At 59.7% G+C, this 461373-nt stretch carries 418 protein-coding genes, 8 tRNA genes, 3 rRNA genes, 1 other RNA gene, 8 pseudogenes, 1 riboswitch and 2 other annotated features (1 of these 441 only partly in view); of the genes and pseudogenes, 168 read left to right on the top strand and 270 right to left on the bottom strand.

Annotated features, from left to right (window positions below; genetic code table 11):
• The first annotated feature begins 163 nt into the window (after positions 1-163).
• Positions 164-1030 carry a bifunctional methylenetetrahydrofolate dehydrogenase/methenyltetrahydrofolate cyclohydrolase FolD gene (gene folD, locus GF111_RS07300; protein ID WP_004940177.1) on the top strand — a complete coding sequence of 289 codons (867 nt, stop codon included), beginning with the start codon at positions 164-166 and terminating at the stop codon, positions 1028-1030.
• Positions 1031-1040: 10 nt separating this feature from the next.
• Positions 1041-1253, top strand: coding sequence for a ribosome-associated protein YbcJ (gene ybcJ, locus GF111_RS07305; protein WP_004940179.1), 213 nt, complete (start codon positions 1041-1043; stop codon positions 1251-1253).
• 61 nt (positions 1254-1314) lie between these two features.
• Here ybcJ and cysS read toward each other — a convergent pair whose 3' ends face one another.
• A complete protein-coding gene (cysS, locus tag GF111_RS07310; protein ID WP_055312585.1) occupies positions 1315-2700 on the bottom strand; it encodes a cysteine--tRNA ligase in 1386 nt (461 codons plus the stop codon).
• Between the two features lie 309 nt (positions 2701-3009).
• Here cysS and ppiB point away from each other — a divergent pair, with 309 nt between their 5' ends.
• The 4 genes from ppiB (at position 3010) to purK (ending at position 5975) form a co-directional block, all read left to right on the top strand.
• Entirely contained in the window at positions 3010-3504 is a 495-nt protein-coding gene (gene ppiB, locus GF111_RS07315) for a peptidylprolyl isomerase B (protein ID WP_004940183.1), read from the top strand.
• 10 nt (positions 3505-3514) lie between these two features.
• Positions 3515-4237 (top strand): UDP-2,3-diacylglucosamine diphosphatase, encoded by a 723-nt coding sequence (locus GF111_RS07320; protein WP_038875098.1) that lies wholly within the window; start codon positions 3515-3517, stop codon positions 4235-4237.
• Between the two features lie 149 nt (positions 4238-4386).
• The gene (purE, locus tag GF111_RS07325) at positions 4387-4911 is read left to right on the top strand and encodes a 5-(carboxyamino)imidazole ribonucleotide mutase (protein WP_038875095.1); all 525 of its coding nucleotides are present in this window, start codon (positions 4387-4389) and stop codon (positions 4909-4911) included.
• Positions 4908-5975, top strand: coding sequence for a 5-(carboxyamino)imidazole ribonucleotide synthase (gene purK, locus GF111_RS07330; protein ID WP_047728605.1), 1068 nt, complete (start codon positions 4908-4910; stop codon positions 5973-5975). Before purE ends, purK begins: the two co-directional genes overlap by 4 nt.
• A 69-nt stretch (positions 5976-6044) precedes the next feature.
• Here purK and ybbP read toward each other — a convergent pair whose 3' ends face one another.
• The gene (gene ybbP / locus GF111_RS07335) at positions 6045-8477 is read right to left on the bottom strand and encodes a putative ABC transporter permease subunit YbbP (RefSeq protein ID WP_047728607.1); all 2433 of its coding nucleotides are present in this window, start codon (positions 8475-8477) and stop codon (positions 6045-6047) included.
• Entirely contained in the window at positions 8474-9160 is a 687-nt protein-coding gene (gene ybbA / locus GF111_RS07340; RefSeq protein WP_004940192.1) for a putative ABC transporter ATP-binding protein YbbA, read from the bottom strand. The genes ybbP and ybbA overlap by 4 nt, the downstream gene beginning before the upstream one ends.
• Here ybbA and tesA point away from each other — a divergent pair.
• The 3 genes from tesA to GF111_RS07355 all read left to right on the top strand — a co-directional run bounded on the left by tesA (position 9131) and on the right by GF111_RS07355 (position 11504).
• Positions 9131-9769 carry a multifunctional acyl-CoA thioesterase I/protease I/lysophospholipase L1 gene (gene tesA, locus GF111_RS07345; protein ID WP_162215449.1) on the top strand — a complete coding sequence of 213 codons (639 nt, stop codon included), beginning with the start codon at positions 9131-9133 and terminating at the stop codon, positions 9767-9769. The genes ybbA and tesA overlap by 30 nt on opposite strands.
• A 26-nt stretch (positions 9770-9795) precedes the next feature.
• Complete coding sequence (locus tag GF111_RS07350; protein WP_048232880.1) at positions 9796-10572, top strand: SDR family oxidoreductase; 777 nt, start codon at positions 9796-9798, stop codon at positions 10570-10572.
• Positions 10573-10649: 77 nt separating this feature from the next.
• Positions 10650-11504, top strand: coding sequence for a co-chaperone YbbN (locus GF111_RS07355; RefSeq protein ID WP_025160052.1), 855 nt, complete (start codon positions 10650-10652; stop codon positions 11502-11504).
• 283 nt (positions 11505-11787) lie between these two features.
• Here GF111_RS07355 and cfa read toward each other — a convergent pair whose 3' ends face one another.
• From cfa to GF111_RS07380, 5 genes are all read right to left on the bottom strand, one after another.
• Positions 11788-12939: a cyclopropane fatty acyl phospholipid synthase gene (gene cfa, locus GF111_RS07360; protein ID WP_038875080.1), complete on the bottom strand. Its 1152-nt coding sequence runs from the start codon at positions 12937-12939 to the stop codon at positions 11788-11790.
• A gap of 194 nt (positions 12940-13133) precedes the next feature.
• Complete coding sequence (locus GF111_RS07365) at positions 13134-14036, bottom strand: carbamate kinase (protein ID WP_038875130.1); 903 nt, start codon at positions 14034-14036, stop codon at positions 13134-13136.
• A 21-nt stretch (positions 14037-14057) separates the two neighbouring features.
• Positions 14058-14927, bottom strand: coding sequence for a DUF2877 domain-containing protein (locus GF111_RS07370; protein WP_055316481.1), 870 nt, complete (start codon positions 14925-14927; stop codon positions 14058-14060).
• A 16-nt stretch (positions 14928-14943) separates the two neighbouring features.
• A complete protein-coding gene (locus GF111_RS07375; RefSeq protein WP_055312589.1) occupies positions 14944-16209 on the bottom strand; it encodes a DUF1116 domain-containing protein in 1266 nt (421 codons plus the stop codon).
• Between the two features lie 9 nt (positions 16210-16218).
• Positions 16219-17886, bottom strand: a complete 1668-nt coding sequence (locus GF111_RS07380; RefSeq protein ID WP_055312590.1) for an acyl-CoA synthetase FdrA — start codon at positions 17884-17886, stop codon at positions 16219-16221.
• A 357-nt stretch (positions 17887-18243) separates the two neighbouring features.
• Between GF111_RS07380 and allD the strand changes: the two genes are divergently transcribed.
• The 4 genes from allD (at position 18244) to allE (ending at position 22812) form a co-directional block, all read left to right on the top strand.
• Positions 18244-19293: an ureidoglycolate dehydrogenase gene (gene allD / locus GF111_RS07385; RefSeq protein WP_147190688.1), complete on the top strand. Its 1050-nt coding sequence runs from the start codon at positions 18244-18246 to the stop codon at positions 19291-19293.
• Positions 19294-19465: 172 nt separating this feature from the next.
• Positions 19466-20713 carry an allantoate deiminase gene (gene allC / locus GF111_RS07390; RefSeq protein ID WP_047728615.1) on the top strand — a complete coding sequence of 416 codons (1248 nt, stop codon included), beginning with the start codon at positions 19466-19468 and terminating at the stop codon, positions 20711-20713.
• Positions 20710-21969, top strand: a complete 1260-nt coding sequence (locus GF111_RS07395) for an MFS transporter (RefSeq protein ID WP_055316497.1) — start codon at positions 20710-20712, stop codon at positions 21967-21969. Before allC ends, GF111_RS07395 begins: the two co-directional genes overlap by 4 nt.
• A gap of 57 nt (positions 21970-22026) precedes the next feature.
• The gene (gene allE, locus GF111_RS07400) at positions 22027-22812 is read left to right on the top strand and encodes a (S)-ureidoglycine aminohydrolase (RefSeq protein WP_043146762.1); all 786 of its coding nucleotides are present in this window, start codon (positions 22027-22029) and stop codon (positions 22810-22812) included.
• Positions 22813-22869: 57 nt separating this feature from the next.
• Here allE and GF111_RS07405 read toward each other — a convergent pair whose 3' ends face one another.
• From GF111_RS07405 to GF111_RS07435, 7 genes are all read right to left on the bottom strand, one after another.
• Positions 22870-24012, bottom strand: a complete 1143-nt coding sequence (locus tag GF111_RS07405; RefSeq protein WP_147190691.1) for a glycerate kinase — start codon at positions 24010-24012, stop codon at positions 22870-22872.
• A 129-nt stretch (positions 24013-24141) separates the two neighbouring features.
• Entirely contained in the window at positions 24142-25395 is a 1254-nt protein-coding gene (locus GF111_RS07410; RefSeq protein ID WP_224217825.1) for an MFS transporter, read from the bottom strand.
• A 254-nt stretch (positions 25396-25649) separates the two neighbouring features.
• Entirely contained in the window at positions 25650-26531 is an 882-nt protein-coding gene (glxR, locus tag GF111_RS07415; RefSeq protein ID WP_047728625.1) for a 2-hydroxy-3-oxopropionate reductase, read from the bottom strand.
• 10 nt (positions 26532-26541) lie between these two features.
• Positions 26542-27321, bottom strand: a complete 780-nt coding sequence (gene hyi / locus GF111_RS07420) for a hydroxypyruvate isomerase (RefSeq protein ID WP_060433748.1) — start codon at positions 27319-27321, stop codon at positions 26542-26544.
• A 10-nt stretch (positions 27322-27331) separates the two neighbouring features.
• The gene (gcl, locus tag GF111_RS07425; RefSeq protein WP_033637372.1) at positions 27332-29113 is read right to left on the bottom strand and encodes a glyoxylate carboligase; all 1782 of its coding nucleotides are present in this window, start codon (positions 29111-29113) and stop codon (positions 27332-27334) included.
• 119 nt (positions 29114-29232) lie between these two features.
• Positions 29233-30048 (bottom strand): HTH-type transcriptional repressor AllR, encoded by an 816-nt coding sequence (gene allR / locus GF111_RS07430; RefSeq protein ID WP_038875050.1) that lies wholly within the window; start codon positions 30046-30048, stop codon positions 29233-29235.
• A gap of 70 nt (positions 30049-30118) precedes the next feature.
• A complete protein-coding gene (locus GF111_RS07435; RefSeq protein ID WP_033647245.1) occupies positions 30119-30604 on the bottom strand; it encodes an ureidoglycolate lyase in 486 nt (161 codons plus the stop codon).
• 353 nt (positions 30605-30957) lie between these two features.
• Between GF111_RS07435 and allS the strand changes: the two genes are divergently transcribed.
• From allS to GF111_RS07450, 3 genes are all read left to right on the top strand, one after another.
• The gene (allS, locus tag GF111_RS07440) at positions 30958-31872 is read left to right on the top strand and encodes an HTH-type transcriptional activator AllS (RefSeq protein WP_038875046.1); all 915 of its coding nucleotides are present in this window, start codon (positions 30958-30960) and stop codon (positions 31870-31872) included.
• 72 nt (positions 31873-31944) lie between these two features.
• A complete protein-coding gene (locus GF111_RS07445; RefSeq protein ID WP_004940203.1) occupies positions 31945-32850 on the top strand; it encodes an SPFH domain-containing protein in 906 nt (301 codons plus the stop codon).
• A gap of 2 nt (positions 32851-32852) precedes the next feature.
• Positions 32853-33314 carry an NfeD family protein gene (locus tag GF111_RS07450; protein WP_201621458.1) on the top strand — a complete coding sequence of 154 codons (462 nt, stop codon included), beginning with the start codon at positions 32853-32855 and terminating at the stop codon, positions 33312-33314.
• Here GF111_RS07450 and cueR read toward each other — a convergent pair.
• Complete coding sequence (cueR, locus tag GF111_RS07455) at positions 33311-33712, bottom strand: Cu(I)-responsive transcriptional regulator (RefSeq protein WP_047728634.1); 402 nt, start codon at positions 33710-33712, stop codon at positions 33311-33313. The genes GF111_RS07450 and cueR overlap by 4 nt on opposite strands.
• 108 nt (positions 33713-33820) lie before the next feature.
• Here cueR and copA point away from each other — a divergent pair, with 108 nt between their 5' ends.
• From copA to ybaK, 3 genes are all read left to right on the top strand, one after another.
• A complete protein-coding gene (gene copA / locus GF111_RS07460) occupies positions 33821-36532 on the top strand; it encodes a copper-exporting P-type ATPase CopA (RefSeq protein ID WP_147190700.1) in 2712 nt (903 codons plus the stop codon).
• 133 nt (positions 36533-36665) lie between these two features.
• On the top strand, positions 36666-37472 hold the full coding sequence (locus tag GF111_RS07465; protein ID WP_147190702.1) for a TraB/GumN family protein: 807 nt from the start codon (positions 36666-36668) through the stop codon (positions 37470-37472).
• Between the two features lie 228 nt (positions 37473-37700).
• Complete coding sequence (gene ybaK / locus GF111_RS07470) at positions 37701-38180, top strand: Cys-tRNA(Pro)/Cys-tRNA(Cys) deacylase YbaK (RefSeq protein WP_038875028.1); 480 nt, start codon at positions 37701-37703, stop codon at positions 38178-38180.
• Positions 38181-38190: 10 nt separating this feature from the next.
• Here the strand turns inward: ybaK and dacB are convergent, their stop codons facing one another.
• The gene (gene dacB / locus GF111_RS07475) at positions 38191-39657 is read right to left on the bottom strand and encodes a D-alanyl-D-alanine carboxypeptidase/D-alanyl-D-alanine-endopeptidase (protein WP_147190704.1); all 1467 of its coding nucleotides are present in this window, start codon (positions 39655-39657) and stop codon (positions 38191-38193) included.
• A gap of 150 nt (positions 39658-39807) precedes the next feature.
• Positions 39808-41460: a bifunctional UDP-sugar hydrolase/5'-nucleotidase UshA gene (ushA, locus tag GF111_RS07480; RefSeq protein WP_038875022.1), complete on the bottom strand. Its 1653-nt coding sequence runs from the start codon at positions 41458-41460 to the stop codon at positions 39808-39810.
• Positions 41461-41638: 178 nt separating this feature from the next.
• Here ushA and GF111_RS07485 point away from each other — a divergent pair, with 178 nt between their 5' ends.
• Together GF111_RS07485 and ybaL are read left to right on the top strand one after the other, a co-directional pair.
• The gene (locus GF111_RS07485) at positions 41639-42859 is read left to right on the top strand and encodes an MFS transporter (RefSeq protein WP_147190706.1); all 1221 of its coding nucleotides are present in this window, start codon (positions 41639-41641) and stop codon (positions 42857-42859) included.
• Between the two features lie 245 nt (positions 42860-43104).
• Positions 43105-44796 carry a YbaL family putative K(+) efflux transporter gene (ybaL, locus tag GF111_RS07490; RefSeq protein WP_004940247.1) on the top strand — a complete coding sequence of 564 codons (1692 nt, stop codon included), beginning with the start codon at positions 43105-43107 and terminating at the stop codon, positions 44794-44796.
• A gap of 58 nt (positions 44797-44854) precedes the next feature.
• Here ybaL and GF111_RS07495 read toward each other — a convergent pair whose 3' ends face one another.
• The 12 genes from GF111_RS07495 to GF111_RS07550 all read right to left on the bottom strand — a co-directional run bounded on the left by GF111_RS07495 (position 44855) and on the right by GF111_RS07550 (position 58283).
• Positions 44855-46159: an inosine/guanosine kinase gene (locus GF111_RS07495; RefSeq protein WP_025301797.1), complete on the bottom strand. Its 1305-nt coding sequence runs from the start codon at positions 46157-46159 to the stop codon at positions 44855-44857.
• A gap of 90 nt (positions 46160-46249) precedes the next feature.
• On the bottom strand, positions 46250-47212 hold the full coding sequence (hemH, locus tag GF111_RS07500) for a ferrochelatase (RefSeq protein ID WP_004940253.1): 963 nt from the start codon (positions 47210-47212) through the stop codon (positions 46250-46252).
• Between the two features lie 119 nt (positions 47213-47331).
• Positions 47332-48495: a glycerate kinase gene (locus GF111_RS07505; protein WP_085819274.1), complete on the bottom strand. Its 1164-nt coding sequence runs from the start codon at positions 48493-48495 to the stop codon at positions 47332-47334.
• 9 nt (positions 48496-48504) lie between these two features.
• Entirely contained in the window at positions 48505-49770 is a 1266-nt protein-coding gene (locus GF111_RS07510) for a GntP family permease (RefSeq protein ID WP_080491414.1), read from the bottom strand.
• Between the two features lie 119 nt (positions 49771-49889).
• Complete coding sequence (locus tag GF111_RS07515) at positions 49890-51023, bottom strand: sugar diacid recognition domain-containing protein (protein ID WP_038875009.1); 1134 nt, start codon at positions 51021-51023, stop codon at positions 49890-49892.
• Positions 51024-51188: 165 nt separating this feature from the next.
• Positions 51189-51833, bottom strand: coding sequence for an adenylate kinase (gene adk / locus GF111_RS07520; RefSeq protein WP_004940261.1), 645 nt, complete (start codon positions 51831-51833; stop codon positions 51189-51191).
• Positions 51834-52035: 202 nt separating this feature from the next.
• Positions 52036-53901 carry a molecular chaperone HtpG gene (gene htpG / locus GF111_RS07525; RefSeq protein ID WP_038875006.1) on the bottom strand — a complete coding sequence of 622 codons (1866 nt, stop codon included), beginning with the start codon at positions 53899-53901 and terminating at the stop codon, positions 52036-52038.
• A 144-nt stretch (positions 53902-54045) separates the two neighbouring features.
• Positions 54046-54651, bottom strand: a complete 606-nt coding sequence (gene recR / locus GF111_RS07530) for a recombination mediator RecR (RefSeq protein ID WP_004940263.1) — start codon at positions 54649-54651, stop codon at positions 54046-54048.
• Entirely contained in the window at positions 54651-54980 is a 330-nt protein-coding gene (locus GF111_RS07535; RefSeq protein ID WP_025301790.1) for a YbaB/EbfC family nucleoid-associated protein, read from the bottom strand. Before GF111_RS07535 ends, recR begins: the two co-directional genes overlap by 1 nt.
• 41 nt (positions 54981-55021) lie before the next feature.
• Positions 55022-56980 (bottom strand): DNA polymerase III subunit gamma/tau, encoded by a 1959-nt coding sequence (gene dnaX, locus GF111_RS07540; RefSeq protein WP_038875002.1) that lies wholly within the window; start codon positions 56978-56980, stop codon positions 55022-55024.
• Positions 55625-55689: a sequence feature (DnaX frameshifting element), on the bottom strand. Its footprint overlaps the gene before it by 65 nt.
• Before the next feature lie 92 nt (positions 56981-57072).
• Positions 57073-57624 carry an adenine phosphoribosyltransferase gene (apt, locus tag GF111_RS07545; protein WP_019454166.1) on the bottom strand — a complete coding sequence of 184 codons (552 nt, stop codon included), beginning with the start codon at positions 57622-57624 and terminating at the stop codon, positions 57073-57075.
• Positions 57625-57902: 278 nt separating this feature from the next.
• Positions 57903-58283 carry a DUF454 family protein gene (locus GF111_RS07550; protein ID WP_019454167.1) on the bottom strand — a complete coding sequence of 127 codons (381 nt, stop codon included), beginning with the start codon at positions 58281-58283 and terminating at the stop codon, positions 57903-57905.
• Between the two features lie 134 nt (positions 58284-58417).
• Here GF111_RS07550 and priC point away from each other — a divergent pair, with 134 nt between their 5' ends.
• Together priC and rsmS are read left to right on the top strand one after the other, a co-directional pair.
• Complete coding sequence (priC, locus tag GF111_RS07555; RefSeq protein WP_038875000.1) at positions 58418-58954, top strand: primosomal replication protein PriC; 537 nt, start codon at positions 58418-58420, stop codon at positions 58952-58954.
• 108 nt (positions 58955-59062) lie between these two features.
• Complete coding sequence (rsmS, locus tag GF111_RS07560) at positions 59063-59242, top strand: pleiotropic regulatory protein RsmS (protein WP_004940278.1); 180 nt, start codon at positions 59063-59065, stop codon at positions 59240-59242.
• 41 nt (positions 59243-59283) lie between these two features.
• On the opposite strand, the gene mscK is transcribed toward rsmS, so the two are convergent.
• From mscK to acrR, 3 genes are all read right to left on the bottom strand, one after another.
• Positions 59284-62667 (bottom strand): mechanosensitive channel MscK, encoded by a 3384-nt coding sequence (gene mscK, locus GF111_RS07565; protein WP_038874998.1) that lies wholly within the window; start codon positions 62665-62667, stop codon positions 59284-59286.
• 100 nt (positions 62668-62767) lie between these two features.
• On the bottom strand, positions 62768-63121 hold the full coding sequence (locus GF111_RS07570) for a DsrE/DsrF/TusD sulfur relay family protein (RefSeq protein ID WP_033647269.1): 354 nt from the start codon (positions 63119-63121) through the stop codon (positions 62768-62770).
• 11 nt (positions 63122-63132) lie between these two features.
• Positions 63133-63807, bottom strand: a complete 675-nt coding sequence (gene acrR / locus GF111_RS07575) for a multidrug efflux transporter transcriptional repressor AcrR (RefSeq protein WP_033653243.1) — start codon at positions 63805-63807, stop codon at positions 63133-63135.
• A 142-nt stretch (positions 63808-63949) separates the two neighbouring features.
• Between acrR and sdeX the strand changes: the two genes are divergently transcribed.
• From sdeX to ykgO, 4 genes are all read left to right on the top strand, one after another.
• Positions 63950-65137 carry a multidrug efflux RND transporter periplasmic adaptor subunit SdeX gene (gene sdeX, locus GF111_RS07580; RefSeq protein WP_047728656.1) on the top strand — a complete coding sequence of 396 codons (1188 nt, stop codon included), beginning with the start codon at positions 63950-63952 and terminating at the stop codon, positions 65135-65137.
• Positions 65138-65154: 17 nt separating this feature from the next.
• Positions 65155-68301, top strand: a complete 3147-nt coding sequence (gene sdeY, locus GF111_RS07585) for a multidrug efflux RND transporter permease subunit SdeY (protein WP_094461345.1) — start codon at positions 65155-65157, stop codon at positions 68299-68301.
• Between the two features lie 186 nt (positions 68302-68487).
• Positions 68488-68742, top strand: coding sequence for a type B 50S ribosomal protein L31 (locus GF111_RS07590; protein ID WP_038874985.1), 255 nt, complete (start codon positions 68488-68490; stop codon positions 68740-68742).
• 12 nt (positions 68743-68754) lie between these two features.
• A complete protein-coding gene (gene ykgO, locus GF111_RS07595) occupies positions 68755-68895 on the top strand; it encodes a type B 50S ribosomal protein L36 (protein ID WP_004940304.1) in 141 nt (46 codons plus the stop codon).
• A gap of 106 nt (positions 68896-69001) precedes the next feature.
• Here ykgO and GF111_RS07600 read toward each other — a convergent pair whose 3' ends face one another.
• Genes GF111_RS07600 through GF111_RS07610 form a run of 3 tightly spaced genes read right to left on the bottom strand, consistent with a single transcriptional unit; the run spans position 69002 to position 71473 of the window.
• Positions 69002-69880 carry a metal ABC transporter solute-binding protein, Zn/Mn family gene (locus GF111_RS07600; protein WP_038874983.1) on the bottom strand — a complete coding sequence of 293 codons (879 nt, stop codon included), beginning with the start codon at positions 69878-69880 and terminating at the stop codon, positions 69002-69004.
• A 25-nt stretch (positions 69881-69905) separates the two neighbouring features.
• Positions 69906-70763 (bottom strand): metal ABC transporter permease, encoded by an 858-nt coding sequence (locus GF111_RS07605; RefSeq protein WP_038874980.1) that lies wholly within the window; start codon positions 70761-70763, stop codon positions 69906-69908.
• Complete coding sequence (locus tag GF111_RS07610; RefSeq protein WP_047728664.1) at positions 70760-71473, bottom strand: metal ABC transporter ATP-binding protein; 714 nt, start codon at positions 71471-71473, stop codon at positions 70760-70762. Before GF111_RS07610 ends, GF111_RS07605 begins: the two co-directional genes overlap by 4 nt.
• A gap of 409 nt (positions 71474-71882) precedes the next feature.
• Between GF111_RS07610 and GF111_RS07615 the strand changes: the two genes are divergently transcribed.
• From GF111_RS07615 to GF111_RS07625, 3 genes are all read left to right on the top strand, one after another.
• A complete protein-coding gene (locus GF111_RS07615; protein ID WP_038874974.1) occupies positions 71883-72236 on the top strand; it encodes a hypothetical protein in 354 nt (117 codons plus the stop codon).
• A 158-nt stretch (positions 72237-72394) separates the two neighbouring features.
• Entirely contained in the window at positions 72395-72763 is a 369-nt protein-coding gene (tomB, locus tag GF111_RS07620) for an Hha toxicity modulator TomB (protein ID WP_004940312.1), read from the top strand.
• 50 nt (positions 72764-72813) lie between these two features.
• Positions 72814-73017 (top strand): HHA domain-containing protein, encoded by a 204-nt coding sequence (locus tag GF111_RS07625; RefSeq protein ID WP_004940313.1) that lies wholly within the window; start codon positions 72814-72816, stop codon positions 73015-73017.
• Positions 73018-73300: 283 nt separating this feature from the next.
• Here GF111_RS07625 and GF111_RS07630 read toward each other — a convergent pair whose 3' ends face one another.
• A complete protein-coding gene (locus GF111_RS07630) occupies positions 73301-73819 on the bottom strand; it encodes a cytochrome b (protein WP_147191842.1) in 519 nt (172 codons plus the stop codon).
• Between the two features lie 52 nt (positions 73820-73871).
• Positions 73872-75299, bottom strand: coding sequence for an N-acetylglucosamine-binding protein GbpA (gene gbpA / locus GF111_RS07635; RefSeq protein WP_055313421.1), 1428 nt, complete (start codon positions 75297-75299; stop codon positions 73872-73874).
• Between the two features lie 252 nt (positions 75300-75551).
• Here gbpA and gspS point away from each other — a divergent pair, with 252 nt between their 5' ends.
• Positions 75552-75914, top strand: coding sequence for a type II secretion system pilot lipoprotein GspS (gene gspS, locus GF111_RS07640; protein WP_147191840.1), 363 nt, complete (start codon positions 75552-75554; stop codon positions 75912-75914).
• Here gspS and GF111_RS07645 read toward each other — a convergent pair.
• The 15 genes from GF111_RS07645 to GF111_RS07715 all read right to left on the bottom strand — a co-directional run bounded on the left by GF111_RS07645 (position 75911) and on the right by GF111_RS07715 (position 88560).
• Positions 75911-76726, bottom strand: a complete 816-nt coding sequence (locus tag GF111_RS07645; RefSeq protein WP_147191838.1) for an A24 family peptidase — start codon at positions 76724-76726, stop codon at positions 75911-75913. The two genes, gspS and GF111_RS07645, sit on opposite strands and share 4 nt — an antisense overlap.
• A gap of 36 nt (positions 76727-76762) precedes the next feature.
• The gene (gspM, locus tag GF111_RS07650) at positions 76763-77209 is read right to left on the bottom strand and encodes a type II secretion system protein GspM (protein WP_047728676.1); all 447 of its coding nucleotides are present in this window, start codon (positions 77207-77209) and stop codon (positions 76763-76765) included.
• Positions 77206-78336, bottom strand: a complete 1131-nt coding sequence (gene gspL, locus GF111_RS07655) for a type II secretion system protein GspL (RefSeq protein ID WP_147191812.1) — start codon at positions 78334-78336, stop codon at positions 77206-77208. Before gspL ends, gspM begins: the two co-directional genes overlap by 4 nt.
• A gap of 3 nt (positions 78337-78339) precedes the next feature.
• Positions 78340-79245 carry a type II secretion system minor pseudopilin GspK gene (gene gspK / locus GF111_RS07660; RefSeq protein ID WP_224217826.1) on the bottom strand — a complete coding sequence of 302 codons (906 nt, stop codon included), beginning with the start codon at positions 79243-79245 and terminating at the stop codon, positions 78340-78342.
• Positions 79242-79853, bottom strand: a complete 612-nt coding sequence (gene gspJ, locus GF111_RS07665; RefSeq protein WP_147191810.1) for a type II secretion system minor pseudopilin GspJ — start codon at positions 79851-79853, stop codon at positions 79242-79244. The genes gspK and gspJ overlap by 4 nt, the downstream gene beginning before the upstream one ends.
• Positions 79850-80197 (bottom strand): type II secretion system minor pseudopilin GspI, encoded by a 348-nt coding sequence (gene gspI / locus GF111_RS07670; RefSeq protein ID WP_047728681.1) that lies wholly within the window; start codon positions 80195-80197, stop codon positions 79850-79852. The genes gspJ and gspI overlap by 4 nt, the downstream gene beginning before the upstream one ends.
• Positions 80109-80687, bottom strand: a complete 579-nt coding sequence (locus GF111_RS07675) for a prepilin-type N-terminal cleavage/methylation domain-containing protein (protein WP_065764051.1) — start codon at positions 80685-80687, stop codon at positions 80109-80111. Before GF111_RS07675 ends, gspI begins: the two co-directional genes overlap by 89 nt.
• The gene (gene gspG, locus GF111_RS07680; RefSeq protein WP_047730782.1) at positions 80684-81118 is read right to left on the bottom strand and encodes a type II secretion system major pseudopilin GspG; all 435 of its coding nucleotides are present in this window, start codon (positions 81116-81118) and stop codon (positions 80684-80686) included. The genes GF111_RS07675 and gspG overlap by 4 nt, the downstream gene beginning before the upstream one ends.
• A 41-nt stretch (positions 81119-81159) precedes the next feature.
• The gene (gene gspF, locus GF111_RS07685; protein WP_148940576.1) at positions 81160-82371 is read right to left on the bottom strand and encodes a type II secretion system inner membrane protein GspF; all 1212 of its coding nucleotides are present in this window, start codon (positions 82369-82371) and stop codon (positions 81160-81162) included.
• On the bottom strand, positions 82361-83857 hold the full coding sequence (gspE, locus tag GF111_RS07690; protein WP_055316530.1) for a type II secretion system ATPase GspE: 1497 nt from the start codon (positions 83855-83857) through the stop codon (positions 82361-82363). Before gspE (GF111_RS07690) ends, gspF begins: the two co-directional genes overlap by 11 nt.
• Entirely contained in the window at positions 83854-85752 is a 1899-nt protein-coding gene (gspD, locus tag GF111_RS07695; RefSeq protein WP_055316571.1) for a type II secretion system secretin GspD, read from the bottom strand. Before gspD ends, gspE (GF111_RS07690) begins: the two co-directional genes overlap by 4 nt.
• Positions 85753-85869: 117 nt before the next feature.
• Complete coding sequence (locus tag GF111_RS07700; protein ID WP_047728687.1) at positions 85870-86373, bottom strand: type II secretion system protein N; 504 nt, start codon at positions 86371-86373, stop codon at positions 85870-85872.
• A 30-nt stretch (positions 86374-86403) separates the two neighbouring features.
• Positions 86404-86889: a CadC family transcriptional regulator gene (locus GF111_RS07705; RefSeq protein WP_055316535.1), complete on the bottom strand. Its 486-nt coding sequence runs from the start codon at positions 86887-86889 to the stop codon at positions 86404-86406.
• Positions 86890-87292: 403 nt separating this feature from the next.
• Positions 87293-87787 (bottom strand): FidL-like protein, encoded by a 495-nt coding sequence (locus GF111_RS07710; RefSeq protein WP_047728690.1) that lies wholly within the window; start codon positions 87785-87787, stop codon positions 87293-87295.
• The gene (locus GF111_RS07715; protein WP_147191652.1) at positions 87772-88560 is read right to left on the bottom strand and encodes a winged helix-turn-helix domain-containing protein; all 789 of its coding nucleotides are present in this window, start codon (positions 88558-88560) and stop codon (positions 87772-87774) included. The genes GF111_RS07710 and GF111_RS07715 overlap by 16 nt, the downstream gene beginning before the upstream one ends.
• 574 nt (positions 88561-89134) lie before the next feature.
• On the opposite strand from GF111_RS07715, the gene GF111_RS07720 reads away from it, so the two are divergent.
• A complete protein-coding gene (locus GF111_RS07720; protein WP_047728694.1) occupies positions 89135-91069 on the top strand; it encodes an NAD(P)/FAD-dependent oxidoreductase in 1935 nt (644 codons plus the stop codon).
• A 50-nt stretch (positions 91070-91119) separates the two neighbouring features.
• Here GF111_RS07720 and GF111_RS07725 read toward each other — a convergent pair whose 3' ends face one another.
• The 3 genes from GF111_RS07725 to GF111_RS07735 are packed head-to-tail and all read right to left on the bottom strand — an operon-like array spanning position 91120 to position 94636.
• Positions 91120-92490 carry an amidase gene (locus GF111_RS07725; RefSeq protein WP_055313545.1) on the bottom strand — a complete coding sequence of 457 codons (1371 nt, stop codon included), beginning with the start codon at positions 92488-92490 and terminating at the stop codon, positions 91120-91122.
• A 36-nt stretch (positions 92491-92526) separates the two neighbouring features.
• The gene (locus GF111_RS07730) at positions 92527-93726 is read right to left on the bottom strand and encodes a hypothetical protein (RefSeq protein WP_197698869.1); all 1200 of its coding nucleotides are present in this window, start codon (positions 93724-93726) and stop codon (positions 92527-92529) included.
• 10 nt (positions 93727-93736) lie between these two features.
• The gene (locus GF111_RS07735) at positions 93737-94636 is read right to left on the bottom strand and encodes a nitrilase family protein (protein WP_047728697.1); all 900 of its coding nucleotides are present in this window, start codon (positions 94634-94636) and stop codon (positions 93737-93739) included.
• Between the two features lie 275 nt (positions 94637-94911).
• Here GF111_RS07735 and GF111_RS07740 point away from each other — a divergent pair, with 275 nt between their 5' ends.
• Complete coding sequence (locus GF111_RS07740) at positions 94912-95946, top strand: LacI family DNA-binding transcriptional regulator (RefSeq protein WP_147190637.1); 1035 nt, start codon at positions 94912-94914, stop codon at positions 95944-95946.
• A 46-nt stretch (positions 95947-95992) separates the two neighbouring features.
• On the opposite strand, the gene ffs is transcribed toward GF111_RS07740, so the two are convergent.
• An RNA gene (ffs, locus tag GF111_RS07745) (signal recognition particle sRNA small type) lies at positions 95993-96089 on the bottom strand.
• A 156-nt stretch (positions 96090-96245) separates the two neighbouring features.
• Between ffs and GF111_RS07750 the strand changes: the two genes are divergently transcribed.
• Positions 96246-96560, top strand: coding sequence for an MGMT family protein (locus GF111_RS07750; RefSeq protein WP_038876201.1), 315 nt, complete (start codon positions 96246-96248; stop codon positions 96558-96560).
• 82 nt (positions 96561-96642) lie between these two features.
• Here GF111_RS07750 and GF111_RS07755 read toward each other — a convergent pair whose 3' ends face one another.
• The gene (locus tag GF111_RS07755; RefSeq protein ID WP_038876199.1) at positions 96643-97134 is read right to left on the bottom strand and encodes a YbaY family lipoprotein; all 492 of its coding nucleotides are present in this window, start codon (positions 97132-97134) and stop codon (positions 96643-96645) included.
• 231 nt (positions 97135-97365) lie between these two features.
• Here GF111_RS07755 and tesB point away from each other — a divergent pair, with 231 nt between their 5' ends.
• Positions 97366-98229, top strand: coding sequence for an acyl-CoA thioesterase II (gene tesB, locus GF111_RS07760; protein ID WP_038876197.1), 864 nt, complete (start codon positions 97366-97368; stop codon positions 98227-98229).
• 90 nt (positions 98230-98319) lie between these two features.
• Here tesB and amtB read toward each other — a convergent pair whose 3' ends face one another.
• From amtB to GF111_RS07785, 5 genes are all read right to left on the bottom strand, one after another.
• Positions 98320-99606 carry an ammonium transporter AmtB gene (amtB, locus tag GF111_RS07765; RefSeq protein ID WP_038876195.1) on the bottom strand — a complete coding sequence of 429 codons (1287 nt, stop codon included), beginning with the start codon at positions 99604-99606 and terminating at the stop codon, positions 98320-98322.
• A 36-nt stretch (positions 99607-99642) separates the two neighbouring features.
• Complete coding sequence (gene glnK, locus GF111_RS07770; RefSeq protein WP_004940327.1) at positions 99643-99981, bottom strand: P-II family nitrogen regulator; 339 nt, start codon at positions 99979-99981, stop codon at positions 99643-99645.
• 279 nt (positions 99982-100260) lie between these two features.
• Positions 100261-102039, bottom strand: a complete 1779-nt coding sequence (smdB, locus tag GF111_RS07775) for a multidrug efflux ABC transporter permease/ATP-binding subunit SmdB (RefSeq protein WP_117188093.1) — start codon at positions 102037-102039, stop codon at positions 100261-100263.
• A complete protein-coding gene (gene smdA, locus GF111_RS07780) occupies positions 102032-103807 on the bottom strand; it encodes a multidrug efflux ABC transporter permease/ATP-binding subunit SmdA (RefSeq protein WP_038876191.1) in 1776 nt (591 codons plus the stop codon). Before smdA ends, smdB begins: the two co-directional genes overlap by 8 nt.
• A gap of 92 nt (positions 103808-103899) precedes the next feature.
• Positions 103900-104361: an Lrp/AsnC family transcriptional regulator gene (locus tag GF111_RS07785; RefSeq protein ID WP_004940330.1), complete on the bottom strand. Its 462-nt coding sequence runs from the start codon at positions 104359-104361 to the stop codon at positions 103900-103902.
• Positions 104362-104483: 122 nt separating this feature from the next.
• Here GF111_RS07785 and GF111_RS07790 point away from each other — a divergent pair, with 122 nt between their 5' ends.
• Entirely contained in the window at positions 104484-105524 is a 1041-nt protein-coding gene (locus GF111_RS07790; protein WP_004940335.1) for a PLP-dependent cysteine synthase family protein, read from the top strand.
• A 60-nt stretch (positions 105525-105584) separates the two neighbouring features.
• On the opposite strand, the gene cof is transcribed toward GF111_RS07790, so the two are convergent.
• A complete protein-coding gene (gene cof / locus GF111_RS07795; protein ID WP_038876189.1) occupies positions 105585-106409 on the bottom strand; it encodes an HMP-PP phosphatase in 825 nt (274 codons plus the stop codon).
• Positions 106410-106513: 104 nt separating this feature from the next.
• On the opposite strand from cof, the gene GF111_RS07800 reads away from it, so the two are divergent.
• Both GF111_RS07800 and queC read left to right on the top strand, forming a co-directional pair.
• Complete coding sequence (locus tag GF111_RS07800) at positions 106514-108229, top strand: SgrR family transcriptional regulator (RefSeq protein ID WP_055313589.1); 1716 nt, start codon at positions 106514-106516, stop codon at positions 108227-108229.
• Between the two features lie 115 nt (positions 108230-108344).
• Complete coding sequence (queC, locus tag GF111_RS07805) at positions 108345-109043, top strand: 7-cyano-7-deazaguanine synthase QueC (RefSeq protein WP_025301770.1); 699 nt, start codon at positions 108345-108347, stop codon at positions 109041-109043.
• A gap of 35 nt (positions 109044-109078) precedes the next feature.
• On the opposite strand, the gene GF111_RS07810 is transcribed toward queC, so the two are convergent.
• The 9 genes from GF111_RS07810 to bolA form a co-directional block, all read right to left on the bottom strand.
• Entirely contained in the window at positions 109079-109492 is a 414-nt protein-coding gene (locus GF111_RS07810) for a thioesterase family protein (protein ID WP_038876185.1), read from the bottom strand.
• Positions 109493-109646: 154 nt separating this feature from the next.
• Positions 109647-110030 carry a helix-hairpin-helix domain-containing protein gene (locus tag GF111_RS07815; RefSeq protein ID WP_147190639.1) on the bottom strand — a complete coding sequence of 128 codons (384 nt, stop codon included), beginning with the start codon at positions 110028-110030 and terminating at the stop codon, positions 109647-109649.
• Positions 110031-110168: 138 nt separating this feature from the next.
• The gene (ppiD, locus tag GF111_RS07820; RefSeq protein ID WP_060434022.1) at positions 110169-112052 is read right to left on the bottom strand and encodes a peptidylprolyl isomerase; all 1884 of its coding nucleotides are present in this window, start codon (positions 112050-112052) and stop codon (positions 110169-110171) included.
• Positions 112053-112230: 178 nt separating this feature from the next.
• Entirely contained in the window at positions 112231-112503 is a 273-nt protein-coding gene (hupB, locus tag GF111_RS07825) for a nucleoid-associated protein HU-beta (RefSeq protein WP_004940351.1), read from the bottom strand.
• Positions 112504-112719: 216 nt separating this feature from the next.
• Positions 112720-115074 (bottom strand): endopeptidase La, encoded by a 2355-nt coding sequence (gene lon / locus GF111_RS07830; RefSeq protein ID WP_019454189.1) that lies wholly within the window; start codon positions 115072-115074, stop codon positions 112720-112722.
• Positions 115075-115268: 194 nt separating this feature from the next.
• Positions 115269-116540, bottom strand: coding sequence for an ATP-dependent protease ATP-binding subunit ClpX (clpX, locus tag GF111_RS07835; RefSeq protein ID WP_004940354.1), 1272 nt, complete (start codon positions 116538-116540; stop codon positions 115269-115271).
• Positions 116541-116683: 143 nt separating this feature from the next.
• Positions 116684-117307 (bottom strand): ATP-dependent Clp endopeptidase proteolytic subunit ClpP, encoded by a 624-nt coding sequence (gene clpP, locus GF111_RS07840; protein ID WP_016928858.1) that lies wholly within the window; start codon positions 117305-117307, stop codon positions 116684-116686.
• A 438-nt stretch (positions 117308-117745) separates the two neighbouring features.
• Positions 117746-119050 carry a trigger factor gene (tig, locus tag GF111_RS07845; RefSeq protein ID WP_004940358.1) on the bottom strand — a complete coding sequence of 435 codons (1305 nt, stop codon included), beginning with the start codon at positions 119048-119050 and terminating at the stop codon, positions 117746-117748.
• Between the two features lie 367 nt (positions 119051-119417).
• The gene (bolA, locus tag GF111_RS07850) at positions 119418-119732 is read right to left on the bottom strand and encodes a transcriptional regulator BolA (protein ID WP_004940361.1); all 315 of its coding nucleotides are present in this window, start codon (positions 119730-119732) and stop codon (positions 119418-119420) included.
• A 314-nt stretch (positions 119733-120046) separates the two neighbouring features.
• Here bolA and GF111_RS07855 point away from each other — a divergent pair, with 314 nt between their 5' ends.
• From GF111_RS07855 to GF111_RS07890, 8 genes are all read left to right on the top strand, one after another.
• On the top strand, positions 120047-120625 hold the full coding sequence (locus GF111_RS07855) for a lipoprotein (protein ID WP_025160064.1): 579 nt from the start codon (positions 120047-120049) through the stop codon (positions 120623-120625).
• A 51-nt stretch (positions 120626-120676) separates the two neighbouring features.
• On the top strand, positions 120677-122155 hold the full coding sequence (ampG, locus tag GF111_RS07860) for a muropeptide MFS transporter AmpG (protein ID WP_047728716.1): 1479 nt from the start codon (positions 120677-120679) through the stop codon (positions 122153-122155).
• 439 nt (positions 122156-122594) lie between these two features.
• Positions 122595-123545, top strand: a complete 951-nt coding sequence (gene cyoA / locus GF111_RS07865) for a cytochrome o ubiquinol oxidase subunit II (RefSeq protein ID WP_025301763.1) — start codon at positions 122595-122597, stop codon at positions 123543-123545.
• A 3-nt stretch (positions 123546-123548) separates the two neighbouring features.
• Positions 123549-125540: a cytochrome o ubiquinol oxidase subunit I gene (cyoB, locus tag GF111_RS07870; RefSeq protein WP_033637313.1), complete on the top strand. Its 1992-nt coding sequence runs from the start codon at positions 123549-123551 to the stop codon at positions 125538-125540.
• On the top strand, positions 125530-126144 hold the full coding sequence (locus tag GF111_RS07875; protein WP_147190125.1) for a cytochrome o ubiquinol oxidase subunit III: 615 nt from the start codon (positions 125530-125532) through the stop codon (positions 126142-126144). The genes cyoB and GF111_RS07875 overlap by 11 nt, the downstream gene beginning before the upstream one ends.
• A complete protein-coding gene (locus tag GF111_RS07880; RefSeq protein WP_019454195.1) occupies positions 126144-126482 on the top strand; it encodes a cytochrome o ubiquinol oxidase subunit IV in 339 nt (112 codons plus the stop codon). Before GF111_RS07875 ends, GF111_RS07880 begins: the two co-directional genes overlap by 1 nt.
• A 17-nt stretch (positions 126483-126499) precedes the next feature.
• On the top strand, positions 126500-127390 hold the full coding sequence (cyoE, locus tag GF111_RS07885; protein WP_015376842.1) for a heme o synthase: 891 nt from the start codon (positions 126500-126502) through the stop codon (positions 127388-127390).
• Between the two features lie 198 nt (positions 127391-127588).
• Positions 127589-128953, top strand: coding sequence for an MFS transporter (locus GF111_RS07890; RefSeq protein ID WP_162419849.1), 1365 nt, complete (start codon positions 127589-127591; stop codon positions 128951-128953).
• A 34-nt stretch (positions 128954-128987) separates the two neighbouring features.
• On the opposite strand, the gene GF111_RS07895 is transcribed toward GF111_RS07890, so the two are convergent.
• Complete coding sequence (locus tag GF111_RS07895) at positions 128988-129479, bottom strand: YajQ family cyclic di-GMP-binding protein (protein WP_025301759.1); 492 nt, start codon at positions 129477-129479, stop codon at positions 128988-128990.
• 182 nt (positions 129480-129661) lie between these two features.
• Between GF111_RS07895 and panE the strand changes: the two genes are divergently transcribed.
• Together panE and yajL are read left to right on the top strand one after the other, a co-directional pair.
• Entirely contained in the window at positions 129662-130573 is a 912-nt protein-coding gene (gene panE / locus GF111_RS07900) for a 2-dehydropantoate 2-reductase (protein WP_055316559.1), read from the top strand.
• Entirely contained in the window at positions 130536-131138 is a 603-nt protein-coding gene (yajL, locus tag GF111_RS07905; protein WP_147190121.1) for a protein deglycase YajL, read from the top strand. Before panE ends, yajL begins: the two co-directional genes overlap by 38 nt.
• A 46-nt stretch (positions 131139-131184) precedes the next feature.
• On the opposite strand, the gene GF111_RS07910 is transcribed toward yajL, so the two are convergent.
• From GF111_RS07910 to thiI, 3 genes are all read right to left on the bottom strand, one after another.
• Positions 131185-132723: a ShlB/FhaC/HecB family hemolysin secretion/activation protein gene (locus tag GF111_RS07910; RefSeq protein WP_162419850.1), complete on the bottom strand. Its 1539-nt coding sequence runs from the start codon at positions 132721-132723 to the stop codon at positions 131185-131187.
• Positions 132724-132845: 122 nt separating this feature from the next.
• Positions 132846-134309, bottom strand: coding sequence for a filamentous hemagglutinin N-terminal domain-containing protein (locus GF111_RS07915; RefSeq protein ID WP_147190117.1), 1464 nt, complete (start codon positions 134307-134309; stop codon positions 132846-132848).
• Positions 134310-134745: 436 nt separating this feature from the next.
• Complete coding sequence (gene thiI, locus GF111_RS07920) at positions 134746-136194, bottom strand: tRNA uracil 4-sulfurtransferase ThiI (protein ID WP_047728729.1); 1449 nt, start codon at positions 136192-136194, stop codon at positions 134746-134748.
• 160 nt (positions 136195-136354) lie between these two features.
• Between thiI and xseB the strand changes: the two genes are divergently transcribed.
• The 4 genes from xseB (at position 136355) to GF111_RS07940 (ending at position 140532) form a co-directional block, all read left to right on the top strand.
• A complete protein-coding gene (gene xseB / locus GF111_RS07925) occupies positions 136355-136618 on the top strand; it encodes an exodeoxyribonuclease VII small subunit (RefSeq protein WP_047728731.1) in 264 nt (87 codons plus the stop codon).
• Positions 136619-136623: 5 nt separating this feature from the next.
• Positions 136624-137544: a (2E,6E)-farnesyl diphosphate synthase gene (ispA, locus tag GF111_RS07930; protein ID WP_047728733.1), complete on the top strand. Its 921-nt coding sequence runs from the start codon at positions 136624-136626 to the stop codon at positions 137542-137544.
• Between the two features lie 34 nt (positions 137545-137578).
• Entirely contained in the window at positions 137579-139444 is a 1866-nt protein-coding gene (gene dxs, locus GF111_RS07935) for a 1-deoxy-D-xylulose-5-phosphate synthase (protein ID WP_147190114.1), read from the top strand.
• A 113-nt stretch (positions 139445-139557) separates the two neighbouring features.
• Positions 139558-140532, top strand: a complete 975-nt coding sequence (locus GF111_RS07940) for an aldo/keto reductase (RefSeq protein WP_047728736.1) — start codon at positions 139558-139560, stop codon at positions 140530-140532.
• A 32-nt stretch (positions 140533-140564) separates the two neighbouring features.
• Here the strand turns inward: GF111_RS07940 and pgpA are convergent, their stop codons facing one another.
• The 6 genes from pgpA to nrdR form a co-directional block, all read right to left on the bottom strand.
• Positions 140565-141059 (bottom strand): phosphatidylglycerophosphatase A, encoded by a 495-nt coding sequence (gene pgpA, locus GF111_RS07945; protein WP_004940382.1) that lies wholly within the window; start codon positions 141057-141059, stop codon positions 140565-140567.
• On the bottom strand, positions 141052-142044 hold the full coding sequence (thiL, locus tag GF111_RS07950; protein WP_038876155.1) for a thiamine-phosphate kinase: 993 nt from the start codon (positions 142042-142044) through the stop codon (positions 141052-141054). Before thiL ends, pgpA begins: the two co-directional genes overlap by 8 nt.
• 51 nt (positions 142045-142095) lie before the next feature.
• Entirely contained in the window at positions 142096-142512 is a 417-nt protein-coding gene (nusB, locus tag GF111_RS07955) for a transcription antitermination factor NusB (RefSeq protein WP_004940384.1), read from the bottom strand.
• Positions 142513-142532: 20 nt separating this feature from the next.
• Entirely contained in the window at positions 142533-143003 is a 471-nt protein-coding gene (gene ribE, locus GF111_RS07960) for a 6,7-dimethyl-8-ribityllumazine synthase (RefSeq protein WP_004940385.1), read from the bottom strand.
• A gap of 107 nt (positions 143004-143110) precedes the next feature.
• Complete coding sequence (ribD, locus tag GF111_RS07965; protein ID WP_055316788.1) at positions 143111-144220, bottom strand: bifunctional diaminohydroxyphosphoribosylaminopyrimidine deaminase/5-amino-6-(5-phosphoribosylamino)uracil reductase RibD; 1110 nt, start codon at positions 144218-144220, stop codon at positions 143111-143113.
• A 10-nt stretch (positions 144221-144230) separates the two neighbouring features.
• Positions 144231-144680 carry a transcriptional regulator NrdR gene (gene nrdR / locus GF111_RS07970; RefSeq protein ID WP_004940387.1) on the bottom strand — a complete coding sequence of 150 codons (450 nt, stop codon included), beginning with the start codon at positions 144678-144680 and terminating at the stop codon, positions 144231-144233.
• Positions 144681-144855: 175 nt separating this feature from the next.
• Between nrdR and GF111_RS07975 the strand changes: the two genes are divergently transcribed.
• Positions 144856-145416, top strand: coding sequence for a DUF3251 domain-containing protein (locus tag GF111_RS07975; protein ID WP_047728744.1), 561 nt, complete (start codon positions 144856-144858; stop codon positions 145414-145416).
• Positions 145417-145480: 64 nt separating this feature from the next.
• Here GF111_RS07975 and secF read toward each other — a convergent pair whose 3' ends face one another.
• The 5 genes from secF to queA all read right to left on the bottom strand — a co-directional run bounded on the left by secF (position 145481) and on the right by queA (position 150965).
• A complete protein-coding gene (secF, locus tag GF111_RS07980) occupies positions 145481-146449 on the bottom strand; it encodes a protein translocase subunit SecF (protein WP_033647318.1) in 969 nt (322 codons plus the stop codon).
• Positions 146450-146459: 10 nt separating this feature from the next.
• The gene (gene secD / locus GF111_RS07985; RefSeq protein WP_071845295.1) at positions 146460-148307 is read right to left on the bottom strand and encodes a protein translocase subunit SecD; all 1848 of its coding nucleotides are present in this window, start codon (positions 148305-148307) and stop codon (positions 146460-146462) included.
• Between the two features lie 24 nt (positions 148308-148331).
• The gene (yajC, locus tag GF111_RS07990) at positions 148332-148664 is read right to left on the bottom strand and encodes a preprotein translocase subunit YajC (protein ID WP_004940391.1); all 333 of its coding nucleotides are present in this window, start codon (positions 148662-148664) and stop codon (positions 148332-148334) included.
• Positions 148665-148697: 33 nt separating this feature from the next.
• Positions 148698-149822, bottom strand: a complete 1125-nt coding sequence (gene tgt, locus GF111_RS07995; RefSeq protein ID WP_033647322.1) for a tRNA guanosine(34) transglycosylase Tgt — start codon at positions 149820-149822, stop codon at positions 148698-148700.
• A gap of 72 nt (positions 149823-149894) precedes the next feature.
• Complete coding sequence (queA, locus tag GF111_RS08000; protein WP_016928878.1) at positions 149895-150965, bottom strand: tRNA preQ1(34) S-adenosylmethionine ribosyltransferase-isomerase QueA; 1071 nt, start codon at positions 150963-150965, stop codon at positions 149895-149897.
• Positions 150966-151085: 120 nt separating this feature from the next.
• Here queA and GF111_RS08005 point away from each other — a divergent pair, with 120 nt between their 5' ends.
• From GF111_RS08005 to ggt, 3 genes are all read left to right on the top strand, one after another.
• A complete protein-coding gene (locus GF111_RS08005) occupies positions 151086-151667 on the top strand; it encodes an ACP phosphodiesterase (protein WP_038873250.1) in 582 nt (193 codons plus the stop codon).
• 229 nt (positions 151668-151896) lie between these two features.
• Complete coding sequence (locus GF111_RS08010) at positions 151897-152499, top strand: peroxiredoxin C (protein WP_019454212.1); 603 nt, start codon at positions 151897-151899, stop codon at positions 152497-152499.
• Between the two features lie 234 nt (positions 152500-152733).
• Entirely contained in the window at positions 152734-154497 is a 1764-nt protein-coding gene (gene ggt, locus GF111_RS08015; protein ID WP_033637292.1) for a gamma-glutamyltransferase, read from the top strand.
• Between the two features lie 53 nt (positions 154498-154550).
• Here ggt and malZ read toward each other — a convergent pair whose 3' ends face one another.
• A complete protein-coding gene (malZ, locus tag GF111_RS08020; protein WP_038873247.1) occupies positions 154551-156374 on the bottom strand; it encodes a maltodextrin glucosidase in 1824 nt (607 codons plus the stop codon).
• Positions 156375-156621: 247 nt separating this feature from the next.
• Here malZ and GF111_RS08025 point away from each other — a divergent pair, with 247 nt between their 5' ends.
• Entirely contained in the window at positions 156622-157878 is a 1257-nt protein-coding gene (locus GF111_RS08025; protein ID WP_147190110.1) for a mechanosensitive ion channel family protein, read from the top strand.
• A gap of 132 nt (positions 157879-158010) precedes the next feature.
• Positions 158011-158274 (top strand): hypothetical protein, encoded by a 264-nt coding sequence (locus GF111_RS08030; RefSeq protein WP_038873243.1) that lies wholly within the window; start codon positions 158011-158013, stop codon positions 158272-158274.
• A gap of 31 nt (positions 158275-158305) precedes the next feature.
• Here GF111_RS08030 and proY read toward each other — a convergent pair whose 3' ends face one another.
• From proY to phoB, 5 genes are all read right to left on the bottom strand, one after another.
• The gene (gene proY, locus GF111_RS08035; protein ID WP_019454218.1) at positions 158306-159712 is read right to left on the bottom strand and encodes a proline-specific permease ProY; all 1407 of its coding nucleotides are present in this window, start codon (positions 159710-159712) and stop codon (positions 158306-158308) included.
• Between the two features lie 73 nt (positions 159713-159785).
• A complete protein-coding gene (gene brnQ / locus GF111_RS08040) occupies positions 159786-161102 on the bottom strand; it encodes a branched-chain amino acid transport system II carrier protein (protein ID WP_134267142.1) in 1317 nt (438 codons plus the stop codon).
• A gap of 485 nt (positions 161103-161587) precedes the next feature.
• Positions 161588-162550, bottom strand: a complete 963-nt coding sequence (locus tag GF111_RS08045; protein ID WP_038873239.1) for a PstS family phosphate ABC transporter substrate-binding protein — start codon at positions 162548-162550, stop codon at positions 161588-161590.
• 14 nt (positions 162551-162564) lie between these two features.
• A complete protein-coding gene (phoR, locus tag GF111_RS08050; protein ID WP_047728751.1) occupies positions 162565-163881 on the bottom strand; it encodes a phosphate regulon sensor histidine kinase PhoR in 1317 nt (438 codons plus the stop codon).
• 24 nt (positions 163882-163905) lie between these two features.
• Positions 163906-164595 (bottom strand): phosphate response regulator transcription factor PhoB, encoded by a 690-nt coding sequence (gene phoB, locus GF111_RS08055; RefSeq protein ID WP_004940438.1) that lies wholly within the window; start codon positions 164593-164595, stop codon positions 163906-163908.
• A gap of 215 nt (positions 164596-164810) precedes the next feature.
• Here phoB and sbcD point away from each other — a divergent pair, with 215 nt between their 5' ends.
• From sbcD to licT, 3 genes are all read left to right on the top strand, one after another.
• Positions 164811-166043, top strand: coding sequence for an exonuclease subunit SbcD (gene sbcD, locus GF111_RS08060; protein ID WP_038873231.1), 1233 nt, complete (start codon positions 164811-164813; stop codon positions 166041-166043).
• Positions 166040-169291: an exonuclease subunit SbcC gene (gene sbcC, locus GF111_RS08065; RefSeq protein ID WP_048232823.1), complete on the top strand. Its 3252-nt coding sequence runs from the start codon at positions 166040-166042 to the stop codon at positions 169289-169291. The genes sbcD and sbcC overlap by 4 nt, the downstream gene beginning before the upstream one ends.
• Before the next feature lie 231 nt (positions 169292-169522).
• Positions 169523-170371 carry a BglG family transcription antiterminator LicT gene (licT, locus tag GF111_RS08070; protein ID WP_038873223.1) on the top strand — a complete coding sequence of 283 codons (849 nt, stop codon included), beginning with the start codon at positions 169523-169525 and terminating at the stop codon, positions 170369-170371.
• On the opposite strand, the gene GF111_RS08075 is transcribed toward licT, so the two are convergent.
• The 3 genes from GF111_RS08075 to mak all read right to left on the bottom strand — a co-directional run bounded on the left by GF111_RS08075 (position 170368) and on the right by mak (position 172001).
• Positions 170368-170754, bottom strand: coding sequence for a type II toxin-antitoxin system VapC family toxin (locus GF111_RS08075; RefSeq protein WP_038873221.1), 387 nt, complete (start codon positions 170752-170754; stop codon positions 170368-170370). The two genes, licT and GF111_RS08075, sit on opposite strands and share 4 nt — an antisense overlap.
• The gene (locus GF111_RS08080; RefSeq protein ID WP_038873218.1) at positions 170751-170984 is read right to left on the bottom strand and encodes a type II toxin-antitoxin system Phd/YefM family antitoxin; all 234 of its coding nucleotides are present in this window, start codon (positions 170982-170984) and stop codon (positions 170751-170753) included. The genes GF111_RS08075 and GF111_RS08080 overlap by 4 nt, the downstream gene beginning before the upstream one ends.
• A 102-nt stretch (positions 170985-171086) precedes the next feature.
• The gene (gene mak, locus GF111_RS08085) at positions 171087-172001 is read right to left on the bottom strand and encodes a fructokinase (RefSeq protein ID WP_038873216.1); all 915 of its coding nucleotides are present in this window, start codon (positions 171999-172001) and stop codon (positions 171087-171089) included.
• 216 nt (positions 172002-172217) lie between these two features.
• Here mak and rdgC point away from each other — a divergent pair, with 216 nt between their 5' ends.
• Positions 172218-173129 carry a recombination-associated protein RdgC gene (gene rdgC / locus GF111_RS08090; protein ID WP_004940461.1) on the top strand — a complete coding sequence of 304 codons (912 nt, stop codon included), beginning with the start codon at positions 172218-172220 and terminating at the stop codon, positions 173127-173129.
• A gap of 65 nt (positions 173130-173194) precedes the next feature.
• Here the strand turns inward: rdgC and ppnP are convergent, their stop codons facing one another.
• The 3 genes from ppnP to GF111_RS08105 form a co-directional block, all read right to left on the bottom strand.
• Entirely contained in the window at positions 173195-173485 is a 291-nt protein-coding gene (ppnP, locus tag GF111_RS08095; protein WP_004940463.1) for a pyrimidine/purine nucleoside phosphorylase, read from the bottom strand.
• A gap of 272 nt (positions 173486-173757) precedes the next feature.
• Positions 173758-173958, bottom strand: coding sequence for a YaiA family protein (locus GF111_RS08100; protein ID WP_004940491.1), 201 nt, complete (start codon positions 173956-173958; stop codon positions 173758-173760).
• 47 nt (positions 173959-174005) lie between these two features.
• On the bottom strand, positions 174006-174410 hold the full coding sequence (locus tag GF111_RS08105; protein ID WP_047728756.1) for a nuclear transport factor 2 family protein: 405 nt from the start codon (positions 174408-174410) through the stop codon (positions 174006-174008).
• A 96-nt stretch (positions 174411-174506) separates the two neighbouring features.
• Here GF111_RS08105 and GF111_RS08110 point away from each other — a divergent pair, with 96 nt between their 5' ends.
• Complete coding sequence (locus GF111_RS08110; RefSeq protein ID WP_055312063.1) at positions 174507-175250, top strand: AraC family transcriptional regulator; 744 nt, start codon at positions 174507-174509, stop codon at positions 175248-175250.
• A 36-nt stretch (positions 175251-175286) separates the two neighbouring features.
• Here GF111_RS08110 and aroL read toward each other — a convergent pair whose 3' ends face one another.
• The 4 genes and pseudogenes from aroL to GF111_RS08130 form a co-directional block, all read right to left on the bottom strand.
• Complete coding sequence (gene aroL / locus GF111_RS08115; protein WP_047728758.1) at positions 175287-175811, bottom strand: shikimate kinase AroL; 525 nt, start codon at positions 175809-175811, stop codon at positions 175287-175289.
• A 109-nt stretch (positions 175812-175920) separates the two neighbouring features.
• On the bottom strand, positions 175921-176439 hold the full coding sequence (locus tag GF111_RS08120; protein WP_055317010.1) for a GNAT family N-acetyltransferase: 519 nt from the start codon (positions 176437-176439) through the stop codon (positions 175921-175923).
• A 53-nt stretch (positions 176440-176492) separates the two neighbouring features.
• Positions 176493-178618, bottom strand: a pseudogene (locus GF111_RS08125) (TonB-dependent siderophore receptor).
• Entirely contained in the window at positions 178611-179726 is a 1116-nt protein-coding gene (locus GF111_RS08130; protein WP_055317008.1) for an ABC transporter substrate-binding protein, read from the bottom strand. The pseudogene GF111_RS08125 and the gene GF111_RS08130 overlap by 8 nt, the downstream one beginning before the upstream one ends.
• 215 nt (positions 179727-179941) lie before the next feature.
• Between GF111_RS08130 and GF111_RS08135 the strand changes: the two genes are divergently transcribed.
• Entirely contained in the window at positions 179942-180403 is a 462-nt protein-coding gene (locus GF111_RS08135) for a GNAT family N-acetyltransferase (RefSeq protein WP_147190107.1), read from the top strand.
• On the opposite strand, the gene GF111_RS08140 is transcribed toward GF111_RS08135, so the two are convergent.
• Positions 180404-180961, bottom strand: coding sequence for a class I SAM-dependent methyltransferase (locus tag GF111_RS08140; protein WP_060434004.1), 558 nt, complete (start codon positions 180959-180961; stop codon positions 180404-180406).
• Between the two features lie 240 nt (positions 180962-181201).
• Entirely contained in the window at positions 181202-181486 is a 285-nt protein-coding gene (locus GF111_RS08145) for a YdgH/BhsA/McbA-like domain containing protein (RefSeq protein WP_038873191.1), read from the bottom strand.
• Between the two features lie 310 nt (positions 181487-181796).
• Between GF111_RS08145 and GF111_RS08150 the strand changes: the two genes are divergently transcribed.
• Positions 181797-182972 carry a low temperature requirement protein A gene (locus GF111_RS08150; RefSeq protein ID WP_038873188.1) on the top strand — a complete coding sequence of 392 codons (1176 nt, stop codon included), beginning with the start codon at positions 181797-181799 and terminating at the stop codon, positions 182970-182972.
• A 198-nt stretch (positions 182973-183170) separates the two neighbouring features.
• Here the strand turns inward: GF111_RS08150 and GF111_RS08155 are convergent, their stop codons facing one another.
• A complete protein-coding gene (locus GF111_RS08155) occupies positions 183171-184532 on the bottom strand; it encodes an esterase-like activity of phytase family protein (RefSeq protein ID WP_048232809.1) in 1362 nt (453 codons plus the stop codon).
• Positions 184533-184958: 426 nt separating this feature from the next.
• Between GF111_RS08155 and aqpZ the strand changes: the two genes are divergently transcribed.
• Complete coding sequence (gene aqpZ / locus GF111_RS08160; protein WP_147191219.1) at positions 184959-185654, top strand: aquaporin Z; 696 nt, start codon at positions 184959-184961, stop codon at positions 185652-185654.
• Positions 185655-185711: 57 nt separating this feature from the next.
• On the opposite strand, the gene GF111_RS08165 is transcribed toward aqpZ, so the two are convergent.
• Entirely contained in the window at positions 185712-186482 is a 771-nt protein-coding gene (locus GF111_RS08165; protein WP_055312114.1) for a class I SAM-dependent methyltransferase, read from the bottom strand.
• Between the two features lie 117 nt (positions 186483-186599).
• Here GF111_RS08165 and GF111_RS08170 point away from each other — a divergent pair, with 117 nt between their 5' ends.
• The 3 genes from GF111_RS08170 to GF111_RS08180 all read left to right on the top strand — a co-directional run bounded on the left by GF111_RS08170 (position 186600) and on the right by GF111_RS08180 (position 188844).
• Positions 186600-187385 (top strand): helix-turn-helix transcriptional regulator, encoded by a 786-nt coding sequence (locus tag GF111_RS08170; RefSeq protein WP_147191221.1) that lies wholly within the window; start codon positions 186600-186602, stop codon positions 187383-187385.
• Between the two features lie 125 nt (positions 187386-187510).
• Complete coding sequence (locus GF111_RS08175) at positions 187511-188200, top strand: DUF2076 domain-containing protein (RefSeq protein WP_224217827.1); 690 nt, start codon at positions 187511-187513, stop codon at positions 188198-188200.
• Between the two features lie 95 nt (positions 188201-188295).
• Entirely contained in the window at positions 188296-188844 is a 549-nt protein-coding gene (locus GF111_RS08180) for a GNAT family N-acetyltransferase (protein WP_147191223.1), read from the top strand.
• Here the strand turns inward: GF111_RS08180 and GF111_RS08185 are convergent.
• From GF111_RS08185 to GF111_RS08205, 5 genes are all read right to left on the bottom strand, one after another.
• On the bottom strand, positions 188835-189086 hold the full coding sequence (locus GF111_RS08185) for a hypothetical protein (RefSeq protein WP_033642017.1): 252 nt from the start codon (positions 189084-189086) through the stop codon (positions 188835-188837). The two genes, GF111_RS08180 and GF111_RS08185, sit on opposite strands and share 10 nt — an antisense overlap.
• 86 nt (positions 189087-189172) lie before the next feature.
• Positions 189173-189625 carry a thiol-disulfide oxidoreductase DCC family protein gene (locus GF111_RS08190; protein WP_038873175.1) on the bottom strand — a complete coding sequence of 151 codons (453 nt, stop codon included), beginning with the start codon at positions 189623-189625 and terminating at the stop codon, positions 189173-189175.
• A 75-nt stretch (positions 189626-189700) separates the two neighbouring features.
• A complete protein-coding gene (locus GF111_RS08195) occupies positions 189701-190030 on the bottom strand; it encodes a hypothetical protein (protein ID WP_047728774.1) in 330 nt (109 codons plus the stop codon).
• Positions 190031-190184: 154 nt separating this feature from the next.
• Positions 190185-190811 carry an isochorismate family cysteine hydrolase YcaC gene (gene ycaC, locus GF111_RS08200; protein WP_004928476.1) on the bottom strand — a complete coding sequence of 209 codons (627 nt, stop codon included), beginning with the start codon at positions 190809-190811 and terminating at the stop codon, positions 190185-190187.
• 117 nt (positions 190812-190928) lie between these two features.
• Positions 190929-191810 carry a pirin family protein gene (locus tag GF111_RS08205; protein ID WP_038873171.1) on the bottom strand — a complete coding sequence of 294 codons (882 nt, stop codon included), beginning with the start codon at positions 191808-191810 and terminating at the stop codon, positions 190929-190931.
• 125 nt (positions 191811-191935) lie between these two features.
• Here GF111_RS08205 and GF111_RS08210 point away from each other — a divergent pair, with 125 nt between their 5' ends.
• Positions 191936-192844, top strand: coding sequence for a LysR family transcriptional regulator (locus GF111_RS08210; protein ID WP_055317001.1), 909 nt, complete (start codon positions 191936-191938; stop codon positions 192842-192844).
• Here GF111_RS08210 and GF111_RS08215 read toward each other — a convergent pair whose 3' ends face one another.
• Both GF111_RS08215 and GF111_RS08220 read right to left on the bottom strand, forming a co-directional pair.
• Positions 192845-193228 (bottom strand): VOC family protein, encoded by a 384-nt coding sequence (locus GF111_RS08215; protein ID WP_047730786.1) that lies wholly within the window; start codon positions 193226-193228, stop codon positions 192845-192847. It lies immediately after the preceding gene.
• Positions 193229-193233: 5 nt separating this feature from the next.
• Positions 193234-194016, bottom strand: coding sequence for a DeoR/GlpR family DNA-binding transcription regulator (locus GF111_RS08220; RefSeq protein ID WP_047728776.1), 783 nt, complete (start codon positions 194014-194016; stop codon positions 193234-193236).
• Positions 194017-194154: 138 nt separating this feature from the next.
• Between GF111_RS08220 and GF111_RS08225 the strand changes: the two genes are divergently transcribed.
• Positions 194155-194844 carry a ZIP family metal transporter gene (locus GF111_RS08225; protein ID WP_047728778.1) on the top strand — a complete coding sequence of 230 codons (690 nt, stop codon included), beginning with the start codon at positions 194155-194157 and terminating at the stop codon, positions 194842-194844.
• A gap of 106 nt (positions 194845-194950) precedes the next feature.
• Positions 194951-195568, top strand: coding sequence for a hypothetical protein (locus tag GF111_RS08230; protein ID WP_047728779.1), 618 nt, complete (start codon positions 194951-194953; stop codon positions 195566-195568).
• A gap of 35 nt (positions 195569-195603) precedes the next feature.
• Here GF111_RS08230 and GF111_RS08235 read toward each other — a convergent pair whose 3' ends face one another.
• From GF111_RS08235 to GF111_RS08250, 4 genes are all read right to left on the bottom strand, one after another.
• Positions 195604-195867 (bottom strand): DUF333 domain-containing protein, encoded by a 264-nt coding sequence (locus GF111_RS08235; RefSeq protein WP_004940597.1) that lies wholly within the window; start codon positions 195865-195867, stop codon positions 195604-195606.
• A gap of 49 nt (positions 195868-195916) precedes the next feature.
• On the bottom strand, positions 195917-196405 hold the full coding sequence (locus tag GF111_RS08240; RefSeq protein ID WP_015376789.1) for a DUF2501 domain-containing protein: 489 nt from the start codon (positions 196403-196405) through the stop codon (positions 195917-195919).
• Between the two features lie 126 nt (positions 196406-196531).
• Positions 196532-197122: a lipid IV(A) palmitoyltransferase PagP gene (gene pagP, locus GF111_RS08245; RefSeq protein ID WP_038873159.1), complete on the bottom strand. Its 591-nt coding sequence runs from the start codon at positions 197120-197122 to the stop codon at positions 196532-196534.
• A 156-nt stretch (positions 197123-197278) separates the two neighbouring features.
• Entirely contained in the window at positions 197279-197758 is a 480-nt protein-coding gene (locus GF111_RS08250) for a universal stress protein (protein WP_038873156.1), read from the bottom strand.
• A 673-nt stretch (positions 197759-198431) separates the two neighbouring features.
• On the opposite strand from GF111_RS08250, the gene GF111_RS08255 reads away from it, so the two are divergent.
• A complete protein-coding gene (locus GF111_RS08255) occupies positions 198432-200111 on the top strand; it encodes an alpha-keto acid decarboxylase family protein (protein WP_102779637.1) in 1680 nt (559 codons plus the stop codon).
• Between the two features lie 53 nt (positions 200112-200164).
• On the opposite strand, the gene GF111_RS08260 is transcribed toward GF111_RS08255, so the two are convergent.
• Positions 200165-201268 (bottom strand): DUF1615 domain-containing protein, encoded by a 1104-nt coding sequence (locus GF111_RS08260; RefSeq protein ID WP_080490776.1) that lies wholly within the window; start codon positions 201266-201268, stop codon positions 200165-200167.
• Positions 201269-201446: 178 nt separating this feature from the next.
• Between GF111_RS08260 and tehB the strand changes: the two genes are divergently transcribed.
• Positions 201447-202310 (top strand): SAM-dependent methyltransferase TehB, encoded by an 864-nt coding sequence (gene tehB, locus GF111_RS08265; protein WP_038873152.1) that lies wholly within the window; start codon positions 201447-201449, stop codon positions 202308-202310.
• Here the strand turns inward: tehB and GF111_RS08270 are convergent.
• Both GF111_RS08270 and ada read right to left on the bottom strand, forming a co-directional pair.
• The gene (locus GF111_RS08270) at positions 202305-203018 is read right to left on the bottom strand and encodes a 2OG-Fe(II) oxygenase (RefSeq protein WP_038873150.1); all 714 of its coding nucleotides are present in this window, start codon (positions 203016-203018) and stop codon (positions 202305-202307) included. The two genes, tehB and GF111_RS08270, sit on opposite strands and share 6 nt — an antisense overlap.
• The gene (gene ada / locus GF111_RS08275; RefSeq protein WP_047728787.1) at positions 203015-204070 is read right to left on the bottom strand and encodes a bifunctional DNA-binding transcriptional regulator/O6-methylguanine-DNA methyltransferase Ada; all 1056 of its coding nucleotides are present in this window, start codon (positions 204068-204070) and stop codon (positions 203015-203017) included. The genes GF111_RS08270 and ada overlap by 4 nt, the downstream gene beginning before the upstream one ends.
• Before the next feature lie 237 nt (positions 204071-204307).
• Between ada and leuE the strand changes: the two genes are divergently transcribed.
• Together leuE and GF111_RS08285 are read left to right on the top strand one after the other, a co-directional pair.
• On the top strand, positions 204308-204946 hold the full coding sequence (leuE, locus tag GF111_RS08280; RefSeq protein ID WP_016928933.1) for a leucine efflux protein LeuE: 639 nt from the start codon (positions 204308-204310) through the stop codon (positions 204944-204946).
• Between the two features lie 159 nt (positions 204947-205105).
• Positions 205106-206605, top strand: a complete 1500-nt coding sequence (locus GF111_RS08285) for an aldehyde dehydrogenase family protein (RefSeq protein WP_055312108.1) — start codon at positions 205106-205108, stop codon at positions 206603-206605.
• A gap of 33 nt (positions 206606-206638) precedes the next feature.
• Here GF111_RS08285 and feaR read toward each other — a convergent pair whose 3' ends face one another.
• Complete coding sequence (gene feaR, locus GF111_RS08290) at positions 206639-207538, bottom strand: transcriptional regulator FeaR (RefSeq protein WP_147191091.1); 900 nt, start codon at positions 207536-207538, stop codon at positions 206639-206641.
• A gap of 222 nt (positions 207539-207760) precedes the next feature.
• Here feaR and GF111_RS08295 point away from each other — a divergent pair, with 222 nt between their 5' ends.
• The gene (locus tag GF111_RS08295; protein ID WP_147191089.1) at positions 207761-208483 is read left to right on the top strand and encodes a phosphatase PAP2 family protein; all 723 of its coding nucleotides are present in this window, start codon (positions 207761-207763) and stop codon (positions 208481-208483) included.
• Positions 208484-208518: 35 nt separating this feature from the next.
• Here GF111_RS08295 and GF111_RS08300 read toward each other — a convergent pair whose 3' ends face one another.
• Both GF111_RS08300 and GF111_RS08305 read right to left on the bottom strand, forming a co-directional pair.
• Positions 208519-209160 carry a DsbA family protein gene (locus GF111_RS08300; protein ID WP_038873134.1) on the bottom strand — a complete coding sequence of 214 codons (642 nt, stop codon included), beginning with the start codon at positions 209158-209160 and terminating at the stop codon, positions 208519-208521.
• A 233-nt stretch (positions 209161-209393) separates the two neighbouring features.
• The gene (locus GF111_RS08305) at positions 209394-209798 is read right to left on the bottom strand and encodes an Exc2 family lipoprotein (RefSeq protein ID WP_110593469.1); all 405 of its coding nucleotides are present in this window, start codon (positions 209796-209798) and stop codon (positions 209394-209396) included.
• A 193-nt stretch (positions 209799-209991) separates the two neighbouring features.
• Here GF111_RS08305 and GF111_RS08310 point away from each other — a divergent pair, with 193 nt between their 5' ends.
• Positions 209992-210240, top strand: a complete 249-nt coding sequence (locus tag GF111_RS08310; RefSeq protein ID WP_147191087.1) for a hypothetical protein — start codon at positions 209992-209994, stop codon at positions 210238-210240.
• Here GF111_RS08310 and GF111_RS08315 read toward each other — a convergent pair.
• On the bottom strand, positions 210237-211004 hold the full coding sequence (locus tag GF111_RS08315; RefSeq protein ID WP_038873126.1) for an NAD(P)H-dependent oxidoreductase: 768 nt from the start codon (positions 211002-211004) through the stop codon (positions 210237-210239). The genes GF111_RS08310 and GF111_RS08315 overlap by 4 nt on opposite strands.
• A gap of 84 nt (positions 211005-211088) precedes the next feature.
• On the opposite strand from GF111_RS08315, the gene GF111_RS08320 reads away from it, so the two are divergent.
• On the top strand, positions 211089-211469 hold the full coding sequence (locus GF111_RS08320) for a helix-turn-helix domain-containing protein (protein WP_038873124.1): 381 nt from the start codon (positions 211089-211091) through the stop codon (positions 211467-211469).
• Here the strand turns inward: GF111_RS08320 and GF111_RS08325 are convergent.
• Positions 211466-212047: a flavin reductase family protein gene (locus GF111_RS08325; protein ID WP_033641194.1), complete on the bottom strand. Its 582-nt coding sequence runs from the start codon at positions 212045-212047 to the stop codon at positions 211466-211468. The genes GF111_RS08320 and GF111_RS08325 overlap by 4 nt on opposite strands.
• A gap of 174 nt (positions 212048-212221) precedes the next feature.
• Between GF111_RS08325 and GF111_RS08330 the strand changes: the two genes are divergently transcribed.
• The 5 genes from GF111_RS08330 (at position 212222) to GF111_RS08350 (ending at position 217859) form a co-directional block, all read left to right on the top strand.
• Entirely contained in the window at positions 212222-213823 is a 1602-nt protein-coding gene (locus tag GF111_RS08330) for an ABC transporter substrate-binding protein (protein ID WP_055312975.1), read from the top strand.
• 278 nt (positions 213824-214101) lie between these two features.
• Positions 214102-214626, top strand: coding sequence for a cytochrome b561 (gene cybB, locus GF111_RS08335; RefSeq protein ID WP_071934070.1), 525 nt, complete (start codon positions 214102-214104; stop codon positions 214624-214626).
• Positions 214627-214679: 53 nt separating this feature from the next.
• A complete protein-coding gene (locus tag GF111_RS08340) occupies positions 214680-215966 on the top strand; it encodes a hypothetical protein (RefSeq protein WP_147191085.1) in 1287 nt (428 codons plus the stop codon).
• Positions 215963-217138 (top strand): hypothetical protein, encoded by a 1176-nt coding sequence (locus GF111_RS08345; RefSeq protein ID WP_047728803.1) that lies wholly within the window; start codon positions 215963-215965, stop codon positions 217136-217138. Before GF111_RS08340 ends, GF111_RS08345 begins: the two co-directional genes overlap by 4 nt.
• A gap of 16 nt (positions 217139-217154) precedes the next feature.
• Complete coding sequence (locus GF111_RS08350; protein ID WP_147191083.1) at positions 217155-217859, top strand: hypothetical protein; 705 nt, start codon at positions 217155-217157, stop codon at positions 217857-217859.
• Between the two features lie 3 nt (positions 217860-217862).
• On the opposite strand, the gene GF111_RS08355 is transcribed toward GF111_RS08350, so the two are convergent.
• Both GF111_RS08355 and GF111_RS08360 read right to left on the bottom strand, forming a co-directional pair.
• Positions 217863-218978, bottom strand: a complete 1116-nt coding sequence (locus GF111_RS08355; RefSeq protein WP_224217828.1) for a hypothetical protein — start codon at positions 218976-218978, stop codon at positions 217863-217865.
• Between the two features lie 67 nt (positions 218979-219045).
• Positions 219046-219768 (bottom strand): isochorismatase family protein, encoded by a 723-nt coding sequence (locus tag GF111_RS08360; RefSeq protein WP_147191081.1) that lies wholly within the window; start codon positions 219766-219768, stop codon positions 219046-219048.
• Between the two features lie 115 nt (positions 219769-219883).
• On the opposite strand from GF111_RS08360, the gene GF111_RS08365 reads away from it, so the two are divergent.
• Both GF111_RS08365 and GF111_RS08370 read left to right on the top strand, forming a co-directional pair.
• Positions 219884-220804, top strand: a complete 921-nt coding sequence (locus tag GF111_RS08365; protein ID WP_047728809.1) for a LysR substrate-binding domain-containing protein — start codon at positions 219884-219886, stop codon at positions 220802-220804.
• A gap of 460 nt (positions 220805-221264) precedes the next feature.
• A complete protein-coding gene (locus tag GF111_RS08370; protein WP_038873104.1) occupies positions 221265-221798 on the top strand; it encodes a hypothetical protein in 534 nt (177 codons plus the stop codon).
• 48 nt (positions 221799-221846) lie between these two features.
• On the opposite strand, the gene GF111_RS08375 is transcribed toward GF111_RS08370, so the two are convergent.
• Complete coding sequence (locus GF111_RS08375; protein ID WP_015376761.1) at positions 221847-222065, bottom strand: TM2 domain-containing protein; 219 nt, start codon at positions 222063-222065, stop codon at positions 221847-221849.
• Between the two features lie 437 nt (positions 222066-222502).
• A complete protein-coding gene (locus tag GF111_RS08380) occupies positions 222503-223282 on the bottom strand; it encodes an alpha/beta hydrolase (RefSeq protein ID WP_055313632.1) in 780 nt (259 codons plus the stop codon).
• 585 nt (positions 223283-223867) lie between these two features.
• Here GF111_RS08380 and GF111_RS08385 point away from each other — a divergent pair.
• From GF111_RS08385 to pqiC, 4 genes are all read left to right on the top strand, one after another.
• Positions 223868-224806, top strand: a complete 939-nt coding sequence (locus GF111_RS08385; RefSeq protein ID WP_048232775.1) for a VirK/YbjX family protein — start codon at positions 223868-223870, stop codon at positions 224804-224806.
• A gap of 159 nt (positions 224807-224965) precedes the next feature.
• Positions 224966-226189: a membrane integrity-associated transporter subunit PqiA gene (pqiA, locus tag GF111_RS08390; protein WP_038874500.1), complete on the top strand. Its 1224-nt coding sequence runs from the start codon at positions 224966-224968 to the stop codon at positions 226187-226189.
• Positions 226176-227822 (top strand): intermembrane transport protein PqiB, encoded by a 1647-nt coding sequence (pqiB, locus tag GF111_RS08395; protein WP_162419854.1) that lies wholly within the window; start codon positions 226176-226178, stop codon positions 227820-227822. The genes pqiA and pqiB overlap by 14 nt, the downstream gene beginning before the upstream one ends.
• Entirely contained in the window at positions 227819-228376 is a 558-nt protein-coding gene (pqiC, locus tag GF111_RS08400) for a membrane integrity-associated transporter subunit PqiC (RefSeq protein ID WP_047728820.1), read from the top strand. The genes pqiB and pqiC overlap by 4 nt, the downstream gene beginning before the upstream one ends.
• A gap of 320 nt (positions 228377-228696) precedes the next feature.
• Here pqiC and GF111_RS08405 read toward each other — a convergent pair whose 3' ends face one another.
• The 5 genes from GF111_RS08405 to GF111_RS08425 all read right to left on the bottom strand — a co-directional run bounded on the left by GF111_RS08405 (position 228697) and on the right by GF111_RS08425 (position 235520).
• On the bottom strand, positions 228697-229338 hold the full coding sequence (locus GF111_RS08405) for a MarC family NAAT transporter (protein WP_060435476.1): 642 nt from the start codon (positions 229336-229338) through the stop codon (positions 228697-228699).
• Between the two features lie 51 nt (positions 229339-229389).
• Positions 229390-232443 (bottom strand): efflux RND transporter permease subunit, encoded by a 3054-nt coding sequence (locus GF111_RS08410; RefSeq protein WP_134267163.1) that lies wholly within the window; start codon positions 232441-232443, stop codon positions 229390-229392.
• Complete coding sequence (locus GF111_RS08415) at positions 232443-233564, bottom strand: efflux RND transporter periplasmic adaptor subunit (RefSeq protein WP_038871286.1); 1122 nt, start codon at positions 233562-233564, stop codon at positions 232443-232445. The genes GF111_RS08410 and GF111_RS08415 overlap by 1 nt, the downstream gene beginning before the upstream one ends.
• A gap of 79 nt (positions 233565-233643) precedes the next feature.
• Positions 233644-234828 carry an ATP-binding protein gene (locus GF111_RS08420; RefSeq protein ID WP_147191624.1) on the bottom strand — a complete coding sequence of 395 codons (1185 nt, stop codon included), beginning with the start codon at positions 234826-234828 and terminating at the stop codon, positions 233644-233646.
• Entirely contained in the window at positions 234825-235520 is a 696-nt protein-coding gene (locus tag GF111_RS08425) for a response regulator (RefSeq protein WP_094461309.1), read from the bottom strand. The genes GF111_RS08420 and GF111_RS08425 overlap by 4 nt, the downstream gene beginning before the upstream one ends.
• Before the next feature lie 421 nt (positions 235521-235941).
• Here GF111_RS08425 and GF111_RS08430 point away from each other — a divergent pair.
• Positions 235942-236461: pseudogene (locus tag GF111_RS08430) on the top strand (IS5 family transposase); the annotation flags it as partial.
• A 41-nt stretch (positions 236462-236502) separates the two neighbouring features.
• Positions 236503-236745, top strand: a complete 243-nt coding sequence (locus GF111_RS26700; RefSeq protein WP_255606784.1) for a helix-turn-helix transcriptional regulator — start codon at positions 236503-236505, stop codon at positions 236743-236745.
• Between the two features lie 233 nt (positions 236746-236978).
• On the opposite strand, the gene GF111_RS08435 is transcribed toward GF111_RS26700, so the two are convergent.
• The 6 genes from GF111_RS08435 to gpt all read right to left on the bottom strand — a co-directional run bounded on the left by GF111_RS08435 (position 236979) and on the right by gpt (position 242034).
• Positions 236979-237054: transfer RNA gene (locus tag GF111_RS08435), tRNA-Thr, on the bottom strand.
• 187 nt (positions 237055-237241) lie between these two features.
• Positions 237242-238495 carry a glutamate-5-semialdehyde dehydrogenase gene (gene proA, locus GF111_RS08440; protein ID WP_038871298.1) on the bottom strand — a complete coding sequence of 418 codons (1254 nt, stop codon included), beginning with the start codon at positions 238493-238495 and terminating at the stop codon, positions 237242-237244.
• 9 nt (positions 238496-238504) lie between these two features.
• Entirely contained in the window at positions 238505-239608 is a 1104-nt protein-coding gene (proB, locus tag GF111_RS08445) for a glutamate 5-kinase (RefSeq protein ID WP_015376738.1), read from the bottom strand.
• A 116-nt stretch (positions 239609-239724) separates the two neighbouring features.
• A complete protein-coding gene (crl, locus tag GF111_RS08450; protein WP_033641981.1) occupies positions 239725-240126 on the bottom strand; it encodes a sigma factor-binding protein Crl in 402 nt (133 codons plus the stop codon).
• A 60-nt stretch (positions 240127-240186) separates the two neighbouring features.
• Complete coding sequence (gene frsA / locus GF111_RS08455) at positions 240187-241434, bottom strand: esterase FrsA (protein ID WP_038871305.1); 1248 nt, start codon at positions 241432-241434, stop codon at positions 240187-240189.
• Between the two features lie 141 nt (positions 241435-241575).
• Complete coding sequence (gene gpt / locus GF111_RS08460; protein ID WP_019454300.1) at positions 241576-242034, bottom strand: xanthine phosphoribosyltransferase; 459 nt, start codon at positions 242032-242034, stop codon at positions 241576-241578.
• Between the two features lie 338 nt (positions 242035-242372).
• On the opposite strand from gpt, the pseudogene pepD reads away from it, so the two are divergent.
• Positions 242373-243838: pseudogene (pepD, locus tag GF111_RS08465) on the top strand (beta-Ala-His dipeptidase).
• A gap of 41 nt (positions 243839-243879) precedes the next feature.
• Positions 243880-244374 (top strand): annotated as a pseudogene (locus tag GF111_RS08470) (transposase); the annotation flags it as partial.
• A 2-nt stretch (positions 244375-244376) separates the two neighbouring features.
• Here GF111_RS08470 and dinB read toward each other — a convergent pair.
• Entirely contained in the window at positions 244377-245438 is a 1062-nt protein-coding gene (gene dinB / locus GF111_RS08475; RefSeq protein ID WP_033637213.1) for a DNA polymerase IV, read from the bottom strand.
• A gap of 183 nt (positions 245439-245621) precedes the next feature.
• On the opposite strand from dinB, the gene GF111_RS08480 reads away from it, so the two are divergent.
• Positions 245622-246515, top strand: coding sequence for a glycerophosphodiester phosphodiesterase family protein (locus tag GF111_RS08480; RefSeq protein WP_147190388.1), 894 nt, complete (start codon positions 245622-245624; stop codon positions 246513-246515).
• 66 nt (positions 246516-246581) lie between these two features.
• Here the strand turns inward: GF111_RS08480 and GF111_RS08485 are convergent.
• From GF111_RS08485 to GF111_RS08525, 9 genes and pseudogenes are all read right to left on the bottom strand, one after another.
• A pseudogene (locus GF111_RS08485) lies at positions 246582-246908 on the bottom strand (putative T6SS immunity periplasmic lipoprotein); the annotation flags it as partial.
• Between the two features lie 267 nt (positions 246909-247175).
• Positions 247176-247403 carry a (Na+)-NQR maturation NqrM gene (gene nqrM, locus GF111_RS08490; protein WP_004930244.1) on the bottom strand — a complete coding sequence of 76 codons (228 nt, stop codon included), beginning with the start codon at positions 247401-247403 and terminating at the stop codon, positions 247176-247178.
• A gap of 7 nt (positions 247404-247410) precedes the next feature.
• Positions 247411-248442, bottom strand: coding sequence for an FAD:protein FMN transferase (locus tag GF111_RS08495; protein WP_038871326.1), 1032 nt, complete (start codon positions 248440-248442; stop codon positions 247411-247413).
• Entirely contained in the window at positions 248443-249666 is a 1224-nt protein-coding gene (nqrF, locus tag GF111_RS08500; protein ID WP_038871329.1) for an NADH:ubiquinone reductase (Na(+)-transporting) subunit F, read from the bottom strand.
• A gap of 15 nt (positions 249667-249681) precedes the next feature.
• Positions 249682-250278, bottom strand: a complete 597-nt coding sequence (nqrE, locus tag GF111_RS08505) for an NADH:ubiquinone reductase (Na(+)-transporting) subunit E (RefSeq protein ID WP_015376732.1) — start codon at positions 250276-250278, stop codon at positions 249682-249684.
• Positions 250279-250284: 6 nt separating this feature from the next.
• On the bottom strand, positions 250285-250914 hold the full coding sequence (locus GF111_RS08510) for an NADH:ubiquinone reductase (Na(+)-transporting) subunit D (protein WP_004930232.1): 630 nt from the start codon (positions 250912-250914) through the stop codon (positions 250285-250287).
• Positions 250907-251701: a Na(+)-translocating NADH-quinone reductase subunit C gene (locus GF111_RS08515; protein WP_015376731.1), complete on the bottom strand. Its 795-nt coding sequence runs from the start codon at positions 251699-251701 to the stop codon at positions 250907-250909. Before GF111_RS08515 ends, GF111_RS08510 begins: the two co-directional genes overlap by 8 nt.
• Positions 251691-252932 carry an NADH:ubiquinone reductase (Na(+)-transporting) subunit B gene (locus GF111_RS08520; RefSeq protein WP_033649926.1) on the bottom strand — a complete coding sequence of 414 codons (1242 nt, stop codon included), beginning with the start codon at positions 252930-252932 and terminating at the stop codon, positions 251691-251693. Before GF111_RS08520 ends, GF111_RS08515 begins: the two co-directional genes overlap by 11 nt.
• Positions 252933-252935: 3 nt before the next feature.
• Complete coding sequence (locus GF111_RS08525; RefSeq protein ID WP_055316689.1) at positions 252936-254285, bottom strand: Na(+)-translocating NADH-quinone reductase subunit A; 1350 nt, start codon at positions 254283-254285, stop codon at positions 252936-252938.
• A gap of 553 nt (positions 254286-254838) precedes the next feature.
• Here GF111_RS08525 and dpaA point away from each other — a divergent pair.
• Complete coding sequence (gene dpaA / locus GF111_RS08530) at positions 254839-255606, top strand: peptidoglycan meso-diaminopimelic acid protein amidase (RefSeq protein ID WP_038871336.1); 768 nt, start codon at positions 254839-254841, stop codon at positions 255604-255606.
• On the opposite strand, the gene GF111_RS08535 is transcribed toward dpaA, so the two are convergent.
• Together GF111_RS08535 and lpcA are read right to left on the bottom strand one after the other, a co-directional pair.
• On the bottom strand, positions 255541-256344 hold the full coding sequence (locus GF111_RS08535) for a class II glutamine amidotransferase (protein ID WP_004930222.1): 804 nt from the start codon (positions 256342-256344) through the stop codon (positions 255541-255543). The genes dpaA and GF111_RS08535 overlap by 66 nt on opposite strands.
• Positions 256345-256441: 97 nt before the next feature.
• On the bottom strand, positions 256442-257023 hold the full coding sequence (lpcA, locus tag GF111_RS08540) for a D-sedoheptulose 7-phosphate isomerase (protein ID WP_004930220.1): 582 nt from the start codon (positions 257021-257023) through the stop codon (positions 256442-256444).
• Positions 257024-257269: 246 nt separating this feature from the next.
• Here lpcA and fadE point away from each other — a divergent pair.
• The 3 genes and pseudogenes from fadE to GF111_RS08555 all read left to right on the top strand — a co-directional run bounded on the left by fadE (position 257270) and on the right by GF111_RS08555 (position 261598).
• Positions 257270-259725: pseudogene (fadE, locus tag GF111_RS08545) on the top strand (acyl-CoA dehydrogenase FadE).
• A gap of 262 nt (positions 259726-259987) precedes the next feature.
• Positions 259988-261356, top strand: a pseudogene (locus GF111_RS08550) (IS3-like element ISKpn8 family transposase).
• A 107-nt stretch (positions 261357-261463) separates the two neighbouring features.
• On the top strand, positions 261464-261598 hold the full coding sequence (locus GF111_RS08555) for a Hok/Gef family protein (protein WP_255606672.1): 135 nt from the start codon (positions 261464-261466) through the stop codon (positions 261596-261598).
• A 73-nt stretch (positions 261599-261671) separates the two neighbouring features.
• Here GF111_RS08555 and mtnK read toward each other — a convergent pair whose 3' ends face one another.
• On the bottom strand, positions 261672-262871 hold the full coding sequence (mtnK, locus tag GF111_RS08560; RefSeq protein ID WP_038871343.1) for an S-methyl-5-thioribose kinase: 1200 nt from the start codon (positions 262869-262871) through the stop codon (positions 261672-261674).
• A gap of 146 nt (positions 262872-263017) precedes the next feature.
• Between mtnK and mtnA the strand changes: the two genes are divergently transcribed.
• Positions 263018-264046 carry an S-methyl-5-thioribose-1-phosphate isomerase gene (gene mtnA / locus GF111_RS08565; protein ID WP_047728848.1) on the top strand — a complete coding sequence of 343 codons (1029 nt, stop codon included), beginning with the start codon at positions 263018-263020 and terminating at the stop codon, positions 264044-264046.
• Positions 264047-264063: 17 nt separating this feature from the next.
• Here the strand turns inward: mtnA and GF111_RS08570 are convergent, their stop codons facing one another.
• The 3 genes from GF111_RS08570 to GF111_RS08580 are packed head-to-tail and all read right to left on the bottom strand — an operon-like array spanning position 264064 to position 265903.
• Positions 264064-264606 (bottom strand): acireductone dioxygenase, encoded by a 543-nt coding sequence (locus tag GF111_RS08570; RefSeq protein WP_047728850.1) that lies wholly within the window; start codon positions 264604-264606, stop codon positions 264064-264066.
• Positions 264603-265292, bottom strand: a complete 690-nt coding sequence (mtnC, locus tag GF111_RS08575; protein WP_147190390.1) for an acireductone synthase — start codon at positions 265290-265292, stop codon at positions 264603-264605. The genes GF111_RS08570 and mtnC overlap by 4 nt, the downstream gene beginning before the upstream one ends.
• The gene (locus GF111_RS08580; RefSeq protein WP_047728854.1) at positions 265289-265903 is read right to left on the bottom strand and encodes a methylthioribulose 1-phosphate dehydratase; all 615 of its coding nucleotides are present in this window, start codon (positions 265901-265903) and stop codon (positions 265289-265291) included. Before GF111_RS08580 ends, mtnC begins: the two co-directional genes overlap by 4 nt.
• A gap of 162 nt (positions 265904-266065) precedes the next feature.
• Between GF111_RS08580 and GF111_RS08585 the strand changes: the two genes are divergently transcribed.
• Positions 266066-267226, top strand: a complete 1161-nt coding sequence (locus GF111_RS08585) for a pyridoxal phosphate-dependent aminotransferase (protein WP_055312041.1) — start codon at positions 266066-266068, stop codon at positions 267224-267226.
• A complete protein-coding gene (locus GF111_RS08590; RefSeq protein ID WP_055312040.1) occupies positions 267214-267987 on the top strand; it encodes an amidohydrolase in 774 nt (257 codons plus the stop codon). The genes GF111_RS08585 and GF111_RS08590 overlap by 13 nt, the downstream gene beginning before the upstream one ends.
• Here GF111_RS08590 and hpxK read toward each other — a convergent pair.
• The 4 genes from hpxK to GF111_RS08610 form a co-directional block, all read right to left on the bottom strand.
• On the bottom strand, positions 267979-269232 hold the full coding sequence (gene hpxK / locus GF111_RS08595; protein WP_110612423.1) for an allantoate amidohydrolase: 1254 nt from the start codon (positions 269230-269232) through the stop codon (positions 267979-267981). The two genes, GF111_RS08590 and hpxK, sit on opposite strands and share 9 nt — an antisense overlap.
• A complete protein-coding gene (locus GF111_RS08600; RefSeq protein WP_048233764.1) occupies positions 269229-270473 on the bottom strand; it encodes an alanine--glyoxylate aminotransferase family protein in 1245 nt (414 codons plus the stop codon). The genes hpxK and GF111_RS08600 overlap by 4 nt, the downstream gene beginning before the upstream one ends.
• 208 nt (positions 270474-270681) lie before the next feature.
• Entirely contained in the window at positions 270682-271521 is an 840-nt protein-coding gene (locus GF111_RS08605; protein ID WP_055312038.1) for a MurR/RpiR family transcriptional regulator, read from the bottom strand.
• Positions 271522-271657: 136 nt separating this feature from the next.
• A complete protein-coding gene (locus tag GF111_RS08610) occupies positions 271658-272536 on the bottom strand; it encodes a siderophore-interacting protein (protein WP_047728863.1) in 879 nt (292 codons plus the stop codon).
• 229 nt (positions 272537-272765) lie between these two features.
• Here GF111_RS08610 and GF111_RS08615 point away from each other — a divergent pair, with 229 nt between their 5' ends.
• Positions 272766-275006 carry a TonB-dependent siderophore receptor gene (locus GF111_RS08615; protein ID WP_147191502.1) on the top strand — a complete coding sequence of 747 codons (2241 nt, stop codon included), beginning with the start codon at positions 272766-272768 and terminating at the stop codon, positions 275004-275006.
• A gap of 105 nt (positions 275007-275111) precedes the next feature.
• Here GF111_RS08615 and GF111_RS08620 read toward each other — a convergent pair.
• A tRNA-Asp gene (locus tag GF111_RS08620) sits at positions 275112-275188 on the bottom strand.
• Between the two features lie 144 nt (positions 275189-275332).
• Positions 275333-276076, bottom strand: coding sequence for a DNA polymerase III subunit epsilon (dnaQ, locus tag GF111_RS08625; protein ID WP_038871384.1), 744 nt, complete (start codon positions 276074-276076; stop codon positions 275333-275335).
• A 71-nt stretch (positions 276077-276147) separates the two neighbouring features.
• On the opposite strand from dnaQ, the gene rnhA reads away from it, so the two are divergent.
• Positions 276148-276615, top strand: a complete 468-nt coding sequence (rnhA, locus tag GF111_RS08630) for a ribonuclease HI (protein WP_033649910.1) — start codon at positions 276148-276150, stop codon at positions 276613-276615.
• Here rnhA and GF111_RS08635 read toward each other — a convergent pair.
• On the bottom strand, positions 276612-277331 hold the full coding sequence (locus tag GF111_RS08635) for a class I SAM-dependent methyltransferase (protein ID WP_047728867.1): 720 nt from the start codon (positions 277329-277331) through the stop codon (positions 276612-276614). The genes rnhA and GF111_RS08635 overlap by 4 nt on opposite strands.
• A 44-nt stretch (positions 277332-277375) precedes the next feature.
• Here GF111_RS08635 and gloB point away from each other — a divergent pair, with 44 nt between their 5' ends.
• The 3 genes from gloB to GF111_RS08650 all read left to right on the top strand — a co-directional run bounded on the left by gloB (position 277376) and on the right by GF111_RS08650 (position 280934).
• Complete coding sequence (gene gloB, locus GF111_RS08640; protein WP_047728870.1) at positions 277376-278131, top strand: hydroxyacylglutathione hydrolase; 756 nt, start codon at positions 277376-277378, stop codon at positions 278129-278131.
• Between the two features lie 71 nt (positions 278132-278202).
• On the top strand, positions 278203-279585 hold the full coding sequence (gene mltD, locus GF111_RS08645; protein ID WP_139156125.1) for a murein transglycosylase D: 1383 nt from the start codon (positions 278203-278205) through the stop codon (positions 279583-279585).
• Between the two features lie 143 nt (positions 279586-279728).
• Positions 279729-280934 carry an ISL3 family transposase gene (locus tag GF111_RS08650; protein ID WP_071845303.1) on the top strand — a complete coding sequence of 402 codons (1206 nt, stop codon included), beginning with the start codon at positions 279729-279731 and terminating at the stop codon, positions 280932-280934.
• A 21-nt stretch (positions 280935-280955) separates the two neighbouring features.
• On the opposite strand, the gene GF111_RS08655 is transcribed toward GF111_RS08650, so the two are convergent.
• Positions 280956-281750, bottom strand: a complete 795-nt coding sequence (locus GF111_RS08655) for an endonuclease/exonuclease/phosphatase family protein (protein ID WP_025160092.1) — start codon at positions 281748-281750, stop codon at positions 280956-280958.
• A 330-nt stretch (positions 281751-282080) separates the two neighbouring features.
• Between GF111_RS08655 and yafC the strand changes: the two genes are divergently transcribed.
• A complete protein-coding gene (gene yafC, locus GF111_RS08660; RefSeq protein WP_038871393.1) occupies positions 282081-282965 on the top strand; it encodes a DNA-binding transcriptional regulator YafC in 885 nt (294 codons plus the stop codon).
• A 46-nt stretch (positions 282966-283011) separates the two neighbouring features.
• Here the strand turns inward: yafC and dkgB are convergent, their stop codons facing one another.
• The 9 genes from dkgB to rluD form a co-directional block, all read right to left on the bottom strand.
• Positions 283012-283815: a 2,5-didehydrogluconate reductase DkgB gene (gene dkgB / locus GF111_RS08665; protein WP_147191501.1), complete on the bottom strand. Its 804-nt coding sequence runs from the start codon at positions 283813-283815 to the stop codon at positions 283012-283014.
• A gap of 213 nt (positions 283816-284028) precedes the next feature.
• A tRNA-Asp gene (locus GF111_RS08670) sits at positions 284029-284105 on the bottom strand.
• 94 nt (positions 284106-284199) lie between these two features.
• Positions 284200-284315 (bottom strand): 5S ribosomal RNA (rrf, locus tag GF111_RS08675).
• Positions 284316-284421: 106 nt separating this feature from the next.
• Positions 284422-287329, bottom strand: a 23S ribosomal RNA gene (locus GF111_RS08680).
• A gap of 234 nt (positions 287330-287563) precedes the next feature.
• Positions 287564-287639 (bottom strand) — tRNA-Glu (locus GF111_RS08685).
• A 139-nt stretch (positions 287640-287778) separates the two neighbouring features.
• Positions 287779-289320, bottom strand: a 16S ribosomal RNA gene (locus GF111_RS08690).
• Together the 16S, 23S and 5S rRNA genes with 2 tRNA genes alongside form the textbook arrangement of a ribosomal RNA operon.
• A gap of 511 nt (positions 289321-289831) precedes the next feature.
• Positions 289832-292405, bottom strand: coding sequence for an ATP-dependent chaperone ClpB (gene clpB, locus GF111_RS08695; protein ID WP_025301647.1), 2574 nt, complete (start codon positions 292403-292405; stop codon positions 289832-289834).
• Positions 292406-292535: 130 nt separating this feature from the next.
• Positions 292536-293267, bottom strand: a complete 732-nt coding sequence (gene yfiH, locus GF111_RS08700; protein WP_094460527.1) for a purine nucleoside phosphorylase YfiH — start codon at positions 293265-293267, stop codon at positions 292536-292538.
• Complete coding sequence (rluD, locus tag GF111_RS08705) at positions 293267-294244, bottom strand: 23S rRNA pseudouridine(1911/1915/1917) synthase RluD (RefSeq protein WP_004932452.1); 978 nt, start codon at positions 294242-294244, stop codon at positions 293267-293269. The genes yfiH and rluD overlap by 1 nt, the downstream gene beginning before the upstream one ends.
• A gap of 131 nt (positions 294245-294375) precedes the next feature.
• Here rluD and bamD point away from each other — a divergent pair, with 131 nt between their 5' ends.
• The 4 genes from bamD to pheA all read left to right on the top strand — a co-directional run bounded on the left by bamD (position 294376) and on the right by pheA (position 297210).
• Entirely contained in the window at positions 294376-295107 is a 732-nt protein-coding gene (bamD, locus tag GF111_RS08710) for an outer membrane protein assembly factor BamD (RefSeq protein ID WP_004932456.1), read from the top strand.
• A gap of 312 nt (positions 295108-295419) precedes the next feature.
• Complete coding sequence (raiA, locus tag GF111_RS08715; RefSeq protein WP_004932457.1) at positions 295420-295761, top strand: ribosome-associated translation inhibitor RaiA; 342 nt, start codon at positions 295420-295422, stop codon at positions 295759-295761.
• A 122-nt stretch (positions 295762-295883) separates the two neighbouring features.
• Positions 295884-296010: a sequence feature (Phe leader region), on the top strand.
• Positions 295885-295932 (top strand): hypothetical protein, encoded by a 48-nt coding sequence (locus GF111_RS08720; RefSeq protein ID WP_101428074.1) that lies wholly within the window; start codon positions 295885-295887, stop codon positions 295930-295932. Its footprint overlaps the feature before it by 48 nt.
• Positions 296011-296052: 42 nt before the next feature.
• Complete coding sequence (gene pheA, locus GF111_RS08725; RefSeq protein ID WP_055317374.1) at positions 296053-297210, top strand: bifunctional chorismate mutase/prephenate dehydratase; 1158 nt, start codon at positions 296053-296055, stop codon at positions 297208-297210.
• Between the two features lie 67 nt (positions 297211-297277).
• On the opposite strand, the gene tyrA is transcribed toward pheA, so the two are convergent.
• Together tyrA and GF111_RS08735 are read right to left on the bottom strand one after the other, a co-directional pair.
• Complete coding sequence (tyrA, locus tag GF111_RS08730; RefSeq protein WP_038871798.1) at positions 297278-298399, bottom strand: bifunctional chorismate mutase/prephenate dehydrogenase; 1122 nt, start codon at positions 298397-298399, stop codon at positions 297278-297280.
• Positions 298400-298402: 3 nt separating this feature from the next.
• Positions 298403-299479 (bottom strand): 3-deoxy-7-phosphoheptulonate synthase, encoded by a 1077-nt coding sequence (locus GF111_RS08735; protein WP_055312566.1) that lies wholly within the window; start codon positions 299477-299479, stop codon positions 298403-298405.
• 505 nt (positions 299480-299984) lie between these two features.
• Here GF111_RS08735 and GF111_RS08740 point away from each other — a divergent pair.
• The 4 genes from GF111_RS08740 to GF111_RS08755 all read left to right on the top strand — a co-directional run bounded on the left by GF111_RS08740 (position 299985) and on the right by GF111_RS08755 (position 302012).
• Positions 299985-300749, top strand: coding sequence for a YdiY family protein (locus tag GF111_RS08740; protein ID WP_047728881.1), 765 nt, complete (start codon positions 299985-299987; stop codon positions 300747-300749).
• A 249-nt stretch (positions 300750-300998) separates the two neighbouring features.
• Positions 300999-301220, top strand: a complete 222-nt coding sequence (locus GF111_RS08745) for a holin (RefSeq protein WP_055312567.1) — start codon at positions 300999-301001, stop codon at positions 301218-301220.
• Positions 301204-301719 (top strand): lysozyme, encoded by a 516-nt coding sequence (locus GF111_RS08750; protein WP_055312568.1) that lies wholly within the window; start codon positions 301204-301206, stop codon positions 301717-301719. The genes GF111_RS08745 and GF111_RS08750 overlap by 17 nt, the downstream gene beginning before the upstream one ends.
• Positions 301720-301784: 65 nt before the next feature.
• Positions 301785-302012 (top strand): ogr/Delta-like zinc finger family protein, encoded by a 228-nt coding sequence (locus GF111_RS08755; RefSeq protein ID WP_080491338.1) that lies wholly within the window; start codon positions 301785-301787, stop codon positions 302010-302012.
• 142 nt (positions 302013-302154) lie between these two features.
• Here GF111_RS08755 and rplS read toward each other — a convergent pair whose 3' ends face one another.
• The 5 genes from rplS to ffh all read right to left on the bottom strand — a co-directional run bounded on the left by rplS (position 302155) and on the right by ffh (position 305771).
• Complete coding sequence (gene rplS / locus GF111_RS08760) at positions 302155-302511, bottom strand: 50S ribosomal protein L19 (RefSeq protein WP_015376707.1); 357 nt, start codon at positions 302509-302511, stop codon at positions 302155-302157.
• Between the two features lie 48 nt (positions 302512-302559).
• Complete coding sequence (trmD, locus tag GF111_RS08765; protein WP_004932485.1) at positions 302560-303327, bottom strand: tRNA (guanosine(37)-N1)-methyltransferase TrmD; 768 nt, start codon at positions 303325-303327, stop codon at positions 302560-302562.
• A 52-nt stretch (positions 303328-303379) separates the two neighbouring features.
• Complete coding sequence (rimM, locus tag GF111_RS08770; protein ID WP_019455135.1) at positions 303380-303928, bottom strand: ribosome maturation factor RimM; 549 nt, start codon at positions 303926-303928, stop codon at positions 303380-303382.
• An 18-nt stretch (positions 303929-303946) separates the two neighbouring features.
• Positions 303947-304195, bottom strand: coding sequence for a 30S ribosomal protein S16 (gene rpsP, locus GF111_RS08775; RefSeq protein WP_004932501.1), 249 nt, complete (start codon positions 304193-304195; stop codon positions 303947-303949).
• A gap of 214 nt (positions 304196-304409) precedes the next feature.
• Positions 304410-305771 (bottom strand): signal recognition particle protein, encoded by a 1362-nt coding sequence (gene ffh / locus GF111_RS08780; protein ID WP_004932504.1) that lies wholly within the window; start codon positions 305769-305771, stop codon positions 304410-304412.
• 169 nt (positions 305772-305940) lie between these two features.
• On the opposite strand from ffh, the gene GF111_RS08785 reads away from it, so the two are divergent.
• Together GF111_RS08785 and GF111_RS08790 are read left to right on the top strand one after the other, a co-directional pair.
• Complete coding sequence (locus GF111_RS08785; RefSeq protein WP_004932506.1) at positions 305941-306732, top strand: inner membrane protein YpjD; 792 nt, start codon at positions 305941-305943, stop codon at positions 306730-306732.
• 42 nt (positions 306733-306774) lie between these two features.
• Positions 306775-308064, top strand: a complete 1290-nt coding sequence (locus tag GF111_RS08790; RefSeq protein WP_038871814.1) for an HlyC/CorC family transporter — start codon at positions 306775-306777, stop codon at positions 308062-308064.
• Between the two features lie 67 nt (positions 308065-308131).
• Here the strand turns inward: GF111_RS08790 and luxS are convergent, their stop codons facing one another.
• From luxS to alaS, 10 genes are all read right to left on the bottom strand, one after another.
• Entirely contained in the window at positions 308132-308647 is a 516-nt protein-coding gene (gene luxS / locus GF111_RS08795) for an S-ribosylhomocysteine lyase (protein ID WP_019455133.1), read from the bottom strand.
• 166 nt (positions 308648-308813) lie between these two features.
• Positions 308814-310376, bottom strand: coding sequence for a glutamate--cysteine ligase (gshA, locus tag GF111_RS08800; RefSeq protein ID WP_147190192.1), 1563 nt, complete (start codon positions 310374-310376; stop codon positions 308814-308816).
• Between the two features lie 82 nt (positions 310377-310458).
• A complete protein-coding gene (locus GF111_RS08805; RefSeq protein WP_004932520.1) occupies positions 310459-310887 on the bottom strand; it encodes a YqaA family protein in 429 nt (142 codons plus the stop codon).
• Positions 310884-311450, bottom strand: coding sequence for a fructose-1-phosphate/6-phosphogluconate phosphatase (gene yqaB, locus GF111_RS08810; protein WP_055312571.1), 567 nt, complete (start codon positions 311448-311450; stop codon positions 310884-310886). The genes GF111_RS08805 and yqaB overlap by 4 nt, the downstream gene beginning before the upstream one ends.
• 175 nt (positions 311451-311625) lie before the next feature.
• Positions 311626-311702 (bottom strand) — tRNA-Arg (locus tag GF111_RS08815).
• Between the two features lie 52 nt (positions 311703-311754).
• Positions 311755-311831, bottom strand: a tRNA-Arg gene (locus tag GF111_RS08820).
• A 58-nt stretch (positions 311832-311889) separates the two neighbouring features.
• A tRNA-Arg gene (locus tag GF111_RS08825) sits at positions 311890-311966 on the bottom strand.
• Positions 311967-311969: 3 nt separating this feature from the next.
• Positions 311970-312062, bottom strand: a tRNA-Ser gene (locus GF111_RS08830).
• Between the two features lie 310 nt (positions 312063-312372).
• Positions 312373-312558 carry a carbon storage regulator CsrA gene (csrA, locus tag GF111_RS08835; RefSeq protein ID WP_004091602.1) on the bottom strand — a complete coding sequence of 62 codons (186 nt, stop codon included), beginning with the start codon at positions 312556-312558 and terminating at the stop codon, positions 312373-312375.
• Between the two features lie 252 nt (positions 312559-312810).
• Positions 312811-315438, bottom strand: coding sequence for an alanine--tRNA ligase (gene alaS / locus GF111_RS08840; RefSeq protein ID WP_147190194.1), 2628 nt, complete (start codon positions 315436-315438; stop codon positions 312811-312813).
• Here alaS and GF111_RS08845 point away from each other — a divergent pair.
• The gene (locus GF111_RS08845; RefSeq protein WP_162091232.1) at positions 315388-315531 is read left to right on the top strand and encodes a hypothetical protein; all 144 of its coding nucleotides are present in this window, start codon (positions 315388-315390) and stop codon (positions 315529-315531) included. The two genes, alaS and GF111_RS08845, sit on opposite strands and share 51 nt — an antisense overlap.
• A gap of 40 nt (positions 315532-315571) precedes the next feature.
• Here GF111_RS08845 and recX read toward each other — a convergent pair whose 3' ends face one another.
• The 3 genes from recX to pncC form a co-directional block, all read right to left on the bottom strand.
• Positions 315572-316084 (bottom strand): recombination regulator RecX, encoded by a 513-nt coding sequence (gene recX, locus GF111_RS08850; protein WP_055312572.1) that lies wholly within the window; start codon positions 316082-316084, stop codon positions 315572-315574.
• A 60-nt stretch (positions 316085-316144) separates the two neighbouring features.
• Positions 316145-317209, bottom strand: coding sequence for a recombinase RecA (gene recA, locus GF111_RS08855; RefSeq protein WP_004932541.1), 1065 nt, complete (start codon positions 317207-317209; stop codon positions 316145-316147).
• Positions 317210-317320: 111 nt separating this feature from the next.
• The gene (pncC, locus tag GF111_RS08860) at positions 317321-317809 is read right to left on the bottom strand and encodes a nicotinamide-nucleotide amidase (protein WP_047728887.1); all 489 of its coding nucleotides are present in this window, start codon (positions 317807-317809) and stop codon (positions 317321-317323) included.
• A gap of 243 nt (positions 317810-318052) precedes the next feature.
• Here pncC and GF111_RS08865 point away from each other — a divergent pair, with 243 nt between their 5' ends.
• Positions 318053-319432, top strand: coding sequence for an MFS transporter (locus tag GF111_RS08865; protein WP_038871834.1), 1380 nt, complete (start codon positions 318053-318055; stop codon positions 319430-319432).
• 9 nt (positions 319433-319441) lie between these two features.
• Here GF111_RS08865 and chbG read toward each other — a convergent pair whose 3' ends face one another.
• The 6 genes from chbG to GF111_RS08895 all read right to left on the bottom strand — a co-directional run bounded on the left by chbG (position 319442) and on the right by GF111_RS08895 (position 325560).
• Positions 319442-320203 carry a chitin disaccharide deacetylase gene (chbG, locus tag GF111_RS08870; protein ID WP_055313020.1) on the bottom strand — a complete coding sequence of 254 codons (762 nt, stop codon included), beginning with the start codon at positions 320201-320203 and terminating at the stop codon, positions 319442-319444.
• A 148-nt stretch (positions 320204-320351) separates the two neighbouring features.
• Positions 320352-321200, bottom strand: a complete 849-nt coding sequence (gene chbR, locus GF111_RS08875) for a transcriptional regulator ChbR (RefSeq protein WP_055313018.1) — start codon at positions 321198-321200, stop codon at positions 320352-320354.
• A gap of 15 nt (positions 321201-321215) precedes the next feature.
• A complete protein-coding gene (locus GF111_RS08880) occupies positions 321216-322601 on the bottom strand; it encodes a glycoside hydrolase family 1 protein (protein ID WP_038871842.1) in 1386 nt (461 codons plus the stop codon).
• Positions 322602-322644: 43 nt separating this feature from the next.
• Positions 322645-324006, bottom strand: coding sequence for a PTS N,N'-diacetylchitobiose transporter subunit IIC (gene chbC, locus GF111_RS08885; protein ID WP_038871844.1), 1362 nt, complete (start codon positions 324004-324006; stop codon positions 322645-322647).
• Between the two features lie 12 nt (positions 324007-324018).
• Entirely contained in the window at positions 324019-324336 is a 318-nt protein-coding gene (locus GF111_RS08890; RefSeq protein WP_004932561.1) for a PTS sugar transporter subunit IIB, read from the bottom strand.
• 453 nt (positions 324337-324789) lie between these two features.
• Positions 324790-325560: a LysR family transcriptional regulator gene (locus GF111_RS08895; RefSeq protein WP_255606677.1), complete on the bottom strand. Its 771-nt coding sequence runs from the start codon at positions 325558-325560 to the stop codon at positions 324790-324792.
• Between GF111_RS08895 and GF111_RS08900 the strand changes: the two genes are divergently transcribed.
• The 3 genes from GF111_RS08900 (at position 325537) to mutS (ending at position 329252) form a co-directional block, all read left to right on the top strand.
• The gene (locus tag GF111_RS08900; RefSeq protein ID WP_224217875.1) at positions 325537-325992 is read left to right on the top strand and encodes a hypothetical protein; all 456 of its coding nucleotides are present in this window, start codon (positions 325537-325539) and stop codon (positions 325990-325992) included. The genes GF111_RS08895 and GF111_RS08900 overlap by 24 nt on opposite strands.
• Before the next feature lie 75 nt (positions 325993-326067).
• Positions 326068-326520: a hypothetical protein gene (locus GF111_RS08905; protein ID WP_224217830.1), complete on the top strand. Its 453-nt coding sequence runs from the start codon at positions 326068-326070 to the stop codon at positions 326518-326520.
• A 176-nt stretch (positions 326521-326696) separates the two neighbouring features.
• Complete coding sequence (gene mutS, locus GF111_RS08910; RefSeq protein ID WP_038883263.1) at positions 326697-329252, top strand: DNA mismatch repair protein MutS; 2556 nt, start codon at positions 326697-326699, stop codon at positions 329250-329252.
• Positions 329253-329331: 79 nt separating this feature from the next.
• On the opposite strand, the gene rpoS is transcribed toward mutS, so the two are convergent.
• The 8 genes from rpoS to ftsB all read right to left on the bottom strand — a co-directional run bounded on the left by rpoS (position 329332) and on the right by ftsB (position 335637).
• A complete protein-coding gene (rpoS, locus tag GF111_RS08915; protein ID WP_019455119.1) occupies positions 329332-330330 on the bottom strand; it encodes an RNA polymerase sigma factor RpoS in 999 nt (332 codons plus the stop codon).
• A gap of 54 nt (positions 330331-330384) precedes the next feature.
• Positions 330385-331383, bottom strand: a complete 999-nt coding sequence (nlpD, locus tag GF111_RS08920; RefSeq protein WP_162419855.1) for a murein hydrolase activator NlpD — start codon at positions 331381-331383, stop codon at positions 330385-330387.
• A 325-nt stretch (positions 331384-331708) separates the two neighbouring features.
• Entirely contained in the window at positions 331709-332335 is a 627-nt protein-coding gene (locus tag GF111_RS08925; protein WP_047728898.1) for a protein-L-isoaspartate(D-aspartate) O-methyltransferase, read from the bottom strand.
• Complete coding sequence (surE, locus tag GF111_RS08930) at positions 332329-333090, bottom strand: 5'/3'-nucleotidase SurE (protein WP_038871882.1); 762 nt, start codon at positions 333088-333090, stop codon at positions 332329-332331. Before surE ends, GF111_RS08925 begins: the two co-directional genes overlap by 7 nt.
• Positions 333071-334117, bottom strand: a complete 1047-nt coding sequence (gene truD / locus GF111_RS08935; protein ID WP_047728902.1) for a tRNA pseudouridine(13) synthase TruD — start codon at positions 334115-334117, stop codon at positions 333071-333073. The genes surE and truD overlap by 20 nt, the downstream gene beginning before the upstream one ends.
• Before the next feature lie 4 nt (positions 334118-334121).
• Positions 334122-334595: a 2-C-methyl-D-erythritol 2,4-cyclodiphosphate synthase gene (gene ispF, locus GF111_RS08940; protein ID WP_004932594.1), complete on the bottom strand. Its 474-nt coding sequence runs from the start codon at positions 334593-334595 to the stop codon at positions 334122-334124.
• A gap of 10 nt (positions 334596-334605) precedes the next feature.
• Complete coding sequence (gene ispD / locus GF111_RS08945) at positions 334606-335313, bottom strand: 2-C-methyl-D-erythritol 4-phosphate cytidylyltransferase (protein WP_038871888.1); 708 nt, start codon at positions 335311-335313, stop codon at positions 334606-334608.
• A 3-nt stretch (positions 335314-335316) separates the two neighbouring features.
• Complete coding sequence (gene ftsB / locus GF111_RS08950; RefSeq protein WP_016929043.1) at positions 335317-335637, bottom strand: cell division protein FtsB; 321 nt, start codon at positions 335635-335637, stop codon at positions 335317-335319.
• A gap of 403 nt (positions 335638-336040) precedes the next feature.
• Here ftsB and GF111_RS08955 point away from each other — a divergent pair, with 403 nt between their 5' ends.
• The 3 genes from GF111_RS08955 to GF111_RS08965 all read left to right on the top strand — a co-directional run bounded on the left by GF111_RS08955 (position 336041) and on the right by GF111_RS08965 (position 338350).
• Positions 336041-336811, top strand: coding sequence for a basic amino acid ABC transporter substrate-binding protein (locus GF111_RS08955; RefSeq protein ID WP_134267213.1), 771 nt, complete (start codon positions 336041-336043; stop codon positions 336809-336811).
• Between the two features lie 113 nt (positions 336812-336924).
• Positions 336925-337644 carry an amino acid ABC transporter permease gene (locus GF111_RS08960; RefSeq protein WP_042706788.1) on the top strand — a complete coding sequence of 240 codons (720 nt, stop codon included), beginning with the start codon at positions 336925-336927 and terminating at the stop codon, positions 337642-337644.
• Positions 337628-338350 carry an amino acid ABC transporter ATP-binding protein gene (locus GF111_RS08965; protein ID WP_038871895.1) on the top strand — a complete coding sequence of 241 codons (723 nt, stop codon included), beginning with the start codon at positions 337628-337630 and terminating at the stop codon, positions 338348-338350. The genes GF111_RS08960 and GF111_RS08965 overlap by 17 nt, the downstream gene beginning before the upstream one ends.
• Before the next feature lie 52 nt (positions 338351-338402).
• On the opposite strand, the gene GF111_RS08970 is transcribed toward GF111_RS08965, so the two are convergent.
• The 5 genes from GF111_RS08970 to cysG all read right to left on the bottom strand — a co-directional run bounded on the left by GF111_RS08970 (position 338403) and on the right by cysG (position 343243).
• Positions 338403-338729: a DUF3561 family protein gene (locus GF111_RS08970; RefSeq protein WP_147190198.1), complete on the bottom strand. Its 327-nt coding sequence runs from the start codon at positions 338727-338729 to the stop codon at positions 338403-338405.
• Between the two features lie 85 nt (positions 338730-338814).
• Positions 338815-339504, bottom strand: a complete 690-nt coding sequence (cysC, locus tag GF111_RS08975) for an adenylyl-sulfate kinase (RefSeq protein WP_077791524.1) — start codon at positions 339502-339504, stop codon at positions 338815-338817.
• Complete coding sequence (gene cysN / locus GF111_RS08980) at positions 339443-340870, bottom strand: sulfate adenylyltransferase subunit CysN (protein WP_094460534.1); 1428 nt, start codon at positions 340868-340870, stop codon at positions 339443-339445. Before cysN ends, cysC begins: the two co-directional genes overlap by 62 nt.
• Before the next feature lie 11 nt (positions 340871-340881).
• On the bottom strand, positions 340882-341790 hold the full coding sequence (gene cysD, locus GF111_RS08985; protein WP_004932620.1) for a sulfate adenylyltransferase subunit CysD: 909 nt from the start codon (positions 341788-341790) through the stop codon (positions 340882-340884).
• A 22-nt stretch (positions 341791-341812) separates the two neighbouring features.
• Positions 341813-343243 carry a siroheme synthase CysG gene (gene cysG, locus GF111_RS08990; RefSeq protein ID WP_038871905.1) on the bottom strand — a complete coding sequence of 477 codons (1431 nt, stop codon included), beginning with the start codon at positions 343241-343243 and terminating at the stop codon, positions 341813-341815.
• 261 nt (positions 343244-343504) lie between these two features.
• Between cysG and GF111_RS08995 the strand changes: the two genes are divergently transcribed.
• Complete coding sequence (locus tag GF111_RS08995; protein ID WP_047730792.1) at positions 343505-344575, top strand: aminopeptidase; 1071 nt, start codon at positions 343505-343507, stop codon at positions 344573-344575.
• 55 nt (positions 344576-344630) lie between these two features.
• On the opposite strand, the gene GF111_RS09000 is transcribed toward GF111_RS08995, so the two are convergent.
• The 3 genes from GF111_RS09000 to cysJ form a co-directional block, all read right to left on the bottom strand.
• The gene (locus tag GF111_RS09000) at positions 344631-345365 is read right to left on the bottom strand and encodes a phosphoadenylyl-sulfate reductase (protein WP_016929052.1); all 735 of its coding nucleotides are present in this window, start codon (positions 345363-345365) and stop codon (positions 344631-344633) included.
• A 61-nt stretch (positions 345366-345426) separates the two neighbouring features.
• Entirely contained in the window at positions 345427-347142 is a 1716-nt protein-coding gene (gene cysI, locus GF111_RS09005) for an assimilatory sulfite reductase (NADPH) hemoprotein subunit (protein ID WP_048232662.1), read from the bottom strand.
• A complete protein-coding gene (gene cysJ / locus GF111_RS09010; protein ID WP_147190200.1) occupies positions 347142-348944 on the bottom strand; it encodes an NADPH-dependent assimilatory sulfite reductase flavoprotein subunit in 1803 nt (600 codons plus the stop codon). Before cysJ ends, cysI begins: the two co-directional genes overlap by 1 nt.
• A 436-nt stretch (positions 348945-349380) precedes the next feature.
• Between cysJ and queD the strand changes: the two genes are divergently transcribed.
• The gene (gene queD / locus GF111_RS09015) at positions 349381-349743 is read left to right on the top strand and encodes a 6-carboxytetrahydropterin synthase QueD (protein ID WP_047728914.1); all 363 of its coding nucleotides are present in this window, start codon (positions 349381-349383) and stop codon (positions 349741-349743) included.
• 22 nt (positions 349744-349765) lie between these two features.
• Here the strand turns inward: queD and GF111_RS09020 are convergent.
• Both GF111_RS09020 and queE read right to left on the bottom strand, forming a co-directional pair.
• Positions 349766-350985, bottom strand: a protein-coding gene (locus tag GF111_RS09020) for an IS3 family transposase (protein ID WP_370633540.1) whose coding sequence is annotated in 2 segments (ribosomal slippage) — positions 349766-350643 and positions 350643-350985 — 1221 coding nt in all. Because the reading frame shifts where the segments join, the coding sequence is not laid out codon by codon here.
• A gap of 91 nt (positions 350986-351076) precedes the next feature.
• Positions 351077-351748, bottom strand: a complete 672-nt coding sequence (queE, locus tag GF111_RS09025; protein ID WP_047728915.1) for a 7-carboxy-7-deazaguanine synthase QueE — start codon at positions 351746-351748, stop codon at positions 351077-351079.
• Between the two features lie 327 nt (positions 351749-352075).
• Here queE and GF111_RS09030 point away from each other — a divergent pair, with 327 nt between their 5' ends.
• The 4 genes from GF111_RS09030 (at position 352076) to GF111_RS09045 (ending at position 358512) form a co-directional block, all read left to right on the top strand.
• Positions 352076-353416, top strand: a complete 1341-nt coding sequence (locus GF111_RS09030; protein ID WP_047728917.1) for an aromatic acid/H+ symport family MFS transporter — start codon at positions 352076-352078, stop codon at positions 353414-353416.
• Positions 353417-353791: 375 nt separating this feature from the next.
• Complete coding sequence (gene hutU, locus GF111_RS09035) at positions 353792-355483, top strand: urocanate hydratase (protein ID WP_055316078.1); 1692 nt, start codon at positions 353792-353794, stop codon at positions 355481-355483.
• A complete protein-coding gene (gene hutH, locus GF111_RS09040; protein ID WP_094460537.1) occupies positions 355480-357015 on the top strand; it encodes a histidine ammonia-lyase in 1536 nt (511 codons plus the stop codon). Before hutU ends, hutH begins: the two co-directional genes overlap by 4 nt.
• A gap of 102 nt (positions 357016-357117) precedes the next feature.
• Complete coding sequence (locus tag GF111_RS09045) at positions 357118-358512, top strand: amino acid permease (RefSeq protein ID WP_038873550.1); 1395 nt, start codon at positions 357118-357120, stop codon at positions 358510-358512.
• 2 nt (positions 358513-358514) lie between these two features.
• Here GF111_RS09045 and GF111_RS09050 read toward each other — a convergent pair.
• From GF111_RS09050 to xyeA, 9 genes and pseudogenes are all read right to left on the bottom strand, one after another.
• A pseudogene (locus tag GF111_RS09050) lies at positions 358515-359142 on the bottom strand (hypothetical protein); the annotation flags it as partial.
• Positions 359143-359538: 396 nt separating this feature from the next.
• Positions 359539-360519, bottom strand: coding sequence for an acyltransferase (locus GF111_RS09055; protein WP_071845307.1), 981 nt, complete (start codon positions 360517-360519; stop codon positions 359539-359541).
• Positions 360520-360772: 253 nt separating this feature from the next.
• Positions 360773-362068, bottom strand: coding sequence for a phosphopyruvate hydratase (gene eno / locus GF111_RS09060; RefSeq protein WP_038873548.1), 1296 nt, complete (start codon positions 362066-362068; stop codon positions 360773-360775).
• 81 nt (positions 362069-362149) lie between these two features.
• On the bottom strand, positions 362150-363787 hold the full coding sequence (gene pyrG / locus GF111_RS09065; protein ID WP_004932674.1) for a glutamine hydrolyzing CTP synthase: 1638 nt from the start codon (positions 363785-363787) through the stop codon (positions 362150-362152).
• A 303-nt stretch (positions 363788-364090) separates the two neighbouring features.
• A complete protein-coding gene (locus GF111_RS09070; protein WP_047728923.1) occupies positions 364091-366214 on the bottom strand; it encodes a peptidase domain-containing ABC transporter in 2124 nt (707 codons plus the stop codon).
• Between the two features lie 3 nt (positions 366215-366217).
• A complete protein-coding gene (locus tag GF111_RS09075; protein ID WP_080490739.1) occupies positions 366218-367435 on the bottom strand; it encodes an HlyD family secretion protein in 1218 nt (405 codons plus the stop codon).
• A 4-nt stretch (positions 367436-367439) separates the two neighbouring features.
• On the bottom strand, positions 367440-368303 hold the full coding sequence (locus GF111_RS09080) for a hypothetical protein (RefSeq protein WP_047728928.1): 864 nt from the start codon (positions 368301-368303) through the stop codon (positions 367440-367442).
• Positions 368300-369478 carry a cyclophane-forming radical SAM/SPASM peptide maturase XyeB gene (gene xyeB / locus GF111_RS09085; protein WP_080490738.1) on the bottom strand — a complete coding sequence of 393 codons (1179 nt, stop codon included), beginning with the start codon at positions 369476-369478 and terminating at the stop codon, positions 368300-368302. Before xyeB ends, GF111_RS09080 begins: the two co-directional genes overlap by 4 nt.
• 65 nt (positions 369479-369543) lie before the next feature.
• Positions 369544-369699, bottom strand: a complete 156-nt coding sequence (xyeA, locus tag GF111_RS09090; RefSeq protein ID WP_071845309.1) for a XyeA family cyclophane-containing RiPP triceptide — start codon at positions 369697-369699, stop codon at positions 369544-369546.
• A 281-nt stretch (positions 369700-369980) separates the two neighbouring features.
• Here xyeA and GF111_RS09095 point away from each other — a divergent pair, with 281 nt between their 5' ends.
• Positions 369981-370541 (top strand): recombinase family protein, encoded by a 561-nt coding sequence (locus tag GF111_RS09095; RefSeq protein WP_080490737.1) that lies wholly within the window; start codon positions 369981-369983, stop codon positions 370539-370541.
• Between the two features lie 114 nt (positions 370542-370655).
• On the opposite strand, the gene mazG is transcribed toward GF111_RS09095, so the two are convergent.
• The 3 genes from mazG to rlmD all read right to left on the bottom strand — a co-directional run bounded on the left by mazG (position 370656) and on the right by rlmD (position 375143).
• Positions 370656-371450: a nucleoside triphosphate pyrophosphohydrolase gene (gene mazG, locus GF111_RS09100; RefSeq protein WP_047730793.1), complete on the bottom strand. Its 795-nt coding sequence runs from the start codon at positions 371448-371450 to the stop codon at positions 370656-370658.
• Positions 371451-371552: 102 nt separating this feature from the next.
• On the bottom strand, positions 371553-373784 hold the full coding sequence (relA, locus tag GF111_RS09105) for a GTP diphosphokinase (RefSeq protein ID WP_038873545.1): 2232 nt from the start codon (positions 373782-373784) through the stop codon (positions 371553-371555).
• A 9-nt stretch (positions 373785-373793) separates the two neighbouring features.
• The gene (rlmD, locus tag GF111_RS09110; protein ID WP_147190244.1) at positions 373794-375143 is read right to left on the bottom strand and encodes a 23S rRNA (uracil(1939)-C(5))-methyltransferase RlmD; all 1350 of its coding nucleotides are present in this window, start codon (positions 375141-375143) and stop codon (positions 373794-373796) included.
• A 66-nt stretch (positions 375144-375209) separates the two neighbouring features.
• Between rlmD and barA the strand changes: the two genes are divergently transcribed.
• Positions 375210-377936 carry a two-component sensor histidine kinase BarA gene (gene barA, locus GF111_RS09115; protein WP_038873538.1) on the top strand — a complete coding sequence of 909 codons (2727 nt, stop codon included), beginning with the start codon at positions 375210-375212 and terminating at the stop codon, positions 377934-377936.
• Positions 377937-378001: 65 nt separating this feature from the next.
• Here barA and degP read toward each other — a convergent pair whose 3' ends face one another.
• Both degP and dgt read right to left on the bottom strand, forming a co-directional pair.
• Positions 378002-379441 (bottom strand): serine endoprotease DegP, encoded by a 1440-nt coding sequence (degP, locus tag GF111_RS09120; protein ID WP_033637134.1) that lies wholly within the window; start codon positions 379439-379441, stop codon positions 378002-378004.
• 179 nt (positions 379442-379620) lie between these two features.
• Positions 379621-381138 carry a dGTPase gene (dgt, locus tag GF111_RS09125; protein ID WP_025301593.1) on the bottom strand — a complete coding sequence of 506 codons (1518 nt, stop codon included), beginning with the start codon at positions 381136-381138 and terminating at the stop codon, positions 379621-379623.
• Positions 381139-381267: 129 nt separating this feature from the next.
• Here dgt and mtnN point away from each other — a divergent pair, with 129 nt between their 5' ends.
• From mtnN to GF111_RS09145, 4 genes are all read left to right on the top strand, one after another.
• Positions 381268-381969, top strand: a complete 702-nt coding sequence (gene mtnN, locus GF111_RS09130; protein WP_038873535.1) for a 5'-methylthioadenosine/S-adenosylhomocysteine nucleosidase — start codon at positions 381268-381270, stop codon at positions 381967-381969.
• A gap of 22 nt (positions 381970-381991) precedes the next feature.
• Positions 381992-382777 (top strand): vitamin B12 ABC transporter substrate-binding protein BtuF, encoded by a 786-nt coding sequence (btuF, locus tag GF111_RS09135; RefSeq protein WP_038873532.1) that lies wholly within the window; start codon positions 381992-381994, stop codon positions 382775-382777.
• On the top strand, positions 382777-383391 hold the full coding sequence (locus tag GF111_RS09140) for a TRIC cation channel family protein (RefSeq protein WP_038873529.1): 615 nt from the start codon (positions 382777-382779) through the stop codon (positions 383389-383391). The genes btuF and GF111_RS09140 overlap by 1 nt, the downstream gene beginning before the upstream one ends.
• A 215-nt stretch (positions 383392-383606) precedes the next feature.
• A complete protein-coding gene (locus tag GF111_RS09145; protein WP_038873526.1) occupies positions 383607-383840 on the top strand; it encodes a hypothetical protein in 234 nt (77 codons plus the stop codon).
• 56 nt (positions 383841-383896) lie between these two features.
• On the opposite strand, the gene erpA is transcribed toward GF111_RS09145, so the two are convergent.
• Positions 383897-384241: an iron-sulfur cluster insertion protein ErpA gene (gene erpA, locus GF111_RS09150; RefSeq protein WP_033649222.1), complete on the bottom strand. Its 345-nt coding sequence runs from the start codon at positions 384239-384241 to the stop codon at positions 383897-383899.
• Between the two features lie 89 nt (positions 384242-384330).
• Positions 384331-385770, bottom strand: a complete 1440-nt coding sequence (gene clcA, locus GF111_RS09155; RefSeq protein WP_038873523.1) for a H(+)/Cl(-) exchange transporter ClcA — start codon at positions 385768-385770, stop codon at positions 384331-384333.
• Between the two features lie 174 nt (positions 385771-385944).
• On the opposite strand from clcA, the gene hemL reads away from it, so the two are divergent.
• Positions 385945-387234, top strand: coding sequence for a glutamate-1-semialdehyde 2,1-aminomutase (hemL, locus tag GF111_RS09160; RefSeq protein WP_102779251.1), 1290 nt, complete (start codon positions 385945-385947; stop codon positions 387232-387234).
• A 60-nt stretch (positions 387235-387294) separates the two neighbouring features.
• On the opposite strand, the gene ampE is transcribed toward hemL, so the two are convergent.
• Positions 387295-388149 carry a beta-lactamase regulator AmpE gene (ampE, locus tag GF111_RS09165; RefSeq protein WP_033631795.1) on the bottom strand — a complete coding sequence of 285 codons (855 nt, stop codon included), beginning with the start codon at positions 388147-388149 and terminating at the stop codon, positions 387295-387297.
• Positions 388149-388745, bottom strand: a complete 597-nt coding sequence (gene ampD, locus GF111_RS09170) for a 1,6-anhydro-N-acetylmuramyl-L-alanine amidase AmpD (RefSeq protein WP_038873516.1) — start codon at positions 388743-388745, stop codon at positions 388149-388151. The genes ampE and ampD overlap by 1 nt, the downstream gene beginning before the upstream one ends.
• Positions 388746-388829: 84 nt before the next feature.
• On the opposite strand from ampD, the gene nadC reads away from it, so the two are divergent.
• The 4 genes from nadC to hofC all read left to right on the top strand — a co-directional run bounded on the left by nadC (position 388830) and on the right by hofC (position 392992).
• Positions 388830-389720 (top strand): carboxylating nicotinate-nucleotide diphosphorylase, encoded by an 891-nt coding sequence (nadC, locus tag GF111_RS09175; protein ID WP_038873514.1) that lies wholly within the window; start codon positions 388830-388832, stop codon positions 389718-389720.
• A 190-nt stretch (positions 389721-389910) separates the two neighbouring features.
• Positions 389911-390348, top strand: a complete 438-nt coding sequence (ppdD, locus tag GF111_RS09180) for a prepilin peptidase-dependent pilin (RefSeq protein WP_038873512.1) — start codon at positions 389911-389913, stop codon at positions 390346-390348.
• 5 nt (positions 390349-390353) lie between these two features.
• Complete coding sequence (gene gspE / locus GF111_RS09185; RefSeq protein ID WP_147190242.1) at positions 390354-391796, top strand: type II secretion system protein GspE; 1443 nt, start codon at positions 390354-390356, stop codon at positions 391794-391796.
• Positions 391793-392992, top strand: coding sequence for a protein transport protein HofC (gene hofC, locus GF111_RS09190; protein ID WP_038873508.1), 1200 nt, complete (start codon positions 391793-391795; stop codon positions 392990-392992). The genes gspE (GF111_RS09185) and hofC overlap by 4 nt, the downstream gene beginning before the upstream one ends.
• 52 nt (positions 392993-393044) lie before the next feature.
• Here the strand turns inward: hofC and GF111_RS09195 are convergent, their stop codons facing one another.
• The gene (locus GF111_RS09195) at positions 393045-394088 is read right to left on the bottom strand and encodes a GMP reductase (RefSeq protein WP_048232649.1); all 1044 of its coding nucleotides are present in this window, start codon (positions 394086-394088) and stop codon (positions 393045-393047) included.
• 362 nt (positions 394089-394450) lie between these two features.
• On the opposite strand from GF111_RS09195, the gene coaE reads away from it, so the two are divergent.
• From coaE to yacG, 3 genes are read left to right on the top strand one after another with little or no spacing between them, the layout of a single operon-like run.
• Positions 394451-395065, top strand: coding sequence for a dephospho-CoA kinase (coaE, locus tag GF111_RS09200; protein WP_038873501.1), 615 nt, complete (start codon positions 394451-394453; stop codon positions 395063-395065).
• A 5-nt stretch (positions 395066-395070) separates the two neighbouring features.
• A complete protein-coding gene (gene zapD, locus GF111_RS09205; protein ID WP_038873498.1) occupies positions 395071-395823 on the top strand; it encodes a cell division protein ZapD in 753 nt (250 codons plus the stop codon).
• Between the two features lie 51 nt (positions 395824-395874).
• The gene (yacG, locus tag GF111_RS09210) at positions 395875-396066 is read left to right on the top strand and encodes a DNA gyrase inhibitor YacG (protein WP_004932737.1); all 192 of its coding nucleotides are present in this window, start codon (positions 395875-395877) and stop codon (positions 396064-396066) included.
• A gap of 39 nt (positions 396067-396105) precedes the next feature.
• Here the strand turns inward: yacG and mutT are convergent, their stop codons facing one another.
• The 3 genes from mutT to secM all read right to left on the bottom strand — a co-directional run bounded on the left by mutT (position 396106) and on the right by secM (position 399912).
• Positions 396106-396510, bottom strand: a complete 405-nt coding sequence (mutT, locus tag GF111_RS09215; protein WP_038873496.1) for an 8-oxo-dGTP diphosphatase MutT — start codon at positions 396508-396510, stop codon at positions 396106-396108.
• An 80-nt stretch (positions 396511-396590) separates the two neighbouring features.
• Positions 396591-399299 (bottom strand): preprotein translocase subunit SecA, encoded by a 2709-nt coding sequence (secA, locus tag GF111_RS09220; RefSeq protein ID WP_038873493.1) that lies wholly within the window; start codon positions 399297-399299, stop codon positions 396591-396593.
• Positions 399300-399381: 82 nt separating this feature from the next.
• Positions 399382-399912 (bottom strand): secA translation cis-regulator SecM, encoded by a 531-nt coding sequence (gene secM / locus GF111_RS09225; RefSeq protein ID WP_038873490.1) that lies wholly within the window; start codon positions 399910-399912, stop codon positions 399382-399384.
• A 26-nt stretch (positions 399913-399938) separates the two neighbouring features.
• On the opposite strand from secM, the gene GF111_RS09230 reads away from it, so the two are divergent.
• Positions 399939-400454: a DUF721 domain-containing protein gene (locus GF111_RS09230; RefSeq protein WP_033637110.1), complete on the top strand. Its 516-nt coding sequence runs from the start codon at positions 399939-399941 to the stop codon at positions 400452-400454.
• Between the two features lie 104 nt (positions 400455-400558).
• Here the strand turns inward: GF111_RS09230 and lpxC are convergent, their stop codons facing one another.
• The 16 genes from lpxC to mraZ all read right to left on the bottom strand — a co-directional run bounded on the left by lpxC (position 400559) and on the right by mraZ (position 418416).
• Entirely contained in the window at positions 400559-401476 is a 918-nt protein-coding gene (gene lpxC / locus GF111_RS09235) for a UDP-3-O-acyl-N-acetylglucosamine deacetylase (protein WP_025159644.1), read from the bottom strand.
• Between the two features lie 103 nt (positions 401477-401579).
• Positions 401580-402734 (bottom strand): cell division protein FtsZ, encoded by a 1155-nt coding sequence (gene ftsZ, locus GF111_RS09240; protein ID WP_004932757.1) that lies wholly within the window; start codon positions 402732-402734, stop codon positions 401580-401582.
• Between the two features lie 74 nt (positions 402735-402808).
• A complete protein-coding gene (gene ftsA / locus GF111_RS09245; protein ID WP_004932758.1) occupies positions 402809-404065 on the bottom strand; it encodes a cell division protein FtsA in 1257 nt (418 codons plus the stop codon).
• Entirely contained in the window at positions 404062-404913 is an 852-nt protein-coding gene (gene ftsQ / locus GF111_RS09250) for a cell division protein FtsQ (protein WP_004932761.1), read from the bottom strand. Before ftsQ ends, ftsA begins: the two co-directional genes overlap by 4 nt.
• 1 nt (position 404914) lies before the next feature.
• Complete coding sequence (locus GF111_RS09255) at positions 404915-405835, bottom strand: D-alanine--D-alanine ligase (protein ID WP_038873486.1); 921 nt, start codon at positions 405833-405835, stop codon at positions 404915-404917.
• Positions 405828-407309 carry a UDP-N-acetylmuramate--L-alanine ligase gene (murC, locus tag GF111_RS09260; RefSeq protein WP_147190240.1) on the bottom strand — a complete coding sequence of 494 codons (1482 nt, stop codon included), beginning with the start codon at positions 407307-407309 and terminating at the stop codon, positions 405828-405830. Before murC ends, GF111_RS09255 begins: the two co-directional genes overlap by 8 nt.
• An 84-nt stretch (positions 407310-407393) precedes the next feature.
• On the bottom strand, positions 407394-408458 hold the full coding sequence (gene murG, locus GF111_RS09265) for an undecaprenyldiphospho-muramoylpentapeptide beta-N-acetylglucosaminyltransferase (RefSeq protein ID WP_004932773.1): 1065 nt from the start codon (positions 408456-408458) through the stop codon (positions 407394-407396).
• Positions 408459-408461: 3 nt separating this feature from the next.
• On the bottom strand, positions 408462-409664 hold the full coding sequence (gene ftsW, locus GF111_RS09270) for a cell division protein FtsW (RefSeq protein WP_038873480.1): 1203 nt from the start codon (positions 409662-409664) through the stop codon (positions 408462-408464).
• Complete coding sequence (gene murD / locus GF111_RS09275; RefSeq protein ID WP_047728956.1) at positions 409661-410980, bottom strand: UDP-N-acetylmuramoyl-L-alanine--D-glutamate ligase; 1320 nt, start codon at positions 410978-410980, stop codon at positions 409661-409663. Before murD ends, ftsW begins: the two co-directional genes overlap by 4 nt.
• A gap of 2 nt (positions 410981-410982) precedes the next feature.
• A complete protein-coding gene (gene mraY, locus GF111_RS09280; RefSeq protein WP_004932782.1) occupies positions 410983-412065 on the bottom strand; it encodes a phospho-N-acetylmuramoyl-pentapeptide-transferase in 1083 nt (360 codons plus the stop codon).
• Complete coding sequence (gene murF / locus GF111_RS09285; RefSeq protein ID WP_047728959.1) at positions 412059-413420, bottom strand: UDP-N-acetylmuramoyl-tripeptide--D-alanyl-D-alanine ligase; 1362 nt, start codon at positions 413418-413420, stop codon at positions 412059-412061. Before murF ends, mraY begins: the two co-directional genes overlap by 7 nt.
• Positions 413417-414904: a UDP-N-acetylmuramoyl-L-alanyl-D-glutamate--2,6-diaminopimelate ligase gene (gene murE, locus GF111_RS09290; RefSeq protein ID WP_047728962.1), complete on the bottom strand. Its 1488-nt coding sequence runs from the start codon at positions 414902-414904 to the stop codon at positions 413417-413419. The genes murF and murE overlap by 4 nt, the downstream gene beginning before the upstream one ends.
• The gene (locus tag GF111_RS09295; protein WP_047728965.1) at positions 414891-416654 is read right to left on the bottom strand and encodes a peptidoglycan glycosyltransferase FtsI; all 1764 of its coding nucleotides are present in this window, start codon (positions 416652-416654) and stop codon (positions 414891-414893) included. Before GF111_RS09295 ends, murE begins: the two co-directional genes overlap by 14 nt.
• A gap of 42 nt (positions 416655-416696) precedes the next feature.
• The gene (gene ftsL, locus GF111_RS09300; protein ID WP_033651674.1) at positions 416697-417017 is read right to left on the bottom strand and encodes a cell division protein FtsL; all 321 of its coding nucleotides are present in this window, start codon (positions 417015-417017) and stop codon (positions 416697-416699) included.
• Positions 417014-417955 carry a 16S rRNA (cytosine(1402)-N(4))-methyltransferase RsmH gene (rsmH, locus tag GF111_RS09305; protein WP_047728967.1) on the bottom strand — a complete coding sequence of 314 codons (942 nt, stop codon included), beginning with the start codon at positions 417953-417955 and terminating at the stop codon, positions 417014-417016. The genes ftsL and rsmH overlap by 4 nt, the downstream gene beginning before the upstream one ends.
• Positions 417956-417957: 2 nt before the next feature.
• Positions 417958-418416 carry a division/cell wall cluster transcriptional repressor MraZ gene (mraZ, locus tag GF111_RS09310; RefSeq protein WP_147190236.1) on the bottom strand — a complete coding sequence of 153 codons (459 nt, stop codon included), beginning with the start codon at positions 418414-418416 and terminating at the stop codon, positions 417958-417960.
• Between the two features lie 862 nt (positions 418417-419278).
• On the opposite strand from mraZ, the gene GF111_RS09315 reads away from it, so the two are divergent.
• On the top strand, positions 419279-419719 hold the full coding sequence (locus GF111_RS09315) for an L-alanine exporter AlaE (protein ID WP_038873461.1): 441 nt from the start codon (positions 419279-419281) through the stop codon (positions 419717-419719).
• 37 nt (positions 419720-419756) lie between these two features.
• Here GF111_RS09315 and cra read toward each other — a convergent pair whose 3' ends face one another.
• The 5 genes from cra to leuO all read right to left on the bottom strand — a co-directional run bounded on the left by cra (position 419757) and on the right by leuO (position 426732).
• A complete protein-coding gene (cra, locus tag GF111_RS09320) occupies positions 419757-420761 on the bottom strand; it encodes a catabolite repressor/activator (protein ID WP_004932801.1) in 1005 nt (334 codons plus the stop codon).
• A 218-nt stretch (positions 420762-420979) separates the two neighbouring features.
• A complete protein-coding gene (ilvN, locus tag GF111_RS09325; protein ID WP_004932806.1) occupies positions 420980-421471 on the bottom strand; it encodes an acetolactate synthase small subunit in 492 nt (163 codons plus the stop codon).
• A 2-nt stretch (positions 421472-421473) separates the two neighbouring features.
• Positions 421474-423192, bottom strand: a complete 1719-nt coding sequence (ilvI, locus tag GF111_RS09330; protein ID WP_038873458.1) for an acetolactate synthase 3 large subunit — start codon at positions 423190-423192, stop codon at positions 421474-421476.
• A 316-nt stretch (positions 423193-423508) separates the two neighbouring features.
• A complete protein-coding gene (locus GF111_RS09335) occupies positions 423509-425317 on the bottom strand; it encodes a long-chain fatty acid--CoA ligase (RefSeq protein ID WP_048232641.1) in 1809 nt (602 codons plus the stop codon).
• A gap of 467 nt (positions 425318-425784) precedes the next feature.
• Positions 425785-426732: a transcriptional regulator LeuO gene (gene leuO, locus GF111_RS09340; protein WP_047728975.1), complete on the bottom strand. Its 948-nt coding sequence runs from the start codon at positions 426730-426732 to the stop codon at positions 425785-425787.
• 872 nt (positions 426733-427604) lie between these two features.
• Here leuO and leuA point away from each other — a divergent pair.
• From leuA to leuD, 4 genes are read left to right on the top strand one after another with little or no spacing between them, the layout of a single operon-like run.
• On the top strand, positions 427605-429179 hold the full coding sequence (leuA, locus tag GF111_RS09345; protein ID WP_004932820.1) for a 2-isopropylmalate synthase: 1575 nt from the start codon (positions 427605-427607) through the stop codon (positions 429177-429179).
• A gap of 2 nt (positions 429180-429181) precedes the next feature.
• Complete coding sequence (gene leuB, locus GF111_RS09350) at positions 429182-430273, top strand: 3-isopropylmalate dehydrogenase (protein WP_033649192.1); 1092 nt, start codon at positions 429182-429184, stop codon at positions 430271-430273.
• Position 430274: 1 nt separating this feature from the next.
• Complete coding sequence (leuC, locus tag GF111_RS09355; protein ID WP_147190339.1) at positions 430275-431675, top strand: 3-isopropylmalate dehydratase large subunit; 1401 nt, start codon at positions 430275-430277, stop codon at positions 431673-431675.
• Between the two features lie 9 nt (positions 431676-431684).
• The gene (gene leuD / locus GF111_RS09360; RefSeq protein ID WP_147190337.1) at positions 431685-432287 is read left to right on the top strand and encodes a 3-isopropylmalate dehydratase small subunit; all 603 of its coding nucleotides are present in this window, start codon (positions 431685-431687) and stop codon (positions 432285-432287) included.
• A gap of 37 nt (positions 432288-432324) precedes the next feature.
• Here leuD and GF111_RS09365 read toward each other — a convergent pair whose 3' ends face one another.
• The 3 genes from GF111_RS09365 to sgrT all read right to left on the bottom strand — a co-directional run bounded on the left by GF111_RS09365 (position 432325) and on the right by sgrT (position 435466).
• Complete coding sequence (locus tag GF111_RS09365) at positions 432325-433797, bottom strand: DASS family sodium-coupled anion symporter (RefSeq protein WP_055313065.1); 1473 nt, start codon at positions 433795-433797, stop codon at positions 432325-432327.
• Between the two features lie 144 nt (positions 433798-433941).
• On the bottom strand, positions 433942-435138 hold the full coding sequence (locus GF111_RS09370) for an MFS transporter (protein WP_147190335.1): 1197 nt from the start codon (positions 435136-435138) through the stop codon (positions 433942-433944).
• Between the two features lie 154 nt (positions 435139-435292).
• Positions 435293-435466: a glucose uptake inhibitor SgrT gene (gene sgrT / locus GF111_RS09375; RefSeq protein WP_004932838.1), complete on the bottom strand. Its 174-nt coding sequence runs from the start codon at positions 435464-435466 to the stop codon at positions 435293-435295.
• A 90-nt stretch (positions 435467-435556) separates the two neighbouring features.
• On the opposite strand from sgrT, the gene sgrR reads away from it, so the two are divergent.
• The 7 genes from sgrR (at position 435557) to ilvN (GF111_RS09410) (ending at position 442997) form a co-directional block, all read left to right on the top strand.
• Positions 435557-437218, top strand: coding sequence for an HTH-type transcriptional regulator SgrR (gene sgrR, locus GF111_RS09380; protein WP_147190333.1), 1662 nt, complete (start codon positions 435557-435559; stop codon positions 437216-437218).
• 37 nt (positions 437219-437255) lie between these two features.
• A riboswitch (TPP riboswitch) is annotated at positions 437256-437374 on the top strand.
• Positions 437375-437431: 57 nt separating this feature from the next.
• Entirely contained in the window at positions 437432-438418 is a 987-nt protein-coding gene (gene thiB / locus GF111_RS09385) for a thiamine ABC transporter substrate binding subunit (RefSeq protein ID WP_047728987.1), read from the top strand.
• Positions 438394-440001 (top strand): thiamine/thiamine pyrophosphate ABC transporter permease ThiP, encoded by a 1608-nt coding sequence (gene thiP / locus GF111_RS09390; RefSeq protein WP_038873432.1) that lies wholly within the window; start codon positions 438394-438396, stop codon positions 439999-440001. The genes thiB and thiP overlap by 25 nt, the downstream gene beginning before the upstream one ends.
• Positions 439988-440692, top strand: coding sequence for a thiamine ABC transporter ATP-binding protein ThiQ (gene thiQ, locus GF111_RS09395; protein ID WP_038873430.1), 705 nt, complete (start codon positions 439988-439990; stop codon positions 440690-440692). Before thiP ends, thiQ begins: the two co-directional genes overlap by 14 nt.
• Positions 440693-440780: 88 nt before the next feature.
• Positions 440781-440894, top strand: coding sequence for an ilvB operon leader peptide IvbL (ivbL, locus tag GF111_RS09400; RefSeq protein WP_154747116.1), 114 nt, complete (start codon positions 440781-440783; stop codon positions 440892-440894).
• Between the two features lie 111 nt (positions 440895-441005).
• Complete coding sequence (gene ilvB / locus GF111_RS09405; protein WP_147190331.1) at positions 441006-442700, top strand: acetolactate synthase large subunit; 1695 nt, start codon at positions 441006-441008, stop codon at positions 442698-442700.
• A gap of 3 nt (positions 442701-442703) precedes the next feature.
• Positions 442704-442997 carry an acetolactate synthase small subunit gene (ilvN, locus tag GF111_RS09410; RefSeq protein ID WP_016929110.1) on the top strand — a complete coding sequence of 98 codons (294 nt, stop codon included), beginning with the start codon at positions 442704-442706 and terminating at the stop codon, positions 442995-442997.
• A 29-nt stretch (positions 442998-443026) separates the two neighbouring features.
• Here ilvN (GF111_RS09410) and GF111_RS09415 read toward each other — a convergent pair whose 3' ends face one another.
• The gene (locus tag GF111_RS09415; protein ID WP_094460545.1) at positions 443027-443803 is read right to left on the bottom strand and encodes a DedA family protein; all 777 of its coding nucleotides are present in this window, start codon (positions 443801-443803) and stop codon (positions 443027-443029) included.
• A 214-nt stretch (positions 443804-444017) separates the two neighbouring features.
• On the opposite strand from GF111_RS09415, the gene GF111_RS09420 reads away from it, so the two are divergent.
• The 3 genes from GF111_RS09420 to rluA all read left to right on the top strand — a co-directional run bounded on the left by GF111_RS09420 (position 444018) and on the right by rluA (position 450246).
• A complete protein-coding gene (locus GF111_RS09420; protein WP_094460546.1) occupies positions 444018-446384 on the top strand; it encodes a DNA polymerase II in 2367 nt (788 codons plus the stop codon).
• A gap of 247 nt (positions 446385-446631) precedes the next feature.
• Positions 446632-449538, top strand: a complete 2907-nt coding sequence (rapA, locus tag GF111_RS09425; protein ID WP_147190329.1) for an RNA polymerase-associated protein RapA — start codon at positions 446632-446634, stop codon at positions 449536-449538.
• A gap of 57 nt (positions 449539-449595) precedes the next feature.
• Positions 449596-450246 carry a bifunctional tRNA pseudouridine(32) synthase/23S rRNA pseudouridine(746) synthase RluA gene (rluA, locus tag GF111_RS09430; protein ID WP_004932866.1) on the top strand — a complete coding sequence of 217 codons (651 nt, stop codon included), beginning with the start codon at positions 449596-449598 and terminating at the stop codon, positions 450244-450246.
• A gap of 143 nt (positions 450247-450389) precedes the next feature.
• Here rluA and djlA read toward each other — a convergent pair whose 3' ends face one another.
• Positions 450390-451211: a co-chaperone DjlA gene (djlA, locus tag GF111_RS09435; protein ID WP_015376627.1), complete on the bottom strand. Its 822-nt coding sequence runs from the start codon at positions 451209-451211 to the stop codon at positions 450390-450392.
• Between the two features lie 228 nt (positions 451212-451439).
• Between djlA and lptD the strand changes: the two genes are divergently transcribed.
• The 6 genes from lptD (at position 451440) to apaH (ending at position 458216) form a co-directional block, all read left to right on the top strand.
• Positions 451440-453815, top strand: a complete 2376-nt coding sequence (lptD, locus tag GF111_RS09440; protein ID WP_147190327.1) for an LPS assembly protein LptD — start codon at positions 451440-451442, stop codon at positions 453813-453815.
• Positions 453816-453880: 65 nt separating this feature from the next.
• On the top strand, positions 453881-455182 hold the full coding sequence (surA, locus tag GF111_RS09445) for a peptidylprolyl isomerase SurA (protein ID WP_048232625.1): 1302 nt from the start codon (positions 453881-453883) through the stop codon (positions 455180-455182).
• The gene (pdxA, locus tag GF111_RS09450) at positions 455169-456161 is read left to right on the top strand and encodes a 4-hydroxythreonine-4-phosphate dehydrogenase PdxA (protein WP_033649277.1); all 993 of its coding nucleotides are present in this window, start codon (positions 455169-455171) and stop codon (positions 456159-456161) included. The genes surA and pdxA overlap by 14 nt, the downstream gene beginning before the upstream one ends.
• The gene (gene rsmA / locus GF111_RS09455; protein WP_038873412.1) at positions 456154-456972 is read left to right on the top strand and encodes a 16S rRNA (adenine(1518)-N(6)/adenine(1519)-N(6))-dimethyltransferase RsmA; all 819 of its coding nucleotides are present in this window, start codon (positions 456154-456156) and stop codon (positions 456970-456972) included. Before pdxA ends, rsmA begins: the two co-directional genes overlap by 8 nt.
• Before the next feature lie 12 nt (positions 456973-456984).
• Positions 456985-457362: a Co2+/Mg2+ efflux protein ApaG gene (gene apaG / locus GF111_RS09460; RefSeq protein WP_038873410.1), complete on the top strand. Its 378-nt coding sequence runs from the start codon at positions 456985-456987 to the stop codon at positions 457360-457362.
• 2 nt (positions 457363-457364) lie between these two features.
• A complete protein-coding gene (gene apaH, locus GF111_RS09465; protein ID WP_038873407.1) occupies positions 457365-458216 on the top strand; it encodes a bis(5'-nucleosyl)-tetraphosphatase (symmetrical) ApaH in 852 nt (283 codons plus the stop codon).
• A gap of 44 nt (positions 458217-458260) precedes the next feature.
• On the opposite strand, the gene GF111_RS09470 is transcribed toward apaH, so the two are convergent.
• The 3 genes from GF111_RS09470 to GF111_RS09480 form a co-directional block, all read right to left on the bottom strand.
• Entirely contained in the window at positions 458261-460150 is a 1890-nt protein-coding gene (locus GF111_RS09470; protein ID WP_094460549.1) for a PhoX family phosphatase, read from the bottom strand.
• A gap of 180 nt (positions 460151-460330) precedes the next feature.
• Complete coding sequence (gene folA / locus GF111_RS09475) at positions 460331-460813, bottom strand: type 3 dihydrofolate reductase (protein ID WP_147190325.1); 483 nt, start codon at positions 460811-460813, stop codon at positions 460331-460333.
• A gap of 143 nt (positions 460814-460956) precedes the next feature.
• On the bottom strand, positions 460957-461373 hold the 3' portion of the coding sequence (locus GF111_RS09480) for a threonine/serine exporter (RefSeq protein ID WP_033637072.1). Its footprint extends 48 nt past the window's final position; 417 of the gene's 465 nt are visible here — the last part of the coding sequence; the start codon falls outside the window, past its right edge; the stop codon is at positions 460957-460959.

Consider the following 461373-nt stretch of genomic DNA (forward strand, 5'->3'; position numbering starts at 1 on the left):
AAATACAGGTAAAAATGACGTAGAGGATCCTGAGGCCGGCATAAAAAAAGCGTAAATCGGCGTCGGCAACGGCCGCGAGGGTGATTCTGCGCCTGACAGCGCGCTCAGCTTCTGCCAGAATAGCGGCATCCCCGCTTTTCTTAATTGATGGATTTCCACACTGATGTCAGCAAAGATTATTGATGGTAAAACGATTGCGCAGCAGGTTAGAAACGAAGTGGCTGAGCAAGTGAAACAACGTCTGGCGGCCGGCAAACGCGCCCCAGGGCTGGCGGTTGTGCTGGTCGGCGAGAACCCGGCTTCGCAAATTTACGTCGCCAGCAAGCGCCGCGCCTGCGATGAAGTCGGCTTCCTTTCCCGCTCCTACGACCTGCCCGCTGCCACCAGTGAAGCCGAGCTGCTGGCGTTGATCGACCAGCTGAACGCCGATGAGGAAATCGACGGCATTCTGGTCCAGCTGCCGCTGCCGGCCGGCATCGATAACGTCAAGGTGCTGGAACGCATTCACCCGGACAAAGACGTCGACGGCTTCCACCCGTACAACGTCGGCCGCCTGTGCCAACGCGCGCCTAAGCTGCGCCCGTGCACGCCGCGCGGCATCGTCACCCTGCTGGAGCGTTATAACATCGATACCTACGGCCTGAACGCCGTGGTGGTCGGCGCCTCCAACATCGTCGGCCGCCCGATGAGCATGGAGCTGCTGCTGGCCGGCTGCACCACCACCGTCACCCACCGCTTCACCAAGAATCTGCGTCACCACGTCGAGAACGCCGATCTGCTGGTGGTGGCGGTCGGTAAGCCGGGCTTCATTCCGGGCGACTGGATCAAACCGGGCGCCATCGTGGTGGATGTCGGCATCAACCGTCTGGAAAGCGGTAAAGTGGTGGGCGACGTCGATTTCGACGCCGCCAGCGAGCGCGCCGCCTACATCACCCCGGTGCCGGGTGGCGTCGGCCCGATGACCGTTGCTACACTGATCCAAAATACCTTGCAGGCCTGCGAGGAATATCACGACGTTCAACCTAAATAAGTAAGGCAGTATGGAAATTTTCAATCTGGACAATCATCCCCACGTCGAACTGTGCGATCTGCTGAAGTTCCAGGGCTGGTGTGAAAGCGGCGGCGCCGCCAAAGAAGTCATCGCCGAAGGGCGGGTGAAAGTCGACGGCAAAGTCGAAACCCGCAAGCGCTGCAAGATCGTCGCCGATCAGGTGGTGGAATTCAACGGCGGCAAGGTCATGGTTAAACCCTAACCCGCAGCCATAGAAAAAGGCGCTGAATTCAGCGCCTTTTTTGTTTTTCCCTGCGGCCGGATTACTTACGGCGCCAGGTGGTGCCCTGCGGGCCGTCTTCCAGCACGATGTTCATCTCGTTCAACCGATCGCGAGCGGCATCCGCCAGCGCCCAGTCCTTCGCAGCGCGCGCTTCGTTACGCTGTTTGATCAGCGCTTCGATCTCCGCCACTTCGCCGCCGTCAACCTGAGCGCCCCCTTGCAGGAACTGCTCCGGCTCCTGCTGCAGCAGGCCGAGCACGTTCGCCAACTTACGCAGTTCCGCCGCCATGCCGTTAGCCGCCGCCATGTCTTCACCCTTGAGGCGGTTAACCTCGCGCGCCAGATCGAACAGCGCCGAATAGGCTTCCGGGGTATTGAAGTCGTCGTCCATCGCTTCGCGGAAGCGGGCTTCGAACGCTTCGCCGCCGGCCGGCACGGCGTCGGCGTCGGTGCCGCGCAGCGCGGTATAGAGGCGCTCCAGCGCGGTGCGCGCCTGCTTGAGGTTCTCTTCGCTGTAGTTCAGCTGGCTGCGATAGTGGCCGGACATCAGGAAGTAACGCACCGTCTCCGCATCGTAATGGCCGAGCACGTCGCGAATGGTGAAGAAGTTATCCAGCGATTTGGACATCTTCTCTTTGTCGATCATCACCATGCCGGAGTGCATCCAGTAATTGACGTACGGGCCGTCGTGGGCGCAGCTCGACTGTGCGATCTCGTTCTCGTGGTGCGGGAACATCAGATCGGAACCGCCGCCGTGGATGTCGAAGTGGGTGCCCAGCTGTTTGCAGTTCATGGCGGAGCATTCGATGTGCCAGCCCGGACGGCCCGGCCCCCACGGCGACTGCCAGCTCGGCTCGCCCGGCTTGGACATCTTCCACAACACGAAGTCCATCGGGTTGCGTTTCACGTCGTCGATCTCTACGCGCGCGCCGGCCTGCAGCTGATCCAAATCCTGGCGCGACAGCAGCCCGTATTGCGGATCGCTGTCGATGGAGAACATCACGTCGCCGTTGCTGGCCACATAGGCGTGATCGCGATCGATCAGGCGCTGGGTGATCTCGATGATCTCGGCGATGTGCTGGGTCGCGCGCGGCTCTTGATCCGGGCGGTCGATCAGCAGCGCGTCGAAGTCGGCGTGCATTTCCGCCAGCATGCGTTCGGTCAGCTGGTCGCAGGTTTCATGATTTTCCGCCGCGCGGCGGATGATTTTGTCGTCCACGTCGGTGACGTTGCGCACGTAGTTCAGCGAATAGCCGAGGTAGCGCAGGTAACGCGCCACCACGTCGAAAGCGACAAAGGTACGACCGTGGCCGATGTGACACAGGTCATAGATGGTTACCCCGCACACGTACATGCCCACTTTCCCGGCATGAATGGGTTTGAATTCCTCTTTTTGACGACTCAGGGTATTAAAAATCTTTAGCATCGGGAGATTCCGTGGTGTGCGTGATAACAAAAAAGATAACCGGGCTTCAGGTTTTCCGCCCGGTAGCGTATTGAAACCTGAAGCCTGATCTATTGCAAGGTTAAGGCCATGCTTTGCTGACTTCACGCGAATAAAATGCGCGAAATTCGACGGCCGGCGTAATTGTTATAATATAACATAAATGCAATTACCACAGACAGTGCGCGGTTGAGCCGCTGCTGACTCGCTGGGGCGGATATGTTATAAGGGCGGTCTGAATGTTCACTCGCTTTACGTGACGTCTCACTTCACCTTGTTAGGATTAAAACTATGGTTACTTTCCACACCAATCACGGCGATATCGTTATCAAGACCTTTGCTGACAAAGCACCGGTTACCGTTGAAAACTTCCTGAACTACTGCCGCGCCGGTTTCTACGACAACACCATCTTCCACCGTGTGATCAACGGCTTCATGATCCAGGGCGGCGGTTTCGAGCCGGGCATGAACCAGAAAGCGACCAACGCGACCATCAAGAACGAAGCCAACAACGGTCTGAAAAACACCATCGGCACCCTGGCAATGGCGCGCACCAACGATCCGCACTCCGCCACCGCACAGTTCTTCATCAACGTGGCTGACAACGACTTCCTGAACTTCCGCGGCGAAAACGTGCAGGGCTGGGGCTACTGCGTGTTCGCTGAAGTGGTTGAAGGCATGGACGTGGTCAACAAGATCAAAGGCGTGAAAACCGGCCGCAGCGGCATGCACCAGGACGTACCGGTAGAAGACGTCGTGATCAACAGCGTAACCGTCAGCGAGTAATCGCAGCTGCATGAGTACGCTGTTCATCGCAGATCTGCACTTGTGCGCACAGGAACCGGCAATCACTGCCGGTTTTCTGCGTTTTTTACAGCGCGAAGCGGTTCACGCCGACGCGCTGTACATCCTCGGCGACCTGTTTGAAGCCTGGATCGGCGACGACGATCCCGAGCCGCTGCACGCGGAGATCGCCGCGGCGCTGAAAGCGCTGCAACAGGCCGGCGTGCCCTGCTACTTCATCCACGGCAACCGCGATTTTCTGCTCGGCAAGCGCTTCGCCCGCGCCAGCGGCATGCAGCTGCTGCCGGAAGAGAAAGTGCTGGAGCTGTACGGCCGCAGGATCCTGATCCTGCACGGCGACACCCTGTGCACCGACGATCAGGCCTATCAGCAATTCCGCCGTAAAGTGCACAACCCGCTGATTCAAAAATTGTTCCTGGCGCTGCCGCTGCGCTGGCGACTGAAGATCGCCGCCAACATGCGCGCCCGCAGCCAGCAATCCAACCAGTACAAGTCGGAAGCCATCATGGACGTCAACCCGCAGGCAGTCGAACAGACGATGCTGCGCCACGACGTGCGCTGGATGATCCACGGCCATACCCATCGCCCGGCGGTGCACCGGCTGGCGTTGAGCAACGGCGAAGCCCATCGCGCGGTGCTGGGCGCCTGGCACGTCGAAGGATCGATGATCAAAGTCAGCGCCGACGCCGTCGAGCTGATCCAATTCCCATTCTGAGCCCCGGACTGGCGCGCGAGTGAAAATTCGCGCTTTTGGCGGTGAAAACCGGCGACGCAACCGTTTTCCTTGCCGTGCGCTCATGGTATGCTCTACGCCCTCATTCGGCCCTCAGCCGACGCCAGACAAATCACAGGAGCCTTACACCCATGGGAGCCAACGCCGCTTCAGCCGCCACTACCGGGGCGAAAATCGCAATTGTAATGGGATCGAAAAGTGACTGGGCCACCATGCAGTTCGCCGCCGAAGTCCTGACCCAGCTCGAAGTCCCCTTCCATGTCGAAGTCGTTTCCGCCCACCGTACGCCGGACAAGCTGTTCAGCTTCGCCGAGCAGGCTACCGCCAACGGCTTTGACGTGATCATCGCCGGCGCCGGCGGTGCGGCGCACCTGCCGGGCATGCTGGCGGCGAAAACCCTGGTGCCGGTGCTGGGTGTGCCGGTGCAAAGCGCCGCGCTGAGCGGCGTAGACAGCCTGTACTCCATCGTGCAGATGCCGCGCGGCATTCCGGTGGGCACGCTGGCGATCGGCAAAGCCGGCGCCGCCAACGCCGGGCTGCTGGCGATGCAAATCCTGGCGCTGCACGACGCCGCGCTGGCGCAGCGTTTGGCGGACTGGCGTCGGGCGCAGACCGAAGACGTCTTGAACCACCCCGATCCGCGGGAGGACGCATGAAGCCGGTTTGCGTACTGGGCAACGGCCAGCTGGGGCGCATGCTGCGCCAGGCCGGCGAACCGCTGGGCATCGCCGTTTATCCCGTCGGCATCGATGCCGAGCCCGAGGCGGTGCCGTATCAGAACAGCGTCATTACCGCCGAGATCGAACGCTGGCCGGAAACCGCGCTAACGCGCGAGCTGGCGACCCACAGCGCCTTCGTCAACCGCGACATCTTCCCGCGCCTGGCCGATCGCCTGACGCAAAAACAGCTGCTCGACCAGCTCGGCCTGGCGACCGCGCCGTGGCAGCTGCTGGCGGGCGCCGCCGAATGGCCGCAGGTATTCGCTTCGCTGGGCGAGCTGGCGATCGTCAAACGCCGGGTCGGCGGCTATGACGGCCGCGGCCAATGGCGCCTGCGCCCGGGCCAGGAAGCCGAACTGCCGGCCGATGCCTATGGCGAGTGCATCGTCGAGCAAGGCATCAATTTCTCCGGCGAAGTGTCGCTGGTGGGCGCGCGCGGCCACGACGGCCGTTCGGTATTCTACCCGCTGACCCACAACCTGCATGAAGACGGCATCCTGCGCACCAGCGTGGCGCTGCCGCAGCCCAACCCGGCGCTGCAGCAACAGGCCGAGCAGATGCTGGCGGCGATCCTGAACGAGCTGAACTACGTCGGCGTGATGGCGATGGAGTGCTTTATCGTCGGCGATCGGCTGCTGATCAACGAACTGGCGCCGCGCGTGCACAACAGCGGCCACTGGACGCAAAACGGCGCGTCCATCAGCCAGTTCGAACTGCATCTGCGCGCCATCCTTGGCCTGCCGTTGCCGCAGCCGGTGGTGAGCACGCCGTCGGTGATGGTCAACCTGATCGGCACCGCCGTCAACGAACAGTGGCTGTCGCTGCCGCTGGTACATCTGCACTGGTATGAGAAAGAAGTGCGCCCGGGCCGCAAGGTCGGCCACCTCAATCTGAACGACCCGAGCGCCGCCGATCTGCGCCAGGCGCTGCAGGCGCTGGCGCCGCTGCTGCCGGGCGAATACCAAAGCGGGCTGGCCTGGGCACAGCAGAAGCTGGCCTAAAGCGCCGCCGCCGAAAGTAAAAGGGGTTAGCCTTAGGCTAACCCCTTTTTTCATCCCGCTAAGTCAACATCACCCCTCATAACTGCGGAACAGCGCCCGGCCGCGCAGCAGGCGCACGCCCAGCCAGCCGCCGCAAAGCGACAGCAGCAGCGCGCTGGCCAGCGGCAGCGCCCACCACAGCACCGGCGTCGGCGTCCACGGGAAGTCGAATACCCGGCTCTGCAGCAGCCACAGCGCCGCCTCGGCGCCCACCGCCGCCGCGATGCCCGCCACCAGCCCCAGCAGGGCGAACTCGCACCACAGCGTGCGGCGCAGCAGCCGTTTGCCGGCCCCCAGCGTGCGGTACACCACCAGCTCCTGGCGGCGCTGACGCATGCCGACCTGCACCTGCGCCAGCAGCAGTAAGCCGCCGCACAGCACCACCAGCACCACCATCACCTCCAGCGCGCGGCTGACCTGCTGCAGCACGCCGCCGACCTGTTTCAGGATCGCGCCGATGTCCAGCAGGCTGAGCGTCGGAAACTGGCGGTTGAGCTGGGTCAGCATCCGGCCGTCGCCGTCGTAGCGGAAGCTGGTAAGCCAGGTCTGCGGCTGGCCGTCCAGCGCGCCCGGCGGGAAGATAAAGTAAAAGTTCGGCTTCAGGCTTTCCCAATCCACCTGGCGCAGGCTGGTGACCTTGGCGCTGAACGCCTGGGTATCGCCGCTGAAGGTCAGCGTGTCGCCCAGCGTGATCTTCAGCCGCCCGGCAATGCCTTCATCCATCGAGACTTCGCCGCTTTTCGGCGGCCAGCTGCCCGCCACCAGCGGATTATGATCCGGCAGATCGGCCAGCCAGGTCAGGTTCAGCTCGCGGTTCACCGCCTCGCCGCCCGGATCGTCTTCATGCACCCGCTCGGTCGCCAGCTGCTGGTTTATCTCGGTCAGGCGCACCCGGACGATCGGATAATAGGTTTCCGGCTTGATCTGATGCTGCTGCAGGAAGGTTTTCACCTGCGGCACCTGCGCCTCGGTCATGTTGAGCAGGAAATAGTTCGGGCTGTCCGGCGGCAGCTGTTGCTGCCAGCGTTCGAGCAGATCGCCGCGCAGCACCAACAGCAGCGCCAACAGCATGAACGACAGCGAAAATGCCGCCAGCTGGCTGATGGTCACCCACGGCTGATGCAGCAGGCGGTTAACCGCCAGCCGCAGTGCCAGGCTCTTGAGCGTGATGCGGCGCAGCAACAACAGGCTGCCCCAGCCGATGCCGCCCAGCAGCAGCGCCAGCACCGCCATACCGGCCAGGATCGCCCACAGCAGCGTGCTGGCCCCCATCAGCGTCACCAGCAGCGCCACCACGACCGCCGCCGTCACCGGCAGGAAGTAGCGCAGCGGCCAGACGCTGGCCACCACATCGCGGCGCAGCACCCGCAGCGGTTGGGTAGCCAGCAGCTGACGGTACGGCCGCAGCCCGACCAGCAGTGAAATCAGCACCAGCGCGCCGAGCGCCCACAGCCACGGCCAGGCGCCGGCGGCGGGCAATGCGGCCGGTAACACCGGTTTCAGCAGGCGAATCAACAGCGCTTCAAACGCCAGCCCGATCGCCCCGCCGCACACCGCCGCCAGCGCCATCACCGCCAGCCACTGGCCGACGATCAGCTTACGCAGCGCGCCGCGCCCGGCGCCGAGGGTTTTCAGCACCGCGATCAGATCGTAGCGGCTGCGACAATAGTGGCTCATCGCCACCGCCACGGCGGCGATCGACAACAGCAGCGTCAGCAGGGCCGACAACAGCAGGAACTGTTGGGATCGCTGCAGCGACTTGCCGAGCGCGCTGCCGGACTCCTGCAGCCCGAACCAGCGCTGATCCGGCGTCAACTGCGGCGTCAGCCGTTCTTCGTAACGTTGAATATCCGGCTCGGCGCCGGCGAACATGTAGCGGTAGGTCAGGCGACTGCCCGGCTGCACCGCGCCGGTCTTATCGACGTCCGCCAGGTTGATCATGATGCGCGGCGCGGTCTGGAACGGGTTGAAGCCGGCGTCCGGCTCCTGAATGATTTCGCCGGCGATGCGCAGCGTGGTGTCGCCCACCTCGAGCGAATCACCCACTTTCACGTTCAGCAGCGCCAGCAGACGCGGTGCCACCAGCACGCTGCCCGGTTCGGGTTTGATGTTGGCCGGGCGCGTTTCCAGCTTGCCGTACAGCGGATAAGCCAGATCGGTAGCTTTCACGTCCGCCAGCTGCGGCCGATCGCCGGCATAGGTCATGGTGGTGAACGACAGCTGACGGCTCAGTTTCAGCCCCTGCTGCTGCGCGTCCAGCAGCCAGCCTTCCGGCACCGGATGCGCACTGCGCAGCACCCGATCGCCGGCGATAAAGTCGCGGCTTTGCTGGCTGAGCCCTTTGTCCATGCGATCGCTGATGCTGCCCAGCGCCAGCACACAGGCCACGGAGAGCGTCAGCGCCAGCCAAACGATCAGCAGCGACGGCGAGCGCCATTCGCGCCAGAACCAGCGCCAGATCATGCTTCCTCCCACAGCTTGCCTTCGCGCAGCCGCAGCCGCCGCTGGCAGCGCGCCGCCAGGGTTTCGTCATGGGTCACCAGGATCAGGGTGGTGTCAAAATCGCGGTTGAGGGAAAACAGCAGATCGGCGATGCGATCGCCGGTCTGGCGATCGAGGTTGCCGGTCGGTTCATCGGCGAACAGCACCCGCGGCCGGCCGCTGAAGGCGCGCGCCAGCGCCACACGCTGCTGCTCGCCGCCGGACAGCTGCGCCGGCAGGTGATCGAGCCGTTTGCCCAATCCCAGCTGTTCCAGCAGCTGCACCGCCTGCTCGCGGCTCTGCCTGTCGCTCTCGCCGCGCAGCAGCGCCGGCAGCTGCACGTTTTCCAGCGCGTTCAGCGTCGGCACCAGCATGAACGACTGAAATACGAAGCCGACGTTCCTGGCGCGCAGCGCGGCGCGGCCTTCTTCGTCCAACGCGGTCAGCGACTCGCCGAGCAGGCGCACCTCGCCCTCGCTGCCGTCATCCAGCCCGGCCAAAATGCCCAGCAGGGTCGATTTCCCCGATCCGGATTCGCCGATCAGGGCGATCGTCTGCGCGGGTTTGACAAGCAGCTCGACTCCGGTAAGGATGGTGAGCTGATGCTCACCCTGACCAACGTGTTTACTAAGATGATGAACTTCAAGAACGTTTTCCGCTGGCATCTTCCCTTCCTTTTGCTGTTGGGATTATTCAGTTTACGCGCTGTCGCCGCCGATACCTTGTTGATTTTGGGCGACAGTTTAAGCGCCGGTTACCGCCTGCCGATCGAGCGGGCCTGGCCGACGCTGTTGGCCGAACAGTGGCAGAAAAAACCGGGCGCGCCGCAGCTGGTCAACGCCAGCATCAGCGGCGACACCGCCGCACAGGGGCTGGCGCGTCTGCCCGCGCTGCTGAAACAGCATCAGCCGCGCTGGGTGCTGATCGAGCTGGGCGCCAACGACGGCCTGCGCGGCTTCCCGGCGCAGGACGTACAGCGCGATCTCGGCCAGATCATCACACAGGTGCAGCAGGCCGGCGCACAGCCGCTGCTGATGCAGATCCGCATCCCGCCGAACTACGGCCGCCGCTATACCGAGGCGTTCAGCGCCGTCTACCCGGCGCTGGCCAAGCAGTTCAACATTCCGCTGCTGCCGTTCTATATGGAACAGGTGGTGGTGAAGCCGGAATGGATGCAGGATGACGGATTGCACCCCAATGGGGACGCCCAGCCGTTTATCGCCTCCTGGATGGCGGAGCGCCTGGAACCGCTAGTAAAACATGAGTCTCACTAAATTAGGGTCGTACACTAGGTAAAGTTATGCAAAAAGCAGTATTGATAACCGGCTGCTCCAGCGGGATTGGACTGATTGCGGCGCAGGATCTGCGCAACCGCGGCTACCGGGTGCTGGCCGCCTGTCGCAAGCCGCAGGACGTGGAAAACATGCGCCAGCTCGGGCTGGAAGGCATCGAGCTGGATCTGGACGACAGCGCCAGCGTCGAGCGCGCCGCCGCCGAGGTGATCGCGCTGACCGGCGGCCGCCTGTACGGCCTGTTCAACAACGGCGGCTTCGGCGTTTACGGCCCGCTCAGCCGCATTTCGCGCAGCCAGCTGGAACGGCAGTTCGCCACCAACCTGTTCGGCACCCACCAGCTGACCCAACTGCTGTTGCCCGCGATGTTGCCGCACGGCGAAGGGCGCATTATCCAGACCAGTTCGGTGATGGGGCTGGTCTCCAGCGCCGGGCGCGGCGCCTACGCCGCCAGCAAGTTCGCGCTGGAGGCCTGGTCGGACGCGCTGCGCATGGAGCTGCACGGCAGCGGCATTCAGGTCAGCCTGATCGAACCGGGGCCGATTTCCACCCACTTTAGCCAGAACGTCAACCAGGCGCAGAGCGACAAGCCGGTGCACAACCCCGGCATCGCCAAGCGCCTGACGCTGCCGCCGGAGGCCATTCTGCCCAAACTGCGCCACGCGCTGGAAAGCCCTCGCGCCAAACTGCGCTACCCGGTGACCCTGCTGGCGCACGCCATGAGCGTGCTGCGCCGCATTCTGCCGGGCCGCTGTCTGGATTGGCTGCTGCGCGGCAACGCTTAATTCGCCCGCCGGGGTTGAAGAATGGCGGCGCGCCCCCATCTACACCCCATGGCTCCGCACGATCAGAGAGAAAAAAGATGCTAGCTCAAGCTGTTGTTGATATTAACGAAACTAACCTGCACCAGACGCTGGAACAATCGATGTCCATTCCGGTGCTGTTCTACTTCTGGTCCGAGCGCAGCCAACACTGCCTGCAGCTCACGCCGGTGCTGGACAAGCTGGCAGCGGAATACGCCGGTCAGTTCATTCTGGCCAAGGTGGACTGCGACGCCGAACAAATGATCGCCTCCCAGTTCGGGCTGCGTTCGATTCCGACGGTCTACCTGTTCAAAGACGGCCAGCCGGTCGACGGCTTCCAGGGCCCGCAGCCCGAAGAAGCGATCCGCGACTTGCTGCAGCGTTTCCTGCCGAAGGAAGAAGACCTGAAACTGGCGCAGGCGCAGGAACTGCTGGCCGCCGGCAACGCCGCCGAAGCGCTGCCGCTGCTGAAAGACGCCTGGCAGAGTAGCCAACAGCGCAGCGACATCGGCCTGACCCTGGCCGAAACCCAGATCGCGCTCAGCCGCAGCGAAGACGCCGAAGCGGTGCTGGCAACCATCCCGCTGCAGGATCGCGATACCCGCTATCAGGGGCTGGTGGCGCAGATTGAACTGTTGAAGCAGGCGGCGGACACGCCGGAAATCCAACAGCTGCAACAGCAGGTACAGCAGCAGCCGGACAACGTCGAGCTGGCAGTGCAGCTGGCGCTGCAGCTGCATCAGGTCGGGCGTAACGAAGAAGCGCTGGAACTGCTGATGGGGCATCTGAAGAAAGATCTGGCCGCCGCCAACGGCAACGCGCGCAAGACCCTGATGGACATTCTGGCCGCGCTCGGCACCGGCGACGCGCTGGCCGCTAAATATCGCCGCCAGCTGTACTCCCTGCTGTACTGATATACCCTTCGTCTTTCCAGCCGCATCGTTGTTGGCTGCACGTTTGAACCCCAGTCACTTAGTTATCTAAGCGCCTGGGGTTTCTCACGTTTGCCGCCTAGACGCAACTGCAAATCCATTGGGTATATGTGTTGTCCCAAAGTAAATATTGAAGGGTATCCCCTAAATAGTTCGAGTTGCATCAAGGCGGCAAGTTTGTAAGTCCCCGGGAACTTACTCAAGTAAGCGACCGGGGCGCGCAAACGCAGCCAACACAGATGCAGCTTGAAATATGACGGGGATATCAGCGATAGACCCGCACCCCGCCCTCCACGCCCGCCGGGCTGAACAACACCTGCCACAGCTGAATGTTGCGCGAACGGAACGCGCCGGCGCAGGCGTTCAGGTAATAAGTGAACATGCGTTCGAAGCGCTCGGAATAGCCGCCGGCCAATTGCGGCCACGCCCGTTTGAAGTTCTCCAGCCAGGCCATCAGCGTGCGATCGTAATCGGCGCCAAAGTTGTGCCAATCCTCCATCACGAAACGCCCTTCGCTGGCCTCGGCGATATGCCGCACCGAAGGCAGGCAGCCGTTGGGGAAGATGTATTTGTCTATCCAGGCGTCGACGTTGAGATCGGTCTGATTGGAGCCGATGGTGTGCAGCAGGAACAAGCCGTCGGGCTTCAGGTTGCGCGCCGCGACGCTGAAATAGGTCTCGTAGTTTTTCGGCCCGACGTGCTCGAACATGCCGACCGACACGATGCGATCGAACTGGCGATCCAGATCGCGGTAGTCCTGCAGCAAGATCTCGACGTCCAGCCCCGCGCAGCGTGCCTGCGCCAGCTTCTGCTGCTCGGCGGAAATGGTCACGCCGTGCACCGAGACGCCGTAGTTTTGCGCCGCAAACTGCGCCAACCCGCCCCAGCCGCAGCCGATATCCAGCAGCGTCATGCCCGGCTTCAGCTGCAGTTTTTCGCAGATCATCCGCAGCTTGGCCTGCTGCGCTTGCTCGAGCGTCTGCGCCTCTTTCCAGTAGCCGCAGGAGTATTGCATGTAAGGATCGAGCATCGCCCGGAACAGGTCGTTGCCGATGTCGTAGTGCTCTTTGCCCACCTGCCAGGCGCGCTTGCGCGATTGGCGGTTGAACAGCCGGGCATAGGCAACGCGCGCGATGTCGCTCAGGCTTTTCGGCAGCCGCTCATCGACGCCGGCCTGCAGAATGCGGGTGAACAGCATGTCCAGCCGTTCGCACTCCCACCAGCCGTCCATATAGCTTTCGCCGAAACCGAGCGAGCCTTCCTGCAAAATGCGTTTGAACAGCGCCGGGTTGTGCACCCGGATATCCCAGGCGCGCGGGCCGTTGATGGCGACGCCGGCTTCCGCCAACATCTCCTCCACAATGCGATACCAGCGATCCTTCTTCTGGGCGAGTTCATCAACACTGAGCGAATCCATAACAATCCTTGGCCGAAATGTCATTTCAAAAAGCATAGTCGCAAATAAAAATGACAAATTTTTGACGGTAAATACCGGGGTGTTTTTACTCTAGCCAAGGCGAGCAACATCATGAAATGAATAAAAATTATTGAAATCATGCCATTTAGGCATACTTATCCGCGCCGGCGCGGGCGCGGATAAACCGACGGCGGCTAAGGCAAAATAGAGGTGCCGGCCTGGCCCGCCAGCACCGCGTCGATATCCTGCAGGCCACCGATATGGGCCGTCCGCCCGGTGCGGTCGACGAAGCGGCTGACCGCCATGATCTTCGGCCCCATGGCGCCGTCCGCCACCGCCATCGGCGCCAGTTCCTGCGTGGTGGCGCGCCGAATGGCGCGCTGGCGCGGCGTGCCCCACTCCTGGTAAACCGCGTCGGCATCGGTGAGGATCACCAGATGATCGGCCCCCACCTGCTCCGCCAACAGCGCCGCCGCCAGATCTTTGTCGATCACCGCTTCGCTGCCCGTCAGCCCATGCTCGCCGGTGATCATCGGGATACCGCCGCCGCCGTTGCAGATCACGATGTGCCGCTGCGACAGCAGCAGCGTGATCGCCTCGATGTCGAGAATCTTTTGCGGCGCCGGCGAAGGCACCACCCGGCGGATGTAGTTGCCGTCCGCCTTCAGCGTCCAGCCGTATTTGGCCTCCAGCGCCTGCCGCTGTTCCGGCGCATACACCGGCCCGATAAACTTGCTCGGCGCCTGATAATCCGCATCCTGCGCATCCACCAGCACCCGCGTCAGCAGCGTGGACACCGGCTGCTGCGGATGGCTGGCGCTCAGCTGCTGCGCCAGCATATAGCCGATCATACCCTGGCTTTCGGCCACCAGAATATCCAGCGGATAGGGCGGCACATCGCGGTACGCCAGGTTCTGCAACGCCAGCAGTCCCACCTGCGGCCCGTTGCCGTGTACGATGGCAATGCGGTATTTCTGCGCCAGCTTGCCGATGGCGTCGGCGATAAGGGCGATGCTCTTATACTGATTTTCCGCAGAGAGCACGGCTCCGCGCTGCAACAGGGCGTTGCCGCCCAACGCAATGACCAAGGTTTTCATGGTTTGCACCCGTAGTTGAAATCATACCGTCCCGACCGGATCCGCGATCCGGCCCTCGTGTTCACACCGCGCGCCGCACAGTGCGTTAATCGTCGTCACCCCCAGCCACACGCCCAGCAGCGTGTCCGCTCCCGAGAAGTGCCCCAGGCTCAGCATCGCCGCCACCGCCGCCGATACCTCTTCAGGCGCCCGCAGCCCCTGCGCCAACGCATGCAGCGGCGTGGCGAACACGCCCTGCTCGGCGTAACGCAGGTAGTGCGCGCTCACCAGCGTGGTCAGCGCGTCCAGCGGTGGCGTCTGGGCGAAAAACGGCGCCAGCCCGGTAACCGGGATGCGGCTGTCGAGGTGGGCGCTCAGCAGCAGGCCGAGCAAGGTGTCGTCGTTGCTCGGCGTCAGCCCCGGCCCCTTGCCCAGCGCCTGGTGCCAGTCGACCGTGTCGCCCCGCAGCCAACGGGAAAAATCCCGCACCAGCGCGGCCGGCTCCGGCGTTAACGGCTGCCTCACCAATCGGCCCAGCTCGCCGTGCAACCCGCACTGCGCCGTGCAGCGCTGCAATACCGCCGTCAGCGGCCGATCGGCAATGGCCGCGCGCGGCGCCAGCGCCAGATCCCGCGCCGCGGCGGCGGGCCGCACCAGGAACGCATCCAACGTGATGCCTGTGGCGGAGAAAGCGCAGCGTCGTACGGACGGCACCGCACGCCGCACGCGATCGAAATCCCGCGCGCCGAGCTGCCACCCCATCGGGCTCAGGCCGCTGCCGGCGCGGTGCAGCGTCAGCAGCCGTGCGCTTTCCGTCAGGAAATTGATCGCGTTGTTGAAGCTGCCGACGCAGCGCAGCGCGCCGTAATCCTGCGTCGCATGGCGGCTGCCGGCCAACGCGATAATGTCCATATGCGCCTCCGTTCGCTTACGCCGTAATGCCGAGCTTATCGGCCAGCGCTTCGATCGCTTTCTCGAAGCAGCCGAGCGGCGCGCGCACCGTGCCGGCGCCAATTTGCCCGACCCCGGCTTCGCGGTGGGCGATGCCGGTGTTGATCAGCGGCGTGATGCCGGTTTCCACCACCCGCCGGGCATCCAGCCCCAGGCAGGCGCCCTGGAAGTCCCAGGTCGGGATCTGCAGCATCATGTTGCGCTCGAGGTAGATTTCCGCCATTTCCTCGGAGATGTCGGTGGCGGCGCTCATGCCGCCGGAAGCCCCGACGAAGCGCGTCACGCCCGGTGCCGCCACCATCGCCGCGCCGCCAATGCCGAAGGTTTCGGTGATCGCGCTGTCGCCGATGTCCGGGTTGGCGTCCGCCTGGCTGAAGCCGGAGAAGAACAGCCCTTCCGGCGTGTTCACCGGCGCGGTGAACCAACGATCGCCCATCCCGCTGATCTTGATGCCGAAATTCTTGCCGTTGCGGGTCATTACCGTGACGATGGTGCCCTGCTCAATCTCCGCCCCGGCGTCCATCGCCGCCTTGCAGTAGGCCATCGCCAGATTGAGGAAGAACTGATCGGTGATGCTGAGGAACTGCATCACCTGCGCCAGCTCCGCTTTATCGCGCGGCAACAGGCTGATCTCCGGCGCCAGCCTGCGCATCAGCAGCGCCGAGGCCGCGATATTGCGCTGGTGGAATTCGTCCCCCATGCTGATCGCCTGCGCCATCAGCGCGGTCAGATCGATCCCCTCCTCCAGCGTCGCCAGCACCGCTTTCAGCACCGGGGCCAGCGAGTCGCGCATCCAGCGCAGGCGCTGCTGCACGTCCTCGCCGTAGGCGCCGAAGCGCATCACTTTGCCGATGCCTTCGTTCATGTTGCAGTAGGCGTAATTGCCGTGAACGGTGTTCCTGACCACCACCATCGGCATGTGGGCCGAGGTGATGCCGCCCATCGGCCCCACCGCGCTCACGCTGTGGCACGGGATGAACTCGATCTCCCCCTGCGCCAGCAGCGCCAGCGCCTGCTGCTCATCCTGCGCCCAGCCTTCGAACAGGCAGGCACCGATGCAGGCGCCGCGCACCGGGCCGCTCATCTCTTGCCAGGTGACCGGCGGGCCGGCGTGCAGCAGCTTGCGCCCTTCGGCCAGCTGCGGGATCAAGCGGTGCGCCAGATCCACATCCTGCCAGTGCGGGCGCGCCTCGCGGATACGGGCGATAACGGCGGCGTTTGCTTGCTCAATCGTTGCGTACATAGCGGTTCCTTACTTTAATTTTTTCAAGATGTTGGCTAATCGTTGATCGCCACCGGCCACCGGCGCCCACTGGTAATGCACCACCGGAATGTCGCTGGTTTGCAGGTCATCGGCGAAGCTGCGCAGCCCGGCGTTGATCACCGCGACGCCGTCCAGCAAGACCGGCCGTTCGCGTTCAGGTGCGGGTAAGATGGGGGTAATCAGCTGATGCGCCAGCGCGACCGCTGCCGGCAGCGACGGCATCACCGCAATGCCGGCTTCCTGCAGGGTGGCGATTTGCCGCGAGCGCTGCTGCGGATCCTGTTCAGTGCCGGTGACGGTGGCGATCGCCGCCAGCGGGTGGGCCGCGCCGCGCGCCGCGCGCACGTTGGCCACCTCGGCCGCCAGCGACGCCGCCGGATCGTCCTGAGCACCGAAGCCGATCACCACGTCCAGCAGCAACACGCCGGTCTGCGGCTGCTGCGCCAGGCGGGCGATTTCTTGATTGCGGGCGGTCGGGTCAATCATCGGGTGCGGGCGCCCCTGGGTATAAAAGTCATCGCCCATGTCGATGATGCGATGGCCGTCGGCCACCAGCATGGCGCCGCGCGGGTGTTCGCTATCCACCGGCAGGGACAATTTTTCCGCCAGCAGCATCGCGCATTCGGCCGCCAGCGTACCGCCGGCGTACAGCCCGGCGATTTTGCCGCCGGGCACCGCAGGCTGCTGCGCCGCCTGTTGCTGCACGCAGCCCAGCATCGCCGCCAGCCGCGCCGCTTCATCCAGCGTGGCGGCGAACGTGATGTTGCCCTCCTGGCGCACGGCGGACTGCGCGCCGAGGAACAGCGCCACCACCGGCTTGCCGAGCGCTTTCATCTCGTCGATCACCCGTTGGCGCACCTCGGGCGCCGGCGGTTTGGACACGAACGCCAGCACAAGACTCTGCGGATCCGCTGCCAGCATGCGCAGCGCGCTGATGGCGCTGATGCCGCCGATCTCCGCCGTCAAATCCCGCCCGCCGAGGCCAATGGCGTGCGAGATGCCCTGGCCTGCCAGGGTAATTTGCGAAATAAGCTCCTGAATGCCGGTGCCGGAGGCGCCCACCACGCCGATAGATCCGGCGGGCGCCACGTTGGCGAACGCCAGCGGCGCACCGGCGATGCAGGCGGTGCCGCAGTCCGGCCCCATCACGATCAGCCCGCGTTCGCGCGCCTTGGTTTTCAGCGCCACTTCCTGCGCCACGCTGACGTTGTCGGAGAACATCATCACGTTGCAGCCGTCTTCCAGCGCGCTATCCGCCAGCTCCGCCGCGTATTCGCCGGCGATCGAGATCAGCGCCAGATTGGCGGCGGGCAGCTTCTGCCTGGCGGTGCGCCAACTGCGCGCCCGCAGCAGTTTTTTACCGCCCTGGCTCCCCTGCGCAATCGCCTTGAGCGCCGCCTCCAGCGCCGCGCCGATCTCCTCGGCGATCGTCTCGTCGGCGGACTCCGCTTTGATCGCCACGCAAATATCGTTCGGCGTCGCTTCGCTAAACTGCGGGTGCCAGAAACCGGTCACCTCCAATAAGGATTTATTGGCCGGTGTCCCCATCATGACGGATATTTCCTCGACCTTGGGAGATTCACTGAGTTTGCGGGAGATCAACATCAGGCTGACGGAATCCTGAAAGCTCCCCTTTTTAATAAAAGCATGGATCATGGTGATATCCTTAAGACAGCATTTAATAATATCGGCAATATTTCCCGCACCGGCGGCGCGGCGATGCATTGAATCCAGCGAAAAGGTTAATGATCAAGCTACAAATTAAAACCACGCCCAGAGGTGAGTACGGTCACACTTTATCTATTGTTAGAAAAAATAACTTAATCGCCTGAATATTAGTTAATCCAGACGGAAAAAAGCATTTGTAAAAAACTTCTAACAATGGCGATTTAATTCAACGAATTTTTAATCCAATCGGATAAAACGCATCTGGATCACATTATTCCCCCCCGGTATTTATACATTACAACGCAGAGGCGAATTAAATAAACCGTAGTGATAAAAGGACTGTATATGAAGGTCTCTAAACAACAATTACATCAGCTTATCCAGCAAAAAATTCACGCCGCCGGCCTGAGCCAGGAACACGCCGGCATCGTCGCCGACGTGCTGGTTCATGCCGATGCGCGCGGCATTCATTCTCACGGCGCGGTCAGGGTCGAATACTATTCCGAACGCATCAGCAAAGGCGGCACCAACAATCACCCGCATTTCACCTTTGAAAAAACCGGCCCCTGCAGCGCCATTTTCGACGGCGACAATGGCGCCGGACACGTGGCGGCCAAGCTGAGCATGGATCGCGCCATCGAGATGGCGAAAGAGAACGGCGTGGCGGTGGTGGGCGTGCGCCGCATCGGCCACAGCGGGGCGCTGTCGTACTTCGTGCAGCAGGCGGCGCGCGCCGGCATGGTCGGCATTTCGCTGTGCCAGTCCGATCCGATGGTGGTGCCGTACGGCGGCGCCGAGGTCTACTACGGCACCAACCCCATCGCCTTCTCCGCACCGGGCGAAGGCGATGAGCTGATCACCTTCGATATGGCCACCACCGTACAGGCCTGGGGCAAAGTGCTGGACGCCCGCTCGCGCAACGCCGCCATCCCCGATACCTGGGCGGTGGACGCCGAGGGCAAGCACACCACCGATCCGTTCGCCGTCAGCGGGCTGCTGCCGATCGCCGGGCCGAAAGGCTACGGCCTGATGATGATGGTCGACGTGCTGTCGGGCATTTTGCTCGGCCTGCCGTTCGGCAAACACGTCAGCTCGATGTATCACGATCTCAGCGCCGGCCGGGAATTGGGCCAATTGCATATCGTTCTGAACCCGGGTTATTTCACCAACGAATCCGCATTCCGTAAAAATATCAGCCAGGTCATGAAAGAATTGAATGCCGTTAAGCCGTCGCCGGGCGTCAGCAAAGTGCTTTACCCGGGGCAGAATAGCCATGCGCGTGAAATGGAAAGCGAGAAAAACGGCATCGAAATCGTCGACGATATTTATCAATACTTAATTTCAAATGCTATTTACCAGCGTTCTTACGACCATAAAGATCCCTTCGCCAGTTAACACACTCTTATTATCGTGGGCTTTTTACGCCGCGGCTCGCGGTTGATATGTCAGAGCCGGGGAGAAAAAAGAAAACCTTCATCAGCGCGCTCAGCGCAATAGGTCGGCCGGCGGCGAATAGCATCAGCCCTGGCCGCATCGCCGCTGAGACACAACATGCGGGCAGGTAAACATGAAAGACTTCCAACAAGAAATCCGTGATATTTCCGGCTGGTTATCGAAAATCGGCGCCGATCCCAGCGGCGGCATGACGCGTCTGCTTTATACCCCGGAATGGATCGAAGCGCAGCACGCGTTGAAAAACGCCTTCGAGGCCGCCGGGCTGAACACCCATTTTGATGCGGTCGGCAACCTGTTCGGCCGACTGGAGGGCAGCAAATACCCCGACCAGGTGATTCTCTCCGGTTCGCACATCGACACGGTGGTCAACGGCGGCAACCTCGACGGCCAGTTCGGTATCGAAGCCGCCTTCATGGCGATCAAACACCTCAAAGACACCTACGGCCCGCCGCTGCGCAGCCTGGAAGTCATCGCGCTGGCGGAAGAAGAAGGCAGCCGCTTCCCTTATGTGTTCTGGGGCAGCAAGAACATCGTCGGCCTGGCCCGGCGGGAAGACGTGCAGCACATTACGGACGCCAAGGGCGTCGGCTTCGTCAACGCCATGCGCGACGCCGGTTTCGATTTCCCCCCGCCGCATCAGCCACTGCGCAGCGACATCGCGGCCTTCGTCGAGATCCATATCGAACAGGGCAAGGTGCTGGAAACCGAAGGCAAAACCATCGGCGTGGTGACCAGCATCGTCGGCCAACGGCGTTATGACGTGCGGCTGCAGGGGGAAGCCAACCACGCCGGCACCACCCCGATGAGCTATCGCCGGGATACCGTGCACGCCTTCAGCCGCATCTGCTGCGAATCGATCGCCAAGGCGCGCGCCGAGGGCGATCCGCTGGTGCTGACCTTCGGCAAGGTGGAGCCGAAGCCGAACACCGTCAACGTGGTGCCGGGCTTCACCCACTTCACCCTCGACTGCCGCCACACCGATCAGGCCGCGCTGCTGCGCTTTACGCAGGAGATCGAGCAGGATATCCAGCGCATCTGCGCCGAGATGGGCATCGAGGCCGAGATCGATCTGTGGATGGACGAAGCGCCGATCCCGATGAACGAACAGCTGGTGGCCTGCGTCAGCCGCCTGTGCGAAACGCAGCGGCTAAATTACCGCATGATGCACAGCGGCGCCGGACACGACTCACAAATCTTCGCCCCGCGCGTGCCGACGGTGATGATGTTCGTGCCGAGCATCGCCGGCATCAGCCATAACCCGGCGGAAAAAACCGCCGTCGCCGATCTGAACGAAGGGGTGAAAATCCTGGCACAGACGCTGTATCAGCTGGCCTACACCGAACAGGGGGCCGAGGCATGAGCAACGACATCGACCCGCGCTACTGGAAAAAGATCGTCGTCGTGCTCTGTCTGGGCTGGACGGTGATCTGGATCTATCGCACCGTCCTGACGCCGATCTTCCCCGAGATCCAACAAACCATCGGCGCGCACTCCAATGCGGAAATGGGGCTGATCGCCAGCTTCTACTTCTTCGCCTACACCGGGATGCAGATCCCGGCGGGCATCCTGGTGGACAAATTCGGCAAGAAGGTGGTGCTGATCCCGGGCTTCTGCCTGTTCATCATCGCCACGCTGCTGATCGGCAATGCTACCAGCCTGACCATGGTCTATGCCGGCAGCCTGCTGGCGGGCATGGGCTGCGGCTCTTATTACGGCTCGGCCTACTCCCTGTCGTCGGAGAATATCCCGCTGGAACGCCGTGGCCTGGCGACCGCGGTGATCAACAGCGGCTCGGCGCTCGGCATGGCCATCGGCCTGATCGCCTCCAGCCTGCTGGTGAAAAGCTTCAACATGAACTGGCAGATCATGCTGTTCATCATCACCGGCCTGCTGGTGGTGATGACGCTGGTGTTCGCCGTGGTCATCAAAGGCTCGCAGCCTCAAGCACCGGCGGCCGTCAGCCAGACCGTTGCGCCGACGGCTGCCGAGCCCGAAGAGGACGGCCAGGCCAGCGGCCTGTTCAGCCTGCGCATGATCTCCGCCTACGCGATGTACTTCGCCACCTGCTACGGCTACTACATGATAGTCACCTGGCTGCCCTCGTTCCTGCAGCAAGAGCGCGGCTTTGAAGGGGTGGCCATCGGCTTCTCCTCCGCCCTGGTGGCGTTCGCCTCGGTGCCGGGCGCGCTGTTCTTCAGCCGCATGTCCGACCGTTTCCGCAACAAGAAGGTGCAGCTGATCATTTTCCTCGAGCTGTGCGCGGCGGTGATGCTGGTTTGCACCGTCATTTCGCCGGACTCCACCATGTTGCTGATCAGCCTGATCCTGTACGGGTTGCTGGGTAAGCTGGCGGTCGATCCGATCATGATCTCCTTCGTCGCCGACAACGCGCCGAAGAAAGGCTATGGCACCAGCTTCGGCGTGTTCAACTTCTTCGGTATGTCCTCGTCGGTGATCGCCCCCTTCCTCACCGGCGTGATCTCCGACAGCACCGGCTCCAAGGTGATGGGCTTTTACATCTCCGCCGCCATCCTGCTGGTGGGCACCGCCATTTTCTTCACCGTCAACGTCTTGATGAAACGCACTACGGCAGCCCGAACGGCCACCGAGGCCTGACGGCGCTTTTTTACCGGGCGCCGCTGCGGCGCCCTTTCAACGATCAGGAGAATCAACGTGGGTTACTTCAACAATCAAACCGGTTATCCAACCGACATTCTGTCAACGCGCGCCATCATCAAACGCGGCAACTATGCGCTGATCCCGCCGAACGGCCTGGTGCGCAACGTCATTCCCGGTTTTGAAAACTGCGACGTCACCATCTTGTCGACGCCGAAACTGGGTGCCACCTTCGTCGATTATCTGGTGACGCTGCACGACTGCGGCCGCAACACCAAAGGCTTTGGCGGCGAAGAGCTAGAAACCTTCGTGTACGTCATCGACGGCGCCATCACCGCCTCCGCCGACGCCACCGACTACCCGCTGACCGCCGGCGGCTACCTTTACTGCCCGGCAGGCGTCACCCTGCGGCTGGAAAACGCCAACGGCGGCCAATCCAGCCGCCTGTTCCTCTACAAGCGCCGCTATCAGCGCATCAAGGGTTACGAGGCGCACGTGGTCAGCAACAACGTCGCCAACCTGGAGAAGATCCACTACGAGGGCATGAGCGAGGTGATCCTGCAGGATCTGCTGCCAAAAGATCTGGGCTTCGACATGAATATGCACATCCTCTCCTTCGCCCCCGGCGCCAGCCACGGCTACATCGAGACTCACGTGCAGGAGCATGGCGCCTACATTCTCAGCGGTGCCGGCGTGTACAACCTGGACAATGAATGGATGCCGGTGAAACAAGGCGACTACATCTTCATGGGCGCCTATGTGCAACAGGCGGGCTATGCGGTGGGCCAGGAAACCTTCAGCTACATCTACTCCAAGGACTGCAACCGCGACGTCGAGCCGTAAGCGCTTCGCCGCCAAAACCAAGGCCACCTGCTCGCGCAGCGTGGCCTTCTTTTTTATTTATCCCAATCGCCTACCGATACGCATCGCGCGGGCGACGTTGGCGGCGCTGCGCTGCAGGTTGAGTTCCCCTTGCGACAGCGCGGCCGCCAGCGAGCTCAGGCGCGGCAGAATGCTGAACATCGCGTCGATCCCCTGCGCGTGCAGCGCTTCCGCCCCGTCCTCCACCACGCCGGCCAGCGCGATGACCGGCAGGCCGCGCGCCCGCGCCAGACGAGCGACGCCGGACAGCGCCTTGCCGCCCAGCGTTTGGCTGTCGATGCGCCCTTCGCCGGTGATCAGCAGATCGGCCTCCGCCAGCGCCTCCTCCAGGCCCAGCGCCGCCATCACGATCTCGATGCCCGGCTTCAGCGTTGCACCGAGAAACACCTGGCAGGCGATCCCCATGCCGCCCGCCGCTCCGCCGCCGGCGACCTGTCGCACGTCGCGGCCGGTACTCTGGCGGATCACCTCGGCATACTGCGTCAGGCCCTGTTCCAACTGCGCCACCATCGCTGCCGTCGCGCCCTTCTGCGGCCCGAACACCGCCGCCGCGCCGCGCGGCCCCACCAGCGGATTGTCTACGTCGCAGGCGACCTCAATCCGGCACTGCCGCAGGCGCGCATCCAGCGTACTGAGATCGATTCCGCTCAGCGTCGCCAGCTCGCCGCCGCCCCACGGCAGCGCCTTGCCGTCCGGGCGGTAGAAGCGCCCGCCCAGCGCCTGCACCATGCCGACGCCGCCATCCACCGTGGCGCTGCCGCCGATGCCGAGGATCAGGTGGCGAATGCCCTGATCCAGCGCATGCAGGATCAGTTCGCCGGTGCCGTAGCTGGTCGCCAGCAGCGGGTTACGGCGCTCCGCCAGCGTCAGCATCAACCCGCTGGCCGCCGCCATTTCGATCACCGCCGTCTTGCCGTCGCCGCTGACGCCGTAAAACGCCGCCACCCGTTCCCCCAGCGGCCCCGTGGCGGTCACGCTCACCTTGCGCCCGCCGGTGGCAGCCACCAGCGCGTCCACCGTGCCTTCGCCGCCGTCGGCTATCGGCAGGCAGACGCACTCGGCATCGGGATAAACCTCGTGAAAGCCGCGCGCGATCGCCCGCGCCGCCCGCTCCGCGCTGACGCTTTCTTTAAATGAATCCGGTGCAATAACAACTTTCATGCTGCCTCCTTTATTCGAGACGAAATAAAAAATGGCCATGCCTTCCCCCGCTGAAATAATCAGATGAGAAATGCATGGCGAAATAAAATAAAACTGTTGCCGACTATTTAATGAAGATGAAGGAAGATGTTATTTATTGACCCATTTCGCCGGCACGCTGTAGGTTAATATCGCCCCCAGTATCATCATTGTCGACAAGAGGCACATCGCCGCCAAATTGCTGTGGGTCAGCTGTTTGAAATAGCCGATGATATAAGGCGAAATAAAACCGCCGATATTGGCAATGGAATTGATGAGCGCAATGCCCGCCGCGGCGCAGGTGCCGGTAAAGATGGCGTTCGGCAGGCTCCAGAACAGCGGCGACGGCACCAGGCTCGACGCCACCGCCACGCACAGCGCCGCCATCACCACGTGCTTGTTGTCCGGGAACAGGCCGATAAAGATCAGCGACACCGCGGCGATACAGAACGGCACGATGATGTGCCAGCGCCGCTCGCGATGCTTGTCCGAACTGCGCGCGGCCACCAGCATCGCCACCACCGCCAGCATGTACGGCAGCATGGTCAGCAACCCGATATCCATCACCGAGGTCACGCCGGTGTCGCGAATGATGGTCGGAACCCAAAACGCCAGCCCGCCCTGGCCCATCACGGTGCAGAAGCAAATCAGCCACATTTTGGTGAACGCGGACGATCTCAGCATGCTTTTCATCGTCCATTCCTGCCCGCCGGCGGCGCCCTGGCGCGGCGCGCTCTGCGCCATATCCTCTTTGATCAGCGCCTTCTCCTGCGGGCTGAGCCACTTGGCGCTCTGATAGGTATTATCCAGGAAACAGAAGATGACGACGGCGATCAGCAGCGCGCGCGGGCCGCTGATAAAGAACAGCCACTGCCAGCCGGAGAGGTTCATCAGGCCGTTCATGTGCTCGATGATCCAGCCGCACAGCGGGCCGCCGATGATGTTGCTGACCGGGATGCCGCACACGAACAGCGCGGTCATCTTGGCGCGCTGGCTGGACGGAAACCACAGCGTCAGATAGAGGATCACGCCGGGGTAGAAGCCGGCCTCCGCCAGCCCCAGCAGGAAACGCGCCAGGTAGAATTGCCAGGGATTGGTGATAAAGATGCTCAGCATCGAAATCGCCCCCCACACCACCATCAGCAGCGCGATGATCTTTCTGGCGCCGTAGCGGCTCAGCAGAATGTTACTGGGTACCCCGGCGATGATATAGCCGATGAAAAACACCCCGGCGCCCAGCCCGTAAACGGCTTCGGCCATCGAGACATTGCCGTTCAGAATATCGGGCATCATTTGAAATTTCGAAAATGAGATCCCAACCCGATCGAGATAACCGACGATATAGCTCACTAATAAAATGGGCATAATGCGCCAGGCGATTTTTCGATATAAACGGTTTTTGTCAGGGGCGGTAAGAATATCTTTATCAATAACAGCATTATCGGTTGCCATATTCAGTGTCTCCTCGGTTGGCATCCTGCTTTTTACTTTTTATTGTGCTGAATCATTTTTTATTGGATTGGCGGGGACCCTCTTTATTTATCATAAAGAGGGCGTTATTAATGTCGAACATCTCTGATTCTAACGATAAGCCGGCAAATCAAATGCCGGGGGTGCTCTTAGCCGGCCACCTGGTGGTTGCCCATGATTTCCAGCGCCCGCACCAGCGCGGAGTGATCCAGCTCTCCGTCGCCATTGGCGGCGCAGACGTTGAACAGCTCCTGGCAGGTGGCGGTATTCGGCAGGCTGAGCGCCAGCGCCTTCGCGCCCTGCAGCGCCAGGTTGAGATCCTTCTGGTGCAGCGAGATACGGAATCCCGGCGCGAACGCCCGCTTGATCATCCGCTCACCGTGCACCTCCAGAATGCGCGACGAGGCGAAACCGCCCATCAGGGCTTCGCGCACCCGGGCCGGATCGGCGCCGGCGCGCGAGGCGAAGACCAGCGCCTCGGAGACCGCTTCGATGGTCAACGCCACGATGATCTGGTTGGCGACCTTGCAGGTTTGCCCGTCGCCGTTGCCGCCGATCAGCGTGATGTTCTTGCCCATCAGCGCCAGCAGCGGCTGCACCCGTTCGAAGGTCGCTTCCTCGCCGCCCACCATGATGGTCAGCGTGCCCTGTTTGGCGCCCACTTCGCCGCCGGAAACCGGCGCGTCCAGGTACTGGGCGCCCAGCTGGTTGATGCGCTGCGCGAACCGCTTGGTCTCCAGCGGTGAAATGGAGCTCATGTCCACCACCACTTTGCCGTTCAGTTTGCCGGCGGCGCAGCCGCGTTCACCGAACAGCACCTCCTCCACCTGCGGCGTATCCGGCACCATGATAAAGATCACCTCCGCCTCATCCGCCACCTGCTGCGGATCGCGGCAGGCGATGGCCCCTTGCTGTAACAGCGCCGCCGGCACCTCATGCCGGGTGTGGGCGTAAAGCGTGTGCCCACCCGCCAGCAGCTTTTCCGCCATCGGCGCGCCCATGATGCCCAGACCGATAAATCCCACTTTCATTTTCATCTCCTCAAGACAGGTATTTTTTAATCCATGACAGGCCGCTTTCCGTGGTGGTGAGCGGTTTGTATTCACAGCCGATCCAGCCGCGATAACCCATGCGATCCAGCTGCGCGAAGATAAACTCGCAGTTGATTTCACCGGTGCCCGGCTCGTGCCGCCCCGGATTGTCGGCGACCTGAATGTGGTCGATCTTCGCCAGCAGGCGCTCAAGGGTCTGCGTCAGCTCTCCCTCCATGCGCTGCATGTGGTAAAGGTCGTACTGCAGATACAGGTTGGGGCTGCCGATCGCTTCGATCAGTTCGATCGCCTGCCGGGAGGTTTGCAGGTAGAACTGCGGCATGTCGTAACGGTTGATCGGTTCGATCAGCAGACGGATATTCTGCCGCGCCAGAGTGTCGGCGGCGTAGCTCAGGTTCTCCTTCACCCGTTCGTCGGTGGCGTGGCGGCCGACGGCGGGATCCGGATTGCCGATCAGGCAGTTGATGCGATCGCAGCCCAGCGCCTGCGCATACTCGATCGCGCGCCCGACGCCGTCGCGGAACTCCGCTTCGCGCCCCGGCAAGCAGGCGATGCCCCGTTCGCCCGCCGCCCAATCGCCGGCCGGCAGGTTGAACAACACCTGGCTCAGGCGATGCGCCTCCAGTTCGCTACGCAGCGCGGCGATCGGGTAGTCATAGGGAAACATGTATTCCACCGCGCTGAAGCCCTGCTCCTTCGCCCGGCGGAAGCGCTGCATGAAATCGACTTCGGTGAACAGCATGGACAGGTTGGCTGAAAATTTCGGCATGGTAAGGCCCTCAACGGTAATCAAAGAAGTTGACCGAGGTCGGCGCGTCTTCCGGCGTTGCCGCCACCGGTTCGAACTCGTTGACGTTATCCAGCTCGGTGCCCATGGAAATATTGGTGACGCGCTCCAGGATGATTTCCACCACCACCGGCACCCGGTGCTGCTGCATCAGCTCCTGGGCCTGACGGAACGCCGGCGCGATCTCTTCCGGTTTGAATACCCGCAGCGCCTTGCAGCCCAGCCCTTCCGCCACCTTGACGTGATCGACCCCGTACTCGCCAATCTCCGCATTGTTGATGTTTTCAAACGACAGCTGCACGCAGTAATCCATATCGAACCCGCGCTGCGCCTGGCGGATCAGCCCCAGATAGGCGTTGTTCACCAGCACGTGGATATAGGGCAGCTTGAACTGTGCGCCGACCGCCAGCTCTTCGATCATGAATTGGAAATCATAGTCGCCCGACAGCGCGACCACCTTGCGCTGGGGATCGGCGGCGCATACGCCCAGCGCCGCAGGCAGCGTCCAACCCAGCGGGCCGGCCTGCCCGGCGTTGATCCAGTGACGCGGCTCGAAAACGTGCAGCATTTGCGCGGCGGCGATCTGCGACAGCCCGATGGTGGTGACGTAGCAGGCGTCACGGCCGAAGGCGCGGTTCATCTCTTCATACACCCGCTGCGGCTTGACCGGCACGTTGTCGAAGTGGGTCTTGCGCAGCAGCGTTTGCTTGCGCTGCAGGCAGGCGGCGCACCAGGCGTCGCGATTCGGCAACTCGCCGCGCTCGAAGCGGCGCTTTGCCGTATCCACCAGCATTTGCAGCGCGATGCGCGCGTCGGAGACGATGCCCAGATCCGGGCAGATCACCCGGCCAATCTGCGTCGGCTCAATATCGATGTGCACCACCTTGCGCCCGGCGGTGTACTTGTCCACCGAGCCGGTGTGGCGGTTGGCCCAGCGGTTGCCGATGCCGAACACCAGATCCGAATCCAGCAGGTTGGCGTTGCCGTAGCGGTGCGAGGTTTGCAGGCCCGCCATGCCCGCCATCAGCGGGTGATCGTCCGGAATGGCGCCCCAGCCCATCAAGGTTGGGATCACCGGCACGTTGCAGATCTCCGCCAGCTGCTGCAGCAGATCCGCCGCGTCGGCGTTGTGAATGCCGCCGCCGGCGATGATCAGCGGTTTTTTCGCCGCGCACAGCAGATCCAGCGCTTTGTCGATCTGCGCCTGGGTGGCCGCCGGCTTATAGGCGGGCAGTGAAGAGTAGGTGTCCGGATCGAACTCGATCTCCGCCATCTGCACGTCGAAAGGCAGGTCGATCAGCACCGGGCCCGGCCGGCCGGAGCGCATCAGGTGGAACGCCTGCTGCAGCACACGCGGCACCAGCGCCGGTTCCTGCACGGTGACCGCCATCTTGGTCACCGGCTTGGCGATCGATTCGATGTCTACCGCCTGAAAATCTTCTTTGTGCAAACGCGCACGCGGCGCCTGGCCGGTGATGCACAGGATCGGGATCGAGTCGGCGGAGGCGGAGTAAAGGCCGGTGATCATGTCGGTGCCCGCCGGGCCGGAAGTGCCGATGCACACGCCGATGTTGCCGGCGGCGGCGCGAGTGTAACCTTCCGCCATGTGCGAGGCCCCTTCCACGTGCCGCGCCAGATAGTGTTTGATGCCGCCGTGCCGCCGCATCGCATCGTAGAACGGGTTGATCGCCGCGCCGGGCACGCCGAACGCGGTGGTGATCCCTTCTTTTTCCAGCACGTGCATTGCCGCGTCTACCGCTCGCATAATTGCCATGTGATGCTCTCCTTAATTTATTGGAAAATTTTTCCAAATTAAAATTGCGGTCAAAAAAACCCGTTTGCTCATCAAACGGGGAGTCTTGCTCCGCGCCGGTTCAGCCCGGCGCGCGACGTTTACGCCTTGCTGCGCGATTCGCCCAGCGCGGCGCTGATATCTCTGGCCACTTCACCCACCAGTTCGCCCAGCTCCTTGAACCGCTCCTTGCCGACCCGCGAACTCGGCCCGGAGATGGAAATGGCGGCGATCACGTTGTTGTTGCGATCGAAAATCGCCGAAGCCAAGCAGTTCAGGCCAAGCGCGTGCTCTTCATCGTCGATGGTGTAGCCCTGCGCCAGCGACTGATGCAGATCCTTGCGCAGCAGGTTCACGCTGGTCAGCGTCTTGGGCGTGTAGGATTGCAGCCCCGAACGCACGATCAGATCCAGCATCTCCTCTTCCGCCAGCGGGTACAGCAGCGCTTTGCCGGCACCCGAGGCGTGCAGCGGCAAACGGCTGCCCAGCGGCGCGCACATGCGCACCATCGCCTGGCACTCGCATTGACGAATCAGCACCGCGTCGAAATTGTTGCGGATCGCCAGGTTGGCGGTCTCGCCGGACAGCAGCATCAGCCGGCGCATGAACGGCCCGGCCACCGATACCACGTCGCGGTCGTTCATGTAAGCGGAACCGACGGTGAACGACTGAATGCCGATATGCCACCAGCCCAGCTGTGGATCCTGAAAGACGAATTCCGATTTTTCCAACACTTTCAACAATCTGAAGGTGGTGGACAGCGGCAACTCCAGCTTTTCGGACAGCACGGAAACCGACGAGCTTCCCCCGGCGTTGGCCAGGTACTGGAGGATCTCCAGCCCGCGATCCAACGCCTGCGCCCCTTTGGTGGCGCCGGCTTCGGTGGCGGGTCGTCCTTTCCTGCGTAATTCGGTCATTCAAGCTTCCTTTGTCAGTAACGGCATGGGTGACGCTATGATAAACGCCCTGCGCGGCGTGCGGCCAGCGCTATGCCAAAACTATGCGATACGGCTCCGGCAAGCGGCTGACCACGCAGTTGTCGGCACCTGCGCGATCGATGGTGAAAAAGTCGGTGACCTTCGCATAGGCAAACAGCGGATGGTGCCAGACATTGCGGTGATAGTTAATCCCCTGCTTGCCGTTGGTGATAAAGGCGCGCAGCGTGCCGATGGGGATGGTTTCGCCCGGTTCGGCGACGATCACCACGAAGCGTTCGCCGTTCATCGGCACAAAGGCCTGCGACGAGAGCGGATGCTTTTCCAACAGGGAAAAGGTCATCGGCAGATCGCAGGGTTCCGCCCGGTTGATGCTGGCCAGCACCCGGTTGCCGTCGGACACCTCTATCTTGGCGAGATCGTGATAACGCTCGGTTTTTCCGTCATTGATATGAAAGAAACGCGAGCCTTCTATCTGCAATACATCGCCGTAAGGCGCAAAGGCCGCCGGCGTTAATTCTTCGATGACTAAATCCATGTGATTCTCCCAAGCGCATGACCCAGACGGCGATTGAACGGCGATATTTCACCCAACGCCTTCACTCTAGACAGCGCGTGGTGAATTTGACAGCATTTTTTTGGAAAATTTTTCCACAACAAGATCACCCGCACACTTTACGATCGAATAGCAATATTAGTTGCTTTAAATCAATGAATTAAAAAACAGCCCAATTCATCATCGGGCAAAATGGGGCGGCGCGCGTTCATCGCTATCGGGGGATTCTGTGACCGGGATCGTGGGGTTGGGTTTTGCCGCTGCCTATCGCGCCGCAACATCAGTAGATTCTTCTCACCGATAACCGAAAAGGCGGTGTCAGCCAAGGACCCCTCATGCTGGATCACGAAACCATTCGTTCGTTTATCAAAGTTGCCGAGTGCCAAAGTTTCTCCCGCGCGGCGGAGCTGCTGCACAAAACCACCGCCACCATCAGCTACCGCATCAAAACGCTGGAAGAGAGCATCGGCACGCAGCTGTTTATCCGCACCACCCGCACCGTCAACCTGACGCCGGCCGGAGAGTATTTGCTGGAGCGCTGCCGCCAGTGGCACACCTGGCTGGACGCCATGCCGGGCGAACTGCGGCAAATCAACGACGGTGTAGAGCACCAGGTGAATATCGTGATCAACAACCTGCTGTATGACGCCGCCGCCGTAGCCGGGCTGTTGACCCACCTGCACGACAAATACCCGTTCACCCAATTCCACATTTCCCGCCAGGTGTACATGGGCGTGTGGGATGCGCTGCTGAATGAGGATTGCCATCTGGCGATCGGGGCGGCAGGCAATGAATCGCTGGAAAACAGCATCAAGGTGCTGCCCCTGGGCAAAATAGAGTGGGTGTTCGCCATCGCGCCGACGCATCCGCTGGCCGCCGCCGCCGATCCGCTGAACGAAACGCAGCTGCGCCCTTACGCGGCGATCAACGTCGAAGATACCGCGCGCCATTTGGCCAAGCGCACCGCCTGGCTGCTGTCGGGCCAGCAAGAGATCAAAGTGCCGGACCTGCGCACCAAGCTGGAGTGCCACCTGCGCGGTCTCGGGATCGGTTTCCTTCCGCGCCAGCTGTGCCAAGCTTACCTTGATAGCGGCGAGCTGGTGGCTAAGCAGCTCAAATATCCGCGCCAGCCCTCTCCCCTGTCGTTGGCCTGGTCCGATGCTCGCGGCGGTGAGGCGGTGCGTACCCTGATCGGCCTGTTCCAGACGCGGGATCCGCTGATCGCGGGTTTGGTCAGCGCCCTGGATTAAGTCGCGGTAACGGTAGGCATTTTTCCGGCGCTGACGTAATATCTGTTTACATATGTCTGACAGGAGGTTTGCATGCTTACTTTTATTCCCATCGTGATCGTCGTCGCACTGATTGTGGTGTTCGCCGGCGTCAAAATTGTGCCGCAGGGGTTCCAATGGACGGTAGAACGCTTCGGCCGCTATACCAAAACGCTGATGCCGGGCCTGAACCTGGTGGTGCCGTTCATGGACCGCATCGGCCGTAAAATCAACATGATGGAGCAAGTGCTGGACATTCCCTCGCAGGAGGTGATTTCCCGCGATAACGCCAACGTCGCCATCGACGCGGTGTGCTTTATCCAGGTGGTCGATCCGGCGCGCGCCGCCTACGAGGTCAGCAACCTCGAACAGGCGATCGTCAACCTGACCATGACCAACTTCCGTACCGTGCTCGGCTCGATGGAGCTGGACGAAATGCTGTCGCAACGCGACAGCATCAACAGCCGCCTGCTGCACATCGTCGATGAAGCGACCAATCCGTGGGGGGTGAAAATCACCCGTATCGAGATCCGCGACGTGCGGCCACCGGCGGAACTGATCGCCTCGATGAACGCCCAGATGAAGGCCGAGCGCACCAAGCGCGCCGACATCCTCGAGGCAGAAGGAGTGCGTCAGGCGGCCATTCTGCGCGCCGAAGGGGAGAAACAATCGCAGATCCTGAAGGCCGAGGGCGAACGTCAGTCGGCGTTCCTGCAGGCGGAAGCGCGTGAACGCGCCGCCGAGGCCGAGGCGCGCGCCACCCAGCTGGTGTCCGACGCCATCGCCAGCGGCAACATTCAGGCGGTGAACTACTTCGTGGCGCAGAAATACACCGACGCGCTGCAGAAGATCGGTTCCTCCAACAACAGCAAAGTGGTGATGATGCCGCTGGACGCCAGCAGCCTGCTCGGCTCGATCGGCGGTATTACCGAACTGCTGAAAGAAAGCAAAGGCAAATAATCATGCTCGAACTGATCGCGGCGAATCCGCTGTGGTTTTGGCTCTCCCTCGGGGGCGTGTTGCTGGCGGCGGAAATGCTCGGCGCCGGCGGCTACCTGCTGTGGAGCGGCGTGGCGGCGCTGTTGGTCGGCGCTCTGATCTGGCTGCTGCCGCCGCTTTCCTGGGCGTGGCAGGGCATGATTTTCGCCGTCCTGACCGTCGTCGTCGCCTACCTGTGGTGGTACTGGCTGCGCCGGCACCCGGCGGCCGCATCCGGCGGATCGCCGGTGCTCAACCAGCGCAACCGCCAGCTGATCGGCACCCGCGCTACGCTGACGGAGCCGATGCACAACGGCATGGGGCGCATCAATATCGGCGACAGCAGCTGGCGCGCGCAGGCGGCTGAAGATCTGCCCGCCGGCACCGAAGTAGAAGTGGTGGCGGTGGAAGGCGTCACGCTGGTGATCCGCGCCATCAGCCGTTAATTCGAACGACAACACCCCGCCAGGTTGTTGATGATGGGGCACTCCGCCCCCTCGTCGCCCGGGCATTGGTCGGCCAGCGCCAGCAGGCGCTGGCGCATTTCGCCCAGTTCGCTGATGTGCCTTTCGATCTCCGCCACCTTCTGCAGCGTGCGCGCCTTCACGTCGGCGCTGTGGCGGGCCGGATCGTTGAACAACGCCACCAGCTCACGGCACTCGTCCAGGTTGAAGCCCACCTGCCGCGCCTGGCGCAGCAGCGTCAGCTCTTCAACGTGCCTGGCGGAGTAGTGGCGGTAACCATTATCGCTGCGGATCGGGGCGGTAATCAGCGCTTTCTCTTCGTAAAAACGAATCGTCTTGCTGGTTAGCCCGGTTTTTTTCGCGACGTCGCTAATATTCATTTCCCCTCCTTGACCTTACCCTTGCTGGAAGGTTTAAGCTCCATTCTTAGTGAAAACAGGTCAGGCGGTCAACCTTTAAACACCGCCCTTTAAGCAAGGAGTTCAATCATGTCACACACCACTATGCTGGCATTGCAGGGGCTGTCCTGCATGAACTGCGCGCAGCGGGTGAAAAAAGCCCTGGAAAGCCGCAGCGATGTCGAACAGGCGGACGTTAACGTGCATTACGCCAAAGTGACCGGCGACGCGCCGGACAGCGCGCTGATCGACAGCGTGATCGCCGCCGGTTATCAGGCCGAAGTCGCGCCGCACGCCGATACCGAACTGCAGCTGAGCGGCCTGAGCTGCATGCACTGCGTCGGCACCACCCGCAAGGCGCTGGAAGCGGTGCCGGGCGTGTTCGCCACCGACGTCACTATCGACGGCGCGAAAGTGTACGGCGATGCCGATCCGCAAACGCTGATCGCCGCGGTGGAAGATGCCGGTTATCACGCCGGCGTAGCGGGCGCCGTCGCCCCAAAAACTGAGCCGTTGACTGACGCAACACCTTCGTTGCCGGACGTTCAGCCAGCGGCGCAATCTCCCCTTCCGGCAACCGACGGCGCGGACGACAGCGTACAGCTGCTGCTCAGCGGCATGACCTGCGCCAGCTGCGTCAATAAAGTGCAGCTGGCGCTGCAAAGCGTTCCCGGCGTAGAGCATGCGCGCGTCAACCTGGCGGAACGCAGCGCGCTGGTGACCGGCGCCGCCGATGCGCAGGCGCTGGTGGCGGCGGTGGAAAAAGCCGGCTACGGCGCCGAAATGATTCAGGATGAAACCGAACGCCGCGAGCGCCAACAGCAGACCGCACGCGCCAACATGAAGCGCTTTAGCTGGCAGGCAGCGCTGGGTCTGGCGTTGGGTATCCCACTGATGGCCTGGGGACTGTTCGGCGGCAGCATGACGCTGACGCCGGAAACCCAGCGCCCCTGGCTGCTGGTCGGCGTCATCACCCTGGCGGTGATGGTGTTCGCCGGTGGGCACTTCTACCGCAATGCCTGGCGTGCGCTGATGAACGGCAGCGCCACCATGGACACCCTGGTGGCGCTCGGTACTGGCGCTGCCTGGCTTTACTCGATCGCCGTCAACATTTGGCCCGATTTCTTCCCGATGGAGGCGCGCCACCTCTATTACGAGGCCAGCGCGATGATCATCGGTTTGATCAACCTCGGCCATGCGCTGGAGCAACGCGCCCGTCAGCGTTCTTCGCAGGCGCTGGAGCGGTTGCTGGATCTGACGCCGCCTACCGCGCGGTTGGTAACCGACGACGGCGAGCGCGATATCCCGCTGGCGGAGGTGCAGCTCGGCATGACGCTGCGGCTGACCACCGGCGATCGCGTGCCGGTCGACGGTGAAATCGTGCAGGGTGAAGTCTGGCTCGATGAAGCGATGCTGACCGGCGAAGCGGTGCCGCAGCAGAAAGGTGCTGGTGACACGGTGCATGCCGGGACGGTGGTTGACGACGGCAGCGTGCTGTTCCGCGCCGCCGCCATCGGCAGCCAAACCACGCTGGCGCGCATCATTAAACTGGTGCGCCAGGCGCAGAGCAGTAAACCGGCGATCGGCCAACTGGCCGACCGCGTCTCGGCGGTGTTCGTGCCGGCGGTGGTGGGGATAGCCCTGTTCAGCGCGGCGATGTGGTACTTCTTCGGCCCGCAGCCGCAGCTGGTCTATACGCTGGTGATCGCCACCACGGTGCTGATCATCGCCTGTCCGTGCGCATTGGGATTGGCGACGCCGATGTCGATCATCTCCGGCGTGGGCCGCGCGGCGGAGTTCGGCGTGCTGGTACGCGACGCCGACGCCCTGCAGCAGGCCAGCCAGCTGGACACCCTGGTGTTCGACAAAACCGGCACCCTGACCGAAGGGAAACCGCAGGTGGTAGAGATCCTGACCTTCAATCAGGTCAGCGAGCAGCAGGCGATCGGCTGGGCCGCCGCGCTGGAGCAAGGTTCCAACCACCCGCTGGCGCGCGCCATCATGGAACGCGCCGCCGGACAAACGCTGCCGCAGGTCGCGCAGTTCCGCACCCTGCGCGGCGCCGGCGTCAGCGGGGAGATCGACGGCGTGCCGGTGCTGCTGGGCAACGCCGCGCTGCTGGAGCAGCATCAGGTTGCGACCGCCGAACTGGAGGCGCCGATGCGCGCCCTGGCCGAACGCGGCGTAACGCCGGTGCTGCTGGCCGTTAACGGTAAACCGGCCGCGCTGTTCGCCATTCGCGATCCGCTGCGCGAGGACAGCGTCGCGGCGCTGCAGCGCCTGCACCAGCAGGGCTATCAGCTGGTGATGCTGACCGGCGACAACCCGGTGACCGCCAACGCCATCGCCAAAGAGGCCGGTATCGATCGGGTGATTGCCGGGGTGCTGCCGGACGGCAAAGCGGCGGCGATCAAGCAGCTGCAGGCGCAGGGCCAGCGCGTGGCGATGGTCGGCGACGGCATCAACGACGCCCCGGCGCTGGCGCAGGCCGACGTGGGCATCGCGATGGGCGGCGGCAGCGACATCGCCATCGAGACCGCCGCCATCACCCTGATGCGCCACAGCCTGCACGGCGTGGCGGATGCGGTAGCGCTGTCGAAGGCCACGCTGCGTAACATGAAGCAGAACCTGTTCGGCGCCTTTATCTACAATACGCTGGGTATCCCGATCGCCGCCGGCGTGCTCTACCCGCTGACCGGCACGCTGCTCAGCCCGGTGGTGGCGGGCGCGGCGATGGCGCTGTCGTCGATTACCGTAGTCAGCAACGCCAACCGGCTGCTGCGTTTTAAACCCAGGAAGTGATCGCCGGGGCGCCGACATGGCGCCCCGCTGTTTTCCGGGCTTTCCTGCGCGGCGGATAGCGTTTAGCATGAATGACGATTTTCCCTCGCCTTTCATGCTGAAACGCGCACCCGTTATTCAGGAGCCACGCCGTATGGGTCAACTGTTACGCCGCCTCGCCGCCTTTCTCGGCCTGATCTCGCCCAAACGTTACGCTTATCCGGCGTTGGACATCACTCTGCCGGGCGATCGTCGGCTGCATCTGGTGGGCAGCATCCATATGGGCACCGTCGATATGTCGCCGTTGCCATCCCGGCTGGCCGCCCGGCTGCAACAGGCCGACGCGCTGATCGTCGAAGCCGATATCACCGATTCCGCCTCGCCTTTCGACCACGCCGAGCTGCAGCCGGCGCTGGAACAGCGCCTGTCCGCCGAAGAATATCAACGGCTGCTGGCGCTGTGCCATGAGCTGGGCGCCGATCCAGAGGCCTTCGTCACCCTGCCCGGCTGGCAGGTCGCGCTGATGATGCAGGCGCGCCAGGCTCAGCGTCTGGGGCTGCGGGCAGAGTACGGCGTGGACTATCAGCTGCTGCAGGGCGCCCGGGCGCAGGACAAACCGGTGATCGAGCTGGAAGGGGCGCAGCAGCAGCTGGCGATGCTGGAACAGCTGCCGGAAGGCGGTATTGCGCTGCTGCGCGATACGCTGGAGCACTGGCACACCAACGCGCGGCTGCTGCAAACCATGGTGAGCTGGTGGCTGGACGCCAAACCGCGCGGCACGCTGGACACCCTGCCCGCCACCTTCAGCGCCGGGCTGTACGACGTGCTGATGCATCAGCGCAATCGCGACTGGCGGCGTCAGCTGGAGGCGCTGCCGGCCGGGGACTATGTGGTGGCAGTTGGCGCATTGCACCTGTACGGCGAGGATAACCTGCCGGCGATGCTGCAGCCACAGGGCTAAAAAAGAGGCCAATATCGCTATTGGCCAGTCAAAGAGGAATTTCTTGTATTCTAGTTATACGCATAGCAACCGTGTTAACGGTTACAGTAAACAGGGTAGCAACCCGGTGAATATCTTGGCAACCCGCTTTATGTAACAGCCGCTCAGGTTGCCGGGCAGGTCGGATTTTTGTATTTTTAAAGCTGGTTATCACCCTTCCCCCGCAGGGGACATTCTGGACAACACATCATGACGCCCGCAGTCGTTCTGCTCGAAAAACAAAAGGTCACCTTTACCCTTCATCCGTATCACCACGACAGCGAAGAAACTAATTTCGGCGACGAAGCGGTGAGAAAGCTGGGGTTGGATGCCGATCGGGTTTACAAAACCTTGCTGGTGGCGCTGAACGGCGACGCCAAACACCTGGCGGTGGCGGTCACGCCGGTCGCCACCCAGCTGGATCTGAAAAAGGTCGCCCGCGCCCTCGGTGCCAAAAAGGCCGAGATGGCCGATCCGCAGCTGGCGCAGCGCGTCACCGGGTATCTGGTGGGCGGCATCAGCCCGCTGGGGCAGAAAAAACGGCTGCCGACGGTGATCGACAGCCCGGCGCAAGCGTTCGCCACCATCTACGTTTCCGGCGGCAAACGCGGGCTGGACATCGAGCTGGCCGCCGCCGATCTGTGCCGCCTGCTGGCCGGCAGCTTCGCCGACATCGCCAAACGCGACTGACGCCGCGCGCTCAGCGGCACACCACCGTGGCGTCACAGGCCGCCAGCGTCTCGACCAGGCGGTCCTCCAGCGCCTTCACCTCCGCGCCGGGCACCAGATAGTTGTTGCTGATGATGGCGAACGCCAACGGCCGCCCAGTCGCCGAGTCGACATAGCCGCTGAGCGACGAGACCCCGGTCATGGAGCCGCTCTTGGCGTGGGCGCGGCCCGCCGCCGCCGTCTTCACCATGCGGCTCTGCAGCGTACCGCCCACCAGCAACCCCGGCTGGCCCGCGATGGGCAAGGCGTTATACCAGGCGGCAAACCACGGCTGTTTCCTGGCCGCCAGCAGCAGCGTCGTCAGCTGCTGCGCCGTGATTTGGTTCATGCGCGACAGCCCGGAACCGTCTACCTGACGGTAAGCGCCGGCCGCGATGCCCTGGCTTTGCACAAACTGGCCGATCGCCTGCAGGCCGGCGGCCCAATCCCCCTTGCCCTGCGTCTTGCGGCCCATCGCTTTGGTCAGTACCTCGCCGTAACCGTTGTTGGACACCTTCAGGAAGGTGACGGCCAGGAGGGAGAGCGGCGGCGAGTTTTTTTCGGCCAGCAACCGGGCATCAGCAGGGGTCACTCCCTCTTCCGCGTTACCGCGCAGCGTGATGCCGTGCGCGTGCAGCGCATGTTGCAATAAGGCGCCGATCACGCGGGCCGGTTGATCGACGGTGATCAATCGCGAGCGGGTCTCCGCCTGCGCGGCGATGGTGCCGCTGACCACGATTCGGTTGCTGCCCGGCTGGCGATCGAACGTCAGTGCAGTGTCGCCGCCGGTGGTGGTGCGGTTGACCAGCGTCACCGCGTCATTGGCGGGATAGAAACTCACCTGCCCCGGCGCACCGGCGCGGGCACCCGGCTGCACGTCTACCCGCACCACGTTGATATCGCCGCCGGGGGTAAAGGCGTAGTTCAGCGCCGAGATCGGCGCGGCGAAGGCGAAGGGTTCGTCGTCCCAGCTCCAGCCGGCGCCGAAGGGCGTTTGATCGAACGCGTTGGCGTCCAGGATCAGCCGCCCATGAATCTGGCGAATGCCGCGCTGCGCCAGCGTGGCGGCGAAGGTGTCGAGATCGTCCGGATGCAACGTCGGATCGCCGCTGCCCTGCAGATAGAGATCCCCCTGCAAGGTGTCGCCGCGCTGCTCGCCGGTGGTCAACAGCCGGGTTTCAAACCGGTAATCCGCCCCCAGCACGCCGAACGCCGCCAGAGAAGTGAACATCTTCATGTTGGAAGCCGGCGCCAGGCGCTGCTGCGCGTGCGCCTGATACAGCACGGTGCCGCTGTCGGCATCGCGCACCATCACGCCACTCGACGCGCCAACCAGCGCCTTGTCTTGGCCGATGGTCGCCAGCGCCTGGCTGAGCGTTTGCTCATGGCGTTGGCCGGATGACGAACACCCCGCCAGTGCCAGGATGGCGGGCAGCAGCCAGCCTGCGGTTTTCAACATGTCATCTCCCTGCTTGCGTTATCAAAACCAAATTGTTGCTCAGGCTAACATTGGAAGGCGGCGGCGGCGACTTTTGCGTGCGTTTGAAGGAGGATTTCGGCGGGAAAACAGGCGGTCCACCCACAGGGGAGCAGGCCGCCGCGGTGGCGATTAGCGATAAACGATCTCGCCCTTCGGTTCGTAAGCCGCCGCATCCAGCGGCGAGTGTTTCTCGATGTACTGCTTGAGCACCTCGGCATCGATAAAGCCGGTGTTGACGTAGCTCGGCAGCCCATCCAGCTTCGGATAGCCGTCGCCGCCCAGCGCATTGAAGTTCAGCGTCGCCATGCGGTAGGTTTTATCCGCCTGCAGCGGCTGGCCGTTGATCTTCACCTCGCTGACGCCCTTGCCGTCCGCCACCAGGCTGACGTTGGCGAACTGGGCGTAGGCGCCGGAATCCGGCTTCATGTTGGCCACTACCGCCAGGTACTGCTCAACCTCGCTGCCTTTCATATCGACATGCACCAGGGTGTTGCCGAACGGCTGTACCTTGAGCACGTTTTTGTAGGTGATATCGCCGCTTTCAATGGAATCACGCACCCCACCGCCGCTCATCACCGCGAAGTCGGCATCGGCGCGCTCCCTCTGCGCGGCCAACATCACCCGCGCCAGGTTGGTCTGCACGAAGCGCACCTTGCTGCGATCGCCCTCCAGCTTGCCGTTAACGCTGCCGATCTTCACGCTCAGCTGCTCCTTGCCCTTCTCCTGGAACGGCGTCAGCAGCTTCATCATGGCCGGGTCTTCCGCGATCTGCCGGGTGTAATACACGCGCTCGCTGGTGCCGTCCGCCTTCTCCACCTTCTTCTTCAGGTTCACCGGGATCAGCTGATAATGCACCAGCTTCAGCTCACCGTTGCGGAATTCGAAGTCGGCGCGGCCCACGTATTTGCCCCACTCATGCGCCTGCACGATCCAGGTGCCGTTCTGGCGATCCGGCGAGCACGGCGTGCCCGGCACATAGTCCACCTGCTTACGGTTGTCGCCGGCCATGCACACCGGATCCTGCGAGTGGCCGCCGACGATCATGTCGAGATACCCGGCCGGCAGGCTGCGCGCCATCTCCACGTCGCCCGGCGCGTTGGAGCCGTGTTCGCCGTTGTCATAGTGCCCCATGTGGGTAGCGGCGATGATCACGTCCGGCTTCTCGTCCTTGCGCAATTGCTCCACCACCCGCTTCGCCTCCGGCGCCGGCACGCGGAATTCAATGTCGGTAAAGTACTCCGGGTTGCCCATTTTCGCGGTGTCGTCGGTCGTCAGGCCGATCACCGCGATCTTGATGCCCTGCTTGTCGAACAAGGCGTAAGGCTTGAACAGGCGCTGGCCGGTGCTTTTCTGATAGATGTTGGCGGACAACAGCGGAAAGGTTGCCCATTTTTCCTGCTGGCGCAGCACGCTCAGCGGATTGTCGAATTCGTGGTTACCGATTGCCATCGCGTCGTAACCCACCAGGTTCATGCCGCGGAAGTCCGGCTCGGCGTCTTGCAGATCCGATTCCGGCACGCCGGTGTTGATATCGCCGCCCGACAGCAGCAGCAGGCTGCCGCCCTGCGCCGCCACTTCCTGACGAATGCCGTCCACCAGCGTTTTCTGCGCGCCCAGGCCGTATTCGCCGTGATCGTTCTGCCAGAAGTGACCGTGATGATCGTTGGTGTGCAGAATGGTGATGGCGTAGGTCTTATCCTTTTCCCAGGCACTGGCGGCCCCCGACAGCAACGTCAGGGAAACGGCCAACGCGCATGCGGTGGTTTTCAGCGAAAAACGCATGGCGAATCTCCGTGTATTAAATGGCTTTTATGATGAGGGCGAAATTGTAGCGCGAATTAATGACAGCTGATTTCAAATTTTTGCGATGTGAGTCTGATTATTTCAGATATGGTAAAAATTGAGCGCCCTGCCTAAGATGTCATCTCTGTGCTCAACAACTTATCAGGCTAATAATAATATGACCGACAGTAGCCAAAGCGCGATGCCGCCCGCCAAGGGCAGCGCGGTGAAGGGAACCGCCTTCTCCATCCTTGGCGCCATCAGCGTGTCTCACCTGCTCAACGATATGATCCAGTCGCTGATCCTGGCGATTTACCCGATCCTGCAAGCCGATTTTCACCTCAGCTTCGTGCAGATCGGCATGATTACCCTGACCTATCAGCTGACGGCCTCGCTGCTGCAGCCGCTGATTGGCTATTACACCGATAAACACCCGCAGCCTTACTCGTTGCCGATCGGCATGGGCTTTACCCTGTCCGGCCTGCTGCTGCTGTCGGTGGCGAGCACCTTCCCGCTGGTGCTGCTGGCGGCGGCGCTGGTGGGCACCGGCTCATCGGTGTTCCACCCGGAATCCTCGCGCGTGGCGCGCATGGCCTCCGGCGGCCGGCACGGCCTGGCGCAGTCGCTGTTCCAGGTCGGCGGCAACTTCGGCAGCTCGCTCGGCCCGCTGCTGGCGGCGCTGATCATCGCGCCTTACGGCAAGGGCAACGTCGCCTGGTTCTCGCTGGCGGCGCTGCTGGCGATCGTGGTGTTGCTGCAGGTCAGCAAGTGGTATCAACATCAGCACCGGGCAACTAAAGGGCAGCCGAAAAGCCCGTCGCTGCTGAAACCGCTGCCAAAACGTACCGTTGCCTACTCGTTGGGCATCCTGCTGGTGCTGATTTTCTCCAAATACTTCTATCTGGCCAGTATCAGCAGCTATTACACCTTTTATCTGATACATAAGTTCGGCATTTCGGTGCAGAATGCACAGATTCACCTGTTCGCATTCCTGTTCGCAGTGGCGGCCGGAACCATTATAGGCGGGCCTCTCGGCGACAAGATAGGGCGTAAATATGTTATTTGGGGCTCCATTCTCGGCGCCGCGCCGTTTACCCTTATTTTACCCTACTCATCCCTGTATTGGACCGGCATTTTGACAGTGATCATCGGGGTTATTCTCGCCTCGGCGTTCTCCGCCATCCTGGTCTACGCGCAGGAGCTGATCCCCGGTAAAGTCGGCATGGTTTCCGGCTTATTCTTCGGTTTTGCTTTCGGTATAGGTGGGTTAGGTGCGGCAGTTCTTGGTTATGTCGCCGATTTGACCAGTATCGAGCTGGTCTACCAAATCTGTGCTTTCCTGCCGCTGATCGGCATTATCACGGCGCTACTGCCCAATATGGAGCATAAAGCGCAATAACCCCGCTGAATGCCCGGATGAAATTATTTATTAATCCGGGTTATCCCACGGATAAACCAATGTTATTTGGCTTATCTGACACAAAATCTCCTCATTGCCGCGCCTTAAGTGAAATCCTCTGCTTTTTTACAAAAAATGCCAAATTAGCCAAGCAAGCCACGAACAAATGCAATAAACTAAATGTATCTTTTCGTAACTTTGTTGCGTTTCTCCCGTGCCGCGATGCATAGCCAGAAGGAGTATGGATGCATAATTCAACACCGCTCATCACCACCATCGTCGGAGGGTTAGTACTCGCCTTCCTCCTCGGCATGCTGGCGAACCGCCTGCGCATCTCCCCTCTGGTGGGGTATCTGGCCGCAGGGGTGCTCGCCGGCCCGTTCACCCCCGGTTTCGTCGCCGATACCTCACTGGCGCCGGAACTGGCGGAAATCGGCGTTATCCTGTTGATGTTCGGTGTTGGCCTGCACTTCTCTTTGAAAGACCTCCTCGCAGTAAAATCTATCGCCATTCCCGGCGCCGTGGCGCAGATAGCCGTCGCTACCCTGCTCGGTATGGGGCTGTCCAAGCTGCTCGGCTGGGATCTGATCTCCGGTCTGGTGTTCGGCCTCTGCCTCTCCACCGCCAGCACCGTGGTGCTGCTGCGCGCCCTGGAGGAACGGCAGCTGATCGACAGCCAGCGCGGGCAAATCGCCATCGGCTGGCTGATCGTCGAAGATTTGGCGATGGTGCTGACGCTGGTATTGCTGCCCGCCTTCGGCAATATGCTGGGCAACGACAACGCCAGCAGCAGCCAGCTGCTGATGGAGCTGGCGCTGACCATCGGTAAAGTCATCGCCTTCATCGCGTTGATGATCGTGGTCGGCCGCCGCCTGGTGCCGTGGATCCTGTCGAAAACCGCCAGCACCGGCTCGCGCGAGCTGTTCACCCTGGCGGTGTTGGCGCTGGCGCTCGGCATCGCCTACGGCGCGGTGAAGCTGTTCGACGTCTCCTTCGCGCTGGGCGCCTTCTTCGCCGGCATGGTGCTGAACGAGTCCGAGCTGAGCCACCGCGCGGCGCACGACACCCTGCCGCTGCGCGACGCGTTTGCGGTGCTGTTCTTCGTCTCGGTCGGCATGCTGTTCGATCCGATGATCGTGATTAACGAACCGCTGGCGGTGCTGGCGACGCTGGCGATCATCGTGTTCGGCAAATCTGCCGCCGCGTTCCTGCTGGTGAAAATGTTCGGTCACTCCAAGCGCACCGCGCTGACCATCTCCGCCAGCCTGGCGCAGATCGGCGAGTTCGCCTTTATTCTGGCGGGCCTCGGCATCGCGCTGGGCATGATGTCGGAACACGGGCGCAATCTGGTGCTGGCCGGCGCCATTCTGTCCATCATGCTCAACCCGCTGCTGTTCACCCTGCTGGAGCGCTATCTGGCCAAAACCGAAACCATCGAAGAGCAAATTCTCGAAGAGGCGGTGGAAGAAGAGAAGCAGATCCCGGTGGACATGTGCAACCACGCGCTGGTGGTCGGCTACGGCCGCGTCGGCAGCCTGCTGGGCGGCAAACTGGCCGAGGCGGGCATTCCGCTGGTGGTGATCGAGAACTCCCGCCCGCGGGTGGAAGCGCTGCGCGAACAGGGCATCAAGACGGTGCTGGGCAACGCCGCCAATCCGGAAGTGATGGATCTGGCGCGGCTCGACTGCGCGCGCTGGCTGCTGCTGACCATCCCCAACGGCTATGAGGCCGGCGAGATCGTCGCCTCGGCGCGCGCCAAGCGGCCGAACATCGAGATCATCGCCCGCGCCCACTACGACGACGAAGTGGCCTACATCACCGATCGCGGCGCCAACCAGGTGGTGATGGGCGAACGGGAGATCGCCAACAGCATGCTGAACATCCTGCAGCTGGATACCCTGAGCGAAGAAGAAAAAATGGGCGGCTGCCCGATCTGAAGCGCCACGGCGCACAAAAAAAGGTCCGGCATTGCCGGACCTTTTCTTTTTCAGCGGGTTAACGCTCCCAGTAGGATTCTTCCAGGCTGTCTTCCCGCTCCGGCAGGCCACGGGTGAGGCGCGGCGAATGCTGGTTCAACACCTGGTAGCTGACGCGGTTGGCGTATTTGCACACCTGCGCCAGGGAGGAATAAGTCAGGTAGCTGCGCACGTGCTTGCTGGAATTCGGCACGTTATGGCGGTGATAGCCGTTGGCGGCAATATCGTGCAGCAACGCCGACAGCGCGCCGTCGCCGGCGCCGTTGGTGTTCATGATCCTCTCCGGCCCGCCCATATACGGCGCGATGTGCGAATAAACGCGCAGCGGATTTTCACAGTGTTCACGGCGCATGGCGCGGCTGAATTCGTAGCGGTTGAACTCGGCGATATGCCCCGGCAACAGCGGGTGCTGGGTCTGCCGCTTGTTGGCCTCTTCGGTGTAGCCCGCCATATACAGGCCGTTCGGCCCGGCGGTGCACAGCACCAGATCCACCCACTCCAGCGCCATGTCCGAGGCGGTCAACGGATCGCTTAGCCCGGTCAGCTCCAGCGCTTCGTCTTCGTTCATCGCCAGAATCGTCACGTTTTCCTTCAGGAAGTCGCGCCACCACTGCGGGTTGTCGGCGATCACGTACTTGGTGCCCAGCGTCAATACCACCGGCACGTCGTGTTTTTTGGCGTATTCGATCGCCTGCAGAGTGGCAGCCTTCATCGGCTCCCCTTCCTTGCAGCGCACCAGATAAGAGCTCAGCACCAGCGCCGACGCGCCGGCGATCACCTCTTCAGGAATGCTTTCCGGGCGCAGCTGGTTCATCTGGCCCGGGTTGATGGCGAAGGTGCGCTCGCCGCTTTCGCCAATCAGCGTGAAACAGCGGCCGATGGCGCCATCAACGCCCTGCAGATAGTTAAGATCGGTACGGCTGGAGGTATTGCACAGGTAACGGTAGGCATAGCTGCCGATTTTCACGTTGCTGCACATCACGCCGAGCAGCACCGAGCGATCGTCCGCCAGCACCGAATAGTTGTGCATGGTATTGCCGATGGTGCCGCCGGCGAACTGATGGGTAACCAGGTTGTTTTCATTCAGTTCCTGATACAGCGCCTCGGCGACGTCGTCTTCAATCACCAGAGAGTGGCCCAGGCTCAGGCCGTAGCGCTGGACAAAAGCGTCGTCCACTTTCGCCTCGATATCCACCAGCGTCTGATCGATGCCGACGATATACGAGGTGCTGATTTCACTTTCGGGCTGGGCCTGCTGCAGAAGCGGATCGCGGGCGCTCACCGGGAAATAGTGTTTGGACTTGCGTTTACCAGGAAATTTCATGTGATTGGCGGTGGTGACGGTTTAACAAGCGGAGAATGTTAACACATCCCCGCCCGATCACGATGCATCTAATATACAGATTATGGATGATTACAGGCGCTGCGCCACCAGCTGCTGCATCATATCGATATGCGCCGGCTCGTCGTTCAACGCCGAGATATATTCAAACTTCTCGCCGCCGGCCTTGAGGAAGATCTCGCGGTTCTGTTCTTTGATCTCTTCCAGCGTTTCCAGGCAGTCCGCCGAGAAACCCGGGCAAATCAGCTGAATGTGCTTCACGCCCTGCGCCGGCAGCCCCTTTAGGGTCTCATCGGTGTACGGCGTCAGCCACGGCTCGCGGCCGAAGCGCGATTGGTACGTCATCATCACTCGCTCCGGCGCCAGCGGCAGCGTGGCGCTCAGCGCACGTAGCGTATCCTCGCAGCGCTGCGGGTAGTCGTCGCCCAGGCGCGCATAGCGTTTGGGGATGCCGTGGAACGACAGCACCAGCCGATCCGGCTGGCCGTGTTCGGCGAACGAGCGCTCCACGCTTTGCTGCAGCGCGGCGATGTAGGCCGGGTGTTCGGCGTAATCGCGGATGAAGGCCACAGAAGGCAAACGGCGATAGCCTTTCAGCACTCGCGCCACGCCATCCCATACCGCCGCGCTGGTGGAACAGGAATATTGCGGATAGAGCGGCAGCACCACCAGGTTGGTCACGCCCTGCGCCAGCAGCTTGTCGATGGCTTCCGCCAGACTCGGCGAGCCGTAGCTCATGCCCAGCTCCACCGGCGTATTCGGCATGCGCGCCGCCAGCGCCCGCTGTTGGCGGCGGCTGTACACCAGCAGCGGCGAGCCCTCTTCCATCCACACCGATTGATACAGCTTCGCCACGCGCGGCGAACGGATCGGCAAGATCGCGCCGTTGAGGATCGGCCACCAGATCAGCGGCGCCGTATCGACCACGCGATCGTCACTGAGGAATTCCTTCAGATAGCGTTTGACCGCCGACGAGGTCGGCGCATCTGGTGTGCCCAGGTTCACCAGCAATACGCCGTGTTTCTCTTGCTTCATCTCAGTTCCCCTCATTTCCTTTCCGGCCGGCATTCCGTTCTGGGTCGGGATGTCAGCAGCCATTAATGCCGGCTATTGTAACGGAAAAGTCCTGCATCGAAACCGATAACAGCAACAGGCTATGCCTGTGGGCCTTCCCTTTGCGCCAGTTGCCACACCGCCGCCACGTTGCGCGCCGTCACCTGCAGATTGCAATCGGCGTCCGCCAGCGCTTCTTCCAGCGTCACGATGCGGTCGAGCACCGAAAACGCCGCGTCGATACCGTGTTGATGCACCACCTGGTAATCCGGCGTCAGGCTGCCGGCGATGGCGATCACCGGCACCCCGTGGCGCTTGGCCACCCGCGCCACGCCGATCGGCGTTTTGCCGTGGATCGACTGGCTGTCCAGCCGCCCTTCGCCGGTGATCACCAAATCGGCATCGCGCACCGCCTCATCCAGACGCAGAGTTTCGGTGACGATCTCGATGCCCGGCCGCAAGCGCGCGCTGAGCATGCCGAGCAGCGCCGCCCCCATGCCGCCCGCCGCCCCCGCGCCCGGCTGGGTGAGCACGGCGCGGCCGGTTTCCCGTTCCAGCAATTCACCATAGTGATGCAGTGCCGCATCGAGCTGCGCCACCATCTCCGGCGTCGCCCCCTTCTGCGGCCCAAACACCGCCGAGGCGCCCTTTTCGCCGCACAGCGGGTTATCGACGTCGCAGGCGGCGGTTACGCTCACCCGTTGCCAACGCGCATCCAGCCCGGTGAGATCGAGGTGCGCCAGCTGCGCCAGGGCCGCCCCGCCCACCGGCAGCGGCCGGCGATCCTTATCCAGCAACTTCACGCCCAGCGCCTGCATCATCCCGGCGCCGCCGTCGTTAGTGGCGCTGCCGCCAATGCCGAGAATGATCGCCTTCACGCCGCGCTCCAGCGCCGCCAGCATCAGTTCGCCGGTGCCGTAACTGGTGGTGATGCGCGGATCGCGCTGGCCGGGCGGCGCCAGGTGCAGCCCGGAAGCGGCGGCCATTTCAATCACTGCGGTTTCGCCGTCGCCCAGCAGGCCATAGAACCCCTGTACCGGCTCCCCCAGCGGCCCGGTGACCGTCACCTGGACGATTTCGCCGCCGGTGGCCGCCACCATTGACTCCACCGTGCCTTCGCCGCCGTCCGCCATCGGCAGCTTCACGTAGTGCGCCTGCGGATAAATTTGGCGGAATCCCCGCTCGATGGCGTCGGCAACGCCGAGCGCGCTCAGGCTCTCTTTGAAAGAATCCGGGGCAATAACCACTTTTTTCAGCGTTTTCATCACTGTTCCTTATCCCGCCAGGTTAAACACGCCAAACATCAGCGCCGAGATTGCCGCGATGGTGAATCCCACCAGCGTTTCATACGGCAACAGCTTCAGCCGCTCGTGCACCGCCATATTGACGCTGCCACCGGTAGCGTGGAAGAAGCTGCCGTGCGGCAGGTGATCCAGCACCGTGGCGCCCGCATGGATCATCGCCGCACCGGCCAGCCCGCTCACGCCCAGCTCGAGCAGCGTAGAGCTGAACACCCCGGAAGCCACGGCGGTGCCGGCGGTGGTCGACGCGGTCGCCATCGACATCAGCGCGCCGGACAGCGGCGCCAGAAGCCAGGCCGGCAGCCCGGTGTTCGTTAAGCCGTTAATCAAAACATCCTTCAGCGCCGAGTTGGCGATAATGCCCGCCAGCGTGCCGGTGCCGAGCAGCATGATCGCTACCGGCGCCATGCGCGACAGGCCGGAGACCATAAAATGATTGCACTGGCGGATACGCCCCATCAGCAGCGCGCCCGCCAACCCGCCGGCCGGCAGCGCGATCAGCGGATCGACGGCGATACCGGCGATCGGCCGCAGCGACAACAGCAGGATCGCCACCAGCGGCGCGCTGATCGCCGCAGCGAAGCCCGGCCGCGCCCCTTCGCCATGCTGAGTCAGCTCTTCGGCCATCACTTTGCTGCCTTTATCGCTCAGGCGGCGCGCCAGCAGATAGGCCACCACCAGGCCGCACAGCCCCGGCACGATGCCGGCCATCATCACCGAAGTGAGCGGCACGTGGAAGTTGTCCGCCGCCGCAATGGTGTTCGGGTTGGGCGACATCACGTTGCCGGCCTTGCCACCGCCGATCATCGCCAGCAGGATCGCCGCGCGCGAAATGCCGGCCTTCTGGGCGATCGACAGCGCGATCGGTGCGACGGTGATCACCGCCACGTCGATAAATACCCCCACCGCCGTCAGGATCAGTGTAGCCACCGCCAGCGCCAGCAGCGCGCGGGTTTCGCCCACCTTGCGCACGATGGTTTCAGCGATGGTGTGCGCCGCGCCGGATTCGATCAGCACCCCGGCCAGCACCCCCGCCGCCAGAATGCGCATCACGGCGTTGGTGATGCCCTGCGCCCCGCCGATCATCAGCGTTACGGTCTGCACCAGGTCGGCGCCGCCGCACAGCCCGCCCGCCAGCGCGCCGGCGATCATGCCGTAAGCCGGTGGCACCTTGCGTAGAATCAGGACGATGGCGACGGCTAACGCCACCAGTGCCCCCAGAGTGGATACGGTTGTCATTGTTGTTTTCTCCGTGGTTGATGTGCAGGCCAACATATCCCGCACGCCCGGCGTTGGCCTGAGGGGAAACAACAAAAAATCGCCGGGTGAACGGCGTGAAATTTGTGGGTTGGCACAACTCAGTCGTGCATCAACATACCGATATATAACCGCAGAGCGTCGGTTAATTGATTGATTTTCATGCCGGTTATCGCTTCGATGCGCTGCAGGCGATAGCGCAGGGTATTGACGTGGATATGCAGCTGCGCGGCGGTCTGCGTCTGATCACAATTCTGCGAAAAATAGTGGCGCAGCGTGCCGCGCAGCACGCCTTTTTCGTCCTGTTCGCCCAGCGTCCGCCAGGGGCGCCCCAGCTCCTGCGCGCGCCAGTCCTCCCCCAGATCGCACAACAGCGACGGCAGCGGGTAGTCGTGGTAGAACAGCGTGGCATGACGCAGTTTCAGGCGCTGCGCCATCGCCTGGGTGGCGCGCGCCGTCAGGCTGGAACGGTAGGCGCTTTGCGGATCGTCATAAAAACCGCCGACGATCAAGCGCACCCGAAAGCGGTGTTTGAGTTGGTTTTGCAAACGCTGCGCCTGCTGGCGTTCCAGCTTAAGGCTCCATTCGCCCTGCGCCATGCAGGCCGGGCGCAGCAGGGTCATTTCATTGAAGCCGGTAATGGCGATCAACGCATCGCGCTGGGTGGCCTCCAGCTCCGCCAGCAGCTCGCGCAGCAGGTGCGGCTGCGCCTCTTGCAGCTCGACGATCCACACGATGCGCGCCTGGCGCAGATCCAATCCCAGATACGCTGCCATCGCTTCCAGCGACGCGTTGTTCGGCTGCGGCTGCAGCAGCTGGTTCGCCAGCTCTTCCCGGTAGCGCTTTTCCCACTGGTGCTGATCCAGCAGCGCCGCCTGCTCCACCATCATCTCCGCCGCCATCTTCACCAGCTCGGCGTAGGCGCGCACCTCGGCCGGTTCGCCGGAGATGCCGATCACCCCCACCCGCTGGTTGCGAAAGCTGAACGGCAGATTGATGCCGGGCCGCACGCCCTTCAGGTGCTCGGCGGTGGCGCGGTCGATTTCCACCACCCGATTCTCCGCCAGCGCCAGCACCGCGCCTTCATGGCGCTGGAACAGGCGTTGGGGGTTGCCGGAGGCGATAATCACGCCGTTGCTGTCCATCACGTTGACGGAATGGCTGATGATGCCCATCGCCCGCTGGACGATCTGGCGCGCGGTGGCTTCCGCCAGAAGATTGGTTTGTCTGAGCATGCCCGGCTCCCTGCTGAGGGTGAAAACGCAGGCTTGTTATACGCCATTTGGCGCGGGCGATTAACGGGCACGGCCGCAACAAGCCGCCGCGATCACAATTTGGCGGGAAAACGGCAAAAAAAACGCCGGGCCACAGGCCCGGCGTCATGCACAATCCGCTTGCGATCAACCGAGGATGGTCGCCAGCTCTGCGCTCACTTCGGCGACCTTGCGGGTGCCGTCGATTTTGCGGTATTGGGTGTTGCCCGCTGCCGCTTCTTTGCTGTAGTAAGAGATCAGCGGCGCGGTCATCTGATGGTATTCCACCAGGCGCTTGCGCACGGTCTCTTCCTGATCGTCCTTGCGCGTGGTCAGCTCTTCGCCGGTCACGTCGTCTTTGCCTTCCACCTGCGGCGGATTGAACTTCACGTGGTATACGCGGCCGGACGGCGCGTGCACGCGGCGGCCAACGATGCGGTCAACGATCAGCTCGTCCGGCACGTCGAACTCCAGCACGAAGTCCACGTTGATGCCGGCTTCTTTCATCGCGTCAGCCTGCGGAATGGTGCGTGGGAAACCGTCCAGCAGGAAGCCCTTGCGGCAATCTTCCTGAGCGATGCGCTCTTTGACCAGCGCGATCACCAGCTCATCGGTCACCAGCTTGCCGGCGTCCATGATCTCTTTCGCCTGCTTGCCCAGTTCACTGCCGGCCTTCACGGCTGCGCGCAACATATCACCGGTGGAGATTTGCGGAATGCCGTATTTCTCCATGATGAATTGAGCCTGAGTACCTTTACCAGCGCCCGGAGCGCCCAGCAGAATGATACGCATTGCGTAAATCCCCTTGCTATGTAGTTTTTATAAAATTGCGAAAACGCTCAACGATACCATTTCAGGGGGGGCAGGCTCAAGGCGCGCGAAGGAAATCGATTGCGGAATGTGCAAAAAAGCGGGCAAGCAAAAGGCGAGAAAAAGCGGGGGAAAATCGGCAATGCGCCCCTAACGGTGCCGTTAAGGGCGCATATCTTCAGCTTTAGGCGGACAGTAACTTATTCATGCGACGGATGAACAGGTTCGGATCCTCCAGCGTGCCGCGTTCAGCCAGCAGCGCCTGATCCAATAACAGGTCGATCCATTCGGCGAAATGTTCGTTATCGCCCACGTCGGATGCTCGTTTGACCAACGCATGCTCAGGATTAAGCTCGAAAATGTACTTCACTTCCGGCGCCTGCTGGCCGGCGGCGGCGAACAGCTTGGCCATCTGGGTGCTCATTTCGTCGGCGTCGGTTACCACGATCGCCGGCGTATCGGTCAGGCGGTGCGTCAGGCGCACATCCTTCACGCGCTCGCCCAGCAGGGTTTTCACGCGTTCGATGAAGGGTTCCAGCTGCTTCTCGGCGGCCTTCTGCTCTTCGGTTTCATCCGCCAATTTATCCAGCGTTTCATCCGCTTTGCTGACCGACTGGAACGGCTTGCCGTCGAACTCGGTCAGGTAGCTCATCATCCACTCGTCGATGCGATCGGACAGCAGCAACACTTCGATGCCTTTCTTGCGGAACAGCTCCAGGTGCGGGCTGCTCTTGGCGGCGGCGTAGCTGTCGGCGGTGATGTAGTAAATCTTCTCCTGCCCTTCCGCCATGCGGCCGACATACTCTTCCAGCGACACGGTCTGCGCCGAGCTGTCGCCGTGGGTGGAGGCAAAGCGCAGCAGCTTGGCGATCGCTTCCTGGTTGCCGTTGTCTTCCGCCGGGCCCTCTTTCAGCACCAGACCGAACTGCTGCCAGAATTTCTGGTAGCCTTCGGCGTCGTCTTTGGCCAGCTTATCCAGCATCTGCAGCACGCGCTTGGTCAGCGCGCCGCGCAGGTTTTGCGTCACGCGGCTGTCTTGCAGAATCTCGCGCGACACGTTCAGCGGCAGATCGTTGGAATCGATCAGACCACGCACGAAGCGCAGGTAGTTCGGCATGAACTGCTCGGCGTCGTCCATGATGAACACGCGCTGCACGTACAGTTTCAGGCCGTGCTTGTGATCGCGGTTCCACATGTCCCACGGCGCCTGCGCCGGGATATACAGCAGGCTGGTGTACTCCTGCTTGCCTTCCACCCGGTTGTGGCTCCAGCTCAGCGGATCGGTGAAATCGTGGGCGATGTGCTTGTAGAACTCTTTGTACTCTTCATCGGTCACGTCAGCCTTGCTGCGGGTCCACAGGGCCTGTGCCTTGTTGATCTTTTCCCAGGTGACAGTATCGTCTTCTTCGTTTTTGCTTTCGATCTCTACCGGCAAAGCGATGTGATCGGAATATTTGCCGATCACCGAGCGCAGGCGCCAGGCGTCGAGGTACTCCTCTTCGCCTTCGCGCAGATGCAGGGTGATCTCGGTGCCGCGGGTCTCTTTGGTAATATCGGCGATGGTGTAGTCGCCTTCGCCGGCGGACTCCCAGAACACGCCTTCGTCATCGGCGGCGCCGGCGGCGCGGGTACGCACGGTCACTTTGTCCGCCACGATGAACGCCGAGTAAAAACCGACGCCGAACTGACCGATCAGCTGGCTGTCTTTCGCCTGGTCGGAACCAATGGATTCCAGGAACGCTTTGGTGCCGGACTTGGCGATAGTGCCGAGGTTTTCGATCACTTCTTCGCGGCGCATGCCGATGCCGTTGTCGGCGATGGTCAGGGTGCGCTGCTCTTTATCGAAGGACAAGCGTACGCGCAGCTCGCCGTCACCGGCGTACAGCTCTGGCGCGGACAGGGCGCGGAAGCGCAGCTTGTCGGCGGCATCAGAGGCGTTGGAAATCAGCTCGCGCAGGAAAATTTCTTTGTTGGAGTACAGCGAATGGATCATCAAATGAAGCAGCTGTTTTACTTCAGACTGGAACCCGCGGGTTTCTTGACCTTTCATACTCATTGATTACCTCAAAAGACAATGGCTACCAAAATCGAACAATGAGGATCAGATGAGGGTCAGGGTCTTGTTTTTCAAGCGGACGGCGGGAGATTTTTGGCAAAAAAAAGACGGGGCCGAATGGCCCCGTCCGGGAAAACATCAGAACTTGATGGCGTGACGCCCGGCCAGCGAATGCGACAACGTGGTGCCGTCGACCATTTCCAGCTCGCCGCCCACCGGCACGCCATGGGCGATACGGCTGGCGAGCACGCCATACTGGCCGCACATCTCGGCGATGTAGTTGGCGGTCGCTTCCCCTTCCACCGTCGGGTTGGTAGCGAGGATCACTTCGGTGATGCTTTCCTTTTCCAGCCGTTGCTCCAGGCGATCCAGACCGATATCGCCCGGCCCGATGCCGTCCAGCGGCGACAGATGGCCCATCAGCACAAAGTAGCGCCCGGCGAACTGGCCGGTCTGCTCGATGGCGTGGATATCCGCCGGGCTTTCCACCACGCAAATCTGGCCGTTTTGCTGACGGCGCGGATTGGCGCAGATGGTGCAAACGTCCTGCTCGGTGAAGGTGCGGCAATCGGCGCAGTGGCCGATCTCCGACATCGCGCGCGTCAACGCCTGCGCCAGGCGCATGCCGCCGCTGCGATCGCGCTGCAGCAGCTGAAACGCCATGCGCTGCGCCGATTTCGGGCCGACGCCCGGCAGGCATCGCAGCGCCTCCATCAGGGATTCAAGGAGCGGGCTGGTTTGCATCAGAACGGCATCTTGAAGCCAGGCGGCAACTGCATGCCGCTGGAGACGGAAGCCATTTTCTCTTTCTGAGTTTCTTCGATGCGGCGCGCGGCGTCGTTAAACGCGGCGGCGATCAGATCTTCCAGCATGTCTTTGTCGTCTTCCATCAGGCTAGGATCGATCTCCACGCGGCGGCAGTTGTGCGCACCGTTGATGGTGACTTTCACCAGGCCCGCGCCAGATTCGCCGGTCACTTCCAATTTGGCGACTTCTTCCTGCATCTGCTGCATTTTTTCTTGCATTTGCTGGGCTTGCTTCATCAGGTTGCCCAGACCGCCTTTACCAAACATAGTCGTCTCTCGTCGCTAGGGCCGCGCACCTCGCGCGGCGTTTAAAGGGGGCGGATACTCTCTTCATCCAGATCCGCGTCGAAGAACCGGCACAGCGTCTGAATATGGGTATCCGCAACGATGGACTGGCGCGCCTGCGCCAGCTTTTCTTCATAGATGGCTTGTCGCCACTCCAGCGGGGTGCGCTCCGCCGGATTATCGTCCTCTATCACGGTCAGCTCGATCGGGCTGCCGTACAGCTCACCGAGCGCTTCGGCCAACGTCTTCTGCGCCGAAGGCGAATTCAGATGACGCTGCGAAGACCGCAGATGGAGGCAAATCTTGCCCGCTTCCGGCTGCTGCTTGAAGGCGTTCAACGCCAGCTGCTGCACCAGTTTCGGGATCTTCAGCCTGTCGATTTCCGCCGCCCAGGCGTCGCGCTCCAGCGACTCCACCACCAGCTTGGCGGCCAGCTCCGGCGTTTTCTCGTGCTCCAACGCCGTGCGCAGCGCTTTCGGCGTCGCCAGCGGTTCCGGCGCCGCTTCCGGCTCGGTCTGCGCGCGCCAGCGATAGGCTTCCGGCTTAGCCGGTTTTTCCGGCACCTTCTTCTCTGCCAGACGCTGCTGGCTACGCTCGGTCACGGAAGCCAAACGCCCCAGCGCCGAGTTTGCCGGCCGCGCTATTCCTGGCGCCGCCGGCTCATTCTTTTTTGGTGTGGATGCTCCCTGCTGCCGCTGCAGCTGGGACCGCGCTTTCAACAGCTGGGCGGTGGCATCCGGTAATGGGGTCGATGATTGTCGCGGTGGCGCGGCCGGCTGCCCTAGCGGCGGCGGCGCGTCCTGAAACTGCGGCGGCTGTTGCGGTGCAGCGGCCTGCGGCTGCGCCATCGGCGCCGGCGCGGTCTGCACCAACGCCACCGGCTCCGGGATCACCGCTTTCGGATGAAACGCCAGCGCGCGCAGCAGGGTCATCTCAACCCCCATGCGGCGATCCGGCGCATAGGCCAGCTCTTTGCGGCCCACCAGCAGCGTCTGGTAGTAAAGTTGCACGTCGGCCGGCGGCAAAGTGCGCGCCAGCTCGCGCAGCCGTTGTTCCACGGCCGCGTAGTGGTTGTCGAGCATCGAAGGCAGCAGCTGCACCATCGCAATGCGGTGCAGCAGCGCCAGCGTCTCCACCAGCAGGTTTTCCCAGTCCACGCCGCGCGAAGCGGCCTGCGCGACCTGCGCCATCACCTTTTCGCCGTCGGCGCTGACCAGCGCTTCGAGGATCGCCAGCGGCTGCTCGTCATCGAGCGTGCCGAGCATCTGGCTGACGGTGGCGGCGGTCACCTGCCCCTGCCCCATGGCGATCGCCTGATCGGTCAGGCTCAGCGCATCGCGCATGCTGCCGTCGGCGGCGCGCGCCAGCAGCTGCAGCGCACGGGCGTCGCTGGTGATCTGCTCCGCCGTCAGCACCGTTTCCAACTGCTGGCGGATCTGATCGACGTCCAGCGCCTTGAGGTGGAACTGCAGGCAGCGCGAGAGAATGGTCACCGGCAGCTTTTGCGGATCGGTGGTGGCCAACAGGAATTTGACGTGCGGCGGCGGCTCTTCCAGCGTCTTCAGCAACGCGTTGAAGCTGTGGCGCGAGAGCATGTGCACTTCGTCGATCAGGTAGACCTTGAAGCGGCCGCGCGCCGGCGCGTACTGGACGTTATCCAGCAGATCGCGGGTATCTTCCACCTTGGTTCGGGAAGCGGCGTCGATCTCGATCAGATCGACGAAGCGCCCCTGCTCGATCTCGCGGCAGTTGTCGCATTGGCCGCACGGCGTGGCGGTGATGCCGGTTTCACAGTTCAGGCCTTTGGCCAGCAGGCGCGCGATGGTGGTTTTCCCCACGCCGCGGGTGCCCGAGAACAGATAGGCGTGATGGATCCGCCCCAGCGAGAGGCCGTTGGCCAGCGCGGTCAGGACATGTTCCTGGCCGACCACGTCTGCGAACGTTTGAGGGCGCCACTTACGGGCGAGAACCTGATAGCTCATTAATACCGGAGAAGTCGAGGAATCTGGAGGGTCATGCTAACACAGCCCCGCGGCGATCCGCGAGGCCGTTGTGCCCAAGGGGCGATGCCGCCTCAATGGCCGGCGAAGTCCACCAGGCAGTAGCAGTCGATGCCCAGCTTGTTCAGACGCGCTTCCCCGCCCAGATCCGGCAGGTTGATGATGAACGCGGCATCTTTCACTTCACCGCCCAGGCGGCGGATCAGTTTGGTGGTCGCCTCGATGGTGCCGCCGGTCGCCAGCAGATCGTCCACCACCAGCACTTTGTCACCCGCGGTGATGGCGTCGGTGTGGATCTCCAGCTTGTCGGTGCCGTACTCCAGCTCATAGCTTTCGCTAAGCGTGGCGCGCGGCAGTTTGCCCGGTTTACGCACCGGCACGAAACCGACGCCCAATGCCAGCGCGACGGGCGCGCCGAACAGGAAACCACGCGCTTCGGTACCCACCACCTTGGTCACGCCCGCTTCGCGATAGCGCTCAACCAGCAGCTCGATGCTGGCGGCGTAGGCCAACGGATTTTCCAGCAGGCTGGTCACGTCGCGGAACAGGATGCCCGGCTTCGGATAATCCGGGATGGTTTTGATACTGTCTTTAATAAACTGAAGCTGCTGCGCAGTAGCGGTCATAATTGTTGCCTGATAAAACTGCCTGAAAACCGGCGCGCCGCTCACCCACCGCCCCCGGGTGAAACACACCGGAGAAGAAATGGCAGGCGATCCGCGCACGAAAACGCCCAAATCTATGCAAACTGGCGGACAAATGCAACTCTCCCCTGCATCTTTCAACCCGCAGCGTTGTTGACTGCACGCATTCCCCCCGGTCACTTACCTAAGTAAGCTCCCGGGGATGCCTGCGTTTGTCGCGTGGCTGCGGCTTGAAAGCTATTGGGGAGTTTAAGGTACAATCAGCGCTGTTTTTGTTGCGACAGGTCAATAACCGGCAGGCGCAGCATAAAGGTCAGCAAAATGGCCAGCATCAGCAGCAACAGCCCGCGCACCCACCAGATTTTCACCAGCCACAGCGAACAGGCGAAGGTGAGCACGATCACCAGCACCGCCTTCCACTTCGCCCCCGGCGGCAACGCGCGATGCTGCTGCCAGTGGCGCAGGTAGGGACCGAACCAGGAGCGGTGCAGCAGCCAGTGATGAAAGCGCGGCGAAGAGCGGGCGAAGCACCAGGCGGCCAACAGCAGGAACGGCGTGGTCGGCAGCAGCGGCAGCACCACGCCCAACGTCGCCAGCACCACCGCCAGCCAGCCTAAAATGATCAATAACCCACGCGTCATGCGGCTCTTCGCTCCTCAATCGGTTGCCGCCTACTGTAGCATCGGCGCCGCGCCGGCGGAATATGCGTGCGGCGCTTGTTTCACGGCAGGATCGCGGGCAAGCTTACGCCTGTTGAAATCAAGAGGGAGCCTATGTGAGCACTCAGCGTCTATTACAGGTGTTGGCACAGCAGATCGCGGCGCTGGCGGCCGAAGTGACCCCGCGCGGCGATGTGCCAATCCCGCAGGCGCGCTTCGACGCCGCCCTGTTCGCCAACCGCGGCACGCGGCTGCGCGACTACCTGGCCGAGGTGGAAAAGAATTTCGCCCAGCTGCAAAGCGCCGCCAACGACAGCCGCACCAGCCAGGTGGCCTTTCTGGCCGAAAAACTGGTGGCTCAGATCGCTGCCCTGCAGCGCGAGCTGGCAACCCAGGCGCTGCGGCGCAAGAACCAGCCGAAAGAAGCCCCCGAGGCCGATCTGTACCACAAGCTGGCCGAGCATCAGGACTACGAACGCCGGCTGATCGGCATGATTCAGGATCGGGAAAGCCTGCTGGGGCGCCAGACCACGCTGGCGGCGCAGCAAAAGCTGCAGCACGAGCTGGCGGCGCTGGAGGGGAGACTGATGCGCTGCCGCCAGGCGCTGGCGCGCATCGAACGCAATATCGAGCGCAAAGAAAACGGTTTTTGAAGATTTATCACAATATTTTAATGATTATTCCCGGTTGCGCGCCGGGTTCACTATACTCTGCCGGTACGCGAGTTATTCATCCCATTAATTAATATAAGCGCAGGTGCTATGTCTCTGGAAAACGCGTCACCCGAACTGCAGCTGGCGGTAGACTTGATTTACCTGCTGGAGTGCAACGAGATCGATCCGGTTACCGCGCTGGCGGCGCTGGATATCGTCAAACGGGACTATCAGGAAAAGCTGCAGCGCGCCGGCGTCACCTCTCCCTATCTGCCTGCCGGACAGTGAGCAGGGACAGCGCCGCTGTCCCTTTCGTCTTTCAACGCTTATCAGCCCGCCGTCTGGCCGCCTTCATCCGGCGACAGCGTTCTTTTCACTTCCTGCACTTCGTTGCCCTGCTGGTTATGCAGATAGACCTCCAGCTGGTTGAAAGCGATGTCGATGTCGTTTTCCCGACACAAACGATCGATTGAGCGGTTCAGCTCGTCCACGGTGTAGCTGCGATCGCGCAGTTCGCGCACGTACAGCCGCAGCTCGTGATCCAGCGTGCTGGCGCCGAAGCTGAGGAAGAACACCTGCGGTTCGGGATCGGTCATCACCCGCGGGTTGTCGTGCGCCGCCTGCAGCAGCACCTTTTTCACCTTGTCGAGATCGGAACCGTAGGCCACGCCCACCTTGATCAGCACGCGGGTGATGGTGTCGGACAGTGACCAGTTGATCAACCGCTCGGTGACGAACGCCTTGTTCGGAATGATCACCTCTTTGCGATCGAAGTCGGTAATGGTGGTGGCGCGAATGCGGATCTTGCTGACCGAACCGGAGAAGGTGCCGATGGTGATGGTATCGCCGATGCGGATCGGGCGTTCGAACAGAATGATCAGGCCGGAGACGAAGTTGGCGAAGATTTCCTGCAGGCCGAAGCCCAGCCCGACCGTCAGACCGGCGGCCAGCCATTGCAGTTTGTCCCAGGAGACGCCCAGCGATCCCAGCGCAACCACCGCGCCCACGGCGGTGATCAGGTAAGTGAGCACGGTGGTGATGGCATAGGATGCCCCCTGCCGCAGCTGCAGCCGCGACAGCACCACCACCTCCAGTAAACCGGGCAGGTTGCGGGTGAGCACGTAGGCGACGATCACCGCGGCGATCGCCACCATCATGTTGCCCAGCGTCACCGCCTGCGACACGCTGCTGCCCGCCACGGTGCTGGTGTAATGCCACAGCGTGATACTGTCCAGGTAAGCGATGACCGTCACCAGATCCGACCAAATGGCGTAGAAGGCGCTGGCGAAGATAGCAAACAGCACCAGAGTGGTCAGGCGCAGCGACTGCTGGTTGATCTGATCGAGCGCCAACGGCGGCTCCTCCACCACCGGCTCGCCGCCTTCGGCCCCCTCCTTCGCCACGTTTTGCCGCCGCGCCAGCGCGCGCCGGTAGGCCAGACGCCGCGCCGCCACGCTCAGGCCGCGCAGCGCGGTCAGGTACACGATATTCCACAGGAAGAACAGATACAGGCTGTCTATCCAACGGCTGGCCAGACGCAGCGTGGTATAGAAGTAGCCGGCGAACATCAGCCCCAGCAGGATCAGCGGCGTGGCGGCGAGCGCGGTGACCACCACCAGCCGCACGGCGTGCGAGCCCTTTTCACGCCAGCTGTCGCGGCACAGCGGGAACACCAGCACCGTGAGCAGCGCCAACGTCAACATCACCACGATCTGGCCGATGACGTCCTCCACCAGGCGCAGCGGCGCTTTTTCGCCCAAGACCGACCAGAAGATCAGCGGCTGCAGCGCCAGCCCCAGCCGCAGCGTCTGGCGACGGTAATGCGCGCACAGGTTGGCGCCGAAGTTGAAATGCCGCTCGGCGATGCCGCCCGGTTTCAGCATGCGGTAGCTGAAGCCGAACACCAGCCATGACAGCGCCAGCTGCTGCGACAGCGCCCAGATAAAGTCGCTGATGCCGAAGTCCGCGCGATACATCCAGAAACCGACGCCGAGCAGCAGCGCGGCGCCGGGCAACACCTTCAGTAAGGTCAGCGCGATGGCCTTCGGCGTATGCAGCTGGCCGTCGCGTTTAAGTTGCCCCACGTCGTTGGCCAGCTTTTGCAGATGGCCGTCGATCAGCCGGTAGCGCCAGCGCAATAGTCCGATCGCCAGCAGCATCGGGATCAGGAACACCAGCGCATTCAAGCCGCCCTGCAATAGCTTGCCGCCGTCGAATTTGATATCGAGCCCGGCGAGCTGATCGCGCACCGCCTCAGGCATCGCCTTCAGCCACGCCAGATCGACCGGCTTGTTACTGTTGACCCAGAAAATCTGCTGGGTCAGCGTATCCTGCAACGAACCGTAGACGCTGGTCAGCTGCTGCTGGTTGATCTGCAGGTTGATCGATAACGACAGCTGGTTGCTGAGCTGCTTGTTCAACTGATCCAGCAGCTCGCGGCGCATGTCGACAATTTCGTTCAGCGCGTCGATCACTTCCGGGCCGGCCTTTTCCTTGCTTTCGGCCACCAGCTGGTTGATGTAATCCTCCCCCTTGAACAGATCGTCGCGTTGCTGATTGATATCGAACTGCTCCAGCCGCAGATCGGCGATGCGCGTGTCTATATCCGCCAGCAGCGTACCCTGGGGCAGGCTCTGCTGCTGCTGATACAGAATGCGCGACAGCACCAGGCTGCCCTTCAGCACCTGAATCTGCTCTTTCAGGTTACGTTCCGCCTGCAGACCGCGATCGAGCCAGTTTTTGACCCGAATATTCTGCTGGAACAGGGTGTTGCTCTCTTCGGTGGCGGCGATCAGCTGCTGACTCAGCTGGCGGTTGACGTCCAGCTGCTTGCTGACCAACCGATCGTGCTGGATATCGGTGGCGTCTTCCGGATTCTGCGCCTCTTTGGCGGTTTTTTCAGACAGCGTCAGGCGCTTGCTGTTGACGAGCTCCTGCAGCAGCTGCACCGACCGATCCAGCGCGTCGATATGCGCCGTGGTGTAATCGCGCTGTTTTTGCAGCAGATCTTGTAGCGTGGTGTTGGCTTCCAGGCTCTTGCGCTGCAGTTCCAGCTGCGCGTTAAGCAGCGCCTGTTCGGTGTTCAGCATCACCTGCTGGCTGTTGCGCAGCGAATCTTGCCCCGGCGTCTGGCCGCTGAGCTGGCTGCGGATCTCCTGCAGGCGCTGCGAAGCGGCGTACATGGTGCTCTGCACCCGTTCAGGCTGGGTTTGCAGCGACACCAGTTGGCTGTTGTAGGTGGAGAGGCTCTCCTGCGCGCTTTGCAGCTCGTCGAGCGTTTGATACAGCCGGCTTTCCAGCTGGCGCAGCGACAGCGGCAACAGCGCGGCGCGCGCGGCCGCGTTGTCCGTCGGCCGCTTCAGCGCATCCAGTTCGGCGGTGACCTGATTGAGCTTCGCCGGCGCCTGCTGCACCTGCTGTTTAAGCTGTGCGGCGTCCTGCCGGTTGCGCTCGATGGCGTCCAGCAGCTCCAGCGTACGGGTTAAATCCTGTTGGGAGAGCTTTTCGACCGGCGTCAGGGCTTTTTGCTTGTTCAGCGCTTCCAGCTGGCTTTGCACTTCGCTGCGCTGCGGCAAATCGCCATTCAGCGCCGCCTGTGCCGGCAAACAGCACGCAAAAATCAGGAAAAGAAGGGTCGCAGCGGCGATGCGCCGCCGGCATGCGCCGACAAACGTGAGCGGCGCCAGAGAAGGCAGAGTCAACCAGCGATGCATGATTTGGCTTCGGATCGGTAAAGAAGCCTGCAGATTATCACGATCGCCGGCGGGCAACGAACAACAAAAGCGTTGCCGGTGATGTCCCGTTGTCGCGAAATCAGAAAGTCAGCACTTTCTCCGCCGCCAGCGTCCACTGCGCCAGCTCGACCAGCGTGCCGATCGCCACACCGTCCGCCAGCGGCAAGCGGCTGACGCCGCGCGCGTCGGCGCAGGTCTTGCACAGCTTGACCGGCACCTGCTGCGCGGTGAGGATCTCCAGCATCTGCTGCAGGTGATACCCTTCGTGCGGCTGCTGCCCGGCCAGCCCGGCCACCACCGCGTCGGACATCAGAAACAGCCGCAGGTCGAGGCTGCTCTGCTGCTCTTTCATGGCGATGGCCAACCGCAGCGCATTGAACAAGGATTCATGGCCATAGGCGGCGCCATTGGCGATAAGAACGATGGATGACATGAAATCTCTCCTTATAAAGGAAGGCGGTCGGCGTCAGGCGTCGCCGCATCGGGTTTGAGGCGCAAGGTGGGGCAAAACTGCAGCATCTCCAAAAACGCGTCCACCAGCGCTTCGGCTTCGGCCCGCAGATCGAAACTTTCCGGCATAAACAGCCAGTTTTCCATCAGGCCGGTAATATAACCCCGCAGGATGATCGCCGCGCGACGGGTATGCAAATCGGCGGGCAATTGCCCGTGGTGAATGCAGTTATACAGCACCGCCTCGATACGTTCGTAGCCGGCGAGGTACAGCACCTTGCGCGAATCCAGCAGCGGCATCATTTCACCGACAAACTCGCATTTGTGGAATATAATCTCCATCAACGCCCGTCTACGGCCGTCTTCAACCGTAGACGTCAGAATGTAAATCAGAATTTCTCGGATAACCCGCAGTGGATTATCGGGAAACTTTGCCTGATACTCTGTTTCGAGCTGGTCAATTTTCGGCTCGGTAGATTCCCAAACTTCATTAAACAGGTCTACCTTATTCTTGAAGTGCCAGTAGATGGCTCCACGCGTAACCCCGGCAGCGGTGGCAATATCTGTCAGTGACGTTGCAGCAACGCCACGTTCAGAGAACTCTCTCACCGCAGCATCAAGGATTTGCTGTCGGGTTTCTTGCGCCTGCTGTTTGGTTTTTCGTGCCATGGCATTGTTATTTAGGGGGAGTGTGATTTACATACATTCGCGAATGTATGTACCATAGCACGCACATATAATTAACGCAGCAATGGGTTTTAAAGCTTGTGATCCATTGATCATTTTGAAATCGGACACTTGAGGTTTTTCTATGAACAAAAACAGAGGGTTAACGCCTCTGGCGGCCGTTCTGATGCTTTCAGGCAGCTTAGTGCTAACAGGATGTAACGATAAAGAAACCCAACAGCAAGGCGCCCACCAGCAGGCTCCTGAGGTGGGCGTGGTGACCTTGAAGGCCGAGCCTCTCAACATCACTACCGATCTTCCTGGCCGTACCGCTGCGTATCGTATCGCCGAAGTTCGCCCTCAGGTCAGCGGCATCATCCTGAAGCGCAATTTCGTTGAAGGCAGCGATATCAAGGCCGGGACGTCCCTGTACCAAATTGATCCTGCCACCTATCAGGCCAGCTACGACAGCGCAAAAGGCGATTTGGCCAAAGCACAGGCCAGCGCTTCCATCGCGCGCGTGACGGTAAACCGCTACAAGCCATTGCTGGGTACCAGCTACATCAGTAAGCAGGACTACGACAACGCCGTCTCCACGCTGCAGCAGGCGGATGCCGCCGTGGTGGCCGCCAAGGCCGCCGTGGAAACCGCGCGCATCAACCTGGCGTACACCAAGGTGACCTCCCCGATCTCCGGCCGCATCGGCAAATCCGCCGTGACCGAAGGCGCGCTGGTCAGCAACGGCCAGGCGACCGCCCTGTCCACCGTGCAGCAGCTGGATCCGATGTATGTCGACGTCACCCAGTCGAGCACCGACTTCCTGCGCCTGAAGCAAGAACTGGCCAGCGGCGCGCTGAAGCAGGAAAACGGCAAGGCCAAGGTGAAGCTGATGCTGGAAAACGGCGCTGAATACGCGCAGGAAGGCACGCTGGAGTTCTCCGACATCACCGTCGATGAGACCACCGGTTCCATCACCATTCGCGCCCTGTTCCCTAACCCGAATGATACGCTGTTGCCGGGCATGTTCGTGCGCGCCCGCCTGGACGAAGGCGTGCGCAGCGATGCGCTGCTGGTGCCTCAGCAAGGCGTTACCCGCAACCCGCGCGGCGAGGCGACGGCGTTGGTGGTAGGGGCAGACGACAAAGTTGAGCTGCGCACGCTGAAGGCAGACCAGGCGATTGGCGACAAATGGCTGGTTACCGATGGTCTGAAAGCCGGCGATCGCGTGATCGTCACCGGCCTGATGAAAGTGCAGCCGGGCGCGCAGGTAAAAGTGCAGGAAGTTGACACTCAGGCGCAAAAACAGCCTCAGTCTGAAGCGCAGAAGTCATAAAAAGGAGCCTGTAATACATGGCTAAGTTCTTTATAGACCGCCCAATTTTCGCTTGGGTAATCGCCATCATCGTCATGTTGGCGGGGGTGCTTGCAATAATGAAACTGCCTATCGCGCAGTATCCCACTATTGCACCACCGGCGGTAAAAATTTCCGCCAACTACCCGGGCGCAGATGCCAAAACGGTGCAGGATACCGTCACGCAGATTATCGAACAGAACATGAACGGTATCGATAACCTGATGTACATGTCCTCCACCAGTGATTCCTCTGGTAGCGTCACCATTACCCTGACGTTTGATTCCGGCACCGATCCTGACATCGCGCAGGTTCAGGTCCAGAACAAACTGTCGTTGGCCACCCCGTTGCTGCCGCAAGAAGTTCAGCAACAGGGCCTGAAAGTCGAAAAATCCAGCAGCAGCTTCCTGATGGTGGCCGGCTTCGTTTCCGACGATCCGAACATGACTCAGGACGATATTGCGGACTACGTGGCGTCCAACATCAAGGACCCGATCAGCCGTTCGTCCGGCGTGGGTGAAGTGCAGCTGTTCGGTGCCCAGTATGCGATGCGTATCTGGCTGGATCCGAACAAGCTGAACAACTACCAGCTGACGACCACGGACGTAACCTCCGCCATCACCGAGCAGAACAACCAGATCACCGCTGGCCAGCTGGGCGGCCTGCCGCCGGTGCCGGGGCAGCAGTTGAACGCTTCGATCATCGCGCAGACCCGTCTGACTTCGCCGGAAGAGTTCGGCAAGATCTTGCTGAAGGTGAATACCGACGGTTCCCAGGTGCGCCTGCGCGACGTCGCTCACATCGAGCGCGGTGCGGAAAACTACACGGTTACCGCTCGCTATAACGGCAAGCCTGCCGCCGGTCTGGGTATCAAACTGGCTACCGGCGCCAACGCCCTGAACACCGCCAAAGGTGTGAAAGACGAGTTGGCCAAGATGGCGCCATTCTTCCCGCAAGGGATGAAAGTGGTTTATCCGTACGACACCACCCCATTCGTTAAGATCTCCATCAACGAAGTGGTGAAAACGCTGATCGAAGCCATCATCCTGGTATTCCTGGTGATGTATCTGTTCCTGCAGAACTTCCGCGCGACGCTGATCCCAACCATCGCGGTGCCGGTGGTACTGCTGGGGACCTTTGCGATCCTCGCGGCGTTCGGCTTCTCGATAAACACCCTGACGATGTTCGGCATGGTGTTGGCGATCGGCCTGCTGGTAGATGACGCCATCGTGGTGGTGGAAAACGTCGAGCGCGTCATGGCCGAAGAGGGCCTGCCGCCGAAAGAAGCTACCCGGAAATCGATGGGCCAGATCCAGGGCGCGCTGGTGGGTATCGCCATGGTGCTGTCGGCGGTATTCGTGCCGATGGCGTTCTTCGGCGGTTCAACCGGTGCCATCTATCGCCAGTTCTCGATCACCATCGTGTCCGCGATGGTGCTGTCGGTGCTGGTGGCCTTGATCCTGACACCGGCGCTGTGCGCCACCATGCTCAAACCGATCCCGAAAGGCGATCACGGGGTTAAAACAGGCTTCTTCGGCTGGTTTAACCGCATGTTCGAGAAGAGCACGCATCACTATACCGACAGCGTGGGCAACATCCTGCGCAGCACCGGCCGCTACCTGATCATCTACCTGCTGATCGTGGTTGGCATGGGCCTGCTGTTCCTGCGCCTGCCATCCTCGTTCCTGCCGGACGAAGATCAGGGCATGCTGTTGACCATGGTGCAGCTGCCTGCCGGTGCCACCGAGTCCCGCACCAACAAAGTGCTGGAAGAAGTCTCCGACTACTTCCTGAGCAAGGAAAAGGACAATGTGGTTTCGGTGTTTACCGTCTCGGGCTTCGGCTACAACGGTAACGGTCAGAACAACGGCCTGGCATTCATCAGCCTGAAAGACTGGGGCGAGCGTCCAGGGGCCGGGAACAAGGTCGAAGCGATCGCGGGCCGTGCCATGGGCGCGTTCTCGCAGATTAAAGAAGGCCTGGTGTTCCCGTTCAACCTGCCGGCGATTATCGAACTCGGTACCGCAACCGGCTTCGACTTCGAGCTGATTGACCAGGGCGGCCTGGGGCACGAAAAACTGACCGAAGCGCGTAACCAGCTGTTGGGCATGGTTGCTCAACATCCGGACGTGCTGGTGGGCGTGCGCCCGAACGGCCTGGAAGATACGCCGCAGTTCAAACTGATCGTCGATCAGGAAAAAGCCAAGGCGCTGGGCGTCAGCATTACCACCATCAACAGCACGCTGAGCACCGCCCTGGGTGGTTCGTACGTCAACGACTTCATCGACCGCGGTCGTGTGAAGAAAGTGTACGTACAGGCCGAGGCGCCGTTCCGTATGCTGCCGGAAGACATCAACAAATGGTACGTGCGCGGTACGAGCGGCCAGATGGTGCCATTCTCCGCCTTCTCTTCGGCGAAATGGGAATACGGCTCACCGCGTCTGGAACGCTATAACGGCTTGCCGTCGATGGAAATTCTGGGCCAGGCCGCACCGGGCAAGAGTACCGGTGAAGCGATGAACCTGATGGAACAGCTGGCGTCCAAACTGCCGAGCGGCATCGGTTACGACTGGACCGGCATGTCCTATCAGGAACGTCTGTCGGGCAACCAGGCGCCGGCGCTGTACGCCATCTCGATTCTGGTGGTGTTCCTGTGTCTGGCGGCGCTGTATGAAAGCTGGTCCGTGCCGTTCTCGGTCATGCTGGTATTGCCGCTGGGGGTTATCGGTGCGTTGCTGGCCGCGACGATGCGCGGCATGAACAACGACGTGTACTTCCAGGTGGGGCTGCTGACCACCATAGGCCTGTCGGCGAAGAACGCCATCCTGATCGTGGAATTCGCCAAAGACCTGATGGAGAAAGAAGGCAAAGGCCTGATCGAAGCGACGTTGGAAGCGGTGCGTATGCGTCTGCGTCCAATCCTGATGACGTCTCTGGCCTTCATCCTCGGGGTTCTGCCGCTGGTTATCAGCAGCGGTGCAGGCTCCGGCGCACAGAACGCGGTAGGTACCGGCGTAATGGGCGGGATGATCACCGCCACCGTCTTGGCGATCTTCTTCGTACCGGTGTTCTTCGTGGTGGTTCGCCGCCGCTTCAGCAAGAAGAACGAGGACCTGGAACACAGCCATCCGGTAGAGCACCACTGATCGCTCAGTGATGTGAGCTCCCCCCGATAATCGAAAAGGCCGCGCATGCGGCCTTTTTCTTTTGCTTCAGTTGCTTAATGCAAACCGTTCTCATTAATTCACTCTTGTATGCAATTTGCGCTTGATCGCGATGCCAGGTCGGCGCATAATTACTGCTATAGTATAACATTACATGAGAGGGCCATTATGAAAACCGGCATCCACCCCGATTACCGCACCGTGGTCTTCCACGACGTCAGCGCCAATGCCTACTTCAAAGTGGGATCGACCATCAAAACCGATCGTACCATCGAACTGGACGGCGAAAGCTGGCCTTATGTCACTCTCGACGTCTCTTCCGCTTCGCATCCGTATTACACCGGCAAGCAGAAAGACTATTCCAAAGAAGGCAGCACGGCGCGCTTCCAGCAGCGCTTTGGCCGCTTTATCGGCAATAAGTAACAAGGAACCCCCATGCAGGTATTGAGTTCATTGCGTTCGGCGAAAAATCGCCACCCGGATTGCAAAGTCGTGCGTCGTCGTGGCCGCATCTATGTGATCTGTAAAAGCAATCCGCGATTCAAAGCGGTACAGGGACGTAAGAAAAAGCGTTAACTCCAAAGTGTCATCTGTCGCAAAGCCCCGTTGCTGCTCAACGGGGCTTTTTTTATGGCGAGAACGTGCCTGCAAGCCGTCCCCCGCCGGCAGGCGGGGGCGGAGATTACCTCATGCTGCTCAGCAGCGCGTCGACATTGTGCTTGAACGCCTGCTCATAGGTGGCCGCTGGGCCGCCCGGGCGGGAGAGCGCTTCAGGGTACAGCTCGCCGCCCGCCTTAGCGCCGGTGGCGGCGGCAATCTGTTTCACCAGCCGCGGATCGGTCTGATTTTCGATAAAGTAAGCGTTCACCTTTTCCTGCTTGATCTGCTTGATCAGGCCCGCCACGTCGCTGGCGCTGGCTTCTGCCTCGGTGGAAAATCCAACCGGGGCAAGGAAGGTGACGCCATACTCTTGCCCAAAGTAGCCAAAAGCATCATGGCTGGTCAGCACCTTACGTTCCTGTGGCGGTACTGCCGCGAACTGGGTTTTGGCCCACAGATCCAGCTTTTGCAGCTGCTGAATATAGTCGGCTCCGCGCTGACGAAAATAGTTGGCATCCTCGGGATCGGCGGCAATCAGGGCATTCATCACGTTGGTAGCGTATTGCACGCCGTTTTTCATGCTGTTCCAGGCGTGAGGATCGGTAATCGGTTTGCCGTCCTCTTCCATCTGACGGGTGCTGATCCCCTGTGAAGCGGTGATCACCTGCCCTTTATAACCCGAGGCGCTGACCAGGCGATCGATCCACCCTTCCAGCCCCAGGCCGCTGACGAACACCACATCAGCCTGAGCCAGTTTCTTGCCGTCCTGCGGTGAGGGCTCGAAGCTGTGCGGATCGCCATCCGGCCCCACCAGCGTGCTGACCTTGACGTGATCGCCGCCCACCTGTTTGACGATATCACCCAGAATGGAAAAGCTGGCGACGGCGTCAACGGTCTTCGCCATCGCCCATGGGCTGGCCAGCAGAGCAGCGACCGCCAGCGATAGAGGTAAACGTTTCATACTTTCTCCTTGCAAATGGCACTTCTCAACGGCGCGCGAAGGCGCAAATGCCTCCGCGCGTTCCAAACAGGATCGAGACGAAAAAGATGACGCTGGCGCTGAGCACGATCGCCGGGCCGGCAGGCAGCGAAGCGTAATAGGACCACACCAGCCCAATCACGCTGGAAAGCGCGCCGATGCCCATCGCCGTCGCCAGTGTCTGCGGCAGATTGCGCGCCCAAAAGCGCGCGCTGGCGGCGGGCAGCATCATCAGCCCCACCGACATTAAGGTGCCGAGGATCTGGAATCCCGCCACCAGATTGACCACCACCAGCGCCAGAAACAGGCCGTGGATCAGCGCCAAGCGGCGCGGCGCGTTAACGCGCAGAAAAGTCACGTCGAAGGATTCGATCACCAACGCACGATACAGCGCCGCCAGCGCCAACAGCGAAACCGAGGCGATCGCACCGACCATCACCATGGCCTGCGCATCCACCGCCAGAATCGAACCGAACAGCACGTGCAGCAGATCCACGCTGGAACCGCGCAGCGAGACCAGCGTGACCCCCAGCGCCAACGATCCCAGATAGAACCCGGCGAAGCTGGCATCCTCTTTCAGCGGCGTGCGGCGGCTCACCAGGCCGGACAGCATCGCTACCGCCAGCCCGGCAATAAAGCCGCCCACGCCCATCGCCACCAGCGACATGCCAGAGATCAGATAGCCGATCGCCGCGCCCGGCAACACCGCGTGGGACAAGGCATCCCCTACCAGGCTCATGCGGCGCAACAGCAGAAACACGCCCAGCGGGGCGGCGCTGAGCGACAACGCCAGGCACGCCATGAGCGCGCGGCGCATAAAACCGAATGAGAGGAAAGGATCGATAAGCGCATGCCACAGCATCATGGCGCCACCGCCTGCAGATCCGGCTGCCGTGCGGCGGCGTGATACCTCGGCACCTGTTCCAGCACCCGCTCGGCCGCGCCCCAGTGGCAAGCCAGCGGAGTCAGCAACAGCGCCTGCGGAAAATGTTCGGCAACCATCGACATATCGTGCAGCACGGCGATCAGCGTTCTCCCCTGCCGGTGCAGTTGCGCAATTACCTGCAGCAAAATCTGCGTGGTGGCGCTGTCGATGCCGGTGAAAGGCTCATCCAGCAGGATCAGCGGCGCCTGTTGGACCAGCAGGCGTGCAAACAGCACTCGCTGCAGCTGGCCGCCGGACAGCTCGCCCACCGGGCTGTGCGCCAGCGCACTCATGCCAACGTTCGCCAGCGCCTCATTGACCTGGCTCGCCGCACGCTTGTTCATACCGCCGAACATGCCGCTTTGCGGCCAACAGCCCATCGCCACCAGATCGCTCACCGCGATGGGGAACTGCCGATCCAGCTCCGCCTGTTGCGGTAAATACGCTCTGCGCGGTGGCTTTCCGCCGCTAAAACTCAGGCTGCCTCCCAACGGCGGCAACAATCCGGCGAAGGTTTTCAGCAGCGTCGATTTCCCTGCCCCGTTGACGCCCACCACCGCGGTGAGCGATCCGGCGGTAAACTGCCCGCTCAGCGGCGGGAAAAGCGGCGTGGCCCCATAGCCTATCGCCAGCTGACGCAAGGTAATCATGGCAGCGACACCGCCCAGAAAATGCCGAGCCACAGCAGGGCCAGCAGCGCAACGGCCCCCGCACAGCGCACGGCAGCGGAGGTGGTAAACAACGAATTCAGTGACGACGCGGCGTCATGTTGTGAAGAGGGAGTCAATGTCGTGATCAACGCGATGAATTAATGGTTATAATATAACATCACACTCACTGCGACGTCTCAAGCCCTGCCGTGCCAATTAATGCAACGGAACGTAACAGCCCCGCGCAGCGCGCTCTCCCCCGCCACGTTCCCCCTTATCAACCTCAGGGATATTCCCGTTCGACAGAAATGTTGGCATAGGGTAAAGAACAGCGGTAAATCGAAAAATTTACCGACGAGGCCGGAAAAGGAGTAAGATAAGCAGATAACATTGCTGTTGGCCAAGATTAATGCTTGTTACCCTTGCCTGTAGCCTGGAAGTGAACGCACTTTCTGTTAAAAAATTAAAGAAAGTGATTAATGACAATATAGCGGAGTTAGTGCCGGCGCTGACCAGCGGACTCAGTTTTTATTCTGAAAGCGCACGCTATGCCGAGGATTCATTAGAAATACTTGATATAGTGCCACAAGATGACGGCGGTTATTCAATGAGTTATCGCTATAAGTGGGGCATTTTTAATGCCTGTCTGGATATCAACAGCGAAGATATCATCAACGACAGCGTCCGGTTTCGAGTGACGGAGCGGGGTTTAATCTTCGACATCATTGATAACTCACGCCCATCAACTGCGGATGAATTGTAAGTTTACGTAATAACTGCAGGCCAAACGCGAAAAAATGATTTATATTCATTTTACGGGAAGTTTATTTAACCACCGTTAAGCTGCCTCCGTTCATGATGTAAATCAGCTTACTCACATAGTGTTATCACACCGCAATTAAGACTTACGGAGGGGATGATATGGATGAGTATTCGCCTAAGCGACACGACATTGCTCAGCTCAAATTCTTGTGCGAAAATTTGTATGATGAAGGTATCGCGACCTTGGGAGACAGCCACCACGGGTGGGTCAACGATCCGACATCCTCCGTCAACCTGCAGCTTAATGAGTTGATCGAACATATCGCTTCGTTTGTGATGAGTTATAAAATTAAATACATGGACGAATCAGACCTGTCGGAGTTAGTCGAAGAATATCTCGACGATACTTATACGCTGTTCAGCAGCTACGGTATCAATGATTCCGACCTGCGCCGCTGGCAAAAGACCAAGGCGAGATTATTCAGAATGTTCTCAGGAGAGGACATCTGTACGACAATGAAAACTTAGGGGATAATTATTCCCGAGCTATTTTACGGTTATTAAACTAAAAGGCCACCATGACTAAAACCGACTATCTGATGCGTTTACGTAAATGCACCACGATTGATACTCTCGAACGTGTTATTGAGAAAAATAAGTACGAGCTTTCCGATGATGAACTGGAGCTGTTTTACTCAGCGGCCGATCACCGTCTTGCGGAGCTCACCATGAACAAACTGTATGACAAAATCCCCACCTCCGTTTGGAAATATGTCAGGTAATCAGGCCCCAACGCGTTGAGCCGATGCTTTTATCGGCTTCAATGTCCACGTTGAATACGTATTTTTCCTATTGACAATGAAATGTTAATTACGTTCATCTTTATCGTTAATAATAAATAGACACACTTCTCTGTTCCTGTTCGGGGTATAACGCGATTAACGCGTGATGACTCTCGCCCCTGCTTAATGTCCACCAGCGTAACGGCAATGCCGCCAACTCCCCTATGCTCCTCGCGGCCACGCCGCCGCACTGCCTCCCGGGCGGCGTGATCGCCCCGTAAAATCAGAGCATGCGGCGCAAAATCGCCTGCCGGGCAAAACAGTGGTGTTTAATCACCGCCGCGACGTGCAGCACGATCATGGCCGACAGCGCGATACACGCATAACGGTGCACGGCGAAAAAGAAGCGGTTAACGTCGAGATTTGCAATCAGGCGTGGGAAGTCAATCGCGCCGAAAACGGCAAAGCCGTGCTCCAGCATGAGGAATCCGCTGAGCAGCACCACGAAAATCAGCAGGTAGAATATTTCGTGCAGCAAATGCACCAATCCCTTCTGGTGCCCTTGCAACATATCGCCATAGGGCACCTTCGGCCGGAAAAAGCGCCAGATAAAGCGCGCCGCCATCAGCGGCGTCAGCACCAAAGCCAACGACATATTGGTCACGGAGAAAAAAGCGAAGATGCGCGCATCCGTCATAAAATGCAGCGAATAACCAACGATCATTACGTAGATCATGACCGCGGCAATGCCCCAATGCAGTAACCGACTGAAAAGATCGTAACGGGCAGGTTCGTGTGACATAAAACTCCTTGAAAAGCGGCCATCGCTGGCCGCTTGGCTATCCGATTTACGCTTACTTTTTCAGGATCCAGGCATCCTGCCAGTTGGATCCCACGCCCGGCTCATAGTGAGTCGCGCCGCTGTTCCACTGCATGCAGTAACCGCTGTAAGGGAAAGGTTTGCACTGATACACCTTGCCGTCCTTCGGCTGCAGCACCGTGGTGCCGGCGGTGTATTTACTCAGCTCGTTCGGGAAGACGAAGTTGTAGTCGCCGTTGCCGCCACCGCCGGTGGAGTCTGCTTCCAGGTTGAAGTTTTCGATATCAGGCTGAATGCTCTGCCCGTTGTCGTTGCTGGCGATCACTTTCAGCATGTGGTGGCCTTCGCTGACGTTGGTCAGCGCGATGGTCAGCGGCTGGCTGGCGTCTTCCAGCGTCTCTTTCACATAGCCTTTCTCCGTCTGGCCATGATCGTAAACGCGCGCTTCAACCGTCAGCTTGCCTTTGACCTCGGCATTGAAGGTCAGCTGGGCTTTGCCGTCCTTGATCTTGGTGCTGGACAGATTGCCGATGCGGAGCTCCTCGGTAATGGCCGGCGTTTCTTCCTCATAGGAGATCACTACGCTCTTCATCGGGCTGCCCTGCTTGGCGAAGACCGCGTTATTGCCGAATACCGGGTTGACGTTGCCTTTGCCGTCTTTCACCCCGGCGCGCACCGCTTTCTGCTCGACGTTGATCTTGGTAGCCAGTGCGTGGCTCCAGCGGTTTTTGTCGGTCAGCGCCTCGCTGTCGATCGCCAGCTCGGTTTTCATCGCCAGCACTTCGCCGCTCGCGTCGAAGAAGCGAGCGATCACTTTATCGCCAACCTGCAGGTTTTTACCGGTGAGGGATCCCTGCAGCTGCTTGCGCCATTCGGATACGACGCCGTCGTCCTCGAAGTTGACGTCAACCACCTGATAGAAACTGTTCACCGTATCATTGATTTCCCACACGCCGTAAATCACCTGATAGCCGGTTCTCTCCGGCACCACGCACTGGTGCACTTCGCGATCTTTTGGCGCCTGAGCATGGCCATCAACCTCGCAGAACGGCTCTTTTTCGAAAGCCTCGCGCGACAGCGGCTTGTTCACGTCCCAGTCTTGTTTGGTGATGTAGTAACGCCAGTTATTGGTTTTGTGCTTGGCGGTGTGGTACCAGGTGAACGTCTGCGGCCCCGGCTTCATGGTGTTCAACGCCCAGACGTTGACGCCCTGGCGATCCAGCGGTTCGAAGCCATTAACTCCGCCGCTGGCCAGCTGGCCGTCGAGCGGCGTAGCGCCGCCAGGGAAGCCGGAAATCTGCTCAACGCTCTGCGGTTCCCACTGCGCCCGGCCGCAGTCGGTGTTGCTGCCCAGCTTGCACTTGTAGGCGCGGCTTTCGGGAACTTCGATATACCCATGCGACCAGGCGGCCGACGAGGCAGCAAGCGTTGCCATCATCAGGGCGATTTTGGATAATTTCATTACGACTCCAGTTAAATTTATTGGATTCCAACTGAGTGAGAAGAAACTCAAAGAGATGCGGCGATACCGCGAGAGGAATAATAAGTAGAAGCCCTGAACGCCCGGCACTTAGAATGCATTAAAATAATAAAACCTAATACGGCCAAGATATTAAATGGCATGACAAACGTTTAAAATAATCCGGAAATCGCGAAGCGCCGCCGTACGGCGAAAGAAATAAGCGCACCGTTCCTATTCCACAGAGAGAATAACGTGACATTGAAAAATATCGCCGCAGCGGTCTTGGCCTCCCTGCTGCTCTCCGGCTGCCAGCACGCCGCCAAATCGGCCCCTGATGCCGCCGCCCAACGCGACCAGCTGTCGTCGCTGGTCGGCGCCGGCGTGTTTTTGAGAGAGCGTTGCAATCGCGCCGACATCCCGGCCGACGATAAGCTCACGGCGGCGGCGCTGCAGGAAGCAGAGAAAAAAGGGTGGTCACCGGCGCTCAATCGCGCCCAGGTGCTTGCTGCAGGTCAACACGTCGCCGCACAGCTGGCAGCCGACGCCACGCCGCTGCAGGAGAAGTGCAGCGAATTCAATCGGTCACTGGCGCCCTTTTTAGCCCAGCTCCGTTAGCCCCCCAGCGGCAGCGCAAACCATTGGCAGGCCACCGCGCCTGCGCCCGCCGTCGCCAGCCCCGGCCCGAAAGGCAGGGGCTGAGTTCCATCACCGCCGCGCCATACGCGCAGCAACAGCCACAGCAGGCTGCCGGCGGAGGCAAACAGCAGGATCGACGGCAAAGCGGCATACCCGCCCCAGGCGCCAAGCGCCGCCAACAGTTTAAAATCGCCGTATCCCAGCCCCTCGCGGCCGGTTGCCAGACGAAAGACCCAATACAGCAGCCACAGCGTCAGATAGCCCGCCATCGCGCCGACAACCGCCGCCGGCAAAAAGGCCGGGTGCGCCAGGCAATGCCACAGCAACCCGCCCCACAACAGCGACAGCGTCAGGCAATCCGGCAGGAGTTGGCGCTCGCTGTCAATCGCCGCCAGCGCCAGCAACAACGCAACAAACGCCAGCATGAAAAACCAATCAACTCCGATGCCGAGACGCCAGACCAGCATGATTCCCATCAGCATCAGAAATAACTCCACCAGTGGATAACGCACGGAAATAGGGCTGCGGCAATAACGACAGCGGCCACGCAACAGCAGCCAACTTAATAATGGAATATTATCGAACGCCGATAATTGTTTTGTGCATGACGGGCAAAATGAACGCGGCCAAACGAGATCAAACCGCTCGGCCTGCGTCGTTTCTATTTCACGCTCAAGCATGATAGGCAGCCGATAAACGACCACGTTAATAAAACTGCCGACGCACAGACTCAACACGGCGCTAAATAACAGCCAGTGTTCATCCGCCGCCGCGTTTAGGGCGAATAGCATGATTTTTTCTGATTCCTGATGATTCGTTAGCGTTGGTTACATCGACGGCTGCGTCGTCACCTGCAGCCGGCTGACCTGCACTACGCCCGGCGCCTGCCCCGCGCGCTCCACGGTGAGCGCGAGCACGCGGATACCGTGCTCGCGCTGCAGGGCAGCCAGCCACGACAGCAGGCTTTCGAACGGCACGGGTGGCAGCCTCACCAGCATCTCCGCGTCACTTTCCGTCAGGTCGGCGATGGGAATGCGGTACGCTTGCGCGCTCTGCCGCAGCCGCTCCGGCAGTTGCTCGCGCGCAGCGGCGCCCGGCGGCAAGCGAGCCTGCAGTTGCTGGATGACGTGTGCCTGCCCCTGCAGCGCCGCCAGCCGTTGTGCGCTTTTCTGTGCCAGTGAAAATTGATACAGACAGTAGCCGCAGGCTACCAACAACAACAGGCTTAACAACACCGCCCGCCGCAACGCCTTATCGCGCCACCCGATATTCATCGCTCACCTCTCACCGTCAGGACCGCCTGGTTGGGTGCGCCGCCTTCGCTGAACGTCATGCTGACCTCGCCATCGTTAACCGGTGCCGGCAGCGGCACGTCGTTTCTGTTCACCGTCACCACCAGACGATCGTCGGCAGCGTCGAAAGCCAGTGCCTGCAGCTGCGGGGGCGCCCATAAAGCGAGTGCCCCGGCCGCGTAGGGCAACAGCCTGAACAGCTGCGGCGCATTCAGGGCGTCTTGCATACGCCGCACCTGCGCTTTCGCCGCCTGTTCCGCAAACGCCGGCGCGGTCTGGCCAGGCAGCAGGCGCTGAGACAGTACCGCTATCCGGCTCTCGTTCTGCCGGGCCATCTGTTGGTGATGCAAACCGCCCACCAGCAGCGAACCGCTGAGCAACAGCAGCGCGCAGACGGTCTTATCGGACAGGCGACGCAGCCAGCGTACGCTCGGTTTGAAACGCCCCTGCAGCAGCGTGGCGGGGCTGCTCCAGGCCTCTTGCGCCAGTTGCCAGAGCGGATCCTCGTCAATGCGCGCCGCTTCCCAGCCCGCCGGAATTTCCCCGCCGCAGTGCAGACACCAATCCGGCGTCGGCAACGGAGTGCAATCCCGCCAGGCATCGGGCAGCGACATGCTCTGCCCACTCCCCGTTCGGATCAGCCAGCGATCGCGCCAGCGCAGCGCGCTGCATTGGCCCGGCAGCGGCAATGCCAGCACGTCGGGCAGCATTTTATGGGCGCGAATGCCGCAGGCGCTCAGGCGCTCGACCCAGCCCTGCATCTGCGCCAGCGCGACGCCGGCGAGGGTGAAATCACGCTGCGCCTTGCCCAGCACCGCCCAGTGCATCCGATCGGTATCGGTCAACAGCCCGGCCTCGTGGGCGTAGGCCAGCGCCAGCGGCGTCGCCTGCCGGGCCTTGCCCTGGAATGTCGTTTGTCTCAGCACCACATGACGGGCAGGCACCAGTACCACGACTCGGCTGCCCTGCGCCATGGCCGCCAACTCGTCGCCGCCGGCGGTCAGATCGAGGCGGGCGCCAAAGCGGCAGCGCGTCTCGCCGACGTGGCCCCAGCGCACATCGGCCATCGAGTCCTCGCTCAGCGCGATAAGCAGGATTGTGTTCGCCACCCTTTACCCCTCCCCTCTGTCGAACTGGCGTCCGCTGACCGTGATGCCTGACTGGCCCGGTTGCCACGCGCTGACGAGCCGATAGCGCCCGTCATTCAGCGTCAGCTGCAGCTGCGCAATCCAGCGGCTGTCGTCGAACTTCAATCGCTCGTCGAGAGCGTCGTCATCCAAGGCTTGCAGCGCTTTTTCCTGCGACAAAAACGTCAGCGTCTGCCACCCCTGCGACGGGCGGGCCGCCAGCAACGTCCGCAGCCGTTCTCCGCCCAGGGCGTTCATCAGCATCGCCCGCAGCAGCGGCAACCGGGCCTCATCCACGGCGTCCGGGTTGATCTGCAATTCAGCATCCGGCGCCGCACAAAGCTGCGGCGCGAGGCGCAGGTATAGCTCACGATCGATACCGGCCAGCTCCCGCAGTTCGCTGATATCCCCCATCAGGTACCCTTCGCCATAAGCCCGGGCGACGATCGCATCGGCAATCGCGCCCGCCTGCGCGTCGGCGATCCCCAGGTTGTTCAGTAACAGCATGAATATCCGCCTCTCTTTATTGGGGGGAGCCCCCTCGCTATCTCCGACCTCCGTTGAGCCGGCGGCGCGGATCAGGGCGTTTACGTTGAAACAGGCATCGACCCGGCGCAGGCGTATCGCCACTTCCCCCTCTTCGGTACGCATACTGAACGCCGCCCCAGAGGCTCCCCAGGCCTTGCGCTGCTCTCCTGCCTGCCGCCACCGCTGTTGGGCGTAGATCTCCCCGCCCAACAGCAGCCATTTCGCCCTCAGCCGATCCTGCTGAGACTGGGTGCGCGCCAGCGAACGCTGCCAGTGGTCATTGATATTGACCGCCACGATCGCCATCAGCGACATCATCAGCAGCACCATCAACAGCGCCATACCGCGTTGTTTTTTCATCATGGCCTCGCCGAGGGCAGCGCGATGATGCGCCGTATTTCCCCCAACGCGGGGGTTTCGACGGTGATCTCCACCGCCTGCGGCAGCAGCCCGCCGGCGTGCCAGGCCGTCAACCATTCGCCTTGCCGATAAAAACGCAGGCGGAACCGCGTCACCTCCGGCAGCAACAGCACGCTGCGCGCCGTCGCCTGCGGGCTGCTCAAATTCGGGTAACTGAGGCGCTCCAGCCGCCCCTGCCGGTGGCGATAGGCCACCCGCTCCTGCGTGGCACGCGGCAGCCGGGCCTGCGGATTCGACCAGCCGCTTCGGATCAGCAACAGCTGAAAATCCACGTCTTCCCCCTCCGCCGTCTGCAGCACCGCGAATTCCGGCGCCGCCGGCCTGCGTTTATCACCGATCGGCGCACGCGCCTGCGCATGAGCAAAATCGCGCTCGACGATCGCCAGCGCCCGTTGCAGCTGGGTCAGCTGCGTCGATTTGCGCTGGGTAATTTCGTCGTTTTTCAGCACGCCCCTGAAGACCGCCAGGGCGGTGAGCGACAGCATGGCGAACAGGGCAATGGCCAGCAGCATTTCCACCAGCGTAAAGCCGCGTTGCAAAGCGCGCTTCATGGCAACCCCCGGTAAGCCTGTAACTCCGCCAACACGTTGCGATCCTGCGGATCGCGCCTGACTTCGATCGCGATCGCCCGCATTCCGGCATCGCTGGTTTCCTGCCCGCGATAGCGCCAGTGCCAGGTCTCACCGGCCATCACCGTGGTGCCCGAATGCCAGGCCAGCGTCGGCGGCTGCGGATCGAGCTGCAGCAGCGTCAGCTGGTTGTCCGCTACCCACAGCGCAACGGTCTTGGCTTCGATCTCGCTCAGGCTACGCACCTGGCCGCCGGTGCTGTTGATCAGCGCCAGGCAACCGATGGCGAAGATCATCAAGGCCACCATCACTTCCAGCAGCGTCATGCCCTGCTGGCGTCTCATTTTCCGCGTCATCGCAACGAATGTCCGTCGTTTCAAATACGAAGTAACCGGGCGCCTGCAATCGCCACAGGCACCGCCCCTGCGACAGCGCTACGCTGAACGCCGTGGTTTCGCCCCCCGGATACAGCCACACCTGCGGCGGCCGCGCCGCCGCGTCATCGAGCGCGACGGTTTGCCCTTCAACGCTCAGCCACAGCGCGATGCCGTCCGGCAGGGCGTATGCCTCCCGGCTCGCCTGTCCCGCAGCGGCAACGCTGCGCCAACCGCCGCTGCCGAACGCCACGCCATAACTCACCCCTTCGCGCTCGGCCCGCTCGGCGAGGGCATTCAACCAATGGTTCAGCCGCTCCCCCTGCCGTGCCAACGCTTTCTCATCCGCCGGAAAACTCAGCATCACCAGGCCGCTGGTCACCCCCAGCAGCAGCAATACCAGTATGATCTCCAGCAGCGTAAAGCCACGTATACGCCTCATGGCGCGTCGGCGTCGGCCACCCAGTTGCCGATATCGTCATCGGTGTCGGCGATGCCGTCCGGCCCCAGAGAAAACACGTCCAGCTTGCCGTGACGCCCCGGATTGCGCAGACGGTACTCCTGCCCCCAGGGATCTTGCGGCAACCGGCGGATATAACCGTCTTCGGGATAATTTCTCGGGATCGGCGCCAGCGCCGGCCGGGTCACCAGCGCCGCCAGCCCCTGTTCCGCGCTGGGATAACGCCCGTTGTCCAGCTTGTACATATCCAACGCGTTCTCCAACGCGACGATATCGCTGGCGGCCTTTTGCCGATCGGCCTTCTCCTTATTTCCCATCAGGCTTGGAATGGTCAGGCTGGCCAACAACCCCAGAATGACGATCACCACCATGATTTCCAGCAGCGTAAACCCTCGCTGCCGTGACCTGCGCATCTTGCTGATATGACTCACTTTACTCTCCATTAACGGCATGATTAGCCGACCATATTATTGAGCTGCAATATCGGCTGCAGGATGGCCAAAATGATAAACAGCACCGAACCGGCCATCGCGATCACCAATAAAGGCTCAAACAGCCCCAGCGCCAGCGTGACTTGCCGGCCGAATGCCTCCTGCTGCATCGTCGCCGCCCGTTCGAGCATCATGTCCAGCTCACCGCTGCGCTCGCCGGACATGATCATGTGCCGCATCATCGGTGAGAACAGCGCGGTGCCCTCAAGCGACGGCGACAATCCTTCGCCCTCCCGCACCCGCTCCATCGCCGCCAGCATCCGTTCGCGGGCGGCATCGTTGCCCAACACGCCGGCGCTGATGCGCATCGCCTCCAGCAACGGCACCGCGCTGGCGTTCAAAATGCTCAGCGTTTTGGCGTAGCGCGCCGTGTTCACCGCCAGCGACAGCTTGCCGACCACCGGCAACCGCAGGATGAACGCATGCCAGCGCACGCGCCGCGCCGGATCCCGCAGGCGATAGCGGAAAGCGCCAAGGCCCGTCAGCACCGATATCAGCGCCAACGCCCCCCATCGGCGCAACCCGTCGCTGGCGCCGAGCAGCATCCGGGTCGACAGCGGCAAGGTCTGCTTCATATGCACAAACTGTTCGATCACCTTCGGCACCACCGCCGTCAACAGGATCGCCACCACGCCGATTGCCACCGCCGTCAACACCATCGGGTACACCAGCGCCTGCACGATTTTGTTCTTCATTTGCTGGCGCTGTTCGACGTAGTCGGCCAGCCGTTCCAGCACCGGCGCCAGATGGCCGGAAATCTCACCGGCGGCCACCATGGCGCAATAGAGGCGGTCAAAAATCTTCGGATACTGACCCAGCGCCTGCGCCAGCGGAAAGCCCTCCAGAATGCGCTGCCGCACCTGAGCCAACGCCGCCTGCAGACCTTTTTTCTCCGTTTGTCGCGCTACCGCCATCAGCGCTTCCTCCAGCGGCAGCGCAGCGGACAGCAGCGTTGCCAGCTGCCGGGTCAACAGCGCCACATCACCGCTGCTCACGCCGCTCATCCAGCGGCCGGCAAACATGCCAGCGAAAGCGGGCTGCCTGCGCGCTTGCACCGCCAGCACCTGCCACCCCTTTTCACGCAGGCGATCGCGGGCGTGGCGCAGAGAATCCGCCTCCAACACGCCGCGCTGGGCGCGCCCCTCACGATCGCAGGCGCGATAATCAAACTTCATCGCCGTCCCCTTCGCGCGTCACTCGCAGCACTTCCTCCAGGCTGGTCTCCCCGGCGCACATCTTGGCGATCCCATCCTGGCGCAGCGGCAGATAGCGTTCGGCGGCCAGTTTCGCGATGTCCAGCTCGCCATCACCGCGATGGATCGCCATGCGCATCGGTTCATCCAGCACCAACAGTTCGTGCAAGCCGATTCGGCCGTGATATCCCTGCCCGCCGCAGGCCTCGCACCCCAACGGGCGCCAGCAGGTCACCGCCTGCGTCGGTGGCAGCCCCAGCAGGCGCCGCTGCGCGTCAGGCAACGCATAAGGCTCACGGCACTGCGGGCACAGCCGGCGCACCAGGCGCTGCGCCAACACGCCGCTGAGCGAACTCGAAAGCAGAAACGGTTCGACCCCCATGTCCCGCAGCCGGGTCACGGCACCGATCGCCGTGTTGGTATGCAGGGTCGACAGCACCAGATGCCCGGTCAATGAGGCCTGCACCGCGATCTGCGCCGTTTCGCCGTCGCGGATCTCACCGATCAGCACCACGTCGGGATCCTGACGCAGCAGCGCGCGCAGCCCGCGCGCGAAGGTCATGTCCACCTTGGGATTCACCTGCGTCTGCGCAATGCCGGCCAACTCATATTCGACGGGATCTTCGATCGTCATGATGTTGCGCTGTTCATCGTTGATCTGGCTGAGCAAGGTATAGAGCGTGGTGCTCTTGCCGGAGCCGGTCGGCCCGGTGACCAAAATGATGCCGTGCGGCTGGCGGATCAGGCGCAGCAACGCCTGCTGGTGCGCCGGCGCCATGCCCAGGCTGGGCAGTTCGAGCCGCACGCCCTGTTTGTCCAACAGGCGCATGACCACGCGCTCGCCGTGGCTGGCCGGCATCACCGACACCCGCACGTCAATCGCCCGCCCGCCGACCTTCAGCGCCATGCGCCCATCCTGCGGCACGCGCTTCTCGGCGATATCCAGCTTCGACATCACCTTGATGCGCGACACCAGCAGCGCCGCCAGCTTGCGCTGCGGCGCCAGAATCCGCCGCAGCGCGCCGTCGATGCGAAAGCGGATCACCAGCTCGCTCTCGTAGGTTTCGATGTGGATATCGGAGGCGCGCTCTTTGATCGCCTCGCTCAGCAAGGCGTTGATCAAGCGGATAATCGGCGCATCGTCCTGTTCGTCCAACAGGTCTTGCTGTTGCGGCAGCTCCTCGGCCAGCGCGTAAAAATCCAGTTCGCCGCCCAGGTCGTCGATCATTTTCTGCGCCTGGCCGCTTTCCTGCTGGTAGTGCGCCACCAGCCGTTGATCAAAAGCCTCCGCCTCCAGCCGGGCCAGCGCCGGCTCGCCGGGCAGGCAGCGGTAGGCCTCCATCAATGCGGCGTGGCTCGTGTCAGGGTGACAATAAATTTGGATACCGTGCTGCCCGTCAACGGCCAGCACGCCATGCTGGCGCGCCCAGGAAAAAGGCAGCAGCGGCCCCGCAGAACGGGGCTTCACGGGCGCACTCCCCGCAAATAAAACGCGTCGATACTGGCAACGGTGGCGAGAAACGCCCGATTGTCGAGCGCCTTCTTATCGCCGGCGATCTCACCGCGCAGTGCGTCATTCAGCTCACGATCGTCCTGCTGCTCGGCGTCGAACTTGCCTAACTTGCGTTGGCTCTGCCGGGCATATCCCTCGGTGCTGCGAATGATGGTCGGGCGGATAAACAGCATCAAATTACGCTTGCTCGCTTTGGTGGCGGTCGAGCGAAACAGCGCCCCCACCAGCGGGATCTTGCCCAGGATCGGCACGCTGCTCTCCAGCTCCGAGTTGGACTTGTCCAACAGGCCACCCACCACTACGGTTTCGCCGCTGTCCACCAGAACCGTGTTGTTAACCGTGCGGATATTGAAGGTCGCCCCCAGCGAATCCGGCGTAGCGCCGGCGCTGTCGGCAACGCTGGAGACCTCCTGTTCGATCTGCATCAGCACGGACTGGCCCTGGTTGATCTGCGGTTTGACCTTGAGTTTGATCCCCACCGTCTTGCGCGACACGGTATTGAAGACGTTATCGCTATTGGTGGTTTGCGAACCGGTCAGGATCGGTACATCCTGCCCGACGCTGAATTCCGCCTCGGCGTTATCCAGCGTGACGATGCTCGGCGTGGCCAGGATATTATTTTGGTTGTTGCTGGCGATGGCGGTCAGCAATACGCCCCAGTTACCGCTGTAGAAACCGGTCATCAGGCCGTTGGCCTTGCCGAACACGTCGCTCATGCCGTTTTCGAACCCCGCCGACACCCCGGGCATCTGGCCGGCGAACTGCGTGCCGCCACCGTATTTGTTGGCCCACTGCACGCCGATGTTCAGCCCCTGCCCATCCTGCACTTCGACGATCACCGCTTCGACCAGCACCTGCGCGCGGCGCACGTCGAGCTTGGCGACCACCGCCTCCAGATCGCGCATCACATCCGGTGCGGCGGTGATGATCAGCGCATTGGTCTGCTCATCGGCCTTGATCACCACATTTTTCAGCAGCGCCACGTTGGCGGCGGCGCTCTCCTTCTCGTTTTGCAGGCCCGCACTCACGCCGGTCAGCACCTCGACCAGGCTCTGCGCCTTAGCGTATTTGAGAGGGATAACCTGGGTATTGCCCTGGGTGACGCTCTTGTTATCCAACTGGTCAATCAGTTCTTTGGCGTGTTCGCGGCTCCGATCGTCCCCGGCGATCATCACGCTGTTGGTCCGCTCATCCGCCACCAGCCGCAGCGAGCTCGCGCCGGCCGTGCGCCGCTTGCCCTCTTCGCGAAACAGTTCGTTCACCATGCGCGCGATCTCCGGCGCCGCCGCATGCTTCAGCGCGAGAGTTTCGACCCGATTGCCATCGTCCTGATCCATCTCCCTGACGAGCTCGAGCAGGCCATTGACCACGCTGGCCCGGCCGGTGATCAACAACGCGTTTCCCTGCTCGTAATGCGCCACGCTGCCCACGCCGATGCTGTCGTTGAGCTGGCGCAATATCGGCGAAACGTCTTTGGCCGCGATATTGCGCAGCGGTACCACGCGCATCACCACTTCATCCCCTTCGGCGATCGCCTCACCGCCGTTTTGTGCCAGCGCGGCTCTTTTTCCCTCTTTGGCGGCGATCACCTTCAAGACGTTATTGGGCATGCCGATGACCGTATAGCCATAGACATCCAGCACGTTGAGAAAGAACTGGTAATACTGCTTCTCGTCGAGCTGTTCATAGCTGCGCACCGTGACCTTACCTTTCACCGCCGGATCGATAATGATGGTTTTGCCCAGGTTTTTACTGACCGTATTAATAAATTCCTGAATGTCCGTGCCTTTGAAATTGGCGGAGAATTGCTCCGCGCGCGCCGCGCCAGCCAGCACAATCATGACGGCCATCGCCGCTAACGCGCGCCATAAGCCGGCGCTCCAGCCTGGGCCGGAACGATAAATAAAATGCGTAATCACAATGTCGCCTTATGCTATAAAACACCCCGCACCGAAACGGCGCGCCGGCTACTCTTTAAACGTCAGCGTGGCGTAATAGCCGTTTTCATCGAGCAGTATTTTATTTTTCACTATCCGCACGATGATGGCATTGCTGCCGGCCAGACGGTCGCCAACGCCATAACCGGTTTGCTTGCCGCCATGCTCGACGATGACCAGGCTTTTTTTGGCGTTATCGCTGAACAGCAGACCCGCTATCTTGCCAAGCGCAGCGGCTTCCGGTGCGTTAGCCAGCAGCTCGGCACCGATCGCCCATTCGCCGACTTTATACCCGTGCGCCTTTTCGCCGTCTTTCGCCGCTTGATAGCGGCCAAACCAGTGCGCGTCATTAATTTTTCCGATGTCCTCTTCCTGAGGAAAGACAATATAACGCCCCGGCCCGGGCGCGTTTTCACGGCTCGGCTCAACGGGCGCGCCATCCCCGGCCATCATTCGCCATCCCAGCTGGAGCATGAACGCCAGATTCGTCAGAAAAAAAAGAAGCATAAAAAAGTCTATCAACCGTTTGCTCACGGCACCCCCGGTTATTCAACGGCGCCAACGCTAAGCGGAAATACCGACCACCATCGCGACGGAAAACAGCAGCGTGATGACCAGAGCCACTTTATAATTCACGGCGTCCAGCCACGTTCGCCGGCGTTTATTAACCGATGACGACGGGCATTCCCCCTGCAAATTAGCGGCCGCACGCTCGCAGGCTTGAAAGCTCAACATCACGCCAAATCGGGGAATGGTCTTGATCACCTCACCGGGAATACCGTGGCGGGAGAGCAAAGAGCGGCATTGGAATATCATCTGATAATAGTTATTGTCGCTGATGGTCTCATGGTTGCAAAACCAGACAGCGCGAATAATGTCGTTCTTCTTATAAATACCGCTCAACAGGCACAGCATGAAGCGCCGCTGTAATTCGGTCATTTCAATGAGCACATTCTCTTTTTTAAACAACAGCGTTTTTTCATTGTTGTTTAATATCACCAACTCATTTTCCAACAGAGTCTCGTTCAGGGCAATGTTATGTATGTCCATCTCTCGCCTATCAGTTTAATGAAGTTCAAAGGCTCTCTGTGCCATCACCTTTGCACGCATGCGGCGAGATGCATTCTCAATGAAGGTTAATGGTTCGCCGTTTCAAGAGCGGCCTCAATTAATCATGCGAAAAACATTCATGCAACTTATTTCTTTAAAATAAACAATATAAAATTAATATGGCCGAATCACATCACCTTAGATTCATTAAATCATTTAAAAACATGATGATAGCGGCTTTTATAAAATAGCTAAATCACCATTAAATTTGATTAATGATGAAGAAAATAGGCATTCACGCATGATAACCCATGTTATTAGTTGCGTGCTAAAAAGGCAGGGTTCGAGGATGTAAAGGGTAACAGAAATACACCTTAAGCTCACATACAAAACGAGATAAAAATCAGGATTCGATATTACATAAAAACATCGGCGAGTAGGCATTGCTAAACATCAACGTATTCTTGTCCACGCTGCGAATATGATAAAACGTCGATTCATTGCTGAAAAAGTAAGTATACACCTCTTCCGGCAAGGTATCGCGCGGTGAATAATTCACCTCACCATAGTGGAAACGATAGAAACTGCCTTGCGAGACATAGCTGAAATTAACCCGTCGGTTGACGAAATACTTCTCTTCACCGTCGTTGGCCAGGCCCGACAAGATCATCACGCCCTTATCGCCCGACAAAAAGATGTAGTTTATTTTTAGCGACAGCTGGATGTCATCGTGTGCCGCCTGCGCGTCCAGCGAATTGAAATAATTGAACGTGGCGTTCGCTTCGCAGGAAAAATCACCGAACTCATGATGGCTGCGAACCAGGGAATACACCACGCTGCCAGTCAACACGCACAGGCCGACCAGCGTGGCTGACAAAATATTTAACTTTTTTTCCATGCCCGGATGTACTCGCTCTCACAATTATGCAAAACGGCCGCACTGTCCTTCGTGCATTTGGCGATAAACTGGCGTCCGCTGTCTTCATTGGCATTATGAGAACGGTTAACCTTGGTAATGACAATCTCACCGGGGCGGCAACGCTGGCCATAAAGATCGTTCCTGGCCAAAAGCCGGAAATAATCGTCCTGCCTATGCCCGAAGAAATTGCCGACATAGTAGATCGGGCAACCGTTAATGCTGCCAAGATACGACAGCACCTGCTTTCTTTCGCCGTCGCGGTGGTGCTTGTAATAGATGAAGCACAGCACCAAGAAGGACAAAGGCACGACGATCGATAAGCTGCGCAGCAAAATAAAAAGATAGTGGCTGTTTTTTGGCGGCTCCGTGACGGGAGAAACGGGCGCCTCGGCGGTTTCAGGCGGCTCAGGGAAATCAACCGGCTGCCTATTGATCGGAATAATTCTATTTAGTCTATACCCCTTTTTGGATAGGGTGACAATCAACCGCTCGTTGAAACCAACAGACGCCAATGCACGCCGGGTCAAGCAGATATATTGGTTTAGCGTCGCTGAAGAAGCGCTCAATCCATGATCGGTCCACACCTGCCGCAAGAGCGTTTCACGGCTCACCGCCTCATGGCTGTGTTCGAGCAAGCATTTGAATACCCTTGTATTTACGCTGGATAAGAAAACTTCCCGCCCTTTCGTTATGCTCTTTAATGAACCGTTTTCAGTGTTAAATGTAATATCTTTATCAATGATATAAATCATATTGCTGCCTAATTTCACACCCGTGGACCATTCAGGCTTCTCTCTGTCCTATAACGATCAACTTCAACGCCATTTATCACTACCGGCGCTCGAAATAATAACGGAAAAACGCCGAATTAACCCAAATCAGCTTATATTTCAACCTCAAGATAATTGCCATTTCATTCGATGATGCCGAGAAAATGAAAATACGGTGCGCCAACATTATTAACACATAATATATTATTTAGGTAAAAATCTCATCGGATCACTTGTCTCCGCATGATGAGACGCATCACGACTGCGCTTCTTTCAACGCACATGCCCCCTTCATTCGCCCACCCATAAATATTAGCAATAGTAATCATTAGACACATCACCAAAAACTTAACGCCGACCCCAACAAAAAAAAAAAAATGATAAATAACAACAGATAATATATAAAAAATCTTTCATCAAGCCATAAAATACAAATTTCAATGCGGGTTGATCTGGATCATTCCCCATCAAACAAATAAATAATTATAAACAAACTTCACTATATTCAACTGCCGATAGCGTCTAAAAAACTCAACCTCACCCTAAAGGAAACACGATGACGATTGGCAGCAGCTATAACTACCCCGCACAGCGCGCCGCACAACTGGCGGCCGCGCAAAAACTGCATACCTCCGGCGCCTGGGGCAGCCGTTATCCAAACCCGCCCGATTTGTCGTTCGATTACCGCCGGCTGGTAGAGCAAACCGGCGGCATCGCTCAGGCGACGGCGCCGGACCATAAGATCTGCATCATCGGCGCAGGTATCACCGGCCTGACGGCGGCGCGCGAACTGTATCGCTGCGGCTTCAATAACGTGACCGTCATGGAGGCGGGCGACCGCATCGCCGGCCGCCATTACACCATTACTGACGTCGCAAACCAGGGATTGGCGACCCGCTACGCCCCCTTCGAGATGGCGGCGATGCGCATGCCTTACTTTAATCTGACTGGAGAAGCGCCTGACGATGGCCGTTCGCTACTGGCCTACTACGCCAGTGAATTTGGGCTTTCGATTCAAGATTTCCCCAACCCCGGCACGCGATGGGTCGCTTCAACAGGCATTTATCTGCAAGAAGGCCTGGTGCACGGTGGCGTTGAACCGATCATGCAGGTATGGGTCAACCCTGATGGCGCGACGCCGCCGCCGACCGCTCAACTGCAGGCGGTGTTCGACAAGTGGAAGACGTTTGAAAAACTGATGGTCGACAAAGTCAGTGAAACTTATGGCTCCGACGATTGGGAGGCCATGTGGCAAGCCATTGTCGAGACCTATTCCCGCACGGCCTTCCGCGACTTTGTCAAAGCGCCGGCCATCGAGCATTGGGATCCGGAGAACCCGGGAAACTTCGGTGGGCTGGCGATGAGCGATGAAGAGTCCAACATTTTTTATTCCATCGGCTTTGGCGATGGCAGCTGGGGTGCCTTCTACGATGTTTGCACCCTCTACCCCTTGCGCACGGCGATATTCGGTTTCGGTAGCCAGCTGCAGCTCATCCACGGGCGTTATGATCCGGACGGCGCCTTTAATCCCGGCCCCTTTGCCGAAGAGCAGACGCTGCCGGACGCCTATGGCCGCCGTTTTGAAGGCCCCCGCTACCGTGGGGTGCGCACGTTTGACGACTGCATGCTGTTCCTGCCGCCGCAGGGCAAAGCGCAGTCGTTCTATGAGCACGCCATGCAGCGCCAGGCCGGGTTTGCCACGCAGCAGCGCGTGAAGCGCATCGAAAAACGGGATAACGGCGTGCGCGTGCATTATGCCGTCGGCGGCGCAACGCTGTACGAGGATTTCGACTCGGTGGTGGTTACGGTGCCCTCCTGGATCCTGGAGGTCGATGTGGAACTGCAAGGTTTCTCGCCACAGCAGCTGCCGCAAACCATCACCCGTGCTTACAAAACCGCCCATTGGGAAACCAGCTGTAAGGTTTATGCGCCGTTGGATCCGACATTTTTCACCGATCCCGGCAATAAAATCCCTCAAATTCTGGTGACCGACACCTTCGTTCACGACGTTTACGCCTATCAATACAGCGTCGGCGGTTATGAAACGCCCTGTATTCTTCTCAGTTATACCTGGGAAGACGACGCCACCAAACTGGCGTCTTTCAGCGACGCCGCTCTGGTCGAAAAATGCGTGGCGGAGCTGGACCGCATCCTGTTGCGTTCGCAAAACATCGGCCAACCCATTTCGCCCTACATTCAAACCGAGCACGCGCGCGTCGTGCGTTGGATCACCGAGCCGAACTCGCTCGGCTGCGCCAAGCTTTACCGTGCGGGAACCTATGCCGATGCCATGAGCCTGCTGGCCTACAACCGCGACACCGCAGCGCACTCCGGGCTCTATTTGGCCGGCGAGTCTTTCTCCGTCGATGCCGGCTGGACGGAGCCTTCGCTGCGCGGCGCCATTGATACCATCATCAACCTTTGCAACAACACCGGCGCGCACTTCAACGGCGGATTCAGCATGAACGATTACCCTCGCTACCAAGTGTAATCGCATTACGTCGCGCAAGGCGATCGGCCGGATCGCCTTGCGCTGTCAACTCACCGCGCGGCGGCCAGGAGCTGCCGTGCCGTGTCTATCAGCAACCGATCCCGCCCTTTCGCCGCGATCAGCTGACATCCCACAGGGAGTCCATCCAGCCGCCCGCACGGGATAGTGATCGCCGGCAGCCCCAGCAGATTCCATATGCTGGTAAGGCTGAGCAATGCGTCGCGAACGCCGCAGGCGCGCCCGTCGAGAAACAGCGTCCGCGCATACAGCGCCGGCGCGCAAACGGGCACCGTCGGCATCAGCAGCACATCGCAGCGTTCGAACAGGCGCGCGAAACGGCGCGACAACACCTCACGACGCGCCAGCGCACGCACATATTCCCATCCTCTGACCTCGCGCGAAGCGACGAGCCGCTGCAACACTTCGGGCTGAAAGAGCTCCGGCCGCTCAGCCACGCGCTCGGCGTGCACCTCATAGGCCTCACTCTTTTGTATCTGCCCGAGAATCAGCTGCATCTCACTTGCCCACGGCGCGATCTCGGCAGCCACCGGCAGCCTCCGCCCACAGACTGCACGCAGCCAGGCCTCCGTCATCGTGACGACCCGCGGATCCTGCGGGCCAAAAGCCGCCGACGGCACCCAATGCAGCCGCAGCCCGGCGACGTCGGCCACTGTCGACGGCGCAGCGTCGGGCACTAATGCCGCGTAAACGGCGGCGACGTCGGCGGGAGAGCCGGCGATGATCCCCACGTGATCCAGGCTGCGCGAGAGCGGGAAAACCCCCTCGGTTGAGACGGCGCCATAGCTGGGTTTAAACCCCACCGCGCCGGTCAACGCGGCGGGGATCCGCACCGAACCGCCGGTATCCGTGCCCAACGCGACGGGCACGATGCCGGCGGCCACCGCAGCGGCGCTGCCGCAGCTCGACCCCCCCGTCATTTTCGACCTGTCCCAGGGATTGCGGGTCGCCCCCTGCAAAGCGCAATCGCCGGTCGGGCCATAGGCAAACTCGTGCGTCATCGTCTTGCCGAGTATGATGGCGCCGACCTTTTTTAAGGCCGCAACGCAGCCGGCGTCATGCTCAGGCACAAAGTCCCGAAAATGCGCGGACCCCATGGTCGTCGGCATACCGGCCGTCATGATGTTGTCCTTAATGCCGACGGGCACCCCGTGCAATATGCCCAAATCCTTCCCCGCCGCCAGCAGGCTATCAGCCTCGGCTGCGCTGCGCCGAGCCTGTTCCGCGGCAACATGAGCGAAGGCATTCAGCACAGGATCGATCGCGGCGATGCCGGCCAACGCGTGTTCTGTCAGCTCAACCGCGCTCGTTCGCCGGCTACGCAGCGCCTGCGCCAGTTGTTCCAGGTTTTTTCCCGCAAAATAACCGTCCGTTAATGCAACATTCGCAGTCGTTAGCGACATAGTGAATTCCTACAGATAAAACGATGTGCGCGGCCGTTAATGCCCGCCGCTCCCCGGCAACAGCCCCAACGCCGGCACGATCAGCAGTGTACTGAACGCCATTGACAGCACATTGCCCACATAAGGATGAAAATCCTTGGGCAGACGGCGAGAAAGCGCCGCGGCCAAAGGCGGCCCCAACAGCGCGCCTAGCAAAGCGCCGCCGACGATCGCCGTCGCCGTGCCGCCATAGGCCAACACGGCGGCCGGCGCCACCGACACCACCGGGATGTAGGTGGGGTACCAGCCTTTGGCGATCCACTGGCGCCGCCAGACCACGACGCCAATCGCGGCGGCCAGCGCCTGGGCCGTCAAGATTTCCGCCAAAAGTCCGGAACCGTAAGCGGGCGACAAGGCGTTCAGCGCGGTGGCCAACAGCACCCCCGCAATGAGGCCGGCGCTCGCCCACTCATTGCCAAAGAAGGGCGATTCGGTAAAGTCCGCCAGCATCCTGCGCACGATCCAGCCCGGCCCAAAAACCTGTTCAGGAGGAGCTGCGGCGACGATCGGCGGTGCGTTGTCGTGGGCCGTCAGCCACGGCAGGCGGCGATACAGCATAAACGCCGTCACGCTTCCCAACGCCATGCCGCCCACGTTACCGATCACCCCCGGCAGCGCCAACGGCGCGAAGACAAAGTTGACCAACAACAGCGAAGACGGCGTCACCAACAACGCCCCCAGTACCGCGCCGACAACGGCGATTTTCCATCCCCGGCCATACATCAGCACCGTCGCGGCCGGCAGTGAAACAAAGGCGACAAAGGTCGGTTGCCACTCTTGCCCGGCGCGGATCGTCCACCCCCACAGCAGGTTGCTGAGCACCAACCCCAGCGTCGAACTGAGCAGCAGCCAGGGCCATAGTCCCGTCGCGTAAGAAATGGCGAACCCCTGCCAGCGCTTGCCCCTGCGGCTCGCCCGCCAGGCCAGCGCACCGCCGGCCAACATGCCGAGAGAGGCCAGCTCATGTTTATAAAACGTCGCCTCGCTCATATCCCCCAGCACCCACCTCAGCCAGGCTAGCGGCGCCGGCCACTGCGCCAGCATCGACGCGTAATCGGGCCAATGCGCCGTGCGCCCCACCGCCGCCGCCAACTGCGCGGCGAGCGCCAATGCGGCCACCAGCGCGGCGGCAGCCGCGATATTCAGCGCCGCCGTCCCACATTTTATTCCCCGGGTTGAAACCGACCTGTTCTCCATAAGGGCCGCCTCACCGAGGGAATGCCGGATGAACGCGATAGCCCAGCATCGCGTCGTAAACATCGGTGCGGCGATCGCGATGCAAATCGTTCAGACTGTTCCAGATTGGCGCGCTGCGGGCCGCGCACAGATCGATATCCGCATATAAAATGGTTTCATCTTCCGCCGACGCGATCGCGCCGATAGGCCAACCGTTGGTGCCGGCAATCAGCGAACACCCCAGGAAACGTTCGCCGCGATCGCTCCCCACCCGATTCGCCGCAGCGATAAAGACGTTGTTGACGTGCGCGGCGGTCATCGTCAGGTAAGACGCCATGCAGCGGCCGGCTTCATCAAACAGCGGCGGAGGCGTCCACACCCAGTTATTCACGCTGCAAATGATATCTGCGCCTTGCTGCGCCAACAGGCGGGGCACTTCCGGGAACCAGATGTCCCAGCACACCAGCATGCCGATGCGCCCGATCGGCGTATCGAACACCGGGAAGCCCAGATTGCCCGGCGTAAACCACAGCTTTTCCAGATTCCACAGATGCGCCTTGCGGTAGTGGCCGATGAACCCGTCGGGGCCAACCAGCACGGCGGTATCGTACAGCTGCGCGCCATCGCGCTCCGCCACGCCGGCGACCAGATAAACATCGTGCTTTCTGGCGAAGTCCATCCAAACCTGAACGCTGGGGCCGTTTGGCACCTCTTCGGCATGGTCGAACGCCTCTTGCCGGTGGGTAAACAGGTATCCGGTATTGGCCAGTTCGGGCAGTACAATCAAATTCGCCCCCGCAGCAGCAGCCTGCTGCGCCAGCCCCAACCCGTATCGCAAGTTGCGTTCGCGGTTCTCCGTGCCCACCTGCGGATCGAACTGAACGACGGCGACCCGCACCGGACTGACACTCGATTTGTTATTTTCGTCCATTCTCTTTTCCCCGGTTGTTCTTGTCATCATCATCAACCCAAACGTTTGGGTTGACCAATACGCCTTTACCCAAACGTTTGGGTTTGCTAGGTTTATGATCGTAAGCCAACCAAGTCAATACGAGTTGTTGTTGTTTTGTTAAATAACGTGAGCCGCATCATGGTTAATAAATGAACATGGGCCGCGTTGTGATCGAATTCGTGGCATGATGACGATGCCCGGCGGCATATCGCCCTGCGCTGTTTCCGCCAATTCGCCCAGCCAAGAAGGAAAGCATGGAGAACACCGATAAACCCATTACGCTGAAGGCGCTCGCCGCTCGCCTGGGCATGCATGTTTCCACCATTTCCCGTGTGTTGAACGGCTCGCAAGATGACGCTTCTTTGGCAGCCTCGCCGGAAACCGTACAGCGCATCAGACAGCTCGCCACAGAATTGAACTATCGCCCCAACCCGCACGCCACCAGCCTGAAGACGCAGCGCAGCCAGGTGATTGGCGTTCTGGTGCCTCGCCTTTCCGATTTGGTGCTGGCCACCATTTACGAGGGCATTGACGAGGCGGCGGCCAAAAGCCGCATATCCACCTTTGTCTCCAATACCCACGATCGGCCGGATACGCAGCAAGAGCGCGGAGAAATGGCGCTGGCCAGGCGGGTGGACGGCCTGATTATCGGCGACGCTCACCTCACGTCGGACAATCGCTTTCTGGCGGACATCGCCGCGCGAGGCGTGCCTTTCGTGCTGGTCAGCCGCCGCGCCGGCGAGCATTGCGCCGTCACGTGCGATGACTATCGCGGCGGGGAGCTGGCGGCGCGACACCTGATAGAGCGAGGGCACCGCCACATCGCCGTCGTCTCCGGCGAACCCTTCGCCAGTACCGGTCTGGACAGAACGGCCGGCTTTATCAGCTACTGCCGCCAGGCCGGCATTGACATGCCGGACGCCAACATCATCCCCAGCCATTTCGATACCGCGTCCGGTCACCAGGTCGGCATTCCGCTGCTCTCCGGGCCGCGGCCACCAACCGCTGTTTTCGCCGTCAACGACTTTCTGGCGATCGGTTTGATGGGTGCGGCGCGCGACTGCGGATTGACGCCAGGCCGCGATATCGCCATCGTCGGTTTCAACGATACGCCGCTGGCCGCCCAGTTGCCGATCGCACTGAGCAGCGTGCACTCGCCGATGCGGGATATGGGCTACCGCGCGATGGAATTGCTGTTGAAAAAAATGAAAGGGGAAACGCCGGCGTCGCTGAAGCTCGAGCCACAGCTGGTTATCAGGGAAAGTTCGCGCGGCACGCCAGCCCGGTAATCAGGGCGTACGATGACGGAAAATGGCGGGCCGAAATGGGTGGAGGCCCTGCCAGCTACATCCCGGCACACACGTCACCTGCTGCGGCTGCTTCCTTCCGGACCTGACCGAGTTCACAAGTTAGTGTTGCGGGAGAACCAACAGGGCCCCCATTGACGGCTTCTGTACTCCGAAGCGGTGGGCATTATCGGCGATGCCCTATCAAATAGCAAGCCAACCGGGACCAACCGCTGTTTTCTTACCCACCTGCGCTGTGGCACACTCTCCGCCTGGGTTTTGACTCGCGCAGGAACAGCAACATGCAACCAGAAGACGCCTCTTTCAGCCGGCGGGTATTCCACATCGTGGCCGCCATTCCTTACGGCAAAGTCACCACCTACGGCGAAGTTGCCCGGCTGGCCGGTTCACCGCGCGCCGCGCGTCAGGTCGGCGGCGTGCTGCGGCGTTTGCCGGAAGGCAGCACGCTGCCCTGGCACCGGGTGATCAACCGCCACGGGCAGATATCGCAGCAGGGAGAGGATTTTCAACGGCAGCGGCAGGCATTGCTGGCGGAGGGGATTATTTTCGGCCCGCACAGCACGGTCGATTTCGATCGCTACGGCTGGCGCTGGTAAAACAAAACAGCCTTTGGCCGAAGCGCAAAGGCTGTTGATTTCATCTTGCTGTACCGCAGTAAGATTACTGACCGCAGTAAGATTACTGCATGGCGGTTGGCGCAGCCTGAATCGGCACACCCTGAACCGGAACCAGCAGCAGATCGGCACGGGTGCCGTTGCGGTTGACCACTTCCTGGATGGTGTCGGTAATAAACATCAGTCGCCCTTTGACCGTCACCGCCGCGCTCAGAATGATACGCGCATTCGGTTGGATGTCGGACGGGTTATACGGCAGCGTAAAGCTGAACGGCGCCTGTTGCCCTTCAGTGCGTACCGCGCGCTGTGCAATCACTTTAGACGGCGCATCCGCCAGCGAGGCGTCAGAGAGGGTGACCGTCAGTACGGCGTCCGGCGGCAGCGCAATGCGCTGACGTATATTAACCGAACCTGTCACCGCCGGGCCCTGAATCTGCGTTTGCGCAGCTGCCGGGTTACCGGCCGCCTGTGTAGGCACATAAGCACTCTTTTGCGCGCATCCTGCCAGCGTGATCGTCAGTGCCGCGGCACCGCCTACGATTTGCCAGAGTTTCATGGATCGGTCTCCTTTTTTATTATCAACATGTTGGTGGCTTTCACCGCCGTACCTATTAAACTTAGCACAAAACACTGACAAATCCACTTTGCTCCACCTATTAATCACTTAGCCTGTCCAAAGCGCCCACTATTAAGAGCATTCTCATCGGCCCCATAACGCAAGATGTTGACGCCGCGCCGTGATATTCCGCACACTGCGCAAAATGATTATTAGAAAGGTAACAACTTTATGAGCCAGGCATTGCAAAACCTCCTCGATCTGCTGGATCTGGAGAAAATCGAAGAAGGGCTGTTCCGCGGCCAGAGTGAAGACTTGGGGCTGCGTCAGGTGTTCGGCGGGCAGGTAGTCGGCCAGGCGCTGTACGCCGCCAAGCAGACGGTGCCGGACGAACGCAGCGTGCATTCGTTCCACAGCTACTTCCTGCGCCCGGGCGACAGCAGCAAGCCTATCGTTTACGACGTGGAAACCCTGCGCGACGGCAACAGTTTCAGCGCACGCCGCGTCAGCGCCATCCAGCACGGCAAACCTATCTTCTATATGACCGCCTCCTTCCAGAGCCCGGAGGCAGGTTTTGAGCACCAGAACCTGATGCCGGACGTGCCGCCGCCGGAAGGGCTGCTGTCCGAATCAGAGATCGCCCAAAAGCTGGCGCATATGCTGCCGGAAAAAGTGCGCGAAAAATTTATCGGCCAGAAGCCGATCGAAATGCGCCCGGTGAAATTCCACAACCCGCTGAAAGGCAGCGTGGAAGAACCGCATCGCTACGTCTGGTTCCGCGCCAACGGCAATATGCCGAACGATCAACGCATCCACCAATACCTGCTGGGCTACGCGTCGGACTTTAACTTCCTGCCGACCGCGCTGCAGCCGCACGGCGTCGGCTTCCTCGAGCCGGGCATGCAGGTAGCCACCATTGACCACTCCATGTGGTTCCATCGCCCGTTCCGCATGGATGACTGGCTGCTGTACGCGGTGGAGAGCACCTCCGCTTCCGGCGCACGGGGCTTTGTACGCGGTCAGATCTACACCCGCGACGGCGTCCTGGTCGCCACCACCGTGCAGGAAGGGGTGATTCGCCAGCGCGACGCCTGATCCGCAGCATAAAGAAAGGGGCGATGTTTCCATCGCCCCTTTCGGCTTCATCATTATTTTAGTCTTTAGCGCACTGCCCTGCTTCGAGTCTTATTGGTTGTAGGCGCTCTCGCCGTGGCTGTTGACGTCCAGCCCCTCGCGTTCCTGCTCTTCCGGTACTCTCAGGCCCACCATGGCGCCCGCGATCTTGAAGGCGATAAAGGCGGCGACGCTCGACCACACCAGGGTGATCAGCACGCTCACCAGCTGGATCCAGACCTGATGGCCCATCGTCACCCCTTCGGCGTAGCCGGTGCCGCCCAGCGAAGAGGCGGTGAACACGCCGGTCAGCAGGCAGCCGACGATGCCGCACACCCCGTGCACGCCGAACACGTCGCAGGTGTCGTCCACCTTCAGCCATTTCTTCAGCGTCACGACGCCCCACAGGCCGGCGACGCCGCCCACCAGGCCGATGATCAACGCCCCGCCCACGCCCACGGTGCCCGCCGCCGGCGTCACCGCAACCAACCCGGCGATCATGCCGGAGCAGGCGCCCAGCAGCGAAGGCTTGCCGCGCAGCACCCATTCGGCGAAGGTCCAGGAGAGAATGGCGCCCGCGGTGGCGACCACGGTGTTGAGGAATGCCAGGGCCGCAATGCCGTTGGCCGCGCTGGCGGAGCCGGCGTTAAAGCCGAACCAGCCGATATACAGGATGGACGCCCCGGTAAACACCATCGGCAGGTTGTGCGGTTTGAAGGCCTCTTTACCGAAGCCGGCACGCTTGCCGATCAGGTAGGCACCGACCAACCCGGCGCTGGCGGCGTTGATGTGCACCACGGTGCCGCCGGCGAAGTCCAATGCGCCGTCGGTGGCCAGGTAGCCGCCGCCCCACACCATGTGCGCGATCGGCAGATAGGACAGCGTAAACCACACAATCGCGAAGATCAGCACCGCCGAGAAGCGAATGCGTTCGGCAAAGCCGCCCACCACCAGCGCCACGGTAATGCAGGCAAAGGACGCCTGGAAGGCGACGTGGATCATCTGGCTGATGCTGCCGGTGACGCTGTCGATGCCGATGCCTTTCAGCATCGCCGTTTCGAACCCGCCGAACACCGCATTGCCCTCGCTGAACGCCAGGCTGTAGCCATACAGCACCCACAGCACGCAGACCAGCGCGAAGGTGACGGTGACCTGCGTCAGCATCGACAGCACGTTTTTGCCGCGCAGCAGGCCGCCATAAAACAGCGCGATGCCCGGCAGCGTCATGAACAGCACCAACGCGGTGCAGATCATCATAAAGGCGTTGTCGGCCTTATCAGCGACCGCCGGGGCGGCCAGGGCCAAAGAAGGAACCAGGGTTACCGAACTCAGGCCCAACATGGATAACAGTCTTTTCATTATCAATCCATCCCCATCACTTAACTGAGTTCGCGGTTACAGTGCCGATTCGTCGGTTTCGCCGGTGCGAATGCGGATCACGCGTTGCAACTCGGCAACGAAAATTTTGCCGTCGCCGATTTTGCCGGTGTAGGCGGCTTTGCTAATCACATCAACCACTTCATCCAACTGATCGTCAGCAATGGCGATGTCGATTTTGACCTTGGGCAGGAAGTTGACGTTATATTCGGCGCCGCGATACAGCTCGGCGTGCCCCTTCTGGCGGCCAAAGCCCTTCACTTCGGTTACGGTCAACCCTTGAATGCCCACGGAGGACAAGGCCTCGCGCACGTCCTCCAGCTTGAACGGTTTGATTACCACGGTCACCAGCTTCATATTGCCTCTCCACGAATTAAGCCCAAACTCACCCCTGGTACGCCTCATATGTAGCAAGGGCTGTGCCACATTTTATTTTGCATGGCGATTCAGCGGATTAGCGGGAACGCGGGCGCCGCCGCGGCGCGGCGCAGTACCGATACCTTGAATGGGTTAAATAATGCGCACTGATTTGGTGCGCGCCGCGTCGAAAAAGTGCAGAAAGGGGGCGTAGCCTGGACCAGTTGCCTGCTTGTGGTGCGTTGGGAAAAATAAGGGCCGCGATCGCGGCCCATGGGATCAGGCGGGTTGGCTCTCCTCGCGTACCGCTTCCGCCAACTGCTCGCCCGCCAGCTGCAGCTGATACATCTGGTAGTAGCGCCCCTGCTGCGCCAGCAGCTGTTGATGGTTGCCCTGCTCCACCGCCTGGCCGCGATGCAGCACCAGAATGGAATCGGCATCGACGATCGTCGAGAGGCGGTGAGCGATCACCACCAGCGTGGTGTGCTCGCGGATCACGCGCAGCGCCCGCTGGATAGCCTGCTCGGTGCCCGAGTCGATGTTGGCGGTCGCCTCGTCGAGGATCAGGATCTGCGGCGCCTGCACCAATACCCGCGCCATCGCCAGCAGCTGTTTCTGCCCGACCGACAGGTTATTGCCCTGCTCCCCCAGCCGGGTGTGGATACCCTGCGGGAAGCCGCGCACCAGACTCGCCAGCTGCACCGTTTCCAGCGCCCGCCAGACGGCTTCTTCATCGATGTTGCGCCCCAGCGTCACGTTGGCCAGCACCGAATCGGCGATCACCACCGGATCCTGTTGCACCATCGCCACGCCCTGGCGCAGCGTGCGGTGCGACAGGCTGGAGAGCGGACGACCGTCGAGACGCACTTCCCCTTCGCTGACCGGGTAATAGCCCATCAGCAGGTTAGCCAGCGTGCTCTTGCCGCTGCCGGTGTGGCCGACCAGCGCCACGAAGCCGCGTGAGGGCACCGCCAGCGAAATATGCTGCAGCACCTTTTTATCCGCACGGTAGGCGAAGCTCAGATCGGTGATATCGATGCTGCCGCCGGCCAACGGACGATCGTCTGCGCCGTAGCTTTGCTGGCTGCGATCCATCAGTTCGAAAATACGTTCGCCGGCCACCACCGCTTGCTGCAGGATTGACTGTTGTGACGTCAGCTCGATCAGCGGTTCGTTCAAACGCCCGAGGTAGTTGATGAAGGCATAGAGCACGCCGACGCCAATCACGCCTTCGCCGCTGAAGCCGAACAACATCAGCAAACCGCACAACACCAGCGCCGAAAACAGGCTGAGCAGCGGCCGCAGCAGGAAACCGTCAAGCCGCAGCGTCTGCATGCGCGCAAGATAGTGCGACTGGCTGGCGGCGCTCATGCGCTCGCCGAAGCGCACCTGCTGGCGGAATTGCTGGATCACGCCCATGCCGTTGATCACTTCGTTGAAACCGTCGTTGATGTCCGCCAGATAACTGCGCACCCGGCGCACAATCGGCGTGCTGTAATATTGATAGATGCCCATCACCACGAACACCGCCGGGAAGATGCAGATAGCCACTAACGCCATGCGCCAGTCGAGGCTGAACATCGCCACCAGCATGGCGCCGATCAGCGCGGCGCTTTTCAGCACCGTGGAGACCACCATCACGTACAGGTCCTTGATCACTTCGGTGTCGTTGGTGACGCGCGAGATCAATTGCCCGACCGGTTGCGTGTCGAAGGCGCTGAGCGGCTGGCGCAGCGCGGCGTCCATCACGTCGGTACGCAGCCGCTGCACCACGCCTACCGCCGCCTGGTTGAACAGCAGCGCCTGGAAGTAGTGCAGCGCCGCCGCCAGCAGCTCCAGCAGAATGTAGGCCGCCGCCAGCCCGCCGACAATCATCAGCGGCAGTTGCCCTTTGGCGACGTAATTATCGATAAAATAGCTGACCAGGATCGGCCCGGCGACTTCCGCCGCCGCCGCCACCCACAGCATCAGCACCGCCACCCCCAGCGGTTTGCGGTACGGCGAGCCGTAGGCCAGTAGCCGCTTCAGCGTCGGCCACAGCTTTTGCACTTTATTCATCGGCCAACGCCTCCTCGCCGTTTTCCGGCGCTTCGTCCAGCGCCGCTTCCAGCTGCTGATAACGGTACATATCGCGATACCAGCCCGGCTGCGCCGCCAGCGCCGCCGGATCGCCGCGCTGCGCCACGCCGCCGTGCTGCATCACCAGGATTTCGCTGGCTTCGGTCAATGCCGACAGCCGGTGCGCGCTGATGATCACCGTGCGATCTTGCCCCCAGCTGCGCAGGTTGTGCAGGATCTGGTGCTCGGTACGGCCGTCCACCGCCGACAACGCATCGTCGAGGATCAGGATCTCCGCATCCAGCAGCAACGCGCGCGCGATGGAGATGCGCTGTTTCTGGCCGCCCGACAGCATCACGCCGCGTTCGCCCACTTCGGTGTCATAGCCCTGCGGCAGCCGCAGAATGTCCTCATGGACGCTGGCCAACCGCGCCGCCTGTTCAATCTGCGCCTGCGTCGCCCCCGGATGACCCAGCGCGATGTTGTTCGCCACGGTATCGGAGAACAGGAACGGCGTCTGGCTCACCACCGACAGCCGCGAACGCCAGTCGTCGAGTTTGACCTGCGGCAACGGCAGGCCGTGATAGCGGATCTGCCCTTGGTCGACGTCGAACTGGCGCTGGATCAGCGACAACAGCGTCGACTTGCCGGCGCCGGTCGGCCCGCACAGCCCCAGCATCTGCCCCGGCTTCAGCGTCAGCGCCACGTCATGCAGAGCCGGATGCGGGTTTTCCGGGTAGTGGAACGCGCGGATATCCACGTCCAGCACGCCGCGGCCGGCCGGCAACGCCTGCGGGCCGTCCTGCACCGCCGGCGCCTCGTCGAGCAGGCTGCGGATGCGGCTATAGGCCGCGCTGCCGCGTTCGACGATGTTGAACATCCAGGCCAGCGCCAGCATCGGCCAGATCATCAGGCCGAGATACATCACAAAGCTGGTCAGCTGCCCGAGCGTCAGCGATCCGTTCACCACCATCCAGCTGCCGCCGCCGATGGCCAGCAGGTTAGAGGCGCCGATGGCGATATAAATGGTCGGATCGAAGCGCGCATCCACCCGCGCCACGTGCATGTTCTTGGCGCCGGTCTGCGCCGCCACCTCGGCGAAGCGGTTGGATTGGTGATCTTCCAGCCCAAAGGCCTTGATCATGCGGATGCTGGTCATGCTTTCCTGCGCCTGATCGTTCAGGCTGGAAAACGCCGCCTGTGCCGATTTAAAGCGCTGGTGCAGCTGGTCACCGTAATATTTGATGGCGATCGCCATCAGCGGCATCGGGATCAACGCCAACACCGTCAGCTGCCAGCTGATTTGGGTGCTCATCACCACCAGCACCACCAACCCCATCACCAGCGAATCCACCAGCGTCAGCACGCCTTCGCCGGCGGCGAACACCACGCGGTCCACGTCGTTGGTGGCGCGCGCCATCAGATCGCCGGTGCGGTGGCGCAGGTAGAACGCCGGGTTTTGCCGGCTGAGCTGGCGGTAAAAGTTTTCGCGCAGCTCGACCGCCAGCTGGTAGGAGGCGCCGAACAGCAACACCCGCCACACATAGCGCAGCAGGTAAACGACGATCGCGGTGCCGATCATCAGCCCGAGCCAGGCCATCAGCACGCCGGTAGACATTTGTTTTTCGGTGACGCCGTCCACGATGATGCCGACCAGCTTAGGCGGCAGCAGTTGCAGGATGGCGATGACGATCAGCAGCACCACCGCCCCGAGGTAGCGGCGCCACTCCCGGCGGAAGTACCAGCCGATTTGAGCAAATAATCTCACGCAGTTTGATTCCAGGGTTTTATGGGATTTGTCTCTTTTTCTGCTTCAGCAGAGCAGGATACCACCGTTGAGCCGCCCGTCCGGTGAACTTTTCACTCCGGCACCGGCAGCGCGGTGGTGTATTTGATTTTTTCCATGGCAAAGCTCGAGGTGACATCGATGAGGCCCGGTACGCCGTTCACCAGGCGCTTATAAAAGCCGTCGTAGCTTTTCATGTCCGCCACTTCGACCTGCATCAGATAGTCGTACTCCCCCGCCATGCGGTAGAACGCCAGCACCTCGGGCATCTGGCTGGTCAGTTGCACAAACGCCTGATACCACTCGCTGCTGTGCTGCTGGGTCTTGATCAGCACGAACGCCGTCAGCCCCAGGCCGAGCTTTTCGTTATCCAGCAGCGCCACCCGGCCGCGGATATAGCCCTCGTCTTCCAGGCGCTTCAGCCGTTTCCAGCACGGCGTCGAGGTCAAATTGACCGCATCGGCCAGCGCCTGCAGCGACTGGGTGCAATCTTGCTGCAGCATGCACAGCAGCTTACGGTCTGTTTTATCTAACATAGCGGCCACCAGGAGAAAAATTTTCTCTCATTAGGCGATTAAACAGGGAAAATGGCAATCCTTTTTTCCTGCCGACAGGCTATGCTACGCCATAAACCAGCCCCCTATTTTGAGGCCAAATCATGACAAACTCTTGGGTAAAATATGCTATCGGTGAAATAGAAGCGGATTTTCAGCGCTCCGCCGATACGCACCTGATTCGCCTGAACCTGCCGGCGTTTCCCGGCATCTGCCTGTATCTGAAGGATGAGAGCACCCACCCGACCGGCAGCCTGAAACACCGCCTGGCGCGCTCGCTGTTCCTTTATGGGCTGTGCAACGGCTGGATCACCGAGAACACCACCATCATCGAGGCCTCTTCCGGCAGCACCGCGGTGTCCGAAGCCTACTTCGCTCGTCTGATCGGCCTGCCGTTCATCGCGGTGATGCCATCCTGCACCGCGCGCCGCAAGGTGGAGCAGATCGCCTTTTACGGCGGCCGCTGTCACTTCGTCGATCACGCCGCCCAGATCTACGCCGCCTCCGAACAGCTGGCGAAAGAGCTGAACGGCCACTATATGGATCAGTTCACCTACGCCGAACGCGCCACCGACTGGCGCGGCAACAACAACATTGCCGACAGCATTTTCCGCCAGATGGCGCGCGAACCTTTCCCGGTGCCGAAACACATCGTGATGAGCGCCGGCACCGGCGGCACCTCCGCCACGCTGGGGCGCTACATCCGCTATCAGGGGCACGACACCCAATTGACGGTGGTCGATCCGGAAAATTCGGTGTTCTATGACTGCTTCCACCACGGCGATCGCACCCTGATCGGCAGCTGCGGCAGCCGTATCGAAGGCATCGGCCGCCCGCGCGCCGAGCCGTCGTTCATCCCGTCGGTGGTCGACAACATGCTGCGGGTGCCGGATGCCGCCAGCGTCGCTACCATTCACTGGCTGGAAGGCGTGTTAGGCCGCAAGGTTGGCGCTTCCACCGGCACCAACGTCTGGGGTGCGCTGCAGCTGGCGAAACAGATGCGGGAAAACGGCGAGCAAGGGGCGATCGTCACCCTGCTGTGCGACAGCGGCGAGCGTTATCTGGATACCTATTACAACCCGGAATGGGTCAGCAACAACATCGGCGATCTGCAGCCGTATCTGGCGCAGCTGGCGGATTTGTAACGCCAGGCTCCGGATAAAAAAAAGCCGGGTAGTCATACCCGGCCGGCTGTAAGGAGAACCTCATTCTTCGGGGGAATAGGTGAGGCAAGGTGAACGCAGCCAATGTTGTAAATAGTGGGCCACCGCCTGTTGCTGGCAATGGCCGATAACCGGTAGCTGCGGCAGCAGGGATTTCAGCTGCGGCAGGGCGTTGCCCATCACCACGCCGTGCCCCACCGCCCCCAGCATCTCTTTGTCGTTCATCGCGTCGCCGAACGCCATGCAGTCGGCCATCGTCAGCCCCAGATGGCGGCTCAGCCGGTCCAGCGCCGTGCCTTTGTTGCAACCGAGCGGCAGCACTTCCAGACAGTCGTAAGCGGAAAAGCACAGGTCTGCCTCGTCGCCCAGCTGTGCCCGCAGCTGCACCTGCAACGCCAGCAGCTCCTCATGCGGCGCGACAAAGCACACCTTGCTGTTGCCGAACGCCGGCAGGCGGCGCACGTCGGCCAGCTGAAAACGAAAGCCGCTCAGGTGGTGCGCTTGCAGCATCTCTTCCGGCACGGGAAACTCGGTCAGCCAACCTTCATCGCGGAACACGTGCATGCTGGCGCGGGTGCGCCAATGATGATGCAGCACCTCTTCGGCGACCGCCGCCGGCAAATCGGTGGCGTGCAGCTGTTGGCCGCGGTTGTCATACACTCGCGTGCCGTTGCCGGTGATCAGGTAACCCTGCAGCCCCAGCTGCGCCATGATCGGCTGCGCGTCGAGGTAGTGCCGCCCGGTGGCGAACGTCACCACCATTTCCCGCTCCACCAGCTGGTTCAGCACCGCCAGCGTTTCCGGGCCAACCCGGTGATCCGGCATCAACAGCGTGCCGTCCATATCGAAAGCTGCCAGGCGATACATAAAGACCTCTTGAATGTGAACGCGATTACAATCAGTGCAGTATGAGATGGTATTTGCGGAAGTAATAGTGAACAATTTGAGAAAACTGTTCCGGATTTCTGCCCATGCGCCTGGTTCACCGTCTCAGCCAATATCAACGCCTGTACCAGCAGCTCGGCAACGCGCCGGTCGCCGTGACCATCGGCGAGCTGGCGGCGATGTTCTACTGCAGCGAACGGCACGCCCGCACGCTGGTGCAACAGCTGCAGGATCAGGATTGGCTGAGCTGGCATTCGCAGCCCGGCCGCGGCAAACGCGCCCGCCTGCATTGCCTGAAAACCCCGGATGAACTGCGCGCGCAGCTGCTGCAACAGCTGCTGCAACAGGGCAACCATCAGGGGGCGCTGGAGATGGCGCAGCTCGATCCGCTGCACCTGCAGGATCTGCTCAGCCCGCACCTCGGCGGGCAATGGCAGGCCGGCAGCCCGACGCTGCGCATTCCCTATTACCGCACGCTGGAAGCGCTCGACCCACTCACGCTGACCGGCCGCGCCGAGCAACATCTGGTATCGACCCTGCACGCCGGGCTGACGCGCCTGATGACCGGTAACCCGGAACCGCAGCCCGATCTGGCGCACCACTGGCAGATTGGCGAGCACGGCCTGCGCTGGCGCTTCTTTCTGCGCAGCCAGCTACGCTGGCACAACGGTGAACCACTGACCGGCCAACAGCTGCTGCAAACGCTGGAAAAGCTGCAGCGCCACCCGCGCAGCCAACCCAGCCTGGCCAACGTCGCGCACATCAGCCTGCCACATCCGCTGTGCATCCAGTTCGATCTGCGCCTGGCGGACTATTGGCTGGCTCACCGGCTGGCGGAGCTGCCTTGCCTGATGACCCACCCGGAGCTGCCGACCATCGGCGCTGGCCCGTTCAAGCTGGCGTTGAATGAGCCGCAGCTGGTGCGGCTGGAACAGCACGCCGGTTACCATCTGCAGCATCCGTATCTGGACACCATCGAGTACTGGATCACCCCCGACCTGCCCACCGCCGGCGCCGACACCAGTTGCCAGCATCCGGTGCGCATCACCATCGGTCAGCAAGACGATTTGGCGCAGGCCAGGCCGGTGCAGCGCAGCATGAGCCTGGGCTGGTGTTATCTGGCGCTGAACCTGCGCCACGGCGTACTGAGCGAAGCCCAGGGGCAAAAGCTGCTGATGCTGATCCAGCAGTCCGGCCTGCTGAGCCGGCTGCCTATTCCCAACAGCGTGATCACCCCCAGCCATGAAATGCTGCCCGGCTGGCGTATTCCCAGCCAACGGATTGAGGAAGATGTCCCTCTGCCCGCCCGGCTGACGCTGCTGTATCGGCCGCCGGTCGAGCTGGAAACGGTGACGGTCGCGCTGCGGCGGCTGCTGGCGCAGCACGGCTGCGAGCTGGAGGTGCGTTACTACGCCGGTAAGCGCTGGCAAAGCGAGGCGCAGATCGCCCAGGCCGACCTGCTGCTGGCGGACAACCTGATCGGTGAAGCGCCGGAGGCGACGCTGGAGAGCTGGCTGCGGCAGGATACGCTGTGGCGCGGCATCCTGACGGAAAGCCGCTGGCAGCAGCAGCAGGACACGCTGCGGCAGATCCAGCAGCTGCAGGCGCAGCAACCGCGCTTCGCACAGCTGCAGGCTTATTATCAACGGCTGATGGCCGCCGCCATCATCACGCCGCTGTTTCACTACCAGTATCAGATCAGCGCGCCGCCGCGTATGCATGGCGTCACGCTAACCGCCCACGGCTGGTTCGATTTTTGCCAGGCGTGGCTGCCGCCGCCGGTGGACGACGCACCGGCCTGAGCCGAACCGCCCTGCGCTTGGCGGCCCTTTCTGCTACTATTGTCGCCGCAACGCAATTTTTATCCTGCCGCCCGAATGTGTATCGGGAGAGGCCAAAGCCCAAAAAGGTGATTTTATGAAGCGCGCGGTTGTCGTTTTCAGCGGTGGACAAGACTCCACGACCTGCTTGATCCAGGCATTGCAACAGTATGATGAAGTTCACTGCGTCACGTTCGATTACGGCCAGCGCCATCGCGCCGAGATTGAAGTGGCTCAAGAGCTGTCGGTAGCCCTCGGCGCCAAGGCACACAAGGTGCTGGACGTAACGCTGCTCAATGAGCTGGCCGTCAGCAGCCTGACGCGCGACAATATTCCGGTTCCCGCCTACGATCCCAATCAGAAAAATGCGCTGCCGAGCACCTTCGTGCCGGGCCGCAACATCCTGTTCCTGACGCTGGCGGCGATCTACGCCTACCAGGTGGAAGCGGAAGCGGTGATCACCGGCGTGTGTGAAACCGATTTCTCCGGCTATCCGGATTGCCGCGACGAGTTCGTTAAAGCGTTGAACAAGGCGGTGACGCTGGGCATCGCCCGCGATATCCGCTTTGAAACGCCGCTGATGTGGCTGAACAAGGCCGAAACCTGGGCGCTGGCGGATTATTACCACCAGCTGGATCGCGTACGCCAGGATACGCTGACCTGCTACAACGGCATCAAAGGTGACGGCTGCGGCGAATGTGCCGCCTGCAACCTGCGCGCCAATGGCCTGATGCAGTACCGGGCCAACCAGGCGGAAGTGATGGCGGCGTTGAAACAGAAGGCCGCTCTGGCCTGAGGCAGTGATGGCGGCAGCCTCTGCCGCCCGTAAGCTTACTGCAGATTATCCTTCGGCGTGAGCGCCTCCAGGTGCTCGCGCAATTCTCCTTCGATCGGCAGCGCACGCTGCGTTTTCAGATCGACACACACGAAAGTCAGCAGCGCGTCGGCCACCGGCGTCCCCGCCGGATCCTGCGTCACCTTTTGGCTCAGCACCCCGCTCTTGCCGTTGAGCTGCACCATCTGGCTGTCGATACGCAGCTTATCCCCCAATACCGCCGGGCTGCGGTAATTGATATTGATGTTCACCACGATGAAAGCGATGTTGTTTTCCGTCATCCAGCGGAACCCGGCCTCGTTCTCCAGCCATTCCCAGCGCGCCTCTTCCAGAAACTCCAGATAGCGGGCATTGTTAACGTGCTGGTAAACATCAAGGTGATAACCGCGAACTTTGATAAAGGTTTGCATAGGGAACGATCGCTCCTGCCTGGTGATTACAGAAAGAGGGAGCCGCGGCGGCTCCCTCGCCCGTTTGGTCAACGCGCCAAACTGGTAAGACCTGTAAAATGTAGCAGAGGAGTGACGGCCTCAGCGGCATTTTGCCACGCAGCCGCGACCGGGATCACATTTTCAGCCGGATGCGGTTCTTCTCAAACAGCGCCGGCCCGATGCCCGGCACCTCCTGCAACTGCTCAACCTGGGTGAACGGCCCATTCTGCTCACGGTAGCGCACGATGCCTTCCGCCTTCTTCAAACCGACGCCGCTCAAGGCGGCGGCCAACTGTTCGGCGGTAGCCTGATTGATGCTGACCGCCGCCTCCTCGGCTGTCTTGGCCATCACCGATTGCCCGCCATTGCTCGCCGGTGCTGAGAGCATGGGTGCCGGCGCCTCGGCTTTATCCACCGCGGCAGCCGGCCCCGCCAGGCACAACAGCAGCGCGGTCAGCGCAGCTTTGATGTGATGCGGGTAACCTGATAACGCTGATTTTTTCTCAGTATGTTTCATGCTGTATCCTCCTTGTGTGTGACAGCAAGGCTACCTTGCCGCGGCGGCGAATATTCAGCAATCGGCGGATATCAGATGTGGAAAAGGCCGCGAAAGCGGCCTTTGTTTGTTGCACTGCGTTGCAGAAAAATGCGGCGATTACTGAGGCTGTTGCTCAGCGGCGCCCATTTTGATCTTGGCTTCTTTACGCAGGCTCGCCAGCAGCGAATCGAAGGAAACGCCGGTCGCGCCCTCTTCCATCTTGCCGACGAAGGTTTTCATTTCGTCTTCCGGCAATGTGCCTGGCTTCACCGCATCAAGCGCGATCAGCACCACGTTGTCCTGGCGATCCTGCGACATGCCGTACACCGGTTTTCCGTCCTGCGGGTGCGGCAGCGCGAACACGCTCTCCACCAGCTGGCTGTCTTCCGGCGCGCGCGCCATCTTCTGCACGGCACCAAAGCTCAGGCCGGCGGCTTTCATCGCCTCGTCGCCCTTGCCCTGCTTCAGCTCAACCAGCAGCTTCTCGCCCTGCAGTTTCGCTTCCTGCACCGCTTTGTTGCGCTTCACCAGCTCGGCCACGCGGTCTTTCACCTGGTCGAACGGTTCGATACCTTCCGGCTTATGGCCGCTCACGCGCACCACGAAGGCGCGGTCGCCATCTACGGTGATCACGTCGGAGTTGCTGCCCGGCGCGCCGTTCTCGCCGATCAGCGAGCCGTCGAAGATCGCCTGCACGACCGGCTTGAAGTTCAGCGCGGCAGGAATGTTGTCACGGGTGAACCAGTCGCTTTGCGCCGCTTTCACGCCGGCCGCTTCTTCAGCCGAGGCCAAAGATTCGTTGTCGCTGGTCGCCGCTTCGCTCACCTTCTGCTGCAGCGCGTAATACGCGTCTACCGCTTTCTCCTGCTGCACTTGCTTGGCGATGGCGTCATGCACTTCGCTCAGCGGCTTCACTTTCTCAGGTTCGATATCGTTCAAACGCACGATCAGGAAGCCGACGGAAGATTTCACCACGCCGGACAGCTGCCCTTTCTCGGTCAGGTTAGCCTGCTTCAGCTCGTCGGCGGTGGTTTCCGGCTCCAGCCAACCCAGCTCGCCGCCGGTACGGCGTGAGATGATATCGGTGGATTTCTCTTTCGCCAGGGTGGCAAAATCGGCGCCCTTCTTCAGCTCGTCCAGCGCGGCGTTGGCTTCCGCCTCGGTTTTCAGCTGGATCACGCTGTAGTTTTTACGCTCCGGCTGGCCGTAGCTGCTCTTGTGCTGGTCGTAGTAAGCGCTGATGTCTTCTTCGCTCACTTTCACCTTGTCCTGCATGGACGCGGCGTCCAGCGAGATATAGCTCACCTTCATCTGCTCCGGTGCGATGAAGCTGTTTTTGTTCTGATCGTAATACGCCTTCAGTTCGTCGTCGCCGGCGCTCTGTTTCGCCTGCAGCGCCTTCAGATCGATGGTCGCCAGGCGCACATCGCGCTCCTGCAGCACCAGCGCCGCCATGGCTTGCGATTCGGACGGCAGCACGAAGCCGGACTCGCCGAAGGCCTGAATCAGCTGCTGATTGACCAGCTGCTGGCGCATCGACTGCGCGAAGTTGTCTGCGGTGTAGCCCATGCGGCCGATCAGGTCGAGGTATTTGGCGTTATCGAACTGGCCGTTGGTCTGGAAGTAAGGCGCCTTGCGGATAGCGTCCTTGATCTGATCGTCGCTGACCGCCAGGCCCAGCTTCTTGGCGTACTGGTCGAGCAGCATGTTGTCGATCAACTGGGACAACACCTGACGGCGCATCTGCTGCATGTAGCCTTCGTTGCCGGCCAGCGCGGAGAACTGGTCACCCAGCTGCTGCTGCATGCGGCTACGCTCGCTTTGGAAAGCCTGTTCCAGCTGAGCGCGTTCGATCGTCTGACCATTTACTTTCGCAGCATAATCGCCGGAGCCGCCGATCAGGTAGTTACCCACCCCGGTCAGAACGAATGACAGGATGATCAGGGCCAGGATGATTTTGAGCACGACGTGATTAGCAGCCGCGCGTAAATTGTCCATCATAGTGTGACAACACTCCGCTGTGATGTGGATTAACAACCCTTGTGCAGGCGCGTTCCCTGCGACAAAAATAAAAAAAGCGCATCAGTCCGATGCGCCTTGTATCTTACCTTACCAGCACCGCTGCGTCAGGTGATTGTTTATTACAAAACCCTGTTACGCTAAACGGTTAGACGCTAAATCAGTTTACAGCGTCTTTCAGCGCTTTCCCTGCACGGAAGGCCGGTACTTTGGCTGCCGCGATTTTGATCTCTTTACCGGTCTGCGGGTTGCGGCCGGTACGAGCCGAACGTTCACGCACGGTGAAGGAACCGAAACCTACCAGAGCCACGTCATCCCCTGCTTTCAGAGAGTCGGTAACGGAAGCGATTACTGCGTCTAAAGCACGTCCCGCTGCCGCTTTGGAAATATCAGCACCTGCGGCAATCTTGTCGATCAGTTGTGACTTATTCACTCTATCATCCCCTCTAGAATTCTATCGTCGCACCGAAAAATCCCTACGGTTGCGACAGCGCAGCTGTTATATCAATCCCATCGAACCTTGGCAAGCCACCGACTGGGTGGCAAAACGCGGGCCGACAGAGATCTAACTTAGCGGTACAAAAAAATACTGGCAAGTCCGAAATGGCTTGCCAGTATAAGTTTTATCAATGGTTTTTGCGATTCGTCACTATTTTGCCGCTACCGGCAGTGCGCCGAAGGCCGGGTTTTGCAACGCAATGTTCAAAACTTCATCGATTCGCTGCACCGGATGAATCTCCAGATCGGCGATAACATTGTCCGGAATCTCTTCCAGATCGCGCTTGTTCTCGTAAGGGATCAGCACGGTTTTGATGCCGCCGCGATGCGCCGCCAACAGCTTCTCTTTCAGGCCGCCGATCGGCAATACCTGGCCGCGCAGCGTGATCTCGCCGGTCATCGCCACATCGGCGCGTACCGGGTTGCCGGTCAGGCAGGAGACCAGCGCGGTGCACATCGCGATACCGGCGCTCGGGCCGTCTTTCGGCGTCGCCCCTTCCGGCACGTGCACGTGGATGTCGCGTTTCTCGTAGAAATCGGCGTTGATGCCCAATTTCTCCGCGCGCGCGCGCACCACGGTCAGCGCCGCCTGAATCGATTCCTGCATCACTTCACCCAGGGATCCGGTGTAGGTCAGCTTGCCTTTGCCCGGCACGCAGGCGGTTTCGATGGTCAGCAGATCGCCGCCCACTTCCGTCCACGCCAGCCCGGTGACTTCGCCCACGCGGTTTTCGGTATCCGCACGGCCGTAATCGACGCGCTGCACGCCCAGGTAATCTTTCAGGTTGTCGCCGTTGATCTCGATATGCTTGCGCTTCTTGTCCATCAGCAGCGTTTTCACCGCTTTACGGCACAGCTTGGAGATTTCACGCTCCAGGCTACGCACCCCGGCTTCGCGGGTGTAGAAGCGAATGATACCGATGATGGCGCTGTCGTCGACCGTCAACTCGCCTTTTTTCAGCGCGTTGCGCTCAAGCTGCTTCGGCAGCAGGTGCTGCTTGGCAATGTTGAGCTTCTCGTCCTCGGTGTAACCCGACAGGCGGATCACTTCCATACGGTCCAGCAGCGGCGCAGGGATGTTCATCGAGTTCGAGGTGGCGACGAACATCACGTCGGACAGATCGTAATCCACTTCCAGGTAGTGGTCGTTGAACGCCACGTTCTGTTCCGGATCCAGCACCTCCAGCAGAGCGGAGGCCGGATCGCCGCGCATGTCGGAAGACATCTTGTCGATCTCATCCAGCAGGAACAGCGGGTTCTTCACCCCAACCTTGGCCATCTTCTGGATCAGTTTGCCCGGCATCGAACCGATGTAGGTACGGCGGTGACCGCGGATTTCCGCTTCGTCACGCACGCCGCCCAGCGCCATGCGCACGTACTGGCGGCCGGTCGCTTTGGCGATCGACTGCCCCAGCGAGGTTTTACCCACGCCCGGCGGCCCCACCAGACACAGGATCGGCCCCTTGATTTTGCTGACGCGGCTCTGTACCGCGAGGTACTCGAGGATGCGATCCTTGACGCGCTCCAGGCCGTAGTGATCGGTATCAAGCACTTCCTGCGCCTTGACCAGGTCTTTTTTCACCTTGCTGCGCGCATTCCACGGCACCTGCAGCATCCAGTCGATGTAGCCGCGCACCACGGTCGCTTCCGCTGACATCGGCGACATCATCTTCAGCTTCTGCAGTTCCGCTTCGGTTTTCTCGCGCGCCTCTTTCGGCATCTTCGCCGCATCGATCTTGCGCTTCAGCGCTTCGTGCTCGTCCGGCGCGTCGTCCATCTCGCCCAGCTCTTTCTGAATCGCCTTCATCTGCTCATTCAGATAGTACTCGCGCTGGCTCTTCTCCATCTGCTTCTTGACGCGGTTGCGGATGCGTTTCTCGACCTGCAGCAGGTCGATCTCCGACTCCATCATCGCCATCAGGTATTCCAGACGCTCGGTGATGTCGGACATCTCGAGCACCGACTGCTTGTCGCTGAGTTTCAGCGGCATGTGGGCAGCGATGGTGTCCGCCAGACGCGCGGCGTCGTCGATGCTGTTCAGTGAAGTCAGCACCTCCGGCGGGATTTTTTTGTTCAGCTTGATATAGCCTTCAAACTGATTGATCGCGGTGCGCACCAGCACTTCCTGCTCGCGCTCGTCGATCGCTGGCGACTCAAGGTATTCCGCCTGCGCGGCAAAATGCTCACCGCTGTCGGACAGCGTAGTGATGCGTGCGCGCTGCAGCCCCTCGACCAGCACTTTTACCGTGCCGTCCGGCAGCTTCAACATCTGCAGGATCGACGCTACGGTGCCAACCGAGAACAAGTCGTTAATGCCTGGTTCATCCGTTGAGGCCTCTTTCTGTGCCACCAGCATGATCTTCTTATCGTGATCCATTGCGGCTTCGAGGCACCGAATCGATTTTTCCCGGCCAACAAATAACGGGATCACCATGTGCGGATAAACCACCACGTCGCGCAATGGCAGGACGGGGATTTCAATGCGTTCGGAACGCTCAGGGTTCATAGAGCTCTCTCTTAGTTTAATTTCCGCCAGGTTGAGGGGGAATCTCATGAGACGCAAGCATCTAACGTTTCATAAAATCTGGTTAATGAGTATATGGGGATGAATCTCTTACATTCAACGGCAAGAATGCAGGAAAAAGAAATGGGGGATGAAATCCCCCATTTTGCTGATAACGCTCTGGTTTAACTGGCTAATTATTCGCCAGATGCCTGGGCTTCCGGCTTGCCGTAAATCAGCAGCGGCTTGGATTGGCCGGCGATGACCGACTCGTCGATCACCACTTTGTCTACGCTGTCCATCGACGGCAGATCGTACATGGTGTCGAGCAGCGCGCCTTCCACGATGGAACGCAGGCCGCGGGCGCCGGTTTTGCGCGCCATGGCTTTCTTGGCGATGGCGTTCAGCGCTTCGTCGCGGAACTCCAGCTCTACGCCTTCCAGATTGAACAGCGCCTGATACTGCTTGGTCAGGGCGTTCTTCGGCTCTTTCAGGATCTGAATCAGCGCATCTTCGCTCAGCTCGCTCAGGGTCGCCACCACCGGCAGACGGCCGATGAACTCTGGGATCAGACCGAACTTGATCAAATCTTCCGGTTCGGCCTGCAGCAGCAGTTCGCCCTCGGTGGCCTTCTCGGACTCGCCCTTGACGGTCGCGCCGAAGCCGATGCCGGAGCCGGTGTTGACGCGCTGACCGATCACCTTATCCAGGCCGGCGAAAGCACCGCCGCAGATAAACAGGATCTTGGAGGTATCAACCTGCAGGAACTCCTGTTGCGGATGTTTGCGCCCACCCTGCGGCGGAACCGCGGCGATGGTGCCTTCAATCAGCTTCAGCAGCGCCTGCTGCACGCCTTCACCCGAGACGTCACGCGTGATCGACGGGTTGTCGGACTTGCGGGAAATCTTATCGATTTCATCGATATAAACGATGCCGCGCTGCGCTTTCTGCACGTCATAGTCACATTTTTGCAACAGCTTCTGGATAATATTTTCCACGTCCTCACCCACGTAACCGGCTTCGGTCAGCGTGGTGGCGTCGGCCATGGTGAACGGCACGTCCAGGAAGCGCGCCAGCGTTTCCGCCAGCAGAGTTTTACCGCTGCCGGTCGGGCCGATCAGCAAGATGTTGCTCTTGCCCAGCTCGATACCGTTGCTGGTATCGCCGTTGCGCAGGCGTTTGTAGTGGTTGTACACCGCAACCGCCAGCACTTTCTTCGCCTGCTCCTGGCCGATGACGTAGTCATCCAGGTGGTGGCGAATTTCGTGCGGCGTCGGCAGTGCACTGCGCTCACGATGCGGGGCAACTTCTTTAATCTCTTCGCGAATAATGTCGTTACACAGATCGACACATTCATCGCAGATATACACTGACGGCCCGGCAATCAGCTTACGCACTTCATGCTGGCTTTTGCCGCAAAAAGAGCAGTACAGCAGCTTTCCTGAACCGTCTTTGCGCTTATCTGTCATCAGTCAAACCTCTTTTTTAGTCTTGTCCCGCAGGAAAATCACGGCGGCAGTGCGCCCAAACTCATATCGGGAACGCCGAGGAGCCACAACAGAGCGAGCCCCTGCCCACTCTGATTACTATAGTCCATCGGCGCCGCGTGGTTCTAGCTGCGGTGTGTCAGAATGCCGTCAACCAGGCCGTATTCCACGGCTTCTTCCGCGGTCATAAAGCGATCGCGCTCGGTGTCGCGTTCGATCTGCTCCAGCGGCTGGCCGGTATGCTCGGCCATCAGTTCGTTCATGCGCGCTTTCACCTTAAGGATTTCACGCGCGTGGATTTCGATGTCCGTCGCCTGGCCCTGGTAGCCGCCCAGCGGCTGGTGAATCATCACGCGCGAGTTCGGCAGGCAGAAACGTTTGCCTTTGGCACCCGCGGTCAGCAGGAAGGAGCCCATCGAGCACGCCTGGCCCATACAGATGGTGCTGACGTCCGGCTTGATGAACTTCATGGTGTCGTAAATCGACATGCCCGCGGTGATCACCCCGCCCGGCGAGTTGATGTAGAGGAAAATGTCTTTTTCCGGGCTTTCCGCTTCGAGGAACAGCATTTGCGCCACGATCAGGTTGGCCATGTGATCTTCCACCTGGCCGGTCAGGAAAATGATGCGCTCTTTCAGCAGGCGGGAATAGATGTCGTAAGAACGCTCCCCGCGTGAAGTCTGCTCTACCACCATCGGCACCAGCGCCATGTTCGGTGCAAATTGATCTCGTTCGCCACTGTATGACATTACCGTCTCCTAATAGAAATTGCCTTGGCGGCCAGGGTGTCACCCTAATACGCCGATTCTACTTGAGAACGGCCATGATGACTATGCTCAAGCATTCGACCCGCGCCACACGTACCCGACGGTTATTTCATCCCGCGCACTTTGGCAAACAGCCCCAGAATTATTCTTAACAGATTGGGGGATCCCGGCGCGATTTCAAGCCCAGAGGCCGATTTTCTCCGCACGCCGAAAACGATGCCGTTATTCTGACCGTTATCATGCCAGCCAGTTCCCCAGGCAACAGGGTAAATATAGTGCATATTGCCCCGCTTAACCTGAGATTAATCAGCAACGTGGCAAAAAGAAAAGCCCGCAACCTCAGGTTGCGGGCTTTTTCATCGTGCGCCGGTTCGCCAGGCGAAACCGGGGGCGCCGTTCATCGCGCCCGGCACGCCGGCATTACGCCTGTTGAGTCTGGTTCATCAGCTCGCTGAAGGTAGTGGCTTTTTCAGTCACTTTCGCTTTTGCCAGCAGGGCTTCAACCGCTTGCTCTTCCAGAGCCACGTTGCGCATGTTGTTCATCAGCTCTTTGTTTTTGCTGTAGAACTCGATGACTTCGCTCGGATCTTCGTAGGCAGAAGCCATTTCTTCGATCAGCGTCTTCACGCGGTCTTCGTCAGCTTTCAAATCGTTGGTGCTGATCACTTCGCCCAGCAGCAGGCCAACCACTACGCGGCGTTTCGCTTGCTCTTCGAACAGCTCGCGTGGCAGTTCCAGCGCTTGCTTCTCGTTGCCGCCGAAACGCTGTGCAGCCTGACGACGCAGTACGTCGATTTCGCCGTCGATCAGGGCAGCAGGCACGTCGATTTCGTTCGCGCTCACCAGACCGTCGATCGCCTGAGACTTGATGCGGTTACGCACGGCGCCTTTCAGCTCGCGCTCCATGTTCTTGCGAACTTCGGTGCGCAGACCGGCAACGGAACCGTCCGCCACGCCGAAACGCTTGATGAACTCTTCGGTCAGTTCCGGCAGCTCGCGCTCTTCAACTTTCTTCAGCACGATAGCGAATTTGGCCGCTTTACCCTTCAGGTTTTCCGCGTGGTAATCTTCCGGGAAGTTCACGTCGATGGAGAACTCTTCGCCCGCTTTGTGACCGACCAGGCCTTCTTCGAAGCCTGGGATCATGCGGCCCTGGCCCATTGCCAGTACGAAGTCGGACGCTTTGCCGCCTTCGAACTCTTCACCGTCGATAGAACCGGTGAAGTCAACGGTCACGCGATCTTCAGCTTCCGCTGCGCGATCGGTTTCTTTCCAGGTCGCCTGCTGCTTGCGCAGGGTGTCCAGCATCGCGTCGACGTCTTCGTCGTTCACTTCAACCACAGGTTTTTCAACTTCGATGTTTTCCAGGCCTTTCAGCTCAACTTCTGGATACACTTCGAATTCAACGGCGAAAGTGAAGTCTTCACCTTCTTTGTACTCGCCCGGCACGTAGTTTGGTGCGCCGGCCGGATTAATCTTTTCTTTGATGATCGCGTCAACGAAGCTGCGCTGCATCGCTTCGCCCAGCACGTCCTGACGAACAGAGGCGCCGTAACGCTGTTCCACGATGTTCATCGGCACTTTGCCTTTGCGGAAGCCGTCGATACGCACGCTTTTCGCAGCGTTGATCAGCTCTTTCTTCACCGCCTGCTTGATAGTATCAGCCGGTACAGTAATAGAGAGACGGCGCCCAAGGCCTTGAGTGGTTTCTACTGAAACTTGCATCTTGTTACCTCAAAAAAATCACAGTGCTCGGTCAACTCCGTTCCAAGAACCAGGACGGCTACAAATAAGAACCGAGTTCCCTGATGACAGAAGCGTCCCGAAACCATTCCGGAAAAATAAGACGCGACATTATAGCGGCGCATGCATGGCGAGTCGAGGAAAGCTAGGCGGCGCAGGCGCGCTAAAACTCACACTTTTGCCGATTCAATCGCCAAAAGGCCGCCAAAACAGACCGAACGTTGGCCATATTGCGCGTCGGCCGTGTCGTCGTCAAAAACAGAAACGGCCCGCAGGCCGTTTCAAAATTCGTCAGTAGTAATACCCTAATTAGAGGGCAAAGTTCCACTGATACCTGAAAATTTCCCCCTCAGGCCAGCGTCCCGGCGCCGCGGCACGGCGGCGAGGCCGGCACGGTATCCTGCAAACCTTCCCACTCTTTGAGCGTATAGGTGTGCAGCGCCAGCGCGTGTACGCCATCAGCCAGTTCTTCCGACAGTACGCCGTAGATAGAGCGGTGACGCGTCAAAAACCGTTCGCCGACGAAGCGATCGCTGACCAATACCACTTTGAAATGACTTTCTGAACCCGCCGGAACGTTATGACGATAGCTTTCATCAACGACTTCCAGATACGCGGGCTCAAACGCCGCCCTTAACTTTGCTTCTATTTGCTCGCGAATCATAGGATCTCCTTACAACACCGGCAGAGGACCGTGCCCATCTAGTTCAATATTAGCCGGTTTTCCCCCGTTTAGACCATCGCTGGGACAAATTTCTCTTTTCTGCGGTCAGATGATGAGCGTCATCCCCGCCGCTTGGGGGATTATCCGATTGAGCGGGCCAAAAAAGCGTGTTTTTATCAACGGCAGGTAAAAATTTGTCACTCAGGCGCCTTCCGCGCTTCCACCGCACGGCGGCGATGCTATGATGTCGGCAATTTGTTGTCGGCTATCCCGCTCTGATTATTGCTAAATCCATCGAGAATGAGACAGAAAACATGTTAAAGAAACTTTGTCTTCCTTTGCTGGCCGCCCTGCTGCTGGCCGGCTGCGCGACCAGCAGCAACACCCTGAACGTCACCCCGAAAATCGTTCTGCCGCAGCAGGATCCTACCCTGCAGGGCATCACCATCAGCATCAACGGCGCGGATCAGCGCACCGATCAGGCGCTGGCCAAGGTGAATCGCGACGGCCAACTGGTCACGCTGACGCCATCGCGCGATCTGCGTTTCCTGCTGCAGGAAGTGCTGGAGAAACAGATGGGCGCTCGCGGCTACATGATCGGCGCCGACGGCCCGGTGGCGCTGCAGATCGTCGTCAATAACCTGTATGCGGACGTTTCCGAAGGTAACCTGCGCTACAACATCACCACCAAAGCCGACATCTCGATCATCGCCCAGGCGAAGAACGGCAACAAGCAGGTGAAAAATTACCGCTCGACGTATAACGTGCAGGGCGCCTTCACGGCCACCAACGAGAAGATCACCGACGCCGTCAACTCCGTGCTGGGCGACGTGATCGCCGACATGGCGCAGGACACCAGCGTCAACGACTTTATCAAGCAAAACGCGCGCTAATCGACGCGCCTTGCGCCGCCCGGCGGATCGGGCGGCGCAGACAGGGACCTCATGTCGAAACACTATCTGAACATCTTCACCCAGCGTAACTCCGCCATTCTGCTGCTGCTGGGCTTCGCGTCAGGTCTGCCGCTGGCATTGACCTCCGGCACGCTGCAAGCCTGGATGACCGTCGAAAACATCGATCTGAAGACCATCGGCATTTTCTCGCTGGTGGGCCAGGCCTACGTCTTCAAATTCCTCTGGTCGCCGTTCATGGACCGCTATACCCCGCCGTTTCTCGGGCGGCGGCGCGGTTGGCTGCTGATCAGCCAGCTGCTGCTGGTGGCGGCGATCGTGGCGATGGGCTTCATGCAGCCCGCGCAGCACCTGTGGTGGCTGGCGGCGTTGGCGGTGCTGGTGGCGTTCTGCTCCGCCTCGCAAGATATCGTGTTCGACGCTTATAAAACCGACCTGCTGAAAGCCGAAGAGCGCGGGGCGGGTGCGGCGATCTCGGTGCTGGGCTACCGGCTGGCGATGCTGGTTTCCGGCGGCCTGGCGCTGTGGCTGGCGGATCGCTATTTCGGCTGGCAGGCCACCTACTGGCTGATGGCCGGGTTGATGCTGATCGGCGTGGCCGCCACGCTGATGGCGCCGGAGCCGGATGAAAGCATCCCGGCGCCGCGCACCATGGAACAGGCGGTCGTCGCGCCGCTGCGTGATTTCTTCGGCCGCAACAACGCCTGGCTGATCCTGCTGCTGATCGTGATGTACAAAATGGGCGACGCCTTCGCCGGCAGCCTGAGCACCACGTTCCTGATCCGCGGCGTGGGGTTCGACGCCGGTGAAGTCGGGCTGGTCAACAAAACGCTCGGCCTGTTCGCCACCATCGTCGGTGCCCTGTTCGGCGGCGTGCTGATGCAGCGTCTCACCCTGTTCCGCGCGCTGATGCTGTTCGGCGTCCTGCAGGCGGTCTCCAACCTCGGGTATTGGATCCTGGCGGTGACCGACAAGAGCCTGCTCACCATGGGCAGCGCCATCTTCCTCGAAAACCTGTGCGGCGGCATGGGCACCGCGGCCTTCGTGGCGCTGCTGATGACGCTGTGCAACCGTTCGTTCTCCGCCACCCAGTTCGCGCTGCTGTCGGCGCTGTCCGCCGTGGGGCGCGTCTATGTCGGCCCGATCGCCGGCTGGTTCGTCGAAGCCCACGGCTGGCCGTTGTTCTACCTGTTCTCTATCGCCGCCGCCCTGCCCGGCTTGCTGCTGCTCGGCATCTGCCGCCAAACGCTGGAACACACCCAGCAACATGGCGACTTTCTGCCGCGTACCGAGTTTTCCGGATCTTACCGCTGGGCGCTGCGCCTGCTGACGCTGGGCTGTTCGCTGTTGGGCCTGTGGTTGCTGTTACTGATCGCCAATGCGCTGGACTGGACGCAGGCACCGCAGTTGGCCGATCGGCTGCTGCAGGTCGGCGCCGCGCTGAGCCTGCTCGGCGTCGCGATGGGCAGCGCGCTGGATTACCTGGCCCTGCGCCGCACCCGTTTGGCATAATCTGACCGGCCGGCGATTTCGCCGGCCGAAAAAAAAGCGATCCGCAGGTATATTTATTTGGTAAAAAAAGATAATCGACGCGGAAATTATTTTTTTATCCGACTGCCGCACTCGGAAATAAAATTAAATTCACTTTTAAGACACAATTATTTTACATTAAATAAACCTTTTCTGCGTATTTCCCCGCCGCGCATTTCTTCGCCAAATTCATCATACCTTTAGTTTTCCTTAACATACGGACTGCTCGTCACGATTCAGCGTGCCAACGCGTTGTTGTCATTGGTAAATTGTCACGCAGGGTTACATCTGTGACCCCCTTAACAGAAAGTGTCAACAAGCCGCTGACACTCCCTTAAGCATGTTTACAGTACTGCAACCTTCCCGTAAAATGCCCGCACACATGAAACGACAATTGAGCCTTTGTTATTGAGGTCGTTAGATGAGACTTAAGAAATACAATAAAAGTATTGGGATGCTGTCATTAATCGCAGCCACTGTATTGCTCAGTGGTTGCGATATGGTTTTGATGAATCCCAAAGGAGCAATTGGTGTTGAGCAACGGACACTGATTATCACTGCAATCGCGTTGATGTTGATCGTGGTGGTGCCAGTTATCTTCATGGCGTTCGCCTTTGCCTGGAAGTATCGCGCTTCCAACAAAGACGCCAAGTACAGTCCGAACTGGGCCCACTCCAACAAGATCGAAGCGGTCGTCTGGACCATTCCTATCATTATCATCGCCATCCTTGGCACCATTACCTGGAAGACTACCCACGAACTCGACCCGTTCAAGCCGATTGTCACCGACAAGAAGCCGATGACGATCGAAGTGGTGTCGCTCGACTGGAAATGGCTGTTCATCTACCCGGAACAAGGCATTGCGACCGTTAATGAGCTGGCTTTCCCGAAAGATGTTCCAGTCGAATTCAAGATCACCTCTAACTCGGTAATGAACTCGTTCTTTATCCCGCAGTTGGGTGGACAGATTTATGCGATGGCCGGCATGCAGACCAAACTGCACCTGATCGGCAACGAAGCCGGTGCCTACAAGGGCATCTCCAGCAGCTACAGCGGCGCAGGCTTCTCCGGTATGAAATTCACCGCGATCGTTACCCCGACCGAAGGCGACTTCGATCAGTGGGTGGCCAAGGTGAAGGCATCGTCTAAAAACCTGAACACCACCGACGACTTTAACAAACTGGCAGAGCCGAGTGAAAACAACCCGGTTGAGTACTTTGCCGCTGTCAAACCGAATTTGTTCAAAGAAACAATTGCCAAATTCATGGGTGACATGGATATGCACAAGGGCGCTGGCGCGCACGAAGGCATGGACATGAGCCAAGGTATGGACATGGGTGAACATGCTGCTCACGCCGGAGCCGAGGAATAACTGATGTTGGGAAAATTAACACTTGATGCGGTTCCGTACCACGAACCGATCATCATGGTCACCGTAGCCGCAATTATTGTCGGGGGCCTGGCAGTGCTGGCGCTGCTGACATATTTCGGCAAATGGAAGTGGCTGTGGAGCGAATGGCTGACTTCGGTCGACCATAAAAAAATTGGTATCATGTACATCATCGTGGCGATGGTCATGCTGCTGCGCGGCTTCGCCGACGCCATCATGATGCGTAGCCAGCAGGCGTTGGCGTCCGCCGGCGAAGCCGGGTTCCTGCCGCCGCACCACTACGACCAGATCTTCACCGCGCACGGCGTTATCATGATCTTCTTCATGGCGATGCCTTTCGTGGTCGGCCTGATGAACGTCGTGGTGCCGCTGCAAATCGGTGCGCGCGACGTCGCCTTCCCGTTCCTGAACTCCCTGAGCTTCTGGTTCTTCGTGGTGGGCGTTGTGCTGATCAACATCTCCCTGGGGGTCGGTGAGTTCGCTCAGACCGGTTGGCTGGCGTATCCGCCGCTGTCGGGTAAAGAGTACAGTCCTGGCGTCGGGGTCGATTACTGGATCTGGAGTCTGCAGATTTCCGGTCTGGGTACCCTGCTGACCGGCGTGAACTTCTTCGCCACCATTCTGAAGATGCGTGCCCCTGGCATGCCTATGATGAAGATGCCGGTGTTCACCTGGGCGGCCCTGTGTACTAACGTCCTGATCATCGTTTCTTTCCCAATTCTGACCGTCACCATCGCGCTGCTGACCCTGGATCGCTATCTGGGCACCCATTTCTTCACCAATGATATGGGCGGCAACATGATGATGTACATCAACCTGATTTGGGCCTGGGGTCACCCAGAGGTGTATATTCTGGTTCTGCCGGTGTTCGGCGTGTTCTCCGAAGTCACCGCGACCTTCTCCAGAAAACGCCTGTTCGGCTATACCTCACTGGTATGGGCAACCATTGCGATCACCGTTCTGTCGTTCATCGTCTGGCTGCACCACTTCTTCACCATGGGGTCCGGCGCGAACGTTAACGCCTTCTTCGGTATCGCCACCATGATCATTTCCATCCCGACCGGGGTGAAAATCTTCAACTGGCTGTTCACCATGTATCAGGGCCGTATCAAGCTCAACTCCGCGATGCTGTGGACCGTTGGCTTCATCATCACCTTCTCCGTGGGTGGTATGACCGGCGTTCTGCTGGCGGTGCCGGGCGCGAACTTCGTGCTGCACAACAGCCTGTTCCTGATCGCTCACTTCCACAACGTCATCATCGGCGGCGTGGTGTTCGGTTGCTTCGCGGGCCTGACCTACTGGTTCCCGAAATCCTTCGGCTTCACGCTGAACGAAAAATGGGGCATCCGCGCGTTCTGGTTCTGGATTATCGGCTTCTTCACCGCCTTCATGCCGCTGTACGCATTGGGCTTTATGGGCATGACCCGTCGTATCAGCCAGAACATCAACCCTGAGTTCCACCCTCTGCTGCTGGTTGCAGCCGGCGGTGCGGCGCTGATCGCCTGCGGCATCCTGTGCCAGCTGATCCAGATCTTCGTCAGTATCCGTGACCGCGAACAGAACCGCGATCTGACCGGTGACCCATGGGGTGCTCGTACTCTGGAGTGGTCAACTTCGTCTCCACCGCCGTTCTATAACTTTGCCGTAGTGCCGCAGATTCATGACCGTGATGAATTCTGGGACATGAAAGAAAAAGGTGAAGCTTATAAGAAACCGGCTAAATACGAACCGATTCATATGCCTAAGAACACCGGCGCCGGCGTTATCATCGCCTTCTTCAGCCTGGTCTTCGGTTTCGCAATGATTTGGGAAATCTGGTGGATGGCTCTGGCCGGCTTCATCGGTATGATCGTTGTCTGGATCGGCAAGAGCTTCGATCACGATGTTGACTACTATGTGCAGGTTGATGAAATCGAGCGCATTGAGAACCAACACTACGAACAAATCCGTAAAGCAGGCGTGAACCATGTCAACTGATACTCTGACCAATCATAACGCAGCCCATGCAGAGCATGGGCACCACGATGCGGGTGAGACCAAAGTCTTCGGATTCTGGATCTACCTGATGAGCGACTGTATTTTGTTTGCGAGCTTGTTCGCAACTTATGCAGTCCTGGTGAACGGGACCGCGGGCGGTCCCTCAGGCAAAGACATCTTCGACCTGAAGTTTGTCCTGGTCGAAACTTTCCTGCTGTTGTTCAGCTCCATCACCTACGGCATGGCGATGATCGCCATGAACAAGGGTAAAGTTGGCGGTGTAAACACCTGGCTGTTCCTGACCTTCCTGTTTGGTCTGGGCTTCGTGGCGATGGAAATCTATGAATTCCATCACCTGATCGCCGAAGGCTTCGGTCCGGATCGCAGCGCGTTCCTGTCCAGCTTCTTCGCGCTGGTCGGCACCCACGGTCTGCACGTAACTTCCGGCCTGATTTGGATCATCGTGATGATGATTCAGGTGAGCAAGTTCGGCCTGACCGCAACCAACAAAACCCGCCTGATGTGCCTGAGCCTGTTCTGGCACTTCCTGGATGTGGTCTGGATCTGCGTATTTACCGTTGTCTACCTGCTGGGGGTTATGTAATGAGCCATTCATCCCATGAAACCTCTCACGGCGGCGCAAGCCACGGCAGCGTGAAGTCATACCTGGTCGGCTTTATCCTGTCGATCATCCTGACGGTAATTCCATTTGCGATGGTAATGAACGGCACTGCCTCTCATTCCACCATCCTGGCGGTTGTTGTCGGTATGGCGGTTATCCAGGTGATTGTTCACCTGGTTTACTTCCTGCACATGAACACCTCATCGGAAGAGCGCTGGAACCTGGTGGCATTGCTGTTCACCGCTATGATCATCGGTATCGTTGTTGTAGGTTCACTCTGGATTATGTACAACCTCAACATCAATATGATGGTCGATTAAGAGCTGAGCTGCACGTGATGATTAAGCAATACCTGCAAGTCACTAAACCAGGAATTATTTTCGGCAATTTAATTTCTGTCGTTGGGGGATTCCTGCTCGCTTCCAAAGGGAGCATCGACTATCCCCTGTTTCTCGCCACCCTGGTGGGTGTCTCGTTGGTGGTCGCGTCGGGCTGTGTGTTTAACAACTACATCGACCGCGACATCGACAAGAAAATGGAGAGAACGAAGAATCGGGTGCTGGTAAAAGGCCTGATCGCGCCGAGTGTCACCCTGGTTTATGCGACCGTGTTGGGTATTGCGGGCTTCGCGTTGCTGTATATCGCGGCCAATCCGCTGGCCATGTGGCTGGCGGTGATGGGCTTCGTGGTTTATGTCGGCGTTTACAGCCTGTACATGAAACGCCACTCGGTCTACGGCACGCTGATCGGCAGCCTGTCGGGCGCCGCGCCGCCGGTTATCGGCTACTGCGCGGTGACCAACGAGTTCGACGCCGGCGCGTTGATCCTGCTGGCTATCTTTAGCCTGTGGCAGATGCCGCATTCTTATGCGATCGCTATCTTCCGCTTTAAAGATTACCAGGCGGCCAACATTCCGGTGCTGCCGGTGGTGAAAGGCATTTCCGTCGCCAAGAACCACATCACGGTCTACATCTTGGCATTTATGATCGCCACGCTGATGCTGACCCTGGTAGGTTATGCCGGCTATAAGTACCTGATCGTCGCTGCGGCGGTGAGCGTATGGTGGCTCGGCATGGCGCTGCGCGGTTACAAGACCGAAAACGACAGCGTCTGGGCGCGTAAACTGTTCGTGTTCTCCATCGTCGCCATCACCTCGCTGAGCGTGATGATGTCGATCGACTTCAGCGCCACGGCGGCGCCTGAAGCGCTGGTGACCTACGTTTGGTAAGCCAAATCATCTGTGAATGGGCCGCTTTTGCGGCCCATTTTATTTGTCACGCCGAAAAGCGGCCGAACTGTAATATCTGTTAAACAACATTCGATTTACCCCCCCTGCCCTGCACACTAAAATGACGCAGCTTTACAGAAGTCATGCCATCAGGCGCTGTTTCAACGTCTGATGGCATGGTTTTTACCGAGGTTTGATGTGAACGATAATTCAATGACCCCGCAGGAGCGCCGCGCCACCTGGGGATTGGGCACCGTATTCTCCCTGCGCATGCTCGGCATGTTTATGGTATTGCCGGTGTTGACCACCTACGGCATGGCGCTCAACGGCGCCAGCGAAGCGCTGATCGGCATCGCCATCGGCATCTACGGCCTGGCGCAAGCGGTGTTTCAAATCCCGTTCGGCCTGGTGTCCGATCGCATCGGCCGCAAGCCGCTGATCGTCGGCGGCCTGCTGATCTTTGCCCTCGGCAGCGTGATCGCCGCCGCGACCGATTCGATCTGGGGCGTGATCCTCGGCCGCGCGCTGCAAGGCTCCGGCGCGATCGCCGCCGCGGTCATGGCGCTGCTCTCCGATCTGACCCGCGAGCAGAACCGCACCAAGGCGATGGCGTTTATCGGCGTCAGCTTCGGCATCACCTTCGCCATCGCCATGGTATTGGGCCCTATCATCACCCACGCCTTCGGACTGCATGCGCTGTTCTGGATGATCGCCGTACTGGCGCTGGCCGGCATTGTCATCACCCTGGCGGTAGTGCCTTCCGCCGACACTCACCTGCTGAACCGCGAGTCCAGCATCGTGCGCGGCAGCTTCCGCAAAGTGCTGAACAACTCGCGCCTGCTGAAGCTCAACTTCGGCATCATGTGTCTGCACATTCTGCTGATGTCGAGCTTCGTGGCGCTGCCGCTGGCGATGGAAAAAGCCGGGCTGGCGGCCAACGAACACTGGATCGTCTACCTAGTGACCATGCTGGTATCGTTCGCCGCCGTGGTGCCTTTCATCATCTATGCCGAAAAATATCGCCGCATGAAGCAGGTCTTTATGGGCTGCGTGGCGGTGCTGTTCTGCGCCGAAGTGCTGCTGTGGCTCTCCGGCGCGCACCTGTGGGGCATCATCGCCGGCGTGCAGCTGTTCTTTATGGCCTTCAACGTGATGGAAGCCATTCTGCCTTCGCTGATCAGCAAAGAGTCACCGGCCGGCTACAAGGGCACCGCGATGGGGGTCTACTCCACCAGCCAGTTTATCGGCGTGGCGATAGGCGGCAGCCTCGGCGGCTGGCTGTACGGTTTGCAGGGGGCGGGCCTGGTGTTTATCGCCGGCGCCGTGCTGGCCGCGCTCTGGTTCCTGGTCAGCAGCACCATGAAAGAACCGCCGTATGTCAGCAGCCTGCGCATTACGCTGTCGGAACTGGCGGTGAAGGATTCGGCGCTGGAAAGCCGCCTGAAGGCGCAGCCCGGCGTGGCCGAGGCGATCGTAGTGCCGGAAGAGCGCAGCGCCTACGTCAAGGTGGATACCAAGCAGACCAATCGCGGTCAGCTGGAAGCGCTGGTCAATTCGCTGTAAAGAATCAGGGCCGGCAATGCCGGCCCCGTAGAGATTAATCGCGGAAGTTCTTGAACTGGAACGGCTGCCCCAGATCGCCGCCGCGCACCAGCGCCATCACGCTCTGCAAATCGTCGCGTGACTTACCGGTCACCCGCACCTCTTCGCCCTGGATCTGCGCCTGCACCTTCAGCTTGCTGTCTTTGATCAGCTTGACGATTTTCTTCGCCACAGAGGTTTCAATCCCCTGCTTCAGCTTGGCTTCCACACTGTAGGTTTTACCGCTGTGGGTAAACTCTTCCGGGATCTCCAGCGCAGCGCCGTCGATGCTGCGCTTGCTCAGCTTTTCGCGCAGAATGTCGAGCAGCTGCTGCACCTGGAAATCAGACTCGGTGGCAACCTTGATGCTTTGGTCTTTCTCGTTTAGCTCAAAGCTGGCCGGCACGTTGCGAAAATCCCAGCGGGTGCCGAGATCGCGGGTGGCGTTCTCAACGGCGTTACGCACTTCCTGCATATCAATTTCGGAAACGATGTCGAAAGATGGCATACTTCTTCCTCCTGAATGAGTGCCTAATAGCTTAGGCGATTTTGATGCCGAGCATGATAACCGCTTTGCCGCCTCAGACAAAATCTGCTGAACGCACGCAGGGATAGCGCTTCGGGCTGCCATAAAGCCTATAGTTAATTCACGGTAATTGAGCGGTATTCCCGTGTTTCCAAGGAGACTGAATGAAAATAACCATTCTTGGTTGCGGCGCGCTCGGACAACTGTGGCTCTCCCGGCTGTATCAGCAGGGCCACGATGTACAGGGATGGCTAAGAGTGCCGCAGCCTTTTTGCGCGGTGAACGTGATAGAGCCGGAAGGCGTCTCGTTTAATCGCAACTTGCCCACCAACGATCCGGAGCACCTTGCGCAAAGCGAGCTGCTGCTGGTGACGCTGAAAGCCTGGCAGGTGTCCAGCGCGGTCAGCGCGCTACTGCCGAAGTTGAACCCCCAGTGCGCCATTTTGCTGCTGCACAACGGCATGGGCACCCAAGAGGAGCTGCCGCCGAACGGCCAGCCGATCCTGCAGGGCACCACCACCCACGCCGCGCGCCACGAAGGCAGCACCATTATCCACGTCGCCACCGGCATCACCCACATCGGCCCGAGCTCACCTGCCGCCCAGCACCTCAGCCACTTGGCGGAAGTGCTGCATCAGGCGCTGCCCGACGTTGCCTGGCACAACAACATCGCCTCGGCCAACTGGCGCAAGCTGGCGGTCAACTGCGTGATCAACCCGCTGACGGCGCTGTATGGCTGCCGTAACGGCGATCTGCAGCGCTACCCGGAACAGATCGAAACGCTGTGTCGTGAAGTCGCCAGCGTGATGGCGATGGAGGGCTACCACACCTCCTGCGAAGGTCTGATGCAATACGTGATGGACGTGATACACAGCACCGCCGACAACGTTTCGTCGATGCTGCAGGATATCCGCAACCAGCGGCACACCGAGATCGACTACATCACCGGTTACCTGCTGCGCCGCGCGCGCAGCCACGGCCTCGCGCTGCCGGAAAATGCGCGGCTGTTTGAACTGATTAAACGAAAGGAAAATGAATATGAGCGTATCGGCGCTGGTCTGCCTGGCACCTGGTAGCGAAGAAACCGAAGCCGTCACCACCATCGATCTGCTGGTGCGGGCGGGCGTAAAAGTCACTACCGCCAGCGTTGCCGGCGACGGCGAGCTGACTATCGTCTGTTCGCGCAGCGTCAAACTGCTGGCCGACGCGCCGCTGGTGGCGATCGTCGATGAGCCGTTCGACGCCATCGTGCTGCCCGGCGGCCTGAAAGGCGCAGAATGTTTCCGCGACAGCCCGCTGCTGGTGGAAAAGGTGCGGCAGATGCATCTGCAGGGCAACATCGTCGCCGCCATCTGCGCGGCGCCGGCGCTGGTGCTGCAGCACCACGATCTGTTCCCGGTCGGCAACATGACCGGCTTCCCTGGCCTGAAAGACCAGATCCCGGCGGATAAATGGATGGAGCGCCGCGTGGTGTACGACGCACGCGTCAACCTGCTCACCAGCCAGGGGCCGGGCACCGCGATGGAGTTCGCGCTGAAGCTGATAGACCTGCTGCTCGGCAAGGCCAAAGCGGCGGAGATCGCCGCGCAGCTGGTGCTGATCCCGGGGATGTACGACTATCGCGACAGTGAAGAAAACTGAGTGAACGTGTTGAAATGCGGGGCGCTGATCCGCGCCCCGCAACGCGTCAAAAACTGAGCTGGCTGGAGAAGCCCAAAACCAGGCGCTCATTCGCCAGCGCTCCGGGTTTGACCATCGGCGTGCCGGCGAAAACGTCCGCAGCAAAACGTCCCTGATTCACCTGCAGGCCAATGACGCTCCCCGCCAGCCGGCCGCCGTCCCCCTGCTGTTTGGCCAACTGCCCATAGTCGAACCCAATATAGGGTTGCAGCATGTCACGTTCCAACGTCAGCGTATTGCGCAGATACCCTCCGCTGCTGCCGATCAATTTGCTGTCGCCGCTAAACCCACGCACCGTAGAACGATCGCCGATAAACGACTTATCCTGGATCGGCTGTGCGGCGCTCGCCCATTGCCCCGATAACTCCCCGAGATAACGCAGGCGATGGCCAAATGCATTGAAGGGTTTCAGCATACTGCCGCCCGCTCGCAGCTGTTGTTCGGCATGTGAACTCCCCTTCCCGACACCGGCAAGGGCGTCGGCGGTCAACGCGATCTGCGAATGAGCGCCATAATACAGGTGGCTGACACCCAGCTTCAGGCTGGTTAACCGCGCGCTCTGCAAGGCAATCTCCGTGTCATTGAGGTAATAGCGGTAATGACGTTGCAACAACTGGGCGTTCAACGCCGTTTTCTCATTCATCCCGCGCGCCAACGTATAGTCAGTCTGCAGCCCCCAATACTGCGAACGGCCGTTATAGCGATAATCGGTGAAGTTACCGGCGAAAGTCTGGTGATAGCGGCTGTCGCCGCCCAACGCGCTGAAGCGCCAGTGCCCCCAAGGCAAGCTATAGTACAGGGCGCGGCTTTCATTGCCTTTGCCCGGCGGCGCCAGAATGCTGCGCGCCATCGACAGATAGAAAATATCGCCCAGTGAAGTCAGATTATCGAGATATAACGCGCCGCCTGCCTGATAACGCCCCGCGGAGCTGACGCCGGCGTCATCCGCCCAGGCGGTAAAACGCCAATATTTATCTTGTCGCCGAAAAATCTCGATATCGCTTTCGCCAGGTCGCTCGGCGGGAACAATGCGAATATCGCTGATAACGCCCGGAATTCCGCCCATATTCTCCAGCCCTTGCTCAATGCGGCGTAAATTCAGCACATCACCGGCAGCAATGGGAAAAAGCGTATCGGGGCGAAAATAGGTGCTGCTGCCCGCCTGCATTCTCAACTGGCCGATACGGCCATAATGCACGCGAACCTTCAGTATTCCTGCCGGTACCGCTTGCACGTCAAACTGCACCCGCGAAGTGATATAGCCTTGTGCAATCAGCTCATTTTGCAGCTTCTTGTGCAATTTCGCCAACCCTTGCCCCCCCATACAGCGCCCGCGGGCAGCGTGCGCCAACCGTTCGAAAGAAGTAAGGCTTGCTGGCGCCATCGCCATTTCGACAGAGCCGATCACCCAACAGGGGGACTCGTTGACAAAAATATCCGTTGGCGCGTTTTGTTCCGGCAGCGGTGACAAGACAGAGGGGGTAGACGGTAACAGTTTGCGCTGCGTATCGCCGATGAGGTTTTCCTGGCTGACGAGTTGTTTCACAGGAGCCGGTACAGAATCCGCACGGCTGAAACCGCTGAACAACACGGCTAGACAAAGAATAAAAAATTCCCTTTTCATGCTCTCTCACTCATTCCCCCACCCAAGGGTGGGGGAAACGCCTATCACATCCAATAAGACCAACCGTAAGGCCAGCCGAAACCGCCGTATCCCCAACCCCAGTTATTCACGGGTTTGTTGATGTCCCGACCGTTGTTGGTGACCAGGCCGGACGTGGAGCGCATCGTGCCGGAGTTGTTGAAAGAGACGCCGCGATGGCTGATATCGCCAAACGCTTCAATCCTGCCGTAGTTGCTGAAGCGGGTATCCGACAAGCTGACGGAGGAGGTGCGGGAAACGATATGTCCGCGGTTGGTAATGGACGTCCCCTGGATAGCCGCGCCGTTTTGGGCTTCGATCACGCCATTGTCAGCGTTAAACAAGCTGGTGGCGTTGAGTTGCAAAGCCTGCGCGGATTGAATGCCGCCGGTATTGTCCAACTGTGTGGCCGTGATGGATGCCGAACGCGCGCTCACATTCTTTTCATTTTGCAGCCGGGTGGCGCTGATGTTCAATTGCCCCTGTGAAGCGATGTTCCCTTGGTTGACCAGCGAGTCGGTACTGATGTCAACGCCGCCATTTTTCGCCTGAATCTGCCCGCGGTTAGCAACACCGACAGAAGCGCGGGATACATTTTGGGCACCGTTGCCGATTTGCACGCGTTCATAACTTCCCGCGTCGCTCTGGATACTGACGATACTGACATTATTCAACGAAGTGCCGGTGTTGGACCCAGCCCCATTGGCATTGCCGCTATTGACACCTACGCCGTTTTCATTGGCGACCAGCTTAATTTTGTTGGCGTACATGCCGCCCAACTCGGCGACGTCGACCAACACTTCAGGCTTATCTTTAGAAGCTTCAACGTTATTGAAGCGGGATAAATCCGCTGAAACCGTTTTTTTCCCCGCCGAGACTAACAGCGCGTCCGCATGAACCGCAGCGCTGATTTCAGCCGTACGCGCAATGATCGCCGTATAATCGACATCGCCTTTCTTCAGCCCGTCCCCCTCAACGCGAATATTTCCTTGATTAACCCGGTAGCTGTTAAAAGCGCCGTCCTTGAACTGCAAATCGGCGGTAGTTAATACGCCATTACGGGCGTTGATAAAACCACAGCCGTTACAGGTAATGCCGGATTTATTGGCAATAACGACATCGGCGCGTTGCCCGGCGACTTCTACCATCCCCTTCAAAATACTTTTATTCGCCGAGTTCACTTCATTCAGAATTACCTTAGCTGCACGCCCCTCTAACTGAGCGTTTCCCCCAACAGCACCGGCCAATGACGTATTAGCGCCCGAAAGGCTGTTATTTAAAATAGCGCCCTGAACGCCAATATCAAACTGCGTGTAAACGTTATGAGAGACACCGTCCGCACCTGCACGATTGATGTTCACCACCGGCACCTGATTGATATGCTCAACTGATGCCCCACCCGTCTGAGGTACTATTTGCGCCAACAGCGGCGCGCTGGGCACCAGAAACGCCGCTGCCGACAACAGCAATGTCGTCTTATTCATTTTCATTAATCGCTCTCCTTAATCCCAGTCAACCATTAACTGATGTTCAGACTAATGTCGAAAACATTAATGGCCATAGGGATATATCCTTATGCAATGTGCGTTACCCTGATAACCATAAAATATCAATGGCCAATGCTCAGCAAAAATAAAATTTGCACAGTAAGAGAAAAACATGCGCAATCAAATGCCGAAACATAATTTCAATAGGGAGTTGGCAGATAAAAACCGACAGGTCTGTCAGCATTCGACAGCAATAATAACCATAAAAATAAATAAAAAAATCAATAGATATTTAATATATTGATTAAGGATATTTAAATAGAAACAAAACTCAAGTTGGCTTTATCATTAATAAAACAATGCAATGAACAGGGTTATTAAATCGGGGAATAAAGAATTGTACGAAAAAGGCCGGCGTCTGGCGACGCCGGCGGAGAAATTACGGGCGATAAACCTTCACGTTGCTGAAGCCTTGCTCCAGCAGGTACAGCGCCTGCAGGCGGCTCATCACGCCGCGCTCGCAATACAGCAGATAGGTTTTGCTCTGATCCAGATCGCCGAACTGGGTGCTCAGCTTGTAGAACGGCAGCGCTTTCACTTCAACCTGTTCCAGCTGCAGCGGCTTCTCTTCCTGCTCGTCGTTGGAACGGATATCCAGGATCACCTCGTCGGCGCCGAAGGCCGCGACGGTTTCTACCTCGGTTACCTGCTCCTGCGCCTGCTCGGCGATAGAGCGAATATCGACGTTCTTCGCTTCGCTCACCACCCGGTCGAGAATGCTGAAATCGAAGTGGCTCTCTTCCTCTTCGATCTTGGCCTTGATCGCTTTCACCGTCGGGCTCTTCGAAATCACACCGCAGTATTCCGGCATGGTTTTGGCGAAGTCTTCGGTGCCGATTTCGCGCGCCAGTTTGATGATGTGCTCTTTATCGTGCGAGATCAGCGGACGCAGGATCAGGGTATCGGACGCATTGTCGATCAAACGCAGGTTGGTCAGCGTCTGGCTGGAGACCTGCCCCAGCGCCTCGCCGGTCACCAGCGCCTGCACGCCGTAGCGTTCGGCCACTTGCGAAGCGGCGCGCACCATCATGCGCTTGAGCACCACGCCCATCTGGCCGTCGTCGACCTTCTCCAGGATCTCACCCACCACCGGCTCGAAGTCGATGGCGACGAAGCGCACCTTATGCGAGCTAGCGAAGCGATTCCACAGGTAGTGCGCCACCTGCTTCACGCCGATCTCGTGTGCGGCGCCACCCAGGTTGAAGAAGCAGAAGTGCACGCGGCAGCCGCGGCGCATCAGCATGTAGCTGGACACGCCCGAGTCGAAACCGCCGGAAATCAGCGACATTACGTCTTCCTGAGTGCCGACCGGGTAACCGCCGATGCCTTCGAGACGGCGTTTGACCAGCATCAGCTTGTCGTCTTCGATCTCCAGGTTTACCGTGACCTGCGGGCGGGTAAGGTTAACGCGCGCGCTTTCGATGTGTTGGTTCAGGCCGCCGCCGACGTAGCGCTCCACGTCCTGCGAGTTGAACGCCTGCTTGCCGCGGCGCTTGACGCGCACGCAGAAGGTTTTGCCTTCCAGCTGGGCGCGGTAGGCTTCCAGCGTCTGCTCGAAGATGTGGTGGATGTCGGTATAAGCGCGATCTTCCACTTCCAGAATATGGTGGATACCGGGAATGCGCGTCAGGGCGTCGGCAATGATCGGCCGCTGGTTTTCATCTTTGGCGCGAACTTCGATATGATCCCAGTGACGGACGACCGCCAGCGTTTCATCATACTGCTTCAGGACGTTGCGAATATTGGTCGAGAGAATCTTGATAAAGCGCAAGCGCACAGATTGGCTCTTGATGGTGATTTCCGGGAACAATTTAATGATAAACTTCATGGCGGTCTTTGTTGTCAGATAAGAATTACGGCGCGGAGTATATCACCATATCGCCGTGCTCTGCGCACAAAACCACACATGAGCGCCATGATTTGCTAATCAAGATCCGCTAGGATAGGCTCTGGCGCCACGGTTCACATGATGACGTAAAAAGAAAATTATGCCGAAAAAACCAGCACAATCAGCCAGTACAGAGCAAACTGCCAGCTTTGAAAACGCCCTCGGCGAGCTGGAAAGCATCGTGACGCGTCTGGAGTCGGGCGAACTGCCGCTGGAAGACGCGCTGAACGAGTTCGAACGCGGCGTACAGCTGGCGCGTCAGGGCCAGCAGAAACTGCAACAGGCGGAACAGCGTGTGCAGATACTTCTTAACGACAGCGCCGACGATGCGGCGCTGGCGCCTTTCACACCGGATGCCGAGTAACAGACATGTCTGAGATCGCCCCATCGGCCGCTTTTGCCGATCAACTGCAGATTTTCCGCCAGCGCGCCGATCGCGCGCTGCTGGATTTCATCGCCCCGCTGCCGTTCAACGACGGCAACATGGTGGCGGCGATGCGTCACGGCGCCTTACTGGGCGGCAAGCGCCTGCGCCCGTTCCTGGTGTACACCACCGGCCAGATGTTCGGCGTGTCGCTGGCCAACCTGGACGCGCCAGCGGCGGCGGTGGAATGCATTCACGCCTACTCGCTGATCCACGACGATCTGCCGGCGATGGACGACGACGATCTGCGCCGCGGCCAGCCGACCTGCCACATTAAATTCGGCGAAGCCAACGCGATCCTGGCCGGCGATGCGCTGCAAACGCTGGCGTTTTCGATCCTGGCCGATGCCGAAATGCCTGACGTGGCCCTGCGCGATCGGCTGGCGATGGTTTCCGAACTGGCGACCGCCAGCGGCGTAGCCGGCATGTGCGGCGGCCAATCTCTGGATCTGGAAGCCGAAGGCAAGCGTGTTGATCTGCAGGCGCTGGAGCAGATCCACCGCCATAAAACCGGCGCGCTGATCCGCGCCGCGGTGCGCCTGGGCGCGCTGAGCGCCGGCGAAGCCGGACGTGCGGCGTTGCCGCAGCTGGATCGTTACGCCGCCGCGGTTGGCCTGGCGTTCCAGGTACAGGATGACATTTTGGACGTTGTCGGCGAGACTGAAAAAATCGGCAAGCGCCAGGGAGCGGACCAACAACACGGAAAGAGTACCTACCCGGCGTTGCTCGGGCTTGACAGCGCGAAAGCAAAAGCGTGGGATCTCTATCAGGAAGCATTAGCTGCATTGGACACTTTGGCAGCGCAATCTTATAACACAGCGCCATTGCGAGCGTTAGCCAGCTTCATTATTGAACGCGACAATTAACGTGTGACGTTAACTCCTCTGATATGAGTATCGAATGAGTCTTGATATAGCCAAATACCCAACCCTGGCGCTAGCGGAAAACCCCGAGGAACTCCGCTCACTGCCCAAAGAGAGCTTGCCGAAGCTGTGCGATGAGCTGCGGCAATACCTGCTGAACAGCGTCAGTCGCTCCAGCGGCCACTTTGCCTCCGGGCTGGGTACCGTCGAACTGACGGTGGCGTTGCATTTCGTCTACAACACGCCGTTCGATCACCTGGTGTGGGACGTCGGCCACCAGGCCTACCCGCACAAAATTCTGACCGGCCGCCGCGACCGTATCGCCACCATTCGGCAAAAAAACGGCCTGCATCCGTTCCCGTGGCGCGCCGAAAGCGAATACGACGTGCTGTCGGTCGGCCACTCGTCGACCTCAATCAGCGCCGGCCTCGGCATGGCGGTGGCGGCGGAGCGTGAAGGCAAAGGCCGCCGCACGGTGTGCGTGATCGGCGACGGCGCCATCACCGCCGGCATGGCGTTCGAAGCGATGAACCACGCCGGCGACATCAATCCGGACATGCTGGTGGTGCTGAACGACAATGAGATGTCGATCTCGGAAAACGTCGGCGCGCTGAACAACCACCTGGCGCAGCTGCTGTCCGGCAAGCTTTACTCCACCCTGCGCGAAGGCGGCAAGAAAGTGCTGGCCGGCGTGCCGCCGATCAAAGAGCTGGTGAAACGCACCGAAGAGCATCTGAAGGGGATGGTGGTGCCGGGCACGCTGTTTGAAGAGCTGGGCTTTAACTACATCGGCCCGGTAGACGGGCACGACGTGCAGGGGCTGGTCGCCACGTTGAAAAACATGCGCGATCTGAAAGGCCCGCAGCTGTTGCACATCATGACCAAGAAAGGCCGCGGTTACGCGCCGGCGGAGAAGGATCCGATCAGCTTCCACGCGGTGCCGAAGTTCGATCCCGCCAGCGGCACGCTGCCGAAAAGCGCCGGCGGTCTGCCGACCTATTCGAAAATCTTCGGCGACTGGCTGTGTGAAACCGCCGCCAAAGACAGCTCGCTGATGGCGATCACACCGGCGATGCGCGAGGGCTCCGGCATGGTGCAGTTCTCCCGCGACTACCCGCAGCAATATTTCGACGTGGCGATCGCCGAGCAGCACGCGGTCACCTTCGCCGCCGGACTGGCGATCGGCGGCTACAAGCCGGTGGTGGCGATCTATTCCACCTTCCTGCAGCGCGCCTACGATCAGCTGATCCATGACGTGGCGATCCAGAACCTGCCGGTGATGTTCGCCATCGATCGCGGCGGCATCGTCGGCGCCGACGGCCAGACCCACCAGGGGGCGTTCGATCTGTCGTTCATGCGCTGCATCCCGACCATGGTGATCATGACGCCAAGCGACGAGAACGAATGCCGCCAGATGCTGTATACCGGCTATCACTACAATGCCGGCCCGAGCGCGGTGCGCTATCCGCGCGGCACCGGCACCGGCGCGGCGCTGGAGCCGCTCAGCCTGCTGCCGATCGGCAAAGGCGTGGTGCGCCGCCAGGGGGAAAAGATCGCCATTCTCAACTTCGGCACCCTGCTGCCGGAGGCCGCGCAAGCGGCGGAAGCGCTCAACGCCACGCTGGTCGACATGCGCTTCGTCAAACCGCTGGACGAGCAGCTGGTGCTCGAACTGGCCGCCAGCCATGAAACGCTGGTCACGCTGGAAGAGAACGCGATCATGGGCGGCGCCGGCAGCGGCGTCAACGAACTGCTGATGGCCAAACGCCGTCCGGTGCCGGTGCTGAACCTCGGCCTGCCGGACAGCTTCGTCTCGCAGGGCACCCAGGAAGAACTGCGCGCCGAGCTGGGGTTGGACGCCGCCGGCATTCAGCGGCAAATCGAAACCTGGCTGGCGCAGTAATCGCCACTCGCGCCTGACAAAACGCCTCCGCCTTCGGGGGCGTTTTTGTTTCCGCCCCCTCTCCCCGAGATCCGCGCTACAGTTACTGTCTGAGCTGTGAATGGGAGGCAAGCATGAAGTACCTGAAACTGGGCAACACCGATCTGAACGTCTCGCGCATCTGCCTGGGTTGCATGACCTACGGCGAACCGAACCGCGGCAATCACGCCTGGACGCTGCCGGAAGAGAGCAGCCGCCCGCTGCTGAAACAGGCGCTGGAAGCCGGCATCAACTTTTTCGACACCGCCAACAGCTATTCCGACGGCAGCAGCGAGGAAATCCTCGGCCGGGCGCTGCGCGACTATGCGCGCCGCGAAGACGTGGTGGTCGCCACCAAGGTGTATTTCCCGCTGAGTAACCTGAAGCGCGGTTTATCGCGCGCCAACATCATGCAGTCCATCGACGACAGCCTGCGGCGCCTGGGCACCGACTATGTCGATTTGCTGCAGATCCACCGCTGGGATTACGAAACGCCGCTGGAAGAGACGCTGGAAGCGCTGCACGACGTGGTGAAAGCCGGTAAGGCGCGTTACATCGGCGCCTCTTCGATGTACGCCTGGCAGTTCGCCAAGGCGCTGTATACCGCCGATCTGCACGGCTGGACGCGCTTCGTCAGCATGCAGGATCAATACAACCTGATTCAGCGCGAAGAAGAGCGCGAAATGCATCCGCTGTGCGCCGCCGAAGGCATCGCCGTGCTGCCGTGGAGCCCGCTGGCGCGCGGCCGCCTGACCCGCCCCTGGGGCGAAACCACCGCGCGGCTGGTTTCCGACCAGTTCGGCAAGAGCCTGTACGAAGAAACTGAAGGCATCGACGCCATTATCGCCGAACGCGTCGCCAGCCTCGCCGAGGAACGCGGTGTTTCACGCGCGCAGATCGCGCTGGCCTGGCTGCTGAACAAACCGGCGGTCAGCGCGCCGATCGTCGGCGCTTCGCGCAGCGAGCAGTTGGACGACGCCATCGCCGCGGTCGATTTGAGTTTGTCGCCGCAAGAGGTCGCGGAGCTGGAGACGGCTTACGTGCCGCATCGGGTGACGGGATTTGAATAAGAGAAACGGGCGCGAAACAGCGCGCCCGTCTGTCAGAACAGACCGATCGGCCAGTGGTGCCCAATCAGGTAGATGATGCCGGCAGACAGCACGCCGGCGATGATATCGTCGACCATGATGCCCATGCCGCCATGCACGTTGCGGTCGAACCAGCGGATCGGCCACGGTTTCCACATATCCAGAATGCGGAAGATGACGAAACCGGCGGCAACCCAGCGCCAGTCGTTGACCGGCAGCGCCATCAGTGTGATCCACATGCCGACGAACTCGTCCCAGACGATGCTGCCGTGATCGTGCACCTTCATGTCTTTTGCCGTGCGGTGGCAAATATAGACGCCGATGCAGATGCTGAACATCACCGCCAGCGAGTAAAGCTGCCACGGTAGCTGGATCAGCAGCAGCCAGAACGGGATCGCCGCCAGCGATCCCATGGTGCCCGGCATCACCGGCGACAAACCGCTGCCAAACCCGGTGGCCAGCAGGTGCCACGGATTGCTCATCCGCAGCCGACGCTTGGCTTCATCCATGGGTGCCCGGCTCCGCGTTGAAATGATCGAACCCAATCCAATCCAGCTCTACCGCTTCGTCGTTGCGATAATAGCGGATGCCTTCAGACAGCGGGCCAATTTGGCCGATGCAGGTGTAGTCGGCCCCGAGGTGGCTCAGCGCCACTTCCAGCGCGCCGCGGTTGATCTCCGGCACGGTGAAGCACAGCTCATAATCTTCGCCGCCCGCCAGCGCCCAACGCAGCGCCTGCTCGGCATCGGCGTGGCTGCTCAGCGCCTGCGACATCGGCAGCTCGTCCAGCACGATGCGCGCGCCACAGTCGCTGGCCTTCAGGATATGCTTCAGATCGGAAATCAGGCCGTCAGAGATGTCGATCGCCGAGCTGGCCAGATCCCGCAGCGCCTGCCCCTGCAGCACCCGCGGCTGCGGCCGCAGATGGCGGGCGACCAGATAATCACGCGCCGCCGCATCCGTCACCGCCAGGCGATCCTGCAGGATCGCCAGACCGGCGGCGCTGTCGCCCAGCGTGCCGGTCACATAGATCCAGTCGCCGATGCGCGCACCGCTGCGGGTCAGCGCCCGGCCGGCCGGGATCAGCCCCTGAATGGTCAACGTCATGCTCAGCGGGCCGCGCGTGGTATCGCCGCCGATCAGCTGCATGCCGTAATAGTTGAGCTGATCGAACAGGCTATCGCTGAAGGCCTTCAGCCAGGGCTCGTCCACCTCCGGCAGGGTCAGTGCCAGCGAGAGCCAGGCCGGATCGGCGCCCATCGCCGCCAGATCGCTCAGATTGACCGCCAGCGCCTTATAACCGAGATCGGCCGGATCGATGTCCGGCAGGAAGTGAATGCCCGCGACCAACGTATCGGTACTGACGGCCACCAGCTGTTTTTCCGGCACTGCCAGCAGTGCGCAGTCATCTCCAATGCCCAACTGTACATCCCGGCGCACGCGCTTAAACCGGTCAAAATAGCGGGCAATGAGGTCAAATTCGCCGCATGCCATATCGATATTCCACTAGAAGAAATTAAGGCCGGGAATGCCGGCCTTAAAGTTTTACTTTTTCTTGCGAAGGGTTGGCGCCACTTTATCCAGCACCCCGTTCACAAACTTGTGGCTGTCTTCCGCGCCGAAGGTTTTCGCCAGTTCGATCGCTTCGTTGATCGCCACCTTGTAAGGGACATCCTCGCGCATTTTCAGTTCAAACAACGCGACGCGCAGCACCGCGCGCTCCACCTGGCCCAGCTCTTCGAGCTGACGCGACAGGTAAGGCGCCATCAGTTCGTCCAGCATACCTGCATTCACTGCCGCGCCGGACAGCAACTCGCGAAAATAGGCGACGTCAACATCTTTGACATCCTGCTCCGTCAGGAACTGGTGTTCAACATCGGCAAGGTCGTTTTTAGACAACTGCCAAGAGTAAAGCGCTTGAACAGCGCACTCACGAGCGCGGCGACGAGCAGCAGGTTTCACGGAATTCCCCTTAACTAAATTCAGGCTTTAATAGCTTTGATAACATTAATCATTTCAAGTGCGGTCAGCGCGGCTTCAGCGCCCTTGTTACCCGCTTTGGTGCCGGCGCGTTCGATCGCCTGCTCGATGCTTTCGGTGGTCAGCACGCCAAAAGCAACCGGGATTTCGGCATTCATCGCAACGTTGCCGATGCCGGAGCTGGCTTCACCCGCCACATATTCGAAGTGCGCGGTGCCCCCACGGATAACGGTGCCCAGCGCGATAACCGCGTCGTATTTGCCGGTTTTGGCCAATACGCTCGCCGTCAGCGGCAGCTCGTAAGCGCCCGGGACCCAGACAACGGTGATGTTGTCGTCAGCAACCTGACCAATGCGTTTCAGCGCGTCGATGGCGCCTTCCAGCAGGCTGTCATTGATGAAATTGTTAAAACGTGCAATTGCGATCGCCACACGGGCATTTGGAGTAGCAACAACACCTTCGATAACTTTCATGGGCTTTCCTTAAAAATGGGTTCAATACCCCGCAGGGGGGCGGATTCTATCATATTCTTTCATCGCCTGCGCGGCGCTTTTGTAAAACCGGCGCGCGGGCGCGAGATTCAGTGTTTCGCCCGCAGGCGCAAACGCAGATCGGGGCCGACCTGACGCACGTCGCTAAAGACGAACTCCGGCGCGTCGGCCAATCGCTCCAGGCCCGGCAGGTGGCACAGGCCACGGCCATTATCGCCCAACAGTTTCGGCGCGATGTACAAAATAAGCTCATCCACCAGGCCGGCCTGCAGCAACGCGCCGGCCAGCGATGCGCCCGCCTCCACCCAGATTGAATTCACCTGGCGCTTGGCCAACAGCATCATCATCACCACCAGATCGACGCCGCCGCCGTGCGCCGGGCAGATAAACTGCTCAACGTCTTGCGGCCAGGTCTGTTCATCCGCCTGCAGGCGCGCCAGCCAGGTGGCGCCGGGCTGCTGCACCACGCGGTGCTGCGGGGTAATGCGGTTTTGGCTGTCGAGCAGGATGCGCAGCGGCTGGCGTAGATTGTCGCGCGGATAGAGGCGCTGCGTCTCGGCGTCCAATTCATCCCAACGCACCGTCAGCGACGGATCGTCCGCCAGCACGGTGGCGCTGGTGCTGAGGATGGCGGCGCTCTGCGCGCGCAGGCGCTGAACGTCCTGACGCGCTTCGGGTGAGGTGATCCACTGGCTCTCGCCGGAGGCCATCGCCGTGCGGCCGTCCAACGACGCGCCCAGCTTCAGCTGCACGTAAGGGAAGCCGGTGCGCATGCGCTTGAGGAAGCCCAGATTGACCGCTTCGGCCTCGGCCAGCATCAGGCCGTGCCGCACCTCGACGCCGGCCTGCTGCAGCTTGTACAGCCCGCGCCCCGCCACCTGCGGGTTAGGATCTTGCATCGCCGCGACCACCCGCGTCACGCCGGCGGCCACCAGCGCATCGGCACAGGGCGGCGTGCGGCCGTGATGGCTGCACGGCTCGAGCGTGACATAGGCGGTGGCGCCGCGCGCCTTGTCGCCCGCCATGCGCAGCGCGTGCACTTCCGCGTGCGGCTCGCCGGCGCGCAGATGATAGCCTTCACCGACAATTTCGCCGTCGCGCACGATAACGCAGCCGACGTTCGGATTGGGCGCGGTGGTAAAACGCCCCAGCCGCGCCAGTTCGAAGGCACGCGCCATGTAAAATTCGTCGTGATACATGAAAGATCCTTTAGTCTTGCAGGCGGGCAATCTCTTCGCCGAACTCGCGCACGTCTTCGAAGCTGCGGTACACCGACGCGAAGCGAATATAGGCGACCTTATCCAGCTTTTTCAGCGCGTCCATCACCAGATTGCCCACCAGTTTGGTCGGCACTTCGCGTTCGCCGGTGGCGCGCAGTTGAGATTTGATGTGATTAAGGGCGTTTTCCACGTCGTCCGAGCTAACCGGGCGCTTTTCCAGCGCTTTCAGCATGCCGCGGCGCAGTTTGTCTTCGTTGAACGGCTCGCGCACCTCATCGCTTTTAATCACTCGCGGCATCACCAGCTCGGCCACCTCGAAGGTGGTGAAACGTTCATTGCACACCAGACACTGGCGGCGACGGCGCACTTGCGAACCGTCCCCCACCAGGCGGGAATCAATGACTTTGGTATCAACGGCGGCGCAGAAAGGGCAATGCATAACACGTCCTGATAAACGTTTTTTATAGATAAATGCAGTTTACCCCGAAGTGCAGCCACAACAAAGGGCGGCGGCCATTTGTTGCGACACGCGGCCAGGAAGCGGCGCCGATATGACTTTCCCCTCCGGGCGGACTAAGCTGATAGCAGGAGATTCAGCATAGGAAATCGCCGTCATGACAACCTGTTACCCCAAAATCGCCCTGCTCGCCGCCGCCGTGTTGCTGACGGGCTGCGCGCACAACGCCGCCGTGCCTCAGCTGCGCCATCAGGTCGCCGCGCTGAACCAGAAAGTGAGCGTGCTGACCGATCAAACCACCGCGCTGGAGCGACAGAATCTGCTCAATCAGCACTCCGACAACGGCGTCTACCTGCTGCCGGCAGCCCGGAGCGCCGCCCGTTTGCAGAGCAGCCTCGGCGAGCTGAGCGTTTCGCTGAGCCACATCAAGAGCGAAGCCAACGGCACGCAGGCGCAGCTGCATGTGCGCATCCTCTCGCAGGCCACGCTGCCGCCGTTCAACGCAGTGGTCGAATGGGGCCCACTGGATGAAGCCACCGGCCGGCCGTTGACCGCCGAGGCGCTGTCGCAACCGATCGCCAGCGCCGATTCGCTGCTGCCGAAACCCGGCCAGGACTTCGAACTGCGCTTCAGTGGCCTGACACCGGAACAGCTGGGCTATATCCGCCTGCACAGTCTGGTTTCGACCGCCCAACCGGCGGTGGTACAGCCGCACTGAAACCCGAAGCAAAAAAAAGGAGCGCCATCGGCGCTCCTTCTCATTTCGCTGAATACTGCGGCGATTAAGGCAGAATCGAAGGCTGATCTGCGCCCTCTTTTTCCACTTTTTGCTGCAGCATGTGTTCGCGTTTCATCCCCAGCTTCAACGCCAGCGCGGACGCGACGTAGATGGAGGAAACGGTACCGATCGACACGCCGATCAGCATCGCCAGCGAGAAGCCTTGCAGCATCGCGCCACCGAAGATGTACAGCATCAGCACCACCATCAGGGTGGTCCCGGAAGTCATCAGCGTACGGCTCAGCGTCTGGGTCAACGACACGTTCATGATTTCGTAAGGCGTACCGCGGCGGATCTTGCGGAAGTTCTCACGAATACGGTCAGAGACCACGATGCTGTCGTTCAGCGAGTAACCGATAACCGACATCAGGGACGCGACGATGGTCAGGTCAATCTCGATGTGGAACAGCGACAGCACGCCCAGCGTGATGATCACGTCGTGCGCCAGCGCGATAACCGCCCCCAGCGCCAGGCGCCACTCGAAGCGGAAACCGACGTAGATCAGGATACAGATCAACGCCACCAGCAGCGCCATGCCGCCGGTTTGCGCCAGCTCGCTGCCCACGCTCGGGCCGACGAACTCGATGCGTTTCACGGTGGCGTTTTTATCCACCGAGTCGTTAATCACGCCGATCACCTTGTTGCCCAGTTCCTGGCCTGCGGTGCCGGTCGCCGGTGGCATGCGCACCATCACGTCGCGGCTGCTGCCGAAGTTCTGGATGATCGGATCCTGGAACCCGGCCTTCTCCAGCGTGTCGCGCATCAGGTCGAGGTTAGCCGGTTTCTCCAGGTTGATTTCAATCACCGTACCGCCGGTGAAATCCAGACCCCAGTTAAACCCGCGCACCGACATGGTAGCGATCGACGCGACCAACAGCAGCAACGAGATGCCGAAGGCCAAATAGTCCCAGCGCATAAAGTCGTAGACTTTACGGCCGTAGTTGAGTTGCTCAACAGTATAATCCTGTGCCACAACGCACTCCTCAGATAGACAGCTTGTTAATGCGTTTGCCGCCGTAAAGCAGGTTGACGATGGCACGGGTACCGACAATCGCGGTGAACATGGACGTCGCCACACCGATAGCGGTGGTGATCGCAAAGCCTTTGATCGAACCGGTGCCGACTGCGTACAGGATGACCGCGGTGATCAGCGTGGTGATGTTGGCGTCGACGATACTGGAGAACGCGCCTTTATAGCCTTCATGGATCGCCTGCTGAACGGACCTGCCGTTCTTCAGCTCTTCCTTGATACGTTCGTTAATCAGTACGTTGGCGTCAACCGCCACCGCCAGCGTCAACACGATCCCGGCAATGCCCGGCATGGTCAGCGTCGCCCCCGGCAACAGGGACATCACGCCGACGATCAGCACCAAGTTGGCAACCAGCGCCGTGGTGGCTATCACGCCGAACTTACGGTACCAGACCACCATGAAGACGATGGACGCCACCAGGCCCCACAGACAGGCTTCCAGACCTTGGGTGATGTTCTGCTGACCCAGGGTTGGACCGATGGTGCGCTCTTCGACGATCTGAATCGGCGCGATCAGCGCGCCCGCACGCAGCAGCAGCGAAAGCTGACGCGCTTCGTTCGGGTTGCCGATACCGGTGATGCGGAAGCTGTTGCCCAGACGCGACTGAATGTTCGCCACGTTGATCACTTCTTCCTGTTTCACCAGCACCGCGCGGCCGTTGGCGTCTTTCTTGCCGCTGTCCTTATACTCCACGAACAGGGTCGCCATCGGCTTGCCGATGTTGTCCTTGGTGAAGTTGGACATGGACGTGCCGCCGGCGCTGTCCAGCGAGATGTTAACCTGCGGCTGGTTGTATTCGTCGGTGCTCGAGGTGGAGTCGGTGATGTGGTCACCGGTCAGAATCACACGCTTGTACAGCACGATCGGCTGGCCGTCACGGGTGTATTTCACCTCGGAGTCACCCGGCACGCGGCCGTTGGCCGCCGCAGTGGCGTCCGCATTGGTGTTCACCAGACGGAACTCCAGGGTCGCGGTGGCGCCCAGAATTTCTTTGGCACGCGCGGTGTCCTGAATGCCCGGCAGCTCGACCACGATGCGGTCGGCGCCCTGGCGCTGCACCAGCGGTTCGGCGACGCCGAGCTGGTTGACGCGGTTACGCAGGATAGTGATGTTCTGCTGGACGGCGTATTCGCGCGCTTCGCTCAGACGGGCGTCCGTCAGGCTGGCTTTCATGGTGTTGGCGCCGTTGGCGGACAGCACCAGATCGCGCTGACGCGGGCCGATGTAGCTGATGGCCTGATCGCGGGCCGCATCGTCACGGAAGCGAACTTCCACGCCGTTGTTGTCCAGCTTGCGGATAGACGCGTAAGGAATGCCCTTCTCGCGCAGCTCGCTGCGCAGGGTATCCATGGTCTGTTCCTGCAGCTTGCTCAGCGCGGTGTCCATGTCCACTTCCATCAGGAAGTGCACGCCGCCGCGCAGGTCCAGGCCGAGTTTCATCGGCTCTGCGCCCAGCATGGCCAGCCAGGTCGGCGTGGCCGGCGCCAGGTTCAGCGCCACGACGAATTTGTCACCCAGCTCGGTCACCAGCGCTTCGCGGGCGCGCAGCTGAACGTCAGGATCTTTAAAGCGAGCCAGGATGGCGCCATTTTCCAGCGCAATCGACTTGCTCGCGATGTTGTCTTTTTCTAATACGGTACGGACCTGGTCCAGCGTAGTTTCACTGGCGGCGACGCCGCGCGCGCCAGTGATTTGTACGGCCGGATCCTCACCGTAGATGTTGGGAAGCGCATAAAGCAGACCGACGAGGATCACGACGATCAACATCAGATACTTCCACAAAGGATAACGGTTTAGCACGGCAATTCCCTTCGGGAAAAAAGATTACAGGGCCTTCATGGTACCTTTCGGCAGAACGGCCGCCACGAAGTCACGCTTGATCATCACTTCCGTGGTGTCGTTCAGCGCGATGGCGATGATGCCGGTGTCGGCCACTTTGGTCACGCGACCGATCAGGCCGCCGGTGGTCAGCACTTCGTCGCCTTTACCGATGGAGTCCATCAGCTTCTTGTGATCTTTCGCACGCTTCTGCTGTGGGCGCAGGATCATGAAGTAGAAGATCAGGCCGAACACCACCAGCATAATGATCAGAGAGTACGGGCTTCCCTGAGCCGGAGCCCCTGCGGATGCGACGGCGTCAGAAATGAAAAAGCTCATTGAAATTCCCTCATTAAGTTATCAATTATTAGATCAAGCGTTTAAAGGCGGAATCGGCTTGCCGATCCGACCATAGAAATCCGCAACAAACTGCTCTAATTTACCCTCTTCGATAGCCTGGCGTAAACCCGCCATGAGGCGCTGGTAGTGACGCAGGTTATGAATCGTGTTCAGTCGAGCACCCAATATTTCGTTGCAACGGTCGAGATGGTGCAAGTAGGCGCGGCTGTAATGGCGACACGTGTAGCAATCACAGTCCTTATCCAGCGGAGAAGTATCATCCTTGTGCTTGGCATTACGGATTTTTACCACACCGTCAGTCACGAACAGATGGCCGTTGCGGGCGTTGCGGGTCGGCATGACGCAGTCGAACATGTCGATGCCGCGACGCACGCCTTCCACCAAATCTTCCGGCTTGCCGACGCCCATCAAATAGCGTGGCTTATCTTCCGGAATTTGCGGGCAAACGTGTTCAAGAATGCGATGCATATCCTCTTTCGGCTCGCCTACAGCCAAGCCGCCCACAGCGTACCCGTCAAAGCCGATATCCACCAGCCCTTTGACTGAAACATCACGTAAATCTTCGTAAACGCCGCCCTGAATGATGCCGAACAGCGCATTTTTATTTTCCAGCTCGTCGAAACGCTTGCGGCTGCGCTCCGCCCAGCGCAGCGACATTTCCATCGAACGCTTGGCGTAGTCCCAGTCGGCCGGGTACGGCGTACATTCGTCGAAGATCATCACGATGTCGGAACCCAGGTCATACTGGATTTCCATCGATTTTTCCGGACTCAGGAACACCTTATCGCCGTTGATCGGGTTGCGGAAGTACACGCCTTCCTCTTTGATCTTGCGCATCGCCCCCAGGCTGAATACCTGGAAACCGCCGGAGTCGGTGAGGATCGGCCCATGCCACTGCATGAAGTCGTGCAGATCGCCGTGCAGTTTCATGATCTCCTGGCCCGGGCGCAGCCACAGGTGGAAGGTGTTGCCCAGCAGGATCTGTGCGCCGGTCTCTTTCACTTCTTCCGGCGTCATGCCCTTGACCGTACCGTAGGTACCGACCGGCATAAAGGCCGGGGTTTCCACCACGCCGCGGTCGAAGATCAGGCGGCCGCGACGCGCGCGGCCATCGGTAGTTTGTAGTTCGTACTTCACAAAGCCTCCAGCATCAGAGAAACAGTCTGATGTCGTTGAAACGGGGCCGCGCCGTGGGCGCAGCCCGGGAAATTAACCGCCGACGGACTCGTTTTCCGCCTGCGGGTTACGGCTGATGAACATCGCATCGCCGTAGCTGAAAAAGCGATACTGCTCGGCCACCGCCTGCTGATAGGCGTTCATGGTATTTTTATAGCCGGCGAAGGCCGACACCAGCATGATCAGGGTCGATTCCGGCAGGTGGAAATTGGTCACCAGCGCGTCGATCACCTGATAGTGATAGCCCGGATAGATAAAAATGCTGGTGTCGCCGAAGAACGGCGCAATCAGCGCCTCTTTGCTGGCCGCCGCGGCACTTTCCAGCGAACGCACCGAGGTGGTACCCACCGCCACGACGCGTTTGCCGCGCGCCTTGCAGGCCAGCACCGCATCGACCACGTCCTGCGGCACTTCGGCGTATTCGGCGTGCATCACATGATCTTCGATGGTTTCCACGCGCACCGGCTGGAAGGTGCCAGCGCCGACGTGCAGCGTCACGAACGCCATTTCTACGCCCTTGGCGCGCAGCGCCGCCAGCAGCGGTTCGTCGAAGTGCAGGCCGGCGGTCGGCGCGGCGACCGCGCCGGGTTTCTCGCTGTAGACCGTCTGATACAGCTCGCGGTCGGCGTCTTCATCCGGGCGGGCGATATAAGGCGGCAGCGGCATGTGGCCGGCGGCGTTGAGGATAGTGAACACGTCGCGTTCGTCGTTGAAGCGCAGCTCGAACAGCGTCTCGTGGCGCGCTACCATGGTGGCGGCGATGCTCTCGTCATCCCCCAACAGCAGCTCGGCGCCCGGCTTCGGCGCTTTCGACGCGCGCACGTGCGCCAGCACGCGATGGTCGTCCAGCACGCGCTCCACCAGCACTTCAATCTTGCCGCCGCTGACCTTGCGGCCGAACATGCGCGCCGGGATCACGCGGGTATTGTTGAACACCAGCAGGTCGCCGGCTTCCAGCTTATCCAGCAGATCGGTGAATACACCGTGCGTCAGCGCCCCGCTCGGCCCGTCCAGCTGCAGCAGGCGGCATGCGCTGCGTTCGGCCTGGGGATAGTGGGCAATCAGGGATTCGGGAAGTTCAAACGAAAAATCAGCGACGCGCATGGGTATTCACTTCTTCAATTTAGGGCTGGTTGGTAAAAAACAGGCGGCCTAGTCTAAAGCCGGGGGCGGTCAGCGGCAAGAAATAAGGAGGATTTGCCTGACTTCGGGTATAGTTGAGGGATGAATTTTCTCGCTCACCTTCACCTGGCCATGCTGGCGAACAGCTCGCTGCTGGGCAACCTGCTGGCCGATTTCGTGCGCGGTAACCCCGCCGCCGACTACCAGCCCGACGTGGTGGCCGGCATCATGATGCACCGCCGCGTCGACGTGCTGACCGACAGCCTGCCGCAGGTCAAAGCCAGCCGCGACTATTTCAGCGCCCCCTACCGCCGCGTGGCACCGATCACCCTCGACGTGGTGTGGGACCATTTTCTGGCGCGCCACTGGCAGCAGCTGGAGCCTTCGCGCGACCTGCACCAGTTTACCCAGGAAGCCCGCAGCCAGATCGAACCTTTTCTGCCGCTCACGCCGCCGCGCTTTCAGAACCTGAACGGCTACCTGTGGCCGGAACGCTGGCTGGAACGCTACGCCGAATTGCCGTTCATTGCCCGGGTGCTGCAGGGCATGGCCAGCCGCCGCCCGCGCCTCGATGCGCTGGCCGGCTCGTTCGCCGACGTCGAGCAACATTATCATCAGCTTGAAACACAGTTCTGGCAGTTTTACCCGCAAATGATGCGGCAGGCGAAGGACAAAGCGCTCTGAGGTCAAGCCCAAGCCATTGAAATTGCAACGCCTTGCAAGAATTTACGTTTTGCCGCTTGCCCTTTTGTGGGAAAAGGTTATTTTTAAAGCTCGCTAAATTATATCAACGACTTTGATAGGTGAAAGCTATCTCATCGATTGGTCTTTTACCCTTTATTCACCACGTCGCGGCCCCTATACTGGCCCTTGTTTTTACATCCACCCTTTAACACCTATTACAGGAGTAATTATGGTCCTGGTAACTCGTCAAGCCCCTGACTTCACTGCAGCTGCCGTACTGGGTAGCGGCGAAATCGTTGAAAACTTCAACCTGAAGAAGCACCTGAACGGCAAACCGGCCGTGCTGTTCTTCTGGCCAATGGACTTCACCTTCGTATGCCCTTCCGAGCTGATCGCTTTCGATCACCGCTATGAAGAGTTCCAGAAGCGTGGCGTTGAAGTGGTTGGCGTTTCCTTCGACTCAGAGTTCGTCCACAACGCATGGCGTAAAACCCCTGTCGACAAAGGCGGCATCGGTGAAGTGAAATACGCAATGGTTGCTGACATCAAGCGTGAAATCCAGAAAGCTTACGGCATCGAACACCCGGAAGCCGGCGTTGCGCTGCGCGGCTCTTTCCTGATCGACAAAGACGGCATCGTGCGTGCTCAGGTTGTTAACGACCTGCCAATCGGCCGTAACATCGACGAAATGATCCGTACCGTTGATGCGCTGCAATTCCACGAAGAGCACGGTGAAGTGTGCCCGGCTCAGTGGGAAAAAGGCAAAGCAGGTATGGGCGCTTCCCCAGACGGCGTTGCAAAATACCTGTCTGAAAACGCTGCCAAGCTGTAATTTCAGCCTGATAGTGAATCAACCGGCCCACGCGGCCGGTTTTTTTATGCCCCTTTATGGGGCAGACCGCCCACCTTCAGTGCTTTATTTCCCTGTTTCCGCTCACATTTCCCACCCTGCTCGCCGCGCGCACGCCCATCTGCGGCTACTATCAATAACGCTGGCTCGCGCTTTGCAAGTGAACAGCGGCAAGCAAACACAACACAATAAAAAACTGACAGGGTAGGAATAACTATGTTTTTACAGAAATGGAGCAAACCCCTGACCATGGCGGCGCTGCTGGTCAGCGGCAGCCTGTATGCGGCATCCAACCCGGCGGTGGAAGCCAAAAACGGCATGGTGGTCACCTCGCAACACCTGGCCTCGCAGGTCGGCGTGGATATCCTGAAGATGGGCGGCAACGCCATCGACGCCGCCGTGGCGGTGGGCTATGCGCAGGCGGTGGTTAACCCTTGCTGCGGCAACATCGGCGGCGGCGGCTTTATGACCGTCCACCTGGCGGACGGCACCGACACCTTCATCAACTTCCGTGAAACCGCGCCGGCGGCGGCCAGCGCCAACATGTATCTGGATGCCGACGGCAAGGTAAAGAAAGACGCCAGCCTGTACGGCTATCTGGCAGCGGGCGTGCCGGGCACCGTGCTGGGGATGGAAACCGCGCGTGAGAAGTACGGCAAGCTGAGCCGCGAACAGGTGCTGGCGCCGGCTATCAGGCTGGCGCGCGAAGGCTTTGTGCTGACCCGCGCCGATACCGATATTCTCGACACCACCGTCGCACGCTTCAAACAGGATCCCGAGTCGGCCAAAATCTTCCTGCGCCCGGACGGCAGCCCGCTGCAGCCGGGGGACAAACTGGTGCAAACCGATCTGGCCAATACGCTGGAAGCCATCGCCAAAGGGGGAACCGACGCCTTCTATAAAGGCAAGATCCCGCAGGCGGTGGAGGCGGCGGCCAAACAGGGCGGCGGCATCTTGACCGCCGCCGACTTCGCCAATTACAAGGTCACCGAAACCCCGCCGATTACCTGCAGCTATCGCGGCTACAAGTTTGTGTCGGCGCCGCCTCCCAGCTCCGGCGGCGTGACGCTGTGCGAAATCCTCAACGTGGTGGAAGGCTACGACCTGAAAAGCATGGGCTTCAACTCGGCGGCGGCCATTCACACCATGACCGAAGCGATGCGCCATGCCTACATGGACCGCAACACCTACCTCGGCGACCCGGAATTCATCAAGAACCCGATCGACCGGCTGGTGAGCAAGAGCTACGCCGAGCAGATCCGCAAGAAAATCGTCGCGGACAAGGCCACGCCGTCGGAAAACGTGCAGCCCGGCATGGAGCCGCATGAAAAACCGGAAACCACCCACTATTCGATCGTCGATCACGACGGCAACGCCGTCTCCACCACCTATACCGTCAACGGCCGCTTCGGCGCCGTGGTGATCGCACCGGGCACCGGCTTCTTCCTCAACGACGAGATGGACGACTTTACGGTCAAAGTGGGCGAGAAAAACCTGTACGGACTGGTGCAGGGCACCGCCAACAGCATTGCCCCCGGTAAGCGCCCACTATCGTCGATGAGCCCGACGCTGGTGACCAAGGACAACAAGATCTTTATGGTACTGGGCTCGCCGGGCGGTTCGCGCATCATCACCATCACCCTGCAGACCGCGTTGAACGTGATCGACCACGGCATGGCGCCGCAGGAAGCGGTGGACGCACCGCGCATCCATCACCAATGGTTGCCGGATGAGGTGTACTACGAACAGCGCGGCGTTTCCGCCGATACGCTGAAGCTGCTGAGCGGTATGGGCTATAAGATGGTCGAGCAAACGCCGTGGGGCGCCGCCGAACTGATTCTGGTCGGTTTGCCGGGCGCGGCGGGCGTCAGCCCGGCCAACTCCGGCAACGACTCGGCGGTTTCCGGCAAGGTGCGCGAAGGCTATCTGTATGGCGCCAACGACGTGCGTCGCCCGGCAGGTTCTGCGGTCGGTTACTGATGTAAACGCCTACTCACTTTTATCGCGGGGGCCCTTTGGCCCCCGCAGTTGCTTTAGCCTTCGCAGCGCCACACGGTGGCCGACTCTTCCGCCAGCTGCAGGCGCAGCCCGCCTGCCGTTTCGCTCAACTCTCCCCGCCCTTCCACACGCCGCCACGGGCCGCGCGCCAACAGCGGGTTGTGCGGCAGCTGCGCCTGGCCGCTGCCGTCGCGCTGCAGCGCCACCAGCACCTGCTCCTGCTGATACAGGCGCACGAACACCAGCGTTTCTCCGCTGGCATACAGCACCTGACAGCCGCCGCGACGCAATGCCACGCTCTGTTTACGCAGCGCCGCCATGCGCTGGAACAGCGCCAACAGAGGCCGGTCCCAGTCGCCGACGTCCCACGGGAACGGCTTGCGGCAGAACGGATCGTTGCCGCCGTCCAGACCAATCTCATCGCCGTAGTAGAGACAAGGCACGCCAATCCAGCTCAGCAACCACACCGCTGCCATCTGCATGCGCGCCGCGTTCCCCTGCAACAGCGTGAGAAAACGCGCGGTATCGTGGCTGTCCAACTGGTTGAACTGGATCAGCTGGCGGCCGTGCGGCAGCCCGGCGCGGTAACCGTCCATCCACTGCGCGCACCCGGCGGCGTCCAGCCGCACCGGGTGATAGGCCACGTCCAGCCCCGCCAAAAATGCCCGCACCGGCAGCGCGAACCCCATGTAGTTCATCGCCGCGTCCTCCACGCCGGCGTGCAGCCAGCGGCGCGCGTCGCCGAAATGCTCGCCCAAGACGTAGGCCTGCGGGTTCTCCTGCTTCACCGCCTGATAGATGCCAGCCAGGTGGTTCAGGTTGCCGGTGGCGCCGCCGTTCTCCCCCAGCATATGCACCACGTCCAGCCGCCAACCGTCGATGCTGTACGGCGGGCGCAGCCAGTGGCGCACCACGCTGCCTTCTCCGCGATAGATCGCTTCCGCCACCTGCGGCTCGGCGAAGTTAAGCTTCGGCAGGCTGGCGTTGCCCTTCCAGTCGAGCGCGCGGCCGTCCGGGTAAAAGTTGAACCAGCCGCGATACGGTGAATCGGGGTGGTGACAGGCGCCGTTTTCGCCCTGGCGATGGCGGTCGAACCACGGATGCGAGTCGCCGGTGTGGTTGAATACCCCGTCCAGCACCAGTTTCATGCCCACCTTGTGAGTGCTCACTCGCAAACGCTGCAGCGCCGCGTTGCCGCCAAAGTGCGGATCGACCTGGTAATAGTCCTCGGTATCGTACTTATGCACGCTCGGCGCGGTAAAAATCGGGTTCAGATACAGCGCCGTCACGCCCAGCTGCTGCAAATACGGCAGTTTGGCGCTGATGCCGTCCAGATCGCCGCCGTAAAAGGTCGAGGCGGCGTGGCGATCCTCCAGCGGATGCTGCCAGTCGCGCCGAATCACCTCGGCACCGGCCGCGTGATGGCGGTAGCTGCCGCTCTGGATGCCGTGTTCGCCGCCGCTGCTGGCGAACCGATCGGGGAAAATCTGGTAGAACAGCTGATCCGCCACCCACTCGGGGCCATGGTCGGGCTCGTCGACGGCGAACTGCGCCAGCTGGCCCGGCGGCGTTGGCGACCAGCCCTGCGGGCCGAACCACTGCTGGCTATCGGCCCACAGCAGCTTGAAGCAGTAACGCCGCGTCGGCTCGCCCTCATTCAGCGTCAGGCTGGCCTGGTAGCGCCGCATTCCCTCGTGACGCTGCGCTTTCATCACCAGCAGCCACTCTTCGTTGTCCGGTTCGGCGCGCAAAAACACCCGTTCCGGCAGTTCATCCCCCTGTAACCACAGCGTGATATCCAAACGTTGCCCTTGCTTCACCACAAAAGGCGGGACCGGTTGATGCCAGGCGTTAAGCATACTGTTTCTCCTGCTGTACCAAACGAAATCGACGGCGTTCTTCAAGAAGCGAACAATGCCACGTTAAGTGCAACTCCCCCTCCTCTCTGGCCGCAAAACCCGGGGATGAGCCGGGGGGCGGAGACCGAAAAATAACGCTAACTCGATGTAAAAAAAGGTAAACAGGCACAAATCCTGCGCGTTACCCCTTAGGCTAACGCGTTTTAAGTTTACAGGATATTTTTTGCGCATTTTTTAAGGAGCGGTAATGCAACAACAGATAACGCGCTGGCTGGAACAGTTTGGTTTGGAATTCGGCGGAGTGATGTCGCTGTTGATGGTATTGGGGTTGATTGTCCTGATCTCGGTCGCGATCCACCTGGTGCTGCACCGGGTGGTGCTGGCCGCCCTTCAGCGCCGTGGCCAGCAATCGCAGCGCGTCTGGCAACAGGCCATCACCCAATACAAACTGTTCCAGCGCGTGGCGCTGCTGCTGCAAGGGGTGATCATCAGCATCCAGGCGACGCTGTGGTTGCAGAGCGGCAGCCAAACCCAGGCGGTGATCGTCACCGCCGCGCAGGTGTGGATCCTCGCCTTCACCCTGCTGTCGCTGTTCTCGCTGTTGGATACGCTGCTGGCGCTGCTGCGCCAAAGCCCGATTTCCAATCAGCTGCCGCTGCGCGGCATTTTCCAGGGCCTGAAACTGGTGGCGGCGATCCTGATCGGCATCATGATCGTTTCGTTGCTGATGGGCAAATCGCCGCTGCTGCTGCTCAGCGGCCTGGGTGCCATGACCGCGGTCTTGATGTTGGTATTCAAGGATCCGATCCTCGGGCTGGTGGCCGGCATTCAGCTCTCCGCCAACGATATGCTGAAGATCGGCGACTGGCTGGAAATGCCGAAATACGGCGCCGACGGCGCGGTCACCGACATCGGCCTGACCACGGTCAAAGTGCGTAACTGGGACAACACCATCACCACCATTCCCACCTACGCGCTGATCTCCGACTCATTCAAAAACTGGCGGTCGATGTCGGAATCCGGCGGGCGTCGCATCAAGCGCAGCCTGAATATCGACACCGGCAGCGTGCACTTCCTGTCGGAAGAGGAACAGCGCCGCCTGCAGCGCAACCCGCTGCTGCACAGCTACCTGAACGTCAAGACCCAAGAGCTGAGCCAGCATAACCAGGAGATCGCCGTCGATCTGGCCTCGCCGCTCAACGGCCGCCGCCTGACCAACCTCGGCACGCTGCGCGCCTATCTGGAAGCCTATCTGCGCACTCACCCGCGCATTCACCAGAACATGACGCTGATGGTGCGCCAGCTGGCACCGACGCCGGAAGGCCTGCCGCTGGAAATCTACGCCTTCACCAACACCACGGTCTGGGCGGAGTATGAAAGCATTCAGGCAGATATTTTCGACCATATTCTGGCGGTGATCGACGAGTTCGGCCTGCGCGTGCATCAAACGCCAACCGGCAATGACCTGCGCGGCATGCTGCGACAAAACGCGAACGCTTCCTGACGTCGGCTGACGTAACTGTGTCTGCTGGTAATGATGTTCTTTCAATTGCCAGCAGATATCTCCATCCCCTTCTTTTCCCCGGCGAAAACGGCGTTAATGCGCCATCACCTTCACCACCGAGAGGGAAAGCCCTTGCTGAAACGGTTACGTCATCGGCTGTTTACCCTGATGGCCACCCTGCTGTTTATCGGCTGCCTGCACAGCGCTTCGCTGGACGAAAGCCGCATGCCACGCAATCTGCAACCTTCGCTGAGCGCCCTCAGCAGCAATATGCAGGACATTCGCGAAGTGCTGGCGCGCTGCGCCGGCGAGGAAGAGGAAGAACGCCTTAACGGCGGCGACATGCGTATCGAAGCGCGCGCCGCCGGGGAGGATGAAGTGGAAGACAAACGCTAAAAAAACACCGGCTCAGCCGGTGTTTTTCCATTTAGTCTTGCTGCGTCGCCAACGGCGCGCGTTTTTTCTGATGGTTGACCTTGAACCAGTATCCCGCCAGCAGCAATACCACCCAGACCAGGCCGGCGTACAGCGAGACGCGCGTGGTCGGGAAGTAGCCGATCAGGCCGATGATGAACACCAGGAACACGATCGCCACCACCGAGGTGAACACCCCACCGCGCAGCGGGAACGCCAGCTGCTTCACCTGCTCTTTGCTCAGGCTGCGGCGGAAGGCGATTTGGGAGAACAGGATCATGATCCACACCCACACGGTGGCGAAGGTCGCCAGGGACGCGATCACCAGGAACACGCTCTCCGGCATGATGTAGTTGAGATATACCGCCAGCAGCAGCGCCAGCATCATCACCACCACCGTCACCCAGGGAATGCCGCGTTTCGACACCTTGCTGAACATCTTCGGCGCGTGGCCCTGCTCGGCCATGCCGTGCAGCATGCGGCCGACGCCGAACACGTCGCTGTTGATCGCCGACAGCGAAGCGGTGATCACCACGAAGTTGAGAATGCCTGCCGCCACGGTGATGCCCATATGCTGGAAGGTCAGTACGAACGGGCTGCCGTTGGTGCCCACCTGGTTCCACGGGTAGATAGACATGATGACGAACAGCGTGCCGACGTAGAACACCAGAATGCGCCACGGCACCGAGTTGATGGCCTTCGGAATCGATTTTTTCGGATCTTTGGCTTCGCCGGCGGTGATGCCGATGATTTCAATGCCGCCGTAAGCGAACATCACCAGCTGCAGCGACAGGATCATGCCGATAAAGCCGTTGCTGAAGAAGCCGCCGTTCGACCACAGGTTATGAATGCCGGTCGGTTGCCCGCCGTTGCCGATGCCCCAGATGATGATGCCGATGCCGGCCGCGATCATGATGATGATGGTGGCGACCTTGAAGAACGAGAACCAGAACTCCAGCTCGCCGAATACCTTGACGCTCATCAGGTTGATGGCGCCGATGATCAGCACCACGCTCAGCACCCAGATCCAGTGCGGCACTTCAGGGAACCAGACCCCCATATAGATGCCGAAGGCGGTCACGTCGGCGATGGCGACGATCAGGATTTCAAAGCAGTAGGTCCAGCCGGTGATGTAACCCGCCATCGGGCCGAGGTAGTCCTGCGCGTAGCGGGAAAACGAGCTGGCCTGCGGGTTGTTGACCGACATCTCCCCCAGTGCGCGCATGATGATAAAGGCCACGATGCCGCCGATCAGGTAAGCCAGCAGCACGCTCGGGCCGGCCATTTTGATGGCGTCCGCCGAGCCGTAGAACAACCCGGTGCCGATGGCCGATCCCAGCGCCATAAAGCGGATATGACGCGTACTGAGGCCGCGTTTCAGCTTATTGTCGGGGGCCGTGGTGGGTGACTGTTGTTGCATGAAGATGACCCATAGTTTTAAACGTAAAAAAGCCACGGACATGTCCGTGGCCCTGGATTAAGCCGGGGGATTATCAGTGCGCGGTCACTTGGGAACGCGTACACACCCGATCATAAATCGCGACCAGCACCAGCATCAGCAGCGAAGGCGGCAACCATGCCAGCCCCTGCTCCGCCAGCGGCAGGTGAGTGGTCCAGGCCGGCAGCAGCTGCTGGAAATTGGAGGCTTTCACCGCGTCAAGGATACCAAACAACAGGCTGACAAGCATCACCGGCGCGATGATGCGCGGCGCGCTGTGCCACCAACGCAGGGTGAAGCTCAGCACCACCAGCACGATGCACGGCGGGTAAATCGCGGTCAGCACCGGAATGGAAATCTGAATCAGGTGGCTCAGGCCGAGGTTGGACACCACCATCGAGAACAGGCCCAGGATAAACACCAGCGTCTTGTACGAGAACGGCAGGTATTGCGCGAAGAACTCGGCGCAGGCGCAGGTCAGGCCGACCGCGGTTACCATACAGGCGATGAAGATCAGCGCCGCCAGGAAGAAGCTGCCCAGGCCGCCGAAGGTGTTCTGAACGTAAGCGTGCAGGATCACCGCGCCGTTGGTGGCGTCAGGCACCAACGCGCCGCTGCCGGAGCCCAGCTTGAACAGGCTCAGGTAAACCAGCGTCAGGCCCACGCCGGCAATCAAACCGGCCAGAATGGTGTAACGGGTCAACAGACCGGCGTCTTTCACGCCGCGCGAGCGCGCCGCGTTGACGATAACGATGCCGAATACCAGCGCGCCCAGCGTATCCATGGTCAGATAGCCGTTAACGAAGCCGGAGGAGAAAGGCACGCTCTGGTAAGCCGCCGTCGCCGGGATCGGCGCACCGGCAGGCCACAGCAGCGCGGCGATGCCCAATACGGCCAGCGCCACAATCTTCAGCGGTGCCAGCACGTGGCCGACGGTGTCGAGCAGGCGGCCCGGATACAGGGAGATGCCGATCACCAGCGCGAAGTACACCAGGCTGTAGATGAACAGCGGCATGGCGCCGTCGCCGGTCAGCGGGGCGATGCCTACTTCAAAGGACACGGTAGCGGTACGCGGCGTGGCGAACAGCGGGCCGACGGCCAGGTAGCAGACGGTCGCCAGCAAGAGGCCGGCGCCACGGCCGATCGGTGAGCTGAGGGCGTCGATGCCGCCGCCGACGCGCGCCAGCGCGATGACGGTGATGACCGGCAGACCGACGGCGGTGATCAGGAAGCCCAGCGCCGCGGTCCAGACGTGTTCACCGGACTGCAAGCCGACCATCGGCGGGAAGATGATGTTCCCGGCCCCGACGAATAAGGCAAAGGTCATAAAGCCCAGTGCCAGGATATCTTTTGACGTTAAACGATGACTCATACGATGTCGTGTTGCCTGTTCAAATGAAAAATAGTGTCCGATAGCGTGGTGGCGTGACGCCCCACCCGGTTGCCGGCATGCCCGATCGTTGCAGCGCCAAATAAGCACCCTAAACGCAATAGATCCGGCGTTTATGTCCCTATTCGAAAGTGGCCGCTCATGAAGATGGGCAAAATTTTAGGAGTTATAAAAATGGAGGTTTAATCCGACAACGAAGGCTAAGGTAAACGTTTATAGCGCTTCAAGGCAAGGCGCACGGCGAAAAGCAGAACTATCGACCATATAAACTTTTACCACCAGTCGATCATATTGGCTATCAATAAATATACACTACATGATTTGTATCATTTTTGAACAACAGATTCACGAAACGTGAAGCATATATCACTTTACCGCGCGAAAACGCCAATAAATGCCCGGTTTTCGCGTGGCATAAGCTCCGTTTTGCCGTGAAAAAAGGCGAAAATTACGCCGTTTTTTGCCGCTTATTGCACCGTGGCCGACGCGAGCGGCTGCAAGCCGAGCGCCTGGCGGGTCTTCTGCAGGGCGGCCGGCGGCAGCGGCAGATAGCCGTCGTGATTGACCAGGCTCTGCCCTGCGGTCGACAGCACGCGGTCGAGGAACGCGGCGGTCAGCGGTTCGAGCGGTTGATTGGGGGCTTTGTTGATATAGATATAGAGATAGCGCGACAGCGGGTAGCGATCGTTACGCACGTTGGCGGCGGTAGGTGCGACATAGTCCTCTCCCGACTCCGCCAACGGCAGCAGCCGCACACCGCTGGCGCGAAAGCCGATGCTGGCATAGCCGATGCCGTTGAGCGAACCGGCCACCGCCTGCACCACCGAAGCTGAGCCGGGCAGCTCATTGACGCGCGGCATAAAATCGCCGCCGCACAGCGCGCGCAGTTTGAAATAGCCGTAGGTACCGGACGCCGAGTTGCGGCCGAAGCGCTGCAGCGAGCGCGTTGCCCAGTCGCCGCTGAGCCCCAGCTCGCCCCAGCGCGTCAGCGGTTTGCTTTCACCGCAGCGCCGGGTGGCGGAGAAAATGCGATCGAGCTGCTGCAAATTGAGGCCGCGCAGCGGGTTATCCTGATGCACCAATACCACCAGCGCATCCACCGCCACCGGCACCGCCAGCGGCGCATAGCCGTAACGGTGTTCGAACGCCGAAACCTCGGCCGCCTTCATCGGCCGGCTCATCGGGCCCAGCTGCGCGGCGCCCGCCGCCAACGCGGTCGGCGCGGTAGAGGAGCCGGCGGCCTGGATCTGCAGGTTAACGTTGGGGTAATGCTGGCTGAAATCCTGCGCCCACAGCGCCATCAGATTCGCCAGAGTGTCGGAACCGACGCTGGACAGGTTGCCCGCCAGCATGCCTTCGGGCTGCGCCAGCGCGCCGCGTCCGGCCAGCAGCGCCAGGCAAAGCAACAGCCCTCGGGTTATTCGGGTCATACCGGTGTCTCGCGTTAATTTTTCACCGCATTCTCTGATAAAGCGGCGGGAACAATCAACCGGTTGGGTAAGGTAAAGATAAAGCGCGTGCCGATCCCCGGCTCGCTGAGGATCTCCAGCCGCGCGTCGTGATGGCTGAGCGCGTGTTTGACGATCGCCAGCCCCAGCCCGCTGCCACCGGTTTGGCGCGAACGGGCCTTGTCGACGCGGTAAAAACGCTCGGTCAGGCGCGGAAGGTGTTCGGCGGCGATGCCCGGCCCGTTGTCGCTGACCTGGAACTGCGCGCCGTGCGCCGTCTGCTGCCAGCTCACTTCGATATGGGTGCCCTTCGGCGTGTGGTTAACCGCGTTGTACACCAGGTTAGACACCGCGCTGCGCAACTGGTCTTCATTGCCGAACACGTTGAGCTGTTCGTTCACCCGGAAGCTGATCTCGTGATTGCCGCCGCTCAGCGATTGCGCCTCGCGCTGCAACACCCGCAGCATCAGCGGAATATCCACCCGCTCGTTCATGTCGACATTGGGCGCTGCCTCGATGCGCGACAGCGTCAGCAGCTGCTTGACCAGCCCGTCCATCCGGCGGGTCTGCTCTTGCATGGTGCCGAGCGCCTTGCTGCGCAGCGAGCCGTCCTGCTCTTCGTCGCCCATCATCTCCAGGTAGCCCTGCAGCACCGTCAGCGGCGTGCGCAGCTCATGGCTGACGTTGGCAAAGAAGTTGCGCCGCGCGCCCTCCAGCTGGCGCATCTGGGTGACGTCGCGCGCCACCATCAGCAGCTGCCCTTCGGAGTAAGGCATTACGCGGAATTCGACGTAGTGTGCGTTGTTCAGCTGCAGCGTCAGCGGGCGCGAGAACTCCTGCTGTTGCAGGTAGTGGCTGAATTCCGGATAGCGCAGCAGGTTGAGGATGTGCTGGCCGTTGTCTTCCGGCCAGCGAAAGCCGAGCAGATGCTGCGCCAGCCCGTTGCACCAGAAGATATTGCCTTCGACGGTGGTCATCACCACCGCATCAGGCAGCGATTCGGCCCCGCTGCGAAAGCGCTTGATCAGCAGCGCCAGCTCGCGCCGGCGGCGGCGATTGCGCTGCTGCATCTGATACAGGCCATAGAACAGCGGCTCCCAGCTCCAGCGGCCGGGCGGCGGCGTCATGCTGCGGTCGATCCACAGCCAATGGGAGAGTTTGAGCTGGTTGTAGAAATTCCACACCAGCGCAGCCAGCGCGGAGGCCAGCAGGAACCAGGGCAGATAACCGAAAATCAGCCCCAGCAGTAAGGCGGGCAGACAAAAAAGAGCCAGCTCCAGAGCCAGCCTCTTCCACGACAGACGTTCTAACACGGCATATTCTCCAGCGCGGCGCGATCAGTAGCGCGTTGAGAACCGGTAGCCGGTGCCCCGAACGGTTTGAACCATTTTATCATGCCCACTGGTTTCTAACGCCTTGCGGAGCCGACGGATATGCACGTCAACGGTACGGTCTTCCACATAAACGTTAGTGCCCCAGACGTGATTAAGCAACTGCTCACGGCTATAAACCCGCTCTGGGTGGGTCATAAAGAAGTGCAGCAGCTTGAACTCGGTCGGCCCCATGTCCAACGCCTGATCGTTAGCCATCACGCGGTGGGAGGACGGATCCAGGCTCAGCCCTTGCATTTCAATCACTTCTTCCACCGCCATCGGTGAAATGCGGCGCATGACCGCCTTGATGCGCGCCACCAGCTCCTTGGGCGAGAACGGCTTGGTGATATAATCATCCGCCCCCACTTCCAGGCCGCGCACGCGGTCTTCCTCTTCGCCGCGCGCGGTCAGCATCATGACCGGAATATCGCGGGTCAGCGCTTCGCGCTTCATATGTTTGATAAACTGAATGCCGGAACCGCCGGGCAACATCCAGTCGAGCAACACCAAATCAGGGAACGGCTCAGACAGGCGCGTCACGGCGCTGTCATAATCCTCGGCTTCCAACGGTTGGTAACCATTCTGTTCCAACACAAAGCACACCATCTCACGGATCGGCGCTTCGTCTTCCACCACCAGTATGCGTCTTGCCATCGTCAATCCTGCCAATGTGTTAGCGACTTTGCGGGCGCCATTATGCGTCAGTTTTGTGACACTTTTATGAAAAAAAGCGGCTGTTATAGGCAGTAAGCATAGCGATTATTTCCCGGCGCAAAGAAAAATCATTCCGTAGTCGTCGCCATTGCGCCGGGACAGCCGCAGCCGCGGCCTTTATAATCATCGCCATTACCTTTGCATCCGGGAGTGTCATGCGCCTAATCCACACCTCTGACTGGCATCTTGGCCAGTACTTTTTCACCAAAAGCCGCGCCGCCGAGCACCAGGCTTTTCTGAACTGGCTGATCGAACAGATCGAGCAGCAGCAGGTGGATGCGCTGATCGTCGCCGGGGATCTGTTCGATACCGGTTCACCGCCCAGCTACGCCCGTGAGCTGTACAACCGCTTCGTGGTGGAACTGCAGCGCACCGGCTGCCAGCTGGTGGTGTTGGGCGGCAACCACGACTCGGTAGCGACGCTGAACGAATCGCGGGAACTGCTCTCTTGCCTGAACACCACGGTGATCGCGAGCGCGCAGGGCTCCCTTGAGCAGCAGATCGTGGTGCTTAACCGGCGCGACGGCCAGCCGGGCGCCGTGCTGTGCGCCATTCCTTTTCTGCGGCCGCGCGATCTGCTCACCAGCCGCGCCGGCGAATCCGGCGCGCAGAAACAGCAGGCGCTGCAGGAAGCCATCGCCGAACATTACCAAGCGCTGTATCAGGCGGCCTGTGAACGCCGCGAGCGGCTGGGCCTGCCGCTGCCGATCGTCGCCACCGGCCACCTGACCACCGTCGGCGTCACCACCTCCGACTCGGTGCGCGACATCTATATCGGCACCCTCGATGCCTTCCCGGCGCAGGCCTTCCCCCCTGCCGATTACATCGCGCTGGGCCACATTCACCGCGCGCAAAACGTCGCCAAGTCGGAACATATTCGCTATAGCGGTTCACCGATTCCGCTCAGCTTCGATGAACTGGGCAAAGCCAAAAGCGTCTTCCTGGTGGATTTCGCCGACGGCACCCTGCAGCAGGTAGAAGCGTTAACGATCCCGCAGTTCCAGCCCATGCAGCTGATCAAAGGCGATTTGGCCGAAATCGAACGGCAGCTGCAGCAATTTGCCGACTATGCCGGCGAGCTGCCGGTGTGGCTGGATATCGAAGTGGCGACGCAGGACTACCTCAGCGATATCCAGCGCCGTATCCAGCTGATGGCGGATGAGCTGCCGGTGGAAGTGGTGCTGCTGCGGCGCAGCAAAGAGCAACGCCGCCAGGCGATCGCGCAGCAGGACAAGGAAACGCTGAACGAGCTGAGCGTCAACGAGGTGTTCGAACGGCGCCTGGCGCAGGAGGCCGACATGCCCGAAGCGCGCCAACGGCGGATGCATCAACTGTTCCGCCAGGTGGTCGATGCGGTGCAGCACAATCCTGAGGAGACCCACCCATGAAGATCCTCAGCCTGCGGTTAAAAAACCTCAACTCGCTGCAGGGCGAGTGGAAAATTGACTTCACCGCCGAGCCGTTCGCCAGCAACGGCCTGTTCGCCATTACCGGCCCGACCGGCGCGGGCAAAACCACCCTGCTGGACGCCATCTGCCTGGCGCTGTACCACCAGACGCCGCGTCTCAACGTCACGCCGAGCCAGAATGAACTGATGACCCGCCACACCGCCGAATCGCTGGCGGAGGTCGAATTCGAGGTCAAGGGCGTCGGCTATCGCGCCTTCTGGAGCCAGCGCCGCGCCAAAAACGCGCCGGACGGCAATCTGCAGGCGCCGAAGGTCGAACTGGCGCGCCGCGAGGACGGCAAGATCCTGGCGGATAAAGTGCGCGATAAGCTGGAGATCACCGCGGCCATCACCGGGCTGGACTTCGGCCGCTTCACCAAATCGATGATGCTGTCTCAGGGGCAGTTCGCCGCGTTCCTCAACGCCGACGCCAACGATCGCGCCGAGCTGTTGGAAGAGCTGACCGGCACCGAAATCTACGGGCGGCTGTCCGAACAGGTGTTCGAATCCCACAAGCAGGCCAAAACTGACCTGGATGCGTTGCACCAGCGCGCCAGCGGCATCGAGCTGCTGAACGATGAACAGCGCCACTCCCTGACGGAACGGCTGACGGCGCTGAGCGCGCAGGAAAGCGCTCTCGGCAAGCAAACCCAGCAACAGCAACAGGCGCTGAGCTGGCTGCAGCAATGGCAGCGCCTCCAGCAACAGCAAAACGAGGGGCAACGGCGGCTGGAAACCGCCCTGCGCGAGCAGGCCGAGGCCGCCCCGCAGCTGCAGCGGCTGGCGCTGAGCGAACCGGCCGAGAAATTGCGGCCGCTGCGCGGCGAACGCGATCGCTGCCGCGCCGAGCTGCAGACGATACAACAGCAGGCAGCCCAGCTGACGCAGCAACAGGAGCAGCACTCGGCGCAGCTGGCGCCGCTGCAGCAGGCGGTGGAAAAGGCCCGTCTGGCGCAGCAAGCCCATGCCGAGCATATGCGGCAACAGCAACAGCTGATCGATGACCAGGTCGCCCCGCTCGACCATCAGATCGCCCAACTGCAGTCGACGCAGGCCGAGCGGCGACAGGCCGGCGATGCCGCCGCGCAGCAGTGCGCCCAGCAGCAGACCGCACTGGAGCAGCTCACCGCCCAGCGCAGCCAGCTGACGGCGCAGGCCGCACAGCATCAGCAGCAGTTGAACGCGCTGATCGAAGCGCTGGCCGCTCAACGGCAACGGCAGCAGGTGCTGGAGGCACAAACCCCGCTGGCCCCGCTGCGCCAGCGCCTGAGCGCCCTGGCGGATCTGCGCCCGACGCGCCAGCAGTTATTTACGCTCGCTTCTCTTTACCGTCAGACCCGCGAGCGTCTGGCCCGGCAACAGGCGGAGCACGCCGAGCGGCAAACGCAGCTCGCCGGGCTGCAACACCAGCTGGAGAACGCGCGTCAGCAATTCAAACAGCACAAGGCGCAGCTGCAGGAAGTGGAGCGGATCCACGAGCTGGAAAAACGCATCGTCAGTCTGGAAGCGGAGCGCGCCCTGTTGCAGAGCGGCGCACCCTGCCCGCTGTGCGGCTCCACCAGCCACCCGGCGGTGGAGCAATATCAGGCGGTGCAGCCTTCGGCGACGGAACAACGCTTGGTTGAGATGCGCACCCTCGCCGAGAAACTGCAAACCCAGGGCACCGAGCTGCGCACCCGCTGTGAAGGCCTGCAAGAGCAGCAGCAACGCCAGCAGCAGGCTATCGCGCAGGATGAGCAGCAGCTGGCTGCCCAACAGCAGCAGTGGCAGCAGCTCAGCGCACCGCTGGCATTCGACTTTACCCTGGCGGAGGGCGAGCAACTCAGCGCCTGGCTGAGCGGCTGCGACGACGAAGAGCGGCACGGGCAGCACGCACTGCAGCAGCATGAACAGGCGGCGCAGGCGGTACAACAGGCAAAAGACGCGCTCGCCGCTCTGCAAACGCAGCAGCAACAGGCGCAGCAACAGCTGGCGTTGCTCGAAGAGCGCTTTACGCTGCTGCAGAAAACCCACGCCGACAGCCTGCAACAGCAGCAAGACCTGCTTCAACGCTGGCAGGAAGGCGAGAAGACCCTCGCCGAGCGGCGCGCGCAGCGGCTGGCACTGTTTGGCGAACAGCGAGTCGCCGAGGTGCGGGAACAGCTGCGCGCCAAACAAACCGCCTGTGAACAGGCCAGCTTACAGGCCGCCGAGCAGTGGCAAAAGGCGCAGGAACTGCGCGAGCGCCTGGCCGGCCAGCAGGCCGGGTTGCAACAACAGCACGCCCAAATGCAGGAACGGCTGCAACAGGCGGAGCAGCAATGGCAGCAGGCGCTGGCCGACAGCGAATTCGCCGATGAAACTGCCTTCGCCGCCGCGCTGCTGGACGACGCCCTGCGCCGCGAATTGCAGCAGCGCAAAGAGCAGCTGCAACAGCGGCAGGTAGAGGCTGCGGCCCTGCTGGCTCAGGCGACGCAAACGCTGGAGCAGCATCGGCAGAACCGCCCGGAAGGGACGGATGAAGCCAACGCGGATCTCGACGCACTCACCCAATCGCTGGCCGAGCTGGCACAGCAGTTGAAGGCGCTGCAGCTGAGCCAGGGCGAGCTGCGCAACCAGCTGGAAAGCGACGCCGCCCGCCGTCTCAATCAACAGGCGCTGTTCGAGCAAATCGCCCGCAGCCAGCAAGACTACGACGACTGGAGCTACCTCAACCAGCTGATCGGCTCGAAAGAAGGCGACAAGTTCCGCCGCTTCGCGCAGGGGCTGACGCTCGATCATCTGGTTTATCTGGCCAACCTTCAGCTCGGCCGGCTGCACGGGCGCTACCTGCTGCAGCGCAAAACCAGCGACGCGCTGGAGCTGCAGGTGGTGGACACCTGGCAGGCCGACGCGCTGCGCGATACCCGTACCCTGTCCGGCGGCGAGAGCTTCCTGGTCAGCCTGGCGCTGGCGCTGGCGTTGTCCGATCTGGTCAGCCACAAAACCAGCATCGACTCGCTGTTCCTCGACGAAGGCTTCGGCACGCTGGACGCCGAAACCCTCGATACCGCGCTGGACGCACTGGACAGCCTGAATGCTTCCGGTAAAACCATTGGCGTGATCAGCCACGTCGAGGCGATGAAAGAGCGCATTCCGGTGCAGATCAAAGTGAAAAAGGTCAACGGGCTCGGCGTCAGCCGGCTGGAGGCGCACTTCAGGCTGGAATGATCCCGCCGTGCACGGCACAGAAGTGTGACCGCGGCGGCACTCCGCGGTGAAAAGCGTTGAGCCGCGGCGAGCACGGGTTATTATGCAGGCATAACAGGATTGTTACTGTATCCCCTCCGCCGCTCAGGCCGCAGGACAGAAACATAAAATACAGGCAAAACCTGACGCCCGGGATCGCTTCCGGGCGTCAGGTTTTTTCGTTTTCAGGATGCTGAAACACCGGGAAAGACCATGAAAATCGCTAAAATACTCAATAATAACGTGGTGATTACGCTGGACGACCGTCAGGAAGAGACGGTGGTAATGGGAAAAGGAATCGGCTTTAAAAAGAAGCCCGGCGACACGCTGGACGAAAGCCTGATCGAAAAGGTGTTCACCCATAACGGCGGCGAAATCGCCGAGCGTTATAAAGAGCTGCTCTCCGAGATCCCGCTGGCCTGCGTCACCACCGCCGACAAGATTATTACCCTCGCCCGCGAACGGCTGCCGGGCAAGTTGCATAACATCGTCTACATCACGCTGACCGACCACATCCATTTCGCTCTGCAGCGCCACGCGGAAGGGTTGGATATCAAAAATGCGTTGCTGTGGGAGATTAAAAAGCTCTATCCGGCCGAGTTCGCCGTCGGCCTGGAGGCGCTGGCCCTGATCGCCCAACGGCTGAATACCGCGTTGCCGGAAGATGAAGCCGGATTTATCGCCCTGCACCTGGTCAACGCCCAGCTTAACGACGAGATGCACAATACGCTGCACATCACCCGCGTGATGCAAGAGATCCTCAACCTGGTCAAATACCACTTCCGCTTTGATTACAACGAGGAAGCCCTGAGCTACCACCGTTTCGTCACCCATTTGAAATTCTTCGCCCAGCGCCTGCTGGGGAAAAACTACGTCGACAGCGACGACGACTCGCTGTATCAGGTAGTGAAAGAGAAATACCGTGAGTCATTCGCCTGCGCCGGCAAGATCAACCGCCACATCGAAAAGCACTATCAGCATCAGCTCACCACGGAAGAGATGATGTTCCTGACCATTCATATCGAACGGGTGCGCAGCGAAAGCGAGGAAAAACCGGCTTAACGGCGGGCGTCCGCCACCCGCACGCCGTACTGCGGAAACACCGCGTCGGCGGAGATCAGCGTGAGCCCCTCGGCCTGCGCCTGTGCGATCAGCATGCGATCGAAAGGATCCTGATGATAGGGTGGCAGCTGCCCGGCCTGTTGGCAGTGAAAGGCGTCCATCGGCAGCGCCAGAAAATCTTCGGCCTCGATGATCGCAAAGATGTCTTCCGGCAGCGCCAGCTTGCCCAGCGCCTGTTTGATCGAGATCTCCCAAATGCTGGCCGCGCTGACGTACACCGCATTGCCCGGATCGGCGATCTGCCTTTTGGCGTTCGCGCCCAGGCAGGCGTCATCAATCAGCCACCACAGCAATGTGTGGGTATCCAGCAGCAGACGCTTCATTCATCGCCCTCAAACAGCGCCGCAATGACCGCATCCCCCGCGTTGAAATCCGCCGGCACGGTGAACTTGCCTTTGGCGGCACCGGGGCGGCGCGCTTCGCCCTGGATGGCGACCAACTGTACGTACGGCTTCCCTGCTTTTGCAATAATCACGGTTTCTCCCTCCGCGGCTCTGTCCGCCAGCTGGCTCAGATTGGATTTGGCTTCGTGCATATTGGCCTGAATTGCCATACGCGTCCTCCTTAGCTAAGTTAGCTAAAGCATAAAGCGCCGTCCAGTTTTTGTACAGTGAGTCGTTTAAAGCGCGAGCAGGCTCGCGCTTTGTTGCAACGCTTAGCGCTGCTGTTGCGGCCACAGCCAGGCCGCACCGCGTACGCCACTGGAGTCGCCGTGAACCGCCTTGCGGATCGGCGTTTCACACTCGCCGCCAAATACCCAACCTTTCACCCTTTCAGGCACCGTGCGGTACAGGCGATCCACGTTGCTCATGCCGCCGCCGAGCACCACCACGTCCGGATCCAGAATGTTGATCACGTGCGCCAACGCTTTCGCCAGCCGCATTTCGTAGCGCACGATCGCCTGCTCCGCCAGCGCATCGCCCCGCTCGCTCAGCGCCATGATCTCGTGCCCTTGCAGCACGCTGCCGCTCAGGCGCGCATAGTCGGTGGCGAAACCGGTGCCGGAAATAAAGGTTTCGATGCAGCCCGGCTTGCCGCAGTAGCACGGCACTTCGCGGGCGTAACGCAGCTCATCGTCATCCTGCCACGGCAGCGGATTGTGGCCCCATTCGCCGGCGATGCCGTTGCCGCCGGAATGCGCCTGGCCGTTCAGCGCCACGCCGGCGCCGCAGCCGGTGCCGATAATGACCGCAAACACGGTTTGCGCGCCGGCGCCGGCGCCGTCGGTGGCTTCCGACACCGCCAGGCAGTTGGCGTCGTTGGCGATACGCACCTCGCGCGCCAACAGCGCCGACAGATCCTTGTCCAACGGTTGGCCGTTGAGCCATACCGAGTTGGCGTTTTTCACCCGCCCGGTAAACGGCGACAGCGTGCCGGGAATGCCGATCCCGACCGATCCCTGTTCACCGGTATGATCTTCCGCCAGTTTCACCAGCCCGGCGATCGCCGCCAGGGTTTGCCCGTAGTCATGGCGCGGCGTGGCGATACGATGGCGGAACAGCTCCCGCCCGTCGTCCGCCAACGCAATCACTTCAATTTTTGTCCCGCCCAAATCGATGCCAATACGCACGTTTTTTTCTCCTCGATGCAGCGCAGCGTTGCCACAGCCTAATGTAAGCGCGCGGATGAATCACCTGTTTCCCTCTCCCCGGCCAGGCCTTTTCCGCCGCGTACGGCGACGCAATTCGGAGAGAATGGGGCGATTTTTCAGCGTCAATTCGTTATCATGCCGCCCTGCTTTTGACGAATCAGCGTGCCGAACGCACGCCCAGCCAGGGATAACATTATGCTGTGGTTTAAGAATTTGATGGTTTACCGTTTGAGCCGCGAAGTGGCGTTAAACGCGGATGAAATGGAAAAACAACTCAGCGCGTTCGCCTTCACGCCGTGCGGCAGCCAGGACATGGCGAAGACCGGCTGGGTCTCCCCGATGGGCTCGCACAGCGATGCGCTGACGCACGCGGTCAACGGCCAGATCGTCATCTGCGCGCGCAAGGAAGAGAAAATCTTGCCGTCGCCGGTCATCAAGCAAGAGCTGCAGGCCAAGATTGAGCGCCTGGAGGCGGAACAACACCGCAAACTGAAGAAAACCGAGAAAGACGCGCTGAAGGACGAAGTGCTGCACAGCCTGCTGCCGCGCGCGTTCAGCCGCTTCAATCAGACCTTCATGTGGATAGACACCGTCAACGATCTGATCATGGTCGATGCCGCCAGCGCCAAACGCGCCGAAGATACGCTGGCGCTGCTGCGCAAGAGCCTCGGCTCGCTGCCGGTGGTGCCGCTGACCATGGAAAGCCCGATCGAACTGACGCTGACCGAATGGGTGCGTTCCGGCGAGATGCCGGCCGGCTTCGCCATTCAGGATGAAGCGGAACTGAAAGCGATTCTGGAAGAAGGCGGCGTGATCCGCTGCAAGAAACAGAATCTGATCAGCGACGAAATCGCGGTGCATATCGAAGCCGGCAAGCTGGTGACCAAACTGGCGGTGGATTGGCAGGAGCGCATTCAGCTGATGCTGTCGGACGACGGCTCGCTCAAGCGCCTGAAGTTCGCTGACACGCTGCGCGAGCAGAATGACGATATCGATCGCGATGACTTCGCTCAGCGCTTTGACGCCGACTTTATCCTGATGACCAGCGAGCTGGCGGCGTTGATCAAAAACACCATCGAAGCGCTCGGCGGCGAAGCCCAGCGTTAATCCCGCCGCAGAAACGACCAGGGCCCAGCATCTGCTGAGCCCTGCGCTCCCCTCACGAACAAAATTTATTTGCTCAGGTAACGGCACAGATAGGCGGTCGCGTCGGCCACCTGCAGGTTGAATTCGCTGTGCCCCGGCACGAAGAACTTCTCGCCCGGCGTAAACACCTGCCAGTCCGGCGCGCCCGGCAGCAGCACTTTCAACGCCCCGGTGATCACCGTCATTTCTTCCGGTTGCGCGGTGGAGAAGGTGTATTCCCCCTCTTCCATCACGCCCACGCTGGTAAGACCGATGCTGCTACTGTCAAAACCGATAGACTTCACTTTTCCGGCAAAATACTCATTCACTTTCAGCATAGACTGGCACCCGCGTAATCATCTTGATGGAAAATCCATATTGGGGGATTGCGGTTGATCTGTCACTGGTTTTTCGCGCGAAATGCGATCGCGACGCAGGGTAAACCTGCGGCCGGGACGCTTACCGGCAAATGGGCGGATAGCGGAATAAAGTCGGAGCGCAGCGTAAGGCGGGGCAAGCGGCGAGATCCGCGCTGAAAAATGGCAAGGGCGTCGGTTTCCAAACCATAAACAGGAAACCGGCCTGGCGCCGGTTTCCGCCGGGCTGCAGGTCAGAGCTCTAACGCCTCGTCCTCATAGCGATGCTTGGCGTCGAGCGCTTCCTGCTCGGTTTCATGTTCACTGAGCAGCGTATTCGGCTCAATGTCGTCGGTGCGCACTTCAAAACGGCGCAGATGCAGGTTCGGGTCGCCCCGAAACACCTCTACGACGCGGGCGCTCCGTGGATAAGCAGGTTGATCATTTTCGCGCATGCCGTTCTCCCGTGTGTTTCACACAGTAGCAAGTATAGCAGCCGCCCTCATTCCGACACGCGCGAGCCAAGATCGCGATCGCCGGGGGCGCCCGCCAACAGCTCGGTCAGTTCGTCACAGGCGCAAATGCGGCCCTCACGCACGGTGAAGTGCGCCAGCACCCGCACGCGGCTGCAGGCGCCATCGCGCTTTTCCAGCTCGACCAGATGGTGGGTCAGCACCGCCTCGCCCTGCGCCGCCGCCGCGATCACGCTCAGCGTCATGCGGCGGGTTTGCCGCTTCAACAGCGCCATGTGTTGCTCAAACTGCTCGAAGTTCAGCACCTTGCCATCCACCTGCTGGCGGTAGTCTGCGCTGAAACGGGCGGCGAGCTGCGTCGGCCGGTGCTCCGGGCTGGCGACGACCAGCTGCAGCGTATCGAGTACCAGATCCAGTGGGGTAAGTTGAGTCATCACGTTTCTCCGAAATAGGGTGAACGACGATCCTATCCCGGTCCGACGATGGCATAATAACCACATCAAGACTTTCAATAACGTTAAACGGCCAACATGACGCAGATCCGCAGCCAACGCCTTCAGCATGAAAAAAAGCACCTGACGCCCTGGCACCGGCACGAAAGCGGCCAGATCTATCTCTTGACGCGCGGCATGCTGGCAATGGAACTCCCGGGCCGTCAATGGGCGATCGCCGGCGGTACGCTGGGCTGGCTGCCGCCGGGATGCGCCCATCAGGCGCTGGCCTGCGGCGACGTGGCGGGCTGGAGTCTGTATCTGCCGGTGAAAAGCGTGCCGGAGATGCCGCCGCAGCCGCAGCTGTTCACGGCCTCTGCGCTGTTGCAGGCCCTGGTGGAGCGCATCGCGCAGTTCCCCGCCGGCCCGCTGAGTGCGCCGCAACGGCGGCTGCTGCAGGTGCTGCTGGACGAAATGCACGCGGCAAGCCGCGCCCCTTTGCAATTGCCGCTGCCGCAGGACACCCGGTTGCTGAACATCGCCCGGGCGCTGCTGAACGATCCCGCCAGCCTGCGCAGCCAGTGCGACTGGGCCGCCTGGGCCGGGCTCAGCCCGCGCACCCTGAGCCGCCGTTTTCTGCAGGAAACCGGCATCAGCTTCGCGCTGTGGCGCCAGCAGGCGCGGGTATTGCGTTCACTGGAGGGATTATCACGCGGCGAAGCGGTCAGCGAGGTGGCCGACGCCTGTGGCTATGACAACGTCAGCGCCTATATCGCCGCCTTTCGCCGCCGCTTCGGCGTCACGCCCGGGGCGTACTTTGCGCCGGCTCGGCAAACGGAATAAGAAAACGGGCGCCCAGCGCCCGAAGAGAAGAAAGGGTTACTTCACCGTCTCACGCGGCAGCACCGCGAGGATTTGTTCCACCACCCGCTGCGGATCGGCGGCGCCGTCTATCACGTAATGCGCAGCGTCCTGATACAGCGCTTCGCGCGCTGCCAGCACCTCGAGCATCTCCTCGGCGATCGGCCTGCCGGTGAGCGTCGGGCGCTGCGCATCTTCCGGGTACTCTGCCAACCGCTGCGCCAACACGCTGGCCGGCGCGCGCAGGTAGATAACGGTGCCATGCTGACGCATAAACTGACGGTTCTCCTCCGCCAGGATCGCCCCGCCGCCGGTGGCAACTATAGTTGACGGCCTGGTCACGGTTTGCAACGCGATGGTCTCGCGGCGGCGGAACCCCAGCCAGCCCTCGCGCTCGACCATTTCCGCCACGCTCATCTGCGCCGCCTGCTGCATAAACAGATCGGTATCGACGAACTGATAGCCCAACGCCAACGCCAATGCGCTGCCTACCGTGGTCTTGCCGGCTCCGCGAGCGCCTATCATGAACAGGGTTTGTGTCATTACGGGTTGTCCCTTATGCGGTGACTTGAGTGCATTGCATACCAAAATATCGAGCGGGTGCGATGGCGTGGTGGCAGCATCATACCCTGCCCGCTCTGTATTTCAATATTTACGATAGTGTAAATTCCATGGCACAGCGACTGCCGGCGGCAAAGCCATGCGCCAAATCCTCATCCAGGTGCCGCCGCAGGGCGGCCGTGAGCCGCGCGTCCTCGAGCGGCCGAAATCCCAGCCGCCGGTAGTAAGGCGCATTCCACGGCACCTCGATGAAGGTAGTGAGCGTCAGGCGGCCGGCCCCCTGCCGTTTGGCCTCTTCCGCCACCGCGCCGATCAGGCGACGGCCGACGCCCTGCCGCTGCCAGGTGCCGGCGACCGACAATTCGGCGATGTGCCAATCGCCCCCCTGAACCTGCACGGCGATAAAACCGGCGCACTCGCCGTTGTCGCTTTCCGCCAGCCATTCACGGCGTTCGGCAATAAACGCGGCATGCTGCTGCGGGGCCATCACCTCGCCTTCGGCGATAAAGCGCCACTCCGGCTGCTGGCGAAACAGCTGCGCCGCCGAACGTTCAACCGCCATCAGATGCACGATATCCCGCTGCTGCGCCAAACGAATCTGCAGGCTCATGGGTTCTCCTTAACGTTGGGGCGGTTATTTAAGCAAATTTCACCGCCCGTAGCTTAGAAATCGATACTGCCGCGCAGCACCACCTCACGCGGTTCCCCCACCGCCACGCGCAAATTGCCGCCGCTGGACGGGTAGTAGGTTTTATCGAACAGGTTCTTCACGTTCAGCTGCCATTTCACCCGATAGCCGTTGATCGGCATGGTGTAAGCGGCGAACGCATCAGCAACGGTGTAATTATCCAGGGAGAAGCTGTTGGCAGCGTCACCCGGGCGGCGTCCTACGTAGCGCGCACCGGCGCCAATGCGTACCTCATCGCCGCTGTAGAAACCCGGGCTGCCCAGGTTCTGGGTCAGGAACAGCGAGGCGGTGTGGCGCGCCACGTTGGTCATCTCTTTCCCTTTGTTGTCCGGATCGTCCACCACCCGCGCGTCGGTATACGCATAGGAGCCGATCAGGCTCAGCGAATCGGTGAGGTTACCGGCTACGTCCAGCTCCACACCCTGCGAACGCACGCGCCCGGCGGTGCGCGTCACGGTTTCGCCCTCCACCAACTCTCATTGACCATCACGTTGCGCTTGGTGATGTCGAACAGCGCCAGCGTGCCGGTGACGCCGTTCGGCAACGCCAGCTTGCCACCGACTTCCCACGACTTGCCCTGCTCCGGCGGCAGCGAACCAATTTGGGTGGCGATGGAAGAGTTCGGCTTGAACGACTCGGTATAGCTGCTGTACAGCGACACATAAGGCGTCAGTTTGTAGACCACCCCGGCGCGCGGCACCAACTTGCTGTCCGAGCTGTCGGTATTGGCCTGGAAAGGCCGCCCCTTGCCGGCATAGACATCGAAAGCGTCGTAACGCAGCCCGCCCATCACCAGCCATTTATCGGTTAGCTGGATGGAGTCCTGCATAAACCAACCGTAGCTGGTGAGGTTTTCCCGCTGGTCGCTGTCTTTGGCGCTGACCGCCGTCGACGGCGGCATCAGGCCGTATACCGGATGATAGATATTGAAATCGCTGTTCTTTTTGCCGCGGATCATGTCGCCGCGGTAGGTGCGGTTATCTTCAAAATCGAAGCCGAACAGCATCTGGTGGTTGATGCGGCCCCAGTCCACGTCGCCATTGAGCGTCAGCTGCACCGCGTTGGCGTGGCTGACGGCGTTGGCGGTCGAGTCGGCCTGGCGGCTCAACACGCCGCTCACCGGGTTCAACGACGTGGCGCGCGCCTGGTTGTCGCTGTAGCTGTTGCGGCTGTAGGCGTAGGTCAGCGAGCTTTTCCAACGCTCGTTGAGCGTTTGATCGATCTGCAGAGTGACGCTGTCCTGATCGCCGCGGGTGGCGTTATAGGCTTCGTCGAAACGGCGATCGCGCGGCGTATTCACCGGTTTGCCGTTGCGCGAATCGATAATGGTGCCGCGATCGAACGGCACCAGATATTCCATATGTTCATAGGCCAAGCGCACGGTGGTGTTCTCGCCGTACCACATCAACGACGGCGCGATCACCGTCTGGCGATTGCGGCCAAAGTTGCGCCAGTAATCGGTTTCATCGTGATCGACGATCATGCGATAGGCAAACCCCGACGTACCGAGCGGCCCGGTAACGTCAAGCTGGCCGCCGCCGCCGTTGAAGCTGCTGCCCCAGCCTTCCACGTGGGTATGCTGCTGCAGCTGGGGCTTTTTGGTGATCATGTTGATCATCCCGCCCGGCTCGCCCATGCCGTACAGCATCGAGGCCGGCCCCTTGAGCACCTCCACCCGCTCGGTGGTCGGCGTAAAGTTGCGCGCCTGCACCAAGCGCACGCCGTCGCGCAGAATGGAGCCGTCGCGGTTGTCGCCGAAGCCGCGTTTCATGACCGCGTCCTGGGTGCCGCCCAGCGTGTTGGCCTGGGTAATGCCGCTGACGTTGTACAGCGCTTCGTCCAGGCTGCTGACCGCCTGATCGGTAATCACCTGCTGCGGCACCACGTCGATCGCCTGCGGCACGTTCAACAGGTTGGTTTCGCTGCGGGTGCCGGTGACGCTGGTCAACGGCTGATAGCTCAGCACGCCGTCGGCATCTTTGCGGCCGACCACGACCAGGCTCTCTTCCTGCGGCGCGGCTTTCTCCGCCGCCCACGTCGGCGATGTCGCGCAGGCCGCCAAAGGCAATGCGCACCACCAGCCGCGCTTGTTGTTATTCATTATCTAACTGACTCCAATAGGTCCCTGAAAAAGGTAACGGCAAAAACTGCTGATACAGCTGTTGGAAGGTCTGCTGCGGGTTAATGTCGGCGAACAGATCCGGGTAAAACGCTTTGGCGAACATCTCGACCAGCACCACGTGGTACGGGCTGAGGTAAAAGTTGTGCCAGACGCTCCAGGCGCGGTGATGCTTCACCGCCTGCAGGCTGGCCAGCATCGGCTGTGTGGCGATCAGCCGGCGGAAGCTGTCGGCGGCGTCCTGTTGGCTGACCTGCGGCCCGAGGCGCAGATCGGACAGCCGCTTGCCCTGCGGCCCGGCCATGCCGGTGGCGAGGTAAACGTCGGGGTTGGCGCTCAGGATGGTTTCCGGGTTCAGCTCGCCGTACACCCCTTTGACGCTGGCGTTGGCGATGTTGTCGCCGCCGGCGAAGGTCAGCAGATCGCCGAGGTTGCCGTGCGCGGCGGTGGTGCAGCAGGTGTCACGCCGCCCCAGATGCAGGTGCAGCATCACTTTGGGCTTCGGCCCCTGATAGCCCGCCAGCCGTTGCCGGATCACCGCCATATGCTGCTGATAAAATTCGATGAACTGCTCGGCGCGCTGCTGGCGATTGAGCACTTCGCCCAACAGCCGCACGCTCGGCACGGTGTTGTTCAGCAGATCGATGCGCAGATCGACGTAGATCACCGCCACGCCGGCCTTGTTCAGCGCGGAAACCAGCAGATCGTTGTCGCCGTCTTCACGCGCGTAGCGCGCCAGGATCACCAGATCCGGCTTCAGCTGCAGCAGGCTTTCAATATTGACCTGGCGGAAATTATTGCCGCTGATAATGGGGATCGCGGCGATCTGCGGGAACTTCTGCGTATAGAGCTGCCAGCTTTGCGCATCGAACCGCGCCAGATCCGCCGGCCAGCCGACGATGCGCTGCGCCGGGTTGCCCGGCTCCAGCAGCGCCAGCGTATACAGCATGCGGCTTTCCCCCACCACGATGCGCTGCGGGTTGTCCGGCACCACGACCTGGCGGCCGGTGATATCGGTCACCGTCTTCGCCTGAGCGGAGAACACGCCGAAGCACAGGGAAAGCAGCAGTAAAATGAGTGAATTGCGCATGATTGAGCCGACACGGGGGAAATAGTGTGCGCATGATAATCACTCTCATTAGCACTTGCAATCCTGCACGGCGATTGCCAAAAGAAATCCGGGAAATGGCGCCGGGCGCACGGCGAAACATGGCGAAACCGCTAAAAGAGCGGCTTTAAAAAGTTAAAAAAATGGCGAGGAAATCGGTTAAATAGAGCGGAAACCACCAAAATAGAGAGACATCCATGGGTCAACGCATTATTCCGCTGTCGGAGTGCCCGCAGTTTGCCGATGTGTGCGCCGCCTGGGCCTTCGGCCAGTGGGGCTCACAGCACGGCGGATCGCTGGAGCGCACCCAGCAGCGCTTCGCCCAATGCCGCCGGCCGAGCGACGATCATCTGACGTTGATGATGATCGACGGCGATCGCCCGGTGGGCATGGCCAGCCTGTGGCCCAGCGACGATCATCAGCGCCAGGATCTCACCCCGTGGCTGGCCGGCGTCTTCGTGCATCCCGATCACCGCCGCAAGGGCATTGCCCACCGCCTGGAGATGGCGATCGTCGAAGCGGCGCGGCAGCGCCATCATTCGATTTTGCATCTCATCACCGACAAATCGGAAGCGCTGTACGCCGGCTGGGGTTGGCAGCCCCTGGAACGCCGGCGGCAGTATGACGAAGACGTGGTGGTGATGGTGAAAACGCTGTAGTTAACGTGGCGTACAGACATACACCAGCGCCGGCGGGAAATTGCGCACCACCCGCAGGCGCTTCCAGTGAAAATAGCGGGACAGCAATTTTTCCGACAGGTGGCTGTATTGGAACAGCACCAGCGTGCCGTTGCGCGCCAGCAGCCGCTGCCGGGCCTGCTGAAGAATGCGCACGCTGATCCTGACCGGAATCGACAGCAGCGGCAGGCAGGAAAACACCACGTCGTAATCCGTGGCCATTTGGGTCGCCGAATGGGCCATCACCTGTAGCCGCCGATCGTCTATCCCCCGTAGCCGATGCACGAAATGCGGTTGGATCTCGAAAGCCTCCAGCCCCGCATCGGCGCGCATTCGTCCCAGAATGCGTTTGGTCAATACGCCGTCCGCCGCGCCCAGCTCCGCGATCGACAGCGCCCGGGTCCATTCAACCTGGTTCAGCATCGCCTGGCACAGCCACGGGGAAGAAGGCGCCAGCGTACCGACGGTGCGCGGTGAAGCCATAAATTGCTGCAGGTAAGCGAAGTGATTCATCAGTTGCAGCCGGGTCGCATTTAACATTGAGGCCTCCTTGGGTTAAGCCCTCAATGTGAGCCGAATTTCTTAAGTATTCATTAACATGATTCCGAAAGCGGCGGACACAGTTGTAATAAAATGCAACCTCAGCCGCAGCGGAAAAATGAAAAACGGCCGTAATAATGACCTGAAAATAAGCCGCCCACGTGCGCCCTATCAGATAATTATTACGACCGTTTATTTTATTGGCCACGTTGCCGTAGCCAGAGAGTAAAAAGCCAACGCTTAGCGATAAATTTCCGCATTGCCGCGCCAGTTGCTGGAATCCCCGGGGGTGTCCAGGCCGATAATGCGGTAATGGCCGGCGCCGTCCGCCGCGGCTTTTTCTTTCAGGGCGTGAATGGCGTCATGCGGTGAGCCGCTAATGCCGGAAACCGACACCACACCGAGGCTTTGCAGATTGGCGGCCTGTTCGCTGTTGACCTGTTTCACCGACGACAGCGGCGCGGCGAAAGTGGAGAAGGAAGCGGCGGCGATCAATACGGCTGCGATGCTTGGGATAAGTTTCATGATTGACTCCAGGTGTTCTTGTTTATTAGCTCGTTGTCAGTGATGTTAATTATCCGCTAGCCAATGAAAACGGACGTCATGCAACGTAAAGAACATCAATCATTGTGAGGAGAATAAGGAGGAAATGAGAGCGGGTGTGTATTTTCAGGCGAGAATGACTTTATAGGCTTCACCTTACCCCTATTTGATGAACAATTAAAGACGGCGCGTGATAAAGAATGCGCGCCGCGTCTATTTAAGATTTTTTACCCGCCGGAGCGCGCTGAGCTACGCTGAATTTTGTGGCTTACCCTTTTAAGGAAGAACGCTTATGTCGCAAAACCTGCTGCGTGTGCGTGACGGTCAGGGCGCGTCGGTCTCATTTTCCGAGCTGCTGTTCGATCTGATCTACGTTTTCGCCGTGACCCAACTTTCCCACTATCTGTTGCACCACCTGACGCTGACCGGTGCGCTGGAAACCCTGCTGCTGTGGTTCGCCGTCTGGCTGGCCTGGCAATACACCGCCTGGGTCACCAACTGGTTCAATCCGGATACCCGTCAGATCCGCCTGCTGCTGTTCGCTATCATGCTGCTGGGGCTGTTCGCCGCCGCCGCACTGCCGCAGGCGTTCGGCGAGCGCGGCCTGATCTTCGCGCTGTTCTATGTCGCCATTCAGGTCGGGCGCTCCGTCACGGTGCTGCGCCTGCTGGTGCCCGGTCATCCGTTAAAACGAAACTTTCACCGCATTCTCGGCTGGCTGTGCATCTCCGCCGTCTTCTGGATCGCCGGTGGGCTGGCGGAAGGCAACGCCCGCCTGGCGCTGTGGGCGGTCGCGGTCTTGTGCGAATACGTCTCGCCGATGTTCGGCTTCCGGCTACCGGTGCTGGGGCGCTCGGACAGCAGCAGCGAATGGAGCATCGAGGGTCACCATCTGGCGGAGCGCTGCCAGCTGTTCGTGATCGTGGCGCTGGGGGAAACCATTCTGATCACCGGCGCCACCCTGAGCGAGATGGAAAGCTGGAACCTGCCGGTGCTCATCGCCTCGCTGGTGGCCTTTCTCGGCAGCCTGGCGATGTGGTGGATCTACTTCGACACCAGCAGCAAAGCCGGCAGCCACGCCATCAGCCAGGCGGAAAACCCCGGCCAGCTGGGCGCTTACTTCCATTACGTGCACGTCGCGCTGGTGGGGGCGATCATCGTCTGCGCCGTGGCCAACGAGCTGGTGATCGCCCATCCCGACGGCCGCATCCAAAACGCCACGGCGGCGGTGTTGCTGCTCGGGCCGGCACTCTACCTGTTCGCCAACGCACTGTATAAACGGCTGGTGTATCATCGCTTCCCGCTGTCACACCTGGTGGGGCTGCTGGCGCTGGCGGTATTGGCCCCCGTCGCCTATTTAACCGATCTGCTGATGGTCAATGGCCTGACGACGCTGATCATGGTGGTAGTGGCGGTGTGGGAGAGCATCTCGCGCGGCAGAGCGCCGCGGCGGCACGCGGAAGCCTGAAGCAAACGGGGACGTCACCGCCCCCGCTGTGAGATTGATGACAAACCTCATGCCATTGCCGGGTTTGCAGAGAGCAGCGGATAAAAAAACAAGGAAAATCAATTTATTGATTTTCGGCTGATGGCCACAAAGGAGGAAAAACCACGTTTTTTCCTCCTTTGTCAACGGTCTGACGGGGGCGCTATCGCCCCCGCTGTCTCACTTCAAGGGATGCGGCAAGGTGAGCACCCAGAGCTCGCTCAGCGACTCCGGCTGCTCCAGCGGGCGCAATTCGATACGGGCGTTGGTCTTGTCGCCGTCGAGGCTCAGCCGCCCTTCTTTCTCCAGCTGATAATCGCCGATTTTCTTGCTTTTTGGCGATGCGTCCACCAGCTTGGCCTGCAGGCCGAAATCGTTGTCATTAATCACCGCCAGCGTGCGATCGTCGATCAGCGCCAACCCTTCCGCTTTCTCCTGGCGCCAGCCCAACTGGCGCAGATCCGCCACTTCCCGTTTCTGCGCCAGCTTCACGCCGCGTTTAGCGAGATCTTTCGCATCGTCGAACTCCAGCGCTTTACCCTGGCCGTCAAACGCGCTCAGATCGCTGGCCTGCGCGAGATCCACCAGATAGATCTTGTTGATCATCGTCTTATCTTTACCGGTTCCCTGTTCAATCAACAGGATGCGCTGGTTGTCCAACGCCACGACATCGCCAATCTTGGCGTCTTTGGCTTTTTTATAGCTGTCGATATCGATGGGATAGCCGTACATAGCGGTTTTGCCACTGCGCGGATCGAAGCTCACCAGCCGGGTAAACTGCGCCTTGTTTTTGCTTTTGCCATCGACATCCAGCGTGCTCTGCACCGCCGCCAGAATGCGCCCGTCCGGCATCCGGGTCAGCCCCTCAAAACCGCGGTTGGGCTGGCGCCACTTCAGGATGTTCGGCAAACCGCCCGCCACCGCCTGCTCGCCGGCCTGCGGCGTTGGGCCGTATTTGGCGAGAATTTTACCTTTGCCGTCGATATGGATCAGAAACGGACCGTACTCATCGCACAGCCAATAGCCGCCGTTGCCGTCACCGGTCACCCCTTCGGTATCCAACCCGCGGCGATCGCCGGACAGCGGCTGCAACGCGTCGTTCAACGCCACTTCGTTCGTGGAACCAATCAGCTCGCCCGGCAACGGCAGCCCGCTAATCGGCCCTTTTTCGTCATGCAAGGGCCGTGCATTCTCGGCCACGGCCTTGCCGCCGCCGATACGAATGTCCATCAACAGAGGCACGAATTGTGGGTTGGCGAAAATTTTGGCTTCTTGCTTGCCCACCGCAGGGGCATCGGCATTCGGGCCGCGATCGGTCAGCGTCGTCAGCACCAGATCGTCGCCCCGCTTGCTATTGAACGTCAGCCCGGAGCCGATCCCCACCGGTAGCCCCTGCGGGAAATTCTTGGCGAACGCCCCCTGATAGGCGACGCGTTCCCCGCCGGGGAAGCCGACCACATAACGCGCCACCTCAATATCTGCAGCGTAGGTGAATACAGGAAACAGTGAAGCCAACAGCAGGGAGAGCGATTTTATTTTCATGTTTTTTACCCGAGGTTGAACGAAGCGTTATCAGGCAGAAGAAGATATTAATTTAGCATGACACTGAGATGACAACAGGCGTTTGGTCAAATGTACACCAGGCAATAAGGTTGGCTGGCAAATAGAAATTAGCAATTAACCTGAGCATATTGAATGGAGAAAACGGCTGGAAAAAACTGCCCGGAAATAGCCCGCTATTTTGCTTAGGGTAAATTCTTATAGCAAAGATAAAAAAATCGGCAAACGCACGTCAACACGGTGAAAAACGGCGCTTTTCTCATAGACAAAATAAAATGCCGGGGATTTAATACCGCCGTTATTCAAGGTGCATTAAGAAAATTCTATAGAATATCTGCATGAACTGAAAAAGCTGTTCTATAGTTTTCAGTGCTAACGCCCGTTAGTCTATTCCGCAGGATGGAATCTATGTCAAAGCGACTTTTTGCTGAATTTTTTGGCACATTTTGGTTGGTGTTTGGTGGTTGTGGTAGCGCAGTATTGGCAGCGGCATTCCCACAGCTGGGTATTGGTTTCCTCGGCGTCGCGCTCGCTTTCGGTCTGACCGTGGTGACGATGGCCTATGCCGTCGGCCATATTTCCGGCGGGCATTTTAACCCGGCGGTTACCGTTGGCTTATTCGCCGGCGGCCGTTTCGCGGCGAAAGACGTGATCCCTTACGTTATCGCACAGGTGATCGGCGGTATCGCCGCAGCGGCGGTGCTGTATTTGATCGCCAGCGGCAAAGCCGGTTTCGACGCCACCGCAGGCGGTTTCGCCTCCAACGGTTACGGCGAACACTCGCCAGGCGGCTACTCTCTGCAAGCCGCAATCGTGATTGAGCTGGTGCTGACCGCCTTCTTCCTGATCGTTATTCATGGCGTGACCGACAAGCGCGCGCCGGCAGGCTTTGCCCCGCTGGCTATCGGCCTGACGCTGACGCTGATCCACCTGATCAGCATCCCGGTAACCAACACCTCCGTCAACCCGGCGCGCAGCACCGGCGTAGCGATCTTCCAGGGCACCTGGGCGCTGCACCAGCTGTGGGTGTTCTGGCTGGTGCCGCTGGTCGGCGGCATTATCGGCGGCCTGATCTACCGCTGCCTGCTGGAAGACAAAAAATAAGCGCATCGCAGCCGATAGCGTTTCATGGGGCAGCCTTCATCGGCTGCCCCGTTGTTTTCAGCCCTTCGTCACGTCAAACATCATGATATCGCTGGTAAAGGAGCCGTCCGGCTGAATGGCGAAGTGCGCCGCGACCTCCTGCGACACGCTTTGCTGCAGCGCGCGGATCGCGGTAACGAAATGCGCCGGCGTGCGCATGCGCGCCACCCAGCTGCCGAACTCCAGCATCAACCGGTCCGACGTCACCTCGCGCACCACCAACCCGGCCTCGGTCAATAACGCCAGCCACTCGCCCGGCGCATAGTTGCGCACGTGTGAGGTGTCGCGCAGCACTTCCACGGTTTGCAGGTAGGTATCCAGCAGCGGATGCCCCGGCGAGACCACGTCCATGAAGATCGCTCTGCCGCCCGGCTTGAGTACCCGCTTGACCTCACGCAGCGCCTGGCCGACATCGTGCCAGTGGTGCGCCGAATAGCGGCTGATGACCAGATCGAAGCCGGCGTCCTCAAACGGTAAAGACTCCGCCACGCCCTGCTGCAGCTGAATGTTACTCAGGCCTTTTTCCGCCGCCGCCTGCTCCACCACCGCCAACATTTGCGCCGACAGATCGTAGGCCACCACCTGCGCCACCCTGGCCGCCGCCGTGAAGCTGGCGTGCCCGGCGCCGCAGCCCAGATCGAGCAGGCGCGCGCCGGCGTGCGGTTCCAGTAACTGCGTGAGGCGTTGCAAATCCTTGCCCTGCGCGTGCACCGCGCTGGTTAAGTAGGCGTTGGCCTGCTCGCCGAACTGCCGGTCTACCGCGTTTTTATGGCTGTTGCTGATGCTCATGTTTGCTCCCGTTATTATCCGGCTTGCGCCTGTGCCTGAAGGCTTTCGGCTACTATAATCAGGCTACTATACGGGTACAATATGAGCAGTTATCCTGGTATAAATAGGTACCACGCTATGTCATCAGAAGCCTTATCCGGGCCAAAGGCCCTCGGCGCATTCCTGCGCGCGCACCGCGAGCGCATCACGCCGGAAATGCTCGGCCTGCCCAATTCCTCGCGCCGCCGCACCAGCGGCCTGCGGCGCGAAGAGCTGGCGCAAATCAGCGGCATCAGCGCCACCTGGTATACCTGGATCGAACAGGGGCGCGAGGTGTCCATCTCCCCCTATACGCTGGCACGCATCGCCAAGGCGCTGCGGCTCGGCCCGGCAGAGCGTCACTACCTGTTTACCCTGGCGCGCGTCGCCGATCCCGAGCAGGAAACGCACCGCGAAACCGCCAACGATGCGGTGCTGCAGAGCGTGCACCAGATGACGGTGCCCTGCTACCTGCTGGACGTGACCTGGAACGTCGTCGCCTGGAACCCGCAGGCGGCGGCGCTGTTCAGCGGCTGGCTGGATGTGGCCAACAGCCCCAACCTGCTGCACTTCATGTTCTTCCACCCATTGGCGAAAACGCTGGTCAGCGATTGGGAAGAACGTGCCCGCCGCGTGGTGGCCGAGTTTCGCGCCGAGACCAGCCATCACCAAAACACCGAAGAGATGCGCGCCTTCGTGCGTAACATGACGCACAACAGCGCGGACTTTAATCACTGGTGGAAACAGCATGACGTGATGGCGCGCGAAGGCGGCGAGCGCGCGTTCGAGCACCCTCAGCAAGGAGCGCTGCGCTATCGCCAGCTCATCTTCCATCCGGCGGAGCACGGCGGGCTGAAGCTGGTGATGCTGATCCCGCTGCCGTAATTGGTAACAAATTCATAGACAGGTTTACCCGCCATTTATTTATTGGTTCATGCAAACGCGCTAGGGTGATTGCTACCGATGACAACGATCATCCAGCACCGTTATTTATCTCCCGAGGTACGCCTATGCAATCCGAAGAACAACGCCTTATCGATGGTCTGTTTGGCCGCCTGAAAGAAGCCGAGACCAAGACAGGCCCACGGGATCTCCAGGCAGAGCAGCAAATCAATCAGCATATTCGCGAGCAGCCTTCCGCCCCTTATTACATGGCGCAGGCAATGATCATTCAGGAAGCGGCGCTCAAACAGATGGACCAGCGGGTCAAAGAGCTGGAAGCCCAGGTCGCGCAGCTGCAGCAAACCGCCAACGGCCAACAGAGCAGCGGCGGCTTCCTGGCCGGCCTGTTCGGCGGCGGCAGCCGCAGTACGCCAAGCCCGCGTGAACAGTATCAGGCGCAGCAGCCAGCCTATGCCCAACCGCAGCAGGCGGCACCTTCGCGCGCCGGCGGCTTCCTGGGTGGGGCTTTGCAAACCGCGGCGGGCGTCGCCGGCGGCGTGGTATTGGCCGACATGCTGACCGGCATGTTCCGCCATTCGCAACCGCAGGAAATCGTGAATATTATCGAAGAAAACCCGGCGCCGCTGGACGACAGCGCGATGCACAATTTCGACGCCTCCAACAACCTTGATACCTTCAACAACGGCGACGGCGGCAGCTTCCTGAATCAGGACAACGGCTTCCAGAACGCCAACTACCAGGATGACACGGACTACGCCGACGACGATTACAACGACGACGACGACTCCTTCCTGTAATGCCCCTCTCCCCCTCTCACCCGCAGAGGGGGATTTCCCGTTTCGCCGATCTGGACTACAGTGAACGCTGTTCATTGATCCGGCCGGGAGAAACGATGCCGAGCTTTAATCCTTCAGCCCCGTACTTCAGCGAGCGCCTGCAGATGCGGCCGCCGGTGATGGCGGACCTCGAACGTTTCTACGCCATCTTTGGCGATCCGCAAACCCAACGCTTCAACCCCGCCGGCCCGCTCACCAGCGAAGCGCAGGCCGCTTCGGCGCTGCAGGAGCGGCTCGCCGTCTGGCGGCAACACGGCTACGGCTCCTGGGCGCTCGCCCTGCGCGAACGGCCGGATTGGGTTATCGGTTTTGGCGGCTTGTCCTGGAAGCCGCTCGGCGCGCAGCGCACCGTTAACCTCGGCTATCGCTTCGACCCCCGGGTGTGGGGCAGGGGGCTGGCCACCGAGATGGCGCTGGCTTCACTGCAATACGGGTTTGTCGGTTTGGAGCTGGGTGAGATTTCTGCCATTGTGCGCGCGGAGAATCAGGCTTCGTGGCGGGTGCTGGAAAAGATTGGCATGCAGCGGGTGGATACGCTGGATGACGTGCCCGGCGCAGCGCCGAGCCTGGTGTATACGCTAAAGCGCGGCGACTATCAGGGCTGATCGTCGCTGATTTTGGCCAACGCCATGCGGTAAGATTTGACCTTCTGACGTTTTTTCAGCCAGGTGGCGGTAGAAACGATGAACACCGCGCCCGACATCGCCAATACGCCGGTCGGGTGGCCGTAAAACACCATCAAGGCAAAGTACACGGCGGAAACGATCGCCACCCATTTCGCCGTATTGCCCATGTCGTTCTTCTCCTGGGTCAAACGGCGGATGTGCTCTTCTTCACTGATTCCCATACGCGCTCCTTGTTGGCTGAACGTTCCATTATATGGAGCTGGAGTGCTGATATTTCAAGCGGTTGGATGGTAAAGAAGCGTAAAGCTCAGGCCGGCGGTTCCCGCCGCCTGGGCAGATAGCGCCCGGGCTGGTCGGCGCCCGGCAAACCGGTGCCGTCGTTGCGGCCAAACAGCCGGTAGCGATTGCCGGCGACCGCATCGTAGACCTTGTCCGCCAGCCGCGGCGGCAGGTAACGCGCCAGCGCCAGCACGCGGTACGGCCACCCCAATTGGCGCAACGCCTGGAACAGCGCCGCCGAACGCAGCCAATAACGCCCCTGCTCAACATAGACCACGGAATCGAAACGGTCGGTCGGCAACCCAAACGCCTGCAGGATCGCCTGCCCTTCGACGGATTGCACCGTCGCCAACAGAATGCGCCGCTGCCGATCGGCGCGAATAAGATACCTCACCAGCCCGTGACACAGATTGCATTCGCCGTCGAACAACAGCGCGCACTCGCCGGGCTGGAGATAGGGCAGTTGTGCTAAAAGGGTCATCCCGCCTCCCGATAAACGCTCGCCTTAGCCTAACGCGCCTTGAGCGTGCGAACCAGAGCGGGATGACAGGGCCCGTTAAGGCGCAGGCGGGGCGTCAGGCACGGCCACCACCGCGACGCGCACCTCGTAATGCTTGGCGCTGCCCGCCGGGATCACCGCCGTCAGTTTGTTGATGGTCTCCACCGGATTGTCGCTGGCCGAGGTGGCGCAGAACAGTTCGCCGCCGTGGCAGAACCCCGGTTTGGGCGGGTGCCCGCCCGGGAAAGACGGCATGCGCATCGGTTCATCCGCCGCGGGCGGCAACGCTTTGGCCGCAGGCGCCTCGGGGGCCGACATCGCGCTCGCGCTGAACAACAGCGCCATGCCCATGCAGGGCAGCGCCAGGATCTTGATTGCTTGTTTCATTGAATTAGCCTCATTTGCCGGGTTCGGGATTACGCTACCCCGCCCCCGGCCCATGAGAAAGCCGCTTTTCGCTACCTTTTCGCCCCGCTACGTTTTGCTTACATCCCGCGTCTAACGTGATGAAAGGCAAAAGGTGGCGTAAAGGGCCGCCGTGTTACTTACCGTTCGTCAGCGTGTTATAGCTGGTCATCAGGTTGCGGTAGTCCGGGATATGGTTGGAGAACAGCGTGCCCAGGCCTTCGATGTCGTTGCGCCAGTCGCGGTGCAGCTCGCAGGCGACGCCGAACCAGGTCATCAGCTGCGCGCCGGCGGCTTCCATGCGGCTCCAGGCCGACTGACGCGTCAACTCATTGAAGGTGCCGGAGGCGTCGGTCACCACGAAGACCTCAAAGCCTTCATTGAGCGCCGACAGCGCCGGGAATGCCACGCACACTTCGGTCACCACACCGGCGATGATCAGCTGTTTACGGCCGGTGGCTTTTACCGCCTTGACGAAGTCGTCGTTGTCCCAGGCGTTGATTTGACCGGGGCGAGGAATAAAAGGGGCATCGGGGAATTGGGCCTTCAGCTCCGGCACCAGTGGGCCGTTGGGGCCGTTTTCGAAACTGGTGGTCAGAATGGTCGGCAGATTGAAGTACTTCGCTAAATCACCCAGCGCCAGCACGTTGTTTTTAAACCGATCGGGATCGATATCGCGCACCAGCGAAAGCAGCCCTGCCTGATGATCCACCAGCAATACGGCGGCCTGGTCCTTGTCGAGGCGCTTATAATTTGCAGTCATAGTTTTACTCCTGTGGGGGTTGATGTTGCGGATGAAACGCCCCGCCGCTGGGACGGGGCGTCGAGGTTTAAGTGTAGCGCCTGAGCCGGGGAACACGTCCCGTCCCAAGCGCCAAGGTCAACCGGCGCTTGCTTCGGCGTTCATGCTGCCGAACTTGCCGCTGTTGAAGTCGCGGAACGCCTGCTGGATTTCCGCGTCGCTGTTCATGACGAACGGGCCGTAGCCGACGATAGGCTCATCGATCGGTTCGCCGCTCAGCACCAGCAGCGCGACGTCGTTGTTGGCTTCAATAGTGATCGAATCTCCCGCCCGGTCGAAACGCACCATTTGGGTTTCGCGCACCACCTCTTCGCCGTTGACCAGGATCGCGCCGTGCAGCATCACCAGCGCCAGCGTATGGCCTTCTTTCACCGTCAGCGTGGTGGTGTGGCCGGCATTCAGCTTCATATCCCACACGTTGAGCGGGCTGAAAGTGCGTGCCGGGCCGGCGTGGCCGCCAAAGTCACCGGCGATCACTCGCACCTGCCCTGCGCCGTCCGCCAGCGGAACCACCGGAATATCGGCGTTCAGCAGCGTCTGGTAACCGGGCTCGGCCATTTTGTCCTTGGCCGGCAGGTTGACCCACAGCTGCACCATTTCCATGGTGCCGCCCTTGCGCGAGAAGTCCCGCGAATGGAACTCTTCGTGCAGAATGCCGGAGGCGGCGGTCATCCACTGGACGTCGCCGGGGCCAATCACCCCGCCGCTGCCGGTCGAGTCGCGGTGTTCCACTTCGCCCTGATAGACGATGGTCACCGTTTCAAACCCGCGATGCGGATGCTGACCCACGCCGCGGGTGCCGGAGGCAGAGCGGAATTTGGTTGGCGCCGCATGATCCAGCAGCAGGAACGGGCTCATTTCCGCCCCCAAATCGTTATAAGAGAACAGCGAATTCACCAGGAAACCGTTACCGACCCAATGTGCTTCCGGGCTGTTGTGAATACCGAGGATTTTTTTCATCTTGAACTCCCGTTTCAGACCTCACGGCCTTAAGTTGATGGCAGAAGTTTAATCTGCCGGGGTTTGCTGCAGTAGTAGGCAAGATGTACACTCAGCGTTCTACTGGTAGAACGATAAGGGGTACGATGCTGACCGATCTGAACGATCTGTTTTTCTTCGCCAGCGTGGTCGATCACCAGGGATTTGCTCCCGCCGGCCGGGCGCTGGGCATTCCCAAATCCAAGCTCAGCCGCCGCGTGGCGCTGCTGGAAGAGCGGCTGGGCGTGCGCCTGATCCAGCGCTCGACGCGGCGTTTCTCGGTGACCGAGGTCGGCCAAAACTATTACGCGCACTGCAAGGCGATGCTGGTGGAAGCGGAAGCGGCGCAGCAGGCGATCGAACAGACGCGCGCAGAGCCCTGCGGCACGGTGCGCATGTCGTGCCCGGTGGCGATCCTGCACACCCGCGTCGGCAACATGGTGGCGGCCTTTATGGCCGACTATCCGAAGGTGACGGTGCATCTGGAGGCCACCAACCGCCGAGTGGACGTGGTGGGGGAAGGGTTGGATCTGGCGATCCGCGTGCGGCCGCCGCCGCTGGAAGACAGCGATCTGGTGCTGAAGATCCTGGCGCAGCGCACCTGGTGCGTCGCCGCCAGCCCGGCGCTGGTGCGCACCCTCGGGCCGGCGCACACGCCGGAAGACCTGCGTAAATACCCGACGCTCGATCTCGGCCCGGCGCGCGCTCAGCACCAATGGCGGCTGACCGGCCCGCAGGGTGAACGGATCGAGTGGGAACACACGCCGCGGCTGGTCACCGACGACATGCTGATGCTGCGCACCGCCGCCATCGCCGGCGCCGGCATCGTTCAGCTGCCGGCGATGATGATGCGTGACGACATGCTGCGCGGCGAACTGGTCCAGCTGCTGCCCGGCTGGCAGCCGCAGGGCGGTGTGGTGCATGCGGTCTACCCGTCGCGCCGCGGTTTATTGCCGGCGGTGCGGCTGCTGCTCGATTATCTGGGCGAGCAGTTCGCCAGCATCGAAGAGGAGTGATCAGGCGGTAATTTCGATCGCGTTGCCGTCCGGATCGCGGATGACGGCCTCATAGAAGCCGTCGCCGGTCCAGCGCGGCGCGGACTGCAGGATACCCTCCTGCTGCGCACGCTGCGCCAATCGATCGACCTGCCGTTCATCCCCCAGCGACAGCGCGATGTGCGCCCAGCCTACCCGTTCTTCCTGGGCCGGCGCCGGCAACAGCGTCGGCACGCGCATGATCTCCAGCGTCGGCCCGGCCGCCAGGCTGACGAAACGGGAAACAAACCCCGGCCGGTTGCGGCTGACGTACTCCTCACCCGCCTCACCGTTGAAATAGCGCTGCCAAAACGCCAGCTGCGCGTCGATATCACGGGTCCACAGGGCAACATGGGCTATTTTCATCATCATCATTCTCCGGTCGGTAAATCGCTGTGCCAAACCTGGCCGCCGCCCTGCGCCACCTGCAGCTCGAGCTGCGGGTGCACGCCGCGCGCCGTCACCAGATGATCCACCCGCCCGGCGGGCAGGAAGGGGTAAGGGGCGTAGGTATTGAGCTTGTCGCGGGTACACAGCACCGCCACGCTGCCGGCGCGCGTCAGCAGCCGCTTTTTGAAGGTGGCGTCCTGGTAGCTCAGCGCGGAGAAGCCGCCGTCCGGGTCGTAGGCGCAGATGCCGGTGAACACCAGATCGAAGTGGAAACCGTCTATCTCTTCCGCCGCCTTGGCGTCCACGCAGCCGCCGACCTGCGCATCCAGCTCACCGCCGATCAGGATGGTGCGGATCCCCGGCCGTTCCAGCATTTTGCCGGCGATGCTCAATGCATTGGTCACCACCGTCAAACGCCGATCGCGCGGCAACAGATCCGCCAGATACAGGTGGGTGCTGCCGGCATCGAGGAAGATCAGCTGCTCTTCACCGATCAACCCCAGCGCGGTCTGCGCCAGCGTCAGCTTCTCATCGCCGCTGAGCGCCATGCGCGCCGCAACGGGGCCTTCGGCCGGCGTCGGCGCCAGCGCGCCGCCATAGATACGTTTACACAGGTTCTGCGCCGCCAGCTGGCGCAGATCGCGGCGGATGGTGGCTTCGGTGGTATTCAACCGCAGCGCCATCTCCAGGGCCAGCACCCGCCCCTGTTGGCGAAGCGCGTCGAGAATGGCCTGGTGGCGTTCATTCGGTAACAGTTTGGACATCGCGTAAATCCGGTGACGCTAAAGTGATCGCGAATGTACATAAACGTACACAATCGAACAATCATTTTTTTCGCCACGCTGAAGCGGCGGCACTCGTCTAGACTGAGAGTGACATCACCGATAAGGGATTATGACGCGATGACCTCCGCCGTGCTTTATACGCTGTTTCCCGCCGCAGCCACCGTCATCGGCGCTGCGGTGGCACTCTATCGCCGCCCCGGTGCCGCCACGATGCGCGTCATCCATCACTTTACCGCCGGCATCGTTTTCGCCGCCGCCGCCACCGAAATCCTGCCCGATCTCAAGCAGCAGTCGCCTGTGGCCGTGTTGCTGGGCGGCGCTGCGGGGGTGCTGTTAATGCTGCTGGTTAGGCAGCTGGGTGAAAAAGCGCAGGGGCCGGTCGGTTTTATCGCCGCGGTCGGCGTCGATATCTTTATCGATGGGCTGGTGCTGGGTATTGCCTTCGCGGCTGGCGCCAAGGCCGGTCTGCTGTTGACACTGGCGTTAACGCTGGAAGTGCTGTTCCTGGGGTTGTCGATCGTCGGCGATTTGAAAGACTTTCTCGGCAGGCGGCTGCGGGCCATGGCGGCGATAGTCGGCCTGGCGCTGCTGCTGCCTATCGGTGGCCTGCTGGGGGCGCCGGTGGCCATGCTGGGCGCATTTTGGCTGACCGCCTTTTTGGCCTTTGGCCTGATCGCCCTGCTCTACCTGGTCACCGAAGAGCTGCTGGTCGAAGCGCATGAAGGCGGAAAAGAGACACCGTTCGCCACCGCGATGTTCTTTGCCGGCTTCCTGCTGCTGTTGCTGTTAGAGGAAGGTTTGGGGTAAAAAAGCAGGAATTTCATGGCGCATGCCGCCCGGAGGCAACGCTTTGGCTATACTGAGGCAGGCAAAGTTACCGCAGACGTAACGGCTTGGGCGTAAAGGGAAAACGATGTTATTGACGATCGCAAGGTGGCTGTTTCAACTCCCCGGGAAGCTGTTCGGGCTGATTTTTAAAAATCGCCTGAGGATATTTTTGTTCTTTATGCTGGTCGCCATCGCGGTGCTCGGCGCCAAGCGCTATCTGCGCGCTCACCAATATGACGACGAGTTCAGCCTCGCCGCCCCCACCGATTACAACCGCGCGATAAAGCGCGAAATGCCGCTGCGCGAGGCGCGTGAACAGTGCGGCGGGCCGCTGCACGACAATGCCGGGCAGCCGTGGCCCGCCTCAGCCGGTTATCTGCATCAGCCGACGCGGCTGCCCGCGACCGGTCTGCATCGGCTGACGCTGGATAATCAGGGCAACGATTTCGCGGTGCTGGTCAAGCTGGAAACGCCGACGGCGCCGCAACAGCTGGCGGAAGTCTTTATTCCGCCCGCCGGCAGCTTCGAGGTGAAAATCAATGCGGACGCGGAACACGTCATGAAAATCAAGAACATCAAGACCGGCTGCATGTTCCGCTCCCGGCCGTTCAACCTGGATAAACAGAGCGATTGGCGCATGCCGCTGACGCTACAAAAAGACGGCAGCCTGCAGCTGCAGTCGATAGGGGATCGCCAATTCTGATCGGGCGCCGGGCGGAAGAGCCGGCGCCGCGAGGGTTACTTTTTCACCGGGTGATCGCGGCGGAACAGTTCCCAGCTTTCAATTTCCTGCCCACTCGGCAAGGTACAGGTGGAATACTGGCCTGCCGCGTTCTCTTTGGCATTCAGCTTGCCGCCGATTTGGGTGCAATACACGTCGGCCGGGTTCGCCATGCCGATCGGTTTCACCTGCGGCGGTGGCGGCGCATCGTTGGATTTCACGGAACACCCCTGCAACATCGTCATCCCTGCCAACAGGGAAAGCATCAACGTTTTTTTCATTTTTCCAGCTTATGCAAAAAGAACGGCGGAGCGCTCCGCCGTTCGCTCATCATGAAATAAAGGATTTGCCCTGTTTCAGCACCAGATCGCAGGCTTTTTGTTTCACCTTCTCGGTGATCTGCGAGGTGCCCAGGCTGTTCAGATCCAGGCTCTTGCCTTCGCCGGTTTGCAGCAAGCCGCCCAGGCCCTGCTGATAATCCTGGCTCTTGGCGTTTTCGGTGCTGGTGATGCCCAGCTTGCTGAGCAGCTGATCTTTCACCCCTTCGGCACCGTTAGCCGACAGCACGTTGTTTTTCACGCAGTACTGCAGGATACCGGCGGCATTGGTCATGCTGCTGGAGCTCAACGCCTTGTCGCCACCGTTCAACAGGCCGGTCAGCGAGGAGAGCGACATGCCGCCGCTGCTGTCGCCGCCCGACTTGCTCAGTTCACCCGCCGCGCTACTGAGGGAATCCATCAGCCCGGCGGCCTGGGTGGCGCCGCTGGCCAAGGTAGCGGACAGCGCCAAGGCCAGCAGTAAACGATGTTTGGTGATCATAGTGGTGAAACTCCTGTAATAACGGCATGCGATCGGCGCAGCGCGCCGGGATACCCTTCCGACGCCGCCGGCGGCGACAAGTTCCTTTTATCTCGCCGCCGCGCCGTTTTTCGGAATTCAGGAAATTTAGAACTGCCAGCGCAGCCAGGCGAAGAACACGTTGCCGTTGTTATAAGTGCCGGGAATGTAGGTCGCCTGGAACGTCAGCCGCTGATAGCCGATAGAGGCCAGCGGCAGCGGGGCCGGGATAGGAATGTATTTCCAGTTGTCACGCGCGGTGACGCTGGCGGTGAAGCCCAGCCCCAGGCGGAAATCCTTGTCATCCAGCGGGCGCCAGATCTTCTCGTAGGCGTAGCCGCCGATCGGCTCCCACTTGTTGAAGGAATCCTTAAACGCCATGATGTAGATGCCGTGCCAGTCACCGTCGCTGTCGTAGCGGGAGATACCGTAGCCGGCCCCCCACGGGCGCTCGTTGTACTTATCGATCTTCTCGTCGTCGTAAGTCCAACGGTTGTGCCAGGTGATGGCCGGGATATAGAGATCGTGGTTAGGCGAGTTGTTCCAGGTCTCCGCCACGTTATGGGTAAAACGCTGCCATAGACCCGGTTTTTCAGCCTGCGCGGTATTGCCACTTTCTGTACCAACCTCAGCGTAAGAAGGCAGTGCAGGAAATATCAACGCCAGAGAACATGCCAAAAGAGTCCGTTTGAGAAACATCGTAAAGCTCCTGTAAAAATACGGCCGCAGATTTTTACCGATAGCCCAGGCAAGATCAAGCTGTATCTAATTTATCCAACGCCCGTTATGCTTTGGTTAAGTTTAGCACCGGAAAATTCCCGATAACTTTTAACAGGTTGCACCGGCCTGCGTATGCTATCGCCTTTCGGGCGGCAAAGCCGTGGGAAAAATCCGCTTTGTCGCACACGACTCGCGGGCAAGGTGCTTGACCAACACATCGACATCGAGACGGTTCACAAACTCCAGGGAATAAGAGGAATAGAGACCGAACAGGCGATTTTGGTGCCCGACCACCACCAGATCGATACCGGCCTGATGAATGAAATCGCTGACGTCCTTAAAGCGCCGGATAGTGACGATTTCCTTGACCGCAACCGGCGCCTCGACGGCGCTCACCAGCCGGCTCAGCATCGCCTTGGCGGCGATCACCTCCTGCGCCTGGCGATCTTTGACCAGCGCATCGCTGCCGTACTCCAGCTCCGCATAGTCGGCGTTAAGGTGGCCGACGGTGATGGCGATCGGCAGCCCGCCCACCATCGCCACCGTTTGACGCAGCAACGGCAGCCCATCGCGCTCATCGTGAATCAGTACCAGAATGTGTCGATAGCTTTTCATCGCTCTTTCCCCCGTTGGTCAGTGCCATTGAGGCACTGCCCTCTTTGGTAGGTATACGCCATCTGCGCGCACGTAGAGAAAAGTTTACGTATCACTTCCCACGGAATGTGATGGCCTCCACGTTATCTTAACCCCCGTGGCGGCGTATTTTAACGCCGGCCCGACGTGGCGCGCACCGCCGTCCCCGTCAAGTAAAGCTGACGGAAACCGACGAATAAAAAACGATCCTTGTTAATTTTTTGTTTTTAATTGGTTACTGGATGGTTTCTTGAAATAAGCGTGCGGCAGATCACCAAAATCCCCCTTTGCGTCAGCGTCGGCTTTTCTTTTCCAGGCTTACTGCCGGGTACCGCCAGGCAGGATTTAACGCGGCATCAAAAGTACCGGTAAACTCCCCCTGCATCATGACCAATGCCAACGCGGCGCCGTTTCTCTGCTGATATTCCATCAAGGAAAAATACCGCCGCACGCCAATACACAATACCCCTACTTTTTATGTCTTACTCAATCGCGTAAAGCGCCGAATACAAACCGCCCATTTTCCGGCTGCCAACCCTGTCTTGAACAAGTCGACGCTTTAAATAACTGTTAAAGCTAACGACACAACATCGCCAGCAATTTATTTTTGCTGATTTTCGCCTGACAAAAAAAGATAAATAATCCGGAGCAATCAATGAAAATAACTATCGGGTCATTCATTCTGCAACAGCTTCACACCCTGAACGTCGATCGTATTTACGGCGTGCCCGGCGACTATAACCTCAGCCTGCTGGAGCTGCTGGAAAGCGACGACCGATTGGCGTTTATCGGCAACTGCAATGAATTGAACGCCGCCTACGCCGCCGACGGCTACGCCCGAATGAAAGGCGCCGGCGCGCTGATCGTCACCTACGGCGTCGGCGATCTGGCCGCGCTGTCCGGCATCGCCGGTGCCTATGCCGAATCCTCGCCGGTGATCTGCATTGCCGGCACGCCGCCGCTGCACGCGATGAAGAATCATCAGCTATTGCACCATACCCTGGGCGACGGCAATTTCGACAACGTCATGAACTGTTTTAAACAATTCACCGTTGCTCAAGCCTTGATTACGCCGGAAAATGCCGCGCAGGAAATTCCGCGCGTTATTTCCCGCGCCTGGATAGAGAAGAAACCAGTCTATTTACAGCTGCCTTCCGATATTTGCGACGTCGAAATTGAAATCACCGCAGCCGCAGCGGCGCCGCAGTTGCCGGCCAGCGATAAATACAATGTGCAACTGGCAGCGATGGCGCTGTTAACCAAAATAAAACGCGCGCAGCGCCCAATCATGTTGGTCGACCAAATGGTGGATCGCTATCAGCTGCAGCAGCGGGTGATCGAGGTCGCTCATCGCTTTGCCATTCCGCTGACCAATATGCCGACCGCCAAATGCATTATTCCGGAAGATACCGCCGGTTGGATGGGCGGCTACAGCGGCAACCTGTCGCGCCCCGAACTGTATGAACGCATGGCCCACTCGGACTGCGTGCTGAGCTTCGGCGTGCGTCTGGTGGACTCCACCACCGGCTATTTCTCGCAGCAAATTCCCGCCGCCGCTCAGGTGGATATCCAGCCGTTCTCGCTGAAGCTGGACAACACCTCCTACCCAGCGGTGGCAACGGCGGATCTGCTGCAGGCGCTGCTGGATCTGAGTGAAGACACGCCGGTACAGCCCCTGGCGCCGCTGCCCGATCCGCGTGAGAAGCTGGCGACGCCGAGCGATACCCCCATCGATCAGGCCTATCTGTGGCAACGGATCCAGCGATTTATCCGGGCGGATGACGTGGTGGTGGTGGAAAACGGCACCTCGGGCGCCGCCATCGGCGGCATGCGCATGCCCGGCGGCGTCAAGGTGGTCAACCAACCGATCTGGGGTTCGATCGGCTATACCCTGCCGGCGCTGCTCGGCACCCTGATGGCGGCGCCGGAGCGCCGGCACCTGCTGTTCATCGGTGACGGCTCCTTCCAGCTCACCGCGCAGGAAGTGTCTACCCTGCTGCGCTGCGAGCAAAAGCCGATCATCTTCCTGATCAACAACGACGGCTACACCATCGAACGGTATATCCTCGGCGAAAACTCGTCCTACAACGACATCGGCCCGTGGGACTACGCCAAACTGCCGGCGGTGCTGAATACTCAGGCGCAGCCGTTCAGCGTGGCGGTGGAGACCACGCAGCAGCTGGAAATGGCCCTGGAACGCGCCTCGCGGCAGGATCGGCTGGCGTTTATCGAGGTGAAAGTGCCGATGATGGACACGCCGCCGGTGATGAAAGAGTTCTGCAATCGCTGCAACAGCTTTAACTTCGGCCTGACCAACCCACGACGCAGTGCCTGAGGCGCGGTCGCGCCGCCGGTGGTTCAGGCCACCGGCGGCGTTTTTTTATGTCATTATCCGCCGGCGCGCGCCATACAGCGCTGGCGGCGTTCGTCCACCCGCTTAGCGAACCAGGCAGTGGTCAGCTTGCGGGTGATTTTCGGGCTCTCCAGCTGGATACCCGGCAGCATCTCACGCGGCAGCTTGCCACCCGCCAGCGCGTAGACCTTCTTATACAGGTCGGTGTCGGCAAAGCCGGCCGTGTCGCCTTTCTCGAGCGCCCGGCGAATGGCGCTGTCGCTCATGTTCAGGCGCTTGCCGAGCGTGCGCACCGCCAGCTCGGTCGAGCCGGGCTTATCGCTGCCGAAGTCGATAAGATCGCCGTCCAGCGCCAGCGGGATCGCGCTCGCCCGGCTGACCGCGTTTTGGAACGCCGCGTTACGGCTGGCGTACCAGCCGGCGTTGAAGTCGGCAAAGCGATAAATCGGCCGGCTGTAATCGGCCGGATACCCCAGCAAATGCATAATGCCGAAGTACATACCGCCGCGCCGGCTGAAGACTTCGCGGCGAATCGAGCCGTCGATCGGATAAGGGTACCCTTTGGCGTGCGCCTCGGCGAAGGCGACGCTCACCTGCATCGGGCCGCCGGTATGTACCGGGTTTAAATGCCCGAACAGCTTCTGCCCCATCGGCACGCGGTCGATCATGTCATCGAAGATATCGCTCAGATCCTTCTCGGTGCGCACCTTATCCAACCGCTCGCTGTAGCTCTGCCCGTTCGACGACGAGATCTTCAACGCGGTGTGCACCAAAAAGTTCGGGATGTGCATCTGATCGGCACGGCGATCGATCTCCTTCCAGGCGATCTTCGGCAGCCCCGGCACCTTCGGGTTGGCCTGGAACGTCGACTCCTGTTCGGTCACCGCCAGCACCGAGCACAGGTTCTCATCGCTCGGCTCGATACCCTGCGCGGCAAAGGCGGCGGTAATATCGGTAGCCCAGCCCTGACGATCGCCGGCGTTGGCCGGGATCAGCGTCATCAGTCGGGCTTTGACATCGGCGGGGCGCGCCGCCGGCGCCGTGGTGGGGGTTTTACTGGTACAGCCCGCCAGCGCCAGCAGCGCGGCCAGGCTCAGCCAACGGAAGGGCGTCGGGTGGAATAAACGAGATATCGGCATCTTTTCCCTGAACGTGATGACATGAACAGCACTGAAATTAGCCCAGCCGCCGCGCACAATCCAGTATAAAGATATCGCCGCGCCTTTCCGTCAGGCCGCTATGTTCAAATGCCCCATAAAGATGTATTTTATATGCATTATATAAATCACTTTGCTTGCCCAGCCAGAGGAGCCCCTTATGGAGCAGCAGCTGCTTTGCTACAAAACCCTGCCGGAATGGAACAGCGACACACTGCCGGAAGCCTTCCGCCAGCGCCACAACACCCAGAGCGGCACCTGGGCGAAGCTCACCGTCCTGAGCGGCAGCCTGACGTTCGCCATGATGACCGAAGACGGCGCCACCACCGAGACCTGGCAGTTCAGCCCCGAAAGCCAGCCGCCGTTTATCGCACCGCAGCAGTGGCATCGCATCGTTTCCTTCTCGGACGACATGATCTGCCGGCTGGCGTTTTACTGCACGCCGGAAGATTACTACCACAAGAAATACGAACTGACGCGCACCCACTCTGAAGTGATCGAGGCGGCGGCGCGCATCGCGCCGGGCAAGGCGCTGGATCTGGGCTGCGGCGGCGGCCGCAATTCGCTCTATCTCAATTTGAAAGGTTTCGACGTCACCGCCTGGGACAAGCACGCGCCGTCGATAGACCGCCTCAATCAAATCATCGACGCCGAACAGCTGACCCGCCTGAGCGCCAGGGTGCAGGATCTCAATACCCACCGCTTCAGCGGCGAATACGACTTCATCCTGTCCACCGTGGTGATGATGTTCCTCGAACGCCAGCAAATCCCGCCTATCGTGCAAAACATGCAGGACAGCACCGTGCGCGGCGGCCATAACCTGATCGTGGCGGCGATGGATACCGAGGATTATCCCTGCCCGCTGCCGTTCCCGTTCACCTTCAGCCCGGGTGAGCTGAAGCATTATTATCGCGACTGGGGGATCCTCAAATACAACGAAGACGTCGGCCAACTGCACAAGACCGACGCCGCCGGCAACCGCATCTCGCTGCGCTTCGCCACCCTGCTGGCACGCAAGCTATAGCGCGTCGTGAAAGATCACCCCCAGCGTGTGGCGTTGGCCGGCGCGTATCCGGCTGACGCCGTGGCGCAGATTGACCCGATAGTAGCCTTTCACTCCCGCCACCGGCCGGTGATGCACGGCGAACACCACCGCGTCGCCCTGCTGCAGCGGCACCACCTCCGGCCGGCTCTGCATCCGCGGCCGCTGTTCGGTCAGCACGAATTCGCCGCCGGTGAAGTCCCGTTCAGGGGCGGAAAGTAAAAACGCCACCTGCAGCGGAAACACCCGCTCGCCGTACAGATCCTGATGCAGGCAGTTGTAATCCCCCGCTTCGTAACGCAACAGCAGCGGCGTCGGCCGCCGTTGGCCGGCCCGGTGGCATTCGGCCAGGTAGGCCTCGTGTTCGGCGGGATAGCGCACCGTCAAGCCCAATAAGGTATTCCAGCGGTTGGCCACCGGCGCCAGCCGTGCATACATCAGGCTGCGCACCTCGGCCACCGGAAGCGGCAGCGGATAGGCGAAATACCGGTACTCGCCGCGGCCAAAACCGTGCCGCGCCATCACGACGCGGCTGCGGAAGTGCGCATCGAGCGGGTAGAGCGCCGCCAGCTCGCGGCACAGGTCTTGGCTGAGCACGCCTGGCAGCCGCGCGCAGCCCTGCGCATCGAGTTCGCGTTCAATCGCCGCCCAGTCCAATTCGGCCAGCCGCGCCCCCAGCGGGCCGCTCATCGCTGCGCCTCTTTTTCCAGCAAGGCTTGCTTGCGCTCGACGCCCCAGCGATAGCCGGACAGGGCGCCGTCATTGCGCACCACCCGGTGACAGGGGATCGCCACCGCCAGCACGTTGGCAGCGCAGGCGCCGGCCACCGCGCGCACCGCTTTGGGCGCGCCGATGCGCCGGGCGATATCGGCATAGCTGACGGTTTCGCCGACCGGTATCGCCCGCAGCGCCTGCCAGACCCGCTGTTGAAACGCGGTGCCGCGAATATCCAGCGGCAGCGCCAGCCCGTTCTCCGGCGCTTCAATCAGCCCCACCACCTGCGCCATCAGCGCTTCATACTGCGCGTCGCCGCCGATCAGCTCGGCATTAGGGAACTTGTCCTGCAGATCCTGCACCAACCGCTGCGCATCGTCCCCCAGCAGAATGGCGCAGATGCCCACCTCGCTCTGCGCCGCCAGGATCTCGCCCAGCGAACAGCGCCCGACGGCGAAATGGATGCGCATGCCTTTGCCACCCGCCCGGTAGGCCTTCGGCGTCATGCCCAGCGCGGCGTTGGCTTGCTGGTAGAAGCGGCCGTTGGCACCATAGCCGGCGTCGAAGATCGCGTCGGTCACCGTCTCCTGCTGCGTCAGACCGGTGCGCAGCCGTTGGCTGCGCTGCGCGTCGGCATAGCCTTTCGGCGTCAGGCCGGTGATCGCTTTGAACAGCCGGTGGAAATGGTATTGGCTCAACCCGACGTGGCGCGCCAGCGTCTGCAACGACGGCGCTTTCTCCGCCCGTTCGATATAGCGGCAGGCCTCGGCTATCTGCCGCGCATGCTGCTCCGTCAACGGCGTCAGCCCCTGGCGGCAGCGCTTGCAGGGCCGATAACCCGCCGCTTCCGCCTGCTCAGCGTCGTCGAACAGCTCCACGTTTTGCCGGTTCGGCTGGCGTGACGAGCAAGAAGGCGAGCAATACACGCCGGTGGTTTTCACCGCGTAGATAAAGCGGCCGTCGGCGTGCTTATCGCGGCTGACGATCGCCAGCCAGCGCGGATCGGCGCTGTCGATTACGTTTTTCATCATCCGTTCCTCACTGCGGTTTCGATGTTAACCAGCATAGTGACGGGCCGTTGGCGAAACACGCCGACTCTTGCTTTTTAATTCGGCGCCGACGTTTTCAACAATGTTTCGACAATTTTTAACCAACAACATGAAGTTTATTACGTTGCCAACCCGGTTGCACAGCGTTAGGATCGCGGCCGGCCACGGGCGTGGCCAGTGTTTTTGCCTGTTAGTTGCGCGCATGGAGAGGTTATTGTGTTAGAGAGTTTTGGCGTCCTGAATTTATGGACCTATTTGGCCGGGGTGGTCTTCATTATCATTCTGCCGGGGCCGAATACGCTGTACGTGCTGAAAACCGGCGTATCGCGCGGCGTGCGCGCCGGCTACACCGCGGCGCTCGGCGTGTTCATCGGCGATGCGATCCTGATCTTCTGCGCCTATATCGGCGTGGCTTCGCTGATCCGCACCACGCCGTTCCTGTTTACCCTGGTGCGTTTTCTCGGCGCGATTTACCTGCTGTTCCTCGGCGCAAAAATCCTCTACGCCACCTTCGTGCAGAAGGCGCAGGCGCAACAGCAGCAGATTGAGGGCGGCCACAGCATTCTGCGCAAGTCGCTGACGCTGAGCCTGACCAACCCGAAAGCTATTCTGTTTTACGTGTCGTTCTTCGTGCAGTTCATCGACTTCAACTACGCGCACACCGGGCTGTCGTTCACCATTCTGGCGCTGATCCTCGAAGCCGTCAGCTTTATCTACATGAGCACGCTGATCTTCTCCGGCGCGATGCTGGCGCATTTCTTCAATCACAAGAAAGGCCTGGCGAAGCTCGGCAACGGCCTGATCGGCCTGCTGTTCCTCGGCTTCGCCACCCGTCTGGCGACCCTGAGCTCGTGATCCCTCCCGGCCGGCGCCCGCCGGCCGCGGTTTACTCCTTCGTCACGGCAAAATGACACGCAGGGCAAACCGAATGTCAGGCAGACCAAAGCCGCCGCTTTCCCGCTGATCTAGACTTGCAGGGTTAACGATAACCTGATGAGCCTGATCGGAGGATGTATGTCTGACAATACCGTAGCCGTGCTGGATAGCGTGTCGCGTTTTCTCGATCGTCAGCATGGGCTGTATATCGACGGCCAGTGGCGCGCGTCCGCCGCGGAAGACCGCCTGGCGGTGTATAACCCCGCCAATGGGCAGCAGATCGCCACCACCGCCGATGCCAACGAACACGACGTCGCGCTGGCGGTGCAGTCCGCCCACAAAGCCTTCAGCGAAGGCGTCTGGGCGCAGCGCCTGCCGGTAGAGCGCGAACGCATCCTGCTGCGCTACGCCGATTTGGTGGAGCAACACGCCGAGGAGCTGGCGCAGCTGGAAACCCTGGAGCAGGGCAAATCCATCAACATCGCCCGCGCCTTCGAAGTCGGCAGCACCCTGAACTGGATGCGCTACACCGCCGGTCTGGCAACCAAAATCACCGGCCAGACGCTGGACGTCTCCATTCCGATGCCGCCGGGCGCCAAATATCAGGTTTATACCCGTAAAGAGCCGATTGGCGTGGTCGCCGGCATCGTGCCCTGGAACTTCCCGCTGATGATCGGCATGTGGAAAGTGATGCCGGCGCTGGCGGCGGGCTGCTCCATCGTCATCAAGCCGTCGGAAACCACCCCGCTCACCCTGCTGCGCATGGCCGAACTGGCGAGCGAAGCCGGCGTGCCGCCGGGCGTGTTCAACGTGGTCACCGGCCGCGGCACCCTGTGCGGCAAGGCGCTGACCGAACATCCGCTGATCGCCAAAGTCAGCTTTACCGGCTCCACGCCGGTGGGCAAAAGCATCGCGCGCGCGGCGGCGGATCGCCTGACCCGCGTGACGCTGGAGCTGGGGGGCAAAAACCCGGCCATCGTGCTGAAAGACGCCGATCCGCAGCAGGTGATCGAAGGCCTGATGCTCGGCAGCTTCCTCAACCAGGGGCAGGTGTGCGCTGCCAGTTCGCGGATTTATATCGAAGCGCCGATCTATGACCAACTGGTGGCCGGTTTCGAACAGGCGGTGAAATCGCTGTCGGTCGGGCCGGGCATGGACACCGGCGCGCAAATCAACCCGCTGGTGTCGCTCGCGCACCGCAACAAGGTGGCGGCCTACCTGGACGACGCCCGGGCGAAAAACGCCGAGCTTATCGGCGGCGCAGCCGGGCCGGATGCCAACGGCTTCTACATCCCGCCAACGCTGGTGATCAACCCGGACGACAGGCTGAACCTGACGCGCGAGGAAGTGTTCGGCCCGGTGGTTAACCTGATTCGGGTAGCGAGCGCCGAAGAGGCATTGAGCAAGGCCAACGACACCGACTTCGGGCTGACCGCCAGCCTGTGGACCACCAGCCTGCAGAAAGCGATGGCGCTGACGCCGCGCATTCAGGCCGGCACCGTGTGGGTCAACACCCATACGCTGATCGACCCGAACATGCCGTTCGGCGGGTTCAAACAGTCGGGCAGCGGCCGTGACTTCGGCCCGGATTGGCTGGATGCCTACACCGAAACCAAATCGGTCTGCATCCGCTATTGAGTGAAGCGGCGCGGGCCTGGCCCGCGCCCTGACTTATTGATATTGCCGGCGGTACTCGCTCGGCGACATGCCGAAACGCTGCTTGAAAGCGGTCGAGAAATGGCTGTGATCGGCGAAACCCCAGTCGAGGCCGACGCCGGCCAGCTTTTCCTGCTCGGCGGCACTGCGCAGCGCCTGCGCGCACAGATCCAGCCGGCGATTTCTGATGTACTGCGCCACCACCAGCCCCTGGCGGGCGAACAGCCGATACAGGCTGCGCAGCGACACCCCCAACTCGGCCGCCACCCATTCCGGGCGCAGCTGCGCCGACTGAATATGCCTGTCGATCAACGCCAGCGCCTTGTCGAAAACCGGCTGTTGCCCCTCCGGGCGCGCCAGTTCGAGCGCCAGCGCCGGGCGCAGCAGCGCCGCCAGCGCATTCAGCACCGCCTCGCTTTCCGCCGCGGCGAGCTGAGGATCCTGCATGCTGCTCAGCACCAGTTGGCGGCTGAGGCGCACCGCGCTGAGCTCTGCTCCGAGACGCTGGGCACAAGGCGGCGGCACCGGCAGGCAGCCGCGCGGCAACAGCAGCGAGATTTGGCGCGAATCGCGCTGGAAGGTGAAGCTGCTGGGCCGTGAGGCGTCGATCAGCGTGATGTCGCCGGGAGAGAGCACCGTCTGGCTCTCGCCCTGTTCCATCAACGCGCTGCCGCGCAGCTGGAAGACGGTAAAAAAGTGCGCGCCGTCGCTGCGGGCGATTTCGCGCGGCGTGCGGTACAGCCGGGCCTGAGACACGTCGACCACGCTCAGACGCAGCGCATGGGCGCGAAATTCCTGCATCGCCCCGCTGAAGCCCGGCCCCAGCGTTTTCGCGCAGAATCGGCCGCAGGCGGTGTTGATTTTCCCCAGCCACTCTTCGAAGCCGACGTCCCGGAGCGTTGCCAATGCAGTCATGATCTCTCCCTTCAAACAGCAGCGGTGCTGCGCCGTTGAACAGAAAAACACCATAACAATCCGTTAACATACAATCAATGGCGAGCGGGGGATTTGGCGCCGCGATCACAGTTCACCCGGCGCCCGTCATCCATCCGCCACGAAACCGTCATCTCATCGTCACAGGCCTCGCCAAAGATACAGACTGCTCCCCTTTCACTTTAACCCCCTGGACATGACCCGATGAAATCGTTGCAGAAATCCGTTTTAGTGCTGTGTTTGTTTACCACCAGCGCCCTGACCGCGCTCCACGCGCAGGCGGCCGAGGAAGCCCAACCGTTCACCACCGCGCAGCAGGTGGATTTGACCCACATCCTGCCGCCGCCGCCGGCCAACGACTCGGCGCAGACCCAGCGTGAACTGCGGGAAGTGCTCGACATGCAGCAGAAACGCACGCCGGAAATGGCCAGCCAGGCTATGGCGGATGCGGAAGAGAACGTCTGGGTGTACGGCAACGTGATGGGGCCGAAGTTCAACGCCAAAGCGTTGCCGGCCGTGAGCGCCTTCTTCGATCGCATCGTCGCCACCGAAGCGGCGGTGGTCGATCCGGCGAAAGATTTCTGGAAGCGCCCGCGCCCGCATATGCTGGACAGCCGCATCGAGCCGATCGTCAAGCGCTCCAGCTCCGGCTCCTGGCCTTCCGGCCACACCACGCTGGGCACGCTAATGGGCATCACCCTGGCCAACATGGTGCCGGAAAAGCGCGCCGCCATCATGACGCGCGCCTGGCAATACGGTGACAACCGGGTAGTGGCGGGGATCCACTACCCTTCCGATATCGAGATGGGTCGCATCGCCGGCAGCGTGATCAGCCAGCAGCTTTCACAGCAGCAGGATTTCCAGCAGCAGTACCGGCAAGCGCGCGACGAGCTGCGCCAGGCGCTGGATTTGCCTGCGGCAAAATAGATCCGGCGGCTAACACCGGGCCCTGACGGCCCGGTTTACGGCTGCTTGTCCAACAGGTAACGCACCACCGCCGCGTACTCTTTGGCGTAACCTTCAACGCGGGTGCTGGCCATGCCGGCATTGTCTATCTTGTATTTGCCTGCCACGTAGAACGACGGGGTGCCGCGTACCTCGAACGCTTTCACCGCTTCGTTCTGCTTGGCGATCAATCCTTTGACCAGCAGGCTGTGACGCGCATTTTCATAGGTAGCGGCATCGATGCCGGCCGCCGTGAACACCCGCTGAATATCTTCGGCGCCGTTGACGGCGCGCTGTTTCTGCACCGCGTCGAACATCGCCCCTTCAATCTTGTCTTCCACGCCCAGCACCGTCGCCACCGCCCAGGCTTCGGTCAGCTCATTGCCCAGTTTGCCCATCAGGCTGACGTGATACTTGGTGACTTTCTCACCGGCGGGCAGCGCCTGAGCTACGGTACTGCCTACGCGGTAGGTTTCGGCGAACTGATAGCAAGGGCCGCAGTAGAAGGAGAAAAATTCCACCACCGCCGGCGCGGCGGCCACCGGCTTATCCAGCCGGGTGTATTGCTCGCCCGCACGGTAATCCGCGGCCTGAACCGCGGGCAGCGCCAACATCAATACGACGGCGGCGGCGAGCGAACGCTTAACTTTTGCCAACATAAACACTCCTGGTTTCATCTATGAACATCGTCCTTAGCGGCGGTTTTTATAATCAAATAACCGCCAGAAGACCAGTTTTTATTACCTTCTATACCCTAAATAATTGGAGTTGCATCACGGCGGCAAGAGCGGGAGTCCCCAGGAGCTTACTTCAGTAAGTGACTGGGGTGAGCGCTCGCAGTCAACACAGATGCAGCTTCAAGTATGACGGGTATATTTGTGAGGGATTATGTTCAGCGCCCTTCGTAGCCGTCCCAATAAGCGCCCACCGCTTCCTGCGAGAACACCTGGCGGCGTTTGGGGTTGTCGGAGCCGCTGTAGGCGCGGTTGATGAAAATGGTTTTGTGTTCCATGTTCTGCTGGAATTCCGGGCTGGCCAGATAGTCGGCCTTTTTCTGCGCCTCGCTGCGCGCCACGCCTGCCGCGCGATCCTTTTTCCCCAGCTGGTAGAACTGTTCGAACATCGGCACGGCGTTCTTAATACTGCCGTTCACATCGGTGCGAAATTGCGGATCGAAATCGTCGCGGGTTTGATAAATGTAGTGCTTGGCATGCAGCTCCGCGCTGCTGAGGTGGTGGGTGCAGGCGCTGAGCGCCAACAGCGGCAACAACAGCGCCGCGCGTTTCAGTTTTTTCATGTCGTCTGTCCCTGTCAGTGAGGAAGGTCCTTTAGCGCCAAGAGCATAGCGCCGGCCCCCGGTGAACGTCAAACGACAAAAAATCGCATCATATTGTTTTATATTAATATTATATGCATTGATTGGTATTCATTGCCTGAAACACTATGCTTTAACAGAACAGGGTAAACACTCACCGACAGCGAGGCGGCCAATGAAACCGATCGACAAAAACGTGGGGGAGTACAACCTCACGGCGGAAAAAAAAGCGGGCATGATCACCGGCACTATCCGCGGTGAACTGCCGGACAGCGACGCCAACCTGCCGCTGGTGCCCTTCTCCGGCACCTTCGCCGGCCCGAGCGTGGCCGACGCCATCGCCGATATCCAGCAACAGTTCCCCGATATCGAACCGGCGATTATCGACGACTTGCGCGAGGAACTGCTGAAGGCCGGTTTCTAAACCGGATCGCGGTGCCGCACGAACGGGCTGTAGACCGGCGCGCCGGGCTTCAGCGCCAGATCGGCGTCAAAATCGTCATTGCGGTTGAACGGCACCGCCGGCCAGGCGGCAAGATCGCTTAAGCCTTCCCGATACGCCTGCGTCACCTGCGCCAAAGCAGCGTTCTGCGCCTGCCGCTCCTCGCCCGCCAACCCGCCGCGCACGCCATAGACCAGGAACGGCTCCAGCACGCTAAAGCCGATATAGTGCAGCGCATGCATGATCGGCCACAGCATCAGCCGCATATCGCCGTCGCGCCCGTCCGGCGCGCAGGCCTGAGCGGAAGCGCCGGCGGTAACGGTCAGCAGCGCCCGTTTGCCGCGCATCACGCCGTTCTCATGGCGGTGGCGGCTGTCGTACACCCCGCCGTAAACGAACACCCGATCCATCCAGCCCTTGAGGATGGCAGGTGCGCCGAACCACCAGAAAGGGAACTGCAGCACCAGCGTATCCGCCCAGCGCAGCAGCTCGATATGCCGCCGGATCTCCGCCGGCAGCGCCTGGATCGTCCAATGATGACGCTGCTCCTGCATCGCATCGAACCTTCCCGCCTGCTTTCTGCTGGGGTAATGGCCGGCGCCCTCGCGCGGATCAAATCCCTCCTGATACAGATCGACCGTCTTCACCTGGTGCCCCTGCGCCAGCCAGGCCTGCCGCGCCTGTTCGACCAAATGGGCATTGAAAGAATGCGGCTCGGGGTGAGCCAGCACAATCAGCACGTTCATCCTGTTTCTCCCGCTGTAAGGTGGTGCTGCTATGCTGTGGCTTTATCGCACCCTTGGCAATTACGCACCTGAAGGTAACTCCCAATGGCTTATCCCGGCGACGTCTATTCGAGTAAATGCTCCGCGCGCGATGCGCTGGCGCTGATTTCCGGCAAGTGGGTGATGCTGATCCTGCCCGCGCTGGCGCAGCGGCCTATGCGCAACGGCGAGCTGCTGCGCCGCATCGACGGCATTTCACAGAAGGTGCTGACGCAAACGCTGCGCCAGCTGGAACGCAACGGGCTGCTCGAACGGCTGGATTTAAGTGAAAAGAATCAGGCGCATGTGGAATACCGGCTCAGCGCCGTCGCCTGCTCGCTGGTCGAGACGCTGACGGCGCTGGACCGATGGGCGGAATACCATTTCCCCGAGCTGGACGCCGCCCGCGAGCGCTATGATGCCGACCGCAAGCGCGCGGCCGATTAAAGCGGTTTGGCCCGCAGCGTCTCGCCACTGCGCACGAAGTTGCCCGCCCCCAGATGATGAATAGTGTGCAGATCCGCATTGGCGGCGGTGAAATTCCAGCGCCCTTGCTGGAACACCCGCTCGTCCGCCGCCGCGCTCAGCACCTCGCCGAAGCAGGTGTCGTATTTTTCCTGCGCGCCGCTTTCCGGTAATAAGCGGCACTCCAGCCACGCCACGCAGCCCTGTTCGATCAGCGGCACCTGCAGGGTGGCGCTCGGCGCCGCGGCGATGTGGAAGCGGGCGAACTTGTCGTCATCCAATCCGGACACGCTGCCGACCGCGTAGGTGGCGTCGATGAACATGGCCGCCGGCACGCAAATGCCGAATGCGCCGCTTTCCTCGATCATTTGCCGGCTGTGCGCCCCTTTGTCCACCACGATGGCAATGCGCGGCGGGCTAAACTCCACCGGCATCGACCAGGCGGCGGCCATCACGTTGCGTTTGGCGCCGTCGCGGCTGCGGCTGGTGATCAATACCGTCGGGCCGTGGTTCAGCAGGCGGCTGGCGTGTTCGAGGGCGACAGGGCGAAAGTGGCTCATCGGGAAATCCTTGCGAGTGAGTGATTGCCCAGCAGTGTAGATCTGCGCTGTGGCGGCAGGCAACGCAAGGCGCACAGAATGCGCAGCTGAGGCGCTTGTTACCCGTCGCGCCATCCGTTATCTATAGTTAAATCAATTCGCCGCTAACGGCTCCCCCCACCTGAGGATCTTGCCTTGACGTTTTCAAAACACCCTATCGCCGCGCTGGCGCTGGCAAGCGCCGGCCTGCTGTCGGCGGGCAGCGCGCTGGCCGCTTCCGATGCGCTGGTGTACTGCACCGTCGCCTCGCCGGAATCGTTCAACCCGCAGCTCTCCAGCTCCGGGCCGACCTTTATCGCCACCTCGCAGGTGCTGTACAACCGGCTGGTAACACTGCGCGAAAGCGATAAAACCCCCGCCCCTTCGCTGGCCACCGAGTGGAGCGTCAGCCCGGACGGCAAGACCTACACCTTTACCCTGCGCCAGGGCGTGAAATTCAACAGCAACAAATATTTCACCCCAACGCGCGACTTCAACGCCGAAGACGTGGTGTTCACCGTGATGCGGCAGAAGGATCCCGCTAACCCGTATCACAAGGTCTCCGGCGGCAACTATGAATACTTCACCGACATGGGCCTGGATAAACTGATCGCCAAGGTGGAAGCGGTGGACGAGCATCACGTTCGCTTTACGCTGAGCCAGCCCAACGCCGCCTTCGTCGCCGACTGGGCGATGGATTTCGCCTCGATCCTGTCCGCCGAATACGCCGACGCAATGTTGAAAAAGGGCACGCCGGAATACGTCGACAACTGGCCGATCGGCACCGGGCCATTTGCGCTTCAGCAGTATAAGCAGGATTCGCTGATCCGCTACATCGCTAACCCGCACTACTGGCAGGGCGAAGTGGCCAGCAAGCATCTGATCTTCTCGATTACGCCGGATCCGCAAACCCGGCTGGCCAAGCTGAAAACCAACGAATGCCAGATCATCCCCGCGCCGCTGCCGGAACAGTTCGCCGCCATCAAGGCCGACGGCAACCTGCAGCTGCACGACATTACCGGGCTGAACGTCGGCTATCTGGCGTTCAACACCCAGAAAAAACCGTTCGACAACCTGCTGGTGCGCCAGGCGCTGAGCTATGCGGTGGACAAGAAAGCGATCGTCGCCGCAGTGTTCAAAGACAGCGGCACGCCGGCCAACTCGCTGCTGCCGCCAGGCATGCTGGGCTACAACGATAAACTGCCGGAGTACGCCTACGATCCGCAGAAGGCGCGCGAGCTGCTGAAGCAGGCCGGGCTGGAGCAGGGCTTTGAGACCGACATCTGGTCGATGCCGGTACAGCGCCCCTACAACCCGAACTCGAAGCGCATCGCCGAGATGATCCAGAGCGACTGGGCGAAGGTGGGCGTGAAAGCCAAGATCGTCACCTGGGAATGGGGCCAGTATCTGGCCGGGCTGCGCAAAGGCGAACAGCAGAGCGCGCTGTACGGTTGGGTGTCGGACAACGGCGATCCGGACAACTTCGCCACCCTGCTCGGCTGCGCCGGGGTACAGAGCGGCGCCAACGTGGCGCGCTGGTGCGATAAGGATTACGACAGCCTGATCCAGCAGGCGATTCAGGAAAATCAGCCTCAGGCGCGCGCCAAGCTGTATCAACAGGCGCAGGTAATCTTCGCCAAACAGGCGCCGTGGCTGCCGCTGGCCACCGGCAAAGTGTTCTACGCCACCCGCAGCAACCTGAGCGGCTACGTGGTGGATGTGAACGGCAGCGACTTCGCCAAGGCCAAATTGAACTGATCCCAGGCGCCGCGGCGAGAGCTGTGGCGCTACTCGCCTCATCGCTTAATAAGCTGTCAGCCTCTGAACCTACCGCGCATTAGCTTCACAACTTACGATGCCAGCTCCCGCCCCTGCCGCCAGGCACTTAACCCACTAAATTCATAGCTTAATAAGCGGCTTAATCCCTGGCATTTTGCTTAAACTGCGCGCAGGCGCTTTCCTCGCCTGTAACATTTCGTTACCATCGGCGCACAGACCCTTTAACATCAAAAGGTAACCCGGTGCAGAACACCTACATGCCGTGGCAAATTCGCCTGCACTGGCTGGTGGCGATCCTGCTGGTCATCACCTGCGTCACCATCGAGCTGCGCGGCTTTGCCGAACCGGGCAGCGCCCCCTGGTACGTGCTGGTTGTCACCCACTTCAGCTGCGGCGTAACGGTGTTTGCGCTGATGATCGCCCGCCTGTTTCTGCGCTGGCGCCACCCTTCGCCCGCTATCGTGCCCAAACCGCCGAAGTGGCAAACCGGCCTGGCGCACCTGACGCACACCCTGATTTACCTGCTGCTGCTGACGCTGCCGGTACTGGGAGTGTACTCGCGCTATCTGGGCGGCAAGGAGTGGTATCTGTTCGGCCTGCCGATGCCGTTCGCCGACGTGGCGGATCGGCCGCAAGCGCGGACGATTATCGGCTGGCACAAAACGCTGGCGTCGTTCGGCTATTGGCTGATCGGCCTGCATGCCGCCGCCGCGCTGTTCCACCACTATATCGTCAAGGACAATGCGCTGGTGCGCATGCTGCCACTGATGAAAAAGCGCTGACTACCCGGCGCCAGGGATGAATTTTCGGGCCACGCCCGCTGACAGGGAATGACATGCAAACCCAATTTTTTAATGTGACCGTCGAGCAATGCGCTTGCCAACAGACGGCGCCCGACAACCTGGTGAGGATCATCGCCTCCGGCCAAACGTTCTTTTTTTACCGTGACGACTTCAGCGACAGCGAAAATTTGCTGGCCAGGCTCGCCGCCGGCGATCGGGTGAAGATTGGCGCCCACCGCCTGCGGGACGGCAGCTATTGGCTGCACTGGCTGCTGCACGGCACTAAAGGCCGCCTGGAGCCCGACAGAACGCTGAAATACAAGCTAAAATACGTTGCCCTGCTGCTGCTGGGCGCGGTGCTGGCCGGCGGTTTCCCGACGGGCTTTTTCATCATGGACCGGGAAGATTCCTGGCTGACCATCGCCCTGTTCTTTATCGCCATCATCGCCGGCCTTATCGGCATCGGCCTGGTGCTGTTCGTCGGTTCAGAACTCCTGCTGATCGCGCACCGCGGCCGCAGGCGCCTGCTCAGGACGCTGGATCGCGTGCTGCTGGGGCAAGACGTCACGCCGCCCGGCTCGCTCAGCCTGAAAATCCCCGGCATCAAATACCGGGCCGTCCGTGCAGACGCAACGCCAGTGCCCACAACGCAACAAACCGAGTTTCCCCTCCCTGACGGCGTCGAGGCCTCCGGCATCGAGACGGTCAACGCCCTGAGCTACGAACTCCTCCACTATGAGATCCCGCGCCAGGTGCAGTATTTGGACACTTATGCGTGGCGCCAGAAGGAGACGCACTTCGCGTTGACAACCCGCGCGCTCAACGTCCCCAATACCAAACTGCATCCGGTATTTCGTCGGCAACATCCGCTTTTCATCGCCAAAGGCGATCCGCTGCAGGTGCTGTATTGCGAAAACGACACCGTCCCCGAGCTGCCTACGGTACGTGGGATCATCAACCATCGCGATCGCCAGACCTATCTCATCGGCGGCAGCCGATACTTCACCGAAGCCGGTCTTAACCTGAGCGCGCGCGTTGTCTTCATCCTCGGCGCGATCGTGATGTGTTTGATGCTCGGCCTGATCGTGTGGGATAACGCCGATACCCCAGCGGGCTTTTACCTGGATGCCTGGACCCTGAGTCGCCTCGGCAGTGAATTGCCGCCGATTCTGCTGCTGATGATGCTGATGATCAGCGGCCTGGCGCTGCTGATCGAGGGCTTCGCCCAGATCTGCCGCCTCTACGCTTTTGAGCAGCACCGCACGTTTAAAACGTTCAAATACCTGCGCAATCTGCGCCGCAGGCTATGGCGGCAGGAACAGGTGACGGAGCTGAAATGATGACGTTAGCGCTTTATAAAAGACCCCTTATTATCCTGACGCTGTTTTTGGCCAGCGCGCTGGGCGTCTATTTTCTCGCCCCTGAACAACGCTATGCACAGTGGCAATGGACCCAGAGCGACGAGGCCTTGCCGACGATAGCCCGTTACGATCTCATCCACAGCTACCCGGCGCAGGACGGCGCTCTGCTGCTCATCAGCAAAAGGAGCGAGAGCGGGGCTTACAATAGCTTTTACGGCTGGGCGGCCAACTACCTCAGCCAGGTGTTATTCACCGGCCCGAAGGGGCTGCAGATGCTGGGGCAACTCGACGAGTTGATCTATGATGCGGTTTGCGCCGAGCAGGAGTGCGTGCTTTTTCTGTCCAAGGGGCGCAGGCTGGTCGATGTGCAACGGGGCACCCTCGGGGCGCTGATCCCATGGCCCGAGGGCGACGATAGCCTGCCTTCTTTTATCGGCGGCAAACTGGTGGCGCAGCCGGGGAAACGCACGCTGTATTTCATCAGCACCGAAGGCGTATTCTACAGCCCGGACTTTGGCGCCCATTGGCGGCAAACGCTGGATCTGCCGGCACAGCTGGAAGCGCGGCAGCTGCTGGGCTTTGAGCGCGGCGAGGAGGACTCACCGACGGCTAACGCCTCCGGTAAGCGCAAATCCATGCCCGAGATCTTTACCGCCGTTGATGGCGATCGCGTGCTGTTCTGGATGAACCCGGTGCTCGGTTCCGGCGCCTTGCACATCGCCGTTAACGGCAAAACCGGCGAGGTGGCCGAACTGCATTGGCTCGCGGTGCGCGTAAAGGAAAGCGCCCAGGCCCCGGATGGCGGCATCTACCTGATCGCGCAAACGCTGGACAGAGGGCTGTATCAGCTCCTGCGTTATCAATCTGACGGGCAGCTGACGGTGCTGTTGGAAAACGGCGATAAATCGCTGTATCAGCTGTGGGCGGGCAACGACAAGCTGGTCGCCCAAACGGATAACGGCGATGCGCGTCTTTCGCTGATTTTCGATCTGCGCTCATCCGACGTGCGCTACCGGCAGCCGTTGGAGTACCGCTACAACGGGCGCGACGACGCACGCCAGACCGTGATCGAACCGGAAAGCCACTATGGCGATGACGGGGAGCCCCCCCCACTGCCCTACTTCGTCCGCTATCGTTCCACCACGCCGTGAACATGAAGAACCTGCCATGCTGCTAGGTTATGGCGCCGGCGCCGCAGGATTGCTGGCGCTGTTGTTGGCCCTGCTGCTCACCGGTATCCTGCTCACCTGGTGGGGCTGGCGCTACGCTTCTGCCCGCTGCGGCCGCCCGCGACCGCCGCTCTCCTGGGGCGGCTATCTGCTGGCCTCGGCGCTGGCGGTCTACCCGGTGGCGTGCGCGCTGATGCTGATCGGCATGGCCATCCAGGACATCAAGAGCCAGCGGGCGGAAGATCGTTGGAATCAACGCAGCTACCTGACGCTCGACGAGGCAAAGCCGCTCGGTGAAATCACGCTGCCGAAGGGAAGCTGGGTAAATCGGCAGGAGCCACGCCGGCCCGGCACCGAAGACAGCCCTATCACGATGGACGGCGTGACCGCCGTGCGTTTTCCTCAGCCACAGAGCGTGGCCGGCGTGCCGATCATCGCCTTCGAGGTTTTACCGCCGGTGATGGAGCTGGCAGGTGCGCATACCTTCACCCGTCCAACCGGCCAAAGGGTGCACTGCGAAGCCGGTTGGTTGGTCTCTTTCTCTTTACCGTCGGATCGGCCGGCTCCGCAGTGGGAGGAGTGGCAGGCCGGGCTGCCAGCGGCGGCATTTCGGCCCAGCGGTTGGGCCTTTAGGGAGTGCTTCTCCGGCAGCCCGATCGCCGTGCTGACCTTGCACAACGGCGAAGTCAGGGTGCTGCCTTAAGCCTTACGCCGTGGCGTTGGGCAAGCGCACAGTCACGCGGTTATTGGCCGTGGGCAGCTGCAACGGCAGCTCCTGCCAGCTCACCGCGATAACCAAGACCGGCGGCGCCGCTACGCGCGCCTCACGTCCGCCGAGCCCCGCACCGTAGGCATCCCATTCAATCACGAACACCCCGCCGTCTTGCGGCTCGACCCGTTCGACGAAAAAAGTGCTGTCCGAACCGCGCCCGCCCGCCGGTTTGTGCGCGTGAGAGAGCAGGCTGAACCACTCGCCGGCGAAGTGCAGATGGTACAGGCCATCGACAATATGCTCGCCGTGGAACTGGCAGCCGCCGACGCTCAAGCCGTCACCCGCCGGGGATTCCGCCACGCGATCGAGATCGCACACGAAGAAATTGGTCGGCCTGTTATCCAGCAACAGCTCATAAGGCGGCGCGTGCAGCAGCGCGGCAGGATCGTCCGCATGGCGCAAATCCATCGGCAACATCGAGCGCGCCGCCAGCGCCCGCCCGCTGGGTAAGGCGATCGCCAGACGATCCGCCGGATCCTCAGCCCACTGAGGCACCCACAGACCGCGCACCTGACGTAGCGGCGTAGCCTCCGCCTGCCGACACCTCGCCCGCAGCCGCGCCAGCGCCTCAGCGGAACCGGCGGCCAATGCCGCCTGCTCGCGATCGGTCAATGCAGGCAGCGCGTACATCATTCGGGCGGCAGGCTCGTACACCGTCACCCCCTCACCCTCGCGGCTGCGGGTCGGGATCAGGCGCAGCTTGCCGCCGTCCACGTCCTGCGGCGCGGCACAGGCGCTATGCACAATCGCCCCGTCGCGCAGCAGCAGCGTCCAAAAATTGGGGCCGCCCATGCCCAGCTCCCCCACGCCGCCAATCTGCCGATCGCTGTCGCCGGCGTGCGCCATCTCAATCGGCTGCGAGCGCCAGTCGGTCTTGCGCCACTCTGCGGCCTCTTCGGGGTCTTGCGCGCCTTTAGCGACGTACTTCGCCCATTGCAGCACGGCGAACAGCGCGATGCACAGCACGCCGAAAATCGGGTAATCCCGCCAAATCAACAACCAACCGACGATCAAAAGGGCCCAGGCGGCCATGGCGATATCCTTTTCCACGAGAAAACCGCCTGATTCTAGCTCAGGCGGTTAGCGGAGTTGAAAAATATCGCCATCAGGCCAGGCGCTATTTGCCCTTGGCCTGGAACAGCTGATTCACCAAGGTCGTCGCCGGCATATCCAGCGCCCCGTACAGCTCACCGGCTTTGGCATCGCCATTATCCCCCAGCCACTCTACTCCCACCGTACCGTAATCCGTCGGGATCACTCCGGCCTGAATCAGCCGAGCCATCCCCGCTTCATGCTTGGACTGGTTGAAAGTGCCGGAGGCATCGATCACCACATAGGTGTCGTACCCCGCCGCTTTGGCGGTGATCGCCGGGAACCCGGCACACACTTCCAGCGATACGCCGGCGATCACGATCTTTTTGCGGCCGGTGGCCTCGACCGCTTTGCGCACGTTTGCGTCGTCCCAGGCGTTGACGCTGTGGCGATCGATAATTTTCACACCCGGCAACGCAGCCTTGAGCTCCGGAATGATCGGCCCGAACGGACCGTTGGCACCGGTCGACGTCACGACCACCGGGATCCCCATCACCTGGGCCGCTTTGGCGAGCGCCACGACGTTATGTTTCAGCGCCGCGCTGTCCATATCACGCACGCCGGTGATCAGGCCGAGCTGATGGTCAACCAACAACAGTACCGAGTTGTTGCGATCCAACAGCTGCAAAGAGCCAGACGCCTGCTGCGTCTGAGTATGCGGCTGCGACGCAGCCGGCGCGGCGAAGGCCGGCTGCGCCGCCCCGGCCATCGCAATGGTCAAGGCCAACGTGCGGTAAAAGTTTTTCATGATGCTTATCCTCATTTCAACAATGGTGTGCCTGCAGGATAAAACCGCATCAATGAGGGTTAAATAGGCGACAATAGAAGCTATCATTGCAAAAATGATCACAATGAGGTGCGCGATGTCTGTTTTTCCGCTCGATCTCAACGCCATGTATTTTTTCACCCAGGTCGTTGAGCACAAAGGATTTACCGCTGCCGGCAAAGCGCTGGGCATCCCAACCTCTCGCCTGAGTCGCCAGGTGGCGCAATTGGAACGCCAACTCAACCTGCGGTTGCTGCAAAGAACCTCGCGGCGTCTCCAACTCACCGACGTCGGCCACGAGGTCTATCAGCACTGCGTCGCAATGATGCAGCAAGCGCACCAGGCCCAGCAGGCGGCCTTGCGCACGCTGGCGGAACCGAACGGTACCGTACGCTTCAGCGTGTCACCGCTGCTGGCGGACGAAGTGATCGCATCTATTTTGCCGACGTTCATGGCGCGCTTCCCCCGAGTGAACGTGGAAACGCACGTCACTGCCCGACGGGTAGATCTGTTGGAAGAAGGGCTGGACTTCACCCTCCGCGGACTTGGCATCGCCAACGAGGCCGCAGGGCTCATTCAACGGCGGCTCGGCACCGCCAAATGGCTGCTGGCCGCCAGCCCGGTATGGCTGGCGCGACACGGTGCCCCCGCAACACCACAGCAGCTGAGCGATATGCCCTGCCTGCTTTACCCGCCACAGCAAGGCGCGCCGGGCTGGCGGCTCTACGGGCCGGAAAACGCCGTGATTAACGTGCCCTTCTCGCCCCGGTTAAGCAGCGATAATTTGCAGGTCATCCTGCATGCCGCCCTTGATGGACAAGGCATTTGCGGTATCCCCTACTATGCTTGCCGCCAGGCGCTCGCGCGGGGGGATTTACAAGAGGTGCTCAGCGGGTGGCATCCACAAAATGGCGAGCTGGTGCTGCTTTACCCATCACGGCGTGGTGTGCCACCGGCGGTAAAAGCGCTGATCGAATTTTTTTGCCGGGAAATACCGCCGCTGCTGGACGACCGCTAACAGCAGGTAAAGGTGATTATTCCAAACGAAGTGAATAATAAGCCTGGCAATATATCCATATTACCCTTGACGTTATTTATGTAACTGCACGAATCACATAAATAACGCTTCACAGAGTGATTCCAACGTAAAGAAACAACTCTCTTAATATCAATGAAATACTTATAACCAGATTAAAAAATTAAAAATGAATGCAGAAAAAAACTGCAATAATTTGTGTATATTCTAAACATTGACTATGTTTAGACATACTATTTATATGCAGATAAAAATGCCAAACAAAAAAGATAAAGGCGTTTGTTAAAGTTAAATCACCCCCGCTAGCCACGAGGGTGGAAACCATTTCATAGCAATATTCCGGGGGGATGTTATTTCCACGGAACGGGTAACCTTGCGTTTTATCAAGCCAATAGGCTACACACCGCAATTAATATCATTATTAGTATTCCGGAGAGCGACAATGAAAATCGTTACAGGCATTATCCTTACCTCTGTAGCCGCCTTCAGCGGCGTGGCTTACGCGGCCGATGCGCAGCCTACCACCGGCAGCGCGGCGGTGATGTTGGAACACGTGCACGCCGTGATGGAAAACGGCAGCCCGGCGCCGCAGCACGACGCCGCCTGCAAAAAAGAACTTTCCATGCCGGAATCGAAATATATGGGCATGAAGGTTAAAACCGATTACACCATCAACAGCAGCACCATGATGATGTCGGCCAAATCGATGTTCCCATCGCCGGATTCCATGAAGCCCATGGAGCTGACGGTCGATCTCTCCGCGTTGGGCCTGGCGGATGTGTATGCCTTCGGCGCCTTTAAACCGGCCGCATTGCCGCAGGCCTATATTTACTTCACCATCGACAAGGATTTTAAAAATCCGGTCAGCACCTTTATGATCATCAACCAAGGCAAGCAATATAACTGCGTAATCTCCAGCTCGAATAAAATGATGAGCAAAGAGATGCGCGGCAAGATGATGATGAAAAAACAGTAGCGGAATGAAAAGCGGCGCTCACCTTAGCAGGAAGCGCCGCAATAAAAATCAGATCAGGCCAGGATTGTATTTCTGGTTGAACTTCTCTTCCGATTGGAACAGATAAATAATGCCTTCGATAAAGCCGACAATCGCAGGGATCCCCGTCCAGCAGAACAGCAGGTAGAACAGCCCCCACCACTTCATCCCTAAGTAAAACTTGTGAATGCCCAGCCCACCCAGGAAGATGGCCAGCAGGGCCGCCGCGAGCTTGTCTTTTCTGCTCATAGTGCACTTCTCCTTACTTCTCACCGAACCACCGGCATGTCCCGAAAACGGATGCCGCTCCGCAGAGCGCCGCATCGCAATGCTTGAGGAGAAAAACATTCATCCATCAAGACTCAACAGGGGTAATTATAACAGCGGATGATTAAACGGTTGTTTAACCGGCGAAAGGATAAGCAGAGGGAAGCATGGGAAGTAAGGCGACAGACGCCCGGTTTCGGCTCAAAAAACACGTACGCTTGCAGGATCTCGTCGGCATAATAGATGGACGACAATGATCCCGCAGCAGTCATTGTAAGAGATAAGGTTAAAACAGATTTTCATTGCCTGATATTGGCATACCGTTCTCATTTTTAGTTTCCCTGGTGAATACCTGCAGACGACTAAAAGCGGCTCACTTGCAGGCGTTCAAAAAAATGATCACATCACGCCACTAGCCACTAAAGCCCATCACTTTGAATATTATGCGCCGCGATCGCGTTCGCCATCAGGGCATAATCCTTGATGACCCCCGCGTGACGACGCCCTGAGCAGAAAATAAAATCACAGCGCTGCTCATCTTCGATCAGTTTTTTTGCCAGATGCCTGACTCGCAATTTGGGTGTTGCATTAATTCTTGTCACCCGCTCTCTTTCCGTTTGATTGCTTTGCGGATGAACCTTTTCTTCATACTCGCCGATCATCAGGGTTATTTTATTAACGCTTTCAGCGATTGTTAACTTGCCATCAGGAAGCAACACCCCATTCCCCCACCAGATCGATGGGCTGGCCGCCAGATAATTTTGAAACGCGTCAGGATGGTTCAACAACGTATAAAGTACAAAATGCCCGCCATGTGAATGACCTGCCAGCGTTTGTTTGTCTATATTGATTGAGTAGTGTGACTCAATCCAGGGCTTAACGCATGTGGTGATAAACTGATAAAATGCCGGCGCTCCGCCACCGTCAATAAACTCTTTATCATCAGAGGGAACCGTATAGTCGCGGGTTCTTGCTTTTAGTATATCCACCCCATCCTGATAGCCGATGCCGACATAAAGAATATTGTCGTTACTTCTGCACCGATGGTGTTCAGTCAGCCTGGAGAACTGAGTATTGGCATCGAGAAAGTAAAGCGCTTTTAAATCGCCATGCGCTTGCTTGTCATGCGCAATAAAAACGCTATAACGCTGACCATTAAAGCTAAAGTCCTTCGTTCTTGAAATCAAACATCCACACATAACAACCTCACTTTATAAACAAGCCAATGGTTTAACATTGGCGATAATGTCGTTTCCCAGAGGAGAGAAAAGACGGTGAGATTCAACCGTAGCAACAGATTATTCTGCTTACGACACTTGCTGGTTGTGTGAATGATTAAACAAATACGCTGATATATACCTTGCAGCACATTATCACTCAGCAACAAACAGAGAACTCTCCCACAAATAGGTATTTGACGCCGGCACCGCATTTTTCTTACAAGGCAGGCGTTACCAATAATTGTCCTATTAAGAAAAAATTTATCGGAAAGCCGTTCACCCTATGCACTATTTTCAACCTTACCATGTCACTTCAATACATTGATTAAGGTTGCAGCTACATTCTCCGCAACTAGTACTGCTCACCAACCAGGTGCACAACCTGAACCGCATGCGCAAAAGGCCGGCCGAAGCAGACTCAGGGCGACATGCGGTCCGGTTAAAAGCGTCCCCTCCATCAAACCTTGATAGATCATGGATAATAAATTAAGAATCACCCATTAAAATATCAAAAATACCATCAATTAATAAACGAAAAATCAAAATAAAAAACGCACTTATAGGATGAAAATCTTGGAAAGAAATATTATCTTAGAATTACTCTCGGGACAGATCGTCCCTGGTCCGGCGTGGAGGAAAAAGAGCTTCCGTGCAAAGTTCTTGCTTCGCCTTATTTTATACTATTCATCGACTAAAAAATCACTATCCATTTTAACTCTACAGAGTGAGTTGAAATCGATGCTATATAATCAAGACACATTCCCGTGTAAAACGCACCGGCAATACCTGACGCGCAACCTCAATGCCAAACAACGTGCATCGGCAATTGTCAGCCATTACCGGTATGTGTCCTCTCTCAGTAACAAAGCACTGTCCAGCGCGCTGATATCGCGAGAAGAAACGATTTTGGCGGAATTCACCGGCAGAGAGAAGGCTCGTTTTACCATTTCGGCCTCTTGTGCGCACAAAGCAGAACGCGAGGGCGAGTCAACGCTATGGTTGCGTGGCGACAATAAAGAACTGCTCGCCAGCGCGACCTTTTCTGCCGTGTCCGAGAGGGCCGAATGGCATTTCGTCATTGGTGGCCTGCAAGGTCCTGGACGACATGTCCCCCATGAGACCATCAAAGAAGCTACGCGCGCTCTGTCGGGTATTTTCCCCAAACGTGTTTTGATAGAGTTTATTAGCCACCTTGCTGATCTCACCGCGGTGCGCGCTATTTATGGCGTCAGCGATAATGGACACGTTTTTCGCTCACTGCGGTATCGAATGAGTAAAGGCCGACATTTGCATGCAAGTTACGACGATTTCTGGTCGTTAATCGGTGGGGTAAAACAGAATTCGTGGCGCTGGCAGCTGCCCTTGACGTTTGAAAGAAAATCATTGGAACATATACCCAGTAAAAAGCGGGCGGAGTATCGCCGACGTTTTCAGATCATAGACGATATAGCAGAGCAAGTTCGCACGCTTAATGCGACTAACCTCTACGCGAAAATCGCTTAATGAAGCTATCATGATCATTCTTGGGACAGTTTTTTGAGTCAAATATCCCGTACATTGCCCCCCAATCGCAGGGAAAACCAGTTGCCATCCTTCTGTCGGCCAGCGCTACAGCACATCGACGCGTCGTCACACGATAAGACGCTTTGCCCACAATGCGACATGCTGGTGGCGCTGCCGCCGCTGGCCTATGGCAGCAAAGCGGTATGCCCGCGCTGCAAAACCACGCTCAGCACCCGCTGGGACGAACCGCGCAAGCGGCCGATCGGTTACGCGCTCAGCGCCTTGTTCATGCTGGTGTTGGCCAACATTTTCCCGTTTATCAACATGCGCGTCGCCGGCCTCGGCAACGAAATCCGGCTGATTCAAATTCCGGAGGTCATGGTGGCGGAAGACTACGCCAGCATGGCCACCTTGTTTATGGTGTTCGTGCAGCTGATCCCGGCGTTTTGCATGGTGGCGATCGTTCTGCTGTGCGCCAAAGTGCGCTTGCCGCTGGGGCTCAAAGCGTGGATGGCCCGGGTGCTGTTCCAGTTCAAAACCTGGTGCATGGTGGAAATTTTCCTCGCCGGGGTGCTGGTCAGCTTCGTCAAGCTGATGGCCTACGGCGATATCGGCATCGGCAGCAGCTTCGTGCCTTATTGCCTGTTTTGCCTGCTGCAGGTGCGCGCCTTCCAGTGCGTGGATCGGCGCTGGCTGTGGCAGGACATCGAACCGGCACCGCGTCTCGATCGCCCGCTGACGGTGGGGCGCACCGGCATGCGCCAGGGCGTGCGCTCCTGCGCCTGCTGCACGGCGATCCTGCCGGCCAATCAGGTGCGCTGCCCGCGCTGCCACACCAACGGCTACGTGCGCCGCCGCCACAGCCTGCAGTGGACGCTGGCGCTGCTGGTGACCTCCATCATGCTGTATATCCCGGCCAACCTGATGCCGATCATGGTGACCGAGGCGCTGGGCAACAAGATGAATTCCACCATCATGGCGGGGGTGGTCCTGCTGTGGGGGAGCGGCTCTTATCCGGTGGCGATGGTGATTTTCATCGCCAGTATCATGGTGCCGTCGCTGAAAATGCTGGCGATCGGCTGGTTATGCTGGGATGCCAACGGCAGGAAGAAGCCGCGTGCCGACAGCGAGCGGATGCACCTGATTTATGAAGTGGTCGAGTTCGTTGGCCGCTGGTCAATGATCGACGTGTTTGTGATCGCCGTATTGTCGGCGCTGGTGCGAATGGGGCAGTTGATGAGCATTTATCCTGCGACGGGCGCCGTGCTGTTCGCGCTGGTGGTGATCCTCACCATGTTCGCCGCCATGACATTTGATCCCCGGCTGACCTGGGATCGCGCAAGTGAAACAATCAACAAGGAGCCGCAAGGTGACGGAAAATAATCATAGCGTCGCAGACGTTGAGAAGATCAAACGCTGGTCGCCGGTGTGGATCATTCCCATCGTGACCGCGCTGATCGGCGCCTGGATCCTGTTTTACCACTTCAGCCATCAGGGGCCGGTGGTGACGCTGGTCACCACGACGGCGGAAGGGCTGGAAGCGGGTAAAACCAAAATCAAAAGCCGTAGCGTGGACGTCGGCGTGGTGGAAACCGTCACGCTGAGCGATGATCTGAGCAAGGTGATGGTGCAGGCGCGTCTCAATGCCGGCATGGAGAAACTGCTGCGTCAGGACTCCGCCTTCTGGGTGGTGAAGCCGCAGATCGGCCGTGAAGGCGTTTCCGGGCTGGGCACGCTGCTGTCCGGCGCCTATATCGAACTGCAGCCGGGCAGCAAGGGCAAAGACGGCAAAGACAACTATCAGCTGCTCGATGCGCCGCCGCTCGCCTCCCCGGACGCCAAGGGGCTGCGCATCGTGCTGGACAGCGAGAAATCGGGCCAGCTCAACGCCGGCGACCCGGTGCTGTTCCGCGGCTATCGCGTCGGGTCGGTGGAAACCAGCTACTTCGATCCTAAAGAACGCGCCATGCGCTATCAGCTGTTCATTACCGCGCCTTACGACCAGCTGGTCACCACCAACGTACGCTTCTGGAAAGACAGCGGCGTGGCGTTCGACATGTCGGCGCAGGGCATGCGGGTGGAGATGGGCTCGTTGACCACGCTGTTCAGCGGCGGCGTCAGCTTCGACGTGCCGGACGGCTGGGATCGTGGTGAACCGGCGAAAGAGAAGGCAGAGTACCGGCTGTTCGACAACCAGCGCAGCACGCAGGATTCGCTGTATACCGTGCATAAGAATTACCTGCTGTTCTTCTCCGATTCGGTACGCGGCCTGCAGCCGGGCGCCCCGGTCGAGTTCCGCGGCATCCGCCTGGGCACGGTAGCGCAGGTGCCGTTCTATAAAGACGGCATGGCGCAGCGCCTGGATAACGACTACCGCATTCCGGTGTTGATCCGCATTGAGCCCGATCGGCTTCATAAACAGCTGGGCGGCAACTTCGATATTGAAGGGCTCTTGAAAGACGCGGAATCGCGCGGCATGCGCGCCTCGATGAAGTCCGCCAACCTGCTGACCGGTTCGCTGTATATCGATCTCGACTTCTATCCGCAGGAAAAACCGTGGAAAGGGCCGCGCGAGCTGTTCGGTTATCCGCTGATGCCGACCACCAGCGGCGGGCTGGCGCAGATCCAGCAGAAACTGATGCAGACGCTGGACAAGATCAACGCGATGCCGATCAATCCGATGATCAACGAAGCGACCAAGACGCTGGCGGAAAGTCAGAAAACCATGAAGTCGACGCAGCAGACCATGAAGTCGCTGAACGACATCATCGCCAGTAAAGAGATGCAGGCGCTGCCGCAGGACATGCAGAAAACGCTGCTGGAGCTGAACCGCAGCATGAAAGGGTTCCAGCCAGGTTCACCGGCTTACAACAAGATGGTGGGCGATATGCAGCGCCTCGACCAGGTGTTGCGTGAGCTGCAACCGGTGCTGCGCACCCTGAATGAGAAGAGCAACGCGCTGGTGTTTGAAGCCGCCGGCAGCACTGACCCTCAGCCGAAGAAGGCCACGAAATGATGAAATGGATCCCGGTAGCCCTGGCGCTGTTGCTCAGCGCCTGCAGCAGTTCGCCACAGAAGACCTACTATCAGTTGCCGGCGCTGGGGGCGCCGGCCGCGGCCGGCAGCAGCGGCGCTTCCACGCGCCAGCTGTGGCTGGAGCACGTGAGCGTGGCGGATTATCTGGCGCAGAGCGGTGTGGTGTATCAGACCAACGACGTACAGTATGTGATAGCCCAGAACAACCTGTGGGCCAGCCCGCTTGACCAGCAGCTGCAGCAAACGCTGGTCACCAACCTGAGCAGCGCGCTGCCGGGCTGGGTGGTTTCTTCGCAGCCGATGAGCAGCGATCAGGATGTGCTGAACGTGACCATCAGCGGTTTCCATGGCCGCTTTGACGGCAAGGCGATCGTTCGCGGCGAGTGGGTGCTGAACCGCCAGGGGCGCTTGATCAAACGGCCTTTCAGTCTGGAGCTGAAACAGGGTGAGGACGGCTATGATGCCCTGGTGCGCACGCTGGCGCAGGGCTGGCAGCAGGAAGCTCAGGCTATCGCCAAGGTGTTGTCCCCCTGAAATGGCACTCAACAGCCATAATGCGCCGGTGACGGCTTATGGTGATGGGATCAGATTCGGGATTAGGCCTGTTGACGACGCACCAGAATAAAATAAAAAGTACAAAAAGTTCCCATCCTACTTGGGAACTTTTTGATAAAAAATAACAGCATGACGACAGTCATTACCGCTGGCGCTCACAGCGTTGCCCATGCAAAAAAACTTTATGGCCGCCAAGAGCATCAGAGCATTATCAGAACTGATATAGATATAAGGTTTTAGATATTATTCTCGTCTGATAAGCGTAACCTCATGCATATCAGACACTGAAGCGTTCACGTTTATTGCATTGTGACGAGTTCAAGGACGCCATTTATAACAAACTGAACCCCCATACAGACCAGCAGGAATCCCATCACTCGGGAAATAGCATCGATTCCCGCTGTTCCTACAAGCTTCATAACACCCAGTGACGCCCGTAGAGATACCCATAAAATCAGAGAAATGGCTATCGCAATCAGGGGGGGCGCGGTATAGGCGACCCATAAATCCAGATGCGATGTTTCAGCGCTGAATGTCGACGCAGCACTGATCAACATAGCAATGGTACCCGGGCCTGCCGTACTGGGCATTGCCAAGGGGATAAATGCTATATTTTTGCTTTTTCCCTTCTCGCCGCTTTGAGACTTATTCACATCCTGCGGAAACAGCATGTTAAACCCAATAAAGGCAACGATCATTCCACCTGCAATTCGTAATCCCGGAATGGATATGCCAAAGGTATTAATAACAGCCTTACCGGCATACCATGAAACCATCATAATCACAAAGACATAGAAAGCCGCCATCGCTGACTGCTTCTTTTTTTCTTGTTCAGACATGTCGCCTGAAAGCCCAAGAAAAAGAGCTACAGTGGTCAATGGGTTTACCAGCGGCAGCAATAAAACCAACCCTAGCCCAATAAGTTTAAATAACTCAAACATCTGCCTACCTCCTTTTTAAGACTCCCCCGGAGTTATCTCCGGGGGTAAGTTCTATCGAGACTTCTCCCACTGCAGAACGGCGCTGATGGCAGCCGGCAATACCGTCAGGGTAAATAGGGTGGCAACGAATAACCCGCCAATAATGGCATAGGCCATAGGCCCCCAAAACACCTGATGCGCGATAGGTATCATCCCTAATATTGCTGCACAAGCCGTCAAGAGTATCGGTCTGGAGCGATGCAGTGACGCCTCGACGATCGCCTCAGTATTATCCGCACCTTGCGCCCTGTTTATTTCCACTTCTTCAATAAGGATCACGGCATTGCGGATAATCATCCCCGCCAACGCAATCACGCCAAGAAGCGCGACAAACCCCATCGGCGTTCCGGTAGGTAACATGGCAGCGACAACGCCAATCAAACCGAAGGGGGCAATCAACAGCGCCAGCATCATGCGTGAGAAACTACGCAACTGCACCATCAGCAAGATCAGCATCACCAATAGGGTCACTGGCAGAACCGCGAATACTGAACGGTTGCCTTTCATGGCTTCAATGACGCTTCCCCCCTCGGTAATATGATATCCCGGCGGTAAATTTTTGCGCAATTCATCGACCACAGGCGCCAAACTCTTGGATACGCCGGACGCATTCAGCCCTGGCGCAATATCCATTTGCACCGTAATGAAAGGCTCTCGTTGCCGCCGCCACTGAATAGGTTCGGCCAACGTATAGCCTATCGTTGCGATCTGCTTTAATGGCACCACGCGCCCATCGGCCGTCGTTAATTGCAAATCCGCGACGGTTTCAATGTCTCTCCGCGTGTTTTCCGAAGCTCGCAGCACCACGTTAACCTGACGATTTCTGTCTCTGATCGTCGTTACAGCGGACCCCGAATACATTTCAGCAAGAGCGCTTGCGACATCCTGAGAGCTTAATCCCAAGGCTCTCGCTTCCGTCTGATTAAGCGTTATATAGAGTTCTCGTTGTGGTTCTCCCGCAGTAAGGTTGACCTCTCTTGTCTGCGGGTTGTCGCCGAATTTCGCCGCCAACTCCATGGATATCTCACGGATTTTGGTCAGATCCGGGCCGGAAACGCGATATTTCAACGGCCAACCTACCGGGGGCCCCAGCTCCAACGGCGAAGCACGCGTAACAAGATGGCCGAAATCTTTTTGCAGAATTTTTTCAAGCCTGGACTTCACGGCGTCACGCTCTTCAAGTCCCTTGGTAACCACGACCAATTGAGCGATATTTTCGTTATCAAGCAACAGGTCCATCGGCAAATAAAACCGCACGGCACCCGATCCAACGTACGTCGTAAAATGATCAATATCGGGATCCTTCTTGAGGATTTCCTCCAAGCGAATGGCTTCCCTCGCCGTATCTTCCAGCACGGCATTTCTCGGCAGAGTCAGGCTGACGAGCAACTCCGGCCTGTCAGAAGCGGGGAAAAACTCCTCTTCCATGTGTGAGGATCCGATAAAAGCAATGGCCAGCAACAGAACCGCCACGATGCAGGTCATCCCTCGGCGCTTAAGGATATATCGCAATGCACTTTCGTACTTTTGCATGACTTTACCTTTACCGTGGGCGTGTTCCTTCATCACCTTAGGTAAAAGCCACACGCCTATCAGCGGTGAAAAAAGTACGGCAACAATCCAGGAGTTGATGAGTGAAATCAGCACCACCATGAACAGAGAATAACAGTACTCCCCCGCACTCGACGTTGCGAAACCGACCGGGATAAAACCGGCGATCATGACCAATGTGCCGGTCAGCATCGGGAAAGCCGTCGTCGTCCAGGCTTTTGTCGCCGCCTTTTTGACAGGGTCTCCCTTCTCCAGGCGCGACATCATGATCTCTACAGTGATCATGGCATCATCGACCAGCAACCCCAGCGCAATAATTAACGCGCCGAGTGAGATACGCTGTATGCCTATGCCGGCAATTTCCATGCCGATAAACGTCATGGCCAGCACCAGCGGAATGGATGCTGCAACCACTAACCCGGCACGAGTGCCTAATGACAAGAAAGACACAGCCAGCACAATGACGACCGCCTCAAGGAGCACTTTCATAAAGCTCCCCACCGCGTCATGCACCACCGTCGACTGATCGGCCACTTTCAGCACGTTGATACCCGCAGGCAAGCGGCTGGAGATATCATCCATCTTTTCGTTAAGCGCTTTGCCGAAATCCAGCATATTGCCTGTCGGGGCCATGGAGATGGCCAGGCCAATCGCCGACTCCCCGTTAACCCTGAAGGCCGGCGTCGGCGGATCGACCGCCTCGCGAGAGATAGTCGCAATATCCGTCAGAGGAACGAATTTATCCTGAATATGCAGTGTCAGCTGTTTGAGGCTTTCTTCCGATGCGAAAGCGCCGCTGACTCTCAACATGACTTTATCTTTGTCTGTTCTGATTTCTCCGGCCGGAGTCACGGCGTTTTGTGCGCTGATGGCGTTTTTGATTTGGTCGAGCGTCAGCCCCATGCCCGCGATTTTCTGCGGTGAAAATGATAAGATGACCTGCTCTTCTTTTACGCCCAGCAGGTTCACTTTCCCGACGTCTGGCAGCGTTAAGACGTCCGTGCGAACTTTATCAACCAGATCGCGCAGTTCGCGCTCGCTGAATCCTTCACGCGTAAAGCCATAGATGGTGCCGTAGGTATCATCAAATTCATCGTTGACGGCAGGTGAACTGACGCCGGCAGGCAGCTGAGGGGAAACGTCCTTGATTTTTTTCCTGACCGTATACCACAGTTCCTTCACTTTCTCCGGCGGCGTATTATCACGCAGATAGATAAAAATAACCGACTCGCCGGGCCGGCTGTAACTCTCCAAATAATCAAGATAAGGAACTTCCTGAAGTTTCTTCTCCAACGGATCGGTCACGAAATTGACGGTATCCTCCACAGAGGCCCCAGGCCAACTCGCGGAAACCACCGCCGTTTTAATGGTAAACGCCGGATCTTCATTGCGCGGCAAGTTGTAATAGCTCATCACCCCGGCAATGGTGAGAACCAACATAAAAAAGGCAACCAGTTGCTGATTGGCAAGCGCCCAGGCAGACAGGTTAAACTTCTCGCGTTCAGAGGCATTCATCAGAATTTATCCTCCAAACTCACTTTCTCCCCTGGCCGTAACTTGCTCACGCCGGCGATCACCACCTTGTCACCAGGTTTGAGGCCATCAGCAATAAACACGTCCTCAGAGCTATAGCGAATAACGTTAACTTTGCGCAATGCCAAGGTTAATGTATCCGGTTGAACGATTAAAACGGCAGGATCCGCACCATCACGGGTCATCGCAGACGCCGGCAGAACAAACGCTGCCTGCCCCGGGATCACGATACTTCCCTGCACCGTCGCGCCCAAAGCCATTTTCTCTGGAGGGTTCGACAGCGAGACTCTGACTCGCCAGGTGCGCGTCTGCTTATCCGCCTGTGGATTCACATCTCGGATCACGCCCTCAGTCACGACGGAAGGATCGGAAAGCAGCGCAATCTTGACTTTATTATCGGACAGATTGCTGTACAAAATTGCTTCTGGAACGTCAAATACGGCATCCACTCCCTGATTGAGTGAGAGCGTCACGACCCCCTGCCCTGCGCTGACAGTTTGTCCAGGATTCAGATTAACCGAAGTCACTACGCCATCTGAAGGCGCAACGAGACGGGTATAACCCAATTGCTCCTGAGCGATTTTCAAATTCGATTGAGCAGAGACGCGTTTTGCCGCCGCGACTTCAAGATTGACCCGCGCTTCATCAACCTGAGCCTGCGCGATAGCACCGGTTTTGAGCAATGATTGCAGCCTTCTGAAATTGAGAGCAGCCAGACGCTCTGAAGAAACGGCACCGGCCAGTTCGGCCTGCGCACTGCGCACCTGATTCTCGTTATTTCTGGGCTCCAACGTCGCGATCGTTTGCCCCGCCTTTAATTTGTCCCCCACATCGACCGGCCGGCTGAGGATCCGGCCGTCAATGCGAAACGAGAGCTGAGATTCCTCATGGGGGCGAATTTCTCCGGTATGCTTTATTAAGACTCCGCCAACCGGATTATCGACGGCAAGCGTCCGTACGGGACGTGTAGGCACCTCTTCTGTCTTTGCTTTATCATCACACCCCACCAAAAACACAAACACGGGAATAATAAAGAGTTTCCAGTTTTGAAATAGGGACACGCTCTTGACCGCACTTATTAACCTGAAAAAACCAACTGACATAAGACATTCTCCTGATAGTCTGTTGAAGAATTAAACCTTTTTTATGTGTAGATTAAATCCATGATTATTCAAGAAACCATCAAGATTCTATTTTCATTGGCAGAATGAGTAGAAGCAGCATCCCACCTTCAGGATGATTCTGAGCACTGAGACTGCCGCCGTGCTCGCGGCTTATCGCCATGGCGATAGAGAGGCCGAGTCCACTCCCTCCCAAATTTCTCGATCGAGAACGCTCTTCCCGGGAAAAGCGCTCGAACATCAAGGGTAAAAAAGCTTCACTGACGCCCGGCCCATAATCGCGAAAACCGACGATAACCTTATCATCAGCATGGTTAACAGTGATGGTCAATTTCTTGCCGGAATGCGCGTAACGAATTGCATTTTTTATGAGAATCGTAACAACTTGCCCAATTCTGAACGGATCGGCGTAGACGAATACGGGAGCAGGACATTCAAATTCAATCGTGAAATCCTCCTGCGAAACTTCAGCCTTTAGCCATTGTAAACGCTCCTGAATCAAATCGCACAGATTCACATGGTATTTTTCTAATGATAAGGCCCCGGCTTGTGACAAGGACAGCGTTTGAAGATCATCAATAAGGCGATTAAGGCTTGCCAAGGGCTGCATGACCAGATTTAACTGATGCTTGTCCGGCTCGAACACGCCATCCATAATTCCCTGAAGGCGTGCGATTGAAGCCGTCAACGGCGAGCGTAATTCATGCGCCATAGCGATATGAGAAGCACGTAACTCCCCTTCATAATAAGTCAGTTTTTTGGTCATCTCATTGAAACCGTGAGTTAGAGTAAGAAGTTCTTCCGGCGCTTTATCTTCTAATTTTGCTTGCACAGAGAAATCCCCCTCAGTGACTTTTCTCGCGGCAGCGACCAGGTAGGAAAATTGCTTCGCCAACGGCCGCGACATATAGAGCCCCAGTAAGACCATGAGAGGTATAGCGACGACCACCAAAATAGCCAGCATAATCCAATCCCCCGAGGTGATAGACGGATTAGCAAAGTCAATGCCATACCAATAGTGAAAAAGGCTATAAAACCTGTACAAATCTTCATTGGGATTATTAAGCAAGTGCAGGAATTCCTTTCGGACATCCACCGGCATTTCATGATATAGAACCCAGGTGCTATAAATGGCATAGCGCAACCACATACAGAGTGCAATAATAACAACCACACCGACAGATTGAGAAATTACCCTCACGCAAATCCACTTCCAAAGCGAAACTCTTTTGCTTTTATTATTCATTTATTCCAATACCTGTAGCCCATCGCTCTAACGGTCAGCAGTACATCCTCCACCCCTACCGAATTGAGTTTTTTGCGCAAGTTATAAATATGCGTATCGACAACCCGCTCAAATGCATCACTTTCCGGCAAACACATATTTAACAATGTTTGGCGGGAAAACGCTCTTTTTGGCGCACGCATTAGCACAGATAACAGTAAGAACTCAGTCGGTGTAAGATCCACTGCAATTTTAACGTTTTCGGCGTGGCAAACGTGAACCAGCATCGCCTCTTCATCAAGTTGTACCGGGCCACAAATAATAAGTTCGGATTTTATATTTAATGCAGTCGCTCTTCTCAGCACGGCATGAACCCGAGCAACGACCTCACCCGGGTTGTAGGGTTTCACGATGTAATCATCAACGCCGTGCCTCAACGAGGAGATCTTATCCTGAATCTCGCCGATTGCCGTCACCATGATGACCGGCACATCGCTCTTTCTACGCACACGTGCCAATACTTCATTGCCATTTATTCCCGGCAGCATGACGTCTAATAAAACCAAGTCAGGTTGCCAGGAAAAAACCATCTCTAGCCCTTTAACACCATCGCCGACTTTGGCAACGGCAAAGCACTCTCTTTTTAGATAAGCTTCCAAGACTTCTGCAGCATGCATATCGTCCTCGATGATTAAAATTCTTTTTTCTGCCATATATTAACCTGCTATTCAGTCACGCTAACCAAGTGAAAAATATAATAAGCTTAGCACTTTTTTATTTAAAGAATAAACAAAAAACGAAGATAATACATATCAGGCGGTTAAAAATAAAGTCAGCACGACTTCATTCAAAATCAGCCCGACAAAGAAGGCAACACAATAACATTAAAATTCAAATAGTTACAAACTAAACATCATAAATCCCAAAATAAAAAGAACAGAAATTGACAACATCTTGACAAAGTTAAGCAATAATCGAGATTTCAATAGCGCCAACAGGTGAAGATATAAGGAGTCGATGCAATGGAAATGAGCAAAGTTGAATTGAACAATCAAGAATATTTATTAATAGCGTTATCAATCTGTTGGAAATGCATCTCAGGCAACCGGTAAACATCATCAACCTGATTGATAAAACTGGATATTCAAAACGTTCACCCGGGGTGAAATCGCGCATCTGGTGATTGATTCCACCGGGCTGAAGGTCTTCGGTGAAGGCGAGTGGAAAGTCAAAAAGCATGGCCAGGAACGCCGCCGTATCTGGCGTAAGCTGCATCTGGCAGTTGACAGCAACACACATGAAATCATCTGTGCAGACCTGTCGCTGAACAATGTGACGGACTCAGAAGCCTTCCCGGGTCTTATCCGGCAGACTCACAGAAAAATCAGGGCAGCATCGGCAGACGGCGCTTACGACACCCGGCTCTGTCACGATGAACTGCGGCGTAAGAAAATCAGCGCGCTTATCCCTCCCCGAAAAGGTGCGGGTTACTGGCCCGGTGAATATGCAGACCGTAACCGTGCAGTGGCTAATCAGCGAATGACCGGGAGTAATGCGCGGTGGAAATGGACAACAGATTACAACCGTCGCTCGATAGCGGAAACGGCGATGTACCGGGTAAAACAGCTGTTCGGGGGTTCACTGAATTCCAGATGGTATGTTCAACGTAAGTTCTGCGCTTTGGCCGGTATATCGATGAAGTCTTACATCAGATCAAGGAAAATGACAGAGGCGGCGAAAATGATTTTATCTACAGACAGGAAGATCATAGATATTGCACTTGAATATGGTTATCTGGAACAGCAGGCTTTCTGTCGCATCTTTAAAAACCACTATGGCGTTTCCCCTACGATGTTTCGCAAAATGAATAAGCCACGTGAGGATATTTGGATATCGGCGAAAACGGTGCTTTTAAAACTCACAAACGATAGGAAATAAAATCGAGGACTTAACGAGGTTACAACATGTTGTCAGCGATGAAGAGCAACAGGATATGATTCATCAGCGCATGTTTATAATAAAAGGCCAAACACCCCATTATTTTTATTTAAAAAATCTTTTTCCGAACTACAATCAACGACATTTTCTGTCGCCAGCCAAACACAATCTTATTCGCTTAGTCCCAACCCGTTAGAATTCTTTTACTTTCTCGAATGTCTGGGATATTGAGATGGTGCCGATAATAGGAGTCGAACCTACGACCTTCGCATTACGAATGCGCTGCTCTACCAACTGAGCTATATCGGCATCGAGCCGGGCCTGCAGGGCAAGCCGGAAGTGCGTTGAACAAGGTAGACCCGTGCACGAAATGAGTCAATAGCCGCCGGGGCGTTTGGTTGTTTTGCAAGCAGCCACACTACCGCGCGTTGTCCCTTCCAAAACAATCAGGGCGCAGCACGCTGCACCCTGAGGTCTTTACTACCGCAATCCGGCCTTAGCTGCGCACCAGATCGTCGCCGTAGCCGATCCACTTGTAGGTGGTCAGCGCGTCCAGGCCCATCGGGCCGCGGGCGTGCAGTTTCTGGGTGCTTACCGCCACTTCCGCGCCCAGGCCGAACTGGCCGCCGTCGGTGAAGCGGGTGCTGGCGTTGACGTACACCGCCGAGGAGTCCACCGCGCGCACGAAGTGCTCGGCGCTGCTCAGCGAGCGGGTGAGGATCGCGTCGGAGTGGTTGGTGCCGTGGGTGCGGATGTGGTCGATGGCCTGATTGATATCGTCCACCAGCAACACGTTCAGATCCAGCGACAGCCATTCATCGTCGTAATCTTCCGCGTTCACCGGCACCACCGTCGCCGGGCCGCCCTGCAGCAGCGGCAGCGCGTTTTCCGCCGCGTGCAGCGTCACGCCCGCCGCCGCCATTTTGGCGCTCAGCGCCGGCAGGAACTCGGCGGCGATGCTGCGGTTCACCAGCAGCGTCTCCAGCGAGTTACAGGCGCTCGGGCGCTGAATCTTGGCGTTCTCAATGACCGTCAGCGCCTTGTCGAAATCGACGTCGGCATCCACGTAGGTGTGGCACACGCCGATGCCGCCGGTGATCACCGGGATAGTCGATTGCTCGCGGCACAGCTTGTGCAGGCCGGCGCCGCCGCGCGGGATCAGCATGTCGACATAGCGATCCAGGCGCAGCAGTTCGTTCACCAGCGCGCGATCCGGGCTGTCGATCGCCTGCACCGCCGCCGCCGGCAGGCCGCACTGTTCCAGCGCCTGCTGGATCACTTTCACCGTCGCCTGGTTGGTGTTGTGCGTCTCTTTACCACCGCGCAGGATCACTGCGTTGCCGGTTTTCAGGCACAGGCTGGCGACGTCGATGGTGACGTTCGGCCGCGCCTCGTAAATCACGCCAATCACGCCGAGCGGCACCCGGCGGCGCTCCAGCTTCAGCCCGCTGTCCAGCAGGTTGCCGTCCAGCACGTGGCCGACCGGATCGTTCAGGCGGCACACCTGACGCACGTCGTTGGCGATCGCCGCCAGCCGCGCCGGGGTCAGCAGCAGGCGATCGAGCAGCGCTTCGCTCATGCCGGTGGCGCGCGCCTGCGCCATGTCTTGTTCGTTCGCCAGCAGGATCGCTTCGCTGTTGGCTTCCAGCCTGTCGGCCATCACCGACAGCACCTGATTCTTCTTCGCCGTGCTCAGCACCGCCAGCTGCCAGGAGGCCTGCTTGGCGGCCTTCCCCATCTGATCCAGCATGCTCACTCCTTAACTGACAATCATATCGTCGCGGTGCACTGCCACCGGACCGTATTCATAACCGAGGATTTCGCTGATTTCCTGCGAGTGGTGCCCGGCGATCATGCGCATCGCGTCGCTGTTGTAGCGGCTGACGCCGTGCGCCAGATCGCGCCCCGCCAGGTTGCGGATGCGGATCACTTCGCCGCGCGAGAAGTCGCCCTTCACTTCGCGGATGCCTTTCGGCAGCAGCGAGCTGCCGCGCGCCATCATCGCTTCCACCGCGCCGTCGTCGACGGTGATCTCGCCGGCCGGCGGCGCGCCGAAGATCCAGCGCTTGCGGTTTTCCAGCGGGGTTTCCAGCGCGTGGAAACGGGTGCCCACCGGTTTGCCTTCAATCACGTCCGCCACCACGCCCGGCTTGCTGCCCGCGGCGATCACCACGTCGATGCCGGCGCGGCAGGCCACGTCGGCCGCCTGCAGCTTGGTGCCCATGCCGCCAGTGCCCAGACCGGAGACGCTGTCGCCGGCGATGGCGCGCAGCGCGTCGTCGATGCCGTGCACTTCACGGATCAGTTCGGCCTGCGGGTTGTTGCGCGGATCGGCGGTGTAGAGGCCCTGCTGATCGGTCAGCAGCAGCAGTTTGTCGGCCCCGGCCAGAATGGCCGCCAGCGCCGACAGGTTATCGTTGTCGCCCACCTTGATTTCGGCGGTGGCGACGGCGTCGTTCTCATTGATTACCGGCACGATGCGGTTGTCCAGCAGCGCCGTCATGGTGTCGCGCGCGTTGAGGAAGCGCTCGCGGTCTTCCAGATCGGCGCGCGTCAGCAGCATCTGCCCGACGTGGATGCCGTAAATGGAGAACAGCTGTTCCCACAGCTGGATCAGCCGGCTCTGCCCCACCGCCGCCAGCAGCTGCTTGGAAGCGATAGTGGCGGGCAGCTCGGGGTAGCCCAGGTGTTCGCGCCCGGCGGCGATGGCGCCGGAGGTGACGATGACGATGCGGTGGCCCGCAGCGTGTTGCTGCGCGCACTGGCGCACCAATTCGACAATATGGGCGCGGTTCAGACGCAGCGATCCGCCGGTCAACACGCTGGTGCCCAATTTCACAACCAATGTCTGGCTGCCGTTCATAGTATTTCTGCCGTGTGTAATGATGAGAAAAAGAGTGCAAAGGTCTTTGTAACAGGAGAGACGCGTTATGCCAACAGGCACAACGCGAAATCAGCACAATACGTGGTCAAACGGGGTCAGGCGGAGAGTTTGATCAGTTTTTCTTTGAAATCGTCGGCGGGTTCCAGCCCCAGTTCCATGGTCGCCAGCAGCTCGCCCAGGCGGCGATGGAAGTCACGCAGGGTGTCTTCCAGCTTGGCGCTCACTTCATCATCCTTAATATTTTGCGCCGTCCAGTCGCCTTCTTTGTCGAACAGGCCGAATTGGTAAGAATAGGTGAAGCGCGCCTCTTCCGCCTGCAGCTCCATCCACCAGCCCCAGAACTCGCGCTTCTCCGGAGCGGGCTTTACATTGACGCAGACGGCCAAACAATCAAAGAAAAAACGGTCGTTTTCACATTGCCCTTCACGCAGGTACGGCCCCAAGCTGGCAAAACGTTTCATTAGTCGGCTTTTAGGGTGACCACTCGGTAACGTCATTCTCTAACCTCCTCAATGTAGACCACTCTTTTTAACAAACTGTTAAAATTTAGCAACTAATTAACGCATTTTGTCCTTCAGCCAGCCGGACATCTGCAGCAGCGCCCGGTGGAAGCTGTCGTAAACCGGGGTGCGCGGGATGGCGACCAGCTTGCCGCTCACCGAAGAGGTGACGATCAGCTGCGACTCCTCTTTCGGGCTGAGCGTATCGCGCTCCCAGTAGCCGGAGATCATCGGCGTCGGGCAGCGGCGCCCCAGCAGCCCCTGCATTTTCAGCGAGTAGCTGTTCAGCTCCACCTTCAGCACGTTGTCCGAGGCGTTAGCCATGCCCATGCGGCTGGCCAGCACGTCCATATACATGTCCGGTACGTTCAGCTGGGTGCTGCTGTCACACAGCAGGCGATGCACTACCGGCCCCAGGCAGGCCACGCCGCGCAGCCGCTGCGGCTCCAGGTAGGCCAATCGCACCGCCACGTTGGCGCCGAAGCGGAAGCCAAAGGCGCTCACCCGCTGATGGTCCACCCACGGCACCGAGGCCAGCTGGATCAGCACCTGTTGGTGCAGGTAGCTGGAGTCCTGCGTCAGCTTCCATTTGCAGGAGGAACCGATCGACGGCATGTCGAGCGTCAGCATGGCGATGCCTTGCGGCGCCAGGTAGTCGCGGAACAGGCGGTGGTAGTCGGTCTGCAGCGTGTCGAGGCTGCCGCACATCAGCACCGTCGGGAATGGCGCTTCGCCCTTCTCCGGCATGTGCAGGAAACCGGTGACGCTGCCGCCGCCTTCGATGCGAAACTCCAGCTCTTTCAGCTGATACGGCAGCAGCAGCGCCGCCTCTTCGTAAGCGCGATTGGCGAGCATCTCCGCCTGTTCGGCCAGCTCGTCGCCCTTCAGGTGCGGGTAACCGGCGATGCTGTACAGGCTCGCGGCCTTCAGCCAGTATTCGCCGCCGAGCAGCGGATCCTGCTGCTCCGTCGCCCGCTGCTGCCACTGCATGCCCTGATGGATCCATTCGTAGATCCAGTTGCCGTTGCGGTAGCCCACCACGGTATCCAGCCGCTGCGGATTGCTGCGCTCGGCGTCCGAGGCGGCGATGCGCGCCAGCACTTCGTGGATTTCGATCGGGCTGACGCCGCGCCAGGCCCACAGCAGCGGATTCAGTATGCGGTACCAGCTGCCGGTGGTGTCGCCTTCCAGCGCGGAATGCATGGCGGCGCTCACTTTGTTGCGCGCGCGCAGCACCAGCGTCGAGGTTTCAGGGTGTTTGAATTTAGGCTTGAAAAGAATTTCAGAAAGGTTGGCCTGTGCCATGGTAACAACAGCCTCCGTAAATCTGGCGATAGGCCGCAAAAGGCCTACTTAACTGGAGGTAGTGTACCTAACTCTGGCGGGATAAACCAAGATAACGCAAACGCCCGGCATAACCGGGCGTTTGGCTGGAACTGGCTGGGCTTAGCGGCCGCCGATAGGGGGAACGAAGCTGACGCCCATATCCCACGGCTGTTCGATCCAGGTGTCCTGCGGGATGTCGACCACATAGTCGTCCACCAGCGGGCGGCCCGCCGGTTTGGCGAAGATGGTGACGAAATGCGCTTTCGGGTACATGTCGCGGATCGCTTTCGCGGTGCCGCCGGTATCCACCAGATCGTCCACGACGATGAAGCCTTCACCGTCGCCTTCGGCGCGCTTGAGCACTTTCATTTCGCGTTGGTTGTCATGGTCATAGCTGGAAATGCAGACGGTATCCACATAGCGGATGCCGAGTTCGCGCGCCAGCAGGCCCGCCGGTACCAGACCGCCGCGGCTTACGGCAATGATGCCTGTCCATTTGTCGGCAGGCAGCAGGCGGTGCGCCAGCTTGCGTGCGTGTATTTGCAGCATATCCCAGGTAACAACGTATTTTTCGCTCATAGAATCGTGTCCCAGCCGGCGGTGAAGCGGCTTACTTTATAGTTCAGGGGAAAAAAGGTTGCGCGAGATTATAGAGACTGGCCGCGTTGAATTCCAGCTGTACCGAGGAAAACCTCGCGATTTCCGCCGCGCGGCTTTCCGGTGATTGATGCTGAAAAAACGAACGTTCCCGCAGCAAAGCTGTGTGATCAAGCGCTTAAACCGCACAATACGGGGCGCGCACCGCCGGAAATAAAGTGATATTCTCTGACGATCGTGCCACGACGCACAGATGCCCACTCACCTTAACCGCGCGGCACGCCCGTCCTGTCGGAGCCTGCCGTCACAGGAGACTTATAGTGTCTGAATTGTCTCAGCTTTCGCCACAGCCGCTGTGGGATATTTTCGCCAAGATCTGTTCTATCCCACACCCTTCTTATCATGAAGAAGCGCTGGCGCAGCACATCCTCACCTGGGCCAAAGAAAAGAACCTGCACGCCGAGCGCGATCGGGTCGGCAATATCCTGCTGCGCAAGCCGGCCACCAAAGGCATGGAAAACCGCAAGCCGGTCGCGCTGCAGGCGCACCTGGACATGGTGCCGCAAAAGAATAACGACACCGTGCACGACTTCGCCAAGGATCCGATCCAGCCTTATATCGCCGGCGAGTGGGTGAAAGCGCGCGGCACCACGCTGGGCGCCGACAACGGCATCGGCATGGCCTCCGCCCTGGCGGTGCTGGCCGACGACAGCGTTGAGCACGGCCCGCTGGAAGTGCTGCTGACCATGACCGAAGAGGCCGGCATGGACGGCGCCTTCGGGCTGCAGCCGAACTGGCTGCAGGCGGACATCCTGATCAATACCGATTCCGAAGAGGAAGGTGAAATCTACATGGGTTGCGCCGGCGGTATCGACTTCATCACCACCCTGCCGCTGCAGCGCGAAGCGGTGCCGGCCGGTTACCAAACCCTGAAGCTGACGCTCAAGGGCTTGAAAGGCGGCCACTCCGGCGCCGAGATCCACGTCGGGCTGGGCAACGCCAACAAGCTGCTGGCGCGCTTCCTGTTCGCCCATGCGGCGGCGCTGAACCTGCGCTTGCTGGATCTGAACGGCGGCACCCTGCGCAACGCCATCCCGCGTGAAGCCTCCGCGGTGGTTGCGGTGCCGGCGGACAAGGCCGACGCGCTGAAAGCCCTGAGCCAGGAGTTCCTGGCGGTGCTGCAGAACGAACTCTCCGCCAAAGAGAAGAACATCACCGTGCTGCTGGAGCCGACCACCAGCGCTTCGCAGGCGCTGAGCGCCGACAGCCAGCAACGTTTCCTGGCGCTGCTGAACGGCACGCCGAACGGCGTGATCCGCATGAGCGACGCGGTAAAAGGCGTGGTGGAAACCTCGCTGAACGTCGGCGTGGTCACCACCAGCGAAAACGAAGCGGAAATCATCTGCCTGATCCGCTCCCTGATCGACAGCGGCAAAGACTACGTGGTCGAGATGCTGACCGCGCTGGGCCAGCTGGCCGGCGCCAAGGTGGCGCCGAAGGGCGGCTACCCGGGCTGGCAGCCGGACGCCGACTCGCCGGTGATGCACCTGGTGCGCGAGCTGTATCAGGAGCTGTTCGACAAGACGCCGAACATCATGGTGATCCACGCCGGTCTGGAATGCGGTCTGTTCAAAAAGCCGTATCCAAACATGGACATGGTATCGATCGGGCCAACCATCACCGGCCCTCACTCGCCGGATGAGCAGGTGCATATCGAAAGCGTCGGTCTGTACTGGAAGCGAAGCTGCTGACCTCGCTGCTGAAAGCAATCCCTGAGCGCGCGTAAGCTGCGCGCTTAACGCAAAAAGCCGGCGACTTGCCTGGGTTGAGTCACTGGTCCGTTTACTGCCGATTAAGCACGTTGCACAACTCACCGGCCTGCACTGGCATACGGTCAAGAATATCGACTACCGGCGTCTGCTGCGGGAACGGACAGAGCCGCAGCGCCATACCCTCCGCCGTCTGGTGATGGATGAGTTCGCCCTGTTCAAAGGACATCGTTATGCCACCGTGGTGATGGATGCGGATACGCAACAGGTGTTGTGGGTGGGCGAAGGCCGCAGCAGAGCGGCCTTCCGCCCCTTCTTCGTCTGGCTGGGCGCTGAAGGCTGTGCCGCTATCCAGTCTGTCGCCATGGATATGAATACGGCGTTAGACCTGGAGGTCAGGCATCACTGCCCGCAGGCGGAAGTGGTCTATGACTTGTTCCATGTGGTGGCAAAGTATGGCCGGGAGGTTATCGACCGGGTCCGCGTCGACCAGGCCAATCAACTCCGTGATAACCCAAAATCGCGTCAGGTCATCAAACGCAGCCGCTGGCTTTTTTATTCCCAAGGCAGCGCCAGCTGCCGCTCCAGCTGCGGATCGAGCAGCGTCACATGCAGCCCCACCAGCCGCACGCCGCGCCCTTCGCGCCGCTCGCGCCACGCCTGCCGCGCCACCTCCAGCAAATCCTGCCGGTTCAGCACCGGGAACACGTGCTCCTGAGTGGTTTGCTGAAAATCCTGAAACTTCAGCTTCACACCCTGCCGGGCGATGTGCAGATCCGGCTTCACCTTGCGCAGCCGCATCTCCAGCTCGGGATAGAGTTTGTCGATAATCAGCGTTTCGCAGTCTTCCCAGTCGTGAATGTCTTCCGCCAGCGTGCGCTCCACCCCCACCGATTTGCGCAGCCGCTCCGACGAGATCTCGCGCCGATCGATGCCCTGGCACCGCTCCCACAGCACCCGGCCGAACTTGCCGAAGCGCTTGAGGAGCTGCGCCAAATCGTATTGCTGCACGTCAGCGCAGGTGATAAGCCCCACCTCTTCCAGCCGCTTGGCGGTCACCTTGCCGACGCCGGGGATCTTGCTGAGCGGCAGCTGCTGCAAAAACGCCGGTACCTGCGCCGGCGTGATCACATATTGCCCGTTCGGCTTGTTCATCTCGGAGGCGATTTTGGCGAGAAACTTGATCGGCGCGACGCCGGCCGACGCAGTGAGGTTCAGTTCGTCGGCGATCGCCTGGCGGATCTCCTGGGCGATCAGCGTCGCCGAGCCATTGCATTGCGGGCTGTCGGTCACGTCGAGATAGGCTTCATCGAGCGACAGCGGCTCGATCAGCGGGGTGTAGCGGGCGAAGATTTCGCGGATGTGCAGCGAGGCCTCTTTGTAGGCCGCCATGCGCCCCGGCAACAGGGTGAGATGCGGGCACAGCTTGAGCGCCATCGCCGTGGACATGGCGCTGTGCACGCCGTAGCGCCGCGCCGGGTAGTTGGCGGTGCTGATCACCCCGCGCCGATCGGCGCTGCCGCCAATCGCCAGCGGGATATCGCGCAGGCTGGGATCGTCGCGCATTTCCACCGCCGCGAAGAAGCAGTCCATATCGACATGAATGATTTTACGCATCGCACCCTCCAGTAACACTGTATAAGTATACAGTCAGATACCGAAAGCTCAAGGCCGCAGGATTCGACGAAAGCACCGTTTCCGCCAGATATTTCCGCGTTGTTAAAAAAGCTTAATTTTTCAATAGTATGATTTCCGCCATCCCGTGCGGCTCACCACAACGATAACGACAAGGTACCCTACATGGTCAGATTTTCTTATTTGCTGCTGGCTTCCGCGCTGTCGCTGAGCGCGCTGGCGGCCAGCGCTGTCGGTCACGCGCCGGCGATCGTCGCCCACCGCGGCGGCACCGCCGATGCACCGGAGAACACCCGCATCGCCATCGAAACCGCGCTGAAAAACGGCGCCGACGCCATCTGGATCACCCTGCAAGAATCCAAAGACGGCGTCATCGTGCTGTATCGCCCTTCGGATCTGAAAGCGTTGACCAACCGGCAGGGCCCGGTCTCCGCCTATACCACCGCGCAGCTGGCCGAGACCGACGCCGGCTGGGCCTTCGCCAGAGGGGATACGCACCCGTTCCGCGGCCAGGGCATCGGCATTCCGCGGCTGGACGACGTGCTTAAAGCGTTTCCGCACGTCACCTTCTATCTGGACATCAAATCCCCGGACGCCGATCCGGCGCAGTTTGGCCAGGCGCTGCTGGCGACGCTGGAAAGCACCGACAGCCTGAACCGCATCCGCGTCTACTCCACCGACGCCAAATACCTGCAGGCGCTGCCGACGGCCATCCCGCGCTTCGAAAGCCGCGACGAGACCCGCACGCTGCTGGCCAATATCACCATGGCGCACCAGTGTGACGTCAAACCGGATAACCGGCAGCCGCGCTGGTACGGGCTGGAGCTGAAGCGCGAGGTGGAAGTGGTGGAGAAATATACCCTCGGCGAAGGGCGTTCGAAGGCGTTTCTGACCTGGGATAAAGAGTCGATGGACTGCTTCCGCTCGCAGGGCCCGGCGCATATCATCCTGTTCGGTGTCAACTCGCCGCAGGAGTATCAGCAGGCGCTGGCGCTGGGCGCCGACGGCGTGATGGTCAACTCACCGGCCGAGGCGAAAAGCTTCCACAAGGCGAAATAAATCATCGGCCACGGGCATAAGGCGGTTCGACAAACCCACCTTATGCCCCCCGGCTTTAAACATCCGTTAGTGAGCAGGAACCACCTGGATGGTGCCATTTTCATTGCGTACGCTAAACCCTGCCCCAAATAACCGGGCGGCAGGCTCAATACCTTTACTTCGTTTATCCGGCGACAACAGCGTTACCGAAACCCCGTAAGACCTCCCGCCCTCGAATTTATAGTTATCGTCAGAAATGCACGTAGCCGCAGTGACCGCAGGCATCTCGTTATCCGCGAAGTTCTTGCCGAAGATAGCGTTGGCGTTGCCGATTTCCTCGATAATGACGCCGGCCAGCCGCTCGTCCCCTTCCGGTTGAACCCGCACGCAAACGTGGTTATCAACCACAGTGACGCTGGCCGCGTAGTTCTATGGCCTCGGATCGTTCATGTACATACAGCCGGCGAGCAGCAAAATCAGCGTTCCAGCCAAAATAATGCGGTTCATCCTGTTACCTCTGCTTAAAAAACTGAGAAAGCGCATATTCGTATTTTCTGGCGATCGTTTTATCCGTTACACCCTGAAAATTCACGCCATTGTTAATCGCACCAGCCAGACTTTCATACGCCTTTCGGCAAGGCCCAAATAAAAAACCCGGCCAAAGCCGGGTTTTCGCTATAGCTACAGAATGCGGTGCTTGTCCAGCTGCTCGCGCCGCTGTGCCGCTTTGGCTTCGCGCTTTTTGCGCGCATCGCAAGGTTCCGGGCAGTCGCAGACTTTCTCCATCCCCAATGCGGTGATGCCGCCGCAGCTGCCCTGCAGGCTTTTGCGTTTGAACACGTAGCCCAGCGACATCCCGCCGACGATCAGCAGGAACAACACGAAGGTGGCGGCGAATACCGTCAGCATAGCAACCTCACGAACTCTTTTTCAGGTAGGGTTTGAACGCGTCCGAATAACGCTCCTCAAACCCGTCGGCGGTTTTCACGATCATGAACACCGGGATACCGAGCAGGTTGGCCAGCGCCAGGCCGCGTTCCGGCCCCATCACGTTCAGGCCGGTGGACAGGCCGTCGGCGGTCATACAGGTCGGGCTCAGCACGGTGATCGACACCAGGCGGTGGTTGATCGGCCGGCCGGTGATCGGATCGATGGTGTGCGAATAGCGCACCCCGTCCTGCTCGAAGTAGTTGCGATAGTCACCCGAGGTGGCGATCGACATCTCCCCCGGCTGGATCACCAACTGCGCCTGCTGCTGCGCACCGGCGGTCGGGCGCTCGATGGCGATGCGCCACGGCTTTTGCTCGCCGTTGCGCCCGCGAGTGCGGACTTCACCGCCGATATCCACCATGTAGTTTTGCACGTGTTGCGATTGCAGGTACTCCGCCACCACGTCCACGCCGTATCCTTTGGCGATCGACGACAGGTCGACATACAGCTCGGGGATGCTTTTCACCAGCGCGCTGCCCTGCACCGCCAGTTTATCGGCACCGGTCCAGGCGCGACGGTGCGCCAGCTCCGCCTCGCTCGGCACTTTATCCGGCCGCCCTTCCGGGCCGAAGCCCCACAGGTTGACCAGCGGCCCGACGGTCACGTCCAGCGCGCCATCGGTCACGCGGTTGATGCGCAGCGCTTCGCGCACCACCTCGGCGGTCGCCGGCGAAACCGGGAACGGCCGGTCGATGTCGCGGCTGGCGTTGAAGCGGCTCAGCTCGGAGTCCGGTCGATAGGTGGACATCTGGTCGTTCACCTGCTCCAGCCGTTTATCGATCTCCGCCTGCATCTCGCGCGCCGACGGCGTATCGTCGCCGGTCACATAACGGATCGAATACGAGGTGCCCATGGTTTTACCCGTCAGGTCCACCTGTTCCGGCCCGCAGCCGGTCAGCAGCAGGGTGGCGCTCAGCGCCACGCCCGTCAGCCAGTTCTTCATCGCCAATGCGCGCATTTAGCCACCAAAGTCATCCAGCATGATGTTTTCGTCTTCGACACCCAGATCTTTCAGCATCTTGATCACCGCAGCGTTCATCATCGGCGGCCCGCACATGTAAAACTCGCAGTCCTCCGGCGCCGGGTGATTCTTCAGGTAGTTCTCCAGCAGAACATTATGGATAAAGCCGGTGTAGCCGGTCCAGTTATCTTCCGGCTGCGGATCCGACAGCGCCACGTGCCAGGTGAAGTTGTCATTCTCCGCCTGCAGCTGGTTGAAGTCGTCTTCATAGAACATCTCGCGCAGCGAACGCGCGCCGTACCAGAAGGTGATCTTGCGCTTCGAGTTCAGGCGCTTGAGCTGATCGAAGATGTGCGAGCGCATCGGCGCCATGCCCGCGCCGCCGCCGATGAAGATCATTTCGGCGTCGGTGTCCTTGGCGAAGAACTCGCCGAACGGCCCGGAGATGGTCACCTTGTCACCGGCTTTCAGCGACCAGATATAGGAAGACATGATGCCCGGCGGCACGTCCGGGTTGTTCGGCGGCGGCGTGGCGATACGCACGTTGAGCATGATGATGCCCTTCTCTTCCGGATAGTTGGCCATCGAGTAGGCGCGCACCGTGGTGTCGTTCACCGTCGAGCGGTAGCGGAACAGGTTGAACTTGTCCCAGTCGCCGCGATACTCCTGCGGCACGTCGAAGTCGGCGTAGCTGATGTCGTGCGCCGGGGCTTCGATCTGGATGAAACCGCCCGCGCGGAACGGCACGTCTTCGCCATCGGGGATCTTCAGCTTCAGCTCTTTGATAAAGGTGGCTTTGTTATCGTTGGAGATAACCTCGCACTCCCATTTCTTCACGCCGAAGATCTCTTCCGGCAACTCGATCTTCAGGTTCTGCTTCACGTTCACCTGGCACGCCAGGCGGCAACCCTCTTTCGCTTCGCGCTTGTTGATGTGCGAGAGCTCGGTCGGCAGGATATCGCCACCGCCCTCTTTGATCACCACCCGGCACTGGCCGCAGGAACCGCCGCCACCGCAGGCCGAGGAGACGAAAATCCCCTGGCTGGAGAGCACGTTAAGCAGCTTGTCGCCCGCCGGCGCATGGAAGCTCTTATCCAAATCGCCGTTGATCTCCACCGCGATGTCGCCGGTGTTCACCAGCTTCGATTTGGCGAACAGGATCAGCAATACCAGCACCATCACGATGGTGGTGAACATTGCTACGCCTAAAATAATTTCCATAAATTCTTCCCGCCTTTACAACTGAACACCGGAGAAGGACATGAAGCCCAGCGCCATCAGTCCGGTGGTGATAAAGGTAATGCCCAGGCCGCGCAGTCCCGCCGGCACGTTGGCATACTTGAGTTTTTCGCGGATCCCCGCCATGGCGACGATCGCCAGCATCCAGCCGGTGCCGGAGCCGATGCCGTACACCACCGATTCGGCGAAGTTGTAGTCGCGCTGCACCATGAAGGACACGCCGCCGAAGATGGCGCAGTTCACGGTGATGAGCGGCAGGAAGATGCCGAGCGCGTTATACAGCGACGGGAAGAAGCGATCGAGGATCATCTCCAAAATCTGCACCAGCGCCGCGATCACGCCGATGAAGGTGATGAAGTTGAGGAAGCTCAGATCGACGCCTTCCACCAGCGCGCCGTCGCGCAGGATCAGGTTGTAGACCAGGTTGTTCACCGGCACCGAAATGCCGAGCACGATGGTCACCGCGATGCCCAGGCCAAAGGCGGTCGACACCTTCTTCGAGACCGCCAGGAAGGTACACATCCCGAGGAAGAACGCCAGCGCCATGTTCTCGACGAACACCGCGCGCACAAACAGGCTGATATAGTGTTCCATCGGCCTTTACTCCTTTTCGATCTGCGCCGGCTTCAGGGTGCGCAGCACCCAGATCAGCAGGCCGATGATGAAGAACGCGCTCGGCGCCAGCAGGAACAGGCCGTTCGGCTGATACCAGCCGCCGTTCTGCACCGTTTCCAGCACCGGGACGCCGAACAGCTTGCCGGAGCCAATCAGCTCGCGCAGGAAACCGACCAGCACCAGGATCACCCCGTAGCCCAGCCCGTTGCCGATACCGTCCATAAAGCTCTCGATCGGCGGCGACTTCATGGCGTAAGCCTCGGCGCGCCCCATCACGATACAGTTGGTGATGATAAGGCCGACGAACACCGACAGCTGCTTGGAGATCTCGAACGCGTAGGCGCGCAACAGCTGATCGACCACGATCACCAGCGAGGCGATGATCGCCATCTGCACGATGATGCGCACACTATTGGGAATATGGTGACGGATCAGCGAGATGAAGAAGCTGGAGAACGCCGTCACCAGCGTCACCGCAATGGTCATCACCACCGCAGTCTCCAGCTTGGTGGTCACTGCCAACGCAGAACAGACGCCCAGCACCTGCAGGGCGATCGGGTTATTGTCAAACAGCGGCCCCAGCAGAACCCGCTTTATCTCTTTGGAATCAGCCATTTTTCAGCGCTCCTTCACGAACTTTTTTCAGGAACGGGCCGAAGCCGTGCTCGCCCAACCAGAAATCAAACGTATGCTGCACGCCGTTGGAGGTCAGCGTGGCACCGGACAGGCCGTCCACCCCGTGCACATCCCCCTGACGCGCACCGCCTTTCACCACGCGGATCGCCGGCTGGCCGTTGTCGTCGAACAGCTGTTTGCCGACCCACTGCTGACGCCAGGACGGGTTCTCGACCTCCCCGCCCAGCCCCGGGGTTTCCCCCTGGTCGTAGTAGGTGATGCCCTTGACCGTGTTGCCGTCGTTATCCAGCGCCACGAAGGCGTACATCATCGACCACAGGCCGGTGCCGTATACCGGCAGCACAATCTTGTTCACCTGGCCGCTTTCATCGCGCACCAGGTAGATTTCCGCCTGATTGCTACGGCGCTTGATGCCGGCCGGATCGTCGCCCGCCGCCAGCGCCACGCTTTTGGCGTCGTCGCGCAGCGCGGCGCCCAGATCGAACGCCGCCGCCTTGCCGGCGACAAACTCGCCGCTGTTCAGATCCACCAGGCGCGGTTCGATGCGCTCGCTGTACAGGCGCTTGACCTGCTCGCTCTCCATTTTCGGCTGCAACAGGCCGGCTACGTCGAGAATATTGCGCTGCTTATCGAGCAGCTTTTGCTCCTGCTGTTTGGACTTCAGGCCGACGGCGGAGCCCGCCACCACCACTGAACACACCAGACACAGCAGCAGCACTACCAGCAGCGTTTTACCGATGCCGTCGTTTTTCGCTTCATTCGCCACGGGCTTTTCTCCGCTTGATGTTGGCCTGCACCACCAGATAATCGAACAGCGGTGCGAACAGGTTGGCGAACAGGATCGCCAGCATCATGCCTTCCGGATAGGCGGGGTTGACCACCCGGATAAGCACGCACATCACGCCGATTAGAATGCCGTACCACCATTTCCCCTTGTTGGTGAAGGAAGCGGAAACCGGGTCGGTCGCCATAAAGATCATGCCGAAGGCGAAACCGCCCAGCACCAGATGCCAGTACCACGGCATGGCGAACATCGGGTTGGTATCGGAACCGATGGCGTTGAACAACAGGGCGGAAGCCACCATGCCGAGCATTACGCCGGCGACGATGCGCCAGGAGGCCACGCGGCCGAACAGGATAATCGCCCCGCCGATCAGGATCATCAGCGTGGAGACTTCACCGATGGAGCCGGGAATGTTGCCGAGGAAGGCGTCCATCCAGCTGATGGACTGGCCGGTGGCCACGTTGCTCAGGCTGTGCGCCCCGCCTGCGCTCCACTGCGCCAGCGGCGTCGCGCCGGAGAAACCGTCCGCAGAGGTCCACACCAGATCGCCGGAGATCTGCGCCGGATAGGCGAAGAACAGGAAGGCACGGCCGGCCAACGCCGGGTTGAGGAAGTTGCGCCCGGTGCCGCCGAAGATCTCTTTGGCCACCACCACGCCGAAGGTGATGCCCAGCGCGGCCTGCCACAGCGGCAGGGTCGGCGGCACGATCAGCGCGAACAGGATAGAGGTGACGAAGAAGCCTTCGTTGACCTCATGCTTGCGGATAATGGCGAACAGCACTTCCCAGAAGCCGCCGACGACAAACACCACGGCGTAGATCGGCAGGAAGTAACAGGCGCCCAGCACCATCTTGCTGACCCAGCCGGCGTCGGCCGCCAGCGAGGCGCCGAGCCACTGCGCCAGGCGATAATGCCAGTCGCCCGCCAGCACCTGTTGCAGCTCGTCGCCGCTGTACAGATGGTGCAGCGCCGGGATTGCCTGCTGGCCGACGTTGTACATGCCCCAGAACATCGCCGGGAATACCGCCAGCCACACCAGGATCATCATACGTTTCAAATCGATGGCGTCGCGCACGTGCGAAGCGCCGCGCGTCACCGTGCCGGGGGTATAAAACACCGTGGTGGTCGCTTCATACAGCGGGTACCACTTTTCCAGTTTGCCGCCCGGCGTGAAGTGGTGCTCTATCTTCTCAAAATAATTCTTCAGGCCCATCGGTTATCCTTCCTGCTCAATCTTGGTCAGCACCTCGCGCAGCACCGGCGCGTACTCATACTTGCCGGGGCAAACGAAGGTGCACAGCGCCAGATCTTCCTCGTCCAGCTCCAGACAGCCCAGCGCCTGCGCGCTGTCGCTGTCGCCCGCCAGCAGATCGCGCAGCAGCAGCGTCGGCAAAATGTCCAGCGGCATCACCCGCTCGTAGTTGCCGATCGGCACCATGGCGCGCTCGCCGCCGTGGGTGCTGGTCGAGAAGGCGAACAGTTTGTTCTTCAGGAAGTGCCCCAGCGTGGTGCGGGTAATGGAGAACTTGTTCGGCGAAGGCACGATCCAACCGAACAGCTCTTTGTCGCGCCCTTCTTCCAGCACCGACACCTGCGAGTGGAAACGGCCGAGCCAGGCATTCGGGCCGGCGGCGTGCATGCCGTTCAGCACCGAACCGGAGATCACCCGGTTCTCGCCGTCTTTCAGGCGGCCGGCGGTCAGCTCCTCGAGGCTGGCCCCCAGGCGAGTGCGCAGCAGCGCCGGCTGCGCCACCTGCGGCCCGGCCAGCGCCACGACCCGACGGGTATCGAGCTTACCGGTGGTGAACAGCGTGCCGATGGCGATGACGTCCTGGTAGCCGATGTGCCAAACGGTTTTCTTCAGGCTGACCGGTTCCAGGAAGTGAATGTGAGTGCCCACCAGCCCGGCGGGGTGCGGGCCGGCAAATTCGCTGTAGGCGATCTGCGGGCTGCTCTGCTGGCCAACGGAGGCACCGGCGGCGTGGCATACGTGTACCTTGCCCGTCGTCAGGCGCGCCAACACCAGCAGCCCGGCGTTGAACGCCGCCTGCTGTTCGGCGATGATCACCTGCGGATCGGCGGCCAACGGCTGGGTATCCATCGCGGTGACGAAAATGGCGCGCGCTTCGCTGCCGGGGCTCGGCGTTTTGCTGAACGGACGGGTGCGCAGCGCGGTCCACAGGCCGCTGGCGATCAGTTCACTCTCGACCTGTTCGCGCGGCAGCTGGGCCAACTCCCCCAGCGGGTAATGCGCAAACTCGAGCTGATCGTCACCGCCGTTTTCCAGCGCAATCACCACCGATTGCAATACGCGCCGTTCGCCGCGGTTAATCGCGGCGATGCGGCCGCTGGCGGGAGCCGTGAAGAAAACCCCGGGGTTTTTCTTATCTTCGAACAACGCCTGGCCTTTCTTAACGGTATCGCCTTCCTGCACCAGCATGGAGGGACGCATTCCGACATACTCTTCCCCAAGCAGGGCGACATGCTGAATGTTCGGGCCGTCTTGGATCGCCTGAACCGGAGCCCCGGCTATCGGCAGATCTAACCCTTTTCTGATCTTAATCATAGGATTTATACGATGTAGTTTGGTTTACACGTCTGCCCGGCCCCAGAGGCGGGTGCTGACGATGCCAGGATTGCCGGGCAGTGCGCATGGCGTCACGCCCAACATGAACTTTCTCGCAGTGAAAAATCGGGGTAACGCGCATTCCCTTGATTCCCCCTTTCCGTTGTTTGCTCGACAGTCGATGTGTTAACGGCCTGTAGCCAAATAACCATCAAAACGGCCGGGTTATATGCCATACCCCCTGCCGCTTCAATCGCCACAGCGCGTTAAATTGAAGAGGGAATATTAACATTGTTCGCAACATTGTTCTGCGTTCCGTCGTGACTTGGGTCAAGCAAACGCAATTAAATTTCGCCTGTTTTTCACTACTTATCGTTAAAATCTGCCGGTCATTTCACTTTTATCGAGCTTTGTCGTTTTTTTATACATATCACGTATTGCTAAAAATAAACGCGCTGGTAATCTGGCGGTGTTTTGCGGCAGTAAAAACAATAATCAGTGGCATGCCGACCAAGGTCATTGCGCCGGCAGATAAATATAAGCAGGAATAATAATGAGCAAAATCGCGCTGTTGTTTGCGATGCTTGTTTCTATGCCGATGATCACGGCCTGCAGCGCCAGCGAGCAGGTACCCGAAGCACCGGTAGTTAAACAGCAATTATTGGGTTCGCCGGTCTATATTCAGATCTTCAAAGAGGAACGCAAGCTGGAATTGTATGCCAAAATGGGCAATGAATTCCGCCTGGTCAACACGTTCCCGATCTGTAATTTCTCCGGCGGGCTGGGTCCTAAACGTCGTGAAGGCGATTTTAAAAGTCCGGAAGGCTTTTATAGCGTTGACGCGCACCATCTGAAACCCGACAGCAAGTATTATCGGGCGATCAATATCGGTTTCCCTAATGATTACGATAAATCGCAGGGCTATTCCGGCGCTTATCTGATGATCCACGGCGAATGTAAATCGATCGGCTGTTACGCGATGACCAACACCTATATGGATGAGATCTATCGCTATGTCGAAGCCGCCTTCGCCTATGGCCAAAGCCGCGTCGACATCAGCATCTACCCGTTCCGCATGACCGAGCAAAACCTCAAGCGCCATGCGTCATCCAGCTATATCGCCTTCTGGCGCCAGCTGAAGCCGGGCTACGATTACTTCGCGAAGAACCACCAGCCGCCGATGATGACCGTGGACAACGGCCAGTATGTGCTGGGTCAACCGTTGATGAGCAGCGGCCAGATGACACAGTACGCGTCAGCCAGCCCGACGCCCAACACCAACCCCTTCGCTCAGAACAAGCCGCTCACCGAAGTGAAATAACGCGAACTCGCCTGGCTCAATCTTGTGCCAGGTTTCGTTAGCGGTCAGCGGTTGGGTGGCGATCACCGTGACCACATCGTTCGGTGTGGTCTGCTGCTGAAAATCGATTTCCACATCCTGATCGAGCAGCGTCGCCTTGCCGAACGGCGCACGGCGCGTGATCCAATACAGGTTGGTGGAGCAATAGGCCATCACGAAGCGCCCGTCCGACAACAGCATGTTGAATACCCCTTTCTTGCGCAGCTGGCTCGCCAACAGGCCGATGTAGCGGAAAACCGCCGGCCACTGGCTCGGGGTACGCGGGTATTTCAGCGCCAGCTGATGCAGCAGCCAGCAGAACGCGTATTCGCTGTCGGTCTGGCCGACCGGGCGAAACGTGCCGGTATCCAGCTGACGGTAGCCTTTCAATTGGCCGTTGTGCGCGTAGGTCCAGTTGCGGCCCCACAGTTCGCGGGTGAACGGGTGGGTGTTTTCCAGCGCCACTTCGCCGCGGTTGGCCTGGCGAATATGGGACACCACCGCACAGGACTTGATCGGGTAGTCCTGCACCAGGCGGGCGATCGGCGAGTTGAAGCTCGGCTGCGGATCCTTGAATGTGCGGCAGCCGTTCCCTTCATAGAAGGTAATGCCCCAGCCATCCTTATGCGGCCCGGTGCGGCCGCCGCGCTGTACCAGGCCGGTAAAGCTGAAGCAGATATCGGTCGGTACGTTTGCGCTCATCCCGAGCAGTTCACACATCGCCAGCACTCCTTAACCACACTGACACAGGCTGTGCGGGCGCGCCATGCGGCGCCCGCAGTCTTATTCATGGGGAGCCACAGCTCCCCGCAGGCTATCAAGCCTTAACCATCTCTTTTTCGATCAGCTGAATCAAGATGTGAATCGCTTTGATGTGGATTTCCTGAATGCGGTCGGCGTAGCCGAAGTGCGGCACGCGAATTTCCACATCGGCGGAACCCGCCATCTTGCCGCCGTCCTTGCCGGTCAGGGTGATCACTTTCATCCCCTTGGCGCGCGCCGCGTCGATGGCCTTGATGATGTTGCCGGAGTTGCCGGAGGTGGAAATGCCCAGCAGCACATCGCCTTCGCGGCCTACCGCTTCCACATAGCGAGAGAAGACGTACTCATAGCCGAAGTCGTTGCTGACGCAGGACAGGTGGCTCACGTCCGAGATGGCAATCGCCGGGTAGCCCGGGCGGTTTTCACGGTAGCGGCCGGTCAGCTCTTCGGCGAAGTGCATCGCGTCGCAATGGGAACCGCCGTTGCCGCAGGAAATCACTTTACCGCCGGCTTTGAAGGAATCCGCCAGCAGCACCGCCGCACGTTGGATGGCGTCGATGTTGGCGTCGTCATTGATAAATTTCGCCAGGGTATCAGCCGCTTCGTTCAGTTCACTGCGAATAAGGTCGTGGTACATGAGGAACCTCTTGTTATCGTCAAATCTTCCGCTCCGCAGTGTACCGGATCGCGGAAACAGCGAGAAGCATTCTCAGCCAAACAGCGCGCCGGTTAAGGAAGCGGAGAGGTTTTTGATGATTGGTGCTGTCAGTTTGTGACCTGAGTTGTAATTAAACTGTAAACGCATTGATAAAAATTCTGCCTTGTACTAAAACCTATTACATACACACAACAGGTCAGACCTCTTACTACTTCGGAGCTTCTTATGATGGTTCTTAGTATTGTCGTTTTACTGGCTCTCCTCGGCGTGGTGTTCTACCACCGAGTGAACCTTACCCTCAGCAGCCTGATCCTGGTGGCGTACACCGCCGCCATGGGCGCGATTGGCCTGTGGAGCTTCTGGCTGTTGCTGCCGCTGGCGATCGTGCTGCTGCCGCTGAACCTTTCCTCCCTGCGCCGTTCCCTGCTCTCCGCACCGGCGTTGCGCGCCTTCCGCAAGGTGATGCCGCCGATGTCCACCACCGAGAAGGAGGCGATCGACGCCGGCACCACCTGGTGGGAAGGCGATCTGTTCCGCGGCGCGCCGGACTGGAACAAGCTGCACAGCTACCCGAAACCGCGCCTGACGGAAGAAGAGCAGGCGTTTATCGACGGCCCGGTGGAAGAAGCCTGCCGCATGGCCAACGACTTCCAGATCACCCACGAACTGGCCGATCTGCCGCCTGAACTCTGGGCATACCTGAAAGAACACCGTTTCTTCGCGATGATCATCAAGAAAGAGTACGGCGGTCTGGAATTCTCTCCTTATGCTCAGGCGATGGTGCTGCAAAAACTGGCCGGCGTTTCCGGCATCCTGGCGATCACCGTCGGCGTGCCGAACTCCCTCGGCCCGGGCGAACTGCTGCAGCACTACGGCACCGAAGAACAGAAAAACCACTACCTGCCGGGCCTGGCGCGCGGCGACGAGATCCCTTGCTTCGCGCTGACCAGCCCGGAAGCGGGCTCCGATGCCGGTGCCATTCCGGACGTCGGCACCGTGTGCATGGGCGACTGGCAGGGCAAGCAGGTGCTGGGCATGCGCCTGACCTGGAACAAGCGCTACATCACGCTGGCGCCGGTCGCCACCGTACTGGGCCTGGCGTTCAAACTGCATGACCCGAACCGCCTGCTGAGCGACAACGAATCCCCGGGCATCACCTGTGCGCTGATCCCGACCAGCACGCCGGGCGTGGAAATCGGCAACCGCCACTTCCCGCTGAACGTGCCGTTCCAAAACGGCCCGACCCGCGGCACCGACGTATTCGTCCCGATCGATTACATCATCGGCGGCCCGAAAATGGCCGGCCAGGGCTGGCGCATGCTGGTTGAGTGTCTGTCGGTCGGTCGCGGCATCACCCTGCCGTCCAACTCTACCGGCAGCCTGAAATCCATCGCCCTGGCGACCGGTGCCTACGCGCACATTCGCCGTCAATTCAAGATCTCCATCGGCAAGATGGAAGGGATCGAAGAGCCGTTGGCGCGCATCGCCGGCAACACCTATGTGATGGACGCCGCCGCTTCGCTGATCACCTATGCGCTGGTGCAGGGCGAGAAGCCGGCCGTGCTGTCGGCCATCGTCAAATACCACTGTACGCACCGCGGCCAGCAGTCGATCGTTGACGCCATGGACATCGCCGGCGGTAAAGGCATCATGCTCGGCGAATCCAACTTCCTGGCTCGCGCCTATCAGGGCGCACCGATCGCCATCACGGTGGAAGGCGCGAACATCCTGACCCGCACCATGATGATCTTCGGTCAAGGCGCGATCCGCTGCCATCCTTATGTGCTGGATGAAATGGCGGCGGCGCAGAGCAACGATCTGAACGCCTTCGATAAATCGCTGTTCGGCCATCTGGGCCACGTCGGCAGCAACAAGGTACGCAGCTTCTGGCTGGGCCTGACCAACGGCCGCACCAGCGCCACGCCGACCAAGGACGCGACCCGTCGTTACTATCAGCAATTGAACCGCCTGAGCGCCAACCTGGCGTTGCTGTCGGACGTTTCCATGGGCGTGCTGGGCGGTAGCCTGAAGCGCCGCGAGCGCATCTCCGCTCGCCTGGGGGACATCCTCAGCCAGATGTATTTGGCTTCCGCCGTGCTGAAACGCTTTGACGACGAAGGCCGTCAGAAAGAAGATCTGCCGCTGGTGCATTGGGGCGTGCAAGACAGCCTGCATAAAGCCGAACAGGCGCTGGATGACCTGCTGCGCAACTTCCCGAACCGCTTTATCGCCGGCGCGATGCGCTTCGTGGTCTTCCCGCTCGGCCGTGTGCATACCGCACCGTCCGATCGTCTGGATCACCAGTTGGCCAAGATCCTGCAGGTGCCTTCCGCCACCCGCAGCCGTCTGGGGCGCGGCCAGTACCTGACGCCGAGCGAACATAACCCAATCGGCCTGCTGGAAGCGGCGCTGGCCGACGTGATGGCCGCCGAGCCGATTCACGAACGTCTGTGCAAGGCGGTCGGCAAAAACCTGCCGTTCACCCGTCTGGATCGTTTGGCGGAACGCGCGCTGGAAGAAGGCAAGATCAGCGCCGACGAAGCGAAAATTCTGGTGAAAGCCGAAGAGAGCCGTCTGCGTTCCATCACGTGGACGACTTTGCGCCGGATGCGCTGGCGGCCGCCAAACCGGAAAAGCCGGCGGCGCAGTCTAAGCGCCAACAGCAGACCGAAGCGGCTTAACGCTAATTCCCACTCCACGCATCCAAGGGGCGATCATCATCGCCCCTTTTTCTTTTATTCCATCACAAACTGCGCACCGCGCCGCAGGTTGGCGCAACGGCGGATTTCACGGGAAGGAAGTTCGAGTAGACTGCGCGGCGGGTGCTCTGGATCTTTCTGTCCGGAGCCTTGGCAAAGGAGAGAAAGAGAAAGGCCCCGAGTCGATATTATCAACCTGTACTGCACCCATTTTGTTGGACGATGAAATGGAATAGTCCCTGATATGTCAAAGCCAAAATACCCCTTCGAAAAGCGCCTTGAAGTCGTGAATCACTACTTCACAACTGATGATGGTTACAGGATCATCTCTGCACGTTTTGGTGTGCCTCGAACACAGGTCAGGACGTGGGTTGCCCTCTATGAAAAACATGGAGAAAAAGGTTTAATTCCCAAACCTAAAGGCGTTAGTGCTGATCCAGAGTTGCGCATTAAGGTCGTGAAAGCCGTGACCGAGCAGCAGATGTCCCTCAATCAGGCTGCTGCTCACTTTATGCTTGCTGGTAGTGGTTCTGTAGCCAAGTGGCTGAAAGTCTATGAGGAGCACGGAGAAGCTGGTTTACGCGCACTCAAGATCGGCACCAAAAGAAACATTACAATGTCAGTTGATCCAGAAAAAGCGGCGTTAGCATTGGAGCTGTCGAAAGACCGACGTATTGAGGATCTTGAAAGACAAGTTCGATTCCTTGAAATGCGGCTTACGTATCTAAAAAAGCTGAAAGCCTTAGCTCATCCCGCGAAAAAGTGAAAGTACTCAACGAGCTAAGGCAGTTTTACCCTCTTGATGAGCTTCTCAAGGCAGCGGAGATACCGCGCAGTACGTTTTATTACCATCTAAAGGCTCTCAGCAAGCCTGATAAGTATGCGGATGTTAAAAAGCGTATTGGTGAGATTTATCACGAGAATAAAGGTCGTTACGGATACCGTAGGGTAACGTTGTCTCTCCATCGAGACGGGGAACGGATTAACCATAAAGCCGTTCAGCGCCTGATGGGAACCCTCTCGCTTAAGGCAGCGATTAAGGTCAAGCGATACAGCTCCTACAGAGGAGAGGTAGGGCAACCGCCCCCAATGTTCTCCAAAGGGATTTCAAGGCTACACGGCCAAACGAGAAGTGGGTTACCGACGTTACTGAATTTGCAGTCAATGGGCGAAAGCTGTATTTGTCTCCAGTAATAGATCTCTTCAACAACGAAGTTATTTCTTACAGCCTGTCGGAAAGACCTGTGATGAACATGGTCGAGAATATGCTCGATCAGGCATTCAAAAAGCTTAAGCCTCACGAGCATCCTATTCTGCACTCTGACCAGGGATGGCAGTATCGTATGAGAAGGTATCAAAACATCCTTAAAGAACAAGGCATTACACAGAGCATGTCCAGAAAAGGCAATTGTCTGGATAATGCAGTCGTGGAATGTTTCTTTGGAACCTTAAAGTCGGAGTGTTTTTATCTTGACGAGTTCAGTAATATAAGCGAACTGAAGGATGCTGTTACGGAATATATTGACTACTACAACAGCAGAAGAATTAGCCTGAAATTAAAAGGTCTGAGTCCAATTGAATATCGAACCCAGACCTATGTGCCTCGTGTTTAACTGTCCAACTTTTTGGGGTCAGTACAACCCGAGGCCACTCTGATGCCTAGCAACATCAGGTTAGCAAGGCAAGGATAGGGAGGTCAAAAATGCAGCAATAACGGGTCGTGCTTAAGCTGGTGATCCTCTGTATGACGCTGATCGCGTTCATCTGGCTAACCCGCGGTTCGCTGTGCGAACTGCGCATCAGGCTGGGAGACTCGGAGGTTGCGGCCACTTTGGCTTACGAATCCGAACGGTAAGGCAACCCAACGGCGGGGTTCGCCCCGCCCGTTGGCCGATGGTGTCAGGCAGGATCCACGAGCACCCGTCTTTTCAACCTTGCTGGCGAATACGCGCCAACAGCGCGTCGATATGCGCGATCTGCGGCGCATTGACGATCAGCGTGCGCCCCAGTCCCAGCGCATGACGCTGGCAGTCGAGGCGCATATCGGCGTCGGCGATGCTGTCCAGATCGGCGACGTGCGCCAGGCCGATGGTGCGCCGAATCAGTTCGGTACCGCAGTACCCGACCGCATCGGCCCAGACCTGTTGCAAGAACTGCTCGGCGTAACCCGGCGTTGCCAGCGCCGCATCCCGGCTTTGCTGATGGCACAGCGCCAGGAAGCGATCGGCAAAGATCAGCCACAGCTCGCGCACATCCTGCAAGCGCTGCTCGCGCCCGGCGGCGGCGTCGCGCGGCCCGAACAGCCCCGGCAGCCCACAATAGTTGAGCAGCAGATTGCCCAATGCGGTGCCGATATCGAAACCGATCGGGCCGTAGAAACCGAATTCGGCGTCGATCGCTTTCAACCGCCCTTCCGCCACGAAGATCGAACCGCTGTGAATATCGCCGTGCAGCAGCGCCTCCGCCTTGCTGAGAAAGCGATGTTTCAGGCCGGCGACGGCCAGCTTCAGCGGCGTATCCTCACGCAGCGCCTGCACCTGCGGCAACAGCGCCGCCTCGAAGCGATTGCGCTCATGATCGATATAAGGATCGGTAAAGAACAGATCTTCGGTGATCTGGCACAACTCGGGATTGGTGAAACGGCTGACTTCCGCTTTCTTCTGCTGCGCCGACTGATAAAAATCGGAGGTGTGGAACAGCGTCTGCGCCAGGTATTCCGCCAGTTGCCCGGCCGCCAGAGGGTGATAGTTGCCCTGCACCAGCTCGCTGCGCCAGATGCGATGGTCGGAAAGGTCTTCCTGCACCATCACCGCCAATTCGGGATCGTGATGCAAGACTTTTACCGTATGCCGCGGGCAGAAGCCGCCGTGGACCAGCAGCGTTTCCGCTTCGATGCGCGCCCGATCCAGCGTCAACGGCCAGGATTCGCCCACGCAACGCACGTAGGGCAGCGCCTGTTTGACGATCACCCGGCTCACCCCTTCGCGATCGCGGATCTTGAACACCAGGTTCAGGTTGCCGTCACCGATCTCGTCGGCGCTGACCAGTGCCTGCGGTTCAGACACCCGACCGTATTGGCGGGCGTATTCAACGGCGTCGGCAGCCGTAAACGTACGATAAAGCGACATTCCCCAACCCCTCTGTTCTCTCTCACCGATCCCAGCGATTCTGTTTATTTAGACGTAAAAGCATTTGGACGTCTATACATCTGGAAGTCATGTTGGCAGAATAGCGTTTCAGATGCAATAACCACGCAACAAGGAATTAACCGCCGATGCAAGCGCTTAACACCACCAGTTTGACCCTGCAGGACAACCGCCTTTGGATCCTCGATCAGCAAGCCCTGCCGCAGGAAAAGCGGTGGCGCGCCTGTGACAGCGTGGAAGAGTTGGTCGGGCACATTCACAGCCTGCGGGTGCGCGGCGCGCCGCTGATCGGGCTGTCTGCCAGCCTGCTGTTGGCGCTGCTCGCGGAACGCGGTCTGCCGCGCGCCGGGCTGGAGCAGGCGCTGCACACGCTGCGCGCTGCGCGCCCGACGGCGGTCAACCTGATGAATAATCTGGATCGCATGAAGCTGGCGCTAGCGGAGCCTGATTGGGTGCCGGCGATGGTGAACGAAGCGCTGCGGTTGGTGGAAGAAGATCGCCGATTGTGCGATCGCATTGCCGATCACGGCGCTGGGCTGGTCAAGCCCGGCAGCCGCCTGCTGACCCACTGCAATACCGGCGGGTTGGCCACCGCCGGCGTCGGCACCGCCATCGGCGTGCTGCTGCGCGCCCACCGGCAGGGCAAGGTGCAGCAGGTGTGGGTCGATGAAACCCGGCCGCTGCTGCAGGGCGGCCGCCTGACCGCCTGGGAACTGGGCGAGCTGGGCATTCCCTATCGCCTGATCTGCGATGCGATGGCCGCCAGCCTGATGGCACAGGGCCAGGTCGATGCGGTGTGGGTCGGCGCGGATCGCATCGCCGCCAACGGTGACGTCGCCAACAAAATCGGCACCTACAGCCTGGCGGTGCTGGCGCACTACCACGGCATCCCGTTCTACGTGGCCGCCCCGCATACCACCCACGATCCGCACTGCCCGGACGGCGCCGCCATTCCGATCGAGCAGCGCGCGGCGGCCGAAGTCACCGGCGTTTCAGGCAGCTTCGGCGCCTGCCAGTGGGCGCCGAACGAGGCACCGGTCTACAATCCGGCGTTCGACGTTACGCCGGCCAAGCTCATCAGCGGATGGGTATTCGACAGCGGCGTGATTACGCCGCAGCAGGTTGAAGCGGGGATCTTCCGACGGGCGTTGGGTTAACACCCGCCCATAGGCACTCAGTCCAGACGCGGATAGTCATCGGCGATCTTGTCGCCGGTGAAATGCGCCACCCAGCCTTCCGGGTTGTCGAACACCCGGATCGCGGTGAAATGCGGGGCCGATCCCATATCGAACCAGTGCCGGGTGTTGGCCGGCACCGAGATCAGATCGTTCTTTTCGCACAGGATCTGGAAGATCTTGCCGTCCAGATGCAGGCAAAACAGCCCTGCGCCTTCGACGAAAAAGCGCACTTCATCTTCGCCGTGCGTATGTTCGGACAGGAATTTTTCACGCAGCGTCTGGCGCTGCTCATGGTCCGGCCGCATGCTGATCACGTCCCAGCTCTGGTAGCCCTTTTCCGCCACCAGCCGGTCTATCTCATGCTGGTAGGCGGCGATCACCACCTCCGGCTGCGGGTTGTCGCCCAGCTCGCGATCCGCTTGCCAGCGCTCAAAGCGTACGCCGATCTGCGCCAACTGCCGCTGGATCTCCTGCGCATCGCGGCTCTGCCACAGCGGTTGCTGCGGCGCTGTATCGCTGAAAATGGTCAATCCACTCATGAGACGAACTCCCCTAAATCGATACGATCAAAACGGTTAACCTGCGGATGCCGGCTATGGTCGTCCGCGTCATCGCGGATCAGCTGGCAGGTATGCCAGCCGGCGGCCTGCGCCGCATCCAGCTCCTGGCGGATGTCGGACAAAAACAGCAGCTCGTCGGGCGCGATGCCGATAGCCTGCGCGATGTTGCGGTACGACGCGGTTTCACGCTTGGCGCCGACGTGCGTATCGAAATAGCCGCTGAACAGCGGCTGCAGATCGCCCGCGTCGCTGTGGCCGAACAGCAGCTTCTGCGCCTCCACCGAACCGGAGGAATAAACGTATAGCTTCACCCCCTGCCGCTGCCAGGCGGCCAACTGCCCCGCGACTTCCGGATACAGATGCCCGCGGAAGTCGCCTTCGCGGTAACCGCTGCGCCAGATGATGCCCTGCAACGCCTTGAGCGCGGTAGATTTACGGTCTTCATCCATAAAGCGGTACAGCGCGGCGATCAGCGCATCAAGATCTGCCTGTGGTTGGTCAATTTCAGCGCGCAGCGCCGCCAGCGGCGCGGCGACTTCGCTCTCAGCGGCATGGCGGCGCACAAAATCCGCCAGCCGTTCGCGGGCGTAAGGAAACAGTACCTGATGCACAAAGCGAATATCGGTGGTGGTGCCTTCAATATCGGTCACGATAGCGCGGATCATTTCGCCTCCAGTAAGCGGCGTTGCAGTTCACACTGGAACAGGAATTCCAGCCCTTCGAGATGGCGGCGGGCTTCCGCCACCTGGCTCCCCCAGCAATACAGGCCGTGGCCGCGTACCAGAAAGCCGTATTGCAGCGGCGTGCCCTCGGCATAGGCCGCCACGCGCGCCGCCAGCCGAGGGATATCCTGATCGTTATCGAAAATGGGGATCGCTACGCTGTCCAGGTGGCTGCGCTGGCCGGCCAGCGACTTCTGCATTTCGTACCCCTGCAGCACCAGCGCATCGCCGCGCTCCACCCGCGACAGGACGGTAGCGTTGACGGAATGGGTATGCAGCACCGCGCCGATGTGCGCAGACAGGCGGTAGAGCAGCGTATGCAGCCCAGTCTCCGCCGATGGCGTGCGGCCGCTCGGCACATGATTGTCGGCGATATCCACCCGCAGAAAATCGGTGGCGCTCAGGCTACCCTTGTCTTTGCCGGACTCGGTGACCAGGCACTGACGTTCGTCCAGGCGCAGCGACATGTTGCCGCCGGTCGCCGGGCACCAGCCTTTGTCGCCAATCCAGTGGCAGGCCGCCAGCAATGCAGTAAGTTGCGGATTCTCCGTCATTATTATCGTTTCCCGTTCGGTAAGGCGGCCGGCAGATGAGGCTTGGCGTGCCGCGTGGCGGGCTAAGCACCTTTGCATTTAGCCATCTAAGCGTCTTGATTGCCAAATACTAGCATCGTGTTATATTGACGGCAATATAAGCGCCTGGAGTATTCACCTGCTATGAGCACTTCCGCATTGGTTCCCGAAAGTAAACTGCCCTCACTGGGCACTACCATCTTTACCCAGATGAGCGCGCTGGCGCAGCAGCACCAGGCGATCAACCTGTCACAGGGCTTCCCCGATTTCGACGGCCCGGACTACCTGAAAGAACGTCTGGCCTGGCACGTCGCCCAGGGCGCCAACCAATATGCGCCGATGACCGGCGTGACGCCGCTGCGCGAAGCCATCGCCGACAAAACCGCCGAGCTGTATGGCTGGCAACCGGACGCCACCGCCGAAGTGACCGTCACCGCCGGCGCCACCGAAGCGCTGTTCGCCGCCATCAGCGCGCTGGTGCGCCCCGGCGACGAAGTGGTCTGCTTCGATCCCAGCTACGACAGCTATGCGCCGGCGGTCACGTTGGCCGGCGGCATACTCAAACGCATCGCCCTGCAGCCGCCCGCGTTTGCCGTGGATTGGCCAGGGTTCGCCGCCGCGCTGTCGCCGCGCACCCGCCTGGTGATCGTCAACACGCCGCACAACCCGTCCGCCACCGCCTGGCAGGCGGAAGACATGCAGCAGTTGTGGCACGCTATCGCCGAACGCGAAATCTACGTGCTCAGCGACGAGGTTTACGAACACATCTGCTTCGCCAAAGGCGGGCACGCCAGCGTGCTGGCCCACCCGCAGCTGCGCCAACGCGCGATCGCGGTGTCCTCTTTCGGCAAAACCTTCCACATGACCGGCTGGAAAGTGGGCTATTGCGTGGCGCCCGCCGCGCTGAGCGCCGAGGTGCGCAAAGTGCATCAATACCTGACCTTTTCGGTCAATACCCCGGCCCAGCTGGCGCTGGCGGATAGCCTGCGCGCCGAGCCGGAGCACTGGCGACAGCTGCCGGCGTTCTATCGCGCCAAACGCGACCGCTTTGTGCAGGCGCTGGCGAGCAGCCGACTGGAAATTTTACCCTGCGCGGGTACATACTTCTTGCTGGCGGACTACAGCGCCATCTCCGATCTGGACGATGTGGCATTCTGCCATTGGTTAACCGAGCACGTGGGCGTGGCGGCCATTCCGCTGTCGGTCTTCTGTGCCGATCCTTTCCCCCATAAATTGATCCGGCTGTGCTTCGCTAAACAAGACGCCACGCTGGATGCAGCTGCGGAGCGGTTATGTCGACTTTAAAAATTACCCTGTTGCAGCAACCGCTGGTCTGGCGCGACGGCCCCGCCAACCTGGCGGCTTTCGATGCGTTGCTGGCGCCGATCGTCGGCCGAGATCTCATCGTCTTGCCGGAGATGTTCACCACCGGTTTCGCCATGGATGCCGGCGAGAGCGCCCTGCCCGAACAGCAGGTGATCGACTGGCTGCACGCTTGGGCGGTGAAAAGCCACGCGTTAATCGGCGGCAGCGTGGCGCTGAAAACTGACGAGGGTGCGGTCAACCGCTTCCTGCTGGTCGAGCCGGGCGGCCAGGTGCATGCCTATGACAAACGCCACCTGTTCCGCATGGCCGGCGAACATCTGCACTACCAAGCCGGCAACCGGCGTGAAATTTTCGAATGGCGCGGCTGGCGCATCCTGCCCCAGATCTGCTACGACCTGCGTTTCCCGGTCTGGGCGCGCTATCAGCAGGATTACGATCTGGCGCTGTACGTCGCCAACTGGCCGGCACCTCGCAGCAGCCATTGGCAAACGCTGCTGGCGGCGCGGGCGATTGAAAACCAGGTGTACGTGGCGGGCTGCAACCGGGTGGGCGAAGATCCCAACGGCCTGAGCTACAGCGGAGACAGCTTAATCATCAGCCCTCAGGGCGAGATCCTGGCGAATGCGGAGCCCGGCGCGGCCACGCGGCTGGACGCCGAGCTGTCGCTGGAAACCCTGCAGAGTTACCGCAGCGCCTTCCCGGCCTGGCGCGATGCCGACAGCTTTCTGCGTTTAGACTGATTCCCCCTTCTCCCAGCCGGCGATCATCAGGCAATAGGCCTGGATCGCCAGCGCCACGTCCGCCTGCCGCACCGCTTCGTCCGGATGATGGCTGACGCCGCCGGCGCAACGCACGAACAGCATGCCGACCGGCCATTGCGCCGCCACGGCGATGGCGTCGTGCCCGGCGCCGCTCGGCAACGCCAAGCTACGGCCCTGCACTTGTGCGACAGCCGCCTGCCAGCGGCGCTGCAGGCCCGCGTCGCAGGCGGTGGCATCGATGTGATAAAACGCCTCGCTGGCGAAGCGCACACCGCGCCGCGCGCAGATCGCCTGCGCCTGCGCCAGCAACGCCGTCAATAGCGCCGCCAGCGGCGCATCCTGCGGGCCGCGCACATCGAGCGTCAATTTCACCTCGCCGGAGATCACATTGACCGCGCCCGGCAGACTCTCGATGCAGCCGACGGTGGCCACCAGTGGCGAATCAGCGGCGCAGGTCAGCGTTTCTACCGCCGTGATCCATTCTGCCGCGGCCACCAGCGCATCTTTGCGCTGCCCCATCGGCACCGTGCCGGCGTGGCCCGCCTCGCCGCTGAAAGTGCAGTTAAGCCGGCGCGCGCCATTGATCGCCGTCACCACGCCCAGCGCCAAATCGGCCGCCTCCAGACATGGGCCCTGTTCGATATGTAATTCGAGATAGGCGCGAATTTCGTTTGGTGCGCGACGCGCCTGCGCGATCGCCGCCGGATCCAGCCCAAAGTCGCGCATCGCCTGCGCGATGCTCACGCCGTCGGCATCAGTGCGCGCCAGCCACTCTGCGGGCCACTGGCCGGTCAGGCCGCGGCTGCCGAGCAGCGTGACGCCAAAGCGCGCGCCCTCCTCGTCGGCAAAGCCGATCACCTCCAGCGCCAGCGGTAATCGATGCCCCTGACGGTGATAGTGCGCCACCGTTTCCAGCGCCGTGAGCACGCCGAGCATGCCGTCATAGCGCCCGGCGTTACGCACCGTGTCCAAATGCGAACCGAGCAGCAGCGCGGGGGCACCGGGCGTGTGCCCCTCATAACGGCCGCAGATATTGCCGACGCTGTCCTGCCAAACCTGCATGCCGCTCTCACGCATCCACTCCCCGACCCGGTGATTGGCGCGCCGATGTTCGGCAGAGAGATAAAGACGCGTCAGCCGATCGGGCTCTGTGCTGATCGCCGCCAGTTCGTCACAGCGCGCCATCACCCGTGCGGCGGCCTGCTGTGCCTCCAGCGGCGTCATCCACGCTTGCCTGCGTCATAAACGTTCCAGGCAGCCTGCAACGCCTCGCCCTGCTTGCTGGCGAAACCGAGGCGGTTCAGCACCGCCTCCAGCGCCGCCAGGGTTTGCAGCACGCAATCTTTGCGCGCGTTGTAGCCCATGGTGCCGATGCGCCAGATCTTGCCCTGCAGCGGGCCGAACGAGGTGCCGATTTCGATGCCAAAGTCGTTCAGCATCATCTGCCGTACCTGTTCACCCTGTACCTGCGGCGGGATCATCACGCCAAGTACGTTGTTCATGCGGTGCTCGACATCGCCGAACACCGCCAGCCCCATGCCCCGGATGCCCGCCAGCATCGCCGCGCCGTGCAGCCGGTGGCGGGCGATGGCATGATCCAGCCCTTCTTCGAGGATCACCCGCGCGCATTCTCGCGCCGCGAACAGCATGCTGGTGGCTTCGGTATGGTGATTGAGGCGCTCCGGCCCCCAATAATCCATGATCATGCCGATGTCGAAATAGTTGGAGTAGATCATCTCGTCGTCGCCGTCGGCGTGCTCGGCGGTGCGGATCCCCTCCTCCACGCATTTACGGCGGCGCACAATCTCTTCAAACTGCGGGCTGAGAGTGACCGGCGAGCTGCCGGAGGGGCCGCCCAGGCACTTCTGCAGCCCGGCGGAGACCGCATCCAGCCCCCAGGCATCGGTCTCCAGCGGGTTACCGCCGAAGGAAGCCGTCGCATCGGTATAGAACAGCACGCCGTGGCGACGACAGATATCGCCCAGCTCATGCAGCGGCTGCAGCATGGTGGTGGAAGTGTCGCCCTGCACCGTCAGCAGCAGGCGCGGACGCACTCGCTTAATCGCGTCTTCGATGCGATCGGCGCTGAACACCTCGCCCCACGGTACCTCGATCGTGTGTACCTCGGCACGGCAGCGGCGGGCAATCTCGCACAGCAGATGCCCGAAACGGCCGAATACCGGCACCAGCACCTTATCGCCCGGCCGAATGGCGGAAACCAGCAGCGCTTCGATGCCGGCGCGTGAGGTGCCGTCCACCAGCATCGTCCAGCGGTTTTCGGTGCGGAACAGCGCGCGGTACAGCGCCATGACCTGATTCATGTAACCGGTCATCGCCGGATCGTACTGGCCGATCAGCTGACTCGACATGGCACGCAGCACGCGCGGATCGGCGTTAATTGGCCCCGGCCCCATCAGCAGGCGCGCCGGCGGGTTAATCTGATCGAATTGCGAGATATCCAACATGTTCATTCCCTGTCAGCTTAGTAAGTTATTGAGTTATGCCGTCAGCGTCGACATGACGTTTGTTTGCTGCCCAACAGCCTACTCCCGATAGGGATTCAGTTGAAACAAAAGATTCTTATGATCAATTAATGAAACCAAAGTAACACAATGAGGTGACCGATCCGCCTTAAACGGCGGAAGGTGCAGGAAGGGAAATGACCTGCCGCGCTTAACGCAGCTCCAGTTCGTCCAGCGCCTGGAACAGTTCGGCGACGTGATGAATGCGCTGCCGCCCCTGCGCCAGCCGCTCATGCAGCAACGCATTGCTGAGCAGGCTGGCCAGGCTCATGGCGGCAGCATAGCTGTCAAAGGCCGACACGCTGTCGAGCGGCACGGTCAAGTGCCAGTTGGCCAATGGGAACAACGCCTGCGCCTGCGGTTCACAGATCAACAGCGTCGGCACCCCGCGGCTTTGCAACAGCGCCAGCACTGCCTTTATCTGGCGCGGCCGGCGACGGAACGCCACCACCACCGCCACGTCCTGCGGCGTCAGCCCCGCCAGATCTTCCGCCAGCGTCTGCCCCGGCTGCGGCGCCAACAGCACCTGTTCACGCACCTGCATCAGCTGCTGGCGCAGGTGCATCGCCACCGGATAGCTGTTGCGCAGCCCCAGCAGCAGTACGCCTCGCGCCTGCGCCAATGCGGCGATCGCCGCGCTGAACTGCACCGCATCGATCTGCTTTACCCAGCGGGTGAGATTAGCCATTTCCTGCTGACAGTGCCGTGCCAACAGCGTATCGCCCTGCACCGCATCACGGCTGTCGGTCAGCGGCATGCCGCTCTGGCGCAGGGTACGCAGCTCATCGCGCATGGCGCGGTAGTTGGGGTAGCCCAGCCGTTTGAACAAGCGGCTGACCGTGGCTTTGGAAACGCCGCTCAGGCGCGCCAGCTCGGCGCTGTTGTAACCGATCAAATCGTCATAGTGATCGAAGATGAAGTCAGCCACCCGCTGCTCCTGCGGCGTCAGCTGTGGGTAGTCGCGGCGCAGGCGTTCGTCGAACCGTTGCATTATCGTTCTCGCTGTAACCTTCGTTTCAGCGGAACATAACACGGTCGAACTACCCGCTGGCAAGCGATTATTCGCTGGTTGGGAATGGCAGCGGCATGCCCTTCTCCCGCGTCAATGCCGGAAAAGGGCCGCGCGTTCAGCACCAATAGGCCATGAAGTTGACGGTAGCGCGATCCAGATCGCGTTCGCCGATCAGATAACGCCGCAGCGTTTTCACCGTGGAAGACTCGGCCGCCACCCAGGCATAAAAAGCGTTACCGCCGGCCGCACGCTCCCACAACACCTCATCGCTCAGACTGCTTTCCGCCAGGGACTGCGCCTGCGCACACGCCGACGCGGGGATATCGACCCGCTGGCGCACCGCCTCCACCAGCAGCGTACCATGCGCCAGTTGGTGGCCCACGTCACGCGGCAGCCAGTAAACCTCGGCGAACGGGAAACGGGCCAAATCCAGGCAATCCCCCGCCACCGGCACCTCAAAAAATGCCTGCACTCGCGGCGGATTGGCCTGCAGCGCCAGCTGCTCCAGAATCCCCATCGCCGCCGGCACCGCCGTCTCATCGGCGATCAACAGCGCCTGCTGCAACTGCGCCGGCGGTACCCATTCGTAGCCGCCGCTGTCGCCGTCGAAGTCAGCGTTGGGGGCGACCGTCTGAAGGGCGTCACCCGGCTCGGCGTGGGTCGCCCAGGCGGAAGCCGGGCCGTTCACGCCATGCAGCACGAATTCGACGTCCATCTGATTCTGCTCACGGCGCAGCGCACGCAGCGTATAGGTGCGCATCACCGGACGCTGTTCTTTGGGGATCGCCGTGTAATCGCCGTACCAGTCCGGGCCGTTGACCAACTGCGGGATCTTGCCGTCCGCCGCCGGGAACAACAGTTTGATGCGCTGATCCGGCGCTTCCAGCTTCATCCGATGAATATCCGCACCTTCAAACACGCAGCGCACCAGCGAAGGTGAAATCAGCGTTTTGCTTTTCAAGGTGATATCAAAAATTCTGTAGCTGGCGGACATGTTCTCGATTCTCCGGCAACGGCTGTCGCTTATACGTATGGCCGATCGGCTACCGTTTGACGGCGTGGAGTGCGCGATCGTGCAGGGGGTAAAATGTTAATAAAACTAATTAATTACGTTAATGTATCGCAAAAAATCATATCATGATTTTATTGATAACAAGAAACGTTATTGATAAAAGAATCATTCTCAAAAATAACGTAATAACAATATCACCTGGGAAATAACGATGAAACGCAAACACCTTTGGGTATTGAAACCTTGTTTGCTGGCAATGCTTGTGCCGGCGGCTTGGGCAGAGGATCAGAAAGCCGGCAACGAAGAGCAGTTGGTGGTCTCCGCCAGCCGTTCGCACCGTAGCGCGGCGGAAATGGCGCAGACGACCTGGATCATTGAAAGCCAGGAGATCGAACAGCAGGTTCAGGGTGGTAAAGAGATCAAGGACATGTTGGCGCAGCTGATCCCCGGCATGGACGTCAGCGGCCAGGGCCGCACCAACTATGGCATGAATATGCGCGGCCGTTCGATGATGGTGATGATCGACGGCGTACGCCTGAATTCATCGCGCAGCGACAGCCGCCAATTGGATTCGATCGATCCGTTCAATATCGATCATATTGAGGTGATTTCCGGCGCGACCTCGCTGTACGGCGGTGGCAGCACCGGCGGCCTGATCAACATCGTCACCAAAAAGGGGCAGCGGGAACAGCAGGTCGAATTACAGATCGGCGGTAAAACCGGCTTTGGCGGCCATAACGATCACGACGAAAACGTAGCGGCGGCGGTCAGCGGTGGCAACGACAACGCCTCGGGGCGCCTGTCCGTTTCTTATCAGCGCTACGGCGGCTGGTATGACGGTAAAGGCAACGAGGTGCTGATCGACAATACCCAAACCGGCCTGCAGTATTCCGATCGCCTCGACGTCATGGGCACCGGCACCCTCAACATCGACGAACACCAACAGCTGCAGCTGACCACTCAATACTATAAAAGCCAATCCGACGGCGATCACGGTCTGTTCCTGGGAGAGAACTTTGCGGCGGTGACCGGCAACGCCAAGGCATACAACAGCGGCAACTTAAATTCCGACCGTATCCCCGGCACCGAACGCCATCTGATCAACCTGCAGTATTCCAACACCGATTTCCTCGGCCAGGATTTGGTGGCACAGGTCTACTACCGCGACGAAACCCTGACCTTCTACCCGTTCCCGACGCTGGCGGGCAAAGCGCCGAACTATTACGTCAGCAGCATTGGCGCTTCGCAGCAAAAAACCGATTTCTACGGCGGCAAGCTGACGTTAAACAGCAAGCCTGTCGATGCACTGACGCTGACTTACGGCATCGACGCCGAGCATGAGAGCTTCAACGCCAACCAACAGTTCTTCAACCTGGCGAAAGCGCAACAGTCCGGCGGCATGACGCTGGAGAACGCCTACAATACCGGCCGCTACCCGAGCTATACCACCAGCAACCTGGCGTCGTTCCTGCAGGCCAGCTACGACATCAACCCGATCTTCACCCTGAGCGGTGGCGTGCGTTACCAGTACACCGAAAACAAGATTGACGACTTCGTCGGCTATAACCAACAGCAGGCGATCGCCACCGGCGCCGCGACGTCCGCCGACGCGATACCGGGAGGGAAAACCGACTATAACAACGCGCTGTTCAACGCCGGCCTGTTGGCGCACCTGACCGATCGCCAGCAAACCTGGTTCAACTTCTCTCAGGGCTTCGAGATCCCGGACCCGGGCAAGTATTACGGCAACGGCACCTACGCGTTGAACGGCGGCCATTACCGGCTGCTGAAGAGCGTCAACGTCGGTGATTCCAAGCTGCAAGGCATCAAGGTCAATGCCTACGAACTGGGTTGGCGCTATACCGGCGATAACCTGCGCACGCAAATCGCCGCCTACTATTCGCTGTCCGACAAGAGCATCGCCATCAACAAAACCGACATGACCATCAACGTCCATGCGGACAAGCGCCGCATCTATGGAGTGGAAGGCACGGTGGATTATTTCTTTGAAGACAGCGACTGGAGCGCCGGCACCAACTTCAACGTTATCCGTTCCGAAACCAAGGTCAACGGCGAATGGAAGAAGCTGGTGGTGGATACCGCCAGCCCATCGAAAGTTACCGCTTATGTCGGCTGGGCGCCGGGCGACTGGAATCTGCGCTTACAGTCGCAGCAAACCTTCGACGTGTCGGACGACGGCGATTACACCAAGGCCAACTCCACCCGGGGCCGCAAGATCGATGGCTACAACACCCTCGACTTCCTCGGCAGCTATACCCTGCCGGTGGGGAAAATCAGCTTCAGCGTGGAAAACCTGCTGGACAAAGAGTACACCACCGTTTGGGGCCAACGCGCGCCGATCCTGTACAGCCCGACCTACGGCTCACCTGAGCTGTACAGTTATAAAGGCCGCGGACGCACCTTCGGCTTGAACTACTCGGTGTTGTTCTGAGGATAAGGGGCCGGTCTGCCGGCCCCGTTCATTGGGCCGCACCGTTTTGCCGAGAGCAGAAACGACGAAGCCCTGAGTTATCGCTAACTCAGGGCTTCTGAATAGTGGCGGAACGGACGGGGCTCGAACCCGCGACCCCCTGCGTGACAGGCAGGTATTCTAACCAACTGAACTACCGCTCCGCGCCATTCCCTCTTGCGGGGGAACGAGGCGCATATTACGGACGCCTCTCGGTTCCGTCAACGCCTTTTTCTCACCAAATGAACCGTTTGCACAGTTTTTCAACGAAGGTTCATCCGGTGCGTTTTTTTCGTGCAAAAATGCCGCTACTCGGCCGGCGCACCGCGCCACAGGCAGCTGCCGCCCTTTTTCGCCACCAGATCCAGACGCGCCTCGTGCGCCTTCACTTCTTCGTCGCTGGCGTAGACCACTTTCATCGCGGTCGCCGGGCGGACAATGCGCTGAATTTCTTGCGCGGCGTCGTTTTGCTGGGTATCACCTTCCATCTGGAACGCTATCGAGGTCTGACCGCCGGTCATCGCCAGATAGACTTCCGCCAGGATCTCGGCATCGAGCAATGCGCCGTGCAGCGTACGCTTGCTGTTGTCTATCTCATAACGGCTGCACAAGGCATCGAGGTTGTTGCGCTTGCCCGGGAACAGGCGGCGCGCCATCAGCAGGCTGTCGGTGATGGTGCAGAAGGTCTCGGTCTTCGGGATACCCTGCTGCAACATGCGGAATTCGTGATCCATAAAGCCGATGTCGAACGCCGCGTTATGGATCACCAGCTCGCCGCCGCGGATAAAGTCGAGGAATTCGTCGGCAACCTGATCGAAGGTCGGCTTGTCGGCCAGGAAATCGTCGCTGATGCCGTGTACGCCGTAAGCTTCCGGATCCACCAGCCGATCCGGCTTGATGTAAACGTGGAAATTGCGCCCGGTCAGGCGGCGGTTAATCACCTCCACCGCACCGATTTCGATGATGCGGTGCCCTTCGTAGTGCACCCCAAGCTTGTTCATACCGGTGGTTTCGGTATCGAGGACAATCTGTCTGGTGGTTGTAGAGATCATATTGCAGTGCTCACAGCGCTCGTTTATGTCAGACTTGGCTTTTAAAAACTGATAGGAAGAGTCTACCAGAGATGCTCAAACAGGTAGAAATTTTCACCGATGGCTCCTGCCTTGGCAATCCCGGCCCCGGGGGTTACGGTGCGATATTACGCTATAAGCAGACGGAAAAAACCTTCAGCGAGGGTTTTCGTCTGACCACCAATAACCGCATGGAAATGATGGCGGCGATCGTGGCGCTGGAAGCGCTGACCGTACCCTGCGCCGTGACGCTCAGCACCGACAGCCAGTATGTGCGCCAGGGCATCACCAGCTGGATCCATAACTGGAAGAAGCGCGGCTGGAAAACCGCCGACAAAAAGCCGGTCAAGAATGTCGATCTGTGGCAGCGGTTGGATCTGGCCATTCAGCGCCACGAGGTAAAATGGGAATGGGTCAAGGGCCACGCCGGCCACCCGGAGAACGAACGTTGTGACGTGCTGGCGCGCGAAGCGGCCGGCAAGCCGACGCAGGAAGACGTCGGTTACCAACCGGAAGCCTAAGGCAGTTTGCGGTAGCTCTTGGTCGCGCCCACCGCGCGGCTGAGAGACGGTTTTCTCGCCCCCAGTTTCATCGGCGTGGGCGTCAGCGGCAAGGTGCGTTTGCGCGCCACAATCACGCTCATGCAGCCCAGCGCCGGCAAATGGGTGCATAAAAATTTTCCGCCCAGGCGATGCCACGGTAGCACGTGAAAACGCGCCTGGTGGAGCACCTCATAATTCAGCAGGCTAAGCCAATCCAACAGCCGCATCTGGGTAAACATGCGGCTGACATAGGGCTGGCGATGACGCAACCCGGGCACCAGCTTGCCCAATCCCAGCAGGCTGAACGGATTGAAGCTGCTGATAACCAACCAGCCGTCGTCGATCAATACCCTGTCCACCTCACGCAACATGCGATGCGGATCGTCCGCATAGGACAGCGTATGCGCTAACAGGCAGGCATCCACCGACTTGGCGGCAAACGGCAGTTGATAAGCATCGGCGATCACCTGCAGCCCTTCGCCCTCCAGCCCTACGTTGACCTGATGGGAAATCGCGCATTTGTCCGTGGCCAACTCGGCGCTGAGCATGCCCATCTTCAGCAGATGGAAACCGAACAGCTTCGGCCACCAGGGTTGCAACTGCCGCTCGAGCGCTTCACGATAGTACTCCCCCCACGGCAGCTCCGCCCAGGACTGCGGGCCGGTGAGCTTTTGTAGAGTATGGGCTGGTTTCATGATTTATTATCTTCTTTCAAGCCGTTGCCAACGAGAGGTACACCATGAATCTTATCAGCATTCCCGCCTTCCAGGACAATTACATTTGGTTATTGGATGACCGGCAGGGACGCTGCATTATCGTCGATCCGGGTGAGGCGCAGCCGGTGCTCGAAGCGCTGCAGCGCCTGCAGCTGGTGCCGGCGGCGATCCTGCTGACCCACCACCATCACGATCACGTCGACGGCGTGGCGCAGATCGTGGCTCAGTATCCCGGCCTGGCCGTCTATGGGCCGCAAGAAACCGCAGACAAAGGCGCCAATCACATCGTCCGCGACGGCGACACCTTTAACATCGATGGACGCCAGTACAGGACGTTAGCCGTCCCCGGCCATACGTTAGGCCATGTGGCATTCTATAGTGCCCCTTATCTGTTCTGCGGCGACACAATGTTCTCTGCCGGCTGCGGCAGGCTGTTTGAAGGCACCGCCAAACAAATGTACGACTCATTTCAACAACTCGCGCAACTTCCCGATAACACCTTAATTTGCTGCGCGCATGAATATACTCTTTCAAATCTTAAGTTTGCGCGGGCTATTTTGCCGGAAGATCGAGAGATTGAAACATATCAACAACATGTTGAAGCGTTAAGGGCAAAAGGCCAAGCCAGCGTGCCGACCACATTGCAATTAGAGCGCAAAATTAACCTGTTTTTACGTTGCCATGACGCTGATTTACAAAAGAAATTAGGCTTTAACTCACCACCAGAAAGCCTTCATTCAGTTTTTTCCGAATTACGCCTGCGGAAAGATAACTTCTAAGCTTTTAGTTGTGTTATTTGGCGAAGCAAAGTATTATTGCTCGTCTTTTAAGCAACTACATTGACACACACATGAAGGCTAAAGCGATATTTCTCGCCTCAGTGTTGCTAGTGGGTTGCCAGTCGTCCAGGCAGGACGCACCGGCGCCAGAACAGCATGCACAGAGTTTGTCTTCGGCTGGTCAAGATGGTGAAGCAGGAGAGTACACAGCAAATGGCCGAGCGAGCTCGGCGCGGTGGTTGGATAACAACAGTCCCGCCGCGCAACAGGACCTGTGGAACTTCATTAGCGACGAGCTGAAGATGGAGGTTCCGGAAAATTCCCGGATCCGTGATCAGAAAAGAAAGTACTTAAAAAGTAAGAGCTATCTCCACGATGTAACATTACGGGCAGAGCCGTACATGTACTGGATAGTCGGGCAGATTAAGAAACGTAATATGCCGATGGAACTGGTACTGCTACCCATAGTGGAGAGCGCTTTTGACCCACACGCCACGTCAAGTGCCAACGCCGCAGGGCTATGGCAAATCGTGCCGCAAACGGGTCGCAATTATGGTTTGAAAAACAATCAGTGGTATGACGGTCGACGCGATGTCGTCGCCTCGACAACCGCTGCGCTTAACATGATGCAACGCTTGAACCGCATGTTTGACGGCGACTGGTTATTGACCGTAGCCGCCTATAACAGTGGTGAAGGCCGCGTGATGCAAGCGGTGAAGGCAAACAAACGCCAGGGTAAGCCAACCAATTTCTGGGCATTGTCGCTTCCGCGTGAAACGTCAATCTATGTCCCGAAAATGCTGGCGCTGAGCGACATCATCAAGAACAGCAGGAAGTACGGCGTGAAACTCCCGAAAACGGATGAAACCCGTGCGCTGGCGCGTATCGATGTCGGACAGCAGATCCAGCTGACTCAGGCGGCTGAGATGGCAGGGCTTTCGGTCACCAAGATGAAAGCGTATAACCCAGGTTACAAAAAAGGCGTTACGGCACCTAACGGGCCCCATTACATTATGGTTCCAAAAGGGCACGCCGATCAGCTGAAAGACTCGCTGGCCGATGGCCAGATCGCCGTGACTCAGCCAACGACGCAGTTGGCGAAGAACAGCGGTTTGTCCGGTGGCAGTTCGTATAAAGTACGCTCCGGCGACACTTTATCGGGCATTGCCAAGCGGCTGAACGTTAAGACCAGCGATTTGCAGAGTTGGAACAACTTGCGCGCCAAGAGCGCCCTAAAAGTTGGGCAAACCCTGCAAGTGGCCAGCAATACGGGCAGTAACAGCAGTATCACCTATCAGGTTCGCAAAGGTGATTCGCTCGCCAGCATTGCACGTCGTCACGGCGTCGATATTAACGACGTGATGCGTTGGAATTCAACGCTCGGTAAAGGCAGTCTGCAACCCGGTCTGAAGTTGACCCTGTTTGTCGGCAACAAGCTAACGCCGGATACCTAAGTTACCGGCACAAAAAAAGCACCCCTCGGGGTGCTTTTTTATGGTTCATCGCGCTTTAGCGTGAACCAATAAAAAACGGCAGTCAGAACGTTTAGGTTTGTATTCGCCAAAACACACCCTAAACCTTCAAAACTGCCGTCACTATGAATGCTAACCTTTGCTCCCTGTTCTGGGAAGGCTTTGTCGTCAATTCCTTCTCGCATCCTTCTGCCAACTCCCTGCTTATCCAGCTCCAGCCTGATTCTGCCGTCCCCCCCTGCTGCCGGCGCTGTGAACGGCAGGTTCCTGTTGTGCATGATGTTTCCTTCCGCCGAGTGCGTGAACGCCAGCTGCTCGATTGGGTCGTCTGGCTCAACGTCCCCGTCCGGCGCCTGTGTTGCCCCCATTGCGGGGTCACCACCGAAAAAATCAGCTGGTTGCCTGAACGCCAGAGATATACCACGACGCTATCCGTATGGGTTGAGTCACTGGTCCGTTTACTGCCGATTAAGCACGTTGCACAACTCACCGGCCTGCACTGGCATACGGTCAAGAATATCGACTACCGGCGTCTGCTGCGGGAACGGACAGAGCCGCAGCGCCATACCCTCCGCCGTCTGGTGATGGATGAGTTCGCCCTGTTCAAAGGACATCGTTATGCCACCGTGGTGATGGATGCGGATACGCAACAGGTGTTGTGGGTGGGCGAAGGCCGCAGCAGAGCGGCCTTCCGCCCCTTCTTCGTCTGGCTGGGCGCTGAAGGCTGTGCCGCTATCCAGTCTGTCGCCATGGATATGAATACGGCGTTAGACCTGGAGGTCAGGCATCACTGCCCGCAGGCGGAAGTGGTCTATGACTTGTTCCATGTGGTGGCAAAGTATGGCCGGGAGGTTATCGACCGGGTCCGCGTCGACCAGGCCAATCAACTCCGTGATAACCCAAAATCGCGTCAGGTCATCAAACGCAGCCGCTGGCTGCTGCTGCGCAACCCAGAAAACCTGCCCGAAGGGCATGAGGTAAAGCTCACGGAGTTGCTGGAGGCGAATCAGCCGTTGAATGTGGTCTGGCTGATGAAAACCGCGCTGAAAGAACTGTGGTACGCCCCGAGTGAACAAGAGGCATGGAGGCGCTGGACAAGCTGGTACAGGCAGTCTCAGGAAAGCGGAATCAAGGCGTTGCAACACTTCGCCGAGAAACTGAAAGGGTATGCCGGTGGCATCATCGCGAGTGCCAGACACAGGTTGAATACCAGCGTGCTGGAAGGGATGAACAATAAGATAAAAGTGATGAAGCGGATGGCCTATGGATACCGGGATAACGCTTACTTCTTCCTGAAAATCAAAGCAGCGTTCCCCGGTAAAGCGCGATGAACCTTTTTTATTACCTGCGATTCACCAGACGGGGGAGTCTTTTTCCGGGTGGAACTCCACCAACAACGGATTGTGATCCGACGCGCTGGTCACCAGCACCGAGGCCTCCACCACACCCAGGTTACGGTAAAACACGAAGTCCAGTGGGCGACCAAAGGCCTTGCGGCGGTGATCGTCGGTGAAGCTCACCTCGCGCAGCGCCATTTCGCCGGCAAAGTCATACAGCGCGTTGATACGTTTACGGCTCCAGGCGTTGAAGTCCCCCGCCATGATCACCGGCCCCCGATGGCTGGCGATCTGCTCGCCAATCGGCCCCAGCTGCTTGCTGTAGACGTCGACTCCCAGGCTGAAGTTCACCGCATGGATATTCACCACCATCAACAGCTCGCCATTGTACAGCGGGTAAACGGTGATCAAGGCCGATTTGGACAGCCGCAGCAGCGGCTCACGCTCACGCAGCGGGCAGCAGTAAACCGGATGAGCGGCTGCCAGCGTCATCACGCCGGAAGGATGTTGCGGCAACACAAAGGCCGGCACCTGATCGGCCGCCAGATAGTTGGCGGTAGCGTAGCTCACCAGCTCCGGCGTGGTTTGCGCCTCTTGCAACAACACCAGCTGCGCATCTTTGCCATGATTTTTCAACACCGAAAGCCAGTCGGCTCGTTGCTGTTTGAAAATATTCCATACCATGACACGCAGAGCGCCGGTCGTCGGCAGCGCAGCCCCTGGCGGTAACGGCTGGTTAACGGCGCCAGGAAAAATTCGCTCGACTGGTTGGCCTGCAACATACCTCATTGCATAAGTTCGTTTCGGCACGCGATTCGCCTATTACCCATTAGCATGAAACTGGCGATGAAGACTTCGCCAACGGTGAATTGATTATACGCCTGCCCCGCACAGAGGGCATGGCTTTTACAGGCATAACCTTTTCAGTTATAGGGGCCGTCTGCGGTGATTTCAATATTCTGAGGGTATAGCTGTGTAAAGGTGACGCATCAGAGGTGAAAAATGCGAAAAGGCCAGCAAAATGCGCACGGGATATAGGAATGTACAGGTTCGCGCTCAAGTGGGTGACGGCGATGCCTCGACGTGATTAAATGACGAAATCGCTCAAAATTTCAAACGATGTTTGCCTGTGGAGCAAGAATGAAAGCGAATTCGGACGAGCTTATCACCTTCGTCACCGTAGTGGAGAGCGGCAGCTTCAGCCGAGCGGCAGAGCGCCTGCAGCAGGCCAACTCCGTGGTTAGCCGTACGGTAAAAAAACTGGAGAGCAAACTGGGCGTGACCCTGCTCAACCGCACGACACGCCAAATCAGCCTGACCCAGGAAGGCGAAAACTACTTTCGGCAGGTGCAAAAGGTGTTGAGCGATATGGCCGCAGCGGAAAATGCGTTGCTGGAAAGCCGCCAACGCCCGCAGGGGCTGCTGCGCGTCGATGCCGCAACGCCGGTCGTCTTGCATCTGTTGACGCCGCTGGTCGCCGAGTTTCGTGAACGCTATCCGGAAATGTCACTATCATTGGTTTCTTCGGAAAACTTCATCAATTTGATCGAACGGAAAGTGGATATCGCAATCCGCGTCGGCGAGCTGACGGACTCTACGCTGAAAGCGCGCAAGCTGATGGCCAGCTATCGGCGCATCCTGGCCTCCCCCGCCTACCTGGCGCAGTATGGCGCGCCAAAGACGGTGGCCGATCTGGTACACCATTGCTGCATCGGCTTTAACGACCTGCCTAACCTAAACCGGTGGCCGCTGGCCTGTGCCGATGGCCGCCAACTGGAGATCGTTCCAGGGCTGACCACCAACAGCGGCGAAACCCAGCGCCACCTGTGCCTGCACGGCAACGGCATCGCCTGCCTGTCGGACTTTATGAGTGATGAAGACGTCAAACGCGGGGATCTGGTCCCCCTGTTGGTGGAGGACACGCTGCCACTCGAAATGCCGATCAACGCGGTGTACTACAGCGATAGCGCCGTCAGTAACCGCCTGCGCAGCTTTATCGATTTTATCAGCGAGCGGTTAAAGTGATAAAAAAGGCGCTCTCTAGAGCGCCTGAGGTCATCATATCTGAAGATTAGTCCCAATCGGGTGCCAGACCTTCCGGGCTGACCAACCGGCCGTTGCTTTCCAGCGCGGCAATCTGTGCCATATCTTCATCTCTCAGCTGTAGCTGCTGCGCTAGCAGGTTGCTTTCCAGGTTTTCACGCTTGGTCGAGGAAGGGATCACCGCATAGCCGAGCTTCAGCGCCCAGGCCAGGACCACCTGTGCCGGCGTCGCATTGTGCCGCGCCGCGATACGCTTTATCGTCTCCTCCTGCAACGCTTTGCCATACGCCAGCGTCATATAAGAGGTGATGGCAATGCCATGCTGCCGTGCGAACGCCACCACTTTTTCATTCTGCAAGAACGGCGACAGTTCGATCTGGTTGGTTGCGATCTGATCGGCACCGACTGCGTCAATCGCCTGCTGCATCAGATCGACCGTGAAATTGGATACCCCTATCTGACGGGTTAGCCCCAATCGCTTGGCTTCCAGCAATTCAGCCATAAACTCGGCGACCGGCACCTCATCGTTTGGCGATGGCCAGTGAATCAATGTCAGATCGACATACGAGGTCTGCAGTTTGACCAAGCTGTCTCGCAGGCTGGGAATTAATGACCCCTTGGCCAGATTCGCGATCCAGATTTTGGTCGTGATGAACAGCTCGTCACGCGGCACACCGCTGGCGGCGATAGCCTGGCCGACGGCCGCTTCGTTTTCATAGATCTGTGCGGTATCGATAGCCCGATAGCCCAGTTCCAGCGCCGTGCTCACCGAGTCGATAACGACCTGATCCTGAAGGCGGAAAGTACCTAAACCAAATGCAGGAATGCTCACAATATTTACTCTCTCATTAGTGGATAAATAGCGATGCGAGAGAGTATGGCAATATTTTTAGTGAGCAAAAACACCAGGTTCGGCATAAAACTTTTGACTAGCAGGCAACAATATTGAGAAAAAGCGGCAGGAGCGGTGGAAAATTCGACGATATTTCGTGAATTTTGCATATGAAAAAGCCCTGAGTCAGAGACTCAGGGCTTATCAATTAAGTGGCGGAACGGACGGGGCTCGAACCCGCGACCCCCTGCGTGACAGGCAGGTATTCTAACCAACTGAACTACCGCTCCACCGATTCTTTTACGTTGCATCTCTCGATGCCGGCAAAATCGCGCTCTGCGATTTGCGCATTACCAGTCGTCACACTGATAACGTTTATTTGATGCCTGGCAGTGTCCTACTCTCGCATGGGGAGACCCCACACTACCATCGGCGCTACGGCGTTTCACTTCTGAGTTCGGCATGGGGTCAGGTGGGACCACCGCGCTATTGCCGCCAGGCAAATTCTGTTTCATTCCAACCGCTTCACTCTCCTGAAGCCATCAGAACCAATCTGTAAACAAGCTGAATATTGTCTTGGTCTCACCAAAACACCTTCGGTGTTGTAAGGTTAAGCCTCACGGATCATTAGTACTGGTTAGCTCAATGCATCGCTGCACTTACACACCCAGCCTATCAACGTCTTAGTCTTAAACGTTCCTTCAGGGACCTTAAAGGCCCAGGGAAGACTCATCTTGAGGCAAGTTTCGCGCTTAGATGCTTTCAGCGCTTATCTTTTCCGCACTTAGCTACCGGGCAATGCCATTGGCATGACAACCCGAACACCAGTGGTGCGTTCACTCCGGTCCTCTCGTACTAGGAGCAACCCCTCTCAATCTTCCAACGCCCACGGCAGATAGGGACCGAACTGTCTCACGACGTTCTAAACCCAGCTCGCGTACCACTTTAAATGGCGAACAGCCATACCCTTGGGACCTACTTCAGCCCCAGGATGTGATGAGCCGACATCGAGGTGCCAAACACCGCCGTCGATATGAACTCTTGGGCGGTATCAGCCTGTTATCCCCGGAGTACCTTTTATCCGTTGAGCGATGGCCCTTCCATTCAGAACCACCGGATCACTAAGACCTACTTTCGTACCTGCTCGAGCCGTCACTCTCGCAGTCAAGCTAGCTTATGCCTTTGCACTAACCTCACGATGTCCGACCGTGATTAGCTAACCTTCGTGCTCCTCCGTTACTCTTTGGGAGGAGACCGCCCCAGTCAAACTACCCACCAGACACTGTCCTCACCCCAGATTATGGGGCCGAGTTAGAACATCAAACATTAAAGGGTGGTATTTCAAGGATGGCTCCACGCAGACTGGCGTCCACGCTTCAAAGCCTCCCACCTATCCTACACATCAAGGCTCAATGTTCAGTGTCAAGCTATAGTAAAGGTTCACGGGGTCTTTCCGTCTTGCCGCGGGTACACTGCATCTTCACAGCGAGTTCAATTTCACTGAGTCTCGGGTGGAGACAGCCTGGCCATCATTACGCCATTCGTGCAGGTCGGAACTTACCCGACAAGGAATTTCGCTACCTTAGGACCGTTATAGTTACGGCCGCCGTTTACTGGGGCTTCGATCAAGAGCTTCGCCTTGCGGCTGACCCCATCAATTAACCTTCCAGCACCGGGCAGGCGTCACACCGTATACGTCCACTTTCGTGTTTGCACAGTGCTGTGTTTTTATTAAACAGTTGCAGCCAGCTGGTATCTTCGACTGGCTTCAGCTCCATCCGCGAAGGACTTCACCTACATGCCAGCGTGCCTTCTCCCGAAGTTACGGCACCATTTTGCCTAGTTCCTTCACCCGAGTTCTCTCAAGCGCCTTGGTATTCTCTACCTGACCACCTGTGTCGGTTTGGGGTACGATTCAATGTTACCTGGAGCTTAGAGGCTTTTCCTGGAAGCAGGGCATCAACTACTTCTGCACCGTAGTGCATCGTCATCACGCCTCAGGGTTGATATGCAACCGGATTTACCAGGTCACACCCCCTACACGCTTAAACCGGGACAACCGTCGCCCGGCTAGCCTAGCCTTCTCCGTCCCCCCTTCGCAGTAACACCAAGTACAGGAATATTAACCTGTTTCCCATCGACTACGCTTTTCAGCCTCGCCTTAGGGGTCGACTCACCCTGCCCCGATTAACGTTGGACAGGAACCCTTGGTCTTCCGGCGAGCGGGCTTTTCACCCGCTTTATCGTTACTTATGTCAGCATTCGCACTTCTGATACCTCCAGCAACCCTCACAGGCCACCTTCAACGGCTTACAGAACGCTCCCCTACCCAACAACGCCTAAGCGTCGCTGCCGCAGCTTCGGTGCATGGTTTAGCCCCGTTACATCTTCCGCGCAGGCCGACTCGACCAGTGAGCTATTACGCTTTCTTTAAATGATGGCTGCTTCTAAGCCAACATCCTGGCTGTCTATGCCTTCCCACATCGTTTCCCACTTAACCATGACTTTGGGACCTTAGCTGGCGGTCTGGGTTGTTTCCCTCTTCACGACGGACGTTAGCACCCGCCGTGTGTCTCCCGTGATAACATTCTTCGGTATTCGGAGTTTGCATCGGTTTGGTAAGCCGGGATGGCCCCCTAGCCGAAACAGTGCTCTACCCCCGAAGATGAGTTCACGAGGCGCTACCTAAATAGCTTTCGGGGAGAACCAGCTATCTCCCGGTTTGATTGGCCTTTCACCCCCAGCCACAAGTCATCCGCTAATTTTTCAACATTAGTCGGTTCGGTCCTCCAGTTAGTGTTACCCAACCTTCAACCTGCCCATGGCTAGATCACCGGGTTTCGGGTCTATACCTTGCAACTATTCGCCCAGTTAAGACTCGGTTTCCCTACGGCTCCCCTATACGGTTAACCTTGCTACAAAATATAAGTCGCTGACCCATTATACAAAAGGTACGCAGTCACACCACGAAGGTGCTCCCACTGCTTGTACGTACACGGTTTCAGGTTCTATTTCACTCCCCTCGCTGGGGTTCTTTTCGCCTTTCCCTCACGGTACTGGTTCACTATCGGTCAGTCAGGAGTATTTAGCCTTGGAGGATGGTCCCCCCATATTCAGACAGGATGTCACGTGTCCCGCCCTACTCATCGAACTCACGACCTGTGCATTTTAGTGTACGGGGCTATCACCCTTTGCTGCGCGACTTTCCAGACGCTTCCACTAACACACAAGCCGATTCAGGTTCTGGGCTCCTCCCCGTTCGCTCGCCGCTACTGGGGGAATCTCGGTTGATTTCTTTTCCTCGGGGTACTTAGATGTTTCAGTTCCCCCGGTTCGCCTCATGCCACTATGTATTCATGACATGATAGTGTGTCGAAACACACTGGGTTTCCCCATTCGGGTATCGCCGGTTGTAACGGTTCATATCACCTTACCGACGCTTTTCGCAGATTAGCACGCCCTTCATCGCCTCTGACTGCCTAGGCATCCACCGTGTACGCTTAGTCACTTAACCTCACAACCCGAAGATGTTTCCATCGTTCGTGCTGCAAACATTTGAGAGACTCTATGACAGGTTACTCTTTACCCCAATACTTCTACGGAGGGATAAATTTCAGCCGTCATGTTTCAATTTTCAGCTTGTTCCAGATTGTTAAAGAGCAATATCTTAAACATGACTCGTAAGTCATCTTTAAGATTTTTTCGGCCTGTCGTGACCGGTGATAATGTCTTTCACTCATTATCGGAATGGCGTCCCCAAGGGGATTCGAACCCCTGTTACAGCCGTGAAAGGGCAGTGTCCTAGGCCTCTAGACGATGGGGACACGAAAATCCGATTAAACTGAATGACTTAATCGGTTCGTATCAGCATGAATAACTCATGGCATCAACAGGTAGCGCTTTGCTCGTTACTTTTCATCAGACAATCTGTGTGAGCACGCCACTCGAACTAATATCTTTAGGTAAGGAGGTGATCCAACCGCAGGTTCCCCTACGGTTACCTTGTTACGACTTCACCCCAGTCATGAATCACAAAGTGGTAAGCGCCCTCCCGAAGGTTAAGCTACCTACTTCTTTTGCAACCCACTCCCATGGTGTGACGGGCGGTGTGTACAAGGCCCGGGAACGTATTCACCGTAGCATTCTGATCTACGATTACTAGCGATTCCGACTTCATGGAGTCGAGTTGCAGACTCCAATCCGGACTACGACATACTTTATGAGGTCCGCTTGCTCTCGCGAGGTCGCTTCTCTTTGTATATGCCATTGTAGCACGTGTGTAGCCCTACTCGTAAGGGCCATGATGACTTGACGTCATCCCCACCTTCCTCCAGTTTATCACTGGCAGTCTCCTTTGAGTTCCCGGCCGAACCGCTGGCAACAAAGGATAAGGGTTGCGCTCGTTGCGGGACTTAACCCAACATTTCACAACACGAGCTGACGACAGCCATGCAGCACCTGTCTCAGAGTTCCCGAAGGCACCAATCCATCTCTGGAAAGTTCTCTGGATGTCAAGAGTAGGTAAGGTTCTTCGCGTTGCATCGAATTAAACCACATGCTCCACCGCTTGTGCGGGCCCCCGTCAATTCATTTGAGTTTTAACCTTGCGGCCGTACTCCCCAGGCGGTCGATTTAACGCGTTAGCTCCGGAAGCCACGCCTCAAGGGCACAACCTCCAAATCGACATCGTTTACAGCGTGGACTACCAGGGTATCTAATCCTGTTTGCTCCCCACGCTTTCGCACCTGAGCGTCAGTCTTCGTCCAGGGGGCCGCCTTCGCCACCGGTATTCCTCCAGATCTCTACGCATTTCACCGCTACACCTGGAATTCTACCCCCCTCTACGAGACTCTAGCTTGCCAGTTTCAAATGCAGTTCCCAGGTTGAGCCCGGGGATTTCACATCTGACTTAACAAACCGCCTGCGTGCGCTTTACGCCCAGTAATTCCGATTAACGCTTGCACCCTCCGTATTACCGCGGCTGCTGGCACGGAGTTAGCCGGTGCTTCTTCTGCGAGTAACGTCAATTGATGAACGTATTAAGTTCACCACCTTCCTCCTCGCTGAAAGTGCTTTACAACCCGAAGGCCTTCTTCACACACGCGGCATGGCTGCATCAGGCTTGCGCCCATTGTGCAATATTCCCCACTGCTGCCTCCCGTAGGAGTCTGGACCGTGTCTCAGTTCCAGTGTGGCTGGTCATCCTCTCAGACCAGCTAGGGATCGTCGCCTAGGTGAGCCATTACCCCACCTACTAGCTAATCCCATCTGGGCACATCTGATGGCAAGAGGCCCGAAGGTCCCCCTCTTTGGTCTTGCGACGTTATGCGGTATTAGCTACCGTTTCCAGTAGTTATCCCCCTCCATCAGGCAGTTTCCCAGACATTACTCACCCGTCCGCCGCTCGTCACCCAGGGAGCAAGCTCCCCTGTGCTACCGCTCGACTTGCATGTGTTAAGCCTGCCGCCAGCGTTCAATCTGAGCCATGATCAAACTCTTCAATTAAAAGCTTGATTTGCTTCCACTCGAGAAGCGATGCTCAAAGATTTACTGCATGAATTTTACTTCAGTTAGTCACTCTTCAAGACTTGATATTTTTTTGCATCCGAAGATGCTGGATATCGTCTTGTGGAGTGCCCACACAGATTGTCTGATAAATTGTTAAAGAGCAGTGCCGAGAAACTCATCGGCGCGGGCTGCGTATATTACGCTTTTCACCCGGAGAGTCAAGCGTTTATTTCGCTTTCTTCTCGCTGACCCGGCGGCTTGTCAGTCGTTGTTCCCGGTCAGTGGAGGCGCATTATAGGGAGTTCTCGGCGGGCCGCAACCCCTAATTGCAAAAAACTTTTCAAGCGCTCAAATAACCACCAAAAATGCCTTTTTAGGATGTTTATTAGTCAAAAAATGCTGGTTTTAGGGCAGTAATAGCGGCAACCCCTGTAAATAGGGACAAACGAAGATAAAGAAAAGGGAGCGGTCCCCCGCTCCCTTTCATCTTTATTATCCTTAATCGCCGTTATTGGCGAGCAACGATATGGTCGTTTTCCACATCCAGCGTGACCAGCTTGCCGGGGATCAGCTTACCGGACAGGATTTGCTGCGCCAGCGGATTCTCGATCTCCTGCTGAATAGCGCGTTTCAACGGACGCGCACCATACACAGGGTCGTAACCGGTTTTGCTCAACAGCGCCAGGGCCGGTTCGGTCATGGTCACTTCGTAACCGCGCTCTTCCAAACGCTTGTACAGACGCGACAGCTGAATCTTGGCAATTGCAGCAATGTGTTTCTCGCCCAGCGGATGGAACACCACCACTTCGTCGATACGGTTGATGAACTCCGGACGGAAGTGGTGACTCACCATCTCCATCACCGACTCTTTCATCTGTGCGTAGTTCATCTGACCGAAATGCTCCTGGATAAGATCGGAGCCCAGGTTGGACGTCATGATCACCACGGTATTGCGGAAATCGACGGTACGGCCTTGACCATCGGTCAGTCGGCCGTCATCCAACACCTGCAACAGAATATTGAATACGTCCGGGTGCGCTTTCTCGACTTCATCCAGCAGAATCACCGAATAAGGCCGGCGGCGCACGGCCTCCGTGAGGTAACCGCCCTCTTCATAGCCGACATAACCCGGAGGCGCGCCGACCAGACGAGAAACGGAGTGTTTCTCCATAAACTCGGACATGTCGATACGCACCATGGCGTCGTCGCTGTCGAACAGGAACGAAGCCAGCGCTTTGCAGAGCTCGGTTTTCCCCACCCCGGTCGGGCCGAGGAACAGGAACGAACCGATCGGCCGGTTAGGATCGGACAACCCGGCGCGGCTGCGGCGGATAGCATTCGAGACCGCGCTGACCGCTTCGTCCTGGCCAATAACCCGCGAATGCAGCTCTTGCTCCAGGCGCAGCAGTTTGTCACGCTCCCCTTCCAGCATTCTGGCCACCGGGATACCGGTCGCACGCGCCAGCACTTCGGCAATCTCCGCATCGGTCACCCGGTTGCGCAGCAGCTTCATGCTCTTGCCTTCGGCCTGCGTGGCGGCGGCGAGCTGTTTCTCCAGCTCAGGAATTTTGCCGTACTGCAGTTCCGACATCCGCCCCAGATCGCCGACGCGGCGCGCCTGCTCCAGGGTGATTTTGGCCTGTTCGAGTTCGGCCTTGATGTTCTGGGTGCCGGAGAGCGAGGCTTTTTCCGCTTTCCACTCTTCTTCCAGCTCCGAATATTCGCGCTCTTTCTGTCCCAGCTCGTCGCTGAGCATGTCCAGGCGTTTCTTGCTGGCATCGTCAGACTCTTTATTCAACGCCTGTTGTTCCAGCTTCAACTGAATGATGCGGCGTTCAAGCCTGTCGAGCGATTCCGGCTTGGAATCCATCTGCATACGAATGCTGGACGCCGCTTCGTCGATCAGGTCGATAGCCTTGTCCGGCAATTGACGATCGGCGATATAACGGTGCGAAAGCGTTGCCGCCGCCACGATGGCCGGGTCGGTGATCTGCACGTGGTGGTGCAGTTCGTAACGCTCTTTCAAGCCGCGCAGGATAGCGATGGTGTCTTCCACGCTCGGCTCCGCCACATACACTTTCTGGAAACGACGTTCGAGCGCCGCATCCTTCTCTATATACTGACGATACTCGTCGAGCGTAGTCGCACCGACGCAGTGCAGCTCGCCGCGCGCCAGCGCCGGTTTGAGCATGTTGCCCGCATCCATCGCGCCATCCGCCTTACCGGCGCCGACCATGGTGTGCAGTTCGTCGATAAACAGGATAACGCTGCCTTCCTGCTTGGCCAGATCGTTGAGCACGCCTTTCAGGCGCTCTTCAAACTCGCCGCGGTACTTGGCACCGGCGATCAAGGCGCCCATATCGAGGGACAATACGCGCTTGTGCTTCAGCCCTTCCGGCACTTCGCCGTTGATGATGCGCTGCGCCAGGCCTTCGACGATGGCGGTTTTACCCACGCCGGGTTCGCCGATCAGCACCGGGTTGTTTTTGGTACGGCGCTGCAGCACCTGGATGGTGCGGCGGATCTCTTCATCACGGCCGATTACCGGGTCTAGTTTGCCCTGCTCGGCGCGTTCGGTCAGATCGATCGTGTATTTCTTCAATGCTTGCCGTTGGTCTTCGGCGCCTTGGTCTTCCACGCTGTCACCGCCTCTCATTTGTTCAATGGCTTTGCTGATTTTGTCGGCCGTTGCGCCGGCCGCTTTCAACAAGTCGGTCAACGAGCCGCGGTCTTCCAGCACCGCAAGCACAAACAGCTCGGAAGAAATGAATTTGTCCGCGCGCTTCTGCGCCAGCTTGTCGCACAGGTTCAAGACGCGCACCAGCTCGTGGGACGGTTGAACGTCGCCACCGGTACCTTCTACCTGCGGTAAACGGGACAGCGCCTGTTCGATTTCGGTGCGCACGCGCCCGGCATCGATACCTGCGGAAGTTAATAGTGGACGAACCGTGCCCCCTTCCTGATTGAGCAGGGCGCTCATCAGATGTAGCGGTTCAATAAACTGGTTGTCGTGCCCAAGGGCTAGTGACTGGGCATCGGCGAGGGCAAGCTGGAATTTGTTGGTAAGACGATCCAGACGCATAACACCTCCAAGATGGGTCGAAATTGCTACTGGAGATTAAATGAGGTCATCCCTCAAATTTTCAAGGTTATCTCGACGCTAAATTTTCGGTACAACGCCATGCGTCGTTGGATCGTCCTAATTCAATAGGTTATATCAGCCAGATTAAACTTGCCAGACGTCCGGTTATTCCATCGCGTCGATAGGAGAAAAAATGACTCTTTTCGTTAACCGTGCAGCGGTCGCCGCCATAGATGGCCTGCACGCCTGCCCGCAACAAACGTTGGCGCGCCAGTAAGTAAATATTAGCCAAAAACTTATCGCCGTGCGGCGTAAACGCCGCCGCGGCTTCGGCGTCTTCCGCGATAAAGGCGGCACGCACCTCCGGCCCGACTTCAAACTGCTGCGGGCCGATCGCCGGCCCCAGCCAGGCGCGGATCTGGCCCGGTGCGGCGCTGAACGCCGCCACGGTTTGCTCCAGCACGCCGTGGCATAGCCCACGCCAGCCGGCGTGGGCGGCGGCCACTTCATCGCCGTTCTGCGAGCAGAACAGCACCGGCAGACAATCCGCCGTCATCACGGCACACACCTGCCCAGGCACGTTGCTGTACACCGCATCCGCCCGCAGATCGGCGGGCGGATGCCCCGTCAACGTCACCACGCGGGTGCCGTGTACCTGCTCAAGCCACACCGGCATCTGCGGCAAGCCGGCGACGGTAACCAACCGTTCCCGATTGCGCTTCACCGCTTGCTCCTCGTCACCGACGTGGGTGCCGAGATTCAGCGAGTCATAAGGCGGCAGGCTGGCGCCGCCGCCGCGCGTGGTGCTGCAGGCCTTAACGCCGGGAGGCAACGGCCAGTCGGGCAGAATGAGTGAATTCATTACCAGTCCATCTGATCTTTGAATTCTTCGGTGTCCGCCTTCAGCGCGTTGATCAGATCGACCATGTCCTGCGGCAGCGGCGCATGCCACTCCATCTGGATGCCGCTGATCGGGTGGTACAAACGCAGCATGGTGGCATGCAGCGCCTGACGGTCAAAGCCGCGCAGCGTGTTGATGAAGGCTTCCGAAGCGCCCTTCGGCGGACGTGGACGGCCGCCGTACAGCGGATCACCCACCAGCGGATGGCTGATATAGGCCATGTGTACGCGGATCTGGTGAGTACGGCCGGTTTCCAGGCGCAGGCGCAGTCGGGTGTGCGCACGGAAGTGTTCCATGATGCGGTAGTGCGTCACCGCCGGTTTACCCATCGGGTGTACCGCCATGTGGGTGCGCTTGGTGGAGTGACGCGCGATTGGCTCTTCTACCGTGCCGCCGGCGGTCATGGTGCCGATCGCCACCGCTTCGTATTCACGGGTAATTTCACGCGCCTGCAGCGCTTCCACCAGCCGGGTTTGTGCCGGCACGGTTTTCGCCACCACCATCAGACCGGTGGTGTCTTTATCCAGACGGTGCACGATGCCGGCACGCGGCACGTCGGCGATTTCCGGGTAATGATGCAGCAACGCATTGAGCACCGTGCCGTCCGGGTTACCGGCGCCAGGGTGCACCACCAAATCGCGCGGTTTGTTGATCACCAGGATGTCACTGTCTTCATAGACGATATCCAGCGCGATATCCTGTGGCTCCCAACGCGCCTCTTCTTCAATCTGTGCATCGATGGCGACGGTCTCTCCGCCCAGCACCTTCTCTTTCGGTTTATTTGACGTTTTGCCATTGACCTTCACCCGATCGCCCAGGATCCACTCTTTTATGCGAGATCGTGAATAATCAGGGAACAATTCGGCCAAAGCCTGATCTAAACGTTGTCCGAGTTGAGATTCGGCCACCGTTGCGGTGAGTTGTACTTGTTGTGCCATATGCAGCTTCTTCGTTAACGTTGGGTTTTCACGGCGATGCCGTTTAATATAATGTGCTATTGTACCTGGTCTTTGTCGGGAGCTTAACGGACAGTCTCCCGGAATAACACCCTGAGGATAATCAAAACGTCATGACGCGTATGAAATATCTGGTGGCAGCAGCCACGTTGAGCCTGGCGCTGGCAGGTTGCTCCACATCCAAGGATGCGGTTCCCGACAACCCACCTTCGGAAATCTATGCTACCGCGCAGCAAAAACTGCAGGACGGTAACTTCAAGGGCGCGATTACGCAACTCGAAGCGTTAGATAACCGCTATCCTTTCGGGCCGTATTCCCAGCAGGTCCAGCTGGATTTGATTTACGCCTACTATAAGGCTGCCGACTTGCCGATGGCTCAGGCATCCATCGATCGCTTCATGCGTCTGAACCCGACGCACCCGAACATCGATTACGTGATGTACATGCGCGGCCTGACCGACATGGCGCTCGATGACAGCGCACTGCAGGGCTTCTTCGGGGTTGACCGTTCTGACCGCGATCCTCAGCACGCTCGCGCTGCGTTCCGCGACTTCAGCCAGTTGATTCAGCAATACCCGAACAGCCAATACGCGACCGACGCCAACAAGCGTTTGGTGTATCTGAAAGACCGTTTGGCCAAGTATGAGCTTTCGGTGGCGGAATACTACACTAAACGCGGTGCTTACGTCGCGGTCGTTAATCGCGCCGAGCAGATGTTGCGTGAATTCCCGGATACCAAAGCGACGCACGACGTGTTGCCGCTGATGGAAAATGCCTACAAGCAGCTGCAGCTGAACGGCCAGGCTGACAAAGTGGCCAAAGTGATCGCCGCCAACCCGCAATAACCGCGCGTCGGCAACGACAGAAAAACAAAACGGCAGCCTCGGCTGCCGTTTTCATTGGCGTGGAGCGGTTTTTTACTGGAGAAATACACAAGTAAAAACACGGTGTTAGCTAGCGCTCCTCACCGGTCAACTCATCGATAATGCGCCATCCGGCGACAACTCTCAAGCATTAGATAACCAATTCAGATGCTGAATCACAGATTGAACTAACTTTGCAAAAAGTGACAAAAAATCGTGATTTACATCACGCATTTAAACAAAAAGCGGGGTATGCTGGATTCACCAAGACGGAAAGACAGAGAGGTAAGTTATATGACATTGAACATTACCAGCAAACAAATGGATATCACTCCCGCAATCCGCAATCACGTCGAAGACCGTCTCACCAAACTGGAAAAATGGCAGACCCAGCTGATAAACCCGCATATCGTCTTATCCAAAGAACCGCAGGGGTTTGTCGCCGACGCTACCATTACCACGCCTAACGGCCCGCTGGTCGCCAGCGCCAAACATGACGACATGTACACCGCCGTTAATGAGCTGATCGCCAAGCTGGAACGCCAGCTTAACAAGGTGCAGCACAAAGGCGAAGCGCGCCGCTGCAATGCCAGCGTGAAAGACATCGTGCCGGAAGTCACGCAAGAGCAAGAATAACCGTCCGACAGCGATTGCCACATCAAACGCGCCCGAGGGCGCGTTTTTTGTCGGGTATTTTTGTTGACGGGGTAAAAGCCAGCGGTTACTTTAAAACCTGATCGCATTAACCTTAGGTAGACCATGCCACGCACACCGTTTTTCTTCGCATTCTTTTTTACCTTCCCCTGACTGGGAGGCGTTTCGTCGTGTGAGAAAGAATGCGAAGACGAACAACAAGGCCTCCTGGAAACAGGGGGCTTTTTTTATGGCTATTTAACAACGAATAAGAACTGAAGGCGGAAGCTGATTATGACTGACAACCCGTTATTGGTGCTGCGCGAGCGCATCAGCGCACTGGACTTGAAACTGTTGGCCCTGCTGGCGGAACGCCGTGAGCTGGCGATCGAAGTCGGCAGGACCAAGCTGCACTCTCACCGCCCGATCCGCGATAAAGAACGCGAGCGCGACCTGCTGGACGCGCTGATCGCCGCCGCCAAACCTTACGACCTGGACGGCTTCTACGTCACCCGCCTGTTCCAACTGATCATTGAAGACTCCGTTCTGACCCAGCAGGCGCTGCTGCAGCACCAGCTCAACCCCGTCAGCCAGCACTCCGCCCGCATCGCCTTCCTCGGCCCGAAAGGCTCTTACTCGCATCTGGCTGCGCGCCAATACGCTGCCCGCCACTTCGATCGGTTGATCGAATGCGGCTGCCAGAAGTTTCAGGATATCTTCGCCCAGGTGGAAACCGGCCAAGCGGACTACGCGATTCTGCCGATAGAGAACACCAGCTCCGGCTCGATTAACGAGGTGTACGATCTGCTGCAACACACCAGTCTGTCGATCGTCGGTGAACTGACCAACCCGATCAACCACTGCGTTCTGGTGGCCGGCGACAGCGATTTGAGCCAGATTGAAACCGTCTACAGCCACCCGCAGCCGTTCCAGCAGTGCAGCCAGTTCCTGAACCGCTTCCCGCACTGGAAAATCGAATACACCGAAAGCACCGCCGCCGCGATGGAGAAAGTCGCCAAGCTGAATTCACCGAAGGTAGCGGCGCTGGGCAGCGAAGCCGGCGGCGCACTGTACGGGCTGCAGGTGCTGGAACACAACCTCGCCAACCAGCAACAGAACATCACCCGCTTTATCGTCCTGGCGCGTAAAGCGATTGATGTCTCCGAACAGGTACCGGCCAAAACCACGCTGATCATGGCGACCGGCCAGCAATCCGGCGCACTGGTCGAAGCACTGCTGGTACTGCGCGACAACGGCATCATCATGACCAAGCTGGAGTCACGCCCGATCAACGGCAATCCGTGGGAAGAGATGTTTTATATCGATGTGCAGGCCAATCTGCGTGCCGACGCGATGCAAAAAGCGCTGCGCGATCTGGCACCAATCACCCGCTCGCTGAAGGTACTGGGCTGTTACCCGAGCGACACCGTGGTGCCGGTCAACCCATCCTGAAACCATAAAAAAAGGGTTCGGCCAAGCCGAACCCTTTACCTTTACGTTTACGTTTACCGCCCGCGTTTTACTGCCGGCTGTCGTTAGCCTGCCGCAACAGCGTGCGGCTCTCCACCAGGAAGCGCTGGGCGTAATCGCCGAACCAGTGCTCCACCTTGCGGAAACTGTCGATAAACGCCTGTTTGTCGCCATGCTCCAACAACTTTATCGCCTCGCCGAAGCGTTGGTAGTAACGCTTAATCAGCGCCACGTTTTCCTCCGACGACATAATGATGTCGGCGTACAGTTGCGGATCCTGCGCAAACAGGCGGCCAACCATCGCCAACTCCAGCCGGTAGATCGGCGAGGAGAGCGCCAGCAGCTGCTCCAATTGCACGTTCTCTTCCGCCAGGTGCAGCCCGTAGGCAAAGGTGGCGAAGTGCCGCAGCGCCTGAATAAACGCCATGTTCTGATCGTGTTCGACCGCGCTGATGCGATGCAGCCGTGCCCCCCACACCTGCAGTTGTTCAAGCAACCACTGGTAAGCCTCCGGCCGGCGGCCATCGCAGTAGACCACTACCTGCTTCGCCACACTGCCAACGTCCGGGCCGAACATCGGGTGCAGCCCCACCACCGGGCCGCTGTGCACCGCCAGCATCGCATGCAGCGGACGGTTCTTCACCGACGCCAAATCCACCAGAATACAGTCGTCGGGCAACGTTGGCAGGCGGCTTATCACCTGCTCTGTCACATGGATCGGCACGCTGACGATCACCATGCCGGCGTCGGCCAACAGCTGTTCCGCCTGCGGCCAATCTTCCTGATCCAATACCCTGACCTGATAACCCGACAGCGTCAGCAGACGGTTGAACAACCGGCCCATCTGGCCGTTGCCGCCGATGATGACGATCGGCCTCAGCTGCGGGCACAGGGTTTTAAAGCCTTTATCGTTCTCGCTGACGTATGATTCGCGCATCACGCGGCGCAAGACGTCCTCGATCAAATCCGGCGGCACCCCGAGGTTTTCCGCCTCCTGACGGCGCGAGGCCAGCATCGCCGCCTCGCGCTCCGGCACATAAACCGGTAAACCGTGGCGGCTTTTCACCTCCCCCACTTCCGCTACCAGATGCAGGCGTTTTGCCAGCAGATCCAGCAACGCTTTGTCCACCTCGTCGATTTGATCGCGCAGCGCGGTCAGTTCTGCCACCATAACTTACTTTTCTCCCGTGCGTGCCGTCAGCACAGCGCCGAGTTCCTGATGCATATGACGCAGCAGCGTTTCCGTGCTCTCCCAGTCGATGCAGGCGTCGGTGACGGACACACCGTAACGCATGTCTGCACGCGGCTGTTCGGAAGACTGATTGCCCTCATGCAGATGGCTCTCCAGCATAATGCCGGTGATCGAACGGTTGCCCGCTTTGATCTGCTCCACCACGGACTCGGCCACCGCCGGCTGACGGCGATAGTCTTTATTCGAGTTGCCATGGCTGCAATCTATCATCAAGGACGGATGGAGTCCCGCCTCGAGCATCTGTTTTTCACAGGCCGCAACGTGCTCGGCGCTGTAGTTCGGGGTTTTGCCGCCGCGCAGGATCACGTGCCCGTCCGGATTGCCCTGGGTCTGCAGCAGGCAAACCTGGCCCGCCTGGTTGATGCCGACGAAGCGGTGCGGCATAGCGGCGGCGCGCATGGCGTTGATGGCGGTACCCAGACTGCCGTCGGTGCCGTTTTTGAACCCGACCGGCATCGACAGGCCGGAAGCCATTTCGCGGTGGGTCTGCGATTCGGTGGTGCGCGCGCCGATCGCCGACCAGCTGAACAAGTCCCCCAGGTACTGCGGGCTGTTCGGATCCAACGCTTCGGTAGCCAACGGCAAGCCCATGCCCACCAGATCCAGCAACAGGCGACGCGCGATATGCAGGCCTGCTTCAACGTCAAACGAACCGTCCATGTACGGATCGTTGATTAAACCTTTCCAGCCGACAGTGGTTCTGGGTTTTTCAAAATAGACGCGCATAACGATATACAGCTGATCGCTCAAGTCAGCCGCCAGGATTTTCAAACGACGGGCGTAGTCCAGCGCCGCATCCGGATCGTGGATCGAACAAGGCCCGCACACCACCAACAGGCGATGATCGCGCCCCTGCAAAATGTTGGCGATGGTATTGCGCGCGGTGGCGATTTCATTTTCGTCGTCGGCGCTAAGCGGGAACTGATTCTTCAGCTCCTCCGGCGTGATGAGAACCTGTTCTGCACTGATGTGTACGTTATTGAGCGCGTCTTTTTGCATGATGCTATTCCTGTCGTTTGGCGTTATGCGTTGAAATGGAACATTGAGCGTTTCAGGGCTCTACCTTATCACGCAATGTAAAGTTTTCAATCCAATTTCCGTAAATAAAAAATTACCGTGCTTTTACTTATGAAAAAACATGTATAAAAACATCACAAAAACACAATTAAATACATTTAATTCAACGTCATAATCAAATGACAAGATCATCAAAACGTACCTATGCCCCCTGCCAATCAAAACTCAGGACGTAAACATATATGTACAATCGATTTTACAGGGAAGATAAACCGCCCGTCTCGGCACCCACGAACGGGCAGTAGCGGATACCGTCAGACTCAGCACGAAATGCCGCCGAAAGCGATGAATTTAAGTAGAAGAAAAGCGAATAAATGAGGAATAAAAATTAAAAACTTAAGCTAATGGCGGCTATTTTTGTCGCCGAAGTGAACCGATATAATGTGACCGTCATCAACAATAACCACCCTTAACAACTGGATCCAAGATGCTCTCTTCTCGCGCTCGTCGCGCTTTTCCGCTGTATATTTGCTGCTTAACGACTTTCACCAGTGTTTCAGCCCTTGCCGACAATACGCTTTTCACCGCGATGGACGATCCGGCCACCGCCAAGAAACCGTTCGAAGGCAACGTACAGGCGGGCTACAACGCCCAGTCCGGCAACTCGCAAAGCTCCACCCTGTTGGCCAACACCAACATGACCTGGTTCAATACCGACGCGGCATATAGCCTGTGGGGGGCAGCCAACAACACCACCTCCTCCAACGTGCGCTCGTCCGAAAAGTACCAGGCCGGTGGCCGTACGCGCTATAACCTGACCGATCGCAACTACCTGTTCGGCCAGGCCAGCTGGCTGAGCGACCGTTTCAACGGTTATGACTCGCGCTCTACGCTGACCGGCGGTTACGGCCGTCAACTCCTCAACGGGCCGCTCAGCGATCTGCGTGTGGAATTCGGTCCCGGCGTGCGCCATGACGAATACCACGGCGGCGGCCGCTCGACCAAAGGGCTGGCCTACGGTGCGGCCAACTATTCCTATCAGCTGACCGACAACACCAAGTTCATTCAGGGCGTTTCCGCGCTGGCGAACGAGGAAACCACGCTGAACTCGGAAAGCGCGTTGAACGTAGCGATCAACGATCGCTTCTCACTACGCGTAGCTTACACCGTGACCTATAACAGCAAGCCACCGGCCTCTGCGCCGAAGAACACCGATACCACCACCTCGGTCACGCTGGTCTACGGCCTGTAACCTCCCCCGCCCAGAATCTCTTGAAGCCCATCATCGATGGGCTTTTTTTATACCCGCCGCTCTCTCTTGCACAATCTGCTAAAAATATTCATCTCGCCCATTGACGACTTTAGCAAATAGCTTAATACTGTATGTATGAACAGTAGTTATTATCCAGCCTCGGGGCATGATGGATTTCGATAGCGAGTGGCCAACAACGCATCGATCCCCCCCAGCTCCGAGAGACTGTAAACAAAGTGAGCATAATCTATGGAGAAAATCACCTCATTCATCACCTACGTCATGGCGCTGTTTCTCGCCTGGCTCGGCAGGCTCTCTCCGCAGGACATTGCTTTTTTAGTCGGTGCGGCGGTAGGAATCGGCACGTTTCTGGTGAACTGGTACTACCGACGTAAAAGCCTGCAGATCTTGAAGGCTATTGAGCGTAATGCGGCATCACGGAGGAAAATTTACGATGAGTGCAATCGTTAAGCGCTGCAGCGTCGCCGCCGTTTTGGCCATCGCCGTGCTGTTACCGTCATTTGGCGAGCTGCAAACCTCAGAAGCCGGCCTCAGGCTGATCGCCGATCTCGAAGGTTGCCGCCTGTCGCTTTACCAGTGCAGCGCCGGAGTGTGGACACAGGGCATTGGACACACCGCCGGCGTCATCCCGGACCAGGCTATCGATGAGCGGCAAGCCGCTGTGGATTTGGTAGACGATGTTCGCCGCACCGAGCGTGGCATGGCTGCCTGCCTGCCGCAAACGCTCCCACAAGAAACCTATGACGCGGTGATCGCCTTCGCCTTCAACGTGGGCATCAGCGCCGCCTGCCACTCCACGCTGGTCACGCTGCTGCAGCAGCGCCAGTGGCAACAGGCTTGCGATCAGTTGCCACGTTGGGTTTACGTAAACGGAAAGAAAAACAAGGGGCTGGAACAGCGACGCGCCACGGAACGCGCACTGTGCTTGCAAGGCATTGCCTCATCATGACGGGCTCGCTCGCCTAAGTGATGATGCCACAACAATTTCACTTAATTTGTTCAAGGGAGGTTCTTATGATGCACTGTCCACTATGCGGTCATGTGGCCCACACTCGCTCCAGTCGCTATCTGAGCGAGTCGACCAAAGAGCGTTACCATCAATGCCGCAACATCAACTGCAGCTGCACGTTCGCCACGCACGAATCCGTGGCACGGGTGATCGTCAAGCCCGGCGATGACATTGTCCCGGCGCAGCCGCACCCGCTGGAGAATCAGCATAAACAAAGCGCTGCCGCGCTGTAATGCAAAAAGCCTGCTGATGCAGGCTTTTTAATGTCGCGACAACGTGGCCAAATCTCGCAAATGCAACGAAGCCGGATTTTCAGATAAAAAAAGGGGTTGGCATAGGCCAACCCCTGATAACTATTAACTTTTGGATGCAGCGTTAGTTAACGCGGTTCAGACGCTCTTTGATACGAGCAGCCTTACCAGTACGTTCACGCAGGTAGTACAGTTTAGCTTTACGAACGGCACCACGACGTTTAACAGTAATGCTGTCGATTACTGGGGAGTGAGTCTGGAATACGCGCTCAACACCTTCGCCGTTGGAAATCTTACGAACAGTGAATGCAGAGTGCAGACCGCGGTTACGGATAGCGATAACCACGCCCTCGAATGCCTGCAGACGTTTTTTGCTACCTTCAACGACCCATACCTTCACTTCCACGGAATCACCCGGACGGAATGCAGGTACGTCTTGTTTCATCTGCTCTTGTTCAAGTTGCTTAATAATGTTGCTCATAATATGTCTCTTACCCTAGGTAAACTGATATATCGGTCCCGTCTGATGTCAGACGTTTCCTTCATAGTCCTGTTGCCTGGCCTGATGTTCCCGTTGGAACTCAGCCAGCAACACCGCTTGCTCGTCAGTCAGAGCTAGGCTTTCTAGAAGTTCAGGTCTTCTAAGCCAGGTTCGGCCCAGCGACTGCTTTAAGCGCCAGCGACGTATCTCGGCATGGTTGCCCGACAGCAAAACCGGCGGTACTTCCATCCCTTCCAACACCTCTGGGCGGGTATAGTGCGGGCAGTCCAGCAATCCGTCGGCGAAGGAGTCTTCCTCCGCTGAGGCCTGATGGCCCAGCACACCCGGTATGAAACGGGCGACTGAATCAATCAGAGTCATCGCCGGCAGTTCCCCGCCGCTGAGAACGTAATCGCCGATTGACCATTCTTCGTCAATTTCGGTTTGGATTACGCGCTCGTCTATCCCTTCGTAACGGCCGCACACCAGAATCATCTTCTGATTGGCCGCCAGTTCGCACACGCCGGTTTGATCCAGCTTGCGCCCCTGAGGTGACAGATAAATCACCTTTGCTCCCTCGCCTGCCGCTGCTTTCGCCGCATGAATGGCTTCCCGTAAAGGTTGCACCATCATCAGCATTCCCGGGCCGCCGCCATAGGGGCGATCGTCCACGGTGCGATGCCGGTCGTAGGTGAAGTCGCGAGGACTCCAACACTGCACGCTCAGCAGGCCATTTTTTACTGCCCGGCCAGTCACCCCGTAATCGGTGATAGCGCGGAACATCTCAGGAAACAGGCTTACAATACCGATGAACACAAGCCAATCCCCTTACCGTTATTCCACTTGCTTCGACCGTTTGATCCGGGGGTCAAAAACCAGGATCCCAATCTGCCTCAATCACGCGGGCAGTGAGATCGACTTTCTTGATAACCTGCCCATGAAGAAACGGAATCAACCGCTCCTTCATGCCGAACGCATCTTTCAGGTTCGCTTTCACAACCATCACATCGTTCGAGCCGGTTTCCATCATATCGATGACTTTACCCAGCTCGTAGCCGGCGGTGGTGACTACCTGGCAGCCCATCAGGTCTTTCCAGTAGTAATCGTCACCCTCCAGCGGAGGAAGTTGCTCAGAATCCACCATAATCTCGCGATTAGTCAGCAGATTCGCCGCGTCCCGATCGTCAATGCCTTTGACCTTGATGATCAGATCCTGACTGTGGCGCTTCCAATCTTCCAACTCGATGTGCTGCCACTGACCCGCCTGCTGGATAAACCACGGCTGATAGTCAAAAATGCTTTCGGCGTTCTCGGTGGATGAAAACACTCTGAGCCAACCACGAATGCCGTAAGCGGACCCCATTTTACCGAGTACAATCGGCTGCTTAGGCGCTACCGGTTTGAGTTGCTTGCTCATTGCCACCACCGCGACAGATTAAGCTGCTTTCTTAGCGTCTTTGATCAGCGCGTGAACGCGATCAGAAACGGTTGCACCCAGACCAACCCAGTGCTCGATGCGGTCCAGGTCCAGACGCAGTGCTTCAGCCTGACCGGAAGCGATCGGGTTGAAGAAGCCTACGCGCTCGATGAAACGACCATCACGAGCGTTGCGGCTGTCGGTCACTACTACTTGATAGAACGGACGCTTTTTAGCGCCGCCACGAGCCAAACGAATTGTTACCATAACATCCTCTTTAGTTAATAAAACAGCCGGGCCCCATTGAGGGACGGGGCCCGGTTGCAATATAAAAAGCCCGAAAATTTTACTCATTTTGGCGCAAAAAGCAATCTAAAGCGTCGATCGCAGGGGACAACTTTTGCAGCCTGTCAAATTTCGGGCGGTTTTCACCGCGAACGGCGAATGCTGAAAGCGCCCGCACTCGGCGTGCGGGAGCCCGTCAGCGGCCTGGGAAGCCCGGCGGCATCATACCTTTCATGCCGCGCATCATCTTCGCCATACCGCCTTTCTTCATCTTCTTCATCATACGCTGCATTTCGTCGAACTGCTTCAGCAAGCGGTTGACGTCCTGCACCTGCATGCCGGCCCCCATCGCGATGCGGCGCTTGCGCGAGCCCTTGATGATTTCCGGTTTGGCGCGCTCTTTCAGCGTCATCGAGTTGATGATCGCCTCCATGCGCACCAGCACTTTATCGTCCATCTGCGACTTGACGTTGTCCGGCAGCTGGCCGGCGCCCGGCAGCTTGCTCAGCATGTTGGCCATGCCGCCCATGTTGCGCATCTGCTTGAGCTGCTCCAGGAAGTCGGTCAGATCGAAACCGTCGCCCTTCTTCAGCTTGTTGGCCAACTTCTCCGCCTGCTCGCGGTCGACCTTGCTTTCGATATCTTCGATCAGCGACAGCACGTCGCCCATGCCCAGGATGCGCGATGCCACGCGATCCGGGTAGAACGGCTCCAGCGCTTCGGTCTTCTCGCCCACGCCGAGGAATTTGATCGGCTTGCCGGTGATATGACGGATGGACAGCGCGGCACCGCCGCGCGCGTCGCCGTCGACCTTGGTCAGCACCACGCCGGTCAGCGGCAGCGCTTCGTTAAACGCCTTGGCGGTATTGGCGGCGTCCTGGCCGGTCATGGCGTCGACCACGAACAGGGTTTCCACCGGCTTGATCGCCGCGTGCACCTGTTTGATCTCGTCCATCATCGCTTCGTCAACGTGCAAACGGCCGGCGGTATCGACGATCAGTACGTCGTAGAATTTCAGCTTGGCCTGTTGCAGCGCGCGATTGACGATGTCGATCGGTTTTTCTTTGACGTCAGACGGGAAGAAATCGATGCCGACGCCTTCCGCCAGCGTTTCCAGCTGTTTGATCGCCGCCGGGCGATAAACGTCCGCGGAAACCACCAACACTTTCTTCTTCTGTTTTTCTTTCAGGAATTTGCCGAGTTTACCGACGCTGGTGGTTTTACCGGCACCCTGCAAGCCCGCCATCAGCACCACCGCCGGCGGCTGGGCCGCCAGATTCAGCTCGGTGTTGACTTCGCCCATCGCGGCGATCAGCTCGCCCTTGACGATCTTGACGAATTCCTGCCCCGGCGTCAGGCTCTTGTTGACTTCATGGCCGACCGCGCTCTCTTTGACGCGGTTGATGAAGTCGCGCACCACCGGCAGCGCAACGTCCGCTTCCAGCAATGCCATACGCACTTCACGCAGGGTTTCCTTGATATTCTCTTCGGTCAGCCGCCCGCGGCCGCTGATATTGCGCAACGTGCGCGACAATCGATCGGTTAAATTTTCAAACATCGTCTCATGCTCAACGTGTAATGACAGGCCGCTCCGGCGACACAATTGCGCCGATGATAACACGAAGCGCGGCGGATCTCTGCCTCAGCGTTGGAGATAGGTTGGAGTGAAACGCGCGCAACGTTATACTGACACTCCAATTAACCACGCCGAAGCAAAATTAAACGCTATGCCAGTTTTCTCCATTGTGGCTTTGATGGCCTACCTGCTCAGCCTTGGACTGATCATTCCCAGCTTGTTGCGGAAGAACAGCGCATACCGTCGGCTTGCCCTCGTCTCGGCGGTGGTGGCGCTGATTTGCCATGCCATCGCGCTGCAGCAGCGCATCTTTGACGTCAGCGCCGGGCAGAATCTCAGCCTGCTGAACATTGGCTCCATCGTCAGCCTGATCATCTGCTCGGTGATGACCTTCGTCGCCTCGCGCGACCGCGGCTGGTTCCTGCTGCCGATCGTCTACAGCTTCGCGATGATCAACCTGGCCTTCGCCAGCTTCATGCCCGGCGAGTTCATCACTCACCTGGAGGCCAGCCCGGAACTGATGGTGCATATCGGCTTGGCGCTGTTCTCTTACGCTACCCTGATCATCGCCGCGCTCTACGCCTTGCAGCTCGCCTGGCTCGACTACCTTCTGAAAAACAAGAAGTTGACCTTTAGCGCCGACATGCCGCCGCTGATGAGCATCGAGCGCAAGATGTTCCATATCACCCAGATCGGCGTGGTGCTGCTGACGCTCACCCTGTGCACCGGCCTGCTGTACATGGATAATCTGTTCAGCAAAGAGAACGTGCATAAAGCCGTGCTGTCGATCATGGCCTGGTTCGTGTATATCGTGCTGTTGTGGGGCCATTACCATGAAGGCTGGCGCGGCCGCCGCGTCGTCTGGTTCAGCTTCGCCGGCGCCTTCCTGCTGACGCTCGCCTACTTCGGCAGCCGTCTGATTCAGCAGGTGATGGTGCGCTAAGCCAGCCCGGTTCAATTCTCCCTCTCTATAAGGAATACTGCATTGGAGCATGTGTCGACGGGGACCCTCATCATTATCCTGGTGATCATGATCGTGGTCTCCGCTTACTTCTCCGCTTCCGAAACCGGCATGATGACGCTCAACCGTTATCGCCTGCGTCACCTGTCCAAACAGGGCAACCGCTCGGCGCGTCGGGTGGAGAAGCTGCTGCAAAAACCGGATCGGCTGATCGGGCTGGTGCTGATCGGCAACAACCTGGTCAACATCCTCGCCTCGGCGCTGGCGACCATCGTCGGCATGCGGCTGTATGGCGATCTCGGCGTGGCGATCGCGACCGGCATACTGACCTTCGCCGTGCTGTTGTTCGCCGAAGTGCTGCCAAAGACCTTCGCCGCCCTCTATCCGGAACGTATTGCCTTCCCCAGCAGCGTCCTGCTGGCGCCATTGCAAAAGGTGATGTTCCCGCTGGTCTGGCTGCTCAACGGTATCACCAGCCTGACCTTGCGCCTGTTCGGCATCCGCACCAACGTGCGCATCAGCGACGCCGTCAGCAAGGATGAGCTGCGCACTATCGTGCGCGAATCCCAGTCGCAAATCTCCCGCCGCAATCAGGACATGCTGATCTCGGTGCTGGACCTGGAAAAGGTGACGGTTAACGACATCATGGTGCCGCGCACCGAGATCGTCGGCATCGACGTCAACGACGACTGGAAGTCGATCATGCGCCAGCTGACCCACTCGCCGCACGGCCGCATCGTGCTGTATCGCAGCTCGCTGGACGACGCGATCGGCATGCTGCGCGTGCGGGAAGCCTACCGCCTGATGACCGAGAAAAAAGAGTTCAACAAAGAGAACCTGCTGCGCGCCGCCGATGAAATCTACTTCGTGCCGGAAGGCACGCCGCTCAACGTGCAGCTGGTGAAGTTCCAGCGCAACAAAGAGAAGGTCGGCATCGTGGTCGACGAGTACGGCGACATTCAGGGCCTGGTCACGGTAGAAGACATTCTCGAAGAGATCGTCGGCGACTTCACCACCTCAATGTCACCAACGCTGGCGGAAGAGGTCACGCCGCAGAGCGATGGCTCGGTCTTGATCGACGGTACCGCCAACGTGCGCGAGCTGAACAAAGCCTTTAACTGGACCCTGCCGGCCAGCGAGGCTCGCACCGTCAACGGTATGCTGCTCGAAGAGCTGGAAGAGATCCCTGAAACCGGCACCCGGGTGCGTATCGGCCACTACGATATCGACATTCTCGACGTGCAGGGCAACATGATCAAACAGGTGCGGGTCACGCCGATCACCTCGCTGCAGTCCAGCGTCGGCCACCACTGACCGCCGGCCTGAAAGTAAAAAAGACGCGAAATCGCGTCTTTTTTTTATCTCTGCGGGAAACTCGCGGCTAGATATGCAGTTCCTGCAGCTTCTCTTTCGGCAGCGCCAGCTCGTCGTTGTGGTTAACCACCACGTCGTTATCCAGGATGTGCTTGGCGATCTCCTGCGCTTCTTCCAGCGAGTGCATATGGTAAGTGCCGCACTGGTATTCGTTCAGCTCAGGGATTTTGCGCTGGTCGGTCACTTTCAGCACGTCGGCCATCGCCGCTTTCCACGCATCGGCTACGCGCTGCTCTTCCGGCACGCCGATCAGGCTCATGTAGAAACCGGTACGACAGCCCATCGGGGAGATGTCGATAATCTCCACGCCCTGGCCGTTCAGGTGGTCACGCATAAAGCCGGCGAACAGGTGCTCCAGCGTATGAATGCCGCGCTCGGGCATCACTTCCAGGTTCGGGCGGCAAAAGCGCAGATCAAACACCGTGATGGTATCGCCATGAGGCGTTTTCATGGTTTTCGCAACGCGGACAGCCGGAGCTGCCATACGGGTATGATCGACGGTAAAGCTATCCAGCAATGGCATTTCGCTACCTCCTCGTAAAAGAGCATTTATTTCGAAACTTTTTTTCCTAACCGGGAAACCTTTTCCAACCCTGCGAGTCTGAGTATGTGAAAGACGCGCATTTGTTATCATCATCCCTGTCATCAGAGATGCATATTTGGCCACATTGATGTGGCCTTTTTCTTTTTCAGCTTCCGCCATTTTGCTTCAGGAACGCTTCAAAGCTTAGCGTATCATTGGCTTCTATGTCGCGTTGGCGCTGCCACGAGGCTTCCCGCTCTTTATCCAGCTCGGCTTCGTTCAGGATTTCCAACGGCTCTTCCAGCAACATCTGACGATACTGCTCCGCCAGCTGCAACCCGACGCGCCCAGTGCCTTCCGCCTTCATCGCCTTCAGAATGCGCGCAGAGAAGGTCAACTCAGGATCGTCGAACGCGGCAACCAGCTCGTCGCACACCTGCTGGTATTGACGGTTGCCGGCTTCGCTGTCCAACACTTCCGCCACCCGACGCAGATCGGCGAACAGCGCCTTACCCACTTTTTCGAGCGGTTCATGGCTGGCGCCACAGCCGATGCCGATGGTCTGGCCCAGCTTGCGCCCTTCCAGAATCACCCGGTTCCAGTTCTTGCGCGTGCACAGCAGTTCATCGCTGCTCATCTCCGGCGCATCGGCCAGCGCGCACCACACCAGGAACAGATCCAGGAAACGCGCCTGCACCGCGTCCACGCCGATTGGCGAGAACGGGTTGATATCCAGCGAACGCACTTCGATGTATTCGATGCCGCCGCGCAGCAGCGCGTCAGACGGCGTCTCGCCGCTTTGGGTCACGCGCTTCGGCCGGATCGGCGCATACAGCTCGTTCTCGATTTGCAGCACGTTGCTATTCAGCTGCAGGTAGCGATCGCCCTCTTTCACGCCCAGCTTGGCGAACTCTTCGGAAGGCGTGGCTATCGCCCGCTTCAGACCGGCCACATAGCTGTGCAGATCGTTGAAGGTGATGCCCAAATTGCTCTGCGACTTGTTGGTGTAACCCAGGTCGCTCAGACGCAGCGAGGTGGCATACGGCAGGTAGCACATCCCCTGCTCGGTGCGCTCGAACGGCAGATTGGTCTCACGCCCCTTGAGGAACGAAGAACAAATGGCCGGCGATGCGCCGAACAGATACGGGATCACCCAACCGAAACGGTAATAGTTACGGATCAGGCGGAAATACCCCGCCGAGATCTGCTCTTTACCGCTTTCTGCGTCCTGCACGCCGGCCCAGGCCTGCCAAAACTCCAGCGGCAGCGAGAAGTTGTAGTGCACGCCGGAAATGGTCTGCATCAGCGCGCCGTAGCGATTCTTCAGCCCTTCGCGGTACAGCGTCTTCATGCGGCCGATGTTCGACGAACCAAACTGCGCCAGCTCGATATCCTGCTCGGCTTCGATAAAGCACGGCATGCTGAGCGGCCACATGCGCTCATCGCCGATATTGCGCGCCACGTAACGATGAATATCGCGCAGGAACGTCAGCAGGTGATCGATGTTGTCATCAACCGGCGTAATGAACTCTAACAGCGCTTCGGCGAAATCCGTGGTGATCCAGTGGTGCGTCAATGCCGCGCCCAGCTTTTCCGGATGCCCGGTGGTCGCCAAGGTGCCGTTCGGCGTGACCCGCAGCGTTTCACGCTCGATGCCGCGACGAATGCCTTTTAATGCCTGGGGATGGGCTTCCAACCAAGAAAGCGCCTGTGATACGTCCGGGATCAAATTGACCTCCCGCTTCTAAAAACAATAACTCGTAAGCATACTGAATCCGCACCCGAGAGAATATTGAGTTATATTCACTTGGTTACTGCCACCAGGCGATACCCTGTACCGTTATCATAGCCAAAACGATGTAACGCAGCGCCTTTCCGATACACAGAAACAGCGCGACAGAGCCCCAGGGCATGCGCAGCCAACCTGCCAACACGCACAACAAATCGCCCACCACCGGCACCCAGCTGAGCAGCAGCGCAGCCGGGCCGAAGCGTTGCAGCCACCCGAGCGCCGTTGCCAGCCCCCGCTGTGGTTTCAACGCCGGTAACAGGCGCCCGATAATGACATTGGTCAAGCCACCCAGCGTATTGCCCAGGGTCGCGGCCAGCACCAGCAACTCCGGCGAGACGCGACTCTGGGTCAGCAAGGCGACCAGAACGATTTCTGAATTTCCCGGCAGCAGCGTCGCACTGAGGAAGCTACTGCCAAATAACGATATTACGGCTAGCGTACTACTCACAGCGTACGGACGTCTACCACAGCCATACCGGCACTTTTCGCCGCCTGAATGCCGAAATCGGCGTCTTCAAACACCACGCATTTTTCCGGCGGCACGCCGATCAGTTCGGCACAGCGCAAGAAGGTGTCCGGCTCCGGTTTGTGGCGCTGCACGTCGTCCGCACCGACGAGCGCGTCGAAGCAGTTGAACAGGCCAAGATGACGCAGCAGCATTTCCGCCATGCGGTGCTCGCTGCCGGTACCGACCGCCATCGGACGGCGGCCATGATAGGACTTCACCACCTCGATCAGCGGCAATGGACGCACGCTGTCCAACAGCATCGCTTCCACCGCGCGGGTTTTCTCCGCGGCCAGGTGATGGGGATCGAGATCGGCCTGATGGCTGGCGATAATCGCCTGAGCGATGCGCCAGGTCGGTGAACCGCTCAGCGCCACCATGGCCGCTTCATCAAACGTCATGTCATAACGGGACAGCACTTCACGCCACGCTTTGCGATGCGTTGGCTCGGTGTCCAGAATCGTGCCGTCCATGTCGAAAATAAGACCCTGATAGCGGTCGTACATCGTTACTCCATGATCGTTGAGGAAAGAAAACTACTTTAGCGTAAAGCCGTTGGGTTGTCGCTGACTGCGTCATAACGGAATGTGCTGTGCCCGATCGGGCGCAAAGGAGGACAGGGGGGAAAGAATGGCTAAATGCTGAAAAGCGAAAAACCCGCCGAAGCGGGTTTCTCTTAGATGGTGCATCCGGGAGGATTCGAACCTCCGACCGCTCGGTTCGTAGCCGAGTACTCTATCCAGCTGAGCTACGGATGCATTACTGTTTTTACTGCTTGCCTGCTTCGCTAATGAAGCCAGACTTAAAGAATGGTGCATCCGGGAGGATTCGAACCTCCGACCGCTCGGTTCGTAGCCGAGTACTCTATCCAGCTGAGCTACGGATGCACAGTAATTCTTTGATACCCTATGGTACTTTGTTCCCAACTCTACCATACGGCTAATATGGTGCATCCGGGAGGATTCGAACCTCCGACCGCTCGGTTCGTAGCCGAGTACTCTATCCAGCTGAGCTACGGATGCAAATGGCGGTGAGGCGGGGATTCGAACCCCGGATGCAGCTTTTGACCGCATACTCCCTTAGCAGGGGAGCGCCTTCAGCCTCTCGGCCACCTCACCAAACGCTTCTTTCGAATTGTGCCTAACTTGCTTTAGAGAAGCTCATCGGCACTGCGTGGCGCACATATTACTTTCTCCGACTTTTAAGTCAAACAATTTTTCCCAACTCATGTGCGTTTGCACAATTCGCACCCAACATGGGCGATTTCACGGCAAAAAGGGCGTTTTATCAACAGGCAACCGCAGCGTCTGTAGCAACAAAGCAGAAAACTAACCGGGAAAATAATCACGAAAAAGAGAGGGGATAACGAAGGAAGTGGATAAAACGATGCAGTAGCGTCTCGTCTGGCAACGAGACGCTGCTTCGGAATCAGTAAGTCGTCTGCTGAGACTTCTCTGCCTGAATGCGCTGATAGATTTCTTCACGGTGAACCGAAACCTCTTTGGGGGCGTTCACACCAATACGCACCTGGTTGCCTTTTACCCCTAGCACAGTGACCGTAACCTCATCGCCAATCATGAGGGTTTCACCAACTCGACGAGTCAGAATTAACATTCTTTGCTCCTTGAAAGATTAAAAGAGTCGGGTCTCTCAGTTTCCCCGTCATTATCCATCATATGTGGTGAAAACGTAAGCCGCGCAGCCCACAATAAGTGTAAGCAGACTTGGTCCCACCTCAGATAATGGTAAGTTTAGCCGACCTGAAAAACTTTGTTCCCGCAATTGTAACTAAATTGTGTTAGCACAGTATGAAAACGCCATAATCAACAAAGTATTATGGCGTTTGCGCGTGCTATTTATTTATGTTCACAGCTTCGAGGCCACCCAGGCTTCTACGCTGTTTAACGCCGCTGGCAGGGCGTTGATATCCGTCCCCCCCGCCATCGCCATATCAGGGCGACCACCGCCCTTGCCGCCTACCTGCTGCGCCACGTTGCCGATCAACTCGCCGGCTTTCACGCGGTCAGTCAGATCCTTGGTCACGCCTGCAACCAGGCTGACTTTGTCATCAGCCGTCGTTGCCAACACGATGATGGCCGAACCCAATTGATTTTTCAGGTCATCCACCATGGTGCGCAGCATTTTGGCTTCGACATTGTCCAACTGGCTGACCAACAGCTTCACGCCGTTAACCATTTTTGCCTGGCTGGACAGCGACGCGCTTTCCTGCGCCGCCTGCTGATCTTTCAGCTGCTGCAGTTCTTTTTCCAGCGCGCGGGTGCGATCGAGCACCGAGCGCACTTTATCGGTCAGGGTATTGCTGTCGCCCTTAACCAGCTGCGCAACGTCTTGCAACAAATCGCTTTGCTGGTGCAGCGTGGCGATAGCGCCGGCGCCGGTCACCGCTTCAATACGACGGATGCCCGCCGCGGTGCCCGACTCGCTCAGAATGCGGAACAGGCCAATATCGCCGGTGCGGCTGGCATGAGTACCGCCACACAGCTCGGTGGAGAAATCGCCCATGGTCAGTACGCGCACGTTGTCATCGTACTTCTCGCCGAACAGCGCCATCGCGCCCTTCTCTTTGGCATCTTCCAACGCCATCAGCTCGGTCTGTACCGGCAGGTTACGACGCACCTGCTGGTTCACCAGATCTTCCACCGCGCGGATTTGCTCCGACTTCATCGCTTCGAAGTGCGAGAAGTCGAAACGCAGATATTTGTCGTTAACCAGCGAGCCTTTCTGCGCGACGTGGTCACCCAACGTTTGGCGCAGCGCGGCGTGCAGCAAGTGAGTCGCGGAGTGGTTCAGACGGATGCTGTTGCGGCGCTCAGCGTCGATCTGCGCATCCACGCGATCGTTCAGCTTCAGCGAGCCCTGCGCCAGTTTGCCCTGGTGGCCGATAGCCTGGCCGTATTTCTGGGTGTCGTTGACCACAAACTCTACGCCGGTGGCTTTCAGCACGCCTTTATCACCGACCTGGCCGCCGGATTCACCGTAGAACGGCGTCTCATCCAGCACCACCACCGCCTCTTCGCCGGCGTTGATCCGATCGACCGGCTGGCCGTCGCGGAACAGCGCGATGACAGTTGCCTGCTGCTCGTCGTGATCGTAACCGCTGAACTGGCTGCTGCCGTCCACGCGGATCAGGCTGTTGTAGTCGGCGCCGAAACCGCTGGATTCGCGCGCACGGCGGCGCTGCGCTTCCATCGCTTCTTCAAAGCCCGCTTCATCGACTTTCAGACCGCGCTCGCGGCAGACGTCAGCGGTCAGATCGACCGGGAAGCCGTAGGTATCGTACAGACGGAAAGCGGTTTCGCCGTCCAGGGTATCGCCCTGCAGCTTGGCCAGCTCTTCGTCCAACAGCGCCAGACCACGCTCCAGCGTGCGGGCAAACTGCTCCTCTTCGGTTTTCAGCACCTGCTCCACCAACGATTGCTGGCGTTTCAGTTCGTCGGCCGCCGGGCCCATCACTTCGATCAGTGGCGCCACCAGCTTGTAGAAGAAGGTGTCTTTCGCGCCCAGCATGTTGCCATGGCGGATCGCGCGACGAATGATGCGGCGCAGCACGTAGCCGCGGTTTTCGTTAGACGGGATCACGCCGTCCGACACCAGGAAGGCGCAAGAACGGATGTGGTCGGCGATAACGCGCAGGGATTTGTTGTCCAGATCGGTTGCACCGGTCACTTTTGCCACGGCGGCGATCAGGGTACGGAACAGATCGATTTCATAGTTGGAGTTCACATGCTGCAACACCGCCGCGATGCGCTCCAGGCCCATACCGGTATCCACCGAAGGTTTCGGCAGCGGCAGCATGGTGCCGTCGGACTGGCGGTTGAACTGCATGAAAACGATGTTCCAGATCTCGATGTAGCGGTCGCCGTCTTCTTCCGGGCTGCCAGGAGGGCCGCCCCAGATGTGATCGCCGTGATCGTAGAAAATCTCGGTGCACGGGCCGCATGGGCCGGTGTCGCCCATCTGCCAGAAGTTGTCGGAAGCGAAAGGCGCGCCCTTGTTGTCGCCGATGCGGATAATGCGCTCGGCCGGTACGCCGATTTGCTTCTGCCAGATGTCGAACGCTTCGTCATCGGTTTCATACACGGTGACCCACAGTCGCTCTTTCGGCAGGTTGAACCAGTTTTCACCGGTCAGCAGTTCCCACGCGTAGCTGATCGCGTCATGCTTGAAGTAATCGCCGAAGCTGAAGTTACCCAGCATTTCAAAGAAGGTGTGGTGACGGGCGGTATAGCCGACGTTTTCCAGATCATTGTGCTTGCCGCCTGCGCGCACGCAGCGCTGCGAGGTGGTGGCACGGGAATAGGCGCGTTTGTCCAGCCCCAGGAAAACATCCTTAAATTGGTTCATGCCGGCATTGGTAAACAGCAATGTCGGATCATTGTTAGGCACCAGGGAGCTACTCGCTACAACCTGGTGACCCTTACTATGAAAGAAATCGAGAAACGCTTGACGGATCTCAGCGGTGCTCTTGCTCATAATTTTCCTGGAAAGGCTAGAATAACGACACGTGAGCCGGTGACGCGTCATCCCGACGATGACAACCAGCTCACGAACAAAAAGTGGGGATAAGATAAATTTTCTTCAGAGGGAAGTAAAACCCCGTGTGCGCTCATTGCGCAAAATCACGGTAAATTGACTGAATTTCTTCCTGGAAGAAGCCGCGATAGAGCAGATAGCGCTGCACTTTGGCTTTCTCTTTCCAGTCGGTTGGCAACGCATCGCCAAATTTTCGCTGCGCCACCTGTTTCGCCTGTTCGCACCAGTCGATGTCGCATTCCGCCAGCGCGTCCTGCACCAGCGCTTTGTCGACGCCCTTTTGCATCAGTTCACTGCGGATGCGCTGCGCACCGTAACCTTTGCGGCTGCGGCTGCCGATGTAGCTGTGAGCGAAACGCTTATCGTCTAGCCAATTATGCTGGTAACAGTAGGTAATAACCTGCTCGATCAGCGCAGGATCCACCGGCTCTTCAGCCACCGGCGGTGATGCCGGCGCATGTGGCCCCTTGCCGCCAAAACGGGCTTTCGCCACAAACGGCTGCGCCGCAAGTTTGCGGCGCAGTTCAGCTTCACTATGATCGCGTTGCGACAGCAGGCGCATGGCGCGGCTTAGCAAGTCATTCATCATTCAAGCCTGAATTTATGGGATATGCGCCACACGAACGGCGGCGCATACCTTCAGCGATTAGAACTGCTCGCTGGTTTCCGCTTCGTCGTCTTCGAAGTCGTCACCGGAAGCGGCCACCAGCTCACCGCCGCTGTGCAGCAGCAGGTCACGCAGCTTCTTATCCAGCTCAGCGGCGATAGCCGGATTTTCTTTCAGGAAGTTACAGGCATTCGCCTTGCCCTGACCGATCTTCTCGCCGTTATAGCTGTACCAGGCGCCGGCTTTTTCGATCATCTTGTGCTTCACGCCCAGATCGACCAGCTCGCCACGGCTGTTGATGCCTTCGCCGTACATGATTTGGAACTCAGCCTGCTTGAACGGCGCAGCGATTTTGTTCTTCACCACTTTCACTCGGGTTTCGCTGCCCACCACTTCGTCGCCCTCTTTGATGGCGCCGATACGGCGGATATCCAGACGCACCGAAGCGTAGAACTTCAGGGCGTTACCGCCGGTCGTGGTTTCCGGGTTGCCGAACATCACACCAATTTTCATACGGATCTGGTTGATGAAGATCAGCAGGGTATTGGCGTTTTTCAGGTTGCCGGCCAGCTTACGCATCGCCTGGCTCATCATGCGTGCCGCCAGGCCCATGTGCGAATCGCCGATTTCACCTTCGATTTCCGCCTTCGGCGTCAGCGCCGCCACGGAGTCGACGATGATGACGTCAACCGCGCCGGAGCGGGTCAACGCATCACAGATTTCCAGCGCCTGCTCGCCGGTGTCCGGCTGGGAGCACAGCAGGTTGTCGATATCGACGCCCAGCTTTTTCGCATAGATAGGATCCAGCGCGTGCTCGGCATCGATGAACGCACAGGTTTTGCCTTCGCGCTGCGCAGCGGCGATCACCTGCAGCGTCAGGGTGGTTTTACCAGAGGATTCCGGGCCGTAGATTTCAACGATGCGGCCCATCGGCAGGCCGCCGGCGCCCAAAGCGATATCGAGTGACAGTGAGCCGGTGGAGATCGTTTCCACGTCCATGGAGCGGTCTTCACCCAGGCGCATGATGGAGCCTTTGCCGAACTGTTTCTCAATCTGGCCCAGTGCCGCAGCTAACGCCTTTTGCTTGTTCTCATCAATAGCCATTTTTGCTCCTTCGTTTCGCAATGCCGGTGTTACCCCACACTGCCACTGAATGTATGTTGTGCAGGAAATGTCACTAATTATACTGTATAGTCATACAGTATCAAGCCTAATTTACAAAAATTCGTCGATGGCGGTTTGCAGCGCGAAAATCGTCGCCTGCAGCCGCACCGCGTCGCGGTCGCCCTCGAATTGCATCATGCGCGACAGCCCCCGGCCATCGCTGCCGGCGAAGCCGAACCACACGGTACCGACCGGCTTTTCCGCGCTGCCGCCATCCGGGCCGGCGATGCCGCTCACCGATAGCGCCAGATCGGCCTGCGCCGCCCGCAGCGCCCCTATCGCCATCTCGCGCACCACCTCTTCGCTGACCGCGCCGTGCGCCGCCAACGTGGCTTCGCTCACCCCTAACAGGTCATGCTTCGCCGCATTGCTGTAGGTGACGAAACCGCGATCGAAATAGGCGGAGCTGCCGGCGATATCGGTAATGGCCTTGGCGATACCGCCGCCGGTGCAGGATTCCGCGCAGGTGATCCAGCGGCCCTGAGCCTTCAGTTTTTCCCCCACCAGCACGCTGAGCCGGCGCAGTTGGTTTTCACTCATAACCTCTCCCTCGCGAATTCAGGTATATGCGCCCGATAGTAGCATTTATCAAGGCGATGCGACGGCCGACGCGTGGAAATGCGCAGCGCCTCGCAGGAGATGCGGTTTTAAGCGCCCGGCCAAGCTGCTAGTATCAAAAGAAGCGCCCCAGCGAGCGGCGGCGCACCAGCACAAGGAACATCACGGAGGCGGCACGCTGCGGCGGCGGCCTCAGGGCGCACCAGAAGAGATTAGGATGATAGCGTGAAAAAAACGTTGGGCGTATTCTTGCCGTTGTACACCACCACCCTGCTGCTGCTGTTGGGCTCGGGACTGCTCACCACCTACGTCTCACTGCGGCTGGCCTCCATCCACGTCAGCAGCGCGCTGATCGGCGCCATCATCGCCGCCAACTACATCGGGTTGGTGATCGGTGGCAAGGTCGGCCACTTTCTGATCGCCCGCGTCGGGCATATCCGCGCCTACGTGGCCTGCGCCGGCATCATTACCGCTGCGGTGCTGGGGCACGGCCTGACGGAGTTCATTCCCGCCTGGGTCGCCCTGCGCCTGGTGATCGGGCTGTGCATGATGTGTCAGTACATGGTGCTGGAAAGCTGGCTGAACGACCAGGCGGAATCCAACCAGCGCGGCATGGTGTTCGGCTTCTATATGGCGGCGACCTATCTCGGCATGTCGCTGGGCCAGATCGTGCTGATGCTGCAAAGCAACCTGGGCATCACCACGCTGCTGGTGATCGCGCTGTGCTTCGCGCTCTGTCTGGTGCCCATCGCCCTCACCACCCGCACCAATGCGCGCCACATGTCGCCGGCGCCGATGGAGCTGCGCTACTTTGTCGGCGCCATTCCCAAAGTGCTGGCCACCACGTTGGTGATCGGCATGGTGGTGGGCTCGTTTTACGGCCTGGCGCCGGTCTACGCCAGCCTGCAGTCCTTAACCACTCAGCAAACCGGCCTGTTCATGGCGCTGGCCATCTTCGCCGGACTGGTGGCGCAGTTCCCACTCAGCTGGCTGTCGGATCGCTATAGCCGCCCGTTGCTGATGCGACTCAACGCTATTTTCCTGATCGTGGCGGCGCTGCCGCTGGCGCTGCTGCCGCACATCGATTTCCCGCTGCTGCTGGCGGTGGGATTCGTCGTCAGCATGCTGCAGTTTACGCTCTACCCATTGGTAGTGGCGCTGGCCAACGATCTGATTGAGCCGGAGCGCCGCGTATCGCTGGCCGCCTGCCTGCTGATGGCGTTCGGCGTCGGCGCCAGCATCGGGCCCTTGGCGGTCGGCGCGCTGATCGAGCCGCTTGGCGGTAATATCCTGTACGCCTTCTTCGCCCTGTGCGGCGTGCTGCTGGCGGCCCTCAGCCGCACGGCGAAAGCGGAGGAACCTCAGCTGGCGCAGGACGCACCGGTGCCGCATATTCCGCTGCCGGACAGCCTCACCAGTTCGCCGCTGTCGCCGGCGCTCAATCCGACCTTCGATGAGCAGATCATTCACGACACCATGCCGCCGCCGGAAGCGGCGCCCGATGTCGACGAGCCGCAGCCCGAGGAACAGGAGGCAGAGCCCCTGCCTCAGGGGGCCGATCCGCAAGAGGATACCGGCCTGAAAAAGGCGCACGCCATGCTGTAAACGGCGGCGCTACAGATCCTGGAAGGAGCCCAGCATAAAACCGCGTTCGGCGATCGCCGCTTTCAGCGTCGGTGCGGTCAACACATCCAGCTCGACGAGGCGCGGATGACAGTATTTGCTCTGCAGGATCGTCGCGTCGAGGAATGCCGGGTGGCACATCATTTCCAATGACTCGGCGCCCTGCTCGTCGGCACGCGTCAACCGCTGCAGGAACAAGGCTTCGGAAATCATTTCACCGTAGAATCCCGCGTCAAACACGTCGGTACTGCAGGGCGTCTGCAAGGTAATATCGCGCCGTTTCGCCTCTTCGCGATCGAGGCGCAGCGGCAGACCCTGTGCCTGGGCAAACGCCTCCACCAGCGGGTAAATCTGCGGCTGCATATGCACATGGTGGTGGCTGTCGATGTGCGTCGGCGGCCTGCCGAACAGCGTCACAAACCGCGCGAACTGGCGCTGCAGTTCCTCCTGAATCTCGTCCAGCTGCAGCTCGCCGGCCTCGGCGCGGCACCACAGCCATTTACCCAGTTCGCCATGCTCGTTGACCAGCGAAGGCATGGCGCCCAGCGGCCTGCCATGGGTCAAAACGAAATGCAGCCCGATCGGCAGCCCCGGATATTGCCGGCTGAGCGCCGCCGCGTGCTGGGCGCCGCCGCCGTTCACCATTGCCGTGGTAGAAGAAACCACGCCATGCTGATACGCCTCGATGACGCCGTAGTTTTGCCCCTTGCTCAGGCCGAAGTCATCGGCATTCACGATCAGTAGTTTTTCCATAGTGGCTCCCGCGAGATGGATTTTTGGCAAGGGAAGCCCGACCGACCGACGCGGCATTCCCCTTCGCTAAGGTAAAAATCGAATGATTAACCGGCCGGCGGCCTGAAGCTCATCGGCATATCGGCGTTGATACTGATCGGGAGCGGCCCTAAAGAGGGCCGTAGCACTTTTTTCGGTAGTTGCCTGGGGTCACGTCGGTGAGCCGCTTGAAGTTCTTAATGAACAGGCTGACATCGCCATAGCCGGAATCAAAGGCGATATCGGAAACCGAAGAGTTGGTGACCTCCAGCTGCGTCTTGGCGAAATTGATACGGATCTCATTGATCACCTGCATCGGCGTCTTATGGTAGTAACGCCGCATCGCCCGGGTCAGATACTCCTGAGTCTTCCCCGACAGCGCCACCATGTTCGCCAACGCCCTTTCGCCGAACATCGCCTTGTCATGCATGCCGGCCAGGGTGTTCTTCAGCCACTGCGGGATATCATCGCCGCCGTCGTTTTCTTCCTTATAGTGACGAATGCGGCTGATCACATAGAAAGTCAGCGTTTCGAGAAATTCGGCGAAATCATCCTCGCGAAACTGCGGCGAACTCACCACCGATTCGATATAGGCCAAAAACTCGCTCCTCAGGCTGTAGGCCTGCGAGGCGACGAAGCAGCGCGGCAGCTGCTGCAAATAGTGCTCTTCAAAGAACGCTTTGCTGACCGCCACATTGAAGATTTTCGTCGCGCCGAACTCGTAAAAACTCTGGTGGTGGGAGCCAATAGGGATAAAGACGAAATCCCCGCGTTCCAGCAGCACCCGCTTGCCGTTGATCTCCTGGTAGCACTTGCCGCTCAGCACGATGGTGAACTCATAATAGTCGTGCTGATGCAGCCCGGTGGCGCTTTCCACCTTGTTGTAGATAAACAGGTGAAAATCTTTGCAGTTAAAAAAATCCTGCTCGCGAATCAGCTTCACGTCGTTCGCACTCAGCGAAATTCGGTTGTCGGACACGGCGCCGGCCTCCCGTTAGTCAAATCCGTTGCGTCTGGCCGCCTCGGCAAACCAGTAGCCGCTTTTCTTGATGGTGCGGCGCTGATCCGCCCGATCCAGCCGCACCAGCCCATAACGATTCTTGTAGGCGTTCAGCCAGGACCAGCAGTCGATAAAGGTCCAAAGATGATAGCCTTTGCACTGCGAGCCTTCCGCCAGCGCGCGGTGCAGCCATTTCAGGTGCTCGCGAATAAAGTCGATGCGGTAATCGTCCTCCACCCGCCCATCGGCGCCGATAAACGCCTCTTCGCCCTCAACGCCCATGCCGTTTTCCGAAATATAACAAGGCAGATTGCCGTAGTTTTCTTTCAGATCCATCAGGATGTCGTACAGCCCCTTTTCGTAGATCTCCCAGCCGCGGTGCGGATTGATTTTGCGGCCCGGCATTGCATAGTAACTGAACAAATCCTCCGGCGATGCGATCGGCCCCTCGGCACGGCGCCCCTCTTTCGCCAGCACCCTGCGCGGTTGGTAATAGTTGACGCCGAGGATGTCCACCACGCCGTCTTCAATCAGCTGTGCATCCTGCGGCTCGCAGTGGGGCATCAGCCCATGCCGCTCCAGCAGCTGCAGCAACGCCGCCGGATAACGCCCTTTGGCGACCGGATCGAGGAAACTGCGGTTGAGCAGCAGATCGGCGTCGTGCGCGGCCTGCCGATCCTCCGGCGCGTCGGAACGCGGATAGGTGGGGCTCAGGTTGAGAATGATGCCGATGTTCCCCGGCAGCTCCCGCGCTCTGAAACGCTGCACCGCCATGGCATGCGCCAGTACGCTGTGATACGCCACGGTGACCGCCCGTTTGAAATCCACCACGCAAGGGTAGTGCAGGTCATTCAGGTAACCGGCCTCCACCGGCACGATCGGCTCGTTGAAGGTGAACCAGTGGGTGACCCGATCGCCAAACAGACCGAAACAGGTATCGGCGTAACGCGCATAGGCTTCGACCACCGCCCGGCTTTCCCAGCCGCCGCGATGCTGCATGCACAGCGGCATATCGAAGTGGTAGAGATTGATAAACGGGGTGATGCCCTGCGCCAGCAGCTCGTCGATCATCGCGTTATAGAAGGCCACCGCCTGCGGGTTTACCTCTCCGTCGCCGTCCGGGATCAGCCGCGACCACGAGATCGACGTTCTAAAGGTATTGTGGCCCAGCGTTTTGAGCAGCCCGATATCGGTGCGGAAATGGTCGTAAAAGGTTGAGGCCTCGCCCGGCCCCACCCGATCGTGAAAGCGCTCGGGCGCGATCTCAAACCAATAGTCGAAGATGTTGCGGCTCTTGCCGTCCCGTGCGGCCGCCCCTTCAGACTGCGGCGCGGAGGTGGCGCTGCCCCACCAGAACCCGTCGGCAAATTGATATTCCATACTCGCGTCCCTCGCGGGGCGGCCACGCCGCCCCGTTCCACTGTTAGAATTTGAGCGCCTTGGCGATGTCTTCTTCGCTTTCCGTCGCCGCGTCGATCTGGCTCTGCGCCTTGTTGGAGATCGCCACGAACGGCAGATAAATCACGGTGGCGACCGCCAGGTTGAACAAGCTCAGCAACAGGGCCATGATGCTGCCGTTGGTGTTGAAGAACGCCCCCAGGCCGACCGGCATGGTCCAGGGTGCGATGTTGGTGATAGGCGGGATCAGCCCGGAGTAATAAGCCAGCGAGGTGATAATGGTCAGCACCGGCTGCACCAGGATGAACGGAATGAACATCACCGGGTTCATGATCACCGGCAGGCCGAACAGAATCGGTTCGTTGATCTGGAAAATGCCGGACGGCGTCGCCAGTTTGGCGACCTGGCGGTAATCTTCGCGGCGCGAGGCGATGAAGATGGCGATGATCAGGCCCAGCGTCGAGCCGGTGCCGCCAAGGTAGATGTAGGAGTCGACAAACGGCTTCGCCCACATATGGAACTCTTTCCCGGCGGCCACCGCCGCTTCGACCGAACCGTATTTGTTATACAGCTCCACGTTTTCCAGCGCGAACGGCGTCATGATGCCGCTGTCCAGCGCCGCCAGCGCCATGGAGCCGTGCACCCCGAAGAACCACAGCAGCGAGGAGAACAGCACGTACACCCAGCCCACCACGCTGCCCATCTTGGCCAGCGGCGCCGAAATGCCGTCCATGATGATCTGGTGGAAGTTGGTGCCCCAGTGCGCCAGCGCGAACGCCACCAGCCCCATGATAGAGAGGATGATGAAACCGGGGATCAGCGCCGAGAAGGAGCGCGACACCGAAGCCGGCACGCTGTCCGGCAGGCTGATCACCCAGTTGCGCCGCACGATGAAAGCAAACATCTCGGCCACCACCAGCCCGATCACCATACCGGAAATGATGTTGGCGCCGCCCAGCCAGTTGGCGCCCACCGCATAGGCCTCGCCGACGTTAAACGGCGTGACGGTCATAAAGGCCGCCACCGCCAGCAGTGCCGCAGCCAACGGATCGACCTTGCGCTCTTCGGCCAACGCCATGCTGATAAAGAACGGCGTCATCAGGGACATGATCCCCAGCGTACCGTTGTAAACGCTGCCGCCGATGCTCTTCAGCCCGTTCAGCGTCTCGATGGTGGAGGCATCCAGGCGCACGCCCAGCGAATAGAAGAACGATCCTTCGCCGAAGCTCAGGAACACGTTGTTGATCAACACGAACATCGCCCCGGTCAAGGTCAGCGGCATCAGGCGGATAAAGCCGTTCTTGATGGCGTTGACGTGGGGCTGCTTACCGATTTTTACGGCGAAAGGCAGGATAACCTTCTCGAGCGAGGCAATGAGGGTATTCACGGCGGCCTCCTGTTATTGATTGGCTTTCTTGATGGCGGCCACTGCGGCCTTCAGCACCCCCAGCCCATCGACCTTGCCGTACAGCAGCGGATCGATGACTTCAACAGGTTTGTTGGGCAGCTGTTTTTGCACTTCCGGCAAGGTGTAGGCGATCTGCGGCCCCAGCAGGATCAGATCCGCTTCAACGCCTTTCTCCGCGGCCAGCGCCTCCGGATAGGCGGCGATGATCACCGGTACTTCGTATTTCTCGGCCTGCGCCTTCATTTTTGATACCAACAGGGAAGTGGACATACCGGCAGAACAAAACAGATAGATTTTTTTCTTTTCCATACCAAGCACCTCAGATAATCAAAAAAACCCCGTGTTATTTGTATGCCAGATGCAATCACGATTGCTTCACGCACATTCCTTATGAAAATTTCCGTCACGTTGCCCTGGTTGCAGACAGTATACGGAGCATGAAAAACGGATCGGTAAGCCAGCGAGGATAATAACCGTCTCTCCTTGACCTGCTGGCTTGACCCCCTTCACATTTCACATAAAAAAATAGTGTGACCGGGCTCTCAAATAACCGATAAAAACTCGGAATATTCGCAATAAATACGCAAATAGCAATTATAAACAGCCAGTTATAAACTCGCCGGGAATTTAAGGGATTATTTGCGCCCGAACAAACGAAGAGGGAATAAAAATAGTTCAAGCTTGATTCGCTTACTTGCCATCCGAACGCGATGGCCGGTGAAGAAGATTAGGTGGGCAGACGCAGCAACTCGATCACCGTGGTCAGCGCCACGGAATGATTCCTGCGGTTGGGATATAGAGGTAAAAACCGGGAAACGGCGCGCACCAGTCGGCCAACACCCGCCGCAGCCGCCCGCTCGCGAGGTGTTCTTCCACCTCCTGTTCGATGGCGAACGCGATGCCGACGTGCGCCAACGCCGCCTGCAGCAACAGCCTGGCGTCATCCACGATAAGCGGGCTGTTGACCGCCACGGAAAATCGCTGCTCGCCCTGGTGAAATGCCCATTTGTAGCGCTCGCCCGAAGAGGCCTTGCGCCAACCGATGCAGCGGTGCTGCAACAAATCCTGTGGATGCGTCGGTTCGCCGTGCCGTTGAAAATAGTCCGGCGTGGCGACGATGGCGAAACGCAGATCCGGCGTCAGGCGCACCGCACGCATATCGTTGTGCAGATCCTCGCCGAGCCGAATACCGGCGTCAAAGCCTTGCTCGACGATGTTGGCAAACCCTTCGTCCGCCACCACCTCCAGCGTAATGCCGGGGTACTTGCTGGCCAACCGCCCCAGATGCGGCACGATGGCGAGATCGATCGCCGAACGCGGCGCGTTGATGCGCACCAGGCCGCGTGGCCCTTCGCGAAACGCATTCAGGCTCTCCAGCGCGGCGTCGATGTCGGTAAAGGCCGGCACCAGCTGTGCCAACAGATGCTCACCGGCCTCCGTCGGCGAGACGTTGCGGGTGGTACGGTTCAGCAGGCGAATGCCCACCTGCGCTTCCAGCTCGCGCAGGGTGTGAGTCAGCGTCGGCGGCGTCACGCCCAATCGGGCGGCGGCGCGGCGGACGGTACGCTGTATGTCGGGCTGATCACCAGCGGCAACGTGCTGCACAAACGGCCGGGTCAGGAGTGGGAAACCTTCTTCCCCGGCGCTGACACGGTGTTCGCCTCAAACGCGCTGCGGCTGGACGAACAGCGCGGGCTGCTGTGGGGGAACTCGCCGGACTTTCTCTCCGGCGGCAAAACGCGCGCCAACCGCATCTATGCGCTGAACGTCGCGGATGGCACCCTCAACCGCAACCTGGCGCTGCCATCGGGGGAAATGAGCAACGATATCGTGCTCGGCGCAGACGGCACGGTGTACGTGACGGAAACCCGCGGCGGCGGCATCCTGCGCCTGCGGCCGGGCGAAACGGCATTTAGTACACTGTATTGGGAGCCGCCGGGATCGTGCTGTTCGACGACCGGCTGATGGCAGTCGCCAATTTCGGCACCGGTAAGCTCTACCCCCCTCAGCTATAACGATCCAAAGCCGCAGCTGACGGAAATGCAGCTGCCGCGCCTCATCGAAAACCCGGACGGGATGGGGTTGGCACCGGACGGCGCGCTGATCGTGCTGGAAAACGCGATCCAGAGCGGCCAGGGGCGGATCCTGCGGATCCCTTCCCCCAAGGCGGCAGGCATGCACCGGATTGAGATCTTGCGCGAAGGCATGGAGTCGCCGGTCAACCTGACTATCCCCCCACAAGGCTGCGCCTTTGTCAGCGAATCGCGCATCCGCCACCGCCTGCTGCCCGGCCATGAAACCGAAGTGCCGACAGCTTCCGCCTCTATCAACTGCCTTTGCCTCTCACCGCCGCGCAATAACCTTTCCACCACCACTGCGGGCGGCGGCTTGCGTTGTTGCCAGCAGGCGAACAACAATCACGCTTCGTTGCAAACCCGCCTTGCGCTACGCTTCCCATTTTTACCTGTGACAGCCGATTGCCCGCTGGGCTAGTATAAGCGTCTGTGCAAACCTCGGGTTTGAGCGCGCCGTTTGGCGTTTTGATGATTTGATTTGCGCCGCCCGGCAAGCGCTAAATGGGGCGGCGCCTGCTGAAACAATGTGATAGCGAATGACGACAATGAAAATCACAGTTCCCTTTACATTCAATGGATTGGAAAAATAATCGCATGAATAGCACCGATAAACTCGATTCGCATACGCCGATGATGCAGCAGTACCTGCGCCTCAAGGCCCAGCATCCTGAAATCCTGCTGTTCTACCGCATGGGCGACTTCTACGAGCTGTTTTACGACGACGCCAAGCGTGCTTCCCAACTGCTGGATATTTCGCTGACCAAGCGCGGCGCCTCGGCGGGTGAACCGATCCCGATGGCCGGCGTGCCGCACCACGCGGTAGAGAACTACCTGGCCAAGCTGGTGCAGCTCGGCGAGTCCGTCGCCATCTGCGAGCAGATCGGCGATCCGGCCACCAGCAAAGGGCCGGTCGAACGCAAAGTGGTGCGTATCGTCACCCCCGGCACTATCACCGACGAAGCGCTGCTGCAAGAGCGTCAGGACAACCTGCTGGCGGCGATCTGGCAGGACGCGCGCGGCTTCGGCTACGCCACGCTGGACGTCAGCTCCGGCCGCTTCCGCGTCGCCGAGCCGCAGGATCTGGAAACCATGGCCGCCGAGCTGCAGCGCACCAATCCGGCCGAGCTGCTCTACCCGGAAACCTTCGAACAAATGGCGCTGATCGAACAGCGCCACGGCCTGCGCCGCCGCCCTCTGTGGGAATTCGAGCTTGAGACCGCGCGTCAGCAGCTCAACCTGCAATTCGGTACCCGCGACTTGACCGGTTTCGGCGTCGAGCAGGCTCACCAGGCGCTGCGCGCCGCCGGCTGCCTGTTGCAGTACGTCAAAGATACCCAGCGCACTTCGCTGCCGCACATTCGCGGCCTCACCATGGAGCGCCAGCAGGACGGCATCATCATGGACGCCGCGACCCGCCGCAATCTGGAGCTGACGCAGAGCCTGTCCGGCGGCAGCGACAACACGCTGGCGGCGATCCTCGATCGTACGGTCACGCCGATGGGCAGCCGCATGCTGAAACGCTGGCTGCACATGCCGACCCGCGATATCAAGGTTCTCACCGCTCGCCAACAGGCGATCGGCGCATTGCAGGAGCTGTTTACCGATCTGCAGCCTTCGCTGCGTCAGGTGGGCGATCAGGAGCGAATTTTGGCGCGTCTGGCGCTGCGCACCGCCCGGCCGCGCGATCTGGCGCGCATGCGTCATGCTTTCCAGCAACTGCCGGACATCCGTGCGCTGCTGCAAGACGTGGACACCCCGCACGTGCAGCAGCTGCTGTCACAGGTGGGCCAGTTCGACGAGCTGCGTGAGCTGCTGGAACGCGCGGTCATTGAATCGCCGCCGGTGCTGGTACGCGACGGCGGCGTGATCGCCCCCGGGTACAACAGCGAGCTGGACGAGTGGCGCGCACTCGCCGACGGCGCCAGCGACTACCTCGACCGGCTGGAGATCCGCGAGCGTGAAAAGCTGGGGCTGGATACGCTCAAGGTCGGTTTTAACGGCGTACACGGCTACTACATTCAGGTCAGCCGCGGCCAAAGCCACCTGGTGCCGATCCACTATGTGCGCCGTCAGACGCTGAAAAATGCCGAGCGCTACATCATCCCGGAATTGAAAGAGTACGAAGACAAAGTGCTCACCTCCAAGGGTAAGGCGCTGGCGATCGAGAAAAGCCTGTACGACGAGCTGTTTGATCTGCTGCTGCCGCACCTGGCGGAACTGCAGCAAAGCGCCGCCGCACTGGCCGAGCTGGACGTGCTGGCCAATCTGGCCGAGCGCGCCGATACCCTGAACTACGCTTGCCCAACCATGAGTGAACAGCCGGGGATCCGCATTACCGAAGGCCGCCACCCGGTGGTAGAGCAGGTGCTGAGCGAGCCGTTTATCTCCAACCCGCTCACCCTGTCGCCACAGCGCCGCATGCTGATCATCACCGGCCCGAATATGGGCGGTAAAAGCACTTATATGCGGCAAACGGCGCTGATCGTGCTGATGGCGCACATCGGCAGTTACGTGCCGGCCACCAAGGCCACCATCGGCCCGGTGGATCGCATCTTCACCCGCGTCGGCGCGGCGGACGATCTGGCTTCCGGCCGCTCTACCTTCATGGTGGAGATGACCGAAACCGCCAACATCCTGCACAACGCCACCGAGCACAGCCTGGTGTTGATGGATGAAATCGGCCGCGGCACCTCCACCTACGACGGCCTGTCGCTGGCCTGGGCTTGCGCCGAGAATCTGGCTAACCGCATCAAGGCGATGACGCTGTTCGCCACCCACTACTTCGAGCTGACGACCCTGCCGGAGAAAATGGAAGGCGTGGTCAACGTGCACCTGGACGCGCTCGAACATGGCGACACCATTGCCTTCATGCACAGCGTGCAGGACGGTGCCGCCAGCAAAAGCTATGGCCTGGCGGTCGCCGCGCTGGCCGGCGTACCGCGCGACGTCATCAAGCGCGCCCGTCAGAAGCTGCGCGAGCTGGAGTCTATCTCCAGCCACACCGCCTCGGGCAGCGTCGATGCCACCCAGATGACGCTGCTGCAGGAAGAGACCTCGCCGGCGGTAGAAGCCCTGGAGGCACTGGATCCGGATTCCCTGTCGCCGCGCCAGGCGCTGGAATGGATCTACCGGCTGAAAAATATGGTGTAGTCTGGCGCCAAACGCGGGCATAAAAAAACGGTGAGCATCATGCTCACCGTTTTTATTTGATGCGGTTCAACAACCGGCGTTATTCGCGGAACAGTGCCTCAATGCTCAGGCCCTGCATCTGCAGAATTTCACGCAGACGGCGCAGACCTTCAACCTGAATCTGACGGACGCGCTCGCGCGTCAGGCCAATCTCCCGGCCTACGTCTTCCAGCGTCGCCGCTTCATAGCCCAGCAGGCCGAAACGACGCGCCAACACTTCACGCTGTTTGGCGTTCAGTTCGAACAGCCATTTGACGATGCTTTGCTTCATATCGTCGTCTTGCGTGGTGTCTTCAGGCCCGTTGTCCTTCTCGTCGGCCAGAATATCCAGCAGCGCTTTCTCCGAATCCCCGCCCAGCGGCGTATCCACCGAGGTGATGCGTTCATTCAGGCGCAGCATGCGGCTGACGTCATCCACCGGCTTGTCGAGTTGCTCGGCAATCTCTTCAGCGCTCGGTTCATGATCCAGCTTGTGGGAAAGCTCGCGCGCGGTGCGCAGATAGACATTCAGTTCTTTGACGATATGGATAGGCAAACGAATGGTACGGGTTTGGTTCATGATCGCCCGTTCAATCGTCTGACGGATCCACCAGGTTGCATAAGTGGAGAAGCGGAAACCGCGTTCCGGGTCGAATTTTTCCACTGCGCGAATCAGACCGAGGTTACCCTCTTCGATCAGATCCAGCAGCGCCAGACCGCGGTTGCTGTAGCGGCGGGCGATTTTCACCACCAGCCGCAGGTTGCTTTCAATCATGCGGCGGCGGGACGGCACGTCACCGCGCAGAGCACGCCGCGCAAAATAGACTTCTTCCTCTGCGGTCAGCAGAGGTGAATAACCGATCTCACCCAGATAGAGCTGCGTCGCATCCAATACGCGTTGCGTAACGCCTTGAGACAACAGCTCTTCTTCCGCTAAATCGTTCTCGCTGGCCTCTTCTTCTACCAGCGCTTTTTCATCAAACGACTCAGCCTCAGCTCCATTCTCGTCGAAATCCGCATCATCATGTAACTCGTTAACTTTCAGCGTATTTTGGCTCATATGCTGCTCCTACCCGTGATACCGCGAGCAGAATCTCAGCGTATTCTGCCCAATCTATCGCTGCGGAAGATAACGCAGCGGGTTTACGGATTTCCCCTTGTAACGAATTTCAAAATGCAAACGTACTGAACTGGTACCGGTGCTACCCATGGTGGCTATTTTTTGACCCGCCTTCACTTCTTGTTGTTCCCGGACCAGCATTGTGTCGTTATGAGCGTAGGCGCTCAGGTAATCATCATTGTGTTTGATGATGATTAGATTACCGTAACCCCGTAAAGCGTTGCCGGCATACACTACGCGGCCATCGGCGGTAGCGAAGATAGGCTGCCCACGGGAACCGGCGATATCGACGCCCTTATTCCCACCTTCTGATGAGGAAAAGTTATCAATAATCTTACCGTCAGTCGGCCATCTCCAGGTACTGACCGGAGAACTGTTGCTGACGGTGCTGCTCACGGATGGAGCGGCTTCCGGTGCGGTAACAGGCGCAGTCGCGGTCCCAACCGCTGCGGCACCTGCTGCAGGTAACATCTTACCTACATTCTGTTTACCCGAGTTTTCAGAATACGCGTTAGTTGATTGAGAATCAACCGTTGCCGTCTGGATCTGGGAGCTGGAAGGTGGCTTCGGAACGCCGCCTTTGGTCGCGTCTGTCGTCGCCAGCATGCCGCCGCCGCCGTTGGCAGAACCATTACCAAGCTGAATGGTTTGGCCAACATTCAGGCTGTATGGCTCGGGAATATTGTTACGCTGCGCCAGGTCGCGGAAATCGTTGCCGGTGATCCAGGCGATATAAAACAGCGTGTCGCCGCGCTTGACCGTATAGGTTTCACCGCCGCTGTAGCTCCCTTTAGGGATAGCGTTATAACTGCGGTTATAGACAATGCGGCCCTCGGGGCTGACCTGCTGCGCCCCGCCATTATTATTGCCGGATGGAACGGCACCGCCGCCACCCACGCTGCTGATAGGGGCCGACGTCGAGGCATTGTTCGTACAACCCGCCAACCACAAACTTACCATCGTACACACCGCTACCCGGCGTAACGTAATCATTGGGCTTCCCGTGCTCATGCTTCCCCCATGACAGCAATATCAGTGATATATCCAAAATACCCTTTACATCGTAGCCGAGCTTTTGCCACTTCCCAGTCCCTGCGATGTAAAGGCGCCGCCGGCCGATCCCTGAACGCCAGGTCATCTCCCGCCGGAGCATCAAAACGCGCGCCAATGCTAACCACATTGGCGTTGCCGCACCATAAGACAACTACGTAGAAAGGCCAATTCTAGTGAAAATTAGCCTGATTGGAACGAGAAAACCTTATCCGGACGTGATGAAAGTGCAACAGATTTTGCAGACGGTCGAAAAATCAGACAATCGCTAGGCCAATTCGCCTTTCACCAGCGGGACAAAGCGCACCGCTTCCACCGCATCGACAACGAACTCGTTGCCATGGCGTTGAATGCGTTTGAGGGTTTGGGCCTGCTCGCCCACCGGCAGCACCAAAATGCCGCCGTCGTCCAATTGTTCCACCAGCGCCTGCGGGATCTCCGGCGGCGCGGCGGTGACGATGATCGCATCGAACGGGCCACGCGACGCCCAGCCCTGCCAGCCGTCGCCGTGGCGGGTGGAAACATTATGAAGATCGAGCTGCTTCAGGCGGCGCTTGGCCTGCCACTGTAGCCCCTTGATGCGCTCGACGGAACAAACGTGTTGCACCAGATGTGCCAGGATAGCGGTCTGATAACCGGAACCGGTGCCGATCTCCAGCACCCGTGAAGTGGGCTTCAGATTCAGCAGCTCGGTCATCCGCGCCACCATATAAGGCTGGGAAATGGTCTGGCCGGAGCCGATCGGCAGCGCGGTGTTTTCGTAGGCCTTATGATCCAGCGCTTCGTCGACAAAACGCTCGCGCGGCACCGCTTCGATCGCCCGCAGCAGCTTTTCGTCCCGGATCCCCTGCTGCCGCAGCTGCGTCAGCAATGTTTGCATACGCTTGTTCACCATTCCCCGCTAACCTCTGCCTTGGTTAACCATGTTTTCACGACTTCCTGCGCCACGTAGGCAGTCAAATCCACCTGCAGCGGCGTGATCGCCACATAGCCTTGTTCCACCGCCGCAAAGTCGGTATCCGGCCCGACATCAAATTTATCACCAGGCGGCCCGATCCAGTAGAGATTTTGTCCGCGCGGATCCTGCTGGCAGAATACCTTGTCGGCGGGATGGCGGCTGCCGCAGCGGGTAACGCGCAGGCCTTTAATCTCCGCCAGGGGCAGATCCGGTACGTTGATATTCAGGATTTTTCCGGTACGCAACGGCTCACGCCGCAACGCGCGCAGGATACGGCAAGTAATGGCAGCGGCGGTCGCATAGTGCTGGTGGCCGTTCAACGACACCGCCAACGCGGGCAGCCCCAGATGCCGGCCCTCCATCGCCGCTGCGACGGTGCCGGAATAGATGACATCGTCGCCCAAATTCGGCCCGGCGTTGATGCCGGAGACCACGATATCCGGTGCCGGGTGCATCAGTGCGTTGACGCCAAGATAGACACAGTCGGTCGGCGTCCCCTGCAGCACCGCAATATCGCCGTTGGCCAGCGTCTGCGTGCGCAGCGGCGATTCCAGCGTCAGAGCATTGGAAGAGCCGCTGCGGTTACGATCCGGCGCCACGACCTGCACCTCGGCGAATTCCCGCAGCGCCGCCGCCAGCACCTGAATGCCCGGAGCGCTGACGCCGTCATCGTTACTCAGCAATATCCGCATCACTGTCATCCTGCTGCATGATCTCGCGAACTACGCTGGTGGCGAAGCTGCCTGCCGGCAGCCAGAAGCGCAGTTCCACGGTAACGTCATCCCACCAGTTCCACAGCATATTTTGCGGCTGCAACAGCAGGGCCCGACGAGCGGGTTCGACACGCTCGCGCTTTAAAAGCGTAAGCAATTCCGGCTGCTCCGCCAAGCATTGTTGTTCAAATGCCAACGCATCGCCGGCAGTACCCGGCTCGCCGTCGCCCGGCAACGCCGCGGTGACAACCAGCTCGCCGGCATCCAAGCGCTGTTGCAGCGTCTCCAGCTCATCGGCTTTGGCGACAAACCAGCTGCCGCGGCCCCTCAGCTGCAGGGCGTCACCTTCCAGCACGGTGCGCTGCAGGCCGTCGGCCAGACGCCTGCTCGCGACCTGATTAAACAGCGCGCTGCGGCTGGCGGACAGGTAGAAACTGCGCTTGCTGCGCTCTTTGACGCGAATTTCGTCATTCGCCCAGCGGCGCGCCATCACCAGGTTGTTGCCGCCGCGGCCGAAACGCTGGCTGCCGAAGTAGTTCGGCACGCCCTGCACGGCGATAGCCTGCAGGCGGCGTTCCACGTCCTGCCGGTCGGAAATCTGGCGCAGCACCAACGTAAAGTGGTTGCCCTTCAGGTTGCCGATGCGCATTTTACGCAGATGGCGGGCGTACGAGAGCACCTCGCAGCCTTCCAGCGTAAACCGGGAGAAGTCCGGCGTGTCCTTACCCGGCATATGCAGGCAGAACCACTGCTCGGTCACCGCGTGGCGATCCTTCAAGCCGGCATAGCTGACGGAACGGGCGTGAATACCGGCGAAGCGCGCCAGGTAATCGGCCACGAACTGGGTATTGCAGCCGTTTTTACGGATGTTAACCAGGACGTGCTCGCCTTCACCGTCCGGCGCAAAGCCCAGGTCTTCCACCACCACGAAATCTTCCGGATTGGCTTTCAACACCCCGGTGCTCTGCGGCCGGCCATGCAGCCAGGTCAGATTCGCCATATCCATGCGGTTATTCCTTGATCAGCAAGGCGACCGCTTCGCAGGCGATGCCCTCGCCGCGCCCGGTGAAACCGAGCTGCTCGGTGGTGGTGGCCTTCACGTTGACGTCATCCATATGGCACTGCAGATCTTCCGCCAGGAAGACGCGCATCTGCGGGATGTGCGGCGCCATTTTCGGCGCCTGAGCGATGATGGTGATATCGAGGTTGCCGAGGCGGTATCCTTTGGCGCGGATGCGTTTCCAGGCTTCGCGCAGCAGCTCGCGGCTGTCGGCGCCTTTGAACGCCGGATCGGTATCGGGGAACAGCTTGCCGATATCGCCCAGCGCCGCCGCGCCCAGCAGGGCGTCGGTCGCGGCATGCAGCGCGACGTCGCCGTCGGAGTGGGCCAGCAAACCTTTGTCGTAAGGGATGCGAACGCCACCGATCACCAACGGGCCTTCGCCGCCGAATTTATGTACGTCAAAACCGTGACCGATACGCATGGTGCGCTCCTTAATTGTCCAACTGAGTCAAATAGAACGCCGCCAGCGCCAAATCCTCCGGCCGCGTTACTTTAATGTTGTCCGCCCGGCCGGCGATCAGCTGCGGATGATAACCGCAATGCTCCAGCGCCGAGGCTTCGTCGGTGACGTTCGCACCTTCATCCAGCGCGCGCTGCAGGCACTGCTTGAGCAGCGGCAGCGGAAACAGCTGCGGCGTCAGCGCGTGCCACAGATCCTGGCGTTCGACGGTGTGAGCGATGGTTTCGCGGCCGGGTTCGGCGCGTTTCATGGTGTCGCGCACCGGTGCGGCGAGAATGCCGCCGACCTTGCTGTGTGCGGTGATCGCCAGCAGGCGCTCGAGATCGTCGGCGTGCAGGCAGGGGCGTGCAGCGTCGTGCACCAGTACCCAGTCCGCATCGCCCGCCAGTTTAAGCCCGGCCATCACCGAATCGGCGCGCTGTTTGCCGCCCTCAGTGACGATCACCCGCGGATCCTGGGCGATCGGCAACTGTTCGAACTGGCGATCTTCGGGGCCGATCGCCACGATCACCCGCTCAATGCGCGGATGACGCAACAGGGCGTGGATGGCGTGCTCGACGATGCTGTGCCGGCCGATGGTTAAATATTGCTTCGGGCATTCCGCCTGCATGCGGCTGCCGATACCGGCAGCGGGCAGGACGGCAATCACCGAAGGAAAGGTGCCTGCGGAGTGATTCATGCGTTATTTTTGTGCGTTATTTTGCGAGGAAGACGCCGCGTTGCGTCTGGATTGGTCAGGAACCAGACGATAGAAAGTCTCACCGGGCTTGATCATACCCAGCTCATTACGCGCTCGCTCTTCGATCGCTTCCTGACCGCCGTTCAAATCATCGATTTCGGCAAACAGCTGATCGTTACGCGCTTTCAACTTGGCGTTGTTGCCCTGCTGGACCGCAACGTCTTCATTGACTCGCACGTAATCGTGAATACCATTTTTGCCCAGCCACAGTGAATACTGTAACCAACCGAGCAATGCCAGCAATAGCAGCGTAAGTTTTCCCATCTCCGCCCCCTGAAAAACCGACCAATCATCCCACAACTTTTCGTTGGACTCCACACTGAGAGCGGCATTTCAACGCCAAATTCAGAATACGGATGAAGGGTTACCGAGTTTACCGCCTAATTCCGCGGCGAAAGCGGCAAAAAAAGCCCCTTACACCGGATGCGCACGACGTGTTTTCCAATGAGGCACACACTGCCCTTCACCTATTATGCAGCAAGAACCACTGCCTCCCCGCTTTCTGCCCCATCGCTTACTCCGTCGCAACGCAAAAAATGAATATTTAACACCATACAAAGAATATTCCTTATGCAGGGCTTGTACTTTCATTCATTGAGACTTATTTTTATGCATTACTAGTGCATAAATAATTCCAATATATAACCTTTCATTATCGGGGATCGCGATGTTAAAACGTTTAGTTCTGATCGGCGCCTGCCTGGCCGCCACCTTCTCCACCGCCGCGTTGGCGGCTGAATCTACCTACGTCGTCGGTTCCGGCGGCACCTATCGGCCGTTCGAATTTGAAAACAGCCAAAAACAGCTGGAAGGTTTCGACATCGACATCATCAAAGCGGTGGCCAAGGCCGAAGGCTTCCAGATCAAACTGATCAATACGCCGTGGGAGGGGATCTTCGCCACGTTGAATTCCGGCGATCGCGACATCATCATTTCCGGCATCACCATCACCGACAAGCGCAAACAAATGGTTGATTTCTCGGCGCCTTACTTCCCGGCCGAGCAGGCTATCGTGGTGCCGCAGGACTCGACGGTAAACTCCATCGCCGCGCTGAAAGCGCTGAAGGTCGGCGTGGTGAACTCCAGCACCGGCGACATCGTGGTGTCCGACGTACTGGGCAAAAACAGCACCGCCATCAAGCGCTTCGACAATACGCCGCTGATGCTGCAGGAGCTGTATGAAGACGGCATCGGCGCGGCGGTCGGCGACGTCGGCGTGGCCAAGTTCTATATCAAAACCCACCCTGAGAAAGCCTTCAAGCTGGTGCCCGACGCCAAGTTCGAGCGCCAGTATTTCGGCATCGCCGTCGCCAAAGGCAACGATGAGTTGCGTAACAAGATCAACGCCGGCCTGAAGAAAATCGTCGCCGACGGCACCTACGCCAAGATTTACCAAACCTGGTTCGACAGCAACGTACCGACGCTGCCGGCGGAATAATGCCCTGTCGCCGGCGCCCGCCAGGCCGTCGGCGCCCCCTGTTTCAGCCTACCAAGAAGGAATACCCTTTGAACTTCCGCTGGGAGATCATCCAGGAATACGCGCCGCTGTTTATGGAAGGCGCCTGGATGACCATCAAATGCACCATTATCTGCGTACTGCTCGGCACCACCTGGGGATTGATCCTCGGGCTGGGCCGTTTGGCGCAGGCGCCGCACGGCATCTGGAAACCCATCCTGCATTACGGCGTTCAGTGGCCGGTGCGCATTTACATCAGCGCCTTTCGCGGCACGCCGCTGTTCGTGCAAATCATGGTGGTGCACTTCGCGCTGGTACCGCTGTTCATCAACCCACGCGACGGCCTGTTGGTCACCAGCGGCCTGATGAGCGTCGATTTTGCCCGCGCGCTGCGCGCCGACTACGGTGCCTTTCTCTCCTGCGTAGTGGCGATCACGCTCAACGCCGGCGCCTATGTATCGGAGATCTTCCGCGCCGGGATCCAATCGATCGATCGCGGCCAGATGGAGGCCTCGCGCTCGCTGGGCATGAGCTACGGCAAGACCATGCGCCAGGTGATCCTGCCGCAGGCCTTCCGCCGTATGCTGCCACCGCTGGGCAACAACGCCATCGCCATCGTCAAGGATTCGTCGCTGGCCTCCGCCATCGGCCTGGCGGATCTGGCCTATGCCGCCCGCACCGTCTCCGGCGCCTACGCCACCTATTGGGAGCCCTACCTGACCATTTCGCTGGTCTATTGGGTCATCACCTTCCTGCTCTCGCTGTTAGTCCAACACATGGAAAAGAGGTTCGGTAAAAGTGATTCGCGTACATAACCTGCAAAAACAGTTCGGCGAGAGCCACGTGCTGCGCGGCATTTCCTGCCGGATCGCCGCCAACGAAGTGGTGTGCGTCATCGGCCCTTCCGGCTCGGGTAAAAGCACCTTCCTGCGCTGCATCAACGCGCTGGAAACGCTCTCCGGCGGCGAGATCGAGGTCAACGGCTTCGCCGTCCACGATCAAAAAACCGACCTGAACAAGATGCGTGAAAGCGTGGGTATGGTGTTCCAGCGCTTCAACCTGTTCCCGCACATGACGGTGTTGGAAAACATCATCATGGCACCGGTGAGCGTGAAGAAACGGCCGCGCGCCGAAGCCATCGCGCAAGCCGAGCAGCTGCTGCACAAGGTCGGGCTGCTCGACAAGATAGACGCCTACCCCAACAGCCTATCCGGCGGCCAGCAGCAGCGGGTAGCGATCGCCCGCGCGCTGGCGATGGAGCCGAAGATCATGCTGTTCGACGAACCCACCTCCGCGCTCGATCCGGAGCTGGTGGGCGAAGTGTTGGCGGTGATGAAATCGCTGGCACACGAGGGCATGACCATGGTGGTGGTCACGCATGAGATGGGCTTTGCCCGCGAGGTGGCCGATCGGGTGCTGTTTATCGATCAGGGGATCATTCAGGAGGAAGGTGCGCCGCAGCAGATCTTCAGCCATCCGGCCAATCCGCGCACACAGGCGTTTCTGAGCAAAGTTTTGTAACCTTCGGCACCGCTTTGCAATCCTTCGGGCGCCGGCAGCGGCGCCCGCTCTCTCACCACCCGGTCAAGAAGCTGAACACCAGCCAGAACAGGCACAGCACGATGGCGCCGGTCAGCAGCAGCGTCAGGATCAGACGCCCGCGCAACAGCATGCTGAGGGTGATGCCGATCAGCACCGACAGCGGCATCAGCGCCAGGAAGAACGGCCAGGTATAGAGCAGGAAAAACAGCGTGTTGGAACCGTAAACCAGGAACGGCAACGCGAACGCCAGCCAGTAGAAAACAAAGCCGCTGACGCCGCCCAGGAAAGAATAAGAAGGCTCCTCTCTCTCCTGTTTTGACTGCTTGGAGTCGATCAAGATAGGCGTGATATTTTGCATAGTGATCCCTGGTTATTCGGCTCGCTCTGCGGCGGCTTAGAGTAAAAAGCGCATGGCGAAAAACGCCACACGCTTTTTTTTGAATTCAGGGTTTGATAATAGCCTGACCACGCAACACGTCTAACAATTGCGCAATCAAATTTGTTACCAATTGTTGGCCATCAAGGTGGATTTCCGGCTGCTGCGGCGCCTCGTAAACCGCGTCGATACCGGTGAAATTGCGCAGCTCGCCGGCGCGCGCTTTTTTATACAATCCCTTCGGATCGCGCGCCTCGCAGATCGCCAACGGCGTGTCGACGAACACCTCGATAAAGCGATCGTCGCCGAGCATTTCGCGCACCATCTGCCGCTCGGCGCGGTGCGGCGAAATGAACGCGGTCAGCACCACCAGCCCGGCATCCACCATCAGTTTGGCCACTTCCCCCACCCGGCGGATGTTCTCGCGCCGATCCTCGTCAGAGAAGCCGAGATCGCGGCACAGGCCGTGGCGCACGTTATCGCCGTCCAGCAGATAGGTGCTGACGCCGAGCCCGTGCAGCGCCTGCTCCAGCGCGCCGGCGACGGTGGATTTGCCCGAGCCGGACAGCCCGGTAAACCACAGCACCACGCCGCGATGGCCGTTGCGCGCTTCGCGATCCGCGCGCGTCACCGCGTGCGGATGCCAAACCACGTTCTCATCGTCCGGCCCGGTCGCCCTCAGTTCGGCGGCCACCTTATCGACCACCGAGCAGATCGCGTGCGCCCCAGTGCGGGAAGTGCTTGCGCACCAGCGCATTCAGCTCCAGCTCGAAGGCGCTGAACTCACCGTGCGCCGCCGGGGTGGCCTGCAGCATTTCGCGCACCAGACCGGCGCCTACCGTGACGTTGCTCATGCGATCGATGAAGATCAGCCCGCCGGTGTCGTGATTGCTCTGATAGCTGTCCAGCACCAGCGGCTCGTCGAAGGTCAGCTCCACCAGACCGATGCCGTTAAGCGGCAACGTGTCTGCCGGGTGCTGCGCCAGCGTATTGATCTCCACCTGATGGCGGATGCTCTCCACGCGGGCGCGGGTCTTTTTACCGGCGATCTTGATGTCGTAGCTCTGGCCCGGCACCAGCGGCTGCTCGGCCATCCATACCACGTCCACCAGCGCGCTCTGCGCCGCCTGCAGGCTTTCGCCGGCGTCGACCAGCAGATCGCCGCGGCTGATGTCCACCTCATCCTTCAGCACCAGCGTAATCGCCTCGCCCGGCACCGCCTCTTGCAGATCGCCGTCGAAGGTCACGATGCGCGCCACGCTGGACTCCACGCCGGAAGGCAGCACTTTGACCCGTTGCCCCACCCGCACCACGCCGGCGGACAGCGTGCCGGCATAGCCGCGAAAATCGAGGTTCGGGCGGTTGACGTACTGCACCGGGAAGCGCAGCGGCTGGTTTTCTCGCTCGCTGACCACGTCAACGCTCTCCAGCACTTCCAGCAGCGTCGGGCCGCTGTACCACGGCATATGGGCGCTTTCGCTCGCCACGTTGTCGCCGTCCAGCGCCGACAGCGGCACGAATTTGATATCCAGATCGCCTGGCAGCTGCTGGGCAAAGGTCAGGTAATCCTGTTTGAACTGCTCAAACACCGTTTCCTGGTAGTCCACCAGATCCATTTTGTTCACCGCCACCACCAGATGGCGAATGCCCAGCAGGGTTGCGATAAAACTGTGGCGACGAGTCTGGTCCAGCACCCCTTTGCGCGCGTCGATCAACAGGATCGCCAGATCGCAGGTGGAGGCGCCGGTGGCCATGTTGCGGGTGTACTGCTCATGCCCTGGGGTATCGGCGATGATAAATTTGCGTTTTTCGGTCGAGAAATAGCGATAGGCCACGTCGATGGTGATGCCCTGTTCGCGCTCGGCCTGCAGGCCGTCCACCAGCAGCGCCAGATCGAGCTTCTCGCCCTGGGTGCCGATGCGTTTGCTGTCGCTGTGCAGCGTCGACAGCTGATCCTCGTAGATCTGGCGGGTATCGTGCAGCAGGCGACCGATCAGGGTGCTTTTGCCGTCGTCGACGCTGCCGCAGGTCAGAAAGCGCAGCAGGCTCTTGTGTTGCTGCGCGTGCAGGTAGGATTCGACGCCGCCCTGGTCAGCGATTTGTTGTGCGATTGCGTTGTTCATCCGGCGGCTCCTTAGAAATACCCTTGACGCTTTTTCAGCTCCATCGAGCCGGACTGATCGCGGTCGATCATCCGCCCCTGGCGTTCACTGGTGGTGGAGACCAGCATCTCTTCGATGATCTCCGGCAGGGTTTGCGCCTGCGAATCCACTGCGCCGGTCAGTGGCCAGCACCCCAGGGTGCGGAAACGCACCATGCGCTGGCTGATCACTTCGCCCGGCTGCAAATCGATGCGATCGTCGTCCACCATCATCAGCATGCCGTCGCGTTCCACCACCGGGCGCGGTTTCGCCAGGTACAGCGGCACGATGTCGATCTTTTCCAGGAAGATGTACTGCCAGATGTCCAGCTCGGTCCAGTTCGACAGTGGGAAGACGCGGATGCTCTCCCCTTTGTTGATCTGGCCGTTGTAGTTGTGCCACAGCTCCGGCCGCTGGTTTTTCGGATCCCAGCGGTGGAAGCGATCGCGGAACGAATAGATGCGCTCTTTGGCGCGCGATTTCTCCTCGTCGCGCCGCGCACCGCCGAAGGCGGCGTCGAAACCGTACTTGTTCAACGCCTGCTTCAGGCCCTCGGTCTTCATGATGTCGGTATGCTTGGCGCTGCCGTGCACGAACGGGTTGATGCCCATCGCCACCCCTTCCGGATTTTTATGCACCAGCAGCTCGAAGCCGTACTCTTTCGCGGTGCGATCGCGGAACTCGTACATTTCGCGGAACTTCCAGCCGGTATCGACGTGCAGCAGCGGGAACGGCAGCGTGCCGGGGAAGAACGCCTTGCGCGCCAAATGCAGCATCACGGAAGAGTCTTTGCCGATGGAGTAAAGCATCACCGGGTTGGCGAATTCAGCGGCGACTTCACGGATGATATGGATACTCTCCGCCTCCAATTGCCGCAAATGAGTGAGTCGTTTTTCGTCCATAACAGGTCCTTAAAAGCCTTGCCTATGCCAAATTCACGACGGCCGGGCGCGCGGCCCCTTCCGTCTGCGATTGATGCCCGAACCAGGCGATTTGATGGTGCAGTTCCACCACTTCGCCAATCACCAGCAGCGCCGGCAGCGGCGCCCGTTGGGCCAGATGTTCCAGTTGATCCAGCGTGCCGATCTGCACCTGCTGATCGGCGCGCGTGCCGCGACTGATCACCGCCACCGGCGTATCGGCAGCGCGGCCGTGGGCGATCAGGCGTTGGCTGATGTCCGCCGCCTTCATGGTGCCCATGTAGATAGCCAGCGTCTGCCGCGCCCGGGCCAGATCGGCCCAGTCCAGGCCATCGCCGTCGGGGCGGCAGTGGCCGGTGATAAAGGTCACGCTCTGCGCGTGGTCGCGGTGCGTCAGCGGAATGCCGGCGTAGGCGGTCGCCCCCGCAGCGGCCGTGACGCCCGGCACCACCTGGAACGGAATGCCGGCGGCGGCGGCTACCTGCAGCTCTTCGCCGCCCCGGCCAAAGATGAACGGGTCGCCGCCCTTGAGGCGCACCACGCGTTTGCCCTGCTGCGCCAGCTCCACCAACAGCCGGTTGGTCTCTTCCTGGATCACCGAGTGCGCGCCGGCGCGCTTGCCCACGCAGATGCGCTCGGCGTCGCGGCGCACCAGATCGAGGATCTCGCCGCTGACCAGATGGTCATACAGCACCACGTCCGCCTGCTGCATCACCTGCAGCCCGCGCAGGGTCAACAGCCCCACGTCGCCCGGCCCGGCGCCCACCAAGGCTATCTCACCCTGCGCGCCTTCATCGCCTGCGGCGAAGCTTTGCAAATCCTGCTCAAGCTGCCGCTCCGCCTGCGCCGTCTGGCCGTTGGCCACCAGCGTGGCGAAACGGCCGCCGAAGGTTTTCTCCCAGAAACGGCGACGCTCGCCGATCGAGGCCAGCCGCTGTTTGACCTGGCCGCGCCAGCGGCCCGCCACCTGCGCCATCTGCCCCAAACTGGCGGGCAGCAGCGCCTCCAGCTTTTCGCGCAGCAACCGCGCCAGCACCGGCGCCTGGCCGCTGGACGATACGGCCACCACCAGCGGCGAGCGATCGATGATCGATGGGAAGATAAACGAGCAGCGAGGCTGGTCGTCCACCACGTTGGCCAACACCCGGCGTTTATCCGCTTCGGCGAACACCGCGGCGTTCAGCGCGTTGTCGTCCGTGGCGGCGATCGCCAGAAACACGTCGTCCAGCTGCGGCGGGTCAAAGGTTTTCCCCAGCCAGAGCAGTTGCCCTCGCTGACGTTGTAGTTCCAGTTCCGGTGAGAGCGACTGCGCAACTATCCGTATTTCAGCCCCGGCGCGCTGAAGCAGATCGACTTTGCGCGCAGCCACGTCACCGCCGCCAACGACCAGCACCGGACGTTGTTTCAGATCGGCGAATATTGGTAGATAGTCCACAACAGCCTTTTCATATAACAGAAAGATAGTGTGACTATACGGGCTGAGATTTAGCCTCTGAAATGACGAAAAGGAATGATTAGTTCCTTTATGGAATATAGGCCGCAACGCCAGAGGCAAACGGTGATAACTGCGGCGGCGGTTTGCGCATTCGCGCGAAAATTAAGAGACGGGGAAATTGTGTAATGCCGCCCGGCGTCTCATACTGGGTGCCGCAGAAAAATGATCGGCAGCGCCGATAGCAAAGAAGGATTTTTCGGTATGTTTTCCCGTTTTTACCTGAAGACCAGCCTGCTGGCCCTCGCACTCGGCGGCGTCTTCAGCGTTTGTGCCGCACAGCCCGCAAAAGACGCGCCAATGGGCCGTTTCGCCGCCGAACAGACCCGCCACATCGCCACTTACTTCCCCGGCCGCATGGCGGGCAGCCCGGCCGAATTGCTCACCGCCGACTACCTGAAGCAGCAGTTCAGCAAGATGGGTTACCAAAGCGACATTCGCAGCGTCAACACGCGCTATCTCTACACCAGCAAAGACGGCAAGAAGAACTGGAACAACGTCACCGCCAGCTCGGTGATCGCCGCCCGCAACGGCGACAGTCCGAAACAGATAGTGATCGTCGCCCACTTCGACACCTACACGCCGCAGAGCGACGAAGATCTGGATAACAACCTCGGCGGCCTGACGCTGCAGGGCGTCGACGACAACGCCTCCGGCATCGGCGTAATGCTGGAACTGGCGGAGCGCCTGAAGAGCATCCCCACCGCCTACGGCTTGCGCTTCGTCGCCACCAGCGCCGAAGAGCTCGGCTCGCTGGGCGCACAGAACTACCTGCAGCGCATGAGCGCGGAAGAGAAAAGCAACACCGTGCTGGTGATCAACCTCGACAGCCTGATCACCGGCGATCGTCTGTACTTCAACGCCGGGCGCAACACGCCGCCGCAGATGGCGAAACGCTCCCGCGATCGCGCGCTGGATATCGCCCATCGCTACGGCATCGCCGCCGCCAGCAATCCGGGCAGCACACAGCATCCGAAGGGCACCGGCTGCTGCTCCGATCAAGAGGTGTTCGATGCGGCGGGCATCCCGGTGCTGTCGGTGGAGGCCACCAACTGGTCGCTGGGCGACAAGGACGGCTACCAGCAGCGCGCCGTCAGCCCGCACTTCCCGCAGGGCATCACCTGGCACCGCCCGCAGTATGACAACCTGCAGTACCTGGATCGCTACCTGCCGGGGCGGATCGACAAACGCAGCCGCGACAGCGTGCAGATCCTGCTGCCGCTGATCAAAGAGCTGGCGCAGGCGCACCCGCCGAAAGCACAGAAGAAAAAGTAGCCCGCAAAAAAACAGGGCCCAGCATTGCTGAGCCCTGTCGTGTGATTCGCCTCGTTTAGCCTTCGTGCAGGCCGCACTCGCGCTTCAGCCCGAAGAAACGCGTCTCTTCCTCGCTCATACCCGGTTCCCACTTCTGGGTGGTGTGGGTATCGCCTACCGACAGGTAGCCCTGCTCCCACAGCGGGTGATAGCTCAGCCCGTGCTCGGTCAGATACTGGTAAATCTTGCGGTTGTCCCAGTCGATGATCGGCAAGATCTTGAACACCCCGCGCTGCACCGCCAGCACCGGCAGATTGGCGCGGCTGCCGGACTGCTCGCGCCGCAGGCCGGCGAACCAGCTCTGTGCCCCCAGCGTCTCCAGCGCGCGGTTCATCGGCTCAACCTTGTTGATCTGGTTGTACTTTTCAATCCCTTCCACGCCCTGTTCCCACAGCTTGCCGTAGCGCGCCTCTTGCCAGGCGGGAGACTGTTCGGCGCGGAACACCTGCAGATTCAGCTTCAGCTGGTCGGTCAGTTGATCGATAAAGCGGTAGGTTTCCGGGAACAGGTAACCTGTATCGGTCAGGATCACCGGGATATCCGGCCGGATGCGCGTCACCAGGTGCAGACATACCGCCGCCTGAATGCCGAAACTGGACGAGAGTACGAACTCGCCGGGCAGATGCTCCAGCGCCCATGCAACGCGCTGTTCGGCGCTGAGGGTCTCCAGTTGGCCGTTGACCACCGCCAATGCCAGCGCCTGCCCGGATTTGGGCAACGCGTTCAGCGCCGCCAGATCGAATTCAGCCATGTTGTCTCTCCTGCTACTTGAAATTACCTGTACGGCCCCTCTGCCCAGGGGCCGCCCGGTCTCACTCCCAGAAATCCCGCGCCGGATCCAGCACCGGTTTGACGATGCCCGCGCGAACGGTGAAGTCGCCGAAGCCTTCGCCGGCGTTGCGCTCCTTCGCCCAGCGCCCCACCAATAGGTCGATCTCGCCCAGGATCTCGTCTTCGTTGATGTTCTCGCGGTACATGCGCGGAATGCGCGTGCCTTCGCGGTTGCCGCCCAAATGCAGGTTATAGCGGCCGACCGCCTTGCCCACCAGCCCCAGCTCCGCCAGCAGCGCGCGGCCGCAGCCGTTCGGGCAGCCGGTGATGCGCAGCACGATATGCTCGTCGCCCACCCCGTGCCGATGCATGATCCCTTCCACCTTGGTGACGAACTGCGGCAAGAAGCGCTCGGCCTCCGCCATCGCCAACGGGCAGGTCGGGAACGATACGCAGGCCATCGAGTTCTTGCGTTGCTCGCTGATCTCGTCGTCGATCAGGCCATGATCGCGCGCCAGGGATTCGATCTTCGCCTTCTCGCTTTCCGGCACGCCGGCGATGATCACGTTTTGGTTCGCCGTCAGACGGAAGTCGCCTTTATGGATCTTGGCGATCTCCGCCATGCCGGTCTTCAGCGGGCGCCCCGGATAGTCCAGCAGGCGGCCGTTCTCGATAAACAGCGTCAGGTGCCACCGATCGTCGATGCCCTTCACCCAACCGATGCGATCGCCGCGGCCGGTGAATTCATACGGCCGGATCGGCGCGAAGGTGATGCCGGCGCGCTTTTCCACTTCGGCGCGGAAAACGTCCACCCCGACGCGCTCCAGCGTGTATTTGGTTTTGGCGTTCTTGCGATCGGTGCGGTTGCCCCAGTCGCGCTGCGTGGTCACCACGGCCTCCGCGACCGCCAGCGTATGTTCGAGCGGAATGTAGCCGAACTCGCTGGCCTGGCGCGCGTAAGTTTTCTTGTTGCCGTGCTCGATGGACAACCCGCCGCCCACCAGCAGGTTGAAGCCTACCAGCTTGCCGTTTTCGGCGATCGCCACGAAGTTCATGTCGTTGGCGTGCAGATCGACGTCGTTCTGCGGCGGGATCACCACCGTGGTTTTGAATTTGCGCGGCAGATAGGTCGGCCCCAGAATCGGCTCTTCGTCGGTAGTGGCCACCTTTTCCTGATCCAGCCACACCTCAGCGTAGGCGCGGGTGCGCGGCAGCAGGTGTTCGGAGATCTTCTTCGCCCACTCGTAGGCTTCCTGATGCAGCTCGGACTCCACCGGGTTGGAGGTGCACAGCACGTTACGGTTCACGTCGTTGGCGGTCGCCAGCGCGTCCAGCCCCAGGCGGTTCAGCAGCTGGTGCACCGGTTTGACGTTGCCTTTCAGAATGCCGTGAAACTGGAAAGTCTGGCGGTTGGTGATGCGAATGCTACCGTACAGCGTGCTCTCCTGCGCGAACTTGTCGATGCCCAGCCACTGCTGCGGGCTGATGATGCCGCCCGGCAGGCGGCAGCGCAGCATCATGGCGTGGCGCGGCTCCAGCTTCTGCTCGGCGCGTTCAGCGCGAATATCGCGGTCATCCTGCTGATACATGCCGTGAAAACGGATCAGCAGGAAGTTGTCGCCGTTGAAGCCGCCGGTCAGGCCGTCGTTCAAATCTTCGGCGATGGTGCCGCGCAGGAAGTGGCTCTCCTTCTTCATGCGCTCCGCATCGGCCAGTTTGCCTTCGACTACCAAAGGCCCGGGGTGTTTATCACTCATCAGTAAACATCTCGCTGATAACGGCGCTCAAGGCGCAGCTCACTTAAAAATTCATCCGCCTGCTCGGTATCCATGCCACCGTGCTCGGCCACCAGTTCCAGTAATGTGTTTTCCACGTCTTTCGCCATGCGATTGGCATCGCCGCAGACGTAAATGTGCGCGCCTTCCTGAATCCAGCGCCACACTTCCGCGCCCTGTTCGCGCAGTTTGTCTTGTACGTATATTTTATGTTGTTGGTCGCGGGACCAGGCCAGATCGATGCGGGTCAGCAGGCCGTCTTTCACGTAGCGCTGCCATTCGACCTGATACAGGAAATCTTCGGTAAAGTGCGGGTTGCCGAAGAACAGCCAGTTCTTGCCGCCGGCGCCGTCGGCGTCGCGCTGCTGCATAAAGGCGCGGAACGGCGCGATGCCGGTGCCCGGACCGATCATGATCACCGGCGCTTCCGGATTGGCCGGCAGGCGGAAGTTGTCGTTGTGTTCGATAAACACCCGCACGTCGCCGTCTTCCTCCAGGCGATCCGCCAGGAAGCCGGAGGCGCCGCCGCTGCGGGCGCGCCCGTCGATATCGTAACGCACCACGCCCACGGTGATGTGCACTTCGCTTTCGTTCTCCGCCTGCGAAGAGGCGATGGAGTACAGGCGCGGCGTCAGCGGGCGCAGCAGGCCGACCAGCTGTTCGGCTCTCAGATCCGCCGGCGCCTGACGCACCATGTCGACGATCGGCGTGTTGTGCGCATAGCGCTGCAGCGCGGCTTTATCCGCCAACAGGCCGATCAGCGTTTCGTCGCGCGACAGCGCGGCGTATTTATCGACGATCGGCGTGGTGTTCTGCGTCAGTTCGAAATGGCTGCGCAGCGCCTGCGCCAGCGGCAGGGTTTGCCCTTCCACCTCGACCGGCTCGTCGCCTTTCAGCCACAACAGCTGCACCAGTTCGTCCACCAGCGCAGGATCGTTGTCGAACCATACGCCGAGCGCATCGCCCGGCTGATAGCGCAGGCCGGAGTCGCCCAGATCGATCTCGATATGGCGCACGTCTTTATCCGACGCGCGGCCGGTAATTTTCTGATTGACCGCCAGTTGGGCGGTGAGCGGCTGTTCCTTGCTGTACGGGCTGCTGTCGATCAGATCGACCGCGCCGCTGGCCAACACGCCCGGCGCGGCGCTTTCCGCCGGCGCGAGCGCCTTCAGCACCGATACCACCTGTTTACGCCAGGCGGCGGCCAGTTCCTGGTACTCCACGTCGGCGTCCACGCGCTCCACCAGGCGCTCGGCGCCCAGCTCGGCCAGCTTGCCGTCGAAATCTTTACCTGACTGGCAGAAATTCTCATAAGAGGTGTCGCCCAGCCCGAACACCGCAAAAGCGGTATCATTCAGCTTCGGCGCCTTCTTCGAGAACAGGAATTTATGCAGCGCCACCGCTTCTTCCGCCGGTTCGCCCTCCCCCTGCGTGGAGGCGACGATCACCAGCAGGCGCTCTTGGGCTATCTGCTTGAACTTGTAGTCGCCGGCGCTGATCAGCGTGGCGCTCAGATTGGCGGCCAGCAGATCGTCGCGCAGCTGCTCCGCCAGGCGGCGCGCATTGCCGGTCTGCGAAGCGGAAATGATGGTGATGCCGGCGGCAGCCGCAGGGGCGACAGGCGCAATGGCCACGGCTCCGGGCTGTTGATTGACCATGCCCCAAAAATAGCCGGACAGCCACGCCAGCTGCGTCGGCGAATAGTCGCCGATCGTCGCCTGCAGGCGCGCCAGCTGTTCGGGCGTCAGCGGGAGCAAAGATGTTGGAGGAGCCTGAGTCGTCATTGCAGTACTTATTTCCTATACTTAGCGCCTTTCCTGCCAGGCGCGCGCCAGTGTCAGTCGCTGTCTCTTCGCTGCGTCGGGTGTGCGGAAAAGATCAGGAGAGTTTGTAAGGTTACCGAGCAGAATAGCAACGATTAAATAAGGGATAGCAATAAATCATAACCAAAATGACTAAGCTGTTTTTCTGGTAAGGGATAACGCTTAAACCGTTAAACAAAGTTTTTTATCCAGATGAAATTAAAGCGCTTTTTTTCATCGTTTTTTCACCGTTCAACATTTCGGCTCATTACCCCAGCCGATAGGTGCCGCAAACACCAAACAAAAAAAGTGTTAACCGGGCGCGGTTATCGCGGCGCTAGACCATAACGGTATAAATGGCAAGCAGACGCGCTTTCCGGTACTATGCGGCGGTTTTTGAGTCAATGAGGCCGTAATAATGGCAACCACGCTGTTTAAAGATTTTCAGTTTGAAGCCGCACACCGTTTGCCGCACGTGCCGGAGGGCCATAAATGCGGCCGCCTGCATGGGCATTCGTTTATGGTGCGTCTGGAAGTGACCGGTGAAGTGGATCCCCACACCGGTTGGGTGATGGATTTCGCCGAGCTCAAGGCTGTGTTTTCCCCGATCTGGGAGCGGTTGGATCACCATTATCTGAACGATATTCCAGGATTGGAAAATCCCACCAGCGAAGTGCTCGCCGCCTGGATTTGGCAGCAGCTCAAGCCCCAGTTGCCGGAACTGACTGCGGTGATGGTGAAAGAGACCTGTACTGCGGGATGCGTATATAAAGGTGACTAGTCCTGCTATAGGTTGACACTTTTCAGCCGGATAACGCCCGATGAACCTCATCGGGCGTTTTGTATTTCAGCGACAGGTGCGGCCGCTGTGCGTTGTAGAGGTTCACCGACTCCCTGACCATCTTTTTTGCCTGTACGATGTCTTCTGGCCTGCCGAGCAGGTATTCCGTTTTAAGTATCCCATTTACCCGTTCCGCCAGCGCATTCTGGTAACAGTCATACCCGTCCGTCATCGAGCAGGTGATGCCATATCTCTGATGTAACGCCTGATATTCCTGTGAGCAGTACTGGATACCCCTGTCCGAGTGGTGCACCAGCGGCAACGTCGTGCGTCTGCCGGCCAGCGCCATTTTGAACGCGCAGGCGACGTGCCGGGTATGCAGACTGTCATGTACATGATACCCCACGATTTTTCTCGACCAGGCATCCGTTACCAGGCTGACATACGCCGTTCCCGTTCTCAGCGGCAAGTAGGTGATATCCGCCACCCATACCTGTTCCGGACGGCTGGCGATGACCTGATTGTCCCCCGCCTTCAGCAGGTTGGGATGACGATAAAAACGATGATGGCTCTGCGTCGTCTTGTGATATGCCCGCTTAGGCATCACCAGTAACCGCGCGCAACGCAAGATACTGAACAGCCGGTCGCGCCCCACATGCAACGCCGGTTCGGGGCGTTGCCGCAACAGGTGATGCAGCTTACGTGTCCCCAGTCGGGGCTGGTGCAAGCGGATGGCCGTCACCTGTTCGACGAGATGCCGGGCCTGCTCCTCTTTGCCTGCTTCACGCTGCAGGGACTGATACCACGCTTGTCGGCTGATGCCCATCCATTGGCAGGCCCGCGTTACTATGAGTCCCGGTACTTGTGTTTGCGCGATAAGGCGGTTAGCTGCTTTTTTGTCAGCGTGGCGCCAAAGTCGGTGTTCATCACTTTGACGACAGCTTCGAAGAACTGGGCTTTGACTTCAGATTCAGCCAGTTGCTGCTCAAGTTCTTTAATACGCTGTTCGGGCGTCAGGGGGAGTTTGGGCATGTTGCCTCCGCACTTTTGGGTGGAAGGAGAGGTTCGCCAGTCAAGCTGACCGTATTTGCGCAGCCAGTTCATGACGGTTACGTTGCCTTGGATACCATAACGGTCTGTGGCCTGACGGCAAGTCATTTCGCCTTTTTCGACCTGTTCGACGACGGCCAGTTTAAAGGATAGAGAGTAATCGCGTTGTGTGCGTTTAATATACTGGTTCATCACATTTTCCTCTGTGCGTGAGTAAAATGTGTCAACGCTATTCAGGACGGGTCAAGGTTAAAAGAAAGGGCGCCGCAAAGGCGCCCTGATTTTAGGCGATGTTCAGATACTTGTGGGTCTGCATCGACAGCCGCCAGTTGCGCGCGATGCAGGTTTCGATGCACAGGCGGGTCGCCTCTTCTTTCTGGCTGATCGGCTGCAGCGCAATAATCCGTGCCTTGTCGTCCTGCAGCGTCGCCAGCAGCGCGTCCAGCGCCTCGATGTCGCGCTCGCGCGCCACCGGATGCTTCACCTCATCGGCGCGCCGCAGCGCCTGATCCAACACCTTCATGCCGCCGCGCATATTCACCTTTGGCGAAACCGTCACCCAGGTTTTGGCAGAACAGCGAATGTCGTGGGTGCCGCTGGTCTCAATCTGGCAGCCGTAGCCATGCTGTTCGAACAGCTCGGTCAGCGGCGTCAGATCGTAGATGCAGGGTTCGCCGCCGGTGATCACCACATGGCGCGCGGTGTAACCTTGTTGGCGCATCACCGCCAGCAGCTGCTCGGCGCCGGCATTGCCCCAGGCGTCGCTTTCCTCTGTTTTGACCAGGATCCGTTGCAGGTCGACTTCCCGATTGGCTTCCTTTTCCCAGGTATGTTTGGTATCGCACCAACTGCACCCTACCGGGCAGCCCTGCAGGCGGATAAAAATGGCCGGCACGCCGGTGAAAAAGCCTTCGCCCTGCAAGGTTTGGAACATCTCATTGATCGGGTACTGCATCAGTTTCTCAATCTGGAAAAGTAAAAAGCGATTATCGCAGATTCCGGCCCGCCGACCAAACGGCCAAAATTGTATTAAATTTTATTCTCCGCGCCGCCGCCAGCATATCCCACCGCCAATGGCGCTCATTTAATTTGTGAGTCGGGCTTTGGCCTTTCATCCACGGTGCAACCTGCCCCACAGAAAACAACACGCAATTAACAAATAAGATAATTATATTTGACATAAAGCGCCGACGCGCAGATGTATATACAAGCAAACACAAGCCGAGCGCCAGTTTCGGCCACGCTCCATCCATCACGACTACATCTGCGTTTAGAGGGTGCCATGACTCATTCCACCAGCGAGTTGAACATTCAGCAGGCCATCGACGACAGCAAGTTTTCGCTGTTTCACTGGACCCTGATCATTCTCGGATTCCTGATCCTCGCCATCGACGGTTTCGATACCGCCGCCATGGGCTATATCGCCCCCTCGCTCGCCAAAGACTGGGGCATCGTCAAACAGGATCTGGGGCCGGTGCTGAGCGCCGCGCTGCTGGGGCTGTCGCTCGGCGCGCTGATCGCCGGGCCAATCTCCGATCGCATTGGCCGCAAGCGCGTGCTGGTGTTTTCCTGCCTGTTCTTCGGCCTGTCGAGCCTGGCCACCGCCTACGCCGGCTCGCTCAATAGCCTGACGCTGTGGCGTTTCCTCACCGGCCTCGGGCTGGGAGCGGCGATGCCCAACGCCATCACGCTGATCTCCGAATACGCGCCGCAGCGCTGCCGTTCGCTGGCGATCAACACCATGTACTGCGGCTTTCCGCTGGGCGCGGCCGGCGGCGGTGCCATTTCATCGTGGCTGATCCCGAGCTACGGCTGGCACAGCGTGCTGTTGCTCGGCGCCATTGCGCCGCTGGCGTTGACGGTCTTGCTGATCCTGCTGCTGCCGGAATCGGTCAAATATATGGTCAACCGCGGGCAAGATGCGGCGAAGATCAAGCGCATCGCGCAACGCTTCGTCAGCCAGAGCCTTGACGGCGTGACGCGTTTTTATCTATACGAAGAGAAGCTGACGCAGGCCAAGACCAGCGTCGGCCTGCTGTTCAGCCGCCCTTACCTGCTCGGCACGCTGATGCTGTGGGTGACCTACTTCATGGGGCTGGTGATCTACTACGTGTTGCTGAGCTGGATGCCAATCCTGATGCAGGGGCTGGGCTATCAGCTAGAACAGTCGGCGATGCTCACCTCGCTGTTCACCTTTGGCGGCACGCTCGGCATCCTGGTAGCCGGCTGGCTGATGGATCGCTGGAATGCGCACAAGGTCGTCTCGAGTGGCTTTGTCGTCACCGCCCTGCTGATCGTGGCGATGGCGACCGAAGACAAGCAGATCGTGCTGCTGGGCGCCTTCATCTTCCTGATGGGCGTCACCATGAACGGTGCGCAGTCCGGGCTGCAAACGCTGGCGGCCACCTTCTACCCCACCCACAGCCGCGCCACCGGCATCGCCTGGATGCAGGGCATCGGCCGCTTCGGCGGCGTCGCCGGCACCATGATGGGCGCCCAACTGCTGGCGATGCAATGGGAAGTGCAGAGCATCCTGATGTTCCTGTGCGTACCGGCGCTGATCGCCGCCATCGCCACGGTATGCAAGATGAGCCGCAAGCCGATGCTGCAACCGGCCGCCTGAGCCTGGCAAGCCCGCCCACGGCGGGCTTTCTTCCCGCGGTGATAGGGCTTGTTTATCCTCCGTCGCCAACTGTAATCAGTCTGTAAAAATATTGTGACTAGCCGCCCAAAAATGAGTCATTTTTAATTCATTTTTGCCGAACAGCTCACTTTTCTCCGGCTTTTCGTACCTGAGTCCGGCGATAAAAAACCGCATATCAACCTGATATAAAAAGAAAATAACTTTTTCTTATGCCACTTTTCAACGGCAACTGGTCAGTGTTGCATATGCTTGTACATACAAGTATATGTTAATAAGCCCTACGCATTGTTATGCCGTGGTACTCATCCCCACCGCGGCATGGAATCTGCACCGATACTGTTTGAGGAAACTGCTGTGACTACAAATAACAAAGTTCGCAATGTCGATGTACGCGCGCCACGCGGCACACAATTAAACGCAAAAAGCTGGCTGACCGAAGCGCCGTTACGCATGCTGATGAACAACCTCGATCCTGAAGTTGCGGAGAACCCACACGAGCTGGTGGTGTACGGCGGCATCGGCCGCGCCGCACGCGACTGGGATTGCTACGACAAGATCGTCGAAACCCTGAAAACGCTGGAAGAAGACGAAACCCTGCTGGTGCAGTCCGGCAAGCCGGTCGGCGTCTTCAAAACCCACAGCAACGCCCCGCGCGTGCTGATCGCCAACTCCAACCTGGTGCCGCACTGGGCGACCTGGGAACACTTCAACGAACTGGACGCCAAAGGCCTGGCCATGTATGGCCAGATGACCGCCGGCAGCTGGATCTACATCGGCAGCCAGGGCATCGTTCAGGGCACCTATGAGACCTTCGTCGAAGCGGGCCGCCAGCATTACGCCGGCAGCCTGCAGGGCCGCTGGGTACTGACCGCCGGCCTGGGCGGCATGGGCGGCGCGCAGCCGCTGGCCGCGACGCTGGCGGGCGCCTGCTCGCTGAACATCGAATGTCAGCAGAGCCGCATCGATTTCCGCCTGAAAACCCGCTACGTCGATGAGCAGGCCAAAGATCTGGACGACGCGCTGGCTCGCATCAAAAAATACACCTCAGAAGGCAAAGCCATCTCCATCGCCCTGTGCGGCAACGCGGCGGAAATCCTGCCTGAGCTGGTTCGCCGCGGCGTGCGCCCGGACATGGTCACCGATCAGACCAGCGCCCACGATCCGCTGAACGGCTACCTGCCGAAGGGCTGGAGCTGGGAAGAGTATCGCCAGCGCGCCCAGACCGAGCCGGCTAAAGTGGTCGCCGCCGCCAAACAGTCGATGGCCGATCACGTCAAAGCCATGCTGGCGTTCCAGCAGATGGGCGTGCCGACCTTCGACTACGGCAACAACATTCGCCAGATGGCAAAAGAAACCGGCGTCGACAACGCCTTCGACTTCCCGGGCTTCGTGCCGGCCTACATCCGTCCGCTGTTCTGCCGCGGTATCGGGCCGTTCCGCTGGGCGGCGCTGTCCGGCGATCCGCAGGACATCTACAAAACCGACGCCATGGTGAAAGAGCTGATCCCGGATGACGAACACCTGCACCGCTGGCTGGACATGGCGCGCGAGCGCATCAGCTTCCAGGGCCTGCCGGCGCGCATCTGCTGGGTTGGCCTCGGCCAGCGCGCCAAGCTGGGCCTGGCGTTCAACGAGATGGTGCGCCGCGGCGAACTGTCCGCCCCGATCGTCATCGGTCGCGACCACTTGGATTCCGGCTCCGTTTCCAGCCCGAACCGTGAAACCGAAGCGATGAAAGACGGTTCCGATGCGGTTTCCGACTGGCCGTTGCTGAACGCCCTGCTGAACACCGCCAGCGGCGCCACCTGGGTTTCCCTGCACCACGGCGGCGGCGTCGGCATGGGCTTCTCCCAACACTCCGGCATGGTGATCGTCTGCGACGGCACCGACGAGGCCGCCGAGCGCATCGCTCGCGTCCTGCACAATGACCCGGCTACCGGGGTCATGCGTCACGCCGACGCCGGTTACGATATCGCTATCGACTGCGCCCGTGAGCAAGGCCTGAACCTGCCGATGGTTGCCGCGACCCAAGGAGAAAAAGCATGAAAGCGCTGACTATTCGCCCTGGCAAACTGACGCTGGCCCAGCTACGCGACGTCTATCAACACCCGGTGTCGCTGACGCTGGACGACAACGCCTACGCCCCAATCCAGCAGAGCGTGGCCTGCGTGGAACGCATCGTTGAAGAAAACCGCACCACTTACGGCATCAACACCGGATTTGGCCTGCTGGCTTCGACGCGCATCGCCCGCGACGATCTGGAAAACCTGCAGCGTTCGATCGTGCTGTCACACGCCGCCGGCGTGGGCGAGCCGACCGACGATAACCTGGTGCGCCTGATCATGGTGCTGAAGATCAACAGCCTGTCGCGCGGCTTCTCCGGCATTCGTCTGGAAGTCATTCAGGCGCTGATCGCGCTGGTCAACGCCGAAGTTTATCCACATATTCCGCTGAAAGGCTCCGTCGGCGCCTCCGGCGACCTGGCACCGCTGGCGCACATGAGCCTGGTACTTCTGGGCGAAGGCCAGGCGCGCCATCAGGGCCAATGGCTGCCGGCGACCGAAGCGCTGGCTAAAGCCGGCCTGAAACCGCTGACGCTGGCGGCAAAAGAGGGCCTGGCGCTGCTGAACGGCACCCAGGTCTCCGCCGCCTTCGCGCTGCGCGGCCTGTTCGACGCGGAAGACCTGTTCGCCGCCGCGACCGTGGCGGGCAGCCTGACGGTGGAAGCGGCGCTGGGCTCCCGCAGCCCGTTCGATGCGCGTATCCATGAGGTGCGCGGCCAGCGCGGCCAGATCGACGCCGCCCTCGCCTATCGCCACCTGCTCGGCGCGCGCAGCGAAGTCTCCGACTCGCACCGCAACTGTGAAAAAGTGCAGGATCCTTACTCCCTGCGCTGCCAGCCACAGGTAATGGGCGCCTGCCTGACGCAGATCCGCCAGGCCGCCGAGGTGCTGGAAATTGAAGCCAACGCCGTCTCCGATAACCCGCTGGTGTTCGCCGAACAGGGTGACGTGCTGTCCGGCGGCAACTTCCACGCCGAACCGGTAGCGATGGCCGCCGATAACCTGGCGCTGGCGTTTGCCGAAATCGGTTCGCTGTCCGAACGCCGCATCTCGCTGATGATGGACAAGCACATGTCGCAGCTGCCACCGTTCCTGGTGGAGAACGGCGGCGTGAACTCCGGCTTCATGATCGCCCAGGTGACCGCCGCAGCGCTGGCCAGCGAAAACAAAGCGTTGGCGCACCCGTCGAGCGTCGACAGCATTCCGACCTCCGCCAACCAGGAAGACCACGTTTCCATGGCGCCGGCCGCCGGTCGTCGCCTGTGGAGCATGGCGGACAACGTGCGCGGCATTCTGGCGGTCGAATGGCTGGCTGCCTGCCAGGGCCTGGATTTCCGCAACGGCCTGAAGACCTCGGAAGGTCTGGAGCAGGCACGCCGTCTGCTGCGCGAGCATGTCAGTTTCTACGACAAGGATCGTTTCTTCGCCCCCGACATTGAAGCCGCCAGCCAACTCTTGGCGGCCGGTCACCTGACATCGCTGCTGCCTGCGGCGCTGCTGCCTAGCCAGGCATAATCATCACACACTGAATCACGCAGTTTGTTCTGCCCCGCCGGGTGCGTTCCACCCGGCGCGGGCAGCGCGTGCCTGTTCGGCAAACACTTAACGGGAAGCAACATGCGTAACGAAACGACACAACTCAGACGCGGACTAAACGCGCGGCACATCCGTTTCATGGCTCTCGGCTCGGCGATCGGCACCGGCCTGTTCTACGGCTCCGCCGGCGCCATCCAGCTGGCCGGCCCGGCCGTGCTGCTGGCCTACCTGGTGGGCGGCGCGGCGGTGTTCATGGTGATGCGCGCGCTGGGTGAAATGGCGGTGCACCAGCCGGTTTCCGGCTCGTTCGGCCACTACGCCAGCCACTATCTCGGCCCGCTGGCCGGGTTCCTCACCGGTTGGACCTACACCTTCGAAATGGTGATCGTCGCCCTGGCGGACGTCACCGCCTTCGGCATTTATATGGGGCTGTGGTTCCCGGAGGTCGCCCAGTGGGTCTGGGTACTCAGCATCATTCTGTTTATCGGCGCGCTCAACCTGTGCAGCGTCAAGGTGTTCGGTGAGCTGGAGTTCTGGCTGTCGCTGGTCAAAGTCGCCGCCATCGTGGCGATGATCGTCGGCGGCGCGGCGGTGATGCTGTTCGGCTTCGGCCAAACCCAGCACGCCACCGGTATCAGTAACCTGTGGCAGCACGGCGGCTTTATGCCTAACGGCATCGGCGGCGTGGTCGCGTCATTGGCGGTGGTGATGTTCGCCTTCGGCGGCATTGAGATCATCGGTATTACCGCCAGCGAGGCAAAAGACCCCGCCAAAGTGCTGCCGAAAGCGATCAACGCCGTGCCGGTGCGCATCCTGCTGTTTTACGTGCTGACGCTGACGGTGCTGATGGCGATCTATCCGTGGAACAGCATCGGCCAGAACGGCAGCCCGTTCGTGGAGATCTTCAGCAACCTCGGCATCAGCTCCGCCGCCAACGTGCTGAACGTGGTGGTGATCACCGCCGCTATCTCGGCCATTAACAGCGACATCTTCGGTGCCGGCCGCATGATGTACGGCATGGCGCAGGACGGCCAGGCGCCGCGCAGCTTCACCAAACTGACCGCCGGCGGCGTGCCGTGGATGACGGTGCTGGTGATGTCGATCGCCCTGCTGCTGGCGGTGGTGCTCAACTACCTGATCCCGGAGAAAGTCTTCATGATCATCGCCTCGATCGCCACCTTCGCCACCGTCTGGGTGTGGCTGATGATCCTGCTGTCGCAGATCGTCATGCGCCGCACGCTGTCGCCGGAGGAAACCCGTCAGCTGAGCTTCCCGGTGCCGTGGTGGCCGGTGGCGCCGGCATTGGCGACCGCCTTTATGGCATTTGTCATCGGCCTGCTCGGCTACTTCGAAGAGAGCCGCATCGCGCTGTACGTCGGGCTGGTGTGGATCGCTTTACTCACCGTGGCTTACTGGCTGTGGGTGCGCAAGAAAGGCGGCGGCTCGCCGGTGAGCGCGGCAACGCAGCAGATGTAACGCTCGCTTCTGATAAAACCCGCTGCGGCGGGTTTTTTATTGTGCCAACGCCCGCCCAATATCCCCCTGCAGATCCACGGTGTCGCCGATCGCATATATACCCTGCTGGCCGTAAACCTGCAGCGTTTGGCGATCGGCCGGTAGTCACCCCTCGCCGTTTTGAATATCGCCCAGATCGGTGTTGCGCACCGCGCTGCCGCAGCTAATCGTCCAGTATCAATGTGGTTTCAATCGGCGCGATGCCGCACTGGTGGGGTGCATTAGGCGTTTCAGGGAAGGAAACGGTGATAAAGATACGTCCTTTTTCTATGGTCGCCAGTTTATGCGCCAACCGCCTGGCGGCCTGATACTGATAGAACTGATCGCTCGCCAGCACCGCCCCTTCGATCCGTTTCGGCCAGTGCACGTAGTCTGTGGCAAACACCAGGAAGTCATTAGAATAATGCTTGCCGCTTTGTGTCATTATATATTACTTTTTTAAATTGAAAGACTCCGACTTATCAATAATAACGGTATTTCAGGCCGCAAAACACTCCGCCGTGAGCACGTGAGCTCCTGCTTGAAAAAGCTAGTGAACGCCACATACATAAAAGTCGGTTTGTAATAATGCAGTGGTGAATACGATACCATTAACGACTTAACTTTATTATTAATAATTTCTCGGTGCAAATTTGCGACCAATACATTGGCCAGTATAATACCACTAGTTCCGTCGCCGGCAATGACGACTAGCTGTCGCCCCCCACCTAGCAGGAAACGGGAAACCTCAAAGCACAACTATAATTAAATAGTTCAGCGTAACGTCAGGTAACAACACTATTAACAGTCTGTAAACCAAAAAAAAATCAGCAAAATAGATATAAAAAATAATTTTCATTATAAAAAAGTTTAATTCACAGACAAAAAAGGAAAGAAAACAACCGCTGATAAGTATCCCCTCGTGACTGCCTGATTCAAGTGGAACAAAAATGTCCTAAAAAAGAAACCCACCACTTAAGTTACAAGGTGGGTTATCCAGCTATATACTTAACCTACTGAGGGAGCGGCATGTTTAATGGCGGTTAATTTACGCGTAATTATCCTCTCGACAAACTCGTAGAACAGCACTGAGAAAAACACACTCGCAACCAACGTGCTGATGTTAAACAAGATAGGGTCGTTCATAAACTCGGTATGCTTATAGAGTATTCCTGCGGCGGCAATAATAAAAAGATGAGCCAAATAAATAGAGTAAGACGCATCACCCAAATAAGAGAGCGGCCTAACCATACTTGCATTCCTTTTTATTTTATCTTCAAGCATAACGAAGACATTGAACAATACGGTAGAATACAAACCATAAGTGAGGACACCATCATGAGTGCCATAAAAATAACCGACCAACGCGGCAATCGATGACAAGACAACCAGCGTTAACGACTTTCCTTTCGTGTAGAAAAGGAATGATAATATCCCGAGCAAAAACTCTCCCATGTAATGGGTGAGGAAAAATCCAATATAGTAATTTTCATAAGAAAATTTAGAACAAGCCCAAATACCCCCAAGTAATACTGAAACAGTCACATATCTATTTGGTGTCAAAAGTGATAGCGAAAAAATGATATAGAAAATGAACTCATATCGCAATGTCCAAGCCACTTCTAGCAGCATTGATTTTCCTTCAACAGGAAACAACAGATATGAGTTTATAACCCCGGGAGGAGCCATAGTGCTATTTACAGATGATGGGCTTATAATAAAAACGGCAAGTGCTACTGAAGTTAGAACCCAGTATATTGGGATAATCCGAACAAACCTTTTTTTCATAAAGGAAATAAAATTAACTGATTTCCCATGAGTGATATAGGCCATAATGAAACCGGAAATAATGAAGAACAAGTCTACGTCATATTTTCCAACTTCAAAATAATTCCCATTTGTTATAGCGAGAAAGTCAGACTTTCTGCCAACATGGTACAGCACCACTGCTAACGCGGCTATCGCTCGCAAAAGTTGAATTGAAACCACTTATACTCCAGTCTGTACGAAGACAGCAACATAAAATATGGCCCCGACTCTATACCAGCAGTATTGTAAAAGAAAGTTCAAGTTGAACCAGTACAGGGGGAATTTCCATTTTTCAGATAAGCTCTAATCCGTTTGCAACGAATAGATACGTCTAATGCATGTTTTTTGATTGTCAATGTCAAACATCCGGCATCGTAAGCCATAAAAAAACCCGCCGCAGCGGGTTTTTATTCAGCAACCGAATCGGTCGAACTTACTGGCCTTTAACTTCTTTCAGGCCGTTGAACGGCGCACGGTCACCCAGCGCTTCTTCGATACGGATCAGTTGGTTGTATTTGGCAACGCGGTCAGAACGGCTCATGGAACCGGTTTTGATCTGGCCAGCCGCAGTCCCTACCGCCAGGTCGGCGATGGTCGCGTCTTCGGTTTCACCGGAACGGTGAGAGATCACCGCGGTGTAGCCAGCGTCTTTCGCCATCTTGATAGCAGCCAGCGTTTCGGTCAGAGAACCGATCTGGTTGAATTTGATCAGGATGGAGTTAGCGATGCCTTTCTCGATGCCTTCTTTCAGGATCTTGGTGTTGGTAACGAACAGATCGTCGCCCACCAGCTGGATTTTGTCGCCCAGAACTTTGGTCTGGTAAGCGAAGCCCGCCCAGTCGGATTCATCCAGGCCGTCTTCGATAGACACGATTGGGTACTGTTTGGTCAGGTCTTCCAAGAAGTGAGTGAACTCTTCGGAAGTGAAGGCTTTGTTGCCTTCGCCGGCCAGCACGTATTTACCGTCTTTGTAGAATTCGGAAGCCGCACAGTCCATCGCCAGAGTCACGTCTTTGCCCAGCTCGTAGCCCGCCGCTTTTACCGCTTCAGCGATAACCGCCAGCGCTTCGGCGTTGGAACCCAGGTTTGGCGCATAGCCGCCTTCGTCGCCCACGGCGGTGTTCATGCCTTTGGCTTTCAGGACTTTCGCCAGGTGGTGGAATACTTCAGAACCGATGCGCACCGCTTCTTTCAGGGTTTTCGCGCCAACCGGCTGAATCATGAATTCCTGAATGTCGACGTTGTTGTCAGCGTGCTCGCCGCCGTTGATGATGTTCATCATCGGCAGTGGCATGGAGAATTTGCCTGGGGTGCCGTTCAGTTCAGCGATGTGCTCGTACAGCGGCATGCCTTTAGAGGCTGCGGCCGCTTTCGCTGCTGCCAGGGAAACCGCCAGAATGGCGTTGGCGCCGAAGTTGGATTTGTTCTCGGTGCCGTCCAGATCGATCATGATCTTGTCGATGTTCGCCTGGTCTTTGGCATCTTTACCCAGTACTGCCTGAGCAATCGGACCGTTTACTGCAGCAACGGCTTTCAGTACGCCTTTACCCAGGAAACGAGACTTGTCACCGTCACGCAGTTCCAGCGCTTCGCGGGAACCGGTAGAAGCACCTGACGGCGCAGCAGCCAGGCCTACGAAACCGCCTTCCAGATGAACTTCGGCTTCAACAGTCGGGTTACCGCGGGAGTCGATGATTTCACGACCGATGACTTTAACGATTTTGGACATTAGGTTTTCCTCAGTACAAGTTAAACTAAAACTCCAGACAAACAGCGCGCGGTTCTCACCGCGCGCCGCCTACCAAATATTTTATTTTACCTGGCGCTTCTGATGCTCGCCTGCGGCTTTCACGAAGCCGGCGAACAGCGGATGCCCATCACGCGGCGTAGACGTAAATTCCGGGTGGAACTGACAGGCTACAAACCACGGGTGATTCGGCAGTTCAATGATCTCAACCAGCTTGTTGTCGGCGGAACGACCGGCGACACGCAGCCCTGCGGCTTCGATCTGCTTCAACAGCATGTTGTTAACTTCGTAACGGTGACGGTGACGCTCGACAATGGTCGGTTCGCCGTACAGCTGACGCACCAGGCTGTTGTCGCTCAGGTTGCACTGTTGGCCACCTACGCGCATCGTGCCGCCCAAATCGCTTTCTTCGCTGCGCACTTCGACGTTGCCGTCTTCGTCGCGCCATTCGGTGATCAACGCCACCACCGGGTACTTACAGTCTGGCATAAACTCGGTGGAGTTGGCGTTTTCCATGCCCGCCACGTTGCGAGCGAACTCCATCAACGCCACCTGCATGCCCAGGCAAATGCCCAGGTAAGGAATGTTGTTCTCGCGCGCATAGCGTGCGGTCATCACTTTGCCTTCCACGCCGCGGTAGCCGAAGCCGCCCGGGATCAGGATCGCATCCAGCCCTTTCAGCACTTCCACGCCGCGGGTTTCCACGTCCTGCGAGTCGATCAGCTTGATGTTCACGGTCAGACGGTTTTTCAGCCCGCCGTGCTTCAGCGCTTCGATCACCGACTTGTAGGCGTCCGGCAGCTCAACGTATTTGCCGACCATACCGATGGTCACTTCGCCGCCCGGATTGGCTTCTTCGTAGATCACCTGTTCCCATTCGGCCAGGTTGGCTTCCGGTGCGTTCAAGCTGAATCGTTTACAAATATAATCGTCCAGCCCCTGAGATTTCAATAGGCCTGGGATTTTATAAATAGAATCAACATCTTTCAGAGAGATAACCGCTTTTTCCGGCACGTTGCAGAAAAGCGCGATTTTAGCGCGTTCGTTAGCAGGAACCGCGCGATCGGAACGGCAAATCAGCACATCCGGCTGAATACCGATGGAAAGCAGTTCTTTTACGGAATGCTGGGTTGGCTTGGTTTTCACTTCGCCGGCTGCCGCCATGTACGGCACCAGCGTCAGGTGCATGTACAGGGTGTGCTCACGGCCCACTTCTACCGCCATCTGACGGATGGCTTCGAGGAACGGCAGCGATTCGATATCGCCGACGGTGCCGCCGATTTCCACCAGCACCACATCGTGGCCTTCGCCACCTTCGATGATGCGCTCTTTGATCGCGTTGGTGATGTGCGGAATGACCTGCACGGTCGCACCCAGATAGTCGCCGCGGCGTTCTTTACGCAGCACGTCGGAGTAGATGCGGCCAGTGGTGAAGTTGTTGCGACGCGACATTTTGGTGCGGATGAAGCGCTCGTAGTGACCCAAATCCAAATCGGTTTCTGCGCCGTCTTCGGTGACGAAAACTTCCCCATGCTGAATCGGGCTCATGGTGCCCGGATCCACGTTGATGTACGGGTCCAGTTTCATGATGGTAACGTTGAGGCCACGGGCTTCAAGAATAGCCGCCAGAGAGGCTGCGGCAATGCCTTTACCCAGAGAGGATACGACCCCGCCGGTCACAAAAATATAATTAGTTGTCATGCTGAACCTGAGAGTTTAGGTTTAAAGACGATGGAAGAACCAGGACGGGAAAGTAGTATACCCGAACCTCTCCTGACCTACAAACGATCGTTTTGCTGTCCATCATCTCGGCCGCCCTCCCGTGTTCATCAGGGTTTACTCCGCCGGCGCCGCATAAACCCTTCAGGTAAAACAAAGAGTTAGCGGAGAAATTTTCTTTTTACCGCCCCTCTCGAGCGATAAAACGCCTTAGATTTCAATTTGTTGGCCTTTTGCTGCCGACGGCAGCCCTGCGCCTGTGACCTGATCGTAAGATTAACCGATTCAGCTTATGTGAACCTTGTCGGCGATCAACATTGTAGCGCCCCCCCGATTTTCCTGCTTCACCCAGGCATTCAGATGAAGATTAAAGACCCGATCCGCTGACTTGATCATTTCTGGGCGATGAGCAACAAAAATGCGGGTTATCGGCAATTGCCCGATGGCGCGAGTGATCTTTTTCTCGTTATCGATATCAAGATCGCTGGTTGCCTCATCAAGCAGCAGCACACGAGGTTGCCGGTATAGCGCTCTGGCGATAGAAATACGCTGGCGTTGCCCGCCAGAAAGCGTGCTACCAATATCACCGATCATCGACTCATATCCCTGTGGAAATGCGCTGATTTCTTCGTCAATCGCGGCATGATTGGCGCATTCAGCCATGCGTTCCACATCGGGGGACGCGGTAAAACCGGTAATATTCTGCTGTATGGTTCCAGCCAAGAGTTTGTCGTCCTGCATGACAAAAGCGACATGTTCACGAATGTCTCGTTTGCCCATGCCAGACATCCCCACGTTGTTAATGAAAACATCCCCTTCGGTAGATTCGTACAACCCCGCCAGCACATGGAGGAATGTTGACTTACCACACCCGGACGGCCCGACGATCGCGACGTTTTCCCCTGGCATGATCTCAAGATTGATCCCCTCGAAGATGTTGCGTTCGGTCTGGGAATGGCGGAACGCTAAGTTGCGGATCACGATATGCCCATTCAGCTGTGGCGACACTTGTTCTCCCTCATCCCGTTCCACGGGTGAAACAGCCACGTCAGTCAAACGCTGACTGTGCATGGATACCAGGCAAAAATCAGAAACCGCATTGACTAACTTCACCGTGCGGGTAATCACCATATCGGCATACAGCATCACGGCCAGCAAGGCGCCAGTCGTAATGCCTTTATCAAATCCGATGGCCCCGACGCTAAGCACGAAAATCCCGGAAAATCCCACCAGCAGCACGGCCGCCGTGTTGGTCAGCAGATCGAGTTTAAACAGCTGGTTCCCCGCATGCGTGCTGTTGACCACATGGTTGACCCATTCGCGCCGACGAACCGGCGTCAGGTTCAACATTTTGATCGCGCCGATCGCTCTGACGGTTTCAAGGAAGTGGGAGGATTGCACCGCTTCGAAGGCGATATGTTCAATTTTACGATTGCGGTAGGTCGAGAACAGGCCCGCCTTCAAGGCGGCATAGGCGCAGGCGGCGATCAGGGGGCCGATGGCCAGCACAGGTGAATAGGTAAAAATGATCGCCATTGAAATGACAATCACAATCGCATCCAAGAGAGAGGCAACCATATCGGCCGTAAACGCTTCCTGAATGGCGGTCAACGACTGGAAGCGCGACGCGATATCGCCGGTGTGCCGCTTCTCAAAAAATGACAGCGTAAGTTTGATAAGCCGGTTAAAGAACATTTCAGCCCATTTCACGCCGAGCGTATAGCGCAGATTCATCAAAATCCAGGCACGCACCACCGAAAAGGCGGACTTAATCAGCAATGCGGAAATGACCACGATACCGACAAAAAATATTCCTTCGCGGTCTGATGAACGCACTAACGTATCGATAGTAAATTGTGACGCGGCGGGTACCGCAATGGAGAGCAGTTCCACCAAGACCGAAAGCATCAGAACGCCGGTAAAAATGCGTCTTAAGCCCCGTACGCCACGAAAAAGATCGGATACGGTGACATTCATTTCCAGCGCTTTCTTATCGAAGGTCTCCGCAGGCCATGCTTCCACCAAAACGCCGGTAAATTTATCCGACAGTTCACGCAATGAAATGCTGCGGCGACCAATGGCAGGATCCAGGATCACCGCGCCCCGACGCGTCACTTTCACCAGCACCACGAAATGATTGAATGACCAGTGAAGAATCGCAGGGCGGCTGAGAGAACGCAGTTCATCCAGCTCTACGCGCGAAGCACGAGCCGTCATCCCCACACGTTCAAACGCCGTAATGAGATCTCGCAGCGTCATCCCGTGGCTGCCGATCCCGTGAAGGGTACGCGCCGAAGCAAGATCGATGCGTTTGCCGAAATAACCGGCCATCATGGCCAAACAGGCCAACCCACACTCATTCGTTTCCGACTGTAGAATCAGCGGTGTTTTTTGCCAGGAAAAAAGCATGTGTCAACTCTCAGCCGTCATGCGGTTAATACTTTGTTTTAATGGTAAGAAGAGCCATTCCCAGATGCGCCGATGCGTCGTCAATATGTCGGCCTCAACGTCCACTCCCGCAGGCAGCGCTCGCGTTCCGACATCGGGCGCGATCAGCACGCGAAAACGTCGATTATTTCCCGTCAGCGCCTCAGGACTCTCGCTGACGGCGGCAACCGTGCCGGACACTTTCCCAAACCACTCCCACGGCAAGGATGCGACGCGCATGAAAACATGCTGACCCGCTTTCACCTCCTGCAGCGCAGAGGGCGGGATCCACATTTCAACGAACGGACGTGCATTTTCCGGCACCACCACTGCGGCAACTGCGCCGGCGGTCACTCTCTGTCCTTCCAAAATGCTCATTGAAGCGACGACGCCATCAAGCGGAGCCACAACCCGAGACTCCACGACCGCAGAGGCATTAATCACCTGCTGTTGCAGCGTGACCTTCTGCTGTTGAATGTCAGTAATAGACTGTTTTTCTTGCGATTCAGAGCGAGCCAGCTCATCCTCGAATTGCAGCAGCTCTCCTTTCACCCGCGCGATATTGATTCGATGCGTGTTCAGCTGTGCAATAGAATTATGATATTCGTTCTCCCGCTCAATTTTCTCTTGTACGGTCGTAATACCTTTCAGTAACAGCTGTTGATAAAGCGCCATCCGCTTCTTCAAACCGACGATGTGCTCCGATTCGGCTTCGGCCGCAGCTTGAATCGCCACCATTTCCCGTTCTTTGGCGCTGACTTTCTCACGTAAACGCAAGCGCTCTTCTTCTCCCTCTTTACGCCGCTCTCCCGCGCGCTTTTGCAACTCGGTAAGCTGGCGCTGCGCCGCATCTTGCAATGCCTGATTCATGCCTCCCCCGACATAGGCGACATCGCGTGAAAACGTCGCGATGACATCCCCTTTCTTAACCCTTTCCCCTTGGTGCACTTCGATGCGGCCGATAATCCCGTCATGGTTAAACACCGCCTCAGCAGCGGAAGGCGTATAGATGACTCGCCCGGTCACGGGGACTCTTTTGGCATAAGTGGTGAATAACAGAAGGGTAGCCAACAGCAAAACGCCGACGGCGCTCCATAACGCGATGGGCAACACTGATGGCGCCGAAACGGTAAAATCGCCCAGCCAGGCATTTTTTTTATGCTGCAACGCCTCCTGGCGGAAAAACGAGTTTTCTTTGTCCATCACGCTAACGGCTGATATAGAGCAGGCGTTCAGGCATATCGATGATCACCTGATGTCCCCGCATAAACTTCATCCCCAAAAGACCGTCAAAATCCAGTTCCGGGGGCGTGGCACCAGAGGCAACGACGGCCTGGTCATCACGAGCCTTACCTTCGCGATCCGTAAAAGCGATTTTTGTCACCCGGCAATCCAGATTCGACGCTTCCGGCTCAATGTCGCGGCACCCAGAGAAAAGGAGGCCCGGCGGCAAACGGTCTGAAAACAGCAGAGAATGGCTGGCCGCAGTATCGACAATCAAATGCAAAGGCATACCGCCTGCGGAGGCGGTAACGCGCAATCCCGATGCGGTTGGTTCGATGGGGTACGATGACCATTTCTTTATGTCAGATGGCAAGTCGGCCAATATTTTTAACCGATCGTTTTTAAAATCCATCAGCACTCTGCGTTCTCGAAAAAGCCCCAACCCCATCACTTCATTCATAGGGACATCACCGCCGATGCTTAATCCCCATGGTTTAAAACTTACCGCTTCAACATTATCGAAAGGAATATTGGAAATAAGTAATCGATTAATCTTCCATGAGGAAACTTTATTTTCACCCCCTGAAACATCCATCAACCGGCGAGGGGCTTGTTCGGTCGCCTGCAGGCCAGGATTAGCCACTAAGTTGTCAAGATCGTGTTTATAAAGATGCATCCCCTCCCCGCTGCCGGTATCCAACATTAAGGTATGAAGACGATTATCGATCCGGACATCAATTAACGGCAGTCCACGTTCATCATACCGCAACCGCCCAAAATCAGCGGGAAGACTCGCCATGCTGATGCCGGAAAACAAGAACGCCAATAAGGATAGCCGCTTGATCATGAGTTAACCTCTAAGTTTTTCATGATTATATCCTCTGCCACGCCCGATTCAATCAAATGCGAAGCCGCACGGCTCATGATCTTTCTTACCGACGGACAAAAAACGGTTTCACGGTTAAAATCATCGGCTGTAGAATAACGCTGAATATGACGCCCTCCGCCACAAACTTTTTGCCAGACACAGTCACCGCAAACGGTAGGAAGCTGACTATTCACAGCCATATACTTTGTCATCTGCCATGAGGCGAGAGTGTCTGACAGTATTAAATGTTGAATATTACCAATAGGCGTAAATATAGGGTCATTGGTTGCTCTCAGCGTATCATCCACATACAGTTCACCATCGGAACTCACCGTGAAAGCGAGAGTATCGTTCCCGGCTTTGCTTACTCCCATTACCGGATTGAATTCTGAACTCAACATGGATTGGATGTGCGTATGGAAGTAGCGCACATACACCTCTTTATCCGCGTCCAAAAAGAACTCGTCCAGCGCCGAGCAATAAAAATCCGCCAGTCCGTCCGGATCCGTGCAGGTGTCATGGCTTTCATCCGGAATGAGGAAATCAAATTTTTTGCATTTCAGTACATCGACAAAATGACGATAGATTTCAGCGCCTTTTACCGAAGGATTGGCGACGCACAGGATGCCGGGTTCATCGATCAATCGACCCGCTTTCCAGGCAACCTGCAGCATCTCCAGCCCTTTTACCGTACCTTCGTAGGTGCTGCGTCCCTTTCTATCCAGGCGGTGCCTGTCATTAATGTGCTTGGGGCCATCAATAGAAATCCCCACGCTGATATTATATTTCGAGAAAATATCAATCCACTCATTATCAATAAGGATAGCGTTTGTCTGACAGGCAAGGTTGAGCCTGGCGCCATTATAGTCACCTGAGATAAGCTCTTTGCAGGCATTGTCAAAACGCTCTTTCCCCATCATTAACGGTTCGCCGCCATGAAAGTCAACCTGAACCGTTTCTATTTTATACTCCTGGCAGGCCCGCTCGAAAAAACCTCTCAAATCTTCAATGATTTTATGAGAAATAATTGGTTTTGAATTTATTGCCAAATCATTGCCCAGGTTGAATACATAGCAATACGTGCAGTTAATATTGCATCGTTCACTAACCTTTAAAATTATTTCAAGATGCTTTATTTTTTTCTTATTCGTCATTGCCCGCACCACTGTTCAACAAAGGAGAAAATGCAGGGCGGTCTCCCACCCTGCACCAAGGTCAATTAGAAGCTTTTGGACCAACGCGCAAAGGCGTTGACCCAACCGCCAGAAACGCTATCCAGCATAGATTGAGCCAGTGCTTTTCGTGCGTCTTTTTTATCAGCTGCAACGGTGACGGCTGCTTTATTCATGTTAATTTCTTTGGCTAATTTAGACATCACATAATCCTTTTCGTATTGCACACCGGAATTGATGTGCGCAATTACCTTTACTTAAACATTGTTAAAGATAAAGAAGAAAAGGCCAAAAGTGTTACGCAGGATAAGTTTTTTGTTACTGATTTGATAATTTAAAGACTATTTCCAAAAGTTGAGCTATACATCTAATCCAATATTAAACCGAAAAATAGAAACGTGTCAGAATAAGGCCAAAATCTTATTTACTGACACAGAAAATTAAAGTCATAGATCATTCATGACATATTCAGCATCGGAGGCATATGAACGGTCAGCGAATTGGCTACATTCGCGTTAGCCACTTTGATCAGGATCCCGAGCCGCAACTGGAGCACCTTCGGGTAGACAACGTATTCATTGATAACGCGTCAAACAAGGACGTGCAGCGACCAGAACTAGATGCTCTGTTCTCGACGGTACGCAACGGCGATACCGTGGTGGTTCATAGTATGGATAGATTCGCGCGCAACCTGAATGACCTGCAGCGCCAGGTGCACAGGCTGGCCGATAAAGGCGTAACGATTGAATTTGTAAAAGAGAGCTTAACGTTTACCGGTACAGATTCATCAGCGGATAAGCTGATGTTTTCTGTTATGGGGGCATTCGCCGAGTTCGAACGAGCTTTAGTTCGTGAACGCCAGCGCGAAGGCATCGCGCTGGCCAGACTGCAAGGCGCTTACCGCGGTAGAAAAAAATTGCTGTCCTCAGAACAACAGGCTGAATTACGGTTACGCGCAACAAACGGTGAGACGAAAGCGCAGCTTGCCCGCGAATTTGGCATCAGCAGAGAAACGTTATACCAATATCTGAAACGGTGCGGCTAATCGCCGGCCGGCGACGAATACGGCGGTCAATCCCTAATCTGAAAGGCGATTGGCGATCGATGCCTGGGCCGGTAAATGAAGGAACGCACTCATCGTGCGTTCCCTCCCATCCGCTCAGACTTCAGATTTTTTCACCTGCTGCCAGGCCTCTTCCATCTGCTCCAGCGTGGCGTCTTCAAGCCGCAGCCCGCTTTGCTTGACGATCGCTTCCACCTGGCGGAAACGGCGCTCGAACTTGCGGTTCGCCGCCTGCAGCGCGTTCTCCGCCTTGTGGCCTAAATGGCGCGACAGGTTCACCGTGGCGAACAGCAGATCGCCGATCTCCTCTTCCAGCTTGCTCTCGTCGACCACCGCTTGGCGGGCTTCGTGCATCACTTCGTCGATCTCTTCGTACACTTTGTCCAGCACCGGGCCCAGGGTGTTCCAGTCGAAGCCGACCGAGGCGCAGCGTTTCTGGATCTTGTGCGCTTTCATCAACGCCGGCAGCGCCTGCGGAATGTCGTCCAGCACCGAGTGCAACGCTTTCTCGGCGCGCTCACCGGCCTTCAGCTGCTCCCAGCGCGCCGCCACGGCTTCGCTGTCTCCGCCCTCGGCGTCGCCGAAGATGTGCGGGTGACGGCGCTCCAGCTTGTCGCTGATGGCGGTGCACACCTCATCGAAATCGAACAGCCCCTGTTCCTGCCCCATCTGGGCGTAGAACACCACCTGAAACAGCAAGTCGCCCAGCTCGTCGCGCAGATCGGCGTAGTCCTGCCGCTCGATGGCGTCCAGCACTTCGTAAGTTTCTTCCAACGTATAAGGCGCAATGGTGGCGAAGGTTTGCTTGCGGTCCCACGAGCAGCCGATCTGCGGGTCGCGCAGCGTTTTCATGATGTTCAGCAGGCGCTGCAGCGGAGTGGATTGGGTCATAAAAAATCTCTGAAAAAGCATGGGGGCGCAGGGGAGCACCCGCCGAATTCATGGATTTCGGGCCGCATCCGCTATCGATACGACCCGAAAGGCGATGTGGGCTTAGTTGCCGTGCAGACGCTTGGCGTCTATCACGTCCGGCAGCTGGTTCAGCTTCGCCAGCACCCGGCTCAGCACCTGCTGGTTGTAGATTTCGATATCCATGTCGATGGTGGCCAACTGCTTCTTGGTGTCGCTGCGGCTGGCGACGCCCAGTACGTTGACCTTTTCGTTGGCCAGAATGGTGGTAATGTCGCGCAGCAGCCCGCTGCGATCGTTGGCCATCACGCGCACCACCAGCGAATAACCGCTGGAGTAGCTTTCACCCCATACCGCGTCAACGATGCGCTCCGGCGCGTGCGATTGCAGATCGACCAGCTGATCGCAGTCCGCACGGTGAATCGAAATACCGCGCCCCTGGGTGATAAAGCCGACGATATCGTCGCCCGGGATCGGCTGGCAGCAGCGGGCGATGTGGTGCATCAGATTGCCCACGCCCTCCACTACCACTCGGCCGTTGTCCTTGTTACGAGCCGGCGGCGGCGCTTTCTGCTGCACCAGCTGGCGCAGCGCCTCACGATCCTGCTCTTCGGCGCTCGGCTTGTTGAACTTGCCCTGCAGGTAATTCACCATCTGGTTCAGGCGAATGTCCCCACCGCCGATCGCCGCCAACACCTCGTCCAGCGAGTTCATGTTGTAGCGCGGGATCAGCAGCTTCTCGGCCTCTTTCAGGCTGATGCCGAGATGCTCCAGTTCGTTGTCCAGCATCTGACGACCGGCGAGAATGTTCTTGTCGCGATCCTGCTTGCGGAACCAGTTATGGATCTTCGAGCGCCCGCGGCTGGTGGTGACATAGCCCAGGTTCGGGTTCAGCCAGTCGCGACTCGGGTTCGGCTGCTTCTGGGTGATGATCTCAATCTGATCGCCCATCTTCAGCTGATAGGTAAACGGCACGATGCGGCCGCCGATCTTGGCGCCGATACAGCGGTGACCGACGTCGCTGTGAATATGGTAAGCGAAATCGAGCGGCGTGGAGCCGGCCGGCAGATCCACCACGTCGCCTTTCGGCGTAAACACATAGACCCGATCGTCGAACACCTGGCTGCGCACTTCGTCGAGCATCTCGCCGGAGTCCGCCATCTCTTCCTGCCAGGCGATGAGCTTGCGCAGCCAGGCGATGCGTTCTTCGTAGCCGGAGCGCACGGTCACGCCCGCGCCCTCTTTGTACTTCCAGTGCGCGGCCACGCCCAGCTCGGCGTCTTCATGCATTTGCCGGGTGCGGATCTGAATCTCGACGGTTTTGCCGCGCGGCCCCAGCACCACGGTGTGGATCGACTGGTAGCCGTTGGGTTTCGGGTTGGCGACGTAGTCGTCGAACTCGTCCGGCAGATGGCGGAAGTGGGTATGCACGATGCCCAACGCCGCATAGCAATCCTGCAGGCGCTCCGCCACGATGCGCACCGCGCGCACGTCGAACAGTTCGTCAAACGCCAGGTGCTTTTTCTGCATCTTGCGCCAGATGCTGTAGATGTGTTTCGGCCGGCCGTAGATCTCCACCCGAATGCCTTCGCTGGCCATCTCGGTGCGCAGCCCGGCGACGAAATCGTCGATGAACTGTTCGCGATCGATGCGGCGCTCATGCAACAGCTTGGCGATGCGCTTGTATTCTTCCGGATGCAGGTAGCGGAAGCAGAAATCCTCCAGCTCCCACTTCAGCTGGCCGATGCCAAGCCGGTTGGCCAGCGGGGCATAGATGTTGGAACATTCTTTCGCCGCCAGCACGCGTTCGTCTTCCGGCGCGTCTTTCACCTCGCGCAGATGGGCGATGCGCTCCGCCAGCTTGATGACCACGCAGCGGAAATCCTCCACCATCGCCAACAGCATGCGGCGCACGTTGTCGACCTGTTCGGAGGCCATCGAATCGTTTTGGGTGGCTTTCAGTTGGCGAATGGCGTCCATGTCGCGCACGCCGTGCACCAGCGCGACGATGCCCTTGCCGAACGCTTCGGTCAGGGTCTCTTCCTGCACGATGCCGGCGTCCACCAGCGGGAACAGCAGCGCGGCACGCATGCTGTCGTTGTCCATGCTCAGCGTCGAGAGGATTTCCACCATCTCCAAACCGCGCCACAGCAGCAGCGAGGCGTCGGGATGGTTCTGGGTCTGCTGCTCACAATAACGCCAGGTTGCGGCCAATCGCTCACATGACTGCGGGTTAGGTAGCCCCAAGCCGGCGATCCACTCATCGAGAGCGAATTCACCCGCCGTATTCAGATGTGCACTTCTTACCGCAACCATAACTTCTCCCTACTTTGCAGCGACCTCTGGCGCGCGCTCGTTGATAAACAGCGCCATTGATTCAAGATGCCCCGTGTGCGGAAACATATCCAACATCCGCACGCGCGCAAGACGATAACCGGCGCTCAACAGCACTTTGCTGTCGCGAGCCAGCGTGGTGGGGTTACAGGAAACATACACCACCCGCGCCGGCGCCAGTTTTACAATGTGTGACATCACCCCGGCCGCACCGGCACGGGCGGGATCCAGCATCACCTTATCAAACCCTTGTGCTGCCCAAGGTTGCCGCGCAACGTCGTCCTCCAGATTCTCGTGGAAGAACGATGCATTATTCAGCTTATTCTTATGTGCATTATATTGCCCATTCGCTACCAGCGTGGCAACACTTTCGATGCCCACCACCGCAGCGGCCCGGCGCGCCAACGGCAGGGTGAAGTTACCCATGCCGCAGAACAGGTCCAGCACCCGATCATTGGGTTGAATATCGAGCCATTCAAGGGCCTGCGCCACCATTTGTTGGTTTACGGCGTCATTGACCTGAATAAAGTCGCGCGGGCTGAAGTCTAAGCGTAGCCCGTCAACCTGATAATACGGCGTGTCACCGCACAGTTTCTCGACGCGATCGCTGTCCGGCGCCAGATAAACGGCGACGTTTTCCCGCTCGCCAAACGCCAACAGCGCCTGCCGATCCGCCTCTTTCAGCGCGTCGAGATGGCGCAGCACCAGCAGCGGTCCATTATCCGCCAGCACCAGCTCCACATGCCCCAGCCGCCGTACCGCCTGCAGCCCGCTCAGGCAGGCGCGCACCGGCGCCAGCAGCTGTTCCAGCTCCGGCCGCAGCACCGGGCAGTGCTCCACCGCCACCAGCTCGCTGGAGGCCGCCTGTCGAAAACCCATCATCAGGCGCTGTGGCTTGGGCTGCCACGCCAGGCTCAGGCGGGCGCGGCGGCGATAGCCGTATTCCGGGCCGGCGATCACCGGTTCCTGCTGCGGGGTCACCCCGGTTTCGCGGGCGATCATGCGCACCAGCGCCGCCGCCTTGCTCTGCTGTTGCAGCGCCTCATCCGCATGCTGCTGCTGGCAGCCGCCGCAGACGCCGAAATGCGGGCAGCGCGGCGCCACCCGCTGCGGGCTGCGGCTCAGCAGGCGTTTGAGCTTGCCTTTGGCGAACTGGCGCTTGTCTTCGGTCAGCTGGATTTCCGCCTGCTCGCCCGGCAATACGCCCGGCACGAACACCGCTTTGCCGTCGTGGCGCGCCACGCCCTGGCCGAAAGGATCGAGATCGCTCACCGTCACGGTGAAGATTTGTGAGCTCTGCCGGGTCGTCACGCGGCGTTTGGGAGAGTAGAATTGCGCCATATTTGTCGATTGTGTGCTGGTTCATTAAGCTAGTGTCAGCTGTCAATTCTCCCACATTGGAATCCCATGACCAAATACAGCCTGCGTGCGCGCATGATGATCCTGATTCTGGCCCCGACCTTGCTGATTGGTTTGCTGCTCAGCACCTTCTTCGTGGTGCACCGCTATAACGAGCTGCAGGAGCAATTGGTCGACGCCGGCGCCAGCATCATCGAGCCGCTGGCGGTGGCCAGCGAGTACGGCATGACGTTCCGCAGCCGCGAATCGGTCAGGCAACTGGTCAGCCTGTTGCACCGTCGCCATTCGGACATCGTGCGTTCGATCACCGTGTTCGATGCGCAGAATAATTTGTTCGTCACCTCCAATTATCATCACAACTTCGCTCAGCTACAGCTGCCGAAAGGCGTGCCGTTGCCCACCGAGCTGATGCTCACCCGACGCGGCGATTCGCTGATCCTGCGCACGCCGATCCTGTCGGAAAGCCAGTATCCGGATGAAACCGCCGACGGCGGCAGCCACCCCGACAACAACCTGGGCTATGTGGCGATCGAGCTGGATCTGCAGTCGGTGCGGCTGCAGCAATATAAAGAGGTGTTCGTCTCCACCCTGCTGCTGTTGCTGTGCATGTGCATCGCCATCCTGTTCGCTTACCGCCTGATGCGCGACGTGACCGGCCCGATCCGCAACATGGTGAACACCGTCGACCGCATCCGCCGCGGCCAGCTCGACAGCCGCGTGGAGGGCTACATGCTCGGCGAGCTGCACATGCTGAAGAACGGCATCAACTCGATGGCGATGTCGCTCACCGCCTATCACGAAGAGATGCAGCAGAACATCGATCAGGCCACCTCCGATCTGCGTGAAACCCTGGAGCAGATGGAGATCCAGAACGTCGAGCTGGATCTGGCGAAAAAACGCGCGCAGGAGGCGGCGCGCATCAAGTCCGAATTCCTGGCCAACATGTCGCACGAGCTGCGTACTCCGCTCAACGGCGTGATCGGCTTCACCCGCCAGATGCTGAAAACCGATCTGAGCGCGACCCAGACCGATTATTTGCAGACCATCGAACGCTCGGCCAACAACCTGCTGACCATCATCAACGACGTGCTGGACTTCTCCAAGCTGGAAGCCGGCAAGCTGGTGCTGGAGCATATTCCTTTTGCCCTGCGTGAAACGCTGGACGAAGTGGTGGTGTTGCTGGCGCCCAGCGCCCACGACAAGGGGCTGGAGCTGACGCTGGATGTGCACAACGACGTGCCAGAGCAGGTGATCGGCGACTCGCTGCGTCTGCAGCAAATCATCACCAACCTGCTGGGCAACGCCATCAAGTTCACCGAAACCGGCAATATCGACATTCGCGTCGAGCTGCGCAAACAGCTGGATCGCCGGGTGGAAGTGGAAGTGCAGATCCACGACACCGGCATCGGCATCTCCGAACGCCAGCAGTCGCAGCTGTTCCAGGCGTTCCGTCAGGCGGACGCCAGCATCTCCCGCCGCCACGGCGGTACCGGGCTGGGGCTAGTGATCACGCAAAAACTGGTGAAAGAAATGGGGGGCGATATCTGCTTCCACAGCCAGTTGAACCGCGGCTCGACCTTCTGGTTCCATATCACGCTGGATCTGAACGAGGGCATGCTGTCGCTGGCGCCGAGCCTGCCGGATCTGAGCGGCAAAACGCTCGCCTATATCGAGTCCAACCCGACGGCGGCGCAGGCGACGCTCAACATGCTCAGCATCACGCAGCTGGTGATCACCCACTCGCCGACGCTGGGCCAGTTGCCGCCAGGCCACTATGACTTCCTGCTGGCGGGCGTGCCCATCCCGTTCCGCGACAACATGGCGCAGCACGAGGACAAATTGCTGGCCTCGCTGAAGCTGGCCGATCGGGTGATTCTGGCGCTGCCGTGCCAGGCGCAGATCGACGCCGAGCTGCTTAAACAACAAGGCGCGCTCGGCTGTCTGATCAAGCCGATCACCAGCACCCGACTGTTCCCGCTGCTCCGGATGGAAGCGCCGGCACGCCTCACCGCGCAGCCTGAGCGTAAACGCCTGCCGCTGACGGTGATGGCGGTTGACGACAACCCGGCCAACCTGAAGTTGATCGGCACGCTGCTGGGGGAACAGGTAGAAAAAACCCTGCTGTGCGAGAGCGGTGAGGAAGCGCTGGCGCTGGCGCGCGACAACGTGCTGGATCTAATCCTGATGGACATTCAGATGCCGAAGATGGACGGTATTCACGCCAGTGAATTGATCCGCCAGCTGCCGCATCACAACTCCACGCCGATCGTCGCCGTTACCGCCCATGCCGCCAGCGGCGAGCGCGAGCACCTGCTGCAGGCCGGGATGGACGACTATCTGGCCAAACCGATCGACGAGAAAATGCTGACCCGCGTGCTGTCGCGCTACCACAGCGGCGACGTGGAAAACGCCATCGCCGACGACGCACCGCTGTCGCTCGACTGGCCGCTGGCACTGCGTCAAGCGGCCAACAAACCGGACCTGGCGCGCGATCTGCTGCAAATGCTGCTCGATTTCCTGCCGCAGGTGCGCGAACGGGTACAGGCACTGCTCGACGGCCAGCATGACGACGAGATCCTCGATCTGGTCCATAAGCTGCACGGCAGCTGCAGCTACAGCGGCGTGCCGCGCCTCAAGCAGCTGTGTTTCTACCTCGAGCGGCAGCTGCGTCAGGGCATCACCAACGACGAACTGGAGCCGGAGTGGCTGGAGCTGTTGGATGAGATTGAACTGGTGATCCACGCGGCGCGCGCGCATCTGGCGCAACCCGCCTGAATCCTCAGGCCATAACGCAAAAAGGCACGCCGCAGCGTGCCTTTGTTTTTAACGCCTGACGCCTATCACTGCGCCAGCAGGTACAGCTGGCTCTCGCCGCGCTGAATATTCAACGCCAGTACCGACGGCTTGCTGTCGAGGATTTTACGCAGCTCACCCAGGTTCTGGATCGGCTGTTGGTTCACGCCCAGGATCACGTCGCCCTTTTTCAGGCCGATGCGCGCCGCGGCGCTGCCGGCTTTCACGCTGTCGACCTTGACGCCCTTCACGTTGCCAACCTGGGTATTGCTCAGCTCGGCGCCTTCGATGCCGGTGTAGATATTGCCCGAGGCCACCTGGGTCTGCGCGCTTTGCTCCAGCGTGACGTCAATCGTCACCGGCTTGCCGTCGCGAATAATGCCCAGCGACATCTTGCTGCCGACCGGCAGCGTGCCGATCTCCGCCCGGAACGAGGCGAAGCTGGAGATGGCCTTGCCGTTCATGGTGACGATCACGTCGCCGGCCTTGATGCCCGCCTTCGCCGCAGAAGACTTCGGCATCACCTGGCTGACGAAGGCCCCGCGCTGCGCGTCGACCTTCATCGCCTTGGCCAGCTCAGAGTTCAGCTCGGTACCCATGATGCCCAGCTCGCCGCGTTTCACCTGGCCATATTCGACCATTTGCGCCGTCAGGTTTTTCACCATGTTGCTCGGAATGGCAAAGCCGATACCGATGTTACCGCCGTCCGGCGCCAGGATCGCTGTGTTGATGCCGATCAGCTCACCGTTCAGGTTAACCAGCGCCCCCCCGGAGTTACCGCGGTTGATCGCCGCATCGGTCTGGATAAAGTTTTCGTAGTTTTCGATGTTCAGGCCGCTGCGCCCCAGGGCGGATACGATACCTGAAGTGGCGGTTTCACCCAGCCCGTACGGGTTGCCGATCGCCACGGTGTAATCGCCGACGCGCAGCTGATCGGAATCCGCCATCTTGATCGCCGTCAGGTTCTTGAAGTCTTTCAGCTGGATCAGTGCGATATCGGAACGCGGATCCTTGCCGATCACCTTGGCGTCGAAACGGCGGCCGTCGCTCAGCTGCACCTGGATCTTGTTGGCGTTGTCCACCACGTGGTTATTGGTCACCACGTAGCCCTTGGCGGCATCGATGACCACCCCGGCGCCCAGCGCCTGGAATTTCTGCTGCGTGCCTTGCGGCTGGCCATCCGGCCCAGGCTGTTCGCCGCCCTGACACATCGGCGAGCCCTGGAACGGCGAGCCGTCCTGGCAGAACGGCGAATCTTCGCCGAAGAACTGTTGGAACTGCTGCGGCATGCGCGGCGTATTGACCGTGGTGCTGCCCTCAACGTTAATGCTCACCACGGAAGGCATTACCTTTTCCAGCATCGGCGCCAGGCTCGGCAGCTGTTGGGTGCTGGATGAGGCGGTTTCAGCGGCGCTGGCCGTGACCGGGCCCATCGCCATACCGATACTGAATGCCAGTGCGCTCAGAACTAATGCGGTTTTTTTCATCTGTGTGTCTCTTATAAAGTCGTTCAAAAAGAATGGCTGTCTTGCGTGCTTATTCAGAGTTAATTAATAGCCCGAAGTTCCGGCACAGATGATTGGCAATAGTAAACAAATATTGTCCGTCTTTACAAAACTCGAGACAGCCAACCAATTGGAATTGTTAAATTTATTCTTCAGCGTAATTATTCCGCCGCCATCAATCGACGATATTCGTCATAGGCGTAAAGGTCGGTCATTCCACTGATATAGTCCTGCAATAAACGCGCGCGGAAATAATATTCCCGAATGGCTTGCTGCTCCGGCGATAAATGCTGCAGCCCCTCTACCGCCTCCGCATACGCCAGCCGATGCTTGGTGGACAGCTTGTGGAACAGGCGCGTTTCGATCGGGTAAGCGCGATGGCTGTCCTCGCGCACCAGTTGGCTGAAGTCCGCCAGCGACATCGCCAACAGTGGGCTGTAAATGTCCAGCAGGCCGCTGATCACCCGGTAGCCTTGCAGCTCGAGTTGCTCGACCTCCGGGTGGTTGAACACGTGCTTGAACGCCACATTTTTAAATATTTTCAGCAGCCGGTACGCCGGGCTGGAGTCCTCCAGCAGCGCCTGATTGAAACTGCCCTGATAGACCGCGTCCAGATTGTCGATAAAGCGCTGCGCCGCGTGCGGCACCAGCCGCGCCACGGTAAACACCCGCAGATACATGAAGAACTGATCTTCCGCGCTGCGCCGCGCGCCGCCGCGATCGATCTTGCGAAACGCGCTGGCGACGGTCTTGTCGAACAGATCGCCCGGCACCACCTCACCCCACTCCTGAATCAGGTGCTGATACAGCTGCTCGACGGTGAAAATGCTCTTCTCCACCGCGTCTTCCAGATCGGCCACGCAGTACGAGATATCGTCGGCGGCCTCCATGATATAGGTCAGCGGGAAACGATCGAACTCGCCCATGTGCAGCTCGCGCCGCAGCCGATCGACGAAGGCCTCTTCCGCCAGATAGTAGCCGGGCTTTTTCATCAGGTAACTGTGGCTGGCGGGGATGTCGCTCGCCCAGTAGGCCGGGCGGGTGTATTTCAAAATGCAGCCGACCTGCGCGTAGGTCAGGTTGAGCTTGAGCAGGCTGTACACCATGCGGATCGCCTGGGCATTGCCCTCGAAGTGGCTGAGATCCTGACGGATCCGGCTGCGCAGCCGGTTCAGATCGCTCTCCCCCTCATGCAGGCGCAGCGTCGCCACCTGGCAGCGATCGTGGCTGCCCGGCTCGCTGCCGCAGCTGGCGGGATCGAGCCGTTGGGCGAACCAGTCGTTGATCGCCGACTCGCCGAAGTGACCGAACGGCGGATTGCCGATGTCGTGCATCAGGCAGGCCATTTCCACGATGCTTTCAAACGGATCGAGCAGCCGGGTCAGGCCGAGCTCATCAATTCTCCCCGCCTGTTTGAAGCGGTTGAGGATCTCTTTGGCGATGTGGCGCCCAACCTGCTGCACCTCCATCGAGTGCGTCAGGCGGCTGCGTACCGCCGCGTTGCGCTCCAGCGGAAACACCTGGGTTTTTTGCTGCAGACGGCGAATGGCGGCCGAGTTGACGATGCGCCCGCGATCGCTCTCGAACTGCCGCACGATGTCGTACTCTTCCTCGGCCTCGATCGGTTTGCTGAAAGGCCGTTGGAAGCTGATTTTTTGCTTGAAGTCGATCCCGGACATCTGTTTCTCCGCCGTTGCACCCTGCCCCCGTGATAACAATTCCCGGCAGCGGATGCAACGCATTATCTCTCATACACAGCCATGATAGACTATGCCGCAATTCTCACGGCCAATCAGCGAGTGTTATTTATGAAAGTAGGCATCATCGGCGCAATGGAGCAGGAAGTCACCCTGCTGCGCGATCAAATCGAAAACCGTCAAACCATCCAGCGCGCGGGCTGCGAAATCTACACCGGCCAGATCGGCAGCGTTGACGTGGCCCTGCTGAAATCCGGCATCGGCAAAGTCTCGGCGGCCATGGGCACCACCCTGCTGCTGGAACACTGCAGCCCGGATCTGGTGATCAACACCGGTTCAGCCGGCGGCCTGGCCAGCAGCCTGCGCGTGGGCGATATCGTGGTGTCGGAAGAAGTGCGCTACCACGACGCCGACGTCACCGCCTTCGGCTACGAGCCGGGCCAGATGGCCGGCTGCCCGGCGGCGTTCGTCGCCGACGACGCGCTGATCGCGCTGGCAGAAGGCTGCATCAAACAGCTGGATCTGCACGCGGTGCGCGGCCTGATCTGCAGCGGTGACGCCTTCATCAACGGCGCCGAGCCGCTGGCGCGCATTCGCGCCACCTTCCCGCGCGTCGCCGCCGTGGAAATGGAAGCCGCAGCGATCGCCCACGTCTGCCATCTGTTCGGTACGCCGTTCGTGGTGGTGCGCGCCATTTCCGACGTCGCCGACAGCGAGTCGCACATGAGCTTCGACGAGTTTCTGGTGGTAGCGGCCAAGCAGTCTACGCTGATGGTCAACGCCATGCTGCAAACCCTGGCCAAGCGCGGTTGATGTGAGGCTGCGCTTCACCTCGATGCTCTGTCTGTTGGCGCTCTGGCTGGCCATGCCGGCCGGCGCCGCTCAGCGGGTGATCAGCCTGGCGCCCAACGCGACCGAACTCGCCTATGCCGCCGGCATGGGCGATGTGCTGGTGGCGGCGAGCGCCTATTCCGATTATCCGCCGCAGGCCGCCAAGCTGGAGCAGGTGGCCTCCTGGCAGGGCATCAATCTGGAGCGGGTGCTGGCGCTCAAGCCGGATCTGATCCTCGCCTGGCGCGGCGGCAATCCGCAGCGCGTGCTGGATCAGCTCGCCGCGTTCGGCATCCCGATCTTCTATGCGGACGCCGACACCCTCGAAGGGATCGCCGGTTTGCTGGACAAGCTGGCGCAATACAGCCCGCACCCGGAGCAGGCGCATCAGGCGGCGGAAGGCCTTCGCCGCCAGTTCGCCGCTCTCAAACAACAGTATGCCGCTAACCCATCGCGGCGCGTGCTACTGCAGTTCGGCACCCAGCCGCTGTTCACCAGCGCCGGCGCCACATTGCAGAGCCAGGTGCTGGCGCTGTGCGGCGGGCAGAACGTCTTCGCCGACAGCCGCACCCCTTGGCCGCAGATCAGCCGCGAGCAGGTGTTGGCGCGCCAGCCGCAGGCCATCGTCATCACCGGGGGCGCGAAAGAAGCCGCCAGTGTGAAAGCTTTCTGGGCCCCGCAGCTGCAGGTGCCGGTGATCGCGCTGAACGAAGACTGGTTCAACCGCGGCGGGCCGCGCATTGCGTTGGCGGCGCAGCAGCTGTGCCGCCAATTGGCGGAGATCCGCTGATGCTGGTGTTCTGGTTGGATATTCTCGGCACGGCGGTATTCGCCGTCTCCGGCGTGCTGCTGGCCGGTAAGCTGCGCATGGATCCCTTCGGCGTGCTGGTATTGGGCGTGGTCACAGCGGTCGGCGGCGGCACTATCCGCGACATGGCGCTGGCCAACGGCCCGGTGTTCTGGGTCAAGGATCCCACCGATCTGGTGGTGGCGATGATCACCTGCGTCTTGACGCTGCTGCTGGTGCGCCAGCCGCGCCGTCTGCCGAAGTGGGTGCTGCCGGTGCTGGACGCCGTCGGGCTGGCGGTGTTCGTCGGCATCGGCGTCAACAAGGCCTTCGCGGCCGGCACCGGCCCGCTGGTGGCAATCTGCATGGGAGTGATCACCGGCGTCGGCGGCGGCATTATCCGCGACGTGCTGGCGCGCGAGATCCCGATGATCCTGCGCACCGAAATTTACGCCACCGCCTGCATCATCGGCGGCATCGTGCACGCCACGGCGTTTTACACCTTCCACATGCCGCTGCAACAGGCCATGATGCTGGGCATGATCATCACCCTGGCCATTCGGCTGGCGGCCATCCGCTGGCACCTCAAACTGCCCGCCTTTATTCTCGAACGCTGAGCCGTCGCCCTGCGGGGCGACGCTTGGCAACGCCGCGCCTGGTGATTTATTAGACTATTAACGGGGTTGATGGTATTATTTTCCACCAAAAAATAGCGTAGTGACGATGTAAAATTCTGTTATCCGCAGGTTAATTCCTTTCCCACGCTGTTAAAACTTTTTAACTTTTTGCCGATAAGTCATCACAAGATGGCTTACGGATGACTATTCCCGCAATGATGAAAAAAATTCTGCTTGCCTGCTGTGGCACCCTGCTGAGTGGCGCCGCGTATGCCGATGCCGTCAGCGGCCAGATCGGCGTTACCCTGACCATTGAACCGCAATGCGCCGTGCGCCTCGAGGCCGCCGCCCCACAGGCCGAATGCAGCCACGCGACGGCGCAGCCGAACATCATCCACAGCCCATCGGCACAGGCGAACGGTGCGGAAGTGATCCTCGTGGAATGGTAGGCATAAAAAAACCCGCCGGCCGTAAGGCGAGCGGGTTGATATTCTGACAGGCAAACTCAGATGCTGAACGACGAACCGCAACCGCAGGTGGTTTTGGCATTCGGATTGGTCACCACGAAGCGCGACCCTTCCAGCCCTTCGGTGTAGTCCACCGAGCCGCCGACCAGATACTGCAGGCTCATCGGATCAACCACCAGCGCCACGCCCTGCTTCTCGATGGTCATGTCGCCATCGTTGACCTTGTCGTCAAAAGTGAAGCCGTACTGGAATCCGCTGCAGCCGCCGCCGGTAATGTAAACCCGCAACTTCAGGTTCGGATTTTCTTCGTCAGCAATCAGGAACTTAACCTTGCTTGCTGCTGCCTCGGTAAATTGCAGGGGCAGTGCCGTTTGATCACTCATACTCTTTACTCCCAACATTGTTCAGCATCAGATCGCGACTATGGCTGCCTGATTAATATTAACGATTATCCGATACCTGAGTGTTGCGTTCAAGTATTCACCGCATTTGTTGTATTTTCCTTACCTGTTTTCTCCGCCGCTTCCCGCGCCAGCTGCGCCTCCTGCCCTTGCAGCGTGCGGGCCAGGATCGACGAATACAGCGGCTTGCCGCCGAGCAGCTGCGCCACCACCGTGGCGCCGAGGCAGGTGATGATCATCGGTAAAATCAGTTGGTAGTTGTCGGTCATTTCCAGTACCAGCACGATGCCGGTCAGCGGGGCGCGCACCGTGGCGGCGAACAGTGCCCCCATGCCGGCGATGGCGAAGGTGCCCGCCTCGATGCCGTACTGCGGGAACAGATGCGCCCCCGCCAGCCCAAAGGCGGTGCCGAACAGCGTGCCCAGCGCCAGCATCGGCGCAAAGATGCCGCCCGGCGCGCCGGAGCCGAAGCACAGCAGCGTAGTGAAGATGCGGGTGATAAAGATAAACATCAACATGCCGACGCTGTAATTGCCCGCCGCGGCGATCGGGATCAGCCCAAAGCCGCCACCCGCCGCCTCCGGCTGGATCAGCCCCAGAATGCCGCACACGCCGCCGAGCAGCCCGCCCATCAGCAAGATATTGCGCATTCTGCCGCCGTGCAGGCGCGCAAACATGTCTTGAGTGCGGAAAATCAGCGCGTTGAATCCCACGCCCACCGCACCGAATATCGCCCCCAGCACCAGATAGAGCCACAGGGTATTGATGGGCGCCGAAGAAAGTTTGTCGACCGCGATCACCGATCCCTGGCCGTTAAACAGCTGGAACACCACGCTCGACATAATAACGCCGATAAACACCGCTTTAATCGAGATCAGGTTGTAGCGGAACTGCGGCCGCATCTCTTCGATGATGAACAAGATGCCGGCCAGCGGCGCGTTGAACGCGGCGGACAGCCCGGCGGCGGCCCCGGTCGCCAACAGCGTATGACGCGCCTCGGCGCCGCGAATGCGCAGCACGTCCAATACCATGCGCCCGACGTTGCCGCCCATTTGCACCGTGGGGCCTTCGCGCCCCAGCACCATGCCCGCCCCCAGCGTGCCCATGCCACCGATGAATTTCACCGGGATCACGCGCCACCAGCGTACCGGCCGCAGCTCCTCCAGCGCGCCTTCGATCTCCGGAATGCCCGAGCCGCCCGCCTCAGGCGCAAAGCGCCGCACCAAGTAATAGCCCAGCGCCGCCAGCGCGGCGGACAGGATAAACGCCAGCGGCCACACCAGGAGCCAGGAGTCGGCGACCTGCGCCAACGAAGCCAGCCGCTGCTGCTGCACCCATTCCACCGCCTTATCGAAGGCCACGCCGAGCAAACCGGCCAGCGTCCCCACCAGCGCGGCCATCACCAGGATCGCCACCGGGGTCTTATCGCGGCGAATAAACTGACGCACCGCATCGCTGCGGCTAAGACGCGGGCTCAACGTCCCGACTGGCTGTGATTGTGATTCCGTCATCGCGAGTAATTCGTCAGGTAATTTGTAATACAAATAGGCAAGGCGGTTATTCTACCCCAACCCGATGGCGGGCGCTGCCGTTAATGGTATCTGACTGTGATCGTTTCATAACGCGGCGCTCTCCTCTAGAATAGCGCGGTCAAATCATTCAAAAGAGAATCCAGGAGCCGATTTATGAGCCTACACAGCAAGTCCGAAAGTCTGTACGCCCAGGCGCAACAGTTGATCCCCGGTGGGGTGAACTCTCCGGTGCGTGCATTCACCGGCGTAGGCGGTGTGCCGCTGTTTATCGAGCGGGCTGACGGGGCTTACCTGTTCGATGCCGACGGCAAGGCCTATATCGACTATGTCGGTTCCTGGGGGCCGATGGTGCTGGGGCACAACCACCCGGCGATCCGCGACGCGGTGATCGAAGCGGCGCAGCGCGGCCTGAGCTTCGGCGCGCCGACCGAGAGGGAAGTCAAAATGGCGCAGCTGGTCACCGAACTGGTGCCTACCATGGATATGGTGCGTATGGTGAACTCGGGTACCGAAGCCACCATGAGCGCCATCCGCCTGGCGCGCGGCTACACCAACCGCGACAAAATCATCAAGTTCGAAGGCTGCTACCACGGCCACGCCGACTGCCTGCTGGTGAAAGCCGGTTCCGGCGCGCTGACCCTCGGCCAGCCGAACTCACCGGGCGTGCCGGCCGACTTCGCCAAGCACACCCTGACCTGCACCTATAACGACCTGGATTCGGTGCGCGCCGCCTTCGAGCAGTACCCGTCCGAGATCGCCTGTATCATCGTCGAGCCGGTTGCCGGCAACATGAACTGCGTGCCGCCGCTGCCGGAATTCCTGCCGGGCCTGCGCGCATTGTGCGACAAGTACGGCGCGCTCTTGATCATCGATGAAGTGATGACCGGTTTCCGCGTGGCGTTGGCCGGCGCGCAGTCCTATTACGGCGTCGAGCCGGATCTGACCTGCCTCGGCAAAATCATCGGCGGCGGCATGCCGGTGGGCGCCTTCGGCGGCCGCCGCGACGTGATGGACGCGTTGGCGCCGACCGGCCCGGTCTACCAGGCAGGCACCCTGTCCGGCAACCCGATCGCCATGGCGGCGGGCTATGCCTGCCTGACCGAAGTATCACAGGTAGGCGTACACCAGACGCTGACCGAACTGACCGAAATGCTGGCTGCAGGCCTGCTGCATGCGGCGCAGGAAGAGAATATCCCGCTGGTGGTCAACAACGTCGGCGGCATGTTCGGCCTGTTCTTCACCGAGGCGCCGACAGTGACCTGCTATCAGGACGTGATGCAGTGCGATGTGGAACGCTTCAAGCGTTTCTTCCACCTGATGCTGGAGGAAGGGGTGTATCTGGCGCCGTCCGCCTTCGAAGCGGGCTTCATGTCCGTGGCGCACAGCAAGGAAGACATTCAGCGCACCATCGACGCCGCGCGTCGCTGCTTCGCCAAGCTGTAATCCCGGCCGAATGGCCAAAAAAACGGGCGCCTCGGCGCCCGTTTTGTTTTTCGCAGCCGCTTAAAGCAGCGTGCCGTAAATGGTCAACAGCGCCACCACCACCACGATGATCATCGTCACCTTGCGCGCCAGCGTCACCGCCGCCCGCGGCGTTTGCACCGGATCCATATGCGGATCGCGCGCCAGCGAGAACTGCGCCAGCCGCGTCAGCACCTGATACGACGACGAATGCCGATCCCCCAGCGAGGCGAACCAGGCCGGCAGCGCACGCTCGCCGTGGCCGAACAGCGCGTAGGCCACCCCGGCCAAACGCACCGGGATCCAGTCCAGCCAGTTCAGCAGATGATCGATACCCGACTGCGAACGCTCCAGCGGCGTATTGTGGCGCGCCAGCCAGGTTTGATAGGCGCGCAGGAAGGCATACCCCGCCAACGCGATCGGCCCGTAAGGCCCAAAGACCACGAACCAGAACAGCGGCGCCAGGTAATAGCGGAAGTTGATCCACAGCAGCGCGTTTTGCAGCTCGCGCAGGCGCAGCTCTTCGCTGCAGTCCACCGGCAAACCGTGGATCAACGCCAGCTCTTCCGCCATCTGATCGCTGGCGTGAGTATCGCCCTGCCGCGCCGCTTTCAGGTAGGCGCGGTAGTGTTTGCGCTTGATGCCGGCGCCGACGCACAGCAGATCGATGACGATCCACAGCAGCAGCGTCACCACGCCGAAGAACAACCCGTGAGACAGCCACAGAACGCCCCAGACGATCACCATCCAGGCGGCGGTCATCGCCAGCGTCTGCGCCAGCGAAACTCGATGCAGCCGCTGAAACACCACTTCGAGACGGTGATCCAACTGCCAGTGTTCTCCCAGCTTAAACAGGCGCTCCCAGGCCAAAACCAGCAACAGCGTAAACAGCGTCATTAGCGATTCCTCTCCCTTTTTCTTGTCTCAAGCATAGCGTCGGCGGGCGCGTCGCGTTGTTCCAGAGATGCCAGATAGCGATCCCAATCGAACGCCGGCCCGGGATCGGTCTTGCGGCCGGGGGCGATATCGCAATGCCCGGCGATATTGGCCACCAGCGGCGGATAATGTTCGGCCAGCAGCGCGGTGACCGCCTGCAGCGTGCGGTATTGCGCCTCGGTGTAAGGCAACAGGTCGGTGCCTTCCAGCTCGATGCCGATGGAGAAATCGTTGCACCGATCGCGCCCCTGATACAGAGAAACGCCCGCGTGCCAGGCGCGCTGGTCGAAGGGCACATACTGCACGATCTCCCCGTCGCGGCGGATCAGACAGTGCGCCGACACCCGCAGCTGATGGATCTCGGCGAAATAGGGGTGCTGCGCGGGATCGAGCGTGCCGGTAAACAGCTGGTCGATATAGGGGCCGCCGAATTCGCCGGGCGGCAGGCTGATGTTGTGGATGACCAGCAGCGAGGGGGGCTCGTCATCCGGACGCCGATCGCAGTGCGGCGACACCACTCGCGTCACCCCGACAATCCAGCCATTTTCCAACTGCATCAGACACCTCTCTGCGGTGGTACTTATTCCTGCAACAGAGTAGCATGTTCCCCTACGATCTAACCGTCCATTTCGGAGTTTTCCATGCCGCCACGCCGCTACAGTGCCGACAGTCGCCGCACCGAGCTTCTTGAACGAATTGAAAGTGATATTCCCTATGCCGTCGCCCAGGCGCTGCGCGAAGACCTGGGGGGTGAAGTCGACGCCGGGCGCGATATTACCGCGCAATTGTTACCGGCGGACAAGCAGGCCGAAGCCACCGTCATCACCCGCGAAGCCGGCATATTCTGTGGCCGCCGCTGGCTGAATGAGGTCTTTATTCAATTGGGCAACCAGGTGCTGGTGGAGTGGCTGGTGGCTGACGGCGACCGTCTGACGCCGAACCAACCGCTTTGCCGGCTGCGCGGCCCCGCGCGGGTGATGCTGACCGGCGAGCGCACCGCGCTGAACTTCGTGCAGACGCTCTCCGGCGTGGCGACCGAGGTCAACCGCTACGTGGCCCTGCTGGAAGGCACCCGGACTCGCCTGCTCGATACCCGCAAGACCCTGCCCGGCCTGCGCACCGCGCTGAAATACGCCGTACTGTGCGGGGGTGGCAGCAACCATCGGCTGGGGCTGTCCGACGCCTTCCTGATCAAGGAAAACCACATCATCGCCTCCGGCTCTATCAAGAACGCGGTGGAAAAAGCCTTCTGGCTGCACGCCGACGTGCCGGTGGAAGTGGAGGTCGAATCGCTCGATGAGCTGCAGCAGGCGCTGGATGCCGGTGCCGATATCATCATGCTGGACAACTTCAGCGTCGAGATGATGCGTCAGGCGGTCGCCCAAACCCAGGGCCGCGCCCAGCTGGAGGTGTCCGGCAACGTCACCAGCGAGACGCTGCGCACCTTTGCCGAGACCGGCGTGGATTACATTTCGGTCGGCGCGCTGACCAAGCACATCACTGCACTCGATCTGTCGATGCGCTTCAAATGATCCCCCTCGCCCCCGGCCGCTGTCGGGGGCGTTACGGTAAAATTGCGAACCTCCTCCCACCGTTTTTTTCACCGCTGCAAACGACATCATTACTGATGGAAGCGCGCCGAGAAACGCGCAAAAGCCCCTCGCCGAGCCTCCGAGCAAGCCGCTACCGTTGTCTTCCACACCCCAATGGAGAAAACAACGCATGGAAACGCAACGCGGATTTACCCTGATAGAACTGATGGTGGTGATCGCCATCATCGCCATCCTCAGCGCCATCGGCATCCCTGCCTACCAGCGCTACATCCAGAAAGCGGCAATGACCGACATGCTGCAAACCATGGCGCCGTATAAACTGGCGGTCGAGCTGTGCGTGCTGGACGAAGGCGCCCCCACCGGCTGTGAGGCCGGCAGCAAAGGCATTCCCACCGGCGGCGCATCGCGTTACGTCAGCGGGGTGAAAGTCGCCAAAGGCGTGATCACGCTGACCGGCACCCAAACGCTGCAGGGGCTGGCGGTGGCATTAACCCCCAAAGCGAACGCCGATGGGCTGACCCGCTGGAGCCGGCTGTGCAGCAGCGAAAACGCAACGCTGGTTGAGGTGTGCCAGGAAGTCTTCCGCTTCGACAACGCGGCGGAGTAACGGCGATGAACGCGCAAATCAGCGAAGAGGTTCACGCCCTGTGCCGGCGCTATCAGGCGTTGGCGCTGAACGAAGACCCGACCACTCTCACGATCGCGCTCAACGAAGAAGCGCCGCAGGGGCTGCTGGCGGCGCTGCGTTTCGCCACCGGCAAGCGCATCCATCTGGAACATTGGCCGGCGGCCAGGCTGGAGCAGGCACTGAACCAACGCCACGAATCGCTGCCGGCGCCGCTGGCAGCCGAAGAAGACACCGCCGACATCGCCTACCCCGACGACGGCGATGCGCCGGTGGTGCAGTTCATCAACCAGACGCTGCGTCTGGCCATCCAGCGCCGCGCCTCGGATATCCACTTCGAGCCCTTTCGGCAGCATTTTCGCATTCGCCTGCGCATCGACGGCGTGCTGCAAACCCTCGCCTCACCGCCGCCGCAGCTGGCCGCGCGCCTCATCGCCCGGCTGAAGATCCTCGGCCAGTTGGATATCGCCGAGCGCCGTCAGCCTCAGGACGGGCAACTCAGCCTGACGCTGGACAGCGCGCGCTATGCCATGCGTATCGCCACCCTACCGACGCTGCACGGCGAAAAGGTGGTGCTGCGCGTTCAGCAAGGTGAGCAGCAGGAGCTGCCGCTGGATCAACTGGGCATGGGCCGGGCGGATCTGGCGCGCTACGCGGCGGCGCTGGCCTGCCCGCAAGGTTTGATCCTGGTGACCGGCCCGACCGGCAGCGGCAAGACGGTCACGCTGTACAGCGGTCTGCGCCAGTTGAACGATGCGCAAAGCAACCTGTGCAGCGTCGAGGATCCGATCGAGATACCGCTGTTCGGCGTCAATCAAACCCAGATCAACGCCAAAACCGAGCTGAGTTTCGCCCGGGTGCTGCGCGCCCTGCTGCGCCAGGATCCGGATGTCATCATGATCGGCGAGATCCGCGATGCGGAAACCGCCGAGATTGCAGTCAAGGCCGCGCAAACCGGCCACCTGGTGCTGTCGACGCTGCATACCAACTCCACCGGCGAAACCCTGACGCGGCTAATGCATATGGGTATCCCCGGCTACCTGCTCGCCGGCTGCCTGAAGCTGGTCATCGCACAGCGGCTGGTGCGCAGGCTGTGTCGCCACTGCCGCTACCCGCACAGCCAGCCGACGCATTTTCCTGCCTCGGTCTGGCCGGAGCCGCTGATCGCCTGGCGCGCCGACGGCTGCGAACATTGCTTCGGCGGCTACTATGGGCGCATCGGCGTGTATGAGCTGTTGGCCATTACGCCGGAAATACAGGCGGCGTTGCTGACGAACACCGCGCCCAGCCTGCTGGCGGATGTCGCCCGCGAGCAGGGGCAGCTTTCGCTGCTGCAGGCCGGGCTGGCGCTGGCCAGCGAAGGCACGACCTCGCTGGAAGAACTGTACCGCGTGAGCGACGTCGTCCAGCTCGGCGTAACCGCGCCATGAAAGCGCGCCGGCTGTTCCTTTGGCAGGCTTTCGACGCCCAGGGCGCCTTGCGCCGCGGCGAACTGATGAGCGATGAAAAACGGCAGGTGAGCCGGTTACTGATCGAACAAGGCCTGCAACCTTGGCGGATTGGGCACGGCAAACGCATCACGCCCGGCCAGTGGCGCGGAGAACCCTTAATCCACTTCACCCGCCAACTTGCCACCCTGTTGCAGGCCGGGTTGCCGCTGGTCAATACGCTGCAGCTGCTGGCGGCAGAGCATCCTTCGGCAGCCTGGCGTTGCCTGTTGCGCCAGTTGGCAGAGCAGGTGCGCGAAGGGCAGCCGCTCTCCGAAACCCTTGCCGCGCAGCCAGGCGTTTTTCCACTTATCTATCGCCAACTGATCGCCATCGGCGAACTGACCGGCAACCTCGATCGCTGCTGCCTGCAGCTGGCACAACAACAGGAAGCCCAGCTGATGCTGCGCCGCAAAGTGACCAAAGCGCTGCGGTATCCCCTCTTCATCTGTGCGGTGGCGCTGCTGGTCAGCGTGCTGATGCTGGTGATGGTGCTGCCGGAATTCGCCAAGGTTTATCAGTCGTTCGATGCCCCGCTGCCCTGGTTTACCCAAGGGTTATTGGGGGTGTCCGCGCTGCTGATCGCCGTTGGCCCCTATTTGGCGCTGCTGCTCGGCGCATTGCTGCTCGGCTATTGCCGCTGGTTGCATCCACACCCGCCATGGCGCCGACGTGAACAGGCCGCCTTGCTGCGCCTGCCGCTGATCGCCCGGCTGGTGAGCGGCGGCGCGCTGAGCCAAACCTTTCGTATTCTGACCATGACCCAACGCGCGGGGCTGACGCTGGTGGAAGGGTTGAACGCGGCGGCACTGGCGGCGGATCATCTGCTGTACCGACAGGCGCTGGAGCAGGTGCAGCGGCAGATCGCCGAAGGCGAGGCGTTTCATCATGCCCTGGGCCTGCAACCGCTGTTTCCGCCGCTGTGCCGGCAACTGGTGCGGGTGGGCGAAGAATCCGGTTCGCTGGACGCCTTGCTGGATAAATTGGCGCAGTGGTACGAACGGCAGACGCACGAGCTGGCCGATACGCTGGCGCAAACGCTGGAGCCACTGCTGATGCTGGTGGTGGGCGGGATTGTCGGTGCTTTGGTGATCGCCATGTACCTGCCTATTTTTCAACTGGGCAGCGTGCTGGGATAAAAAAGAGGATAGCGGGCGCCGCTGTGCGCTGCGCCCGAATGCAAGGTGCGGCTTATTTGCTGCCGAAGACGCGGTTTTCCTGCTCCGCCACGCGGATAAAGGTGGTGCGCTTGGTCAACTCTTTCAGGCGCTCGGCACCAACGTAGGTGCAGGCGGAACGCAGGCCGCCGAGGATATCGCGCACGGTAAACTCCACCTCGCCACGCAGCGGCAGCTTGACGGTTTTGCCTTCGGCCGCGCGATACTCCGCCACACCGCCGACGTGGCGTTTCATCGCCGACTCGGAGCTCATGCCGTAGAACAGCATGAACTTCTCGCCGTTCTCTTCCACCACGGTGCCTTCGCACTCGTCGTGGCCGGCCAGCATGCCGCCCAGCATCACAAAGTCAGCACCGCCGCCGAAGGCTTTGGCAACGTCGCCCGGCACCGAGCAGCCGCCGTCGCTGACGATTTGGCCGCCCAGCCCGTGGGCCGCATCGGCGCATTCGATCACCGCCGACAGCTGCGGGTAACCCACGCCGGTCTTCACGCGGGTGGTACAGACTGAACCCGGGCCGATGCCGACCTTAACGATATCGGCGCCGGAGAGGATAAGCTCTTCCACCATCTCGCCGGTCACCACGTTGCCGGCGCAGATCACGTGATTCGGGCAGGCTTCGCGCGCTTTCTGCAGGAAGTCGACGAAATGTTCAGAGTAGCCGTTGGCCACGTCGATGCAGATGAATTTCAGCGCCGGAGACAGGGCCAGGATCTGCTGCATTTTGACGAAGTCGGCTTCGGAAGTGCCGGTTGACACCATCACGTGGCGCAGCACCGATTCCGGCATGCGCTGCACGAAGTCAGCCCATTGCTCGACGCTGTAATGTTTGTGTACCGCGGTGAGAACGTCGAAAGAAGCCAGGGCCTCTGCCATGCGGAAGGTGCCCACCGTGTCCATGTTGGCGGCGATAATCGGCACACCGGACCAGCTGCAACCTGAATGCTTGAAGGTAAACTGACGTTCCAGTTCAACCTCGGAGCGGCTTTTCAGCGTAGAGCGCTTAGGGCGGATCAACACGTCTTTAAAGCCCAACTTCAAATCTTCTTCAATACGCATGACTTATGATTTCCTGGTTAATGGCGACGGATCGCAAGGAGGATGTTCGAATCTCTGCCCGACGGCTTTCCGGTGGCGCAAAAAGACGGCGGCGAGATTAATGCCAGTTCCAGTGACGTTATAATACGCGCTAATAATCGCCGAACAAGACTGCGAATTCGCCTTTATTTACGCTACAATCCGACAAATTTACCTGCATAACCGCAGTGTGATTGCCCGCTCATTTTTGCCGTGCCGCTGCGCTTTTTCTCGCCGTCCGATCGGTGCCGATGCGCAAGCGCCGCCTGCCGACTTGCACTTCTGCGCGATCGCTTTATGATTCGACTATTATTTTTTTATGAACATCGGATGCACCTAACACCATGGCCTACATTGTTGCGTTGACCGGGGGCATAGGCAGCGGCAAGACGACCGTCGCGAACGCCTTTGCGCGCCACGGCGCAACCCTCGTCGATGCCGACGTGATCGCCCGTCAGGTCGTCGAGCCGGGCACCCCTGCTTTGGCCGCGATCGCCGAGCGATTTGGTAATGAAATGTTGCTGCCGGACGGCGCATTGAACCGCGCTGCGCTGCGTCAGCGCATCTTTAGCCATCCCGATGACAAAACCTGGCTGAACCAGCTGCTGCATCCGCTGATACACCGTGAAACCCAGCGCCAACTGGCGCAGGCCACCGGCCCGTACGCGCTGTGGGTGGTGCCGCTGCTGGTGGAAAACGGTCTGCAAGATCGCGCCGATCGGGTGCTGGTGATCGACGTCGACGCCGAAACCCAGCTGGCTCGCACCATCGCGCGCGACGGCGTCAGCCGTGAGCAAGCGCAGAGCATTCTCGCCGCCCAGGCCACGCGCCGGCAGCGCCTCGCCGTGGCGGATGACATTATTGACAACAGCGGCGCCGCTCAGGGGATAGAGCCACAGGTCGCCGCACTGCATCGTCGCTACCTTGAACTGGCGGCAACAGCGCCCCAACAGGATTAAACTGCATGAGTGATGTTTCCCCAACCGTTCTCTTTGAACACCCGCTGAACGAAAAAATGCGCACCTGGCTACGCATCGAATTTCTGCTGCAACAGCTGCACGGCCAACGCGCCCTGAGTGAAACCGCCATCGCCCTCACCTTCTTTCGCACCGTCTCCGACTTGCTGGACGTGCTGGAGCGCGGCGAAGTGCGCACCGAACTGCTCAAAGAGCTGGAGCGCCAGCAGCAGAAACTGTTGGCCTGGGCCGATGTGCCGGGCGTGGATATGGCGCTGATCGACCAGCTGCGCGGCCAGTTGAAGTCGCGCTCATCGGCGCTGATGGCGGCGCCGCGCCTCGGCCAGGCGCTGCGCGAAGATCGGCTGATCGGCCTGGTGCGCCAGCGGCTGAACATTCCCGGCGGCTGCTGCAGCTTCGATCTGCCAACCCTGCACATGTGGATGCACGCGCCGCAGCAGGATCGCGATGCCGACGTCGCCACCTGGCTGCAGTCGCTGGATCCGCTGAACCAGGCGCTGATCATGGTGTTGGATCTGATCCGTCAGTCGGGGCCGTTCCGCAATCAAATCAGCCTGAACGGCTTTTTCCAGGACAACGCCGAAGGGGCAGATCTGCTGCGCCTGCGCCTCCATCTGGCGCCGCAGCTTTATCCGCAGATTTCCGGCCACAAGACCCGCTATGCCATTCGTTTCCTGCCGCTGGATAGCGAAAATGGCGTGGTGCCTGAACGCCTGACGTTCGAACTGGCCTGTTGTTGAACTTGTGCAAGAAAGCCTTCCCAGCACTGACAGAAGGCGTAAGGAACCGTTATGACGACCGTAGTAAAATGCCCAACCTGTGGCACCGGCGTGGTTTGGGGTGAAGTTAGCCCGTTCCGGCCGTTTTGCAGCAAGCGCTGCCAGCTGATCGATCTCGGCGAGTGGGCTGATGAAGAGAAACGTATTCCGAGCAACAGCGATCTGTCGGAAAGCGAAGACTGGAGTGAAATGGACGATCGTTGATCGTCCACGATTGGCCTGGCGCCCGCCAGGCCAACCTTGTTATTGCGCGGCGTTCGCCTGCGCCACCAGCAGCTGAATAATGCCGGCATTGGCTTCCGGGAACTCGTCTTCACGCAGCTCCGCCTGTTTAACCCAGCGCATCGGTTGCCCCTCGCGGCCGTACGGCTCGCCCGCCCAGGCTTCCACCAGATAAAAATTCAGCGTCACGATGCGATCGCTGAAGCGGTGCTCCACCACCTCCAACAGTTCGGCGCGTTCGGCTTCGATACCGGTCTCTTCCCGCAGTTCGCGGCTCAGCGCCTGCTCCGGCGTTTCACCCTGTTCGATCTTGCCACCGGGGAACTCCCAGAATCCGGCCATGTGCGCGTCGGCGGCGCGGCGGGTAATAAAGATCTCCCGTTGCGCATTACGGATGATGCCCACGGCGATATTCAGATGTTTCATCTCACCCTCCTGATGGGTGTCAAAAAACAGGGGCTCAGCAAGCTGAACCCCTGGGTATTATCGGTTAACCGCAGCCGGCATTACTGCAGGCGGCCGTGGCACTGCTTGTATTTCTTACCGGAGCCGCATGGGCACGGATCGTTGCGGCCCACTTTACGCTCGGCGGTCGCCGGCGCGTTTGGATCTTCGGTCACCAGCGCGTTCTCGTCGTGGTGGCTCAGCTGTTGGTGCTGCGCCAGGCGCTCGGCCTCTTCACGGCGCTGCTGTTCCAGCGCTTCCACCTCTTCCGGCATCCGCACCTGAACCTTGCTCAGCACGCTGATCACTTCATATTTCAGCGATTCCAGCATGGTGGCGAACATGTTGAAGGATTCACGCTTGTACTCCTGCTTAGGATCCTTCTGCGCATAGCCGCGCAGGTGAATACCCTGACGCAGGTAGTCCATCGCCGCCAGGTGCTCTTTCCACAGGGAATCCAGAGTCTGCAGCATCACGCCCTTCTCGAAGTTGCGCATCATTTCGCTGCCGACCACTTCTTCCTTACGCTGGTACTGCTCTTTGGCGTTCTCCAGAATGCGTTCGCGCAGCGTCTCTTCGTGCAGCTCCGGCTCTTTGTCCAGCCATTGTGCGATCGGCATCTCCAGATCGAAGTCGTTCTTCAGGCGCTCTTCCAACCCCTGAATGTCCCACTCTTCTTCCAGCGACTGCGGCGTGATGTAGTTGTCGATGGTGCTCTTGAACACGTCCTCGCGGATGCTGGCGATGGTTTCGCTCACGTCGGACACGTCCAGCAATTCGTTACGCTGGCTGTAGATGGCGCGGCGCTGATCGTTAGCGACGTCGTCGTATTCCAGCAGCTGCTTACGGATGTCGAAGTTGCGGCTCTCCACTTTGCGCTGGGCGTTGGCGATCGCCTTGGTCACCCACGGGTGCTCAATTGCTTCACCTTCCTTCATGCCCAGTTTACGCATCATGCCGGACACGCGATCCGAAGCGAAGATACGCATCAGGGCATCTTCCATCGACAGGTAGAAGCGGGATGAACCGGCATCGCCCTGACGACCGGAACGGCCGCGCAGCTGGTTATCGATACGGCGCGATTCGTGGCGCTCGGTGCCGATGATATGCAGGCCGCCCGCCGCCAGCACCGCGTCGTGGCGCACTTTCCAGGCCGCTTTGATGGCTTCGATCTGCTCTTCGGTCGGCTCTTCCAACAGCGCCACTTCGGCCTGCCAGCTGCCACCCAGCACGATATCGGTACCACGGCCCGCCATGTTGGTGGCGATGGTTACCGCACCGCTCTGGCCGGCCTGGGCAACGATGTCCGCTTCCATGGCGTGGAATTTGGCGTTCAGCACCTTGTGCTCGATGCCCGCTTTGGTCAGCTCATGGGAAACCACTTCGGATTTCTCGATTGAGATGGTACCCACCAGCACCGGCTGGCCTTTGGCGGTACGCTCGCGGATGTCTTCGATGATGGCGCCGATCTTCTCTTTCTCGGTCATGTACACCAGATCCGGCATGTCCTTACGGATCATCGGACGGTTGGTTGGCACCACGATGGTGTCCAGCTTGTAGATCGAGCTGAATTCGAAGGCTTCGGTATCGGCGGTACCGGTCATCCCGGCCAGCTTCTCGTACAGACGGAAGTAGTTCTGGAAGGTGATCGAAGCCAGCGTCTGGTTCTCGTTCTGGATCTCCACGCCTTCTTTGGCTTCCACCGCTTGGTGCAGACCGTCGGACCAACGGCGGCCCTGCATGGTACGGCCGGTGTGTTCGTCGACGATGATCACTTCGCCGTCTTTCACGATGTAGTCAACGTCGCGGGTAAACAGCACGTGGGCGCGCAGCGCGGCGGTAACGTGGTGCATCAGCATGATGTTGGTCGGCGAGTACAGCGATTCGCCTTCATCCATGATGCCGGCTTCCACCAGCATCTCTTCGATCAGGATCAGGCCGCGTTCGGTCAGGTGGACCTGACGCGCCTTCTCATCCACCGAGAAATGCCCTTCACCCTTGAAGGTGTCGGAGTCTTCTTTTTCCTGGCGGATCAGTTTAGGGATCAGCTTGTTGACCTTGATGTACATCTCGGAGCTGTCTTCGGCCGGGCCGGAGATGATCAGCGGCGTACGCGCTTCATCGATCAGGATGGAGTCCACCTCATCCACCAACGCATAGTGCAGTTTGCGCTGCACGCGCTCTTCCGGGCTGAACGCCATGTTGTCGCGCAGGTAGTCGAAACCGTATTCGTTGTTGGTGCCGTAGGTGATGTCAGCGGCGTAAGCTTCACGCTTGGCCGGCGCTGGCATGCCCGGCAGGTTGATGCCGATGCTCAGGCCGAGGAACTCGAACAGCGGACGGTTGTTTTCGGCGTCACGCTGCGCCAGATAGTCGTTGACGGTCACGACGTGCACGCCGCGGCCGCTCAGGGCGTTCAGATAGGCCGGCAGCGTCGCGGTCAGGGTCTTACCTTCACCGGTACGCATTTCGGCGATACAGCGGTCGTTCAGCACCATGCCGCCCAGCAGCTGCACGTCGAAGTGACGCATGCCGAACACGCGCTTGCTCGCCTCACGCACCACGGCGAAGGCTTCCGGGATCAGGCTTTCCAGCGACTCGCCTTTCTCCAGGCGCGCGCGGAACTCGTTGGTTTTCGCTTTCAGCTCGTCATCGGACAATTTTTCCATGTCCGGTTCCATGCGGTTGATCTGCTCAACCACTTTGCGCATGCGGCGCAGGGTACGATCGTTACGGCTGCCAAAAACTTTGGTTAATAATTTCACTAACATGATGTTTGATATCTCTGTCATGACGGCCGAATACGGCAGTCAACTTGCTATTATTTATGGTTTTTGTGCCCTGAGGGCGGAGTCAGACGAGCGCGGCAGGCCCGGCGCGAATGCCCTGTACCTGCGCCACCCACAGACCGGTCTGGTGCCGCGCCAGCGTTGGCAGCACCTCAAGGTGGGTATGGCGAATGATGGTCGGCGGCTTCGGCTCATGCGTCAGCAGCGCGTTGAGGGTAGAAAGCAGCGCCAGTTGCGCTACCTGCAAAGGCGGTTCGGCTTCGGCTTCGCTCTCCTGCACCCGCGCATAAACCGCCTGCGGCGCCAGCGCGAAAGAGAGGTGACGAATGACGGTGCGCAGCGCATGTTGCTGCCAGTAATCTACGCTGAAGGTAGGGCGACGGTGCGCGTCCTGCAGCAGGGCCAGGCTGTTGAAGGTGCCGTTGGCCGAATTTTGCCGGTTAAGGCTGGACGACGTATTCGGCAGTGCGGCCTGATCGGGGGCGCCGGGCAAATTGGAAGACGCGCCAAGCGTGGCCGCAACCATCCCTAACAGGAGATGGGGCCAGAAATAACGTCTGCCAAATTGTCGCCAACGATTTAGAATACCGATCACGAGTTTATAATCCGCCGGAGCCCATTATGCGCGATAGCCGTCCACAATTATTAGATGTCCTGTTCGACGACGCGTCTGCCGGCAGCAAAGGGCCGCTGCATAACGTCCAGCAACGCGCGGTGGCGCTGCTCAAGCTTAACCGTGCAGTGAAGGGCCTGTTGCCTGCTCCCCTGCATCCCTGGTGCCGCGTCGCGAATTTCCGACAGGGTATTTTAGTGCTCGAAACGGCAAATGCCAGTTGGATGATGCGCTTGCGCTACGAACAACCCGCTTTGCTGTCTGCACTACGAGCGCAAATTCTACCATCATTGTCGTCGATCGACATCAGGATTAATCCGGCCTTGATGGCGAAAGGCAGCCACCAGGTGCAAAACGCAGAGAAAGCGCCGGAAAAACCCGTGCCGATGCGGCATTTGAGTCTGGAGAGTGCGGAAGAACTGAGAGGATTGGCGAGCCGTAGCCCGGAGAAACTGCGCAAGATATTGGAACGGCTGGCTGCATTGGCCGGAGAGGGTACCAACACAACCAGTCGTGATAAGTGATCAGCGACACAGCTGCAAAACACCAGACCGCATCACGAGCCTGAATGCTCAGGCTCTCAGGGGATGCGCCTGCCGTTATTCGCAGCAGGCGAGGAATTCAGACCTTACGCCAATACGGTGGACGGTGCCTTGAATGCCAGCGGCATTTCGGCTTCGTCCTGGAAGGTCACGTATTCCCACGCTTCCTGCTTGGCCAGCACGGCCTGCAGCAGTTTGTTGTTCAGCGCGTGGCCAGACTTGTACGCGGTGAACGCGCCAATGATGTTGTGGCCGCACATGAACAGATCGCCGATGGCGTCCAGCATTTTGTGACGTACGAATTCGTCTTCGAAACGCAGGCCGTCTTCGTTCAGCACGCGGTAGTCGTCTACCACGATGGCGCAGTCGAAGCTGCCGCCCAGGGCCAGGCCACGGGACTGCAGGTATTCGATGTCGCGCATAAACCCGAAGGTGCGCGCGCGGCTGATTTGACGCACGAACGACTCAGCCGAGAAATCAAGACGATAGCGCTGAGAGCTGGCGTCGATAGCCGGGTGGTTGAAGTCGATGGTGAAGTCCAGGCGGAACCCGTTATGCGGGGACAGCTCGGCCCACTTGTCGCCATCTTCAACGCGCACGGTCTCTTTCAGACGCAGGAATTTCTTCGCCGAGTTCAGCTCTTCGATGCCGGCATCCAGCAGCAAGAACACGAACGGACTGGCGCTGCCGTCCATGATTGGGATTTCAGCGGCGTCGACTTCGATGACGATGTTGTCGATGCCCAACCCAGCCAGCGCGGCGTTGAGGTGCTCAACGGTCGAAATACGCACGTCATGCTCATTCACCAGGCAAGTACAGAGCATGGTATCACGCACGGATTTTGCATCAGCCGGAAAATCAACCGGTGGATTCAAGTCAGTGCGACGATAGATGACCCCGGTATTAGCCGGCGCTGGGCGCATTGTCAGCGTGACTTTCTTGCCGGTATGCAAACCGACGCCAGTCGCCTGAACAATACGTTTTAATGTCCTTTGTTTGATCATCGTTTTATCTCGCAATGTTATCCATCCTACCAGCCAAGCATACAGCATGGCTGGCGGGACAGTTTAGCACAAAGAGCGGAGATTCCAAATTCTCAGGATATTCTTAGTCTGCCTGTTTACGCAGGAAGGCTGGAATATCAAGATAATCGGGCTCTTTATTCGGCTGCGCAGCTTGGTCGTTGACCACCTTAGCGGCAGGTTTCACTTCCTGCGGCAGAGGCGACATACCGTGCTGCTGATAACGGTGGTCCATCACCGGCTGGCTGGCCTGCTTATTGGTCACCAGGGTGATTTCAGGACGTTTGTCCATACCGATACCGGTTGCAACCACGGTTACGCGCAGTTCGTCGTTCATTTCCGGATCCAGCGAGGTACCGATAACCACGGTGGCGTTGTCGGACGCGAACGCACGGATGGTGTTACCCACGGTTTCGAACTCATCCAGACGCAGGTCGAAGCCGGCGGTGATGTTGACCAGCACGCCGCGCGCGCCGGACAGGTCGATGTCTTCCAGCAGTGGGCTGGAGATCGCCATTTCGGCCGCTTCTTCGGCACGGTCTTCACCGCAAGCCACGCCGGAACCCATCATCGCGTAGCCCATTTCGGACATCACGGTGCGCACGTCGGCGAAGTCGACGTTCATCAGGCCCGGACGGGTGATCAGCTCGGCGATACCCTGCACCGCACCTTTCAGCACGTCGTTGGCCGCGCCGAACGCGTCCAGCAGAGAGATGCCGCGACCCAGAACTTTCAGCAACTTGTCGTTCGGGATGGTGATCAGCGAGTCCACATGTTTGGACAGCTCAGCGATACCCTGCTCCGCGAATGCCATGCGCTTCTTGCCTTCGAAGTTGAAAGGCTTGGTCACCACGGCCACGGTCAGAATACCCAAATCTTTAGCCACTTCAGCCACCACTGGCGCCGCACCGGTACCGGTGCCGCCGCCCATGCCGGCCGCGATGAAGACCATGTCTGCACCGTCCAGCGCTGCGCGCAGGGCTTCGCGGTCTTCTTCCGCTGAATTGCGACCCACTTCCGGGTTCGCGCCCGCACCCAGACCTTTGGTAATACCGCTACCGATCTGGATGGTTTGGCCAACCGCCGTTTTGCGGAGCGCCTGGGCGTCCGTGTTCACAGCGAAGAATTCAACACCTTCGATGCGCTCGCGCACCATGTGTTCAACGGCGTTGCCACCGCCGCCGCCGACGCCGATGACTTTAATCACCGCGTCATTGGTTAGTTCCATTGGTTCAAACATAGTTTCTCTCCGTTTTGTGCCTGTCGCTGCGAGATCATAAAAAGATTACTCAGCATGATCTCTTTGTTGAAACATTAAAACTCTTTTCTCAGCCAGCTATTGATACGTTTAAACCAATTGCCCACCGAGGCGCGTTTTTCTACTTCTGTCTCACCGCTCAGGTGAGACTCTTTTCCATAGTGCAGTAGACCTACCGCCGTCGAGTAGTAAGGCTCCTGCGCATAATCCGTCAGACCCGTGATGTTCAAGGGTTGGCCGATGCGTACCTGAGTGTGGAACACCCGTTGCGCACAGGCTGCCAGGCCATCAATCTGGGCAGCGCCACCGGTCAGCACGATACCGGCTGCCAGATGATGCTTCACCCCTTGCTGACGCAGTTGCTCCTGCAATTGCAAAATTTCATCGTTAACCAGATTCAACAGTTCGGTGTAGCGTGGCTCAATGACTTCAGCCAGCGTCTGTCTTTGCAGACTGCGCGGAGGACGTCCCCCGACGCTAGGCACCTCTACATTCTCATCCTTGCTAACAATCGACCCAAGCGCACAGCCGTGTCGAACTTTAATCGCTTCCGCGTCGGTCGGCGGCGTGCCGAAGGCGTAAGCGATATCGCTGGTGACCACGTTCCCGGCGTAAGGGATCACTTTGGTGTGGCGCAGCGCACCGCCGGTGTACACCGCCATATCCATGGTGCCGCCGCCGATATCCACCACGCAAACGCCGAGTTCGCGTTCATCTTCGGTCAGCACCGCGTAGCTCGCGGCCAGACCGGCGAAAATAAGTTGGTCAACTTTCAGGCCGCAACGTTCCACGGCCTTGACGATGTTCTTCGCCATATCGTTATGGCAGGTAATCAGATGCACCTTGGCCTGCATGCGCACGCCGGACAGCCCAACCGGGTTTTTGATGCCTTCCTGATAATCGATGGCGTATTCCTGAGGAATCACGTGCAAAATGCGGTGTTCGTCGCGCACGCGCACCGATTTGGCGGTGTGCACCACGTTCTCCACGTCGTCCTGCGTCACTTCCTCTTCCGAGATCGGCACCATGCCGATTTCGTTCTGGCAGCTGATGTGTTTGCCCGACAGCGCCAGGTACACCGAGGAGATCTGGCAGTCCGCCATCAGCTCGGCCTGATCGATGGCGCGCTGTACGCACTTCACCACCGACTCCAGGTCGTTTACGCCACCCTTATCCATGCCGCGAGACGGGCAGCTGCCCACCCCGATAATGTTGACCATGCCATCGGGCAGAACTTCCCCTACCAACGCGGAGACTTTTGCAGTACCGATCTCCAGTCCAACTACCAGTTTTCTGTCCGTCGACTTGATCATTGTTGTTTTGCCTGTGCCTGATTCTGTTGCTGATTACTGTTTTGCTGACCGCCAAGCGCCTGCGGATCGACCAACACCGGAGCCCACCCTACCGAAGCGCCGGACTCGTAGCGCAGATCGACATAGCTGACACGCTTGCTCTCCGCCTGGCCCTGCTGCTGCAATACCGGGTAAAGCTCGATAAACCGCTGCAAACGCCCGTTGCGGTCATCGCGCCCCAGCTCAAGCCGGACATCGTTGTCCAGCGCCAGCTGCCAGGAATGGCGCGCGGTCATCGCCGCCATTTTCAGCGTATATTTGCTGGCCGCCAACGTGGCGCTCATCGCCCGATAGCCTTCCAGCACATCCTGCTCGCTCCCTTCCGGCCCGTAGAGCAGCGGCAACTTCTGTTTACCCGCCCGCTCCGCCGGCACGCTGAACGCTTTGCCTTCGGCGTCCACCATGTGCAAATCGTTCCAGCGCGCCACCGGGACGTACTCCACCAGATGGATCTTCAGCTCATCCGGCCATTGTTTGCGCACGCTGGCCTGCTTGATCCACGGCAGACGTTCGATCTGCTGCTGGATGACGTCCACATCCTGCGTCATAAAGGTGCCGGGCGCGCCCAGCGCCAGGATCGCCTGACGAATATCATCGTTGGTGGTGTAGTGGCGTTCGCCGGTCACCACCAGCCTTGAGAGCGGCAGGCGACTGGCGTCTTTCATCCAGCCAAGCACCGCCCAACCGCTCCACACGACCGTTCCCAACACCATCAGCAGGAAAATCATTCCCGCCAACTGGGTTCCATTGCTGCGGCGCGGGCCGTTATCCACCTCGCGATCGCGCGCATTCAGGGCAGCTTGCGACATATCAGTCGGCCAACTCCAAAATTCTCGCCACCAACTGCGAGAAGCTTAATCCAAACTGGCGCGCCGCCATCGGCACCAGGCTATGACTGGTCATGCCCGGAGAGGTGTTCACCTCAAGCAGATAGAAGCTGCCATCGCTGTCTTGCATCACGTCGACGCGGCCCCAGCCGCTGCAGTCCAGGCCGCGATAGGCACGCAGCGCCAACGCCGCCATCTCGGCTTCCTGCTCGGCGCTCAAACCGCTCGGGCAAAAGTACTGCGTGTCGTCCGAAATGTACTTGGCCTGGTAGTCGTAAAACACACCGGCCGGCTGGATGCGGATCGACGGCAGCACCTGGTCGCCCAGCATCGCCACGGTATATTCCGGGCCGCTCAGCCACTTCTCCACCAATACGTCGTCGTCATGGCGGAAGGCCTCTTCCAACGCGGCTTCCAGCGCGCCGCTTTCAGTGACCTTGCTCATGCCGACGCTGGAGCCTTCACGGCTCGGCTTGACGATCAGCGGCAGGCCAAGCTCCGCCACGCGTGCCAGCAGCGCCGCTTTTTCGCCGCCGAGGTACAGCTGGCGATTCAGCGCCACGTAAGGCGCCACCGGCAAGCCCATCGACTGCCACACCATCTTGGTGCGCCATTTGTCCATGGTCAGCGCCGAGGCCATCACGCCGCTGCCGGTATAAGGCAGTTCGAGGAACTCCAGCAGCCCCTGCAGGGTGCCGTCCTCGCCGCCGCGGCCATGCAGCGCGATAAACACTTTGGTGAACCCCTGCTCTTTCAGCTGGGTCACCGGGAAATCGCGGGTATCGACGCCGTGCGCATCGATACCGGCTTCGCGCAATCCGGCCAGCACCGCAGCGCCGGATTGCAGGGAGACTTCACGTTCAGCGGAGGTGCCGCCCAGCAGAACTGCAACTTTATCAGCCATGGTGCACCTCCTCTTTCTTCGGCGGCTGCGGCTGCAGCTTCAGCTCAGCCAGTTTACGGGCGATTTTGCCCACGTTGCCGGCGCCTTGCACCAGCACCAGGTCTTCATCCTGCAGCAGCTGCGCCAGGGTTTCCGGCACGGTATCGGCATCGGAAACCAGGATCGGATCCAGCTTGCCGCGGCTGCGGATGGTGCGGCACAGCGAGCGGCTGTCCGCGCCCGGGATCGGCGCTTCGCCGGCGGCGTACACGTCGAGCATCAGCAGCACATCCACCTGCGACAGCACGTTGGCGAAATCGTCGTACAGATCGCGGGTGCGCGTATAACGGTGCGGCTGGAAGATCATCACCAAACGCTTGTCCGGCCAGCCGGCGCGCGCCGCTTTCAGCGTGGCGTCCACCTCGGTCGGATGGTGGCCGTAGTCGTCCACCAGCATCGCGCTGCCCGCTTTGCCGTTGACCGGCTCCAGCGGGAACTCGCCGAGGAAATCGAAGCGACGCCCGGTGCCCTGGAAGCCCGCCAGCGCGCGCAGGATATCTTCGTCGTCGATGCCTTCTTCGGTCGCCACCGCCACCGCCGCCGCCGCGTTCAACGCATTGTGGCGCCCCGGCGCGTTCAGCGTCACCGTCAGCAACGGTTTGTCCTGACGGCTCAGGGTAAAGTGCCCCTGCGGCCCAATCTGCCGGTAGTCTTCGATGCGCACGTCGGCATCTTCACTGAAGCCGTAGGTGGTGATATGGCGACCCACGCGCGGCAACAGCTCGCGCACTACCGGATCGTCGATGCACATCACCGCACGGCCGTAGAACGGCAGGTTGTGCAAGAAATTGATAAACGTCTGCTTCAGGTTCTCGAAGTCGCCCTGGTAGGTATCCATATGGTCGGCTTCGATGTTGGTGACCACGGCCACCATCGGCTGCAGATGCAGGAACGACGCATCGCTCTCATCCGCTTCCGCGATCAGATAACGGCTGGACCCCAGTCGCGCGTGGGTGCCCGCCGCCTTCACCAGCCCGCCGTTGACGAAGGTCGGGTCCAGGCGGGCTTCGGCGTAAATGCTCGAAACCATCGCCGTGGTGGTGGTTTTGCCGTGCGTGCCGGCGATAGCGATGCCGTGGCGAAAACGCATCAGCTCCGCCAGCATCTCTGCGCGGCGGATCACCGGGATACGCGCTTCACGGGCGGCGACAATCTCCGGGTTGTCGGCGGAGATGGCGGTAGAAACCACCACCACGCTCGCATCCAGCACGTTTTCCGGACGGTGATTGAAGTAAATCGTCGCCCCGAGCGCGCTCAACTGCTGGGTCACCGGATTCGGCGCCAGATCGGAGCCGCTGATCTGATACCCTTCGTTTGCCAACACTTCGGCGATACCACCCATGCCGGCGCCACCGATGCCGACAAAGTGAATGTGCCGGACGCGACGCATCTCGGGCACGATAGTACGTAGTTTCGCCAGTTGTTGTGTATTCATCACTCTCTCTAATCCGGATCCGGTACCCCGGCCCTACATCACATTGCTTTTATTCAGGTTCGGCGCACCGAACCCCTGCACTCGTTACTTGGCGAGCCGCACCAGCTCCGCCGCCACGCGCTCGGTGGCATCCGGAATGGCGACCGCACGCGCTTTCTCGGCCATGGCCAGCAGCGTCTTGCGATCCCAGCTCGCCAGCAGTTCGGCCACCACATCGGCGTTGAACTGCGGCTGTTCGATAATCTTCGCCGCACCGGCTTCTTCCAGCGGACGCGCGTTCCAGTACTGCTGACGGTCCTTGTGCATGAACGGCACGAAGATCGCCGGCAGCCCCGCCGCCGCGATTTCGCTGACGGTCAACGCGCCGGAGCGGCAGACCACCACGTCGGCCCAGGCGTAGGCGGCAGCCATGTCGTCGATGAACTCGGTCACCTTGTGCTGCGTCTGCCCTACCCTTTCGTAGTCGCGCAGCACCGTTTCCAGCGCGCCCTTGCCAACCTGATGCCAGAGCGTAATTCTATCGCCCAAACGCGCCGCGACTTCAGGAACTGTCTGATTCAGCACGCGCGCGCCCTGACTTCCGCCAATCACCAGCACGCGGATCGGGCCTTCGCGCCCCTGCAACCGCTCCGCCGGCAACGGCAGCGCCAACACGTCGGTACGTACCGGGTTGCCCACCACCTCGGCGTTCGGGAACGCGCCGGGAAAGGCCTGCATCACTTTGGCGGCGATGCGCGCCAGCCAGCGGTTGGTCAAGCCGGCGATGCCGTTTTGTTCGTGCAGCACCACCGGGATGCCACACTGCCAGGCCGCCAGGCCGCCGGGGCCGGACACGTACCCCCCCATCCCCAGCACCACGTCCGGCTGATAGCTGCGCATGATGGCTTTCGCCTGGCGCACCGCCTGCCAGATCCGCAGCGGCGCAGTCAGCTGGGCCTTCAGGCCTTTGCCGCGCAGGCCGGAGATGCGGATAAAATCAATCTCGATCCCGTGCTTCGGCACCAGATCGGCTTCCATTCGGTCTGCGGTTCCGAGCCAGCGCACCTGCCAGCCCTGCGCCATCAGATGATGCGCGACCGCCAGCCCCGGGAACACGTGCCCGCCGGTACCGCCTGCCATCACCATTAAACGCTTAGGTTTCCCGCTCATCCCTTACCTCTTCACAAACGCCTGAGCCTTCGTCAGGCGCGTTTCATAATCAATTCGCAGCAACAGCACGATGGCCGTCGACATAATCAGCAAGCTCGAACCGCCGTAACTGATCAGCGGCAGCGTCAGACCTTTGGTCGGCAGCATGCCCGCGGCGGCGCCGACGTTAACCAGCGCCTGGAAGCTGAACCACACGCCGATCGCGCAGGCCAGGAAGCCGGAGAAGCGTTGGTCGATCTCCAGCGCGCGGCGCCCGATGGACATCGCGCGAAAAGCGACGAAGAATACCATTAACAGGGCTAAAACCACACCGATATAGCCCAGTTCTTCACCCAAAATGGAGAAGATGAAGTCGGTGTGTGCTTCCGGCAAATACTCCAGTTTCTGCACCGAGTTGCCGAGCCCCTGCCCCCAGAACTCGCCGCGGCCGAACGCCATCAGCGACTGGGTCAGCTGGTAGCCGCTGCCGAACGGATCGGCCCACGGGTTCCAGAACGAGGTCACGCGGCGCATACGGTACGGTTCCGCGATGATCAGCAGCACCACGGCGAACACGCCGGAACCGATGATCGCCAGGAACTGCCACATTTTCGCGCCGGCCAGGAACAGCATCGCCAGCGTGGTGATGAACAGCACCACCACGGTACCGAGGTCCGGCTGCGCCAGCAGCAGCACCGCCAGCACCACCATCACGCCCATCGGCTTGCAGAAGCCCCAGAAGTTGCTGCGCACCTCTTCCACCTTGCGCACCAGATAGCTCGCCAGGTAGCAAAACAGCGACAGCTTGGACAGCTCTGCCGGCTGAATACGCAGCGGGCCGAGCGCGATCCAGCGCGAGGCCCCGTTCACCGAACTCCCCACCACCAGCACGATCAGCAGCATCACGATCGACATCAGCAACATCACGTTGCTGTAGCGCTGCCAAATCTCCATCGGGACGCGCAGCGTCACCAGCGACAGGCCGAACGCCAGGCCGAGGTACAGCGCGTCGCGTTTGGCGAACAGGAACGGATCGTCCGCCAGGCGCTGGCCGATCGGCATCGACGCCGAGGTCACCATCACGAAGCCGATGATCGCCAACCCGAAGGTCAGCCAAAGCAGGGTGCGATCGTAGAGCACCATGTTGACCGCATCGTTGTCGCGCGCGCCGGTCACCCAGTCTTTAAGCCGTTCTGTCAGCCCGAAGTTCGGCAAGCGTAGTTTCATCCGCCAAGCTCCTGCGCCAGGCGGGCGAACTCATCGCCGCGCACTTCAAAATTACGGAACTGATCGAGGCTGGCGCAGGCCGGCGACAGCAATACCATGTCACCGGGCTGTACGCGGCCGGCGATGGTGCGCATCGCCTGCTCCATGGTCTCGGTCAGCGTCGCCACCTCCGGCCGCAGCTGTGCCAGCTGGGCGCCGTCGCGGCCAAAGCAATACAGACGCACATTATCGCCCTGCAGGTAGCGCGCCAGCGGCGAGAAATCGGCGGACTTGCCGTCGCCGCCCAGCAGCAGATGCAGCGTGCCGTCTACCTGCAGGCCGTTCAGCGCCGCTTCGGTGCTGCCGACGTTGGTGGCTTTGGAGTCGTTGATCCAACGCACGCCGTTGTTCTCCCAGGCCAGCTGGAAGCGGTGCGCCAGGCCGGTGAAGGTGGTCAGCGCCTTCAGGCTGGACGCGCGCGGGATATTGACCGCATCCGCCAACGCCAGCGCCGCCAGGGCGTTGGTGTAGTTGTGGCGGCCGGTCAGTTTCATCTCGCGCGTATTCAGCACTTTCTCACCGCGCACCCGCAGCCAGGTTTCCCCCTGCTGACGGTTCAGGTGATAGTCGCCCACGTCGGCGCCGAAGCTGACGCAGCGCTCGTCGGCGCCGCGCACCGGCATGGTCAGCGCATCGTCCGCGTTCACCACGCACGCGGCGGCGTTTTCATACACGCGCAGCTTGGCGCCGCGATACTGCTGCAGGCCGAACGGATAGCGATCCATATGATCTTCGGTCACGTTCAGGATGGTCGCCGCCGCCGCCCGCAGGCTATACGTCGTTTCCAGTTGGAAGCTGGACAGCTCCAGCACGTAAAGCTGGCATTCCTGACGCAGCAGGCTCAGCGCCGGCAGGCCGATATTGCCGCCCACGCCCACCGCCCAACCGGCGGCTTTCGCCATCTCGCCCACCAGGGTGGTAACGGTGCTTTTACCGTTGGAGCCGGTGATCGCCACGATCGGCGCCTGCGCTTCACGGCAGAACAGTTCGACGTCGCCGACGATTTCCACGCCGGCATCCGCCGCGGCGCTCAATGCCGGGGTCGCCAGCGCGACGCCCGGGCTGGCAACGATCAGATCCGCCGCCAGCAGCCAGTCCTGATTCAGATCGCCCAGATGGCGCTCCACGCTTTCAGGCAGTTTGTCCAAGCCTGGCGGCGCGATACGGGTATCCATCACGCGCGGCGTCACGCCGCGCGCCATGAAGAAATCGACGCAGGACAGGCCGGTGAGGCCCAACCCGATGATGACGACTTTTCTACCCTGATAGTCTGCCATGATTAACGCACCTTCAGCGTTGCCAGGCCAATCAGCACCAGCATCAGCGAAATGATCCAGAAGCGCACGATAACGCGCGGCTCCGGCCAGCCTTTCAATTCATAGTGGTGGTGAATCGGCGCCATGCGGAAAATGCGTTGTCCGCGCAGCTTGAACGATCCCACCTGCAGGATCACCGACAGCGTCTCTACCACAAATACGCCGCCCATGATCACCAACAAGAACTCCTGACGCAGCAGCACCGCGATGGTACCCAACGCGCCGCCCAGCGCCAACGAACCGACGTCGCCCATAAACACCTGGGCCGGGTAAGTGTTGAACCACAGGAACCCGAGGCCGGCGCCGACGATGGCGGTACACACGATCACCAACTCACCGGCATGACGCAGATACGGAATATGCAGGTAGTTGGCGAAGTTCATGTTACCGGTCGCCCAGGCCACCAGCGCGAAGCCGGCCGCCACGAATACCGTCGGCATAATCGCCAGGCCGTCCAGGCCGTCGGTCAGGTTGACCGCGTTGCTGGTGCCGACGATCACGAAATAGGCCAGCAGGATATACAGCAGGCCCAGCTGCGGCATCACGTCCTTAAAGAACGGCACAACCAGCTCGGTGGCTGGCGTGTCTTTTCCTACGGCGTACATGGCGAATGCGACAATCAGCGCAATCACCGACTGCCAGAAATACTTCCAGCGGGCGATCAGCCCTTTGGTGTCCTTACGCACCACCTTGCGGTAGTCGTCGACGAAGCCGACGATGCCGTAACCCACCAGCACGAACAGCACGCACCAGACATACGGGTTGGACGGGTAGGCCCACATCAGCACCGAAATGGTGATGGAGGTCAGGATCATGATGCCGCCCATGGTCGGCGTGCCACGCTTGCTGAAGTGCGACTCGGGGCCGTCGTTACGCACCACCTGGCCGAAGGACATTTCTTGCAGGCGCTTGATCACCCGCGGGCCCATCCACAACGACAGGAACAGCGCGGTCAGCAGGCTGACAATGGCTCGGAACGTCAGATAAGAAAAGACGTTGAAGCCTGAGTAATACTTGACCAAATGCTCGGCCAGCCAAACTAACATGGTGCTTTCTCCTGTAACGCGCGTACTACCTGCTCCATTGCGGCACTACGTGAACCTTTGATTAACACGGTAATGACCGCATGTTCCGACAGTAATTCCGCCACGCGCGCGATCACTGCTGTCTTGTCTTGATAATGTTCGCCGTTGCCGGACGCCTCGCTCAGCACGCGGCTCAAACCGCCGACGCTGATCACTTTGTCGACGCCGGCCAGACGGGCGGCTTCGCCCACCTGACGGTGACACTCTTCCGCTTCCGCGCCCAGCTCGGCCATATCGCCGACCACCATCACGCGGTAGCCCGGCATCTCTGCCAGCACCTGCGCCGCCGCGGTCATCGACCCGACGTTGGCGTTATAGCTGTCGTCCAGCAGCAGCTTGCCTTCGGCCAGCGCCACCGGGAACAGACGCCCCGGCACCGCCTGCAGCTGTTTCAGCCCCTGACGCACCGCTTCGAGGGTGGCGCCCACCGACATCGCCAGCGCCGTCGCCGCCAGCGCATTGGCCACGTTGTGGCGCCCCGGCAGCGGCAGCGCGATCTCGGCGGTGCCGAACGGGCTGTGCAGCGTGAACTGCGTGCCTGCACCGTTCACCCGCACGTTATCCGCGAAGAAGTCCACGCCTTCGGCAGCCTGCGGCGAGAAGCGCCAGACGGTTTTGCCGCCCAACATGCTCTGCCAGTGCGGCCAGTCGTTGTTATCGGCGTTGATGATCGCCACGCCGTCGGCCGGCAGGCCGGTAAAGATTTCACCTTTCGCCTGCGCGACGCCGGCCAGCGAGCCGAAGCCTTCCAGGTGCGCCGCCGCCAGGTTGTTCACCAAAGCGGTCTGCGGACGCGTCAATGCGGTGGTGTAAGCGATTTCGCCAATATGGTTAGCGCCCAGCTCTATCACGGCAAAATCATGCTGCGGCTCCAGACGCAACAGCGTCAGCGGCACGCCGATGTCGTTATTGAAGTTGCCGGCGGTATACAGCACTTCGCCGCATTCGCGCAGAATGGCGGCGGTCATTTCTTTCACCGATGTCTTGCCCGAGGAACCGGTCAGCGCCACCACGCGCGCCGGCACCTGCTGACGCACCCAGGCGCCAAGCTGCCCCAGCGCCAGACGGGTGTCTTGCACCACCAGCTGCGGCACGTCCACCAATAAGCGCTTACTGACCAGCAGCGCCCCGGCACCTGCTACTACGGCATCCACCGCAAAGTCGTGAGCGTCGAAACGCTCGCCTTTCAGCGCCACAAACAGGCAACCGGCGGTCACCTTGCGGGTGTCTGTCGTCACCTCGACAATTTGGCAATCGGCGCCGATCGGTTCAGCGCTCAATACCTCAGCCAGTGTCTGAAGAGAGACAGGGATCATGCCAGCACCCCCAGCAGTCGGGCGACCGTCGTGCGGTCGGAGTAATCCAGGCGGCGGTTGCCCACCAGCTGATAATCTTCGTGGCCTTTGCCTGCCACCAACACCACATCCTGTTCCTGCGCCTGCATGATGGCGCTGGTTACCGCTTCGGCGCGGCCGTGGATCACCAGCGCCTGCCCGGCGTCCAGCAATCCGGTCAGGATATCGTTGATAATCGTGCGCGGCTCTTCGGTACGCGGGTTGTCATCGGTGATCACCACGCGATCGGCGAACTGCTCGGCGATGCCGCCCATCAGCGGACGCTTGCCCTTGTCGCGATCGCCGCCGCAGCCGAACACGCACCACAGCTGCCCCTGACAGTGCAGGCGCGCGGCTTCCAGCGCTTTCTCCAGCGCATCCGGCGTGTGGGCGTAATCCACCACTACCGTCGGTTTGCCCGGTGCGTTAAACACTTCCATGCGGCCGCAGACCGGCTGCAGGCGGCTGCCGGTTTCTACCAGCGCCTCCAGCGGATAGCCCAGCGACAGCAACGTCGCCAAGGCCAACAGCAGGTTGCTGACGTTGAAAGCACCCATCAGGCGGCTTTCGATTTCGCCGTCGCCCCAGCTGGAGCTGAAACGAACGGTGGCGCCGTTGTCGTGATAATCGACCGCCGTGGTTTTCAGCCAGCGGCCGTGGCCGCCCGGCTGCAGGTTGCCCTGCATCGTCACCGCCACCGCATCCGGCAGCTTGCTTAGCCATCGCAGACCGACTTCATCGTCGGCGTTGATGATCGCCTGCCCCACGCGGTGGGCGGCGAACAGCGACCATTTGGCCGCCTCGTAATTGGCCATGTCACCGTGGTAATCCAGGTGATCGCGGCTCAGGTTGGTGAAGACCGCCGCGGCGAACGGCAGCGCCGCCACCCGGTGTTGCACCAGACCGTGGGAAGAGACTTCCATGGCGGCGAAGGTCGCGCCCTGTTCCGCCAAATCGTTTAATACGTGTTGAACATCCACCGCAGAACCGGTGGTATTCTCGGTCGGACACACTTGGCCCAGCAGGCCGTTGCCGACGGTGCCCATCACCGCGCTGGTTTCGCCCAGCAGTTGGCTCCACTGCGCCAGCAGTTGGGTGGTGGTGGTTTTGCCGTTGGTGCCGGTCACGCCGACCAGACGCAGACGCTCGCCAGGCTGGTGGTAAAAACGCCCGGCCAGCGCGGAAAGGCGCTGGTTCAGTTGGCTCAGGTAGATCACCGGCACGCCGTGCATTTCAACGATGGCGCCGTCTTCGGCCTGACCGTCAGCTTCGGCGATCACGGCGGCGACGCCCTGCGCGATGGCCTGCGGAATATAGCGGCGTCCATCCGTTTGATGGCCGACAACGGCGACAAACAGATCCCCGGCAGCCGCCACACGGCTGTCTAATGTCATTTCCCGCAGCGCGCGCCCGGGTGCCGTCGGCACCCACGGGGCGAGTAAGTCGCGCAAATTACGATCTGCCACCTGAACCCTCTTTCTTGTTAATCACTAATTCGCTTTTGTCACCGGTAGGCAACGCGTCAGGCTCGATGTTCATGGTGCGCAATACGCCGCCCATGATGGCACCGAACACCGGCGCGGAGATTGCGCCACCATAGTATTTCCCACCCTGCGGGTCGTTGATGACGACCACCAGGGCAAAACGGGGGTTACTTGCCGGCGCGACGCCGGCGGTATAAGCGATGTATCGGTTGACGTATTTGCCGTCCGGGCCCACTTTTTTCGCGGTACCGGTTTTGATGGCGATACGGTATCCCTTGATGGCGGCTTTCACGCCGCCGCCGCCCGGCAAGGCCACGCTTTCCATCATGTGCACCACGGTGCGCACCAGAGGTTCAGGGAAAACGCGTTCGCCGGCGACCGGAGGGTCAACCTTGGTGATCGACAATGGGCGATACACGCCCAGGCTGCCGATCGTTGCATAGACTCGCGCCAACTGTAACGGAGTTACCATCAGCCCGTAGCCGAAAGAGAAGGTGGCCCTCTCTATGTCAGACCACCGTTGTTTTTTTGGGTATATGCCACTGCTTTCTCCGACCAGCCCCAAATTGGTCGCTTTTCCCAGCCCAAAACGAGAGTAAGTATCTACTAACGCTGAGGACGGCATCGCTAACGCCAGCTTTGAAACACCGACGTTACTCGACTTCTGCAAGATCCCGGTCAATGACAGCTCCGAGTACCGCGCCACGTCTTTGATCTCGTGGCCCTGAATGCGGTACGGGATGGTGTTCAACACGCTGTTTTCTCTGACCACGCCGTTTTGCAGCGCGGTCATCACCACCATCGGCTTCACGGTTGAACCGGGTTCAAAAATATCGGTGATAGCACGGTTACGCATGGTCTCTTTCGGCGTACCGGCCATGTTGTTCGGGTTGTAAGACGGGCTGTTGGCCATCGCCAGCACTTCGCCGGTGTTCACGTCGATCAGCACCGCAGTGCCCGATTCGGCCTTGTTGAACGCCACGGCGTTGTTCAGCTCGCGATACACCAGCGCCTGCAGCCGTTCATCGACGCTCAGTACCAGGTTGTGCGCCGCCTGGCTGTCGACGGAGGAGATATCTTCGATCACCCGGCCGAAGCGGTCCTTACGCACCGTTCTCTCGCCCGGTTGCCCGGTCAGCCAGCGGTCGAAACTCTTCTCGACACCTTCGATACCTTGTCCGTCGATGTTGGTTACGCCGATGATGTGCGACGTTACCTGCCCCGCCGGGTAGTACCGGCGCGACTCCTGCCGCAGGTAGATCCCCGGCAGCTTGAGCTTGTGGATGTAGTCGCCGATCGCCGGGTTCACCTGGCGCGCCAGATAAACGAAGCGCCCTTTCGGGTTGGCGTTGATGCGGTTGGAGAGTTGGTCCAGCGGGATGTTCAGCGCATCGGAAAGCGCTTTCCAACGGCTGTCCAGCGTGATGCCGCCGCGCTCGTTCAGCTCTTTCGGATCCGCCCACACCGCATTGACCGGCACGCTGACCGCCAACGGACGGCCAGCGCGATCGCTGATCATGCCGCGCGCGGTCGGCACTTCCTGCACGCGCAGCGAACGCATGTCGCCTTCTTTCACCAGACGATCGGGATTGATGACCTGCAGGTACGCAACGCGCAGCATCAGGCCGACCATCGCCAGCAAAATGCAGCCGCACAGCAACGCAAAACGCCAGCTGACAAAGCTGGCCTGATCTTCCTGGCGTCTCAACTTACCGGGGCGCGCTGCTTTCATGCGTTTCCTTTCTACTCCGTGTCATTATTCCGGTTAAACCATTCATTGTTTAACGATGATATTTTCCTGCGATGGATCAACGTGTTGCATCTGCAGTTTTTCTGTCGCGATACGTTCAACCCGGCTGTGATCGCCGAGGGCGTTCTCTTCTAAAATCAGGTTGCGCCACTCGATATCCAGCGCATCGCGCTCCAGAACCAGCTGTTCGCGCTCGGCGGTCAGCAGGCGGGTGCGGTGCGCGGTGGTCACCACGAAAATCGCGGAGACCAGTGACGCAATCAGTAAAATCATGGGGATCTTGGCGTTGCGCAGCAGATCGCCGCCAATAACCCCGACCAAACCGTGGCGTTCGTTGCCGATCACGCGGGCATCCTCTCAGCAATACGCAGCACCGAGCTGCGCGCACGCGGGTTGTCCGCCACTTCCGCTTCCGATGGCATCATTTTGCCCAGCGCTTTCAGCGTTCGCCCGCCCATGCTGCGCAGTTGCTCTTCGGTCAACGGAATGCCCGCCGGCACCTGGGCACCGCGGCTATGGTGACGCATAAAGCGTTTGACGATGCGGTCTTCCAGCGAGTGGAAGCTGATAATCGACAAACGGCCCTGTGGGGCCAGCACTTCCAGCGCGCCGTCGAGCGCACGCTCGATCTCTTCCAGCTCGCTGTTGATATAAATACGAATCGCCTGGAAGCTGCGCGTCGCCGGATGCTTGTGCTTTTCACGGAACGGGCTAGCGTCGGCAATCAGATCCGCCAACTCTTTGGTGCGCGTCATCGGCTCCACGCGGTTTCTTTCCACGATGGCGCGTGCGATGCGCTTAGCGAAACGCTCTTCACCAAAGGTTTTCAGCACCCAGGCGATGTCGTCCGCTTCGGCCTTCATCAGCCACTCTGCGGCGGACAGGCCGGTGGACGGATCCATGCGCATGTCCAGCGGACCGTCGCGCATAAAGGAGAACCCGCGCTCTGCGTCGTCAAGCTGCGGCGAAGAAACGCCCAGATCGAGCAGAACGCCGTCGATCTTGCCCACCAATTCACGTTCCCGCACATAGTGCGACAACTCGGAGAATGGGCCGTGTACGATGGTAAAACGAGGATCTTCAATAGATTTGGCGGCTGCAATCGCCTGAGGGTCACGGTCAATCGCCAGCAAGCGCCCTTCCGGCCCCAGCTGGGACAGAATCAGACGAGAATGGCCACCGCGACCAAAAGTACCGTCGATATATATGCCGCTGCTGCGGATGTTGAGGCCGTTGACGGCTTCGTCCAGCAGGACGGTGGTGTGTTTATAGTTTTCCAACATGCTTATAGCGACAAGTCCTGTAGCCGCTCAGACAACGGTTCCTGAGTCGACTGTTCAGCGTCAATATCATCCTTGACTTGTTGATACCAGGTCTGTTCATCCCACAGTTCAAACTTGTTGAACTGACCGACCAGCATCACTTCTTTCGTGAGCCCGGCGTGTTGCCGCAGCGTATTGGCTAACAGCAAACGACCGGCACTATCCATCTGACACTCACTGGCATGCCCCAGCAGCAGGCGCTGAACGCGGCGCTCGGCGGGATTCATGCTCGACAGACGTGATAATTTTTGTTCAATAATTTCCCATTCGGGCAAAGGATAAAGCAGCAGGCAGGCCTGATGGAGGTCAATGGTACAGACCATTTGGCCTTGCGATTCCTCGTTGAGCAATTCCCGATATCGGGTAGGTACGGCAAGCCGCCCTTTGCTGTCGAGGTTGACCATCGTCGCTCCACGGAACATTCCTGAGCTACCCCTTAGTGACCGTTTTCACCACTTTACCCCACAAATTCCCACACAATGGAGTTTACGGAGGGTATGAAAACCTTGTCAAGCCAGAGCGCCAGCGCTTTGGCAATATTTCTCTGGTCATTTTGGGAGCTGACTCGCGAAAGAAACTCTGATTGTTCGACGATTAAAAATTAACACCATGATAAACGGAGAGAATTTTCTAAGCGGAAAGAATCTGATTAAAAACCTGACGAACTGGCGATTAATTAACTCATTACTTCCTTCTGCAAGCCATGTCTCATTTTTCAGCTCGGCAATCTCAGTGCGGTAACCGCTGGCGAGCCGCGCCCGCCAAGGCTCGGCGTTGGGCGAACCGATCGCGGAATAAGGCCATAACTCCTTGAGTTAATAACGCTCAATCGTTATTCACCGTAAACCGGGCGCTATTTTACTTCAATTTGCACGGCCGTGATGCGGCCGCGATAAAAATAAATGGTTCGGATATTACGAGCAGAAGTAATTTCGATTTAAATCAATTTGGTAAGATTATTCCCAAAATACCTGTTTACAATTATGGTTTCATTTTCTTACACCTTTATTTCCACAATTTTTTCCGAAAAAAATCCCCACTCGAAGCCAAAAATCGCAACACCATGTTTTTAATGAATTTATTTTAAATCGCCGATTTTAATCTCTCTACCCTCTCCTCTCTCCCGGTTCTGCGGGACAAAAACCGAACAAATGTTAAAAATAAAAATATAAATCTAGTTAAAAAACACAATGCAGATTAGTACACTATATAAAAAGCAAAAAAGCAGTTTTAACAACCGATAATTAATAATTTAACAGAATTCCAACCAAAGGGAGATAACACATGCTTTCGCCCGCCGCTCACTGGCGTAGCGCCGCTGCCGATACGTTCGCACTGGTGGTGTACTGCTTTATCGCCGGCATGGCGATAGAAGTGTCGATCTCCGGCATGAGCTTCCAGCAATCCCTCTCTTCGCGCCTGCTGTCGATCCCGGTCAACATCCTGATCGCCTGGCCTTACGGCCGCTATCGCGATCTGTTTATCCGCACGGCGCGCCGCTGTCCGCGCGGCCAGTTCGTGCTGCGCAACCTCGCCGACCTGCTGGCCTACGTCAGCTTCCAATCGCCGGTTTATGCCGCCATTCTGTGGAGCGTAGGCGCCGACGGCCAACAAATGCTGGCGGCGGTCACCAGCAATGCGCTGGTCTCCATGGCGATGGGCGTGGTGTATGGCTATTTCCTGGAATATTGCCGGCGGCTGTTCCGGGTGGCGGGCTACGTCTAAACCAGGAGCCCGGCAAAGCGGGCTCCTGTAGAGCGGACTATTTGCGGCTCAGGCTGCCGCGGCGGAACAGATTGCGGCGGATACGCGTCAAACCCGGTTTGGGTTTACGCGGTTCGTCCAGGCTGGCCAACACCAGCTCCAACACGCGTTCGGCTACGTCACGATGGCGCTGAGCCACCGCGAGCACCGGGCACTCGAGGAAATCCAACAGTTCATGGTCGCCGAAGGTGGCAATCGCCAGATCGGTCGGCAAACGGCCACGTTGCTTCAGCGTCACGTCCATCACGCCCTGCAACAGCGAGAACGAAGTGGTGAACAGCGCTTGCGGCATCGGGTGCGTTTTCAGCCATTCGGCAAACAGCGCGCCGGCGGCTTCACGTTCATAGCTGTTGGCGTACAGATAATCGACGTGGCGAGGATCTTCTTGCCATGCCTGACGGAAGCCCTGCTCACGCAGGAAGCTCACCGAAAGCTCCGGCAAGGCGCCCAGATACAGCACCGATTCAGCCGGGAAGGTGCGCAGCTCCTGCGCCAGCGCAAAGGCATCTTCCTGATCGGCCCCGACGACGCTGATGAAATGCTCGCGATCCAGCGCGCGGTCCAGCGCGATGATCGGCAGCGGATCGTTGGCCCAGCGTTGATAGAAAGGATGCTCCGGCGGCAAGGCGGTGGAGACGATGATGGCGTCCACCTGGCGCTGCAGCAGGTGCTCGATACAGCGCATTTCGTTGTCCGGCTGATCTTCGGAACAGGCGATCAGCAATTGGTAACCACGCTGGCGCGCCTGGCGTTCCAGGTAGTTGGCGATGCGGGTATAGCTGGTATTTTCCAGATCCGGGATCACCAGACCGATAGAACGGGTACGCCCGGCGCGCAGCCCCGCCGCGACGGCATTCGGGTGATAGTTATGCTCCCTGACCACGGCCATCACTTTCTCGACGGTTTTATCGCTGACACGATACTGCTTCGCCTTGCCGTTGATGACGTAACTGGCCGTCGTGCGCGAAACGCCCGCGAGACGCGCGATTTCATCCAGTTTCACATTAACCCCTTAATGACGCTGAAAATAGAAGTGAAGGCTGTGCTCGGATTAACCATGACATCCCGTACGGTTATTCAATCCAGCCTCTGCGATCTAACAGCAGAAAACACTGCCTAGCAACCGCTTTTGCCGAAAGGTGCCAGCAATCGGGCAAAAAATACCGAAAAACAAAGGGCGCAGCCACGCCGCGCCCCCGATTATTCACCGCCAGACCGCGCTCAGCGCATGATTTTGTCGCCGCGCGACACGCCCACCACGCCGGAACGGGCCACTTCCACGATCTCCGCCACTTCACGCACCGCACTCAGGAAGGCGTCGAGCTTGTCGCTGGTGCCGGCCAGCTGTACCGTGTACAGCGTCGCCGTCACATCGACGATCTGGCCGCGGAAAATGTCGGCGCAGCGCTTCACCTCTTCACGGCCGTAGCCGCTGGCCTGCAGCTTCACCAGCATGATCTCGCGCTCGACGTGGGCCCCCTGCACCAGCTCGCTGACGCGCAGCACGTCCACCAGCTTGTGCAGCTGTTTCTCAATCTGCTCCAGCACTTTCTCGTCACCGACGGTCTGGATAGTCATGCGCGACAGCGTCGGATCGTCGGTCGGTGCCACCGTCAGGCTCTCGATGTTATAACCGCGCTGGGAGAACAGCCCGACCACGCGCGACAAAGCGCCGGATTCGTTTTCCAGCAAGACAGATAAAATACGGCGCATGATCAGGTCCTCTCCGTTTTGCTAAGCCACATTTCGTCCATGCTTCCGCCACGGATCTGCATCGGGTAAACATGTTCAGTTTCATCGACGGTCACGTCGACGAACACCAGCCGCTCTTTTTCCGCCAGCGCCTGCGCCAGCTTGCTTTCCAACTCATCCGGCGTGCGGATGGCGATGCCGACATGGCCGTAAGCCTCGGCCAGCTTGACGAAGTCCGGCAGCGAATCCATGTAGGACTGCGAGTGACGGCCGGAATAAATCATGTCCTGCCACTGCTTCACCATACCCAGATAGCGGTTGTTGAGGTTCACCACCACCACCGGCAGGTTATATTGCAGCGCGGTGGACAGCTCCTGAATGTTCATCTGAATGCTGCCGTCGCCGGTCACGCACACCACGGTTTCCTCCGGCAGCGCCAGCTTGACGCCCAATGCCGCCGGCAAACCGAAGCCCATGGTGCCGAGGCCGCCGGAGTTGATCCAGCGGCGCGGTTTGTCGAACGGATAATAGAGCGCGGCGAACATCTGGTGCTGGCCCACGTCCGAGGTGACATAGGCGTCGCCTTTGGTCAGGCGGTGCAGAGTTTCGATCACCGCCTGCGGTTTGATGGTGCCGCTGTGCTTGTCGTAACCCAGACAGTCGCGGGCACGCCACTGCTCGATGGACTGCCACCAGTCGCGCAGCGCGTCGTGATCCTGCGCTTTCTCGTCCTGCACCAGCAGCTCCAGCATCTGAACCAACACCTGCCTGGCATCGCCGACGATCGGAATATCGGCGTCCACCGTTTTGGAGATCGAAGTCGGATCGATATCGATGTGCAGCACGGTGGCGTCCGGGCAGTATTTAGCGAGGTTATTGGTGGTGCGATCGTCGAAGCGCACGCCGACGGCGAAGATCACGTCGGCATGGTGCATGGTTTTATTGGCTTCATAGGTGCCGTGCATGCCGAGCATGCCGACGCTCTGGCGATGGGTGCCGGGGAAAGCGCCCAATCCCATCAGGCTGCTGGTCACCGGCAGGTTCAGCTGCTCCGCCAACGCCAACAGTTCGGCCTCGCAACCGGCGTTGATCGCGCCGCCGCCGACGTACATCACCGGCTTTTTGGCCGCCAGAATGGTTTGCAACGCACGTTTGATCTGCCCGCGGTGGCCCTGCACCGTCGGGTTATAAGAACGCATGCTCACGTCCTGCGGGTAGGCATAAGGCATCCGCACCGCCGGGCCGACGATATCTTTCGGCAGATCGATCACCACCGGGCCGGGGCGGCCGCTGGAAGCCAGGTAGAACGCCTTCTTCAACACCGCCGGAATGTCTTCGGTGCGTTTTACCAGGAAGCTGTGCTTCACCACCGGGCGAGAAATCCCCACCATATCGCACTCCTGGAAGGCGTCGTAGCCGATCAGCGAGCTGGGCACCTGCCCCGACAGCACCACCATCGGGATCGAGTCCATGTAGGCGGTGGCGATGCCGGTAATGGCGTTGGTGGCGCCGGGGCCGGAGGTCACCAGCACCACGCCCACTTCACCGGTGGCGCGCGCGTAGCCGTCGGCCATGTGCACCGCCCCCTGCTCGTGGCGCACCAGAATATGATCGATCCCTCCTACCGTATGCAGGGCGTCGTAGATATCGAGCACCGCCCCGCCGGGGTAGCCGAATACATGCTTAACGCCCTGATCGATCAACGATCGGACGACCATTTCGGCTCCTGACAACATCTCCATGGGTTTGCCTCCAGGCTTGCTTATTCTTCTCTGGCGCCGGAACGTAGCGCCTGCTGCGGGGCAATGCCCCAAAGTTTTTATGGGTTGTCGCTATCGAATTAACATAACGTCAGAATATGGGGCAGGCAAACGGCAAAATGGCTTAACAGTAGCGGGGTTATTGCCAAGCGGCTGGAGATCGCGGCTTTATAAAAACAATGCGCTAGCCTCGGGGTTGTCAGGCTAGGCATTGTTTCGAACAGGGGGGAAATTACAGAACTAAATCAGGTGAAGGATATGCCGCTTTTTTGGCCGGGCACATGGCCCGGCGGCGGCGTCAGGCCTGTTCCTGGTACATCGAGTCGATTTCACGCTGATAGCGCTGCAGGATCACTTTACGGCGCAGCTTCAGCGTTGGCGTCAACTCCCCCAGCTCCATCGAAAAGGCCGCCGGCAGCAGCGTGAACTTCTTCACCTGTTCGAAGCGCGCCAGCTCCTTTTGCATCTCGCGCAGGCGCTTTTCGAACATCTCGAGGATTTCGCCGTTGCGCAGCAGTTCCAGGCGATCCTGGTATTTCAGGTTCACTGACTTCGCGTACTCTTCCAGCGACTCAAAGCACGGCACGATCAGCGCGGAAACGAATTTACGCGCATCGGCGATGATCGCCACTTGCTCGATAAAGCGATCCTGCGCCAGCGTGCCTTCCAGCATCTGCGGCGCGATATATTTGCCGCCGGAGGTTTTCATCAAATCCTTCAGGCGTTCGGTGATGAACAGGTTGCCCTCTTCATCGATCGCCCCGGCATCGCCGGTTTTCAGCCAGCCGTCCTCGGTAAAGGTCGCGGCGGTTTCCAACGGTTTGTTGAAATAGCCGCGCATCACGATCGGCCCGCGCACCTGGATTTCATTTTCCTCGCCAATGCGCACCTCGACCTCCGGTAGCGGTTTACCGATAGATCCGAAGCGGAAATGCCCCTCTTCCCAGCAGGAGACGGTCGCACAGGTTTCGGTCATGCCGTAACCGTACTTGATGTTGACGCCCATCGCCTGGAAAAACAGGATCACATTATCGTCCAGCTTGGCGCCCGCCGCCGGCAAAAAGCGCACCCGGCCGCCGAGGATACCGCGCAGCTTGCTCAACACCAGCTTATCGGCCCAGCGGTGGGTGAAGTCGAACACTTTACCCAACGGCTTGCCGGCGCGCTCCTGCAGGAATTTGCGCTCGCCGCAGACGATCGCCCAGTGGAACAACGCACGACGCAGCCAAGGGGCGCGCGCCACTTTTTCCTGCACCGCGCTGAAAATCTTCTCGTAGAAACGCGGCACCGCACACATCAGCGTCGGGCGGACCTGCCCCATCGCTTCCCGCACCCAGTCGGTGTTCGGCAGGAAAACGTTCTGCGCGCCGGAATGCATCACAAAGAAGCTCCAGGCCCGCTCAAAAACATGCGACAGCGGCAGGAAGCTGAGCGACACATCTTCTTCGCCGACCGTCAGCCTTTCATCATGCAGGTAGAGCTGCGCCGCCAGGTTGCGGTAGTCCAGCATCACCCCTTTCGGCTCGCCGGTAGTGCCCGAGGTATAGATCAGGGTGAAGAGATCCTGCAGGTCGCACTCTTCAATACGCTGCTGACGTTGAGCGACAAAAGCCGCCGGATCGGCAGCGCGCTCGAAGGCGCTCAGATGCTGTGCGATCTCGCAGCCGCGCAGATCGGCCCCCTCGTCGAAGACGACAATATGGCGCAGCTGCGGGCAGACGCCGCGCAGCGCGATGGCGGCGTCAAGCTGCGCCTGCTCGCCGACGAACAGTATACGGATGTCGGCGTCGTTGGTGACGAACGCCGCCTGTGCCGGCGTATTGGTGGAATAGAGCGGTACGCTGATGCCACGCAGGTGAAGGATAGCGAGATCGGTCAACGCCCAGGCCATTGTGTTATTGGCGAAAATACCGATGCGTTCTTGCACTTCGACGCCCAGCCCCAGCAACCCGGCGGCAATGCGATCAATACGAGTGGCGGCCTCTCCCCAGGTCAGCTGCAACTCGCCGTTGGGCGACCATTGGCGAAAAGCTGTGCGATCGGCTCGGTGGGTGATTTGATGCTGTATACGATGGATCAAATGGTATTGCAGCAGATTAGTGATCATAGTGCTCTAAGCCTGAAATGAATCAAACAGTTAAGCCGGAACGACGCCTTACGGCCCCTCATCTCAGCTTACACGTGTTTACTTTTTTCTGCGCAGTCTACCTAGTCTCAGGCAGGGGGAAAAGCGATTTCAGCGTAGAAGTGTGAGCCAAAACTCAGTCCGACTTCCGCACTTTCATTGGTTGGACAAAATGGGGAGGAAAAGGTTTGCTGATGGCTATAAAACGCGGCCCATCCGGGCCGCCGCATCGAGTTAGTTTAAAATACCAGCCGGAAAGTAAAAATCAGAATATTAATTTATATTAATTATTTTTGCTGAACGAACAAACTCACTCTGAAAATAAGTTATTTTATCGCCGTAAAACCAAGAAACATCTTAATAAAAACACAGATAGTTCTTAGTTTTTATCATGAGAAAAAAACACTCAGTTGAATATTATCTTTATGTGGCTCCCATTCTTTATCACTTTACTTTGGGTTACCCGCCTCAATCAGGACGGATTTCATCCACTGGTGGCCTTTATCCCGCTCGGAGGATTCATGCCAGGAGAGATAGCAGGTGGCTTTATTCTCGTTACCACATAAAGGAACCGCCTTTATTTTCAACGCTTCCGTCTGCTGTCGCACCAACCAAGCGGGCGCAATCGCCACCATTTCCGTTTGCGACACCATATTCAACACGCTGTAGAGATCCGTGCACTGTTGCGTCACGGCGCGCAGCATCGGCTCCTCTAAATAAAAAGGTTTACTGAACGATCCAAAACTCTCCAGGGAAACCACGGCGTGCTGCTCGGCCAGCATGTGATTCGGCGTCACCTCCTCGCCTATTCTCGGATGCACCTGCGCAACCGCCAGCACTAATTCGTCGTCGAACATCGCCAGGCTGCGAAACTCCGCCGATTCGAAACGGCTGTAGCCGATGACAAACTCGACGTCCTGATAACGCAATTGATGCTCAATATTATTGTTGATGTACGACTTTATTTGCAGGTTAAGCTGCGGCGCGATCTGTTTGACGTGATTGATTATCGCGGCGCCCAGACGCAAATCGAGCGGGCTGCACAGCGACAGGGAGAACGCTCGCGTGCTGGTCAGCGGTTCGAACTCGGCGCCCGGCAACTCATTTTGCACCAGCTGCAGCGCTTGCCGCACCGGCCCAAAAAGCTGCCTGGCCCGCATGGTGGGCTGGATCCCGCGCCCGCAACGCACGAACAGCTCATCGTTGAACATCACCTTCAGACGCGCCACCGCGTTGCTCACCGCCGGCTGCGACATCCCTAACGAATTAGCGGCTCGCGTAATATTTTGCATTTGCATCACGGCGTCAAACACCGTCAGCAAATTAAGATCGACGCTGCGCAAATGAATGTCCGCCGGCTCTTTGACCATGGCGATTTCTGAATCATATTCAGCCATATTTCACTCCACTAAATCCTGTGTAGATAATCTAATCCTTGTGCTCGACAAACAATGAAACGCCGCATTGCCTTATCTTTGCACGACAAATCCTGCCATTACCGCCATCAGCCGATAAAAAACCTCGTGTTATCGTCACGATATAAGTCGTATGTGGAATACATGTCAGCAGCTTCTCCCGTCAGCAGGAAGAATGCCACCTGGGTGGTACTAATAATTAGGTATCAACAATGATTAAGACAATTAAACAACCTAACCGCACAGTATGAGACAAACTATAAAAACACATCATAAGCAATCAAACCATCTAAAAACACCGCTCACTTTGTGTAAAAACGCATTATTTTGTTATATTATGACTAAAACAATCAATTAATCATATGAATTCAATTTAAATCATTTGTATTAAAAATGTTATTTTATTGCCCTCCGTGATTAATTCCTCTTATTTTTTCATCACAAATCTTAACGCAACGAAATCCAGAAGCAATTAGCGCAGTATATATCCGATTCGTTTATGCTAAGCAGCACGCAAACTGGCCCCGTTTTTTCTCTAGGGCGTCGCTTTTTTGCCGCATGATCCTCTGTTCGGCCGATTCGCCGATGCATTGTCCCCGCATTCAATCAGGTGTTGACATCGCCAGGGCAATCACGTATCAAATTAGGCAGACACCCCATTTAAGAGAAGCTGAACCCTTATGATCCGTACTCACCGTCTACTAGGCCTACTACTTAACGCATCTTGTTTGCGCGGTATGCCTGTGGACGAAGTTCGGAGCTGACTCAGCCGATCACCCATAAGAAACCCGCGCTACTGCGCGGGTTTTTTTTTGCCCGCTTAGCGTGAAATCAACACGATAAGGAATGCACCGATGAGCCAACAAGTCATTATTTTCGATACCACGCTGCGTGATGGCGAACAGGCATTGCAGGCCAGCCTGAGCGTAAAAGAGAAGATTCAGATTGCGCTGGCGCTGGAGAGAATGGGCGTTGACGTGATGGAGGTCGGCTTCCCGGTCTCTTCGCCGGGCGACTTCGAGTCGGTGCAAACCATCGCGCGCCAGATCAAGAACAGCCGCGTCTGCGGCCTGGCCCGCTGCGTAGACAAAGACATCGACGTGGCCGCAGAAGCGTTGCGCGTCGCCGAAGCGTTCCGCATCCACGTGTTCCTGGCCACCTCGACCCTGCACATTGAATCGAAACTGAAACGCTCATTCGACGAAGTGTTGGAGATGGCGGTGCGCTCGGTCAAACGTGCCCGCAACTACACCGACGACGTAGAGTTCTCCTGTGAAGACGCCGGCCGCACACCGATCGACAATCTGTGCCGCGTGGTCGAAGCCGCCATCAATGCCGGCGCCACCACCATCAATATCCCGGACACCGTCGGCTACACCACGCCGAACCAGTTCGGCGGCATCATCACCACCTTGTATGACCGCGTGCCGAACATCGACAAAGCCATCATCTCCGTACACTGCCACGACGATTTGGGCATGGCGGTCGGCAACTCCATCGCCGCGGTACAGGCCGGCGCCCGTCAGGTGGAAGGCACCCTGAACGGCATCGGTGAGCGCGCCGGCAACTGTTCGTTGGAAGAGGTGATCATGGCGATTAAAGTGCGCCAGGACATCATGAACGTGCACACCAACATCAATCATCAGGAAATCTTCCGCACCAGCCAGATCGTCAGCCAGCTGTGCAACATGCCGATCCCGGCCAACAAGGCGATCGTCGGCTCCAACGCCTTCGCCCACTCCTCCGGCATTCACCAGGACGGCGTGCTGAAGAACCGCGAAAACTACGAAATCATGACCCCGCAGTCGATCGGCCTGAAGGACGTGCAGTTGAACCTGACCTCCCGCTCCGGCCGTGCGGCGGTGAAACACCGCATGGAAGAGATGGGCTACCAGGAGCAGGACTACAACCTGGATACCCTGTACGCCGCCTTCCTGAAGCTGGCCGACAAAAAGGGCCAGGTGTTCGACTATGACCTGGAGGCGCTCGCCTTCATCAATAAACAGCAGGAAGAGCCGGAGCACTTCAGCCTGGGCTACTTCAGCGTGCAGTCCGGCAGCAGCATCATGGCCACCGCCTCGGTGAAACTGATCTGCGGCGGCGAAGAGAAAGCCGAGGCCGCCACCGGCAATGGCCCGGTCGATGCGGTTTATCAGGCAATCAATCGCATCACCGACTACCCGATCGAGCTGGTGAAATACCAGCTGACCGCCAAGGGCCATGGCCGCGACGCGCTGGGCCAGGTGGATATCGTGGTCTCATACAACGGCCGCCGCTTCCACGGCGTAGGTCTGGCGACCGACATCGTCGAATCCTCCGCCAAGGCGATGGTGCACGTGTTGAACAATATTTGGCGCTCACAGCAGGTAGAAAAAGAAAAGCAGCGCCTGCAGCAAAACAAACATCAAAATAATCAGGAAACGGTGTGAACATGACGAAGACTTATCACATTGCCGTCTTGCCCGGAGACGGCATCGGCCCGGAAGTAATGGCTCAGGCGCGCAAAGTGTTGGACGCGGTGCGTCAACGCTTTGACATTCGCATCACCACCGCCGAGTACGACGTCGGCGGCATCGCCATCGATCGCCACGGCAGCCCGTTGCCGCCGGCGACCGTCGCCGGCTGCGAGCAGGCCGACGCCATCCTGTTCGGATCGGTAGGCGGCCCGAAATGGGAACACCTGCCGCCGGCCGAGCAGCCGGAACGCGGCGCGCTGTTGCCGCTGCGCAAGCACTTCAAACTGTTCAGCAACTTGCGCCCTGCGCGCCTGTATCAAGGGCTGGAGGCATTCTGCCCGCTGCGCGCCGACATCGCCGCCCGCGGCTTCGACATTCTGTGCGTGCGCGAACTGACCGGCGGCATCTACTTCGGCCAGCCGAAGGGCCGCGAAGGCCAGGGCATGCAGGAGCGCGCTTTCGATACCGAGGTGTATCACCGTTTCGAGATTGAACGCATCGCGCGCATCGCCTTCGAATCCGCCCGCAAGCGCCGCCACAAGGTGACGTCGATCGACAAGGCCAACGTGCTGCAGAGTTCCATCCTGTGGCGTGAGGTGGTCAATCAGGTCGCCAAGGATTACCCGGACGTGTCGCTGTCGCACATGTATATCGACAACGCCACCATGCAGCTGATCAAGGATCCGTCCCAGTTCGACGTGCTGCTGTGCTCCAACCTGTTCGGCGACATCCTATCCGACGAATGCGCGATGATCACCGGCTCGATGGGCATGTTGCCGTCCGCCAGCCTGAACGAGCAAGGCTTCGGCCTGTACGAACCGGCGGGCGGTTCCGCGCCGGATATTGCAGGCAAAGGCATCGCCAACCCGATTGCGCAGATTCTGTCCGCCACCCTGCTGCTGCGTTACAGCCTGGGCGCCGATGAAGCGGCCGACGCCGTGGAGCGCGCCATCAACCAGGCGTTGGAACAGGGCTACCGCACCGCCGATCTGGCCGGTGACGGCAAAGCCGTCAGCACCGATGAAATGGGCGACATCATCGCTCGCTTTGTAGCTCAGGGGGCATAACATGGCCAAGACCTTATACCAGAAGCTGTACGACGCCCACGTGGTGCACGAAGCGCCGAACGAAACGCCGTTGCTGTATATCGACCGTCACCTGGTGCACGAAGTCACTTCGCCGCAGGCGTTCGACGGCCTGCGCGCCATGGGCCGCAAGGTGCGCCAGCCCGGCAAAACCTTCGCCACCATGGACCACAACGTGTCGACCCGGACCAAAGACATCAACGCCAGCGGCGAAATGGCGCGTATCCAGATGCAGGAGCTGATCAAGAACTGCGCGGAATTCGGCGTTTCGCTGTATGACCTGAATCACCCGTTCCAGGGCATCGTACACGTGATCGGGCCTGAGCAAGGCATGACGCTGCCGGGCATGACCATCGTCTGCGGCGACTCGCACACCGCCACCCACGGCGCTTTCGGCTCGCTGGCGTTCGGCATCGGCACCTCCGAGGTAGAACACGTGCTGGCGACCCAGACCCTGAAGCAGGGCCGCGCCAAGACCATGAAGATTGAAGTCACCGGCGACGCCGCCGAGGGCATTACCGCCAAAGATATCGTGCTGGCGGTGATCGGCAAAACCGGCAGCGCCGGCGGCACCGGCCACGTGGTGGAGTTCTGCGGCAAGGCAATCGAAGCGTTGAGCATGGAAGGCCGCATGACCCTGTGCAACATGGCGATCGAAATGGGCGCCAAGGCCGGGTTGGTCGCACCGGACGACACCACCTTCGCCTACCTGAAAGGGCGCCAGTTCGCACCAACCGGCGAAAACTGGGAGCAGGCGGTCGCCTATTGGCGCACGCTGAAGTCCGATGCCAACGCCCAATTCGATACCGTAGTGACGCTGCATGCCGAAGAGATCGCGCCGCAGGTCACCTGGGGCACCAACCCCGGCCAGGTGATCGCCGTCAATCAGGCGATCCCGGCACCGGAATCGTTCAGCGATCCGGTCGAGCGCGCCTCTGCGGAAAAAGCCTTGGCCTACATGGATTTGAAACCGGGCATCAAATTAACCGACGTGCCGATCGATAAAGTGTTCATCGGCTCTTGCACCAACTCACGCATCGAAGATCTGCGCGCGGCGGCGGCGATCGCCAAGGGGCGCAAGGTCGCCAGCGGCGTGCAGGCCATCGTGGTGCCGGGATCCGGCCCGGTGAAGGCCCAGGCGGAAGCCGAAGGGTTGGACAAAATCTTTATCGAAGCCGGTTTCGAATGGCGTTTGCCGGGTTGTTCGATGTGCCTGGCGATGAACAACGACCGCCTGAATCCGGGCGAGCGCTGCGCATCCACCAGCAACCGTAACTTCGAAGGGCGTCAGGGCCGCGGTGGGCGCACCCACCTGGTCAGCCCGGCGATGGCCGCCGCGGCCGCCGTCGCCGGTCACTTCGCCGACATCCGTGATATTCACTAAGGGGCTAACGTGGCTAAATTTACTCAACATACCGGCTTAGTGGTGCCTTTGGATGCGGCCAACGTCGACACCGACGCCATTATTCCCAAGCAGTTTTTGCAGAAGGTAACCCGTACCGGCTTCGGCCAGCACCTGTTCAACGATTGGCGCTTCCTCGACGAGGCCGGCCAACAGCCGAACCCGGAGTTCGTGCTGAATAAACCGCGCTATAAAGGCGCGAGTATCCTGTTGGCGCGCGAGAACTTCGGCTGCGGTTCCTCGCGCGAACACGCGCCCTGGGCGCTGACCGATTACGGGTTCAAAGTGGTGATCGCGCCAAGCTTCGCCGATATCTTCTACGGCAACTCGTTCAATAACCAGCTGTTGCCGGTGACGCTGAGCGAGCAGCAGGTGGATGAACTGTTCAACCTGGTCGGCGCCAACGAGGGGGCGGAGTTCGTGGTCGATCTGGAGAACCAGACGGTCAACGCCGGCGGAAAAAGCTATCCGTTCGAAATCGACAGCTTCCGCCGCCACTGCATGATCAACGGGCTGGACAGCATCGGCCTGACGCTGCAGCACGAGGCGGACATCTCCCGCTACGAAGCGCAGCAGCCGGCGTTTCTGAATTAATCCCCTTCACCCGCCGCCCGGCGGGTGAATTTTTTCCTCACCAGTAGCCCAGTAGCTTCCACCACGCCCCGCCGATCAACATCCAAATCAGCAGGTTAACCACGCTCATCACCAGCCCGGCTTTCCACCATTCCCCCAGCGTCACGTAGCCGGAGCCGAAGATGATCGGCGCGGTGCCGGTGCCGTAATGCGTCAGCGACATCATCAACGAGGAAGAGAACGCCAGGATCAGGCCCAGCAGCGCCGGTGGCGCGCCGAGCGCGATGCCGGCGGCGAAGAAGGCGGCGAACATCGCCGTCACGTGCGCGGTGGTGCTGGCGAAAAAATAGTGAGAATACAAATAGATGAGGGTCAGCAAGATCGTGCCGCCCACCCAGCTCATGCCCATATGGTCGATGCCGTTGCCCACGGTTTGCGACAGCCAGCCGATCAGCCCCAGCTTGCCGAGGAAGCTGGCCATCATCACCAGCGCCGAGAACCACACCACGGTGTCCCAGGCACCTTTATGCTTGAGCACATCCTCCCAGCTCAGCACGCCGGTGGCCAACAGCACCGCCAGGCCGATCAGCGCCGCGGTGGTGGGATTGACCGCCAGCGCCGGGCCGAAGATCATCGCCGGGATGCCGGCCCACAGCACCAGCAGTAGCGCGAACACCCCGAGGGTGATTTTCTCCGGCAGCGTCACCGGCCCCAGCGCCTGCAGTTTTTCGCGCGCGAAGCGCGGCGCGTCCGGGGTACTTTTCACCTCCGGCGGATACAGCAGATAAATGACCAACGGCATCACGATCAGCGAGCACAGCCCCGGCACCAGCGCGGCGACCGCCCACATCGACCAGGACAGTTCGAAGCTGCCGTGGGTGCCTTTGGCAATCAGGCTGACGATCAGCGGGTTAGGCGCGGTGGCGGTGATAAACATCGCCGAAGTGACCGGGTTGATGTTGTAGTTCACCAGCGACAGATAGCGACCGATCTTACCGGAGGTATTGAGCTCGGGTTTGGAACCGAAGCTGTCGGCGATCGACTTCATGATCGGGTGAATGATCCCCCCGCCGCGTGCGGTGTTGCTCGGCGTCACCGGCGCCAGCGTGGTTTCCGCCAGCGTCAGCGCATAGGCGATGCCCAGCGTTTTTTTGCCGAACAGCGAAATGAAGTAGTAGCCGATGCGCGCGCCCAGCCCGGTTTTGTTCAGGCTGAGGGAGATCATGATCGAAAAACCGATCAGCCAGATCAGCTGGTTGGAAAAGCCGCTGAGCGCGTCGTCCAGCGCGGCGCCCGGCTTGCCGGGGTTAGTGACGCCGGTCACCGCCACCAGGGCGATGGCGATCACCGAGACCGCGCCGATCGGCATCGCCTTGCCGATGATGGCGATGATGGTGCCGATAAACAGCGCCAGCAACTGCCAGGCGTTGGGCGCAACGCCCTCCGGCACGGGAATGAGGAACCAGATAATCAGCGTGGCGCCGAGGGCGCACAGGGAAGGAAGCGGTTTGAGCGGTGTGAGTTTATCCATAACGTTCCCACTGTTCTAAACAACAAGGCGGCATCTCAATAGCGAGACGGGCGTAGGCGCAACGATCGCGCTCCATATGCCTTCAGCTTGGGCGTCCGTTTCAGCCTTCTCAATGACTTGCATCAAGAATGCCGCCGTTTGACCTCACACTTCACGCACTTTGGCGCTCATCCAGAGCGCCGCCAGCGCCAACAGCGCCGCCATCCAATACACCGAGCCATGACCGAAGTTCTCCACCAGCACACCCTGCAGCACCCCGGCCAGGATCACCCCGGTCGAGATACTGTTGGTGAACAGCGTGGTGGCGGCGCCCGGTCGGCCCGGCATCAAATCTTGAAAATAGAGCATGCCGATACCGGCGACGATGCCGATAAACACCGCGTTGAGCAGCTGCAGCGCGATCAGGGCCGGCTTAGCCGCCAGCACTATCAGCCCGAGATAAAACAGCACGCCCGCCGCCACCGCCAGCAGCATCATGTTGCGCTTGCCGAAGCGTTTGACGTAATAACCGGCCAGCAGCATTGCCGGTATCTCCAGCCCGGCGGCGGTGCCCATCAGCACCCCGGCCAGCCCTTCCGGCAGGCCGAGATCGGCGGTGATATACAGCGGCATGTCGATGATGTAAAGGGTGTTGCAGGTCCACATCAGTATTGAGGCGATGAATAGCCAGCGCACGTCGCGATTTCGCCAGGCACTGGCGGGCGCAATCGGCGCGGAAGCGCCTTCCCGCAACCCTTCGTCATCCACCGCACGCGGCACCGAAGGCAGCATGAATCCTACCAGCAGCACGCAGACCGCGAAGGTGGCGGCGGCGATCAGGAACATCACGGTAAAGCCGTAGTTCAGCGCCAACGCAAACGACAGCGGCGGGCCGATCACCCAGGCCAGCGAAAGCTGGGCGCGCATCACCGAGCTGAACATCACGACTTCACGCGCCTCGCTGTCGGCGTATTCCCGCGCCAGCGCGAAGATCTGCGGCATGGCGGTGTTGGCGATCGCCGCCATCAACACCCCGGCGGTGATCAGCGTCAGGTAGTCGCGGTTAAAAGCGAACAGCAGGCAGTTGCCGACCGCCATCAGGCAGCACAGCAGGATCAGCCTGCGCCGGTCGCCGCGGGTGTCAGAACGTTTGGCGAGCAGAAAACTGACCACGATGCCGGCCACGGCGTTGGCGGTGTAAAACAGGCCGACCCACAGCGGCCGCACCTTGACCTCGGTGGTCAAAAACAGGCTGAGCGTCGGCGTCAGCAACGCGCCGGCAATGCCGGAGAGAAAAGCGATCAGCAGGAATGCGGCAAAGATGGGGTTGATGCGCAGTGACAACCGGCTCAGGCGTTGCATATCGTCTTCCCTGACCTCAAAGCAGAAGAATGAACCTTAGGCCACGGCGAGAAAAATGCAAGCATATCGCCATGACCACGCATAAAAAAACCAGTGGGTCGCCCCACTGGCTGGTGAAACAGCACCATTACTCAGAAACTTGTTGCCACCGCCCTTACAGGTGCTCGCGATACTGCTTATCAGTCATCTCTTTGATATCCCACTGGGTCAGGTGCGCCAGCATCGCCAGCCGCGCCTGTTCGGGCACCACGCTCAGCCAGTCGGCGCGCTGGCGGCGCACCGCGCTGAAGTAGCGTTGATAGAACTGTCTGGATAAGAAAGCTTTCATGATTACGCCCTCCCCTTTCATTGATGAAAATTATCGGCGTAATATAGGGAAAGAAAAATTGACGAGTTGAGGCAGGAGCGTTCCTCTTTTATGTCCACGTCCCGATTGCAGCAGCAGTTCATCCGTCTGTGGCAACGTTGCCACGGTGAAACGACCGACACCACGCTGCAGGCGCTGGCGGAGGTGCTGAGCTGCTCGCGGCGCCACGTGCGCTCCCTGCTGAGCGCCATGCAGCGGGAGGGTTGGCTCACCTGGCAGGCGGAGTCGGGGCGCGGCAAGCGTTCGCGGTTAACCTTCCACTACACCGGCCTGGCGCTGCAGCAACAGCGGGCCGAGGAGCTGCTGGAACAGGACCGCATCGATCAGTTGGTGCAGCTGGTGGGCGACAAAAACGTGGTGCGCCAGATGCTGCTGTCGCAGCTGGGGCGCAGCTTCCGCCAGGGGAAACACATCCTGCGGGTGCTCTACTACCGGCAGCTGTACAACCTGCTGCCCGGCTCGGCGCTGCGGCGTTCGGAGACCCATTTGGCGCGCCAGATCTTCAACGGCCTGACGCGCATAAATGAGGAAAACGGGGAACTCGAGTCCGATCTGTCTCACCATTGGCAGGCGCTGACGCCGCTGCACTGGCGGTTTTACCTGCGCCCGGCGATCCATTTTCATCATGGCCGCGAACTGGAGATGGCGGATGTCATCACTTCCCTCTCGCGTCTGACCTCGCAACCGCTGTTCTCGCATATCGAGAGCGTCACCTCGCCGACGCCGTTCGTGATCGACGTACATCTGCGCAGCCCCGATCACTGGCTGCCCTGGCTGCTGGGCAGCGTGCAGGCCATGATCCTGCCGCGCGAATGGCGTGAACTGCCGGATTTCGCCCGCCATCCGGTCGGCACCGGCCCCTACCGCATGGTGCGCAACCATCCCAGCCAGATGAAGATCCACGCCTTCGACGACTATTTTGGCTACCGGGCGCTGATCGACGAGGTGAACATCTGGGTGCTGCCGGAGTTTTCCGAAGAGCTGGTGCACTCCGGCGTGCAGCTGCAGGGCGATGAAACCGGCAACAGCGAGCTGGAAAGCCGGCTGGAAGAGGGTTGCTATTTCCTGCTGTTCGATCAGCGTTCTCCGCTGGCCGCCGACCCCGTCATTCGCAGTTGGCTGTGCGAATTGATCAACCCCATTTCGCTGCTGAGCCACGCCGGGCCGCTCTACCAGCGCTATTGGTCGCCGGCGTACGGCCTGCTGCCGCGCTGGCACCACAACCGCACGCTGGCGCAACAGCCCAAGCCCGCGGGCCTGACCGAACTGACGATGACCCACTTCAATGAACATTCGGAGTTTCACGCCATTCGCCAGGCGATCGAACCGCTGCTGGCGCAGCACGGCATCCGCCTGATCGTGCAAAGCGTGGATTACGCCACCTGGCACCAGGGCGCCGCGCGCAGCGATCTGTGGCTCGGCAGCGCCAACTTCTATCTACCGCTGGAGTTTTCGCTGTTCGCCACGCTGTACGAACTGCCGCTGATGCAGCATTGCATGAACGAAGATCTGGCGCAGGACGCGGCGCTGTGGCGCGCCAACCGTTTGCCGCTGGCCGAGTTCTGCCAGCGTCTGGTCAGCAACCACCAGCTGCACCCGCTGTTCCACCACTGGCTGCAACTGCACGGCCAGCGCAGCATGCGCGGCGTGCGGATGAACACCCTCGGCTGGTTCGACTTCAAGTCCGCCTGGTTTGCCCCGCCGGAGGCATAAGCGCCTTTCGCCCGGGGCGGTTAATCTTTACAATAGCGCCGTCTCAACGGGGTGCGGTAAGTCGGGCCGAGTGATAAGCCCGATTTTCCGCTGAGAGCACACCCGTCGAACCTGATCCGGTCAATACCGGCGGAGGGATTTGAGCCCAGCGAACCGGCGACGCCGCCTCGCCCCCTCAGATGCCCTTGCCCCCTTATTTTTCAGGAGTGCAACGTGGTCAAAACATATCTGCCCTGCTTATTGCTGCTGTGTGCCGCGCCGGTGTTCGCCAAGCCGACGCTGACGGTTTACACCTACGATTCCTTCGCCGCCGACTGGGGCCCAGGCCCGGCGGTGAAAAAAGCCTTCGAAGCCGAGTGCGACTGTGAACTGAAGTTCGTCGCGCTGGAGGACGGCGTCTCGCTGCTGAACCGCCTGCGCATGGAAGGCAAAAACAGCGCCGCCGACGTGGTGCTGGGGTTGGACAACAACCTGTTGCAGGCGGCGCAGCAAACCGGCCTGTTCGCGCCGAGCGGCGTCGACACCGCCAAACTGACGGTGCCGGGCGGCTGGCAGGACGCGACCTTCGTGCCTTACGACTACGGGTACTTCGCCTTCGTCTACAACAAAGAAAAACTGAAGAACCCGCCAAAAAGCCTGCAGGAGCTGGTCAGCAGCGATCGCAACTGGAAAGTGATCTACGAAGATCCGCGCACCAGCACGCCGGGCCTCGGCCTGCTGCTGTGGATGCAAAAAGTGTATGGCGACAAGGCGCCGGCCGCCTGGCAGCAGCTGGCGAAGAAGACCGTCACCGTCACCAAAGGCTGGAGCGAAGCCTACGGCCTGTTCCTGAAAGGCGAAGGCGATCTGGTGCTCAGCTACACCACCTCTCCCGCCTATCACCTGATCGAAGAGAAAAAAGATCTCTACGCCGCCGCCACGTTCAGCGAAGGGCACTACCTGCAGGTGGAAGTGGCGGGCAAGCTGAAGGCCGCCAAACAGCCTGAGCTGGCGGAGCGCTTCATGCAGTTCATGGTGACGCCGGCCTTCCAGAACACCATCCCGACCGGCAACTGGATGTACCCGGTGATCAACACCCCACTACCCATCGGCTTTGAGCAGATGAACGTGCCGCATACCGCGTTGCAATACAGCGCCGAAGAGGTGGCCAAACAACGCGGCGGTTGGATCCGGGCATGGCAAACCGCCGTCAGCCGCTGATCCCCCGCTGGCTCTGGCCGGGGCTGCTGGCCGCCGGCGTGATCCTGCTGGTCGCCGCGCTGGCGATGGGCTCGCTGTGGCGTCACGCGCCGGACAGCGACTGGCGCGGCCTGTGGCAGGACAGCTACCTGTGGCACGTGGTGCGCTTCACCTTTTGGCAGGCGCTGCTGTCGGCGCTGATTTCAGTGCTGCCCGCCGTTCTGCTGGCGCGCGCGCTCTATCGCCGCCGTTTCCCCGGCCGGCAGCTGCTGCTGCGGCTGTGCGCCATGACGCTGGTGCTGCCGGTGCTGGTGGCGGTGTTCGGCCTGCTCAGCGTCTATGGGCGCCAGGGCTGGCTGGCGACGCTGTGCGGCTGGCTGGGCGTCGAGTATGGCTTCTCGCCCTACGGCCTGCAGGGCATTCTGCTGGCGCACCTGTTCTTTAACCTGCCGCTGGCCACCCGCCTGTTGCTGCAGGCGCTGGAGAATATCCCGGTGGAGCAGCGCCAGCTGGCCGCCCAGCTGGGCATGAATGGCTGGCAGCAGTTCCGCTTCGTCGAATGGCCGGCGCTGCGCCGCCAGATCTTGCCGAGCGGCGCGTTGATCTTCATGCTGTGCTTCGCCAGCTTCGCCACCGTGCTGTCGCTGGGCGGCGGACCGCAGGCCACCACCATCGAACTGGCGATCTACCAGGCGCTGAGTTACGACTACGATCTGGGCCGTGCCGCCATGCTGGCGCTGATCCAGTTAAGCTGTTGTCTGGGGCTGGTGTTGATCAGCCAGCGGCTGAGCCAGGCGCTGCCGGTGGGCCATACCCACGCCCAGCGCTGGCGCAACCCGGAAGACAGCCTGTGGCGGCGCGTCGGCGATTTTCTGCTGATCGCCGCCGCGCTGCTGCTGCTGCTGCCGCCTCTGCTGGCGGTGATCGCCGACGGCGCCAATCAGGCCGTCGTCAGCGTGCTGCGCCAGCCGGTGCTGTGGCAGGCGCTGTTCACGTCGCTGCGCATCGCCCTCGGCGCCGGGCTGTTGTGCGTGGCGCTTACGATGATGCTGCTGTGGAGCAGCCGCGAGCTGAAGCTGCGGCAGCATCTGCGCGGCGGCCAGGCGCTGGAGCTGAGCGGCATGGTGATCCTGGCGATGCCGGGCATCGTGCTGGCCACCGGCTTCTTCCTGCTGCTGAGCGATACGATCGGGCTGCCGCAGTCGCCCTATGCGCTGGTGATCCTCACCAATGCGCTGATGGCGGTGCCCTATGCGCTGAAGGTGTTGGAGAACCCGATGCGCGACCTCGCCGAACGTTACAACCCGCTGTGCCTGTCGCTGGATATCCACGGCTGGCAACGGCTGCGGCTGATCGAACTGCGTGCGCTGCGTCGCCCGCTGGCACAGGCACTGGCCTTCGCCTGCGTGCTGTCGATCGGCGATTTCGGCGTGGTCGCCTTGTTTGGCAACGAGCATTTCCGTACCCTGCCTTTTTACCTGTATCAGCAGATTGGCGCCTACCGCAGCAACGACGGGGCGGTGACCGCGCTGCTGTTGCTGCTGTTGTGTTTCCTGCTGTTTACCCTGATCGAACGCTTACCGGGGCGCCATGCTGACGCTTGAAAAACTGACCTATCTGTACGAACACCTGCCGATGCGCTTTGATCTGCGCATCCAGCCGGGCGAGCGCGTCGCGGTGCTCGGCCCCAGCGGCGCCGGTAAAAGCACCCTGCTGAGTTTGATCGCCGGTTTTCTGCCAGCGGCCAGCGGCCGGCTGCTGCTGAACGACGAAGACCACACCGCCACCCCGCCGGCCAAACGGCCGGTGTCGATGCTGTTTCAGGAGAACAACCTGTTCGCGCACCTGACGGTGGCGCAGAACATCGGGCTGGGGTTGGATCCCGGTCTGCGCTTGACTGAACAGCAGCGCCAACAGCGGGCACATATCGCCCGTCAGGTCGGCCTGGAGGAACACCTGGAGCGCCTGCCGTCGCAGCTTTCCGGCGGTCAGCGTCAGCGCGCCGCGCTGGCGCGCTGTTTGATTCGCCAACGGCCGATCCTGTTGCTCGACGAGCCCTTCTCGGCGCTCGATCCGGCGCTGCGCAACGAGATGCTGCAGCTGCTGCAGACGGTGTGCGAACAGCGCAACCTGACGCTGCTGATGGTGTCGCACAACCTCGACGACGCCGCGCGCATCGCGCCGCGCACGCTGCTGGTGGTCGACGGGCGCATCTACTACGACGGCCCGACGCAGGCCCTGCTGGACGGCAGCGCGCCCGAAGCGCGCGTGCTGGGCATTTCAGGTAAAGCGTGATCTGACGCGCGTTTTTTATGCTGCGGCAATAAACCTGTTGTGCGAATTTTGCGCCTGTGTTTTTATAAAAACCTGACTTTTTTTACTGATGATAAGGTTCCCTGTGATCGCATCCTCGCTGACTTCGACCCTACTAGTTACCGCGCTACCAGCCGCGGTGGTCGTCGTGCGTGTGGTGGTGGTCGTCGGCAATGCGCCGTAGGGTCCGAATCAACGCATCGATTCCCAAACCCCGCCGGCGCAAACCGGGCGGGGTTTCTTGTTTTAGCACCCTGCCCAGAAAAGCTCACCGGCCTTGAGAAAGGACAGGAACATGGCAACTTCGGGCACGCCTCAGCCGGGCACCAGCTTCACCGGCGCACAATTGATCGTTCATCTGCTGGAGCGGCAGGGCATCACCACCGTCGCCGGCATTCCCGGCGGCGCGGCGCTGCCGCTGTATGACGCGCTGAGCCAAAGCACCCGCATACACCACGTGCTGGCGCGCCACGAACAGGGCGCGGGCTTTATGGCGCAGGGCATGGCGCGCGCCAACGGCAAAGCGGCGGTGTGCATCGCCTCCAGCGGGCCGGGCGCCACCAACCTGGTCACCGCCATCGCCGACGCCAAGCTCGACTCCATTCCGCTGGTGTGCATCACCGGTCAGGTGCCCTCCTCGATGATCGGCACCGACGCCTTCCAGGAGGTGGACACCTATGGCATTTCCATTCCGATCACCAAGCACAACCATCTGGTACGCGATATCCGCGAACTGCCACAGGTGATCGGCGACGCGTTCCGCATCGCCGAGTCCGGCCGCCCCGGCCCGGTCTGGATCGATGTGCCGAAAGACGTGCAGACCGCCACCATCATCCTGGAGGAGCTGCCGCCGATCGCCGTGCCGGACGCCGCACCGAGCTTCGATCCGGCGCTGGTTTCGCAGGCCGCCGCGATGATCAACCAGGCGAAACGCCCGATCCTCTACCTGGGCGGCGGCATCATCTGCGCCGACGCTCACCGGCAGGCGCTGGAACTGGCCGAACGCGCCGGTCTGCCTACCACCATGACGCTGATGGCGCTGGGGGCGATGCCGGTGGAACACCCGCTGTCGCTGGGCATGCTGGGCATGCACGCGGCGCGCAGCACCAACTTCATTCTGCAGGAGGCCGATCTGCTGATCGTGCTGGGCGCGCGCTTCGACGATCGGGCAATCGGCAAAACCGAACAGTTCTGCCCTAACGCCGCCATCATTCACGTGGATATCGACCGCGCCGAGCTGGGCAAGGTCAAGCAGGCCAACGTGGCGATCCATGCCGACGTCGGCCAGGTACTGCAACAGCTGCTGCCGCAGATCGACACGCAGCCGCGCAGCGCGTGGCTGAGCACCGTCAACGACCTGAAACGCGAGTTCCCGTTCAACATGCCGAACGCCGACGATCCGCTGAGCCATTACGGCCTGGTGCTGGCCGCCGCGCGCTGCGTGGACGACAGCGCCATCATCACCACCGACGTGGGTCAGCATCAGATGTGGGTGGCGCAGGCCTATCCGCTGAGCCGGCCGCGCCAGTGGCTGACTTCGGGCGGTTTGGGCACCATGGGCTTCGGTCTGCCGGCGGCGATCGGCGCGGCGCTGGCGGAGCCCGAGCGTAAAGTGCTGTGCTTCTCCGGCGACGGCAGCCTGATGATGAACATTCAGGAAATGGCCACCGCAGTCGAACACGATCTGGACGTGAAAATCATTTTGATGAACAACCAGGCGCTGGGGCTGGTGCACCAGCAGCAAACCCTGTTCTACCAGCAGCGCATCTTCGCCGCCGCCTATCCGAAGCGCACCGATTTCCTGAAGATCGCCGCCGGATTCGGGCTGGATACCTGCGATTTAAACGCCGCGGAAGATCCGCAGGCCGCGCTGGCCGAGGCGATCCAACGCCCGGGCCCCTGCCTGATCCACGCGCTGATCGACATCAACGAAAAAGTGTTCCCGATGGTGCCGCCGGGCGCCGCCAACATCGACATGATTGGAGAATAAGCCATGCTGCAACCACAAGATAAACCCCAGGTGATTCTGGAGCTGGCCGTGCGCAACCATCCCGGCGTCATGTCGCACGTTTGCGGGCTGTTCGCTCGCCGCGCGTTCAACGTCGAAGGCATTCTGTGTCTGCCGCTGAAGGACGGCCAGCAGAGCCGCATTTGGCTACTGGTCGCCGACGACCAACGGCTGGAGCAGATGATAAGCCAGGTGGAAAAGCTGGAAGACGTGCTTCAGGTGAAGCGCCACAGCGAAGACGTGCGGGTATTTGAACAGCTGGAAGCGTTCTTCCAATAAGGCGAACGGGGGCTGACGCCCCCTATCCATTATGATGATTGCCCGGACAGCACCTGCCACAACAGGTGCCGATACACCGGCATCAGCGGCTGCTGGCTCAGCAGATAACCGACCGCCAGCGCCGCCGGCCAACTCACGGCGCACACCACGCGCAGCCGCAGCGGCGTCAGCCAACGGCTCAGCCGATCGGCATTGCGCTTGCCCTCACGCCACCAGCGCCAGCTCAGCCACACCGCCAGCCAGAGGGTGAACGCCGCGGCGAGCAGCAGCCACTTGAACATCGCGCTGTTGGCGCCGGCGGGAATGTCGATCGCTACGCCCGCCAGGATGCCGGGGAAAAAATAGACCGGCGGCCAGGTCAGGCAGCCGATGATGTTCGGCAAAGCAAACTTGTACGGCGGCAGATCGAGCATGCCGGCCACCATCGGCACCAGCGGGCGCGTCGGGCCAACGAAGCGGCCGATCAGAACGGTCGCCATGCTGTGCTGGTGCAAGGCGTGTTCGGTTTTGTCGAGCAGCGCTTTGTTCTTCTTCAGGAACGACCAGCGGTGCAAGGGCCCTTTGAAGGCGCGGCCGACGAAATAGGAGATCCAGTCGCCGAGCAGGCAGCCGACGATCCCCGCCGCCCAGGCGTAGTAGAAGTCCACCTTGCCGCTGCCGATCAGGGCGCCGATGCTGGCCATCATCACCGTGCCGGGCAGCAGCAGCCCCACCAGCGCCAGCGACTCGAGAAAAGCGACCAGCAGGACGACCATCAGGGTGAAAGCCAGTGACTGGGTGATCAAATCTTGTAAATAGGCTTCCATTACACCTCTGCGGATTATTCGGCCAAACGGGGCGAAGGATTTTCCAGTGCCGCCGCAGACGAGTCAATCGATGAATTGTATGCGTATTTGGCAACGCCGCACGGCAATGGACAATTACTGTATAAAAACCCATACTATAATTTATCTATATTAGCGCTAAAACCGACATCTCGCTGAATGTCGCGCACGCCGCCCGGCGGAAGACGAAGGGGTTATGACAGCACTGCAACAGGGTTTCCTGCTCACTCGCCACTGGCGCGACACGCCCGCCGGCACCGAGGTCGAATTTTGGCTGGCGACCGACGCAGGCCCGCGTCAACTGCGCTTGCCACCGCAAACCTCGGTGGCGTTTATCCCCGCCGAACAAAAGCCGCGCGCGGAACTGCTGCTGCGCGAAGAACGGCAAGTCGAACTGAAACCGCTGGCGCTGACGGATTTTCATCACCGCCCGATGCTGGGGCTGTACTGCCGCCAGCACCGTCAGCTCATCAAGCTGGAAAAGCTGCTGCGGGAAGGCGGCGTTACGCTCTACGAGGCCGACATTCGCCCGCCCGAGCGCTACCTGATGGAACGCTTCATCACCGCGCCGGTGTGGTTCAACGGCCAGGGCAACGGCAATGGGCCGTTGCTCAATGGCCAGATGAAGCCGGCGCCGGACTACCGCCCGACGCTCAGGCTGGTGTCGCTGGATATCGAAACCACCGCCCACGGCGAACTTTACTCCATCGCGCTGGAAGGCTGCGGCCAGCGGCAGGTCTACATGCTGGGGCCGGCCAACGGCGGCGATGCGCCGCTGGATTTCGATCTGGAATACTGCGTCAGCCGCCCCCAGCTGCTGGAACGGTTGAACGCGTGGCTGGAGCGCCACGATCCCGACGCCATCATCGGCTGGAACCTGGTGCAGTTCGATCTGCGGGTGCTGCAAAAGCACGCCGAACGCTACCAGATCCCGCTGCGGCTGGGGCGCGGCGGCAACCTGCTGGAGTGGCGCGAGCACGGCTTCAAACAGAACCACTTTTTCGCCGCCGCCGCCGGCCGCCTGATTATCGACGGCATCGAAGCGCTGAAATCCGCCACCTGGAATTTTCCTTCCTTCAGCCTGGAATACGTTTCGCAGGCGCTGTTGGGCGAAGGCAAGGCGATCGACAACCCTTATCAGCGCATGGCGGAGATCGACCGACGCTTCGCCGAAGACAAGCCGGCGCTGGCCCGCTACAACCTGAAGGACTGCGAGCTGGTGACGCGCATCTTCGCCAAGGCCGACCTGCTCAACTTCCTGCTGGAACGTGCCACCGTCACCGGGCTGGCGGCCGATCGCAGCGGCGGATCGGTGGCGGCCTTCAGCCACCTCTATATGCCGCGCATGCACCGCCTGGGCTTTGTCGCCCCCAACCTCGGCGAACAGCCGGAAGAGCACAGCCCCGGCGGCTTTGTGATGGATTCCCGGCCCGGTCTGTACGACTCGGTGCTGGTACTGGACTATAAAAGCCTGTACCCGTCGATCATCCGTACCTTCCTGATCGATCCGGTCGGGTTGGTGGAAGGCATGCGCCACCCAAGCGACGCCGACTCGGTGCCCGGCTTTCGCAACGCCCGCTTCTCGCGCAGCAAACACTGCCTGCCGGCGATCGTCGAACAGATCTGGCAGGGGCGCGAGGCCGCCAAGCGCCAACACAACAAACCCCTGTCGCAGGCGTTGAAGATCATCATGAACGCGCTGTACGGCGTGCTGGGATCGAGCGGCTGCCGCTTCTTCGATCCGCGGCTGGCGTCGTCGATCACCCTGCGCGGCCACGAGATCATGCGCCAAACCCGCGAGCTGATCGAAGCCGAAGGCTATCAGGTGATTTACGGCGATACCGACTCCACCTTCGTGTGGCTGAAACAGCCGCATGACGAGCAGCAGGCGGCGCAGATCGGCCGGGCGCTGGTGCAGCGGGTCAACGCCTGGTGGCAGCAGCATCTGCAGCAGCAGTTCGGGCTGGAGAACGCGCTGGAGCTGGAGTTCGAAACCCACTATTCCCGCTTCCTGATGCCGACCATTCGCGGCGCAGAACAGGGCAGCAAGAAGCGCTACGCCGGCCTGATCGCACGCGCCGGCGGCGAGGAAGAGATGGTGTACAAAGGCCTGGAAACGGTGCGTACCGACTGGACGCCGCTGGCGCAGCAGTTCCAGCAGCAGCTCTATCAGCGCATCTTCAAACGGCAGCCCTACCAGGATTATGTGCGCGACTACGTCGGCAAAACCCTGAACGGCGACTTCGACGATCAGCTGGTCTACCGCAAGCGCCTGCGCAGAAAGCTCGACGACTATCAGCGCAACGTACCGCCGCACGCCCGCGCCGCGCGCATCGCCGACGACTACAATCGCAGCCAGGGGCGGCCGCTGCAGTATCAGAACGGCGGCTGGATCAGCTACGTGATGACCGTCGCCGGGCCGGAACCGCTGGAAACGCGCCATTCGCCCATCGACTATCAGCATTACCTCGAACGCCAGCTGCAACCGGTGGCAGACGCTATACTCCCTTTCTTGCACGACGATTTCACCACGCTGGTCACCGGGCAGATGGGGCTGTTTTGAGATTGCGCCAGGTTAAGAAAAATCATCCGGTTTTGCAGGTGACGAACGCGCCGCCTTCCATTACCATAGCGCCCTTCCCAAAACTGAACCACGCTTAGCCCTGCCGTCTCGCGACGTCTGCATGGCGTGAACGGCTATTGCCCGTCAAATTTAAAACAAACCGGGATTAGCAGACGTTCAGTACAGGTGCCGCGGCCCTTCCCGCCCGGTAACAAGACTTACTTACAAAGAATCGAGCCGACAATATATGCCTTTTACTCTTGGTCAACGCTGGATCAGCGACACGGAAAGCGAATTAGGACTGGGCACCGTCGTGGCGCTGGACACGCGCATGATTACCCTGCTTTTCCCCGCCACCGGTGAAAACCGCCTCTATGCCAGAAACGATTCGCCGATCACCCGCGTGATGTTCAACCCGGGCGATACCGTCAGCAGCCACGAGGGATGGCAGCTGCAGGTGGAAGAGGTGAAAGAGGAAAACGGTCTGTTGACCTATATCGGCACCCGCCAGGACACCCAGGAAAGCGGCGTGGCGATGCGCGAAGTCCTGCTGGACAGCAAGCTGACCTTCAGCAAACCGCAGGATCGCCTGTTCGCCGGCCAGATCGACCGCATGGACCGTTTCGCGCTGCGTTTCCGCGCACGCAAATACCAGAGCGAGCAGTATCGCCTGCCGTTCGCCGGCCTGCGCGGCATGCGCGCCAGCCTGATCCCGCACCAGTTGCACATCGCCCATGAAGTCGGCCAGCGCCATGCGCCGCGCGTCTTGCTAGCGGACGAAGTCGGCCTCGGCAAAACCATCGAAGCCGGCATGATCATCCACCAGCAGCTGCTGGCGGGCCGCGCCGAGCGCGTGCTGATCGTGGTGCCGGAAACGCTGCAGCACCAGTGGCTGGTGGAGATGATGCGCCGCTTCAACCTCTACTTCTCGCTGTTCGACGACAGCCGCTACGCCGAAGCCAAGCTCGACAGCAGCAACCCGTTCGAAACCGAACAGCTGGTGATCTGCTCGCTGGACTTCGTGCGCCGCAACAAGCAGCGCCTGGAAGAGCTGGCGGACGCCCAGTGGGATCTGCTGGTGGTCGACGAAGCGCACCACCTGGCCTGGAGCGAAGAAGCGCCGAGCCGCGAATATCAGGTGATCGAACAGCTGGCCGAGCATATCCCCGGCGTGCTGCTGCTGACCGCCACCCCGGAGCAGCTGGGCCAACAGAGCCACTTCGCGCGCCTGCGTCTGCTCGATCCGAGCCGTTTCCACGACTACGGCGATTTCGTCGCCGAGCAGCAGAAATACCGCCCGGTGGCCGACGCCGTCACCCTGCTGCTGAGCGGTGAACGCCTGGCCGACGACAAGCTGAACCTGCTGGGCGAGCTGATCGACGAGCAGGACATCGAACCGCTGCTCAAAGCGGCCAACAGCGAAGGCGACAACGCCGAGCAGGCGCGCCAGGAGCTGGTGGCCATGCTGATGGATCGCCACGGCACCAGCCGCGTGCTGTTCCGCAACACCCGCAACGGCGTGAAGGGCTTCCCACACCGCAACCTGCACCAGATCAAGCTGCCGTTGCCGACCCAGTATCAGACCGCGATCAAAGTCTCCGGCATCATGGGCGCCAAGAAGTCCGTCGAAGCGCGCGCGCGCGACATGCTGTATCCGGAGCAGATCTACCAGGAATTCGAAGGCGAAAACGCCACCTGGTGGAACTTCGACCCGCGCGTCGAGTGGCTGCTGGACTACCTGCTGGCCAACCGCAACGAAAAAGTGCTGGTGATCTGCGCCAAGGCCGACACCGCGCTGCAGCTGGAGCAGGTGCTGCGCGAGCGTGAAGCGATCCGCGCCGCGGTGTTCCACGAAGGGCTGTCGATCATCGAGCGCGACCGCGCCGCCGCCTACTTCGCCTCCGAAGAGGAAGGCGCGCAGGTGCTGCTGTGTTCCGAGATCGGCTCCGAAGGCCGCAACTTCCAGTTCGCCAGTCAGCTGGTGATGTTCGATCTGCCGTTCAACCCGGATCTGCTGGAGCAGCGTATCGGCCGTTTGGACCGTATCGGCCAGATGCACGATATCCAAATCATGGTGCCTTACCTGGAGCACACCGCGCAGGCGGTGCTGGGCCGCTGGTTCCACGAGGGGCTGGATGCCTTCGAACACACCTGCCCGACCGGCCGCACCATCTACGACAGCTGCTACGAGCAGTTGATCGGCTATCTGGCCGCGCCGACCGAACAGGAAGGCTTCGACGAATTCATCCACGGCTGCCGCCAGCAGCACGATCAGTTGAAAGCGCAGCTGGAACAAGGCCGCGACCGCCTGCTGGAGATGCACTCCAACGGCGGCGACAAAGCCCAGGCGCTGGCTGCCGCCATCGCCGAGCAGGATAACGACGTCAATCTGGTGGGCTTCGCGCTCAACCTGTTCGACATCGTCGGCATCAATCAGGAAGACCGCAGCGACAACCTGATCGTGCTGACGCCGTCCGATCACATGCTGGTGCCGGACTTCCCGGGCCTGCCGCAGGACGGCTGCACCGTCACCTTCGACCGCGATCGGGCGCTGTCGCGCGAAGACGCGCAGTTCGTCAGCTGGGAGCACCCGATCATCCGCAACGGCCTGGATCTGATCCTGTCCGGCGACACCGGCAGCTGCGCAGTGTCCCTGTTGAAGAACAAAGCGTTGCCGGTCGGCACCCTGCTGGTTGAGCTGGTCTACGTGGTGGAAGCCCAGGCACCGAAGCACCTGCAGCTGACCCGCTTCCTGCCGCCGACGCCGATCCGCATGCTGATGGATCGCAAGGGCACCAACCTGGCGGCGCAGGTCGAGTTCGAAAGCTTCAACCGCCAGCTGAACGCGGTCAACCGCCACACCTCCAGCAAGCTGGTCAACGCCGTGCAGCAAGACGTGCACGCCATGCTGCAGCAGGCGGAAAGCCTGGTGGAAGCGCAGGCGCGCACGCTTATCGAACAGGCGAAGCAAGAGGCGGACGACAAGCTGAGCGCCGAGCTGGCGCGTCTGGAAGCGCTGAAGGCGGTCAACCCGAACATCCGCGACGACGAAGTCGAAGCGCTGGAGTTCAACCGCCGTCAGGTGCTGGCCAACCTCAATGAAGCCGGCTGGCGTCTGGACGCCATTCGTCTGGTGGTGGTCACCCACCAGTAACCGGCGCGACGCGGGGAGGCAAGCGCCTCCCCGTTCGGCCCTTATCGCGGAGCCAAGATGGAACCCTACAATCCCCCGCAGGACCCGCTGCACATCCTGTATCAGGATGAACACATCATGGTGGTCAACAAGCCCAGCGGCTTGCTGTCGGTGCCCGGCCGCGCGCCGGAAAACAAAGACAGCCTGATGACCCGCATTCAGGCCGATCATCCGGCCGCCGAATCAGTGCACCGGCTGGACATGGCCACCAGCGGGGTGATCGTGGTGGCGCTCAACAAGGCCGCCGAGCGTGAGCTGAAGCGCCAGTTTCGCGAACGCGAACCGAAGAAATCCTATATCGCCCGCGTTTGGGGGCATATGGAGCATGACGAAGGGCTGGTGGATTTGCCGCTGATCTGCGACTGGCCGAACCGGCCGCTGCAGAAGGTGTGTTTTGACACCGGCAAAGCGGCGCAAACGGAATATCTGGTGCTGTCGCGCGACGCCGACGGCAGCACCCGCGTGAAGCTGACGCCGATCACCGGCCGCTCGCACCAGCTGCGGGTGCACATGCTGGCGCTGGGGCATCCGATCCTCGGCGACGGTTTCTATGCCCCGCCGGAGGCCAAGGCGATGGCGCCGCGGCTGCAGCTGCATGCGCAAGAGCTGCGCATCACCCACCCCGCCTTCCAGACGCCGATGCACTTTCGCGCCGAGCCGGATTTCTGAGCTCATCACCCAGGGATACCCTAAATAATTCGAGTTGCAGGAAGGCGGCAACTAAGCGCAGCCCCGGGAGCGTACAAAAAGTACGTGACCGGGGTAAGCGCGGGCAGCCAACACACCTGCAGCTCGAAGTATGACGGGTATCGTTATTTAAAGCCTTTCTCGCGTTTGATCAGGTCGTACGCCGCCTGAATCTCCTGTGCTTTCTGCTTGGCCATTTCCATCATCTGCGGCGGCAAGCCTTTCGCCACCAGCTTATCCGGATGGTGTTCGCTCATCAGTTTGCGGTAGGCGCGTTTGATGGTGGCGGCATCGTCGCTGCTGCGCACGCCGAGCACCTTGCACGCGTCGTCGAGCGTCGGGCCGCGCTGAGCCTGCTGATAGCCGCCCTGCGAATATCCGCCCTGCTGACCGCCGCCGAACTGGCGCCCACCTTCCATCATGCTGAGGAACTGGTCGAACTGCGCGCGCGAAATGCCCAGCTCCTCAGCGATGACGTACAGCACCTGGCGTTCGTTCGGGTGCAGCGAGCCGTCGGCAAACGCCGCCTGAATCTGAATTTCCAGAAACATCCGAATCAGATCGAAGCGGCCAAAACAGATGCTGCGGAACTGCTGCAGCGTCTCACGCAGCGGGAACTGGCTCTGTTTGCCCTCGCGGAACGCCTGTTGCGCCGCAGTGCGCGCTTCGCCGTGCAGCTGCAGGCGATCCATGAACAGGCTGGCGATCTGGATATCCGCCTCGGTGACGCGTCCTTTGGATTTGGTCAGGTGGCCCATCACCTGAAAAGTGGTGCGGAAAAACAGCGTTTGCCGCGTTTGCTGGTCGGTGAAAAACCCCCGGCTGCGCTTGTTGCTGCGCGCCGTATCGATCATATGACCGATAATCAGCCCCAGAACTACACCCCAGAATCCCGCGCCAGACCAGATGGCGACGATGACGCCGAGCAGTTTTCCCCAATACTGCATATACTCCTCAATTATCATGCCGAAAGCCGCCCACTCCCCTTCGCTTCAGGAAAGGGTGCAGGCGATTTTTCCTAGAATTTGGATTATCATACCTGTCATTTATCTTTGCGCCTAACGACGACGCAAGTAAACGGCTGGATTTAGCACTAGCGCAACGCAGATGAGTAATATAGTCTCTGACCGTTTGCCGGACACGACGCCTCTGATGACGGAACACCAAAACCGCGTATGAAAAAAAGTTTCCCAACACTGCTGGCCACGATGATTTGGACGGCACTCTACAGTCAGCATGCGCTGGCTGATCTGGCCGAGCAATGCATGCTTGGCGTTCCCGTTTACGACAAGCCTTTGGTCAGCGGCGATCCGAACAGCCAACCGGTGACCATCAATGCCGATGACTCGCGCGCCGACTACCCGAAAAGCGCCCTGTTCAGCGGCAATGTGCATATCGAGCAGGGCAACAGCACCCTGACCGCCAAAGAAGTTGAGCTGAACCAGACGCAAAAACCCGGCCAGACGGAGCCGGTGCGCACCGTCACCGCCACCGGCGACGTGCACTACAGCGACAATCAGATCAAACTGAAAGGCCCGAAGGCCTGGTCGAACCTGAACACCAAAGATACCGACGTCTATGAAGGCGACTACCAGATGGTCGGCCGTCAGGGGCGCGGCGACGCCGACAAGATGAAGATGCGCGGCGCCAACCGTTACACCATTCTGGAAAACGGCACCTTTACCTCCTGTCTGCCGGGCGACGACAGCTGGAGCGTGGTCGGTTCCGAAGTGATCCACGATCGCGAAGAGCAGGTGGCGGAAGTGTGGAACGCCCGCTTCCGCATCGGCGGCGTGCCGGTGTTCTACAGCCCGTACCTGCAGCTGCCGGTCGGTGACAAACGCCGTTCCGGCTTCCTGATCCCGAACGCCAAGTACGGCAGCAACAACGGCTTCGAGTTCATGTTGCCGTACTACTGGAACATCGCGCCGAACTACGACGCCACCATCACCCCGCACTATATGTCCAAGCGCGGCCTGCAATGGCAGACCGAGTTCCGTTATCTGGTGCAGCCGGGTCTCGGCCTGATGGAGTTCGACTGGCTGCCGGACGACAAGGAATACGGCAAAGATAATGACGACAGCAAACGCTGGCTGTTCTACTGGAACCACAACGGCGTCATGGATCAGGTGTGGCGCTTCAACGTCGACTACACCAAGGTCAGCGATTACAAATACTTCACCGATCTGGACTCCAAGTACGGTTCCACCACCGACGGCTACGCCACGCAAAAATTCAGCCTCGGCTACGCCAACGAGAACTGGAACGCCACGCTGAGCTCCAAGCAGTTCCAGATCTTCGACACCACCGACCGTACCCGGTCTGACACCTATAAGGTGCAGCCGCAGCTGGATCTGAACTACTACAAAAACGACCTCGGCCCGTTCGATTTCCATATTTACGGCCAGGCGGCCAAGTTCACCAGCGTCAACCCGTACAGCCCGGACGCCACCCGTCTGCATATGGAACCGACGCTCAACCTGCCGCTGACCAACGGCTGGGCCAGCCTGAACACCGAAGCCAAGCTGATGGCGACCCACTACCAGCAGGATATTCCTGACGGTTTCGCCGCCAACTATGAAAGTCGTAAGAGTACGCAGAACAATCCGGTTACGGCGCCGAACCTCGACAACTCGGTCAACCGCGTATTGCCGCAGTTCAAGGTCGACGGCAAGCTGGTATTCGAACGCCCGATGATCTGGGCCGAAGGGGCCACCCAGACGCTGGAGCCGCGCGTGCAGTACCTGTACGTGCCGTACCGTGACCAGAGCAACATCTACACCTACGACACTACGCTGCTGCAGACCGATTACTCCGGCCTGTTCCGCGACCGCACCTACAGCGGCCTGGATCGCATCGCTTCGCAGAACCGCGTCTCCACCGGTTTGACCACCCGCATTTATGATGACGCGCTGGTTGAACGTTTTAACGCTTCCGTGGGTCAAATCTACTACTTCAGCCGTTCGCGCACCGGCGACCAGGTAACCGGGTACGACAACAACGACGATACCGGCAGCGTGGCCTGGGCCGGCGATACCTATTGGAAAATCGACGATCGTTGGGGCCTGCGCGGCGGCCTGCAGTACGACACCCGCCTGAACACCGTCTCGCTGGGCAACGGCGTGGTGGAATACCGCCAGGACGCCGAGCGCGTGGTGCAGCTGAACTACCGTTACGCCACGCCGGAATATATCCAGACGGCGTTGAACACCAAAACGGTTCCGGCCTATCAGGACGGCATTTCGCAGGTGGGCATCACCGGCAGCTGGCCGATCGCCGATCGTTGGGCGGTGGTCGGGGCGTACTACTACGACACCCGCGCCAAACAATCCGCCGATCAGCTGGTGGGGCTGAAGTACAACACCTGCTGCTGGGCAGTGACCCTGGGCTATGAGCGCAAGGTTACCGAATGGAACGCCAGCAACAATACCAGCGTTTACGACAACAGAGTTTCGTTCAACGTCGAACTGCGCGGCCTGAGCAGCGATCATAGTCTCGGCTCCGCAGAAATGCTGCGCTCCGGCATTCTGCCGTATCAGCGCGCATTCTGACGCTTTGCAACACTTTGAAAACGAGAACTTTCACCCGCATTTGCGGATTACATAATGGGAAATGTATGAAGAACTGGAGAACGCTTATTCTCGGATTGGTGGTTTGCGCCAATGCCGCGTTCGCAGCACCCCAAGAAGTGGATAAAGTCGCCGCCGTCGTGGATAACGGCGTGGTACTCGAAAGCGACGTCAACGGACTGTTGCAATCGGTGAAGCTCAACGCCCAGCAGGCCGGCCAACAGCTGCCGGACGACAAGACGCTGCGCCATCAGATCATCGAACGCCTGATCATGGATAACATCCAGCTGCAGATGGCCAAGAAAATGGGCATCACCGTGTCCGACGCCGATCTGGATAAAGCGATCGCCAATATCGCCGCGCAAAACAAGATGAGCGTCGATCAGCTGCGCAGCCGCCTGTCGTATGAAGGGTTGAACTACAACACCTACCGTTCGCAGATCCGCAAAGAGATGCTGATCTCCGAAGTGCGTAACAACGAAGTGCGCCGCCGCGTCACCATCCTGCCGCAGGAAGTGGACTCGCTGGCCAAACAGGTGGGCGCGCAGAACGGCAGCGACACCGAAATGAACATCAGCCACATTCTGATCCCGCTGCCGGAGAACCCGTCTCAGCAGCAGGTCGACAAAGCCGAAGAGCTGGCCAAACGCCTGGTGGGTGAGATCAACAGCGGCGCCGACTTCGGCAAGCTGGCGATCACCTACTCCGCCGACTCTCAGGCGCTGAAAGGCGGCAACATGGGCTGGGGCAAGCTGCAAGAGATCCCGACCCTGTTCGCGGAACGTCTGGTGAGCGCCAAAAAAGGCGACGTCGTCGGCCCAATCCGCTCCGGCGTCGGCTTCCACATCCTGAAAGTGAACGACATCCGCGGTGCGAGCCAGTCGGTGTCGGTTACCGAAGTGCACGCCCGTCACATCCTGCTGAAACCTTCGGTGGTGCTGACCGACGATCAGGCGCGCGCCAAGCTGCAATCCGTTGCGGAAGCGATCAAGAGCGGCCGCGCCAAGTTTGCCGACGAAGCCAAACAGCTGTCGCAGGATCCGGGTTCCGCCATGCAGGGCGGCGATCTGGGCTGGGCTTCTCCGGACATCTACGATCCGGCCTTCCGCGATGCGTTGCTGAAGCTGAGCAAGGGTGAAATCAGCGCCCCGGTCCACTCTTCCTTCGGCTGGCACCTGATCCAGCTGCTGGATACCCGCCAGGTGGATAAGACCGACGCCGCGCAAAAAGATCGCGCTTACCGCATGCTGTTCAACCGTAAGTTCGCCGAAGAAGCACAGACCTGGATGCAGGAGCAGCGCGCCCAGGCTTACGTGAAGATCCTCGATGGCAGCGATGCACAGCAATAAACGCGTCGTCATTACCCCCGGCGAACCCGCCGGGGTAGGGCCGGATTTGGTGGCAGCGCTGGCGCAACAGGATTGGCCTGTTGAGCTGGTGGTGTGCGCCGATCCGGCCCTGCTGCTTGAGCGCGCCAAGCGTTTGGGTCTGCCGCTGACGCTGCGCGACTACCAGCCGCAGCAACCGGCCGAGGCGCAACGCGCCGGCACGCTGACCGTGCTGCCGGTCCCGCTCGCTCACCCGGTCACCGCCGGGGAGCTGAACGTCGGCAACAGCGCCTACGTGGTGGAAACCCTGGCGCGCGCCTGCGACGGCTGTCTGAACGGCGAATTCGCTGCGCTGATCACCGGCCCGGTGAACAAGGGCGTGATCAACGACGCCGGCGTGCCGTTTATCGGCCATACCGAATTCTTTGCCGATCGCAGCCGCTGCGATCGCGTGGTGATGATGCTCGCGACCGAAGAGCTGCGCGTGGCGCTGGCGACCACCCACCTGCCGCTGCTGGCGGTGCCGGGCGCCATCACGCAACAGAGCCTGTTCGAAGTCATCCGCATCCTCGACCACGATCTGAAAACCAAATTTGGCATCGCCCGGCCGCACATTTACGTTTGCGGTCTGAACCCCCATGCCGGGGAAGGCGGCCATATGGGGCACGAAGAGATAGACACCATCATCCCGGCGCTCGACGCGCTGCGCGCTGAGGGCATCCATCTTGTCGGCCCGCTGCCGGCGGACACCCTGTTCCAGCCCAAATATCTGCAAGATGCCGATGCGGTGCTGGCGATGTATCACGATCAGGGGCTGCCGGTGCTAAAATACCAAGGGTTCGGCCGCGCGGTGAATATCACCCTCGGTTTGCCTTTCATACGCACCTCGGTCGACCACGGTACCGCTCTGGAACTGGCCGGCACCGGCACCGCCGATGTCGGCAGTTTCCAAACGGCCCTGAATCTCGCCATTAAAATGATAATTAATTGTAATGAATAACAGAGTCCACCAAGGGCACTTTGCCCGCAAACGCTTTGGACAAAACTTTTTAACCGATCAGTTTGTCATCGATAGCATTGTCTCCGCCATTCACCCGCAGCCGGGCGAAGCGGTGGTCGAGATCGGCCCCGGCCTCGGCGCCCTGACCGAGCCGGTCGGCGCACGCATGGATCGCATGACGGTGATCGAACTGGACCGAGATCTGGCCACCCGGCTGGAGAACCATCCGCGGCTGAAAGACAAGCTGACCATCCACCAGCAGGACGCCATGACGGTGAATTTCGCCGAACTGGCCGAGGAAGCTGGCCAACCGCTGCGCGTATTTGGTAACCTGCCGTACAATATTTCGACGCCGCTGATGTTCCACCTTTTCAGCTATACTCAGGCAATCCGCGACATGCACTTTATGTTGCAAAAAGAGGTGGTCAACCGTCTGGTGGCCGGCCCGAACAGCAAGGCCTACGGGCGTTTGACCGTGATGGCGCAGTACTACTGCAACGTCATTCCGGTGCTGGAAGTGCCGCCGACCGCGTTCGCGCCGCCGCCGAAGGTCGATTCCGCCGTGGTGCGCCTGGTGCCGCACAGCGTGCTGCCGAACCCGGTGGGCGACGTGCGCATGCTGAGCCGCATCACCACGCAAGCGTTCAACCAGCGGCGGAAAACCATCCGCAATAGCCTGGGCGACCTGTTCACGCCGGAACAGCTGACGGAGCTGGGCGTCGATCCTTCGCTCAGAGCAGAAAATATTTCTGTGGCGCAGTACTGCAAGCTGGCGAACTGGCTGTCAGCCAATACGACGCCGCAGCAATAAGGAGTTGTTGTCATGATTGATTCGCCCCGCGTGTGTATTCAGGTTCAGAGCATCTATGTGGAATCACAGTCGATCCCTGAAGAAGAGCGTTATGTCTTCGCTTATACCATCACTATCCGTAATCTGGGGCGGAACGACGTGCAACTGCTGGGCCGTTACTGGCTGATCACCAACAGCAACGGCCGCCAAACCGAAGTTCAGGGCGAAGGCGTGATCGGCGAACAGCCTGTCATTCCGCCCGGCGGAGAGTTTCAGTATACCAGCGGCGCGATTCTGGAAACGCCGCTGGGCACCATGGAAGGCCATTACGAAATGGTGGACCATCAGGGTCAACCGTTCCGCACCGCTATTCCCGTGTTTCGCTTAGCCATTCCAACGCTGATCCATTAATTATGTCGACATACCTTATCGGCGACGTTCACGGCTGTTACGATGAACTGAAGTCGCTGCTGGCTCAGGCTGCTTTCGATCCCGAGCACGATCGGCTGTGGCTGACCGGCGATCTGGTGGCGCGCGGCCCCGCCTCGCTGGACGTGCTGCGCTTCGTGCGCTCGCTCGGCCCGGCGGTGCGCATGGTGCTGGGCAACCACGATCTGCACCTGCTGGCGGTCTACGCCGGCATCAGCCGCAACAAGCCCAAAGATCGCATCACCCCGCTGCTGGAAGCGCCGGACGCCGACGAGCTGATCAACTGGCTGCGCCGCCAACCGGTGCTGCAGGTGGACGATGAGCAAAAGCTGGTGATGGCGCACGCCGGCATCACCCCGCAGTGGGATATCGACACCGCGAAAATGTGCGCGCGCGAAGTGGAAGCGGTATTGAGCAGCGACAGCTACCCGCTGTTTCTCGACGCCATGTACGGCGACATGCCGAACAACTGGACACCGGAACTGAGCGGCCTGGCGCGCCTGCGTTTCAGCACCAATGCGCTCACGCGCATGCGCTACTGCTTCCCCAACGGCCAGCTCGACATGATCTGCAAAGATGCGCCGGGCACCGCACCGGCACCGCTGAAGCCGTGGTTCGAGCTGCCGCGCCTGGTGGATCCGGAATACACCATCGTCTTCGGTCACTGGGCCTCGCTGGAAGGCAAGGGCACGCCGGAAGGCGTGATCGGGCTGGACACCGGCTGTTGCTGGGGCGGCGATCTGACGATGCTACGCTGGGAAGACCGCCGTTACTTCACGCAGCCCGCCAACCGTGGCGAGGCGCCTGACCACGCCGGCAGACTGGCCGCGTCCTGAAAACATAAAGGCGGCCCAGGGCCGCCTTGGTTCTCTTTACCGCTTTACGCCCCAATCACCCCGCCATCTTCACGCGTGATCATCAACACCGATGAACGCGGGCGCGGGCTGTTGTTCGGGAAGTGCGAGTCGCCCTCTTCTCCCGGATGCTGCACGTTGACGAACATCGTCTTGTAGTCCGGAGTGAAGGTGATGCCGGTCAGTTCGCAGGACTTCGGCCCCACCATGAAACGGCGAATTTCGCCGCTGACCGGATCGCCCACCAGCATCTGGTTGTTGCCCTGCCCGACGTAATCCCCCTTGTTGCTGTACTTGCCGTCGGTGAGGATCCACAGGCGGCCGGCGCGATCGAAGCCCAGCCCGTCCGGGCTGTTGAACGTGTTGTCCGCCGTGATGTTCGGCGTGCCGCGGTTGACGCCTTCCGGGTGGGCAATCGGGTTACCACACAGCGCATACATGTCCCAGGCAAAGGTGCCGGCGGTGGCGTCACCGCCTTCATCCCAGCGAATGATCTGGCCATAGATATTGTTCGGCCGCGGGTTGGCAGCGTTCAGCGGCATCCCTTCCTCACCGCGCTTGCTGTTGTTGGTCAGCGTGCAGTACGCGCGGCCGTCATGCGGGTTCACCGCGATCCACTCCGGACGATCCATTTTGGTGGCCCCGACCTGCTGTGCCGCCTTGCGGGCGAAGATCAGCACTTCGGCCTCATCGCGGAAGCCGTTCTCCGGCGTCAGGCCGTTCTTGCCGAACTCGAGCGCAATCCAGCGCCCTTTGCCCTTCAGCGGCGTGCCGGCTTCGTCGCCGTCGAACTGCGCCACGTACAGCGTTCCCTCGTCCAGCAGCGTGCGATTGTTGGCCGGATTGGCGGCGTCGACCACACCTTTGGAAACGTACTTATAGATATGCTCGCCGCGCTCGTCGTCCCCCATGTACACCACCAGACGGCCATCTTTGGCCACGGTCACCGCCGCATTTTCATGCTTGAAGCGGCCCAGCGCGGTGTGCTTGATGGGCGTCGAGGTCGGATTCAGCGGATCGATCTCCACGATCCAGCCGTGGCGGTTGAATTCGTTGGGGTTCTTCGCCACGTCAAAGCGCTCGTCATAGTCCGGCCAGTTACGCTCCGGCTCGCTGACCTTCAGCGTGTAGCGCTTCTGTTCCGGCGTGGTTGGGTAATCGGCCTGACGGGTGCCGAAGTAGGTATCGAAGTTTTCTTCGCAGGTCAGGTAAGTGCCCCACGGCGTCTTGCCGTTGGCGCAGTTGCCGAAGGTGCCCAGCACCTTGCGCCCGCTCGGATCGGCGGCGGTCTGCAGCAGCGGATGCCCGGCGGCCGGGCCGCTGAACTGCATGTCGGTGTTGGCGGTGATGCGACGGTTATAGCGCGACGGGCGCTCCACTTCCCAACGCTGGCCGTTGCCGACGCGCTTTACCGCCACGATGGAAACACCGTGCGCCGCCTGCGATTTACGCACCTCTTCCAGGCTGGTGGCCTTAGTGCCGCCGTGGGCGAACAGGTATTGCTCATTGACGTATTCGTTATTGATGGCCATCACGCCGTGGCGATCGTCGATCGGGAAGAAGCTCATGCCGTCGTTATTGTCGCCGAACTGTTTTTCCTGATCGGCGGCGCTGTTGTTGCCCTGCGGATCGAAGGCCGGTGCGCCATCCACCAGCGGTTCTCCCCAGGAGATCAGCACCTCCGCACGGTAGCCCGGTGCGATGGTCACCTCGTCGGCGGTAGAGGCGGCGATGCCCTGAAAGCCCAGCAGTTTGTTAGGCGGCAGATCCTCGGCCAACGCCTCGGCGGAGACCGACCAGATGCCGCCGCCGAGAAAGCCGGCCAGGCCTACGGCGCCGGCGCTGCCGAGCAGCAGTTTGCGGCGAGTGGGATCGATCAGGCGGTCGGCGTCTAATTGCTCAATTTGCTTGGTCATAGCGTGGTTACCTTTTTAGTTATGGCGCCGCGGTCAAGATTCACCAGAGTTGCCGGGGCGCTCGGGGTTGGGCTTCATACTAATCAGGTAATGTGACGGAAAGGTTACGGACGACGGGCGCAAAAAGGCCGGGGGCGCAATTGCTTGCGCCCCCGGGGGGAGTTGGCTAACGCGCTGAAATCAGCGGCGCTGCAAGATCTCGAAGCAGTAGCTGTGCGAGTTCAGATCGTCGGCGTCGTGGAACTCGCTGAACGTGGTTTCCCACTCGTCCGGCTCGTAATCCGGGAAGTGGGTATCGCCGCCGACCTCGGCGTCGATGTGCGTCAGGTACAGGCGATCGGCGCGCGGCAGCAGCTGGGTATAGATGCGCCCACCGCCGACCACCATTACTTCTTCCACGTCGCCGGCGGCGGCCAGCGCTTCATCCATCGAGGTCACCCAGGTCACCCCGGCTTCGCTGCCCGGACGGCTGCTCAAAACGATATTGTGGCGGCCCGGCAGCGGGCGGCCGATGGACTCGAAGGTCTTGCGGCCCATAATAACCGGCTTATTCAACGTGTTGCGTTTAAACCACGCAAGGTCCGCCGGCAGGTGCCACGGCATGGCGTTTTCCATGCCAATAACGCGATCCGCCGCCAAGGCAGCGATCAGGCTGATAATCATTGTTTAACCCTGTGTAGGCAGCAAAATTGGTGACACTATACGTAAAGGCCTGAGTGCCGTCGATAGGCTAATCAAGCAAGATGAATATATAAGATAGCTCTTATCAGCATATCTAATAACCAACGATCTCCCGCCGGGAAATTTCACACGCCGGGGCGTTTGCGGTACAGCCACAGGCCCGGCAGCGACAGGCCGATCGACAACGCACCGACAATGAAACTGGCCTTGAGGAAGTTGGTGATCATGGTCTCCATCAAGGCTTCGCTGTAGCCCAAATGCGAGATTTCTACCACAGTTATCATCGCGGTATAGGCGGAAATGCCGGGGAACATCGGGATCACCGCCGCCACGGTGAACACCTTCGGGTGCGCCAGCAGCCAGCGCGACCAGTAGATACCGATGATACCGATCAGGATCGCCGCCAGCAACGAAGCCCACTCGATGTTCATGCCGCCGTGCATCATCAGCATGCGCGAACCGCGCCCGATGGCCCCAAGCAACGCGCAATAACGCAGCGCGCGCAGCGGCACGTTGAACACCATGGCGAAGCCCAGCGCCGG

This window comes from Serratia sp. HRI (assembly GCF_010119335.3).
Classification (GTDB): domain Bacteria; phylum Pseudomonadota; class Gammaproteobacteria; order Enterobacterales; family Enterobacteriaceae; genus Serratia; species Serratia nevei.

Coding starts and splice junctions, on each gene's coding strand:
- folD (WP_004940177.1), top strand. CDS start 164: ATGTCAGCAAAGATTATTGATGGTAAAACGATTGCGCAGCAGGTTAGA.
- ybcJ (WP_004940179.1), top strand. CDS start 1,041: ATGGAAATTTTCAATCTGGACAATCATCCCCACGTCGAACTGTGCGAT.
- cysS (WP_055312585.1), bottom strand. CDS start 2,700: ATGCTAAAGATTTTTAATACCCTGAGTCGTCAAAAAGAGGAATTCAAA.
- ppiB (WP_004940183.1), top strand. CDS start 3,010: ATGGTTACTTTCCACACCAATCACGGCGATATCGTTATCAAGACCTTT.
- GF111_RS07320 (WP_038875098.1), top strand. CDS start 3,515: ATGAGTACGCTGTTCATCGCAGATCTGCACTTGTGCGCACAGGAACCG.
- purE (WP_038875095.1), top strand. CDS start 4,387: ATGGGAGCCAACGCCGCTTCAGCCGCCACTACCGGGGCGAAAATCGCA.
- purK (WP_047728605.1), top strand. CDS start 4,908: ATGAAGCCGGTTTGCGTACTGGGCAACGGCCAGCTGGGGCGCATGCTG.
- ybbP (WP_047728607.1), bottom strand. CDS start 8,477: ATGATCTGGCGCTGGTTCTGGCGCGAATGGCGCTCGCCGTCGCTGCTG.
- tesA (WP_162215449.1), top strand. CDS start 9,131: ATGAACTTCAAGAACGTTTTCCGCTGGCATCTTCCCTTCCTTTTGCTG.
- ybbA (WP_004940192.1), bottom strand. CDS start 9,160: ATGCCAGCGGAAAACGTTCTTGAAGTTCATCATCTTAGTAAACACGTT.
- GF111_RS07350 (WP_048232880.1), top strand. CDS start 9,796: ATGCAAAAAGCAGTATTGATAACCGGCTGCTCCAGCGGGATTGGACTG.
- GF111_RS07355 (WP_025160052.1), top strand. CDS start 10,650: ATGCTAGCTCAAGCTGTTGTTGATATTAACGAAACTAACCTGCACCAG.
- cfa (WP_038875080.1), bottom strand. CDS start 12,939: ATGGATTCGCTCAGTGTTGATGAACTCGCCCAGAAGAAGGATCGCTGG.
- GF111_RS07365 (WP_038875130.1), bottom strand. CDS start 14,036: ATGAAAACCTTGGTCATTGCGTTGGGCGGCAACGCCCTGTTGCAGCGC.
- GF111_RS07370 (WP_055316481.1), bottom strand. CDS start 14,927: ATGGACATTATCGCGTTGGCCGGCAGCCGCCATGCGACGCAGGATTAC.
- GF111_RS07375 (WP_055312589.1), bottom strand. CDS start 16,209: ATGTACGCAACGATTGAGCAAGCAAACGCCGCCGTTATCGCCCGTATC.
- GF111_RS07380 (WP_055312590.1), bottom strand. CDS start 17,886: ATGATCCATGCTTTTATTAAAAAGGGGAGCTTTCAGGATTCCGTCAGC.
- allD (WP_147190688.1), top strand. CDS start 18,244: ATGAAGGTCTCTAAACAACAATTACATCAGCTTATCCAGCAAAAAATT.
- allC (WP_047728615.1), top strand. CDS start 19,466: ATGAAAGACTTCCAACAAGAAATCCGTGATATTTCCGGCTGGTTATCG.
- GF111_RS07395 (WP_055316497.1), top strand. CDS start 20,710: ATGAGCAACGACATCGACCCGCGCTACTGGAAAAAGATCGTCGTCGTG.
- GF111_RS07405 (WP_147190691.1), bottom strand. CDS start 24,012: ATGAAAGTTGTTATTGCACCGGATTCATTTAAAGAAAGCGTCAGCGCG.
- GF111_RS07410 (WP_224217825.1), bottom strand. CDS start 25,395: ATGCCCATTTTATTAGTGAGCTATATCGTCGGTTATCTCGATCGGGTT.
- glxR (WP_047728625.1), bottom strand. CDS start 26,531: ATGAAAGTGGGATTTATCGGTCTGGGCATCATGGGCGCGCCGATGGCG.
- hyi (WP_060433748.1), bottom strand. CDS start 27,321: ATGCCGAAATTTTCAGCCAACCTGTCCATGCTGTTCACCGAAGTCGAT.
- gcl (WP_033637372.1), bottom strand. CDS start 29,113: ATGGCAATTATGCGAGCGGTAGACGCGGCAATGCACGTGCTGGAAAAA.
- allR (WP_038875050.1), bottom strand. CDS start 30,048: ATGACCGAATTACGCAGGAAAGGACGACCCGCCACCGAAGCCGGCGCC.
- GF111_RS07435 (WP_033647245.1), bottom strand. CDS start 30,604: ATGGATTTAGTCATCGAAGAATTAACGCCGGCGGCCTTTGCGCCTTAC.
- allS (WP_038875046.1), top strand. CDS start 30,958: ATGCTGGATCACGAAACCATTCGTTCGTTTATCAAAGTTGCCGAGTGC.
- GF111_RS07445 (WP_004940203.1), top strand. CDS start 31,945: ATGCTTACTTTTATTCCCATCGTGATCGTCGTCGCACTGATTGTGGTG.
- GF111_RS07450 (WP_201621458.1), top strand. CDS start 32,853: ATGCTCGAACTGATCGCGGCGAATCCGCTGTGGTTTTGGCTCTCCCTC.
- cueR (WP_047728634.1), bottom strand. CDS start 33,712: ATGAATATTAGCGACGTCGCGAAAAAAACCGGGCTAACCAGCAAGACG.
- copA (WP_147190700.1), top strand. CDS start 33,821: ATGTCACACACCACTATGCTGGCATTGCAGGGGCTGTCCTGCATGAAC.
- GF111_RS07465 (WP_147190702.1), top strand. CDS start 36,666: ATGGGTCAACTGTTACGCCGCCTCGCCGCCTTTCTCGGCCTGATCTCG.
- ybaK (WP_038875028.1), top strand. CDS start 37,701: ATGACGCCCGCAGTCGTTCTGCTCGAAAAACAAAAGGTCACCTTTACC.
- dacB (WP_147190704.1), bottom strand. CDS start 39,657: ATGTTGAAAACCGCAGGCTGGCTGCTGCCCGCCATCCTGGCACTGGCG.
- ushA (WP_038875022.1), bottom strand. CDS start 41,460: ATGCGTTTTTCGCTGAAAACCACCGCATGCGCGTTGGCCGTTTCCCTG.
- GF111_RS07485 (WP_147190706.1), top strand. CDS start 41,639: ATGACCGACAGTAGCCAAAGCGCGATGCCGCCCGCCAAGGGCAGCGCG.
- ybaL (WP_004940247.1), top strand. CDS start 43,105: ATGCATAATTCAACACCGCTCATCACCACCATCGTCGGAGGGTTAGTA.
- GF111_RS07495 (WP_025301797.1), bottom strand. CDS start 46,159: ATGAAATTTCCTGGTAAACGCAAGTCCAAACACTATTTCCCGGTGAGC.
- hemH (WP_004940253.1), bottom strand. CDS start 47,212: ATGAAGCAAGAGAAACACGGCGTATTGCTGGTGAACCTGGGCACACCA.
- GF111_RS07505 (WP_085819274.1), bottom strand. CDS start 48,495: ATGAAAACGCTGAAAAAAGTGGTTATTGCCCCGGATTCTTTCAAAGAG.
- GF111_RS07510 (WP_080491414.1), bottom strand. CDS start 49,770: ATGACAACCGTATCCACTCTGGGGGCACTGGTGGCGTTAGCCGTCGCC.
- GF111_RS07515 (WP_038875009.1), bottom strand. CDS start 51,023: ATGCTCAGACAAACCAATCTTCTGGCGGAAGCCACCGCGCGCCAGATC.
- adk (WP_004940261.1), bottom strand. CDS start 51,833: ATGCGTATCATTCTGCTGGGCGCTCCGGGCGCTGGTAAAGGTACTCAG.
- htpG (WP_038875006.1), bottom strand. CDS start 53,901: ATGAAAGGTCAAGAAACCCGCGGGTTCCAGTCTGAAGTAAAACAGCTG.
- recR (WP_004940263.1), bottom strand. CDS start 54,651: ATGCAAACCAGCCCGCTCCTTGAATCCCTGATGGAGGCGCTGCGATGC.
- GF111_RS07535 (WP_025301790.1), bottom strand. CDS start 54,980: ATGTTTGGTAAAGGCGGTCTGGGCAACCTGATGAAGCAAGCCCAGCAA.
- dnaX (WP_038875002.1), bottom strand. CDS start 56,980: ATGAGCTATCAGGTTCTCGCCCGTAAGTGGCGCCCTCAAACGTTCGCA.
- apt (WP_019454166.1), bottom strand. CDS start 57,624: ATGACCGCTACTGCGCAGCAGCTTCAGTTTATTAAAGACAGTATCAAA.
- GF111_RS07550 (WP_019454167.1), bottom strand. CDS start 58,283: ATGACGCGTGGGTTATTGATCATTTTAGGCTGGCTGGCGGTGGTGCTG.
- rsmS (WP_004940278.1), top strand. CDS start 59,063: ATGTCTCTGGAAAACGCGTCACCCGAACTGCAGCTGGCGGTAGACTTG.
- mscK (WP_038874998.1), bottom strand. CDS start 62,667: ATGCATCGCTGGTTGACTCTGCCTTCTCTGGCGCCGCTCACGTTTGTC.
- GF111_RS07570 (WP_033647269.1), bottom strand. CDS start 63,121: ATGTCATCCATCGTTCTTATCGCCAATGGCGCCGCCTATGGCCATGAA.
- acrR (WP_033653243.1), bottom strand. CDS start 63,807: ATGGCACGAAAAACCAAACAGCAGGCGCAAGAAACCCGACAGCAAATC.
- sdeX (WP_047728656.1), top strand. CDS start 63,950: ATGAACAAAAACAGAGGGTTAACGCCTCTGGCGGCCGTTCTGATGCTT.
- sdeY (WP_094461345.1), top strand. CDS start 65,155: ATGGCTAAGTTCTTTATAGACCGCCCAATTTTCGCTTGGGTAATCGCC.
- GF111_RS07590 (WP_038874985.1), top strand. CDS start 68,488: ATGAAAACCGGCATCCACCCCGATTACCGCACCGTGGTCTTCCACGAC.
- ykgO (WP_004940304.1), top strand. CDS start 68,755: ATGCAGGTATTGAGTTCATTGCGTTCGGCGAAAAATCGCCACCCGGAT.
- GF111_RS07600 (WP_038874983.1), bottom strand. CDS start 69,880: ATGAAACGTTTACCTCTATCGCTGGCGGTCGCTGCTCTGCTGGCCAGC.
- GF111_RS07605 (WP_038874980.1), bottom strand. CDS start 70,763: ATGATGCTGTGGCATGCGCTTATCGATCCTTTCCTCTCATTCGGTTTT.
- GF111_RS07610 (WP_047728664.1), bottom strand. CDS start 71,473: ATGATTACCTTGCGTCAGCTGGCGATAGGCTATGGGGCCACGCCGCTT.
- GF111_RS07615 (WP_038874974.1), top strand. CDS start 71,883: ATGCTTGTTACCCTTGCCTGTAGCCTGGAAGTGAACGCACTTTCTGTT.
- tomB (WP_004940312.1), top strand. CDS start 72,395: ATGGATGAGTATTCGCCTAAGCGACACGACATTGCTCAGCTCAAATTC.
- GF111_RS07625 (WP_004940313.1), top strand. CDS start 72,814: ATGACTAAAACCGACTATCTGATGCGTTTACGTAAATGCACCACGATT.
- GF111_RS07630 (WP_147191842.1), bottom strand. CDS start 73,819: ATGTCACACGAACCTGCCCGTTACGATCTTTTCAGTCGGTTACTGCAT.
- gbpA (WP_055313421.1), bottom strand. CDS start 75,299: ATGAAATTATCCAAAATCGCCCTGATGATGGCAACGCTTGCTGCCTCG.
- GF111_RS07645 (WP_147191838.1), bottom strand. CDS start 76,726: ATGCTATTCGCCCTAAACGCGGCGGCGGATGAACACTGGCTGTTATTT.
- gspM (WP_047728676.1), bottom strand. CDS start 77,209: ATGAATATCGGGTGGCGCGATAAGGCGTTGCGGCGGGCGGTGTTGTTA.
- gspK (WP_224217826.1), bottom strand. CDS start 79,245: ATGATGAAAAAACAACGCGGTATGGCGCTGTTGATGGTGCTGCTGATG.
- gspJ (WP_147191810.1), bottom strand. CDS start 79,853: ATGAAGCGCGCTTTGCAACGCGGCTTTACGCTGGTGGAAATGCTGCTG.
- gspI (WP_047728681.1), bottom strand. CDS start 80,197: ATGACGCTGCTGGAAGTGATGGTGGCCTTGATGATCTTCGCCATCGGT.
- GF111_RS07675 (WP_065764051.1), bottom strand. CDS start 80,687: ATGAGGCGTATACGTGGCTTTACGCTGCTGGAGATCATACTGGTATTG.
- gspG (WP_047730782.1), bottom strand. CDS start 81,118: ATGCGCAGGTCACGGCAGCGAGGGTTTACGCTGCTGGAAATCATGGTG.
- gspF (WP_148940576.1), bottom strand. CDS start 82,371: ATGAAGTTTGATTATCGCGCCTGCGATCGTGAGGGGCGCGCCCAGCGC.
- gspD (WP_055316571.1), bottom strand. CDS start 85,752: ATGGCCGTCATGATTGTGCTGGCTGGCGCGGCGCGCGCGGAGCAATTC.
- GF111_RS07705 (WP_055316535.1), bottom strand. CDS start 86,889: ATGGACATACATAACATTGCCCTGAACGAGACTCTGTTGGAAAATGAG.
- GF111_RS07710 (WP_047728690.1), bottom strand. CDS start 87,787: ATGGAAAAAAAGTTAAATATTTTGTCAGCCACGCTGGTCGGCCTGTGC.
- GF111_RS07715 (WP_147191652.1), bottom strand. CDS start 88,560: ATGATTTATATCATTGATAAAGATATTACATTTAACACTGAAAACGGT.
- GF111_RS07720 (WP_047728694.1), top strand. CDS start 89,135: ATGACGATTGGCAGCAGCTATAACTACCCCGCACAGCGCGCCGCACAA.
- GF111_RS07725 (WP_055313545.1), bottom strand. CDS start 92,490: ATGTCGCTAACGACTGCGAATGTTGCATTAACGGACGGTTATTTTGCG.
- GF111_RS07730 (WP_197698869.1), bottom strand. CDS start 93,726: ATGGAGAACAGGTCGGTTTCAACCCGGGGAATAAAATGTGGGACGGCG.
- GF111_RS07735 (WP_047728697.1), bottom strand. CDS start 94,636: ATGGACGAAAATAACAAATCGAGTGTCAGTCCGGTGCGGGTCGCCGTC.
- GF111_RS07740 (WP_147190637.1), top strand. CDS start 94,912: ATGGAGAACACCGATAAACCCATTACGCTGAAGGCGCTCGCCGCTCGC.
- GF111_RS07750 (WP_038876201.1), top strand. CDS start 96,246: ATGCAACCAGAAGACGCCTCTTTCAGCCGGCGGGTATTCCACATCGTG.
- GF111_RS07755 (WP_038876199.1), bottom strand. CDS start 97,134: ATGAAACTCTGGCAAATCGTAGGCGGTGCCGCGGCACTGACGATCACG.
- tesB (WP_038876197.1), top strand. CDS start 97,366: ATGAGCCAGGCATTGCAAAACCTCCTCGATCTGCTGGATCTGGAGAAA.
- amtB (WP_038876195.1), bottom strand. CDS start 99,606: ATGAAAAGACTGTTATCCATGTTGGGCCTGAGTTCGGTAACCCTGGTT.
- glnK (WP_004940327.1), bottom strand. CDS start 99,981: ATGAAGCTGGTGACCGTGGTAATCAAACCGTTCAAGCTGGAGGACGTG.
- smdB (WP_117188093.1), bottom strand. CDS start 102,039: ATGAATAAAGTGCAAAAGCTGTGGCCGACGCTGAAGCGGCTACTGGCC.
- GF111_RS07785 (WP_004940330.1), bottom strand. CDS start 104,361: ATGTTAGATAAAACAGACCGTAAGCTGCTGTGCATGCTGCAGCAAGAT.
- GF111_RS07790 (WP_004940335.1), top strand. CDS start 104,484: ATGACAAACTCTTGGGTAAAATATGCTATCGGTGAAATAGAAGCGGAT.
- cof (WP_038876189.1), bottom strand. CDS start 106,409: ATGTATCGCCTGGCAGCTTTCGATATGGACGGCACGCTGTTGATGCCG.
- GF111_RS07800 (WP_055313589.1), top strand. CDS start 106,514: ATGCGCCTGGTTCACCGTCTCAGCCAATATCAACGCCTGTACCAGCAG.
- queC (WP_025301770.1), top strand. CDS start 108,345: ATGAAGCGCGCGGTTGTCGTTTTCAGCGGTGGACAAGACTCCACGACC.
- GF111_RS07810 (WP_038876185.1), bottom strand. CDS start 109,492: ATGCAAACCTTTATCAAAGTTCGCGGTTATCACCTTGATGTTTACCAG.
- GF111_RS07815 (WP_147190639.1), bottom strand. CDS start 110,030: ATGAAACATACTGAGAAAAAATCAGCGTTATCAGGTTACCCGCATCAC.
- ppiD (WP_060434022.1), bottom strand. CDS start 112,052: ATGATGGACAATTTACGCGCGGCTGCTAATCACGTCGTGCTCAAAATC.
- lon (WP_019454189.1), bottom strand. CDS start 115,074: ATGAACCCTGAGCGTTCCGAACGCATTGAAATCCCCGTCCTGCCATTG.
- clpX (WP_004940354.1), bottom strand. CDS start 116,540: ATGACAGATAAGCGCAAAGACGGTTCAGGAAAGCTGCTGTACTGCTCT.
- clpP (WP_016928858.1), bottom strand. CDS start 117,307: ATGTCATACAGTGGCGAACGAGATCAATTTGCACCGAACATGGCGCTG.
- tig (WP_004940358.1), bottom strand. CDS start 119,050: ATGCAAGTTTCAGTAGAAACCACTCAAGGCCTTGGGCGCCGTCTCTCT.
- bolA (WP_004940361.1), bottom strand. CDS start 119,732: ATGATTCGCGAGCAAATAGAAGCAAAGTTAAGGGCGGCGTTTGAGCCC.
- GF111_RS07855 (WP_025160064.1), top strand. CDS start 120,047: ATGTTAAAGAAACTTTGTCTTCCTTTGCTGGCCGCCCTGCTGCTGGCC.
- ampG (WP_047728716.1), top strand. CDS start 120,677: ATGTCGAAACACTATCTGAACATCTTCACCCAGCGTAACTCCGCCATT.
- cyoA (WP_025301763.1), top strand. CDS start 122,595: ATGAGACTTAAGAAATACAATAAAAGTATTGGGATGCTGTCATTAATC.
- cyoB (WP_033637313.1), top strand. CDS start 123,549: ATGTTGGGAAAATTAACACTTGATGCGGTTCCGTACCACGAACCGATC.
- GF111_RS07875 (WP_147190125.1), top strand. CDS start 125,530: ATGTCAACTGATACTCTGACCAATCATAACGCAGCCCATGCAGAGCAT.
- GF111_RS07880 (WP_019454195.1), top strand. CDS start 126,144: ATGAGCCATTCATCCCATGAAACCTCTCACGGCGGCGCAAGCCACGGC.
- cyoE (WP_015376842.1), top strand. CDS start 126,500: ATGATTAAGCAATACCTGCAAGTCACTAAACCAGGAATTATTTTCGGC.
- GF111_RS07895 (WP_025301759.1), bottom strand. CDS start 129,479: ATGCCATCTTTCGACATCGTTTCCGAAATTGATATGCAGGAAGTGCGT.
- panE (WP_055316559.1), top strand. CDS start 129,662: ATGAAAATAACCATTCTTGGTTGCGGCGCGCTCGGACAACTGTGGCTC.
- yajL (WP_147190121.1), top strand. CDS start 130,536: ATGAGCGTATCGGCGCTGGTCTGCCTGGCACCTGGTAGCGAAGAAACC.
- GF111_RS07915 (WP_147190117.1), bottom strand. CDS start 134,309: ATGAAAATGAATAAGACGACATTGCTGTTGTCGGCAGCGGCGTTTCTG.
- thiI (WP_047728729.1), bottom strand. CDS start 136,194: ATGAAGTTTATCATTAAATTGTTCCCGGAAATCACCATCAAGAGCCAA.
- xseB (WP_047728731.1), top strand. CDS start 136,355: ATGCCGAAAAAACCAGCACAATCAGCCAGTACAGAGCAAACTGCCAGC.
- ispA (WP_047728733.1), top strand. CDS start 136,624: ATGTCTGAGATCGCCCCATCGGCCGCTTTTGCCGATCAACTGCAGATT.
- dxs (WP_147190114.1), top strand. CDS start 137,579: ATGAGTCTTGATATAGCCAAATACCCAACCCTGGCGCTAGCGGAAAAC.
- GF111_RS07940 (WP_047728736.1), top strand. CDS start 139,558: ATGAAGTACCTGAAACTGGGCAACACCGATCTGAACGTCTCGCGCATC.
- pgpA (WP_004940382.1), bottom strand. CDS start 141,059: ATGGATGAAGCCAAGCGTCGGCTGCGGATGAGCAATCCGTGGCACCTG.
- thiL (WP_038876155.1), bottom strand. CDS start 142,044: ATGGCATGCGGCGAATTTGACCTCATTGCCCGCTATTTTGACCGGTTT.
- ribE (WP_004940385.1), bottom strand. CDS start 143,003: ATGAAAGTTATCGAAGGTGTTGTTGCTACTCCAAATGCCCGTGTGGCG.
- ribD (WP_055316788.1), bottom strand. CDS start 144,220: ATGTATCACGACGAATTTTACATGGCGCGTGCCTTCGAACTGGCGCGG.
- nrdR (WP_004940387.1), bottom strand. CDS start 144,680: ATGCATTGCCCTTTCTGCGCCGCCGTTGATACCAAAGTCATTGATTCC.
- GF111_RS07975 (WP_047728744.1), top strand. CDS start 144,856: ATGACAACCTGTTACCCCAAAATCGCCCTGCTCGCCGCCGCCGTGTTG.
- yajC (WP_004940391.1), bottom strand. CDS start 148,664: ATGAGCTTTTTCATTTCTGACGCCGTCGCATCCGCAGGGGCTCCGGCT.
- queA (WP_016928878.1), bottom strand. CDS start 150,965: ATGCGCGTCGCTGATTTTTCGTTTGAACTTCCCGAATCCCTGATTGCC.
- GF111_RS08005 (WP_038873250.1), top strand. CDS start 151,086: ATGAATTTTCTCGCTCACCTTCACCTGGCCATGCTGGCGAACAGCTCG.
- GF111_RS08010 (WP_019454212.1), top strand. CDS start 151,897: ATGGTCCTGGTAACTCGTCAAGCCCCTGACTTCACTGCAGCTGCCGTA.
- ggt (WP_033637292.1), top strand. CDS start 152,734: ATGTTTTTACAGAAATGGAGCAAACCCCTGACCATGGCGGCGCTGCTG.
- malZ (WP_038873247.1), bottom strand. CDS start 156,374: ATGCTTAACGCCTGGCATCAACCGGTCCCGCCTTTTGTGGTGAAGCAA.
- GF111_RS08025 (WP_147190110.1), top strand. CDS start 156,622: ATGCAACAACAGATAACGCGCTGGCTGGAACAGTTTGGTTTGGAATTC.
- proY (WP_019454218.1), bottom strand. CDS start 159,712: ATGCAACAACAGTCACCCACCACGGCCCCCGACAATAAGCTGAAACGC.
- brnQ (WP_134267142.1), bottom strand. CDS start 161,102: ATGAGTCATCGTTTAACGTCAAAAGATATCCTGGCACTGGGCTTTATG.
- GF111_RS08045 (WP_038873239.1), bottom strand. CDS start 162,550: ATGACCCGAATAACCCGAGGGCTGTTGCTTTGCCTGGCGCTGCTGGCC.
- phoB (WP_004940438.1), bottom strand. CDS start 164,595: ATGGCAAGACGCATACTGGTGGTGGAAGACGAAGCGCCGATCCGTGAG.
- sbcD (WP_038873231.1), top strand. CDS start 164,811: ATGCGCCTAATCCACACCTCTGACTGGCATCTTGGCCAGTACTTTTTC.
- sbcC (WP_048232823.1), top strand. CDS start 166,040: ATGAAGATCCTCAGCCTGCGGTTAAAAAACCTCAACTCGCTGCAGGGC.
- licT (WP_038873223.1), top strand. CDS start 169,523: ATGAAAATCGCTAAAATACTCAATAATAACGTGGTGATTACGCTGGAC.
- GF111_RS08075 (WP_038873221.1), bottom strand. CDS start 170,754: ATGAAGCGTCTGCTGCTGGATACCCACACATTGCTGTGGTGGCTGATT.
- GF111_RS08080 (WP_038873218.1), bottom strand. CDS start 170,984: ATGGCAATTCAGGCCAATATGCACGAAGCCAAATCCAATCTGAGCCAG.
- rdgC (WP_004940461.1), top strand. CDS start 172,218: ATGCTGTGGTTTAAGAATTTGATGGTTTACCGTTTGAGCCGCGAAGTG.
- ppnP (WP_004940463.1), bottom strand. CDS start 173,485: ATGCTGAAAGTGAATGAGTATTTTGCCGGAAAAGTGAAGTCTATCGGT.
- GF111_RS08100 (WP_004940491.1), bottom strand. CDS start 173,958: ATGCGCGAAAATGATCAACCTGCTTATCCACGGAGCGCCCGCGTCGTA.
- GF111_RS08105 (WP_047728756.1), bottom strand. CDS start 174,410: ATGACTCAACTTACCCCACTGGATCTGGTACTCGATACGCTGCAGCTG.
- GF111_RS08110 (WP_055312063.1), top strand. CDS start 174,507: ATGACGCAGATCCGCAGCCAACGCCTTCAGCATGAAAAAAAGCACCTG.
- aroL (WP_047728758.1), bottom strand. CDS start 175,811: ATGACACAAACCCTGTTCATGATAGGCGCTCGCGGAGCCGGCAAGACC.
- GF111_RS08120 (WP_055317010.1), bottom strand. CDS start 176,439: ATGAGCCTGCAGATTCGTTTGGCGCAGCAGCGGGATATCGTGCATCTG.
- GF111_RS08130 (WP_055317008.1), bottom strand. CDS start 179,726: ATGCGCAATTCACTCATTTTACTGCTGCTTTCCCTGTGCTTCGGCGTG.
- GF111_RS08135 (WP_147190107.1), top strand. CDS start 179,942: ATGGGTCAACGCATTATTCCGCTGTCGGAGTGCCCGCAGTTTGCCGAT.
- GF111_RS08140 (WP_060434004.1), bottom strand. CDS start 180,961: ATGTTAAATGCGACCCGGCTGCAACTGATGAATCACTTCGCTTACCTG.
- GF111_RS08145 (WP_038873191.1), bottom strand. CDS start 181,486: ATGAAACTTATCCCAAGCATCGCAGCCGTATTGATCGCCGCCGCTTCC.
- GF111_RS08150 (WP_038873188.1), top strand. CDS start 181,797: ATGTCGCAAAACCTGCTGCGTGTGCGTGACGGTCAGGGCGCGTCGGTC.
- GF111_RS08155 (WP_048232809.1), bottom strand. CDS start 184,532: ATGAAAATAAAATCGCTCTCCCTGCTGTTGGCTTCACTGTTTCCTGTA.
- aqpZ (WP_147191219.1), top strand. CDS start 184,959: ATGTCAAAGCGACTTTTTGCTGAATTTTTTGGCACATTTTGGTTGGTG.
- GF111_RS08165 (WP_055312114.1), bottom strand. CDS start 186,482: ATGAGCATCAGCAACAGCCATAAAAACGCGGTAGACCGGCAGTTCGGC.
- GF111_RS08170 (WP_147191221.1), top strand. CDS start 186,600: ATGTCATCAGAAGCCTTATCCGGGCCAAAGGCCCTCGGCGCATTCCTG.
- GF111_RS08175 (WP_224217827.1), top strand. CDS start 187,511: ATGCAATCCGAAGAACAACGCCTTATCGATGGTCTGTTTGGCCGCCTG.
- GF111_RS08180 (WP_147191223.1), top strand. CDS start 188,296: ATGCCGAGCTTTAATCCTTCAGCCCCGTACTTCAGCGAGCGCCTGCAG.
- GF111_RS08185 (WP_033642017.1), bottom strand. CDS start 189,086: ATGGGAATCAGTGAAGAAGAGCACATCCGCCGTTTGACCCAGGAGAAG.
- GF111_RS08190 (WP_038873175.1), bottom strand. CDS start 189,625: ATGACCCTTTTAGCACAACTGCCCTATCTCCAGCCCGGCGAGTGCGCG.
- GF111_RS08195 (WP_047728774.1), bottom strand. CDS start 190,030: ATGAAACAAGCAATCAAGATCCTGGCGCTGCCCTGCATGGGCATGGCG.
- ycaC (WP_004928476.1), bottom strand. CDS start 190,811: ATGACTGCAAATTATAAGCGCCTCGACAAGGACCAGGCCGCCGTATTG.
- GF111_RS08205 (WP_038873171.1), bottom strand. CDS start 191,810: ATGAAAAAAATCCTCGGTATTCACAACAGCCCGGAAGCACATTGGGTC.
- GF111_RS08210 (WP_055317001.1), top strand. CDS start 191,936: ATGCTGACCGATCTGAACGATCTGTTTTTCTTCGCCAGCGTGGTCGAT.
- GF111_RS08215 (WP_047730786.1), bottom strand. CDS start 193,228: ATGAAAATAGCCCATGTTGCCCTGTGGACCCGTGATATCGACGCGCAG.
- GF111_RS08220 (WP_047728776.1), bottom strand. CDS start 194,016: ATGTCCAAACTGTTACCGAATGAACGCCACCAGGCCATTCTCGACGCG.
- GF111_RS08225 (WP_047728778.1), top strand. CDS start 194,155: ATGACCTCCGCCGTGCTTTATACGCTGTTTCCCGCCGCAGCCACCGTC.
- GF111_RS08230 (WP_047728779.1), top strand. CDS start 194,951: ATGTTATTGACGATCGCAAGGTGGCTGTTTCAACTCCCCGGGAAGCTG.
- GF111_RS08235 (WP_004940597.1), bottom strand. CDS start 195,867: ATGAAAAAAACGTTGATGCTTTCCCTGTTGGCAGGGATGACGATGTTG.
- GF111_RS08240 (WP_015376789.1), bottom strand. CDS start 196,405: ATGATCACCAAACATCGTTTACTGCTGGCCTTGGCGCTGTCCGCTACC.
- pagP (WP_038873159.1), bottom strand. CDS start 197,122: ATGTTTCTCAAACGGACTCTTTTGGCATGTTCTCTGGCGTTGATATTT.
- GF111_RS08250 (WP_038873156.1), bottom strand. CDS start 197,758: ATGAAAAGCTATCGACACATTCTGGTACTGATTCACGATGAGCGCGAT.
- GF111_RS08255 (WP_102779637.1), top strand. CDS start 198,432: ATGAAAATAACTATCGGGTCATTCATTCTGCAACAGCTTCACACCCTG.
- GF111_RS08260 (WP_080490776.1), bottom strand. CDS start 201,268: ATGCCGATATCTCGTTTATTCCACCCGACGCCCTTCCGTTGGCTGAGC.
- tehB (WP_038873152.1), top strand. CDS start 201,447: ATGGAGCAGCAGCTGCTTTGCTACAAAACCCTGCCGGAATGGAACAGC.
- GF111_RS08270 (WP_038873150.1), bottom strand. CDS start 203,018: ATGAGCGGCCCGCTGGGGGCGCGGCTGGCCGAATTGGACTGGGCGGCG.
- ada (WP_047728787.1), bottom strand. CDS start 204,070: ATGAAAAACGTAATCGACAGCGCCGATCCGCGCTGGCTGGCGATCGTC.
- GF111_RS08285 (WP_055312108.1), top strand. CDS start 205,106: ATGTCTGACAATACCGTAGCCGTGCTGGATAGCGTGTCGCGTTTTCTC.
- feaR (WP_147191091.1), bottom strand. CDS start 207,538: ATGACTGCATTGGCAACGCTCCGGGACGTCGGCTTCGAAGAGTGGCTG.
- GF111_RS08295 (WP_147191089.1), top strand. CDS start 207,761: ATGAAATCGTTGCAGAAATCCGTTTTAGTGCTGTGTTTGTTTACCACC.
- GF111_RS08300 (WP_038873134.1), bottom strand. CDS start 209,160: ATGTTGGCAAAAGTTAAGCGTTCGCTCGCCGCCGCCGTCGTATTGATG.
- GF111_RS08305 (WP_110593469.1), bottom strand. CDS start 209,798: ATGAAAAAACTGAAACGCGCGGCGCTGTTGTTGCCGCTGTTGGCGCTC.
- GF111_RS08310 (WP_147191087.1), top strand. CDS start 209,992: ATGAAACCGATCGACAAAAACGTGGGGGAGTACAACCTCACGGCGGAA.
- GF111_RS08315 (WP_038873126.1), bottom strand. CDS start 211,004: ATGAACGTGCTGATTGTGCTGGCTCACCCCGAGCCGCATTCTTTCAAT.
- GF111_RS08320 (WP_038873124.1), top strand. CDS start 211,089: ATGGCTTATCCCGGCGACGTCTATTCGAGTAAATGCTCCGCGCGCGAT.
- GF111_RS08325 (WP_033641194.1), bottom strand. CDS start 212,047: ATGAGCCACTTTCGCCCTGTCGCCCTCGAACACGCCAGCCGCCTGCTG.
- cybB (WP_071934070.1), top strand. CDS start 214,102: ATGCCGTGGCAAATTCGCCTGCACTGGCTGGTGGCGATCCTGCTGGTC.
- GF111_RS08340 (WP_147191085.1), top strand. CDS start 214,680: ATGCAAACCCAATTTTTTAATGTGACCGTCGAGCAATGCGCTTGCCAA.
- GF111_RS08345 (WP_047728803.1), top strand. CDS start 215,963: ATGATGACGTTAGCGCTTTATAAAAGACCCCTTATTATCCTGACGCTG.
- GF111_RS08350 (WP_147191083.1), top strand. CDS start 217,155: ATGCTGCTAGGTTATGGCGCCGGCGCCGCAGGATTGCTGGCGCTGTTG.
- GF111_RS08360 (WP_147191081.1), bottom strand. CDS start 219,768: ATGAAAAACTTTTACCGCACGTTGGCCTTGACCATTGCGATGGCCGGG.
- GF111_RS08365 (WP_047728809.1), top strand. CDS start 219,884: ATGTCTGTTTTTCCGCTCGATCTCAACGCCATGTATTTTTTCACCCAG.
- GF111_RS08370 (WP_038873104.1), top strand. CDS start 221,265: ATGAAAATCGTTACAGGCATTATCCTTACCTCTGTAGCCGCCTTCAGC.
- GF111_RS08375 (WP_015376761.1), bottom strand. CDS start 222,065: ATGAGCAGAAAAGACAAGCTCGCGGCGGCCCTGCTGGCCATCTTCCTG.
- GF111_RS08380 (WP_055313632.1), bottom strand. CDS start 223,282: ATGTGTGGATGTTTGATTTCAAGAACGAAGGACTTTAGCTTTAATGGT.
- GF111_RS08385 (WP_048232775.1), top strand. CDS start 223,868: ATGAAAATCTTGGAAAGAAATATTATCTTAGAATTACTCTCGGGACAG.
- pqiA (WP_038874500.1), top strand. CDS start 224,966: ATGCTGGTGGCGCTGCCGCCGCTGGCCTATGGCAGCAAAGCGGTATGC.
- pqiC (WP_047728820.1), top strand. CDS start 227,819: ATGATGAAATGGATCCCGGTAGCCCTGGCGCTGTTGCTCAGCGCCTGC.
- GF111_RS08405 (WP_060435476.1), bottom strand. CDS start 229,338: ATGTTTGAGTTATTTAAACTTATTGGGCTAGGGTTGGTTTTATTGCTG.
- GF111_RS08410 (WP_134267163.1), bottom strand. CDS start 232,443: ATGAATGCCTCTGAACGCGAGAAGTTTAACCTGTCTGCCTGGGCGCTT.
- GF111_RS08415 (WP_038871286.1), bottom strand. CDS start 233,564: ATGTCAGTTGGTTTTTTCAGGTTAATAAGTGCGGTCAAGAGCGTGTCC.
- GF111_RS08420 (WP_147191624.1), bottom strand. CDS start 234,828: ATGAATAATAAAAGCAAAAGAGTTTCGCTTTGGAAGTGGATTTGCGTG.
- GF111_RS08425 (WP_094461309.1), bottom strand. CDS start 235,520: ATGGCAGAAAAAAGAATTTTAATCATCGAGGACGATATGCATGCTGCA.
- GF111_RS26700 (WP_255606784.1), top strand. CDS start 236,503: ATGAAGTCTTACATCAGATCAAGGAAAATGACAGAGGCGGCGAAAATG.
- proA (WP_038871298.1), bottom strand. CDS start 238,495: ATGCTGGATCAGATGGGGAAGGCCGCCAAGCAGGCCTCCTGGCAGCTG.
- proB (WP_015376738.1), bottom strand. CDS start 239,608: ATGAACGGCAGCCAGACATTGGTTGTGAAATTGGGCACCAGCGTGTTG.
- crl (WP_033641981.1), bottom strand. CDS start 240,126: ATGACGTTACCGAGTGGTCACCCTAAAAGCCGACTAATGAAACGTTTT.
- frsA (WP_038871305.1), bottom strand. CDS start 241,434: ATGGCACAGGCCAACCTTTCTGAAATTCTTTTCAAGCCTAAATTCAAA.
- gpt (WP_019454300.1), bottom strand. CDS start 242,034: ATGAGCGAAAAATACGTTGTTACCTGGGATATGCTGCAAATACACGCA.
- dinB (WP_033637213.1), bottom strand. CDS start 245,438: ATGCGTAAAATCATTCATGTCGATATGGACTGCTTCTTCGCGGCGGTG.
- GF111_RS08480 (WP_147190388.1), top strand. CDS start 245,622: ATGGTCAGATTTTCTTATTTGCTGCTGGCTTCCGCGCTGTCGCTGAGC.
- nqrM (WP_004930244.1), bottom strand. CDS start 247,403: ATGCTGACGGTATTCGCCGCCACCTTCGTGTTGTTCCTGCTGATCGTC.
- GF111_RS08495 (WP_038871326.1), bottom strand. CDS start 248,442: ATGCGCGCATTGGCGATGAAGAACTGGCTGACGGGCGTGGCGCTGAGC.
- nqrF (WP_038871329.1), bottom strand. CDS start 249,666: ATGGAAATTATTTTAGGCGTAGCAATGTTCACCACCATCGTGATGGTG.
- nqrE (WP_015376732.1), bottom strand. CDS start 250,278: ATGGAACACTATATCAGCCTGTTTGTGCGCGCGGTGTTCGTCGAGAAC.
- GF111_RS08510 (WP_004930232.1), bottom strand. CDS start 250,914: ATGGCTGATTCCAAAGAGATAAAGCGGGTTCTGCTGGGGCCGCTGTTT.
- GF111_RS08520 (WP_033649926.1), bottom strand. CDS start 252,932: ATGGGCCTGAAGAATTATTTTGAGAAGATAGAGCACCACTTCACGCCG.
- GF111_RS08525 (WP_055316689.1), bottom strand. CDS start 254,285: ATGATTAAGATCAGAAAAGGGTTAGATCTGCCGATAGCCGGGGCTCCG.
- dpaA (WP_038871336.1), top strand. CDS start 254,839: ATGAGCAAAATCGCGCTGTTGTTTGCGATGCTTGTTTCTATGCCGATG.
- GF111_RS08535 (WP_004930222.1), bottom strand. CDS start 256,344: ATGTGTGAACTGCTCGGGATGAGCGCAAACGTACCGACCGATATCTGC.
- lpcA (WP_004930220.1), bottom strand. CDS start 257,023: ATGTACCACGACCTTATTCGCAGTGAACTGAACGAAGCGGCTGATACC.
- mtnK (WP_038871343.1), bottom strand. CDS start 262,871: ATGTCGCTTTATCGTACGTTTACGGCTGCCGACGCCGTTGAATACGCC.
- mtnA (WP_047728848.1), top strand. CDS start 263,018: ATGCAAGCGCTTAACACCACCAGTTTGACCCTGCAGGACAACCGCCTT.
- GF111_RS08570 (WP_047728850.1), bottom strand. CDS start 264,606: ATGAGTGGATTGACCATTTTCAGCGATACAGCGCCGCAGCAACCGCTG.
- mtnC (WP_147190390.1), bottom strand. CDS start 265,292: ATGATCCGCGCTATCGTGACCGATATTGAAGGCACCACCACCGATATT.
- GF111_RS08580 (WP_047728854.1), bottom strand. CDS start 265,903: ATGACGGAGAATCCGCAACTTACTGCATTGCTGGCGGCCTGCCACTGG.
- GF111_RS08585 (WP_055312041.1), top strand. CDS start 266,066: ATGAGCACTTCCGCATTGGTTCCCGAAAGTAAACTGCCCTCACTGGGC.
- GF111_RS08590 (WP_055312040.1), top strand. CDS start 267,214: ATGTCGACTTTAAAAATTACCCTGTTGCAGCAACCGCTGGTCTGGCGC.
- hpxK (WP_110612423.1), bottom strand. CDS start 269,232: ATGACGCCGCTGGAGGCACAGCAGGCCGCCGCACGGGTGATGGCGCGC.
- GF111_RS08600 (WP_048233764.1), bottom strand. CDS start 270,473: ATGTTGGATATCTCGCAATTCGATCAGATTAACCCGCCGGCGCGCCTG.
- GF111_RS08605 (WP_055312038.1), bottom strand. CDS start 271,521: ATGCAACGGTTCGACGAACGCCTGCGCCGCGACTACCCACAGCTGACG.
- GF111_RS08610 (WP_047728863.1), bottom strand. CDS start 272,536: ATGTCCGCCAGCTACAGAATTTTTGATATCACCTTGAAAAGCAAAACG.
- GF111_RS08615 (WP_147191502.1), top strand. CDS start 272,766: ATGAAACGCAAACACCTTTGGGTATTGAAACCTTGTTTGCTGGCAATG.
- dnaQ (WP_038871384.1), bottom strand. CDS start 276,076: ATGATCTCTACAACCACCAGACAGATTGTCCTCGATACCGAAACCACC.
- rnhA (WP_033649910.1), top strand. CDS start 276,148: ATGCTCAAACAGGTAGAAATTTTCACCGATGGCTCCTGCCTTGGCAAT.
- GF111_RS08635 (WP_047728867.1), bottom strand. CDS start 277,331: ATGAAACCAGCCCATACTCTACAAAAGCTCACCGGCCCGCAGTCCTGG.
- gloB (WP_047728870.1), top strand. CDS start 277,376: ATGAATCTTATCAGCATTCCCGCCTTCCAGGACAATTACATTTGGTTA.
- mltD (WP_139156125.1), top strand. CDS start 278,203: ATGAAGGCTAAAGCGATATTTCTCGCCTCAGTGTTGCTAGTGGGTTGC.
- GF111_RS08650 (WP_071845303.1), top strand. CDS start 279,729: ATGAATGCTAACCTTTGCTCCCTGTTCTGGGAAGGCTTTGTCGTCAAT.
- yafC (WP_038871393.1), top strand. CDS start 282,081: ATGAAAGCGAATTCGGACGAGCTTATCACCTTCGTCACCGTAGTGGAG.
- clpB (WP_025301647.1), bottom strand. CDS start 292,405: ATGCGTCTGGATCGTCTTACCAACAAATTCCAGCTTGCCCTCGCCGAT.
- yfiH (WP_094460527.1), bottom strand. CDS start 293,267: ATGAATTCACTCATTCTGCCCGACTGGCCGTTGCCTCCCGGCGTTAAG.
- rluD (WP_004932452.1), bottom strand. CDS start 294,244: ATGGCACAACAAGTACAACTCACCGCAACGGTGGCCGAATCTCAACTC.
- bamD (WP_004932456.1), top strand. CDS start 294,376: ATGACGCGTATGAAATATCTGGTGGCAGCAGCCACGTTGAGCCTGGCG.
- raiA (WP_004932457.1), top strand. CDS start 295,420: ATGACATTGAACATTACCAGCAAACAAATGGATATCACTCCCGCAATC.
- pheA (WP_055317374.1), top strand. CDS start 296,053: ATGACTGACAACCCGTTATTGGTGCTGCGCGAGCGCATCAGCGCACTG.
- tyrA (WP_038871798.1), bottom strand. CDS start 298,399: ATGGTGGCAGAACTGACCGCGCTGCGCGATCAAATCGACGAGGTGGAC.
- GF111_RS08735 (WP_055312566.1), bottom strand. CDS start 299,479: ATGCAAAAAGACGCGCTCAATAACGTACACATCAGTGCAGAACAGGTT.
- GF111_RS08740 (WP_047728881.1), top strand. CDS start 299,985: ATGCTCTCTTCTCGCGCTCGTCGCGCTTTTCCGCTGTATATTTGCTGC.
- GF111_RS08745 (WP_055312567.1), top strand. CDS start 300,999: ATGGAGAAAATCACCTCATTCATCACCTACGTCATGGCGCTGTTTCTC.
- GF111_RS08750 (WP_055312568.1), top strand. CDS start 301,204: ATGAGTGCAATCGTTAAGCGCTGCAGCGTCGCCGCCGTTTTGGCCATC.
- GF111_RS08755 (WP_080491338.1), top strand. CDS start 301,785: ATGATGCACTGTCCACTATGCGGTCATGTGGCCCACACTCGCTCCAGT.
- rplS (WP_015376707.1), bottom strand. CDS start 302,511: ATGAGCAACATTATTAAGCAACTTGAACAAGAGCAGATGAAACAAGAC.
- rimM (WP_019455135.1), bottom strand. CDS start 303,928: ATGAGCAAGCAACTCAAACCGGTAGCGCCTAAGCAGCCGATTGTACTC.
- rpsP (WP_004932501.1), bottom strand. CDS start 304,195: ATGGTAACAATTCGTTTGGCTCGTGGCGGCGCTAAAAAGCGTCCGTTC.
- ffh (WP_004932504.1), bottom strand. CDS start 305,771: ATGTTTGAAAATTTAACCGATCGATTGTCGCGCACGTTGCGCAATATC.
- GF111_RS08785 (WP_004932506.1), top strand. CDS start 305,941: ATGCCAGTTTTCTCCATTGTGGCTTTGATGGCCTACCTGCTCAGCCTT.
- luxS (WP_019455133.1), bottom strand. CDS start 308,647: ATGCCATTGCTGGATAGCTTTACCGTCGATCATACCCGTATGGCAGCT.
- yqaB (WP_055312571.1), bottom strand. CDS start 311,450: ATGTACGACCGCTATCAGGGTCTTATTTTCGACATGGACGGCACGATT.
- csrA (WP_004091602.1), bottom strand. CDS start 312,558: ATGTTAATTCTGACTCGTCGAGTTGGTGAAACCCTCATGATTGGCGAT.
- GF111_RS08845 (WP_162091232.1), top strand. CDS start 315,388: ATGAAAGAAATCGAGAAACGCTTGACGGATCTCAGCGGTGCTCTTGCT.
- alaS (WP_147190194.1), bottom strand. CDS start 315,438: ATGAGCAAGAGCACCGCTGAGATCCGTCAAGCGTTTCTCGATTTCTTT.
- recX (WP_055312572.1), bottom strand. CDS start 316,084: ATGAATGACTTGCTAAGCCGCGCCATGCGCCTGCTGTCGCAACGCGAT.
- recA (WP_004932541.1), bottom strand. CDS start 317,209: ATGGCTATTGATGAGAACAAGCAAAAGGCGTTAGCTGCGGCACTGGGC.
- pncC (WP_047728887.1), bottom strand. CDS start 317,809: ATGAGTGAAAACCAACTGCGCCGGCTCAGCGTGCTGGTGGGGGAAAAA.
- chbG (WP_055313020.1), bottom strand. CDS start 320,203: ATGGAAAAACTACTGATCGTGAATGCCGATGACTTCGGCCTGAGCAAG.
- GF111_RS08880 (WP_038871842.1), bottom strand. CDS start 322,601: ATGGAATATCAATTTGCCGACGGGTTCTGGTGGGGCAGCGCCACCTCC.
- GF111_RS08890 (WP_004932561.1), bottom strand. CDS start 324,336: ATGGAAAAGAAAAAAATCTATCTGTTTTGTTCTGCCGGTATGTCCACT.
- GF111_RS08905 (WP_224217830.1), top strand. CDS start 326,068: ATGCAGCTGCCGCGCCTCATCGAAAACCCGGACGGGATGGGGTTGGCA.
- mutS (WP_038883263.1), top strand. CDS start 326,697: ATGAATAGCACCGATAAACTCGATTCGCATACGCCGATGATGCAGCAG.
- rpoS (WP_019455119.1), bottom strand. CDS start 330,330: ATGAGCCAAAATACGCTGAAAGTTAACGAGTTACATGATGATGCGGAT.
- nlpD (WP_162419855.1), bottom strand. CDS start 331,383: ATGATTACGTTACGCCGGGTAGCGGTGTGTACGATGGTAAGTTTGTGG.
- GF111_RS08925 (WP_047728898.1), bottom strand. CDS start 332,335: ATGGTGAACAAGCGTATGCAAACATTGCTGACGCAGCTGCGGCAGCAG.
- surE (WP_038871882.1), bottom strand. CDS start 333,090: ATGCGGATATTGCTGAGTAACGATGACGGCGTCAGCGCTCCGGGCATT.
- truD (WP_047728902.1), bottom strand. CDS start 334,117: ATGGATATGGCGAATCTGACCTGGCTGCATGGCCGGCCGCAGAGCACC.
- ispF (WP_004932594.1), bottom strand. CDS start 334,595: ATGCGTATCGGTCACGGTTTTGACGTACATAAATTCGGCGGCGAAGGC.
- ispD (WP_038871888.1), bottom strand. CDS start 335,313: ATGAATCACTCCGCAGGCACCTTTCCTTCGGTGATTGCCGTCCTGCCC.
- ftsB (WP_016929043.1), bottom strand. CDS start 335,637: ATGGGAAAACTTACGCTGCTATTGCTGGCATTGCTCGGTTGGTTACAG.
- GF111_RS08955 (WP_134267213.1), top strand. CDS start 336,041: ATGTTAAAACGTTTAGTTCTGATCGGCGCCTGCCTGGCCGCCACCTTC.
- GF111_RS08960 (WP_042706788.1), top strand. CDS start 336,925: ATGGAAGGCGCCTGGATGACCATCAAATGCACCATTATCTGCGTACTG.
- GF111_RS08970 (WP_147190198.1), bottom strand. CDS start 338,729: ATGCAAAATATCACGCCTATCTTGATCGACTCCAAGCAGTCAAAACAG.
- cysC (WP_077791524.1), bottom strand. CDS start 339,504: ATGCGCTGGTGCGCAAGCACTTCCCGCACTGGGGCGCACGCGATCTGC.
- cysN (WP_094460534.1), bottom strand. CDS start 340,870: ATGAACAACGCAATCGCACAACAAATCGCTGACCAGGGCGGCGTCGAA.
- cysD (WP_004932620.1), bottom strand. CDS start 341,790: ATGGACGAAAAACGACTCACTCATTTGCGGCAATTGGAGGCGGAGAGT.
- GF111_RS08995 (WP_047730792.1), top strand. CDS start 343,505: ATGTTTTCCCGTTTTTACCTGAAGACCAGCCTGCTGGCCCTCGCACTC.
- GF111_RS09000 (WP_016929052.1), bottom strand. CDS start 345,365: ATGGCTGAATTCGATCTGGCGGCGCTGAACGCGTTGCCCAAATCCGGG.
- cysI (WP_048232662.1), bottom strand. CDS start 347,142: ATGAGTGATAAACACCCCGGGCCTTTGGTAGTCGAAGGCAAACTGGCC.
- cysJ (WP_147190200.1), bottom strand. CDS start 348,944: ATGACGACTCAGGCTCCTCCAACATCTTTGCTCCCGCTGACGCCCGAA.
- queD (WP_047728914.1), top strand. CDS start 349,381: ATGGCAACCACGCTGTTTAAAGATTTTCAGTTTGAAGCCGCACACCGT.
- queE (WP_047728915.1), bottom strand. CDS start 351,748: ATGCAGTACCCGATCAATGAGATGTTCCAAACCTTGCAGGGCGAAGGC.
- GF111_RS09030 (WP_047728917.1), top strand. CDS start 352,076: ATGACTCATTCCACCAGCGAGTTGAACATTCAGCAGGCCATCGACGAC.
- hutH (WP_094460537.1), top strand. CDS start 355,480: ATGAAAGCGCTGACTATTCGCCCTGGCAAACTGACGCTGGCCCAGCTA.
- GF111_RS09045 (WP_038873550.1), top strand. CDS start 357,118: ATGCGTAACGAAACGACACAACTCAGACGCGGACTAAACGCGCGGCAC.
- eno (WP_038873548.1), bottom strand. CDS start 362,068: ATGTCCAAAATCGTTAAAGTCATCGGTCGTGAAATCATCGACTCCCGC.
- pyrG (WP_004932674.1), bottom strand. CDS start 363,787: ATGACAACTAATTATATTTTTGTGACCGGCGGGGTCGTATCCTCTCTG.
- GF111_RS09070 (WP_047728923.1), bottom strand. CDS start 366,214: ATGCTTTTTTCCTGGCAAAAAACACCGCTGATTCTACAGTCGGAAACG.
- GF111_RS09075 (WP_080490739.1), bottom strand. CDS start 367,435: ATGGACAAAGAAAACTCGTTTTTCCGCCAGGAGGCGTTGCAGCATAAA.
- GF111_RS09080 (WP_047728928.1), bottom strand. CDS start 368,303: ATGATCAAGCGGCTATCCTTATTGGCGTTCTTGTTTTCCGGCATCAGC.
- xyeB (WP_080490738.1), bottom strand. CDS start 369,478: ATGACGAATAAGAAAAAAATAAAGCATCTTGAAATAATTTTAAAGGTT.
- xyeA (WP_071845309.1), bottom strand. CDS start 369,699: ATGTCTAAATTAGCCAAAGAAATTAACATGAATAAAGCAGCCGTCACC.
- GF111_RS09095 (WP_080490737.1), top strand. CDS start 369,981: ATGAACGGTCAGCGAATTGGCTACATTCGCGTTAGCCACTTTGATCAG.
- mazG (WP_047730793.1), bottom strand. CDS start 371,450: ATGACCCAATCCACTCCGCTGCAGCGCCTGCTGAACATCATGAAAACG.
- relA (WP_038873545.1), bottom strand. CDS start 373,784: ATGGTTGCGGTAAGAAGTGCACATCTGAATACGGCGGGTGAATTCGCT.
- rlmD (WP_147190244.1), bottom strand. CDS start 375,143: ATGGCGCAATTCTACTCTCCCAAACGCCGCGTGACGACCCGGCAGAGC.
- barA (WP_038873538.1), top strand. CDS start 375,210: ATGACCAAATACAGCCTGCGTGCGCGCATGATGATCCTGATTCTGGCC.
- degP (WP_033637134.1), bottom strand. CDS start 379,441: ATGAAAAAAACCGCATTAGTTCTGAGCGCACTGGCATTCAGTATCGGT.
- dgt (WP_025301593.1), bottom strand. CDS start 381,138: ATGTCCGGGATCGACTTCAAGCAAAAAATCAGCTTCCAACGGCCTTTC.
- mtnN (WP_038873535.1), top strand. CDS start 381,268: ATGAAAGTAGGCATCATCGGCGCAATGGAGCAGGAAGTCACCCTGCTG.
- btuF (WP_038873532.1), top strand. CDS start 381,992: ATGCTCTGTCTGTTGGCGCTCTGGCTGGCCATGCCGGCCGGCGCCGCT.
- GF111_RS09140 (WP_038873529.1), top strand. CDS start 382,777: ATGCTGGTGTTCTGGTTGGATATTCTCGGCACGGCGGTATTCGCCGTC.
- GF111_RS09145 (WP_038873526.1), top strand. CDS start 383,607: ATGATGAAAAAAATTCTGCTTGCCTGCTGTGGCACCCTGCTGAGTGGC.
- erpA (WP_033649222.1), bottom strand. CDS start 384,241: ATGAGTGATCAAACGGCACTGCCCCTGCAATTTACCGAGGCAGCAGCA.
- clcA (WP_038873523.1), bottom strand. CDS start 385,770: ATGACGGAATCACAATCACAGCCAGTCGGGACGTTGAGCCCGCGTCTT.
- hemL (WP_102779251.1), top strand. CDS start 385,945: ATGAGCCTACACAGCAAGTCCGAAAGTCTGTACGCCCAGGCGCAACAG.
- ampE (WP_033631795.1), bottom strand. CDS start 388,149: ATGACGCTGTTTACGCTGTTGCTGGTTTTGGCCTGGGAGCGCCTGTTT.
- ampD (WP_038873516.1), bottom strand. CDS start 388,745: ATGCAGTTGGAAAATGGCTGGATTGTCGGGGTGACGCGAGTGGTGTCG.
- nadC (WP_038873514.1), top strand. CDS start 388,830: ATGCCGCCACGCCGCTACAGTGCCGACAGTCGCCGCACCGAGCTTCTT.
- ppdD (WP_038873512.1), top strand. CDS start 389,911: ATGGAAACGCAACGCGGATTTACCCTGATAGAACTGATGGTGGTGATC.
- gspE (WP_147190242.1), top strand. CDS start 390,354: ATGAACGCGCAAATCAGCGAAGAGGTTCACGCCCTGTGCCGGCGCTAT.
- hofC (WP_038873508.1), top strand. CDS start 391,793: ATGAAAGCGCGCCGGCTGTTCCTTTGGCAGGCTTTCGACGCCCAGGGC.
- GF111_RS09195 (WP_048232649.1), bottom strand. CDS start 394,088: ATGCGTATTGAAGAAGATTTGAAGTTGGGCTTTAAAGACGTGTTGATC.
- coaE (WP_038873501.1), top strand. CDS start 394,451: ATGGCCTACATTGTTGCGTTGACCGGGGGCATAGGCAGCGGCAAGACG.
- zapD (WP_038873498.1), top strand. CDS start 395,071: ATGAGTGATGTTTCCCCAACCGTTCTCTTTGAACACCCGCTGAACGAA.
- yacG (WP_004932737.1), top strand. CDS start 395,875: ATGACGACCGTAGTAAAATGCCCAACCTGTGGCACCGGCGTGGTTTGG.
- mutT (WP_038873496.1), bottom strand. CDS start 396,510: ATGAAACATCTGAATATCGCCGTGGGCATCATCCGTAATGCGCAACGG.
- secA (WP_038873493.1), bottom strand. CDS start 399,299: ATGTTAGTGAAATTATTAACCAAAGTTTTTGGCAGCCGTAACGATCGT.
- GF111_RS09230 (WP_033637110.1), top strand. CDS start 399,939: ATGCGCGATAGCCGTCCACAATTATTAGATGTCCTGTTCGACGACGCG.
- lpxC (WP_025159644.1), bottom strand. CDS start 401,476: ATGATCAAACAAAGGACATTAAAACGTATTGTTCAGGCGACTGGCGTC.
- ftsZ (WP_004932757.1), bottom strand. CDS start 402,734: ATGTTTGAACCAATGGAACTAACCAATGACGCGGTGATTAAAGTCATC.
- ftsA (WP_004932758.1), bottom strand. CDS start 404,065: ATGATCAAGTCGACGGACAGAAAACTGGTAGTTGGACTGGAGATCGGT.
- ftsQ (WP_004932761.1), bottom strand. CDS start 404,913: ATGTCGCAAGCTGCCCTGAATGCGCGCGATCGCGAGGTGGATAACGGC.
- GF111_RS09255 (WP_038873486.1), bottom strand. CDS start 405,835: ATGGCTGATAAAGTTGCAGTTCTGCTGGGCGGCACCTCCGCTGAACGT.
- murC (WP_147190240.1), bottom strand. CDS start 407,309: ATGAATACACAACAACTGGCGAAACTACGTACTATCGTGCCCGAGATG.
- murG (WP_004932773.1), bottom strand. CDS start 408,458: ATGAGCGGGAAACCTAAGCGTTTAATGGTGATGGCAGGCGGTACCGGC.
- ftsW (WP_038873480.1), bottom strand. CDS start 409,664: ATGAAACTACGCTTGCCGAACTTCGGGCTGACAGAACGGCTTAAAGAC.
- murD (WP_047728956.1), bottom strand. CDS start 410,980: ATGGCAGACTATCAGGGTAGAAAAGTCGTCATCATCGGGTTGGGCCTC.
- mraY (WP_004932782.1), bottom strand. CDS start 412,065: ATGTTAGTTTGGCTGGCCGAGCATTTGGTCAAGTATTACTCAGGCTTC.
- murF (WP_047728959.1), bottom strand. CDS start 413,420: ATGATCCCTGTCTCTCTTCAGACACTGGCTGAGGTATTGAGCGCTGAA.
- GF111_RS09295 (WP_047728965.1), bottom strand. CDS start 416,654: ATGAAAGCAGCGCGCCCCGGTAAGTTGAGACGCCAGGAAGATCAGGCC.
- rsmH (WP_047728967.1), bottom strand. CDS start 417,955: ATGTTGGAAAACTATAAACACACCACCGTCCTGCTGGACGAAGCCGTC.
- mraZ (WP_147190236.1), bottom strand. CDS start 418,416: ATGTTCCGTGGAGCGACGATGGTCAACCTCGACAGCAAAGGGCGGCTT.
- GF111_RS09315 (WP_038873461.1), top strand. CDS start 419,279: ATGCTTTCGCCCGCCGCTCACTGGCGTAGCGCCGCTGCCGATACGTTC.
- ilvN (WP_004932806.1), bottom strand. CDS start 421,471: ATGCGCCGTATTTTATCTGTCTTGCTGGAAAACGAATCCGGCGCTTTG.
- ilvI (WP_038873458.1), bottom strand. CDS start 423,192: ATGGAGATGTTGTCAGGAGCCGAAATGGTCGTCCGATCGTTGATCGAT.
- GF111_RS09335 (WP_048232641.1), bottom strand. CDS start 425,317: ATGATCACTAATCTGCTGCAATACCATTTGATCCATCGTATACAGCAT.
- leuO (WP_047728975.1), bottom strand. CDS start 426,732: ATGGCTGAATATGATTCAGAAATCGCCATGGTCAAAGAGCCGGCGGAC.
- leuA (WP_004932820.1), top strand. CDS start 427,605: ATGAGCCAACAAGTCATTATTTTCGATACCACGCTGCGTGATGGCGAA.
- leuB (WP_033649192.1), top strand. CDS start 429,182: ATGACGAAGACTTATCACATTGCCGTCTTGCCCGGAGACGGCATCGGC.
- leuC (WP_147190339.1), top strand. CDS start 430,275: ATGGCCAAGACCTTATACCAGAAGCTGTACGACGCCCACGTGGTGCAC.
- GF111_RS09365 (WP_055313065.1), bottom strand. CDS start 433,797: ATGGATAAACTCACACCGCTCAAACCGCTTCCTTCCCTGTGCGCCCTC.
- GF111_RS09370 (WP_147190335.1), bottom strand. CDS start 435,138: ATGCAACGCCTGAGCCGGTTGTCACTGCGCATCAACCCCATCTTTGCC.
- sgrT (WP_004932838.1), bottom strand. CDS start 435,466: ATGAAAGCTTTCTTATCCAGACAGTTCTATCAACGCTACTTCAGCGCG.
- sgrR (WP_147190333.1), top strand. CDS start 435,557: ATGTCCACGTCCCGATTGCAGCAGCAGTTCATCCGTCTGTGGCAACGT.
- thiP (WP_038873432.1), top strand. CDS start 438,394: ATGGCAAACCGCCGTCAGCCGCTGATCCCCCGCTGGCTCTGGCCGGGG.
- thiQ (WP_038873430.1), top strand. CDS start 439,988: ATGCTGACGCTTGAAAAACTGACCTATCTGTACGAACACCTGCCGATG.
- ivbL (WP_154747116.1), top strand. CDS start 440,781: ATGATAAGGTTCCCTGTGATCGCATCCTCGCTGACTTCGACCCTACTA.
- ilvB (WP_147190331.1), top strand. CDS start 441,006: ATGGCAACTTCGGGCACGCCTCAGCCGGGCACCAGCTTCACCGGCGCA.
- ilvN (WP_016929110.1), top strand. CDS start 442,704: ATGCTGCAACCACAAGATAAACCCCAGGTGATTCTGGAGCTGGCCGTG.
- GF111_RS09415 (WP_094460545.1), bottom strand. CDS start 443,803: ATGGAAGCCTATTTACAAGATTTGATCACCCAGTCACTGGCTTTCACC.
- GF111_RS09420 (WP_094460546.1), top strand. CDS start 444,018: ATGACAGCACTGCAACAGGGTTTCCTGCTCACTCGCCACTGGCGCGAC.
- rapA (WP_147190329.1), top strand. CDS start 446,632: ATGCCTTTTACTCTTGGTCAACGCTGGATCAGCGACACGGAAAGCGAA.
- rluA (WP_004932866.1), top strand. CDS start 449,596: ATGGAACCCTACAATCCCCCGCAGGACCCGCTGCACATCCTGTATCAG.
- djlA (WP_015376627.1), bottom strand. CDS start 451,211: ATGCAGTATTGGGGAAAACTGCTCGGCGTCATCGTCGCCATCTGGTCT.
- lptD (WP_147190327.1), top strand. CDS start 451,440: ATGAAAAAAAGTTTCCCAACACTGCTGGCCACGATGATTTGGACGGCA.
- surA (WP_048232625.1), top strand. CDS start 453,881: ATGAAGAACTGGAGAACGCTTATTCTCGGATTGGTGGTTTGCGCCAAT.
- pdxA (WP_033649277.1), top strand. CDS start 455,169: ATGCACAGCAATAAACGCGTCGTCATTACCCCCGGCGAACCCGCCGGG.
- rsmA (WP_038873412.1), top strand. CDS start 456,154: ATGAATAACAGAGTCCACCAAGGGCACTTTGCCCGCAAACGCTTTGGA.
- apaG (WP_038873410.1), top strand. CDS start 456,985: ATGATTGATTCGCCCCGCGTGTGTATTCAGGTTCAGAGCATCTATGTG.
- apaH (WP_038873407.1), top strand. CDS start 457,365: ATGTCGACATACCTTATCGGCGACGTTCACGGCTGTTACGATGAACTG.
- GF111_RS09470 (WP_094460549.1), bottom strand. CDS start 460,150: ATGACCAAGCAAATTGAGCAATTAGACGCCGACCGCCTGATCGATCCC.
- folA (WP_147190325.1), bottom strand. CDS start 460,813: ATGATTATCAGCCTGATCGCTGCCTTGGCGGCGGATCGCGTTATTGGC.